The following is a 354,925-nucleotide window of genomic DNA, read 5'->3' as shown; positions in this document are numbered from 1 at the left end:
TGCCACCATGGCTGTTGCCGCGCCTGCCAGCAGCATCGTCCGGAAGTATTTGCGGGTCGTGTCTTGCATGGTCTCGTCCCCTCGCTCGACTCCCCGTGATCGGAGAGCAGTCACAGGTGAGCATTTTCCATGCCATATGAATTTTGCCTTGATTCTGCAGAAGTATTTGATGATGAAGATGTAATCTATCTAGCCCCTGTCATATTGTTCGACGAATTCCGCTAAATCTTTTGATTGAAGTTTGGCGCGCCGTATCTTCCGGCATGGTTGCAATGCTGCCTTCGAATCAATTGCAATACACCAACTAACAGCCAATGATTATCGAATGAATGGTATGCAATAAGATATCTGCCTTCAGGCGTTTCCTGGACTCTTCTATTATTATAAACATGAGCAAATTTTATGATTTCCCCCTTTCGGCGCGGCGGCGTTTCATTGCGTCTGGAGGTATCGACCAATCATCCGCTTTATTGGAGGTCGACATACTGTATTTCACCTCTGGGTTGTTGTGTGGGATGACATCTTAGTAAATTTATCGAAGGAATCCAGAATCTTCATAGTAACCATGCTGGTTTTTCCACTGCGACCAAGTCCCTGCTGAACGATTCTTTCTTTTCGTAGGGAACCACCTCCGTTAACCCGCAGCGTACTCAAGCAACGGGGGGCAAAAGCTTCTATGGAACACCAACGGATCGACGCATTTTCGACAATCGATCGCCACTTTTTTGTCGAATTTGCCCAGACTCCCGACACGGTTCGGGAAGTCCAGCATCTTCGGCATCAGGTCTTTCGCACGGAGCGCGGCATCCTGCCCGCGCGTCCCGGCAGCGCGATCGAGGCTGATGAGTATGACGCAGAGTCCCGCCATGTCGTGCTGCGCGACCGCCTGGACGGCCAGGTCGTCGGCACGGCGCGCCTCGTGGCCAATGCGGGCGGCGCGGCACGTCCCGACCTGCCGATGCTGCGCTACTGCAGCCCAGACCTGCTGCGCCACCTGCCTCTGCGGACCACCGGGGAGATTTCACGCTTCGCGCTGTCAAAGCGGCGCCGCCCCATCGGCACGCCGCCGGACCGGTTGCTCCGCCTTGCGCTGATGCGGGGCATCCTGCGGGCCAGCCTCGAACTTGGGCTGACCCATTGGTGCGCCCTGATGGAGCCGACCCTGCTGCGCCTGATGCGCAGCAGCGGCATCCGCTTCAGCCCGCTCGGACCACTGGTCGAGGCCTTTGGCCTGCGGCAGCCCTCGGCCGCCACGATCGGCCATGCCCTCGCCGATGGGCGTGATCGTCACCCGGACCTGTACCGCTTCGTGGCCGGCGCGCCGGAGTCCACGCCGCGGCCGGAGGCGTTCCGCCCCCATTCGCCACTTTTCCTTCCCGCACCGCCCTGAGGCGCGGGACGCAAGCCTAGGCCACCACCCAGATATCCGTGGCCGTGATCGTGGGCGCGCCGACGATCACGGCCAGTTCCACGCGCGCCGCGCCACCGGCGCCATCGGCATCCCAATACAGCCGCCCGGATGTCGTGGCGTAGAGCAGCACGCCTTCGCCCGGGGTGGTCGCCTGGCCGCTGGCATTCGCTTCGAAGCGGTCAAATGCCAGGGCACCTGCGGCCAGGCCAAATCCACCGGCCGACAGCAGAAGGCGGTCCTCGGCGGCGTCGAAGTCGAAGATGCGGTCGCTGCCCTCGCCGGGGGCGGCCAGCAGGAAGGCGTCGGCGCCTGTGCCACCGAACAGCCGGTCGCGGCCGAGGCCTCCGGCCAGCAGGTCATCGCCCGCCTCGCCGCGCAGCACGTCGTCGCCTGACCCGCCCAGCAGGGTATCCGCCGCGGCGCCGCCGCGCAGCACATCGGCGTCGGCGCCACCGTCCAGCAGGTCGGCATCCTCGCCACCCAGCAAGCGGTCGGCGCCGTCCTGCCCCAGCAGCGTGTCCCGGCCGTCGCCACCATACAGCGTGTCGCGCCCGTCCCCGCCTTCCGCCACATCGTCGCCCGCCATGCCGAACAGCCGGTCGTCCTCCGCGCCGCCGGCCAGCGTATCGGCGCCCGCGCCCCCGTTGAGCAGGTCGCGGCCATCGCCGCCATCCAGCAGGTCGTGCCCCCCACCGCCGAACAGCGTGTCGGCCCCGCCGCCGCCGGACAATGTGTCGTCGCCCCCAAGGCCCAGGACCTTCTCCGCCCCGGAGCCACCAACCAGGCTGTCCGCGCCGTGTGTTGCCGCCAGCGGTGGCGCGAATTCCAGCGTCACGACGGTATCCGAGAAGTGCAGCGATTCGATGCCCTCCACCGTGTCGGTTCCCTCCAGCAGGCTGGTCACGGTGAAGGCGTCGCCGCCCAGCGCCGCGACCACGTAGTTCGCCCGCACGCCGGCGAACGCCGCCACATCCACACCCGCACCGCCACGCAGCAGGTCATCGCCGTCATCGCCGCGCAGGGTATCGGCCCCGCCGCCGCCCACCAGCGTGTCGCCGCCGCCGAGACCCCGCAGGCTGTCATCGCCCTCACCGCCGATCGCGCGGTCCGCCGCGAATACCTGGCCGACCAGTGTCAGGCCACGCAGCGTGGCCTGGCCGAAGCCGTCGACCTGCGCCAGCGCACCGAAATCATAGACGCCATCGGTCAGCAGGTTGATCACTGGCCGGCCGCCGCCCTCGCCGAACGCCAGCGCCTGGAAGGCCGCCAGCTCCGCCGCCCCAATGCCGAGGGTGCCGCCGAGCCGAAGCGTCTCGATTCCCGTGATGCTGGCGCCGAGCAGCGTCGCGCCATCCGCCTCCAGCGTGTCGTTGCCGGCGCCGCCATCCAGCACCGTCCCGACGCCGAGCGTCCCGACGTCGCGCAGCAGGTCATCGCCCTCGCCACCGCGCAGCGTGTCGTTGGCAGCCAGTGAGGCGCTGAGGGTGTCGTTGCCCTCGCCGCCGTCCAGCAGGCTGCCGCCGCCGCCGGCGGACAGGCTGTCGTCGCCGTCGCCACCCCTCAGGGCGTCCGCGCCGTGGAAGGTGGTGATGGTGTCGTTGCCGTCGCCGCCGTCCAGCCGGTCATCCGACAGACTCTGCTGGCTGTCGGACAGCAGGTCGTGATCCTCGCCGCCCTGGATGGTGCCGGAGCCCGAAAGGGTATCATCCCCCTCGCCGCCCCGGATCGTGTTGGCGCCGCCGCCGCCCACGATCGAGTCGCCGCGTTCGGTGCCGATCACGTCCTCGTCGCCGGCACCGCCGAGGAAGCGCACGGTGTAGATCACCGAATCGATCGCGTCGTATTCCTTGGCCCCGAAGTCGTAGGTGCCGCCGACGCCGAGAAAGGTCGTGCCGGTGCCCAGTTCCAGGACCTGGAAGGTGGCGAAGTTGTCGGCGCTGAAGGTCAGGTTGACGGTTACCGCGGCCGGAGTCGCCAGCCGCTCCAGGCTGGTGACGATGGCGGAGACCAGGCGGACGTTGCCGCTCAGCAGCAGCGTGTCGAAACCCTCCCCGCCATCCAGCAGCGCGGCGGCCTCGACCAGGGAGCTGGTGCCGGTCTCGATCAGCAGGTCGGGGTCGCCATTGCCCTCCAGCCGGTCGAGGCCGCCGCCGCCCTGCAGCGTGTCGCGCCCGGCCCCCCCGGCCAGCGTGTCCGCGCCCTCCCCGCCATCGAGCGAATCCCCATCTATCGCGCCGCCACCGAAGATGAGGTCATCGCCATCCAGGCCGGACACCCGGAATTGTGTATCGAGGCCGGGGATCAGCCCGCCAAAGGAGAAGCCCGGGGATTGGATCCCTGGCGAGAAGGAGTCCGCGTCATTGCTGCCGAACCACGTCTGGATGCCGATGCCGAATCCGCTCAACCCCGCCTCCCTGACGAAAAGATAATTTGTTGTCGGGGAGATTAAGTAACCGGTGTGGTTTGGCAATGGATGCCCAGGTACCGCCGCCCATTCCCCGCCTCGCTCCGCGCTTCCACCGATGGTAGAGCCGCCGCATGACGGCACCGCTTGAAGGGGGGCGCTGGCCCTGATGCGCTTCCTGCTTCGGCTTTCGGGCCGCCTGGTCCTGCTCGGCCTGTTCGTCGCGGGCCTCGGCGTGGCCTTCGCGCTCGCCCTGGTCTTCACCTCGCTGCCCGATGCGCGGGAGGAGCTGGCGATCCCGAGCCTCTCGGCGCCGGTCGCGATCCGGCTGGATTCGCTGGGCATCCCCCGCATCCGGGCGGCGACGGAACGCGATGCCGCCGTCGCGCTGGGCTACCTGCATGCGCGGGACCGCATGTTCCAGATGGAATCGATGCGTCGCGGGGCCGCCGGGCGGCTGGCTGAGCTCGGCGGCCCCGCCGCGCTGCGCCTGGACCGCTTCACCCGCACGCTCGGCCTGCTGCGCAGCGCGGAGGCCGATCTCGCCGCGCTCGACCCGGGCTCCCGCGACATGCTGGAGGCCTATGCCGAGGGTGTGAACGCGCTGATCGCGGTCCGCGGCCGCCTCGCGGCGCCGGAGTTCCTGGTGCTGGGCGAGCCGGAGCCCTGGCGGCCGGAGCATTCCCTGCTGTGGGGCAAGGTCATGGGCCTCTGGCTGTCCGGCAACTGGCGACGGGAGCTGGAGCGGGCGGCGCTGGATGCCGCGCTGCCACCGGAGAAGGTGGAGGACCTTTGGCCCCGCGACGGCAGCGCCGGCCGCGCCGACCAGGCCGCGCTGCCCCCCGCCACGCACCTCGCCAGGCTGCTGGGCGCGATCCCGGTGTTCGGCGAGGACGCGCCGCTGCCCGCCTCCGCCTCCAACGCCTGGGCCGTCACCGCCGCCCGCAGCTCAACCGGCGCGCCGCTGCTGGCGAACGACCCGCATCTCGGCTTCAACGCGCCGGTGCTGTGGTACCTGGCGCGGATCGAGCTGCCGGACGGCCAGTTCCGTGTCGGCGCCACCGCCCCCGGCGTGCCCGGCATCGTCATCGGCCGCAACCAGGCCGTCGCCTGGGGCTTCACCACCACGCATTCCGACACCCAGGACGTGTTCGTCGAGCGCCTGTCCGGCGCGGATTCCTACGACACCCCCGAAGGCCCCCGCCCCTTCACGGTGCGGGAGGAGCGCATTGCCGTGCGCGGGCAGGAGGAGCCGGAGGTGCTGCGGGTGCGGGAGACCCGGCATGGCCCGGTGATCTCCGGCCTCGACCCGTCCCTGCCGACGCAGGACGGCTTCGTGCTGGCGGTGTCCATGGCCAACCTGGCGCCGCAGGACACCACCGCCGCCGCGCTGCTGGCGCTGAACCGCGCGACGTCCGTCGCCGATGTGCGTGCCGCCGGCGCCCTGTTCACCAGCCCGCCGCAGACCCTGATCGTGGCGGGCACCGATGGCCGCATCGCGCAGTACGTGGTCGGCCGCACCCCGATCCGGGCCGGCGGCGACGGCACCACGCCCGCCCGCGGCTGGGATGGCAGCATGGATTGGACCGGCTTCGTGCCGTTCGACGCCATGCCGCATGTCGAGGACCCCGAATCGGGCCAGCTCGCCGCCGCCAACAGCCGCCCGGCGCCGCCTGACCACCCGGTGTTCCTCGGCCGGGACTGGTTCGGCGACTGGCGCCTGCGCCGGATCCGCGAATTGCTGGCGGCGCGGCCGCAGCACGACGCCGCCAGCTTCGTGGCGATGCAGAACGACGTGGTCTCGCTGCTCGCGCAGGACCTCCTGCCGGTGCTGCGGGCGGTGCCGCTGCCGTCCGGCCCGGCTGCCACCGCCCAGGCCCTGCTGCGCGACTGGAACGGCGAGATGCGCGCCGACCTCGCCCAGCCACTGGTCCACCACGCCTGGCTGCGCCAGTTCAAGCGCCTGGCGCTGGAGGCCGGCGGCGCGCCGGCGGGCAGCGATGCGGGCCCGGAATTCGTCGCCCGCATCCTGCTGGATCCGGCCCGTGGCGCCGCCTGGTGTGGCCCCGAAGGCTGCAACCCGCTGCTCGCCCGCGCCCTGGCGGAGGCGGTCGCCGAGCTGGAGCCGGTGCATGGCGCCGACCCCGTGGCCTGGCGCTGGGGGGCCGCGCATGTGGCGCATTTCGAGCACCCGCTGCTGCGCTTCGTCCCGGTGCTCGGCCGCATGACCCGGCTGAAGGCCGCCACCGGTGGCGACAACGAGACTCTGTCGCGCGGCGGCATGCGCGGCACCGGGCCCGACCCCTTCGCGCATCTGCACGGTGCCGGGCTGCGGCTGGTCGCCGACATGGCGGATGCCGATGGCACGCGCGCCATCATCGCCACCGGCCAATCCGGCCACCCGCTGTCCGACAATTTCGAGAGCCTGCTGGAACGTTGGCTGTCCGGCAGCGTTCTTCGGCTGGCGCGGCAACTGGACAGCGAGACCGGCGCCATTGACCTGACCCGCTGAGGAGAGCCACGTGGCGGCCCGGACCGGCGACCCCTTCGAAGGCGTGATCGGCCGCCGGATCGCCGCCTGGGCGATCGACGCGGCGCTGCTGCTGATGCTGTCCTGGCTCGCCTGGGGCGGTTCGGCGCTGCTGACGGTGCTGACCATCGGGCTGGCCGGCGGGCTGATGTTGCTGCCCTGGGCGCTGATCCTGCCGATCCTGTACGGCACGCTGGCGATCGGCTCGCCGCTCTCGGCGACGCCGGGTCAGGCGGCGATGGGGCTCGTCGTGCGGTCCGAGGTGGATGGCAGGGCGCCGAGCTTCGGGCAGGCCTTCACCTCGACCACGCTCTACGCGCTGTCCTGGGCCATGGGGGGCGTAGCACTTCTGGCGCCGCTGTTCTCCGCCCGCAGCCGCACGCTGCACGACCTGTTCTCCGGCACGCTGGTGGCGCGCCGTTGCCGCGCCGTGCAGCAGGCTTGCAATCCCGCCCGGTCCGACCAGCTTCAAAACCAGGGGTTGGCCGCGGAGGACGGTTGATTTGCGGCCGCCCAGCGCCGACACTCAGTCCAAGCAGATGTTGCACAGACCCACCAGACGCCCGCAGTTCTTCTACACCACCGCGCCCCTGCCATGCCCCTACCTGGCAGGGCGGACGGAACGGAAGATCGTGACCGAGCTGTCGGGCGCGGAGGCGGAGACGCTGCATGACCGGCTGTCCCGCGCCGGCTTCCGCCGCAGCCACAACATCGCCTATTCCCCGGTCTGCCCGGGCTGCCGCGCCTGCATCCCGATCCGCATCGTCGCCGGCCAGTTCCTGCCCGACCGGACGCAGCGCAAGATCATCCGTGCCAACGAGGACCTGACCACCGCCGAGCTTCCGGCGCGCGCGAGTGCGGAGCAGTTCAGCCTGTTCCAGCGCTACCAGGGCGCCCGGCACGGCGATGGCGACATGGCGGCGATGGGCTTCTACGACTACCGCGCCATGGTCGAGGACACGCCGATCACCACCGGGGTGGTGGAGTTCCGCGACGCCACCGGCCGACTGGTCGGCGCCTGCCTGACGGATTGGCTCTCCGACGGCCTGTCCGCGGTCTATTCCTTCTTCGACCCCGGGGCGAACCGCCGCAGCCTGGGCACCTACGCGATCCTGTGGCTGGTGGCGCGCGCCCGGGCGCTGGGCCTGCCCTATGTCTACCTCGGCTACTGGGTGCCGGAGAGCGCCAAGATGGCCTACAAATCCCGCTTCCGCCCGAGCGAGACGCTGGCCGGCGGCGTCTGGCGCGTGCTGCCGGACCATGGCGCGGCCGCCATCGAGGCGCCCGCGCTCACATCGATCGAGGCCTGAGCGCTTCGGACGCGTCAGGTCTTCGGCAACTGCATGCCATGTCCATCCGGCGTGGTGTCCTGCACCTGCCCCGTGGTGGAAGCGGGCCAATGGCCCTGGATGACCTGCATCATCCCAGCCCCGAACGGCCCCGCGAAATCCGCGCCGAGTTCCGTCAACGTGTTCAGCCAGCCGGCATTCACCGCGCCCGCGGCCTGGAGCCGCGCGAGGGCCGCATCCTCCGCGAGCCTGCTGTTGCTGCCCGAGACATCGACCACGACCTGCACGTTGTAGCCGGCGCGGAGCAGGTCCAGCGCCGTGTGCAGGGTGCAGTTGTCGATGGAGATGCCGCCGATGATGACATCCCGCCTTCCCGTGGCCTGGAGCCAGGCCATGAAGTCCGGCGTGCAGCCGGAGGGTGTGCTGCGGGGGAAGGTCGCGGCACCGGCATCGATCAGCGTGCGGATCTCGGGCAGGAAGCTGCCGTAGTACTGGTTCTCCTCGCCGAACACGGCGGTCGGCAGCTTGAACAGGGCCGAGAGGCTGGCGAAGGCCTGGATGTTGTTGCGGAAGACGGGGCCCGGGATCGTCGTGATCAGGTTGTCGAGCCCGGTGACGTAGTCGACATAGGCGATCACCGCGCTCTCGGGCGTCATGCGCCGCAGGGCCGGGTTGGTCATGGATGGGATCCTGTCCTTGTTGGGATGCCGGACCATGTGTTGGCCCGGCCCGCCCACTGGCAGGTCCGCCGCCGGGACGCGCCGTTCCCGGTCTGGAACGGGCGCCGGATGTGAACAGCGACGACCTGCGCGTCTTTCTCCGCCTCGCGGAGGCGCGGAGCCTCACCGGTGCGGCGCGGCTCCTGCGGCGCCCCAAATCCTCGGTCAGCCGGCAATTGGCCCGGCTGGAGGCGGAGGCGGGGGCCGCGCTGCTGGACCGTGCCCGCGATGGGCTTCGGCTGACAGATGCCGGCCGCGTGCTGCTGGATCATGCCGTGCAGGTGGTGGCGCTGGTGGATGGCGCGGCGGCCGCCGTGCAGGCGAGCTTCACCGCCCCGAGGGGCCTGCTGCGGGTGAACGTGCCGTCGCTGTTCGCCAGCCATATCCTGGCGCCGCGCCTGCCGGAGTTCCTGCGCGACCATCCGGCGCTGGAGGTGGCGCTGGAGGTTTCCTCCCACGTCGCGGGCGCGAACAAGCCGGAGATCGACATCCTCGTCCGGGTCGGGGCGCTGGAGGACAGCGCCCTGCTCGCCCGCCGGATCGGCGCCAGTAGCCTGCGCCTCCTCGCCAGCCCATCGGCCCTGGCTGGTCTTGCACCGGAGGCAGCGCACCGCCTGCTGGAGGAGGCCGGGGCCCTGCAACCAGGGCGCGGCCGCTTTAACCGCGTCATTGGCTTTGCGGGGGGCCGTGCCAGCCAGCGGGTCGAGGCATCGGACCCGCTGGTGCGGCACGCCCTGGCGCTGTCCGGGGCCGGTGCCGCCTGGCTGCCGGAATTCCTGTGCCGGGCCGACCTCGCCGAAGGCCGCCTCGTGGAGGTTGCACCGCATCAGGCGCCCAGCCCGCTGCCGCTGCACGCCCTGTACACCGTGCAGGCCGCGACCAGCCCGAAGGTCCGGCACTTCGTCGACTTCCTGGCGCGGATCACGACGGCGGCCCTGGCCCGGTAGTTCGCCGCCGGGTTGGTTCGTACTGCCGGCGCTACCCCAGGATCGCGTGCCGGCAGCGCCCGGCCTCCACCCGGAGCGCTGCATCCAGCGGCTTGTGCGGCGGTGGCCTGCCCTGGAACAGCGCCGTCAGCGCCGCCCGGGCCTTCAGGTCGTTGCGGTACCACTGGTGCTGCACCACGTCCCATTCGGTGCCGCCCTTGGCCAGGATGCGGTCGCGCGACCCGGCATCCAGCCCGAGGAAGTAGTCCACCACCTCCACCCCCTCCGGCACCAGATCCAGCCGCGCCGGGCCGTAATGGCCGAGCCGCTTGTTGCCGTTGGCGAACTGGCTGGCGACGGACAGCGTGCAGTCATGGCTGATGCAGACCGTCACCTGGTCCGCGATCAGCGGCAGCAGGCGCATCGGCTGGCCCGGCTCGAAGCAGGTGTCGGGCAGGTCGGCGCTGGCCAGCACGGCCTGCGCGAACAGGCCGGCGAGTTCGCGCGTCAGCAGCCCGTTGTTCATCGCGGCGAGGCCGCTGGCCAGGGCGAGGTTGCCCATGCTGTGCGCCAGCAGCACCAGGCGGGGCGGCGTCCCGGTGTGCGGGTCCATGCCGGCCGCGGCCCGCTGGCGTGCCCGCCAGACCTCCCGCAGCAGCCGCGCCAGAGCGGGGGCGGAGTTCATCGCGTCCCGCTGGTCGTCCAGGTACTGCGCCTTCACCCCGGCATCGGCGGCGAAAAGCTGCGGGTCCAGCACGCGGCCATCGGAGGGCCAGGAGAAGACCAGGGGGGCGAGCGCCAGCTTTTCCCCGTCGTAGAATTCCTCGATCTGCGCCGCGCGTTGCAGCGCATCGCCGAAGCCGTTGCCGAAGCCGTGGATGTAGAACAGCGGCACCGCGCCGCGGGCGGCGGCCTCGGCCAGCCAGGCATCCAGCACGCGGGCGTTGCTGCCGGCGGCGGGGTCGGTGAAGTCATCCTCCCCGCTGATCTCCGGCGCCTCCAGCAGCTGCCGGCCGGATTCGGTCTCCATCGGGTCGCCGACCCAGCCGATCCGGGCGCGTCCGAGCCACAGCCGCTGGATGGTGCCGGGGACGATGTCCGCCTCCTCCCAGAACCTGTCCGACAGGCGATGGCGGTTGGTGGCGAAGACGATGGTGGTGCTGTCGCGCACCGCCGGCACGGGCTTCTTCCGCCTTGGCATGGCCGCCTCCCCCGAGGATGGGGAAGCGGATCATGCCGGCGGTGGCCTGTCCACAAGGATGTGGGGCGGCGTCAGACCCCGAACTTGCGGGTCTTCGGGAAGCGGTCGGGCGGCATCTTGCCGGCACCGGCGCGCTGGCCGCGCCAGGTGCGCAGATCCGTCTCCAGCTTCACGCCGCCGCCGTGGCGCCAGGCGAGGCCCTCCTTCGCCGCGAAGACCTGGGCATCGAGCAGCGTGGCGCCATCCTTCAGTTGCAGAAGCTGCACGCCGCGGCCGCGCGACATTTCCGGCACCTGGTCCAGCGGGAAGACCAGCAGGCGGTTGTTGCTGCCGGTGACGGCGACGCAGTCGCCCTCCACCGGAACGCACAGCAGCGCTTCGACCGCCGCATCGACCACCAGAACCTGCTTGCCGGTGCGCTTTTCCGCCAGCAGGTCCTCGCCCTTCACCACGAAGCCCTTGCCGTCGGTGGCGGCGACCAGGAAGCGGCGTCCGTCCTTGTGGACGAACAGCGTCACCACGTCGTCGCCATTGGTCAGGTCCAGCAGCAGCCGCACCGGCTGGCCATCGCCACGGCCGCGCGGCAGCGCATCCGCCTTCACGGTGTAGGCCTTGCCGTTGGTCGCCAGCACCACGATGCGGTCCGTGGTTTCCGCATGGATCGCCTGCTTCAGGCTGTCGCCTTCCTTGAAGCGCAGTTCCGCATCGGCGCCGAGATGCCCCTTCTGCGCGCGGATCCAGCCCTTCTCCGACAGGATGATGGTGATCGGCTCGCGCTCGATGAACGCCGTCTCGTCCACGACCGCCCCGGCCTCGATCGTGCCGGGGATGGTGCGGCGGCGGCCCAGCGCCGTCTCCTCGCCGAACTTGCGCCGGGTCTCCGCGATCTCGTCGGCAATCGCCTTCCAGCGCTTCGCCTCGCTGGTCATCAGGCCGCGCAGCTTCGCCTGTTCCGCCGAGAGCTTCTTGTGCTCCTTGCGGATTTCCATCTCCTCCAGCTTGCGCAGCGCGCGCAGGCGCATGTCGAGGATGGCGTTGGCCTGGGTGTCGGTCAGGCCGAAGGCGACCATCAGCGCGTCCTTCGGGCGGTCCTCCTCCCGCACGATGCGGATCACCTCGTCCAGGTTCAGGTAGACGATGAGGTAGCCGTCGAGGATCTCCAGCCGCCGCGCGATCGCCGCCAGCCGATGCTCCGACCGCCGCACCAGCACCACGTGGCGATGGTCGAGCCAGCTTCGCAGCACCTCCCGCAGCCCCATCACGCGCGGGGTGCGGTTGGCGTCCAGCACGTTCATGTTGAGCGGGAAGCGCGTCTCCAGCTGGGTGTGGCGGAACAGCGTCTCCATCAGCATCTTCGCATCGACGCTGCGCGCCTTCGGCTCCAGCACCAGGCGGACAACGTCGGTCGATTCGTCCCGCACGTCGCCCAGCAGCGGCAGCTTCTTTTCTTCCATCAGCGCCGCGATCTGTTCGATCAGGCGGGACTTCTGGACCTGGTAGGGGATCTCGGTGACGACGATCTGCCAGGTGCCGTTCTTCAGCTTCTCCTCGGTCCATTGCGCGCGCAGCCGAAAACCGCCGCGGCCGGTGGCATAGGCCTCCCGCATCGACTCCGGGCTTTCGACCAGCAGCCCGCCGGTCGGGAAGTCCGGGCCCTTCACATGTGCCAGCAACTCGTCGATGCCGGCCTCCGGCCGCTCGATCAGCACCAGCGCGGCGGCGCAAAGCTCGCCGGCATTGTGCGGCGGGATCGAGGTCGCCATGCCCACCGCGATGCCGGCCGCGCCGTTGGCGAGCAGGTTCGGAAACGCCGCCGGCAGCACCAGCGGTTCGCGGTCCTCGCCATCGTAGGTGGCGCGGAAATCGACCGAATCCTCCTCGATGCCCTCCAGCAGCGCCTGGGCGACCTCGGTGAGGCGGGCCTCGGTGTAGCGCATGGCCGCGGCGTTATCGCCGTCGATATTGCCGAAATTGCCCTGGCCCTCGACCAGCGGGTAGCGCGCGGCGAAATCCTGTGCCTGTCGGACCAGCGCCTCATAGATCGAGCTATCGCCATGCGGGTGGTACTTGCCCATCACGTCGCCGACGATGCGGGCGCATTTCTTGAAGCCGCCGCTGGGGTCCAGCTTCAACTGGTTCATTGCGTGCAGCAGGCGCCGGTGCACAGGCTTCAGGCCGTCCCGCACATCCGGCAGCGATCGGCTGACGATGGTGGACAGCGCATAGGCCAGGTAGCGCTCGGACAGCGCATCGGCCAGCCCGGTCTCCCGCATGTCGCCGCCTTCCGGGGGCAGGCCCTTGATGTCATCCGGCATGGTGCGTGATTCGTGCTTTGTTCAGGGTGGGTTTAGCCGCTGGCGGCGGGCGAGGCCAGGGTGGTGACGCGGTCCACCAGCAGGTCCCGCGCCGCCGGCAGGCCCCTGTTGTGCACGCCGAAGACGTCCCGCGCCAGGAAGTGCCCGGTCAGGCGCAACCCCGCCGCCCAATCCACCGGGCCGGACGGCCCCTGCCCCAGCAGGAAGGCCGGCAGCGGCAGCAGCCGGTCGCGCCATTCCCCGGCGGCGGCGGCGGAGACGGCGCGGGCCGATTTCGGCGAGACGAAGGCCAGGTCCTCCCGCCCGCCCGTCACCGCGCAGGCGGAGAAATCCAGGCCGTAGCCGAGATCGGCCAGCAAATCGGCCTCCCACCGCACCAGGTCGGGCAAGGCAAGGTCGGTGCCGCGGGCCAGGGTGGCGATGAAGGCGACCAGGCCGTGGAAGCTGCGCGGATGCGCCTCCCGTTCCGGCAGCGCGCCCTCGGCGACGGCACAGGCGGAGCGCAGGGCGGCGAGCGCCAGCGGGTCCTCCATCGCCAGCGCCGCGGCGGGGTGCACCATCTCGGCGGACAGTGCGCCGAGCTGCTCCGGCAGCCGCGCCACCCAGCGCGCCTCCACCAGGTTGCCCGGCTGCCACAACGCCGACTGGCCGCGGGAGCTGCCGCCCTTGGCGAGGCCGGCATGGCGGCCGTGTTGCTCGGTCAGCAGCGTCGCGATGGCGCCACCCTCGCCATGCGGGCGGATGTCGAGGATGATTGCCGGTGCGGTCCATTCGATGCTCACGGAGGCCAAGGTGGGCGTTCGTCGGGCTGCTGGGAAGGCTGATGATGCTTGCCGTGCTGCAGACGCCGCTGCTGGTCTCCTCCGCCGCGCTGGTGGCGGCGAACCTGGTGCCGCTGGGCGGGGTGCTGCTTGGGCTGTGGTCCAGCTACGACATCATGCTGCTGTTCTGGGCCGAGAACGTCGTCATCGGGCTGCTGCAACTGCTGCGCATGGCCAGCGTGCTGGTGCTGCGCCGGGCCTTGGCGATGCTGGTGCTGATGCCGTTCTTCACCCTGCACTACGGCATCTTCACCTTCGTCCACGGCACCTTCCTGGCCGAACTCATGGGTCCGCCGAGGGAAACGCTCGGCACGGCGGTGGCGGTGCTGCTGGCGCCGGAGGGCCTGCTGCTGGCCTTGCTGGCCCTGGCGGCCAGCCATGCGCTGTCCTTCGCCCTCAACTTCCTGGGCGGCGGCGAGTGGCGCGAGGTCGAGGAACGGACGCTGATGGTCCAGCCCTATGGCCGGGTGGTGCTGCTGCACCTGGTGGTGATCTTCGGCGGCGTCCTCGCCATGGCGCTGGGCGACGCGACGGTGGCGGTGGCGCTGCTGGTGGTGATGAAGGTGGCGGCCGACCTGCTGGCGCATTGGCGCCAGCACCGGGCCGCGCCCATCAGCCCTGGTCGTCCAGCCCCAGCGCCCTGATCCGCCCGCGCTCCTCGTCCCAGCCGGCGCGTTCCTTGACGTTGACGAACAGGTGGATGCGGCGTTCCAGCAGTTGCTCCAGCTCGCGCCGCGCCTGCTGGCCGATCGACTTGATCTTGGCGCCGCCATCGCCGATCAGGATCGCCTTCTGGGTGGAGCGCGTGACGTAGATGGTCACGTCGATCCGGGCGCTGCCGTCCTTGCGCTCGGTCCAGGTCTCGGTCTCGACGGTCGCGTGGTGCGGCACTTCCTCATGCGTCTGGCGCAGCACCTGTTCGCGCACGATCTCGGCGGCCAGCATGCGCTGCGGCAGGTCGGAAAGATCGTCCTCGGGGAACAGCCAGGGGCCTTCCGGCACGTTTTCCGCCAGGACCTGCATGACCCGGTCGAGTCCCTTGCCCTTCAGCGCGGACACCATGAAGGTCTCGGCGAAGGGCAAAATCTCGTTCAGGTCGCGCGCCAGGGGCAGCAGCCGGGGCGGGTCCACCAGATCGGCCTTGTTGAGCAGCAGCATGGCGCGCCGCCCGCCCTTCTTCAGCTTCTCCGTGATGCCGCGCACCTCATCGGTCAGCCCGGCCCGGGCATCGACGATCAGCAGCGCGAGGTCCGCATCCTGCGCCCCGCCCCAGGCGGCGGCGACCATGGCACGGTCCAACCGGCGGCGCGGGGCGAAGATGCCGGGCGTGTCCACCAGCACGATCTGCGCCTGGCCCTGCATGACCACGGCGCGGATGCGGAAGCGCGTGGTCTGCGGCTTCGGCGAGACAATGGACACCTTGGTGCCCGCCAGCGTGTTCACCAGCGTGGACTTGCCCGCGTTGGGCGCGCCCACCACGGCGACCAGCCCGCAGCGGCGCGGAAGTTCGGCAGCCTGCGTCTCGCTCATGCCGCACCCAATACTTTCAAAAGCTTCTCCGCCGCCGCCTGTTCCGCGGCGCGCTTGTTGTCGCCCGTCCCTTCCGCCTCCCGCCCCGCCACCAGGGCGCGGACGATGAAGACCGGACTATGGGAAGGACCGGTGGTGGACATCATGACATATTCCGGCAGCCCGAGCCCGCGCCCAAGGCTCCATTCCTGCAGGCGGCTTTTCGGCGAGACGGGCGGCCGCAGCGGCCCTTCCAGCAGCGCATCCCATTCCCGCCGGATCAGCGACCGCGCAGCCTCCAGCCCACCATCGACATACAGCGCGCCCAGCAGCGCCTCCAGCGCATCGGACAGGACGCTGGCCCGGTTGCGGACGCCGCTGCGTTCCTCATTCGGCGTCACCCGCAACGCCGGGCCGATGCCGAGTGCCACCGCCACCCGCGCCAGGCTGTCCTGCGCCACCAGCACCGCCAGGCGCTTGCCGAGATCGCCCTCGCGTTCCTGCGGGAAGCGCTCGGCCAGCCATTCGGCCATGACCAGCGCCAGCACGCGATCACCGACAAATTCCAGGCGCTCGTTGCTGTCCAGCATCTGCCGGCGGGGATCGGCGGCGGAACGGTGGGTCAGCGCATGATGCAGAAGCTCCGGCCGCTGGAACTGGTGCGGCAGGCGGGCGGCGAGCGCCGCGACGGGGTCATCGGGGGTGTTCATTCGGGCATGCCCCCCTCACCCAACCCTCTCCCCCCTGTGGGGGGAGAAGGCTTCATCCAGGTGGTCACCGAACTGCGCTGAGCAGGCGGCTCCACCGGATCGCCATCGGCCAGCCCCAGACTTCCCACCAGCGGGCGGAGCCATCGACGGAGAAGAAGATGAACTCGGCCCGGCCGACCAGGTTCTCCACCGGGATGAAGCCGACGGCGTTCTGCTCGCGGCTGTCCAGGCTGTTGTCGCGATTGTCGCCCATGGCGAAGACGTGGCCCTCGGGCACCCGGAATTCCTGGGTGTTGTCGTAGCGCTGGTCGTCCGACATCTCGAGGATGTAGTGCGTGTGCGGCTCCACCCCCGGCTGCGGCGGCAGGATTTCCCGGTACTCGCGCACGATCAGGCGGGGGCCGTCGCCTTCCACCGTGAAGGGGCCGACCAGCTCGCGCCGCACCGGCTGGCCGTTCAGGTGCAGCACGCCGGCGCGGACCTGGATGCGGTCCCCGGGCAGGCCGATGATGCGCTTGATGTAGTCCGTCGAATTGTCCCGCGGCAGCTTGAACACCGCGACGTCGCCGCGTTCGGGCAGGCTGCCGAAGATGCGGCCATCGAACAGGTTCGGGCTGAACGGCATGGAATGGCGCGAATAGCCGTAGGAATATTTCGAGACGAACAGGTAGTCGCCCACCAGCAGGGTCGGAATCATGCTGCCGGAGGGGATGTTGAAGGGTTCGAAGGCGACCGTGCGGATACCGATGGCGATCAGCCCGGCATAGACCACGGTCTTGATGGACTCGAGCCAGCCGCCCGACTTCTGTTTGGCCATGGTAGGAATTTGCGCGGGCATCCTCAACGGACGCCCCAAATGCCGGACGCGTCTCTACGGGGCGGGATAGAGCCCGCCACGACCCGACCTGTCAAGGAAAGCGCCACTAGGCGCCCGCCAGGCGCGGCAGCGGCACGGCGGTGATGATGACCATCGCCTGGGCGTAGGGAAACTCATCCGTCATCGTCAGCGCCACATGCGCGGCATGCCCGGCGGGCGTGATGGCGGCCAGCCGCGCCGCGGCCCCACCCTGCATGCGCAGCGTCGGCTGGCCGGAGGACAGGTTCACCACGCCGAGGTCGCGCCAGAACACCCCGGCCCGGAAGCCGGTGCCGAGCGCCTTGGAGGCGGCCTCCTTCGCCGCGTAGCGCTTGGCGTAGGTGGCGGCGCGGATCTTCTCGGTCCGCCGGTTCGCCTTGGCGCGCTCGGCAGGGGTGAAGATGCGCTCCAGGAAGCGGTCGCCATACTTGCCGATGACGCGTTCGATGCGGCGGATGTCGATGATGTCGCTGCCGAGGCCGATGATCATGTTTTGCGCACCCGATTCAGCCCTCCGGTACTCGCCGCCGCAGCGGCGGCTGCGCCCGGTGGCTATCCGGGGGGCCATCGGGGGCGGTCACCCCTTGGATCGCTCGACCTGGGCCACGCCCTGCAAGGCCCGCAGTGCCGCGATGATGTTGGACAGGTGGCGCAAATCCTGCACTTCCACATCCACCGCGATTTCGGTGAAGTCGGGGCCGCGATGGACGATGCGGATGTTCTCGATGGCGCCTTCCTGCCGCGCGATCGCCTCCGTCACCGCGGAGAGCGCGCCGCGATCGTTGCCGGTCACCACCTCGATCCGCCCGGTATGGGCGACGCCGGCGCCGCCGGCATAATCCCAGTCCACGTCGATGAAGCGCTCCGGGCTTTCGGCGAAGCCGGACAGGTTGTGGCAATCCGTCTTGTGGACCGTCACGCCCTTGCCCGTGGTGACGATGCCGAGGATGCGGTCGCCGGGCAGCGGGTGGCAGCAGCCGGCGAAATGCACCTCCATCCCCGCCACCAGCCCGGTGATGCCCATGGTCACGTCGCGTTTGAAGCCGCCCTTGGCGAGCGGCACGGCGCGCGGGCGGGACCGCGCGAGCGGCAGCGAATCGGCGGCGCGCGGCGGCCCGCGCAACTCGGGATAGATGGCGTGCAGCACGTCCTTGGCGGAGAGGGTGCCGGCGGCGACCAGCAGGCACATCTCTTCGAAGTTGGTCTGCTTCAGCGCCTTCAGCGCCGGCTCCATCTGCTTCTCGGAGAACTCGACGCCTTCCTGCCGGAACGCCTTGGCGATCGCCGCACGGCCTTCCTGCTGCTGCACCTTGCGCTGTTCGGCGTGCATGAAGCGGCGGATGCGGGCGCGCGCCTTTCCCGTGACGACGAAGCGTGCCCATTGCGGGTTTGGCGTGCCGCCGCGGGCGGTGATGATCTCGACCTGGTCGCCGTTCTCCAGCGGCGTGCGCAGCGGCTTGATCTGGCCGTTGATCTTGGCGCCGACGCACTGGTCGCCGACCTGGCTGTGCACCTGGTAGGCAAAGTCCACGCAGGTGGACCCGCGCGGCAGCGCGATCAGCTCGCCCTTCGGCGTGAAGCAGAACACCTCGTCCCTGTGCAGTTCGAGCCGCGTGGCGTCCAGGAATTCCTGCGGCTCGCTGGCCTGTTCCAGGATTTCCAGCAGCGCCTTCACCCAGGGAAACTTGTGCTGGTCGCGCGCCGCGGCGCCGCCCTGCTTGTAGATCCAATGCGCGGCGACGCCGTACTCCGCGACCTCGTGCATCTCCCGCGTGCGGATCTGCACCTCGATCTTGGCGTTGCGGCGTTCCGGCACCGTCAGCCCGGTGTGGATCGACTGGTAGCCGTTGGTCTTGGGGGTGGAGATGTAGTCCTTGAACCGCCCCGGCACGACCCGGTAGGCCGAGTGCAGCACCCCGAGCGCCTGGTAGCAGGCCGCCTGGTCCGGAACGATGACGCGGAACGCCATGATGTCGGACAACTGTTCGAACTCGATGCTCTTGCCGTGCATCTTGAGCCAGATGGCGTAGGGCGATTTCTCCCGGCCCGTCAGCTCCAGCAGGTCGATTCCGGCTTCCTCCAGCACGCGCCGCAGGTCGGTGCGGATTTCCGCGATCAGGTCGGCGCCCTGGCCGTAGAGGAAGCCGCGGCGGGCAACGATGGACTGAGAAGCGTCAGGCTCCAACTCGCGGAAGGCCAGAGTTTCCATCTCGGTCTTCAGCGCGTCCATGCCGATGCGCTCGGCCAGTGGCGCGTAGATTTCCATGGTTTCGCGGGCGGTCTTCCGGCGGCGGGCTTCCTGCGGCACGAAATGCAGCGTCTGCATGTTGTGCAGCCGGTCCGCCAGCTTCACCAGCAGCACCCGGATATCCTCGCTCATCGCCAGGACCAGCTTGCGGAAATTCTCGGCCTGCTTGGTACGCTCGGATTGCAGTTCCAGCCGGGTCAGCTTGGTGACGCCATCCACCAGCCGGGCGACTTCGCGGCCGAACTGCTTCTCCAGCTCCGCCAAGCCAACCTTGGTATCCTCCGCCACGTCGTGCAGCAGCGCGGTGGCGATGGAGGCGGCATCCAGCCGGTACTGCACCAGGGTGCGGGCCACGGCGACGGGATGGATGATGTAGGGGTCGCCGTTGTCGCGCTTCTGCCCCTCATGCGCCGCGGCGGCGGTAATCCAGGCGCGCTCGATGATCGAGGTGTCGCTGCGCGGGGAATAGGCGGCGACGAGGCGGGCAAGTTCCTGGCCGATGGTCTCGCCCTGGATGGGCGGGATTTCGGGCACGGAGGGCAGCGAGACCGCTGCCTGCTCGCCGGGCGCGTTCATTTGCGGCCGCGGTTGGCCGTTGTTCGTTGCGCGGGGGGCGGGCCCCCGCGCCGACAGCCCTCGGTCAGCGCTTCCCGCCGAGTTCGGCGGCAATCGCCGCCTCGATGTCGTCGGCCGAGAGGTCCTCCAGCCCGGCGCCATCGCCGATCTGCTCCTCGTTCACATCCATGACGCCGAAGATGTTCTCGTCCGTCGCGATGAGGTCCAGCACCTCCTCCTCGGCCGGCTCCGGCTCCGGCGCGCGCTGCAGCGACTTCACCAGGTCGGCCTGCAGCAGGTCCAGGTCGACGGTGCCCTCGGCGATCTCGCGGAGCGCCACGACCGGGTTCTTGTCGTTGTCACGCTCGACTGTCAGTTCCTCACCCCGGCTGACGTTGCGGGCGCGCTGCGCGGCATGCAGAACCAGCTCGAAGCGGTTGGGGACGCGGAGGATGCAGTCCTCGACTGTGACGCGGGCCATGGCGGCTCCAATCCCGATGCGCGGGGTGCGGATATGGAACCCGAGGCGCGAGGATCGCGCGCAGGACTCCCTTCCCCACCCCTATGATGAACCTTCCATGTAGCCATCCAGGCCGGATTCCGCAAGCACGCGAAAGCCTTCCAGCCCGACCGCCGCCAGCAGCCCGCCGACCGTACGCTTCAAGCCCGGATGCACCCAGCCCGGCGCCACATCCGCCAGCGGCGCCAGCACGAAGGCCCGCATATGCGCCCGTGGGTGCGGCAGCACGGGGTCCGGCGCATCCCGCACCAGCCCGTCCAGGTCGATCAGGTCCAGGTCCAGGGTCCGTGGCGCGTTGGGATAGGGCCGCACCCGTCCGAACCGCCCCTCCACCGCCTGCAACGCCGCCAGCAGCGTAGCCGGGTCCGGCGCCTGCCCTTCAAGCCGCGCCACGCCATTCACGTAGTCGGGCGAAGCCGGGTCGGCCGGCACCGGCGCCGTCGCGTACCAGCGGGACAGCGCCCGCAGCCGCAGCCCCGGCAGCGCATCCAGCGCGGCGGCGGCGGCACGGCAGGTGGCAAGCGCATCGCGCCCATCCGGCCCGGGGAGGTTGGCGCCGAGCGCGACAAGGATCATCCTGGCGCCATACCGCCACCTTCAGGATTGACCAAGCCTTGGACAGCCCGGGCCGTGACTGCCCCCTCTGCCCCCGCCTCGTCGCCTACCGGCTGGAGAACCGCGCCAAGTGGCCGGACTGGCACAACGGCCCCGTGCCCTGCTGGGGCCAGCGCGAGGCACGGCTGCTGGTCCTCGGCCTGGCGCCGGGGGTGAAGGGCGCGAACCGCACCGGGCGGCCCTTCACCGGCGACCATGCCGGCAAGCTGCTGTATGCGACGCTGTTGAAATACGGCCTGGCGACGGGCGCGTACGGGGAAGACCCGGCCGATGGCATGCGGCTGCGCGGCGTGCGCATCGCCAATGCGGTGCGCTGCGTGCCGCCCGAGAACCTGCCGACGCCGGCCGAGACCGCCACCTGCAACCGCTTCGTCATCGCCGAGCGCGAGGCCATGCCCAACCTGCGCATCGTGCTGGCCCTGGGGCTGGTGGCACACAATGCCTGGCTGAAAAGCCACCGCATTCCGGCGGCGCGCTTCCGCTTCGCGCATGGCGCCGTGCACGCCCTTCCGGATGGCACGCTGCTGGCCGACAGCTACCATGTCAGCCGCTACAACACGAACACCGGACGGCTCACGACCGAGATGTTCGAGGCGGTGGTCCAGGACATCGTCACCCGTCTGGAATGAGGCCCCGAGCCATGCCGGAGACCAGCCGCCTCGCGCGCCTCGCAACCGGCCAGGAGGTCTTCGGCCCCACGCTCGATGCGCTGCTGCGCGAGCTTGCGCCGCGCCTCGACCAAGGGACGCGGGTGATGGTGGAGGCCTGGCCGATGCAGCCCGATGGCACGCCGAAGGACGGCGAGGCGCTGTTCGACCGGCTGATGACGCTGCGCGGGAGGCTCGGGCCGGCGCCGCTGCCACCCGGGCGGAAACCTAGTTCGCCCGGGCGGGCGCTGGTCGGCTTTCTGCTGGGCGCCGCCATGGCGCTGCCCCTGGGCTTCCTGGTCGCCTTCATCCTGTTGGAATTTCTGCTGTCGCCAGAACTGGTTCCGTCGATACCCGGGTTGTGGGTGCTGGTCGCGGTCATCGCCCTGGCCGGGGCGGCCGGCGGCGCGCGGCACGGTGCGCGGCCGACCCGGTTGGGTCATGCCGCGATGCGTGGCATCGGCGGCTTCCTCGGCGGCGCCATCCTCGGCGCGCTGACCAGCCTGTTCGTGGCGGCGGGGCTTGGGGCGGTGCTGGATGTCTCGCAGCGCGAGGGCGCTTTCGCGATGGGCGTGGTCTTCGCCATCATGCCGCTCGGCGGGTTGATCGGCGGCCTCGGGTTGGCGTTGTGGATGGCGCGGCGTGCCTGGCGGGGCTGGGACCAGCCGGTCCCCGCCCCGCCCTGAACCTCAGCGCAGGCCGAGGAAGCTCAGGATGGCGATGACGATGACTACGGCGCCGACGATGTAGACGATGCTGTTCATGACTGTCCCTCTCTCACGACAGCCCCCCAACGAAGTGGCGTCATGAAAGTTGCAGACTCGCCTGCATTGACCCGCGTCAGGCCCGTACGGGTCAGGCCAATGCGCGCCCGGCCAGCGCCGCCTCCACCGCGCCCACCAGGGTCGGGCTGTCGGGCGCCGTCCCGGTGGTGAAGGACCGCACGGCAATGCCGTCCCGCGTCACAAGGAACTTGTGGAAGTTCCAGCGTGGTGGCCCGCCGGCCCGCGCCGCGAGCCAGGCGAAAAGCGGATGCGCGCGCGGCCCGCGCACCGAAGTCAGCCCGGCCATGGGGAAGGTGATGCCATAGACCGTCTCGCAGAACTCCCGGATCCTGGCCTCGTCGGTGCTTTCCTGGCGGAAATCGTTGGAGGGTACGCCCAGCACCGTCAGGCCCTGCGGCTCGAACCGGTCATGCAGGCGTTGCAGCGCCTCGTATTGCGGGGTGAAGCCGCAGAAGCTGGCGGTGTTCACCACCAGCAGCGCCCGGCCGCGGAAATCGGACAGCGCGAGCGGGCCGCCTTCCAGCGACTCCAGCCGGAAATCGAAGGCCGTGCCGCCCGGTGCGGCCGCCATCAGCATCGGCGTGGCCAGCAGGGCGCGGCGGGAGACATCAGCCATAGCGTTCCTCCATCCAGGGATCGCCGCGGTTGTGGTAGCCGCGCACCTCCCAGAAGCCCGGCCGGTCCTCCCGCAGCAATTCGATGCGGGTCAGCCATTTCGGGCTTTTCCAGAAATACAGATGCGGCACCACCAGCCGCACCGGGCCGCCATGCTTCCGCTCCAGCGGCGCGCCGGCCCAGGCATGGGCGAACAGGTTGTCCGGCCGGGCGAAATCCTCGATCGCCAGGTTGGTGGTGTAGCCGTCGTAGCTGGTCAGGCTGACGAAGCGCGCCTCGTCCTTCGGCCGGGCGAGCGCCAGAAGCTCCGGCACCGGCACACCCTCCCAGAGGTTGTCGTAGCGCGACCATTGGGTGACGCAGTGGATGTCGTTGGTCCGCGTCGCCTGCCGCAAGTCCAGGAATTCGTCGAGCGTCAGCCGCAGCGGGGCGGCAACCAGGCCTTCCACCCGCAGCCGGTACTTCTCCGGCGCCACGTCCGGCTGCACGCCGAGGTCCAGCACCGGGAAATCCGTTACCAGTCGCTGGCCGGGCGGCATGCGCGTGGCGGCGGGGTCGGCGGTGGTGCCGGTCAGCAGGCGGCCATCGCGGGCCCAGCCCTGCTTGGCCTCCACCAGCCTGTCCCGAATCTGGCCGCTGAGCGGGACGTCGTCATCCTCGGCCATCGCCGCCTCCTGCTGGAGGATAGGTGAAGTTGGCTTTGCCGGATGCAAGGGTCGGCTCATGGAGTACGGCTGGTAAAGCCCTGCTGGCGCAGGAACGCCTCCACCATCGGCCCCCAGACCGCGCTGCCGCCGGCGCCGAAGAACAGCGCGTGGCCATCGGTGCCGAAGGCCGGCAGCGCCCGCAGTTCCGCCCGCCCGCCCGAGGCCGTGAAGGCGCGGTGCATCCCGGCCGCCAGCTCCGGGCCGAAGAAGCTGTCATTGGCGGTGTACAGCCACAGCGTCGGCAGGATGGCGGACCGGCCATATTCGCCGGCCGCCGCCACCAGCCGGCCGGGCGCGCAGACCTGCCCTGGCACACCGCCGGCCCAGCCGCCGCGGCCGCCCGCCATGTTGACCACAGCGGCGACGCCCGCGGGCCGGTCCGCCGCCAGCGCCAGCGCGCCCCAACCGCCGGCCGATTGCCCGACGACGACGACCCCGCCCGGCCGGATGCCCGGCAGGCGCAGCGCGTGCAGGATGGCCGCCTCGATATCCAGGGCCGATTCGCGCCCGGCGCGGGCATAGTCCGGGCTGTCGCAGGCGCCAAAACCTTCCGCCCAGCGCCCGCCCGCCGCGCCATAGCCGCGCCGCAGCGGCAGCAGCACCGCGAAGCCGCGCGCGGTGAACCATTGCACCGCCTCCGCCGCGCAGGCCACGGGCCGCATGCCAGGCCGCGCGGCGGCCCGTGCCGGCGAGCCATGGTTGATGACGGCCAGTGGGACGGGTCCTGCCACGGTTGGACGGCAGAGCCGCGCGGAGATGGACTGGCCGGTACCTGGCACCGGGATCTCGAGCAGTCCCGGCTCCGCGACAGGCGCTGGCGCCACATCCGACCGCACCGCCGGCGCCACGCAGCCCGCCAGCCACAACAGCCCGATCAACCAACCGGCACGCATCGCGACGCCCCCGCTCAACCCTCGCGGAAGGTCGCAGAGCCGGAGCCTGGCGGCTAGCCGCGGTCCCGCATCAGCCGGGCCTTGTCGCGCGACCAGTCGCGCTCCGCGATCGCCGCGCGCTTGTCGTGCTTCTTCTTGCCCTCGCCGACGCCGAGCAGGATCTTCGCCACGCCGCGCTCATTGAAGTGGATATCGAGCGGCACCAGCGAAATGCCGTCCCGCGCGATGCTGGCGGCCAGGTTCTGCACCTGCTTGCGGTGCAGCAGCAGCTTGCGCGGGCGGCGCGGCTCGAACTTCGCGACATGGCTGCCGGCCTGCCATTCCGGGATGTAGCAGTTGAACAGCCACATCTCCCCGTCGCGCTCGCCGGCCCAGGCCTCCGTCAGCGTGGCGCGGCCGGCCCGCAGCGACTTTACCTCCGGCCCCACCAGCATCACGCCGGCCTCGATCTCCTCGCCGATCTTGTAGTCGTAGCGGGCCTTGCGATTCTGCGCGGCGATGCCGTGGCTGATCAGGCCCTTCTTGCGGGGTTCCGCCATCTCAGTTCAGCAACCCCGCCCCTGTCATCGCCGCGCGCACCCGGCTGCGGGAGGCCTCCGCGATCGGCGCCATCGGCAGGCGGCAATGCGCCGTGCCATGCCCAAGCAGGCTGGCCGCATACTTCACCGGGCCGGGCGAGGTTTCGCAGAACATCGCGTCATGCACCGCCAGCAGCCGCGCCTGGATCGCCAGCGCATCGCCGATGCGGCCCTCGGCCCAGGCATCGTGCATCTCCCGGCACAGCCGGGGCGCGATGTTGGCGGTGACGCTGATGCAGCCGTGGCCGCCGGCGGCGAGGAAGGCGAGCGCGGTGTGGTCCTCCCCGGACAGCTGGCAGAAATCCGGGCCGCAGGCGGCGGTGGTGTGCTGCGGGCGGGTCAGGTTCGCGGTCGCGTCCTTCACGCCGACGATGTTCGGATGCTTGGCCAGCCGCGCCATCGTCTCGACCGACATGTCCACCACGCTGCGCGGCGGGATGTTGTAGATGATGATGGGCAGGTCGACCGCATCCGCGATCGCCATGAAGTGCAGGTACAGGCCTTCCTGGGTCGGCTTGTTGTAGTAGGGCGTCACCACCAACGCGGCATCGGCCCCGGCCGCCTTGGCGTGGCGCGTCAGATCCACCGCCTCCGCCGTGCTGTTCGACCCGGTGCCGGCAATCACCGGGACGCGGCCCGCCGCGGCCTCGATGCACAAATCCACCACCTTGTGGTGTTCGGCGTGACTCAGCGTCGGGCTCTCGCCGGTGGTGCCGACGGGGATGAGGCCCTGGGTGCCTTCGGCGATCTGCCACTGCACGAAGTCCGAAAAGCCCTTGGCGTCCAGGGACCCATCGGCTTGCATGGGCGTGACCAGCGCCACGAGCGATCCCTTGAACATGTTCTTCTGCCAATCCGGTGGTTTGCAAGGACCGGGGAAGCTAGTCGCCCGTCCCCCGCGCGACAAGGGCGCGAGGTTTTGGCCATCCTGCGCTAGGATCACCTGATGCGCCCTGCCCTCACCCTGCTGCTCCTCGCCGCCCTCGCAAACCCGGCTCTCGCCCAGCCCTGGGCGCCGGAGCCCAGCCGCGCCGCCGGCCGGCAGGCGCTGGAGGCGTTGCGCCAATCCCGATTCGAGGAGGCGGTGGCGCTGGCCCGCGCCGCCGACCCCGCCGTCCGCAAGCTGGTGGACTGGACCAGGCTGCAGAACCGGACCAGCGGCGCCGGCGCGGCGGAACTGGCCGCCTGGGTGGAGGCGAATCCGGACTGGCCGCTGCCCAACACCCTGGCGCTGCGCGCCGAGGAAGCGCTGGCGGGCGACCGCGACGACGCGCTGGCGCTGCGCCACTTCGCCCGCAACCCGGCGCGCAGCCTGGCCGGCGCACAACGGCATGGCGATGCCCTGACCCGCGCCGGCCAGCCCGCCCAGGCCACGGCCGCGCTGCGCCTCGGCTGGCAGGATGCCGCCGGCGACAGCTTTGCGGAGCAGGACTTCCTGGCCCGCAACGCGGCGCTGCTGACGCCGGACGACCATTGGCGGCGCGCCGACCGGCAATTCTGGGACGGGGCCACCGGCGCCGCGGCGCGCCTGCTGCCGCTGCTGGATTCGCCCCGCCGCGCCATCCTGGACGCCCGCCTGGCCGCTCGCGGCGGCCGCAACGATTCGGCGCTCGACCAGGTGCGTGACATCGGCGTGGCGCATGAGCGTGCCCGGCTGCTGCGCCGCGCCGACCGGGATGCGGAGGCCGCCGCCATCTGGACCGCCGCGGCGCCCTGGCAGGCGGACATCCCGCCGGAGGCCGCCAAGGCGATCTGGACCGAACGCCAGGTGCTGTCCCGCAAGCTGCTGCGCCTCGGCGACCCGGCCGCCGCCTACCGCATCGCGGCGAACCACGGCCAGGCGGAGGCCAGCCTGGAACGGCAGGAGGCCGAGTTCCTCGCCGGCTTCATCGCACTGCGCCGCCTGGGCGAGCCGGCCCAGGCGCGCACCCATTTCGCCCTGGTCGGCGAGGGCAGCCGCAGCGTCATCACCCGCGCGCGCAGCGCCTATTGGGAAGGCGCCGCGCTGGCGAATATGGGCCGCGCGGCGGAGGCGCAGGCGAAGTGGCGGGACGCGGCGACGATGCCCGTCACCTTCTACGGCCAATTGGCCAGCCTCGCGCTCGGCGAGAGCCCCGCCCAGCTTTCGGCGCGCATCTCCGGCCTGCCCTCGCCGGCCCCGGCGCAGGAGGTCGGCGTGCAGTTCCTCGGGCGGGACATGGTGCGGGCGGCAATCACGCTGGCCGATCTCGGGCAGTCGGACCGTGCGCGCACCTTCCTGTTGCGGCTGGAGGAATTGTCGCCGGATGCGGCGGATCGCTGGCTGATCGCGCGCCTCGGGGTCGCCATCGGCCGGCCGGACCATGCGGTGTGGATCGCGCGGCGGGCCGGGGCGGATGGCGTGATGCTGCTGGAGGATGGCTGGCCCACCCCCTACGCGGCACCCAGCGACGGCGCCGAGCCGGCGCTGGTCTATGCGATCACCCGGCAGGAGAGCAATTTCGACCTTTCGGCGGTGTCCTCCGCCAATGCGCGCGGGCCCATGCAGTTGCTGCCGGCCACGGCGGCCTCCGTCGCGCGGCGGCTCGGCGTGCCGCACAGCACGGCGATGCTGACGACCGATGCCGCGCACAACCTCCGGCTCGGCAGTGCCTTCATCGACCAGATGCTCGCCCGGTTCGGCGGCGCCATGCCGCTGGCCGCCGCCGCCTACAATGCCGGGCCGGGGCGCGTGGACCAGTGGCTGTCCACCTATGGCGACCCGCGCACGCCGGACGGGCCGCATATCCTGGACTGGATCGAGCAGATCCCGTTCTCCGAAACCCGCAACTATGTCCAGCGCGTGATCGAGAATGTCGTGGTCTACCGCGCCCGCAACCCGGCCACCGGCGACCTGCCGCACCCGCTTTCCGCGCTGATGGCAGGCCGCCAGTGAGCAGCCGGCGGGTTTCCTTCACCGCGCGCGACGGGCTGATGCTGTCGGCGCTGGACCATCCGGGGCCGGAGGGCCGCACCCCCATCCTCTGCCTGCCCGGCCTGACCCGCACGGCGGAGGATTTCGACGCGCTGGCGGAGCGTCATGAGGGCCGCCGCCGCATCCTCGCGCTGGACCATGCCGGCCACGGCGAGAGCGGCCGCGCCGCGTCCCCCGCGCGCTACGGCATCGAGCACAGCCTGCGCGACGTGCTGGATGCGATGGCCGCGCTGCATGGCCACCGGGCGGTGATCGTCGGCACCAGCTTCGGCGGCATCCTCGCCATGATCCTCGGCATCCTGCGCCCGACCGCGATTGCCGGCGTGGTGCTGAACGATGTCGGGCCGGTGCTGGAGCCGGTGGCGCTGGACCACGTGCAGAACTTCGTCGCGCGCGACCCGGCCCTGCCGAGCCTGGATGCCGCTGTGGACCACCTCAAGCAGACCCTGCCGCCGATGGTGATGGATCCCGAGGCCTGGCGCCGCTTCACCGCCGGCACCTACCGCCCCGGCCCGGACGGGGCCTGGCATCCGCGCTGGGACATCCGCATCGCCGAGGCGATGCGCGGCGACGGCAAGCTGCCCGACCTCTGGCCCGCCTTCGGCGCCCTGGCCCATGCCCCGCTGCTGCTGCTGCGCGGTGCGCTGTCCGAACTGCTGTCGGAGGACACGGCGGAGCGCATGCAGGAAGCCCGGCCCGACATGCGGTTCGTCGAGATCGCCGCGACCGGCCATTGCCCGACGCTGGAGGAACCGGCCTCGGTCGCGGCGCTCGATACCTTCCTCGACCGCATCGCATGACGCCGGCCCTGCTGGTCGCGACCCTCGGCGGCGTCGGCCGGCTGCGGCCGGGCCCCGGCACCTGGGGCTCCGCGCTGATCCTCCCCGCCGCCTGGCTCGGCCCCCTCGCCTGCCTGGTGCTGGCGATGGTCTTCGCCGTGGCCGGCTGGTGGGCGGCGCGGGAGGTGCTGGACGATGAGACGGAGGACCCCGGCTGGTTCGTCGCCGACGAGGCGGCCGGCATGGCGCTGACGCTGGCCGCCCTGCCCGCCGCCACCCTGCCCGGCGTCCTGCTGGCCTTCGCGCTGTTCCGGCTGCTGGATATCGCCAAGCCCTGGCCGGTGTCCTGGGCGGACCGCCAGCCCGGCGCCTTCGGCGTGATGCTGGACGATGTGATCGCGGGCGCCCTCGCCGCTATCGCCCTGCTGGCGTTCCATGCGCTGCTGCCCGGAGTGATCGCGTGATGCTGCAAGCCAAGATCCTGGACGATGCGCAGGCGCTGCTGGCGGAACTCCAGGCGCGGGGCCTCACCCTCGCCACGGCGGAATCCTGCACCGGCGGGCTGATCGCCGCGGCGCTGACCGCCATCCCCGGCTCCTCCGCCACCGTGCTGGCGGGCTACGTCACCTACTCCAACGCGGCCAAGACCCGCATGGTCGGCGTGCCCGCCGCGATGATCGAGGCCTTCGGCGCCGTCAGCGAACCCGTCGCCCGCCGCATGGCGGAAGGTGCGCTGGTGGATGCCCAGGCGCATCTCGCGGTGTCCTGCACCGGCGTCGCCGGCCCCGGTGGCGGCAGCGCGGAGAAACCGGTGGGGCTGGTGCACCTGGCCTGCGCCAGCACCGGCGGCGCCACGCTCGCCGAGCACCACGTCTTCCCCGGCGACCGCACCGCGATCCGCGCCGCCACCGTCTCCGCGGCCTTCCAGTTGATCCGCCGCGCCCTGCCAACGGAGCCTTCCGCATGAGCCTGACCGACCAGCTTCTGTCCGCCATCGACGCCGACCACGACGCCGCCGTGGGCCGCCTGGTGGAGTGGCTGCGCATCCCCTCGATCAGCGCCCAGCCCGATCACGCCGCCGATTGCGTCCGCGCCGCCGAGTGGATCCGCGACCAGCTCATCGACATCGGCTTCACGGCCAGCCTGCGGCAGACGCCGAAGCACCCGGTGGTGGTGGCGCATCATCCGGGTCCGGCTGGAACCTCCCGCCACCTGCTGTACTACGGCCATTACGACGTGCAGCCGCCGGACCCGCTGGAGCTGTGGACCAGCCCGCCCTTCGAGCCCGTCATCGTCGACGGCCCGCATGGCAAGCGCGTGGTCGCGCGCGGCGCGGTGGACGACAAGGGCCAGGTGCTGATGTGGATCGAGGCGATGCGCGCCTGTCACGCCATCGCCGGCGGCCCACCCTGCGCCATCACCGCAGTGATCGAGGGCGAGGAAGAAATCGGCTCCCCCAACCTGGCGCCCTTCATGGCCGCCAACGTGGCGGAGCTGCGCGCGGACGTCGCCATCATCAGCGACACCGGCATGTGGGACATCGACACGCCGGCGCTGTCCACCCGCCTGCGCGGCATGTGCTTCGTGCAGCTCGACATCAAGGCGGCGAGCCGGGACCTGCATTCCGGCATGTATGGCGGCAGCGCGCTGAACCCGAACAACCTGATCACCAGGATCCTGGGCGACCTGCACGACGCGCAGGGCCGGGTGCAGCTGCCGGGCTTCTACGACGGCGTGCCGGAGCTTTCGCCGGACCTGCGGGCGCAGTGGCAGGCGCTGGGCTTCTCCGAGCATGATTTCCTCGGCAACATCGGCCTGTCGGTGCCGGTCGGCGAGAAGGATCGCGGCGCGCTGGAACGGCTGTGGGCGCGGCCGACCGCCGACATCAACGGCATCTGGGGTGGCTATACCGGCGCCGGCAGCAAGACGGTGATCCCGAGCGAGGCGCACGCCAAGATCACCTTCCGGCTCGTCCCAGGCCAGCACCACGACAAGGTTTTTTCGGCGTTCCAGGAGTTCGTCCGGGCCCGGCTTCCGGCGGATGCCACCGCGACCTTCCAGGGCGGCGGTGCCAGCCCGGGAATTGAAGTGCCGGCGGACAGCGCATTCGTGAAGGCGGCGCAGGCGGCGCTGGCCGATGAATACGGCAAGCCCGCCGCCATGATCGGCTGCGGCGGGTCCATCCCCATCGTGTCCTCGATGAAGGACGTGCTGGGGCTGGACAGCGTGCTGATGGGCTTCGGGCTGGAGGACGACCAGGTGCACAGCCCGAACGAGAAGTTCGACATGCGCTGCTTCCACCAGGGCACCCGCAGCCATGCGCGGCTGCTGGCGAAGCTGGCGTAGATGGGCCACCCACGGCAGGCGCCAAGCCTGCCGTGGGCGCCGCGCCGGCTCAGCCCCGTGCCAGCGCCGCGCGGATGACGGACAGCGCCTCCTCGATCATCGGCGCCGTGACATCGAGATGCGTGCAGGCGCGCAGCCTGCCGCCGAGCATGGAAAGCTGCACCCCCTCCATCCGTGCCCGCCGCATGACATCCGCAGCCGCCACGCCGGTGCCGGCCACCGTGAAGAACACCAGGTTCGTATCCGGGTCCTGCACCTCGACACCCTCCATCTGCGCCAGGCCGCGCGCGAGGGCCTTGGCGTTGGCGTGATCCTCCGCCAGCCGGTCGACATGGTGGTCGAGCGAGTACAGGCAGCCGGCCGCGCACACCCCCGCCTGCCGCATCGCACCGCCCAGCCGCTGCTTCCAGCGCCAGGCCTCGTCGATGAACTCGGAAGATCCGCACAGCACCGCGCCGAGCGGCGCGCCGAGGCCCTTGGTGAAGTCCAGCCAGACGCTGTCCCAGCCCGCCACCATGTCCGCGGGCGCGACGCCGGCCGCAACGCAGGCATTCATCAGCCGCGCGCCGTCCAGGTGGGTGGACAGCCCGGCGCCGTGGGCGATGCCCGCGATCTCATCCAGCGTCGACTTGGCCCAGACGGCGCCGCCGCCGGTATTCGCGGTCTGCTCCACCTCCACCAGCCGCTGCGTCGGCGTGTGGCGGGACTTGCCGCGCAGCGCGCCGCGCAGGTCGTCCGGCGTGTACATGCCGCGCGGCCCCTTCAGCGGATAGATCTGCACGCTGCCGAGCGCGGCGTGGGCGCCGCCCTCGCTGGTCAGGATATGCGCCGTCTCATGCGCGATGATCTCCTCGCCGGGGCGGCAATGCACCAGCGTGGCGGCGACGTTGCACATGGTGCCGGTCGGCATGAACACCGCCGCCTGCTTGCCCATCAGCGCCGCCATGCGGTCGCACAGCGCATGCACGGTGGGGTCGTCGCCATGCTGCTCGTCGCCGACCTCGGCCCGCATCATCGCATCCAGCATGGCGGGCGTCGGCTTCGTCTGCGTGTCCGAGTACAGGTTGACGCGAACGGGCGGCGCGCCTTCGGGCGGGCGTTCGGGGGCATGGACCATGAGGCGCTCCGGCAATGTGCTGGCGCGCATCCCGCCCCGCGCCGCCTGTTCCGTCAACCCAGGCCGTGCCGCTCCCACACCGGCGCCACCGCCGGCCGTGCCGCCACGGCGCGGGCCAGCACCTCCAGCTTCGGCAGGTTCTCCGGCGTCCAGACCCGGCCGCCCATCCAGCGGGACAGCACCGCCAGGTAAAGGTCGGCGACGCTGAAGCGCTCGCCGAGCAGGAAGGGTGCCGCGGCATTGCCGGTGAGGCCGGCGTGGCGCTCGATGATGCCCAGAACCTCCTGCCCCATCTCCTGCGCCCGCCACTTCACCGGCTGCGCCTGGTCGGGCCCGATGCCGAAGCGCTCCGGGTAGTCGTAGCGCGTGACGTGCGGGTAGAACTCGCCGGCCAGCAGCGCCATCCAGCGCAGGGCCGTGGCGCGGCCGAGGTCGCCCGGCGGCGGCAGCAGCCCCGCCTCCGGATGCAGATCGGCCAGCGTCACCAGGATGGCGAGGCTTTCCGTCATCACGATGCCGCCGGGCAGCACCAGCGTCGGCAGCCGGCCCATCGGGTTCAGCTCGAGGTAGTCCGCGCGACGCTGGTGGTCGCCCTCCAGCGGCACCTCGCGCAACTCCACCTCGGCTCCGGCCTCGGCCAGCGCCATCTCCACCGGGCCGGAGCCCGAGCCCTTGTCGCCGTACAGGATGTATTTCATGGCGTTGAGCCTGCCCGATTTCTCGGCGTCGCGCGCGACGCAAAGCCGTGAAACAGACGGCAACCGAGCTGCCATGCAGCTCTGCTTTGCTGTCCGCCCGAACGCGGAAGTCAGGGCATGGTCGGCTTGCAGGTCAGCATCGGCGAAATCCTCGCGGATCAGCGCGAAAGTGCGGCGGCGCGCGCCGGGGCCTCGGCCCAGGATATCCGGGTGGCGCGGGAGACCGGCTTCGACCCGGAGGACGTGATGACGCTGCGCCAGGCCTCCGGCGCGCGGAACCTGCTCCTGTTCTTTCGATGCCCCAACCTCGCCGCGCGCTCCCTGCACGGGCTGCTGCCGGCCAAGACCGCGGTGACGGAGGCGAAAAGCGGTCCCTCCGGCGCCGTGCAGGGCGCGCAGGGCCACCTCATGGTGTCCGACTACGACATCATGAGCTGCTGGCGGCAGGAGGCGGCCGGCTTCCGCAAGATCCCCGTCACCGCCACGACGCCCGGCGCGAAATACGGTGCCTGGCCGGCGGAGGCGCGCGACCTGGTCCGCGGGCTGAACCGCCGGCTGCTGACCCGCATCCAGCATGGCGCGCAGGATGACTGGCTGGATCCGGTCAGGAACCGCGGCGTGAAGCCGGGGGACGAATACCTCGCCTTCCGCCTCGGCGTGGCGGAGCCGCTGCACGGGCCGGAGGCGCTGCAGCGCGCCTACCTCACCAACGGCCTGTTCTGGCCCTACCTGCCGAACGGCGCGCATTGCGGGCGCACCGCCTAGCGGCGTGCAGCAGGCAACCTGGCCAGGCGCCGCCGCCTTGCGGCGAGGCGCAGCAGCACGGCGGTGAACAGGACCAGGAAGCCGGCGAACAGCACGATCGAATCCGGCTCGGGCACCGGCACGAGGACGGCCTCGAGCGGCGGGTGCAACTCGCCGACCAGAGGCAGCTGGTCCTGGAACGGGCCGCCCAGCCTGAACAGGCTCGGGCCGCTCATGAGCAGGCCCAGCGTGTCGCCTTCCGCTGCCAAGCCGAATGGCGCGCCAGCACTCTCCACACCGGCCGTGGGTGCGGGTTGCGCGGCGTGCGGGCCGGAGAGCAGGTTCGGCAGGCCGAGGGCCTCGCAGGCCAGGATCATGCCGCCGGTCGCAGCCGCACCGGCGGCCACCGGCGCCGCGACCTGGGCCGCGCGCCTTGCCACCCTGGCTGGCGCAGACCCGCCGAGAACCTGCCACCGACCATCGACGAACTCGGTCGGCGCGGCCCCGCCCGAGGAGCTACCCTTTGGCCTCGGCCGGAGACGTGGCACCAGGCTGCAGATGGCCTGGATCGCCTGCATCGTCCCTGGGGCGCCCATGTCAGGCGGCCTGGTTCAGGCGATAGCCTTCGCGGTTGGACAGCAACAAGCGCGCGTTCGCGGGATTGGCCTCGATCTTCTGCCGCAGGCGCCAGATATGGGTCTCCAGCGTGTGGCTGCTGACGGCGTTGTTGTAGCCCCAGACCTCCATGAGCAGGGTCTGCTTGGCCACCGGGCGCCCATCCGCCGCATGCAGATACTTCAGCACCGCGACCTCCTTCGCCGTCAGCCGGATCGTGCGGTTGCGGGCCCGCTCCAGCAGCAGCTTGGCGGAGGGCCGGAACGCGTAGGGGCCGATGGTCCGGACCGCGGTCCCGGCACTGGCATGCACCCGATGATGGGCGCGAAGACGAGCCGCCAGTTCCGGCAGGCTGAATGGCTTGACGACGTAGTCGTTGGCGCCGCTGTTCAGGCCGCGGACGATGTCCTCCGCGTCGCCGGCTTCGCTGAGCAGCAGGATCGGCAGGTCGACGCCGCCGGCGCGCAGGCTGGTACAAAGATCCGGCCCCTCGGCCGGGGACATGCCGGTGTCGATCAGCACCGCGTCGCAGTCCACGCCCGAACCGTCGAGCATGGCCCGCGCCGCCGCGGCATTCTCGGCCTGGTGAACGCTGAAGGATTCGGCAAGGCTGTCAGCGAGGCTGGCTCGAAGGCGGCTATCGCTGCAAACAAGCAAGATGGACAGCATTTTGGACGGATCCCATAAAAAGAGTTGCTCCCTCTCTCAATATAGATTGTAGATCAGACGCATGGATTGACATTCACGGCATCATACGTATTATTTCGATCTACTTTTCTTTATTTTGTGACGCATGGGATAGCCGCGGGCGGCTTGGGGTCCAGCTCGGCCCAACGCAGAAGAGGCTGGGACAAAGGCCAGGCTCCAGCCGCCAACCCATGGCCGAAGCCAGGCCCGCCGGATTCAGGCGGTGGGGGCGGGCGTTGCGGCGGCCGGCGGCGCGGCGCGGCGATAGAGGTTGGCGGCGCGGCGCTCGAAGGATCGCACCATCAGGCGCACCGCCTCGTTGAACACGGTGCCGATCACCGCCTGCAGCAGGCGCGACTTGAACTCGAAGTCGACGAAGAAATCGACCTCGGTCCCATTGGCCACCGGCCGGAAGCGCCAGTGGTTGTTCAGGTAACGGAACGGGCCGGTCAGGTAGCGCACATGCACGTGGTGCGGCCGCTCCAGCGTGACCTGGCTGCGGAAGGTCTCGCGGAACATCTTGAAGCCGATGGTCAGGTCCGCGATCAACTCGCCCTCGGTGCGGGAGACGATTCGCGCGCCGACACACCACGGCAGGAATTCCGGGTAGCGGCGCACATCCGCAACCATGTCGAAAAGCTGCTCGTCCGAATACGGCAGCACCCGCTTTTCCGCATGAGTCGGCATCAGGCAGCCTTCAGCCTGGCCGCGCGCGCATCGCGCAGCGCCGCGAAGTCCCGGTCTGCGTGGTAGCTGGACCGCGTCAGCGGCGTCGCGGACACCAACAGGAAGCCCTTGCCGCGTGCCGCCTGGCCGTAGTCGGCGAACTCGTCCGGCGTCACGAAGCGGTCCACCGCCGCATGCTTCACGCTCGGTTGCAGGTACTGGCCGATGGTCAGGAAATCGACCTCCGCGCTGCGCAAATCGTCCATCACCTGCAGCACCTCGATCCGCTTCTCCCCCAGCCCGACCATGATGCCCGACTTGGTGAAGATGGACGGGTCCTGCTGCTTCACCCGGTCCAGCAGCCGCAGCGAATGGTAGTAGCGCGCGCCCGGCCGGATGGAGGGATACAGCGCCGGCACGGTTTCCAGGTTGTGGTTGAACACGTCCGGCCGCGCCGCCACCACCACTTCCAGCGCGCCATCCTTGCGCAGGAAGTCCGGCGTCAGGATCTCGATCGTCGTCTCCGGCGCCGCGGCGCGCAGGGCCCGGATGGTCTGGGCGAAATGCTCCGCCCCGCCATCCTTCAGGTCGTCCCGGTCCACCGAGGTGATGACCACGTGCCGCAGGCCGAGCTTCGCCACCGCATCCGCCACCCGCCGCGGCTCATCCGCATCGAGCGCCTTCGGCAGGCCGGTGATGACGTTGCAGAAGCTGCACGCGCGGGTGCAGGTGTCGCCCATGATCATCATGGTGGCGTGGCGCTGCGACCAGCATTCCCCGATATTCGGGCAGGCGGCTTCCTCGCAGACCGTCACCAACCCGTTCGCCCGCATCAGCGCATGGGTTTCCCGGTACACCGGGCTAATCGGCGCCTTGACCCGGATCCAGTCCGGCTTCCGCTGGATCGGGTTGTCGGGCCGGTTCGCCTTCTCCGGGTGCCGTGCGGCTCCGGCCCTGGCGTGGTTGATCTCGACGCGGGTGCTCATGGCGCTAGATGTGGATCACCCGGCCATAGGCATCAAGCACCGACTCATGCATCGCCTCGGACACGGTCGGGTGCGGGAAGACGGTGTGCATCAACTCGGCCTCGGTCGATTCCAGGGTGCGGGCGATGCCGTAGCCCTGGATCATCTCCGTCACCTCCGGCCCGACCATGTGCGCGCCGAGCAGCTCGCCGGTCTTGGCGTCGAACACCGTCTTCACGAAGCCCTCCGGCTCCCCCATCGCGATGGCCTTGCCGTTGCCGATGAAGGGGAAGCGGCCGACGCGGACCTCATGCCCGGCTTCCTTGGCGCGCGCTTCCGTCATGCCCACGCTGGCGACCTGCGGGCGGCAGTAGGTGCAGCCGGGGATGTTCAGGATATCCATCGCATGCGGGTGCTTGCCCGCGATCGCCTCGACGCAGATCACCGCCTCATGGCTCGCCTTGTGCGCCAGCCAGGGCGCGCCGGTCAGGTCGCCGATGGCGTAGACGCCCGGCTCCCCGGTATTGCCGAAGGCGTCGGTCACCACATGGGTGCGCTCCACCTTGACCTTCGTGCCTTCCAGCCCGAGGTCTTCCACATTGCCGACGATGCCGACCGCCGAGATCAGCCTGTCCGCCGTGATATCCTGGACCTTGCCGCCGGCCTCGACGATGGCGGTGATGCTGTCGCCGGATTTGCGGACGCCCTGCACCCGGGCGCCGGTGATGATCTTCATGCCCTGCTTGGTGAAGGCCTTGTGCACGAAGGCGGAAATCTCCGCGTCCTCGACAGGCAGGATGCGGTCCATCACCTCGATGAGCGTCACCTCGGCGCCCATGTTGAGGTAGAAGCTGGCGAATTCGGAGCCGATGGCGCCGGAGCCCATGACGATCAGCTTCCTGGGCAGCGCGGCGGGCGTCATCGCCTCGCGGTAGGACCAGATCAGCTTGCCGTCCGGCTCCATCCCCGGCAGCACGCGGGCGCGGGCGCCCGTCGCGAGCAGGATATGCTTGGCCTGGAGTTCGGCCACGGCCTTCCCGTCCTTGCTGACGGACACCTTGCCTGGCCCTGCGAGCTTCGCGTGGCCGTCATAGACGGTCACCTTGTTTTTCTTCATCAGGTGCTTCACGCCACCCGATAATTGCCCGGCGACCTGGCGGCTGCGCTTCACCACCTTGGCGAAATCGAACCGGATATTGTCGGCGGCGAAGCCGTAGGCGTCCAGGCTGTGCAGCAGGTGGTTGATCTCGCTGGCGCGCAGCAGCGCCTTGGTCGGAATGCAGCCCCAGTTCAGGCAGATGCCACCCAGATTCTCGCGCTCCACCAGCGCCACCTTCATGCCGAGCTGGCTGCCACGGATGGCGCCGACATAGCCGCCGGGGCCGCCGCCCACCACCACGAGATCGAAGGTCTCGGCCATGGTCAGCTTCCTTTCGATGCGCCCAGTCGGGCGGGATGATGCCTCCGGCCCCATCGATCCCAGGCCGCGCGGAGACCAAGCGCGGCGCAGAGCGAGATCGGCAGGACGAGGGCGAGATTGTAGCGTTCCTGGTTCACCGAAGCCGCGGCATGCACCGCCAGCATGATGAAGGCCGGCGCTGTCCAGACGAGGAGCCTTGTTGATCGGCCCCCGCGCCAGGCCGCCATCAGCCCGACGATGGCGAGCGGCAGGACGATGAAGCCCAGCGAGCGCCCGATCCAGACGCCGCGCCAGGCCATCGACAGCGTGGTGAGCGTGTGCCAAGCCGGCTCGGCCAGCACCTGCCCACGGATCAGCGATCCCACGCCGGTGCCGCCCGTGTCAGCCAGCATCGCGGTGCGACGCGCCATGCCGACGGCGTAGAAGCTGTCCGGATGGTTCCAGTCCAGGCGCCTGACATCCTCCGCCCCGAACAGCGCCTTCGCCCATCCATCGCCCGCATCGGGCAGGTTGTAGACGAAGGAGGCGGCGAACTCCCGCCAGGTCATGTCGTTCCAGGCCAGGCGCTCGGTCAGGATGGCGCCGCCATAGCCGCCCGAAAGCGCGAAGCGACCCAGCGTGGACTCGTTCCGCATGGCCCATGGCAGCAGGGCGACGGCGAGGCCGAGCGCGAGCAGGGCCGGCGCCACCAGGCGCCGCGCCCGCCGCGCCGGGGCGAACAGCAGCGCGACGCCGGCCAGCGGCAGCAGCACGATGTGGCTTGGCCTGGTCAGCACCAGCAGGCCGAGCAGCAGGCCGAGCAGGATCGCCGCGCGCCGGTCGCCATCCAGGGCGGCCAGCAGCGCCAGCAGGGCGCCCGCGAACAGCGCCAGGGCCAGCGGCTCCGTCATGGCCAGTCGCAGCAGCGGCACGTAGCGCCAGATCAGGAGCATGGCGACGCAGGTGGTGACCGCGGCGATCGCCGGGCCGCTGAGGCGTCGCGCCGCCGCGAACAGGCAGGCCAGGGCGACCGCCACGAGCGCCATCTGCACCGGTACGACCGGCCCGAGATAGGGCTGGCAGCCGACGGCCGGATAGATCTGAACCAGGCAGGCACCGGCCGCACGCAGCGCCGGGTCGAGCGCCATCAGCCCGGCGAGCAGCAGCGGAAAGGCGGGCGGCAGCCACATGCCGGGCAACGGCGCCCCGAGCTTCCCGTCCGTCGAGTCGAAGACCCCGTCGCCGTAGACACCGTACTCCAGCAGCTCCCACGCGGTGGTGGCGTAGAAGGACTGGTCGAAGAAGTTGAACTCGCGTGGCGGCATGCGTAGCGCGCCGGCGAGAAGCAACAGGAAGGCCAGCAGGAAGACCAGCAGCGGCGCACCGAGCGGATGCGCCAGCACACGCCGCAGCGCGCCGCCCGGCAAGGGTTGGGGCGCGGCCAGCATTATGCGGAAGCCGCGACCGCCGCGAGCGCCTCGCCGGACAGGCGCTGCACGCGCCACTCATCCATGCCCCGCGCGCCGATCTTCCGGTAGAAGCGGATCGCGGGCTCGTTCCAGTCCAGCACCTGCCACTCCACGCGGGTGCAGCCCTCGGCCACGGCACGGGCGGCGAGGTTGCGGAAGAAGGCCTCCCCGATGCCGAGGCCGCGGTGTTCGGGCTCGACGAAGATGTCTTCCAGGTAGATGCCGTGGCGGCCGGTGAAGGTCGAGAAATTGTAGAACCAGATCGCCTGGCCGACCGCCCTGCCCCCCAGCTCCGCCAGGGTGCAGAACAGGCGCGGGTTCGGGCCGAACAGGGCGTCGCGGAAATCATCCTCCGTGCCGACCGCCTCATGCAGCAGCTTCTCATACTCCGCGAGGGCGCGGACCAGCCGGACGATATCGCCGAGATCGTCCGGCCTTGCGTCGCGGAGCGAGAATGCCGCCATCAGAGCATCAGGCTCAGCGGCTGCTCGACGATCTTCTTGAACGCCGCGATCCACTCCGCCGCCAGCGCGCCGTCCACCACGCGGTGGTCGACGGACAGCGTGCAGGTCATCACGGTCGCGATCGCCAGCGCGCCATCCTTCACCACCGGCCGCTGTTCGCCGGCGGAGACCGCCAGGATGCCGGCCTGCGGCGGGTTGATGATGGCCGAGAAGTCGCGCACGCCGTACATCCCCATGTTGGAGATGGAGAAGCCGCCGCCCTGGAACTCCTCCGGCTTCAGCTTGCCGGACTTGGCCCGCGCCGCGAGGTCCTTCATCTGGTTGCTGATGGAGGCCAGCCCCGCCTGGTCGGCGCGGCGGATGATCGGCGTGATCAGGCCATCCGGGATGCTGACGGCGACCGAGATGTCGACGTCGTGGTACTGAAGGATCGCGTCCTCGGTCCAGGTGGCATTCACCGCCGGCATCCGCCGCAGCGTCACCGCCGCCGCCTTGATCACCAGGTCGTTCACCGAAAGCTTGAACGCGCCCGGGCCGTCCTTCGGCGAGGTCGCGTTCAACTGCGCGCGCAGCTTCAGCAGCGCGTCGATCTCGATATCCATCGAGACGTAGAAATGCGGCACCGTCTGCTTCGATTCCGACAGCCGCCGCGCGATCACTTTCCGAATTGTGCTGTTCGGAATCGCCGTATGCGGCGCGGTGATCGCCGGTGCCGGGGCCTTCGGCGCGGGCGCCGCGGCGGGCGCCGCAGCCGGTGCGGGCGCTGCCTCGGCCGCCGCGGACTTGGCAGCCTGCGGCCTGGACAGCGCCGCTTCCACATCCGTCTTGACGATGCGCCCGTTCGGCCCGCTGCCGTTCAGCCCGGCCAGGTCGATGCCGGCCTGCGCCGCCATGCGCCGCGCCAGCGGCGAGGCGATGGTGCGGTCGCCGGAGGATGCGACCGTCTTCGGCGCTTCCGCCTTGGGCGCCGCGGCGGGTTCCGTCTTCGGGGTCTCCGGGGCCACAGGCTTGGGGGTCTCGGCCTTCGGCGCTTCGGCCATGGCCGCCGGCGCCGCATCGGCCGACTCGCCCGGCTCCACCAGCACCGCGATCGGGTCGTTGACCTTCACGCCCGCCGTTCCGCCCTGCACCAGGATCTTGCCCAGTACGCCCTCATCCACGGCTTCCACTTCCATGGTCGCCTTGTCGGTCTCGATCTCGGCGATGATGTCGCCGGCCTTCACCGTATCGCCCTCGGCCTTGAGCCAGCGCGCCAGCGTGCCCTCGGTCATCGTCGGGGACAGCGCCGGCATCAGGATGTTCGTTGCCATCTGCTGTTCCCCTTACTTGTAGGTCACGCGCTTCGCGGCCTCGATCACCTGTTCCAGCCGCGGCAGCGCCAGCTTTTCCAGGTTCGCCGCGTAGGGCATCGGGATGTCCAGGCCGTGCACCCGCACCGGCGGTGCGTCCAGGTCGTCGAAGCAGTTCTCCAGGATCTGCATGGCGACCTCCGCCCCGATGCCGGCATAGGGCCAGCCTTCCTCGAGCGTGACCAGGCGGTTGGTCTTCTTCACCGACTTCACCACCGTCTCGATGTCGAGCGGCCGCAGCGTGCGCAGGTTGATGACCTCCGCGCTGATCCCCTGCGCCTCCAGCGCCTCCGCCGCCTGCATCGCCATGCCGACCATGATGGAGAACGCCACCAGGGTCACGTCGGTGCCCTCGCGCTCCACCTTCGCCTTGCCGATCGGCAGGATGAAATCCTCATCCGTCGGACAGTCGAAGGTCTGCCCGTAGAGGATCTCGTTCTCCAGGAAGATGACCGGGTTCGGATCGCGGATCGCGGCCCGCAGCAGCCCCTTGGCATCCGCCGCCGACCACGGCGCCAGCACCTTCAGGCCGGGCAGATGCGCGTACCAGGAGGCATAGCACTGGCTGTGCTGCGCCGCGACGCGGCTGGCGGCGCCGTTCGGGCCGCGGAACACGATCTGGCAGCCGAGCTGGCCGCCTGACATGTACAGCGTCTTCGCCGCCGAATTCACGATCTGGTCGATCGCCTGCATCGAGAAGTTGAAGGTCATGAACTCGACGATGGGCTTCAGGCCCGTCATCGCCGCGCCGACCGCCATGCCGGTGAAGCCGTGTTCGGTGATCGGCATGTCGATCACGCGCTTCGGGCCGAACTCGTCCAGCAGGCCCTGGCTGATCTTGTAGGCGCCCTGGTACTGGCCGACTTCCTCGCCGATCAGGAACACGTCCTTGTCGGTGCGCATCTCGGCGGCCATCGCATCGCGCAGCGCCTCGCGCACCGTGATCGGCTTGGTCGCACCCCATTCCTTCTCCGGCGCCGGCGCCTTGGCCATGGCGGGGGTCGTCTCGGGGCGCGTCTCCGTACCCTTGGCGGCGATCGCGCCGGCATCCTCGCCGTTCTTCGCAGGCGTGGGCGCGGGCGCCGCCTCGGCAGGCTTGGGTGCCGGCTTGGCCGCGACCTCGTTGCCGTCGTCCAGTTCCGCGATCGGCGTGTTCACCGCGACGGCGTCGGTGCCTTCCGGCACCAGGATCTTCGTCAGCGTACCCTCGTCCACGGCTTCCACTTCCATGGTCGCCTTGTCGGTCTCGATCTCGGCGATGACGTCGCCAGCCTTCACGGAATCACCTTCCGCCTTCAGCCAGCGGGCGAGCTTGCCCTCTGTCATCGTCGGCGACAGCGCCGGCATCAGGATCTGAGTCATGCCTTCGACTCCACCAGCACGTCCGTCCAAAGCTCGCTCTCATCGGGCTCCGGCGAGGTCTGCGCGAATTCGGCGCTGTCCTGCACGATGGCCTTCACCTCGTCGTCGATCACCTTGAGTTCGGCCTCGGAGGCGCCGAACTGTTCCAGCAGCATCTTGCGCGCGGTCTCGATGCAGTCGTTCTGCTCGCGCATCTTCTGCACCTCCTCCCGCGTCCGGTACTTGGCCGGGTCGGACATGGAATGGCCGCGGTAGCGGTAGGTCTTCATCTCCAGCAGATACGGGCCGTTGCCGGCGCGGCAGTGGGCCACGGCGCGCTCACCGGCCTCCTTCACCGCCAGCACGTCCATGCCGTTGACCTGCTCACCCGGGATGCCCCAGGGCGCGCCGTTCTTGGACAGGTCGCGGGAGGCGCTGGCGCGCTCCACGCTGGTGCCCATGCCGTACTTGTTGTTCTCGATGACGAAGATGCAGGGCAGCTTGAACAGCGCCGCCAGGTTCAGGCTCTCGAACACCTGGCCCTGGTTCGAGGCGCCTTCGCCGAAATAGGTCACGGCGACCGCGCCATCTTCCCGGTACCAGTTGGCGAAGGCCAGGCCGGCGCCGAGAGAGACCTGCGCGCCGACGATGCCGTGGCCGCCATAGAAGCCCTTCTCGCGGGAGAACATGTGCATGCTCCCGCCCTTGCCCTTGGAATAGCCGCCGATGCGCCCGGTCAGCTCGGCCATGACGCCACGCGCTTCCATGCCGGTGGCCAGCATGTGTCCGTGGTCGCGGTAGGAGGTGATGACCTCGTCGCCCGGCTTGAGGCAGAGCTGCATGCCCACCACCACGGCTTCCTGGCCGATATACAGGTGGCAGAAGCCGCCGATGAGGCCCATGCCGTACAACTGGCCGGCCTTTTCCTCGAAGCGGCGGATCAGCAGCATGTCGCGATAGGCGCGGGTCAGCACTTCCTTGCTGACGGCGGGCTGGCTGCCCCCTCGGGAGGCCCCCTTTCCGCGAGCTGCGCGGGCGGCGGTCTCGGCCATGCGGTTCCTCCTCAGGGCTTGCCTTTCACCGCATCTACGCGCGCCCAAACCGCGGTGCAAGCACGCGGTTTCGATGAAATAGCGTTATTGTGCAACGCAATACGAGGATTAACCGCGGATCGGTTAAGACTGCTTCGCCGGATTTTCATGGTTCCGGATCGACATTGCGAAGGCGCCGGTGCAGCCAGAGGAATGCTGCCTACCGGCGCGGGGCGCCGCAATTTTCTGAAATGGGCGGGCGTGAATCGGCCAGCCGGCCGCCAAGGCAGGAATTTTCGGGCACAGCCGCCCCGTCCGGGGCGAGGGCGGATCAGAACAGGCGGCGCTCCGGCCCGTAAGGAACGACGATCTCGTTCTTGTCGACCATGTTGAGCAGTTGCCGCGCGCGCTCATCCAGCTGGTCGCGGTCCAGCCGGTCGCCGCGCAGGCCGTGGACGCGACGTTCCACCGCCTCCAGCTCACCCTGCACGCGCGATAGCTCCAGCCGCGCCTCCTGGATGCGCTCCTGGCGCTGGTCGCGGGCGATCAGCCCACGCTCCCCATGCACCGCGTGCCAGACGAAATAGCCGCTGGTGCCCAGGAACAGCACCGGCAGCACGGCCGCCCTGACCCGGCGCATGATCCAGGCGCCGGCGCCCCCCCGCCGTTCTGGCGGCAGATACAAATCACTCACCCCTGCGAGTCCCCCGACCGACAGACCCCCTGAATCGCAGCCGGCCCCGCCCCTGTAAAGCGGAAACGGCAGGCTCAGCGGCGCAGGACGCTCCGCCCAGCGTATCGCGCCGCGGCGCCGAGGTCCTGTTCAATACGAATCAACTGGTTGTACTTGGCCGTACGATCGGAACGGGACAGGGAGCCGGTCTTGATCTGTCCGCAATTCGTCGCGACCGCGAGGTCCGCGATGGTCGAGTCCTCGGTCTCGCCGCTGCGGTGGCTCATCACCGCCTTGAAGCCGGCGCGCTGCGCCATCTCCACCGCCTCCAGCGTCTCCGTCAGCGTGCCGATCTGGTTGACCTTGACCAGGATGGCGTTGCCCGTACCGGTCTCGATGCCACGGCGCAGGCGCTCGGTATTCGTCACGAACAGGTCGTCGCCCACCAGGTTGACCTTGGCGCCCAGCCGCTCCGTCAGCAGCTTCCAGCCCTCCCAGTCATCCTCGGACATGCCGTCCTCGATGGACACGATCGGGAACTTCTTCACCAGGCCGTCGAGGTAGTCGACCATCTGGCCGGACTCGAAGGTCTTGCCCTCGCCTTGCATGACGTACTTGCCGTCCTTGAAGAATTCGGTCGCGGCGGCATCCAGGGCGAACAGGATATCCTCCCCCACCCGGTGGCCGGCGGCCTCGCAGGCCTTGCTGATGAAGCCGAGCGCTTCCTCGGCGCTGCCGATGTTCGGCGCGAAGCCACCCTCGTCGCCGACATTGGTGTTGTGGCCGGCGGCGTGCAGCTGCTTCTTGAGCTGGGCAAACACTTCCGAGCCGATCCGCACGGCATCCGCCACCGTGCCGGCGGCGACCGGCATGATCATGAATTCCTGGATGTCGATCGGGTTGTCCGCGTGCTGGCCGCCATTGATGATGTTCATCATCGGCACCGGCAGGGTGCGGGCGAAGACGCCGCCCACATACCGGTACAGCGGCATGTCGAGATCCGCCGCCGCCGCCTTGGCGGTGGCGAGGCTCACCGCCAGGATGGCGTTCGCGCCGAGGCGGGACTTGTTCGGCGTGCCGTCCAGCTCGATCATCGTCTCGTCGATCTTGACCTGCTCGGCCGCGTCCATGCCGCCGATCGCGTCGAAGATCTCGCCCTCGACATGGCCGCAGGCGCGGGTCACGCCCTTGCCGCCGTAGCGGGCCTTGTCGCCGTCGCGCAGCTCCACCGCCTCATGCGCCCCGGTCGAGGCGCCGGAGGGGACGATGGCGCGGCCCACGGCGCCGCTGTCCAGGATGACCTCGGCCTCCACGGTCGGGTTGCCGCGGCTGTCGAGGACCTCGCGGGCAATGATGTCAACGATGGCGGCCATGGGGCACTCCGGGCGGTGGGGTTGCGCCGCGCTTAACCGTGTATCGCCCGGCCGGCAAGACGGCCCCTGTCAGCGCGGCCGACGCGTGTCCCAGACCGCGGCGAATCCACGGCGCAGCGGCAGGCCCGCGCGGTCGCAGGGCTCCACCCGCCCGCAGGGCACCGCCACCGCGCGGGTCAGCACCGAATCCTTGGCCCGGCTGTAGCCGGCCAGCTTCAGGTCGAGCGCACCACAGGGGTGCACCCGCGTCACCAGGCCCCAGTCGCCCGGCCTGGCGGTGCTGACGCTGCCGCCCTCCGGGCGCGTCAGACGCACCAGGTCGCCAGGCTCATAGAGGTAGGCTTCGACGCCGGTGGCGCCGTGCAGGGTCCGCATGGCGCGCAGTAACGCCCGGAACCGGTGACCGCCGGCTTAACCGCGGGACCGGCCGCCGCCCAGCAGCAGGGTGATGCCCAGGCCGATCGCCAAGGACAGCGGCACCGCGAGGGAGCCGAATACCGCACCCACCACCACGGTGACGGCCAGCGTCACCGCCATCCCGATCCCGAACCGCCGCAGCCGCGCCTTCTCGTCCATGTCAGACCAGCCTCGCTTGCTTCACGGCCGCCCCGATGAAGCCCTTGAACAGCGGGTGCGGCTCGAACGGCTTCGACTTCAACTCGGGATGGAACTGCACGCCGATGAACCAGGGGTGGTCCGGCACCTCGACGATCTCCGGCAGCAGCCCATCGGGCGACATGCCGGCGAAGCGCAGGCCGACCTCCTCCAGCCGGTCGCGGTAGGTCACGTTCACCTCGAAGCGGTGGCGGTGGCGTTCCGTGATCTCGGGCGCGCCATACACCTCCCGCACCAGCGACCCCTCGGCCAGCTTGGCGACATAGGAGCCCAGCCGCATCGTGCCGCCCAGGTCGCCACCGGCGCTGCGCTTTTCCACCTGGTTGCCGCGGGCCCATTCGGTCAGCAGCCCCACCACCGGCTCCGGCGTCGTGCCGAATTCCGTGGAGGAGGCGGCCTTGAGGCCGACCAGGTTCCGCGCCGCCTCGATCACCGCCATCTGCATGCCGAAGCAGATGCCGAGGAAGGGGATCTTGCGCTCGCGGGCGAAGCGCACCGCCTCGATCTTGCCGGAGGAGCCGCGTTCGCCGAAGCCGCCCGGCACCAGGATGCCGTGGACGCCCTCCAGCTGCTTCACCGCCTCCTCGTCGCCGGCCTCGAAGACCTGGCTGTCGACCCAGTTCAGCCGGACCTTCACCTTGTTGGCGATGCCGCCATGTGCCAGCGCCTCGGCCAGCGACTTGTAGCTGTCGAGAAGGTTCGTGTACTTGCCGACGACGGCGATGGAGACCTCGCCCTCCGGCGCGCGGATCGACTGCACGATCCGCTCCCAGCGCCGCATGTCCGGCTCGCCGTAGAAGGACAGGTTGAAGTGCCGCAGCACTTCGCGGTCCAGGCCCTCCGCGTGGTAGCTGATCGGCACGGAATAGATGCTGTCGGCGTCATAGGCCGGGATCACCGATTCGGGACGCACGTTGCAGAACAGCGCGATCTTGCGGCGCTCATTCTCCGGGATCGGCCGGTCGCAGCGGCACAGCAGGATTTGCGGCTGGATGCCGACGCCCAGCAGTTCCTTGACGCTGTGCTGCGTCGGCTTGGTCTTCAGCTCCCCGGCGGAGGGGATGTAGGGCACCAGGGTCAGGTGGATGAACAGGCTGCGGGTCGGGCCCAGTTCGTTCGCCAGCTGCCGGATGGCTTCCAGGAAGGGCAGCGACTCGATGTCGCCGACGGTGCCGCCGACCTCGACCAGGACGAAGTCGTAGGTGTCCGTCTCCGCCTGGATCACGTCCTTGATCTTGTCGGTGATGTGCGGAATCACCTGCACCGTCCCGCCGAGGTAGTCGCCCCGCCGTTCCGCCGCGATCACGTCCGAATAGATCCGCCCCGTGGTCCAGTTGTCGAGCTTGCTGGCGGCGACGCCGGTGAAGCGCTCGTAATGGCCGAGGTCGAGATCGGTCTCCGCCCCGTCATCGGTGACGAAGACCTCGCCATGCTGGTACGGGCTCATGGTGCCCGGATCGACGTTGAGGTAGGGGTCGAGCTTGCGAAGGCGCACCTTGTAGCCGCGCGCCTGAAGCAGCGCACCCAGCGATGCCGCCGCGATGCCCTTGCCGAGGGAGGAGACCACGCCGCCGGTGACAAATACGAACCGCGTCATGGACGCCCCTCATAGCGAAGCCAGGCGGCCATGGAAAGCCGCCCGGCATGTGGAACCGGTTTGGACAGGCATGCTCCCGGCGCGGGACGCCGGGGCGGGTAGGCTCAGTTGTTCGGGACGGTCGGGACGGCCGGCACCGCGGGCGCCGAGGTGGCCGGGACGCCGCCAGCCGGCGCATCCAGGATCGACCCCCGCGGCGCCTCGTTCCGGCCGAGCATCGCCAGCACCAGGGCCAGCGCCATGAAGATCGTGCCGAGCACCGCGGTGGTGCGGGTCAGCAGGTTGGCGGTGCCACGCCCGGACATGAACCCGCCCATCCCCTGGGAGGTGCCAATGCCAAGCCCACCCCCTTCGCTGCGTTGCACGAGGATGACCCCGATCAGCGCGAGGGTGACGAGCAGGAAGACGACGAGGAGGATGGAGGTCATGGCGGCGGTTCTCTAGCCCGTTGCGGTGCGGAAGGCCAGCGGCCTGGAAGGCCTCAGCCGGCCGCGGCGGCGATGGCCAGGAAATCCGCCGCGACCAGGCTCGCGCCGCCCACCAGCCCGCCATCGACATGGGCCAGCGCCAGGATCGCCTTGGCGTTGCCCGGCTTCATCGAGCCGCCATACAGAATGCGCGTCGCCTGCCCCGCCGGCCCGAAGCGCGCCACCAGCGCGGCGCGGATGGTGCCGTGGATGGCGGCGATATCATCCTCCGTCGGCGTCCGCCCGGTGCCGATGGCCCAGACCGGCTCATAGGCGACGATGCCGGCAAAGCCATCCGGCAGCGATCCGGCCAACTGGCCCTCGACCACCGCCTCCGCCTCGCCCGCCAGGCGCTGCGCCTCCGTCTCGCCGACGCAGACCACCGGCACCAGGCCCGCGGCCAGCGCCGCCTCCACCTTGGCGCGCACGGCGGCATCGGTCTCGCCATGGTCGGCGCGGCGTTCCGAATGGCCCAGGATCACATGCGTCGCGCCGATATCCCGCAGCATGGCGGCGGAGACGTCGCCGGTATGCGCGCCCTTGCCCGCCGCGTGGCAATCCTGCGCGCCCACCGCCACCGTCTGGCCCAGCATCGCCGCCGCCACGATATGGATGTGCGGAAAGGGCGGGCAGACCAGCAGGTCCGCGGGCAGCCCTGCCGTGGCCCCGGCGCGAACCGCCTCGGCCAGGGCGCCGGCTTCGCGCAGCGTGCCGTGCATCTTCCAGTTGCCGGCGATCAGGGGGCGGATGCCAGGGGTCACGACGGTCTCCTCATCGACGTCCCTCGCCTAGCAACGTCGCCAACCGCACGCAACCGACCCCTGGCAACCGAACCCGTTCCGCGCTACCCGAACCTCATGATCACCTGGTTCCGCAACCTCACCCAGACCTGGTTCGCCAAGGTCCTGTTCGTCCTGCTGGTGCTGTCCTTTGCCATCTGGGGCATCGAGGACACCGTGCGCAATTTCGGCCGCGAGACCGCCGTGGTCAGCATGGCCGGCGGCGACATCGAGGTGCCGGAGGCCCAGACCGCGGCGCGGCGCGAACTCCAGCGCGTCCAGCAGCAGCTCGGCGCCAGCTTCGAGGCGGAGGAGCCGCTGCGCCGCGCCGTCACCATGCAGGCGATCGAACAGTTGATCGCGGAGCGCGCCCAGCGGGCGGAGGCCGAGCGCCTGGGCCTCGCCACGCCGGATGCCGCCGTGCAGGCCTATGTCTTCGCCATCCCCAATTTTCAGACCGCCGGCCAGTTCGACCGCCTGACGCTCGACAGCTTCCTGCGCCAGAGCAACCTGACGGAGGCGCAGTTCCTCGAGATCGTGCGCGACGATCTGCGCCGCATCCAGCTGTCCGGTGCCGTCCGCGCCGGCGCCCCGGCGCCGGACCTGCTGGCCCGCGCCATGGTTCGCTACGAGCGCGAGCGCCGCATCGCAGACGTGGTGGAACTGCCCCTGCTCAGCGCGCCGGACCCGGAACCCCCGGCCGAGGCGGCCCTGACGCGCTACCACGCCAACAACCCGGAACAATTCTCCACCCCCGCGCTGCGGGAAGCCACCGTCGCGGTGCTGAACGCCGAGACGCTGGCCGACCAGATCGAGGTCTCGGACGCCGACGTCGCCGCCGCCTATGAGGCTCGCCGCACCCAGTACGAGGTGGCGGAACGCCGCGACCTGCAGCAGGCGCTGCTGCCGACGGAGGACGCGGCCCGGCAGGTCGCCGCCGCCTGGCGCGCCAACCCGGACTTCGCCGCCATCGAGCAGGCTGCAGCAGCCGCCGGCGGCGCGGCACTCGCCATCGGCAACGTGCCGCGCGCCGACCTGCCGATCGAGCCGCTGGCGGAGGCGGCCTTCGGCGCACAGCCGGGCGGGGTGACGGACCCGGTGCAGTCGCCCTTCGGCTGGCATGTGATGCGCGTCGCCGCCGTCACCCCGGGCACTACGACCCCGCTGGCGGAGGTCTCCGACCGGCTGCGGCAGGAAGTGGCCCTGGAGCGCGCCGCCGACCTCGCCTTCAGCCGCGCCAACCAGGTGGAGGATGCGCTCGCCGGCGGCGCCACGCTGGACGCCGCGGCGCGGGAGTTCGGCCTGACCGTCGCCAGCGTGACGCTCGATGCGCAGGGCCGCGACGCGGAGGGCCTGCCCGCCATCCTGCCGGTGCCCGCCGCCGCGCGTTCCGAGGCGCTGCGCCTGATCTTCGCCGCCGAGCAGGGCGCCGCCCCGCGCCTGCAGGAATTGCGGGAGGCCGAGGGCTTTCTCGGCGTAGAGCTGAAGGCGATCCGTCCCGCCGCGCTGCGCCCCTACGAGCAGGTCGAGGCGGAGGTGCGCCGCGCCTGGACCAACGACGCCAGGCGCCGCGCCCAGGAAGAACGCGCCGCGGCCCTGCTGGGCGCCGTGCGCGGCGGGCAGCCCCTGCCGGAGGCCGCCGCCGCCGCCGGCTTCACCAGCCAGCGCATGGGCCCCTTCGGCCGCCAGCCGGAAGCCGGCGCGCCCGGCCTGACGGTGCCGCGCGAATTGCTGCCGGTGCTGTTCGGCCTTTCCGCCGGCGAGCCGACCATGGTCCCGACCCCGGCCGGCTTCGCGGTGGCGCAGCTTGTGGAAGTGGTCAGCGCCGATCCGGCGGCGGATGCGGAAGCCCTGGCCAATGCCCGCCGCACCGCGCAGCAGCAGATGGCGGACGATCTGAACGCCGCCTACGTCGCCGCGCTGCGCGCCCGCGCCAACCCGCAGATCAGCCCGGCCCTGCTGCAACAGGTCGTCCCATGAGCGCGCTGTCCAGCTTCGCGGCCTTCGCGGAAGGCCTTTCCGCCGGCCAGGGGCAGGTGGTGTTCCGCGAGCGGGTCGCGGACCTGGATACGCCGGTCGGCGCCTATCTCCGCCTGGTGCAGGTCCGCCACAACGCCTTCCTGCTGGAATCGGTGGAAGGCGGCGCCGCCCGCGGCCGCTTCTCGGCCCTCGGCCTGGAACCGGACCTGGTCTGGCGCTGCCGCGGCGGACAGGCCGAGATCAACCGCCACGCCCTGTCCGCCCCGCACGCCTTCGAGGCCGACCCGGCCCCGCCACTGGATAGCCTGCGCACCCTGGTGCAGGCGACGCGGATGCCGATGCCGCCGGGCCTGCCCTCCATCGCCGCCGGGCTGTTCGGCTATCTCGGCTACGACATGGTCCGGCACATGGAACGCCTGCCGGACAGCAATCCGGACGTGCTCGGCATTCCCGAGGCGGTGATGATCCGCCCGACGCTGGTCGCCGTCTTCGACCATGTGCGGGACACGCTGACGCTGGTGACGCCGGTCTGGCCCGAGGCGGGGCTGGACCCGAAGGCGGCCTGGGACCTGGCGCAGGCGCGGCTGGACGAGGCCGAGGCCGCGCTGGACCGCCCCCTGCCCCGCCCGGCACCGCCCGCCGCCCTGCCGGTGCCGCCGGCGCCGTCCTCCAACTTCACGCCGGAGGGCTACAAGGCGGCGGTCCTGCGCGCGAAGGAGTACATCGCGGCCGGCGACGTGTTCCAGGTGGTGCCCTCGCAGCGCTTCACCGCGCCCTTTGGCCTGCCGCCATTTTCGCTGTACCGCGCGCTGCGCCGGCTGAACCCGGCGCCCTACCTGTTCTTCCTGGACCTGAACGGCCTGTCGCTGGTCGGCGCCTCGCCGGAGATCCTGGTCAGCGTGAAGCATGGCGAGGTGAAGCTGCGACCGCTCGCCGGCACCCGTCCCCGTGGCGCGACGCCGGAGGAGGACAAGCGCCTGGAGGCGGAACTGCTGGCCGACCCGAAGGAGCTGGCCGAGCACCTGATGCTGATCGACCTCGGCCGCAACGATGTCGGCCGCGTCGCCGAGATCGGCAGCGTGCGCGTGACCCAGAAATTCCAGGTCGAGCGCTATTCCCAGGTCATGCACATCATGTCGGAGGTGGTGGGCCGGCTGCGCCCGGGCCTCGATGCACTGGACGCCCTGGCCGCCGGCTTCCCCGCCGGCACGCTGTCGGGCGCGCCGAAGGTGCGGGCGATGCAGATCATCGAGGAGCTGGAGCCTTCGCGGCGTGGCGCCTATGCCGGGGGCGTCGGGTATTTCGGCGCCGATGGCGATATGGACATCTGCATCGCGCTGCGCACGGCCCTGGTGAAGGACGGCCAGATGCACGTCCAGGCCGGCGCCGGCGTGGTGGCGGACAGCGACCCGGAAGCCGAGTTCCAGGAAACCCACCAGAAGGCCCGCGCCCTGTTCCGCGCCGCGGAGGAAGCGGTGCGCTTCGCCGCCCAGCGGCGCTGATCGGGCGCCGCCACGCTCTGGCCCTGCTGCCGGCGCTGGCGGGTTGCGCCGGCGCGGCCCGATCCGGCGGCAGCGCCGGCCAGGCCATCCTGCCCCATGTCGCGGCCTTGGCCAGCCATGGCGGCATCGCCGGCGAGCCGGACTGCGTGCTGCGCTGGAACGCCATCCCGGCCACGGCCACGAACCTTCGCATCGTCATCCATTTCCACGGCTTCGCCGCGCCGGATGAGCCGTTGCGCCTGGCGCAGGGCCGCCTGCCGGGCAGCGGCCTGGTTCTGCCGCGCCAGCCGCCGACCCTGGCGCTGCTGCCGCGCGGCCGCCCCATCCCGGGCCGGCCCGGCCGCTTCGACTGGCCGGCCCTCGCGGCACCCGGTGGCATGGCGGCCCTGGTGGCGGAGGTCGGCACGAGCTTCCCATCGCCCGCCGCCCTGGTCCTGACCGCGCATTCCGGCGGCGGCAGCGGGTTGCGCGCGGCCCTGGCCTCCGGCGCGCGGGTGGACGAGGTGCATCTGTTCGACGCGCTGTACGGCGACCCCACGCCGCTGCTGCGCTGGGCCGTCGCGCGCGCTGGCCTGCGGGGTGCGGTGCCGCCGCCCGCCTTGGTGGTACTGGCGCGGGCGGGCGGCGGCACGGAAGCGCCGGCCCGCCGCCTCGCCGCCGGGCTCCGCGCTGCGGGCCTTGCCGGGCCGCGCTGGCGGGTGGTGCTGACCGGCGCGCCGCACAACGACGTGCCGCGGCTCTATGGCCCGGCGCTGCTGGCCGATGCCGGCGCGCCGCTGCCGGGCACTGTTCCGGCCTGATCCCGCCAACAGCGCGCGGCCGGCGTTGACCGCGGCGGCACCAGCCGCAGCGGCGCCAACACGCCGCGCAGGCCTTCCTCCGGCCACTGCATCACGTAGTGCGACCAGTCCGTCGCGTTGAAGACGGATTGCGCCGCGGCCTCCGGCAACGTGCAGTCGCGGCTGGCGCGCCAGGGCCGGTGGGTCAGCACGCTGGCTTCCATCGCCTGCCCCGCCGCCCCCAGCCCCACCACAACGGCCAGTACGCCGCGCCGCCAGCCGGGCGCCGCTCCGGCCAGCGCCAGCCCGGCCGCCACCGCCAGCACCGCGAGCGCGGCGATGCCGGTCCGCATCGTCATCTCGTTGCCCGGCCCGAAGACGTAGAACGGCAGCAGCGCCAGCAGGACCAGGCCCGCCGCCAGCAACCGCGATCGCAGCAGCAGGCCCACCGCCAGCGCCGTGATGCCGAACTCCAGCGCCAGGAACAGCCCGAGCCGGGGCAGCACCGCGAGGCCGTGGCGTTCGAGCAGGGCCCAGTGCGGAATCCCGCCGGAGCCGGCCGTCAGGTACAGCACCAGCGGCACCACCAGCGCCACCGCGAGCCAGTTCACCGGCCCGAGCAGCGCCGCGCGGACCAGGCGCCCGCCACCCGGCAGCACCGCCACGCTGGTCAGCACGCCCGCGCCGAGCGCCGCCAGCGGCGACCACCCCGCCGCCGCCGCCAGCGGCAGGGCGACGGCGCGCAGGAACTCCGGCCGCCTGCCGTGGCGCAGCAGCAGCAGCATGGGGATCCAGCCGGCCAGCGCATGGTTCGGCACCCACAGCAGCAGCGTGACATGGCCGGAGTACTGGAAGATTCGCGCCCACCACTCGCCGCCGCGCCCCCAATAGGCGGCGAGGCCCCCGCCCTCCGTCAGGTCGAGCCAGAGGTTGGGCAGCAGGTCCAGCCCGCCGAAGCCGACGAACACCAGCGCCACCAGCACGGCGGCGCCGCGGCGCCCAGGCGCCACCTGCCGTGCCAAGCCGGCCAGCAGCGCCAGCACCAGCGCCAGGCCGAGCGCCGTCCAAACGTACAGCGCGGCCTGGGCCCATTCGGGCCCGGCCAGCGCGGCCGGCAGGTAGTAGTGCAGCGGCGCGCGCAACAGCCAGGTCGCCTCTCCCACCACGTAGCCTACCGGCCAGGGATGGGTGGCGAGGTCGCGCAGCACCGCGTCGCGAATCTGCCAGTCCATCGGCGCATGCAGCAGGTGGTGCGTGCCGCTGCTGCCGATGGCCCAGGCGAGGCCACCCGCCAGGCAGGCCAGCGTGGCGCGCCAGCCGAACGGCCAGCCGCGCCACCCCGGCAGCAGGGCCGTGCCGGCCAGCCCGGCCAGCAGGCTGGCCGCCGCCCAGGGCCAGGAGAGAAAACCGCCCGCAAAAATCAGCGCCGGCAGCAGCAGGTACAGCGTGCAGGCCAGGAACAGCCGGTCCGGCGCCGCCCCGCCCAGCGCCGTATCGAGGTTCAGCCGCGGCTTTCGCGGATCGCGGCGCGCCGGCGCGTATCCGGCTGCAGTTTCGTCCCGAGGCCCGGCCCCTGCATCGGGTAGCAGAAGCCGCGCTCCACCCGTGGCAACTCCGTCACCAGGTCGCGGTACCAGGTGGCGAGTGTCGCCCGCACCACCTCCTGGAAGATCGCCGTCGCCGCATGCAGGGCGAAGTGCAGGCTCGCCACCAGCGTCACCGGGCCCGTGCAATCGTGCGGCGCCACGGGCCGGGCCCAGGATTCCGCCAGCGCCGCGATCTTCCGCGCCTCCGTCAGGCCGCCGCACCACGTCAGGTCCACCATCACCACATCGGTGGCACCCGCCACCAGAAGATCCCGGAAGGCGACCTTGCCGCCCAGCGTCTCACTGGCACAGATCGGCACCCCAGGCACGGCCCGGCGCAGCTCCACCAGCGCCGCCGTGTCGTCCATCTTGCAGATCGGGTCCTCCACCCAGAAGGGCTGGATGGGTGCCAGCGCCTGGCAGATGCGGGTCGCGGCGGGCAGCGAGAAGATGCTGTGCAGTTCCGCCATCACCTCCATCCGGTCGCCGACCGCCTTCCGGATCTTCTCGAAGGGCTCCATCCCGCGCTTCAGGTCGTCGAGGTTCATCACCTGCCCGCCCGAAGCCGGCGCATAGACGTCGAAGGGCCAGATCTTCATCGCCGTGAAGCCTTCCTCCAGCAGCGAATGCGCCAGTTCGTCGGCGCGCTGCATGAAGGCGACCTGGTCGTCATAGGGGCCGGCGGCGTTCTCCCCGGCGCGCACGTCGCGGCGGTCCCGCGCGCTGTTGTAGTCGTAGCCGGCGCAGGTGTTGTAGGCGCGGATGCGGTCCCGGCTCAGCCCGCCGAGTGCCTCATGCACCGGCACGCCGAGGCGCTGGCCCATCAAATCCCACAGCGCGATGTCGACGGCCGAGGCGGCGCGCATCTCGGCGGAGGAGGCGCCGAAGCCGACATAGGGCGTCATCAGGTGGCGGTGGATGCGCTCGATGTTCCGCGAATCCTGGCCGAGCAGGAAGGGTGCGACCAGTTCATGGATCTGGCCCTCCACCGCCGCCGCCCCGCGGAAACTCTCGCCGAGGCCGACCAGCCCCTCCGCCGTCTCGATCTCGACCCACAGGATGTTCGCGCGTTCCGGTACCCGCAGGGTGCGGACGCAGGTGATGGCCGATGGTGTCATTGCGCGCGAATCCCCTGCCGCCGCACCACATCCGCCCAGCGGGCGACCTCGCCGCGGACATGCGTGCCCATTGACTCCGGCGTGCCGCCGAGCGGCGCCACGGCCAGTTCCGTCAGGCGCGCCCGCACGCGCGGGTCCGCCAGCGCCTGGTTGAACGCCGCGTTCAGCGCCGCGATGGCGGGTGCCGGCGTGCGGGCGGGCGCCATGAAGCCGAACCAGCTATCGATCGCCATGCCCTGCACGCCCTGCTCGGCGAAGGTCGGCACGTCCGGCAATTCGCCGATCCGCTGGTCGCTGACCGCGGCCAGGGCGCGGACGCTGCCGGCGCGGATGTGCGGCAGGATGGAAGGCAGATTGTCGAAGAACAGGTCGATCCGCCCGGCGACGAGGTCCGTGATGGCGGGGCCGGAACCGCGATAAGGCACATGCACCATCTCGATGCCCGTCACCGCCCGCAGCAGCTCAGGCCCGAGGTGGTTGGAGGCGCCGACGCCGGATGAGCCGAAGCTGACGCCGCCGGCCTGGCTACGTGCGAGGGCAATGAACTCTGCGACGTTCTGCGCCGGCAGGTCCCGCCGCACCGCCATCACGTTGCGCACCGCGCCGGTCAGCACCACCGGGGCGAAGTCGCGCAGCAGGTCGTAGCCCGGGTTGGCATACAGCGCCGGGTTGGCGCCGCAGGGGCCGAAGGCGCATTGCAGCAGCGTGGTGCCATCGGCCGGGCCGCGGGCTGCCTCCGCCGCGCCGATGTTGCCGCCGCCGCCGGCCTTGTTCTCCACCACCGCGCCGCGCGGCAGGTGGGCGGAGGCCGCCTCCGCCAGCACGCGGGCGACGATGTCGCTGGTGCCGCCGGGGGCGAATGGGACGATGATGCGGACCGGGCGGTCCGGCAGGTCGGCGGCCAGGACGACCGGCGCGAACAGGGCGAGTCCGATGGCGGGCAGCAATCGGCGCAGAATTTGGTGCATCTGGGGGTCCTCCAACCCGTTCTTGGGTCGAAGCCTAGGCCCGGTCGTGACGCCGGCGGAACCCCGACGGCCGCCCGCGGACCTGCCCCGGCTTGATTCCCCCGCGCTCCGGGACAAAAGTCACGGAACCATGATCCTCCTGATCGACAACTACGACAGCTTTACCTTCAATCTCTATCACTTCCTCGGCGATCTTGGGGCGGTGGTTGAGGTTCGGCGCAACGACTCCCTCTCGGTCGAGGCCGCGATGGCGCTCGATCCGGAGGCGATCGTGCTGTCGCCCGGCCCCTGCACGCCGAACGAGGCGGGCATCTGCCTCGATCTGATCGGCGCGGCAGCGGAGGCGCGGCTGCCGCTGCTCGGCGTCTGCCTCGGCCACCAGGCCATCGGCCAGGCCTTCGGCGGGAAGGTGGTGCGGGCGCCGGAGCCGGTGCATGGCAAGGTCTGGGACGTCACCCATGGCGGCACCGACATTTTTGCAGGTATCCCTTCGCCCTTCCGCGCCACGCGGTACCATTCGCTGGTGGTCGAGGACCTGCCGGAGACGCTGGTGCCCACGGCCCGTACCGCGGATGGCCTGGTGATGGGCCTGGCGCATCGCGACCTCCCGGTGTGGGGCGTGCAGTTCCACCCCGAAAGCATCGCCAGCGAGCATGGCCACGACCTGCTGCGCAATTTTCTCGCCCTGGCCGGCCGCCGAAACACCTTCGCATCCCCGACCGCGGCCGCATGAAGAAGATCCTGGCCCGCCTCGCCGCCGGCGAAAAACTGGCGGAAAGCGAGGCGGAGGCCGCCTTCGGCATGATCATGGCCGGCGAGGCGACGCCCGCCCAGATCGCCGGGCTGCTGATGGCGATGCGCGTGCGCGGGGAGACGGTGGCGGAGATGACCGGCGCCGTCCGCGCCATGCGCGCCCGGATGCTGGCCGTCGACGTGCCCGACGGTGCCATGGACATCGTCGGCACCGGTGGCGATGCCGCCGGCACGCTGAACATCTCGACCGCCACCGCCCTGGTCGTCGCCGGCTGCGGCGTGAAGGTGGCAAAGCACGGCAACCGGGCGCTCTCGTCGCGCTCCGGCGCCGCCGATGCGCTGTCGGCACTCGGCATCCCGGTGATGGACACGCCGCTGGAGGCGCTGCCGCGCATCCTGGCGGAGGTCGGCATGGTGTTCCTGATGGCGCCGCGCCACCACTCCGCGCTGCGGCATGCCGCCGGGCCGCGCGTCGAGCTCGGCACGCGCACCATCTTCAACCTGCTCGGCCCGCTGGCGAACCCGGCCCGCGTCACCCGGCAGATGACTGGCGTCTTCGCCCCGGAATGGCTGCGCCCGATGGCGGAGACGCTGGCCCGCCTGGGCACCGAACGCGCCTGGCTGGTGCATGGCCAGGGCCTCGATGAACTGACCCTCGCCGGCCCCTCCCAGGTGGTGGAACTGCGCGACGGCCGGCTTCACGAATTCGAGGTGGCCCCGGAACAGGCCGGCCTGCCGCGCGCGCCGGCCAGCGCCCTGAAGGGCGGCGATCCGGCCGAAAACGCCGCCGCACTGCTGGCCCTGCTGGAAGGCGCGCCGGGCGCCTATCGCGATTGCGTGCTGTTGAATGCCGCCGCCGCCCTTGTGGTGGCCGGCCGGGTGGACGACATCCGCGCCGGCGCGACCCAGGCCGCCGCCGCCCTCGACAGTGGCGCGGCGCTTGCCGTGCTGAACCGCCTGCGCGCCGCCACCGCCGCTCCCCCCGAGCCGCCCCCTGCCGAGCACCCGCACCGATGAACGTCCACACCCCCGTCCTCTCCGACACGCTGGCCCGCATCCTCGCCGACAAATACGAGGAAGTGCGCCAGCGATCCGCCGCCATGCCGCTGTCGGAGGTCGAGGCGCAGGCCCGCCACGCCGATGCGCCGCGCGATTTCACCGGCGCACTCTGCGCCGCCGTCGGCGAAGGTCGCGTCGGGCTGATCGCCGAGATCAAGCGCGCCTCGCCCTCCGGCGGCCTGATCCGCGACCCCTTCGAGCCCGCCGCGCTGGCCCGCGCCTATGAGGAAGGCGGCGCCGCCTGCCTGTCCGTCCTGACCGATGGCCCGTGGTTCCAGGGCGACCTCGGCCACATGGTCGAAGCCCGCGCGGCCTGCAGCCTGCCGGTGCTGCGCAAGGACTTCATGGTGCATCCTTGGCAGGTCTTCGAGGCACGCGCGATGGGCGCGGATGCCATCCTGCTGATCCTCGCCGCCCTGTCGGATGAGCAGGCGCAGGAGCTGGAGGATATCGCCCGGTCGCTCGACATGGCGGTGCTGGCGGAGGTGCATGACCAGCGGGAGCTGGACCGGGCGCTCGGGCTGGAGACGCGGCTGATAGGCGTGAACAACCGTAATCTCAAGACCTTGGTGACCGATCTTGCGACGTCGGAGGAGCTGATCCCGCAGATCCCGGCGGACCGCATCCCGGTCGGCGAAAGCGGCATCCGCACGCCTAACGACGTCCGCCGCATGTGCCACGCCGGCGCCCGCTGCCTGCTGGTGGGCGAGCACCTGCTGCGCCAGCCCGACGTCGCCGCCGCGGCGCGCGAGTTGATCGCGGCGATCTAGCGGTGGCGCTGACGCATTTCGACGCCACCGGCGCCGCCGCCATGGTGGACGTCTCCGCCAAGGCGGAGACCAGCCGCACCGCCATCGCCCGCGGCCGCATCACCATGGCGCCGGAGACGCTGGCGCTGGTCCAGGCCGGCCAGGTCGGCAAGGGCGACGTGCTGGGCGTGGCGCGCATCGCCGGGATCATGGCGGCGAAGCGCACCGCGGACCTCATCCCGCTGTGTCACCCCCTCGCGCTGGCGAAGGTCACGGTGGACCTCGCCATCGCCGCGCCGGATGCGGTGGAGATCGAGGCGCTGGTGAAGGTCACCGGCCAGACCGGGGTGGAGATGGAGGCGCTGACGGCGGTGACCGTGGCGGCGCTGACGATCTACGACATGTGCAAGGCCGCCGACCGCGGCATGCGGATCGAGTCGGTGCGGCTGGTGCATAAATCCGGCGGAAAATCCGGGACCTACGAGGCGTCCTGATGATCCCGCTGGAAGAGGCCCGCGCCCGGATCCTGGAGGCGCTGCGCCCCACCGCCGCCGAGACCGTGGCGTTGGCGGAGGCGTGGAACCGCACGCTCGCGCACCCGGTCGCGGCCCGGCTGACCCAGCCTCCGGCCGATGTCTCCGCCATGGATGGCTATGCCGTTCGCGCGGCCGATGCGGTGCTGGGCGCCCGACTGACGGTGACCGGAGCCGCCCCGGCAGGCCATCCTTTCGCTGGCGAAGTCGGCACTGGGCAGGCCGTGCGCATCTTCACCGGCGGCTTCGTCCCACCCGGCGCCGATGGCATCCTGTTGCAGGAGGATGCCGAGGAAGCCGGCGGCGTGGTGACGGTGCGGGAAGCCGTCGCGCCGAACCGCTGGATTCGCCGCCGTGGCCTGGACTTCACCGCGGGCGACATCCTGCTGCCCGCCGGCCGCCGCCTGACGGCCCGCGACATCGGTCTCGCCGCTGCCGCCAACCATCCCTGGCTGATGGTGCATCGCCGCCCGCGCATCGGCATCCTGGCCACGGGCGACGAGATCGCCCTGCCCGGCGAGCCGATTCCGCCCGGCGGCATCGTCAGCAGCAACGCGCATGCGCTGGCCGCCCTGGTGCGGGCCGGCGGCGGCGATCCGCTGGTGCTGCCGATCGTGGCCGATGACCGGGACGCCATCGCCGCCGCAGCCGCGGCCTCCCGCGGCTGCGACCTGTTGGTGACGACGGGCGGCGCCAGCGTGGGCGAGCACGACCTGATCCAGGCGGCACTCGGCCGGGACGGGTTTGCGCTCGATTTCTGGAAGATCGCCATGCGGCCGGGCAAGCCGCTGATCTGGGGGCGGCTTGGCGCCACGCCGGTGCTGGGGCTGCCCGGCAATCCGGTCTCCGCCCTGGTCTGCGGCGTGCAGTTCCTGCTGCCGGCACTCGCGGTGCTGTCCGGCCTGCCGGCCGCGGCGCCGCGCACCATCCTGGTCCGCGCCGGGGCCGATCTGGCGGCGAATGACCGCCGATTCGATCATCTCCGGGCGACGCTCGGCACCGATTCGGCCGGCCACGTCACCGCCACCCCCTTCCCGCAGCAGGACAGTTCCATGCTGGCCAACCTGGCGCGGGCGGAGGCGCTCATTCTGAGGCCACCCTTGGCCCCGGCGCTGCCCAAGGGGGCCGAGGTGCCGGCCATCCCGCTGGGCCAGTTCGGCATCTGAGCCCCGTCCCGGCGCGTTTTTTGGCAAGGGCCGCGAAAAAGATTTGACGGCTTCGCAGGAACCTACATAGAACATCCATGCCGGTTGCCCGTTTGTTCGGCACCCCGTGGTCCCCCGACCGGCTGGAGAACGCCATGCTGACGCGCAAGCAGCACGAGTTGCTGATGTTCATCGACAAGCACCTGCGCGCGACCGGCTTCTCGCCTTCCTTCGAGGAGATGAAGGACGCGCTGCGCCTCAAATCCAAATCCGGCATCCACCGCCTGATCACGGCGCTGGAGGAACGTGGCTTCCTGAAGCGCCGCGCGCACCGCGCCCGTGCGCTGGAGGTTGTGCGCCTGCCGGAGAATGTCGCGCCGCGCCGAGCGGACGCCGTGCCGGCACCCGCACCACCGACCTTCACGCCCAACGTGATCCGGGGCCATTTCGCACCCGGCCTTGCCGGCGTGCAGAAGGCCGCGAACGAGGCGGGGTCCGTCGCCCTGCCGCTGTACGGCCGCATCGCCGCCGGCATGCCGATCGAGGCGCTGCGCGACACCTCGGCCAGCATCGACGTGCCGGCCGCGCTGCTGAGCGGCGGCGAGCACTACGCCCTGGAGGTCGCCGGCGATTCGATGATGGAGGCTGGCATCCTGGACGGTGACACCGTCATCATCCGCCGTGGCGATACGGCCGACAGCGGCGCGATCGTGGTGGCGCTGGTCGATGACCAGGAGGTCACCCTGAAGCGCCTGCGCCGCAAGGGCAACTCGGTGGCGCTGGAGCCGGCGAACCGCGCCTATGAAACCCGCATCTTCGGCCCGGACCGTGTGCGGGTGCAGGGCCGCCTGATCGGCCTGCTGCGCCGCTACTGAAGGCTCAGTAGGGGTCCCATTCGTGGCTGCGCGCCGAACGCCAGGCGTGCAGCCGCTGCCACGCTGCGGTTGCGACGACACCGCTCAGCATTCCGGCGGCCAGCATCAATGCCATGCCCATGATCCGCGTCCTTTCCGCCCTTCCTGTCCGGGGATCCTGGATCCGGCCCGGCTAAGGCATGGTTAACGCGACCCCGTATCGATGGTTGCGCGCGGCAGGTCGGAGGCGCGGCCGGGCATCGGCACCGGCGGCACCCAGGGGCGGTCGCCGCGGGTGCCGCGGTCGGTGCGGATGACGACCTCCGCGCCGAGCCAGGCGGCCTGGGCGCCGTCGCGCCACATCGCGAAGCGGTCGATGGCCAGGCCGCTGCGGCAGCGCGGCGCCATCGCCTCCAGCGCCACGACCAGCGCGGCCTGGCCGCAGGCCTGGCCGGGGTCCAGGGGCGGCATGCGCTCGCCGCGCCGCGCCGGTGGTCCCCGCAGCAGCACGGCGACGGCGCTTTCGGGCCTTGGCTGGAAGCGGCAGGCGGCCGGCGTGCAGGAAACGGCGCCGCCCGCGACCTCCCCCTGCTCCGGCAGCGCCAGTGCCTGGGTCGCGCCCATGGCCCGCAGCAGGTTGTCGCGCGCGAAGTTGCGGGCGCCCGGGACGCGGTAGAGGTACACCCCTTCCGCCGTGCGCAGCGCCACCAGCCGGGCGTCGCCGGACACCAGCAGGTCCGGCGGTGGCGAGACCACGCCCGCCGCCAGGCCGGCCAGGATCACCGGCACCCCGAACAGCCGCAGGCCGCCGCGCCACAGGCACAGCCAGCAGAATCCGAAGGCCGCCAGCGCCAGCCCCCAGCCCGGCAGCGGCGGCATGGCCGGCGCGGCGCCCGGCAGGTCGGCCACACGCCGCGCCACGAGCAGGATGCCCTCGACCCCCCACCCCATGGCCCAGAGCGGCCAGTCCTGCAGCCCGACCGGCAGCGCCAGCACCGCCGCCAGCGCCGCCGGCATCACCAGCAGGGAGGTCAGCGGCACCGCCACCGCATTGGCGAGCACCCCGAACACCTGCAAACGTCCGAAGTGGTGCAGGCCGGAGGGGGCGGTGGCCGCGCCCGCCAGCAGGGATGTCAGCACCAGCCCCGCCAGCAGCAGCAGGCCGCGCCGCCACCAGTACCGCTGACGGTCCGGCCGCGCCAGCCAGGGGCGCAGGGCATCATGCCCGGCGATCAGCGCCAGCACCGCACCGAAGGACATCTGGAAGGACGGCCCCAGCACTTCCGCCGGCGCCACCATCAGCACCGCCGCGGCGGCCATCGCCAGGACGCGCAGCGACAGCGCCCGCCGCCCGGCGAGCAGCGCCAGAGTCATCAGCGCCGCCATGCCGAGGCAGCGCTGCATCGGCACCTGCGACCCGGTCAGCAGCATGTAGAAGGCACCCGCCGCCAGCGCCCCCACCGCCGCCACCGCCTTCCCCGGCACCCGCAGCGCCACCCAGGGCACCAGCGCCAGCCCCGCCCGCAGCACACCGAAGACCAGCCCCATGACGATCGCCATGTGCAGCCCGGACACCGACAGCAGATGCGCCAACCCGGAATCGCGCATCGCCACCATGGCCGGTTCCGGGATGCCGCTCTGCGTGCCGGTGATCAGCGCCGCCGCCACCGCGCCGGTCGCGCCGGGGATCGCCGCCGTCACCACCTGTTCGAGCCGCGCCCGCAGCCGGGCCAGGTCCTCCCCCTGCCCCGGCGCCACCGCCGCCGGCCCGAGCGCGAAGCCCGACCCTCCCAGGCCGGAAAAATAGGCGGCGCGCTGGAAGTCGTAGCCGCCCGGTACCACCGGCGCGCCAGGCTCGCGGAGCAGGGCGCGCACCGTCAGCCGGTCGCCCGCCTCGGGCCGCGCCGGGTCGTCGCGCCGCAGCCGCAGCCGCACCGGGCGGGCCAATGGCGCCGCGTCATCCAGCCGCGCCGCCGCCAGCGTCACGCGCACCCCCTCCGGCAAGGGTTCCACCACCGCGACGCGGCCCGAGGCGACCACCGCGCCATAGGGCAGCGCCAGCGGCTCCGCCTGCCGCGCCGCGTGCCAGCCGGCCATGCCCGCGCCAAGCAGGAACGCCGTCAGCAGGCCCAGGGCCCAGCCGGCCAGGGCCTGCCGCTGCGCCACCCACAGCGCCAGCAAGGCCATGGGCGCTGCCAGCCAGAGCGGCTGCGCCTCCGGCTCCCGGTCCAGTTCGAAGTACCACAGGATGCCGCCGCCCAGCGCCACCGCCAGCCAGGGCGCGTAGCGGCCATGCTGCGCGCCGACCTGCCCCGCCAGAAGCTCGGCAGGCGCGGGGCGAACAAGGGGGGAAACCGCGAGGGACATTCCACCCAGGGTGGAACATCGCATCCGGAGACGCAACGAAGTCCTGTCTTTGGCCTGGCCGCCGTTCCGGGCTACCTATCCCGCTGATCGAACCTTCTGCCGGAACCCGGAAACCAGATGTCCGTCCGCACGCGCTTCGCCCCCTCCCCCACCGGCTACCTGCACATCGGCGGCGCCCGCACGGCGCTGTTCAACTACCTGTTCGCGCGCCATCACGGCGGCCAGTACCTGCTGCGGATCGAGGATACCGACAAGGCGCGCAGCACGGAGGCCGCCGTACGGCAGATCCTGGACAGCCTCGAGTGGCTCGGCCTCAGCCCGGACGAGCCGCCCGTGATGCAGACCCACCGCGAGGCCCGCCACGCCGAGGTGGCGCGCGAGTTGCTCGCAGCCGGCCGCGCCTACCTCGCCTACGACACGCCGGAGGAACTCGCGGCGATGCGCGCCGAGGCGGAGGCCACCAAGCGCCCCTTCAAGTATGACGGCAGCCGCTGGATCGACCTCGACCCCACCCAGGCCCCCAGCCTGCCCGGCGCCATCCGCATCAAGGCGCCGCGCGGCGGCGAGACGGTGGTGGCGGACCTGGTGCAGGGCGAGGTCCGCGTCGCGCACACCGAACTCGACGACATGATCATCCTGCGCAGCGACGGCACGCCCACCTACCTGCACGCGGTCGTGGTGGATGACCACGACATGGCGATCACCCATGTCATCCGCGGCGACGACCACCTGACCAACACCTTCCGGCAGTGCATGGTCTATGACGCGATGGGCTGGCGACGGCCGCATTTCGCGCACATCCCGCTGATCCATGGCGCGGATGGCTCGAAGCTCTCGAAGCGCCATGGCGCCGTCGGTGCGCTGGACTTCGCCGAGATGGGCATCCTGCCGGAGGCGCTGTGCAACTACCTTTTGCGCCTCGGCTGGGGCCATGGCGACGAGGAGATCGTGCCGCGCGACCGCGCGATCGAGCTGTTCGACCTGAAGGATGTCGGCCGCGCCGCCTCCCGCATGGACTACGTCAAGCTGGTGCACCTGAACGGCGTCTATATCCGCGGTGCGGAGGATGACCGGCTGGTGCGGGAGGTGCTGGCGATCCTCACCCGCCGGCGCATCGACTTCGGGACCGAGGCCGCGGGCCGCATCCGCATGCTGATGCCGGACCTCAAGGCACGTGCGAAGACGCTGACGGAACTCGCCGAGGCCTGCCTCTTCGCGGTGCCCGAGGGTGCGCCCGAGCCGGATGCCAAGGCCGCCGCGCTGCTGACGCCGGAAGCGCGCGCGCGCCTTGCCAACCTCGCCGAGTTCCTGGCCGAGGCGCCGTGGGAACGGGCGGATCTGGAACAGTGGCTGCGTGACTATGCCGAGGTGAAGGGCGTCAAGCTTGGGCAGGTGGCGCAACCCCTGCGGGTGGCGCTGACCGGCAGCACCCAGAGCCCGCCGATCGATGCGGTCCTCGTGGCGCTCGGCAAGACGGAGGCATTGAGCCGGATCAGCACCGCGGCAGGCACGACAACGGCTTGACCTTCACGCAAGCGACATCTAGAAAATTACTACCTCAGTAATTTTTTGGTGTCACTGCGGAGTGGGCATGCCGGGCCGATCGAAACTCGCCTACTGGGCCCTGGCCCTGCTCGGCATTGCAGCCTGGGCCGCCGGCATCATCGGGCTGTCGGGGCTTCCCCTGCCAACGCAGGTGGCGCTGTCCGGCATGGCGGTGATGGCCTGCCTGTGGGGCCATGCCGTGCTGTTCCCGAAGCCGGTCACCGCGGCGCCGACGCCGCGGCCTGCCCATCCGCTTCCCCTCGGCCGAGCCCGCACGCCGACCCGCCTGGCGCTGCGCAACCTGGCTCTGGACCTGCCGCCGGGCGAGCTTCCCACCCTGCTGCGCGAACCCTTCGAGGAAGCGGCCCGGATGGAGGCGCATCGACTGGCCGAAGCCATCAGCGCCGCCGGCATTTTCGGCCTGGTGAACATCCGCCTGCAGCCCGATGGCATGGCGTTGATCGCGCCGGTCCAGGCCGAGGCCGCCGTGCGGCTGCCGACGGCCGTCCTGGTGCGGCTGGCGCAGCGGCTGACCAGCCGACCCGATCCGCGCGCCGAGCCCGGCGCAGGTCTCTGGCCCGGCGAGGATCTTGCCGCCGCCGTCGCGGGCCGGCTGGAGGAGGTGCGGCCCGCGCAGGCTTCCCCTGCCCCTCGCCCTCCCGGGCGGGCCCGCCGCGCGGGTCTCGAATCGGTTTAATCAGGGTGCAAATCTGGGCAGATGGTTTATTGGTCCTGATGTCATTCACGCACATCCGGTCCTTGTAGACCCAGCCCAGGACGTCCCATGGCGAACATCGTCGGCACCGGCAATGACGACGTCATCACCCCCGGCTTCACCTCGGCCGGGCTCGCGTCGCCGACCTCGGATGCCGACGTGATCCAGGGCCTGGCCGGCAGTGACGTGCTTGATGCCTCCGCTGGCGATGACCTCGTGCTCGGCGACGAGGGCGCGGACCTGCTGGTGGGTGGCGAAGGCGCGGATACGCTGGATGGCGGCACGGATGCCGATACGCTGTTCGGCGGGGCCGGCGCCGACCTGCTGGTCGGCGGCGACGGGTCCGACCAGGCCTTCGGCGGCGACGGCGCCGATACCCTGCTGGGGGGCGCCGACCAGGACCTGCTCTCGGGTGACGAGGGCGATGACCTGATCGATGGTGGCACCGGTGCCGACACGCTGCGCGGCGGGGGCGGACGCGACACGCTGCTGGGCGGGGACCAGGGGGACCGGATCGAGGCGAATGCCGGCGACGACCAGGCCAATGGCGGCGAAGGCAGCGACCTGATCTTCGGCGGCGATGGCAACGACACGCTCGAGGGCGGCACCGATGCCGATACGCTGTTCGGCGACGCCGGCGATGATCTGCTGGTCGGCGGCGCCGGCGTCGACTGGCTGATCGGCGGTGCCGGCCGCGACACGCTGGAGGGCGGCGACGATGCCGACAGCCTTGCGGGCGGTGACGACGACGACCTGATCCTCGGCGGCCAGGGCCAGGACAGCATCGCGGGCGAGGCGGGCGCCGATACGCTGCTCGGCGGCCTGGACGGCGACAACCTGGATGGTGGGGCCGGTGACGACCTCCTGCTGGGCGAGGAAAGTGCTGATTTCCTGCGTGGTGGCGATGGCCGCGACACCCTGCTGGGCGGCGACGGCGTGGACACGCTGGAGGGCGGCGAAGGCGATGACTGGATGGATGGCGGCGCCAGCGCCGATATCCTGGGCGGCGGCGCGGGCAATGACGTGCTGGTCGGCGGCCTCGATGCCGACACGCTGCTGGGCCAGGACGGTGCGGACACCCTGCTCGGCGGCAGCGGCTACGAAGTGCTGGATGGTGGCGACGGCGACGACCTGATCCGCAACGGCGCCGGCGAGGACATGATCATCGGCGGCGCTGGCCGCGACCGCGTCGACTTCACCGAGGCTGCCGGGGCTGCCCCCGGTTCGATCTTCTTCGTCGACCTTGGCGGCGGCATCTTCGGCACGACCAGCTTCCCGACCGGCACGCTGACGGGCATCGAGGACGTCACCGGCAGCAGCTACGCCGACAGCATCACCGGCAGCGCCGAGGCCAACCGGATCGACGGTGGCGCGGGCTTCGACAGCATCGCCGGGCTGGACGGCGCGGACAGCCTGTATGCCGGGGCGGACGGCGCCAGCCTTTCGGGCGGCGAGGGTGACGACCTGCTGGATGGCGGGTCCGGCGATTCCACGCTGCTGGGCGGCGCCGGTGACGATGTGCTGCTGGGGGGTACCGGCCACGATCTTCTCGAGGGTGGCGAGGGCAATGACCTTCTCCGCGGCGGCGCCGGCGACGACACGATGGATGGCGGCGCCGGGGCCGATACCATCTCCTACGCCGATGTCTCGGCCGGCGTGTCCGTGGACCTCGCCAACAGCAGCGCCAGCGGCCCCGGGGGGGCCGACTCGCTGGCCGGATTCGAGGCCGCGATCGGCAGCGCCTTCGCCGACCGCCTGACCGGCAGCGCCGGCGACGACACGCTGGAGGGCGGCGACGGCGCGGATACGCTGCTGGGCGGCGCGGGCGACGACCTGCTGACCGCGAGCGCCGACGGCAGGCTGGAGGGCGGCGACGGCGCGGATACGCTGAGCGGCGGTCCGGGCGCGACCCTGTTCGGCGGCGCCGACAATGACCTCCTGATCGGCTCCCCCGGCAGCATCAGTGACGGCGGCGCGGGCGCGGACACGCTTCAGGGCGGCGCGACGCTGCTGGGCGGCGAGGGCGGCGACGTGCTGCTGGGCCTCGCCGGCAGCCTGCTCGATGGCGGCGCGGGCGAAGACACGCTCCAGGGTGGTGCGACGTTGCTCGGCGGCCTTGGCGATGACCTGCTGGTCGCCGATACCGGCACCCGTTTGCTGGACGGCGGGGACGGCGACGACACCCTCGAGGGCGCCTTCGGCCAGATGCTGGGCGGAGCCGGGGCGGATCTTCTCGTGGGCGGCGCGGGGCAGCAGACGCTGCATGGCAGCGCGGGCGCCGATACGCTGCTGGGTTTCGACGGCGACGACGTGCTGATCGGCGATGACGGCGCGGATGTGCTGGTGGGCGGGGCCGGCAACGACGTGTATTTCATCGAGGGCGGCGCCGACACGCTGGTGGAGGCGGCGGGCGGCGGCGACGCCGACATCGTCGTGTCCCGGACCGGCTACGCCCTGCTCGACAACATCGAGATCCTGATACTGCAATCCACCGCCCAGGGCGGCACCGCGCTGCACGGCTTCGGCAACCAGGACGCCAACCGGCTGTTCGGCAACGAACTCGGCAACCTGCTCGCCGGATTCGGCGGGGATGACACCATCGCCGGCGGCGCCGGCGCGGACAGCGTCCTGGGCGGCGAAGGCCGCGACGTGATCTTCGGCGCGGATGGCGACGACGTGATCTTCGGCGAGGGCGGCGCCGATACCATCGATGCCGGCGCTGGCGCCGACACCGTCCTCGGCGGCGACGGGGACGACCTGGTGCTGGGTGGCCTGGATGGCAGCGCCGAGTTGCTGTCCGGCGGCGCCGGCCGCGATACCATCGATGGGCGGGGTGGCCGCGACACGATCTCCGGCAATGACGGCGACGACCTGCTGCTGGGCGGGATCGGCGGCGGTGACGAGTTGTTCGTGGGCGGCACCGGCGATGACACCATCGACGGTCGCGGCGGCAGCGACACCATGTTCGGCAACGAGGGCGACGACCTGTTCCTGGTCGACCGTGGCAGCGACGTGGTGTTCGAACTGGCGAACGAGGGCAATGACACCGTCATCGCCGACACCGGGGACAGCTACTACCTGCTCGACCACATCGAGAACCTGGTCCTGGCCGGCAGCACCTACCTCGGGGTCGGCAATGCGCAGGCCAACGCCATCACCGGACATGCCGGATCCAACGTGCTGGCCGGCGGCGACGGCGCCGATACGCTGGATGGCGGCGGCGGCCGGGACGACCTGTATGGCGGTGCCGGCCACGACACCTTCGTCATCGGCAAGGGCGCCGGCCTGTCCACCGTGATGGACTTCAACGTGGCGGAGGACATGCTGCTGCTGCACGGCACCGGCTTCACCTCCCTCGCCACGGCGCTGGATGAGATGGTGACGCATGGCGCGGATATCGCGCTCGACCTCGGCAACGGCGCCGTGCTGCATCTGCGCGGCGTGGATTGGGAGGATCTGAACGGCGGCAACGTCGCGCTGGGATGAACCGCCTCAGCGCGGGGTGACGATCCGGCAGGCGCGCGCCGTCGCCCGCGCCAGCAGCAGCATCCGCCGCGCCGCCACCGCCCCGGTCGCGGCATCGCCGACCAGGGAGCCGACCACCGGGTTGGTCGTCACCGCCGTGACCGCCGCGTTGATCGCGACATCCGCCACGGCCACCGCCCCGGCTTCGAACAGCGTGCGCCGCAGCAGCTTCAGCGTGCCGACCAGGCCGGGCCGCAGCCCATGGATCGCCGCAACCTCCCGCACCAGGCGCACGCCGCGCCAGGCGACGAAGATGCCGTCCAGCGCCGGGGACGGCACGATGGCGGTCGCCGCCAGGGATTGCAGCGCAGCGGCCCGGCCGGCCGCCACCGCCGCGCGGTCCAGCCGTGCCAGCGGCCCGGCCTCCAGCAGCGCGAGCAGGGTCGGCAGGTCCTCCGCCTTGCGCAGTGCCGGCAGCATCGCCTGCGCCTCCGGCAGCCGTGCCGCCCAGGCCAGGATGGCGGCGCGCGATTCGGCATAGTCGCCACGCGCGACGGCCGCACGGCCGCGCTCGACCGTGCCGAGCCCGGCCAGCCCGCGCAATTCGCGCAGGATCGCCGCCGCGATCAGGCCGTAGCCCGCGAGGGCCACGCCCAAGGTCAGCCAGCCAAGCCAGCTTCCACGCGCGAACTGGTCCGCGACGAAGCCGGCCACGTCGATCGCCGACAGCCCCAGCAGCAGCACGCCGACGCCGCTGGCGGCCAGCCCGATGGCGGACCAGCTTTTCGCGGGCGGCGGCGGCAGGGCCACCGGCGCCACCGCCTGTTCCCAGCTGTGGTCGATCCGCGGCGCCGGCGGCTCCGTCGTATCGGTCAGGATGCGGGGTCCGCGCGGGGCGGAAGGGTCGCTCACAGCAGGTCTCCGATCAGGGACGCCAGCAGCCGGTCCACCCCCAGATGGGGAACGCCGGCCATGCCGTCACCGGTCAGGCGAGGCGGGCGGAACACCGGCATCTCGAATTCCCCGGTTTCCCAGAACTGCGACTCCGGCCGGCGCAGCGGCACCTCGCCCGGGTAGATCCGCGCGCTGCGGCCGCCCTGCATCAGCACGCCGCGCACCGCCTGCACCTGCCGCCCATCCACCACCGCCACGTCATCCTGCGTGCAGCGCAGGCTGGCGATGGCATGGACGGAGGTGCTGGCGCCGCCGATCGCGGTCGATTCCCGCCCCATCAGATCCCCCAGCAGCCGGACCAGCGCATCGCGGGAGGCGGCCGGCACGTGGTCCGCCTTGGTCGCGGCGAAGCCGACATGCTGCACCCCCTGCCCGGTCAGCAGGTCCAGCCAGCCGCCGCCACGCCGCAGCGATCGGGCGATGGCGGACAGCGCCGCCGCGGTATCGTCGAAGGCTTCCTCCCCGGCATGCAGCGCGCCGAGCGCATCGACCAGCACCGCCTGGCGCCGGAAGCGACGGAAAAAAGGCTCGAAGAAGGCGGATTTCTGGTCCGCCAGGTAGGCCGCGTGGCGCCGCGCCAGCAAGCGGCCGAGGTCTCCGCCCCGCCCCCCCGGCAGCGGGAAGAACCACAGGATCGGCGCTTCCCCGCGCGGCCCGGGGTTCAGCGCGCGGCCTGGCTGCAGGAAGCGGAAGCCGAGGTCGTCACGGCAGCGCAGCAGCGCCGCCTGGTACAGGCGGAAACCCTGCCGGGCCAGCGCCTCGTCATCCCGCGCCTCGGCCGGCAGCGCATCGACGAATTGCAGGAAATCGGCCGCCGCCGCCGCACGCCGCCCGATCCGCAGCCGCGCCAGCGTCTCCCGCGACCAATCCTCGTAGGACTGGTCCAGCATCGGCAGGTCGAGCAGCCATTCGCCGGGATAATCCAGCAATTCCAGCGTCACCTGCCGGCGCCCCATGACCATGCCGCGTGCCTGGCCGAGCCAGGAGGCTGGCTCCAGCTCCAGCGCGATTTCCAGCGTGGACAGGTCCTCGGTCCGCTCCGGCCAGCGCGGCGGGTCGGCGGCCAGCGCATCCAGATGCGCCCGCGCGTCGAAGCGCGGCGTCGCCTCGACGCCCGGCGGCACCAGCCGGGCGCCGCGCAGCCGGTTGCCGGAGGCGGCTGCCAGCGCCGGCAGGGTGTTCACCCCCTGCCCGGCCGCGATCAGGTTGGCGACCAGCGAGGTGAGGAACACGGTCTTGCCGGCGCGGGACAGGCCGGTGACGGCCAGCCGCACCCTCTCCCGCCCCGCCAGCGCCCGCGCCGCATCCGTCATGCCCGCGAGGGCATCCTCCAGCGGCGTCAGGATCGCCATGCGATGCGGCTTACTTCCGCTCGATCAGCTCGATCTTGTAGCCGTCCGGGTCCTCGACGAAGGCGATGACCGTGGTGCCGAACTTCACCGGCCCCGGCTCCCGCGTGATCCTGGCGCCGCCGGCGCGCAGCTTGTCGCAGGTGGCGTAGATGTCCGGCACGCCGACCGCGAGGTGGCCGAAGGCGTTGCCCTGGTCGTAGCTTTCCGTGCCGTAGTTGTAGGTGAGCTCGACGGCCGCGGCGCCGGTCGATTCCTCGGCGTAGCCGACGAAGACCAGCGTGTACTTGCCCTCCGGCACATCGCGCCGGCGAAGTTCCTTCATGCCGAGCATCTTGGTGTAGAAATCCACGCTGCGGTCGAGGTTGCCGACGCGGATCATGGTGTGCAGCAGCGAGCCGCCGGTGGTTGCTGAGCTCATGGTTCTGGGTCCTCGGTTTTCAGGAATGCGTCGGCATCGAGCGCCAGCAGGAACAGCCCCGCGGCATCGGCTTCCGATATGGTGGCCGCGCGGTCCAGAACGATGGTTCCGACGTGGACGTTATACCTTGCCTCCACCGCCACGCCGCGCAGCCCGGCGGCGGCGGCGGCGCGGATGGTGTCCGGCCCGATCACCGGCAGGTCCACCAGCTTGCTCTGCGCCGGCTTCACCAGCTTCACCAGCACGCCGCCAGGACCTTCGCGACTGAGTTCCCTGCAACGCGCCAGCATGGCATCGGTGCCCTCGATGGCCTCGACCGCCAGCACCAGGCCCTGCTGCACGACGCAGCCCTGGCCGGTATCGGCGGCGCCGAGTTGCCGCGCCACGCCAATGCCGCGGCGGATATCCGACAGCGCCTGCGCATCCGGCTGCGCCCGGGTGGGGCAGCCCGACTCCATCAGCAGATCGGCAAACACCTGCTGCGCCCCGATCGGCTCGAAGCCTTCCTCGCGCAGCACCGTGAGCACGGCGCTGAGCAGTGCGTCGTCGCCGCCGAACAGGGCACGCCGCCCGACCTTCGCCGCCAGCCGCACACCCTCGCCATCGAGGCGCAGCGACAGGATGGAGGGCCGCTTGATCCGCCCGGCCAGCACAAGCTGCCGCGCCCTTGCCTGCCGTATCAGGCCAAGCATCCGCCCGATGGCACCGAGCCGCACCACCTCATGCGGCACGCCGCGCCATTCCCGCGGATCGGCGAAACCCTCGACAAGGACCGCGAAGACCGGGCGCCCGGCGCGCCTCGCGGCGTCCGCCACGCGCAGCGGCATCACGCCGCCGCCGGCCAGGATGCCGAGTGGTGTGGGCAGCGGGGCGGTCACGCGGCCTCCCCGCCTTCCTCCTCCTCCCCGGCGCGGCCGAAGGGCACCAGGCCGTGGCGACCGCGGTTGCGCGCGAAGGCGAGGATCTCGGCGACGATGGGGTTGTCCGGATAGGCGGCGGCGAGCGTGCCCGCCACTTCGTCCGGGCGGCCGCCCCGATACAGGTCGTGCACCGCGTGGGCCACCGTCACCACCTGGTCCTTGCTGAGCCCCAGGCGGCGGCGCATGGCGATGGTGTTCAGTCCGGCATGCTTGGCCCGGAAGCCCTTCACGCGGCCATAGGGCAGCACGTTGCGTTCCACGCCGGACATGCCGGCGATCATCGCCATGCGGCCGATGCGGACGAATTGCTGGATGGCCGCGCCGCCCTGCACCACGGCGAAGTCGCCGATGGTGACGTGGCCGGCGAGCATCACGTTGTTCACCAGGATGACGCCATCGCCGATCTGGCAGTCATGGCCGACATGGGCGACGCACATCACCAGGCCATCGGCGCCGATCCGCGTCATGCCGTCGCCGCCGGTGCTGCCGCGATGGATGGTCGCGTGTTCGCGCACCTGGGTCCGCGCACCGATGGAAACGCCGGTGGGCTCGCCCTTGTACTTCAGGTCCTGCGGCGCGAGGCCGATGGTGGCGAAGGGGAAGATCTTCGCCCCGGCGCCCAGCCGGACCCGTCCATCCAGCACGACATGCGCCATGAGTTCCACGCCCGGCTCCAGCACCGCCTCGGCGCTGACGACGCAGCCCGGGCCGATGCGGCAGCCGGCACCAATTTCTGCCCCCTCCGCGACATGCGCCGAGGGGTGGATGAAGGCTGGCATGGCTTGCTTGTCCAGGCCCGCGGTTGCGCTCACTTGTCGAGGATCATGGCAGCGTAGCCGGCCTCGGCCACCACCTTGCCATCCACCTTGGCCTCGGCGGTGAACTTCCAGATGTTGCCGCGCTGCTTTTCCTTGCGGACATGCACGCGCATCTGGTCGCCGGGCACCACGGGCTTGCGGAACTTCGCGCTGTCCACCGTCATGAAATACACCAGCTTGCCCTGCGCCGAGGGTCCCAGCGTTTCCACCACCAGCACGGCGGCGGTCTGGGCCATGCTCTCGATGATCAGCACGCCCGGGAAGACCGGGTGCTGCGGGAAGTGGCCCTGGAAGAAGTTCTCGTTGATAGAGACGTTCTTGATGCCGACGGCGGAGACGTTGGGCACGATCTCCACCACCCGATCGACCAGCAGGAAGGGGAACCGGTGCGGGATCGCCTGCATGATCCGCGCGATGTCGTAGGTGCTCGCGGTGCCGGATGGCGTCGTGTCGTCGCTCTCAACCATGTCTCGTTCTTCCGCCCGCCCTGAATCCTGAACCTCAGCCCGGCTTCGCGGCAGGCTTGGCCAGCCGCCGCAAGGCCGCGAAGGCGCGCAGCGTCTCGCGCATCGGCCAGGCCGGGGACCCGCCGACGACCTCGCCGGCCGCGACATCGGACAGGATGCCGGATTGCGCCGCGACCTGCACCCGATCCCCGATCTCGACATGCCCGGCGACGCCCGATTGGCCGCCCATCTGCACGCCGTTGCCAAGGCGGGTCGATCCCGCAATGCCGACATGCGCCACCAGGACGCAGGCCTTGCCCGTCCTCACGTTGTGGCCGATCTGCACCAGATTGTCGAGGCGCGTGCCCGTCCCGAGCACGGTGTCGGACTGGCTGCCGCGGTCGACGCAGGCGTTGGCGCCGATCTCGACCGCATCCTCCAGCAGCACCCGGCCGAGCTGCGGCATGGTCTCGAATCGCCCCTCCGGCGTCACCGCGAAGCCGAAGCCCTCCTGCCCGACGCGCGCGCCCGGGTGCAGCACCACGCCGCGCCCGGCGATGCAGTGGCTGATGCTGGCATGGGCGCCGATGCGGCAGCCCTCCCCCAGCACGACCCCCGCGCCGATCACGGCATGCGGGCCGATGACGCAGCCCGCGCCAACCTCCGCCCCCGCCTCGATGACGGCGAAGGGCCCGACTTCCACGCCCGCGCCGAGGCTGGCGGCGGGATCGACATGGGCGGTCGCATGCACCCCCGGCCGCACCGGCGGCGCGGGGTGGAGGGCGCGGGCAATCCGGCCGAAGCCGAGATAGGCGTCCTTCGCGACGATGGCGACGCGACCCTCGGGCAGCCGCGCGAGCAGTTCCGGCGGCAGCACCACCGCCGCCGCCCGCGTCTCCGCCAGCAGCGGCAGGGCCTTGCGGTTGTGCAGGAAGCTGATGTCGCCGGGTCCGGCCTCGCCCAGCGGGCCGACCCCGGTGATCCGCAGGGCAGCGTCGCCGCCCTGCAAGGTGCCGCCCGCCAAGCCGGCGGCTTCACCCAATGTCAGCGGGACCCCCGCCGGAAAGAAGCGGGGATCGACCGCCATCGGCTTCAGTTCCGTCGTGCGGGCGCGGCCGGGGCCGCCGGGGCGGGCGGCGGCGGCGGCGGCGGCGCGCCGTTGGCGGCAGGCGGAGCATCGACCGGCGCGGCGCCTTCCGGCGGGATGGTCACGCTGCGCAGCACGCGGTTCATCTGCGCGGAGATCTCGTCCGTCAGGTCGAAGCCGCTGTCGTTGAAGATCACCAGCGGCCGCGGCAGCACGATGTTCACGCCGCGGGAGGCCGCCACCTGGCGGATCACGGCGCCGAGCGCCTGCTCGATCTGGCCGAGGCCGGCCTGCGCCGCCTGGTCGATGGCGCGCGAGCGGTCGCGGAAGATGCGCTGCGCATCGGTGATGCGCTCCTGCAACTCACGCTCCCGCTGGCGGAGCTGTTCCGGCGGCAGGGTAGCGCGGGCGGCGGCCAGCGCCTGCTGTTCCTCGCGCCAGCGGCTCTGTTCGCGCTGCAGGTCGGTGTTCAGCGTGGCCCGGCGGCGCTCGATTTCCTCCCGCACCTGGTTGAAGGCGGCGGACAGGCGCTGCACCTCGGGGATGTCGACGATGGCGATCACCGGCGGCGGCGTGCGCTGGCCGGCGGCCGGGGCCTGGGCCGGGCGCTGCTGCTGCGCCGGCGGCCGCTGCGCCGGTGGGCGCTGCTGCTGGGCCGGCTGCTGCGCCCCCTGGCCGGGCGGCACGAACCATTGCTGGCCGGGCTGTTGCTGGCCAAGGGCCGACTGGCCGGTCAGCAGCGACGGCCCGATCAGCAGGGAAGCCGCGAGGAGGTGGCGCAGACGCATGAAAGGGTAATCCCGGATGGTGCTCAGAAGCGGGTGCCGAAGCCGAAGCGCACGAGCTGCGTCTCGTCGTAGTCCTTCTTCACCACCGCCTGGGCGATGTCGATGTTGATCAGGCCGACCGGCGTGCGCCAGGACACGCCGACGCCGACGCCGACGCGCGGCGAGGTATCGTCCTGCACGCCTGGCCCGGAGACCGGCGTGCTGGACAGCGAGCCGACATCGACGAAGGCGCGGCCGAGCAGGCCGATTTCCTGCGGCAACGGCAGCGGGAAGCGCAGCTCCGTCGTCTGCGTCCAGATCAGACGCCCGCCGAGCGGGTCGTCCGCGCCGCCCGAGCTGGTGTCGCGAGGTCCGGCACCGGCCAGCGCGAAGCCGCGCAGGTTGTCGCCACCGAGGAAGAACCGGTCGATGATCCGCTCAGGCCGGTCGCCCCAGGGCTCCAGGAAGCCGACGCCGGCCTGCAACGCCAGCACGTAATCGGCATTGCCGAGGTAGCGTTCCAAAGGCACGTAGCCGGCCACATCTCCGCGCAGGCGCACATAGGCGACATCGCCACCGAGGCCCGCGACATCCGTGCCGACGCGGACGATGAAGCCGCTCTTCGGCTCGATCCGGCTGTCGCGAACGTCGTAGGACAGGGTGGTGCCAAGCTGCGACAGCAGCGTCACGCCTTCCTGTTCGCGGATGAAGCGGCTCGCGTCGGACTGGATGTCGAAGACATCGCGCTGCACCAGGCTGTAGGCCCAGCTCTGCCGCACGCGCTCGTTGAACTCGTAGCCGGCGCGCAGCACCACGCCCTGGCGCTTCTCGGAGTAGGAGGACGTGTCCTGCAGGTCGCGCGTGACGTAGAACAGGTCGATGCCGGCCGCGAGGTTGCGGTCCAGGAAAGCCGGGTCGGTGATGCTGAAATCCACCTGCGTCCGGCGCTGCGCCAGCAGCGCCTGCAGCCGCGCGTCGATGCCGGTGCCGAGGAAGTTGCGTTCCCGGATGCCGAAGTCGGTCAGCAGGCCGGCATCGGTGGAGAAGCCGCCGCCGAGCGAGATCTCGCCGGTCGGGCGTTCCTGCACCGTGGTCTGCAACACCGTCCGGTCGGGCGCCGAGCCCGGCTGCACCGCGATCTCGGCCCCGGCGAAGTAGCCTAGGTCGCGAATGCGCTGGCGCGAGCGCCGCACCTGCGCAGCATTGAAGGGGTCGCCTTCCGCGATGCGGAACTCACGCCGGATCACGCGGTCCGCGGTGCGGCTGTTGCCCAGGATGTCGATGCGCTCGACATAGGCGCGGGTGCCTTCCGCGACCTCGAAGGTCACGTCGACGCGCTGGTTCTCCCGGTCCCGGACAACGCGCGGGCGGACTTCCACGAACGGCACGCCGCGCAGGCCGACGGCGTCAGACAGCGCCTCGACCGAGCGTTCCACCGCGTCGCCGTCGTACCAGTCGCCTTCGGAGATCGCGAGCGCGCTGCGCAGCGATTCGGGCTCGACGCCGCGCAGGGTGCTGGTGATCTCGGCGCGGCCGACGCGGTAGCGCGGGCCCTCGTTGATCGTGAAGGTCACGAAGAAGCCGCTGCGGTCGGGCGACAACTCGGCGACCGCGCCGGTCACCTCCACATCCGCGTAGCCCTGGCGCAGGTAGTAGCGGCGCAGCAATTCGCGGTCGAAGTTCAACCGCTCCGGGTCGTAGATGTCGGCGGTGGACAGGATGCGGTACCAGGCCTGCTCGCGCGTCGCCACCACGTCGCGCAGACGGCTGTCCGAGAAGGCGGTGTTGCCGACGAAGCTGACGCGGCTGACGAGTGCCGCCTCGCCTTCCGTGATCTCGAACACCACGTCGACGCGGTTCTGGTCGAGCTGGATGACCTTGGGTTCCACCCGCGCGGCGAAGCGCCCGCGGCGGGCGTAGAGGTCCAGGATGCGCTGGCGGTCCGCCTGGGCCTGCTGCGGCGTGAACACCGCCCGGGCGCGCAACTGGACTTCCGGCGTCAGCACATCATCCGAGACCTTGCTGTTGCCCTCGAAGGCCACCCGGTTGACGATCGGGTTCTCCACGACCGCCACGGCGATCCGGTCGCCCTGGCGCGCCACGCGCACGTCCTGGAACAGGCCGGTGGCGAACAGCGTCCGCAGGCTGCGGTCCAGCCGGTCCGCGTCGAAGGCGTCGCCGGGCTGCAGCAGCATGTAGGACCGGACGGTGTCGGCCTCGATGCGCTGGTTGCCGGTGACATCGATGCCACGGACGATGCCGCCAGCGGCGGGGGACACCGCGGCCGGACCGGCGGCGCGCGGCGTTCGGGTCTGCGCCTCCGCCGTCAGCGCGAAGCCGACGGGGACGAGGCAGGTGGCGGCGATGAGCAGGAGCCGATTGCGGACCAAAGCGGATATCCCCGGCGGGGTGAGGTAGGCCGCGGAGACTACCCGAGCGGCAGGGGTGCCGCCACCCCCGCCGCCGCCGGCACGCGCCGGGCCGGCCGGCTCAGCCGAACAACCCGGTCGCCCAGCGCACCACGCCAAGCTGCGACAGGTCGTTCCATGTGGCGAAGACGAACAGCGTGATGAGCAGCGCAAACCCAGCCCGGAAGCCGATTTCCTGGGCCTTGGGCGGCAGCGGACGGCCGCGGATCGCCTCCGCCGCATAGAACATCAGGTGGCCGCCATCGAGCACGGGGATGGGGAACAAGTTAATCAACGCAAGGTTCACGGACAGGACCGCCATGAAGGAAACCAGGCTGGCGATGCCCAGTTCGGCGACCTGGCCCGACATCTGGGCGATTCGCAGCGGCCCGCCGAGTTCATCCGCGCCGCGCCCGCCGAAGATCATCTGCCCCACCGCGGCCAGGGTCTGGCGGGTGATGTCGGCGGTCTGCACCGTGCCGGCCCAGAGCGCGCTGAACGGGTTCAGCCGCTCGAAATCCGCCGGCGCGGCGCCCACACCGAGCACGCCGACCGAGGTTTCGCCGGTCACGCGGGCCTGCGGCGTCGCGGTCACCGTGCGCTCCGCACCCTCGCGCTGGACCGTCACGGCGATGGGCGTGCCGGCGCGCGGCTGGACGTGGCGCTGCACCTCCTCGAACCGCGTCATCGCCTGGCCATCCAGCGCCACGATGCGGTCGCCGGGCAGCAGGCCGGCGCTGGCGGCGGCCGAGCCTTCCTGCACCGTGCCGATGGCCGTGGTGGCGGAGGGCCGGCCGACCGTCATGAACAGCAGGCCGAACATCACGGCCGCCAGGATGAAGTTGGCCAGCGGCCCCGCTGCCACGACGATGGCACGGTCGCCCACCGATTTCTCGTGGAAGGTCTGCCCGGGGCGCCAGGTGGCGCGCACCTCCGCGGGCACATCGGAGGGCTGTTCCTGTCCGTGCAGCTTCACATAGCCGCCGAGCGGCAGCCAGCCGATGCGCCATTCGGTGCCCTGCCGGTCGGTCCAGGTCGCGATGGCGCGGCCGAAGCCGACGGAGAAGCGTTCCACGTAGACGCCGCGCCAACGCGCCGCGAGGTAGTGGCCAAGCTCATGGAAGAACACCAGCACGCCGAGCACGAGCACGAAGGCCAGCACGGTGCGGATCGGATCGGGCAGGAAGTCCAAGGTGTTCTCCAAACGTGTTCAGGCCGTAGCGCCGGGACCAGCCTCAGGATACCGCGGCGCGGGCCCCGGCCAGCCGCGACGCCAGGCGCCGCGCCTCGGCATCGAGTTCCAGGATAGGCTCCAGCCCCTCGGCCAGTGGCGCCATCATCCCGGACAGGGTCGCCTCCACCACCGCGGCAATGTCGAGGAATCCAAGGCGACGGTCGAGGAACAGCCCCACCGCCACCTCGTTCGCCGCATTCAATATAGTCGGGGCGCCGCCACCGGCCTGCAAGGCCTCCCGCGCCAGGCGAAGCGCCGGGAAACGGCGGGGATCGGGCGCCGAGAACTCCAGCCGCCCCAGCGCCGCCAGGTCGAGCCGCGGCGCCGCGACATGGATCCGCTTCGGCCAGGCCAGCGCGTGGGCGATCGGCGTGCGCATGTCCGGCGTGCCGAGTTGCGCCAGCAGCGAGCCGTCCGCGAACTGCACCAACCCGTGCACCGCCGATTGCGGATGCACCAGCACCTCGATCCGCGCTTCCGGCACCGGGAACAGCCGGGCGGCCTCGATCAGCTCCAGCCCCTTGTTCATCATGGTGGCCGAATCGATGCTGATCTTGGCGCCCATCGACCACACCGGGTGGCGCACCGCCTGTTCCGGCGTGGCGCGGGCCATCTCCGCCAGGGTCCAGTCGCGGAACGGGCCGCCGGAGGCGGTCAGGATGATCTTCTCCACCCCCGCGGGGTCCTGGCCGTCCAGCGCCTGGAAGATGGCGTTGTGCTCGGAATCGACCGGCAGCAGCGTCGCGCCGCCCTTCCGGGCCACCGCCAGCACCAGTTCCGCCGCGCAGACCAGGCTTTCCTTGTTGGCCAGCGCCAGGGTGCCGCCACGCGCCAGCGCCACCAGGGTGGAGCGCAGGCCGGCGGCGCCAACGATGGCGGCCATGGTCCAGTCCGCCGGCCGCGCCGCGGCATCCTCCACCGCCTTCGGGCCGGCCGCCGCCTCGATCCCCGTGCCGGCCAGCGCCGCCTTCAGGTCGGCCCAGGCGGCCGGATCGGCGACCACGGCCAGGCGCGCACGGTGCCGCACGGCCTGTTCGGCCAGCACGGCGAAATCCCGGTTGGCGACCAGCGCCTCCACCCGGAAGGCCCCCTCCGGCGCCGCGTCCAGCAGCGCCATGGTGGACCGGCCGACGGAGCCCGTGCAGCCAAGAATCGTAACCGACCGCGTCACCTGTTCAGCCCCATCCCCAAAGCGGCCGCCCCTGGCCCAGCATGAACGACAGCAGCGCCGCCACCGGCGCCGCCGCCAGCACCCCGTCCAGGCGATCCAGCAGCCCGCCATGGCCCGGGATGAGGGAGGAGGTGTCCTTGACCTTGAAGTGGCGCTTGATCGCGGATTCCAGCAGGTCCCCGGCCTGCGAGGCGGTGCCGACCAGCAGCACCACGGCGGCGATCGCGAGCAGCGAGGCGCCCGGCGTGAAGGCCAGCGCGCAGGCGCCGCCCACCACCAGGGCGCAGGCCATGCCGCCCACCGCCCCCGACCAGGTCTTGTTGGGCGAAATCGCCGGCGCGAGCTTCGGCCCACCGAAGGCGCGCCCGGCCATGTAGGCGCCGATGTCGGAGGCCCAGACCACCAGGAACAGGAACAGCACGTTGCCGCGCCCGGCCTCGCCGTCGTGCCGCAACTCGATCAGCGCCAGCCCGGCCAGGCCGATATACAGCACTCCCGCGGCCAGCCGCCGCGCCGGCTGGGTGATGCCGGACCGCCGCCCGCGCAGCGCGACCCCCATCCAGGTGATCGCGAAGCCCGCCAGCAGCACCACCACACCCAGCCGCGTGCGTTCCATGACCGCCAGCGCGCCGGCGGCGAACACCACGAGCGGCACGGCCAGCCCGGGAAAGACCCGCGTGCGGCGGCCGCACAGATGCACCCATTCCCAGGCCAGTACCGCGACGGCCAGCGCCACCAGCGCGGTGAAGGATTCCGCGCCGAACCAGATGCAGGCCAGCGCCGCCGGCAGCAGCAGGGCCGCGGACAGGGCGCGCTTGCGCAGGTCCGTCCAGCGCTTCTTCCCGGCCCTCGTCGCCGGAGGCGCCGTCACCATGCGAACCGCCGGGCGTTCACGCGAGCCGCAGGCCGTAGCGCCGTTCGCGTCGTGCGAATTCGGCGATGGCCGCCGTCAGGTGCTCCTGGTCGTAATCCGGCCAGAGCACGTCCTGGAAGACGAATTCGGCGTAGGCGGACTGCCACAGCAGGAAGTTGGAGATGCGCTGCTCGCCGCTGGTGCGGATGATGAGGTCCGGGTCCGGCATGCCGGAGGTGGACAACAAGCGGCCGAACGTCGCCTCGTCCAGCGAATTTGCATCCAGCGTGCCGGCGGCCACCCGCCGCGCCACTTCCCGCGCCGCCGCGACGATCTCGCCGCGCCCGCCATAGGACACCGCGACGTTCAGGTTCAGCCGGGTGCCTGCCGCCGTCGCCGACTCCGCCGCGGCAATGGCCCGCACGGTTTCGGGCCCGAACCGCTCGCGTTCCCCGATCACCCGGAGCCGGATGCCTTCCTTCGCCAGTGCGCCGACCTCGGAGCGCAGATACATCCGCATCAGCCCGGTCAGGTCGCGCACTTCGTCCGCCGGGCGGTGCCAATTCTCGGAGGAGAAGGCGAACAGCGTCAGCCAGCCGACGCCGGCCCGCGCTGCCGCCTCGATGGTCCGCCGCACCGCCTCCGCGCCCGCCCGGTGCCCCATGACACGCGGCTGGCCGCGGGCCGCGGCCCAGCGGCCGTTGCCATCCATGATGATGCCGATATGGGTCGGAACGGCCGGCGGCGCTTCGCCTGCCCTGGATGGCGCCTTGCTGGAGGCGTCGGGCCCCGAGGGCTCCGTACCGTCCAGCGGCTTCGCGGCCGCGCTCATCACCCGCACATCCCGGCCGACATCCCCGCCATCAGCTTGTCCGGATGTCCTTTTCCTTTTCCGCCAGGGCGGCATCCACGGTGCGGATGCTCTGGTCGGTGATTTTCTGGATCTCGTCGCTCCAGCGCTTCACGTCGTCCTGGCTGACCTCGGACTTCTTGTCCTTTTCCCAACCCTTCACCGTCTCCATCGCATCGCGCCGCACGCCCCGCATGGCGACCCGCGTCGCCTCGGCGTATTTCGCGGCGGTCTTCACCAGGTCGTTGCGGCGTTCCGTGGTCAGCGGCGGCAGCGGCACGCGCACCACCTGGCCTTCGGTCTGCGGGTTCAGCCCGAGGCCCGAATCGCGGATCGCGATCTCCACCGCCTTCACCACGGACTTGTCCCAGACCTGCACGGACAGCAGCCCCGGCCCGGCGACGGAGATGTTCGCGACCTGCACCAGCGGCTGCACGTTGCCATAGGCCTCGACGCGGATCGGCTCGAGCAGCGCCGGGCTGGCGCGGCCGGTGCGCAGGCCCTGGAACTCCTTCTTCAGCGTCTCCAGCGCGCCATCCATGCGGCGCTGCAGGTCCCGCTTGTATTCGGCGAAGTCGGCGGCCATGCCCGGTTCCCTCTCAAGCATTCTCGGGCCAGGCAGACCTGCCGGACCCAGAGGCATGCAGCAAACAGACGGTCTTAAGGATCGACGACCGTGGTGAACTTCCCCTCGCCCTGCATCACGGCAGTGAAGGCACCCGGTTCATGGATGTTGAAGACCACGATCGGCAGCTTGTTCTCCCGCGCCAGGCTGATGGCGGCGGCGTCCATCACCGCCAGGTCGCGCGACAGCACATCGAGGTAGGTGATCGTCGTGTAGCGCTCGGCGTTCGGGCTTTTGCGTGGGTCGGCGGAATAGACGCCGTCCACCTGCGTGCCCTTCAGCAGCGCATCGCAGCCCATCTCCACCGCCCGCAGCGCCGCGGCGGTATCCGTGGTGAAGAACGGGTTGCCGGTGCCGGCGGCGAAGATCACCACCCGGCCCTTCTCCATGTGCCGCATGGCGCGGCGGCGGATGAAGGGCTCGCACAGGCTGGCCATGGCGATGGCGGACTGCACCCGCGTCGGCACGCCGAACTTCTCCAGCCAGTTCTGCATCGCCAGCGCGTTCATCACGGTGGCCAGCATGCCCATGGCATCGGCCTGCGCCCGGTCCATGCCGGCCGAGGCGCCGGCAACGCCGCGGAAGATGTTGCCGCCGCCCACCACCATGCAGACCTCGATGCCGAGCGCGGTGACGTCGCGGATGTCCTCGGCGATGTTCTTCAGCGTCCCGATGTCGAGCCCATAGTCGCGGGAGCCCATCAGTGCCTCGCCCGAGACCTTGAGCAGCACTCGCTTGTAGATCGGGGGTCTGCTCATCTTATGACGATAATCCGGATGGCTGGGCGTTGCGCAACATAGGCGGCGCACCATGTCCGGGGCAAGGCGAGGGCCGCCATCGGCGCGCCCTGCCCTGCCTTTCGTGATGAGCCCGTCCGGCTGGTATGCCGTTCAGCCCTTGGCGGCTGCGGCCACTTCGGCGGCGAAGTCGCTGGCCGCCTTCTCGATACCTTCACCAAGCTGGAAGCGCGCGAAGCCGGTCAGCTTGCCACCGGCCTTCTGCACCACCTGGCGCACCCGGCTTTCGCCGTCATGCACCCAGACCTGCTCCAGCAGCACCACTTCCTCATAGTACTTGCGGATGCGGCCCTCGATCATCTTCTCGATGATCTCCGGCTTCTTGCCCGAGGTCGCGGCCTGCTCGCGCAGCACGGCCTTCTCGCGCTCCAGCGCGGAGGGGTCCACCGCGTCCACTTCCAGCGCCTCCGGCCGCGTTGCCGCGACATGCATGCCGATCTGGCGGCCCAGCGTCTCCAGCGCCTCGATCTCGCTCGAGGCCTCCAGCGCCACCAGAACGCCGATCTTGCCGAGGCCCGGCTTCACCGCGTTGTGCATGTAGGTGGCGACGGTGCCGGACGGCACGCGCAGCACGCGGGCGCGGCGGATCGTCATGTTCTCGCCGATCGTGGCGATCATCCGGGTCAGCTCCTCCTGCGTGGAGTGCGTGGTGCCCGGGTAGGTCGCGGCCTTCAGCGCCTCGACATCCTCGCCCACCGACAGCGCCAGGCCGGCAACCTCGGAGACGAAGTTCTGGAAGGTCTCGTTGCGCGCCACGAAGTCGGTCTCGGCATTCACCTCGACCATGGCGGCGACGTCGGGGCCGGAGGCGACGCCGACCAGGCCCTCGGCGGCGACGCGCCCGGACTTCTTGGCGGCGGCCGACAGGCCCTTCTTGCGCAGCCAGTCGATGGCGGCTTCCATGTCGCCCTCGGCTTCAACCAGCGCCTTCTTGCAGTCCATCATGCCGGCGCCGGTCTTCTCGCGCAGCTCGCGCACCATCGCCGCGGTGATCTCGGCCATATCGATCGCTCCCAAACCATCAAGTCCGGGCCGCTCCGGGACGGGCCGGGCGGCCTTGGTCATCGTCCTGTCGGAGGGCGGCATGGCCCCCCTCACCCAACCCTCTCCCCCCGATGGGGGAGAGGGCTTCATCATCAGGCGGCCGGGCCGTCCTTGGGCGGCTCGGCGTCGAGGCCGGCCTCGACCTCGGCCATCACCTCGGGCGACAGCGGCAGGGTCGCCACGGCCTCCGGCGCCAGCTCGGCGGCGACGTCCGGCAGGATTTCGGCCGGCAGTTCCTCGGCCGCGCCAATGTCGGCGCCCGACGAACCCAGCTCCGCCGAGATGCCGTCCAGCACCGCGCCGGCGACCATGTCGCAGTACAGGTGGATGGCGCGGATCGCGTCGTCATTGCCCGGGATCGGGAAGGCGATGCCCATCGGGTCGGCGTTGCTGTCGACCACGGCGACCACCGGGATGCCGAGCTTGTTGGCCTCCTCGATCGCCAGCTTCTCCTTCACCGTGTCGATGACGAAGATGATGTCGGGCAGCCCGCCCATGTCCTTGATGCCGCCGAGCGCGCGGTCGAGCTTCTCGCGCTCCCGCGTCAGCATCAGGACTTCCTTCTTGGTCAGGCCCTGGATGTTGCCGCCGAGCTGTTCTTCCATCTGCTTCAGGCGCTTGATGCTGCCCTGGATGGTCTTCCAGTTGGTCAGCATGCCGCCGAGCCAGCGGTGGTTCACGTAGTACTGGCCGCAGCGCGCGGCGCTTTCCGCCACGTATTCCGCGGCCGCCTTCTTGGTGCCGACCAGCAGCACGCGGCCGCCTGCGGCGACCACGTCGCGGATCGCGCGCAGCGCGCGGTCCATCATCGGCACGGTCTGCTGCAGGTCCAGGATATGCACCTGGTTGCGCACGCCGAAGATGTACGGCGACATCCGCGGATTCCAGCGGCGGGTGTGGTGGCCGAAATGCACGCCGGCCTCGAGCAGGCCGCGCAGGGTAACGTCGGGCATCGCCATCGGCGAATCGTCCTTCACAGTGGTCCGGTTGAGCCTCCGCGTGGCCGCCCCCCTCCATCAGACCGAAGGACGGGGACCGGACCCTCGGGGTTTGCCCCGGAAGGTGCCACGCGTGCGAATTTGCCGCCCCGGGACAGCCCCGGGCCGGCGGGCGCGGTATGCCCCACCCGCCGCGGCGCCGCAACCCCGAAGCGCTTGCCGCACCCGCCCGACCCCCTATCCTGCCGCCTCGCCTTCCGGACAAGCCGAAGCCGCCATGCGCATCCTGGTCGTCTCCCCAACGCCGAGCCATCCGCAGGATGCCGGCAACCGAGCCCGCATCCATGCCGTGCTGTCCGGCCTGAAATCCGCCGGCCATGCCATCACGCTCTGCCTGCTGGACCGCGAGAAGGTCGCGCCGGAACATCTTGATTCCATGCGGTCCGCCTGGGACGATCTGATCCTGGTGCCGCATGACCGGGCGCAGGAGAAGCCAAGTCTTGGCACCACCTACGGCCTGGATGACTGGATCCAGCCACCGCTGGAAGACGCGCTGCAGGCGCTGGCCGCGCGTCGCCCGGGCTTCGACATGGTGCTGGTCGAATACGTCTTCCTGAGCCGCGCCTTCACCTTCTTCCCTGCGCCGCATCTGCGCTTCCCCAGGCCGGTGCTGAAGATTCTGGACACGCACGACCAGTTCGGCGGGCGGGACCAGCGGCTGCGCGCGCTCGGCCTGCCCGCCGGCTTCTTCCACACAACGGCGGCCGAGGAGGCCCGCGGCTTCGGCCGCGCCGACCTGGTGCTGGCGATCCAGGACGAGGAACGCACCGCCTTCGAGGCGACCAGCCCGGCCCCGGTGCTGACCCTCGGGCACATCCCGGCGGACCCGCGCCCGAAGCCGGCGCGGCGCATGCCAGATGGCCGCCTGGTCGTCGGCTACATCGGAAGCGCCAATCCGATGAACACCCGCGCCCTGGGCCGCTTCATCGCGGCGCTGGACCTGCCCGCCTTCGCCGCCGCCGGCGGCGAGCTGCGTGTCGCCGGCGCCGCCGCCAACGCGCTGCGGCCGGCGCCGGGCCTGGTCCTGCTCGGCCCCGTGACGGACCCGGACGAGCTGTACGCGCAGGTGGACCTGGTCGTGAACCCGCATGAAGGCGGCACCGGGTTGAAGATCAAGACGGTGGAGGCCCTGGCCCGCGGCCGCCCGGTCGCCGGCACCGCGGAAGCCTTCGCCGGCTTGGCGCCGGTAGAGGCCTGGCAGACGGCGGTGGACGCCGAAGCGCTGGGACGGCTGATCCGGTCCTCGGCCCAGGACCCGAATATTCATGCTGCAATATCATCCAGTTCGGCCCAACTGTTCGAGCGCTACGCGAGCGATGTCGCGTCGCAGGCGCGTCTCCTGGCGAGCCCCGCGATGTTGCGGCTCGCGGCCAGCCGGCCGCGCACCCTGCTGGTGACCGATATCCGCTTCTGGCAGCAGCGCCTCGGCAATCACGCCCGCATCGCGGCTCTGGCGCTGGCGGCGCGGTCCGAGATGGACCTCGACCTGTTCTTTCTCGGCAGCATGTCCACGCCCGAGACCGAGCAGGCCCAGGCGCTGCTCGGCGGCCGCGCGCGACTGTTCCCCACTGGCCCGATGCCGCCGACGCCCGATGCCAGGCTGCCCAAGGCCATGACGCCGTACGAGCAGCGCTCCACGATCGCCGCGGCATTGCCGCTGCTGGCCCGCCACCTGGCGGAGAACCCGCCGGATGCCGTGATCATTGAATACATCCGCCTGTCCTACCTGCGCCACGCGATTGCCGCCCCGGTCCTCAAGGTGCTGGACACGCACGACATCATGTCGCTCCGCGCCCGCAACTTCGCGCATTTCGGCCACCGGCACTTCATCGAGATCAGCGTGGCGGAGGAGCTGCGCATCCTGTCCGGCTTCGACCATCTGCTGGCGATCCAGGCGGAGGAGTTCCGCTGGATCGACGCCCTGCTGCCCGGCCGTGCCCTGCTGGCGCCGCATGTGGTGGCCCTGGCGCCCCGGGCGCCTCGGCGCGTCGAGGGGCCGGTGCGCGTCGGCTTCATCGGCGGCGACAGTCCGATGAATCGGGATGGGCTCGCCTGGCTGCTCGACCAGGTGTGGCCCGCCATCGCGCCGCTCGGCGCCGAGTTGCATGTGGCCGGCGAGGTCTGCACCGCCATGCCGCAGGGCCGCGCCGGCGTGGTGCTGCATGGCGCGGTGCCGCGGCCGGAGGATCTGCTCGCCACGCTCGATATCGCGGTGAACCCGGTGTTCTACGGCGGCGGCCTGAAGATCAAGACCGTGGAATACCTGTGCCATGGCCTGCCCGCGGTCCTGACGGCGGAGGCGCTGTACGGCATCACCGGCGGCGCCGGACAGGCCTATGCCCTCGCGCAGGACCGCGCCGGCTTCGTCGCCGCCCTGGCCGGCCTGGTGCTGGACCCCGCGGCGCGGGCGCGGATGGGCGACGCCGCCTTCGCCTTCGGACGCCGCCATTTCGGGCCCAAGGCGCTGGCGCCGGCCATGCGGACGCTGGCCGGCCTGGCGCGTGGAATCCCGGCCAGCGCTGATCGGCCGGCCCTGGCGCAGGCGTAGTGTCTCGCCCCGGCGTCCCGGCCCCTTGGCGTTTCGAGGACGCTTGCGGTAGACCGAGTCGCATTGTGGCAACAAAATTCTTGATCCGCGCCAGGAGGCTGCGATCCCGTCCCCAGGCCGCTGCACCGGTCCGGGCTTGATGGTGTTCGCCCCGGTCACGCGAATCGGCCATCTGCTGATCCTGCTGCCCGCCACGCGCTGGGGCGGGACGGAAGCCCATACCGCCGCGCTCGCTGCCCGCCTGGCGGCGCAGCCCGGCCTGCGCGTCACCCTGGCGGCGGAGCCCGCCCTGCTGGCCTCGCTGCACGCCGCCTCCCCCGCCCGGCTCGTCCCCGCAGCCATCGGCTGGCAGCAGGGCGAGGAGCCGGCCCGGAACATGGCGCGCCAGCAGGCCGAGGCGACGCGGCTGATCGAGGGCCTGGCGCCGGACCTGCTGCTGGTGCCGCTGCCCTGGCCCAATGCCGGCCTCGGCCTGCTGCGCGCCGCAGCCCAGGCGAGCCTGCCGCGACTGGTGGTGGCGCATCTCGTGCCGCATGGCGCGCCACCGCCGGAGGTGACGGAGGCGCTGCCGCAGCTTGGCGCCGCGGGTACCACCTGGTGCGCCGTCTCATCCCCCGGGGAACGCCGCGTGGAGGCCTGCTTCGGTCTGCCGCGTGGCCGGGTGGCCGTGATCGACAACCCGGCCCCGCCGCCACCCACGGCCGACCCTGCGCTGCTCCGCGCTGGCCTGCGCGCCAGCCTCGGCCTGCATGCCGATGCGCCGCTGCTGCTGTTCGTCGGGCGGCTGGAGCGCGGCAAGGGTGCGCAGCTGCTGCCTGGCATCGCCGCCGCGGCCGGCATGACCCTGGCCTGCGCCGGGAGCGGCCCGCTGGGCGCGATGCTGGAGCGCCAGGCGGCGGCAAGGCCGGGCGGCTGGTTCCGCATGCTGGGCCAGCTGCCCGACCCGACGCCCTGGTACCTGGCCGCCGATGCGCTGGTGCTGCCCTCCCTGCTGGAGGGCCTGCCGCTGGTGTTCCTCGAGGCCGCGGCGGCCGGCTGCCCGCTCGTGGCGACGGAAGCGGCCATGGAAGGCCTGGGCGACGCCGCACCGGACCTGGCCTGGCTGGTTCCGGACGCCACCGTGCCGTTGTTCGCCGCTGCGGTCCGCGACCTCATGGCCGACCCGGCCGGCCGTGCCGCCATCGCCGCCCGCGCCCGCGCCGAAGCCGCGCGCCGGTCCTGGGACCGTATCCTGCCCGGCTGGCTCGGCCTGCTGCGCGCCGCCGCTTCCAACGCACACCACCCGGAGCCCCCCGCATGGCAACCCGCATGATGGGCCCCACCACGGCCGGATTCCTGATCGGCGCCAGCGAGAGCGCCAGCATGGCCGCCGGCATGCCGACCATCGTCGCCGATGGCGCGCTGCCCGGCCTCGAGGGGCTTCCGCTGCTGGTGCTGCGGCCACGCGCGGGCGTGCTGCGGCGGCAGGGTGCCGCGGACTCGCCCGCCCATCCCTGGCCTGCCGGGCTGCGCCCGCTGGCCATTCTTGCCGCCAGTCCCGGGGCGGCTGAGACCCTCGCGGCCGGCTTGCCGGACGGCGTGCCCCGCCTCGTCGGGCCGGAGGCGATACCCGCCCTGATCGGCTGCCTCGCGGATGCGCTGGCGGACTCCCAGGCCGCGCGGCTGCAATTGCAGGGCCGCCCGGGCAGCCGGCCACCCGCGGCGCGGCGACTTGTCCTGGACCTCGCCCCGGCCATGGAGGCGGTGCCGCCACCGGCACGGGTCACGCAGTACCTTGGTCGGCCGGCGGAGGGACTTTGCTCCATTGACCTTCACGTCGCGGCGGCGCGCGCGAGCGCCGCAAGCCTGCTGCGGGTCCGGCTGGTGGCGGCGGGCCGCATCCTCGGCGCCTGGCTGGTGCCCGGCGACGCCGTCCAGCCCGGCTGGCTGCCGCTGAACCTGCCGGAACCCGCGCCGCATGGCGCCGCCGAGGCCGTGCTGGAGGTGGCGATCGAGGTTGCAACGGACGAGATCCTGCAACTTTCCACCACGTCCGGGGCTGGCCCCGATGCCGCGGCGCCGCTGGCGCTGCGCGCCGAGCTTGCGGAGGCGGGCCACCTGGCGCTGCCGCAATTCTTCGACTGGGCCGCGCGCGACCTGCCGATGCCCGCGCCCGGCATCGCGCTGCCCCTGCCGGAGCAGGTCCTGGCCGCGGCCCATGTGGAGGGAGCCACGCACCGCCTGCTGGCCGCCGGTGGCGAGGCGCCGCGGATCCTGCTCGAGATCGCGCCGGGCGCCACGGCCTGGATGACCCTGCCCGCGGTGCCTCCGGGTGCGGCGGAACTTGCGCTCGGCGAATTCGCCTGCCGGGCGGGCGACCATGCGGCGCTGGAGTTGGTGCTGCTGGCGGGCCAGGAGGTCAGGCCGGCCGAAGGCGACGGTTCCGCGCGACCGCCGCGCCACAGCGACTGGCGCATGCCGGATGCGACCGGTGCGATGCGCGTGGCGCTGCCGCTGCCGGCCGGCCTCTGGGGAGAGGTCTGTCTCGGCGTGGTGGCGCGCAACCGTGGCGCCAGCCCGATCACGCTCGAGATCCTGACCCTGGCGCTGATGGCGGGCGCCGCCGGGGCGCCACGGCGGGTGGCACCCGTGTCGGCCGGGCTGCCGCCGACGCGGACGCCGCGGCTGGCCGTGAAGCCATTCGGCGCGGCAGCGCCCGCCCAGCCAGCGTCCGAGGCCCCCGCGGCGGCCGAGGTGGAGCGCGCCGGCCTGCCGGGTCCTGCGAGCGCCGCCGGGCCTCGACCGCCGACGGTTGCTGCCACGGAGCCGGGCGCCCCCGTCGAGCCCGCCTTGCCGACCGCGACGCCGATGACCGCACCGCCGCCCGCCCCGAGCCTTGCCGCGGAGATGCCGCCCGGCGGGGCGGATTTCCAGGACCTTCGGCTGCACCAGCACACGGTCAGCCAGGACGGCGTCTACCAGCACCTGGAACTCGGCTTGACCGGGCTGATCGCCGCAACGGGTGTCTGGCGCGAGGTTCGGCTGAAGCTGTTCGAGCGGCGCGGCACGGTCGGGCTGGAGTTCCGGCGCATCAAGGGATGGCCGCAGATGTTCGACGCCTGGCCGCAGGGCGGCACCGACCAGTACGGGCCGTACTGGCGGCTCGAAAGCCAGGACACGTTGGATTCGATGGTCAAGCTGGGCAACGCGCATGACCGCGCGCTGGTCGCGGCGCTGCTGGAAGTGCTGCCGGTCCTGGCGCGACGCGGTGCCCGCATCGCCGAGTTGCCGGCGGAGGCGCAGGAGGCCTGGGCGGAGCGGGCCCGCATCCTCGCCGCCGCCGTCGATGCCACGCGCCCCGGGCAGGCCCGCCCCACGGCACGCACGGCCTGAGGCGGGCCGGCAATCCTCAGCCGCCCTCGCCCCGCCTGGCGAGCCAGGCGTCGAGCGGCTGCGCGACCGCCTGCCAGCGCGTGGCGAAATGCCGGTGGATCGCGAGATCCAGCGCATGTGTTTCCGCGATCCGTCCGGCCAGGTCCGGATCGCGGAGCCGGGCGGCGATCTCCGCGCGTTCGGGCGCCGCCGCGTCGTTGGCGCGCAGCCTCCGCGCCGGTGCGCGCGACCGGCCCAGCATCGCCGTCAGCGCCCGGAAGCCTGCCGCGTAGTCTTCCTGCAGGCCGAGGAAGGCGAAATGCCGCTCGATGTGCTCGATTGCGGCGGCGGCGTCCCCGGCATCGACGATGGGCTTCGGCACCAGGTGGCGCGCGGCACGGTTGCGCTGGCCGGGCAGCAGGAGGAACGCCTCGAAATCCGTCACCTTCCGGCGCACCTCCTCGGCCAGCGGATGCATGGCGGAGCGCTGGTACAGGAAATCCGAGACCAGCCGCGCCGCGGGCTCGCGCAGCATGGTGAACAGCCGGGTTCCCGGAATGCCCTGCTCCAGCCGGGCCACGTGGCGGTGCTGCACATGGCCGGAGGCGAAGCGGAAGGGGGCGACCGCATGCGCCGCCAGCGCCTGGTCCACCGCCCGGTCGTAGCGCACCGGCGCCGGGCTGCCGCGGTCCAGGTGGTCGATATGCAGGCTGCGATAGGGCGGCACATCCAGCGCCAGTTCCGCGGCAAGGGAGGATCCGGCGGTCTTCGGCACATGCACGAACAGCCAAAGTGGCGGCGGCGGCATCGCCGCCCTCTCCAGCCAGTCGTCGAAGCGTCCCGCGAAGAAGGCCCGCAACGCGCTCAAGCGCCCAGGCCCTTGGTCAGCAGGGGCTCGACGGCCCGCAGGCGACCCGCGAAGTGGTCGTACAGCGCGCTGTCCAGGGGGTTGAGCGCGCGGATCCGCGCGGCCATCCCGCCCGTCACCTCCGCCGGCTCCGCCAGCCCGACATTCTCCCGCAGCCGCGGCGCCCGCGCCCGCCCGGCGAGCGCCGTGATCAGCCGGAAGCTCGCCTCGTACATCTCCTGGATGCCGACGAAGGCGAATCGCCGCTCGATGAAGTCGATGCAGGCCGCCACGTCCCCGCGCCGCCGCAGGTCCGGCGGCAGCAGGTGCACCGCCGCCTTGTCGCGCTCTCCCGTCAGGGCGAGGTAGGCATCGAGGTCCGGCACGCGCGCCCGGAAGGCCTCGAACCCCGGTTGCCGTGGCGAGCATTGGTGGTGGTAGTCGGACACCACGCGCGCCACCGGGTCGCGCAGCAGCGTGACGAACCGCGCGGCGGGAAGCCGTTCCGCGATGCGAGTCGCGTGCCGCGCCTGGATGTGGCCGGAGGCGAAGCGGATGCCGTCCGGGGCGGCGCGGTCCAGGAAGCGCGCCACCGCATCGTCCAGCCGGTCGTTGAAGCTGCGGCTGGCATCGGTGTAGTCGACATGGATGTTGATGTCGGGCGGCAGCAGCGTGGCCAGTTCGGCGCGCAGCGAGGTGCCGGCGGTCTTCGGCACATGCACGAAGATGCAGGGTGCGTCGCCGAACGCGGCCGCGCGCAGGTAGTCGCCGATCCTGCCGGAATACAGCAACGCCATCGGCGCGGCGGCGGTGGCGCTGGACGGCGTGAACATGGCGTGCGCTGCGGCTCCCGTGCAGCGGCGCCGGGCCACCGCTTGCCCTTCGGCTATCCCATGGCCATCCTGCGCGCGGCAAGATGTGCGCCAGGATGCAATGCCCGAGATGACCGACCACGCCGCCCTGCTCGCACGCTTCGCCGCCATCGCGGCGCGCGCCGGCCATCGCATCGTCGAGATCCGCGCCCGTCCGCACGACGTCACCGCGAAATCGGACGGGTCGCCGCTGACCGAGGCCGACCTGGCGGCGGAGGCGATCATCGCCGAGGCACTGCCCGCCGCCGCGCCTGGCATCGCCGTGGTGTCGGAGGAGGATGCCGCCCGGCCGGCCCCGCCGGAAGGCGCCGCCTTCATCCTGGTCGACCCGCTGGACGGCACCCGTGAATTCCTGGGCCCGTCCGGCGAGTTCACCGTCAACATCGCGCTGATCGAAGCCGGGCGGCCGGTGTGCGGCGTGGTCTACGCCCCCGCGCTCGGCCGCATCTGGCGCGGCGCCCGCGGCATCGGCGCCGCCATGGCAAGCCTGCCGCCCGGTGCCGACCCCGCACAGGCGGCGTGGCGGCAGATCCGCGCGCGGCCGCGCCCGGCGGCCGACTGGACCGCGGTCGCCAGCCGGTCGCACCTCGATGCCGAGACCCAGGCCTTCCTGGCGGGCCTGCCCGTCGGCGAGCATCGCGCCATCGGCTCCTCGCTGAAGTTCTGCCTGCTGGCGGAGGGGGTCGCGGATGTCTACCCGCGCTTCGGTCCCACGATGGAATGGGATACGGCCGCCGGCCAGGCGGTGCTGGAGGCCGCCGGCGGCAGGGTCGAGACCCCGGCCGGCGGGCCGTTCGGCTACGGCAAGTCCTCGCAGGGCTTCCGCAATGGCGCCTTTGTCGCCTGGGGCGGCCCGGCGCCCACCTCGCCACGGTTGCCGCTGCAGCCCGCCGAAGCCCAACACGGTTGACTCGCCTGGCGTAAGCCCTTTTGACGTTGGCGCAGGCGCAGCGTCGCGTCGTGATCGGGAGACCTTCGTCATCGCAGCGGCCAGCAACCTTCCGCGCCTGGGCCTCGACTGTGCCGCGACGCTGCCCTGCGGGCGGCGCCTCGTCCTCGGCTGGGCTGCCACCAGCGAGGAGGCGCCCGGCCTGCTGTCCATCCAGGCCGGAGCGGCGGAATGGCCTGTCGAGCATTCGAGCCTGCATCCGACGGCCGAGCCCGCACCCGCCCAGGGCTTCATCCTGCTGGCGGCCCCCCCGCCCGCCGGTGCGACGGCAACACCGGACCTGATCCTGGCCGCCGGCACCGCGCAGCGCCGCATCATGCTGGGTGGCGCTGGCATCGAGACCGATCCCGGCCGCGGCCTCGCCACCGCCGATCCGCAGGCCGGCTTCGCCCTGCTGCGGGATGCCCCCTCGAGCCCGGCCCTGGCCGGCCTTCTGGAGGACGGCACGCCGCCCTTCGGCAGCTTCGGCGCGTGGATTGCCCGCATCGATCCGGTCCGCGGCAAGTCGGTGGAGAGAAGCGGCGGGCTCGAGGAGGCCGAGACGCTGACCTCCGCCGCCGGCGAGGTGCTGGTGGTGCTGCGCGGCGCCCAGCCCTTCGCGCCCATGGCGCGGGTCGAGGCCGTCGCCATCGGCCTGGTTGCCGATGGCGACGGGGTCCATCGCGCAGTGCCGGTGCCGCTGCTGGACTGGCAATCGACCTGCCTGCCGCAGGCCCTGGTCGGCCACGCTCATCTCGACCCTGCCTGGCTCGACCGCCTGTCTGCGCTGGAACTGGTGCTCGCGGTGCATGTCGGGCCGGATGAGTGCCGCCTGCTGCGCTGCCGGCCGCGCGCCGCCACGGCGCCGGACCTTCTGGACGCGGTCTGCCGTACCACGCCTTTCGCCGAGCCGACCGAGGCGGGTGCCGCGGGCGCGCTGGCGCTGCTGCGCCTGTTGATCGCCCGGCGCGAGGCTCGGCTGGCGCCGGTGCTGGCCAGCCTGGCGGCGCGCAGCCCCGCGCAAGGTGCCGGCGCCGCATCCCGCCTGCCCCGGATGGCGCTGCTGCTCGGCGCCGACGACCCGTTCGCCGCGCGCCTGTTCCAGGTGACGGCGGCCGAGATCGAGTCGCGTTGCGACAGCCTGCTGGTGCTGGGCGATGCGGCGACGGAGGTGGCGGAGGTGTTCCTCCGCCGTGGCCGCATCCCGGTGCAGACCGGCGCCGCGGCAGCGCAGGCGCTGCGCCGGGCGGCCGGGTGCTGCACCGTGCTGCCGGTGCCGGCAGCACGGTTCGCCGAGGCCGTCGCCCGAGGTCGCCCGGCGGAGGCGATGGGAGACGCGTTCGGCGCGCGGGACCTGGCCCTGCTGACGGTGTTGCATGGCGCGGCCGGCTGCGAGGCGGCGCTGGCGGATACCTTGGCGCGGCTGCTGCGGCTGCGACGCCTGCGGCCCGGAGAGCCGCCCTTCCTGCCGGTGCAGCGCGGCTGGACCAGCCCGGCGGCCGCCGACCTCGTCAACCGGCACCTGTCGCGGCTGTGGCAGGCCGCGGTCCCGCCGGAGGAGTCGCGGCATGGCTGAGCCCCGCATCTGCATCGTCGCCCATTCGCACCCGGAATTCTCCAAGGGGGGTGGGGAGCTTGCGGCCTGGCGGCAGTTCGAGGCGATGCGGGCTGCCGGGCGCGACGTCCGCCTCGTCGCGGCCTCGGAGGTCGGCACGCAGTACGCCGGGTTGCGCGGCATCGAGCCCGTCACCGCGCTCGGGGCCGACGAGTACCTGTACATGTTCGATGGCATGGCGGAGGACCGGCTGGCCTGGGACGATCCGTTCAAGCGCCGCGTGCTGGTGGCCTTCCTGGCCGGGCTCGACTGCGATGTCTACCACTTCCACCACTATTGGCGCGTTGGCGTCGACCTGATCGACGAGCTGATGCAGGCGCGGCCCGAAGCCCGCTTCGTCATGACCATGCACGAGATGCTGGCGATCTGCCTGCATCACGGCCAGATGGTGAAGACCCGCGCGCGGGAGCTGTGCCGGCGGGAGACGCCGATGAGCTGCCTCGCCTGCTTTCCGGACCAGACGCTGGAGCGCTTCGCCTACCGCAAGGCCACGCTGCTGACCGTGCTGTCGCGCTTCGACAGCATCGTCCACCCGAGCGAATTCATCCGCGACCGCTACCGCGCCTGGGGCCTGACCGCACCGCGCGACGTGGTGGTGGAAAACTACCTGGGCGATCCGCTGCTGGCCCTGCCGCGCGTGGCGGCGGATGCCGGGGCCATGGCGCACCGCTTCGGCTTCTTCGGCCAGCCCACCTCCTTCAAGGGGCTCGACGTGCTGCTGCGCGCGCTGCCGATGGCGCTGCGGACCTCGCCGGGGATCCTGATGACCATCTTCGGCGCGGAGCGGGAGGATGCGCTGCGCCTGTTCCCGGTGCTGGAGCCGCTGGTCGAGGAATGCGGCGCAAGCCTGACCTTCGCCGGGCGCTACGATCCGGCCGATGCGGTGGCGCTGATGCGCAGCGTGGGCTGGGTCGTGGTGCCCTCGGTGTGGTGGGAGAATTCGCCGGTGGTGATCCAGGAGGCCCGCCGGGCCGGCACGCCGTTGATCGTCTCCGACATCGGCGGCATGGCCGAGAAGGTACTGCCTGGCATCGATGGCCTGCACTTCAAGCGCGCCGCGCCAGTGGATCTGGCGGCGGCGATGGTGGCGGCGACGCAGCCGACGCTGCGCGCCGAACTCGGCGCCAGCCTGCGCGATGTCCTGGGCCGCGCCGAGTTCCTGCGAGAGCTCGACGATGCCTATGCCCCGCACGCACCGCGGCGCGAGGCGATCCTGATGCCGGCCCGGCGCGCGTGAGCCAGCCCGCATCACGGATGCGCGTCGCCATCCTGATGTCGCATGCCAGCCGCAACATGAACGGCGCGATCCGCGACATGATCCTGGCGCGCGCCATGGCCACCCACGGGATGGAGGCGCGGGTCTTCCGCATGCATCCTGGACCTGCGACCGAGCACGAGATGATGCTTGGCGGCGCCGTGCCGGTGACCTTCTGCGCCACCGACAACCCGCAGGACATCCCGCATCGGCAGCTTTCGGCCTCGCTGCTGGCGGAGGTCGTGGCCTTCGCGCCCGATGCGGTGCTGTACAAGGGCCTCGGCTACGCGGTGAACGCCAGCCTGCAGGCGGCGCTGCCCGCCACCACCCGCGTCGTGCTGGTGATCGGCGGTGGCGTGGCCGATCCGATCGTGCCGCAGGCCAGCCTGGTGCTCGGCGAGTACCCCGAGCAGATGCAGAAGCACTTCCCGGATCTGGCGAAGGCGAAGCGCGCCCTGGTGCTGCCGAAGTTCCTGGACATGGCGGTGGCGGGGCCGGGCCGGCCGGTGCCATGGCGCGAGGCCGATTTCGACATCGTCAATGTCGGCAACTTCAACGAGAAGCGAAAGAACCAGGAGGCGCTGCTGCCCTTCACGGATCGCTACCGCGTTGTGTGCATCGGCGCCGGACCGCTGGCCGTGCCGCTGAAGAAGGCCGGAAACCCGCGCCTGTTCCTGCCCGGCCGCCTCAGCCAGCCCCAGGTCTTCGATCATCTGCGCCGGTCGCGCATCATGGTGCATACCTCCACCATGGACGGGCTGCCGCGCGCGACGGTGGAAGCGATGGCGAGCGGCGTGCCTGTCATCGCCTTCCAGGCCACCATCGGAGGGGGCATTCCGCCGACCGCGGGCCTGCTGGTGTCCCCCGCCGGGCTGCCGCATGCCGTGGAGTTGCTGATGGCGGATGACGCCATGCGGCTGCGCATGGGCCGCGCCGCGCGGCGCTATGTGGAACGCGAGCATGGCGCGGCGGCGATCGAGCGTTGTGCCACCCAGGTCATCAAGCTCCTCGCCGAAAGCTGAGGCGGGCGCCGGCCGCGTGCCATCCGGCGAGGGCTGCGCTCAAGCCTGCAGGCCACCGTGCAATGCCGTCCCTGCATTCCGAAAAGGGGAACGCAGGCAACGCGGTGTTCGAGGACGTCGCCCGGCGCCACCCGGACTTGGCGCCGGACAGGGTCGATATCACGCGTTGAGCCTGGAACGAATAAGCTGATATAACAGAAAGATCATTCAGCCCCTGCACGCCGAGGTTCCTGTGGAATACGTGCCTCTGGTTATCCACATCGGCTCCCACAAGGCAGGCTCCAGCAGTATCCAGGCCTTCCTGCGCGAGCAGGCGGAAACGCTGCGTCGTCACGGTGTCCTTTATCCGAGGGCAGGCCGCGGGGACGGGATGGCGCACCACCAGCTCGCCAGCGGATTGCGACAAGGCAAGGCGGCGCAGGACCAGGGCAAGTGGAAGCAGATCCAGGACCTGCGCGCGCGCGCCACGTCCGACCAGCGCCTGATTCTGAGCAGCGAAGGTTTCGAGACTTTGTCGACAGCGGCGGTGGCGCAACTGCAGCAGTTGGTCGGATCAGGCCCCACCACGATCCTGTTCTACGTCCGCGACGTGGGCGAAGCCGTCGTGGCGGCCTACAGCCAGCGCAGCAAGTCGGGCAGCAACACCGACGATTTTGATCGCTTTTTCGAGCACAGCGCACGGATTCTCGCGGTCAGGCGGGTGGAGGTGGTGCGCCGGTGGGTGTCCGTCTTCGGCGCGGACAACGTCCGGGTTCGCACAATCGAGCCAAGCTGCCTGGTCGCCGGCGACCTCACGGAGGATGTGCTGAGCGTCCTAGGCTGCTCGCTGGCAACGCTGGGCGCCACCCCGGCCCCACGTCAGAACGTCTCGCCAGGATGGAAGCTGAACGAGACACTCCGGTGGCTTCACGGCTACATCAGGAAGACGACGCCGGAAGCCGAGCATCGCACGCACTGCAGCCGCTTGAAGCGCGTCGCCCTGGAAGCGTCCGCCGTGCTGGGCCTTGGTGCGGAGCGTGGCGCGTACCTCACGGCCGAGCAGCACCGCGCCTGTGCCGGCCTGACGAGGAGCATGATCGAGGACATCAACGCGATCATGCCCGGCACCAGGCTCGCTGTTCCGGCCGGAACACGCCTGGTCGAACGGCAATTCCTGCCGTCGGTCGAGCATGTGCCGCCCGCGGAGTTGGCGGCGCTGATGGGGCACGTCGCCGTAGCGTTGCTTGCCACGCCGCCTATTCAAGCCCAGGGGCATGTTGCCCAGCCGCGCCGCGCGCGCCAGGCGAACGCTCTGGCCACTGCCTGAAACGATTCAGGGCCTGCCGGATCGGCGCTGCCGTCGGATACAAGCGGCCCCCACCGGCTGGGCACCCTTGACCGTCCGCGGTCGCCGCCCAAGGCTGGCCACGGAGGAAACACCCATGTCCGATGAGACCAGGCCGCCGAGTGCCGTGGCCGCCGCCCTGATGCCCGGCTTCCGCCACCAGCGCATCCGGACCGCAGGCGCCGAGATCCAGGCGGCCATCGGCGGGTCGGGACCGCCGCTGCTGCTGCTGCACGGCAACCCGCTGACCCATGTGAGCTGGCACAAGGTGGCACCCGACCTCGCCCGCCGCTTCACCGTCGTCGCCATCGACCTGCGCGGCTACGGCGACAGCAGCAAGCCGGAAGGTGGCGCCGACCACGCTGGCTACAGCTTCCGCGCCATGGCGCAGGACGGGGTGGAGGTGATGGCCGCCCTCGGCTTTGCCCGCTTCGCCGTGGCGGGGCACGACCGCGGCGCGCGCGTCGCCTTCCGCATGGCGCTGGACCATCCCGGCTGCGTCGAGCGCCTCGCCTCGCTCGACATCGTGCCGACCTGGCACCTGCTGTCCAACATCACGCTGGGCTGGGGGCTGGAGAGCTATCACTGGTTCTTCATGGCGCAGAAGGCGCCATTCCCCGAGAAGCTGCTCTGCGCCGACCTCGACTACTACATCAACTACAAGCTGAACAAGAAAGGCGTCGGGCTCTCGATCTTCTCACCCGAGGCCTTCTCCGAATATGTCCGCTGCACGACGCCGGACCAGGTTCACGCCGTGTGCGAGGATTACCGCGCCACCGTGACGCTGGACTACGAGATGGACCGCAAGGATTTCGGGAAGCGCCGGATCGAATGCCCGGTGCTGGTGCTGTGGGGCAGCAACAGCCATGTCGGGCGGCACCTGGCGGTGATGGAGGCCTGGACCCCCTGGGCGCCGGACCTGCGCGGCTGGGCGATCCCGACCGGACATTACCCGGCGGAACAGCGCCCCGACCTCGTGCTCGGCGCCTTCCTGCCCTTCTTCGCCGGCGAGGAGCCGGTAGCCGGTTAACCGGCGCGTTCCCGGGCGCGGCCCTGCGCCAAATCCCAAGGGAGCTGGAAGAAGATTTCGTCCCAGCCCCAGAACTGCCGGAGCGAGGTACGCAGCGCGTTGGGCGGCAGCGCCGGCCGCCTGCCATCGCGTGGCGTCACCGCCACCACCGGCGCCAGCAGGTCGCGCCAGAAATCGGCCGAGAGCCAGGCATCCACCACGCTGGCATGCCGCCCCGGCGCCAGGTCGCCGCGATGCGGCGCGACCCGCATCGGCGGCGTGCCGAGGAAGATCCCCTCCTTGCCGAAGAACCGCGCCTCCGCGACGACGGAGGAGGAGACGCCGACGACGCGGCGGATCGCGTCCTGCGCCAGCAGGACGTAGGCGTTCTCCCGCGTCTCGTGGATGCGCGACAGCCGCAGGCCGACCTGGTGCAGGCCGAAGCCATCCGGGTTGTAGGGGTGCGGCTTGAACAGCACCGGGCCGGCGTCGCCGATCGCCGCATGCAGCGGCGCCGCGAAATCCGACAGGTCCAGCAGCCGGCCCTGCGCGATCAGCGCGCGGTCCACCTGGGTCTGGCCGACCAGCAGGCAGGGCTCCTCCACCGGCACGCGCGGCGGCATCTTCACCGCGGTCGCGGCCAGCAGGTCGGCCCAGGGCTCGAAGACATGGTCCTCGGCGTGGTGCGGGACCAGGCGGGCGAGGATTTCCGGATGCTCGGTCGCGATGGCGAACAGCACGTCCGGGCCGAAGCGATAGGGGTGGATGTTCACGTCGATCCAGGGCACGCCGACCAGCGTCAGCAGGCGCTTCTGCACTTCCGTCAGCTCGAAGCCCACCACCGCGGCCGCGTCGGCGAAGGGCGCCGCCAGCAGCGCCGCCGCGTCGCGCGGCAGGTCCAGGGCGTCGAACAGCGTGACCCAGCCCGAGACATCCGGCGTGGCGCCGGCCGCCGCGTAGAACCCGTGGGTATCGAAGCCCACCACGTCGGATCCCGGCGGCGCGATGCCCGGCTCGTCCCAGACCAGCGCCTGCACCGGCAGGCCGGAGGCCGCGGCCAGGGCGCGGCGGACCAGCCGATGGAACCACAGGATGTTGCCGTTCTGGGATGCCTTGAACAGCTTGTCCTGCGGCCGCAGCAGGTCCCCGGTGACCAGGATGCGACGACGCGCCATGCTCAGGCCGCGCGCTCGATCCGCACCCAGCCGAGGCCCAGGCCCAACTCCCGCGTGTCGCGACGCGGCCCGTTGGCGGCATCGGCGAAGCGCGCGCCGGTCAGCAGCAGGGCCACGCGCGAGCCTGGCGGCAGTTCGGGCAGCATCGCCAGCGCACGGCAGGTGTGCACGGCGCCCTCCTGCGACAGCACCTCAAGCTCCAGCTTCAGCCCATCCAGGAACAGGTCGTGCTGCGCCGGGTCCAGCGCCACGCCGAAGGGGGCGCGCAGCGCCAGCGTCACCACCACCGGCCCGCCGCCCAGCCCCGGCAACTGCATCGTGGCGAAACGCGCCGGGCCGGACCAGCGCAGGGACCCGGCCTCCGTGGATTCGGCCGGGTACCAGCCAAAGCCGATGAAATCCTCGGAGGCCACGTCCACGGCGTAGGGACCGGACTCGGGCGTCTCGGCCGGGCCGGCCGCTGCATCGCGCCGCGCAGCCGGGATGAAGGGCAGCGGGTCGATCCGCAGCCGCTCGGCGCGCGACAACGCATCGGCCTGCCGAAGCTGCGCCATGCCCTCGACCTGCGCCGAGAGCCGCGCGACCTCCTCGACCAGGTATTCGCCGAACAGCCGCGTCTCGGCGTCGAGCCGGGCCAGGAAGGGCTCCGCCACCGCCCGCATACGGGCCGCCTCGGCGGCATGCAGGCCGGCTTCCAGCAGGACGGCGGCGCGACGATCCGGCGACAGGTCGAGCAGCGGATGATGACCCAGGGTCTGATCGTGCGGCAGGGCGATGGTCCTCCGGCGGGCGCGGCCAATCTACCCGAGCGCAAGCGCCCCTACAATTCCGCGACATCCGCGACGCCGGGCAGCACCTTCATCGCCTGCATCAGCCGGGGGGAGACGTTGAAGCGGCCAGGCAGCGCAACCTCCACCTCCTGCCCCGGCCCGGTGATGGACACCACCCGCACCTCGCCACGTCCCTTCCCCTCCCGCGCCAGCAGGTTGCGGATGTGCTCGACGGCGGCGGTCTGGTCGAGCCACAGGCGGATGCCCTGCCCCATGCCCTGCGCCACCTTCTCCAGCGGCTCCAGCTCCTGCGCCGTCAGCCGCACCGTGTCGCCATCCAGGCGCACTTCGGTGGTCACCAGCAGTGCGGTGCCTTCCACCAGCATGCCGTCGGCGCGCGCCAGGCTTTCGCTGAAGAAGGTCACCTCGAAGCTGCCCTCGGCGTCGGAGAAGCGCACCCAGGCCATCTTGTTGCCGGACTTGGTGCGGCCGGACTTCACCGCCACCACGGTGCCCGCCAGCTTCATGCGGCCCGACCCACCGCGCGCCCGTTCCTCGATGCGGGAGGACGGCACGGCGCCGAGCTTGCCGAGCACGCGCCGGTAGGTGTCCAGCGGATGCGCGGAGAGGTGGAAGCCGACCGCCTCCGCCTCGAAGGACAGCTTCTCCAGCCCCGGCCAGTCCTGCGCCTCCGCCAGGCGCAGCGGCGGCGGCGCGGTCTCGGCACCGAACATGTCGCGCGTCGGGTTGCTGCGGCGCTCCGCGGCTTCCTGCGCGGCGCGCAGCACCGCTTCCGCGCCCTGCACCATGCGGGCGCGGTTGGACTCCAGCGCGTCGAAGGCGCCGGCCTTGGCCAGGTTCTCCAACTGCATCTTGTTCAGCAGCTTCGGATCGACGCGCCCGGCGAAATCCGACAGCGAGGCGAAGGGCGCCCCGCGCGCCGCCACCAGCTCCTTCATCGCCGCAAGGCCGACGCGCTTCACCGCCGCCAGCGCGAAGCGGATGGCCGGTGTGCCATCCTCCTTCGCCTCGATGCTGAACTCCGCGTCGCTGCGGTTGATGTCCGGCGGCAGCACGGCGATGCCGAGCCGCGACGCCTCCTGCATGTGCCCCGCCAGCTTGTCGGTGTTGCCGAGATCCAGCGACATCGATGCCGCGAGGAACGCCACCGGATGGTTCGCCTTCAGCCAGGCGGTCTGGTAGCTGACCAGCGCGTAGGCCGCGGCGTGCGACTTGTTGAAGCCGTATTCGGCGAACTTCTCCATCAGGTCGAAGATTTCGCCCGCCTTCGCCTCCGGCACGCCGTTGGCCACGGCGCCATCGACGAAGATCTTGCGCTGCGCCTCCATCTCGGAGCGGATCTTCTTGCCCATGGCGCGCCGCAGCAGGTCCGCGGTGCCGAGCGAGTAGCCCGCCAGCTCCTGCGCGATCTGCATGACCTGTTCCTGGTAGACCAGGATGCCGTAGGTCTCGCCGACGATCGCGGCCATCTTCGGATGCGGCGCCTCCCACGTCTCGCCGTGCTTGCGCTGGCAATAGGCGGGGATGTTCGCCATCGGGCCTGGCCGGTACAGCGACACCGCGGCGATCAGATCCTCGAAGCGGTCCGGGCGCATCATGCGCAGGCATTCGCGCATGCCCTGGCCTTCGAACTGGAACACCCCGGCGGCATCGCCCTTCGCCAGCATGGCATAGGTCTTCGCATCGTCCAGCGGCAGGGTTTCGAGGTCGATGGTGATGCCCTGCCGCGCCAGCAACTGCACGGCGCGTTGCAGCACCGTCAGCGTCTTCAGCCCGAGGAAGTCGAACTTCACCAGGCTGGCCTGCTCGACATACTTCATCGAGTACTGCGTGATCAGCGTCTCGCTGCGCGGGTCGCGGTACAGCGGCACGATATCCACCAGCGGCCGCTGCCCGATGACGACACCGGCGGCGTGGGTAGAGGCGTTGCGGTACAGCCCCTCCAGTTCCTGCGCCACTTCCAGCAGGCGGTGCACCTGTTCGTCGTTGCGCTGCATGTCCTGCAGCTTCGGCTCGCCGGCGATCGCCTGGCCCAGCGTCACGGGCTTGGCCGGGTTGAACGGGATCAGGCTGGCGATGCGGTCCACCTGGCCGTAGGGCAGGCCCATGACGCGGCCGACGTCGCGCACCGCCGCCTTGGCCTGCAGCTTGCCGAAGGTGATGATCTGCGCGACGCGATCCGCGCCGTATTCGCGGCGGACATAGTCGATCACCTCGTCCCGCCGGTCCTGGCAGAAGTCGATGTCGAAGTCCGGCATCGAAACGCGCTCGGGGTTCAGGAAGCGCTCGAACAGCAGGCCCCAGCGCATCGGGTCGAGGTCGGTGATCAGCAGCGCCCAGGCGGCGACGGACCCGGCGCCCGAACCACGGCCTGGCCCGACCGGGATGCCCTGCGCCTTGGCCCATTGGATGAAGTCGGCGACGATCAGGAAGTAGCCGGAGAAGCCCATCTTCTCGATGACGGAGAGCTCGTAGCCGAGCCGCTCGCGGTAGGGCGCCCGCGCCGGCTCATCCAGCCCGAGCACGTCCAGCCGCCCCTCCAGACCCTGCTTCGCCATGGCGAAGACCGTCTCCGCCTCCGTCATGCCCGGCGAGACCTTGGGGCAGATCGGCAGTTCCGGCTTCCTCGATTCCGCCATCACGGCGCAGCGCCGCGCGATCGCCAGCGTGTTGTCGCAGGCCTCCGGCAGGTCGGCGAACAGCCCCCGCATGGCCTCGGCGGATTTGAAGAAGTGCTCGGCGGTGACGCGGCGGCGGTCGGTCTCGGCGATGACGCGGCTTTCGGCGATGCACAGCAGCGCGTCGTGGGCTGCGTGCATCCCGGCCTCGGCGAAGTACACGTCGTTGGTCGCGACGATGGGCAGGCCCGCTTCATCGGCCAGGGCCAGCAGCCCGGCCTCGATCATCTTCTCGCCCAGCAGCCCGTGGCGCTGCAATTCCACCACCAGGTCATCCGGCCCGAAGATGTCCTGCAACTGACGCAGCAGCTTCGCCGCCGCATCCCGCCGCCCTTCCGACAGCAGGCGGCCCAGCGGGCCGGTGGTGCCGCCGGTCAGCAGGATGATGCCGGACCGGTGCCGGTCCAGCGTATCCAGCGACAGGCAGGGCAGGCCGGAGATGTCGCTGCCGAGAAACCCCGCCGAGGACAGCCTTTGCAGATTGTCCAGCCCCTGCGCATCGCGCGCCAGCGCCACGATCGGGTCCGGCCGGAACCGCGCCGGGTCACCGCCGCGCCCGGATTCGTCCGTGACCGCGCGGCCGAGGAACAGCTGGCAGCCGAGGATGGGCTGGACCCCCTTCCCCGTGCAGGCCTGGGAGAATTCCAGCGCGCCGAACAGATTGCCCGAATCGGTCAGCGCCACCGCCGGCATGCCCGCCGCCCGCGCCAGCGCCGGCAGTTTTTCCGCCTTGATGGCGCCCTCGCTGAGGGAATAGGCCGAATGGGCATGAAGGTGGATGAAGGACAAGTCGGCGCTCCCGGATCGGCGACCAGTCTAGCCGCCCGGCGGCGCCGCCACCACCGGATCGCGAGCCGCAGCGCCGGGCGCCTGCCTCGGTGCGACCCGGGTGTCCGGCGGATGACCGTGGCCCGGCCGGCTTCGGGCATCCGCGTTTCGTGCGTCCTCCAGCCTGCCTTCAGGCCGCAACCGCCACCGAGGGCTGCGCCAGCGGCAGCAGCGCGTCGGGCCCGATCGGCGTGCCGGATACGGTGCCCTCCAGCACCGTCGCCATCTCCGCCGCGCTGCCGGTCCAGGCATCGTGCGGCAGCAGGTGGAAGCGGTAGCGCGGGTCGGTCAGCGGCAGCAGGTCGATGTCGGCGCGCCGGCGGGGATGGTACAGGCCAAGGATCGGCAGGTGGATGGTCTCCGCCTCGGACAGCCAGCAGGCCAGCCAGGAGAAGGTGCTGACCGATACCACCAGGTGCCGCGCCGCGCGCAGCGCCGCGAAATCCTCCATCGCGCCGCGGCTCGGCACGAAGGTCGCGGCCGGGAATTGCGCCCGCAGCGCCTGGGAATAGGCATCCTCGCCAAGCTGGCCGAGAAAGACAGGCGCAAGGCCGGTTTCCGCCACCAGGCGGCGATAGAGCGCGATGGGCACCGGCCGGTAGTCCTTGTGCACCCCGCCGAGAATCTCCGCGCCCCGCACGCTGATCACCAGGCTGCCTTCCGGGAAGCGCTGCGGCTGCGTCGCCGGCGACCGGAACACCTGACGCACCGCCTCGACCTCGCCGAGGTATTCCATGCGCATGCCGAGCGCCGTGGTCTCGATCCCCTGCACCAGGCCGCTGCGCACCAGGTAGGCCAGCCGTTCCAACTCCACCCGGTTGCCGGCGATCTTCACATGGCGGGCGGGCAGCGGCAGGCGCGGCGGGCGGATGCCCCATTGCGGCAGGCTCTTGCCCGTCAGCTGCATCTCCGGGATGCGGCGCAGGATGGCGCGCGCCAGCAGATGCTCGAACATGCAGTTGCCGAGCCCGCCTGCCAGTTGCTGGCTCAGGATGGGGGTCACGCTGCCGGCTTCCCCTGGCCTGCCCCGGGGAAGGACCGTATCATCCAATTGCATCCGCCGAGGCCCGCCTGATGAAACTGCATAGCTACCTCACCCCCGACGGTAAATTCGACTACGAGAAGTACAGGGCGGTGCAGGAGGCCGGCAACCGCCGCAAGCTACACGCCCATTGGGTGCACCGGGAGACAATCGGCTTCCTGTCCAACTGGCTGCGCGAACACATCGACCCGCTGCGCTTCGGCCTGTGCCATGGCACCCGCCGCGGCTACGAACAGGTATGGATGCGCGAACAGCTGGGCATCGAGGTGATCGGCACCGAGATCAGCCCGACCGCCAAGGACTTCCCCCACACCATCCAATGGGACTTCCACGACACCAAGCCGGAATGGCTGGAATCCGTGGATTTCATCTACAGCAACTCCTACGACCACAGCTACGATCCGGAAAAGTGCTTCACCGCCTGGGCTTCGTGCCTGCGGGTCGGCGGCGTGATGCTGCTGGAGCATACCGACCAGAACGCCCCCAAGGCGGTGACGGAACTGGACCCCTTCGGCGCCGAGCGGGAGGAACTGGTGGCGCTGCTCAACCGGATCGGCGGCGCGCAGTTCGGGGTGCGGGAGGTGATCGGCACCTTCCCCTTCACCCCGGCCGCGCATCTGAAGGACCTGCACTTCATCATCGTCGAGAAGCGCCAGCGGATGGACTCGCGTTGAGCGACGCGGAGCATCGCCTTCTGCGCCGCAGCTTCGACCTGGCGCGGCAGGCCCGCGAGGCCGGCCAGCATCCCTTCGCCGCGTTGCTGGTGGACCCGGATGGCACGGTGCTGCTGGACCAGGCGAATGCCTTCCACCCGCATGGCGACGGCACCGGCCATGCGGAACGCCTGATCGCCACCCGCGCCTGCGTCGAGCTGTCGCCCGAGGTCCGCGCCGCCGCGACGCTGGTCAGCAGCGCGGAGCCCTGCGCCATGTGCGCCGGCGCCATCTACTGGGCCGGCATCGGCCGCGTCGTCTACGGCCTGTCCGAGCGCCGCCTGAAAGCGCTGATCGGCCCTCATCCGGAGAACCTCACCCTGGACCTGCCGTGCCGGGAGGTCTTCGCCGCCGGCCAGCGGAGGATCGAGGTGGTCGGCCCGCTGCTGGAGGACGAGGCCGAGGTGCCGCATCGCGGCTACTGGTAGCCGGCCCTCAGGCCGCCACCACCCGCCCATCCCGCAGCGTCACCACCCGGTCCATCCGCCGCGCCAGATCCGGGTTGTGCGTCGCGATCAGCGCCGCCATCCCCTGCCCGCGCACCGCCTCCATCAATTCCGCGAAGACGCGGTCGGCGGTCGCGACATCAAGGTTGCCGGTCGGCTCATCCGCCAGCAGCACGCGCGGCTTGTTGGCCAGGGCGCGGGCGATGGCAACGCGCTGCTGCTCGCCGCCCGAGAGCTTGCCCGGCCGGTGCTGCTCCCGCCCCTGCAGCCCGAAATCGGCCAGCAGGGACCGCGCCCGCGCCTCGGCGTCCGTCTTCGCGACGCCGGCGGCCATCTGCGGCAGGGCGATGTTCTCGATGGCGGAGAATTCCGGCAGCAGGTGGTGGAACTGGTAGACGAAGCCGATGCCGCCGCGGCGGATCGCGGTGCGCGCATCGTCGCCCAGCGTGCCCACGGGCTTTCCGGCGAAGAAGACCTCCCCGCCATCCGGCCGCTCCAGCAGCCCCGCCAGGTGCAGCAGCGTGGATTTTCCGGTGCCGGAGGGGGCGACCAGCGCCACGATCTCGCCGGCCACCAGGGTCAGGTCGGCGCCGGTCAGCACGGCCAGCTCACCCGCCTCGGTGCGGAATTTCCGGACCACGGCGCGCAGTTCGAGGGGGGCCGGCTCACTCATTGCGCAGCGCCACCACCGGGTCGGTCTTGGCCGCGCGCCAGCTGGGATAGATCGTCGCCAGCAGCGACAGGCCGAGGCCCATGCCGACCACCTGCATCACCTCCCTGGGGTCGACCACTGCCGGCAGCCGCGTCAGGAAATAGACCTCCGCGTTGAACAGCTCGGTGCCCGACAGGGCCTGGATCGCCTGGCGGATGGCTTCGATGTTCAGGCAGAACACCAGCCCTACGGTGAAGCCGATCAGCGTGCCGAGCACGCCGACGCTGGCGCCGCACAGCAGGAAGATGCGCAGGATGGACCCGCTGGTGGCGCCCACCGTGCGCAGCACCGCGATGTCGCGCCCCTTGTCCTTCACCAGCATGATCAGCGAGCTGACGATGTTGAACGCCGCCACCACGATGATCAGCGTCAGGATCAGGAACATCACGTTGCGTTCCACCTGCACCGCGGCGAAGAAGCTGGAATTGGCGTCCTGCCAATCGACGATCCGCACCGGCGTGTCGCCCAACTCCGCCCGGATCGCCCGCGTCACCGCTCGGACGCCGGTGGGATCCTGCACGAAGACCTCGATCTGGCTCGCCGCGTCGCCGGTCTGGAAGAACACCTGCGCCGCCGGCATCGGCAGGAAGACGAAGCTGCTGTCGTATTCCTGCATGCCCACTTCGAACAGCGCCACGACGCTGTAGGCGCGCACGCGCGGCACCGTGCCGAACACCGTGGTGCGGCCCTGTGGCGAGACCAGCGTCAGCTTGTCCCCCACCGTGATCCGCAGGCGCTGCGCCAGGCGCGTGCCGATGATGATGGCGTCCTCGCCCTCGAAGCGATCCAGCGACCCCGCCATGATGCTCTGCGCGACGAGCCCCCGCGCCCGCAGATCCTCAGGCTTGATGCCGCGCGCAAGCCCGCCCGAGGCGCCGCCCTGCTCGCTGGTCAGCAGCACCTGCCCTTCGACGATGGGCGTGGCGGAGACCACGCCCGGCAGCGCGCGGATGCGCCCGGCGATCGCATCATAGTCGCTCAGCGGCCGCTCGATCCCGTGCACGCCCAGATGCCCGTTGAGGCCAAGGATGCGGCCCAGCAGCTCGATCCGGAAGCCGTTCATCACCGACATCACGATGATCAGCGTGGCGACACCCAGGGCGATACCGACCAGGGAGAAGATCGCGATGACCGAGACGAAACGCTCCCCCTTGCGGGCGCGCAGGTAGCGGAAGGCGATGGCGCGTTCGAAGGCGTTGAACATGCGGTCAGCCGAGAATCTTCGCGAGGGCATCCTCGGGCGAGACTTCCTGCTTCTCCCCCGTGGCGCGCCGCTTGAGTTCGACCACGCCAGCGGCCGCGCCGCGCGGGCCCACCACCACCTGCCAGGGATGGCCCATCAAATCCGCATCGGCGAATTTCGGGCCGGCGCGTTCGGTGCGGTCGTCGTACAGCGCCTCCGGGATCGCGGCGTACATGCGCTCGGACAGCGCGTCGCAGGCCGCGTCGCCCTGCTTCAGGTTGATCACCACCGCCTTGAACGGCGCCACCGCATCCGGCCACTTGATGCCGGCCTCGTCGTGGTTCGCCTCGATGGTGGCGCCGACCAGGCGGGACACGCCGATGCCGTAGCTGCCCATCTCCGGCACCACCGGCTTGCCATCGGCGCCCTGCACCGAAAGGCCCATCGTCGCGGAATACTTGGTGCCGAAGTAGAAGATGTGGCCGACCTCGATGCCGCGCGCCGAGACGCGCTTCGCTTCCGGCACCTGTTCCCAGGCGGCCGGGTCGTGCATTTCCTCGGTGGCGGCGTAGTGGCTGGTCCAGGCATCGACCGCCGCGGTCAGGTCGGCGCCGTAGTTCGGCGCCGCCGCCAGGGCGTCGAGGTCGAGCAAGTCCTGGCTGACGAAGACCTGGGACTCGCCGGTCTCCGCCAGGATGATGAATTCGTGGCTGAGGTTGCCGCCGATCGGGCCGGTATCGGCGCGCATCGGCACCGCCTTCAGGCCCATTCGGGCGAAGGTGCGCAGATAGGCCAGGAACATCTGGCGGTAGCTGTGCTGCGCGCCTTCCTTCGTCAGGTCGAAGGAATAGGCATCCTTCATCAGGAATTCGCGCCCGCGCATCACGCCGAAGCGCGGCCGCACCTCGTCCCGGAACTTCCACTGAATGTGGTAGAGATTGCGGGGAAGATCGCGGTAGCTCTTGGCGTAGCCGCGAAAGATGTCGGTAACCATTTCCTCGTTGGTCGGGCCGAACAGCATGTCCCGCTCATGCCGGTCCTTCAGGCGCAGCATTTCCGGCCCGTAGGCGTCGTAGCGGCCGGACTGGCGCCAGAGGTCGGCCGACTGGATGGTCGGCATCAGGATTTCCTGCGCGCCGGCGCGGTCCTGCTCCTCCCGCACCACCTGCTCGATCTTCTGCAGCACCCGCCAGCCGAGCGGCAGCCACGCATAGATGCCGGCCGAGGTCTGTCGCACCAGGCCGGCGCGCAGCATGAGCCGGTGCGAGGCGATGGTCGCCTCGGCCGGGGTTTCCTTCAGGGTGGGCAGGAACGCACGGGAGAGGCGCAAGACGCGGCTCCTAAAAGGACGGTGGGGCAGCGCAACCTAGTGCCCGCCCCGCTGCGGCGCCAGCCATGCCGGCAGCCGAAGGCGTCCCCGCCCCCGTGTGGGTGCTGCACCGCAGCAACAAAAATACGTGGCCCCTGTCATTCAGGCAAGGAAAGAGCGAAAAGGCGCTCCGGACCTTAAGAAACTGCTTGCAACAAGTTCGGACTGGGTCCAAAAAAGACGGGCCGCACCCGCTAGGGTGCAGCCCGAGTTTAGGGAGGAAACGCCAGTCACACGGCAGAAGGAGGATCAACCTCCCTCTGGAACCTAGATTGGCCCCAGCACCAAGGCGGCACAACAATAAACGCCGCCACCGGAAGCCAAAAAACAGGCTTCCAAAACTGAGTTGCCAGTTAAAGAGGCGGCACCCGCGGGGAGGCGGGTTTGCCGCCTTAATTTTGTGCAGGGCGCCCCGGCAGTACCGCGGAACTGCCCGGGCCGGTATAGGCCCACCAGCCCTCACGGAAGCTGACCCAGCCGCTTTCGACCACGGCGAAGACCCCAAGCCACAGAATCGCGGCCAGCACCGTCGTCCCCACCACCTTGCGCAGGATCAGCGGGCGTTCCGGCGCACCGCGCCAGCCGCCATCCTCCACCGCGGCGTCCACCGGACGCGTGCCGATGGGCAGCACGATGAACAGCGCCGTCCACCAGATCAGAAGGTAGACGAAGATCCCCGCGAGCAGGCTCATCGTCTCAAACCCGCATCAGGTGCACCTCGATGGAGGGCCGCTTGCGCATGCGCCGCCCCACCGCCTTGCGCACCGCGGTCCGCGCCGCTTCCCGCAGCAGCCCGTCCTCGCGCTTCAGATTGCCCGGCATCTCCGTCACCGCCCGCGCCAGGTCGGCGGCGATCTGGCCGGATTCCTCGCCGGTCTCCTCGAACAGGCCGGGTGCCGAGATCTGCGGCCGGCCGAGTACCTTGCCCGAGCCGTCCACCACGAAGGATGCCACGATGACGCCGTTCAGCAGCATCTTCTTGCGCGCCGCCAGCACGTCGCCATCCAGCCGCAGCAGTCGGTCGCCATCGATGGCCAGCCGCCCGACCGGCACGCTCTCCACCACATCTACCTTGCCGGGCGCCAGGCGCAGCACGTCGCCATCCTCGATGACATGGGCGATGGCGCCCAGGCTCTCGGCCAGGTTGGCGTGCTCGTTCATGTGGCGCCATTCGCCATGCACCGGCACCGCGTATTTCGGCCGCACCAGCTGGTACAGCCGCTTCAGCTCGTCCCGCGCCGGGTGGCCGGAGACGTGGACCATGTGGTCCTCCGCCGTCATCACCCGCACGCCGGCGCGCGACAATTCGTCCTGCACCCGCAGGATCGCGCGCTCGTTGCCCGGGATCATGCGGGAGGAATAGATCACGATGTCACCCTCCCCCATCGAGATGTGCGGGTGGGTGTCGGCCGCGATCTTGGTCAGCGCGCTGCGCGGCTCGCCCTGGCTGCCGGTGCAGATGACCAGGAGGCGGTCATCGGAGACGTCGTTCGCCTCGTCCTCGGTCAGGAAGGGCGGCAGGCTTTTCAGGTAGCCGCATTCCCGCGCCGAGGCATCGGCGTTGCGCAAGGACCGCCCGAACAGCGCCACCTCCCGCCCCGCGGCGCGGGCCGCCAGGGTGATGGATTCGATGCGCGCCAGGTTGGTGGAGAAGCAGGAGACGGCGATGCGGCCCTTGAGCCCCTTGATCAGCGCCGCCAGGTTGCGCCGCACCTCGGCCTCGCTGCCGGAATGGCCCTCGACCATCGCATTGGTGCTGTCGCAGACCATGGCCAGCACGCCTTCGTCGCCCAGGCGCCCGAAGGCGGCCTCATCCGTCGGCGGGCCGATCAGCGGGTTCGGGTCCAGCTTCCAGTCGCCGGTGTGCAGGATGGTGCCGTGCCTGGTGCGGATTGCCAGCGCCTGCGGCTCCACGATGGAGTGCGCGACCCGCAGGAACTCCAGGTCGAAGGCGCCAAGCTTCCAGCGGCCGCCGAGCGGGATGGTGATGATCTCCGCCTGCTGCAGCAGCCCCGCCTCGCCGAGCTTGCGGCGCAGGACGGAGGCGGTGAACGGCCCGGCATAGATCGGGCAGCGCAGCTTCGGCCACAGGTGGGCGACGGCGCCGACATGGTCCTCATGCGCGTGGGTGATCACCAGCCCCACCAGCTTGTCGCGCCGTTCCGCCAGCCAGGCCGGGTCCGGCACCATGACGTCGACTTCCGGATGCTCCGAGCCCCCGAAGCCAAGGCCGCAATCCACCGCCAGGAGCGCGCCATCGCAGCGGTAGACGTTGAAGTTGAGTCCAATTTCCCCCGTCCCGCCGAGCGGGATGAAGGCGAGGTCACCAGTCATTCTTGTTGTTCCATTCTTGTGTAGCGTGTTCGATCTCGTGGCGCTTCGCGTCGTCTCGCCTGCTGCGCCGCCCCGTCGCCATCATGGGCGCCAGGGGTCGCGTCAGGGGTCGTCGCGTCGCGCGGTACGGGTGAAGATGGGGGCGGGATTGCGGCTCGCCAACAGGCGCAGCCCGTCCAAAGTCGTATCCTGGTCGGTCGTTTCGATCACGGTGGTGCCTTCGGCGAACAGGGGCGCAAGGCCACCCGTCGCGATCACCTTCAGATTGCCGACCGGATGTTCCTCCTGCTCCGCCCGGATCCGGGCGACGATGCCCTCGATCAGCCCGACATAGCCCCAATAGATGCCGGATTGCATCGCCGCCACCGTATTCCGCCCGACAACCGCCTGCGGCCTGCCGATGCCGATCCGCGGCAGCCGCGCCGCGGCCCGGTGCAGCGCCTCGATCGACAGGTTGATGCCCGGCGCGATGACGCCGCCGAGATAGGCGCCATCGATGCCGACCACGTCGAAGGTGGTCGCGGTGCCGAAATCGATGACGATCAGCGGCCCGCCATAGCGCTGATGCGCCGCCAGTGCGTTCAGCAGGCGGTCCGCGCCCACCTCATGCGGTGCGTCGACGCGGATATCAAAGCCCCAGTCGAGGTTGGCGCGCGCGATCAGCGGCTCGCAGTCGAACCATTCGCGCGACAGGCGGCGCAGATTGTACAGCGCGGCGGGCACCACCGTGCCGATGACGCAGCGATCGATCTCGGCTGGCTTCAGGCGCGAATGCTGCAACAGCGTGAGCAGCCACACCGCGTACTCGTCGGAGGTGCGTTCCGCATCGGTGCGGATGCGCCAGCGCCCGCGCCACTCGCGTCCGTCATGCACGGCGAAGACGACGTTGGTATTGCCCGCATCCACCGCCAGCAGCATCTGATCAGCCCGCCCCTGCAATCTCGCCGCTGGCAATGGCATGCACACGGCCGCCCGTCGCCAGAAGCAGGCTGCCATCCTCGGCCAGCCCGGCGTAGCGCCCGGCGATGCTGCCGCGGATCGCCAGGTGCGCGTCCAGCTTCGGCCCGCGTGCCATCCAGGCGGTGCGGATCGCACCGAACCCCTCGACCAGCCAGGCCCGCCGCCAGCGATCCAGCGCGGCCAGCAGGGCCACCGCCACATCCTCCGGCGGGACGGCGCCGAGGCAGGTGGTCGCCCGATCCTCCAGCGCCGGCGCCACCGCAAGGTTGGCGCCGAGGCCGATGACCAGCCATTCCATCCGGCCCTCTGCATCCGCGGCGCTTTCGCAGATCAGTCCGGCGAGCTTGGCCTCATCAAGCAGCACGTCATTCGGCCATTTCAGCGCGATGGCCGTGGGGTCCGGGGCGAAGCCAGCCAGCGCATCCGCCAGCGCCACCGCCGCCAGCAGGGACCATTGCCCGGCCTCCCGCGCCGGCCCGGCCGGGCGGAGCAGCACGGACAGGTACATGTTGCCCGCCGGGCTTTCCCAGCGCCTTCCGTCCCGCCCACGTCCGCCGGTCTGCCGCCGCGCCAGCACCGCCAGCCCCTCCGGCTCCCCGGCCGCCGCGAGTCGCAGCAGCAGGTCGCTGGTCGAGGTCAGGCTCTCATGCACCCGCAGCCGCCAACCAGGCGGAACACCGATCACAGCAGGGACGCCACCGCCGCCTGCGCGAGCGCGATGATCGGCGCCGGGAACAGGAAGAACAGGACCGTCAGGATGCCGGTGCCGGCCATGACGACGGTGAGACCCGCCGGGCGCGCATCCAGCGCCTCCTCCCCCGCATCGAAGTACATCACCTTGACGATGCGCAGATAGTAGTAGGTGGCGACCACGCTGGTGCCGATGCCGACCGCGGCCAGCACCCAGTAGCCGCCCTGCACCGCCGCCAGGAACACGTAGAGCTTGCCGAAGAAGCCGGCGAGCGGCGGAATTCCGGCCATGGAGAACATGAACACCGCCATCCACATCGCCATCGCTGGATCGGTGCGGCCGAGGCCGGCCAGATCATCCACCTGCTCCAGCGCCCTGCCGCGGCGGCGCATGGCGACCAGCACCGCGAAGGTGCCGATGGAGGTCACCATGTAGATCGCCATGTAGACCAGCACGCCGCGCAGCCCGACATCGCTGGCGACCGCCAGGCCCATCAGCGCGTAGCCGACATGGCCGATGGAGGAATAGGCCATCAGCCGCTTGATGTTGCGCTGCCCGATGGCGGCGAAGGCGCCCAGCAGCATGGAGCCCACCGAGGCCACCCAGATCACCTGCTGCCACTGCCCCGCCAGATCCTGGAACGGCCCGGCCAGCACACGCATCAGCAGCGCGATGGCCGCCACCTTCGGTGCCGTGGCGAAGAAGGCCGTCACCGGGGTCGGCGCGCCCTCGTACACGTCGGGCGTCCACATGTGGAAGGGCACAGCCGAGATCTTGAAGCACAGCCCGGCGAGAACGAAGACCAGCCCGACCACCAGCCCCATCCCGGCCTGCCCGCCGACCAGCGCATCGGCGATCTGGTAGAAATTGGTGCTGCCCGAGAAGCCGTAGATCAGCGAGGAGCCGTACAGCAGCAGGCCCGAAGCCAGCGCACCGAGCACGAAGTACTTCAGCCCGGCCTCCGCGCTGCGCGGATTGTCGCGGTCGAAGGCCGCGATGACGTAGAGCGACAGGGACAGCAGCTCGAGCCCGATATACAGCGACATCAGGTCGTTGGCCGAGACCATCACCATCATGCCGACGGTCGCGAACAGCATCAGCACGGCGTATTCGAAGCGGCCGATGCCGGCCTTCTCGTTGAAGTCCAGCGCCAGAACCAGGCCACCCGCGGCGCCGAGCAGGATCAGCACCTTCGCGAAGCGGCTGAAGGCGTCCGAGACGTATTGCCCGAGAAAGGCCGTCCCATCCCCCTGCCCCATCACCAGCACCGCCGTCAGCACGAGGCCGCCGATCACCGCCATGGAGACGGGGAAGAACGTCTCCCGCTTCGGGATCACGCCCCCCACCAGCACCAGCAGCCCGAGGACGCCGAGGACGATTTCCGGCGTGGCCAGTTCCCAGTTCATCGCGCTCACATCCCGGCCAGTCGTGCGGCGCCCAGCGCCGCTTCGTGGCGCGCCAGAAGCGCGGCCACGGTCGCCTCGAAGAAGTTGAGGAAGGAGGACGGATAGACCCCCATCCAGATCGTCAGCAGGATCAGCGGCGCGAAGGTGGCGTATTCCCGCGGGCTGAGGTCGAGCAGCGCCTTGAGGTCGTCCCGCACGATCTTCCCGAAGATGACGCGGCGATACAGGTACAGCGCATAGGCCGCGCCCAGGATCATGCCCATCGCGGCGCCAAGGGCGACCCAGGGGTTCACCCGGAAGGCGCCGACGATCACCAGGAGTTCGCCCGGAAAGCCTGCAAGGCCGGGAAGTGCGACGCTCGCCATGGTGAACACCATGAACACCAGCGCATAGGCCGGCATCACCTTGGCGACGCCACCGTATCGGGAGATCTCGCGCGAATGCACCCGGTCGTACAGCACGCCGACGCAGAGGAACAAGGCGCCGGAAACCACGCCATGGCTCAGCATGGTGAACAGCGCGCCCGAAAGGCCCTGCGCCGTGAAGGTGAAGATGCCGAGAGTCACGATGCCCATATGCGCGATGGACGAATAGGCGATCAGCTTCTTCATGTCCTCCTGCGCCAGGGCCACCAGGCTGGTGTAGATCACCGCGATGACGCTCAGCGCGAAGATCAGCGGCGCGAAGTCGGCGGAGGCCTGCGGCAGCAGCGGCAGCGAGAAGCGCAGGAAGCCATACGCCCCCATCTTCAGCAGAACGCCGGCCAGGATGACGGAGCCCGCCGTCGGCGCCTCCACATGCGCATCCGGCAGCCAGGTGTGCACCGGCCACATCGGCACCTTCACGGCGAAGGAGGCGAAGAAGGCCAGGAACAGCCAGAACTGCATCTGCGGCGAGAAGGTCTGCTGCATCAGCGCCGGGATGTCCGTGGTGCCGGCCTGGTACCAGATGGCCAGGATCGCCAGCAGCATCAGCAGGCTGCCCGCCAGCGTGTAGAGGAAGAACTTCAGCGCGGCATAGACCCGCCGCGCACCGCCCCAGATGCCGATGATCAGGAACATCGGGATCAGCACGGCCTCGAAGAAGATGTAGAACAGCACGAAGTCCAGCGCGGCGAACATGCCGATCATCATGGATTCGAGCACGAGGAAGGCGACCATGTACTCCCGCACGCGGGTCTGCACGCTTTCCCACGACGCCAGGATGCACAGCGGCGTCAGGATGGTGGACAGCAGGATGAACAGCACGGAGATGCCGTCCACGCCCATGTGGTAGCCGACGCCGAATTCCGGCAGCCACTGCGCGCGCTCCACGAACTGGAACTCCGCCGTGGTCTGGTCGAAGCCGCCCCACAGCAGCAGCGACAGCGCCAGCGTGATCAGGCTGGCCCACAGCGCGGTCCAGCGCGCGTTGCGGGCGACCACCGCTTCCTCCCCGCGCACCGTCATGATGATCAGCGCGCCGACCAGCGGCAGGAAGGTGACGAGGCTCAGCAGGGGAAACCCGGCGGCATTCATCGGGAAGGCATCCCAACCAGGAGCAGGCTCACGAACAACACCAATCCGATGATCATGGTGAAGGCATAGCTCGCAACCCGCCCGGATTGCAGCCGGACCGCGCCGCCCGCGACGCCGACCGCCATGGCCGCCGCGCCGTTGGGCATGCCGTCGATCAGGCGGCCGTCGCCGGTCTTCCACAGCGCGCGGGCGATGTGCATCGCCGGCCGGACGAAGATCGCGTCGTACAGTTCGTCGAAGTACCACTTGTTCAGCAGGAAGCGGTGCACGCCGGCGAAGCTGGCGGCCAGCTTGCCCGGCAGGCTGGGGACGAACATGTACATCACATAGGCCAGCAGGATGCCCGCGACGCCCACCACGGTCGGCGCCAGCGGCACCCATTCCGGCACATGGTGCGCATGTTCCAGCACCTGGTTGGTGGCCGCGGTGAAGATCGAGCCGTTCCAGAAATGCGCCTGATGCTCGCCCACGAACAGCCCGTAGAACTCGTAGCCCGCCATCACCGCGCCGACGCCGAGCAGCAACAGCGGCACCATCATGGTCCACGGGCTTTCATGCACGTGCTCCATGGTGTGGTGGTCCGCCCGCGGCGTGCCGTGGAAGGTCAGGATGATCAGGCGCCAGGAGTAGAAGGCGGTCAGGAAGGCCGCGAGCAGGCCCATGCCGAAGGCATACATGCCGGCGTTGCTGTGCGCCGCATAGGCTACCTCCAGCACCATGTCCTTCGAGTAGTAGCCGGCGAAATACGGCACGCCCGCCAGCGCCAGCGAGCCGATCCACATCAGCCCGTAGGTCATCGGGATCTTGCGCCAGATGCCGCCCATCCGCCGGATGTCCTGCTCGTCCGACATCGCATGGATCACGCTGCCGGCGCCCAGGAACAGAAGCGCCTTGAAGAAGGCGTGCGTGAACAGATGGAACATCGCCGCCTGGTAGGCGCCGACGCCGACCGCGAAGAACATGTAGCCAAGCTGAGAGCAGGTCGAATAGGCGATGATGCGCTTGATGTCGTTCTGCACGCAGCCGATCGTCGCCGCGAAGATCGCCGTGGTGGCGCCGACGATGGTGATGACGGTCAGCGTCACCGGCGCGTACTCCAGCACCGGCGACATGCGCACCATCAGGAACACGCCCGCCGTCACCATCGTCGCCGCATGGATCAGCGCGGAGACCGGGGTCGGGCCCTCCATCGCATCCGGCAGCCAGGTGTGCAGCCCGATCTGCGCGGACTTGCCGCAGGCGCCGAGGAACAGCAGCAGCGCGATCACCTCCAGCGACGGCAGGCCAAGGAAGGTGGCGTCCCGCACCCGCTCATTCGCGGCAAAGATCGTATCGAACTCGACGGACTGGAAGGTCCAGAAGGTCAGCGCCAGGCCGAGCATGAAGAACAGGTCGCCGACGCGGTTGACGATGAAGGCCTTCATCGCCGCCTTGTTCGCGCTGTCCTTCTCATACCAGTAGCCGATCAGCAGGTAGCTCGCGAGGCCTACGCCTTCCCAGCCGAAGAAGAGCTGCACCAGGTTGTCCGCCGTCACCAGCATCAGCATCATGAAGGTGAACAGCGACAGGTAGGCGAAGAAGCGCGGGATCGTCGCGTCGTGCGACATGTAGCCCACCGAATACAGGTGGATCAGCGTCGAGATGAAGGTGACCATCGCCACCATCACGACGCTCAACGTGTCGTAGCGCAGCGCCCAGGACACCTCGAAGCCGCCGACATCGATGAAGGTGAACAGCGGCGCCACGCCGGGGTTGCTGGCCAGTGCGACCTGGATGAAGGCGGCGATGCCGCAGCCGGCCGCCAGCGCCATGCAGAACACGGTCGCCCACTGCGCCGCCTTGTCGCCGATCCAGCGCCCGAAGAACCCGGCGATGCAGGCCCCGAGCAGTGGGAAGAAAATCGCGCCCACGAACATCGGTTCAGCCCCTCAGCGTGGACACGTCGTCCACCTCGATCGTGCCGCGGTTGCGGAAGTGGATGACGACGATGGCGAGCCCGATGGCTGCCTCCGCCGCCGCGACCGTCAGGATGAACATGGCGAAGATCTGGCCGGTCAGGTCACCCAGCTGCGCCGAGAAGGCGACCAGGTTCAGGTTCACCGACAGCAGGATGAGTTCGACCGACATCAGGATGACGATGATGTTCTTGCGATTCAGAAATATGCCGAGGATGCCCAGCACGAACAGGATGGCGCCGACCGTGAGGTAGTGCGCGAGGCCGATGGCCAGCATCAGTGGTGCCCCCCGCCGCTGGCTTGGGAATCATGATGTTCCACTTGCTTCGCGGGCTTGGGCGCATCGACCGGCGGCCGCTCGATGCCGATCTCGCCGAGGCCCGCGCCGCTGCGTACCTGGCGCAGCTGAACGCTGCCCGCGCGCGACACCTGCTTCGAGATGTCCTGCCGCTTGGACGCCGGCTTGCCACGCAGCGTCAGCACGATGGCACCGATCATGGCCACCAGCAGGATCAGCCCCGAAAGCTGGAACAGCCAGACGAAATCCGTATAGAGGATGCGCCCGATCGCCCGCGTGTTGTCCACGCCCGCCGGCGTCGGGTTCAGCCGGAGTGCCGTCGCCTCCTCCGCGAAGGTCCAGGACCCGAAGACGAAGATCAGCTCCAGGAACAGGATCGCGCCGATCACAGCGCCGATCGGCGCGTAGCGCTGGAAACCCTCCCGGATCGCGGAGAAGTCCACATCCAGCATCATCACGACGAACAGGAACAGCACCGCGACCGCGCCCACGTACACGATGACAAGGATCATCGCCAGGAACTCGGCACCCGCCAGAAGGAACAGGGCCGCCGCGTTGAAGAAGGCTAGGATCAGGAACAGCACGGAATGCACGGGGTTGCGGCTGGTCACCACCATGACCGCGCTGGCGATCAGCACGGCGGCGAAGACATAGAAGGCTAGGGCGGCGATCATCGTCCCGTCTTTCAGCGATACGGCGCGTCGAGTTCGAGGCGCTTGGCCAGGACGGCTTCCCAGCGATCGCCGTTGTCCAGCAGGCGGGCCTTGTCATACAGCAGCTCGGACCGCGTCTCGGTGGCGAATTCCAGGTTGGGGCCCTCGACGATGGCGTCCACCGGACAGGCTTCCTCGCACATGCCGCAGTAGATGCACTTCGTCATGTCGATGTCGTAGCGCGTGGTGCGGCGGGACCCGTCCTCGCGCGGCTCGGCCTCGATGGTGATCGCCAGTGCCGGGCAGACCGCCTCGCACAGCTTGCAGGCGATGCAGCGTTCCTCGCCGTTCGGATAGCGACGCAGCCCGTGCTCGCCCTTGAAGCGCGGCGACAGCGGCGTCTTCTCATACGGGTAGTTGATGGTCGCCTTGCGGCTGAAGAACTGCTTCAGCGTCAACGCCATGCCGCCGACCAACTCGGTCAGCAACAGGCTGCGGGCGACGCGGTCCAGGGTTGCCATGGATCAGACTCCTACCGGCAGCCAGCCGAAGATTTTCAGCACGGCCGCGGTCAGCACCAGCCACACCAGGCTGAACGGCAGGAACACCTTCCAGCCCAGCCGCATCAACTGGTCGTAGCGATAACGGGGAAAGGTCGCGCGGACCCAGACGAAGACGAACAGGCAGAAGCAGATCTTCAGAACGAACCACAGCGGCCCGAGCGCCGGCAGCAACCCGAACGGCCCATACCAGCCGCCGAGGAACAGGATGGTGATGAGCGCGCTCATCAGGATCATGTTCGCGTATTCGCCGAGGAAGAACAGCGCGAAGGACATGGACGAGTATTCGACGAAGAACCCCGCGACCAGCTCGCTCTCGCCTTCCGGCAGGTCGAACGGCGCGCGGTTGGTTTCGGCCAGCGCGCTGATGAACATGATGACGAACATCGGGAACAGCGGGAAGATGAACCACATTCCCTCCTGCGCCCGCACGATGGCCGACAGGTTCAGCGAGCCCACGCACAGCAGCACGGTGACGATGACGAAGCCCATGGAGACTTCGTAGCTGACCATCTGCGCCGCGCTGCGCAGGGCGCCAAGAAATGCGTACTTCGAATTCGACGCCCAGCCCGCGATGATGACGCCATAGACGCCGAGCGAGGAGATTGCGAACAGGTACAGGATGCCCACGTTGATGTCGGCGATCGCCCAGCCGTCATTCACCGGGATCACCGCCCAGGCCAGCATCGCCAGGATGAAGGTGATCATCGGGGCCATGATGAACAGCGCGCGCGACGCGCCGGACGGAATGATGGTCTCCTTCATCAGCATCTTGATGGCGTCGGCGAAGGGCTGGAGCATGCCGAAGATGCCTACGACGTTCGGCCCCTTCCGCATCTGCATCGCCGCCAGCACCTTGCGTTCCGCCCAGGTGAGGTAGGCGACGCCCAGCAGCAACGGCACCAGCAGTGCCATCGCCTGCGCCACCGTCAGCGCCAGCACGCCGACCGGCGTGGCGAGGAAAGCATCCATTCCTGCTACTCCGCCGCGGTCGCGGCGTAAGCCGCGCCAGCCTGATGCGGTACGGCGGCGCCGTAGGTCGCCGCGCATTGCGCCATCACGTCGGAGGCGCGGGAGATCACATCCGCCTGGTGGTAGTTCACCAGCGGCAGCACGAAGGGAGCGTCGTCCATGGCGCCGGTATCACCCGCCGGGCCGGCCGCATCGGCGCAGAACGGCCGTTCGAAGGTCTCGCGGAGCGGCATCGCGTCCCGCAGCTGCGCCAGCGTGTCGAAGGGCAGCGTCGCACCCAGCGCTGCGCTGGCTGCGCGAATGATGCGCCAATCCTCGCGCGCCTCGCCCGGCGGATACACCGCCAGGTGGCCGCGCTGCACGCGCCCCTCGGTGTTCACCCAGGTGCCGTCCTTCTCGGTGTAGGCCGCGCCCGGCAGGATCGCATCGGCACGGCCCGCGATGCGGTCGCCATGATGTCCCTGGTAGATCACGAAAGTCGCCGGCGGAATCGCCCCCGGCTCCAGCGCATCGGCGCCGAGCAGCCACAGCGCATCGACGCCGCCGCTCAGCATCTGGCCGAGGTCCTTGCCGCCGGCACCCGGCAGAAAGCCGAGTTCCAGCGCGCCCACCTGCCCGCCGAACAGATGCAGCAGGCTGAAGCCGTGCCAATCCGGTCGCAGCGCATCCGCCGCGGTCGCCACGGCCCAGGCCGCGGCCAGCACCGCCAGCCCATCCGCACGCGCCAGCGCCCCGCGCCCGAGCAGCACCATCGGCTTCTTTGCGCTGCGCAGCGTGTCCATGAACGGATGCGAGCCATCCAGCAGGGCACGGATCGCAGCCGGGCCCTCGCCCAGATGCTCATGACCATAGGTCAGGTCCAGCCCCGCCGGCCCGATGCGCCCGACCGGGAAGCGTCCCGCGGCCCAGCGCTTGCGAATGCGCGCGTTGATGACGGGGGATTCCGTTCGCGGATTGCTGCCGATGATCAGCAGCGCATCCGCTTCCTCGATCCCGGCGATCGTCGTGTTGAAGCGGTAGAAATCCGGCCGCGTCGTGTCGAGCGCCGCGCCATCCTGCCGGCAGTCCAGGTTTGCAGAGCCCAGCTTCACCATCAGCGCCTTCAGCGCGAACAGGCTCTCGGCATCGACCAGGTCGCCGGCGATGGCCCCGATGCGTTCGCCAGGAAGGCCCTTCAACCGCGCCGCGATCGCCGCGAAAGCCTCCTCCCAGCTCGCCGCCTTCAGCCGCCCGTCCACGCGAATCCAGGGCCTGTCCAGCCGCTTGCGCTTCAGCCCATCGAAGGAGAAGCGGCCGCGATCGGCCATCCACTCCTCGTTCACGTCGTCATTGATGCGCGGGATGATGCGCAGCACTTCCGGCCCGCGCGTGTCGATGCGGATGTTGGTGCCGGTGGCGTCCAGCACGTCGATCCCCTCCGTCTTCCGCAACTCCCACGGCCGCGAGACGAAGGCGTAGGGGCGCGAGGTCAGCGCGCCAACCGGGCAGATGTCGATCAAATTGCCCGACAGCTCGCTGGTCAGCGCCTTCTCGACATAGGTGCCGACTTCCATGGACTCGCCACGACCCGTCGCGCCCATCTCCGGGACGCCGGCAACCTCGGCGGCGAAGCGGACGCAGCGCGTGCAGTGGATGCAGCGGGTCATGATCGTCTTGATCAGCGGCCCGACATACTTGTCCTTCACGGAGCGCTTGGCTTCGCGGTAGCGGCTGTGGTCCATGCCGTAGCCGACGGCCTGGTCCTGCAGGTCGCACTCGCCGCCCTGGTCGCAGATCGGGCAGTCCAGCGGGTGGTTGATCAGCAGGAATTCCATGACGCCGCGCCGCGCGTTGCGCACGACGGGGCTGTCTGTCTTCACCACCATGCCATCCGCGACCGGATAGGCGCAGGAGGCGACGGGCTTCGGTGCCTTCTCCACTTCCACCAGGCACATCCGGCAATTCCCGGCGACGCTCAGGCGTTCATGGTAGCAGAAGCGCGGGATTTCCTTGCCCGCCGCCTCGCAGGCCTGCAGCACCGTGGCGCCGTTCGGGACCTCAACTTCGATCCCGTCGACCGTGACCTTCGCCATGACCTTACTCCGCCGCCAGCGGCAGAGCCGCCGGCCTGGCATGCCGTGCCTTGTACTCGGCGATGCGCGCTTCCATCACCGGACGGTAATGCCGGATCAGGCCCTGCACCGGCCATACGCCACCATCGGCGAGCGCACAGATCGTGTGCCCCTCGATGCGCCGCGTCACTTCCTCCAGCACGTCGATCTCCTCGACCTCCGCGCGGCCCTGCACCATCCGGTCCATCATGCGGCTGACCCAGCCCATGCCCTCACGGCACGGCGTGCACTGGCCGCAGCTCTCATGCTTGTAGAAGCGCGACAGGCGGGCGATGGCACGGACGATGTCGGTCGATTTGTCCATGACGATCACGCCCGCCGTGCCGAGGCCCGACTTGTGCTCGCGAAGCGCGTCGAAATCCATCAGCACGTCGTCGCAGATATGCTTCGGCAGCAGCGGCGTGGAACTGCCACCCGGAATCACGCACATCAGATTGTCCCAGCCACCGCGCACACCGCCGGCGTGGCGTTCGATGAGCTCCCGCATCGGGATGCTCATCTCCTCCTCCACGTTGCAGGGCTTGTTCACATGGCCCTGGATGCAGAAGATCTTCGTGCCGGAGTTCTTCGGGCGGCCAAAGCCCGCAAACCACGCGGCGCCGCGACGCAGGATGGTCGGCACCACCGCGATGGTCTCGACGTTGTTTACCGTGGTCGGGCAGCCATAGAGGCCGACCGCCGCCGGAAAGGGCGGCTTCAGCCGCGGCATGCCCTTCTTGCCCTCGAGGCTCTCGATCAGCGCCGTCTCTTCGCCGCAGATATAGGCGCCCGCGCCGCGATGCACATACAGGTCGAAGTCCCAGCCGGACCCGGCTGCGTTGGCGCCCAGCAGCCCCGCCGCGTAGGCCTCCTCGATGGCCGCCTCCAGCACCAGGCTCTCGTTGTAGTATTCGCCGCGGATGTAGATGTAGCCGGCATGCGCGCCCATCGCGAAGCCCGCGATCAGGCAGCCCTCGATCAGCGTGTGCGGATCGTGCCGGATGATGTCGCGATCCTTGCAGGTGCCAGGCTCCGACTCGTCGGCGTTCACTACCAGGTAGTGCGGCCGCTCGCTCGCCTGCTTCGGCATGAAGGACCACTTCATGCCGGTCGGGAACCCTGCGCCGCCACGGCCGCGCAGGCCGGAGGATTTCATCTCCTCGATGATCCAGTCACGACCCTTGGCGAGGATCCCGCCCGTGCCATCCCAGTTGCCGCGCATCTGTGCCGCCGGCAGGCGCCAATCCTGCATGCCGTACAGGTTGGTGAATATGCGGTCCTTGTCGGAGAGTGCCATCGCCTATTCCCTCCCCTCGACAAGCGTCAGCGGGCCGCCCTCGGGCGCGCTGGTCTGGCGCCCGATCGTACTGCCCGGCGCCGGCGTCTCGCCGCGCTTCAGCGCCTCGAGCAGCGCCACGGTGCGGTCGTAGTCGAGATCCTCGTAATAGTCGTCATCCACCTGCAGCACTGGGGCGTTGACGCAGGCGCCGAGGCATTCGACCTCGGTCAGCGTGAACAGCCCGTCGGGCGAGGTCTCGCCGACCTTCACATGACCCGCATCGTGGCAGGCGCGCATCACATCGTCCGAGCCGCGCAGCATGCACGGCGTCGTGCCGCACAATTGCAGGTGGTGCCGGCCGATCGGCTTCATGTTGAACATGAAGTAGAAGGTCGCGACCTCGTAGACGCGGATTGGCGCCATGCCGAGCCGCTCCGCGATCAAATCCATCGCTACCTTCGGCACCCAGGCGCTGCCGGTATCGCGGCCCATCTGGCGCTGCGCCACATACAGCAGCGGGATCACGCCGGAAGCCCGCTTCTCTACCGGATAGCGTGCCAGGATCTTGCTGATCTGCGCCTCGCTCGCCTCGTCGAAGGCGAAGTGGCTCGGCTGCACGCGCGGCATCTGGTCGCCCGCATGGGTCGCGGACCAGCCGCCGCCCGGCGACTGCACTCCCTCATCGACGCTCACCGGTCGATCTCCCCGAAGACGATATCGAGGCTGCCGATGATGGCCACCGCATCGGCCAGCATGTGCCCCTTGGAAAGCGCCTCCATCGCCTGGAGATGCGCGAAGCCGGGTGCGCGGATCTTGCAGCGGTACGGCTTGTTGGTGCCGTCTGCCACCATGTAGACGCCGAACTCACCCTTCGGCGCTTCGGTCACGGTGTAGGTTGCCCCTTCCGGCACGTGATAGCCCTCGGTGTAGAGCTTGAAGTGGTGGATCAGGCTTTCCATCGAGCGCTTCATTTCGCCGCGCGACGGCGGCGAGATCTTGTTGTCCGCGATCTTCACCGGCCCCGGACGGATATGCGTCAGGCACTGCTCGATCATGCGCAGGCTCTGCCGCATCTCCTGCATCCGCACCAGGTAGCGGTCGTAGCAATCGCCTTGCACACCAACGGGAATCTCGAAGTCGAGCTGCTCGTACATCTCATAGGGCTGCGACTTGCGCAGGTCCCAGGCGCAGCCGGAGGCCCGCAGGCACGGCCCGCTGAAGCCCCAGGACATCGCCTGTTCCGCCGACATCACGCCGATATCCACGGTGCGCTGCTTGAAGATGCGGTTCTCCGTCAGCAGCCCTTCGAGCTTGTCGAGGAAGGCCGGGAACTGCCGGCACCAGATGCCGATCCGATCCTCCAGCCCCGCCGGCAGGTCGCGCGAGACGCCACCGGCGCGGAAGTAGTTCACGTGGTAGTGGGAGCCGCCGACCTGCTCGTAGAACTCCAGCAGATGCTCGCGCTGCTCGAAGCCCCACAGCGACGGCGTGATGGCGCCGACGTCGAGCGCATAGGTCGTCACGTTCAGCAGGTGATTCAGGATTCGCGTGATCTCCGCGAACATCGTTCGAATCCACTTCGCCCGCAGCGGCACATCGTTCTCGATGCCGAGCAGCCGCTCCACCGCCAGCACGTAGCTGTGTTCCATGCACATCGGCGAGACGTAATCCAGCCGGTCCATGTAGGGCATCGCCTGGAGGTACGTCTTGTACTCGATCAGCTTCTCGGTGCCGCGATGCAGCAGGCCGATATGCGGATCGGCACGCTCCACCACCTCGCCCTTCATCTCGAGGATGAGGCGCAGCACGCCATGTGCCGCCGGGTGCTGCGGGCCGAAATTGATGGTGTGCGTCTCGGCGTCGAACAGCTTCTGGGAGGCGTTCGGGCCGTCCATCTGCGGCAGGCCGGAGATCAGTTCCGTGCTCATGCTTTCGGACCTTCGATCTGGCCACGTTCCGTCCGCGTCAGGTGCACCTTCTCGTCACCTGGAAGCGTGGTCATGCCTTCCCAGGGCGAAAGGAAATCGAAGGTGCGGAAATCCTGCGTCAGCACCACAGGCTCATTCACCACCTGCTTGCGGCTTTCGTCGTAGCGAACCTGCACATGCCCGGTCAGCGGGAAGTCCTTGCGCAGCGGATGCCCCTCGAAGCCGTAGTCGGTCAGCAGGCGGCGCAGGTCCGGCTGGTTCTCGAACACGATCCCGTACATGTCCCAGGCCTCGCGCTCATACCAGGTCGCCACTGGCCATAGCCCGGACAGGCTCGGCACCGGCGTCGCCTCATCCGTCGAGACCACCACGCGCACGCGGCGGTTGGTGGCGAGCGACAGCAGGTTGCACACAACCTCGAAACGCTCCGCGCGTTCCGGCCAGTCGACGCCGCACAGATCCATCAACTGCTCGAAGCCGAAGCGCGAATCGTCGCGCAGCATCGCCATCAGCGGCACCAGCGATTCGCGCCGCGCGCGCACGACAAGCTCAGTGCCGCGCTCGACGAACACCTCGACCACCGCGGGCCCCGCCGCCTCCGCGATCGCGGTGCCCAATTCCTGCAGGTCAGCCACGGAGAATGCTCCCCGTCCTGCGGATTTTCTTCTGCAACTGCAGGATTCCGTAGACCAGCGCCTCCGCCGTCGGCGGGCAGCCCGGCACATACACGTCCACCGGCACGATCCGGTCGCAGCCGCGCACGACGCTGTAGCTGTAGTGGTAGTACCCGCCGCCATTGGCGCAGGAACCCATGGAGATGACCCAGCGCGGCTCGCTCATCTGGTCGTAGACCTTGCGCAGCGCGGGCGCCATCTTGTTGGTCAGCGTGCCGGCCACGATCATCACGTCGCTCTGCCGCGGCGAACCGCGCGGGATGATGCCGAATCGGTCCAGGTCATAGCGCGCCATGTAGGCGTGGATCATCGGCACCGCGCAGCAGGCCAGGCCGAAGGTCATCGGCCACAGGCTGCCCGTGCGCGCCCAGTTCACCACCTTGTCGAGGTTGGCGATGACGAAGCCTTTTTCCTCGATCTCGCCGGTGATGCCCTTCACCACCGAATCCTGCACCGGCCCCGGCGGCAGTGCCTCCCGGTTCCAGGCGATGTCACTCGTGCTCGAAACGCTCATGCCATCCTCCGGGCGCCCCGCCGGCGCCCCAGGCTTCATTCCCAGTCCAGCGCACCCTTGCGCCACTCGTAGATGAACCCGACCGTCAGCACGCCCAGGAAGCCCATCATCGACAGGAAGCCGAACCAGCCGATCTCGCCCAGCGTCACCGCCCAGGGGAACAGGAACGCCACTTCGAGATCGAAGATGATGAACAGGATGGCGACCAGGTAGAACCGGACGTCGAATTTGCGGCGCGTGTCGTCGAAGGGCTCGAAGCCGCACTCATAGGCCGAGAGCTTCTCGGCATAGGGCTTCTGCTTCGCGGCCAGCAACGCCCCGCCCACCATCGCGCTGGCGATGACGGCGGCGATCCCCAGGAACACCAGGATCGGGAAATACTCTGCCAGCAGCGGCTCGGTCATTGGTGCCTCGGCTGTCCTTGCTGTCCGGCCGCCCTGCAAGGGCCGGGAAGTTCGATCTGCGCGCAAAGGCAGGGCTTATCTGCGCCAATCCCGCAGGCCCAACCCATTCGCGTTGCAGCGCAGCGCAGATTAGCCCCGCAGCGCCCGCTCCGCCATAGCCTCACTGCGTGATGGAAGCATTGACATCCGCAACGACGACGCCAAGGGCGTGAAAAGGATATGGGGCCCGCGCCGTGACGGCGAAGACCCTGATCCTGTCCAACATGCTGAAAAATCTGTTCGCGTGGCGCGAGTGACGGGGCTCGAACCCGCGACCTCCGGCGTGACAGGCCGGCGCTCTAACCAACTGAGCTACACCCGCCCGCGAACAGGAGGCCGGAATACGGGCGCGGTCGGCGCCTGTCAACCGCCCCGCGGCATTATCACCAGACGCGCACTACGTAGGTCACCGGCGGTGGCATCAGGAACGCCGCCAGGGCGACGGAGGCCCAGAGCGCCTGCGTCTCCGCCGCCTGCATCTGCAACTGGCGCTGGAACGCCGCCTCCTCGCGTTCCTCGCGTTCGATCTGTCGCAGCCAGCCTTGCGCCTCCCGGTCGCCGCGGGAGGCTGCGAGGCTCAGCCAGCTTCGGGCCTCCGTCAGGTCCTGCCCCATCGTGTCGAGGCCGGTCATGTACAGCCGCCCGACCGCTTTCTGGGCCGGCGGATAACCGCCCTGGGCTGCCTGCCGCATCCAGCTCAGCGCGTCGTACAACTGGCGCGGCACGCCATCGCCGCGGAAATACATCAGGCCGAGATTGTACTGCGCCTCCGGCACGCCGTTCTCGGCGGCCACGGTCAGCCAGCGTGCCGCCTCCCTCGCGTCCTGGGTCACGCCGCTGCCGGACCGGTGCATCATCCCGAGGTTGTGCGCTGCCTGCGCCACGCCGCCCTCGGCCGCCGCCACGGTGAGCCGGACGGCAGCGGCGCGGTCCCGCCGCCCGGCGGCGCCCGATTCGAGCATCTGGGCCAGGCGGAACTGCGCCCAGGAGTGGCCCTGGTCCGCCGCCTGCCCGTACCACCGCGCCGCCTCCGCGCCCCGCCGCGCCCGCCCGCCCAAGCCGAATTCGTGCACCTGACCCAGCAGGTAGGCGGCACGGACATCCCCCGAGGCAGCGGCGGCCTGCAACGCGCCGAGGTCCTCCCCCCGATACAGGTCAGGATCGGCCTGGCGGGTGCCACGTCGATCCTCCTGCGGCGTCGCGTCGCGAAGCTGCGCCGTCGGCACCACCCGGCATGCCTCGCCGGCACGACAGACCTGGACCTCCGGCCCGAATCCGCCCCCGGTCTGCGGGGCCTGCTGCACGCAGCCGGCCAGAAGCAGGGCCAGGGCGAGTTGGGGCGCGCGGTTCATCGCACCCGCAGCCGGCCACCCGTCCCCGAGCCGCCGCGGACCTCCTGCGCCTGGTAGTTGCGCACGGCGATCACGAGCTTGTTGTAGGAATCGACGAAGGCCGCGAGCGTCGCCTGGCCCTGCGGCGTGCGCTGATAGGCAGCGAGCGTACCGCCCATGCCGCCACCCGACCCGAGCCCCAGCCCGGCCAGCCCGCCCGACAGGTCGTTGGTCGTGGAGCTGCCTTCCGAGGCTGCGATCTGCACGCCGCTGCGGATATCGAACAGGGACATGGTGACGCTGGTCGAGCTGGTCCGCATCGCGGCGCCGGCCACGCCAGCCGCGAGCTGGCCCCAGCCGCCCCCGAAGCCGCCCAGGCTGCCGGCGAGGCCGCCGGTATTGGCGCCAGCGAACAGGATGGCGGGTTCCAGGTAGTAGTCGGCTGCCACCCGCTGGCCGCGCTGCTGGTTGGAGCCCGCGCGGAATTCGCCGGACCGCTGGCGCGCGGTGATGTTCGACATCCGCGAATCAAGTCGCTCGTTGCCGATCGAGGTGATGATGAAGCAGTTGGACTGCTGCGCGACGATGCGGACCATCGGCTCGATCGTGGTGATCTGCGTCGCCTGGGTGAAGGGGCCCCACCACGCCTGCTGGCGACCGTCATCGACGGCGAGGGTGCCCATGGTCTCCGGGCAGCGCTCCAGCCCCGAATTCGCGCCGACGCTGGTCGAGCCACCGACGGAGCCGGACACCGGGCCGCCTCCCGTTCCCTGCGTGACGCCCTGCACGCAGCCCCCCAGGGCGAACATCGAAAGAAGAAGCATGGCGCTGCTGGGGCGCGATCCAAGTCGGGTCACTGCACACTCCACTTGCTGTTCAAAGCCTGGTCGGGCGAAGTCCCTGCGCTGGGCGCGGGCGGCGGCCGAGGCTAACAGAAGCGGCTTCGTTCTGAAAAGCGCTGTGAAATGATCCGGAACAAGGCGCGGGAATGGGCGCTGACGGGATCGAACCGCCGACCACCTGTGTGTAAGACAGGCGCTCTACCGCTGAGCTAAGCGCCCTGCGCCAGGCGGACCTACGCCGCCCGACCTGCACCTGCCAAGCCCTGGAACTGAAAAAGGCCCGCGCCCGGACGGGAGCTGGCCTTCAGGAACCACGCAAAGCAGCCGAGCGGTCAGGTCACCGCGTCCTTCAGCCCCTTGCCGGCCTTGAACCGCACGGTCGTGGAGGCCGGGATCTCGATCTCCTCCCCCGTGCGCGGGTTGCGGCCCTTGCCGGCCTTGCGCTTGGACGTGCTGAAGGTCCCGAACCCGACAAGCCGGACTTCCGCCTGCTTCTTCAGCGCCCCCTGGATCGCATCGAAGACCGCGTCGAGCACGTCGCCCGCCTTGGCCTTCGGAATATCGGCGGCCTCGGCAACGACGGCAACCAAATCCTGCTTGTTCATGTCGGACCCCCCTTCAGGTTCCTGGTCAACTGGCATCATGGAACGGGTCCGAATCTCGCCCCGCATGGCGGCACACTAGGAGGCGCATTTCGGCGCAGTCAACGCCGCCCGCCCCGAATTGCAGCGGCCTGGCACCGGGTTTCCAGCTCAGGCCGCTGCCGCCGCACAGGCGGCATCCCGAAGCCGTTGTTTCCCATGAAGAAGGGGTGCCGGCCCATCCGGCCGACACCCCTTCGCTCACGCCGAGATCATCAAAATCAATGTGGGCGTACGGCAGCTCCATCCCCGGTGCCGCCACCGGCTGGTGCTGCTGGCTCCGCCGGCTCCTCCCAGGTGATCGCCTCCGGCTTCCGGGCCAGCGCCTGGGAAATCACCTCATCCGCATGGCTGACCGCCAGGATGGTGAGGCTCTTCTTCACGTTGTCCGGAATCTCCGCCAGGTCCTTCTCGTTCTCCTTCGGGATGAACACCGTGGTGACGCCGGCGCGCAGCGCCGCCAGCAGCTTCTCCTTCAGGCCGCCGATCGGCAGGATGCGCCCGCGCAGCGTGATCTCGCCCGTCATCGCGATATCCCGCCGCACCGGAATGCCGGTGAGGACGGAGACGATGCTGGTCGCCATCGCGACACCGGCGGAAGGCCCGTCCTTCGGCGTCGCGCCTTCCGGCACGTGCACGTGGATGTCCCGCTTCTCGAACACCGTCGGCTTGATGCCGAAGTTGATCGAGCGGCTGCGGACATAGGAGAGCGCCGCACTGACGCTTTCCTGCATCACGTCGCCCAGCTTGCCGGTGGTCTTCACCGCACCCTTGCCCGGCAGCACCACCGATTCGATGGTGAGGATCTCGCCGCCCACCTCGGTCCAGGCCAGGCCGGTGACGACGCCCACCATGTCCTCGGCCTCGGCCTCGCCGTAGCGGAACTTCCGGACACCGGCGAATTTGTCGAGGTTCTTGACGTTAACCGCCACCTTCTTCGACTTCTTCGAGACGATTTCCTTCACCGCCTTGCGGGCGATGCCGGCCAGCTCACGCTCCAGGTTGCGCACCCCCGCTTCCCGCGTGTGGTAGCGCACCAGGTCGCGCAGCGCCTCGTCCGAGATGCTCCACTCACCGGCCTTCAAGCCATTGGCCTCGCTGACCTTCGGGATCAGGTGGCGCTTGGCGATCTCGACCTTCTCATCCTCGGTGTAGCCGGGGATGCGGATGATCTCCATGCGGTCCAGCAGCGGCTGCGGCATGCGCAGGCTGTTGGCCGTGGTCACGAACATCACGTCCGACAGGTCGTAGTCGACCTCCAGATAGTGGTCGTTGAAGGTCGAGTTCTGCTCCGGGTCCAGCACCTCCAGCAGCGCTGAGGACGGGTCGCCGCGCCAGTCGGCGCCCAGCTTGTCGATCTCGTCCAGCAGGAACAACGGGTTGGAGGATTTAGCCTTCTTCATCCCCTGCAACACCTTGCCGGGCATGGAGCCGATATAGGTCCGCCGGTGGCCGCGCACCTCCGCCTCGTCCCGCACGCCACCGAGCGACATGCGCACGAAGTTGCGGCCCGTGGACTTGGCGATGGACTTGCCGAGCGAGGTCTTGCCGACGCCGGGCGGGCCGACCAGGCACAGGATCGGGCCACGGATCTTCGGGCTGCGGGTCTGCACCGCCAGGTATTCGATGATCCGCTCCTTGATCTTCTCAAGGCCGTAGTGGTCGGCGTCCAGCACCTTCTCCGCCGCGACGATGTCGTTGCGGATCTTGGTCTTCTTCTTCCACGGAATGCTCAGCATCCAGTCGAGGTAGTTGCGGACGACGGTCGCCTCGGCGCTCATCGGCGACATGGTCTTGAGCTTCTTCAGCTCCGCCATCGCCTTCTCGCGGGCTTCCTTGGTCAGCTTGGTGGCCTTGATCTTGGCCTCCAGCTCCGCCGATTCGTCCTTGCCTTCCTCGCCCTCGCCGAGCTCCTTCTGGATCGCCTTGAGCTGCTCGTTCAGGTAGTACTCGCGCTGCGTCTTCTCCATCTGCCGCTTGACGCGCGAGCGGATGCGCTTCTCCACCTGCAGGACGCCGATCTCCGACTCCATGTGGGCGAAGACGCGTTCCAGCCGCGGCCCGACACCCTCGATCTCCAGAAGCTCCTGCTTCTCGGCGATCTTCAGGTTCAGGTGGCTGGCGACGGTATCGGCGAGCTTCGCCGGCTCCTCGATCTGGTTGATCGAGACCAGGACCTCGGGCGCAATCTTCTTGTTCAGCTTGATGTACTGCTCGAACTGCGCGACCACGGTGCGCGCCAGCGCCTCCAGCTCACGCCCCTCGACCTTGGGTTCCTCCGCCGTCTCGGAAAACGCCTCGAAGAACGGCTCGGTGCCCTTGTAGGCGACGACCTTGGCGCGCCGGCCGCCCTCGACCAGCACCTTCACGGTGCCGTCCGGCAGCTTCAGCAGTTGCAGCACCGTGGAGACCGTGCCGACCTGGTACAGATCGTCGGAGCCCGGGTCGTCCTGCGCCGCGTTCTTCTGCGCGACGAGCAGGATCTGCTTGTCGTCACGCATCACCGCTTCCAGCGCGCGGACGGATTTCTCGCGTCCGACGAACAGCGGCACGATCATGTGGGGGAAAACGACGATGTCGCGCAGGGGCAGAACCGGAAGAAGCTCGCCGCGCACGGGTTCAGTGGGATTGGCCGCCATATCGGACCTCGCTTTGGACGATCGGCGCGGAAGCCGCCCCCAGCCCGGTCCCACCAAGGGAGGCCTGGTTATCGGCACGGCCCCCGACGCCACGGGATTGTCAAATCAGATGGGTCCCCCCTCCCACCGCCGCAAGACACGGTGGGAAGGACGCGGGAGCCTCAGCCGGCGGACTGCTCCGCCGGCCTCTCGCCATAGATATAGAGTGGGCTGGCGCGCCCTTCCGCCACTTCGCGGTTCACCACCACCTCCTCGATATCCTCGAGGCCGGGCAGGTCGAACATCGTGGTCAGCAGGATCGCCTCCATGATGGAGCGCAGTCCGCGGGCCCCGGTACGCCGCTGGATGGCCCGCGTCGCCACGGACTTCATGGCGTCCTCGGTGAAGGTGAGCTTCGCCCCCTCCATCTCGAACAGCCGCTGGTACTGCTTCACCAGGGCGTTCTTCGGCTTGGTCAGGATCTCGATGAGCGCCTTCTCATCCAGGTCCTCCAGCGTCGCCACCACCGGCAGGCGGCCAATGAATTCCGGGATCAGCCCGAACTTCAGCAGGTCCTCAGGCTCGACTTCCTTGAGGATCGCACCTGTCCGCCGCTCATCCGGGGCCCGTACCTCCGACCCGAAGCCGATGCCGGAGCCCTTGCCGCGGGCGCCGATGATCTTTTCCAGGCCTGCGAAGGCGCCGCCGCAGATGAACAGGATGTTGGTCGTGTCCACCTGCAGGAATTCCTGCTGCGGATGCTTGCGCCCGCCCTGCGGCGGCACGGAGGCCACGGTGCCCTCCATGATCTTGAGCAGGGCTTGCTGCACGCCTTCGCCGGACACGTCCCGGGTGATGCTGGGGTTGTCCGACTTGCGCGAAATCTTGTCGACCTCGTCGATGTAGACGATGCCGCGCTGGGCGCGCTCCACGTTGTAGTCGGCCGCCTGCAGCAGCTTGAGGATGATGTTCTCGACATCCTCGCCGACATAGCCGGCCTCGGTCAGCGTGGTCGCATCCGCCATGGTGAAGGGCACGTCGAGGATGCGGGCCAGGGTCTGCGCCAGCAGCGTCTTGCCCGACCCGGTGGGGCCGACCAGCATGATGTTGGACTTGGCGATCTCGACCTCGCCGGTCTTCGCGCCATGCGCCAGGCGCTTGTAATGATTGTGGACCGCGACGCTCAGGACCTTCTTCGCGTGGTCCTGCCCGATCACGTAGTCATCCAGCACCTTGCAGATCTCGCGCGGCGTCGGGACGCCATCGCGGGACTTGACGAGGTGCGTCTTGTGCTCCTCGCGGATGATGTCCATGCAAAGCTCGACGCATTCGTCGCAGATGAACACGGTCGGCCCGGCAATAAGCTTCCGGACCTCGTGCTGCGATTTGCCGCAGAACGAGCAGTACAGGGTATTCTTCGAGTCGCCGGACTTGCTCATGCGCGCTCCGAAAACCTCAGGCCACGGCCGCCATGCAGGCTGGCGGCTCGGGACACCGGCCCCCCCACTGGGGGGCGGGAAACATGTGAATGTAGCCGCACAAGCGGGTGGGGGGAAGGGCCACCCACCCCCGTCATCCCGCTCAGATCTTCACCGGGTCGGCCGGCGGCAGCGGGCGCTGTTCCACCACCTGGTCGATCAGCCCGAAATCGCGGGCCTCCTCGGCCGAGAGGTAGGTGTCGCGCTCCATCTTCCGCTCGATCTCCTCGAGCGGCTGGCCGGTGTGGTGGACGTAGATCTGGTTCAGCCGGGCGCGGGTCTTGATGATCTCCCGCGCCTGGATCTCGATATCCGTCGCCTGGCCCTGGGCGCCACCGGAGGGCTGGTGGATCATCACCATGCTGTTCGGCAGGGCGAAGCGCTTGCCCTTGGCGCCTGCCGTCAGCAGCAGCGAGCCGGCGGAGGCCGCCATGCCGACGCAGACGGTCGAGACCGGGCTGCGGATGTACTGCATGGTATCGTACATCGCGAGGCCGGCCGTCACCACGCCGCCCGGGCTGTTGATGTAGAAGGCGATTTCCTTGTTCGGATTCTCGCTCTCCAGGAACAGCAACTGGGCGCAGATCAGCGAGGCCACCTGGTCGAAGATCGGGCCGGTCAGGAAGATGATCCGCTCCTTCAGCAGGCGCGAATAGATGTCGTAGGCCCGCTCGCCCCGCGCCGTCTGTTCGACGACCATCGGCACGAGGTTGTTGTAGATCTCGACCGGATCGCGGTCACGCATGGTCGTCCCTTTCATGCCCTGCCGTTGCCGGCGCGGGCGCAATCCCTGGCGGGGCGCACCCCACCTTGGCAGCGAATCTCTGCCATTCCGTTTAAGATGGGCAAACCGGAGCGGCCCGCAAAGCCCCCCTTCTTCAACCATCCATGCCCTTCTCCGGGCCCACTCCCGAAATCGGGCGCCTGTCCCGGAAAAGCAAGCGGGGCGGGCCTTCCGGCGCCGCCCCTTGCAACATGCCCCGGCCGGAAAGCCTCAGGCCGGCTCGGCGGACAAATCCGTCGGCGCCGTGGGAATCTCGGTCACCTGGGCCAGTTCCAGCACGAAGTCGACGACCTTCTCCTCGAAGATCGGCGCGCGCAGATTGTCGACCGCCTGCGGATTCTTGCGGAAATACTCCAGGACCTGCTTTTCCTGGCCCTGGTAGCGCGCGGCTTCCTGGCGCATCGCGGCGCCGAGTTCGTCGTTCGTCACCTGGATGTTGTTGGTCCGCCCGATCTCGGACAGCAGCAGGCCGAGCCGGATGCGGCGCTCCGCGATGGCGCGGTATTCCGTCTTCAGCGTGTCCTCGTCCTTGCCCTGGTCGTCGGCGTCGAGCTTGCCTTCCTTCAGGTCGGCCTCGACCCGCTGCCAGATCTGGGCGAACTCGCCCTCGACCATGCCGGCCGGCACCTCGAAGGTGGCGCGCTCGGCCAGCGCGTCCAGCAGGGCGCGCTTCACCTTCATCCGCGCCATGGCGTCGTATTCGGCCTGCAGGTTCTCGGCCACCTTGGCGCGCAGCGTGGCGATGTCATCGAGGCCCAGGCGCTTGGCGAACTCGTCGTCCATCGCCGGCAGCACCTTGGTCTTCAAGGCCTTGGCGTTGATGGCGAAGACCGCATCCTTGCCGGCGAGCGCGGCGGAGCCGTACTGGGCCGGGAAGCTGACATTGATGTCCTTCTGCTCGCCCGGGGTCATGCCTTCCAGCTGCTCGGTGAAGCCGGGGATGAAGCCGTCGCCGGCCACCTCGATCGGCGTGTCCGTCGCGGTGCCGCCCGGGAAGGGCTCGCCGAGGCTGCCATCCTCCTGCTTCAGCCGGCCCTCGAAGTCGCAGACCAGCATCTCGCCCTTGGCGGCCGGGCGGGGCTCGGCCACGTCCTCCAGCGTCGCCAGGCGGGTCGCCATGGTCGCCAGGAAGGCGTCGATCTCGGCGTCGCCGGGCGTCGCCTTCTGCCGGTCCAGCGCGATGCCGGCGAAGTCGGGCATCGGGATCTCGGGCAGCAGTTCCAGGTCGATCTTGTATTCGAGGTCGGCACCCTCGCTGTAGTTCACCAGCTCGATCTTCGGCTGCATCGCCGGCCGCAGGCCCCGGTCCGCGATCACCTGGCGCGTCGCGTCATCGACGGACTGCTCCAGCACCTCGCCAGCCACGGCGGTGCCGTAGCGCTGCTTGACGACGGCCACCGGCACCTTGCCGGGGCGGAAGCCAGGCAGGCGCATGTCGGCGCCGAGTTCCTTCAGGCGCTTCTCGCGCTTCTCGGCCAGGCTCGCGGCCGGGACCACGACCGTGAACGCCCTTTTCAGCCCCTCTGCGGGAAGCTCGGTGACCTGCATGGTGAACCTTCTTTATCGACAGGGGCGCGCGCGGGAACACCCCGGCGGGCGCGATACGCTCTGAGGCCCGCCCCGTTACCGCCCAACCGGGCCGGGGGCAATGCCTGACGGCCCGAAAGCCCAAATCGCACCACCCGAACCACCCACGCTGGCCAAACCACCCACGCTGGCGCCTGGCCCGGCCGGGCGAGCGGCCGAACGGCCGCCGCGCCCAGACAACCATCCCAGCAGGCGCACCCGTGCATCGGCGCGCCAGGCAAGGCGGCGGAGCCGCCGCCCGCCGCTTGAGGGCTAGAATTATGCGGGCGGAGGGACTCGAACCCCCATGGCTTGCGCCACTGGTACCTAAAACCAGCGTGTCTACCGTTCCACCACGCCCGCGCCCTGCCCGTCTATCGCGTCCGCCCCCCCGAGGCCAAGCCCACAGCGGCTAGCGCCCCAGCACCGCCGCGGCGCAGGCATCGACGATGGCCGATGCATCCAGCCCGTATTCCGCATACAGGTCCGGCAGGTCGCCCGCCTGGCCGAAGCGGTCCACCCCCAGCGGCACCACGCGCTGTCCGCGCACCGCGCCGAGCCAGGCATGCGCCGCCGGATGGCCGTCCAGGATCGTCACCAGCGCCGCGTCGCGGTCGAGCGGCGCCAGCAGCGCCTCGATGGCGGAGGGCGCTGCGGCGGTGTTGTTGCGCGCACCGCGCCGCGCCTCCAGCCAGCCGGCCTGCAGCCGGTCCGGGCTGGTCACGGCCAGCAGGCCGGCATCCGGCAGGTCCTCGCGCACCGCCGCAAAGGCCTCCAGCACCTCGGGCGCCACCGGGCCCTGGTAAGCGATGGCGAGGCTCGCGCCCGGCCCCGGCGGGACCACCCAGTAGCCGCCGGCGATCACGCCGGCCGGGTCCAGCCGGCGGTCGGGCTGCGCCAGTGCACGGGTCGAAAGCCGCAGCCAGACGGCGCTGCCATCGGGCTTCTGCATGTGCTCGAAGGCGAAGCGCATCAGGATGGCGAGTTCGTCGGCATAGGCCGGCTCGTAGGCCACCAGCCGGTCCTGGGCGATGCCGATCAACGGCGTGTTCACCGACTGGTGCTGGCCCCCTTCCGGAGCGAGGGTCAGCCCGGAAGGCGTTGAAACCAGGAGAAAACGCGCATCCTGGTAGCAGCCATAGATCATCGCATCGAGGCCGCGATTGACGAAGGGATCGTAGACCGTCCCCACCGGCAGCAGCCGCGCCCCGTACAGCGAATGGGACAACCCGAGGGCGCCCAACAGCAGGAATAGATTCTGCTCGGCGATGCCGAGTTCGATATGCTGCCCCTCCGGCCCCATGCCCCAGCGCTGGGCGCTCGCCAGCTTGGCATCCCGGAACACGTCGTTCTTGAGGTGCCGGTCGAAGATGCCGCGCCGGTTCACCCAGGGGCCGAGATTGGTGGAAACCGTCACATCCGGGCTGGTGGTGACGATACGCTCGGCCAGCGCGGCATTCTCCCCCTGCCCGCGGCCGATCTCGGCCAGGATTTCGCCGAAGGCGGCCTGGGTCGACATCATCCGCCCCGGCGGCACCCGCGGCGCCGGCAACAGGGCCGGCACCGGCACGGTGGGGGCCGAAAGCCGGCGACCTTCCGGCGCCAGCACCTGGGCGAAGGGAATGCCGGCCAGGAAGGATTCGAGTTCCGCAGGACCGACCTCCAGCCCCTCGAACCGGTCCCATTCATGCCCGTCGCGGATGCCCATGGCGTCCCGGAAGGTCGCCATCTGCTCCTTCGTCATCAGCCCGGCATGGTTGTCCTTGTGCCCGGCGAAGGGCAGGCCCATGCCCTTGATGGTGTAGGCGATGAAGCAGGTCGGCTGGTCGCCCTCCGTGGCCGCCACCCGGAAGGCCTCGGTCAGCGTCTCGATGTCGTGGCCGCCGAGGTTGGTCATCAGCGCCGCGAGTTCGTCGTCGGTCAGCGGGTCGATGATCGCCCGCACGCCCTCCACCCGGCCGAGTTCCGCCAGCAGCGCCTGGCGGAAGGCGGCGCCGCCCTGGAAGGTCAGCGCGGCATAGAGGCTGTTCGGGCAGTCATCGATCCAGCGCCGCAGCGCCTCGCCGTCCGTGCGCGCAAAAGCGGCTTCCAGGCGGCGGCCGTATTTCAGGGTGACGACGTTCCACCCCATGTCGCGGAACAGGCCCTCGATCCGCCCGAACAGCCGGTCCGGCACCACGCTGTCGAGCGACTGGCGGTTGTAGTCGACCACCCACCAGACATTGCGGACATCGTGCTTCCAGCCCTCCAGCAGCGCCTCGTAGATGTTGCCCTCATCGAGTTCGGCATCGCCGACGATGGCCACATGCCGACCCGCCGCGATCTCCGGCCGCCCCAGCCCGTGCAGCTTCACGTAGTCCTGCACCAGGCTGCCGAAGGTGGTCAGCGCCACGCCGAGGCCGACGGAGCCGGTCGAGAAATCCACCTCCGCCCCGTCCTTGACCCGGGAGGGATAGGGCTGGATGCCGCCGAACTGCCGCAGGGTCGAAAGCTTGTCCCGGTCCTGCCGCCCCAGCAGGTGGTTGATGGCGTGGAACACCGGCCCGGCATGCGGCTTCACCGCCACGCGGTCCTGCGGCCGCAGGATCTCGAAATACAGCGCCGCCAGGATCGAGACGGAGGAGGCGCAGGAGGCCTGGTGCCCGCCGACCTTCAGCCCGTCCCGGTTCGGGCGGATGTGGTTGGCATGGTGGATCATCCAGGCGGACAGCCACAGCAGCTTGCGCTCCAGCGCATGCAGCAGCCGCAGGCGGTGCGCGTCCTCGCGCGCCTCCACCCGGTCCGCCCCTGGCGATGGCTTGCCGATCGGCCGTTCCGCGGTCATCTGCGCCTTCTCCTCCGGTCCTCCGCGGCAGGATAGGCCGCCCGTGCCGTGACGCGAAGGCGGCTCGCCACGTGTGCCCAAGAGACCGTTTGAGATTGCCGGCGGCTGAAGACCCGCGGAGCCGACCCGCCCGGTGTTCTCAAACGGTCTCTAAGTCACGCGGCCCGGTTCGTCACCGGTAATTGAGCGGCCTGCACATATCGTCAACAATAGCGCGCCTGTGCTAGGAACAAGCGCCGGGCTGGACAATCCAGGCCTGCGGTTTTCGTCGTATTTGAAATGGTTGCATGACCTGGTCCCAGGCCGCGTTCGGCCGCATCACCCTCGGCCTGACCGCCTTCGGCCTGCTTGTCCTGCTCGCCCTCGGCATCGGCATCGTCTGGATGGTTCAGCAGCAGCGCGCCTACACGGACGGCGTGGTCGCCACCCAGCAGCTGCGCGTGACCACCGCCGGCGTGCTGGGCTCGCTGCAGGACGCCGAGACCGGGCAGCGCGGCTACCTGCTGACCGGCAACCCCGACTACCTTGAGCCCTACCACCAGGCGCAGGCGGATTTGTCGCGGGAATTGCGGGAACTTGCATCGCGCGCGATTGCCGATGGCGGGCGGGCCGACAGGCTCGAGGAGCTGCGCCTGCACATCGACGCGAAACTGGCGGAACTTCGGGAGGCGGTGGCGCTGGCGGAGGCCGGCAATATCGGTGCCGCCATTGCCCGGGTTCGGGATGGCGAGGGCAAGGTGCTGATGGACGAGATCCGCCAGCAGATCGCGGGCGTCGAGGCGCGCAGCACCCAGCGGCAGGCCACGCGCAGCGCGCAGCTGGACCGCGCCGGCCGGCTGATCCTGTTCGCCGCCCTCGGCGGCCTGGCGCTGATCGCGCTGCTGAGCTTCGGCATCAGCCGGTTGGCGGTGAAGTACACGAAGGACCTGGAGCAGGCGCGCGCCGAACTGCAACGCGCCAATGCCAGCCTGGAACAGCGCGTCACCGCCCGCACCGGATCGCTGACCGCGGCGAACGAGGAGATCCAGCGCTTCGCCTATATCGTCTCGCACGATCTGCGCGCCCCGCTGGTGAACGTGATGGGCTTCACGCAGGAGCTGGAGACCGCCATCGGCACGGTGCGGGAGATGGTGGCCCGTGCCGAGGCCGACGCCCCCGCATTGGTCACACAGGACGTGCGCGATGCGGTGTCCGAGGACATCCCGGAAGCGATCGGCTTCATCCGCTCCTCGACCAATCGCATGGACCGCCTGATCGGCGCCATCCTCGCATTGTCCCGCGAAGGCCGCCGGCGGTTGACGGCGGAACAGTTGCAGGTGGGCACGCTGATGGAGAGCCTGTCCTCCAGCCTGCAGCATCAGTTCGACGCCGCCGGCGCCGAGCTGCGCCTGTCCCCACCCTTCCCCACGTTGCGGACGGACCGGCTGGCGCTGGAACAGATCATCGGCAACCTGCTCGACAACGCCGTGAAGTACCTGGACCCGGCCCGACCCGGCCGCGTGCTGGTCCGCGCGCGACGCGAAGGCGGGATGCACGCGATCGACGTGATCGACAATGGCCGCGGCATCGCGGCGCGCGACCATGAGCGGGTATTCGAGCTGTTCCGCCGCTCCGGCCCGCAGGACCAGAAGGGCGAGGGCATCGGCCTTGCCCATACACGGGCGCTGGCCCGCCGCATGGGCGGCGACATCCGGCTGACGTCCAAGCTCGGCGAGGGCTCCGTCTTCACCCTGCTGCTGCCCGAGGCGCTGCCCGCGCACGACCCCGCCCTTGAGACCGAGGACCAGCCGGCATGAACGTCTCCGCCCAGGCCGTCACCATCGTCATGATCGAGGATGATGACGGCCACGCCCGCCTGATCGAGAAGAACCTCAAGCGCGCCGGCGTCTACAACGAGGTGCTGCACCTGGCTTCCGGCCATGCCGCGGTGGACCACCTGTTCGGCCCGCAGCGCCAGGCCGGCGCGCCGGTGCTGGTGCTGCTCGACCTGAACCTGCCGGACATGAGCGGCATCGACATCCTGGCCCGGCTGAAATCCGACCCGGAGCTGCGCCTCGCCCCCGTCATCGTGCTGACCACCACGGATGACGACCGCGAGATCCGCCGGTGCTATGAGCTGGGCTGTTCCGTCTACATCACGAAGCCGGTGAACTACGAGACCTTCGCCTCCGCGGTTCGCCAACTCGGCCTGTTCCTCGCCGTCATCCAGGTACCGCCGACAGCCCAATGACCGACCCGGCGTCCCGCATCCTGTACATCGACGACGACCAGGCGCTGTGCCGCCTGGTGCAGCGGGCGCTCGGCCGTCTTGGCCACCAGGTCGTCACGGCGCATGACGGCGATGCCGGCGTCACGCTGGCGCGCCAGGGCGGCTTCGGCGCCATCTGCCTCGACCACTACATGCCGGGCGCGGATGGGCTGGAGACGCTCGCCGCGCTCAGCGCCCTGCCGGACCCCGCCCCCGTCATCTTCGTCACGGGTGCCGACGAAACCCGCGTGGCCGTGGCGGCGCTGCGCGCGGGGGCCGAGGATTTCGTGGTGAAGACGCCGGGCGAATCCTTCCTGCTGCTGCTGCATCGCGCGATCGAGGGCGCTGTCCACCGCGCCGCCATGCGCCGCCGCCATGCCGAGGCCGAGGCCGAGGTGCGCGAGGCGCGCGACCGGGCGGAGGAACTCGCCGCCAGCCGCGCCCTGCTGCTGCAGGAGGTGAACCACCGCGTCGCCAACAGCCTGCAGATCATCGCCTCCCTCACCCGCCTGCAGGAAAATGCGCTGGCCGACCCGGGCGCGCGCGCGGCGCTGGCCTCCGTCCGCAACCGCATCGCGGCGGTCGCCCAGGTGCATCGCCGGCTCTACACCTCCGCCGATGTGCGCAGCGTGGCCCTGCCGGACTACCTCGGCGGCCTGCTCACCGAGATCGGCCGCAGCGTCGAGACCGCGCGCATCGATTTCACGGCCGCGCCGCTGACCGTGCCGCCCGATCGCGCGGTCTCGCTGGGCGTCATCGTGTCCGAGCTGGTGACCAATGCGCTGAAGTACGCCTATCCCGGATTGCCGGAAGGCGGACCGATCCGGGTGATCCTGGAACGCCACGGCGATGCCGGCGTGCTGCGGGTGGAGGATGACGGCGTCGGCGGCGCCGGGGCGGAAAGCTCGGCGGGCTCCGGGCTGGGCGGGCGGATCATCCATGCGATGGCCGCGACCATCGGCGGGCTGGTCGAATTCGCGGAGGGGCCGGGGTCGCGGGTCACGGTGCGTTTCGCGCTCGCCTGAATAGGAAACTTTGTATCACTGCTGATGAAGTCGCGGCGCAACATCGCCCTGGCAGGGTGCGGCCCTCAAAGCCACCCGCCACAGGATCCGTCGCCGATGCGCCTCGCCTCGCTCCCCCTCCTCGCCCTGCTGGTCTCCGGCCCCGCCGCTTCCCAGCAGTACTGGCTGCCGAACGGCCCCGGCGGCACCACCTGGAACAACCCGCAGGGCTCGCTGCTCGGCACGATGAACGAGCACATGCTCCAGCGCCACATGCAGCAGCGCCAGTGGGAACGGCAGCGCCAATCCGGCGTGGCGCCCGCCACCAGCCGCGCGCCCGACCCGTCCTTCCGCCTGGTGAATGGCGGCAGCCAGACGATCCGGGAGGTCTATGTCTCCCCCAGCACCGATCACAACTGGGGGCCGGACCGCCTGGGCACCGCCGTCGTGCCGCCGGGCCAGCGCTTCGTCATCGGCCTGCCGCGCGGCGCCTGCGTCAACGACCTGCGGATCGTCTTCAACGACGGCCGGGCGGAGGAACGCCGCCAGGTGGATACCTGCCGGCTTACCGATCTCGCGGTGAAATAGGCTCGCGCCACCAGCGCCGCGTCAGCACCAGCGCCAGCAGCCCCTCCACCCCGATCAGCGCCGTGGCGGTGGCGGCGCCGAGCCAGTTCGCCATCAGGCCGAGATGCAGGAAGCCCAGCAGCCCCAGCCCGATGCAGGCGGACAGCACGCCGAGCGCGCGGCTGCGCAGTTCGGGCGGCGCGGTGGTGTAGACCAGCGTCGCCTGCATGGAGGCGAAGCCGGCGCTGCCCACGCCCACCAGCAGCAGCGCGACGGCTGCCGGCACCGGCTGCCCGACCAGCGCGAAGACCACATACATTCCGCAGAACATCGCGGCACCTCCGGCATAGATCGCGCGGTACCAGCGCGGCCGCACCAGCGGCACCAGCAGCGCGGCGCCGATCAGCGCGCCGAGCCCATCCATTCCCGCCAGCAGCCCGACGCCATCGGCGCCGAGCCGCAGATCCTCCTGCCCGATCACCGGCACCATGCTGCCGGCCGGCCAGCCGAACAGGTTGAAGATCAGCGTCACCACCATCACGCCGGCCATGCCCGGCGTGCGCAGCACCAGGCCGAAGCTGTCCCGCATCTCCCGCAGCACGGAGCCCCGCGGCGGCAGCACCGTACTGCGATGCGCCAGCCGCAGCGCCGCCACCACCGCCGCCGCATACAGCACCAGCGACAGCACGAAGGGCGCGCCCACGCCCGCCGCCGCCAGGATGGTGCCGCCGAGCGCCGGGCCGGCGATGCGGCTGGCATTGTTCGCGACAACATCCATGGACACCGCGGTCGCCATGCGGTGCGCGCCGACGACCTCGCCCAGCATCATCCGCCGCACCGGATTGTCGGCGCCCCAGACGATGCCGGCGACGAAGCTCGCCACCGCCAGGTGCCACACCGCCAGCATCCCGACATACGCCAGCAGCGCCAGCACCGCCGCCGACACCGCCTGCACCCAAAGCATCAGGATCAGCGCGGAGCGTCGCTGCACCCGGTCCGCCGCGACGCCGAGGAAGGCGCCGAACAGCCCCATCGGCAGCAGCCGCAGCAGCGTCATCAGGGCGACCAGGAAGGCGGAGTGCGTCTGCTGCCAGACCACCACGCCGATCACCAGCATTTCCAGCCAGCGGGCGATGGACACCAGCAGCCCCACCAGCAGGATGCGCCGGAAATCCGGCACCCCCAGCACCCCAGTCCGCGCTTGCAAGTCTCTGTCCCGACGTTTCCGCCGCCGATCCTTGCAGCCGCGCGCGGCGCGCTCAACCCATCAGACGAAACCCTTGGCCAGCTTGCGCACGGCGGCGGAGGCGGCGCGCTTGCCCTCGCCGGCGTAGCTCTCGTGGTAGTCCTCGATCTTTTCCGGGTCGTAGCGGTAGTTCACCATCAGCCCGCAGGATTCCCGGAACCCCTTTTCCGAGGTATCGCCGCGCCAGTTCAGCCGCTCCACCCGCGCCCCGTTGGACAGGTGGAAATGCGCCACCGGGTCGCGCGCGCGCTTGGGATTGCGGCCCGATTCCGCCAGCAGGTAGCGCGCGCCGGCGCGCAGCAGGATCGGCTCCAGCCCCTTCGAGGTCGCCTCCACCCGCGCCCAGCCGCGCCGGGCGATCAGCCGCCGCAGGGTCTGGGTGGCGGTCTCGCCATCGCCCTTGCCGGCCTCCACGCCGGGCGCCACCAGCGCCAGGTCGGGCGGTGCGGCGGTGCGCAGTGCCGTCGCCTCATCCTCCGTCAACAGCGTCGTGTCGCCCGCCTCCAGCCGTTCCTCCAGCCAGGTGCGGAAGCCCGGGATGGGGGACAGCGTGGCGAAGCAGTCCAGGTTGCGGAATTCGACGGACAGCAGCTCCACCACCCGCTTGATCAGGAAGTTGCCGAAGGAGATGCCATCCAGCCCACGCTGGCAGTTGTTGATGGAATAGAACACCGCGGTGTCGGCGACGCGCGCATCCAGCAGCGGCGCCTTCTCGTCCAGCAGCGCCTGGACGTTGACGGCCATGCCCTCGACCAACGCGACCTCGACGAAGATCAGCGGCTCGTTCGGCATGCGCGGATGGAAGAAGGCGTAGCAGCGGCGGTCGGAATCCAGGCGGTTCTTTAGGTCGCGCCAGCTGCGGATGCGGTGCACCGCCTCGTACTGCACCAGCTTCTCCAGCAGCTCGGCCGGGGAGGACCAGTCGACGCGGCGCAGCTCCAGGAAGCCGACATCGAACCAGCTCGCCAGCAGGCCACGCAGGTCGGCCTCCAGCGCCTCCAGCATCGCGTCGCCGCGCATCCGCGCCATCAGGTCGGCGCGCAGCTCCACGAGGAACTTCACGCCGTCCGGGATGGTGGTGAACTGCGTCAGCAGCCGCAGGCGCGGCGGCTCCAGCACCCGGCGCAGCTTGGCCTTGGCGGTCGCCCGCGCCTCCGTATCCTGCGCCGCCGCGACGGCTTCCCAGGCCTTGGCAACCGCCGGCATGTCGGAGTCGAAGCCGGCCAGCGCCCGCAGGAATTCGCCGCGCTGCGCATGGTCGCCGGCCAGGTAGCTCTGCGCCAGGCGCGCGGCGCGGGAGCGTGCCGAGACCTCGCCGCCGCGCGCATCCAGGCAGGCGCGCATCTGCGTCGCAATGCCCTCGCCCTCGCCGGGCGCGGAGGAGGCGATGTCCCGCCACAGGGAGGTGACGCGCCGCAGCGCGCGGTCGATGAATCCGGGCGGGGCGGCGACGTCCGACATCACGCAACCTTTCAGCGTATTTCAGGAACCATGCCCGACTCCTCTGGGAACGTCGAGCAACATTGCCGCCAGCACGGCCGGCATCGCACCCGGCAGATCCTCCGCCAGCAGCCCCGGCCCGATCCGCTGCGCCGCCGCCCCATGCAGGTGGCAGGCGCAGCAGGCAGCCTCGAAGGCCGGCATTCTCTGCGCGAGCAGGCCAGCGACGAGGCCCGCCAGCACATCCCCGGTGCCACCCGTTGCCAGCCAGGGCGGCGCGTTGGCGTTGATCGCGGCACGGCCATCCGGCGCCGCCACGATACTGTCCGCACCTTTCAGGATGATGACCGCGCCGGTCGCCCGCGCCGCCGCCCGCACCGCCGCCAGCCGGTCCTCCCCGGGCGGCCCGAACACCGCGGAGAACTCTCCCGCATGGGGCGTCAGCACGGCGCAGCCGGCCAGCGCGGATGGCGTGCCCGCCGCCGCGCGCAATGCTCCGGCATCCGCCACCACCTGCCGGCCCGCCGCCACCGCCGCGCGCAGCGCCTGGAGCGTGGCCGCATCCGGCGGCAGGCCAGGCCCGATGACCCAGGTGCCGATCCGCGCATCCGCCAGCAGCGGCGCCGCATCGCCCTCGGCCACCATCACCCCAGCATCGCCGCCGCGCAGCACCGCGGCCGTCGCCGCATCGGCCGCCAGGATGGTCAGCAGCCCTGCCCCGACCCGGCGCGCCGCCGCCGCGACCAGCCGCGCGGCCCCCGTCATCGCCGGACCGGCCCGCACCGCGACATGCCCGCGCGCATATTTGTGGTCCGAGGCCCCCGGCACCGGCAGCCGCCACAGCGCCGGCCCGTTGCGGAAGGTCCGCACGCCCAGGCCCGGCAGCACGGACGCGGGCAATCCGATATCGGCCAGCTCCACCTCGCCGCACAACGTACGGCCGGGCAGCAGCAGGTGGCCCGGCTTCAGCCGGAAGAAGGTCACCGTCAGGACCGCCCTTGGTGCGAAGCCGCGCACCGCGCCGGTCGCGCCATCCAGGCCGGAAGGCACGTCCACCGCCACCACCTCCCGCGCCGCCGCCAGAACCTCCGCCACCAGCCCCGTCACCGGGCGCGCCAGCCCGGCGCCGAACACCGCATCCACCACCAGCCCGGCGCGCGCCGCCTCCGCCGGGGTGGTCGCCACCACCGGGCCGCGCCAGCGCGCCGCCATGGCCGCGGCATCGCCGCTGGAAGATGGCGCCAGCGCGGCCAGCCGCACGCCCCAGCCCGCCTGGTCCAGCAGCCGCGCGACCACATAACCGTCGCCGCCATTGTTGCCCGGCCCGGCCAGCACCAGCACCGGGTGCGGCCGGTAGCGGCGCAGGATCGCCCGCGCCACCGCGCGGCCCGCCGCCTCCATCAGGCGCAAGCCCGGCACGCCGGCCGCGATCGCCGCCGCATCGGCGCGTGTCATCTCCTGCGGTGTCAGCAATTCGTGCATCGCCGCAGCCTATCGCAGCACCCGTCGCGAACGAACCCGGGACCGAGGCCAGGCGTTGACACGCTCATGAAAGCCGCACTCCTCCTGCTCCCCGCCCTGGCGTTGCTGCCACCGGCCCAGGCCACCGCGCAGCAACTCGACCGTCAGCTCGACCGGCAGCCCGCCGCCAGCTCGCAGCCGCCGCGCGTGGAGGTCCCGGGGGACCGCGCCGGTCCTCCCTCCGCCCCGGCACGCCCGCCGATTGGCGTCGGCACGCCGCGCACCCAGCCGCCGAGCACCGAGCCGCCGCCCGGCCACCAGACCCTGCAGGCCCCGCCGGTTCCCGGTGCCACGCGGCCCGACCGCAGCGAGGGCATGACGGATTTCGGCAACAGCCCGATTCCGGCGCGCCCCGGCGCGAGGCCGGATGCCTCCACCACCGCACCGCCCGACCGCCGCTGAACTGGACCGCCTGACCGGGACCGTCTGACCGGGACCGGCGCACCGCAAGCTGTTAGGCTTGGCGCTCACTCTCTCGCGGAGTCGCAGGCATGGCCTTCGTCGTGGCGGTGGCGCAGCGCAAGGGCGGCGCCGGCAAATCCACCCTCAGTGCCAACCTGGCGACGGCGCTGGCCGGACAGGGCCTGCGCGTCGCCCTGCTGGACACGGACCCGCAGCAGACCCTGACGCGCTGGGCCGACGAGCGCAGTCGGGCCGGCGCCCGCGCCCTGCCATTGCACCTGGACGCGCCAGCGGGATGGCGCCTGCCCGCGGCGCTGGACAAGCTGCGGCGTGGCCAGGATGTCGTGCTACTGGATACGCCGCCGCATGCCGACACCGACGCCCGCATCGCCATCCGCAACGCGGACCTGGTGCTGGTGCCGTTGCAGCCCTCCTCCGCCGATCTCTGGGCCATGGACGCCACGCTCGACCTCGCACGTGGCGAAAAGCGGCCGACGGCCATCGCGCTGAACCGCGCGCCCGCCAGCGGCCGGCTGCTGGCGCAGATCCTGGCGGAGCTCGGGCGACGCGACCTGACCCTGCTGAGCCCTTCCATCGGCAATCGCACCGGGATCGCCCAGGCCTTCGCCGCCGGGCTCGGGGTGACCGAATCCGCGCCGAAATCCGTCGCCGCGACCGAGATGCGGGCGCTCGCCGAAGCATTGATGGCATTGCGGCAGGGTTAGCGACCGTTTGGGAACACCGGACGGGTCGGCTCCGCGGGTCTTGTCCGCCCCTGGGGCGTCGGCGAACTTGCCGCTGCAACCAGCATCGGCGGCGTCCGCCTTCTGCCAGGGACGCAAAATACCCTGCGGATCCTCAGCCGCCGGCATTCTCAAACGGTCTCCGAGCGCGCGCCGCCCCTTTCCAGCCGCCGCGCGGTGTGGCCACTTCCCGCCCCGGCACAGGAGGCGCGACGGCATGGCGAAGGCGGCGAAGGGCAGGACGACACGGCCGAAAAGCCTTTCAGCGGCCGCGAGTCCGCCAGGTTCGCCCGGCGACGCGCCGCGTGGGATGGCCGCGGACACCGGGATCGAAATCTCGGAGGACACCTTCCCCGAGCTCGACGCCGTAGCCGCCATCCAGCGCGGCCTGCACACCTTCAACCAGGAGATGGGCGGCCCCTACGACCGCGAACCCGTCACCCTGCTGGCCCGCGGCTCCGATGGGGGCACGCGCGGCGGACTGCTCGGGATGACCTTCTGGGGCTGGCTGTTCGTCGACTGGCTCTGGCTTTCGCGTGAGTCGCGGGGCAAGGGCGTCGGCACGGAGCTGCTGCTGCGGGCTGAGGCCATCGCGCGGGAACGTGGCTGCGGGCAGGCCTATACGGATACCTTCAGCTTCCAGAACCCCGGCTTCTGGCAGCGCAACGGCTATGTCGAGTTCGGCCGGCTGGACGGCATGCCGGCCGGCCATTCCCGCGTCTGGTTCCGGAAGACCCTCTGAAGCGGGGCGCCTGATGAAGCCCGACCTGCTCCTGCATATCGGCCAGTCGAAGACCGGCACCTCCTCGATCCAGCGGGTGCTCGGCGCGCGGCGGGCGGCGCTGGCCAGGCTCGGTGTCTGCTATCCGGCTTCCCCCGGCTGGGCCAACCACGGCATGCTGCCGGCTTCGCTGGTGCCGCTGTCGCGCCTCGGCCACTTCAACCCGGCGCTGTGGGACGGCATCGGCGCGGAAGCGCGGCTCGCCCGCTTCCGTCGCGAGTTCCAGGCCGAGATGGCGGGGCTGCCGGCGACGACGCGGCTCGTCATCCTGTCGGCCGAGCAGTGCGGCGGGCTGCTGGATACGCGCGAACGCATCGCCGCGCTGCGCGACCTGCTGGCCCCGCATGTAGGCCGCATGCGCGTGGTGATCTACCTGCGCCGCCAGGACCAGCACGCCGCCAGCGGCTACACCCAGGCGCTGCGCGTCGCCCATGTCGGCCCACCCATGCTGCCGCGGCACGGGCCGGAGACGCTGCCGCACTACGATTATGCGAAGCAGTTGGACGACTGGGCCGCGGTGTTCGGCGAGGACGCCATGCTGCCCCGCATCTTCGAGCGCCCGCGGCTGTTGAACGGCGACGCCGTCGACGATTTCCTGGCACTGGCCGAGGTGCCGTTGCAGGTGCCGGCGGGGGATCCGGACCGGCAGTCCAACCTGTCCCTCACCCCGGGCGGCATCGACCTGGTGCGGGCCATGGGCCTGCACCTCAAGGCCACCGCCGAGGGGCTCAGCGCCGCATCGCCCCTGTGGCGGCGCTTCACCCAGGCGGCGTCGGAGGCGCTGCCGGGCCGCGGCTGGCGGCCCCATCCGGCGGAGGCCGCGGCGTTCCTGGCGCGCTTCGACCAGGTGAACGAGGCGGTGCGCCGCCGCTGGTTCCCGGACCAACCGACGCTGTTCGAGCCGATCGAGCCGGCTGCCACGCCGCCCCCGGCAAGCCCGCCATCCATTGATCCGGAGGCGGCGCTGGAGGCCGCCTGCATCCTGCTGGAGCGGGACCTACGCGCGGCCGCGCTGCGCGAGGCGAACCAGCTGGCGCAGATCGGCGCGCTGCACGCCCGGCTCGGCGAGGCGCCCCAGGCCATGGCGGCCTTGCGCGCGGCCATCCGGGCGGTGCCGGATCATCCGATGGCACAGCAGCACCTGGCCGAGGCTGCCTTGAAGGCCGGCGATCGCGCGGGCGCGCAAGCGCATCTGGCCGTGCTGCGCCGCGCCCACCCTGGCCACGCCGCGACGGCGCAGGTCGAACGGCTGCTGACCCCCGCCTAGACCATGATCCGCGCTGATAGAAGCGCGGATCATGGTCCAGCCTTCTGTTTGTTCGCGTGATTCACGCCTCCGGCCGTTTCAGCCTTCGGCGATCACGCTCCAGCCCTGGGAACACCCGTGGAACGGCCCTGAACCCGGCGGCGGCAGGTGGCGTTTTCCCCTGGCGAAGGAGGACATGCCATGAGCTACACCACCACGACCCACAACCGCACCGACCAACGCGGCGACGACCGCCACCACGACATCCAGAAATACCGGCACCCGATGATCTTCCCCGGCATCGCCGGCGCGGCCGTCGTCTCCGTCCTGCTGATGTACGTGCTCGAGCTAGCATTCAACTGAGCGCGGTGCGGGCGAGGCCTACCGCTTCGCCCCCCGCACCACCTCCCGCCGCCAGATGTAGAGACCGGCGCCGACCAGCACGCCGAAGCCGGCCAGCTCCCACCCATCCGGCCATTCGGCCCAGATGACGATGCCCACCAGCATCGTCCAGATCAGGCCGGAATACTCGAACGGGGCCAGCAGCGTGGTCTCGCCGCGCCGATAGGCCGCCGTCATCATCACCTGCGCCAGGGCGGAGACGCCGCCGATGCCGGCCAGCAGCGCCCATTGCCTTGCGTCCGCCATCACCCAGACCGGCACCGTTGCGACCCCCGCCAGCACGGCGCTGGACAGGGCGAACCAGAACACGATGGCGACACCTGATTCCCCCGCCTCGCCCATGCGGCGGATGCTCAGCATGGCCATGGCCCAGCCGAAGGCGCCGAGCAGGACGAGCGCGACGGAGCCAACCGGCAGCGCGGCCTCGCCGAAGCCGGGCCGCACCATGATAAGCACGCCGCAAAATCCGACCGCGACGGCGGACCAGCGCCGCCAGCCGACCTTCTCGCCCAGGAACACCACCGACAGCCCGGTCAGGAACAGCGGCATGGTGAAGCCGAGAGCCGTCGCCGTCGCCAGCGGCAGGTTCGCAAACCCGTGGAAGGCGCCCACCATGCCGCACATGCCCCAGAAGGTGCGCTCCGCATGCTTCCAGGGCATTTTCGTTCGTAGCACCGTGAAACCGCCGGCCTGAGCCACCAGCAGCAGCAGCACCGGCAGCGCGAAGGCGTTGCGGAACAGGATGACCTGCGGCAGCGGGATCGACGGCCCGATCGCCTTCACGAAGGCGGCCGAGACCACGAAGGCGGCGGAGGCCGCCAGCACCAGCAGGATTGCGCGCTTGCGGGCCGCCAGCAGGCCGAGCGGCAGGATGGGCGGCGGCAGGGTGGAGGTGGATTCAGGTGGGGACATGGACGTTCCTGGCGCCCAAGGGTAGGGTCCGCCCGGCATGAGCGCCAGCCCGCCCCCCCTCCCGAATGCACTTCCGCGCCACCCCAAGGCTCCGCCGATCCCGCCCTGGCCGGGGGTGGAGGTGCTGGAGGATGAGGTCGCCTGGGGCCAGCGCTTCGCCTTGCAGCGCGTCCGCTTCCGCTACACCCGCTTCGACGGCGCGCAATCCCCGGTGCTGACCTGGGAGCTGTGGCGGCGTGGCCGGGGCGTGGTGATCCTGCCCTACGACCCGGTGACCGACCGCGTCGCCCTGATCGAGCAGTTCCGCCTGCCGGCGCTGGCCGCCGGCCTGGACCCGGTGATGACCGAATGCCCTGCCGGGCTGCTGGAGACGGGCGAGGACCCGGAAGTGGCCGGCGCGCGTGAGCTGGCGGAGGAAACCGGCCTCGCCGCCCGCGCCATGGCGCGCATCGGCCAGTTCCTGCTGATGCAGGGCGGCTGCGACGAGGTGGTGCATTTCCACTGCGCCTGCGTCGACCTCTCGGCCAAGGCGGATGACACGCACGGCCTGCCCGGCGAGGGCGAGGACACCCGCGTGCTGGTGCTGCCCGCCGAGGACGCCTTCCGCATGGTGGCGGACAACCGCATCGAGAACGCGCCAGGCGCGCTCGCCCTGCTCTGGCTGCAGGTCAACCGCCCGCGCCTCCGCTCCGAATGGTTCCACCTGCCGTGACCGAACCGCTGTTCCTCGAAGACGCCTACCTGCGCACCGCCACCGGCCGTGTGGTCGCGGCGGATGAGCGCGGCGTGCTGCTGGACCGGACCATCCTCTACGCCCGCAGCGGCGGCCAGCCGGGCGATGCCGGCACCCTGCGCTGGGAGGGCGGCGAAGCGGCGGTGGCCGAGGCGATCAAGGGCGAGGCTGGGTCCATCCTGCATACGCTGGCCGCTGGCGCGGCGCTGCCGCCGGTCGGGGCGGAGGTGACGCTCGACCTCGACTGGGCGCGGCGGCACCTGCACATGCGCATGCACACCACGCTGCACCTGCTGTGCAGCGTGATGCCCGGCATCTTCGCGACCGGCAACCAGATCGGCACCCAAAAATCGCGCCTGGATTTCGACCTGCCCGAGCCGCCGGCCAAGGAGTGGTTCAACGAACGCCTGGCGGAACTCGTCGCCGCCGACCACCCGACCGGCACGTCCTGGATCACCGATGCGGAACTTGATGCGAACCCGCAGATGGTCCGCACCCTGTCGGTGCAGCCGCCGCGCGGCGCCGGCCGGGTGCGGCTGGTGCGCATCGGGCCGGCGGACGCGCCGATCGACCTGCAACCCTGCGGTGGCACCCATGTGCGATCCACCGCCGAGATCGGCCGCGTCGAGGTCTCCAAGCTGGAAAGCAAGGGCCGCCAGAACCGCCGCATCCACATCGTGCTGCCGGAGTGACCCAGATGATGGATTTGATCGTCTCCACGGATTGGCTCGCCGCCGAACTCGGCAAGCCGGACCTCGTTGTGCTGGACTGCACCACCTACCTGCCGACCGAGGCGGGCAACGCGCCGGACGGCTTCCGCAAGGCGCACATCCCCGGCGCCCGCCTGTTCAACATCGACCGCATCGCGGATGCCGACAGCACGCTGCCGCACATGGTCCCAACCCCCGCACGCTTCGAAAAACTGATCGGAGCGCTGGGCGTGTCCAATGCCACCCGCGTGGTGTTCTACGACCAGCACGGCCTGCGCGCCTCCCCGCGCGGCTGGTGGATGCTCCGCCTGTTCGGGCATGAGAACGCCGCGGTGCTGGATGGCGGCCTGCCGAAATGGCAGCGCGAGGGCCGCCCGGTGGAGTCCGGCGACGCGCCCGACGCAACGCCCGCCACCTTCGTCGCGGACCTGATCGCCCGCCGCCTGGCCGGCATCGGCGACATCAAGCGCATTGTCCGGCAGGGCGGCGGCGAGGCGCTGATCCTCGACGCGCGGTCGAAGGCGCGCTTCGACGGCACCGCCCCCGAGCCCCGCCCCGGCCTGCCCTCCGGCCACATGCCCGGCGCCCGGACACTGCCCGCCGCCGATGTCGTCGGCCCCGACGGCACGATGAAGGATGCGGAGACCTTGAAGAAAATGTTCGCGGAGCGCGGCGCGGACGACACGCGGCCGATCGTCACCTCCTGCGGCACCGGCGTCACCGCCTGTGTCGTGACGCTGGCGGCGCTGCGGGCCGGATTGCCGGAACCTGCCGTCTATGACGGCTCCTGGACCGAATGGGCCGGCCGCCCGGAAACCCCCAAGGAAACGAGCACACCCTGATGCCCGACGACGCCCAGCCATCCGGCTCCAAGAAGCACGGCTTCTCCACCCGCATGTCGCACGCCGCGCGGCCGCACATCCGCGCGCTCGGCTTCGTCAACCCGCCCGTGTACCGCGGCTCCACCGTCACCGCGCAGTCCTGCGAGATGCGGCGGGAGAATGCGAAGAACCGCTTCAACCGGGTGATGACCTACGGCACCCAGGGCGGCCCCACCCACTATGCGCTCGAGGATGTGGTCGCCGAGATCGAGGGCGGCACGCATTGCACCATCACCGGCACTGGCCTCGCCGCCGTGGCCGTGCCGCTGCTGGCCTGGCTGAAATCCGGTGACCGCTGCCTGATGCCGGACAGCGTGTATGGCCCGGCGCGGAACCTGGCCGAGAACGTCATGCCCAACTGGGGCATCGAGACCACCTTCTACGACCCCTGCATCGACGCGGCGGGGCTGGAAGCGCTGTGGACGCCGAACACCAGGGTGCTCTACCTGGAAAGCCCGGGCTCGCACACCTTCGAGGTGCAGGACGTGCCGGCGCTGAACGCGGTGGCGAAGCGCCACGGCGCCATTTCCATGATCGACAACACCTGGGGCATCCACAGCTTCCAGCCCTTCGCGCATGGCTGCGACGTCTCGATCCAGGCGCTGACCAAGTATGTCGGCGGGCACTCCGACATCCTGCTGGGCAGCGTCACCGTGGCGTCGGAGGCGCATCACCTGATCGTCCGCGGCCACGCCGCCGCCATGGGCCATTATGCCAGCCCGGATGATTGCTGGCTGGCGCTGCGCGGCGTGCGGACCATGCCGGTGCGGCTGAAGCACCAGGCGGACAGCTCGCTGAAGGTCGCCGCTTGGCTGGCACAGCGGCCGGAGATCCTGGAGGTGCGCCACCCGGCCCTGCCCGGCGCGCCCGGCCACGAGATCTGGAAGCGCGACTTCGACGGCGGCTGCTCGCTGTTCGGCATCGTCTTCCAGCCGCGCTACACGGAGGCCGACATCTTCGCCTTCGTGGACGGGCTGAAGCTGTTCGGCATCGGCGCGAGCTGGGGCGGCTATGAATGCCTCGCTCTGCCGACCAACGGCATGCTGGTGCGCCGCGTGACCGAGCCGATGCCGGGCCAGGCGGTGCGCCTGCATATCGGGCTGGAGGAGGTGGCGGACATCATCGCCGACCTCGAACAGTCGCTCGGCAACCTGCCGGCTTAACGCCGGCCGGCCGGTGCCTCAGGGCGCCTCGAAGGCGACGATGGCTTCGACATAGCCATCGAAGCCTTCAACGCCCTTCGGGGTCATCGCATAGAGCTGCGTCTTGCCGACGCGCCGGCCGGGCGCGATGACCTCGGCCAGCAGCAGCCGCTTGAGCACCAGCCGCACCGTGGGGCCGCTGTAGCCTGTCGTGGCCGCGATCTGGTCCACGGACAGCGAATCCGGTGGGTCGGCGACGGCGGCCTCGAAGAACAGCATGGCGACGTCGAAGGCGATACGGCTGTTGCGGACGCCTGCTTGCACGTCGACGACACGTAGCGCGCGAAGAAGGCGCAATGCCGCAACCCGGCGTTCCGAACGAATCGGGGGAAGGTCCATGACCTGCTATTGCCATAGCGCAACAATAAAGCAACCACGGAAATGAAAGGTTATTTTTTACGTCGGTGCGGTGCCCCCGCCAGAGGCGCAGCGGGCGCAGCTTCCCTCCACCTCGATGGTGCTCCGCCGCGGCGTGAAGCCGGCCTCCGCCGCGGCGCGCGCCACCGCCGCGGCCACGCCCGGATCGCAGATTTCCGCCGTGGCGCCGCAGTCGCGGCAGATCAGGAACTGGTGCGGGTGGTCCTCCCCATGCGCATGGCCGTGCCCGGCCTCGTCGCAGCCGATGAAGGCGTTCAGCCGTTCCACCTTGTGGATCAGGCCCTGCGCCAGCAGGAAATCCAGCGCCCGGTACACCGTGGGCGGCGCCGCGCCGCGCCGGGCCTGCTGCAGCCGGTCGAGCAGCGCATAGGCCCCGATCGGCTGCGGCGATTCCAGCACCAGGCGCAGAACCAGCCGGCGCAGCTCGGTCAGTTGCGCCCCGTGCCGCGTGCAGGTCGCAGCGGCGCGGTCCAGTGCCGCGTCGAGTGTCGTATCGCCCGCCATGCGCCCTCCCCTGTGTGCAATCACGCCCGCTCCGATATATGGGATCGCCATGACCGACGCACCCACCCCGACCCAGGCGCTGATCGACGCCATCCGCTTCGACTCCAACGGCCTCGTGGCCTGCATCGCCCAGCAGCATGACAGCGGCGAGGTGCTGATGATGGCCTGGATGAACCGCGACGCCGTGGCCGAGACCCTCTCCACCGGCCGGGTCTGCTACTGGAGCCGGTCGCGCCGCGGCCTGTGGCGCAAGGGCGAGACCAGCGGCCAGGTGCAGCGCCTGGTCGACCTGCGCGTCGACTGCGACGGCGACACGCTGCTGGCCCTGGTGGACCAGCAGGGCGTCGCCTGCCACACCGGCCGCCGCAACTGCTTCTTCCGCGCCATCCGCGACGGTGCCCTGGCCGAGATCGCAGCCCCCCTGGTGGACCCGGACGCGCTGTACGGGACGAAGGCATGAGCAGCCCGAGTCCCCCGACGGGCCTCAACGGCCCAATTCCGCTGACGGTCCTCACCGGCTTCCTCGGCGCCGGCAAGACAACGCTGCTGAACGCCCTGCTGCGGCAGCCGGCGCTGGCCAACACCGCCGTGCTCATCAACGAGTTCGGCGAAATCGGCCTGGACCACCTGCTGGTGGAGCGCCTGGACGGCGACACCGTGCTGCTGAACGCCGGCTGCCTGTGCTGCACCATCCGCGGCGACCTGATGAAGGCATTGGACGGGCTGTGGGACCGGGTGCTGGCCGGCCAGCCGGTCGCCCGCGTGGTGGTGGAGACCACGGGCCTCGCCGACCCGGCGCCCATCCTGCACACGCTGATGTCCGACCCGCGCCTGGCGCTGCGCTTCGTGCTGGATGGCGACGTCACCCTGGTGGATGCCGCCAACGGCGCCGCCACGCTGGACACGCAGCCGGAGGCGCAGCGCCAGGCCGCGGTCGCGGACCGGCTGGTGCTGACCAAGACGGATCTCGCCACCGGCGGACAGGTCGCCGCCCTCACCGCCCGGCTGCGCGCCCTGAACCCGATCGCGCCGATCCTGACCGCGGCGGCGGGCGAGATCGCGGCCGCCGACCTGCTGGATGCCGGCCCCTTCGACACCGGCGCGAAGCTGCCCGACGTGGCCCGCTGGATCGGCGCCGCCACGCCGCACCACCACCATCACCATCACGACTCCAACCGCCACGATGCCCGCATCCAAGCGCTGTGCCTGGAGTTCGACCGCCCCTTGAACTGGTCCGGCCTCGCCGGCTGGCTGGAGATGCTGGCGATGACGCGCGGTGCCTCCGTGCTCCGCATGAAGGGCATCCTCGACCTGGTGGGGGAGACGCGGCCGGTCGTCGTGCATGGCGTGCAGCACCTGTTCCATCCGCCGACGCGGCTGGCCGCTTGGCCGGAGGACGCGCCGCGCCGGTCCCGCCTCGTCTTCATCCTGCGCGACCTGGAGCCGAAGGTGGTGGAGGATGGGCTGCGCGCCTTCCTCGCCGCGGCGGACCAGGAATCCGCGCTCGGGAGCGACTGAAAGAACCTTCCGCCCGCGTTGACTAAGCCCGCGCCGCGCGCTCTGCTGCCCAAGGATCGGGGAGCCGCGTGACGCCATGCCATTGACGATGCCGGAGGAAATCCTCCTCCTGATGCTCGATGACGAGAGCGGTCGCCTGCAGGAACGCGCGGCGCCCTCCGGCGACTACGCGATCGCGGGCGCCGTCCTTGCCGAACTCGCGCTGGCCGGGCGGATCGACACCGATCCGGCCCGCCTCTACGTGGTGAACCCGGAGCCGACGGGCGACGCGCTGATGGACCGCGCCCTGGCGCAGATCGTCGCCGCGCCGGAAGCCGGCGACAGCCGGCACTGGATCGAGACCCTGGCGGCGGATGCCGATGCCATCCGCGACACGCTGTTCGAAAGGCTGGTCGGCAAGGGCATCCTGAAGCGTGTCGAGGGCCGGTTCCTGTGGGTGTTCCCTGAACGCCGCTACCCGGTGATCTCGGACAAGGAGGAGCGGGAGGTGAAGGCGCGCATCATGGGCGTGCTGTTCCAGGACGACATCCCCGACCCGCGCGATTCCATGCTGATCGGCCTGTGCCGCGCCGGCGGCCTGTTCTCGCTGATCCTGTCGACGCAGGAGCTGGACCGCGTGCAGGGCCGCATCGACCAGGTCGCGGACCTCGAGGAACTGAACCGTTCCCTGGCCGATGCGATCCGTGAGATCTACGCCCAGATCGCGCGCTACGCGCCCATGGTATAAGCACGCGACTCCAGGACAGGACTGATTTCATGGACATCACGGAAAGCACCGACCAGGGCGTGAAGGTGGCCGCCCTCAAGGGCCGGCTCGACACCGCGACCGCCCCGGCCGCCGAGGCGAAGATGCTCGCCCTGCTGGAGGGCGGCGCCAAGGTCGTGGCCGACCTGGGGGATGTGCACTACGTTTCCTCGGCCGGGCTGCGCGTGCTGCTGAAGGCGGCGAAGCAGGCCAAGGCCATCGGCGGCAGCTTCGCCATCGCCTCCCCCCAGGCCCCGGTGCGCGAAGTGCTGGAGATTTCCGGCTTCGACAAGATCCTGGCGATCCACCCGACCCGCGACGCCGCCGTCACCGCCCTCGCCTGACAGAAAAGCCCTCTCCCCCTTGGGGGAGAGGGTTGGATGAGGGGGAATGCCCTCCTCAGTCCACCGTCGCGCCCGCCGCGCGCACCACCTGGCCCCAGCGCTCGATATCCTGCTCATGCACCGCGCGGAATTCCGCCGGCGTGCGCACGCTGCTCGGCGCGATGCCCTGGCTGTTCACCAGCCACTGGCGGAATTCCGGCGCCTCGATGATCTTCAGGATCTCGGCGTTCAGCCGCATCTGGATCGCCTCCGGCATGCCGGGAGGGCCGAAGACGCCGTACCAGGTGGTGCTCTCGAAGCCCGGCAGGTTGCAGGCCTCGGCGATGGTCGGCACGTCCGGCATCGCCGGGATGCGCGCCGGCGTGGTGACGCCGAGCGCCCGCACCGCACCCTGCTGCACCAGGCCCAGCGCCGGCCCGGTCTGGTTGAAGAACAAATCCACCTGCCCGCCGAGCAGCGAAGTGACGGCGCCGCCCTGCCCGGTGAAGGGCACATGCACCATGTCGATCCCGGCCGCCTGCGCGAAGCGCACGCCGGCCAGGTGGGTGGAGGCGCCATTGCCGGTGCTGGCGAAGTTCAGCGCGCCCGGCCGGGCCTTGGCGTCCGCCACCAGCGCCTGGCAGTTGGTGTATTGCGGGCGGTGCTGGATGCTGGTCGTCAGCACGTTCGGCACGTCGCCGAGATGCGCGATATGCGTCACGTCGCGCAGCGGGTTGAACGGCAGGCGGCGATACAGCGTCGCGTTGATGGCATGCGTGCCCGCCGTGCCGAACAGGATCAGGTAGCCATCCGGCCGCGCCTTGGCGACGAAGTCGGAGGCGATGTTGCCGCCGGCGCCGACGCGGTTGTTCACCACCACCGGCACGCCCAGCGCCTGCGACAGCGGCTGGGCCAGCCGGCGGGCGTAGATGTCGACGCCCGAGCCGTTCGGGAAGCCGCCGAGGAACTCGATGGGTCGCGATGGCCATTGGTCCTGCGCAAGCGCCGGCCCGGCCAGCAGGCCCAGCAATGGCAGCAGGAAGCGATGTCTCATCTTCATGTCGGCTCCGATCGAATGCGTGATCGTCCTAGAAGAGACGCCCCTGCCCACCGCGCGCAACCCCTTCCCTTGCCATAAAGCCGGAGCCTTCTACGCTTCGCCCATGCAACCGCACGAACCCGCCCCGCGCCTCGCCCGCGGCGGCAAATCCATCTACGGCGCGCCGCTCGGCATCCTGATGCTGGAGGCCCGCTTTCCGCGGATTCCCGGCGACATGGGCAACGCCACCACCTGGCCCTTCCCGGTGCTGTTCCGCGTCGTCCGCGGCGCCAGCCCGGAACGCGTGGTGCTGCAGGGCGCGCCCGGCCTGCTGCCGGACTTCATCGCGGCGGCGCGCGACCTGGTGGACCTTGGCGCGGAGGCCATCACCACCAATTGCGGCTTCCTGTCGCTGTTCCAGGCGGAGCTGGCGGCGGCCGTGCAGGTGCCGGTCGCGACCTCCTCCCTCATGCAGGTGCCCTGGGTGCAGGCGCTGTTGCCACCCGGCCGCCGGGTCGGCGTCGTCACCGTCAGCCGCCAGTCCCTGACGCCCGCGCACCTGGCCGCCGCCGGCGTGCCGCTGGACATCCCGGTGCAGGGCACCGAGACCGGGCGCGAGTTCTTTCGCGTGCTGATCAAGGCCGAGAAGCCCGACATGGACATCGCGCTGGCCGAGCAGGACATCCTGGAGGCCGGCCGCGCCCTGGTGGCCCGGCACCCGGAGGTCGGCGCCATCGTGCTCGAATGCACCAACATGCCGCCCTATGCCGCCGCGTTGCAGGCAGAACTCGGCCTGCCCGTCTACGACATCACCACCCTGGTCACTTGGTTCCACGGCGGGCTGCGGCCGCGCCGTTTCGGCTGAACCTGCTCAGCGTGCCGCCTGTCGCCCCATCAGGGCGCGCAGCCCTTCCGCCTCCTGCACCGGCTCCATGTCCAGGATGGCCGGGGGCTCCTGGCTACGGGCCTCGCGCGGGTCGATGCCCGCGTCGGACACCGCTGCCCCGCCCATCAGGGCCCGTTCCACCGCATTGCGCAGTGCCGCGAAGTCGCCCGCATCCCGGGCCCGTGCCGCGGCGATGCCGACGATGCCGGCAACCGCCTCGGCCAGCGCCACGGTGCTGGTGGGCCTGCGGTCCGCGGGCCTGGGCGGTTCCAGCCACGACAATCCCAGCTTCAGGACCGGGTCATAGAACACCCCCGAGTCACCGGGTGGTGGACCATAGGCCTCGAAGGATGAGGGGCTGAAGTGGGTGAGCGACATAGCGTCTTCCCTTCGGGATCTTCCCGTGAGGCGAGGTCCCACTTCCACAAGGGACGACCGCCATGGGTGTCACCTTGCAGCCAACTTCGTGAACGGAGTCTGAAGGACTGTCGGAATACCTGACACCGAATGCCAACCGGGCCTGACACCGCACAAAAAAACCCCGGCCATCTGCATGGCCGGGGTGACACGTCCGAAGCCGAAACGGCCGCGGCTATTCCTTCATGTTGACGGCCTGGCGCCCGCGCTGGCCGTCGCGCACATCCAGCGCGACCTTCTCGCCCTGCTGCACATCGGCCCGGCCGGCACGCTGCAGGACGGAGGAGTGCAGGAACACGTCCTGGCCGCCATCTTCCGGCGTCACGAAGCCGAAGCCGCGCACCTGGTCGAACCACTTCACGGTGCCCTGCACCGCATAGGTCGGACCGCCCTCGTCACGCGCGCCCATGTCGCGGCGCGGCGGCGGACGGTCGCCGAAATTGCCGCGCGGCGCACCGAAGCCGCCGCCGGCGCCACCGTAGCCACCGCCAGCCGGCGGGCCACCGAAGTCGCGGCGCGGCGGACGATCGCCGAAGCCACCGCCGGCGCCGCCACCGAAGTCCCGGCGTGGCGGGCGGTCACCGAAGCCGCCACCACCGCCCGGCGGACCACCGAAGTCGCGGCGCGGCGGACGATCGCCGAACCCGCCACCGCCGAAGTCGCGGCGCGGCGGACGATCCGCGAAGCCACCCGGACGCGGCGCACGGTCGCCGCCGCCCGGACCCTTGATGATCGAGATGATCCGCGTCACCAGGCGCCGCCCCTGGCGGTCCGATCCGATTTCGCAATTCAGCTTGTCGCCGGTGTCCGGCGGCTCGATCCCGGCCTCGGTCAGGGCCGAGGCGTGGAAAAACACATCCTGTCCGTCCGGTCCCAAGACGAAGCCGAATCCCTTGCGGGCATTGTACCACTTGACTTCGGCTTCGACGGACGCGCCGCCGCCCTGTTCGCTGTCGGGAAACACGATCTTATGCAATCCGTACTGGTGGACACGACCCGACACGATGCAGGGTCGCCACCGTGCAAGATTGCACCACGTCGCAAGAAAAACCAGCGCAAAACCGGGCTACGCAAAGCGGGAGGGGCTGAATCGTTCCATGGGCAGCGCTGGTTGACGCTCCTGCAACAGATCCAGCACGGCGCGTGCGGTGCGCGGTGCCGCAACCAGGCCGACATGGCCGTGCCCGAAGGCCAGCAGCACATCCGGCGTCGCCGCCGACCGCCCCATGCAGGGTAGCCCATCCGGCATCGAGGGCCGATGCCCCATCCAGACCTTCACGCGCTCCGCCGGCAGGTCACGCGGCAGCCCTGGGAAGCTCCGCAGCAAGTGATCGCGCAGGATCTCCGCCCGCTTCCAGTTCGGCGCCGCCTCCAGCCCCGCGATCTCCACCTGCCCTGCACAACGCAGGCCGCGATCGGTCCAGGTGATCGACATCTTGCCGTCATAGGGCATCATCGGCGTGCGCGGCCCGACCTCGGCATCCTGCACCATCGCGTGGTAGCCGCGCTCCGTCTCCAGCGGCACGCGCGAACCGACGGCCGCCGCCAGCGCCTTGGAATGGGCTCCGGCGCAGATCACGGCGCGGTCGCAGGCCACCTCCCCGCCCTCCGTCCGCACGGCCTTCAGCCGCCCACCCTCGACCCGGAAGCCGGTCGCGCGCGCCTGTTGCAACGCCGCCCCCTCGGCCTGCGCCTGGGCCACCAGGGCCGCGACATAGGCGCCGGGATCGCGGCAATGGCCGCCTTCCTCGACCAGCGCGCCGAAGGCGTATCGCCGGTCCAGTTCCGGCTCGCGCTGGCGCATCTCGTCGGCGTCGAGTTCCAGCCACTCGATGCCGACCTGGCGCCGCACGCGCCAGGCCAGCGCCTCGCGCTCGAACTGCTCGCGGTTCTCGTAGATGTAGACCAGGCCGCGCCGCTCGATCAGATGGCCGACGCCGGCGCTCTCGGCCAATTCGCGGTGCAGCGCCGGCGCATCCACCAGCAGCGGCCGCAGCGCCTGCGCCGCGCGCAGCACCTTCGCCTCCGTCCAGCCGGCCCACAAATAGCGCGCCAGCCAGGGCAGCACCTTCGGCAGGTAGGACCAGCGGATCGCCAGCGGCCCGAGCGGGTCCGCCAGGAAGCCCGGCACCTTCTTCCACAGCCCCGGCCCGGCCGGCGGGATGACCGACATCGGGCTGAGCCAGCAGCCATTGCCGTAGCTGGCCGCCTGCTCGCCGCCCGGCTCGCCCGGCTCCAGAACCGTGACGCGGAAGCCCTCCCGCAGCGCGCCCAGCGCGGTGGCTGCGCCGATGATGCCGGCGCCGATCACCACGACATGCGGCGCGCTCACCGCGGCGCCCCCATCGCGCGCCCTGGATCGTCCCCCGCCAGCAGCGACACATGCGCGGAGACGACGCGCCAACCCTGGCCCGGGATGCGCGCCATGATCTTGGTCTCCCGCCCCACCAGGCCGGTGCCGATGCGCTCATACTCCAGATGCGTCGCCGCCACATCCGGCCCGAAGCTGGTGATCCGCACCTGCCGCTGCACCCGCTGGGCGTAGCCCTTCACCGAGGCGCGGAAGGCCCGGATCGCGTCATGCCCGTACAGGATCTCGGCGATGCCGAAGCGCACTGTGCGCGGGTCCGCCCAGAAGATCGCGTCCAGCACCGCGGTCTCGTTCGCCATCAGCGCCGCCTCGTAGCGGTCGAATACCTCGCGTACCTCCGCGAGGATTTCCGGGTCGTCGATCCGCACGCATCATCTCCCGCAACCGGTCGCCAGCCTGCCCCCTTCGCCGGACCCTGAACAGCCCAAGCCGGAACAAGTAAAGAAAGCACTTCACGGAGCCGTGATACGTCACGTATAAGTCAAGTCAGAGGGAGCCAACCGCAAACGACCACCGATCCGGGGAACGCCCATGCTCGACGCAATGATGCCACAGAACTATTCCGGTTCCATGCAGTCTCCGCCGCAGGGCGGCTTCCTGTTCGCCACCGGGATCGAAAACAGTGCGCCCACGATCCAGGGTGGGACTGTCCGCCGGGACCAGATGCTGGAATGCGGTCATTACGATCGGTGGCGCGAGGATTTCGCGCTGGTGCGGGAGGTCGGCTGCAACGCGCTGCGCTACGGCCCGCAGCTGCACACCACGCTGCGCGCCGACGGTGTGCATGACTGGTCCTTCGCCGACGAAAGCTTCGCCGAGATCCGCCGCCTCGGCATCCGCCCCATCGTCGATCTCTGCCATTTCGGCGTGCCCGACTGGATCGGCGACTTCCAGAACCCGGACTTCCCCCGGCTGTTCGCCGACTATGCCGGCGCCTTCGCCGCACGCTTCCCCTGGGTGCAGCTCTACACCCCGGTGAACGAGATGTTCATCACCGCCGTCTTCAGCGCCCGCTACGGCTGGTGGAACGAGCAGCGCACCGACGACCGCAGCTACGTCACCGCCATCAAGAACATCGTCCGCGCCAATGTGCTCGCCATGCAGGAAATCCTGAAGCACCGGCCCGATGCCATCTTCATCCAGTCCGAGAGCACCGAGGCCTTCCACGCGGAATGCCCCCTCGCCGTCCCGCATGCGGATTTCCGCAACGCCGAGCGCTTCCTGACGCTGGACCTGAACTACGGCCGGCGCGTCGACAGCGCGATGTACGAATTCCTGATGGACAACGGCATGACCCGTGCCGAGTACCATTTCTTCCTGGACAACCGCCTGAAGCGCCACTGCGTCATGGGCAATGACTGGTACCAGACCAACGAGCATCTGCTGAACGCGGAGGGCCATGGCCGCTGGGCCGGCGAGGTCTTCGGCTACGACACGGTGACCCGCGACTACCACGCCCGCTACGGCCTGCCGGTGATGCACACGGAGACCAACATCGCCGAGGGGCCGAACGGCGACGAGGCGGAGCGCTGGCTGTGGAAGCAGTGGTCCGGCATCCTGCGCCTGCGGCGGGAGGGCATTCCGGTGCTCGGCTTCACCTGGTACTCGCTGACCGACCAGGTGGATTGGGCGCATGCGCTGCGCGAGGTGCGCGGCGAATCCGACCCGCGCGGCCTGTACGATCTGGACCGCAAACCCCGGCGGGTGGGGCTCGCCTACAAGCGCCTGATCGAAGCCTGGCGCGACGTCCTGCCGACGCAGAGCCTCTGCCTGCAGGTGCCGCTGGCAGCCTGAAGCCCTCTCCCCCTACTCAGGGGGAAAGGGTTGGGTGAGGGGGAACGCCTCACCCCGCCTCGATCACCGCGCGCTTCGCCATCACCGTCACCAGATGCGCGCGGTATTCGGCGCTGCCGTGGATGTCCCCGTTCAGCAGGCTCGGGCTGACCTTTACGCCGGCAACAGCCTCCGGCGACCAGGTGGCGGACAGCGCCGCCTCCATCGCCTTCTCGCGGAACACGCCGTTGGCGCCGGCGCCGTTCACGGCCACCCGCACGCCCGCCGCCGTCTTCGCCACGAAGACGCCCGCCATGGAATAGCGGCTCGCCGGGTTGCGCATCTTGGCGTAGCCGGCCTTGGTCGGGATCGGGATGTGGATCGCCGTCACCAGCTCCCCGGTCTCGAGCGCCGTGGTGAACATGCCGGTGAAGAACTGGTCCGCCGGCAGCTTGCGCTTGTCGGTCTGGATGGTCGCGTTCAGCGCCAGCAGGGCGGCCGGGTAATCCGCGGAGGGGTCGTTGTTCGCCACCGACCCGCCCATGGTGCCGCGGTTGCGCACCTGCGTGTCGCCGATGGTGTGCGCCATCTTCGCCAGCGCCGGGATGGCGGCCGCCACCTCGGCCGAGGTCGCGACCTCGTAGTGCCGGGTCAGCGCGCCGATCACCAGGCTGTCACCTTCCCGCTTCACGCCGCGCAGCTCCGCGATGCCGGACAGGTCGACCACGGAGGTCGGCTTGTTCAGCCGCAGCTTCAGCGCCGGCAGCAGGGTCATGCCGCCGGAGATCGCCCGCGCATCCGGGTCCGCGGCCAGGATCTTGACGGCATCCGCGACCGAGGCCGGCTTGTGATAGGCAAAATCATACATTTTTCCGAGTTCCCTATCTATTCCGCAGCCATGCGATGGGCGTTGACGATGCCCCAGATCTTCTGCGGCGTCGCCGGCATTTCCACGTGGCGGACACCGTAATCCTTCAGCGCGTCCACCACGGCATTCATCACCGCCGGCGGCGAGCCGATGGCGCCGACCTCGCCGCAGCCCTTCACGCCGAGCGGGTTGTGCGTGCAGAGGGTGGTGTGGGTGGCGACGCCGACATTCGGCAGATCCTCCGCCCGCGGCATCGTATAGTCCATGAACGAGCCCGAGATCAGCTGCCCCTGCGGATCATACAGCGCGGCTTCCAGCAGCGCCTGGCCGATGCCCTGCGCCACGCCGCCCTGCACCTGGCCCTCGACGATCATCGGATTGATGACGCGGCCGACGTCGTCCACAGCCGTGAATTTCTGCACCGCCACGCGACCGGTCTCGGGATCGATCTCCACCTCGCAGATGTGGCAGCCGCCCGGGTAGGTGAAGTTCTTCGGGTCGTAGAAGGCGGTTTCCTCCAGCCCCGGCTCGATCTCGTCGATCGGGTAGTTGTGCGGGACGTAGGCGGCCAGGCTGATATCCGTCAGCGACTTGGTCTTGTCCGTGCCCGCCACCCGGAAGGTGCCGCGCTCGAACTCCACATCCTCGACGCTGGCTTCCATCAGGTGCGCGGCGATGCGCTTGCCCTTGGCGATGATCTTGTCCATCGCCTTGTCCATCGCCGAGCCACCCACGGCGAGTGACCGCGAGCCATAGGTGCCCATGCCGAACGGCACCTTCGCCGTATCGCCATGCACGATGTCCACATTCGCCGTCGGCACGCCGAGCTTGTCCGCCACCAGCTGCGCGAAGGTCGTCTCGTGCCCCTGCCCGTGGCTGTGCGCGCCGGTCAGCACGGTGACACTGCCGGTCGGGTGCACGCGGATGACGCCGACCTCGTAAAGCCCCGCCCGTGCGCCCAGCGAGCCCACCACGGCGGAGGGTGCGATGCCGCAGGCCTCGACATAGGTCGAGATGCCGATGCCACGCAGCTTTCCGCGCGCCTTCGCCTCGGCCCTGCGGGCTTCGAAACTTTCCCACTCCGAAGCCTTGAGCGCCATGTCCAAGGTCGAGTGGTAGTCGCCGCTGTCGTATTGCAGCGCCACCGGCGTCTGATAGGGGAACTGGTCCGGCCGGATGAAGTTGCGCCGGCGGAATTCGACCTTGTCGAGGCCGGCCTCCGCCGCGGCCACGTCCATCAGCCGTTCCAGCAGGTAGGTCGCCTCCGGCCGCCCGGCGCCGCGATAGGCGTCCACCGGCACCGTATTGGTGAAGACGGCCTTCACCTCGGCATAGATCACCGGTGTGGAATACACGCCGGAGAGCAGCGTCGCATACAGGTAGGTCGGCACGCAGGGCGCGAAGGTGGACAGGTAGGCGCCCATATTCGCCAGCGTGTGCACCTTCAGCCCGAGGATTTTTCCGTCTGAATCCAGGGCCAGCTCGGCGGTCGAGACATGGTCGCGCCCATGGGCATCGGACATGAAGGCCTCGGACCGGTCGCAGGTCCACTTGATCGGGCGCTTCACCTTGCCCGCCGCCCAGGTGACGATGGCCTCCTCGGCGTAGTGATAGATCTTGGAGCCGAAGCCGCCGCCGACATCCGGCGCCACGACACGCAGCTTGGATTCCGGGATGTGCAGCACGAAGGCGCCCATCAGCAGCCGGATCACATGCGGGTTCTGGCTGGTGGTGTAGAGCGTGTAGTCGCCCGAGAAGCTGTCGTAGTCGCCGATCGCGACGCGGGGTTCCATCGCGTTCGGCACCAGGCGGTTGTTCGTCGTCTCGAACTTCACCACCCGCGCGGCGCGGGCAAAGGCCGCTTCCTGCGCCGCCTTGTCGCCGATGTGCCAGTCGTAGCAGAGGTTGCCCGGCGCCGTGTCATGCACCTGCGGCGCACCGGGCTTGATCGCCTCCACCGTGCCGGAGACCGCCGGCAGCGGCGCGTAGTCGACGATGATGGCCTCCGCCGCGTCCCGGGCCTGGGACCGCGTCTCCGCGATCACCACCGCCACGGGATCGCCGACATGCCGCACCCGGTCCACGGCGAGCGCCGGATGCATCGGCTCCGCCATCGGCGAGCCGTCCTTGTTGTGGATCTGCCAGCCGCAGGGAATGCCGCCGATGGCCTCCGCCGCCATGTCCGCGCCGACGAACACCGCCTTCACCCCCGGCATCGCGCGGGCGGCGGAGGTGTCGATGCCCTCGATGCGGGCATGGGCGTGCGGGCTGCGCAGCATCACCGCATGGGTTTGGCCCGGCCGGTTGATGTCGTCCGTGTACTGCCCACGGCCCTGGAGAAAACGAAAGTCTTCCTTGCGCCGCAGGCTGGCGCCGATGCCCTCGAAGGGCGTCACCACGTTCATTCTTGCGATCCTCCCCGTTGACGTTGCAACAGGCTGGCCCGCCGCGGCGCCTTCTCTCCGGAAGGCTGGCCCGCGGAGCACCCAACCGGATTCCCGGCCTATTCGGCGGCGGCGCGGGCCAGTTCGGAGACGCGGCCCTGCATCACGTCCTGCGCCGCGGCGATCGCCTTTACGATGTTGTGGTAGCCGGTGCAGCGGCAGAGGTTGCCCTCCAGCCCCTCCCGGATCTCCTTCTCGCTCATCCCGTCCGGGTGCTTGTTCACCAGGTCGATGGCGGACATGACCATGCCGGGGGTGCAGAAGCCGCATTGCAGGGCGTGGTATTCGCGGAAGGCTTCCTGCATCGGGTGCAGCGTGCCGTCTGCGGCCGCCAGGCCCTCGATGGTGGTGATGTCGGCGCCCTCGCACTGCACGGACAGGATGGTGCAGGCCTTCACGCTGTCGCCACCCATGTGCACGACGCAGGCGCCGCACTGGCTGGTGTCGCAGCCGACATGGGTGCCGGTCAGCCGAAGCTGTTCCCGCAGCGTCTCGACCAGCAGGGTGCGGGCCTCGACCTCCACCGTCTGTTTCGTGCCGTTGACCGTCAGTGTCACCTGCGGCATCGCGCGCTCTCCCCGAATTGGCCTCACGGCCGCCGGGACAGGCGGCCGTTCTGGCTGGTGAGAGTCGCCCCGCGCCCGCGCCCCGTCAAGCGTGACGCGCGTGAAACCGTCAGGCGGCGCCCACCGCGAGGATGGCCGCGCCCTTGGCCCCCGAAAGCGGGTTCTCGGCCGCCGGCAGGTCGTGCAGGTGGCAGGCCGAGACATGCCCCTCCCCCATCGCGTCCTTCACCGGCCGCAGCGGCGGCTCCTCCGTCCGGCAGCGGTCGAAGGCGTAGGGGCAGCGGGTGTGGAAGCGGCAGCCCTTGGGCGGGTTGATCGGGCTGGGCACGTCGCCCTTCAGGATCACCCGCTGGCGCTGGACGCCGGGGGTGGGCTGCGGCACGGCGGAGAGCAGCGCCTCCGTGTAGGGATGCTTCGGCGCCCCGAACAGGCTGCGCCGCGGCGCCACCTCCACGATCTTGCCAAGGTACATCACGGCGACCCGGTGGGTCATGTGCTCCACGATCGCCAGGTCGTGGCTGATGAACAGCATCGCCAGGCCGAGTTCCTTCTGCAGGTCCTGCAGCAGGTTGACGATCTGCGCCTTGACCGAGACGTCGAGCGCGCTGACCGCCTCGTCGCAGATGATCAAATCCGGCTCCCCGGCCAGGGCGCGGGCAATGCCGATGCGCTGGCGCTGGCCGCCGGAGAATTCATGAGGCCAGCGGTTGATGGCATCCTTCGGCAGCCGGACCTTGTCCATCAGCGCGACGAGCCGCGCCTCGAGGTCCGCGCTGTCCTTGGCGATGCCGAAGTTCCGGATCGGCTCCGCCAGGATGTCCCGCACCCGCATGCGCGGGTTCAGCGAGCTGAACGGGTCCTGGAACACCACCTGCATGCGCCGCCGCAGCGGCCGCAGCGTGCCGTTCGGCAAATCGTCGATCCGCTGCCCGTCCAGGATCACCTGGCCATCGGTCAGCGGGAACAGCCGCAGCAGCGCCTTGCCGACGGTGGACTTGCCGCAGCCGGATTCCCCGACCAGGGACAGCGTCTCCCCCTTCGCGATGTCGAAGGAAATACCGTCCACCGCATAGACCTTGGCGGTGACGCCGCCAAAGAAGCCGCCATGGATCGGGAAGTGCTTCTTCAGGTCGTTGACCTGCAACAGAGGCGTGTTCATGCCGCAAGGGCCCCCTCGCGCAGCGCGTAGTGGCAGGCCGCGACATGCCCCGGCGCCTTTTCCTCCAGCGCCGGCGCCACGTTGACGCAGAGATCGGTCGCGTGCGGGCAGCGGCTGGCGAAGACGCAGCCCGGGATCTTCTGCTTCAGGCTCGGCACCAGCCCGGGAATCTCCGAAAGCCGCTGCGCCTCCCCGGTCAGGGAGGAGCCCAGCTTCGGCACGGAACCCAGCAGCCCCTGCGTGTAGGGGTGCCGCGGGGAGGCGAACAGCGGACCCACCGCCGCCTCCTCCACCTTCTTGCCCGCATACATCACCACCACCCGCTCCGCCACTTCCGCTACCACGCCAAGGTCATGCGTGATCAGCACGATGGCGGCGCCGACGCGGTGCTTCAGGTCGCGCATCAGGTCCAGGATCTGCGCCTGGATGGTCACGTCCAGTGCCGTCGTCGGCTCATCCGCGATCAGCAGCTTCGGGTTGCAGGCCAGCGCGATGGCGATCATCACGCGCTGGCGCATGCCGCCCGAAAGCTGGTGCGGATATTCGCGCACGCGCCGCTTCGCCTCCGGGATGCCGACGAGGTTCAGCATCTCGACGGCCCGGTCCTCGGCCTGCTGCGCCGACATGCCTTGGTGCAGGCGCAACGTCTCGCCGATCTGGCGGCCCACCGTCAGGACCGGGTTCAGGCTGGTCATCGGCTCCTGGAAGATCATGCTGATCTCGTTGCCGCGGATCGCCCGCATCTCCTTGTCGGTCGCTTCCAGCAGGTTCTTGCCGTTGAAGCGGATGGCGCCGGCGATCTTGCCGGGCGGCTCCGGGATCAGCCGCAGGATCGACATGGCGGTCACGGACTTGCCGCACCCGCTTTCGCCCACGATCGCCAGTGTCTCCCCGGCATTCACATGGAAGGTGACGCCATCGACGGCACGGTTGATGCCGTCGGGCGAGCGGAAATGCGTCTGCAACGCATCGACTTCAAGCAGTGCCATGGTCCTACAGCCTCTTCGCCATGCGCGGATCGAGCGCATCGCGCAGCCCGTCACCCAGCAGGTTCACCGCAAGCACGGTGATGGACAGGAACAGCGCGGGGAAGAACACGATGTAGGGCTTCACCTGCCACAGCGCCCGCCCTTCCGCCATGATGTTGCCCCAGGAGGGGATGATCGGCGGCGTGCCCGCGCCGATGAAGGACAGGATCGCCTCCGTGATCATGGCGCTCGCGCAGATATAGGTCGCCTGCACCGTCAGCGGTGCCAGCGTGTTCGGCAGGATGTGCCGGATGATGATCATCGGCGTCCGCGTGCCCGAGGCCACCGCCGCATCGACATAGGGCTGCTCGCGCAGGGACAGCACCACGCCGCGCACCAGGCGCGAGACGCGCGGGATTTCCGCGATGGTGATCGCCAGCACCACGTTGCCCACGCTGCCGCGCGTCAGCGCCATCAGCGCGATCGCCAGCAGGATGGAGGGGATGGACATCATGCCGTCCATGATCCGCATGATGATGCTGTCCGCCACCCGGATGAAGCCGGACACCAGGCCGATGAACAGGCCGATGGCCGAGGCGCAGATGGCCACCGCGAAGCCCACGGTCAGCGAGACCCGCGCGCCATACAGGACTCGCGAATAGATGTCGCGGCCCAGCATGTCGCTGCCGAACCAGAACTGCGCCGAAGGCTCCCGCGTGCGCAGCGCCGGCGCCAGCGCCGTCGGGTCCTTGCTGGTCAGGAACGGCGCGAAGACGGCGATGAAGACCATCGCGAAGACCAGGAAACCGCCGATGGCGATGGTCGGGTTGCGCCGGATGAAGCCGAACACGCCACCGCGCGCACGAACGGGCGGCATGATGTCCCGCATCGGGACGGCGGCGTTGACTCCCGGAGGGAGAGTTGCGGTGCTCAATACCGGATCCTCGGGTCGAACAGAGTGTAGGCCAGGTCGATGGCAAGGTTGACCAGCACGTAGACGAAGCTGAACAGCAGGATGACGCCCTGGATCACCGGGTAGTCCCGCCGCAGGATCGCATCCACCGTCAACCGCCCAAGCCCTGGAATGGCGAAGACGCTTTCCGTCACCACGGCGCCGCCGATCAGCAGCGCGACGCCGATACCGATGACGGTGATGATCGGCACCGCCGCATTCTTCAGCGCATGCACGAACAGGATCGCCCGCTGGCCCAGCCCCTTGGCCTTGGCCGTGCGGATGTAGTCCTGTTGCAGCACCTCCAGCATCGTGGCGCGCGTGATGCGGGCGATCAGCGCGATGTACACCGACCCCAGCGCCACCGCCGGCAGGATGAGGTTCTGCAGCCAGGGCCAGAAGCCGCGCGCGAAGGGCGTGTAGCCCTGCACCGGCAGCCAATCCAGCTCCAGCGCGAAGATGTAGGCCAGCACATAGCCCACCACGAAGACCGGCACGGAGAAGCCGAGCACGGCGAAGCCCATCACCGCGCGGTCGATCCCCGTACCCTGCCGCCACGCGGCGAGCACACCCATCGGGACCGCGATCGACACCGCCAGGATCAGCGTGACGATCATCAGCGACAGCGTCGGCTCGATGCGCTGCTGAATCATCGTGCTGACCGGCAGGTTGGTGAAGATGGAAACACCCAGGTCACCGCGCGCGATGTCGAACACCCAGGCGCCGAACCGCACCAGGTACGGCCGGTCCAGGCCCAGGCTGGCACGGATGCGCTCCACATCGTCCGGCGTCGCCTGGTCGCCCGCGATGACCGCCGCCGGGTCGCCCGGGGCGATGTAGAGGAGCGAGAAGACGAACAGCGCCACGATCGCCATGACGGGGATGGTGGCGAGGACTCTTCGGACGATGTAGGCGAACATTCGCTTTATGGACCTTTCAGTTCAGCAAGTCGGCCGGGGCCGGCCCGTGGGCTGGCCCAGGCCTGGCAGGGTCAGGTCTTGTTGACGCCCCAGAAGAACGGCAGCGGACCCTTCTGGATACCGCTGACGTTGCTGCGCCAGGCTGTATAGCCCAGGAAGAAGCCGGTCGGCGCGTAGACCACGTCGTCGATGGCCGCCGTGTTGATCTTGTCCATCGCCGCCTTTTCCGCCGCCGCATTCGGCGCCGCGAACCACTCGGTCACGCCGTCCTCGACGCCCTTCGATTCCGGCCAGCCGAACCAGGCCTGCTGACCGGTGCCGCGCACCGCGTTGTAGGCGGCCGGGTTCACGCAGTCCGCACCGGCGTGCCAGGTGTGGAACATGCTCCACCCGCCCGAATTCGGCGGGTTCTTCATGGCGCGCCGCTGGCCCGTGGTGCCCCAGTCGGTGGCGACGAAATCGACGTTCATCCCCATCCGCTTCAGCAAATCCGCGGTGATGTCGCCCTGCGCCTTCGTGATGGGCTGGTCCTGCGCCACGATGCAGATCACCGGCTCGTTGTTGTAGCCGCCTTCCTGCAACAGGCGCTTCGCCAGGTCCATGTTGCGCGGACCCTTCAGGATGTCGCCGCCGGCTTCCGTGTAGGCCGGCGTGCCCGGCGTGAAGAAGCCCGGCAGCGCCTTCCACAGCGCATCGTCGGTGCCGACGAGGGCGCGCATGTAGTCCTCCTGGCTCATCGCCGCGAGAACCGCCTGGCGGATCTTCTTGGAGTTGAACGGCGCGTGCAGGTGGTTCATCCGAAAGCTGCCGATATTGCCGAGCGGATCGGCGATATCGAGCCGGATGTTGCGGTTGCGGCGCATCAGCGGCACCAGGTCGGTGATCGGGTTCTCCCACCAATCCACTTCGCCGTTCTGCAGCGCCGCCGCCGCCGTCGCCGGGTCCGGCATCACCACCCACTCGACGCGGTCGACGCCCATGACCTTGCCGCCGGACAGCCAGCTCGGCGTGCCCTCGCGCGGCACATATTGGTCGAACTTCTGGAACACGGCCGAGGCGCCCGGCACCCATTCGTTGCGCACGAAGCGCATCGGGCCGGAGCCGACATATTCATCGATCTGCGTGAAGCTGTCGAACTTCGTCGCGATCCGTTCCGGCATGATGAAGCAGATCGGCGTGTTGGTCTTGCCGAGCGCATACTTCAACTTCGGGTAGGGGCTGCCCAGCACCCAGCGGAAGGTGGTGTCGTCCACCGCCACCAGTTCCTTCTGGATGGCGCGCACCATCTGGCCCATCGGGTCGCGCGGCGCCCAGCGGGCGATGGAAGCGACGACGTCCTTCGCCAGGACCGGCGTGCCGTCATGAAAGCGCAGCCCGGCGCGCAGCTTGAAGGTCCAGGTCAGGCCGTCCTGGGAGACGGTCTCCCCCTCCACCATCTGCGGCAGCGGCTCGAGCTTGTCGTTCACGCCGTACAGCGTGTCCCACACCATGGCGGAGGCGTTGCGCACGACATACTGCGTGCCCCAGATCGGATCGAAATTGGCGAGGTTCGCCTGCGGCACGAAGCGCAGCGTGCGCGCCCGCGCGCCCTGCGACAGCGCCGGGGTACCGTACCCACCCGCCGCCGCCAGAGTGCCGGCGCCGATGCCGGCCTTGAGGAATGACCTGCGTTCCATTCTTTGAAGCCCCTTGTCCCAGACGCCCTGATTTCGGGCAGCCTGCCTTATCCCTGTGCGATGCGCCAGCGTCCCGGCTGGTTGAACATGGGACGGCGCACACAGTCCTGCTGCGTTGCACACAGCGTGCCACGCGGCCGGCTCAGGCGCGGCGCACGCCCCAGAACAGCGCGGGACCGCCCTTCACCACGCCCGTCAGGCTGCGCCGATAGGCCATGCGCGGCAGCACCTGGCCTAGCGGCAGGAACGGCACCTCCTGCCACACCACGCGCTGCATCTCCTCCGCGATGCGCTTCTCGGCCGCCAGGTCCGGCGCCTCGAACCAGGCTTCCCGCAGTTCCTCCAGGCGCGGAATCGTGGGCCAACCGGCCCAGGCCGCGGCGCCGTGGCCGCGGATCGGCTGGTGGCTTCCGGGCACGGAGACGTCGAAGCCCTCCCACGTCGTGCAGAAGGCGTTCCAGCCGCCCTGATCCGAGGGCCCGCGGTTGGTGCGGCGCTGGATATGCGTGCCCCAGTCCATCGCCTGCAGGTCGACGTTGAAGCCGATCCGGCGCAGCAGGTCGGCCGCCACCTCGGACAGGTTCTGCAGCACCGGGATATCGCTGGCGGACAGCATCGCGACGCGCTGCCCGGCATAGCCCGAAGCGCGCAACGCCGCCCGCGCCGCCTCCAGGTTGCGCGGCCCGGACAGCACCTCGAGCCCCGCATCATTCGCCAGCGGCATGCCTGGCGTGAAGGCGCCGGCCGGTACACGGGACATCTCCGGATCGGTGCCGATCGCGGCATCCATGAAGGCGCGCTGGTCCAGCGCCGGCAGGATGGCACGGCGCACCGCCGCATTGTCGAAGGGCGGGTGCAGGAAGTTGAAGCGCAGCACGCCGAGATTGCCGGCGCCGTTCACCAGATCCACCACGATGTCGCGGTTGCGGCGCAGCAGCGGCAGCAGGTCCGCCAGCGGCGTCTCCCACCAATCCACCTCGTTGTTCTGCAAGGCGGCGGCGGCGGTGGAGGGGTCGGGCATCACCCGCCATTCCACCCGGTCGAAATGTACCGGCTTGCCGCCGGCCAGGAAATCGCTCGGCTCGTCGCGCGGCACGTATTCATTGAACTTCGTGTAGATCACCCGGTCACCGGGCCGGAATTCATCCCGCACGAAGCGGAACGGCCCGCTGCCGGTGTAGTCCTGGATCTGCTGGAACGGGTCGGTCTGCGCCACCCGTTCCGGCATGATGGCGCAGATGTTGGCGGATGGCTTGCCGAGCGCGAAGGCCAGCCCCGGCCAGGCCTTCTTCATGCGGATCTCGAAGCGCGAGTCGTCCAGCGCCCGCATGCCGTCCAGCAGCCCGTCCAGCCGCTGCCCCAGCACGTCCCGCTTCGCCCAGCGCGCGATGGAGGCGACGCAGTCCCGTGCCAGCACCGGCGCACCGTCGTGGAAGCGCAGCCCCGGCCGCAGCGTGATCGTCCAGCGCCGTCCCTCGTCGGAGACCTCATGCCCCGCCGCCATCTGCGGCTTCGGCTGGAAGTTGGCGCCGAGGCCATACAACGTGTCGTAGATCATCAGACCGTGGTTGCGCACCACCACGGCCGTCGACCACACCGGGTCTATGTTCGACAGGTTCGCCTGCGGCACGAAGCGCAGCACGCCCGCCTGCGCCTGCGCCGAGGCCACCCGTGGCGCCGCCAGCCCCAGGCCGGCCGCCGCCATCATCCCACGCCGCGTGATCATCTGCGTCAGCCCTTGCCGATGTTCCAGAACACGGTGGCCGGCGCGCGGAACACGCCGGTGACGTTGCGGCGCCAGGCGCTCGGCTGCCAGTAGAAGCCGAGCGGGATGTAGTACATCGACTCCATCGCCTTGGCGTTCAACTGCTCCGCGATGCGCCGGCTTTCGGCGGGGTCGCCGGTCTGCACCCACTCCCCGCGAAGGCGCTCGATCTCGGGCTCGTCGGGCCAGCCGAACCAGGCATTCGCCGCGTTGGCGCGCAGGAACAGGTGGTACACCGGAAGCGCCAGCGACTGGCCGGAGGAGGTGGTGTGGATGATGCTCCAGCCGCCGCGCTCCACCGGCTCCTTGCTCGCGCGCCGCTGCACCAGCGTGCCCCAGTCGGTGGAGATCAGCTCCAGGTTCATGCCCAGGCGCGTCAGGATGTCCGCCGTCACCATCGACAGCGCGTTGATCTGCGGATAGTCGCCCGGCGCGATCAGCACGACCTTCTCGCCATTGTAGCCCGCCGCGGCGAGCGCGGCCTTGGCACGCTCGATGTTGCGCGTCTTCAGGATCTCGCTGCCGGATTCATTGGCCAGCGGCGTGCCGCAGGTGAACACGCCCTCGCACACGCCCCAGCCATCCGCGTCGTTGCCCGCAACCGAGCGCAGGTAGTCGCGCTGGTCCACCGCCATCGCCACCGCGCGCCGGATGGCGGGGTTGTTGAAGGGCGGCTGCAGCGTGTTGAAGCGGCAGACGCCATAGGTGCCGTCCAGCAGCCGCTGCTGCACCACCATCTCCCGGTTGCGCCGCATCAGCGGCAGCAGGTCGTGCAGCGGATACTCCCAGTAATCCTGCTCGCCCTGCATCATCGCGTTGGCGCTGGTCGCGGGGTCCGTGATGATGGTCCACTCGATGCGGTCGATGTTGGGCCGCCGGCCGCCGGCCAGACCGTCCACCACCTCGCCGCGCGGCACATAGGCGTCGTTCTTTGCCCACACCGCGCGCTGCCCCGGGTTCCATTCGCCCGGCACGAACTTGAACGGCCCGCTGCCCACGGTGTCGCGGATCTGCGTGAAGGCGTCCGTGCTGGCGATGCGTTCCGGCATGACGAAGCAGGGAAACTGCGTCTGGCCCAGCGCCATCGTCAGCAGCGGCACCGGCCGGTGCAGGCGGAAGCGGAAGCGGCGGTCATCCAGCGCCTCCACCTCCGCGACATTGCCGATCAGCACCTGCATGAACGGATCGCGTCGCGCCCAGCGCCTGATGGACGCCACCGCATCCTTCGCCAGCACACGTTCGCCATCGTGGAATGCGAGGCCCTCGCGCAGCGTGAAGGTCCAGGCCAGCTTGTCGTCCGAGACGGTCCAGCCTTCCGCCATCTGCGGCTGGATCTCGCCCTTGCTGTCCTGGGCGCAGATCTGGTCGTAGATCATGAAGGCGTGGTTCCGCGTCACCACCGCCGTCGTCCACACCGGGTCCACCGAGGTCAGGTTCGCCTGCGGGATCACCCGCAGGCTCCGCGCCGCCCCACCCTGCGCCGAGACCACGTTGGGTGCCGCCACCACCGCGGCCGAAGCCGCCATCAACCCACGCCGACCGATCATCTTCACTCTCCCGCCCGAGACTTGATGCCGAGGAAACTCAGTCGCGCTTGATGCCCCAATACAGCGCCAGCCCCGGCACGCGGCCGGACAGGTTGCTGCGCAGCGCGGTCAGCGACTTGTAGGCACCGACCGGGATGTAGGGCAGCTCGTCCATCGCCACCTCCTGCATCTCCCGCCCCAGGCGCTGTTCCGCCGCCAGGTCCGGCGCCTCGAACCACGCATCGCGCAGCTCCTCCAGCCGGGGGATCGAGGGCCAGCCGAACCAGGCGCCGGTGCCGTTGCCGCGCAGCGGGAAGTGCGCTGCCGGATTGGCGAAGTCGAAGGACGAGAATGCCGTGAACAGCATGCTCCAGCCGCCACTCTCCACCGGCTCGCGCGATGTGCGCCGCTGCACCGTGGTGCCCCAGTCGGTCAGCACGATGTCGGCGTTGAAGCCCAGCCGGCGCACCAGATCCGCGCCCACCTGCGTCATCGCCGACGGCGCCAGGATGTCGGTCGGCCCGATCAGCCGCATCGGCGCGTTGGTGTAGCCTGCCTCCCGCATCAGCGCCTTGGCACGATCCAGGCTGCGCGCGCCCATCAACGGCGCCATGCCGGCGTCGTTGGCCAGCGGCGTGCCGGGCGTGAAGAAGCCGGTCTCCGCGTTGAAATTGTCGGGGTCGGTGCCGACGATCGCCTGCATGAAGTCGGACTGGCTGATCGCCGGCAGCATCGCCTGGCGCAGCTTCTTGTCGTTGAACGGCGCGTGCAGGTGGTTGAAGCGCAGGATGCCGGTCAGCGGCAACGGGTCGATCGCCTCGATCCGTACGTTGCGGTTGCGGCGGAGAAGCTGCTGGATCTCGGGCGGCGGCTGCTCGTACCAGTCGATCTCGCCGGTCTGGATCGCCGCGGCGGCGGTCGCCGCGTCCGTGATGATGTGCCATTCGACGCGGTCGAAATTCGCGATCTTCGGCCCGGCCGTCAGGCTCGGCATGCCGCCCTGCACCGGCACGTAGTCCGGGTTGCGCGTGTACACCACCAGGCTGCCGGAATTGTATTCGTCCGGCTTGAAGCGGAACGGGCCGCTGCCCACCGCCTCGCGGATCTGCGTGAAGGCATCCGTGCTCGCGATGCGCTCCGGCATCACGAAGGCCGGGCTGTTGGAGACCTGCGCCAGCGCCGCGAACAGCAGCGGGAAGGGGCGCTTCAGGCTGAACTGCACGCGCTTGTCGTCGAGCGCGGACACCGCATCCGTCACCGTCGCCAGCTTCTGGCCGAACGGGTTGCGCTTCATCCAGCGGGACACGCTGGCGGCCACGTCGCGCGCCAGCACCGGCGTTCCGTCGTGGAACTTCAACCCGTCGCGCAGCGTGATGATGATGCGCCGCCCGCCATCCTCCGCGACATGGCCCGCCGCCATCTGCGGCTGCGGGCGGAACTGCGCGTCCATCCCGTACAGCGTATCATAGATCATGTGCCCGTGGTTGCGGGTGATGTTCGCCGTGGTCCAGATCGGGTCCAGGCTGGTCAGATTCGCCTGCGGCACCATCTTCAGGACGCGGTTCTGCGCCGGCTGCGCGATCGCGGCGTGTGGCAATGCGCTGGCACCGCCGATGGCAGCGCCTGTCTTCAGCAGTGTCCTGCGAAGCATCCTGTTCTCCCGTTCAAGCCATTCCCGGGAGGATCAGACCAGCCCTGGCCGCGTCCCGCAAGCCGCAAGCTAGGCGGGCGGTTGTCCATATGCCCCGGGCGGCTCCGGTGGCTCGGGGGGCACCGGAAGCTCCGGCGATTCGGTGCGGAGCGCAGAGACGCAGCCAAACCAGTCGCGGCCCGAGATGCCGGCATCCGGCACCGTCACGGACAGCACGCGCGTGCCCGGCCGGCTGTAGCGCAGCGTGCCGCCGGCCAGCAGCGCGCGGATGCGCCGTTCGCCCGCCGCATCCAGCCGCCGCGTCACGCGGGATTGGCTGGCGGGGAAGCGAAGCTGCCAATTGCCTTCCGCGCCGCGGAACGCCACCTGGCTGATCCGCCGCCCGCCCCGTGCTTCATAGGACAATTCGCGCCCCGGCCCCGCCGCCACCGCCAGCGTCGCCGCATCCTGCTCCAGCGATGCGCTGCACACCCCATTGGCGATGCTGAAGGACCAGGCGCCATCCGCCTGCGCCACCGGTTCCGCCGGCGCCGCGCGTGGCGGCAGCACCACGCGCGTGCCGACCGGCCGGGGCTGCGCACAGGCCACCACCAGTGCGGGCAGCAGGACGGGCAGCAGCAGCGCCAGGCGGCACGAAAACCTCATTCACCAGCCTCCACGACCGTAAAGCGCGACCAGCGCCCGGCCGCGTAGCGGGGCCCGTCACGGGACACCAGCGTGACCCGCCAGGCGTAGCCGCGCGCGGCCGTCACCGGTACCGCGTGCCGCCCCGACTGCGGCGCATAGCCCGAGAACACCTCCTGCCAGGCGCCTTCCTCCAGCCCCATCACCTCGACGAAACAGCATGGCGAGGCGGTGGTTGCCGCCGGCAGGCGCCAGCGCAGTTCCACGTCCAGTGGCAGCCGCGCCGCCGGCAGAAGCGCGCCGGGGACCGGGGCTTCCGGCTCCGGCGCCGCCAGCGCCGCCAGCCCAGGCACCGGCGTCTCACGCGCAGCGGGCCGCCCGCTTGGCGCCGGCAGCGCCCATTCGACAGTGCCGGGCCGTGGCAGCGGCGCGCCGTCCGGCACCCGGCCCAACCGGTGCGCCTGCGGCGCCTGGCCAGCGCGCGCGCCGATCGCGAGCGCCATCTCCCGATCCTCGAGGAAGAAATAGCGCAGCACCTCCTCCCCGCCGGCCTGGGAGACCGGGAACGGCGCCGCGACAGTCCGGCCGGCCGCGCGCAGGGCCGCGGCCAGCGCCTCTCCGCGCGCGGCGGCGTTCGCATCGCCGCGCGGATAGGTCAGCACGATGCGGGCCGGCGGGGCCACCGGCAGCGCCGGGACAACGTCCGGCGCCTCGGGTGGCACGACCGGCGGCGGCGTCGGATCGGGCTGGCCCTGGGCCTGCGCGACCGGCCTCACCTCCGACCCCGCGCCGCCGCGCAGCGCACCGGCCGAGCCCGGGCCGAGCATCACCCAGGCGCCCGCCGCGCCGATCAGTCCCAAGACCACGCCCGCGACCAGCCAGGGCAGGATGCCGCTGGACCGCTGCGCAGCGTTGTCCTGCGGCGCGGCAGCCGCCGCCGGCGGCGGTTCCGGCATGGCGTCCGGCACCTGCTCCGGTACCGCTTCCAGGACCGGCGGCGCCGATGCGGGGACGGGGGCGGCCGGCCGGGCCGGTGCCACGGCCGCGCGTGCGGGTTCGCTCACCCTCACCCGCACCGCCGACAGCGCATGCATGCCGGCGGCGCTGCGCACATGCTCGCCACTGACCGCTTCGGCCTTCTCCAGCCCCGCGGTGAACAGGCTGCTGCCGATCAGCACGTTCAGCAGCCGCGGCACGCCGGCCGATTCAAGCCCCAGCGCCGCCACCGCATCCGGCCCCATGCGAGAGGCCGGAACCTCCAGCGCCGCCAGCCGGGCCGCGACATACTGCGCCACATCCTCGGCCCGAAGCCCGGGCAGCCGCACCACCCGGTGCGGAACCTCCTCCAGCCGGGCCGCGAAGGAGGGCAGCGCCGCCAGCACCGCCACCTGGTCCGGCGCCGCCGCCAGGGCGGCCAGGCCGGCATCGTCGATGCGCCCGGCCTCATCAACCAGCAGGACCGCCGCGGCTTCCGCACCGGTGGCCGCATCGCCGAAGTCGAGCCGCTGCACCACCACGCCATCCGTGCGCAGGTCGCGTTCCAGCGAATCCAGCATCAGCGTCTTGCCGACCCCTGGGCCGCCGAGCAGCGCCACCACGCCGCTCCCCTGCCGCACCGCAGCCAGCAGCGCAGCCTCCGCAATTTCCCAGGCCGCATGCCGCAACAGCCGGCCCGGATGGGCGCCGCGGCCGGTCGGCGGTGGCGGGCCGGGTTCTGCGGCGACGGGCTGGCTGCACATGCGGGCTTCGAGACTTCTATCCGGTCGGGGTTGGCCTGCGGTCAGCCCACCGGCCGCGGTCCCGCAGGTCGCCCAAAACCTTGGGCGGATCCCGACCATATAGCTTCCGCATCCATTCCCGCAGCTTGTGCGGGATCAGGATGTTGTGCGCGGAGAACCAGGTCCCCGCGCCGGTCCGCCCTCGGACCTGGCCTCAGCCGCGCTGCACGTTCCAGAACAGCGGCAGCCCCTTCAGCACGCCGGTGATGTCGCGGCGGTAGGCGGTCGCCTGGAAATACTGGCCGAGCGGCAGGTAGGGCACCTCCTGGAACGCCACCTCCTGGATCTGCCGTGCAACCGCCTGCTGCGCCGCCAGGTCCGGCGCCTCGAACCACGCCGCGCGCAGTTCCTCGATCCGCGGGATGGTCGGCCAGCCGAACCAGGCCTGCTGGCCATGGCCGCGCAGGCTCTGGTGCACGCCCGGGTTGAACATGTCGAGGCCGGACCAGAAGGTGAAGAACATGCTCCACCCGCCCTTGTCGGGCGCCTCCCGGCTCGCCCGCCGCTGCACCACCGTGCCCCAGTCCGTCGAGACGTACTCGACGTTCATGCCGGCGCGCTGCAGCATGTCGTTGCCAACCTGCGCCAGCGCGTTCAGCGACGGGAAGTCGGACGCCGCGATCAGCGTCACCTTCTCACCGTTGTAGCCGGCGGCGGCGAGGTCCGCCTTCACCTTGTCCATGTTGCGCGCGCTGGTGACCGCCTGGACCCCGACGTCGGAGGCCATCGGCGTGCCCGGCGGGAAAAAGCCGATCCCCTCCCGCCACAGGCTGCGGTCGGTGCCGATCACCGCGGTCATGAAGTCCGCCTGGTTCACCGCGCCGAGCAGGGCGCGGCGCACCGCCGGCTTGTCGAAGGGGGCGTGCAGGTGGTTGAAGCGCGCGATCGCCATCAGCCCCGTGGGGTCCGGGATTTCCAGCACCACGTTGCGGTTGCGCCGCAGCAGCGGCTGCAGGTCGCCGGTCGGCTGTTCCCACCAATCCATCTCGCCGTTCTGCAGCGCCGCGGCGGCCGTCGCCGCATCCGGCGTCACGTGCCATTCCACGCGGTCGAACTTCGCCACCTTCGGGCCGGCGGTCCAGCTCGCCTCGCCGCCGGTGCGCGGCACATAGTCGGCGAAGCGCTCATAGACCACGCGGGCGCCGGCGATGCGTTCGCCCGCGACGAACTTGAAGGGGCCGCTGCCGATCAGCTCGCCGGTCATCGGCGTGCTCGGCGATTGGCTGGCCAGGCGCTCCGGCATCATGAAGGCGACGGGGGTGGAGGGCTTGCCCAGCGCCTCGAACAGCAGCGGAAACGGCTTCTTCAGCCGGAACAGGATGGTCTTGTCGTCGGTGGCCGTCAGCTCATCCGTCTGCGCCAGCAGGACCTGACCGAGCGCATCGCGCGCGCCCCAGCGGCGGATGGAGGCGACGCAGTCGCTGGCCTTCACCGGCGACCCGTCATGCCACTTCAGGCCGTCGCGCAGCGTGATGGTAACGCGCTTGCCGTCATCCTCCACCGTATGGCCCTGGGCCATCTGCGGCTGCGCCTTGTAGTCGGCGTCGAAGCCGTACAACGTATCCCAGATCATGTAGGCGTGGTTGCGGGTGACATAGGCGGTGGTGACGATCGGGTCCGTCACCGCCAGGTCGGCCTGGGGAATAAACTTCAGCACGCGCGATGCCGCGGCCGCGCCCTGGCCGTAGGCGGGCGCGCTCAAGGACCCGCCGAGGGCCGAGGCGCCCAGCGCCGCCCCGGCGCCGGTCATCAGATGACGTCGCAGCATTTTTCGATGGTCTCCCAAAGCCCGCGGCGATGCGCCGCGACATTCCCTGGCGGCGAAGGGAACAGGCTTCCGCCGCCCGATGCAAGGCCCGGTTTCAGGGACGGTGGCCGAAGCCCAGCGCCGGCTGTTCAGCCGTCTCCACCCAAACCGCCTTGGACTGCGTGTAGGCCGCCAGCGCCTCCTGCCCCGAGGACCTTCCATGCCCGCTGGCACCGAAGCCGCCGAAGGGGACGCTGACATGGATGGTGCCGTAGCCATTGACCCAGAAGCTTCCGGCCCGCACCCCCGCCGCCACCCGATGCGCCCGGCCGAGGCTTTGGGTCCACACCGCGCCGGCCAGGCCGTAGGGCGTGGCATTCGCCAGGCGCACCGCCTCCGCCTCGTCCTCGAACGGGATCGCAGCGACCACCGGGCCGAAGATTTCCGTCTGCGCCGCGCTGGATTCGTTCGTCAGTCCGGCAAGGATGGTCGGCATCACCCAGAACCCGTCCCGCGGCAGCGCCTCCGGCCGCGGCGCCGCCAGCGCCGCCGCACCCTCGGCCACGCCGGCCGCGACAAGCCCGGACACATGCGCGAATTGCCGCGCGGTCGCCACCGGCCCGGCCTCCGTCGCCCCGTCCAGCGGATCGCCCAGCCGGATCTTCGCAGATGCCGCGGCCATCATCTCCACGAAGCGGTCATGCACCGGGCGCTGCACCAGCAGGCGGGAGCCTGCGACGCAGCTCTGCCCGCTGCTCGCGAAGATCGCCTGCTGCGCGCCCTGCACCGCGGCCGGCAGGTCGGCATCCGCGAAGACGATGTTGGCCGACTTCCCGCCGAGCTCCAGCACGCAGGGGATCATCCGCGCCGCGCAGGTCCCGGCGATGCGCGCCGCACTGGCGGCGCCGCCGACGAAGGTCACCATCGCCACCTCCGGCGCCGCCAGCAGCGCCTCGCCGCTCGTGGCCCCCAGCCCCGCCACCACCTGCACCAGGCCGCGTGGCAGCCCGGCCTCGATCGCCAGAAGGCCGAAGGCGATGGAGGTCAGCGGCGTGTATTCCGAAGGCTTCAGCACCACGGCATTTCCCGCGGCAATGGCGGGCAGCACGTTCCAGCCGCAGGTGAACAGCGGCGCGTTCCAGGGCGTGATCGCCAGCACCACCCCCATCGGCTCGCGCCGGATGATGACGGTGTGGCCGGAGGGCACCGGCACCGTGCGGCCCTCGATCTTGTCGCACCAGCCGGCCCAGTATTCCGCCATCTCCGCGACGCGGGCCACCTGCGCCCGGCAGTCCCGCAGCGGCTTGCCGGCATTGGCGGATTCCAGCCGCGCCAGCGCCTCCGCATTCTGTCGGATCAGCCCGCCCAGCGCCCAGATGCGCCGCCCGCGTTCGGCCGCGGACAATGCCATCCAGGCCAACTGCGCCCGCGCCGCCCCGGCCGCCGCCTGCCGTGCCACGCCCGCCCCGGCATCGGCGTAGGAGATCATCGGCAGCCCGGTCGCCGGGTCCTCCAGGCCGACGGGCGCGCCCTGCCCGGCCAGCACCTCCCCCTCCACCACGCTACCGATGCGGCCGCCGAGCAGCCACGCCACCTCCGCCTCCAGCACCCGGCCCGCCTGGAACATCACGCGCCCTCCAGGATGGCCGCCGGGACCCGGTTGAAATCCGCGGCGTCCGAGGCTTCCGCCGCCTGCCACCGCGCGGCCGCCTGCCCGCAGACCGGCAGCGCCGCCCCGACGCTGTCGGCGAGTTCGAGGGCCAGCCGCACATCCTTGCGCATCAGCCCGGCGGAGAAGCCCGAATCGAAGCCCTCCGAGAGGATCCAGCGCGGAAAGTTCACCTCCGTCGCGGCAGACCGGCCTGACGCGGCATTCACCACCGCCAGCAGGTCCGCCGGCTCGACGCCCGCGAGGCGCCCGAGCCGCAGCGCCTCCCCGGCCACCGCCAGGTGGGTCGCCACCAGCAGGTTGTTCACCAGCTTCGCCACCTGCCCGGCGCCCGGTCCGCCGACATGGATCAGCTTCCCCGCCACGCGGTCCAGCGCCGGCCGCGCCCGCGCGATGGCATCGGCGTCGCCGCCCAGCATCATCGCAAGGCTGCCCGCCGCCGCCCCGGCTGGGCCGCCGGACACCGGCGCATCCAGGTAAGCCACGCCCCATTCCGCCGCCGCCTCGGCGAAGCGCCGCGCGGCAAGCGGGTCGAGGGTCGAGGTATCCGCCACCACGGCGCCCTTCGGCAGCGCCGGGAACAACGTGGGCAGCACCGCCTCCACCGCCCGGTCATGCGGCAGGGACAGGATCACCACGGGCGCCACCACCGCCTCGACCGAGGCCGCGGCCGCCACGCCGCGCGCCGCGGCCGCCGCGCAGCGGGACGCATCCAGGTCGAACCCGAGAACCTCGGCGCCGGTCTCCACCAGCCGCCCCGCCATCGCCAGGCCCATCTGGCCCAGCCCCACCACGCCGACCCGCATCCGACTCATTCCCCGCCAATCCGGGAGGAGGCTCGCAGCACGTCCCGGGCCGGGCAAGCTGCCGCGTTTTGGTCACGCTCGCATGGTCTACGCCGCTGCACCCTTGATGCCGTGCCGGGGTTCACGCCAGCCGGTGCCCCGCCATATCCCACGACCATGGAACGAACATGCCCGCACGCGCCGCCGAAGCCCTGATCGAGCGCGCCCTGGCCCGGCCCCTGGGCCCGCGCCGGGCCGCCGGCCTGGTGCAGTTCCTGCGCTTCGGCGTGGTCGGCACGGTGGGGTTCGTGGTGGATACGGCGGTGCTGTATGCCGGCCTGGCAGTGGGCCTCGGCCTGTACTCCGGCCGCGCAGTGTCCTACCTCGCCGCCGCCACCACCACCTGGGCGCTCAACCGCGCCTGGACCTTCCGGGCGGAGGGGCCGGCGCAGCCCCTGGCGCGGCAATGGGCGCTGTTCCTGGTGGTGAACCTCGTCGGCTTCGCCTTCAACTACGGCACCTACGCGGTGCTGATCGCCTTTGTCCCGGCGGTCGCCGCCGCCCCGATCCTCGGCGTCGCCGCCGGAGCGCTGGCCGGCATGGCCGGCAATTTCATCCTGTCCCGGCGCTTCGTCTTCGCCGCCCCCCGGAGCCCTTCCTGACCCATGGCCGAGCCCCGCATCGCCGTCCTGATCCCCTGCTACAACGAGGAAGTCGCCATCCCCGGCGTCGTCGCGGCCTTCCGCGCCGCACTGCCGACCGCCGCCATCCATGTCTATGACAACAACAGCCGCGACGGCACCGCGGCCGCCGCCCGCGCCGCCGGCGCCGAGGTCCGACGCGAACCGCAGCAGGGCAAGGGCCATGTCGTGCGCCGGATGCTGGCGGATGTGGAGGCCGACCTCTACGTGCTGGTCGATGGCGACGGCACCTACGACGCCGCCGCCGCGCCGGGCATGATCCGTCGCCTGCTGGAGGACAAGCTGGACCTGGTCACCGGCACGCGGGTGACGGAGGAGAAGGCCGCCTACCGGCCCGGCCATGTTCTCGGCAACCTGCTGCTCACCGGGATGGTCCGGCTGATCTTCGGCAACCGCATCAGCGACATGCTGTCGGGCTACCGCGTCTTCTCGCGCCGCTTCGCGAAGTCCTTCCCGGCGCTGGCCGAGGGCTTCGAGACCGAGACGGAATTCACCGTCCACGCGCTGGAATTGCGCATGCCGGTGGACGAAGTCCCCACCACCTACAGCGCCCGCCCGCCGGGAAGCACGTCGAAGCTCAATACCTGGCGCGACGGCTTCCGCATCCTGAACGCCATCCTGCTGCTGGTCCGCCGGGAACGGCCGCTGCCGTTCTTCGGGCTGATCGGCCTGGCGCTCGCCATGACGGGACTTGGCTTGGCGGTGCCGGTGGTGCAGACCTTCCTCGACACAGGGCTGGTGCCGCGGCTGCCGACCGCCGTCCTGTCGATGGGCCTGGTGCTGCTGGCCAGCCTGTCGCTGGCCTGCGGCCTCATCCTGGATACCGTCACGCGCGGCCGGCTGGAGGCGCGCCGAATGGCCTACCTCGCGATCCCTGCGCCAGATTTCGCGCATGAACACTTCAGCAATGACTCTTTCCGGAACTTTCCATGATGCAGTGTTTCCATCACGATTGTTTGTTGGTGCCGTCGCGCATGCTAAGAGCCGGATGAGCGGTGACTTCCCGTTGCAGTTTCGCACAGGGCACACGGACCATCCCATGTCAGGAACCGAGATGAGGCAGCTCCAGCAGGCGCCGGAGGCACGGCCGGCGGAGGCGCAGGCGGTTGATGCGCGTCCCACGGACTCGCGTCCGGCCGAGATCCGGCCCGTGGTGCCTGGCCTGTCCCTGCCGCCGCCCGCCGCGCCCTGCCTCGAGGATTTCCTGACGGGGCGGGAGGATGACCGCTTGCGCGACCTTCTCGCCTTCGCCATGGCGGTCGAGGCCGCCCGGCCGACGGACCCTGAGGCGATGCGCGGCAAGGCGGAGGCCGAGCTCCAGGCGCATGCCTTCCGCACCCTGCACAACCAGGCCGAGACCATCCGGCTGGAGGCGGCGCGTGAGCAGCTGTCGCGCAGCGGCCGGTCGCTCGGCTTCACGGGCAGCTTCGCCGCAAGCCTGCTGGCCCTGCTGTTCGGTGCCTCGATCCTCCTCGTGCTTTGGTCGCAGCGCGCCAACCTCATGCCATTGCTGCCGGCGGGGATCCTGTGAGCATGTCCCGCCCCATGCCGCTGCTGCCCGGCGCACAGGACCGTGCGCCCGATACCGTGCTGTCGCGCGCCATCGCGGCCAGCCGTCGGCAGCTCGTCGGCGTCGCGCTGTTCAGCGGCGTGGTGAACCTGCTGCAGCTCACCGTCTCGCTGTACATGATGCAGGTCTTCGACCGCGTCCTCGGCTCCCGCAGCATCGACACGCTGTACTACCTGACGGTGATCGCGATCTTCGCCCTGCTCATCATGGCGATCCTCGACGGCCTGCGCGGCCAGGTGATGCAGCGCCTGGCGTCCTGGATCGAGGGCAAGGTGGCGCCCGAGGCCTTCCTGCGCGCCATCGAATCCCAGCTCCGCGGCCGGCCCTACCGGATGGAGGCGCTGCGCGACCTCGGCGCCTGCCGCGCCTGGCTCGGCTCCCCCGCCTCGCTCACCGTCTTCGACGTGCCCTGGGTGCCGATCTACCTGGCCGTCATCTTCGCCCTGCACCCGATGCTGGGCTGGATCGCGCTGGCCGGCGCGGCGATGCTGTTCCTGCTGACTTTGGCCAATGAATGGGCCACCGGGTCACTGGTGCGCCAGGCCAGCACCGCCTCCATCACCAGCCAGCGCCGCGCGGAAAGCATGGTCCGCAACGCGGAGGTGATCGACAGCATGGGCATGGCGCCCGCCGTGCTCGCCCGCTGGCGCGAAGGCCTCGCCTCCTCCATGCCGCCGCAGGAACGCGCGGCGGACCGTGCCGCCATCCTGCTGTCGATCACCCGCTTCTCCCGCCTCGTTGTACAGGTCGGCGTGCTCGGCGTCGGTGCCTACCTGGTGCTGGAACAGCAGCTGACCGCCGGTGCCTCCATCGCCGCCTCCATCATCATGGGCCGCGCCTTGGCCCCGGTGGAACAGATGATCGGCGGCTGGAAGCAGCTGGTGCAGGCGCGCCAATCCTATCGCCGCCTGCTCGGCTTCCTGGCGCAGCCGCGCATCCGCCCGCCGGGCATGGCGCTGCCGGCGCCGGAGGGGCGCATCTCCGCCGAGCGCGTGACCTTCGGCTTCCCCGGCCAGGCGGTCGCCATCATCAAGGGCGTCACCTTCAACCTTGCCGCCGGCGAGAGCCTCGCCATCATCGGGCCGTCGGCCGCCGGCAAGACCACGCTGATCCGGCTGCTGATTGGCACGCTGGCCCCCGCCGCCGGCACCGTGCGGCTGGATGGCGCCGACGTCTTCACCTGGCAGCGGGAGGATTTCGGCCGCTACGTCGGCTACCTGCCGCAGGATGTGGAGCTGTTCGACGGCACGATAATGAAGAACATCAGCCGGATGCGGGAGGAACCGCCGGAGACGGTGTTCGAGGCCGCGCGGCTGGCCGGGTGCCACGAGATGATCCTGCGCCTGCCGCAGGGCTACGACACCGAGATCGGCGATGGCGGCCAGCACCTGTCGGGCGGCCAGCGCCAGCTCATCGGCCTGGCGCGGGCCATGTTCGGCAATCCGCGCTTCGTCGTGCTGGACGAGCCGAACTCCAACCTGGACGGCGACGCCGAGCAGGCGCTGATCCGGGGGCTGGAGGCGCTGAAGGCGAACGGCACCACCGTCATCCTGGTCTCCCACCGCCCGACCCTGGTGCAGGGCGTCGACAAGGTGCTGCTGCTGCGCGACGGCGCGGCAGAGGCCTTCGGCCCGCGCGCCGAGGTGCTGAAGCGCCTGGCCCAGGGCAACCGCCCGCAGGAAATCGTCCAGCAGGCCCGCACGGCCGGAGGCGAGCGATGAGCAGCAGCATCCCGATCGGCCAGATCGCCCCGGTTCCGGCACCGGTTCCGGCACCGGCGCCCGCGCCCAAGGGCCAGGCCCTGGCACCGCGGGCCGCCGGCGGCCCGCCCGCCCTCTGGCAGCCGCCCGAGGATGAGCTGATCCTGGACGCGCCGCGGCCACGCACCGGCGTGCCGATGACGCTCGGCTATTTCATCACCTTCGTCTTCGTCATCGGCCTCGGCCTCTGGGCCAGCCTGCTGCCGCTGGCCGAGGCTTCCATCGCCCCCGGCCTGCTGAAGGTGGAGGGCACCCGCCGTACCGTGCAGCATTTCGAAGGTGGCATCGTGCGCGACATCCTGGTGCGCGACGGCGACGTGGTCACCGCCGGGCAGGTGCTGATGCGCCTCGACCAGCCGCAGGCGGCGCAGACCACCGAAACCCTGCGCAGCCAGCGCTGGGCACTGCTGGCGCAGGATGCGCGGCTGGCCGCCGAACTCGACGGTGCGCGCGAGATCGCCTTTCCCGCGGACCTGCTCGCCTCGCGCGATCCGCGGGCGGTGGAGGTCGTCACCGGCCAGCGCGCGCTGTTCCAGGCGCGCAGCCAGGCGCTGGAAAGCCAGATGCAGGTGCTGCATTCGCGCATCGACCAGCACCGCGCCACCATCGCCTCCGCCGAGGGCCAGATGGACGCCCAGCGCCGCATGCTGGTGCTGCTGCGGGCGGAGGAGACCAATACCGCGCAACTGCTGCGCCAGGGCCTCGCGCGCCTGCCGCAGTTGCTGGCGCTGCAACGCCAGGTCGCCTCGGTCGACGGCAACATCGCGGACATCACCAACCAGATGGTCCGGTCCCGTGCCCAGATCGAGGAATCCGAGCGCGAGATGGAGCGCATCACCACCCAGCGCACCCAGGAAGCCTCCACCGAACTGCGGGAGGTCCGCGTCCGCCTCTCCGAGACCGACGAGCGGCTGCGCGCCGCGCAGGATGTCTCCACCCGCCTCGAGATCACGGCCCCCGAGGCCGGCACGGTGCTGAACCTGCGCGTCTTCACCGTCGGCGCCGTGCTGCGCCCCGGCGACCCGGTGCTGGACCTGGTGCCGACGCGCGACCGCATCATCGCGGAGGTGCATGTCCAGCCGAACGACATCGACGTGGTGCATAACGGCCTGCAGGCGGAGGTGCGCCTGCCCGCCTTCAAGCAGCGCCTGGTTCCCTTCCTGCACGGCCAGGTCACCTACGTCGCCTCCGACGTGACGGAGGATGAGCGTCGCGGCACCAGCTACTACCGCGTGCAGATCCAGCTCGACGAGGACCAGATCCGTGCGGTCGAGGGCATCACCCTGCGGGCCGGCATGGCGGTGGAGGCGCAGATCCAGACCGGCGAGCGCACCTTCGCCCGCTACATGCTGCAACCGCTGATCGACAGCTTCCACCGCGCGTTCCGGGAGCAGTAGTGATGTCGTTGCGCAACCGTTAGACTGCCGCCGAGACTTCCCAGGAGAGACACCATGACCGGCATTCCCACCGTCTTCGGCGACGGCATCATCGACGTCCATGTCGCCAGCGGCGTCGCCCGCATCACGCTCGGCGCGCAGACCGGCGCCACCAAGGACGGCAAGCCGGACCCCTCCGCCCTGGTGGTGGTGCCGGTCCTGCAACTGCCGAACCTGGCCCGGGTGCTGGTGGAGGTGACGCGCCAGCTCGAGGCCCGTGCCAAGGAAGCCGCGGCGGCCGCCGCCCCGGCGGAGCAGTCCAGCCAGCCCGACCAGGTGTCCGGCGCCTTCCGCTTCAACGGCTGACGGCATGCGGCGGCTCATCCTGGGGTCGCTGCTTGCCCTCCTCGTCGCGCCGCTGCCCGCCCTTGGGCTGGAGGCCCCGCTGGCCCGGGCCGCGGACTGGGCCGCCCCACCGCGCCCCACCCCGGGCCCGGCACGCAGCATCGGCACCACCAACCTCGGCTGCCTCGCCGGTGCCCTCGCCCTGCCGCCGGAGGGCCCTGGCTGGCAGGCGATCCGCACCTCGCGCAACCGCCACTGGGGCCACCCCGAGACCATTGCCCTGGTCGCGCACATCGCCGGCCGGGCGCGTGCCGCAGGCCTGCCCGATTTGTGGATCGGCGACCTGTCGCAGCCCCGCGGCGGGCCGATGCCCTGGGGTCATGCCAGCCACCAGTCGGGGCTGGATGCCGATATCTGGCTGGACCTGCGGCCGAAGCCGCGCGTGCCGGCGGCGCAGCGGGAGGACCTCAGCATCCCCTCCCTGGTCCGCGCCGATGGGCTGGATGTGGACCCGGCCCGCTGGACCGCCCGCCACGCCACCCTGATCCGCATTGCCGCCGAGGCGCCGGGCCTCGACCGGCTGCTGGTGAACCCGGCCATCAAGCGCCGGCTCTGTGCCGATCACCGCGGCGCCGCCTGGTTGCGCCAGGTCCGGCCCTGGCGTGGCCATGACAGCCACATGCATCTGCGGCTGCGCTGCCCAGCCGGCGAGGCCGAATGCCGGGGCATCGCGCCGCCGCCGCCCGGCGATGGCTGCGACGCCTCGCTCGACTGGTGGTTCTCGGAGGAAGCCCGCAACCCGCCCCGCCGGCCACCCGCGCGCCCGACCCCGCCACCACGGCTGCCCCTGGCCTGCGCCGCGGTCCTGGCCTCCCCCTGACCGAACCGGCGGCAGCCTGCCTGATTCCGCAGCAGCTTTCGCCTTGGAACGTCCGACAACCCACCCGCGACGCCGCCTGGCTGCTTGCGCCGGAGCCTTGCTCTGTCGCACACAGGACCGTGCGCAACAGGCCCGCCGGTGGCGGGTCCGGGGAATCCGAATGGAACGACCTTTCGTCGAAATCAGCGGCGTCGCCATGCGCTATGGCGGCATGGAGGGTACGCTCGCGCTACAGGGGGCGACGCTTTCTGTGGGCAAGGGCGAGTTCATCGCCGTCGTTGGACCCTCCGGCTGCGGCAAGTCGACCCTCATGCGCCTGGTCACCGGCCTGTGGCCCGCCAGCGCCGGCACGCTGCTGGTGGCGGGGCAGGAAGTGGATGGTCCGCTGTCCATCGCCGGCATGGCCTTCCAGAACCCCACTTTGCTGCCCTGGCGCAACATCATCGACAACGTGATGCTGCCGCTGGAGGTGGTGGAGCCGCATCGCCGCCTGCTGCGCGGCCAGCGCAGCATGTATGAGCAGAAGGCGCAGGACCTGCTGAAGCTCGTCGGCCTCGGCGGCTTCGACAAGAAATTCCCCTACGAGCTTTCGGGCGGCATGCAGCAGCGCGCCAGCCTGTGCCGCGCGCTGATCCACGAACCGGCCCTTCTGATGCTGGACGAGCCCTTCGCCGCGCTCGATATCTTCACGCGGGAGGATCTGTGGGCGGTGCTCCAGGGCGTCTGGATGGCGCGGAAGCCGACGGTGATCCTGGTGACGCATGACCTGCGGGAGGCCGCCTACCTGGCGGACCGCGTGCTGGTCATGTCCTCCCGCCCCGGCCGCATCATCGCGGAGCGCGTGGTGGATTTGCCGCGGCCGCGCACGCTGGAGACCACCTACACGCCGGATTTCGTCGGCCTGGTGCATGATCTGCGGGAACACATCAGCGCGGCCCGCAAGGGCGAGGAGGTTGTCCATGGCCAGTGACGTCGCAATCCCGGCGCCCGCCACGGCGAAACCCGCCCCGGCCCGTGCCGACGCCACGATGTCGCCGGAGGCGATGCGCCGCCTGCAGGCCATGGCGCTGGCCCAGCGACGCCGCCGCCGGCTCCAGGCCTGGCTGCCCTGGCTGGTCATCATCGGCATGTTCGTCGTGTGGGAAGCCGGGGTGAAGGCGTTCAACGTGCAGCAATTCGTGCTGCCGGCGCCGACCGACATCGCCGCCAGCATGGTAAAGTGGTGGGTGCCGCTGCTGGACAATTCCTGGCAGACGCTGATGACGACGCTGATCGGCTTCGGGCTGGCCGTGGTGTTCGGCCTGCTGCTCGGCGTCGCCATCGGCAGTTCGTCGCTGCTCTACCATGGCCTCTATCCGCTGCTGATCGGCTTCAACTCCGTCCCCAAGGTCGCCGTGGTGCCGATCCTGGTGATCTGGTTCGGCATCGGCACGGTTCCGGCCGTCATCACCGCCTTCATGATCAGCTTCTTCCCGATCGTGGTGAACGTCGCCACCGGCATCGCGACGGTGGAGCCGGAGCTGCGCGACGTGCTGCGCGCGCTCGGCGCAAAGCCCTCCGACATCATCCGCAAGGTCGGCCTGCCGCGGGCGATGCCGTATTTCTTCGCCTCGCTGAAGATCGCCATCACCGTCGCCTTCGTCGGCTCCATCATCGCGGAGACGGTGGCCGCCAACAAAGGCATTGGCCACCTGATGATCCTGGCCTCGTCGCGCTTCGACGTGCCTCTGGTCTTCGCCGGGCTGATCGTCACCGCGATCATGGGCGTCGCGATGTATGTCGCCGCCGTGGCCATCGAGAACCGCACGACGGGCTGGGCGATGCGCGGCCAGAACGACCAGCAGATCACCGTGGCCGGCGTCTGACCGCCGCCCCCCTTGCCTGGGAACCGCCGCGGGCGCATGCCCTCGGCGGGATGAAACGCGGGGCCGGGCAATGATCGGAGTCGATTGGGGCACCACCAGCCTGCGTGCCTACCGCATCGGCACGCCGGACCGCATCGACCGGCCGGCTGGTATCCTCACCGTTTCACCCGGCGGCTTCCCAGCCGCGCTGCGGGACGCCATCGGACCCTGGCTCGATGACGGCGAGACCCACGTCCTGCTTTGCGGCATGGTCGGCAGCCGCCAGGGCTGGCTGGAAGCGCCCTACCTCCGCTGCCCCGCCGGCCCGGCCGAGATCGCGTCTGCCACCGTCCCGGTGCCCTTCGAAGGTGCCGAGTGCCGCCTGGTCCCCGGCCTCGCGACGGAGGATTCCGCCGGCATCCCCGACGTGATGCGCGGCGAGGAGACCAAGCTGGTTGCGCTCGCCGATACCGTCGGCACCGGCCTCGCCTGCCTGCCCGGCACCCATAGCAAATGGGCGCGGCTGGACTCCGGCCGCGTCACCGGCTTCACCACCCACATGACCGGCGAGACCTTCGCCGCCCTGTCGCAGCACACCATCCTGGCCCGCACCAGCGAGGACGGCCCCGACCAGCCAGCGGCCTTCGCCCGCGGCGTCGACCGCGCCCGCCAGCCGGGCGGCCTGCTGCACCATCTGTTCGGCGCCCGGACCCTGCACCTGATGGATCGGCTGGCGGCGGCGGAAACCCGCAGCTTCCTCTCCGGCCTGCTGATCGGCCACGAGATCGCGGCCGCGGCAGATGGCGTCACCGCCGTCCACCTCGCCGGCGCCGCGCATCTCTCGGATCTGTACGAGGCGGCGCTGGTCCGGCGCGGCATCACGGTGACGCGGCACGACCCGGACCTGGTCGCGTCCGGCCTCACCCATATCGGCAGGAGCCTCGGATGGGTCTGAAGGACTGGCTCGCGGCCTGCCCGCTGGTCGCGATCCTGCGCGGGTTGAAGCCGGAGGAAGCCATTGGCGTTGGCGAGGCGCTGGTCGCCGCCGGCATCACCGTGCTGGAAGTGCCGCTGAACTCGCCCAACCCGCTGGAGAGCATCCGCCTGCTGGCGACCCGCTTCGGCGAGGATGCGCTGATCGGCGCCGGCACCGTGACCGACCCGGCCGACTGCGCCCGCATCGCCGCCGTCGGCGGGCGCCTGGTGGTCACGCCGCACGCCGACCCGGCCGTGGTCCGCGCCGCCAAGGCCGAGGGCATGATCGCCATCCCCGGCTTCTTCACGCCGGGCGAGGCCTTCGCGCTGCTGAAGGCCGGCGCCGATGGCCTGAAGCTGTTTCCGGCGGAGGCCGGCTCGCCCGCCATGCTGAAGGCGATGCTGGCCGTCCTGCCCCCCGGCACCCGCATCCTGCCCGTCGGCGGCATCGATGCCGGCAACATCCCGGCCTGGCGCGCCGCCGGCGCGGCCGGATTCGGCATCGGCAGCGCCATCTACCGGCCGGGCGACAGCGCCGCCGCCGTCGCCGCCAAGGCCGCCACGCTGCGCCTTGCCTGAGCCACCCGGGCAGGGCATCCTTCTGTCCTATAACAATTTGCCGCGACCAGGGCGCGGACCGAAAGGGGGGCTGCCACCATGACCATCCAACGCCGCCATCTGGCCCGGCTCGGCGCCGGCCTGCTCGCCGCACCGGCCTTGATCCGCAGCGCCAGCGCGCAGGAGTTGACGCTCCGCCTGCACCACTTCCTGCCGCCGGTCGCCAACGTACACCGCCACTTCCTGATGCCCTGGGCGCAGAAGGTCGCGGCCGAGTCCAACAACCGCCTGCGCATCCAGATCTTCCCCTCGATGCAGTTGGGCGGCGCCCCGCCGCAGCTGTTCGACCAGGCGCGCGACGGCGTGGTGGACATCGTCTGGACCCTGCCCGGCAACACCCCCGGCCGCTTCCCGCGGATCGAGGTGTTCGAACTGCCCTTCATCGCCCACCCGCAGGCCGCGCCGAACGCCAAGGCGTGCTGGGAATTCTTCGAAAGCCATCTCCGGCAGGAATTCAGCGACGTCCACACCATCGTCGCCTGGGCGCATGATGGCGGGGTCATCCACGCCAACCGCCCGGTCACGAAGCTGGAGGACCTGCGCGGCCTGAAGCTGCGCTTCCCGACCCGCCAGGCCGGGGAGGCGTTGCGCGCCCTCGGCGCCGCCCCCATCGGCCTGCCGATCCCGCAGGTGCCGGAAGCCCTGTCCCAGCGCGTGATCGACGGCGCCGTGGTGCCGTGGGAGGTGGTGCCCTCCATCCGGCTGCAGGAACTGGTGACGAACCACACCGAGATCCTCGGCAACCCCACCTTCTATTCGGCGACCTTCGTGCTGGCCATGAACAAGGCGAAGTACGAGGCGATGCCGGCCGACCTGCGCACGGTACTGGACGCCAATTCCGGCATGGTCGCCGCCGAGATGGCCGCCAAGCCCTGGGACGAGCAGGGCCCCGTGGTGCGCGCCACGGTCGAGCGCCGCCGCCAGAACACCATCGTGCAGCTTTCCGCCGAGGAGAAGCAGCGCTGGGTCGAGGCGACGAAGCCGGTGATCGACAGCTGGGTCGCCGCCTCCGCCGAGCGAGGCTTCGACGGTGCGGCGCTGCTGGCCGATGCCCGCCGCCTGATCGCCAAGCACAGCACCTGACCCTGAAGCCCTCTCCCCCTTCAAGGGGGAGAGGGTGGGGTGAGGGGGCCGCGCAGACCTCGCCCATCACGGCAGCCCCTCCCCCACCCAGGACCGCCGGCCCATGTCCAATGTCGAAGCCCCCCCCGGTGGCCCCATCCCGTTCATAGCCCGTGCGCTGGCCTTCCTCGGCGGCATCGCGCTGCTGACGGCCGCCAGCATCACCAGCATCAGCGTGGTCCTGCGCTTCTTCACCAGCCAGCCGATCCGCGGCGATTTCGAGATGGTCTCCATCGCCGCCGGCGTCGCCGTCTTCGGCTTCCTCGCCTATGGCACGCTGATGCGCGCCAACATCCTGGTGGACAGCTTCACGGGCTGGCTGCCCGCCTCCGTGACGTCGCGCATCGATGGGTTCTGGATGCTGGTCTGGGCCGCCGTCACCCTGTTCCTGGCGGAACGCATGAGCCTCGGGGCCATCGAGACGCTGCGCAACGGCATGCGCACCATCGGCCTGCTCGCCCTGCCCTACTGGTGGGCCGTCGCCATCGGCGCCTTCGCCTTCGCGGTCACGGGCCTTGTCGCCCTGCTGTGGTCCTGGCGTTTTCTCTCCGGGCGAGCGTCGGGCGGTCGCGCCTGATGGCACCGGAATTCGCCCTGGCGCTGACCGGCTTCGCCGTGCTGCTGGCCCTCATCGCGCTCCGCGCCCCGGTCGGCCTCGCGATGCTGCTGGTGGGTGTCGGCGGCTACGTCCACGTCCTGGATTGGGCGGCGCTCGGCAACTACATGAAGACGACGCCCTACCACCTGTTCGCGAACTACACGCTGTCGGTCATCCCGCTGTTCATCCTGATGGGCGCGCTGGCGGAACGTGGCGGCCTGGCGCGGGACCTGTTCGCGGCGGCCAATGCACTGATCGGCCGCAAGCCCGGCGGCCTGGCGATGGGCGTCATCGGCGCCTGCGCCTGCTTCGGCGCGGTCTGCGGCAGCTCCGTCGCCACCACCGCCACCTTTGCACGCGCGGCCCTGCCGGAGTTGCGGCGCTTCGGCTACGACCCGGGCTTCTCCACCGGCACCATCGCCGTCGGCGGAACGCTCGGCATCCTGATCCCTCCCAGCGTCATCCTGGTGATCTATGCGATCAGCACGGAACAGAACATCGCCAAGCTGTTCATGGCCGCGCTGGTCCCGGGCCTGATCGCGATGACGCTGTATATCATCGCCATCATGATCGTGGTGAAGCGGAACCCGAAGCTTGGCCCGCCGGCGGACGCGCCGAGCCCGGCGGAGCGCCGCCGCGCCTTCCTCAATGTCATCCCGGTGCTGTCGATTGCCGTCATCGTCGTCGGCGGCATCTATGGCGGCGTCTTCACCCCCACCGAATCCGCCGCCATCGGCTGCATCGCGACCCTGGCCGTCGGCTTGTTGCGCCGTACGCTCGGCCCGCGCCAGATCCGCGAAAGCCTGTTCGCCACCGCCGAGACCACGGCGATGATTTTTGCGATCCTGCTGGGCGCCGAGATCTTCAACGCCTTCCTGGCGCTGTCGCAGGCGCCGGACCTGCTGGGCCTCTGGATCTCGGAGCAGAATTTTCCTCCCTATGTCATCCTGGGAATTCTGCTGCTGGTCTACATCATCCTCGGCGCGGTCATGGACGAGCTGGCCATGATGCTGCTGACCCTGCCGGTGTTCTTCCCCGTCGTCACCGCACTGGATTTCGGCCTGACGACGGAGGAAACCGCCATCTGGTTCGGCATCCTGGTGCTGGTCGTCGTCGGCATCGGGCTGACGGCACCCCCCATCGGCCTCAACGTCTTCGTCGTCTCCGGCCTGGCGCGCGACGTGCCGATGACGCGCATCTACCGCGGCGTGCTGCCCTTCCTGGCGATGGATGTCCTGCGTCTCGGCCTGCTGGTCGCCTTCCCGGTGCTGAGCCTGTGGCTGGTGAACCTGCTGAGTTGACGCGGGCGCCTGCCGGGGCCACGAACGGCACAAAGCTTGAGGGAAACCCGACCATGGCCGACGCCTTCATCTGCGACGCCGCCCGCACCCCGATCGGCCGCTACGCCGGCGCCCTGAAGGATGTCCGGCCGGACGACCTCGGCGCCGTGCCGCTCCGCGCCCTGATGGCCCGCCACCCCGACCTCGACTGGTCCGCGGTGGAGGACGTGATCTTCGGCTGCGCCAACCAGGCCGGAGAGGACAACCGCAACGTCGCCCGCATGTCCACCCTGCTCGCCGGCCTGCCGGAATCGATCCCCGGCAGCACGGTCAACCGCCTCTGCGGTTCCGGCATGGACGCCGTCGGCATCGCCGCCCGCGCCATCAAGGCGGGCGATGCCGAGTTCATGCTGGCCGGCGGCGTCGAGAGCATGACCCGCGCGCCCTTCGTCATGGGCAAGTCCGCCGAGGCCTTCAGCCGCAGCGCCGAGATCTACGACACCACCATCGGCTGGCGCTTCGTCAACCCGAAGATGAAGTCGGCCCACGGCATCGATTCGATGCCGGAGACGGCAGAGAACGTCGCGCAGGATTTCCAGATCTCACGGGCTGACCAGGACGCCTTCGCCTGGCGCTCGCAGCAGCGCGCCGGCAAGGCGATCGCCTCCGGCCGCTTCGCCCAGGAGATCGTCCCGGTCTCCATCGCCCGCCGCAAGGGCGATCCCATCGTGGTGGACACCGACGAACATCCCCGCCCGGACACCACGATGGAGGCGCTGGGCAAGCTGGGCACGCCGTTCCGCAAGGAAGGCGGCAGCGTCACCGCCGGCAACGCCTCCGGCGTCAATGATGGCGCCTGCGCTATCCTGGTCGCCAGCGAATCCGCCGCAGGCCGCCATGGCCTGACGCCGCGCGCCCGCGTCGTCTCCGTCGCCACCGCCGGCGTCGCGCCGCGCATCATGGGCTTCGGCCCCGCGCCGGCGGTGAAGCGCGTGCTCGCCAAGGCCGGCCTCACGCTCGGCGACATCGACGTGATCGAGCTGAACGAGGCCTTCGCCGCCCAGGCGCTCGCCGTCACCCGCGATCTCGGCCTGCCCGACGATGCGGAGCACGTGAACCCCAACGGCGGCGCCATCGCCCTCGGCCACCCGCTCGGCATGTCCGGCGCCCGGCTGGTGCAGACCGCGGTGCAGGAATTGCACAACCGAAAGGCGCGCTATGCCCTGGTCACCATGTGCATCGGCGTCGGCCAGGGCATCGCGATGATTCTGGAACGCGCCTGACCCAGCCACCCGCCTTCACGCACCGCGCTTACGGGTGATACAAACACCGCAGCCGCGTGGGGAGCCGGGATGTTTCTGAAGCTGGGCGACATCGTCGTGCATGCCACGGTGGAGGGGCCGGAGGAGGCGCCTCCCCTGCTGATGCTGCATTCCATCGGCACATCGATGCATGTCTTCGCGCCGCAGGTCGAAACCCTGTGCCGCACGCACCGCGTCATCCGCATGGACCTGCGCGGCCACGGCCTGTCCGGCGTGACCGATGGCGACTACTCGATGGAATTGCACGCCGACGATGCGCTGGCGCTGCTGGATGCGCTGGGGGTCCGCAGGGCGCATGTGCTCGGCCTGTCCATCGGCGGGCGCATCGCCATGCAGGTCGCCGCCCAGGCACCGGACCGCGTGCTGTCGCTGATCCTGATGGACACCGCGCTGGAATTCCTGCCGCCCAAGGCCTGGCAGGACCGCATCGAGGCGGTGATGGAGATCGGCACCCAGGCGCTGGTGGAGGTGGTGATGCCGCGCTGGGTCGCCGACCCTGATCTGCCCTCCTCGCAAGGCCTGCGCCAGATGCTGCTGCGCACGGACCGCCGCGGCTATGCCGGCTCCGCCGCCGCGCTGCGCGATGCCCGTGCGGCGCAGGTCGCCGGCCACATCACCTGCCCCACCACCGTCCTGGTCGGCACCGTCGATATTGCGACGCCGCCCGAGGTCGCCCGCGACGTCCAGGCGGCCATCCCCGGCAGCCGCTACGCCGAGATCGACGGCGCCGGCCACCTGCCCACCCTGGAATTCCCCGAGGCCAGCACAGCCGCAATCCTGGCCCATTTTGCCGCGCTGGCGCCACCGGCGGGCCGCGAAGCCGGCCTGGCGGTCCGCAAGGCGGTGCTGGGGGAGGCGCATGTCGCCCGCGCCTCCGGCAACGTCACGCCGCTGGACGCGCCGTTCCAGGACTGGATCACCGCCAATGTCTGGGGCGGCATCTGGACCCGGCCGGGCCTGACGCGCCACACCCGCAGCCTGCTCAGCATCGCCATGATGGCGGCGCTGGCCCGGCATGAGGAGCTGGAACTGCACATCCGCGCGACACGCAACACCGGCGTGACTCCGGAGGAGATCGGCGAGGTATTGCTCCAGGTCGGCGCCTATGCCGGCGTGCCCGCCGCCAACGCCGCGCTGAAGATTGCCAAGGCCGTGTTGAAGGAAACGCCATGAGCGACCCGGCACCCTACCGCCACCCCATCCCCGGCACCCAGCCGCCCTACGACGCGCCGGCCTATGGCAGCACGCACAAGCGCCACCCGAGGCAGCCCCTGGTCCACATCCCGACCACGCTGACGGAGGCGAGCGCCCCGCATTTCGACCCGGCGGTCTTCACGCCGCAGGCCGACATGTCCCAGCTCGGCGGCCGCAGCGCGATGGGTGAGCGCATCATCGTCGCCGGCCGCGTGATGGACGAGAACGGCCGCCCGCTGCGCGGCGCCATGGTGGAGGTCTGGCAGGCCAATTCCAGCGGCCGCTACCACCATGCCCGCGACCAGCACGACGCGCCGCTCGACCCGAATTTCGAAGGTCGCGCCCGTGTCTTTACCGACGAGAACGGCAACTACAGCTTCGTCAGCATCAAGCCGGGCGCCTATCCCTGGCGCAACCACGCCAATGCCTGGCGCCCCATCCACATCCATTTCGGCCTGCACGGCGCCGGCTTCGCGCAGCGCATGATCACCCAGATGTATTTCCCCGGCGATCCGCTGCTGCCGCTCGACCCGGTGTTCAACAGCACGGCGGACGAGGTCGCCCGGCACCGCCTCATCTCCGTCTTCGACCTGGAGGTGACGAAGCCCGAATGGGCGCTGGGCTACCGCTTCGACATCACCCTCCGCGGCCAGGCCGCCACCCCCTTCGAGAACGCCTGAGATGACCGCCGCCACAGCCAGCCAGACCGCCGGCCCCTACTGGCACATGATCGATTTTCCCGAGTGGGCGGACCTGCTGCGCGCCAGCGGCCCGAATGCGGGCGCGGAGGGCGAGCGCATCACCCTGACCGGCCGCATCACCGATGGCGACGGCGCCGCCTGCGCCGATGCGCTGGTGGAGATCTGGCAGGCCGGCCCGGATGGGCGCTACGGCCCCGGCTTCCACGGCTTCGGCCGCTGCGCCAGCGACGCGGACGGGCAGTTCCGCTTCACCACGCTCAAGCCCGGCCCCGTGCCTGGCCCCGGCAACGCCACCCAGGCGCCGCACATCGCGCTCACCATCTTCGCCCGCGGCCTGATGAAGCACGTCACCACCCGCGTGTACTTCGCAGACGAACCCCGCAACGCCGAGGACCCGATCCTGAACCTGGTTCCCGCGGAACGCCGCGTCACCCTGCTCGCCCGACCGGAAGCCCCCGGCACCTGGCGCCTCGACATCCGGTTGCAGGGCGCGGACGAAACCGTCTTCCTCGACCTGTGACCGTCTCCCCCGCCGACGGCCCCGTCTTCGGCGCCGTCTTCGGCACCGATGCGATGCGCGCCGCCATCGGCGAGCGCGCCTTCCTCCAGGCCATGCTGGACGTCGAGGCCGCGCTCGCCCGGGCGCAGGCCCGCCTCGGCCTGATCCCCGCCGAGGCCGCCGTCGCCATCACCGCCGTCGCGCGGTACGAGATGCTGGACATCCCGGCCCTCGCCCTCGCCACCCGCAACACCGGCTTTCCGGTCGTCGGTCTGGTCAAGCAGCTCTCCGCCGCCGCCGGCGCCGAGGCCGGCCGCTGGACCCATTGGGGCGCCACCACCCAGGACATCACGGACAGCGCCTTCGTGCTGCAGATGCGCCAGGCCTTCACCCTGATCGCCACCGACCTCGACCGCCTGATCGAGGCCCTCGCCCGCCTCGCCCACACCCACCGCCATACCGTGATGCCCGGCCGCACCCATGCGCAGCAGGCCCTGCCCACCACCTTCGGCCACAAGGCCGCCACCTGGCTCGACCCGCTTATCACCATGCGCGACCGCCTGGCCCAGGCGCTGCCGCGCATCCTGCGGCTGCAATTCGGCGGCGCCGTCGGCACGCTGGCCTCGCTCGGCGAGCACGGCCCCGCGGTGCAGCGCGAGTTGGCGCGCGAACTCGATCTCGCCCTGCCCGCCATCCCCTGGCACGTCGCCCGCGACGGCATGGCGGAAGCCGCCTGCTGGCTGGCGATGCTGTGCGGCACGCTGGCGAAGCCGGCCACCGATATCCTGCTGCTGATGCAATCCGAGGTCGCGGAAGCCGCCGAGCCCAGCGCGCCCGGTCGCGGCGGCAGTTCAACCATGCCGCAGAAGCGCAACCCGATCGCCTGCGAATACGTCATCGCCCAGGCCCGCGCCGCGCAGACCCTGCTGCCCCAGGTGCTCGGGGCCATGGCGCATGAGCATGAGCGCGGCGCCGGCGGCCAGCAGGTCGAACAACTCGCCTTGCCGCAGATCTTCCTCTACACGCATGGTGCCCTGGCCCAGGCGGTGTTCCTGGCGGAGGGCGTCACCGTCGATGCCGCCCGCATGCGCCGCAACCTGGACGAATCGGGCGGCCTGATGATGGCGGAGGCGGTGATGATGGGCCTCGCCCCACTGCTCGGCCGCAACCGGGCGCATGACGCCGTGCACCATGCCTGCGACGCGGCGATGGCGGAGCGCATCCCACTGGCCGAGGCGCTCGCCCGTGACCCCGGCGTCACGCTCGATGCCGCCGGCCTTGCGAAACTGACCGACCCCGCCGGCTACCTCGGCGCCACCCAGATCTTCATCGACGCGGTGCTGGCCCGGCGTTAACCCCTGACGAGCTTCACCCACAGGATGGACGCCGTCAGCGGCACCGTCACCAGATTGGCCGCGACCAGGCCCGCCGACCCCACCAGCGCGCCATAGGCCAGCCACAGCGAATTGCCGACGACCAGCAGCACCAGCAGCGCCAGGCTGAAATCCCGCGCTGAGCGCGTCCGCCAGGTCTTCCACGCCTGCGGCACGAAGGCCGCCGTCGTCATCGCTCCGGCCAGCAGTCCCATCGCCTCGACGTCCACGACTGCGCTCTTTCCCGCCAGCATCCGGCCCCCTATGCATCGCGGCATGGCGGAAATCCACCTGAGCTTCGAGACCCTGTCCGGCCCCGCGCTGCACCCGCTGCTGCCCGCCCTCGCCGGCCTGCGCATCGCCGTGTTCCGCGAGTGGCCCTACCTGTATGAGGGCGACGCGGAGTATGAGCAGGGCTACCTGCGCGCCTATGCCGAAAGCCCCGGTGCCGCCATCGTCGTGTGCCACGATGGCGACACGGTGGTCGGCGCCGCCACCTGCCAGCCCATGCCGCAGAGCCACCCCCCGGTCCCCGCCGCCTTCCGCGCCGCCGGCCTGGACCCCGCCCGCTTCTGCTATTTTGGCGAGTCGGTCCTGTTGCCGTCCTACCGCGGCCAGGGTGCCGGCGTGCGCTTCTTCCTGGACCGCGAGGCGCATGCCCGCTCGCTGGGTCTGCCCGAAGCCGCCTTCTGCGCCGTGATCCGCGACCCGGCCGACCCGCGCCGCCCGCCCGGCTATACCGCGCTCGACGCCTTCTGGCGCAAGCGGGGCTACGCGCCGGACCCGGACCTGAACGTGAGCTTCGCCTGGAAGGAAGTTGGCGAAACCACTGAAATCGCCCACGACCTCGCATTCTGGACCAAGTCGCTTTGAGCCCGCTGCGCCTCGGCCTGCTCGCCTGGCCCATCGAGCGCCCCGCTTCCGTCGCCGCCTTCAGGACCAAGCTGGACCATTGGCTGGACCAGGCGCGCGGCCAGGCCGACCTCTGCGTGCTGCCCGAATATGCCTGCGTCGAACTCGGCGCCGCCCTCGCCGGCGGGGCGCCGGATGAGGCCACCGAACTCGCCGCCATGGTCGCCCATGCCGACGCCATCCTGGCCGGGATGCGCGCCGCCGCCCGCCGCGCCGGCCTCTGGCTGCTGCCCGGAACCCTGCCCATGCGCGCCCCCGGCGGCCGCGTCATCAACCGCGCGCCGCTGATCGATCCGGAGGGCCGCCTCGCCTTCCAGGACAAGCAGGCGATGACCCGCTTCGAGGCGGAGCGCTGGGGCGTCGCCTCCGGCGCCCCGCCGGCGGTGTTCGACACGCCCTGGGGCCGCATCGGCATCTCCATCTGCTACGACGTGGAATTCCCGAAGCATGTCCGCGCCCAGGTCGAGGCCGGCGCCTGGCTGATCCTCGCCCCCTCCTGCACCGACAGCCTGCACGGCTTTGCCCGGGTCCGCATCGGCGCCGCGGCGCGGGCGCTGGAGAACCAGTGCTTCGTCGCCATCACGCCCACGGTCGGCCTCGCCCCCTGGTCCGTGGCACTCGATGAGAACCACGGCCACGCCGCCATCTTCGCCCCGCCGGATCGCGGCTTCCCCGAATCCGGTGTTGTCGCGGCGGGCGAGATGGACGCGCCCGGCTGGCTGTTCCACACGCTGGACCCGGCCCTGATCACCCAGGTCCGGGACCACGGCGCCGTCCGCAACCATCGCGACTGGCCCCGCCGCCCGGTCCCGCCGCCGCAGCCGGCGCATTTCGCATGACGCTGATCTACCTCGTGGCCGGCGAGGCCTCCGGCGACGTGCTCGGCGCCCGCCTGATCGCCGCGCTGCGCGCCCGCGACCCCTCCCTCACCTTTGCCGGCATCGGCGGCGACCGCATGGCCGAGCAGGGTTTCGCCACCCTGTTCCCGATGCGCGAACTCGCCCTGATGGGCCTGATCGAGGTGCTGCCCAACATCCTCCGCCTCGCCCGCCGCCTGCGCGAGACGGAGGCCGACATCACCGCCCGCCGCCCCGCCGTCATCGTCACCATCGACAGCCCCGGCTTCACCCTGCGACTGGCAGAGCGCACGAAGCCGCTCGGCATCCCGCTGATCCACTACGTCGCCCCGCAGATCTGGGCCTGGCGCCCCGGCCGCGTCGCCAAGATCCGCGCGCGGGTCGACCGCATCCTGTGCCTGCTGCCCTTCGAGCCGGTGATCTTCGAGGCCGCAGGCATCCCCGCCAGCTTCGTCGGCCACCCGGTGCTGGAATCCGGCGTCGATGCCGGCGACGCCGCCCGCTTCCGCGCGGCCCACGCCCTGTCGCCCGAATCGCGCATCCTGGTGGTCATGCCCGGCAGCCGCCGGATCGAGGTGCGCCGCCTGCTGCCGGTGTTCGGCGCCACCCTCCGCCTGCTGGCGCAGCGCGTCCCCAACCTCGTCGCCGCCCTGCCGGTCTCGCCGGTGGTGGCGGAGGCGGTGCGCGCCGGCACGGCGGATTGGCCGGTGAGGCCCATCCTCATCACCGACAATTCAGGCAAGCACGATGCCTTCGCGGCGGCGGACGCCGGCCTGATCAAATCCGGCACCTCCAGCCTGGAGATGGCGACGGCCGGCGTGCCGCACCTGGTCGCCTACAAGGTCAACCCGATCACCGCCGCCATCGTCCGCCGCCTGGTCCGCGTGCCCTTCGCCAGCCTGGTGAACCTTCTGGCGGAGCGCGCCGTCGTGCCCGAGTACCTGCAGCAGGATGCGACGCCGGAGGCGCTGTCCGACGCCCTTGCCACCCTGTTGACCAGCGCCGATGCCGCCGCAACCCAACGCGCGGCGTTCGAGGATGTCCTGGCCCGGCTGCGCCCGCCCGAGGGCCTGCCCAGCGCCGCCGCTGCCGCCATCATCCTGCAAGCCATCGAGGATCACCCATGAGCGTCGGCCTGATTGCCCTGCTGGACGATATCGCGGCGCTCGCCAAGGTCGCCGCCGCCTCGCTGGACGACATCGGCGCGCAGGCGATGAAGGCCGGCGCCAAGGCGGCCGGCGTGGTCATCGACGATGCCGCCGTCACGCCGCGCTACGTCGTCGGCTTTGCCGCGGCGCGCGAGTTGCCCATCGTGGGCCGCATCGCCTGGGGGTCGCTGAAGAACAAGCTTATTTTCCTGCTGCCGGGAGCGCTGGCGCTGAGCCTGCTCGCCCCCTGGGCGATCACGCCGCTGCTGATGCTGGGCGGCGCCTATCTGTGCTTCGAGGGTGCCGAGAAGGTCATCGAGGCGATCCTGCCGCACCACGGGATGACCATTTCGCAATCCCCTGGCCTTGCGGAGGGCGACCGGACGCTGGAGGACCAGAAGGTCGCCAGCGCCATCCAGACAGACTTCATCCTCTCCGCCGAGATCATGGCGATCACTCTTGCGACGGTGCCGGAGGCGACGTTCTTCGGCCAGGCCGCGGTGCTCGCCGTGGTCGGCATCGGAATCACCATCGTGGTCTACGGCGCCGTCGCGCTGATCGTGAAGGCCGACGATGCGGGCATCGCCCTGGCGCAGACCAGCAGCGCCCCGGTGCGTGCGCTGGGGCGCGGCATCGTGCTCGGCATGCCCTATCTGTTGCAGGGGCTGGCCATCGTCGGCACCGCCGCCATGGTCTGGGTCGGCGGCGGCATCATCCTGCACGGGCTGGAGGAATACGGCATCACCGGCCCGGCGCATGCGCTCCATGTGGCCAGCGATGCGGCCGCCGCCGCGATGCCCGCCATCGGCGGACTTGCCGGCTGGTTCGTCACCGCGCTCGGCTCCGGCATCCTCGGCCTGATCCTCGGCGCGGCGCTTGTGCCGGTGGTGGAGAAGGCGCTGATCCCGGCCTGGCGGCGGCTGCGGCCGGCGCGCTGATCAAATCGTAGGCACGAAGGCTGCACCTTCGTGCCCCTGAAACGCCGGGCGGGCCGCATCCGCGTCCCTTGGCTTCGCGGCATAAGCCGCGGCGGCCATCCGGCCGCTCGGCGCACCGCGCCGCGGGTCGGAGTTCGGCGCGCCCGACCTCAGGCAATCGCCGCCTCCACCGCCAGCGCCACCGCCAGCGCGGCCCGTCCCTCCGGCGCGCCCACTTCCGGCGCCACGCCATCCAGGCAGGCCGCCGCGAAGCCGGCCTGTTCCGCTTCCAGGCTGTCATGGTCGGTCCAGCCGGCCCGCTCGATGCCGTAGCCCGGCATCGTCGCCACCGCCTCCGCCCCGCCACGCCGCAGCACCGCCAGGCTGCGGCCGAGGAAATCCACGTTCATCTCCCCCTCGCTGCCCAGCACCCGCAGCCGCCGCTCCATCGCCAGGGAGACGCGCGACGCGGTGATGGTCGCCGCGCGCCCGCCCGAGAACCCCAGCCGCGCCACCGCGAAATCCGCATGCTCCGAGGCAACGCGCCCGCCCACCGCCTCGATCGTCTCCGGCACGTCGCCGGCCAGCTTCAGCACCAGGTCGATGTCGTGGATCATCAGGTCGAGCACCACCGAGACATCCAGCGAGCGCGGCCGGAAGGGTGCCACCCGCAGCGCCTCCCAATGCACCGCCCGCGCGCCGTCCTGCGCCGCGACAACCGCCCGGAACGCCGCCGAGAACCGCTCGATATGGCCCACCTGCAGCACCAGTCCGCGCTCCGCGGCCAGCCGGGCCAGCTCGTCAGCCTCGACGAGTGTCGCCGCGATCGGCTTCTCCATGAACAGGTGCCGCCCGGCCCGAAGCACCTGCCGGCCCAACGCCGCATGGAAGCGCGTCGGCGCCGCGACGATCACGGCCTGCGCCGCCTCGATCGCCTCGGCCGCGCCCAGCGCCGGCACGCCGCACTCTGCGGCGACCACTTCGGCCCGCGCCGGATCGGCATCGTGCAGCGCCACCAGCCGCAGGCGCCCGCCGCCGCGGGCGGCCTTCAACGCGTGGAACCGACCGAAATGCCCCGCGCCGAGCACCGCCACCCGCAATTCCATCGCGCAAAACCCTTTCCACCAGCCGCCGATTGATACGCCGCCTCGCGCGGGCTTGCATCAGGGGGGGCCGCGCCGCATCTTCCGGCCGGGCGGCGCCGCACCCGGATGGGTTCCGGCGGCCGCCCCATCACGATTCCCATCACTTTCGGGGCCGGTCCGCGTCCATGATGTATTTCGCTCGCTGGAAGGTGCTCGCCATCATCGGCGTCTGCCTCCTCGGCATCCTGGTATCCCTGCCCAACTTCTTCCCGCGCAGCGTGCTGCCGGACTGGGCGCGCCAGATCAGCCTCGGCCTCGACCTGCGCGGCGGCAGCTACCTGCTGCTCGAGGTCGATACCTCCGCCATGGTGCGCGAACGCCTGGAAGCGCTGGTGGACACCACCCGCCGCGGCGCCGCCACCGCCACCCCGCGCATCCTCTACACCGGCCTCGCCGCCAACCCGGCCGAGCGTCGCGTCTCCGTCCGCGCCTCCGACCCCGCCCGCGCCGAGGACCTGGCCCGCATCCTGCGCGAGGCCGCCATCGTGGTGCCCGCCGGCGCCGGCGCGCAGCAGCCGGATATCGAGGTCACCACCTCCTCCGATGGCGTCGTCTCCGCCACGCTGACCGAGGTCGCGCTGCGCGCCAAGGCCGGCAACGCGGTGGAGCAGTCGCTGGAGATCGTGCGCCGCCGCGTGGACGAGACCGGCGTGGCCGAGGCGCTGATCGCCCGCCAGGGTGCCAACCGCATCCTGGTCCAGTTGCCCGGCGTCGAAGACCCGGCCCGCATCAAGGATCTCCTCGGCCAGACCGCCCGCATGACCTTCCACCTGCTCGACGAATCGGCGAACCTGCAGGCGCCGACGCCGCCGCCCGGCACGATGTTCCTGCCCGGCGACCGGTTCCAGGACCGCTACGCGGTGCGCCGCCGGGTCGAGGTCGATGGCGCCAACCTGACCGATGCGCGTGCCGGCCAGGACAGCACCGGGCAGTGGGTGGTGAACTTCACCTTCGACAGCATCGGCACCCGCCGCTTCGCCGATGTCACCCGCCAGAATGTCGGGCGCCCCTTCGCCATCGTGCTGGATGAGCGGGTCATCACCGCACCCAACATCCGCGAGCCGATCACCGGCGGCCGCGGCCAGATCTCCGGCAGCTTCACCGTGCAGGGCGCCAACGACCTGGCCGTGCTGCTGCGCGCCGGCGCCCTGCCGGCGCCGCTGACGGTGGTGGAGGAACGAACCGTCGGGCCGGAACTCGGGGCGGATGCGATCCGCGCCGGCATCATCTCGCTCGCGGTCGGCGCCAGCTTCGTCTTTCTCTACATGGGCCTCGCCTACGGCTTCTTCGGCTGGCTCGCCAACATCGCGCTGCTGGCCAACCTTGTCATCATGATCGGCATTCTGTCGGTCATGGGCGCGACGCTGACCCTGCCCGGCATTGCCGGCATCGTGCTGACGCTGGGCACCGCGCTCGACGCCAACATCCTGATCAACGAGCGAATACGGGAGGAAGTGCGCAACGGCCGCACGCCGATCTCGGCGCTGGAGCTCGGCTTCACCAAGGCCTCCGGCACCATCATGGACAGCAACCTGACCAACCTGATCGCCATGGCCTGCCTGTACGGATTCGGCAGCGGCCCGATCAAGGGTTTCGCCGTCACGGTCGCCGTCGGCACCGTGGTGCAGATGTGGACGGCGACGGTGGTGGTGCGATTGATGGTGGCCACCTGGTACCGCCGCCGCCGCCCGCAGACTCTCCCGGTCTGAGGATCGAAGAAAATGTTCCGCCTGCTTTCGCGTCCGCTGTTCCGCCTCTTTCCGGATGATTCCCGCATCCCCTTCATGAAGGGCGCGGTGTTCGGACTGGTGCTCTCGGCCATCCTGTCCACCGCCTCCGTCATCCTGGCCTTCTATCCGGGTCTCGCCCGCGGCATCGACTTCCAGGGCGGCATCGTCATGGAGGTCCGCACGCCCGGCGAGGCCGATCTCGCCACGCTGCGCAGCGCCGCCTCCGCCCTGAACATAGGCGAGGTCGGCGTGCAGCAGTTCGGTGCGCCCGATGCCGTGCTGATCCGCCTGCCCGTCCAGGGCGACGAGGCCGGCACCCAGCGTGCCGTCGCCGCCGTCCGCGCCGCACTGGAGGCCGCCAGCCCCGGCACCCGGGTGGTGCGGGTCGAGGCGGTTGGCGAGCGCGTCTCGAGCGAACTGTTCCGGGGCGGCCTGATCGCGCTCGGCATCAGCCTGGTCGCGATGCTGTTCTACATCTGGTTCCGCTTCGAATGGCAGTTCGGCATCGCCGCCATCATCACGCTGATCCTGGACACCACCAAGGCCATCGGCTTCCTCGCCGTCACGCAGATCGAGTTCAACCTGCAGACCATCGCTGCCATCCTGACCATCGTCGGCTTCTCGGTGAACGACAAGGTCGTCGTGTTTGACCGGATGCGGGAGAATCTGCGCAAGTTCAAGCAGATGCCGCTGCGGGACGTGGTCGATCTTTCGATCAACGAGACGATGAACCGCACGCTTGGTACCTCGGTCACGTTGTTTCTTTCGGCCCTGCCGCTGGCGCTGTTCGGCGGCGATGCGCTGTCGGGCTTCGCCTGGACCATGCTGTTCGGCATCCTGCTCAGCACGATGTCGTCCATCTTCATCAGCGCGCCGGTGGTGCTGTTCACCGGCGCCAAGTCGCTTCGCCCGAAGGAAGCCGTGCCCGCTGGCCAGGCCCAGGCGACGTGACCGCCGCCCGGCTGCCGCGCCGCACCGCCCTCGCCGCGCTGGCCGGGCTTGCCACGCCGTCCCTGGCGCGGGCGGACCGCCGCAACCCGGCGGAGCTTCTGGTCGGCGCCCGGCCCGGCTCCCCGGTCGACCAATGGGCACGCGGCGTCGCGCCCTTCCTGGAACGCGCCCTGCCGCGCCTGACCCTGGCGGTGCGCAACCTGCCCGGCCAGCACGGGCTGGACATGGTCAGCCACCTTGAGCAGGCCGACACGTCCCAGCGTCTGATCGGCGTCATCACCGCGCCGCTGTTGCTGGCCCGTGCCGTGGAACTCGGCCAGCCCTTTCCCGCCACCCGCATCGCGCCACTTGCCGCCGTGACCACCGAGAGCATGATCCTCGTCGGCGCCCCGGGCGGGCCGGAGAACGTCGCGGCGCTGCGGGCATTGGCGGACCGTGGCACGCTCGGCACCCCCGCACCGGGCAGCGCCGGGCACTATGCCGCCTCTCGCCTCGATGGCCGGCTCGACCTGCCGCGCTTTGCCTTTCCCTCCGCCGCCGCCGCGCGGCAGGCCGCGCATTCCGGGCATGTGGCCGCCGCCATGCTGCCGTTGCCGGATGCCATTGCCTGGCTACGGGAGGGCAAGCTGCACGGCATCGGTCTCGCCGCCGCGCTGCGCAGCCCGTTGCTGCCGGAGGTGCCGACCCTGCGTGAACAGGAGCTGGACCTGGTGGCGTCGGCCCAACGCGGCTTTGCCCTGAACCGGACAGCACCGGAGGGCTTCCGCGCCGCCCTTCTGCGGGGCCTGGAAGCCGTCGCCACCGACCCGGATTTCGCCGAACGGTCCGCCGCACTTGGCCAGGCCGCGCGCTTCCTCGGTCCGGAAGCCTGGGGCGGAGTTCTGGGCCGTGCCGATGCGGAACTGCGGCGTCGATGGGATGAGGAACCCTGGTTGCCTCGCCGGGCATGACAGCGCATCCGGCAGTTGCGAGTCCCGCGGCCTGGGGTCATCATAACGTCGCAATGTTGGTTCACTTATCTCGTTTATGTGATACGCATCGTCGGATCGCCCTACAGGGTGGCGATCCGGCCGGGAGGATGTTCGACTGATGCTCCGGCGCACCGGAAGCGCGCGCACGGAACCGGGGACGGTGCTGCTGGTTGCCAGTGATCCGCTGGTGATCGCCGCCACGCGGGATGCTGCGCGCCGTTTGGCCGGCCTTCCACCCGTGCTCGTCACCACCTCCGCCGAGGCGTTGAGCCGCATGGTCGGACCCGGAACCGCACCAAGCCACCTCGTGGTCGAAAGCGGCGCCGGCAGCCTGGCCTTGATGACCGCGGCACGGGACCCCTTCAACGGCACGGATGTGGTGATCGTCACCCGGCCAGGTCAGGAGCCGCCATACGGCCTGCGCCAGGCACCCGCCGAGGGCGCGCGTCTCGCCGCGGCCCTGGCCGGTCGGCTTCCCGACAATGATTCGCCGGCCAGCGATGCCGCCGCCCTCGCCGCAGGACTGGCCCGCGGCGAGATCACCGTCCGCTTCCAGCCCATGGTGCGCCTGTCCGATCGCCGGCCGGTGATGGTCGAGGCGCTGGCCCGCTGGGAACGCCCGACCGCCGCCCTCGGCGCCGCCGATTTCATCCCGATGGCCGAATGCGCCGGGTTGGCGCGCGCCCTGACCCAGGCCGTCGCCAGGCGTGCCGTGACGGAACTGCTGGCGCAGCGCCAGGGGCGGCACATTCGCCTGTCCTTCAACATCCCGCTGTCCGAATTGCTGAAACCCGACCTGCCCGTCTGGCTGAGCCGGCTTGCGGCACAATCCGGACTGCCACCTGCCGACCTGCTGCTGGAACTGACGGAAAGCACCCATGTCCGCGACCGCGCCCTGCTGCGCCGCGCCCTGCTGCGGTTGCGCGATGCCGGCTTCGGGGTGCTGGTGGACGACCTCGCGCTCCATGACGGCCGCCGCTTCCTGCTCGACCTGCCCTTCGTCGGCGTGAAGCTGGACCGCAAGCTGGTCGTCGCCATGCCGACCAGTCGCCGCGCCCGGGCGGAGGTGGAACAGGTGGTCCGCCACGCCCGCCGTCGCGGCATGGTCGTGATCGCCGAAGGCGTGACCGATACGCAGATCTGGCGCGCCATCGCCGCCGCCGGCTGCGACCTGGCGCAGGGCTTCGGCGTCGGCCGCCCGCTGCCGCCCACCGCGCTGCGCGCCTGGATCGCGGCGTGGAGCGCGGCGGCGGTGCCCGAGCCTCAGCCGGAATAGGTCTGCCGGTACAGCGCCTCGATCTCCGTCGCGTCGGGGACCCGCGGATTGTTGCCCGGGCTGCCGGAGGCCAGCGCCTGCCGCGCCATCGTCGGCAGCAGCCCGTCCCACTTCGCGGCATCGATGCCCCACTTCGCCGGGCTCGGAACCTCCAGGTCGCGGTTCAGCGCCCGCAATTCCTCCACCAGCCGCCGCGCAGCCGCCTGGTCGCCCTCCTCCGCCGAGGCCACGCCCATCACCCGCGCTGCCTCCGCATAGCGGCCGCGCGCCGCCTCCAGCCCGAACTCGGTCACCGCCGGCAGCAGCATGGCGTTGGACAGGCCGTGCGGAACGTGGAAATGCGCGCCAATCGGCCGGCTCATGCCATGCACCAGCGCCACGCTGGCATTGCTGAAGGCGAGGCCGGCCAGGGTCGCGCCCCGCATCATCGCCTCCCGCGCCGCGTCATCCTGCGGGTTGGCCCAGACCTTCCGAAGATTGGGCGCGATCAGGCGCATCGCAGCGCGCGCGTATTCGTCGGACACCGGATTCGCCTTGGCCGAGACGAAGGCCTCCAGCGCATGGGTCAGGCTGTCGATGCCGGTATCCGCCGTGATGCGCGCCGGCAGGCCGAAGGTCAGCTCATGGTCCACCACGGCGGCGAGCGGCAGGGCGCCGAGGCCGGCGATGAGCATCTTCTCATCGGTCTCGGTGTCCGTGATCACGGTGAAGCGCGTCGCCTCGCTGCCCGTGCCGGCCGTGGTCGGCACGCAGATGATCGGCACCGCGCCGACATTCGCCGCCGCCGGCACCTTGAAGTCGCGCATCTTCCCAAGCGGTGGCGCGGCCGCGAGGATGGCGATGGCCTTTGCCGTATCCATCGGGCTGCCGCCGCCGAAGCCAACAAGACAGTCGAACCGCCCGGCCCGGAACGCCTCGACCCCCGCCGCGATCACCGTATCCGTCGGGTCCGGGACGGTGTCGGAGAACACCACCGGGGCCATGCCCGCCGCCCGCAGCGGCGCCAGGGCGCGTTCCAGCAGGCCGGAAGACACCATGAAGGGGTCCGTCACCACCAGCGGGTGCGCCAGGCCGAGCTGGCCCAGCACCTCCCCCAGCCTCGCCACCGCGCCGCCACCCATCACCATCAGCCGCGGTGCCACCAGCGACACGATCATGCGCGTTTCCCCCTGCCTGTCCGGCCGGAGGCTACGGTGCCGCGGCCCTGCTGTCAGCCCGCCGCGCCTTCGCCGCCGCATACAGCGCGAGCCGCTGCGATGCGACCGCGGACATGCCGCCCTGGTCCACGCCGACATGCGGCGGCAGGACCTCGGCGAAGTGGCAGGCGACGGTGTGGCCCGGCGCGAGTTCGCGCAGCGCCGGCATCTCCGCCGAACAGCGCGGCTGGGCATGCGGGCAGCGCGTGTGGAAGCGGCAGCCGGAGGGTGGGTTCATCGGGCTCGGCACGTCGCCACCGATCGGCTTCACCATGCCGCGCCGCCGCGGGTCCGGATGCGGGATCGCCGCCAGCAGCGCCCGCGTATAGGGGTGCAGCGGCGCATCGAAGATCGCCCGCTTCGGCGCGCTCTCCACGATCTGCCCGAGATACATCACCGCCACCCGGTCGGCCATGTGATGCACCACCGCCAGGTCATGCGCGATGAACAGGTAGGACAGGCCGAAGCGCCGCTGCAGGTCCTTCAGCAGGTTCACCACCTGCGCCTGGATGGAGACATCCAATGCGGAGACAGGTTCGTCGCAGATGATGAGCTCCGGCTGCACCGCCAGCGCGCGGGCGATGCCGATGCGCTGGCGCTGGCCGCCGCTGAACTCGTGCGGGTAGCGCTGCGCGTGGAACGGCGCGAGCCCGACCAGGCCAAGCAGCTCCTTCACCCGGGCCGCGCGGGACGCCGCGGTGCCGATGCCATGCACCTCCATCGGCTCCGCGATGGTATCGGCCACGCGCAGCCGCGGGTTGAGGCTGGCGTAGGGGTCCTGGAACACCACCTGCACCCGCCGCCGCAGCGTGCGCAGCGCGGCGCCCGAAACCTCCTTGCCATCGAAGCGCACCGTGCCGCCGGTCGGCTCGATCAGCCGCAGCACCAGCCGTGCCGTGGTGGATTTGCCGCAACCGGACTCGCCCACGATGGCCAGCGTCTCGCCGCGCTCGATACGGAAGGACACGCCATCCACCGCGCGCACCGTGCCGACCTGCCGCGCCAGCACCAGGCCCTTGCGGACCGGGTAGTGCTTGGTCAGCCCCTCGACCTCGAGCAGCGTCGTCATGCGGCGAGGTCCATGCTGTTCTCGACGGGCGCGCGGATGCAGGCGGCGAAATGGCCCGGCGCCACTTCCTCCAGCGGCGGCGGTGCGCGCGTGCAGGCCTCGATGGCGAAGGGGCAGCGCGGCGCGAAGCGGCAGCCCTTCGGCAGCGCGAAGGGCGGCGGCACCGCGCCTTCGATCGCCAGCAACTCGTCGCGCGTCTCGTCCAGGCGCGGCACGGAGCCGAGCAGGCCGAGGGTGTAGGGGTGCTGCGGGCTGGCGAACAACCCGGCCGCCGATGCGCGTTCCGCGATTCGCCCGGCATACATCACCGCGACCTCATCAGCCATTTCCGCGATGACGCCGAGGTCGTGCGTGATCAGCACGATGGACATGCCCGTTTCGGCCTGGAGGTCCTTCAGCAGGTCCAGGATCTGCGCCTGCACCGTCACGTCCAGCGCGGTCGTCGGCTCATCCGCGATCAGCAGCTTCGGCTGGCACGCCAGTGCCATCGCGATCATCACGCGCTGGCGCATGCCGCCGGAAAGCTGGTGCGGAAACTCCTCGAACCGCCGCGCCGGCGCCGGGATGCGCACGCGGTCGAGCGCCGCAAGCGCACGTTCCTGCAATTCCTTGCCGCCCGCCTTCGTGTCGTGCGCACGCATCGCCTCGACGATCTGCATGCCTATGGGATGCACGGGATTGAGGCTGGTCATCGGCTCCTGGAAGATCATCGCCACCTGGCCGCCGCGCACCTTGCGCATTTCGGACATCGGCAGGTCCAGCAGGTTGGTCCCGTCCAGCAGCACGCGCCCGGCCGCGACGCGACCCGGCCGCGGCACAAGCCGCATCACCGACAGCGACAGCATGGATTTGCCGCAGCCGGATTCGCCGACGATGCCCAGCGTCTTGCCGCGCGGCACTTCCAGATCCACGCCATCCACCGCGGCAATGTCGCCGTTGGAGCTGCGGAACACCGTCCGCAGCCCCTCGATCTTGAGAAGAGGATTCATGACCACCGGAACGTGGGCGGGGAGGACTGGTCCACCGGCCGATGCGCCCAATCCTGCGACGGCGCCTTGTCGATGATGCGCTTCTGCGCCTCGTGCAGATGCGCGGCGGCGCCGTGGTAGTCCATGGTGGTGACCTTGCCGTCGGCAACCACCTTGTTGCCGTCGACATACACGTCGCGCACCGCGCGATCGCCGGCCGCGTAGACCAGGCTTCGCACCGGATCACGCCCCGGCCGCATCATCGGATGCGTCACGTCGACCAGCACGAAGTCCGCCTTCGCGCCGGCCGCGAGCCGCCCGATATCCTCGCGCCCCAGCGCGGTCGCGCCGCCGATCGTCGCCGCGTCGAACAACTCCGTCGTCGTCATGCTGCGTGGGTCGTTCGCCTGGGTGCGCGCGAGGTAGGCCACCAGCCGCATCTCATCGAGCATGTTATGCGGGTAGGTGTCGGTGCCGAGGCCCATGTTGACGCCGGCGCGCTTGTAGCGCCCGAAATGCTTCAGCGTGATGCCGCGCCGCGCGAACACGGTCGGGCAATGCGCGACGGTCGTGCCGGTTTCCGCCAGCCGCTTCATGTCGGTATCCGTCCACCAGCGGGTGGAGGGGTGGTCATCCAGGAAGATGCCGTGCCCGATGATGCTGCGCTCGCTCAGCAGCCCCATGCTGTCGAGCCAGCCGATCGGCGTCTTGCCGGTGCGGCGCGTGATCTCGTGGAACTCCACCACGGATTGCGCCGCGTGGATCTGCCAGGTGACGCCACGCTTTTTGGCTTCCTCGAAGCTCTCCTTCAGCAGCGTGTCGGTGCAGGTGTCGATCTGCGCCGGCACCACCATGCCGAACAGCCGGCCGCTTTCGTGCTGTTCCGCGCGTTCGATGAGGTCCAGCGCCTCCCCCATCGCCTTCTCGCCGGCGGCCTCGTCCCACTCATATTCGACGACATGGCCATTCTTGGTGAACCACTTCGCCGATTTGAACATCGGCGCGATGCAGACCCGCATGCCGGATTCGCCCAGCAGGTCGAGCCAGCCCGGATGCGCCATCGAGAGATCGGCGACGGTCGTCACGCCGGACAGCAGCAGTTCCGACAGCGCGACACGGACGCAACTCGGCACCGCCTCCGAATCCGCCCGAAAGATCGGCATGAACTCGTACAGTGAGGAATTGTACAGGCCGGGCGAGCCGATCTCGTCGATCAGCCCCTTGTTCATCGGCTCGCTTGAGGGATGCGAGTGGATATTCACCAGCCCCGGCATGACCATCAAGCCGCTGCCGCTGATCTCCTCCTCCGCCGGGCCGTCGTAGTTGCGGCCGACGAAGCGCAGCGTGCCGCCTTCGAACGCCACATCGGCGTCGGGAAGGTACACATGCTGCCGCGCCGAGGCATCCCAGGCGACGACGAGATCCGCATTGCGGATGACAGTGATGGCCATGCCGAGATTCTCCCTTACCGCGTCACGCGCATGTCGAGCGCCTTGTAGACACCGATGCCATACAGCCCGTGCGCCCGGACACCGGTCACGCGGTTGGACACGCCGACATACAGGTTCTCACGCGCCGTCGTCAGCCAGGGCGCTTCTTCCGCCAGCTGGCGCTGGATGTTGGCCAGCGCCGTGCGCCGTACTGCCGGGTCCGTCGCGCTGCGGGCCTCGTCCAGCCAGGCATCGGTCTGCGGGTTGTTCCAGTTCATCCGGTTCGGCGTCGGCCGCGCCCGGCTGTGCCAGTACAGGCTCAGCGCATCACCCGCGGAAAAATACGGGTAGGACAGGAACAGCGCATCGAATTCCTGCGTCGCCATGCGGCCCCAGGCGACCGTCGCGTCGAACAACTGGATGCGCATCTCGATGCCGACGCGGCGCAGCGCCTGCTGGATGATCTCGCTCTGGCGCTGGTTCTCCAGCGTGTTGATGCCATAGGTCAGGAACGTCGCCCGCTGCCCGTCCTTCACGCGGACGCCGTCGCCGCCCATGGTCCAGCCGGCTTCATCCAGCGTGCGCTGGGCGGCTGCCGGATCAAACTTCGGCACCATCGTGTCGGACTGCGCGTCGTAGTCCAGCGTGTTCGGGTTGACGATGTTCAGCGCCGGCTGCGCATGGCCGAACCACACCGCGCGGACCAGCGCCGTGCGGTCCACCGCCTGGTGGATGGCGCGGCGCACTGCGCGGTCGTTCATCACCGGCTTGTCCACCTTGAAGCCCAGGTAGAAGTCCCAGAAGTAGTTCGGCTGCGTCAGCACCTGCACCGTCGGCACGCGCTGCAGGCTGCTCAGTGCCACCGCCGGGATGTACTGCGTGATGTCGGCCGCGCCGGTCTGCAACGCCGCCAGCCGCGCGGAGGGTTCCGGCACCACGCGCCAGACCACGCGCTCGACATGCGCCGGCCCCTGGTTCTGGTACATCGGCGGGCCCCAGCGGTAGTTCGGGTGGCGCGTCAGCACCAGCTCGTTCCGAGGGGTCCAGGACTGCCAGCAATATGGCCCGGTGCCGTTGAAGCCCTGGCTGCCGAAGTTCTGGCCGAGCCGGTCGACGGTTTCCTTGTCGATGATGCCGGCGAAGAACAGCGTCAGCTGCGACAGCAGCTCGGAGAACGGCTCGTTCAGCTCATACTCGACGGTATGGGCATCGACGGCGCGGATTTCCTTCACCGGGCCGGCGCGCCAGGCCACGGGGCTGCGCGTCTCGCGCGCGATCCAGCGGTTGATCGAGTACACCACGTCCTGCGCGGTGAACGCCTTGCCATCGCAGAAGGTCACGCCCTGGCGCAGATGGAAGGTGTACAGCTTGCCGTCCGGCGAGACGGTCCAGCGCTCGGCCAGCCCCGGCCGCACGGTCTGGCCGTCGAAATCCATGGTGACCAGCGTGTCGGTCATCATGCCCACCACCTCGCCGGCGCTGCGCGCCGTGCTGCGGTGCAGGTCGTAGCGGTCCGCGTCGATCTCACGCAGGAACACCACCGTGTTGCGCGGCGTCTGTGCCACGGCGGGCAGCGCCGTCACCACCGCCAGCGCGGCGACCAAGGCACCCTTCAGCAAGCTCATCCTGTTCTCCCTGTTCTGCATCACATGCGAAGCCGCGGGTCGAGCGCATCGCGCAGCGCATCCCCCAGCACGTTGAAGGCGAGCACCACCACGAAGATGCCGACCGCCGGAATGACCGAGATATGCGGCGCGAAGAACAGGAAGGTGCGTCCCTGCGCCGCCATCGCACCCAGTTCCGCCACCGGCGGCTGCGCGCCGAGCCCGAGGAAGGACAACGCGGAGCCGAGCAGGATCACCTGCCCGAAGCGCAGCGTCGCGAAGACCAGGATCGGCGAGGCGCAGTTCGGCATCAGGTGCCGCCAGATCAGCCGCGCATCGCCCATGCCCTGCGCCCGCGCCGCCTCGATGTAGTCGAGCCCGAGCACGACCAGCGCGGTGGACCGCGCGATGCGTGCCATCAGCGGCACCGTCGCCACCGCCAGCGCGATCACCACCGCCGTCACGCCCGGTCCGAAGATCGCCGCGATGGCCAGGCCGAACAGGATCGCCGGGAAGGACAGCATGATGTCCGCCAGCCGCATCAGCAGCCCGTCGATCCGCCGGTAATACGCCGCGGCAAAGCCCATCGCCACACCGATGACACCGCCGATGCCGAGGCTCAGCGCACCCATCGCCAGCGTCACCCGCAGCCCGTGCAGCATGCGCGACAGCATGTCCCGCCCGTTCCCATCCGTGCCCAGCAGATAGGCCCCGCCCGGCGGCGCCATCACCGACATCAGGTCGGTCTCATACGGGTCGTAGGGCGCCAGCCAGGGCGCGAAGATCGCCGCCAGGATCAGCAGCACGACCACCACCAGTGACACCGCCGCCGCCGGTTCGCGCAGCAGGATCTTCAACGTGCCCGGCCGCGCCGGCGGCACCACTTCAGCCACGGTCGCGCTCATCCGGCCCGCACCCGCGGGTCGAGCACCCCGTAAAGCAGGTCCACCGTCAGGTTGACCAGGATGAAGCCCATCGACAGCACGATGATGGTGCCCTGCGCCATCGGGAAGTCGGAGGACAAAATCGCGCCCACCGCCAGCCGCCCGACGCCGGGCCAGGAGAACACCGTCTCCGTCACCACCGCGCCGCCCAGCAGGAAGCCGATCTGCAACCCGATCAGCGTCACCACCGGCACCATCGCGTTGCGCAGCGCATGCCGCGTCACCACCAGCCGCTCCGTCAGCCCCTTGGCGCGTGCCGTGCGCACATGGTCCGCGCCCAGCACATCCAGCACCGCCGTCCGCGTCATGCGGGCCACCGGCCCGACGAAGACGCCGCCCAGCGTGATCGCCGGCAGGATAACGGCGCGGAGGCCCTGCCAGGTCCAAAGCGGCCCCTCCCGCCCCGTGAAGGGCAGCCACTGCCATTGAAATCCGACGAACCAGATCAGCACCAGGCCGAGGAAGAACACCGGCACCGAAACGCCCGCCACGCTGAACGCCATCACCACCCGATCGAGCAGCGACCCGCGCCAGTACGCACCGACCGTACCCATCGCGATGCCGAGCGGGATGGACCAGATCAGGCTGGCGAACATCAGCTCCAGCGTCGGCCCGATGGTGGAGGCGAGCTCGCCCGAGACCGGCACGTTGTTGATGATGGAAACGCCGAGATCGCCCTGCACCAGCCGCCCCAGGTACAGGAAGAACTGCACATACAGCGGCGCATCCAGCCCGAGGTCGTTGCGGATCTGCGCGATGACCTCCGCACTCGCATTCGGCCCCGCCCGCACGATCGCGGGGTCGGTCGGCACCACCTGCATCAGCAGGAATCCGACCAGCAGCACGCCGAACATCACCGGCACCGCCAGCATCAGGCGTTGGACGGCGTGCCTCAACATGCGGCGAGCGCCTCGTGCCGGTCGAAGATCACCTCGCCACCGCGCAGCGTCAGGTCCGCCCGCGTGTCACGCAGGATGTCCTCCGGCGCCGCCACGAAGATGTCGCGGGACAGCACGGCGACATCCGCCTGCATCCTGGGCTCCAGCGTGCCGCGGCGGTCCTCCGCGAATTGCGTGTAGGCGCCGCACCAGGTCTGGCAGTGCACCGCCTGTTCCGCCGTCAGCGTCTGGTCGGCACCGAGCACCGTGCCGCGGTTTGTCTTCCGCGTCAGCATGGTGAACAGGTTGCCGAAGGGATCGACCGAGGACACCGGGCAGTCCGAGGACGCCGCCGGATGGTGCCCCTCCTCCAGCCAGGTCCGCATCGGGTAGGACACCTCGCTGCGCGCCAGCCCGAGGTTGCGGATGTAGAGGTCGCCGAATTCGTACAGGAACACCGGCTGCGGCACCGGCAGGATCTGTCGCGCCAGCATCCGCTTGCGCTGATGCGGCGTCAGGAAGCCGCAGTGTTCAATACGGTGGCGCCGGCCGATGAAGGGGTGCTCCGGCGTATCCGCCATCTCCATCCCCACCAGCACCTGCTCGATCGCGGCATCGCCGATGGCGTGGATATCCAACTGCCAGCCCTGCTCGTGGTACAGCTTCAGCAGCGCGTGGATCTTGGCGTCCGGGAAGGTGAAGACGCCCGTTCCCCCTTGCAGGTACGGGTCGAAGAACGCCGCCGTCAGCCCCCCCGCCGAACCATCGGCGAAGACCTTCACCGCGCCCCAGCGCAGCATGTCGTCGCCCTCGTTCGGCCGCAGCCCGGCCTCCCACGCCTTGGCCGCGATGCCTTCCGGGTTGCCCGCCAGCACGTTCCACATCCGCATGGGCGACCGCCCGGCGGCGACGGCGGCGCGGTACGCCGCAACCTCCGCCATGCCCGCCACCATGCCGACATTCATGTCGGTGGCGGAGGCGAAGCCGAGCGAGGCCAGGTGGTTGCCCGCGCGTTCGATCGCCGCGACCAACGCCGCCTCGTCCGGCTCCGGGATCACGTCGCGGATCAGCCGCATGGCGCGCTCCTGGAACAGCCCGGTCAGCGCGCCGCCGCTGCGTTCCACCACGCCACCTTCCGGGTCCGGCGTGTTGTGCCCGACGCCGGCCGCGCGCAGCGCCGCGCTGTTGGCAACGCCCATGTGGCCGCAGGTGCGCACGATGAAGACGGGATTGTCCGGCGAGACTCGGTCCAACTCGGCCGCCGTCGGATGCCGGCCGATATCCAGTTCCGCATGGTCGTAGCCGCGCCCGAGCACCCATTGGCCGGCGGGCGCCGCCCGCGCCGCTGCGCCAATCCGGGCAAGCACCTCGTCCAGGGTGCGTACTTCCTCGGCCCGCAGGTTCACGCCCGCCAGCGCCAGGCCGTAGGGCAGCAGGTGCATGTGCGATTCGTTGAACGCCGGGATCACCACGCGCCCGTCCAGTTCCACACGGCGCGCGCCCGCTGTAACCGCGTCGTTCACATCCGCTGTACGTCCCACCGCCAGCACGTGCCCGTCGCGCAGCGCCAGCGCCTCGGCAAAGCCTGCCGACAGGCCGCGAAACACGCGCCCGCCGGTGAACACCACATCACCCGCCAATCCAGCCATCCCACTCCGACGTGACCAGACTGTCACGCGATGCGGCCGCACCCGTCAACCCGCGCAGCAAGCAAGAGATTGCACGCCGGCCCGCATGCGGAGATGATCCGCCCCTTCCTCAGGCAGGATGCTTCAACATGCGCAGGCGCTGGTTCGGTTTCGCGGCAGCCGCCGCCCTCACACTCGCCGGAACGACCGCCGAGGCGCAGCCCGCGCCCACCGGGACGCTGCGCGTCGTGCTGATCAACGACCTGGCCAGCCTGGACCCGGTGAACTCCACCGCCGCCTTCGTCCGCAACCACGGGTTCATGGTGTACGACCAGCTTTTCGCCCTGGACAGCCAGGGCGTCGCGCGCCCTCAGATGGTGCAGACGCATGAGCCGAGCGCCGATGGCCTGTCCCACCGCTTCACGCTGCGCGACGGCCTGGCCTTCCACGACAACACGCCGGTCCGCGCCGCGGATGCCGTGGCCTCCATCCGCCGCTGGTCGCAGCGCGACATCGTCGGCCGCGCGCTGGCCGCGGCCACCGCATCGATGGAGGTGGTGGACGACAAGACCTTCACCATCCGCCTGTCGCGCCCCTTCGCCCTGGTCACGGAGGCGCTGGCGCGGCCCACCGCCAGCGCCCTGTTCGTGATGCCGGAGCGTATCGCCGCGACGCCCGCCAGCACCGCGATCACGGAGGCGACCGGCAGCGGCCCCTTCATCTTCCAGCCGGGCGAATGGCAGGCCGGCAACCGCGCCGTCTATCTGCGCAACCCTGCCTACCGCCCGCGGCCGGAGCCTGCCGATGGCCTGGCCGGCGGCAAGGTGGTGAACATCGCCCGCCTGGAATGGGTGGCGATGCCAGACCCCGCCACCGCCGCGGCCGCGCTGCAGGCCGGTGAAGTCGACTTCATCGAGCAGCCTTCCCCGGACCTGATCCCGGTGCTGGAGCGCAATCGCAACATCCGGACCTTCGCGCTGAACCCCGTGGGCTTCATGGTCTGGCTGCGCCTGAACCACACCCAGCCACCCTTCGACAAGCCGGAGGCGCGCCGCGCCCTGCTGCACCTGATCAACCAGCAGGACGTGCTGAACGCCATCGGCGTACGCCCGACGGAGCAGGTGCCCTACTGCCCCGCCTTCTTCTTCTGCAACACGCCGCTGCAATCCGATGCCGGCGCGGAGGGCCTGCGTGCCGAGAACCTGGACCGCGCCCGCGCCCTGCTCCGGGAAGCCGGTTACGACAACCGCCGCGTGGTGTTCATGAACGCCGCCGACAGCCCGATCAACAACGCGGCCACGCTGACCATGGCCGCCGCCTTCAGCCGCGCCGGCCTGAACATGGACGTGCCGAGCATGGACTGGGCGACGGTCACCCAGCGCCGCAACCGGCGGGAGCCGGTGGACCAGGGCGGCTGGAACATGTTCGTCACCGTCGCGAACGTGCTGGACGGCCAGAACCCGCTGACCAACCTGTACCTCGCCAGCCCCTGCGAGGGCGGCCTCACCGGCTGGCCCTGCGACCAGCAGCTCGAGGCCCTGCGCCGGTCTTGGTGGGAGGAGAACGACGCCGCGAAGCGGCAGGAAATCCTGCACCAAGTGCATGCGCGTGCCTACGCCGTGCTGCCCTACATCAATGCCGGCCAGTTCCGCACGCTGGCCGCGCATCGCAGCAACGTGGAGGGCCTGCGCCCGACCACGGTCCCGGTGTTCTGGGGTGTCGCCAAAAGGGAGTAGCCCGGGCTACCCACCAGGGATCACGACCGCGGCAGCGTGGAACCCACGTCCGCACACGCATAGGGTGTGCCCCCAACCCGTCCAGGAGGGGCGCACATCATGCAGGCAGGACACGGCAAGCCCCTGCGCGGCCTCACGGCCGGCGCGGAACGCCAGCGTGGCTTCGGTCGCTTCGGGCGCATGTTCCCGAAGCTCGAGGGGCTGGAGGTGGCGGAGGACAGGCTGCGCCAGCTTGCCGAGGCCATGCGCGATGACGGCCAGTCCGGCGACAATGCCAACGTCCCGGCCGGCTATACCTATCTCGGCCAGTTCATCGACCACGACATGACCTTCGACACCTCTGGCCTCGGCGAGAAGGTGAACGACCCGGACGCGCTGCTGAATTTCAGGACGCCGCGCCTCGACCTCGACAGCGTCTATGGCCGCGGCCCGACCGAACAGCCCTTCCTGTATGACCGCGGCGATCCGCGGAAGCTTGCCATCGGTGCCACCGGACCGGGCGGCGAACCGCGCGGCCCCGGCGGCCGCCGCATCCGCGCCGGCCTGCCCAACGACCTGCCCCGATCGCGAGAGGGTGTCGCGCTGATCGGCGACCCGCGCAACGACGAGAACCTGCTGGTCGCGCAGACCCACCTCGCCTTCCTCAAGCTGCACAACAAGGTGGTCGACCAGCTCGGCGCCGGCGGCAGCTTCGAGGAGGCGCGCCGCATCACGCGCTGGCACTACCAGTGGATCGTGCTGCACGATTTCCTCGACCGCCTGGTCGATTTCAACGAGGTGCAGTGGGTGCTGACGCATGGCCGCCAGCATTTCCGCTTCGAGACGCTGAGCCAGTACGAAGACCCCTACATGCCGGTCGAATTCGCCGTCGCCGCCTACCGGCTCGGCCATTCCATGGTGCGGGAGGACTACAGCCACAACCGCGTCTTCCGCCCCGGCGCCGGCCCCGCCACCTTCAGCTTCCTGTTCCATTTCAGCGGATTGTCGGGCGGCATCGTCGGCAGCCGCGTGAGCGATCCCGAAATCCTCACGGCGCTGAAACTGCCGAAGCTGAAGCTGCCCGACGGCACGCTGATCGACCCCTTCCCGCTGCCCGACCTGCCCGGCGACTGGGCCATCGACTGGCACCGCTTCTTCGAGATCGACCGCCCGATCGATGCGCCGCAGGGCGCCGAGCCGCCCGACAACGCCTTCGTGCTCAACCTGTCCCGGCTGATCGACCCCTACCTGGTCCCGGCGCTGCACGATTTGCCCGGCGGCGGCGGCAGCCTGCCGCTGCGCAACCTGCAGCGCGGCGTGAAGATGCAGCTGCCGAGTGGCCAGGCCGTGGCGGAGGCCATGCAGATCACGGCGCTGACGGGGCAGGAGATCGCCGGCAGCGGACCGGACGGCGCCAAGGCGCGGCAACTCGGCCTGCATGAGGCGACCCCGCTGTGGTACTACATCCTGAAGGAAGCGCAGTTGAAGGGCGATGGCGGCAATCGCCTCGGCCCGGTCGGCAGCCGCATCCTGGCGGAGGTCTTCATCGGCCTGCTCGAAGGCGACTGCGAATCCTTTTTCCGGCACGACCGCAACTGGAAGCCGACGCTGCCCTCCCAGCACGCCGGCACCTTCACCATGCCGGACCTGCTGCGCTTCGTCGGCGACCTCAACCCGGCGAACGAGGCGTCGAGCTTCGAATAGCCGCTACAGCGCGTCCCGTACCAGCGGGCTGGTCGAGCAGTGGATGCCGCCGCCGCCCAGCCCGACCTTGTCGTACTGGACCAGCCGGATGGAGATGTTGGCGCGGTCCAGCGCCTCCTGCGTCCGCGGCCCCACCTTGTCGCTCATCAGCATGCGCCCCGGCCGCACCGCGAGGCAGTTGATGGTCCAGGATGGGTCCTCGTGGTTCACCGGAATCAGCTTCACCCCTTCCCGCTTCAGCGCCTCCATGAACACGAAGGGCAGCGTGGAGGGGTTCACGATGGCGGTGTCGTGGTCGATCATCACGAAGGCGCCGTCGATATGCAGCCGGTAGCCCGGGATCTGCACGCGCAGCAGCTTCGTGCCCTGTACCGCAAGCACTTCCTCCAGCTGCCGCGCGCCCTCCTCGTTCACGCGGGATGATACGCCGACCACCGCGAGGTCCGGCCGCACATAGGCGAAGCTGCCGCCTTCCATCAGCCCGGTGCCGTGGATGGTGCGCAGCACCGGCATGCCGAGCGCGCCCAGCGTCTCCGTCACCGGCGCTTCCTCGCCGCGCCGGATGCGCGGACCCATGCGCGTGACGATCGCACCGCCCTTGATGCCGATGCAGGAATCGCGCGTGTAGATGGATTTGTGCCGGCCTTCCGCCACGCGCTTCAGGAACACAACCTCCACGCCTTCCTCGCGCAGCGCCGCCACCAGCGCATCGTGCTGCGCCTGCTGTTCCGCCAGCGTCGGCCGCTCGTCGCCACGCCAGTAGGCGCCGGATTGCGCGTCGCCGAAGGCGCGCAGCTCCGGGATGTAGGGCAGCGTGTCCACCACGCGCATTTCCTCGCCCGGCCGGTGCATCAGCACCACGCGCAGGCGGCCGATATCGGAGTTGCAGCCCCATTCGCGGCCCCAGACGAAGTGCTGTTCCTCGGCGCTTTCGAATCCGGGCTCCGGCTCGCTGGCGAAACGCTCGATGAGCATGTTGTAGCGGTGGTCGAACTCGCTCATCGCGTTGGTCATGCTGCGGTTCCTCGTCGGCGACACGAACGAAACCTCATTCTGCCGCCACGCGACACACGCACGCAATACGGGGACCCTATCTCCCGCGGGAAAGGAGACCTGTCATGCACGTGATCCGCCAGGCCCGCGCGGAAGACCTGCCCGCGCTGCTCGAGATGCAGGCGGCCAGCCTGCTGGCCCTGGGTGCTGCGCATTATCCACGCCCGGTGCTGGATGCGGCGCTGTCCCGCCTGGGAACCATGGATGCGCGGCTCGTCACCGATGGCACCTACCTGGTGCTGGAGGTCACCGGCCGCCTCGCCGGCAGCGCCGGCTGGTCGCTGCATGCGCCGAACTACGCGGCGCTGATGACGGAGCCTTTGCGCTCGCTGCCTGGCCGCACCGGCCTGGTGCGCAGCGTCTATGTCAGCCCGGACTTCGCCCGCCGTGGCCTGGGGCGGCGCCTGATGCAGGCAGTTGAATCGCGACTGGTCGCGCTGCGGGTCCAGACATCGGAGTTGATGGCGACGCTGTCCGGCGCACCGCTCTACGCCACGCTCGGCTACCGCGAATTGTCCACGCATGCGCTGCGGGTGGCGCCAGGCGTGGATTTCGAGGTTCGCCGCATGGCGCGGTGCCTGGACCAGCGCGCGGCACAGGCCGCCTAGGCGTCCCGCCGCCGCCGCAGCGCCAGGTCCAGCAGCAGCAGCCCCGTGGTGAACACCACCAGCAGCACGGCCACCGCGGCCATCGCCGGGTCGAGATTCTCGTTGATCCCGTCCCAGATCCGCCGCGGCAACGTGAACACGTCGCGGGAGGCGATGAACAGCACGATCACCAGCTCATCCCAGCTATGGATGAAGGCGAAGATCGCGCCGGAGACGATGCCTGGCATGATGCGCGGCAGGATCACCCAGCGCAGCGTCTGCCCCAGGCTCGCCCCCATGCCCCGCGCCGCCTGTTCCAGCCGTAGGTCGAACGCCGCGAGCGCCGTGGAGACGGTGATGACAACGTACGGTATCCCCGTGACCCCATGTGCGATGGCAACCCCCAGGAACCGGTCCAGCAGGTCGAGCCCGGCGAAGTAGCGATACAGCCCGATCGCATAGACGATGGAGGGGATGATGATCGGCAGCAGCATCAGCGCCCGCACCAGGTCAGTGGACCGCCGCGCCAGCCGCCAGCAGCCGATGGCGCACAGCGTCCCGGCCACCACCGCGATCACCGTCGCCACGACCGCAATCAGGAAGGACTGCCAGATGGAGCCGAGCCATTCCGGCGAGCTCAACACCGTGGCGTAGTGCCGCAGGGACAGCGCCTCCTTCGGCAGCGACAGGAAGCGCTGGTCGGTCATCGAGACCGGGATGATGATGCTGATCGGCAGCAGCAGGTACAGCGCCACCACCCAGGCCGAGCCCCGCGCGAACCACCCCGGCCGCATCAGCCGCCTCCTCCGAAGACCCGCCGCATGTCGACGATGCGGGAGAACACCGCGAGCGTCGTCAGGATCGCCACCACCAGCATCGTTGCCATCATGGTGCCGAGCCCCCAGCGCAGCAGGTCCAGGATCTGCAGCCCGATCCATTCCGCCACCATCAGCGTCTTGCCGCCGCCGAGGATCGCCGGCGTGATGTAGAAGCCGAGCGAGAAGATGAAGACCAGCACGCCCGAGGCGAGCAGCCCCGGCAGCGACAGCGGCAGGAACACGCGCCGGAAGATCGTGATGCGGCTGGCACCCAGCCCACGCGCCGCGCTCAGCAGCCGCGGATCGATCTCCCGCATGCTCGCCAGGATCGGCAGCACGGCGTAGGGCACCATGTAGTGCACCATGCCGACGATAATGCCGAATTCGTTCCAGACCAGCGCCAGCGGTTCCGCGATGATCCCGGCGCCGAGCAGCGACTCGTTCACCAGCCCCTGCCGCCGCAGCAGCGTCACCCAGGCGAAGGCCCGCACCAGCACCGAAATCCACAGCGGCACCAGCACCGCGAGAATCCACCAGCGCTGCGCCGCAACGCCCGCCAGCGAGATGCGATACGCCAGCACATAGCCCAGCAGCAGCGCGATCGCCGTGGTCAGCACGCAGATGCGCAAGGTGGTGACGATGACGCGCTGCACGCTCTCGCTGGTGAACAGGCGCTCGTAATTGCCGAGACCCGGCGACGGCTCGGTGAAGGAAATCGCCAGCACCTGGGCGATGGGTGCGACGTAGAAGGCCGTCATCAGCAGGAAGGCCGGCAGGATCAGCAGCCACCAGCCGGCATCCTGCCGTCTCATGCGGGGTCGTCCCCGGCAGGGGCGCCAGAGGAATCATCCAGCACGGGAACACTTGCCGAGGCAGACCACCCGAGCCGCACCGCCAGCCCCTCCCGCGGCGCAATCGGCGCATTCCAGGTCGGCAGCGTCACCCGCAGCGTTCCGAAATCCGGCGTCTGCACATTCAGCGCGTAGCCGGCACCGAGGTAGGACCAGCTTGCGATGGTGCCGCCGACAACATTCTCGGCAGTCTCGCCTTCTGCCAGCAGCGCCATCTTCTCCGGCCGCAGGCTCAGCAGCACGCGCGCGCCAAGGTCCGGCTTCACTGCGGACGCCTGCACCACCCGCGTCGCGCCCGCACCGATGGCGAAGCCCTCCGCCAGATGCTCCCGCACCACGCCTTCCAGGAAATTCGACTTGCCGAGGAAATCCGCCACGAAGCGCGTCGCCGGCCGCTCATACAATTCGGCCGGAGCACCCTGCTGGATCAGCTTGCCGTGGTTCAGGATGGCGACGCGGTCGGACAGCGACAGCGCTTCCTCCTGGTCGTGCGTGACGTTGACGAAGGTGCGGCCGACGCGGCGGTGCAGCGCCTTCAACTCATCCTGCAATTCGGCGCGCAGCTTCTTGTCGAGCGCGCTGAGCGGCTCGTCGAGCAGCAGCAGCGCAGGGTCGAACACCAGCGCGCGGGCCAGCGCCACGCGCTGCTGCTGGCCGCCGGACAATTGCCGCGGCAGCCGGTCCCCGAAGGCCGAAAGCTGCACCAGGTCCAGCGCGCCCCGCACCTTCGCCTCCCGCGCCGCCGCGCCCATCTTGCGGACGCGCAGCGGGAAGGCGACGTTCTCCGCCACCGTCATGTGCGGGAACAGCGCGTAGCCCTGGAACACCATGCCGAAGTCGCGGCGCTCCGGCGGCAGCGGCGTGATGTCCCGCCCATCCAGCCGGATCGCGCCCTCGCTCGGCTCCACGAAGCCCGCGATGCACATCAGGATGGTGGTCTTGCCGCTGCCGGATGGCCCCAGAAGGGTCAGGAAGGCGCCCTGTTCCACATCCAGCGAAACCCGCTCCACCGCCGTGAAGCTGCCATACCGCTTGCTCAGCCCCTCCAGCGCCAGCGCGTGGCTCATGCCCGGTAGTCCGGCTGCTCGCGGTCCAGCTTGCGCCGCAGCGCCTGCCACGGCAGCCAGCCCTTGGTCGGGCCGGTGCTGAACTGGGCGCGCGTCCGCTCGACGGTTTCCGCCGAGGCCACCGCCAGCGGCGCGCCGGAGGATTGCGCGGCAAGCTGGATGCGGCAGGACTGCTCCAGGTACCACATCCAGTAGAACGCCTCCGCCACCGTGTGCCCCACCGTCAGCAGCCCGTGGTTGCGCAGGATCATCGCCGGCTTGTCGCCGAGGTCCTGCACCAGCCGCTCGCGCTCCGACAGGTTGTCATCCGCCGCGACGCCCTCGTAGTCGTGCAGTGCCACCTGGCCGATGAACTCCATCATCATCTGGTTCAGCGGCAACAACCCCCCTTGCTGCGCCGCCACCGCCATCCCCGCCAGCGTGTGCGTGTGCATGACGCAATTCGCGTTGTCCCGCCCACGATGCACCGCAGAATGGATGACGAATCCTGCCGGGTTCACCGGCCACGACGTCGGCTGCCGCGGCTCCCCCTCCGCATCCACCAGCACGAGCGAGGAGGCCGTGATCTCCTCGAACAGCAGTCCGTAGGGATTGACCAGGAACCTGTGACCTTCGCCCGGCACCCGCACCGACAGATGCGTGAACACCAGGTCAGTCATGCCGAAATGCGCGATCAGGCGGTAGGCCGCCGCGAGGTCCTCCCGCAGTTCCTGCTCGGTCGGCACATGGTCCGGGTCGGGCCGCACCGGCGGCGGAGGAAGCGTCATTCAGTAGCCCCGTGCATGGTCATAGAGATTCGCCAGCGCCTCGCCCCGCTCATGCGCCGCGATCGCCTTCGCGACATACTGCGCGCGCTCGCGCCGGCTCGGCAGGCTGGCCAGATGCGGTGTCACGATCACCTTCGGATGCGCCCAGGCCGGATGGTCCGCCGGCAGCGGCTCCGTCTCGAACACGTCGATCACCGCGCCGCCCAGATGCCCGTCATTCAGCGCCGCCAATATGTCCTCGATCTTCTGGTGGCTGCCGCGCCCGACATTCACCAGCCCCGCCCCCTTCGGCAGTTTCCGCAGCAGCGGCGCGCTGATGATGCCGCGAGTCTCCGCCGTCGCCGGCAGCAGGCACACCAGGATCTTCGTCCGTTCCAGGAACGCATCCCGCTCCGCATCGCCGGCGAAGCAGGTCACGCCGGGTAGCGACTTGCGCGTCCGTGACCAACCGACCACCGGAAAGCCGATTCCGGAAAGCATCTCCGCCGCGCGGCCGCCCATGTTGCCGAGGCCCATGATGCCCACGGTGGTCTCGGTGGCAGTGTATTCCGGCTCGAAATAGTCCCACTTCGCCGCCGCCTGGTTCAGCGCGATCCGTCGCGCGCCCTTCAGCAGCGACAGCGCCGCCCAGCAGACGAATTCCCCCATCCGCTGCGTGGCCCCGGCCGGCGCCATGCGCATCAACGGCACGTGCCGCGGCAACGCAGGATCGCCGGCGATGAAATCCACCCCCGCCCCGCTGCCAAAGATCACCCGCAGGTTGGGCATCGTGCCCAGCCTGCCGGCCTCCGGGTCCCACACCAGCACGTAGTCGACCGCGGCCGGCGGGACGCTCGCATCGTCCCACCACCGCACGTCGAGCCCGGGCGCAAACTCGGAAAAATGCGCCCGCCACTCCGGCATGGCATCCTCGCCACCGGACTTCACCAACAGGATAGCCATGCGCAGCCAGAATCCTCAGCCCGTGACCATGTCGATGTAGTCCGCATTCGCCTGCGCGTAGTTCTGCCCCCACCAGCGGCCATCCTGCGCCACCTGCACCCGCGCATTCGCCGGGTCGGTCGGGTTGAAGCGCTTGAACTCTGCCGGCACCAGCGCTGCCGCGCGTGGGTTGGTCGGACCGTTGCCGAGGAACTTCAGCAGTTCCACCTGCGGTTCCGCATTCGCCAGCATGGAAGCCAGCAGCTTCTGCACCAGGTCGCCGCCCGGATTGCCACGCGGGCTGACGAAGATGCCTGGCTGCAGGATGCCCTGGTTCCAGATGAACTTGAACCTTCCGTTGCTCTCCTGCTCCAGCACCTTGGCGCGGGTGTGCCAGATCATGCCCATCACCGCCTCGCCGGTGCGGATGAACTGCTCCGACTCGGACCCGCTGGTCCAGAAAACCAGGCTGCGGCGGATCTCCCGCACCTTCGCCAGGCAGGCGCGGATATCCAGCGGGTAGAGGTTCGCGATGTCCTTCCCGAGCGCCATCTGCGCGCCATCCAGCGCGCCGGCGGCGTCGCGCCGCAGCAGCCGCGTGCCGGGGAATTTCTGCAGGTCCCAGAAATCCGCCCAGCCGGTCGGCGCACCATTCGGGAACTTGGTGCTGTCATAGACCAGCACGTTGCTGAAGGAATACGGGGCCGCGCCGTGTTCCAGCGCGAAGGTCGGGCCAATGACGTTGCTGCGATCGACCACCGAATAGTCGACCTTGTTCAGCAGGTTCATCCCGCCGAGCAGATAGGACGAGGTCGCCGAGCTGTCGCACAAATCCCACGTCACCCGCCCGCTCTCGACCATGGACCGGATGCGCCCGGCGGACGGCCCGGTGCTGTCCTGCACCACGGTGACACCCGGATTCGCCGCGCTGAACGGCGCGCCGTAGAAATTGCCAAATCCCTGGTTCGCCACGCCGCCCCAGTTCACCATGACGAGTTGCCGCGCCGCTTGCGCCTGCGCCCCCTCGCCCACCGCGACGCCGAGCGCCGCCAGACCGGCCATCAGCCCGCGCCGGCTGATCTCGCCGCGCTGGAACTTCCGAAAAGCCAGCTCGACGCAATCCTGCTGGAAGCTTTGCATACGAAATCCCCTTTTTCTGTGAAGCTCCCGGTGGTGCCCTTGATCCGGAGCCCGTCCGGCAGGAACCTTGCCCGTACGAGTGAACAGCGGGACGCGCGCCACGGCAATGTCTGATCTTCATCCGCTTTTCGCGCCCGGCTTCAAGGCCCGTCCCTGGTGGTGGGAAGCCGCCGAGCCGGCGGCGCGCGACAACACCCTGCCGGACCACACCGCGGTCGCCATCGTCGGCGGCGGCTATGCCGGCCTTTCGGCCGCGCTGACGCTGCGCCGCCTGGGCCATGAGGTGACGGTGCTGGATGCCGAGCGCATCGGCTGGGGCGCCTCCTCTCGCAACGGCGGCATGGTCTCGGGCGGCCTCAAGGTCGCCTCCACCGGTCTCGCCGAGACCTATGGCGAGGACGGCGCGCGCCGCATCACCGAAGCCGCCGCCGCCTCCTTCCCCTTCATCGAGGACACCATCGCGCGGGAGGGTATCGACTGCGACTACGTCCGCTGCGGCCGCTACCTCGGCGCCTGGTCGCCCGGTCACTACAAGGCGATCGCGGCCCGGGCGGAGTGGATCGCCAACGTCACCGGCCTGCCGACCGAAATGATCCCGAAATCCCGCCAGCGGGAATTCCTCGGCAGCGACCACTACCATGGTGGCATGGCCGCCGCCGCGACCGGCAGCCTGCACCCCGGCAAATACGCCCGCGGCCTGTCCGCCGCCGCCGAGAAGGCCGGTGCACGCCTGGTCGACGGCGTGCGAGTCGCCGGCGTGAAGCAGGAAGGCTCCAGCTTCCGGCTGGCCACCGACAAGGGCGAGTTGCGCGCCGATGCCGTGCTCGTCGCCACCAACGGCTATTCCAAGGATGCGCGCGGCACCGCCCTGCCCTGGCTGGCGAAGCGCCTGATCCCCCTGAACTCCTACATCATCGCGACGGAGGAACTGCCGCAGGAGACGATGGACCGCCTGTTCCCGGGCCGCCGCATGATCAGCGACAGCAAGCGCGTGCTGAACTACTTCCGGCCCTCGCCGGACGGCAAGCGCGTCCTGTGGGGCGGCCGCGCCAGTTTCCGGGCCGCGACGGCCGAACAATCCGCGCCGACGCTGCATGGCTACATGACGGCCACGTTTCCGGAACTGGCGAAGACGCGCATCACGCATGCCTGGACCGGTTATGTCGCCTTCACCTTCGACTACCTGCCGCATATCGGCGTGCAGGACGGCGTGCATTTCGCCGCCGGCTGCCAGGGCAGCGGTGTCGCCATGGCAACCTGGCTCGGCCACAACGTCGCGCTCAAGCTGGCCGGCGCCGCCAATGAGCGTTTCGCGCTGGACGGCCTGAACTTCCCGACCCGCCCCACCTACACCGGCACGCCCTGGTTCCTGCCCTTCGTCGGCGGCTGGTACCGGCTGCGCGACCACATCGACCGGATCGCCGCATGAGCCCCGATTTTCTCCTGCTCAACGGCCGCATCGCGACCATGGACGCGGCCGGCAGCCAGCACACCGCCCTCGCAGCCCATGACGGCCGCATCGTCGCCCTCGGCACCGACGACCTGCGCAGCCTCGCCGGCCCACGGACAAAAATCCTCAACGCCGAGGGTCGCCGCGTGCTGCCCGGCATCGTCGACAGCCATGCCCATCCGGATGCCTACGCGCTCCGCCTGCGCGGCTGGACGCTGGTCTCGCCGGACCTCGTGCAGACCCGCGACGCGCTGCTGTCGCGCATCCGCGCCCGCTGCGCCGCCGCCGCGCCAGGCCAGTGGTGCGCCTTCTACCGGCTGAACGAACGCGCTTCCGGCGGCTATCCGACGCTGGCGGAACTGGACGCCGCCAGCCTCGGCCGGCCGATCTTCATCCTGCGCACCGATGGCCATCTCGGCCTCGCCAACGCCGCCGCCTTCGCCGCCTGCGGCGTCACCGCGGACACGCCCGACCCGCCCTTCGGCCGCTTCGACCGCCTGCCGGGCGGCGCCTTCACCGGCCTGGTAAGGGAGACCGCGGCGCATGTCTTCCTCAACGCCGTGCACGGCCAGGATTCCGAGGCCGACATCGCGGAGGGCATGGAACAGGTGCAGGACCAGTGCCTCGCCGCCGGCATCACCTCCGTTGCCAACTCGCTCACCCCGAGCAAAGCGATCCGTGCCTACCAGAAGATGCAGCGGGAGGGGCGCTGGCGGATGCGCATGGGCATCATCGCCTCCGGCCGCGACGAACCGCTGATCCCAGCCCTGATCGCCGCCGGCCTCCAATCCGGATTCGGCAACGACACGCTGCGGCTGATCGGCGTCGAATGGTGCCCGGATTGCTCCACCTCCGGCCGCACCGCCGCCTACTGGGACCCCTACCAGGGCGCTCCGATCCCGGGCGAGCCGGTGCCCAACACCGGCATGCTGCTGTACGAGCGGGAGGACCTTACCGCCCGCGCCACCGCCGCCCATGCCGCCGGGCTGCAGGTGATGATCGAGGGCGTCGGCGACCGCGGCATCGACTTCGCGCTGGATGTCATGGAAGCCGCGCTGGCCGCGCATCCCGTGGCCGACCACCGCATGCGGGTCGAGCATTGCTGCTACGTCACGCCGCCCATCCTGGCGCGGCTCAAGCGGGGCGGCTTCGTGGACAGTTCCGCGACCGGCTTCATGGACGAACTCGGCGAAGCCTACGTCGCCAACCGTGGCCAGGACGCGATGCGCCACATGTGGCCGCATCGCAGCCTGATCGATGCCGGCATCCCCGCCCCTGGCCATTCCGATTTCGCCGTTTGCCGGGTCTCGCCCTGGACCGCCCTCGCCGCCATGGTCACCCGCCGCACCACCACCGGCGCCGACCTCGACATGCGGGAGGCGATCACGCCGCTGGAGGCACTGCACGCCTACACCACCCTCGGCGCCTGGGCGCAGCGGGAGGAAGCGGACAAGGGCAGCCTGGAGATCGGCAAGCTCGCCGACCTCATCGTGCTGGACCGGGACGTGCTGAACGGCGAGGACATCGCCAACACCTGCGTCCTGGCCACCATCGTCGGCGGCGAACTCCGCCATCAGGCTTGATCACCCCAATCCCCTCTCCCGTAGTGCGGGAGAGGAAGGGGCCCACCCGCAGGGTGGGAGGGTGAGGGCCGCACCCACCCGACTCACCCCCGCCGACACCATCCTTCTGCTGGTCCTCTGCGCCGCCTGGGGCTTCGCCCAGGTGGCAATGAAGCTGGGTGGAGAGGGAATATCCCCCCTCGTCCAGGCGGGCCTGCGATCCGCCCTTGCCATCCCACCCCTGTTGGCCTGGTGCTGGCTTCGGAAGGTCCAAATCTTCCGCCGCGATGGCTCGCTGCCGCCCGGCCTGCTCTGCGGCGCGCTGTTCGCGCTGGAGTTCTGGGCGATCTTCGCCGCGCTGCAACACACCACCGCCGCCCGCGTCGCCGTGCTGGTCTACACAGCGCCCTTCTTCGCCACCATCGCCACCCATTTCCTGCTGCCCGACGACCGCCTTACCCCGCGCAAGCTCACCGGGCTGCTGCTGGCCCTCGCCGGGCCGCCAATCCTGTTCGCCGACCGCCTCGGCGAGGCGCAGTTGTACGGCGATGCCCTCGCCCTGCTCGCCGGCTGCGCCTGGGGCGGCACCATCGCCACCATCAAGGCCAGCCGCCTGACCCGCATCGCGCCGGAGCGCACCCTGCTGTACCAGCCTGCCGTCTCGGCCTTCCTGGTGCCGCTCGGCTACGCCCTGGGCGAGCCCGGCATCTTCGCGCCCACCCCCGTCGTCTGGCTGGCGCTGGCCTACCAGGTGCTGGGCGTCGCGGTGGTCAGCTATGTGGCATGGTTCTGGATGGTCTCCCGCCACCCGGCCTCCCGCCTCGCGCCCTTCCTGTTCCTGACGCCGGCCTTCGGCGTGGTCTTCGCGGCAGCGATCCTGGGCGAGCCGATCACGGCTGGCCTGCTGCTCGCCCTCGCCCTGGTCGGCGCCGGCATCTTCGTGGTGAACCGGGGATGAGCGGCAAGTCCTTCCGCGAACGCCTCGGCGCGCTGCGCAATCTCGCCCCGTTCCTCGCCATGGTCTGGCGCACCAGCCCGTGGCTCACCGCCTGTGCGCTGCTGCTGCGCCTGGGACGCGCTCTGCTGCCGGTGGCAGCGTTGTTCGTCGGCAAGCTGATCATCGACGACGTTGTGCTGCTGCTGGGCGAGCAGCCGCGCCCCACCCCGGCCGAATGGCTGGAATCCGGCCGGCTGGACTGGCTCGCCTGGCTGATCGCCGCCGAATTCGCGCTCGCCATCCTCGGCGACGTGCTCGGCCGCGTCGTCTCCCTGGTCGACACGCTGCTGGGGGAGCGTGTCGCCAACGCCGCCTCCATCCGCCTGATGCGCCACGCCGCCACGCTGGACCTCGAGGATTTCGAGGATGCCGCCTTCCAGGACCGGCTGGACCGCGCCCGCCGCCAGACCAGCGGGCGGATGAGCCTGATGGGCCTGCTGTTCAACCAGGTGCAGGACATGGTGACGGTGGCCAGCTTCGCCGCCGGCCTGCTGTTCTACGCGCCCTGGCTGATCGTGCTGCTGCTGGTGGCGCTGGTCCCGGCCTTCCTCGGCGAATCGCACTTCAACGCCCAGGGCTACGCGCTGGACTACGGCCGCACGCCGGAACGCCGCGAACTCGACTACGTCCGCGCCACCGCCGCGAGCGCGGAGACGGCGAAGGAGGTGAAGGTCTTCGGCCTGAACGGCTTCCTGATCGACCGCTTCGCCCAGCTTTCCGCCGCCTTCTACGCCGGCAACCGGCGCCTGGCGTTGCGGCGCGCCGGCTGGGGCGGCGCCTTCACCGCGATCGGAACCGTGGGCTACTACGCCGCCTTCGCCTTCATCGTCTGGCGCACGCTGGAAGGCGCCTTCAGCGTCGGCGACCTGACGTTCCTCGCAGGCTCCTTCCGCCGCCTGCGCAGCCTGCTGGAGGGCCTGCTCTCCGGCTTCTCCACAACCGCAAGCCAGGCGCTGTACCTCGACGACCTGTTCAGCTTCTTCGAGGTGAAGCCGGAGATCCTCTCGCCGGCCAACCCGCTGCCCATCCCATCGCCGATCCGCCAGGGCTTCGTCTTCGAGGATGTGGGCTTCCGCTACCCCGGTGCGGAGCGCTGGGCCGTCCGCCACCTGTCCTTCACCCTGAACGCCGGCGAAGTGGTCGCCCTGGTCGGTGAGAACGGCGCCGGCAAGACGACGCTGGTGAAGCTGCTGACCCGCCTCTACGACCCGGATGAGGGCCGCATCCTGCTCGATGACCAGGATCTGCGCGCCTACGACGTCGATGCGCTGCGCGCGAGCATGGGCGTCATCTTCCAGGATTTCGTGCGCTACAACCTGACCGCCGGCGACAACATCGCCGTCGGGCGCATCTCGGCGCGCGAGGACGCGGCCCGCATCACCCGCGCCGCGCAGCGCAGCCAGGCGGATGCCGTCATCGCCCGGCTGCCCGCGGGCCTGGAGCAGATGATCGGCAAGCGCTTCAAGAACGGCGTCGAGCTGTCCGGCGGCGAATGGCAGAAGATCGCCATCGCCCGCGCCTACATGCGGGAGGCCGAGGTGCTGATCCTGGACGAGCCCACCGCGGCACTCGACGCCCGCGCGGAATACGAGGTGTTCGCGCGCTTCAAGGAACTCAGCCAGGGCCGGACGGCGGTGCTGATCTCGCACCGGTTTTCAAGCGTCCGCATGGCCGACCGCATCCTGGTCCTCGCGGACGGCAAGGTGGAGGCGCAGGGCACGCACGAGGCGCTGCTGGCCGCGGGTGGGCGCTATGCCGAGCTGTTCGAGTTGCAGGCCGCCGGCTACCGCTGACTCACCCGCGCCGCAGCGCCAGCCGCTGCGCAGGTTCCGCCACCCGCATCCGCGCGAAGATTGTCAGGACATCCTCCGGCCAGGCCGCCACCCGCCGCGTCGCCAGATCGACGCAGAGAAACAGCACCTCGTTCTCCGCCGAGAGGAACCCCTCCTCCGCGTGGTACAACCGGTGCCGCAGCAGCAGGCGCTTGGCGTCGAAGGCCAGCAGCGCGGTCTCCGCCGCCAACGGCGCATCCAGCACCACCTCGCGCCGGTAGCCCTGCCAGGATTCGACGGCGAAGGTGCCCAGCCCCCGCGCCCGCAGCCCCGGCCCGAGGCCCCATTCCGGCCAGACCTCATCCGTCGCCAGGTCGAAGACCACCAGGTAGTAGGCCAGGTTCATGTGGCCGTAGTGGTCCACCCACTCCGGGCGAACCCGGCCCAGCGGTCGCCTCGTCTGCATCAATCCGGCTCCCGACAGTCTTGTCATCTCGCGTGCTTTTTAATACGATAACGAAATAAGATGGTTCGAGGAATTCCCGCGGCATGTCCAGGGTCGAATTGCTGTTGGCCGGCGCCTCGAAGACCTCGCGCATCCTGGAGATCGGCCCGAGCCATGCGCCCATGGCGCCCCGCAGCCGCGGCTGGAACACCACCATTGTCGACCACGCCTCGCGCGACGGCCTGATTGCGAAGTACCGCGACGATCGCAGTGTCGATACCTCCCGCATCGAGGAGGTGGACGTGGTCTGGCACGACGGCCCGCTGCATGCCGCCATTCCCGCCGAACACCACGGCAGCTTCGACCTGCTGATTGCCAGCCATGTCATCGAGCACTTCCCGGACCCCATCGGCATCCTGCGCTCGGCCGAGCATCTCCTGCATCCGACGCGCGGCCGCATCAGCCTCGCAGTACCGGACAAGCGCAGCTGCTTCGACTTCTTCCGCCCCCCGAGCAGCACGGGCAAGCTGCTGGCCGCGCATCACGCACAGCGGATCCGGCACAGCCCTGGCGACATCTTCGACACGACGGCCTATTTCGCGACGCTGAACGGCGCCTCCGGCTGGGCGGTGCAGCCGAGCCACGCGGCCCTTGTCAGCAACAGCCTCGACCATGCCTGGCGCGCCTTCCAGGACACCAGGGAGCAACCGGATTCGGCCTATCAGGACTGCCATGCCTGGGTCATGACGCCGGCCAGCTTCGAGTTGATGATCCTGGAGGTCGCCCGTACCGGTCTGATCGACTGGCACATTGAAAGCGTTGCACCGCAGGCCGGGGTGGAGTTCCTGGTGCAGATGCACCGAGGGCGGGAGCAATTCGCCTCGACCGAAGCCTTCGAGGCAAGACGCCTCGCCCTGCTGCGCCGCTGCGTCGCGGACCTGCATGAATGGACCACCGCCATGCTCGGCGAGACGGCCCTGCCCCTGCCCCTGCCTCGACAGGGGACGCTGGCACAGCAGGTCTGGCGCCGCTTCGTCCCGGTTCCGGTTCGCGCCGCCGTCGCGCGTGCCCGCGGCCTGGGATAGGGAGGGCGCGACCGCCGGACCATCTCATTCACCCCACCAGGCTGTCCGGCACCTTCGCCGCCAGTACCGCCGCGCGCTGGCGTTCCGCCACCGCGGCTTCGGAATGGTCGTGCACCAGTTCCATGAACAGCCGGTGCCAGTTCGCCTTCGCGCGCAACCGGAAGAACACGCTGCCCAGGCCGATCGCGGCGCGGTCCATCAGCGGGAATTCGCGCGGGATCTTCACCCCACCCGTCCGCTTCAGCCCCTCATGCACCGTCTGCGCCACCTTGCGGCCGTAGCTCGGATCCTCGCTCGGCGTGATGGAGCGGACCTTGTCCTCGACCAGCGGCTCGTACAGGAACCGCGCCCAGAGGTTCAGGACCTCCATGGTTTCCTTCGACAGGTTGCGGAAACCCCAGATGCGGTAGGCCTCCGCCGCCTTCTCCCGGTCGTCGTCGCGCACCGCCTCGTACAGCATCACCACGCCGGTGACGAAGCTCGCCGGGAAGATGCGGATGACGCCGAAATCGAGCAGGTTCACGCCATGCCCCACCTCGGCATCCTCGCGCACCTGGTAGTTGCCGAGATGCGGGTCGCCGTGGATCACGCCGTAGCGGTAGAACGGCACGTACCAGGCGCGGAACAGCGCGGTGGCATAGGCGTTGCGCTCTTCCTCGGGCGGGTCTTCCTCCAGCCGGCGGAGAATCGGCCGGCCTTCCAGCCAGCTCATCGTCAGCAGACGCTTCGTGGTCAACTCCGGCACGGCAACCGGCACCGCGACGCCCGGCGTGCCCGCCAGCATGGCGCCGTACAGGCGCATGTGGCTGGCCTCGCGCTCGTAATCCAACTCCTCCCGCAGCCGTGCCGAAAGCTCCTGGTAGGCCTCGGCATTGTCGAGCGTGCTGTCCATCCGCCGGTACAGGTTCAGCGCCACCTTCAACTGGCGCAGGTCCGCCTCGACGATGCTCGGCATGTCCGGGTATTGCAGCTTGCAGGCCACCTCGCGGCCATCCGGCAGCGTGCCGCGATGCACCTGCCCCAGGCTCGCCGCCGCGACCGCCTCCTGGCTGAAGGTCTTGAAGCGGGACTGCCAGGCCGGGCCCAGCTCACCCTGCATCCGCCGGCGCACGAAGGACCAGCCCATCGGTGGCGCGTTGGATTGCAGCGTGGCCAGTTCCTGCGCGTATTCCTCCGGCAGCGCCTCCGGCACCGTCGACAGGAACTGCGCCACCTTCATCAGCGGGCCCTTCAGCCCGCCGAGGATCTGCTTCAGATCCTCCGCATGCGCCATCTTGTCGGTCTTGATGCCGAGGAAGCGCTGCCCCGCCACCCGCGCGGCGATTCCTCCCACGGCGCCCGAAGTGCGCACCATGCGCCGCATCTCGCCGAACAGCGTCGACTGGTTCCGATCCAGGGGCCGGTCATCGGGCATGGGCTCAGGCCGTCCTTTCCAGCGCGTCGGCCGCGGAAACCCGCTCCAACTCGTCGATGAAGCCGGAGATGACGTCGAGGCCCTTGTTCCAGAAGGCGGGATCGGACGCATCCAGGCCGAAGGGTGCCAGCAGTTCGCGGTGACGCTTGGTGCCGCCGGCGCGCAGCATCTCCAGGTACTTTTCCTGGAACCGCGGATGCCCGTCGCGGAACACGCCGTACAGCGCGTTCACCAGGCAGTCGCCGAAGGCATAGGCGTAGACGTAGAACGGCGTGTGCACGAAATGCGGGATGTAGGCCCAGTAGACGCTGTAGTCCGGCGTGAAGTCGAAGGCCGGGCCGAGGCTTTCGGTCTGGATCTGCATCCAGATCTCGCCGATCCGCTCATGCGAGAGCTCGCCCTTGCGGCGCTCGTCATGCAGCAGGGTCTCGAACCGGTAGAAGGCGATCTGGCGGACAACGGTGTTCAGCATGTCCTCGACCTTGCCGGCCAGCAGCGTGCGCCGCTTCCGGGGATCGGCTTCCGCATCCAGCACGGCGCGGAAGGTCAGCATCTCGCCGAATACGCTGGCCGTCTCCGCCAGCGTCAGCGGCGTGGAGGACATGAGATAACCCTGCTGCGCCGCCAGCACCTGGTGCACGCCATGGCCGAGTTCATGTGCCAGCGTCATCACGTCCCGCGCGCGGCCGTGGTAGTTCAGCAGCAGGTAGGGGTGCGCGGAGGGCACGGTGGGGTGCGCGAAGGCCCCCGAAGCCTTGCCCGGCCGCAGCGCCGCGTCGATCCACGGCTTCTCGAAGAACGGCGCCGCGATGCGCTCCAACTCCGGGCTGAAGGCGCCATAGGCGGCGCGCACGCGGGTCACCGCCTCCGGCCAGGGGATGGTGCTGTCGCTGTCTTCCGGCAGCGGCGCGTTGCGGTCCCAATGCATCAGCTTGGGCAGGCCGAGCCACTTCGCCTTCATCAGGTAGTAGCGATGCGACAGCCGCGGCAGGCTTTTCCACACCGCCGAGACCAGCGCGTCCACCACCTCGTCCTCGACCATGTTGGCGCGGTTGCGGGCACTGGTCGGGCGCGGGTACTGGCGCCAGCCGTCGATGATCTCCTTGTCCTTCGCCAGGGTGTTGGTGATCAGCGAGAACAGCCGCACCCGCTCCCCGAACGCCGCCGAGACCCCCTTCGCCGCCGCGGCGCGCACCGACCGGTCGGCCGAGGAAAGGTTATTCAGCGCCGCCGAGACGGTCAGCTCCTCCCCCGCCACATCGACGCGCATGCTGGCGGTGGTTTCGTCGAACAGGCGGTTCCATGCGGAACGGCCGGTGACCTCCTTCTCATGCAGCAGCTTCTCCAGCTCGTCCGAAAGCTGGTGCGGCCGGAACACGCGCAGGTCGCGCAGCCAGGGGCGGAAGCGGGTGAGCGCCGCGGATTGCCGGCATTTCGGCTCCAGCGCCGCATCGTCCAGCCGGTTCAGCTCCAGCGTCAGGAACAGCAGGTGGCTGCTGATCGCCGTCACCCGTTCCTGCACCGTCTGGTAGAAGCGGCCATTTTCCGCCGATTGCGCATCGCCGGAGAAGACCAGCTGGGCATAGGACATCGCCCGGCCGAGCACCTCCTCGATCCGCTCATAGGTCGAGATCGCGGTGGCCAGCGCGTCGCCGGACAGGCCGATCAGCCGGCCGGCATGGCTGGCGTTGAACGCCTTGGCCTCGTTCTCGGCCCGGTCGAGGTCGGCGTTCAGGCGCGGGTCGTCCGGCGCCGCGTACAGATCCGAAAGGTCCCAGGTGGGCAGGCTCTCGGCGGAGGAATCCTGGCTAATCGTCACGGTGTCCCTTGTGTCCGGCGGCTGTTGCCCCTGGATATAGACGTGCGACGGTCAAGGCCAAGCCGTGGCGTGCCAAACGGCCGATGGGGGGATCAAGAGGGTGACCAAAACCGGCGCTTCGGACTGGACCAGCCTGCCGCACATGATGCTGGACCTGGCGCGCGGCTGGCACGCCAGGCCGATGCTGCGGCATTGGCAGGGCGGCGCCTCGACCGGCGCCTGGCACGCGATCACCTGGGGCGAGTACGCCCACCGCGTCGCCGCCATGGCCGCCCTCCTGCGCGCGAGGGGCGTCTCGCCCGGCGACCGCATCCTGCTGGTCTCGGAGAACCGGCCCGAATTTCCCATCGCCGATACCGCCACCATGGCGATCGGCGCCGTCACCGTGCCGACCTACGTCACCAACACCGTGGGCGACCACGCCCATATCCTGCGCGACAGCGGCGCCACCGTCGCCATCGTCTCGACCCACCGGCTGGCCGAACGGGTGGCGGAAGCCGCCGTCCAGGCCGGCCGCACGCTCGACCTGACGATCTGCATGGAACCCGGGGCGCCGGGCTGCCTTGACTGGGCGGAGGCCATCGCGACGCCCGCCGACCCGGCGATGCTGCTGGCCGAGGCCGAGTTGATCCCGCCCGGCCGCCTCGCCTGCCTGGTCTATACCAGCGGCACCGGCGGCCTGCCCAAGGGCGTAATGCTGCCGCACCGCGCCATGCTGGCGAACCGGGAAGGCGTGGCCCGCATCGCCAACCGCCTGCACCTGGACGGCACGCCCTACCTGTCCTTCCTGCCGCTGTCGCACAGCTACGAACACACGGTGGGTGGCTTCCTGCTGCCCTCGCTGGGCCTGGAGGTGGTCTATTCCCGCGGTGCGGACCGCCTGGCCGCGGAATTGAAGGAGATCCAGCCCACCGTCATCACCGCCGTCCCCCGCCTGTTCGAAGTGCTGCGCGGGCGGATCGAGGCGCAGGTGGAGAAGGACGGGGGCTTCAAGGAAAAGCTGTTCCGCCAGGCCCTGGCACTCGGCCTGCGCCGGCTGGACGGCCCGCCCTTGTCGATGCTTGAGAAGATCCAGGACGCCGTGCTGGACCGCCTGGTTCGCGCCAAGGTGCGCGAGCGCTTCGGCGGCAAGCTGCTGGCCCTGGTCTCCGGCGGCGCCCGTCTCGATCCGGACCTCTCGGGCTTCTTCCTGGCCATGGGCCTGCCCGTCATCCAGGGCTACGGCCAGACCGAAGCCGGCCCCGTCATCAGCGTCAACCCGCCCTGGGCCAACCACCGCAGCACCGTCGGCCCGCCCCTGCCGGGCGTCGAGGCCCGCATCGCCGAGGACGGTGAGTTGTGCGTGCGCGGCGACCTGGTGATGGACGGCTACTGGAACGACCCGGACAGCACCGCCCGCGCCCTGATCGATGGCTGGCTGCACACCGGCGATGTCGGCGAAATCACCGATGGCTATATCCGCATCACCGACCGCAAGCGGGACTTCATCAAGACCCTGGGCGGCGACATGGTCAGCCCCGCCAAGCTCGAGAGCCTGCTGATGGCCGAGCCCGAGATCACCCAGGCCGTCGTCGCCGGCGAGGGGCGGCCTGCGATCGTGGCGCTGGTGGTGCCGGCGGACGGCATGGCCGACAAAGTCCAGGCCGCCATCGCCCGCGTGAACGGCCGCCTATCCAACATCGAGCGCATCCGCGGGAGCACCGTGGTCGAGCCCTTCACGGTGGAGAACGGCCTGCTGACTCCCACGATGAAGGTCAAGCGCCGCCTGGTCCTGGAACGCCACGCCGCGGCGGTGGAGGGCCTGGCGAAGCGCGGCTGATCGTCTCACCGCCCGCGCAACATCGCGCAATCCTGGATCATGCATGATGTGACACCGTTCCGTCTCCGATCGGACGTGCCGCCCGGCACGCTTCGCGTCATGAGGTGGAACAGATGTCCTGGCATGTCGGCTTCACGCGCTTCGCCAGCGTGCACATGGTCAAGAAGCAGGACCAGGTGAATTCCTGCGGCATCGCCTGCGTCCTGATGGTCAACTTCAAGATCAGGAAGGGCCTGATGGCGCAGGGCGTCTCGACCGGCAGCCGGGTTTCCGCCTCGGGCCTGCCCGGCGGCAGCCAGATCGGCGCCGGGCTGGCCCGGGCCGCGATCGAGTGGGCGGTGAAGTCGGAGCCGGAAATCTACTGCATCTACGGCCGGGTGACCGGCTCGGTCTATGACGGCACCACCTACACCCACGGGATGCGGCACCCCGCCGTGCTGGAACGGCTCGGCCTCGGGCGCTGGGAATTCGTCGATGTGGGGGAGGCCGGCGTCCCGGCCGCCCTCACCCGCGCCATCCGCCGCGGCCATCCCTGCATCGCCCATGTCACATGGAATGCGGGCGGCGGCCATTTCGTCGTGGTGGACGACGTCTTCAAGCCGCAGCAGAGCACCTTCGTCATCGCCAACGACCCGGCCGATGGCGAGGTGGTGGTGACCAAGGTGACCGGCGACGGCGCGCTGACCTACCGCAACAACACCGGCAGGTTCAGCGGCTGCATTGTCCGCCGGGCGTAGCCTTCAGACGTGCCGCGTCAGCCCGCCATCGACGCGCAGGCTCTGCCCCGTGACGTAGGAGGCCTGGTCGGACAGCAGGTACGCCACCGCCGCCGCGATCTCCTCCGCCCGCGCATAGCGCCCCATCGGGATGCGGGCGCGGCGGCTTTCCTTCTCCGGCAGGCTGTCGACGAAGCCCGGCAGCACCGCGTTCACCCGGATGCCGGCCGGGGCCAGTTCATCCGCCGCCAGCTTGGTCCAGGCCCCCAGCGCCGCGCGCAGGGTCGTCGCCGGAAAGTCCGCCTCCGGCTCCAGCGCCGCGTAGGAGGAGAGGTTGACCACGGCGCCCGCGCCTTGCGCCCGCATCGCCGGCAGCACCAGCCGCAGGGCGCGGATGGCCGAGAGCATCACCATGTCGAAGGCGGCATGCCACTGCGCATCGGACAGGTCCAGCAGCGGCGCCTTCGGCGGGTGGCCGGCATTGTTCACCAGCGCGTCGATCCTGCCGAAACGCTCCAGCGTCGCGCCCACCAGCCGCTCCAGGTCGGCCGGCTCGGTGACGGATCCGGTGACGCCCAGCGCATCCGGCAGCGTCGCCGCCAGCTTTTCGGCGGCGCCGGAGGGCGACATGACCGCGACCTGCCAGCCATCCCCGGCCAGGCGCTGCGCCACCGCCGCCCCGATGCCACGCCCGGCCGCGGTGACGATGGCGACCCTTGGCGCGCCGTTCACGTCCGGTCGCTCGTCGTCGTGGTGAAGACGCCGCCATCGGTCGGCCGCAGCGCCTCGAACATCTCCGTCACCTGGGCGTAGTCGCGGTAGCCGCAGCGGGCGATGGATTGCGCCGCGACGGCATCGAAGCGGCCTTCGATGATGTACCGCTCGTCGATGTGGATGCCGACGACCTGGCCGATGATCATGAAGCCGTCGGTCGGCTTGCCGTCCAGGTCGTGCAGTTCCATCCACTGCAGCACCTTGCATTCCATGCTCGCCGGGCTTTCGGCGACGCGCGGCGCGCGCACCATGTGGCAGGGCGCCATGGTCAGCCCGGCCGCATCGAACTCGTTCTCGCCTTCCGGCAGCGCGCCGGAGGAGGTGTTCATCGCGTCGAACAGCGGCCGCGTCGCCAGGTTGAAGACGAATTCCCCGGTCGCCACGGCATTCGCCGCGCTGTGCTTCAGGCCCTCGCTGCCGAACACCATGATGGGCGGGTAGCCCTGCACCAGGTTGAAGAAGCTGTAGGGCGCCAGGTTCGGCCGCCCGGCCGCGTCGAGCGTCGACATCCAGCCGATCGGCCGGGGCGCGACGATGGCCTTCAGCGGGTCGAAGGGCAGTCCATGGGCCTTCCTGCCGTCGCCGGGCTTGTAGAACATGCGCTTGGGTCCTGCCTCTGGGTTCGCCGCAACCCACCATATTTTCCCCGAACCCGCCACTGCCGGACCGGCATCCGCGGCGCTATGAGTCCGGAACGAACCGGAAGGATGCCGTGTGCCCCCATTGCAGCAGGCTTCCGCGCATGAGGCACTGGCCCGCAGCCTGACGCGGCGTGGCGCCCTGCATGCCGCGCTGCTGCAATGGCAGGCGCTGCTGCGGCTCGACCCGGCGCATCCCGATGCGCTGCTGGAAAGCGCCCTGCTGCTGCGCCGCCTGTCGCGCCCGCGGCAGGCGCTGGAGGCCTTCGCCGCGGCCAGCGCGCGCGCACCCGGCGACCCGCAGATCCTGGCCGCGCTGGCCATCGCCCAGGCGGAAGCCGCCCAGCCCGACGCCGCCATCGCCAGCTTCCGCCGGTCCATTGCCGCCGATCCCGGCAATCCGCACCTGCGCCACCAGCTGCGCCGCCTGACCAGCTCCCTCGTGCCGTTCTGGCACATCCCCATGCTGAACGACGCCGCCCGCAACGATGCCTTCGAGGCCGCCATCCTCCAGGCCCTGGCGGCCGAGGGTCCCGACGCGCGCGTGCTCGATATCGGCACCGGCAGCGGCCTGTTGTCCCTGATGGCGGCCCGCGCCGGCGCGACCGGCATCGTCACCTGCGAGGCGGTTCCGCTGATCGCCGAGACGGCGCGCCAGATCATCGCGCTCAACGGCCACGAGGGCGCGATCACGGTGGTACCAAAGCCCTCCACCGCCCTGGTCCTCGGCGACGACCTGCCGGCCCGTGCCGACATCCTGGTCTCCGAAATCCTGTCGAGCGACCTGCTGGCGGAAGGCGTCCTCGACACCTTCGAGGATGCGCAGCGCCGGCTGCTGCGTCCCGGCGCGCACATTATCCCGCGCGCCGCCGCCGCCATGGGCTGCCTGATCGAAAGCCCGGTGCTGGCGAACTACGCCGGCGTCAGCCGTGCCGCGGGCTTCGACGTCTCGCCCTTCGCCGCGCTCGCGCCGCCGCGCCTGCCGGTGCATGGCCGCATGGGCCAGTGCCGCCGCCTTTCGCCCGACCTGGAACTGCTCCGCCTCGACCTGACGGCGCCGACGCATGATCCCGTCCTGGCGCCGCTCTCCGTCCCGGTGCTGGCGGATGGGCTGGCGCTCGGCGTGCTGCAATGGATGCAGCTCGACCTGGCGGAGGGCGTCGGCTTCCACAACCACCCCGAGACCGCGGCCGATGGAGGCTGGATGCCCATCCTGCACGCCTTTCCCCAGCCGGTCCCGGTCACGGCCGGCAGCACGCTGGCGCTCCTGGCCGGCCACGACCGCAGCAGCCTCATCCTCCTCCCGGCCGAGTGAGTCTCAGGCGGCCTGCTTCATCTCCGCATGCGCCTCGGCCAGGATGCCGAAGGACCGCAGCCGCGCCGCCGGGTCGTGGATCTGCGCCGTCACCATCAGCTCATCCGCGCCGGTGCGCTCGACGAAGTCGCGCAGGCCCTGCCGCACCGTCTCCGGCCCACCGACGATGGAGCAGGACAGCGCATTGTCCAGCATCGCCTGCGCGCGTGGGTCCAGCCGCTCCGCGAAGCCCTCGCTCGGGGCCGGCAGCTTGCCGGCGCGCCCGGTGCGCAAATTCACGAAGGCCTGCTGCAGCGAGGTGAACAGAAGCCGCGCCTCCGCATCGGTCGGCGCCGCGAACACGTTCACCCCCAGCATCACATGCGGCGCGGCCAGCCGGGCGGAGGGGCGGAAGCGCTGCCGGTACACCGCCGCGGCCTCCCGCATATGCGCCGGCGCGAAGTGGGAGGCGAAGGCGTAGGGCAGCCCGAGCATCGCGGCCAGATGCGCGCCGAAGGTGCTGGAGCCCAGGATCCAGGCCTCCACCTGCAAGCCCGCGCCCGGCACCGCCTGCACCGCCTGGCCGGGCTGCACCGGCTCGAAATAGGCCAGCAGTTCCATGACATCGCGCGGGAACTCGTCCGGGTCGGCATGCAGGTTGCGCCGCAACGCCTGCGCCGCGTGCTGGTCCGTGCCCGGCGCGCGGCCCAGCCCGAGGTCGATCCGCCCGGGATGCAGCGCCGCCAGCGTGCCGAACTGCTCCGCCACCACCAGCGGCGCGTGGTTCGGCAGCATGATGCCGCCGGCCCCGATCCTGATCCGGCTGGTGCCGGCCGCGACATGCGCCAGCGCCACCGCGGTCGCGGCGCTGGCGATGCCGGGCATGTTGTGGTGTTCGGCCATCCAGAAGCGCCGGTAGCCCAGCGCCTCCGCATGGCGGGCCAGTTCGGCGGAGTTGCGCAGCGCCTGCCCGGCGTCGCTGCCTTCGGGGATCGGGGAGAGGTCGAGGACGGAGAGTTCGATCATGCGCGATATATGGGCACATCAGGCCGCCGATGAACCCCGGCTGGCGGCCCGGCCCTCCCGCCACGGCACAACACACGCAAAGGTTGTGGCAACCCGGCGCACATTTATGTTCCAGGCTGCCTCGGCAGGCGGCCGGTGGTGGACGTGGCGGCACGCCGTCTGACAGTGTGACAGGTGACTGGCGGGTGGAACCTCCCGGGCGACATGGCGCAAAGGATCTCATGAACGTCGAGCGTAGCCAGGGGCCTGCGGCGCCCGTTCCCGCGACGTCTCCCGGCGAATGGTCTGTGACACTGGATGCCGGACCGACGCAGCCGACAACGGCTCCGAGGCATGCGGCTCCCGGTCTGCGCCGGCAATTGTTCGGCCTGGTCCTGGCCACGCTGCTGCCCGCCCTCGCCTTCGGTGCCGCGGCGTCCTGGGAAGCCCTGCGCCGGCACGGGCAGGCCGCCGAGACCCGGCTGCTGGACACGGCCGGCGCCCTGGCCGCCGCGGTAGACAGTCACGTGGCCAGCCGGATTGCCGCCCTCACCGTGCTCGCCGCGGCCCCCGACACGGTGCGGGAGGACACGCCGCAGGCCTTTGCCGCCCTGGCCCGCAGCACCGGCGCCGCCTTCGGCGCCTGGGTCGTCCTCTATGCCGCGGACGGGACCATGATCCTGAACACATCGATCCCGGATGCGGCGCCGATGCCGCCGCGCGGCGGTGGAATGGTGCAGCGCGTGCTGGAAGCCGGGGTGCCGATGGTCAGCAACCTCACGCTCGGCCGTGTCAGCGGCCGGCAGGTTGCCATGGTCCTGGTGCCGGTGCGGCGCGACGGCGCGCCCTGGCGCGTCGCCGGCATGCCGCTGCTGCCGGAACGCCTGCACGCGCTGCTCGCCGGCCAGGCCGCCGGCGGTCGCGGCGCCATTGCCGTCACCGATGCCATCGGCGTGCTGGTGGCGCATTCCTCCGGCCCGGCCCGGCTGGTGGGCCAGCAGCGTCCGCCGCGCCCGGACGACGGCCAGCTTGGACGCACCGGCGTGCTGCGGGGCCAGAGCCTGGCGGATGGCGCGGCGATCCGCACCGCCTACCATGTCATTCCCTCCGCCCCTGGCTGGAAGGTCTGGGTGAACGAACCCGAGGCCTCCTTCCTCGAGGCACAGCGTGGCCCGCTGCTGGCGCTGGCCGGCGGCGGCCTGCTGGCGCTCACCATCGGCCTGTCGCTCGCCGCCGCGCTCAGCCGCCGCCTGCTGCGCCCGGTCGCGGCGCTGGTCGCCCATGCCGAGGCGGTTGCCGGCCGCGACACCTGGCACGACGCCCCGCGGCATCCCGTGCCCCCTGCCAGGATCCGGGAGTTCGAGCGCCTGCGGCTCGCGCTCGCCGCCTCCGAGGCCGCGCTGCGGGAGGCAGAGGCGAAGTATCGCCGGGTCCAGCGCATCGGCCGCGTCGGCGGCTTCATGATCGACCTGCGCTCCGGCTCGATCGACCGCTCGCCGGAATACATCGACCTGTACGGGCGCGCGCCGAGCCCGAGCGAGGCCAGCCACGAGGCCTGGCTGCAGCGCCTGCATCCCGCGGATCGCGAGCGCGCAGACCGGACCTTCCGCGAAGCGGTGGCCGATGGCGCGCCGCACACGGAATATGCGCAGGACTACCGGATCATCGATCCGGATGGCGAGATCCGCTGGATCTCCGCCCGTGCGCAGATCGAGCGCGACGCCTCCGGCCGCGCGCTGCGCATGATCGGCGCGCATGTGGACGTCACCGCCCTGAAGCGCGCCGAAGCGGCGATGCGGGACGGCGAGGAACGGTTGCGCCAGGCGCTGGAGGCCGCCGAGCTCGGTGCCTGGGAAATCGACCTGCGCCAGGGCCGCGCCATGCGCACCGCCCGCACGCTGGAGATCTTCGGCTATGGGTCGGAGGCGCAGTTCGGCGAATACCCGGCCTGGCGCGACCGCGTGCACCCGGAGGACCGCGCCGCGCTGACGACGGCCGTCGATTCGGTGCGGCTCGGGCGGGCCGAGCGCTACCGCGTCGCCTACCGCTTCCTGCGCCCGGACGGCGCCTGGCGCTGGGTCGAAAGCCAGGGCCACGCCGCCGAACGCGACCCGGCGACCGGCGAGGCCATCCGCATGATCGGCACCACGCAGGACATCACCGCGCGGCGGGAGGCGGAGGACCGCCAGGCGCTGCTGTCGCGCGAGCTGGACCACCGCGCCAAGAACGCGCTGGCCATCGTCCAGGCGGCGCTGCGCCTGACACCGCGTGAGGATGCCGCCGCCTTCGCCAGCACCGTCGAGGGCCGCGTCGCCTCCCTCGCCCGCGCCCACACCCTGCTGGCGCAGGGGCGTTGGGTGGGTGCCGACCTGCGGGCGGTGGTGATGGGGGAGATCAAGCCCTTCCTCGGCAGCCCCGGCTTCCTCGGCGGCCAGGGGCCGGAGGGCCCGCATGCGACGCTGGAAGGGCCGCCCGTGCCGGTCCTGCCGGCCGCGGTGCAGGCGCTGTCCATGGCGTTCCACGAACTTGCCACCAATGCCGCGAAGTACGGCGCCTTGTCGGCGACGGAGGGCCACCTCGCCGTCACCTGGTCGCTGCGCGAAATCGAGGATGTCTGGACGCTGCATCTGAGCTGGCACGAGACGGGCGGCCCCGGCACCGTGGCCCCGATCCGCCGCGGCTTCGGCTCCACCCTGGTGGAGGCGACCATCCGCCGGCAGTTGGGGGGCCGGCTCGAACTGGATTGGCGGACGGAGGGGCTGCACTGGCAGGCCTGGGTGCCGCTCGCGCGCCTGGCCGCGGAAGCCGCGCCACGCGCCGATCCCTGATGGCGGGCGCCCGACGGGTCGCCATCCACACCTTGGGCACGCGCGGCGACGTGCAGCCCTTCGTGGCGCTTGGCCGTGGGCTGCGCCAGGCGGGCTTCGAGCCCTGCCTCGCCACCGCGCCACGCTTCGCCGACGTCGTCCGCGACCACGGCCTGCACTTCGCGCCGCTGCCCGGCGAGATGCTGGACCTGATCGAGACGCCCAGCGGCCGCGCCGCCCTCGGCGGCCGGCATGCGCTGGCGGCGAAAGGGCGGCTGCTGCGCGCGGCCCGGCCGATGTTCCGCCGGCTGCTGGATGCGCAGTGGCAGGCGGCCCAGGGCGCCGGGATCATCGTCGCGCACCCGAAGGCGCTCGGCGGCATGTCGATTGCGGAGGCGCTCGGCATTCCCGGTCTCGTCGCCCTGCCGCTGCCGGGGCTGACGCCGACCGCCGCCTTCCCGAGCCCATTGCTGCCCTTCGCCGACCTCGGCCCGCTGAACCGCGCGAGCCACGCCCTGATGCGCCGCGGCGGAGACCTGGTGGCCGGCCGTGCGCTGCGGCGCTGGCGGGCGGAGGTGCTGGGCCTGCCGCCAGGCGCCTCGCTTGACCTGCGCGGCCGGGCTGCACCGGTGCTCTACGCCTACAGCCCCAGCCTGGTGCCGGTGCCCGAGGACTGGCCGGCGGAGGTGATCGTGACCGGAAGCTGGGTGCTGGAGGAGCCGGGATGGGTGCCGCCGGCGGCCTTGCTGTCCTTCCTCGCCGCCGGCCCGCCGCCCGTCTACATCGGCTTCGGCAGCCTGCCCGCGGAAGATGCGCCGCATCTGGCGGACCTGGCCATGGCCGCCGTGGCGCAGGCCGGGCAGCGGGCGGTGCTGGCGACTGGCTGGGGTGGCCTGGACCCGGGGCAGACTCCCGCCAGTATCCACGTCCTGCACGCCGCACCGCATGGCTGGCTGTTCCCGCGCATGGCGGCCGTGGTCCACCATGGCGGCGCCGGCACCACCGCGGCAGGATTGCGGGCGGGACGCCCCACGGTGATCTGCCCCTTCTTCGGCGACCAGCCCTTCTGGGGCCGCCGGATCCACGCCCTCGGCGTCGGCCCGCCACCGATCCCGCGTCGCGCCCTGACGGAGGGCCGGCTCGCCCAGGCTATCCGCCTCGCGGTCAGCGACCCCGGGATGCGCCGGAACGCTGAGTGCCTCGGCGCGGCGATGGCGGCCGAGGACGGTGTCGGCCACGCCGTTGCCGTGATCGAACTGGCGTGGTCACAACGAAGATAGCCGCACAACCGTGCATCCAATCCGGCGCCATCGCCGTATATCCTGAAAGACAGGAGCGGTGCCGATGTCCTTCCAGGCTCATCTCGACAGCATCCACGCCCGCACGGGCAAGCGCCCGGAGGATTTCCGCCGGCTTGCGGCCAGCAAGGGATTTCTCGAAGGCGGGGCGCTCAAGCCGGGCGTGAAGGCGACCCAGGTCACGGCCTGGCTCAAGGCCGAGTACAACCTCGGTCGCGGCCAGGCGACGACGGTCCTGGCCCTGCTCGGCGGCCTGTCCCGCCTGCCGCGCTGCCCGGACGGTGCCTGAGGGCCCCGTCCGCAAGTCCGGCTCAGCCCGCCGCCGCGCGACGCCCGCCGGCATTGGCCGGCCCCGGCAGGTCGATCTCGATCGCCAGCGTGGACATGTCCCCGCCGCGGTCGAGCGAGACATTCACCCGGCCCGGATCGATGGCGACGTAGCGCGCCACCACGGCCACGATCTCCATCTGCAGCTTCGGCAGGAAATCCTCCCGCGTCCGCCCGATGCGCTCATGCGCCAGGACGATCTGCAGGCGCTCCTTCGCATGCGACGCGGTCGGCGGTGCTTCCACCTTCCGCGCCTTGAACAGATCGGCGAGCCAGCTCATGCCGCCCTCCCCCCGAACAGCCGTGAGAACAAGCCCTTCTTCGCGGGCTCCAGGAACCGGTGGTCGATCTTCTCCCCAAGGAAGCGCCCCACCGCATCCTTGTAGGCCATGCCGGCGGCGCTTTCCTGGTCCATGATCACCGGGTTGCCGGTGTTCGACGCCTTCAGCACGCTTTCGCTTTCCGGGATCACGCCGAGCAGCGGGATCGCCAGGATTTCCCGGATATCCTCCAGCTTCAGCATCTCGCCGCGCTCGACCCGGTTCGGGTCGTAGCGCGTCACCAGCAGGTGTTCCTTGACTGGCTCGCGCTTGTCCTCGGCGCGCTTCGACTTCGATTGCAGCACGCCCAGGATGCGGTCGCTGTCGCGGACGGAGGACACTTCCGGGTTCGTCACCACGATCGCCTGGTCGGCAAAGTAAAGCGCCAGCAGCGCGCCCTTCTCGATCCCGGCGGGGCTGTCGCAGACGATGAAGTCGTGGTCCTTCGACAATTCCTCGATGATCTTGCCGACGCCTTCCTTGGTCAGCGCGTCCTTGTCCCGGGTCTGGCTGGCCGGCAGGATCGACAGCGTGTCGACGCGCTTGTCGCGGATCAGCGCCTGGTTCAGCCGCGCCTCGCCGCTGATGACGTTGACGATGTCGAACACCACCCGGCGCTCCACGCCCATGATGAGGTCGAGGTTGCGCAGCCCGACATCGAAGTCGATGACCACGGTGCGCTTGCCGCGCTGCGCCAGGCCGGTCGCGATGGCGGCGGAGGATGTGGTCTTGCCCACGCCCCCCTTGCCCGATGTGACGACGATGATTTCCGCCATGCTCAACCCCCGAAAAGCCGGTACCCGATAGTCCTGGTGGCGCGCCCGGCGGGCCGTGCCACCCTCATTCCCTGACGCCCCGCCGGCCTCAGCCGACCGGGTCGAACCGCATGTGCTCGCCCACCAGGCGTGCCTGCACAGTCTTGCCGATCGGCGCATCCCCAAGCCCTTCCCGCACCGCGTAGTAGCCGGCGATGGAGACCAGTTCGGGGTCGAAATGCAGCGCGAAGACGCGCGCTTCCGCATTGTCCTGCCCGCCGGCGATGGCCCGGCCGAGCAGCCGGCCATAGACGTGGATGTTGCCATCCGCCAGCACCTCCGCGCCGCGGTTCACCGTGCCGACGATGATCAGGTCCGTGCCCTGCGCCCAGATGCGCTGCCCCGCCCGCACCGGCTGGTCCACGACCATGGCGGAGGGCCGCGGCGCGGCGGGCGGCGGCGGTGGCTCCACCACCGGCATCGGCTGCGGCATCGCCATGGCCGGCGGTGCGGCGGCCAGCGCCACGTCTTCTTCGCGCCCACCCGCCTGGCGCAGCGGCGGCAGGCCGGCGCCCTGGGCGGCGTGGCGCATCTCCGGCGTGCCGCCGGTGGTGCCGATCGGCACGATCTCGATGGCGCGCAGCCCCTGCACCAGGCCGTTGAAATCGACATCCTCCGGCCGCGCCGGAATGTCATCGAGGCCGATCACCACCGGCGCGAAGCGCAGGAAGCCCGGCGCACGACGGAACTGGTCGCCGAGCGCCGGGACCAGGGCCTCCACCCGATGGTCGAGCAGCCGCATCACCAGCAGGTTGAAATTCGCCCCCCGCAGCCGGAAGGGTTCGAGGCGCGGGGGGTGCGGGCTGGACGCAGCGGACATCGCGTAAGGGGATTTCCCGGCCGGAGGTAAAGCAGGAGGGGCAGAGTGATCGTGCTCTATAGCCGCGCCGCGCCCGCGAGCGAAGCCTCCTTACGCAGGCATGATGCTTTGCAGGGACTTGGCCCGCAAACCTTCCATGGCATCCCAGGGCCGAATCGAGACGGTTGCCCCGCCCGGCACCGGATCAGGCACTCTCCCGGAATATTTCGCGGCCGATCAAAAGGCGTCTGATCTCGCTGGTCCCGGCGCCGATCTCGTACAGCTTGGCGTCGCGCAGCAGGCGTCCGGCCGGGTAGTCGTTGATGTAGCCGTTGCCGCCGAGGATCTGGATCGCGTCCAGCGAAGCCTTCGTCGCCGCCTCCGCCGCGAACAGGATGGCCCCGGCCGCGTCCTTGCGGCTGGCATGCCCCCGGTCGCAGGCGCGCGCCACCGCATAGACATAGGCGCGGCAGGCGTTCAGCGCCGTGTACATGTCGGCGACCTTGCCCTGGATGAACTGGAACTCCCCGATCGCCTGGCCGAACTGCCGGCGTTCGTGGATGTAGGGCACCACCAGGTCGAGGCAGGCCTGCAGGATGCCGATGGGGCCGGCGGCCAGCACCGCGCGTTCGTAGTCCAGCCCTGACATCAACACCCGCACGCCGCCGCCGACGGTACCGAGCACGTTTTCCGCCGGCACCTCGCAATCCTCGAACACCAGTTCGCTCGTCGGGCTGCCGCGCATGCCGAGCTTGTCCAGCTTCTGCGCCGGGCGGAATCCCTTGAAGCCCTTCTCGATGAGGAAGGCGGTGATTCCCTTCGGACCGGCCTCGGGATCGGTCTTGGCATAGACCACCAGGGTCTCGGCATAATGCGCGTTGGTGATCCACAGCTTGGTGCCGTTCAGCACCCAACGGTCGCCGCGCTTCTCCGCGCGCAGCTTCATGGACACGACGTCTGACCCCGCCCCCGGCTCGCTCATCGCCAGGGCGCCGAGATGCTCGCCGGTGATCAGCTTCGGCAGGTAGCGCTGCTTCTGGTCCGCGTTGCCGTTGCGGCGGATCTGGTTGATGCAGAGGTTCGAATGCGCGCCGTAGCTGAGGCCGACGGAGGCGCTGGCGCGGGAGACTTCCTCCATCGCCACGCAATGCGCCAGGTAGCCCATGCCGGCGCCACCGTGTTCCTCCTCCACCGTGATCCCGTGCAGGCCGAGCGCGCCCATCTCCGGCCACAGGTAGCGCGGGAATTCATCCGTCCGGTCGATCTCGGCGGCGATGGGCGCGACGCGGTCCTCGGAGAAGGCGCGCACGCTGTCGCGCAGCGCGTCCACCTCGTCGCCGAGGTCGAAATCCAGCATCGGCAGTTGGTTCGCGGCCATGATCCTCAATCCCCTTCCGCGTAGCGGCGGCGCAGCACGCCGCGCATGATCTTGCCGGTGGCGGTCTGCGGAAGTTCCGCCACGAATTCCACCTGGCGCGGATACAGATGCGCCGCCAGCCGCGTGCGCACGTAGTCCTGCAACGCCGTGGCCAGGGCCGGCCCCGTCTCGACCCCTGGCCTGGCGACGATGATGGCGGCCACCCGTTCCGTCCGCAGCGCATCCGGCAGGCCGATCACCGCGGCGGCGGCGACGGCGGGGTGGGTCAGCAGGAAGTCCTCGATTTCGCCTGGACCGATGCGGTAGCCGGCGGAGGTGATCACGTCGTCGTCGCGGCCGACATAGGTGAAATAGCCCTCCTCGTCGCGCCGCGCCCGGTCGCCGGTCAGCAGCCAGTCGCCGCGATACTTGCGCGCCGTCGCCTCCGGCTGGTTCCAGTAGCGCAGGAACATCACCGGGTCGGGCGCGCGCACCGCCAACTCGCCCTCCGCCTCCGGCGGCAACGGCTGGCCCTCGGCGTCGAGGATGGCCAGGTCATGCCCCGGCACCGCGCGTCCCATGCTGCCCGGGCGCACCGGAAAGATGCGGCTGGAATTGGCGACGATCAGGTTGCATTCGGTCTGGCCGTAGAACTCGTTGATGGTGAGGCCGAAGGCGCCGCGGCCCCAGTCCAGCATCTCCGCCCCCAGCGTCTCGCCACCCGAGCCGACGCTGCGCAGCCGATGCCCGAATCGCGCGGGGTCCGGCACCGCGCGCAGCATCCGCAGCGCGGTCGGCGGCAGGAAGGCATTGCGCACGCCGTGTTCCGCCATCAGCCGAAAGGCGAACTCAGGATCGAATTTCTGCATGCGGTGCGCCAGCACCGGCACGCCGTGGAACAGGCTCGGCAGCAGCACGTCGAGCAGCCCGCCGATCCAGGCCCAGTCGGCCGGCGTCCAGAACAGGTCGCCCGGCTGCGGGAAGCCATCCTGCGGCCATTCCACCCCCGGCAGATGCCCGCGCAGCACCCGGTGCCCGTGCAGCGCGCCCTTGGGGCTGCCGGTGGTGCCGCTGGTGTAGATGATCAGCGCGGGGTCGTCCGGCCCCGTCGCGACGCAGGCGTGGCCGTCCCGCGCCCGCGCCATCTCCGCCGCCAGGTCCAGCGCGCCGGGGCCACCGCCGACGGCGAAGATTCTTGCCAACTCCGGCAAGCGATCACGGATGGCGGTGACCTTGGCCAGACCGCCACCATCGGTCACCAGACCCGCCGCGCCGCAGTCGCCGAGCCGAAAGGCCAGCGCATCCTCGCCGAACAGCAGGAACAGCGGCACGGCGATGGCGCCGATCCGGTAGGCAGCGAGATGCGCCACCGCCGCCTCCGGCCCCTGCGGCAGCAGCACGCCGATGCGGTCGCCGCGCTGCAGACCATGTGCCAGAAAGGCGTTTGCCAGGCGGCAGGCGCGGCGGTGCAGATCGTCGAAGCTGATCCGCTCGACCGCGCCGCTTTCGTGCAGGTGCAGCAGCGCCATTTGGCCGCTGCCATCGGCCCAGCGATCGCAGGCCTCCTGGGCGATGTTGCAGCGCGCCGGAATGTCCCAGCGGAATGTCATGCCGGGCGGGTGTCGTCGATCACCTTGCCGTCGTTCGGCAGGGCGCCGGGTTCCAGCAACTCCACCACCCCGCGCAGCCGCGTCACCGCGTTCAGCGAGGCCGCGAGGCTCTCGGCCAGCGCCGCATCGCGCACCGGCGTCTCGACGCGCAGCACCATGGTGTCCCGCGTCCCGTCCAGGCCGACGACCAGCCGCGCCCGCCCCAGCCCCGGATGCGCGCGCATCACCTCCGCCACCTGTTCCGGCCGCACGAACATGCCGCGCACTTTGGTCGCCTGGTCGGCACGGCCCATCCAGCCGCGGATGCGCATGTTGGTGCGCCCGCAGGGCGAGGCGCCGGGCAGCACGGCGGACAAATCGCCGGTGGCGAAGCGGACCAACGGATAGGTGGCGCAGAAGGAGGTCACCAGAACCTCCCCCACCTCGCCATCCGGCAGCGGCTCCCCGGTGCCGGGACGGACGATCTCGACCAGCACATCCTCGTCGCAGATGAGGCCCTCCCCGGCCTCGGATTCGTAGGCGATCAGGCCGACATCGGCGGTGCCGTAGCTCTGCCGCACCACCAGGCCGCGATCCGCATAGAAGCGCCGCAGCGCCGGCAGGTAGGCGCCGCCGGTGACATGGCCGAGCTTCAGCGCGGACAGGTCGAGGCCGAGTGCATCCCCGGCTTCCAGGATCGACTTCAGGAAATCCGGCGTCCCGCTGTAGCACTGCGCGGAAAAATGCGCCGCGGCGCGCGCCTGGCTCTCGGTGTTGCCGGGGCCGGCCGGGAACACCGGGCATTCCAGCGCCCGCGCGCCCTCCTCCAGCATCATGCCCGCCGGGGTGAAGTGGTAGGCGAAGCAGTTGTGCAGCAGCATCCCGCGCCGCAGCCCGGTGGCGTACAGGGCGCGGGCGTAGCGCCAGGGGTCGGTGCCGACGCCCTGCGGCTCATGGATCGGCCCGGGCGAGGCGAAGACGCGCGGCACCTGCGCCAGGCCCAGCGCCGTGAAGCCGCCGAAGGGCGCGGTTTCGGCCTGCGCCGTGATGAGGTCCGACTTGCGCGTCACCGGCAGCGTTGCCAGCGCCGCACGGTCCGTCACCGCCCGCGGTTCCAGGTCCGCCAGCAGCGCCGCATAGGCCGGCGCGTATTGCTTCGCGTGGCCGATCTGCCGCGGCAGCGCATCGGCCAGCGCTTCCTCCCGCTGGTCCGCCGTCTGCGTCTCGCGGTCGTCGTAGTGATCGGTCACAGCCACCGCTTCCGTCGCTTGTAGGATTTCAGGTTGCGGAAGGATTTGCGGTCCGCGCCGTGACCGCCGAGGTAGAATTCCTTCACGTCCTCATTGTTCGCCAGTTCCTCCGCGCTGCCATCCAGCACCACCTTGCCCTGTTCCATGACGTAGCCATGCGATGCCACGGACAGCGCCATGCGGGCGTTCTGCTCGACCAGCAGGATGGTGATGCCGAGGTCGCGGTTGAGCTGGCGGATGATGCCGAACACCTCCTTCACCAGCAGCGGGCTGAGCCCCATCGAGGGTTCGTCCATCAGGATCAGCTTCGGCCGCGCCATCAGCGCGCGCCCGATCGCCAGCATCTGCTGTTCGCCGCCCGAGAGGTAGCCGGCCAGCCCCGTGCGTTCCTTCAGCCGCGGGAAATAGCCATAGACCATCTCGATGTCGCGCCGGATCTCCGCATTGTCGCTACGCGTGAAGGCCCCGAGGCGGAGGTTCTCCAGGCAGGTCATGTCGCTGATGATGCGGCGGCCTTCCATCACCTGGAAGATGCCCCGCCGGACGATCTCATGCGCCTCGATCCCGTTCAGGCGCTGGCCGGCGAATTTGATGTCGCCGCGCGTGATCTCGCCATCCTCGGATTTCAGCAGGCCGGAGATCGCCTTCAGCGTGGTGGATTTCCCGGCGCCATTGGCGCCGAGCAGCGCCACGATCTTGCCCTGTGGCACGGCCAGGGACAGGCCGCGCAGCACCAGGATGACGTCGTTGTAGACGACCTCGATGTTGTTCACTTCCAGAAGCAACGCCTCCGCCGGTGTTGCCACCGGCGCAGGCCTCGCCGTTTCGTTGGAAAGGCTCACCAGCCCAGCCAGTCGGCGCGGCGATCCAGCTCGATCGTCGCGATGTTCTCGATCTTCATCGTGCCCGCCCGCATCAGGTCGGTGACGCTGCCCTGCGAGGTGTCGCCGCTGACGTTGGCGCGGTACAGCGCGACGCGCAGCGTGCCGCGATGATCCTCACGCGTGAAGGTGGAGGGGTTGCAGACACCCTCGAAGCCGCGCGGCACCCAGTTCTGGCGGGCGTAGAAGCCATCGCGGATGCGCTCCCCGGTGATCTCGCCGCCCTGCCCCGCACTCTCCATCGCCTCCACCATCAGCATGGCGGAGCAGATGCCGGAGATGTAGTGGACCGGGCGATACGCCGTGCCGGCCGCATCCGAAACCCGGCTGATCTCCCGCACCTGCGCCATGCCGGGCGCATCACCGCCCCACACCGCGCCGGTGCGCACCGGGAACACCACGCCATTCGCCGCCGCGCCCGCCGCCTTCATCGCATTCTCGTCCATCCCCCAGACATTGCCGAGGAACTGGACCTGCACGCCGGCCGTCTGGCAGGCGCGCAGGACGGAGATGTTGGAGCCCGCCGTGTTGCCGAGATAGGCGTAGTTCGCACCGCCATTCCGCAGGCCGAGGCACTGCGCGGTGTAGTCACCTGGCGTGAGCGCGAACTGGATCGCCGGCAGCACGTCGAAGCCAAGCTCCGCGGCCAGCGCCTCGCCCGCCGCCTTGGGCGAATTCGGATAGGGGTGGTTGGCGCCCATGTGGACGTATTTCGGCCGGCCCTGCTGGCCGCGATCCTTCCAGTCCTGCGCCGCCCATTGCAGCATGGCGCGGAGGCCGTCCGAATAGCTCGGGCCGTAGAAGAAGTTGTACGGCGCCGCCTCCACGCCCTGGCGCCCGGACCGGCCGGCGGCATCGGTCAGCGCGGCGGAGTAGGAGGCGCTGATGTAGGGGATGCGGTCGCGCGTCACGAAGCGCACCAGCGCCTCGGTATCCGCCGTGCCCCAGCCCTGGATGGCGACGACGCGGCTGCGGCCGGTCCAGGCCTGGTACTGGCTGACGGCACGCGGCGCGGCGTAGCCATAGTCGAAGCCGGAGACGTTGAGCTGCCGGCCGGCCACGCCGTTGCGGCTGCGGTTCACCCAGGCCAGCGCATCCGCCACGCCCTGCCCATAGGGCTGGCCGACATCGCTGGTCGCGCCCGAATTGTCCATCAGATGGCCGACGGGAATGGGCTGCGCCGCCAGCGGCAGCGACGCCGCCATCGCCACACCGAAAGCCAGGGCCTGCATCTTCATCTTGTCGTTCCTCCCCAGAGCTAATGCGAATACGGGTAGAGTTTCCAATACGCCTTGATCAGGCGCCACCGCCTTGCGAGCCCATCGGGCTCGAAGATCAGGAACAGGATGATGGCGGCACCGACCACCATTTCCCGCAGGAAGGATATACTGGCGCCGAGGCGCAGCGCGCGATCGATCGCACCGCCCGCCAGCGCATCCGCGCCCCATTGCGTGACCTCCGGCAGCATCACCATGAAGGCCGCGCCCATCAGGCTGCCCATCACGGAGCCCAGGCCACCGATGATGACCATGCCGAGGAACTGGATGGAGAACAGGATGTTGAAGGCCTCGACGCTGACGAAAAGCAGGTAGTGCGCGTACAGCGCGCCGCCGATGCCGGCATAGAGCGACGCGATGCCGAAGCTCAGCGTGCGGTAGTAGGCCAGGTTGATGCCCATCATCTCCGCGGACAGGTAATGGTCCCGCACCGCCACCAGCGCGCGTCCGTCGCGCGAGCGCATCAGGTTCGCCGCGCCCAGGAACATGATGACGACGTAGAACAGCGTCAGGTAGAAATAGGTCTCGTCGCGGTCGAAGGCGAAGCCGAACAGCGTCGGGCTTTCCGTCATCCGCCCTGCCACGCCACCCGTGAACCACTGCGCGCGGGCGAAAAAATCCTCCAGGATGAACTGCGCCGCCAGCGTCGCGATGGCCAGGTACAGGCCCTTGAGCCGCGCCGCCGGCGCGCCGAACACCAGCCCCACCAGGGCGGTGAGGATGCCGGCCAATGGAATGCACAGCATCACCGGCACGTGGTAGCGCTCGTGCAGATAGGCCGAGATGAAGGCACCGAGGCCGAAGAAGGCGGCGTGGCCGATGCTGATCTGCCCGGTGAAGCCCACCAGGATGTTCAGCCCCAGGGCTGCGATGCCGAGGAAGCCGATGTTGATCAGCAGCGAAAGCTCGTATCGCCCGAACACCAGCGGCGCCAGGCACAGGATGGCAATCCCGATGGTCACGGCGATTCGGCTGTTGCGCGTCGGGAAGATGGTGGTGTCGGCGCGGTAGCTGGCGCGCCAATCGCCGCAGGGGGTGAGCGCGGTCATCTCAGACGCGCTCGATGTTTTTCGTGCCGAACAGCCCGTAGGGCTTGATCAGCAGGATCAGCACCAGCGCGTAGAACGGCGCGATCTGGAACATGTTGCCCCAGTTCAGCCACTGGCTGTCGATGTAGTGCGCCCAGTTCTCCAACAGGCCGACGATGACGCCGCCGAGCACGGCGCCCAGGATGGAATCCAGCCCGCCCAGGATCACCGCCGGGAACACCTTGATGCCGTAGAAGGACAGCGCGCTCGACACCCCGTTGACCACGCCCACCACCACGCCCGCCACCGCGGACACCACCGCCGATATGGCCCAGGACATCGCGAACACCTTGGGCACGGAGACGCCGAGCGACTGCGCCACCTGCTGGTCGAAGGCCGTGGCCCGCATCGCGAGACCATGCTTGGACGCTTTGAAGAACCAGCCGAACCCCGCCATGATCAGCAGCGAGACGCCGAGGCTCGCCAGGTACACCGTCTGCACCTCCAGCCCAAGCACCCGCACCTGTTCCATGGCGAAGATCGGCGGGAACGGCTTGGCGAACACGCCAAAGATCCACTTCATCAGCGCCTGGAAGAAGATGCCGAGGCCGATCGTCGCCATGATGACGCTGATCACCGGCTCGCCGATCAATGGCCGCAGCACGACAACCTGCAGCACCAGCCCGAACAGCATCATGAAGACCAGCGTGAACAGGAACCCGGCATAGAACGGCAATTGCCATTCCGTCAGGAACCACCAGCAGACCCAGGCGCCGACCAGCAGGAACTCGCCCTGCGCGAAGTTCACCACCTGCGACGCCTTGTAGATCAGCACGAAGCTCATCGCGACCACGCCATACAGCGCGCCCACGATCAGCCCGTTCAGCGTCAGTTGCAGCAGCAGCGCCCAGTCCATCAGCTTCTCCTAGGCCGCTAAAGCAGGTTCGGGCCGCACCACCGCCAGCGTGGTGCGGATGCGCTGCGTCGTGCCGTCCTGGAAGGCGATCGTCGTGTCCACCGGAATGCTGTCCGCGCCGCCATAGATCGCGGCGATGATGTCGCCGTACTTGCGCGCGATGACGCCGCGCCGGACCTTGCGCGTCCGCGTCAGCTCCTCGTCATCCGCGTCGAGTTCCTTGTACAGCAGCACGAAGTCGCGCAGGCGTTGCGCCGGCGGCAGCGTCTCGTTCACGCGGCGGACTTCCTGCCGCAGCAGGTCCAGCACCTGCGGCCGCGCCGCCAGGTCCGAATAGGTGGTGAAGGCAAGCCGGTTGCGCTCCGCCCATTTGGAGACGATGGGAAAGCGGATGCAGATCATCGCCGCCAGGTGCGACTGCCCGGCGCCCAGCACCACCGCCTCCGCCACATAGGGCGAGAATTTAAGCTTGTTCTCGATGTATTGCGGGCTGAACCGGTCGCCGCCGATGGTCTCCGCAATGTCCTTGATGCGGTCGATCACCACAAGCTGCCCGGCCTTGTCGAAGTACCCGGCATCCCCGGTGTGCAGCCAGCCGTCCCGCATGTCGGCCGGGTCCTCCGCGCCGAGGTAGCCGGAGAACATGTTGGGATGCCGCGTGACGATCTCGCCGACGCCATTCGCGTCCGGCTTGTCGACGCGGATCTCGATGCTCTCGTCGAAGGGCACGCCCACCGTGTCGAAATCCACCTGCCCGGCGCGGTGCAGCGTATAGGCGCCGAGCAGCTCCGTCTGGCCATACAGCTGCCGCATCGGCACGCCCATCGCCTGGAAGAACCGGAACGTCTCCGGCCCCAGCGCCGCGCCACCCGTCGCGGCCGAGGTCAGGTTGGAAAACCCCAGCCGGTCCCGCAGCGCCCGGAACAGCAGCGCATCCGCGGCCGCCGAACGCTTGCCGCCGGCCAGCTTCAGCCCCAGGTCGAACATCCGGCGCTTCAGCGGCGAGGCATCCATCACCCGCGCGCGCACCTCCGCCGCCAGCTGTTCCCAGACGCGCGGCGCGAACAGCACGAAGCTTGGGCCGATTTCGCGGAAATCGGCCATCATCGTCTCCGGCTCCTCGACGAAGTTTACCTTCATCCGGGCGATCAGCCCCCAGCCGAGCACGTAGATCTGCTCCATGATCCAGGGCAGCGGCAGGACCGAGACGTATTCATCCTGCGGCCCCTTGGGGTCGGCCTTGAGATAGGCGCGGCAATGCCGGATCAGCGCGCCAGCCGTCAGCATCGCCAGCTTCGGCCGCGCCGTGGTGCCGGAGGTGGTGCACAGCACCGCGATGGCCTCGCCATCCGTCGCCGCCACCAGCGCATCGTAGGCACCAGGTGCCGCCGCCTCCGCCGCACGGCCGGACTCCAGCAGTGCCTCCAGCGACATCAGCCGCGCATCGTCATGCTTACGCATCCCGCGCGGGTCGGCGTAGATCACGTGCTGCAGCGTTGGCACGCTGTCGAAGACGTTGAGCAGCTTGTCGACCTGCTCCTCATCCTCGGCGAAGACCAGCCGGGCGCCGGCGTGATTCAGCAGGTAGGCCACTTCCTCATCCAGCGCGTCGCGGTACAGGCCAAGGCTGCGCGCCCCCACCGCGTGCGCCGCGATCTCGCCCATCACCCAGTCCGGCCGGTTGTCGCCGATCAGCCCGACCACGTCACCGGCGCCGATGCCGAGCTGCTTCAGGCCCAGCGCCATCGCCGCGGTGCGGGCCTGGTACTCGGCCCAGGTGAAGGACCGCCAGATGCCGAACTGCTTCTCCCGCAGCGCCACCTCCGCGCCATGCTCCGCCGCGTTCCGCGCCAGCAGCTTCGGCAGCGTATCCAGGGTCGGTGCCCTCATGCCGTCACCGACTCCGCCGCCGGCTCGGGCAGGTCCTCGCCGAGATAGGCGCGGCGCACCTCCGGATGGGCCATCACCTCCTCCGGCAGGCCCTCCGCGATCTTGCGGCCGAAATCCAGCACCATGACGCGGTGGGAGATGTCCATCACCACGCCCATGTCGTGCTCGATCATCAGGACGGTCATGCCCCATTCGGCATTCAGGTCGGTGATGAAGCGGGCCATGTCCTCCTTCTCCTCGAGGTTCATCCCCGCCATGGGCTCGTCCAGCAGGATCAGCTTCGGCTTCAGCGCCACGGCGCGCGCCAGTTCCACCCGCTTGCGGAGGCCATAGGGCAGCGTGCCGGCCATGGCCTTGCGCACCGCCTGGATCTCCAGGAAGTCGATGATCTCCTCGACCTCGCGCCGATGCGCCAGTTCTTCCTGCTGTGCGCCACCCAGCCAGTACAGCATGCCGCGGAGAAAGCCCGCCTTCAGCAGGTGGTGGCGGCCGACCATGATGTTGTCGAGCACGCTCATGTGCCCGAACAGCGCCAGGTTCTGGAAGGTGCGCCCGATGCCGAGCCCGGCGCGGCGGTTCGGCCCGAGCCGGGTGATGTCCGCCCCATCGAAGGCGATCCGCCCCTCAGTCGGGCGGTAGCGACCGGAGACGCAATTGACCATGGAGGTCTTGCCGGCACCGTTCGGCCCGATGATGGAGAAGATCTCGCCCGGCCGCACGGCGAAGGACACGTCGGTCAGCGCCCGTACGCCGCCGAACCGCAGGCTCACGCCATCCACCGCCAGGATCGGCGAATCATCACGCAAATGGACGCGCTCCCCAGAACGCCGTTATCGTTGACGGGGAGCTTAGGCGGGCTTCCGGGGCGGCCGCAACGGCCCGTTTCAGCCGCCCCGTTTCAGCCGCCCTGGCGCATCCGGATGGCCAGAGGCGGGTCGTCCGTGGCGAAGATGTCCACGCCCAGGTCCAGCATCCGCCGGATGCTCGGCGCATGATTGCCGCCCCAGGTGCCGATGCCGATGCCGGCGGCACGCAGCCCGGCGACCAGCTCGGCATCGATGGCGCTCTCATGCATGCCGACCTCGGGGAAGCCATAGGCCCGGGCGGTGGCGACAAGGCCCGGAAGGCCCAGGTCGCGCAGGGTGGCGCTCTCCAGCAGCCAGGCGACCCCCGCCAGCCCGCCGGCGGCCTGCGCCTCCGCCATGGTTCCGGCGTGGAAGCCGATGATCCAGGCGCGCCGGCGCTGCCCGGCCGCATCCAGGCCGGCCAAGGTCTTCCCGACGATGCCGGGATAGGGGCGCCCGGCTACATCCGCCTTGATCTCGATGCGCGGTACCACCGGGCTGCCGGCCAGGATCGCGAGATAGTGAGCCAGCGTCGGCGGCGCCTCCCCGGCCGCGCCGCGCACCCGCAGCGCGCCGAATTGCGCCGCCGTCAGCGCGGCAACCGGGCCGCTTGCATCCGTCATGCGGTTCAGCGTGGCGTCGTGCATCACAACGACCTCGCCATCGGCCGTCAGGTGGACGTCGCATTCCGCCTGTTCCAGCGCCAGTTGCGCGCTGTTGCGGAAGGCGGTGGCGCTGTTCTCGGGCCACAGGAACAGGCCGCCGCGATGGGCGGCGATCAGGGTCGGGTTCTGCATGAAGGCGAGCATCGCCGCCGGGCGCGCGCCGCACCAGCCCCGTCCCGGATCGCTGCACCACAAACTTGCATCGGATTGCATGCGATGGCCGCTCGGCGCATAGACGATGCAGAGGGGCGACAGCCCCATGGCTTCGGGGGCGGAGGTTGCAATGACCCTGTCGATCGTCATCCACCGGCCCGAAGGGGCTTCGGACACGCCGGCGGATGCGGCGATGGATGGCATGCGCCTGGCGGTCCGCGATGCGGTCTGGGAGATTGCGGATGCGCATTGGGCGCTCGGCAGCGATGCCATCCTGGTGTCCACCGATTTGTCGCCCGACTACATGTTGAGCCACTTCCAGCGCGCCCTGGCCCGGCGCGGCTATCCCGAATCGGGGTTCCTCCTGGTCTCCAGCGTCGGCCCGAAGGCTGCCTGGTCCGGCCTGCCGGCCGAAGCCGAGGGTTGGCTGCGCGAAGTCCTGCCCTGAGGCACTGGAACATGGTCTTGCGCGAGCGAAATAAACGGGATTTCCTGTGGGCTCACTCGCGTTATGGTTGCTGCAATCGTTAACAGGCTTGCTATAAGGATGCAGTGTGACCCCGGAGGATGCCGGGGAAGTGGCCAGGCTTGAGCCAGGGAGTCCCGCATGCCGACAGCAGTCCGCCACCTTCGCCTACTGCTTGTCGCACTGGCTGTCCTTCTGGCCGGCACCGCCACCGGTATCGCGCAGGACCCGGCGCCGCTCCGGCTGAAGATCGTCGGCGGCTTGGCCAATGTCAGCCAGTATGTCCGGTACGAGGAGCCGTTCTGGCGGTCCCGGATCGGGGAGCTGACGGATGGCCGGGTCCAGGCGGAAATCGCGCCCTTCGACCGCAGCGGCATACGCGGCCAGGAAATGCTGCAGTTGATGCGCCTCGGCGTCGTGCCGTTCGGCACTGCGCTGCTGGCCGTGGTCTCGACGGAGGAGCCGGAGTTCAACGCGGTCGACCTGCCCGCGCTGGCCCCGGACATGGCCAGCCTGCGGCAGACCGTGACCGCCTTCCGCCCGCATATCGAGCAGGTGCTGCGGGAGCGCTACCAGATCGAGCTGCTGGGCATCTACACCTACCCCGCCCAGGTGGTGTTCTGCACCCGGCCCTTTTCCGGCCTGTCGGACCTGTCCGGCCGCCGCATCCGCACCTCCTCCGTCGGCCAGTCGGAGATGGTCCAGGCGCTCGGCGCCACGCCGGTGGTCATCCCCTTCGCAGAGGTGGTGCAGGCGATCCGGGGCGGCGTGGTGGAATGCGCCATCACCGGCACACTGTCCGGCAATGCCGTCGGGCTGCACGAGGTCACCAGCCACGTGCATTCGATGGCGCTGGCCTGGGGCATTTCCATCTTCGGCGCCAGCGGCACCGCCTGGGCCGCTGTGCCGGCCGACATCCAGGCCATCATCCGCCAGGGCGTCAGCGACCTGGAGCTGCAGATCTGGGCGGCGGCGGACCGCGAGACCGGCGAAGGCCTGGCCTGCAACGCCGGCCTGCCCTCCTGCACCGCCGGGCGCCGCGGCAGCATGACGGTGGTGCCGGTCAGCCAGGCGGATGACGAGCGCCGCCGGCAACTGCTGACCGAGGTGGTGCTGCCGCGCTGGGTCAATCGCTGCGGCCTCGACTGCGTCGATGCCTGGAACGAGCACCTGGCGCCGGTTCTCGGCATCCGCGCGCGGCCGGAATAGATGCAGACCGCCCGCCGGCTGCGGCTCGCCGTCCTCGCCGCCGTGATCCTGCTGCTGCTGGCGCAGGTCGTGGCCACGGCGATGCTGCTTGAACGCTCCCGTAGGGCGGCGCTGGGCAATGCCGCGGATACGGCGGAGCGGGTCGGGCGTGCCGTCGAATCCTCGATCAACCGCAGCTTCGTGCAGGTGGATGCCATGCTGGCCGGCCTGCCGGCGATCCTGGCGCCCTACACGCGCGACGGGCGCTTCGATGCCAACGCTGCCGGCCGGGTGATGCGGGAGCTGAACAACCAGAACTTCACCTTCCGCGACGTGCTGCTCGTGCGGGCCGATGGCATGCCCATCGCCACCTCGCTGGCTGTCTCCCGCCGTCGCCCGCTTCCGCTGCCGCTCGGCCCTGCCTTCACCGACGCCACGCCGAATGCCGGCAGCGTCATGATCGGCGGCCCGGTGCAGAACCCGGCCACCGGCGAATGGGCGCTGTTCTTCGCCCGCCCGGTGCTGATGCCGGTGCTCGGCATGGTGACCGCGGTGGCCGAGGTGCCCGTGCCCATGGTCGGCAGCCTGCTCGGCGTCGGCGGCAGCGCGCCTGGCCTGCGCACGACGCTGGAGCGGGAGGACGGCACGCTGCTCGCCGCCCTGCCGCATGACGAGACGCGGATCGGCCGTCGCCTGGCACAGCCGGCCTCCGCCCTGGCGGGGATGCGGGAAGCCCGCAGCCGCTTCAACGACGAGGCTGTGCTGATCTCGGTCCGGCCGACGCTCTACCCCTCGCTCTCCATCGTCACCACCATCGAGATCGACGCCGCGCTGAGCGGCTGGAGCACGGACCGGGAGCGCGCGCTGTTCGTCTCCGGCGCCTTCGCCGCCCTGGTGCTGGCGCTGGCCGCGGCCCTGCTGCTCGGCCTGCGGCAGCGGGAGAAGGTGGAGTCGGAACGGGCACGCTGGCGCTCCACGCTGGAGAACGCGCTGGAGAGCATGTCCGACGGCTTCGTCATGTTCGGCCCGGATGACCGCCTGATCGCCTGCAACCAGCGCTACAAGGAATTCTACGCGATCTCCGCCCCCTTCATCAAAGCCGGGGCGGCGTTCCGCGACATCATGCGCGAAGGCGCGCGGCGCGGGCAGTATCCGCAGGCGGTGGGCGATATCGAGGCCTTCGTGGCTGAGATGGACCAGTGGCGCCATGCCAACAACCCGCCGATCGAACGCCTGCTGCCGGATGGCCGCTGGGTCCTGATCACGGAGCGCAGCACGCCGGATGGCGGCACCGTCGGCATCCGCACCGACATCACGCCGCTGAAGCGCGCGATGGAGGACCTGGCCACCGCCCGCGACAATGCCCGCGCCGCCGGCGAGGCGAAAAGCCAGTTCCTGGCGCGGATGTCGCATGAGTTGCGCACGCCGCTGAACGGGGTGCTCGGCTTCGCCCAGGTGCTGCTGCGCGACCCGGCGCTGACCGAGGAACAGCGCGATCAGGTGCGCACGCTGCACGAGGCGGGCCGCCACCTTCTGGAGCTGGTGAACAGCCTGCTCGACCTGTCCAAGATCGAGGCCGGCAAGCTCGACCTTCACCTGCGCGACGTGGCGGTGCGGCCGCTGCTGGAAGGCTGCGCCGGGCTGCTGGCGCCGGAGGTCGATCGCAAGGGCCTGACCCTGAAGCTGGACATCGCCCCCGGCACGCCGCCGGCGGTGGCGGCGGATGAGCTGCGGGTGCGGCAGATGCTGCTGAACCTGCTGTCCAACGCGGTGAAGTTCACGCCGCCCGGCGGCAAGGTCGACCTGCGCGCGGCGCCGCTCGGCGAAGGCCGGCCCGGCCTGCGGATCGAGGTGCAGGACACCGGGCCGGGCGTGCCGCCGGAGAAGCGCCACCTGCTGTTCGAGGATTTCTCGCAGCTTCTGCCGGCCAATGCGCAGGAAGGCGCCGGCACCGGCCTCGGCCTCGCCATCTCCGCGCGCCTCGCGGCCGCGATGGGCGGGCGGATCGGCTGCGACAGCGAGCCCGGCCAGGGCGCGCGCTTCTGGGTCGACCTGCCGCTGGAGGAGGTGCCGCTGCCGGCCGCCGCCGCCATCGCCGCTGCTCCCACTGTGGAGCCCGCACTCGCGAATCCGGGCCGCAGCCTGCGCATCCTGGTGGCGGACGATGTGGCGGCGAACCGCATGGTCGCCCGCGCCATGCTGGTGGGCGCCGGCCACCGCGTCGACAGCGCGGCCGATGGCGCGGAGGCGCTGGCCGCGGTGGAGCGCGAGGCCTACGACGTGGTGCTGATGGACGTGCAGATGCCGGTGATGGACGGGCTGGAGGCCACCCGCCGCATCCGGGCGCTGGACACCGCCCGGCGCCGCGTGCCGGTCCTGGCCGTCACCGCCTCCGCCCTGCCGGAACAGGTCGCCGCCTGCCACGCCGCCGGGATGGACGGGCACCTGGCCAAGCCGATCGACCGCGAATCGCTGATCGCCGCCGTGGCCCGCCTCGCTGCCGGCGATGCGATGCCGGGCGCTGCCGCGACCCCGGGCGCCGGGGTGCAGCAGCCGCTGCTGGATGAGGCCGTGCTGCGCAACCTGACGGCCGACCTCGGCCCGACCGCCGATGTGGTGGTCAGCGAATTCGTCTCCGAGATCCGCTTCGGCTACGAGACCCTGTCGGCGCCCGGCATCACCCGCGACATCCCGCGCCTGCGCCACGCCTCGCACCGGATGCTGGGCGCGGCCCGCACCCTCGGCGCCCGGCGCCTGGGCGCGGTGACGGAAGCGCTGCAGAAGGACCTGCACGGCGATGACCCGAACACGGCGGGCCTGCGACTGGTGCTCGAGACCGCGGCGGCGACCCTGCCGCTGATCGAGGCGCCGCTGGAACGCCCGGCGCAGGGCGAGGAGGCGAAGCCGCGCTCCGTCAGGTTGGCGCAGGGCGTGGCGGACTGAAGCCTACGGCAGCCGGGCGATCCTCTCGGCCAGCAGCGTGAAGAAGCCGGTGGAGTCCAGGGTCTCCTGCAGCATCAGGTTCGGCGGCCGCCGCAGGCGGTCCCAGCGGTCGATCACCGTGCGCCCGCGCCCCGGGCCGGGGCCGCAATCCACCTCCGCATGCGCATCGCGCGCACCGAACAGCTTCGGCGCCAGCAGCCAGGCGATGGTGCAGGGATCGTGCAGCGGAAAACCCCTGTGGCCCATGCGGCGGGAGGGTGGCAGCGCCCGCAGGATGGCCAGCGTCGCCTGCCAGCAGGCCCCGCCCTGGTGCCGCGCCAGGTCCTCGATCACCTGCGGCGTCACGAGGGCCTGCGCCGTCAGGTCCAGCGTCGCCATGGACCGGCGGCAGCCGAGGCCCAGCAGCATGGCCAGCGCCTCGGGGTCGTTCCAGGCGTTGAATTCGGCGGCGGGGGTGATGTTGCCCTCCGACCAGGCACCGGACATCAGCGCGATCTCGGCGACGCGGTCGACCAGCGCCGGTTCGGTGGCGAAGGCCAGCGCCAGGTTCGTCACCGGCCCAAGCCCGACCACGGTGACGGACCTTGCGGGTGCCGAACGCAACAGGGCGCGGATGGCGTCCGCCGCGATGCCCGGCGCCAAGGGCGGGCCTTCCGGCAGGCGCACGCCGCCCAGCCCGTCATCGCCATGCACCGCCGTCTCCGCCCGGAACGGCGCCATCAGCGACCGCTCGGCCCCGGCCACCACCGGGATGGCGCGCCCGGCGAGCGCCACGATGGCGCGGGCATTGGCGGTGGTGCGGTCCAGCCCGACATTGCCGCCGGCCACCGTCACCAGCCGCACATCCAGCTCCGGCGAGGCCAGCGCCAGCCACAGCGCGATGGCATCGTCCGTGCCCGGGTCGCAATCGATGATGGTCGGGCGCGGCGTCATCCGAGTTCCGCCTCCACCAGGCTGCACCAGAAGGCGGCACCATGCGCAAGGGCGGCGTCCGGGAAGTCGAAATGCGGGTTGTGGTGCCAGCCCTCGGGATGCGCCGGGTCGCCGGTGCCGAGCCAGGCATAGGCGCCGGGGCGGCGCGCCAGGAACTCGGAAAAATCCTCTCCCGCCGTGATCGGCGGGTGGTCGTCGCGTACGGCTTCGGCGGTGCCGGTGGCGGCGGCGACCATCACGGCCGCCTGCGCCGCATGGTTCACCGTGGGGGCGAGGCGGCGGATGTAGCGCGGTGTCGCCTCCAGCCGGTGCAACCCGGCGACGGCGTGGGCGATCGCGGCGAGGCGGGTTTCCAGATGCGTCCGCACCGTCTCCTCCAGCGCGCGGGCGGTGCCGCGCAGGAAGACCGTCGCGGGGATCACGTTCGGCGCCGCCGCGTCGCCCGCCGCCATATGCCCGACGCTGACCACGGCGGTGCCGAGCGGATCGACCTCCCGCGCCGCGATCGCCTGGATGGCGGTGATGAACTGCGCCGCTGCCAACGTCGCGTCGCGGCCGAGATGCGGCTTGGCGCCATGCGTGCCGATGCCGCGGAACGTCACCTCCCAGGTATCGCTGCTGGCCAGCACCGCGCCCTTCGGCACCGCGACGGTGCCCATCGGCAGGCCGGGCAGGTTGTGCAGGCCATAGATCGCCTCCATCGGAAAGCGCTCGAACAGCCCCTCCTCCGCCATCGCCCGCGCGCCGCCGAGCGATTCCTCGGCCGGCTGGAACACCAGTTGCACGGTGCCGGCGAAGCGGTCGCGGTGCGCCGCCAGCCATTGCGCGGCACCCAGCAGCATCGCGGTGTGGCCGTCATGCCCGCAGGCATGCATCCGGCCGGGCGTGGTGCTGGCATAGGGCAGGCCGGTGGATTCCGTCATCGCCAGCGCGTCCATGTCGGCGCGCAGCCCGATGCAGCGATTGCCCGCGCGCGTGCCCCGCAGCGTGCCGACGAGGCCGGTGCGGGCGATGCCCTCCGTCACCTCGATCCCCCAGCCGCGCAGCATTTCGGCGACGCGGGCGCCGGTGCGCAGTTCCTCGAAACCCAGTTCGGGGTGGCGGTGGAAATCCTGCCGCCAGGTGGTCATGGCCGGGATGGCGTCGGCAAAGTCGTCAGGGCGCGGCATGGTCAGCTTCGGCTCCAGATTCCGGACTCGGTGAAGCCGAGTTCGGCGAATTCGGCAGCGCGCAGGGGCGCTTCCTCGGCGGCGTAGAATTCATCCAGTTGCGGCGGCTTCACGCCGGTGCCGGACAGCATGGCATGGGCCTGGCCGCGATGGTGGATCTGGTGCTGGAACAGGTGCAGCAGCAGCCGGTCGCGCCGTTCCACCTGCACGCGGGTGTCGCGGTTCACCCGCACCTCCGCGCCCAGCGCATCCTCGTCCAGCGCCGCGCAATGCGCCACCAGCCGCCGGTCCACCGCCGCCTGTGCCGCGCGCAGGTCGGCCAGCACCGGGCAGGGCACGGGGTTCGCGAAGGCCTTGGGGCCAAGCCAGCCGCCCTCCAGCGCATCGACGTAGAACCAGTCGATGATCAGGATGTGGTTCAGCGTCGCGATCAGGCTCGGGAAGAAGCCGGTGCGCGGCGCGGCCAGGGCTTCCCCATCCAGGGTTCCACAGGCGGTCAGCAACCGGTGATTGGCCCATGCATTGTTGCAGGCCTGGGCGCGGAAGGTCAGGCTCAGGCTGGGTTTCATGCGGACCTGTCCCTTTGCGCAGGTTGCGGATACGGGGCGGAGCGTGCCACGCTGCCCCCTCTCGACAAAGCGGATGGCTGATGCGGTTCTGGCAGCAATTTGGCGCGGCCGGTGGCTCACCGCCGCCCTATCGCGACCATTTTCCCGCTGCCATGCCGGATGGCAGCGTGCTGGACCTGCCGCTGCGTGATTTTGCCGAGTTCGCCGTCGCCGGGCTGATTGTCAACCAGGCCAGCTTCCCCGTGGTGCTGCGCCTGGCGGGCTGGATGACGGAGGCCGCGCGCCCCTTCGCCGCCGATGTGGTGGTGGGCCTGCCCTCGCTCGGACAGGTCTTCGCGCCGCTGGTCGCCGAGGGGCTCGGCCATGCGAACTGGGTCGCACCCGGCTGGTCGCGCAAGCGCTGGTACGAGGACCGGCTCTCCGTCCCCGTCCATTCCATCACCAGCCCGGCCGAGCGCCGGCTGTGGCTCGACCCGCGGCTGCTGGACCGGCTGGCGGGGCGGCGCGTGCTGCTCGTGGACGACGTCATCTCCACCGGCACCTCCGCCCAGGCCGGGCTGGCGCTGCTGGAAGCAGCCGGGGTCGTGCCCGTGGCCTTGCTGGTCGCCATGGTCCAGGGCGACCGCTGGATGCCGGGCTGGCCCGCCGCCGTGCCGGTTCGTGCCGCCTTCGCGACGCCGATCCTCCGTCCCTCGTCCGAGGGCTGGCTGCCGGAAGCCGGCACCGCCCCGCATCGCCTCTGCCCGCTCCGCCCCAAGGACCACGCCGCATGATCCGCTCGCTCCGCGCCGCCCTCCTGGCCTCGGCCATCTTCGCGGCCCCAGTCGCGGCCCCAGCCCTGGCGCAGGACAACATCCGCATCGGCGTGGAGGCCGGGCCCACCAGCCTCGATCCGCATTTCGCCAGCCTGATCACCAACATCGCCTTCGCCCGCCATGTCTTCCAACCGCTGATGGAACAGGATGCGAAGCAGGACCTGCGCCCCGCCATCGCCACGTCGCTGCGCGCGATCGAGCCGCTGGTCTGGGAGGTGAAGCTGGACCCTGCCGCCCGCTTCCACGACGGGCAGCCGGTGACGGCGGAGGATGTCGCCTTCACCCTGTCCCGTGCCGGCGACGTGCCGAATTCCCCCTCCTCCTTCCGCTACGCCACGCGGCCGATCACGCGGGTGGAGGCGGTGGATGCCACCACGCTGCGCCTGCACACCGCGCAGCCGACGCCGCTGCTGCCGAACTTCCTGGCGCTGGTGATGATCGTCTCGAAGAAGCATGGCGAGGGCGCCACCACGGCGGACTACAATGCCGGCCGCGCCATGATCGGCACCGGCCCCTTCCGCCACGTCTCCTGGCAGCCCGGGAGCCCGGTGGTGATGGAGCGCAACCCCGCCTTCCACGGCACCGCCCCCGCCTTCGCACGCGCCGAGTTCCGCCCCATCGCCAATGCCGGCGCCCGCGTCGCGGCGTTGCAGGCCGGCGACGTGGACCTCATCGAGATCGTCCCGCCCGACCATTTCGCCCGCTTCCGCGGGGAGCCCGCGCGGTTCAGCGTCGCCGAAAGCCCCTCCAACCGGCTGATCTTCCTGACGCTGGACAGCGACCGCGTCGAAAGCCCCTTCGTCCGCGCCAAGGATGGCGGCCGCATCGACAATCCGCTGCGCGATGCCCGCGTGCGCCGCGCCCTGTCGCTGGCGATCAACCGGGACGCCATCGTCTCCCGCATCATGCAGGGCCAGGCATTGGCCGCCGGCGACCTCGGGCCGCCGGGCTATTTCGGCACCTCGCCGTCCATGACCCCGCCGCCCTTCGACCTAGACCAGGCGCGCCGCCTGCTGGCCGAGGCCGGGCTGCCGAACGGCTTCTCCATCCAGCTCAACGGCCCGAACGACCGCTACACCAATGACGAACAGGTGGTTCAGGCCATCGCGCAGATGTGGACCCGCCTCGGCATCACCACGACGGTCGAGACCAAGACGCGATCGATGTGGCTCAGCGAGGCGGCGCAGCTGCGCTATTCCGCCAACCTCGCCGGCTTCTCGCCCAACCCGGAGCTGCTCGGGATGCTGGAGACGCAGATCCACACCTGGGACACCACGCTCGGCCTCGGCAGCGCCAATCGTGGCCGGTTCTCCAACCGGGAGATCGACGCCATCATCCAGCGCGCCCGCACCACCATCGACGACGACCAGCGCCGCGCCCTGACGCAGCAGGCAACGCGGATGGCGCTGGTGGACCATACGGCGCTGGTGCCGCTGTATTTCCAGGTGAACACCTGGGCGATGCGGCGCGGCTTCACCTATGCGGCGCGGACGGACGAGATGACGCTGGCTTTCAGCGCCGGGCGCGCGGCGCAATAGCGATCCGCTTGATCGGGCGATCCGCGGCCACCATAGTCTCGGGGCGACACACGAGAGGTGACGCGAAGGGAGGATCGGGTGCGGAAGACGGATTATTTCGGAACCTTCCTCGACACGCTGAACTCCAGCGGCACGGCGCCGCGCGGGCCGCTCATCAAGGGAATGCCGCGCCCGGCCAGTGCCGCTGAACCGGCACCCGCGCTGGAGCTGGAGACGGTCCTCCAGGTGCTGCCCGGCGAACCGGGCGCCGAGATCTCGATCGTCGACCTGGCGCGGACCCTCGGGGTGGGTCTGAACCAGTTGGCCCCGCTGCTGAAGACGGCGGAGACGAACGGGCTGGTCCGCAACAACCGCGGGCAATTCTCCCTGACCGAGATGGGCCGGCAGGCCGCTATCCCAGCCAGCTGAAGCCGGTTGCGGGACGTTCTCGGGCAGCGCTAGGCTCGGCGCGTCGTTCCGCCGCAGCACCGGAGGCGTCCGCCGCATGCCCGACCGGGCCCGCATCGCCCTCGTCGTCCTCGTCCTGGCCGTGCCGCTGGTGCCGCTGGTCGGCGGCCTCGCCGCCGCCGGGACGGTGCGCGACCTGGTGCTGATCGGACTGGTCGCGGTGGTGGCGGGGGCCTTCGTCTTCGTGCTCGCGGGCGATCCGGCGCGTCAGGCCAGGCGCACCACCCCGCAGGCCGCGCGCAGCGTGGCGGTGACGCTGGGCAGCGCCGGCGCGCTCGGCCTGGGGCTGATCCTGTTCGTGCTGTGGCTGCGGGCGGCGCCGGGCGCGGGCATCGGCTGGGACAGGCACGTGCTGGCGCAGTATGGCTCCGTCGCCTTCTTCGCCGGCGCGGTCGGCTTCGGGGAGCTGATCGCGCGCTACCGCGACGATCCTTCCAGCCTGCTCGGGATGCGGCCCTCGGCGGCCTATATCTGCATCAACGTCGCCTCCGGCATCATCGCGCTGGCGCTGGTGCAGCAGTTCCAGGTGATCGACGCCGCCAACCCGAACAGGCTGCTGGTCGAGACGCTGCTGGCCGCCTTCGGCGCCATCGCCTTCTTCCGCACCTCGCTGTTCACCGCCCGGATCGGCGATGCGGATGTCGGCATCGGCCCTTCCACCATGCTGAAGACCTTCCTGGAAGGGTCCGACCGGCTGGTGAACCGCAGCCAGGCGACGGACCGGGCCGATACCGTGGCCAGATGCATGCGGGACATCGATTTCGAGAAGGCCAAGGCCACCCTGCCCGCCTTCTGCCTTGGCCTGGTCGAGGGGTTGAGCGGGGAGGAGCAGCGCGAGCTTGGCGAGCAGATCGCACGGCTGGACCAGGATGCGAAGATCACCCCGGCGGCGAAGACCCATATCCTCGGCGTCTACCTGCTGCGCCAGGTCGGTGGCACGGTGCTGGCGAAGGCGGTGCAGACCCTGGGCGACACCATCAGGTCCACAGGACCACAACTGGTGGAGCCCATGGATGTGCCGGAGTAGGCCTCAGCCGCAACCCGGATAGGCGAGCCAGCCCAGCTCCCGCCCCGCCGGGTCCACCACCCGCCAGGCATCGACGCAGCGCCGGTCCAGCATGAAGGCGCGCAACCCCTCATCCGCCCGCGCTGCGCCGGCAGGCCGCCGGGCGGCGCCGGCGCAATCCTGCCGCGTGCCGTCTGGCAGCAGCAGGCGGGCGACCACGCCGCCAGCCTCCTCCCACGCCGCCACCACCATCGCGCCGGGACGGTCCGCGAGGCAGGTCCGCAGCGCCGGCGCCCATTCCACCACGCGGCTTTCCCAGGCCGTCTCCTGCGCGAGCGCCAGCCCCGGCAGCAGCGCCAGGGCCAGCGCCCACCGCATCAGTGGATCTCGCTGGCCCGGCCGATCGCCTCGGCCAGCTTCGCCGCACTGAAGTCGGGGTCCTTGCACAGGTCGAGGATCACCTTCTCCCGCCGTGCGCCCAGTTCGATCGCGGCCGGGATCAGCCGCACCGCCTCATGCGGGATCACCACGGCGCCGTGGAAGTCGGCATGGATCACGTCCTCATGCTTCACATGCATCCCGTGCACCGCCACTTCCTGCCCGAAGGCCACCATGTGGACGAAGGCGTGGGAGGGGTTCACCACGCCCGCCAGCAGCTGGAAGCCCGGCGCCAGCATATCGAGGTCGCGGATCGAGCCGTTGGTGACGCCGCCCTGCGCGCCGAGTGCCTTGTGCACGGCCGAATGCACCTCGCCCCAGAAGGCACCAACGCCCGGCGTGTCGTCCAAATCCTGCAGCACCACGATGGTGGGCAGGGAGGCACGCTCGACATACTCGTACCAGCCGAGCCGCACCGCGCGGTCCTGTTCGGCCGGACGGCCGGAGGGGGCCGCGGCGCGGATGGTGCCGGTGCGCGCCAGGCCGCAGATCGGCGGCAGCTTGCGGTCGGCGGCCACCAGCGGTCGCACCGTGAAGCCATGGCCGCGGCGGCCCGGCACCACGGTCTCCAGCGCGTTGCAGATGGTGGGCGTGTCCCATTGCCGCAGCGTCTCGAGGTCTTCCAGCGTGAACGGATGCTCGGCCATGGTCGCGTTTCCCTTTCCCGGCAATGTGCCGTGCGCAGGATCGAACCTGCGCCCCGGCCCGTCAAACGGCTGCCTTGAACCGGCGAAGCTTGTTGCCACCCCGCGCCGCCTGTAGCTTGAACCCCAGGTCAAGAAGGCCAAGCCCCCATTCCACCGGACCCGCCCCGAGCCATGACCTTGCAGAAACCCGGCGCCTCCCGCCTCCGCGCCTGGTTCGGCCGTATCGGCGTGCGCGCCGGGCTGATCTCGCTGCTGATGCTGATGGTGGTCGGGCTGCTGTCGGGCGCGGCCCTCATCGTCGTCGCCCGCCAGGTCGTCATCATCGAGCAGCTTGGCCTGCGCGACCGCAACGCCGATGCGGCGGTGGACGATTTGGCGCTCAACGTGGCGGATTTCTCCTCGGCCTTCGCCAGCGTCATCGCCGGCGTCCTGCAGCCCGGGCCGAGCGCGCAGCGCATGGTCCGCAACGGCCAGCTCATCGGCGAATCCTTCGACCGCATGGTGGCGATCCTCGGCCCGCAGATCGACCCGATCGTGCTCGGCGGCGGCGTCGACATGGCGCGCCGGCTGCCGGAGTTCACCGAACAGGTCCGCGCCGCCTTCGCCGGGCGCGAACGCGCGCGGTTCGGACCGCTGCACGAGGAATGGCTCGACTTCGCCTCCGCCTTCAACCGCGTCGCCAGCGTCGCCCGCACCGAGGTGAAGCGCAGTTCCGACGAATCGCTGGAGGCGGCGCGCCAGCTCGAGGTCCAGGCGCGCACCATCGTCCTGGCCGCCGCCGCGGCCGGGCTGGTCGGCTGCGCCCTGGTCTGGGTGGTGCTGGTCCGGCTGCTGGCGCAGCCCCTGTCGCGCCTCGCCATGGCGATGGTCAGCCTGTCCCGCGGCGCGGTGCAGACCGCCGTGCCGGGTGCCGAGCGCACCGACCAGGTGGGCGAGATGGCACGCGCCGTGCTGGTGTTCCGGGAGAACCTGGTCGCCGCGCGCAACCTGACAGAGACGGCACTGGAAAACGCCCGCCGCACCGCCGTCGCCACCACCCAGGCCTCCGACGCCATCGGCCAGGTCTCGGATGGCGCCATGACCCAGCTCGCGGAGCTGCGCCAGGTCGAGGAGGCGCTCGGCCAGACGCAGGATGCGGTGCGGGAGGTCGGCCGTACGACGCAGGACAGCAGCGACCGCGCCGATGAATCGAAGGCCCTGCTGGCCGAGAATTTGGTGAAGCTGCGCAGCCTGATCGAGCTGGTGGATGCCGTCGCCGAGGATACCGAGCGCGTGACGCGCATCGCCGGCACCATCGCCAAGATCGCGACCCAGACCAACATCCTGGCGATCAACGCCGCCATCGAGGCCGCCCGCGCCGGCGAGCACGGCCGTGGCCTGGCCGTGGTGGCGGAGGAGGTCCGCGCGCTGGCCGCCAGCAGCGAGAGCCTGGCGCAGGAGATCGCGGATGTCGTGCTGGTCGCCGGCCGCCGCACCCGAGAAGGCAGCGGCACCGCCGCCGCGGTGGGCGAGGCGATGGACGACCTCGAGAAGTTGGTCACCGAATCCGCCCGCCTCGCCGGCGCCATCGCGGTGGCGATGGAGGAACAGCAAGCGACCGTCACCTCCATCACCGACCGTGTCAGCACCCTGTCCCGCATCGGCCAGTCCAACGCCACCGCCGCGGAGGAGATCACCGTGACCATGATCGACCTGTCGAAGCTCGCGGCGGAGACCCGCAGCGTCGTCGAAGCCATGGCCTCGGACAAGGGCGCACGCGCGTGAGCGAGACGGCAGTTGCGGGTGAGGACGTCTCGATCCTCGTCGTCGACGACAGCAGCTTCAACCGGCTGGTGCTGAAGCGGCGGCTGGCCGAACTTGGCTACCCCAACGTGACGATGGCGGAGGACGGCGTGCAGGGCCTGGCGGCGCTGGAACGCGGCCACTTCGACATCATGCTTCTCGACCTCGAGATGCCGAACCTGGACGGCATCGGCGTGCTGGAGCAACTGCGCGCGGCACGCGGCGCGGCGCCGCCGGTCATCGTCATCTCGGCGCTGACGGAGATGGAGAAGATCGTCCGCTGCATCGAACTGGGTGCCGAGGACTACCTGCCGAAATCCTTCGACCCGCCGCTGCTGCGCGCGCGCCTCGGTGCCGTTCTGGAAAAGAAGCGGCTGCGGGACCTGGCGGATGCGCGGCTGGCGGCGCTGGAGGCGGAGCTGGAATCGGCCCGCGCCGCGCAGCTTTCGCTGGTGCCGCGCGATTTCGCGGCCGCCGCCACGGGAACCTTGACGGTGCACGCCGCCATGGTGCCGGCGCGGCAGGTCGGCGGCGACCTGTATGACTGCCTGCGGCTGGATTCGCGCCACATGCTGTTCGCGGTGGCCGACGTCTCCGGCAAGGGTGCGCCCGCCGGCCTCACCATGGCGCGTACCCTCGGCCTGATGCGCGCGGCGGCGAAGCGGCTTTCGGCGGAGGGCGAAAGCCCCGACCCGGGCGCCATCCTCGCCATGGCGAATGACGACCTGGCCGCCGACAATGAAAGCCAGACCTTCGTCACCGTCGTGCTCGGCATCATCGATGGCACCACCGGCGAAGGTCGCATCGCCGTCGCCGGCCACGACATCCCGCTGCTGGTCGCCCCGGGCGCCGCACCGCGCCTGCTGACCGGCCTGCGCCGCCAGCCGGCGCTCGGCGTGATGGAGGGAATCGGCTACGGCTCCGACCCCTTCCGCGTGGCGGCGGGGGAGGCGCTGTTCTGCTATTCGGACGGCGTGTCAGAGGCCGAGGACGATCGCGGCGGCTTCTTCGGCCGCGATCGGCTGGAAGCGGCGCTGGCCGAGGCCGGCGCCGAACCCGTTGCGCTGGTGGAGACCGTGCTGCGCGCCGTGACCGCCTTCGCCAACGGCGCGCCACAGGCGGACGACATCACCGCCCTGGCGCTACGCTACCAGGGCTGAGACGCTCGCCCTCAAGCGCCGGGCGTGGCCTCCGGCCGCCTGGCTCGTCATGCCGAAGGCATGCCTGCGGCATCACGCATGTGCGGCGGGCGCCATTCGGCGGCTGCAGGCCAGGAACTACGCCGCCCGGTATCAGTTCGGCAGCACCGGCGCGTTGGTGACGTGGAACACGCCATCCGCCGCCAGCACCTCGCCACGGGTGATCGCCACCGGCGGACGTCCGGCCGCCAGGGTCACACCCTCCCGCGCCAGGGTCGCGGTCCGCGAACCGGTCGGCTGAACGGCCAGGCGGGCGCGGTCCCAGGTCACCACCGTGTTGCGCCGCGCCGCGATATCCGCGAAGCGCAGCAGCCCGAAGGCGGCGTTGGCGAAGGCGATGGGCTGCAACAGGGCGCGCTGCGCCTCCGTCGGGCTGGACGGCGGATTGTCCAGCAGCGCCAGGACCGGCGCCGGCAGGCCGTTGAAGCCCTCGTTCACCGGCGCGAACAGCGTCACCGCGCCACTGCGCAGGCCGAGCCGGGTGTTGGCGCCGCTGACCGTCAGCAGGGCCGCGAAGCGACGGTGCTCCGGCTTGCCGCGCAGCAGGGTCAGCAGGTCGATCGTGCCGTCCTCCGGCAACGCACGGGGGGCGGAGGGCGTTTGGCAGGCGGCCAGGAGCAGCGCGAGGCTGCCAGCGCCGAGCGCGTGGCGTCGGGAAATCACGGGCAAGTCCCTTTTCAGATGCCGGAAGATGAAGCCCGGGCGAATCGCCCGGCACCGGCGCAGCCCGCCGCGTCTAGCCCTGCCAAGGTTCCCCGTCCAGAAGCTGGAAGGCTGTTACGCAGGCGGCCGGAAAGGCCGGATCAGCCGGCCACGTCCGGCGCGAAGCCATCCGGCTCCAGCACCACCACCGGCTCCCCGTTGCCGAGCACGCCGACGCCGCCGATACCGGGCAGCGCCGCCAGCGCCGGGTGCAGCGGCCGCAGCAGCAGGTCGGTGCGCCGCTGCACGCGATCCACCGCCAGGCCGAAGGACCGCCCGCCCGACCTCACTATGACGATGGCGCCGGCCGCGGCGCCATGGGGTGCACCGGCGCCGACCAAGGCGGCGAGCGCCAGCACCTCGCAGCCCGCCGCCGCCCCGGCCTCCAGCACCGCCTCCACCCGCGCTGCCGGCAGTGCGTAGGGGTGGCCGGCGGCCTCCACCAGCAGCACCGGCTGCACCGCGGCGGTCAGCGGCAGCAGCAGGGTGAAGCTGGTGCCCTGCCCCGGCCGGCTGGCGATCTCCACGGTGCCGCCGGCCCGGCGGATCGCATCCTGCACCACATCCAGGCCGACCCCGCGGCCGGAGGTCTCCGTCACCGTCTCGGCGGTGGAGAAGCCGGGCCGGAACAGCAGCGCGAAGACCTCCTCCTCCGTCATCTGCGCCGCCTGTTCCGGACTGACGACGCCACGCGCCACGGCGCGGTCCAGCACCCGTGCGCGGTCGATTCCCCGCCCATCCTCGGAGACGCGCACCCGCACCTGGCCGGTCCGCCGCGCGGCGGAAACCCGCAGCGTGCCGCGGCGGGGCTTGCCGGCGGCCTCGCGCGCCTCGGGCGGCTCGATGCCGTGGTCCACCGCGTTGCGCGTCAGGTGCAGCAAGGGGTCGGCCAGCAACTCGACCAGGCTGCGGTCGATGGCGACATCCTCGCCTTCCAGCAGCAGTTCCACCTCCCGCCCCGCCGCCTGCGCCACCGCCCGCACCACCCGTGGCAGCCGGGCGAACAGCGTGCCGATGGGGACGACGCGCAGTTCCATCACCGCATCGTCCAGCCGCCGCATCCCGACCGCGAGGCGGTTTTCCGTCCGCACCAGCATTTCCTGCAACTGCCGCAGCCGCCCCAGCGCCACGCCCAGCTCCCGCGCCGGCCCGCCCGGCAGCCGCCGTTCCAGCGCACCGAGCGCCGCCAGCGCCTCCGTCGCGCCGCCATCATCCAGCGTCTCCGCCAGGGCCAGGGCGGCGGCGCGAACCTCGGTTTCCAGCGCGATGATCTGGTCGATCGTCTCCTGCCGCACGCGCATCGTCACCGGCGCGGCGGGCGCCACCGGCTCCGGCGCCGCGCCGGTCGCGGCAGGGGCGAGGTCCAGCACCGCCAGCCGTGCCGGGTCGGCCGCGGTCAGGGCACGCGACAGCGCCTCGAACTCCGCCGGGCCGGCCAGCAGCATGTCGAGATGCGGCGGATGGGCGTCCAGCACCGTGCGGCTGGTCAGCACCTCGGCCTCCGCCGCCAGCACCGCGGCGATGGCCGTCTCGAGTTCCGCCGGCAGGCCGATCGCGAGGCGCAGGCGGACCAGCGGGCGGCCCCCTTCCACCGCGGCAAGCACGCGGCGACGGCCCTCCGCACCCAGCAGCGTCGCGAAGCTGGCGGGGATACGCGGATCGGCTGCCTCCGTCGCCGGCAGCGCCTCCCCCACCCCGCGCAGCGCCGGCAGCCCGCCCTCCGAGGCATTGCGCAGCCGCTCGACCAGCGCCGGCCCCTGCGCCGCCAGGATCGCCGCCGCATCCGGGTCGCTGCCGCGATCCGCCAGGTCCTGCACGATGAGCAGAAGCTGTTCCAGCCCGCCCAGTCCGAAGCCGGCGGCGACTTCCGCCGCCGTCGCCGCACCGGCCATCGCAGCCGTGGCATCGCCGCCCGCCAGTGCCGAATCCAGTTGCAGGGCCAGCGCCGCGAGCAGCGGCCCGAGCGCCGCCGATTCACCGCCGGCCGGCCCGGCCAGGAGGGTCGCGCCCGCAGGCTCGCCCGCCTCCGCCTCCAGCAGCCCGAGCAGGCGGCGCAGGGCGCCCAGCGCTGCCAGGCCGCCGCCGCCGGCCAGCCGTTCCACCGCCGCCGCCAGCCGCGACAGGCCGAGCATCCGCGCCGCCTCCGCCAACTCGCCCGCCTCACGCAGCGCCTCGGCGCGTCGTTCGAATGCAAGGCCGGCCAGCAGCGGCGCCGCCTGGGCGAGCCGGGAGGCAAGCGCCCCGCGCAGCGCGGCACCGGCCTCCAGCCGTGGCGCGACCGGCTGTGGCGGCGCCACCGCGACCGTCGGCCCGGCTTCCGCCAGCGCGCCCAGCCGCGCCAGCAGGTCGCCCGGCGCCGGCACGTCCCGATGCGTCGCCAGCACCTGGGCCCGCTGCCGCCGCAGTGAATCGACCGCCGCCAGCAGCGCCTCCGCCACGGCACCGGAGACCGCGAGCCGTCCGTTGCGGGCCAGGCCGAGCAGGTCCTCGCAGCGATGCGCCACGTTCTTCAGCCCTGGCGCGCCGAGGGCGTCCGACATGCCCTTCAGCGAATGGAAGGCGCGGAACAGCCTATCCACTTCACCACGCCCTGTACCGCCGGCCGAAAGGATGCGGTCGATGGTGTCGAGGTGGTCTTCCGACTCGCCGGCGAATTCCTGCCAGAGCGCCTCGTCCTCGATCATCGCGCGGCCTCCACCGGCAGGCCGGCGGCCCGCCGTGCCGTGCGCAGCAGCGCCACCCCCTGGCGTTCGCGCAGATCCGGGCTGAGCGCGCCGGAGGGCTTGCCGACGATGCCCGCGACGCCAAGGCGCCGCGCCTCCACCGCCGTGGCGGAGCCCGGCCGCGCGGCGGAGGAGACGATGACCACCGCGCCGCCGCCCTCCAGCGCCCAGCGCCGAAGTACGCCCATGCCGTCCAGCTCCGGCATCTCGATGTCCAGCATGGTCAGGTCCGGCGCCAGGTCGCGCAGGGCTTCCAGCGCCCGCAGGCCGTCCGGGGCTTCGCCCACCACCTCGAAATCCGCATCCAGCGCCAGCGTCTCGCGCACCAGGCGGCGCATCATGGCGCTGTCATCCACCACCAGGACGCGCTTGCGCGGCGCATCCACCGGCTCCGGCACGTCGGCGCCGGCTGCGACGATGCGGGCCGCCTGCGCCGCAAGCTCGGCGGACAAGCCATGCAAGCCGCCTTGGTCGAAGGGCTCCAGCAGCCCGGGTGCGCGGTCGAGCAGCCGCAGCAGCGAGGCGAGGCCCACCGCCCCCGCCATCGCCCGCAGCCCGTCCACCACACGCCCTGCCGCAGCGGCGTCTGGCGCACTGGCGAGCCTGTCGCAGCGCGCGGCGAATTCGGGTGCCAGCGCCGCCAGCATCTCGGCATCGACCAGCGCGGCCGGTGCCTCCGGCGCGGCAGCCTGCGCGGGCGGCTCCGGCGCCAGCGCCACGTCGCCGCCGGCCTCGCCGACCGCCCGTGCCTGCCGCGCCAGTGCTTCCGCCGCCCGGTGCAGCGCCGGCCAGTCCAGCGCCTCCAGCGCCTGCGACGCCCGGTCCACCAGCGTGGCGAGGGACGCCGCGCCAAGCGCCGCGGCCATTGCCCGCATCTGGTCCAGCGCGCGCGAGGCCGCCGGGGCCTCGCGCACCATCGCCAGCCGCACCGCCTCCGCCTCGAACTCCGGCACGAAGGCGTCCAGAAGGTCCCGGTCGAGCGCGCTCATTCCACCTTCTCCCGCACCAGCCCCGCCACGCGGCGGCCGAGCCCCGCCGGGTCCGCCGTCTCGATCGCCAGGCCGGCGGCGATCACCGCGCCCGGCATCCCGGCGACGACGCAACTGGCGGGTGTCTGCGCCAGCACCGGCATCCCCCTGTCCTGCATCGCGCGCGCCCCCACCACGCCGTCCCGCCCCATCCCGGTCAGCACCACGCCCAGCGCCCGGCGCGCCACCAGCGCCGCCGACTGGAACAGCAGGTCGACCGAAGGATGCACTGCCGCAGCCCCGCCCGCGAGCCGCAACACCAGCCCCGCCTCCGGCCCGCCGGCACCGCGCGCGAGATGCCCATCCGTGCCGCCCGAGATCAGCGTCACCTCGCCGGACATCAGCCGCTGCCCGGCGCGCCCGACGCCCACCGGCACGCCGGACAGCCGCGCCAGGTGCTGCGCCAGGTCCGGCCCGAGATCCGCCGGCATGTGCTGCGCCACCACGCAGGGCACCGGCAGCCGCCCGGCCGCGGCCAGGAAGGCCGCCAGCGCATCCGGCCCGCCGGTGGAGGCGCCCACCACCACCACGTCGCAGCCGCCCGCCGCCCGCACCACCCGCACCGGCGCCGCGCCGCGCGCCGCCGGCCGCACGGTGGCGCGCTGCCCGGCCCAGTGGCGCAGCCGGCCGCGCAACTCCCGGTCCAGCCGCGAGAGGTCCACCCCGCCGAGGTCGCCATCCTTGCACAGGTAGTCCACCGCCCCGCGGTCCAGCGCCGCCAGCGCGGTGGCGGAGCCGTCGCTGGTGTGGTGGCTCACCATCAGCACCGCCGGCGGGTCCGGCAGCGCCATGATCCTGCGCGTCGCCTCCAGCCCGTCGAGCTTCGGCATCTCGACATCCATGGCGATGACGTCGGGGCGCAGCCGGGCGGCCTGTTCGACCGCCGCCTCGCCATCCGCGGCCTCGCCGACGACGCGCAGGTCGCCCTCCGCCTCGATGATGCGGCGCAGCGCCATGCGCATGAAACCGCTGTCGTCGACCACCAGGACGCGGATCATGCCCGCCATCCCGCCAGCACCGCGGCGCGGCAGACCGGCAGCGGCATCTCGCCCAGGGTCGCGACGGCGGAGACCAGGCCCTCCCCGGCCACCGCCGCGATCAGCCGCTCCGGGATGCGGCGCAGGCCGGTGACCTGCTCCACCGCCAGCGCCACCGGCCGCGCGCCGGACAGGCGCAGCAGCGGCGCCTCGGCACCGGGATAGCCCAGCACGGGAGAGAGACCCATGCGCAGCCCGGCATCCAGCACCGGCAGCACGTCGCCGCGATGCGCGGCGACGCCACGGAAGGCGGCGCCCAACCCGGCCATGCCCGGCGAGGCGGTGGGGGAGCAAGGCGCGATCGCCGCCAGCACCTCCTCCACCGGCAGGGCGAAGGCCTGGCCGCCCGCGGCGCACAGCAGCAGGTTCCGCACCGGCTCCGGCACCGGCGGCGCCACCGCCTCCGCCAAGGGTGCCTGCACCAACGCCTCGACCGCGGCGTCCAGCCGGGCGATCAGCGTCGCCTCCCGCGCCTGCGCCGGCCCGACCCGGGCGCAGGGCAGGCCAAGGCGGCGGCCGCCGTGGCGGAACAGCACCAGCAGCCCGGCTTCCTCCGCCGGCCGTTCGACCGCGAGCAGCCAGGCAGCGTCAAGCACCAGAACCGGCGCGCCCAGCGCCACCGCATACCCAAGTGCCGCCGGCCCCGCACCCGGGGCGGCGCGCAGCGGCGGCAGCGCCACCACCCGCTCCAGCACCGTGAAGGGCAGCACCATGCGCAGCGGGCCGAGTTCCGCGGCGATGGCGACCTGTCGCGCATGGCTATGGCGCATCGGCACGGCCCACCCGCCAGCTTCCGCCGGCAGCGGCGCCGGCGCGCGCCGCCCGCCGAGCCGCGGCACCACCAGCAGCGGCGCGCCTTCGGGCGGCAGCTCCGCGAACGCCTCCCCGGCCACCACCACGCGGCCATTCGGCCCGTCCAGCATCACCCAGGCCGGCCCGCCCGGCAGGCCCGGCGCCACCGCCATCACCGGCACCACCTGCCCACCGACCACGGCGATCCCGAGCATCGCCGCGCTCGCCAGCGGCGCGGGTCGCAGCGGCGCGGACTCCACCGGCACGGCATTGCCCGGCAGCGCGAAGACCAGTCCGCCGGCACGCAGCGCCTCAACCACCCTCAGCCTCCCGCCGCCAGATGCCGACCAGGTCGCGCGACCAGGGCACCAGCCCAAGCCCCTTCGGCGGCCGGTCCGTCGGGCCCAGCAGCAGCGCGCCACCCGGCCGCAGCGCCGCGACGAGCCGCCGCAGCACCGCCACCCGGCCCTCCTCCGTCATGTAGATCAGCACGTTGCGGCACAGGATCGCATCGGCCGCCTGGTCCGGCAGCGCCGCATCCAGCAGGTTGGCGCGGCGAAAGGCAACGCCGCCACGCAAGGCCGGCGCGGGCGAGAACCAGTCGCCCGCCACCTCCAGCAGGGCGCGATCCTCCGCCGTCACTTCGCGCAGCGCATCCGGCGGGCCGAGCCGGTAGCGCGCCGTGATCGCCGCCTGCAGGGCGGGGCGGCACAGGTCCAGCCCCTCGACCCGCCAGGGCACTCCGGCGCCGTTGCCGAGGATCGCCAGGGTCCAGGCCTCCTCCCCCGTCGCGCAGCCGGCCGAGACCAGCGCCAGCGCGCCGCGCCGCGCCAGAACCGGCAGCACCTGCGTCCGGAACGCCGCCAGTTGCGGTGCGGCGCGGAACATCCGGGTTTCCTGCACCGTCACCGCATCGAGCAGCGCCGCCCATTCCGGCTGGTCGATGCTGGGGTGATCCAGCGGCAGCCGTGCCAGCAGCGGCGCGGCGCGCTTCAGGCGGTTGCGCAGGACATCCGATTCGGCGAAGCCCGCCAGAAGGGCAAGCCGCGCCTGCAACGGACCAAGCGCCGGGGGACCCAGCGCAGGGTCATCGAGGGTGGGGCTGCCGCTCAGCCGGTCAGGTCCAGCACGGCCGTCATGCGATTGCGCCCGTCCTGCCGGATGTAGTCCAGCGCGCGCGTCATCTGCCGCACGAAATGCACGCCGAGTCCGCCGACATCCCGGTCCTCCAGCGCCGCCGCCGTGTCCGGCGCCGCCTGGGCCAGCGGATCGTAGGCGCGGCCATCATCCTCGATGGTAGCCACCAGCGTGTCCCCCTGGTGGTGGACCGCGACGGCGACGAAGGTGGCGGCGCCCGGGCCGGTGCTGCCATGCATGGCGACGTTGGCCGCCAGTTCCTCCAGCACCACCGCCAGGCGATGCGCCACCTTCGGTCCCAGCGCCGCCTGTTCGGCAAAACCCTCCAGCGCGTCGAGCAGGCGTGCCACCGCCTCGGGGTCCGGCGGGATGGTCATGGCGAAGGATGGGGCGGAGGCAGGCGGCACCCGGGTGCCCTCTCTTGGCGGATTGACCGAAGGTTAGCCGTGCCGGGCCCGCTTGTCGCGCCCCCTGCGTCGCCCGCCTCTACCCAGGGTCACGCCGGCATGTTCCAGTATCGATCGGTCAAGGCGCCCAATACAACCGGCGCCGGCCTTGTAACCAGGGCGACTACGTGCGCCGAGATTGCAGTCTGAAGGAAGTCCGTTCCATTCGCCCAAATCCGTCCTGGTTGTTCGGCGCCCTCGCCTCTCTCACCGCCCCCCGCAAGGACCGCCGTACCACGCGCCCGCCACAGCTTGACTTCGGGCCGGACGAGTCCCCGGGCGCGGCACAGGCCGCGGCATTGGCGGGCCAGCAACTGGCGATCCAGGCGATCTACCTGATCCTGCCCGGCTTCGTCGCCGCGCAATACGGCCTGCTGGCGATGGACGTGCTGAATTTCGTCTGCCTGTCCGTCGCCGCCGTCGGAATCGCGGGACTGCTTCAGGCGCTGCCGCGCGGACCGGTCGGCTCCGGCTACCCCGTCGCCTCGATTCCCGCGCCGATCTTCGTCGCCGTCTATCTCTCCGCCGCCTCCGAGGCGCATCCCGGCACCGTCGCGGCCGCGACGGTGCTGACCGGCCTGGTCGGCCTGATCCTCGGGGCCACGCTGCGCCGCATCCAGAAGCTGGTGCCGACCGAGGTGGCCGGCGTGGTGGTCCTGCTGATCGGCGTCAGCCTGCTGCCGCGCGCCTTCGCCGCCGCCAGCACGGCAGCGTCGGACCCACTGCACCCGACCATCGCCTTCGGCACGCTGGCCGCCATGGTCGCGCTGGCGCTGAAGGGCGGGCGGCTGGCACGATTCGCGGTGCTTGTCGGTGCCGTCCTCGGCACGATCCTGGCGCTGGCGCTCGGACTCGGCGCCTCCGACGTCGATGTTCTGGCCAGCGCGCCGTGGTTCGCGCTGCCGCGGCCCATGCCACCGGGCCTCGGCGCCTTCGATGCGGCGCTGCTGCCGGCCTTCCTGGTGGCGCTGCTCGCCTCCTTCGCCTCCTGGACCGGGGACCTGCTGGCCTTCCAGCGCGCGGCGGATGGCAACTGGCGGCGCCCGGACCCCGCCCCGCTGCGCCGCGGCCTGGTGGCGCAGAGCCTGGCGATGCTGGCCGCCGGGCTGGCCGGGGCGATGCCCACCGGCACCTCCTCCGCCTGCGTCGGGCTCGCCATCGGCACCCGGGTGCTGTCGCGCCGCGTCGCCATCTTCGCATCTGTGGCGCTGCTCGCTCTGGCCTGCTGCCCGAAGCTGCTGGCGCTGCTGCTGGCGCTGCCGGACCCGATCGAGGCGGCGATGCTGCTGTATGTCTGCTGCTTCATGCTGGCCAGCGGCTGCCAGTTGATGGGCGCACGGATGCTGGACACGCGGCGGACCTTCACCGTCGGGCTCGGCCTCGCGCTCGGCCTCGGCACGCTGCTGGATGCGCCGGTGATTCCGCAATTGCTGCCGCCGATGCTGCGGTCCCCGATCACCGCCGGCGCGCTGGGCGCCATCCTGCTGAACCTGCTGACGGCACCGCTGGTCGCCCAGCGCGCCGCCTTCACCATCCAGCCGGGCGCCGGGATGAACCAGGCGCTGCTGGACCAGGTGGAGGCGCTGGGCGGCGCCTGGGGTGCGCGGCGGGAGACGATGACCCATATCGGCCACGCCCTGCTGGAGTTGGAGGAACTTCTGGCAGCGCGAGGTGGCGGCGCCGATATCGCGGTGCAGATGCACTACGCGACCGACTGCATCCTGGTGACGGCGGCGTGGCAGGGCGAGCCGCTGCCGAAGCCCGCCGCGCGGCCGGACGTCGCCGACCTGGAAGGCTCCGAGACGGCGCGGGAGGCCTTCGCGCTCTGGCTCGCGACCCGCAACGCGGAACGGCTGGACCAGCGCGCAACGCCCGGCGGGGCCGAGTTGCGCCTCAGCTTCGCGGACTGAGCCTGGTTCAATCGACCCGGATATTCGCCTCCCGCACGATCTGCGCCCAGCGCGGCAGCTCGGCGGCGACCAGCGCGGTGTAGTCGGCCGCGGTCATCTGGTTTGGCCGGGTGCCGAGGTCGGCCAGGCGCTCCGCCATCGCCGGGGTGTTCAGCCCGCGCACCAGGGCCGCGTTGATGCGGGCGGCCACGGCAGGGTCCATGCCGGCGGGCCCGGACAGGCCGAACCAGTTGTTGGCGACCAGGCCCGGGAACTGCAGCTCCGCGAAGGTCGGCACGCTGGGCCAGCGGATCGCGCGTTCGGCGCTGGTAATGGCCAGCAGGCGCAGCTTGTCATTGCGGCCGATATCGGCGACGGCGGCCATGACGCCATCGGTCTGCCCGGCCAGCACGTCCAGCACCGCCGGCGCCGCGCCGCGATACGGCACGTGCAGCAATTCCACCCCGGCCATGCGCGACAGCATCTCGGTCTTGGCGTGGCCCGTGGTGCCGTTGCCGGAGGAGCCGACCTTCACCGCCCCGGCCGAGACCCGCGCCGCCGCCAGGAACTGCGCCAGCGTCTCGTACTTGCCGTCCCGCGCCACCCCCAGCGCCGTCGGCACCGCGGCGATCAGCCCGATATGCGTGAAATCGCGCAGCGGATCGTAGGGCATGGTGCGGTTGACCGCCGCGCCGACACCGTGCGAGGCGATGTTGGACACCACGAGGTGCAGCCCGTCCGGCGGCGATTTCGCGACGTTGTCGGAGCCGATCATGCCGCCGGCGCCGGCGCGGTTGTCGACGACAACGGGCTGGCCCAGCCCCGCTTCCAACTCCCGCGCGGCCAGCCGGCCCAGCAGGTCCACCGTGCCACCGGGTGGAAACGGCACGACCAGCCGGATCGGCCGGTTCGAACCGCCGGACTGGGCGAAGGCGGGGCGCACCAGGGCAGGTGCCGCGAGCGTGGCGGCGAGCAGAAGACGGCGGCGCATCTCAGGATACTCCTTGTTGGGTTGCGGGCCAGGACCAGGCTGGTTTCGCGCGGCCCGACAGCAGCCGGATCGCGGATCGGGTCGCGGCCACGGCCTCCGCGACCGCCGCTGGTCCTTCGATGACGCAGCCATGGCAGGGGCAGATGCGGTCCACCGCGCGCGCGGCGAAGATCGCGTCGAGGTCGGCCAGGATCGGCGCGGGATCGATGCCGACCAGCCAGTCGAACTTGGCCGACAGCATCCCGGCGATCGCATCGACCTCGAAGGGCTTCTCGCCGGGGTCGCGCAGCAGGGGCTGCCCGGGATCGTCGCGGGTCAGGAAGCCGAAGCTTTCCGAGGTGAACAGGCTGCGCGTGGTGTGCTCGTAGAACCAGTTGGTCGCCAGCAGGCGCAACTGCACGCGCAACGGCTCCAGCCGCAGGCGCCCGACCTCCAGCACCTGCCCGACCTCGATCCGCACGGCGCGCACCGGGGCCATCGCCTCGATCCGCGCATGCGCCTCCGCAGCCTCGACCCAGTCCATCAGTTCCAGCGGATTGAGCACGCCGACATAGGGCACCTCCGTGATGCCCAGGGCCTGCGTCATGGCGTGCAGGTTCGCCATGCAGTCCTGTTCCCGCCGCGTGTTCACCATGCGCCGCCGTGTCGTGGCGCCGAGTGTGGCTTCCAGGGCCGGCCGCAACACCGGCCAATGCACCGGCAGCCCGGTATCCACCGCCATCCACTCGGTGCCGTCGGTCAGCGCATAGGCCGTGACGGGCAGCCAGCCGCGCAGGTCGGGCGGCAGCCAGCTGACAGGCTGCGCGCCGCCGCGCAGCCAGCCGGACGCGCCATGCAGCGTGCCGGGAATGATCGTGTGCAGGCTCACGCTGCGCGCGCCATGCCGGCCTTGAACAGCGGCAGCATGTCCCGCCAGTTGTCCACCACGGCGCCATGCGCGCTGGCCAGCATCGCGGGATCGAGCCGCGCCAGCAGGGCGTCCATCGCGGCATTGCCCTCGGCATTGTCGGTGAAGCGCGGCCAGTGCAGCGCCTTGCTGTTGAAATCCTGCATCAGTGCCACCTCGGGCGCCGCCACCTCGCTGCTGAGGTGGTCGCTCTGCCCCGGCGTGTGCGGATGGAAGCAGGCGCAGGCGTCGGACAGGAACAGGATGCGCGTCGTCGGGTCGAAGCCCCACAGCGTATCCGGCAGGTCGCGCCACACCGGCGGCACGAACAGGAAGTTCCGGTCGCCGAGGTCCAGCGTCTCGCCACCTTCGACATGCCGCATCCGGTCGGTCAGGTGCGGCAGGTACAGCGGCCAGTCGCGCAGATCGCCCACCGCCACGGCCTGCGGCCAGCGGGACAGCCAGCGCTCCAGCAGTCCGGAATGCGGCAGCTCCGCATGGGTCGGGAAGATGTAGTCGAGCGGCCGGCCGGCCAGCGCCGCGACCACATCACGCTCCACCTGTTCGGCATGGGCCGGGTGGCCGGTGTCGATCAGGATGCTGCGCTGCGAGCCCATCAGCAGGAAGCACGAATAATGCGCCAGCATCCCGCTGACGCTGGCCGCCATGCAGCCGCCGGTCCACACGCAGCCCGGCGCGATCAGCCGCGGCAGGGACCCCGTTGCCTCATCCATGCAGCACCCTCCACACCCGCTCCGGCGTCAGCGGCATGTCGATATGCGCGACGCCCAGCGCATCGCAGGCCGCCGAGACGATGGCCGGAGGCGCACCGCAGGCGCCACCCTCCCCCGCGCCCTTCACGCCCAGCTCGTTGATCGGCGTGGGGACGATGTTGAAGCCGATGGCGAGGTCCGGCAGGTCCGCCGCGCGCGGCATCGCATAGTCCTGGAAGGTCGCCGTCAGGAACTGGCCCGACTCCCTGTCGTACAGCGCATGTTCCAGCACCGCCTGGCCAAGGCCCTGGGCGATGCCGCCATGCGACTGGCCATGCACCAGCATCGGGTTGATGACGTTGCCGACATCGTCCACCGCGGCGTAGCGGTCCACCGTCAGCAGCCCGGTCTCGAGGTCGATCTCGACTTCGGCGACGTGGCAGCCATTGGGGAAGTTGCATTCGGTGCTGCGCTTGTAGAGCACGCGCTCATCGAGGCCTGGTTCCTCGCCCGCGGGCAGCTTCGCCGGATCGGCGGCTGCCGCCGCCACCTGCTGCCAGGTCACGCCGAGATCGGTGCCGGCCACGGAGAAGCGCCCGGCGTGGAACTCGATATCCGCGACGCCCGCTTCCAGCAGATGCGCCGCGAGCCGCTTCGCCTTGGCCAGCACCGCCTCCGAGGCGCGGGAGCTGGCGACGCCACCCATCTGCGAGGAACGCGAGCCGCCGGTGCCGAAGCCCTGTTCCACCGTGTCGGTGTCGCCCTGCACCAGCTCGATGTCCTCGAACGGGATGCCGAGGCGGGCATGGACGATCTGCGCGAAGGCGGTCTCGTGGCCCTGGCCATGGCTGAAGGTGCCGACATGCAGGCGGGCCTTGCCATCGGGGCCGACGTTCAGCCGCGCCCATTCCTGCGGCTGGCCGCCGGATGCCTCGATGAAGTACCCAATGCCGCGCCCGCGCTTCTTTCCGCGCGCTTCGGAGGCGGCGCGACGTGCGTCGAAGCCGTCCCAATCCGCGAGGTCCAGTGCCATCGCCTGCGTGCCGGCGAAGTCGCCACTGTCGAGTTCGTTGCCGACACAGTTCACATACGGCATCTGGTCGGGCCGGATGTAGTTGCGCCGGCGGATCTCGTCGCGGCCGATGCCGAACAGGCCGGCGCCGACATCCAACAGGCGTTCGACGGTGTAGGCGATTTCCGGCCGCCCCGCGCCGCGATAGGCGTCGGTCGAATGCGTGTTGGTGAAGACGCATTGCACCTGCAAGTTCACCGCCTGCAGATCATAGACGGTGCCGGCAATTCGCGCGCCGGCCACGGTCGGGATGCGCGGGCCGAAATCGAACAGGTAGGCGCCCATCGCCGCCATGGTCCTGGTCCGCATGCCGAGCGCCTTGCCCTGCGCATCGAAGGCCATCTCCGCATGCGTCACATGGTCGCGGCCATGCGGGTCGGACAGGAAGGTCTCCGTCCGGTCCGCGCGCCACTTCACCGGCCGCCCGAGCTTCTTCGCCGCCCACAGCACCATGGCGGATTCGGGAAAATTCTTGCCGCGCAGGCCGAAGCCGCCGCCGACGTCGCGGGAGACGACGCGCAGCTTGTCCATCGGCACCTTGAAGATGAATTTCGCGAGTGACTCGCGGACCTTCATGACGCCCTGGCTCGGGCTGTGCAGCTCGTAGCGGTCGCGCTCGGTGTTGTAGGCGCCGACGGCGACGCGCGGTTCCATCGGGTTGCCGACGAGGCGGTTCTGCACCAGCTCGACCTTCGCGATCCTGTCGGCCTTGGCGAAGGCGGCATCCGTCTCGGCCTCGCGCCCGTTGGACCAGGTGACGCACAGGTTGCTGCCACGTTCCGGCCAGATCACCGGTGCATCCGCGTCCAACGCGCGCGCCGTTTCCGTCACCGCCGGCAGCATCTCATAGTCCACCGCGACGAGTTCCGCGGCATCCATCGCCTGGGTCCGCGTCTCCGCCACGATGGCGACCACGGGATCGCCCACGAAGCGCACGGCGTCCGTCTGCAGGATGCTGCGCGGCGGGGCGTACAGCGGCGCCGTCCCCGCCATCGGCGGCACCTCGACCATCACCGGGAACAGCCCGAGCCCGTCCGCCGCCGCATCATGCCCGGTCAGCACCAGCAGCACGCCCGGTGCCGCGCGCGCGGCCTCCACATCGATCGACAGGATGCGGGCATGCGCGTGCGGCGAACGAAGAATCGCGAGATGCGTCTGGCCCGGCAGGTTGATGTCATCCGTGTAGGTGCCGCCGCCGGTCAGCAGGCGCACATCCTCCTTGCGCCGCACGGGCTGGCCGATGCCGAACTGGTCCATCTTGTCGTTCCCTACTCTTGCCGCACCAGCGCCGCAGCCGCCTCGCCCGCGATCCGGCCGAGCGTCACCGCGCTGAGCAATCCATTTCCCGAGAGATACCCCGAAGCCTCCGGCCCCGATACGCCACAGGCCGCACCACCTGCCGCAAACAAGTTCGGCACGATGCCGCCTGCCGCAAGCCGAACCCGCGCCTGGTCGTCCACCGCAAGCCCGCCCTGGCTGTGGAACAGCGCGCCGGTGACGCGCACGGCCCGGTAGGGCGGCGCCAGTTGCGCGACGCCGGCCCAGTTGCGGCCGAAGCCATCCGTGGCGCCTGCCGCCTTCAGCGCATCCACCTGCGCGACCGTGGCGGCGAGCGGCAGCTTCGTGATCAGGGCCAGTTCCTCGACGCTGTCCGCCGCCTGCACCGCGCCCTGCGCCTCCGCCTCACGGTAATCCGCGAATTGCCGCGCCACGCCGGCGATGCGTTCGTCGAAGATGTCCCAGGCGACGCCGCCGGGCTGGCGCAGCACCGCGACGCCGGCCTCCGAATAGCCGCTGGCCTCGTTCCAGAAACGCGCGCCCTCCAGGTTCACCTGGAAACCGCCTTCCATGATCACGGCCCAGGACACCAGGATGCCCTGCGGATGCGCGACGGAGCCGTGGCCCTGGTGCCCGGTCATGTCGCGCATTTCAAGGCCCAGCGCCTCCGCCCAGCCCACCGCCTCGCCCTCGTTGCCCGGATGGCCGAAATACACGGCATCCGCGAGGTCCGGGATGTAGCGCCGTACCAGCGCCTTGTTGCCGGCATAGCCGCAGCAGGCCAGCACCACCGCGCCGGCGCCGATGCGCTCCGAACCGCCATCCGGCCGCCGCACCACCAGGCCGCGCAACGCGCCGTGCTGGTCCAGCACCAGGGTGGTGGCACGGGCTTCGGTCAGCAGCGGGATTTCGGCGGCCTCGGCCGCGGCGCGCAGGCAGTCCACCAGTTCCGCGCCGCTGCGGCTCGGCAGGCCGTGCATGCGCCGGCGGCCGTGGCCGGGGTAGTCGAAATCATGCACGACGCTGAAATCCAGCCCGTGCGTCCCCGCCAGCCATTCCAGCGTCGGCCCGGCCGCCTGCGCCACCATCCGCACCAACCCGGCATCCGCCTGGCCATGCGCCTTGCGCTGGATATCTGCGGCAAAGGCCCCGGCATCGTCCTCGATGCCATGCGCCGACTGGAACCGCGTGCCCGCCGCCGGGATCAAGCCGGCCGAGAGCGAAGTGCTGCCGCGCGGCACCGCATCCCGCTCGATCACCAGCGGCTCCACCCCCGCGCCACGGCAGGCCAGCGCCGCCACCAGCCCCGCGGCGCCGGCGCCGATGATGGCGACCGGCACCTCGGCGTCGAAGCGTGGGTCGACCTCGCGGCTGACGCTCATCCGAGCCGCGCCAATTCGTCCGCCACCGTGCTGATGCGCGCCACCGGCGCCAGCGCCGCGATGGCGGTCTCATGCACCTCGACGGAAAATGCCGCGCAGGCGTCGCGCAGCACCGTCACCTCGAACTCCCGCACATGCGCGCCGCGCACGGTCGACGCCACGCCGCCATTGGTCACGATGCCCGCCACCAGCAGCTTTCGCACGCCGGCCTTGCGGAGGATCCATTCCAGCCGGGTCTGGTAGAAGGCGTCGTAGCCCACCTTCTCCACCGGCAGGTCGGACGGCGCCAGTTCGTCCACCACCGCATGTCCCCAGCCGCCCTGCACGAAATCGCCCTTCTTCAGGAAGGGCCGCAGGTGGCGCAGATGCGAGTCGATGAACGGCTCGCCGCCCTTGCCGGTGAACAGCGTGAAATGCGTCGACGCGATCCAGCCGCCCTTCGCCCGCACCGCATCCGCCAGCGGCTTCAGCCGTGCGGGGATCGCCGCAATCTCTGCCGCCCCCTGCCCGGCGCGGCCATAGGCGCCGTCCGGATGGATGAAATCGTTCTGCAGGTCGCACAGCAGCAGCGCGGTGTCCGACAGCATCGCCCTATTCCCGCTCGATGAGCAAATTGCCAAACTCGTCGACCCGCGCCACCAGGTCCGGATCCACCACGACCGTCGCATCCGGCTGTTCCAGGATCGCCGGGCCATGCACCCGAGCACCCACGGGCAGGTCCAGCCGCGACCAGACATTCGCCGCGTGCCAGCCGCCATCGAACCACACCTGGCGGGCACCACGCGCGGCACCCTCCACCGTCGCATCCGCCGGCGGTGCCAGCGCGCGCAGGTCGAAATCAGGGCGCACGCCGATGGCCGCGGTGCGCAGCGAGACGATGCGGATCGGCAGGCCTGGCAGCAGGCGGCTGAAGGCGGTGCGATAGGCCGCCTCGAAGGCCGTGCGGATGATGGCTCCCGACACGCCGGTGGTGCCATCCCGCACATGCACGGGAACCGGCACCGCCACGGTGTGCGTCTGGCCGGCGTAGTGCATGTCCAGTTCGAAACGGATCAGCGTCTGCGAGACCGGCAGGCCGGCCTGGTCCACCACCGCCTGCGCGGAGGCCGCCTCCGCCACCATCCGTGCATCCAGGGCCTCGGCGTCGATGCCATCCAGCGAGAGGTTCAGCGTCCGCACCTGGTCGTGCCGCACATCCGCGATGACGCAGCCGAGCGCGGAGGTCACGCCCGGGAAGCGCGGCACCAGCGCCGCGCGCAGGCCGACTTCCTTGATCAGCGCGCCGACATGCAGCGCGCCGCCGCCGCCGAAGGGCAGCGCCACGAATTTCTGCGGGTCGTGGCCGCGCTCGATGGAAACAAGCCGAATGGCGCCAGCCATCTTGGCGTTCGCAACGCGTACGATGGCCTCCGCCGCTTCCATCGCACCCAGGCCGAGCGGGGTGCCGACATGCTCCGCGATCGCGGCCTTCGCCCCCTCCACATCCAGCCGTGCCAGCGCACCGCCGATCGGTCGTTCCGCGTTGATGCGGCCGAGCACGACATTCGCATCCGTCAGCGTCGGCCGTATATTTCCCTGCCCGTAGCACACCGGCCCCGGCCGGCTGCCCGCGCTCTCCGGCCCGACCTGCAACAGCCCGCCACGATCGACATGCGCGATGGAGCCGCCGCCGGCGCCGATGGTGGTGATCTCGATCATCGGGCTGCGAATCACCAGGCCGAAATCGATGGTGGCCTGCGCCGCCAGTTCCATGCGCCCACGGCTGACCAGCGACACGTCGAAGGAGGTGCCGCCGAGGTCGCAGGTGATGGCGTTCTCGAATCCCGCAGCCTTCGCAATCGCCGCCGCCGCGATGACGCCCGCCGCCGGCCCGGACAGGGCCGTGCGCACCGGCACGCCGCGCGCGGTCGCGGTCGACATGATGCCGCCATTTGACTGCACGATGTGGAAGCGACCGGCGAAGCCGTCCTCGCCCAGGGCGCGCTCCAGCTTGCCGAGGTAGTTGGCCACCACGGGTTGCAGGTAGGCATTCAAGGCCGTGGTGGAAGCGCGCTCGAACTCGCGGATTTCCGGCAGGATCTCGGAGGAGACGGAGACATGCGGGTTCGGCCACATCGCCCGCACGGTCATCGCCGCGGCGCTTTCGTTGCGCGGGTTGGCATAGGCGTTGATGAAGACGATGGCGCAGGCTTCCGCGCCACGCGCCAGCAACTCCCGCGCCGCGCGCTGCACATCCGCCGCCTGCACCTGCGTGTGGATCGTGCCGTTGGCCAGAACGCGTTCCGGCACCTCGATCCGCATGTCGCGGTCGGTCACCGGCACGAACTCGCCCCATAGCCCCCAGGTGTGGCGCCGGTCGCGCCGGCGCATCTCCAGCACGTCACGGAAGCCCGCCGTGGTGATCACGCCGAGCTTCGCGCCCTTGCGTTCCAGCAGCGCGTTGGTGCCGACCGTGGTGCCGTGCACGATGGCCTCGAAGCCGGCAGGGCCACCCAGCGAACGCAGCCCGGCCATGAAGCCCACCGCCTCATCGCCACGATTCGACGGCACCTTGGCAACCCGGAAGGTGCCAAGCGTGGGGTCGAACAGGAACAGGTCGGTGAAGGTGCCGCCGACATCGACGCCGACCACCGGGCCAACCAGGCTGTCGCCGCTCATGCCTCGTATCCGTAATCGCGCTTCGCCGCCGCCGCGCTGACGAAGCCGAGGCGCACGTCGCGCGCCACCGCCTCCCGCGGTCGCTGCATCGGGTCGCCCCAGCCACCGCCGCCCGGGCTTTCCAGCCGCAGCCGCTGCCCGCGGTTCAGCTTCACGCCGACGATTTTGCTGGCCATCGGCGGTGACTGCCAGCCGCCCACATCCTGCCAGGCGAAGCGGTTCAACGCGCCTTCCCCGCCACCCGCCACGCCGAACGGCGCGAAGCGGCCGCGCTCGCCGAGCAGCGCCACCTCCGTCACCGCCGGCGACAGCGCCTCGATCTCGTACACCGCGCCGACGCCGCCGCGGTGCAGGCCAACGCCGCCGCTGTCCGGCCGCAGCGCCCATTGGGTGAACATCACGGGATAGGCGGCCTCCAGGATTTCCGCCGGCGGGATCGTCGCGGTTGAGATGGGATTGTTCGCGTGGTGCAGCCCGTCGCTTTCCGGATTGCCGCCCAACCCGCCGCCGAAGAAGGAGAACATCACCCAGCGCGTGCCATCCGTGCGTTGCCCGGACAGCGACAGCGCGTTGATGGTGCCGAATGGCGCCGCCGTCGCCCGCTCCGGCACCGCCTTGCCGAGTGCCCCGAAGATCACGCCGATCAGGCGCAGGATCGTCTCGGTATAGCCCGCCACCGGCCGCGGCGGCCCGACGCCGAGCAGCGAGGTGTCCGGGATCACGAAGTCGATCGGCCGCAGCACGCCGGCATTGGCCGGCACATCCGGGAAGGCGTGCTTCAGCGCGACGTAGCAGGCGGCCACCGTCGTCGCATGGCTGATGTTGATCGGGCCCAGGCAGGCTGGCGAGGACCGCGAGAAGTCCAGCTTCATGCGACCATCACGCAGCGTCATGTCGAGCGCGATGGTCAGCTTCTCATCCACCACGCCGTCATTGTCGAGGTAATCCTCGAAGGCGTAGACACCTTCCGGCAGTGCCGCGATTTCCGCCGCCATCAATGCCGCGGCACGATCGGCCAGCGCGCCGAACGCTTCCCGCACCACATCCTCGCCGCTCTCGTCCAGCAGTTCGGACAGGCGCCGGTCGCCGAGGTCGAGCGCGTTCAACTGCCCGTTCAGGTCGCCCCAGTTGGATTGCGGCACGCGCGAATTGGCCGCGAGGATATCGACGATATCCTGCTGCAGGATTCCGGCGCGAAACAGCTTCACCGGCGGAAACCGCACGCCTTCCTGGTGGCTTTCCGTGGCGCGCGGATTGTAGTTGCCGGGCACGTTGCCGCCGATGTCGAGCCAGTGGCCGACGCTCGCGAGCCAGCAGAACAACTCGCCGCCCCGGAACACCGGCCGGACCAGGCGGAAATCGTTCAGGTGCGTGCCGCCCTCATAGGGGTCGTTGAAGATGAAGGTGTCGCCCGGCTCCAGCCCGGCGCCCGCTTCCACCCGGCGGATCACCGCCTGCACGGCGAAGGACATGGCGCCGACGAAGATCGGCAGGCCCTTGGTGCCCTGCACCAGCGTCGCACCGGTCTCCGCGTGGTACAGGCCGTGGCAGGCGTCGCGCGCCTCCGCGATGATCGGGTTGAAGGCGCTGCGGTACAGCGTCGCGTCCATCTCGTCGGCGATCTGTTCCAGCCGGCCCTTCAGGACGGCCAGCGTGACGGCATCCAGCGTCATGATTTCAGCAGTTCCACCAATGCGAAAGCCTCGTCATGCGGCGCCATGCCCATGACGGCATCCTCGATCGCCGCGGCACGTTCACGGCCATAGACCGGCCCGGCGAGGTCCTGGAATTTCTCGCGCACTTCCAGTTCCGTGTAGGGATCCTCGGTGTCACCCCGGTTCGTCATGGCGGCCGCCTCTTGCCGCGAGCCATCCGCCAGCACCAGCGTGACGCGCGCCGGCCGCAGGCCCGGCAACTGCGCCGTCATCGCCGGATCCTCATCGACGGTGACGCGCGACGCCAGCGCCAGGATGTCCGGGTCCTCCCGCGCGGGCCCACGAAAAGCGGGCACCGTCGCGGCGCCATGCGCCAGGAAGGTCGCCATCGCGAAGGGGATGCTGAACTTCGCCGCCAGCATGTTCGGCGCCGCCGGACTGTCGAGCTGCGCCGCCCAGACATAGGTCTCGACGCGGATGGACGCGACATCCGCCGGACGCAGCGGCCCGGTCCGCGCGACGATGGCGGACAGCGCATCCAGCGCGCCATGCGTGTAGCGGCAGGCGGCGTGGCGCTTGAAGTAGTTGCGCGCGATCTCCCACCGCGATCCCAGGTCGCGCACCATCTCCGCCGGCTGCCAGTCCGTGGCCGAGACCTGGCCGAAGATGGTGGCGACGCCGTCGCGCTCGCCGATAAAGCCGGCCCGCACCAAATCCCACACCGTCAGGCCGAGCATGTTGGACACGCCGGCATAGGTGTTCCGCACGGTGCCACCTTCCAGCATCGTGCGGCGGGAGGTCGCGAGACCCAGCGTGCTCGCCATGTTGATCGCGCCGGCGAATTCCTCCGTGCTCGCGCCGTGCAGCTTGGCGATGCCCACCGCGGCGCCGAGCGTGCCCCAGGTGCCGTGCGGATGCATCGCGACGTTCAGCTTGCTGGCGATGCCGACGCGCGCGCCCATCTCATAGCCCAGCGCCAGCGCCACCAGCAGCGCCGCGCCATCGCCCCGCGGTGCGGCCAGCAGGGCCGGCACCACATGGATGGCGGGGTGGCCGCGGGCGTACTGGTTGCCCTCGTCCAACTCCAGCATCGTGCCGGCGGTGCCGTTCAGGAAGGCCGCCGTGCCGGGCCGCGCGCCGGAGGCATGGCCGATGACAGCGGCATCGCCATTGCCCTCGCGTGCGATCATGCGCGCCGCCAGCGTCTGCGCCTCGGCCTCCTGCGCACCGGCCGCGATGGCACCGATGCAGTCCAGCAGCACCAGCCGCGCCCGCTGCGCCACCTCCGCCGGCAGGTCGGCGAAGCGCGTGCCGGCCGCGAAGCGCGCCCATTCGCCGAGCCAGCGCGGCGGCGGTGCCGCCAGCAGTGCCGAGGCGGGTTCGACCCCCTGCGTCACGATGCCCATGCTTCCGTTTCCTTCCCTAGAGACCGAGATAGGCGCGCTTCAGCTCCGGGTTCTCCCGCACCTCCGCCGCGCGCCCGGACAGGGCGAAGCCACCATGTTCCAGCACATAGGCACGATCCGCCAGGTCGAGCGACTGCGCGACGTTCTGTTCCACCAGCATGATGGCGAGCCCTTCGCCATGCAGCCGCCGCACCAGGCCGAACATCTCCTCCACCAGCAGCGGCGAAAGGCCGAGCGAAGGCTCGTCCAGGATCAGCAGCTTCGGCTCCGCCATCATGCCGCGCCCGATCGCCAGCATCTGCTGTTCGCCACCGGACAAGGTGCCCGCCCCCTGCGCCACCCGTTCCCGCAGCCGCGGAAAGACGGCAAAAACCTTCTCCAGGTTCCGCGCCCGGTTCGCCCTGGCGCGGCGGTAGGAGCCGAGTTCGAGGTTTTCCCGCACGTTCAGGTTGGGGAAGATCTTGCGGCCTTCCGGCACCTGGATCAGCCCGCGCGCCATCACCTGCGCCGGCGACAGGCCGGTGATCCGCTCGCCCTCGAAGCGCACCTCGCCGGAGCGCGGCTTGACCAGGCCGCTGATGGCCATGTTCAAGGTGGTCTTGCCGGCGCCGTTGGAGCCCAGCACGGCGACGATCTCGCCACCCGTCACATCCAGCGAAACGCCTTCGAGCACCCGCGTCAGCCCGTAGCCCGCGACCAGGTCCCGCACCTCAAGCATGTGCGTTGCCCGCAAGCCGGGCCGCGGCGCCATGGCCCAGATAGGCCTCCACCACCGCCGGGTTCGCCACCACTTCCGCGGGCGTGCCACCCGCGATGATGCGGCCCTGCGCCAGCACATGCACGGACTCGCACAGATTCATCACCGCCTGCATGACATGCTCGATCATCAGCACCGTCACGCCGCTGTCGCGGATGGCGCGCACCACCGGAACGATGTCACGCACCTCGGAGGGGTTGAGCCCGGCCAGCACCTCGTCCAGCAGCAGCAGCCTGGGCTGCGTCGCCAGCGCCTTGCCGAGTTCGACGCGCTTGCGGCCGGAGACGGTGAGCGCCGCGGCGGGCTTGTCGAGTTCACCCCGCAGCCCGACCTGCTCCGCCACCTGTTCCGCCGCCGCGATCGCATCCGCGCGCCGCCGGTGCCGCAGGAAGGCGCCCACCGCGATATTCTCCCGCACGCTGAGGCCGGCGAAAGGCTGCACGATCTGGAAGGTGCGCGAAAGCCCGTCCTGCGCCAGAAGATGCGGCGCGCGACCGGTGATGTCCGCACCGCGCCACAGCACCTGCCCGCTGGTCGGCTTCTGGAAGCCCGAGGCGATGGCGAACAGCGTCGTCTTACCGGCGCCGTTGGGGCCGATCAGCCCGGTGATGCTGCCCTCCGCGACGGTGAAGCTGGCGTCGTTCACTGCCAGCAGCCCGCCGAAGCGCATGGAGACGTGGCGGATTCGCAGGAAGGCACTCATCGCCGCCACCGGACGAAGCGCAGCAGGTGGCGCGGCGGGAAGCGCACGACCAGGATCAGCAGCACGCCGAAGATCACCAGGTCGATGCCCGGGATGCGGCCGACCAGGGTGCGGGTGAATTCCGCCAGCGTGTGCAGGATGACGGCGCCGATCACCGGCCCGAACACCGTGCCCGCGCCACCGATGATCGGCGCCAGCAGCGCCTCCACGCTGATCCAGGTGCCGTAGGCGATGGTGCTGTCGAGATACAGGAAGTACTGCGCGTACAGCCCGCCCGCGGCGCCGGTGATGCCGGCGGACAGTGTGATGGCGGAGAGTTTCACCCGCAGCACGTCGACGCCCACGGCGCGCGCCGCCTCCTCATTCTCCCGCACCGCGACGAGCTGCGCGCCGAGGCGCGATTTCTCCAGCGCGCGTGTCAGCAGCAGCGCGAGGGTCACCAGCGCCAGCACCACCAGGTAGAACCAGCCGCGCGATTCGAACTGGAAGTTTGCGGCGCGCTGGTCGAGCGGAATCAGGATGCCCGCCGCGCCGCCGGTGACCGGCATGGCATTGGCCAGCACCCGGAACACCTCGGCGAAGGCCAGGGTGACGAGCGCGAAATAGCTGCCGCGCAGGCCGGAGCGGAAGGACAGCGCACCGATGATCCAGCCCACCACCGCCGCCGCGGCGATGCCGGCCAGGAAGGTGACATAGGCGTTCACCCCGTAGCGCACCTGCAATACGGCGGTCAGGTAGGCGCCTGTCCCGAAGAACGCCGCGTGGCCGAAGGAGTACTGCCCGCCGAACCCGCCCAGGATGTTCCACCCCTGCGCCGCCAGGGCCAGGATCAGCGTGAAGATCGCGAAATTCAGCAGCGTCCCGGCGGTGACGAACACCGGCAGCAGCGCCGCCACCGCGCCGAACAGCAGGATGGGCCAGACATCGCGCGGGCTCACGCCTTCGCCCCGAACAGGCCCGTGGGCTTGAACAGCAGCACCAGGATGAAGATGACGAAGATGCCCAACTGGCCGAGGCTGTCGCCGAGGTACAGGCCCGACAGGCTCTCGACCACGCCGATCACCAGCCCGCCCAGCAGCGCCCCCGGCACGCTGCCCATGCCGCCGAGCACGACGATGGTGAAGGCGACCAGCACGAAGGCGTTGCCGACGCGCGGGTTCACGTAGAACGAAGGCAGCAGCAGGCAGGCGGCCACCGCCAGGCACGCCGTGCCGATGCCGAAGGTCACCGCGTAGACATGGCCGACATCGATGCCGACCAGCGCTGCCCCGGTGCGTTCCTTCGCCACCGCGCGGATCGCCCGCCCGGTATCCGTCATGCGCAGCAGCACGAACAGCACCCCGGCTACCAGGAACGCCACGCCGAAGCCGACCAGCCGCGGGAAGGACAGCAGCATGGGGCCGAGTTCCACCACCTCCATCGCGTAGTCCAGCTGCACGGACAGCGTGTCGGATCGGAAGATCGCCAGCATGGCGTTCTCCAGCACGATGGACAGCCCCAGCGTCACCAGCAGGATGTTCTGGTCGTCGCCCCGGCTCGCCGGGCCGATCACCAGGCGCTGCACGCCGTAGCCGAGCGCGAAGAAGATGGGCACCAGCGGCAGGATCGCGACATAGGGGTCGAGCCCGAAGGCGGCCCAGGCCACCCAGGCGGCATACATCGCCAGCGTCAGCAGCGCGCCATGGGCGAAGTTGATGATGTGCAGCACGCCATAAACCAGCGTCAGGCCCAGCGCGACCAGCCCGTAGACCGCACCGGTGAGGAGGCCGTTCGCCACGGCCTCCATCACGATCTCAGGCGGAAACTTCAGCATGGGGCGCGCCTAGTTCAGGCGCGCCGGGCGGCGAGCGGAAGGCATCAGGCCGGCCAGGGGAACACGGCCTGTGCATCCGCGAAGTCGCGCGGGAAGATCACCTTGATGTCGTTGCCCTGCACCTGCGTATTCACCGCCTGGCCGGCCTGGTTCTGGCCGTTGACGAAGCGCGTCGGGCCATAGGGCATGATGTGGCGCGTGAATTTTTCATCCGTCGCCGCCAGCGCCTCGATCACCTTGTTGCGGTCGGCAGCCCCGGCACGTTCCAGCGCATCCGCCACCAGCATCACCGCCGAATAGTTCATCGGCGTGTTGTACAGCCAGAAGCGGTTCTGCGCTTCCACCGTGCGGCGCAGTTCCGCCGTCTTCGGCTTGCGTGGGTCGGCCCAGTGGTTCACGTCCATCACCAGGTTCGCGGCTTCCGGGAATTCCCGCACGAAGCGCTGGTTGGACGCCGCGCCGTTCAGCACGCAGTAGATGCCCTTCGGCCGGATTCGGCGCTGCTGCAGGGTGCGCGAGAGCAGCACGAACTCCGCATAGTAGCTCGACGGGATGATCAGGTCCGGGTTCAGCGCGCGGATGCGCAGCGCGATGTTGGACATGTCGCGCGCCGGGGTCGGGTGGCTGATCGTCTCCAGAACCTCGAAGCCGCGCTTCGGCAGTTCCGTCCCCATCAGCCGCGCCATGCCGGAGCCGAACAGCCCATCCTCATGCACCACGACGACGGTCTTCGCCGGCTTGCCGGCCGCGTCGTTCAGCGTGACCAGGTTGTCCAGCGCCGCGGCGGTGATGCTGCCGAAGCCCGGGCTGAAGCGGAAGGTATTGCGCAGCCCGCGCGTCACGATGGCGTCGGAGACGCCGACATCCGCGACATAGGGCAGGTCATAGCGCGACGCGGCCTGCGACGACGCAAGGCAGATCGGGCTGGCGAAGCCGCCGACCACGGCCACCACGCCCTCCCCGTTCATGCGCTCCACCTCGGCGGTGCCACCCTCGGGCGAGGACCGCGCATCGCCGAACACCATCTGGATCTGCGCGCCACCCAGCGCCTTGATGCCGCCGGTCGCGTTGATCTCAGCGATGGCCAATTCGGCGCCGAGGCGGCCATATTCGCCGTCCTGCGCCAGCGCGCCCGTCACCGGCTGCAGGATACCCAGCTTGATGGCGGCCGGCTGTGCCCGCAGCACGCCAGGTGCGGCCAGCGCGCCGAGCGATGCGCCCGCCGCGCCGAGCAGGACCGCGCGGCGCGAGGCCGTGGCAGAGGTTTTGAATGCGTTCGGCATTGTTCTCGTTCCCCGTTCGTCGTCCCAGGCCCGCGGCAGCCCGCGCAGGCGGAATATCTGCGCCTGACCGGTGCCGGAGGCAAGCGGCCGCGCCTGTGCAAACCGGTCGCCGCGGCCCATCCTGCCGCTCGGACAGGCAGCCTGCCGGCCGGTTGGGCAGGCTGGCCGCCGCGCGTTGACGCCCGCCGCGCCTGCCCCTAACCCATGCCCCCAACAACAGCCCCGGGAAGGTCACGCCGATGCGCTCGCATGAGGGCCAGTTCTCCGACAATCGCCCGATCCGCCGCTCGCCCCAGGAAAAGCGCCGCCTGCTGGCCGAGCTCAAGGAAACCCTGGCCGGGATCAAGCCGCACAACTCCCCGGCGCTCCGCACCACGCTGCTGGCGCGGATCAAGGAGCTGGAGGCCGAACTCGCCCCCGAACGCAAATAGGCGTGCCGGCGGCGTCCCCACCCTCGGCGGAGGGGCGCCGCGCCCTGGCCGGCATGGGCCTGATGCTGGCCTGCTGCCTGGTCTTCGCCGTGATGGGCGCCTGCTTCCGCGCCGCCATGCAGGATGGCCTGCCGGTGCCGCTGGTGCCCTTCGCCCGCGGCGTCTTCACCATCCTGATCCTGCTGCCCTGGCTGCTGCGCGCCGGGCCCTCCGCCCTCGCCACCCGCCGCCCCGGCGCCCACCTGGCGCGCTGCGCCGCCGGGTCGCTCAGCTTCATCCTGTCGATGTATGCGCTGCTGTGGCTGCCGCTGGCGGATGCGGTGGCGATCCTGCACGCCAAGCCGCTCTGGGCGCTGCCGCTGGCCTTCCTGCTGCTGGGGGAGCGGATCGGCTGGAACCGCGCCGTGGCCGGGGCGGTCGGATTTGCCGGGGTCCTCGTCATCGTCGGACCGCAGGATGCGCTGACCTCGGCGCCGTCCGCCGGCACCCTGGCGGCACTCGCCGGCGGGGCGTCCGGGGCCATGGTGCTGGTCGCGGTGAAGAACCTGTCCTCCACCGAGCCGCCCTCCCGCGTCGTCGCCTGGTATGCCATCGCCTCCGTCCTGGTCTGGGCGCCGGTTTCCGCCTTCGTCTGGGAGACGCCCTCGCTTCGCGCCCTGCTGCTGCTGGCGGCTGGGTCCATCTGCGCGGTGCTGGGCGACTTCCTGGCCTCCTGGTCGGCGCGGCGGGCGCCGGTCGGCGTGCTGGCACCCATGGAATACGTGCAGATCCCGGCCGCGGCGCTGATCGGCCTGCTGGTCTTCTCCGAGGTTCCGGGCTGGAGCCTGCTGTGGGGTACCCTCATCATGGTGGCCGCCACGCTGTACATCGCGCACCGCACCCATCGCGGCGGGTGAATTTGCCTTTCGAACAAGCAGATCGCCTGATTTACAGTCAATCCTCCGTCCATCTGGACCCCACAGCCGCGCCTCGGGCGGTGACAGTCGTGGATTCCAGGTTATGTTGCGCCCGCCCCTCGGAGGATCCCGCCCCATGCTGAACCGTCGCACCCTGCTCGCCACCGCCGCCGGCGCTGGCCTCGCCCTGCCCGCCATCCGCACCGCCCAGGCGCAGACCGCGCTGCGCTTCACGTTGGACTGGGCGCTCCAGGGCAACCACGGCATGTGGGCGCTGGCCGAGGATCGCGGCATCTTCCGCCGCGAACAGCTCGCCGTCCGCATGGACCGCGGCTTCGGCTCCGGCGATGCGCTGGTGAAGGTCGGCTCCGGCGCCTACGACATCGGCTTCGCGGATTTCTCCGGCGCGGTGAAGTTCAACGCGGAGAACCCGAACAGCCGCCTGGTCATGCTGTACCCGGTGTTCGACCGCACCGCGGCCGCCATCGTCACCATGAAGGGGCGCGGCATCGAGAAGCCGCAGGACGTGGCGGGCAAAAGCCTCGGTGCGCCGGAGGGCGAAGGGTCCCGCCTGCTGTTCCCCGCCTTCGCCAAGGTCGCCGGCATCGATGCCAGCCGCGTCCGCTGGACCTCGATGGCCGCCAACCTGCGCGACACCATGCTGCGCACCGGCCAGGTGGATGCCGTCACCGGCTTCCTGTTCACCGTCCACTTCAACCTGGTCGGCCTCGGCATCCCGGAAGACCAGATCCTGTCCTGGCCCTATGCCGAGAACGGCCTCGACCTGTATGGCTCGGGCGTCTTCGCCAAGGCCGAATGGATCGAGCGCAACCCGGAAGTCGCGGCCCGCTTCGTCAAGGCCTCGATCGATGGCCTGAAGCTGCTGCTCAACGACGTGACGGGTGGCATGGCGGCGCTGAAGCGGCGCGAGGCGCTGTTCGACGAGGCGCTGGAGGCCCGCCGCTTCGCCATGACGCGCGACCGCTCCATCATCACGCCCAACAGCCGCGCCGGCGGCATGGGCCACCTGGACATGGCGCGCGCCCGGCAGCTGGTGCAGGTGAATGCGGAGGCGCTGGGCGTCGCCAACCCGCCGACGGCCGAGAGCATGTTCACCGACCGCTTCCTGCCGCCGCAGTCCGAGCGGATGTTCTGACGAGCCCTCTCCCCTGAGCGGGAGAGGGTTGGGTGAGGGGGCCACAGCCACCCGCTCGATAAAGGCAGCAGGAGGCGCCGCATCATGGCCAGGACACTATTGACCGGCGCGCGGGTCCTCGCGCCCGACGCGCTCTCCACCAGCCTGTCGGAAATCCTGGTCGAGGATGGCCGCATCGCCGCCCTGCTGCCGCCGGGCAGCCGGGTCGAATCGGCCAAATCCTACGATGCCAGCAACCGGCTGGTGATACCCGGCCTGGTAAACGGCCACAGCCACAGCCATGGCGGCCTGTCCAAGGGTTCGGGGGACAAGTGGGACCTGGCGCTGCTGCTGGTGCACGGCGCCTGGATCAGCGGCGGCCGCCTGTTGCAGGACAAGTACCTGTCGAGCGCGCTGAACGCGGTGGAGAACCTCAAGAAGGGCTGCACCGCCGTCTACGACCTGCCGGCCGAACTGCCCTGCCCCACCGTGGATGGGCTGGATGCCATGGCGGAGGCCTATGCCGCCGTCGGCCTGCGCGCCGTGCTGGCGCCGATGCTGGGCGACCTCACCTTCTTCCAGGCCACGCCAGGCCTGATCGAGGCGCTGCCGGAGCCGCACCGCGCCCGCGCCGCAGGTCTCGCCACCTCGCCGATGACCCAGACCATCCAGGCGGTGGAGGAGATTGCCCGCGGCTGGTCGCATGAAGCGCGGGGCATCCGCTTCGGCTGTGCGCCGACCATCCCGCTGCACGGCACGGACGAATTTCTCCGGGCTTGCCGCAAGGTCTCGTCCGAGTACGGGCTCCCGATGCAGTCGCACGTCGCCGAAGCGCGCTACCAGGCCGCCGGCGGCGCGCTGCGGTATGAGGGGGCGACGCTGCTGGAACATATGGACCGGCTCGGCCTGGTGGGGCCGTGGTTCAGCGTCGCGCATGGCGTCTGGCTGACGGATGGCGACCTGGCGCTGCTGGCGGAACGCGGCGCCGGCATCTCGCACAATCCCGGCGCCAACATGCGGCTCGCCAGCGGCATCGCCCCGGCGCGGCGGGCGTTGGCGGCGGGCGTCACGCTCGGCATCGGCACCGATGGCTCCTCCTCCTCCGACAACCAGAACATGTTCGAGGCGATGCGCCTCGCGGCCTTCGCATCCCGGCTGTGGGAGGATGCGGAGGAGGCCGAGTGGCTCGGCACGGCCGAGACCTTCCGGCTGGCGACGCAGGGGTCCTCCAAGCTGATGGGCCTGGATGGCGGCACCATCGAGGCCGGGCGCAACGCCGATCTGGTGCTGCTCGACCTGCACCACATCAACTGGGCGCCGCTGAACGATGCCGCGAACCAGCTGGTCTGGACCGAGGATGGCAGCGCCGTGACCGACGTGATGGTCGGCGGCCAGTGGAAGCTGCGCAACCGCATCGTGCTCGGCATCGACGAGGCGAAGCTGGCGCAGGAAGCCAATGCGGCGGCGGAGCGCCTGCGCGAGGTCAACGCCAGCACGCGTGAGTGGTGCGAGGCGGTGGCGCCGCATGTCGCCTGCCATTGCCGGTCCATGGCGAAGGGGTGGACCCGTTCGAAGCGCCTTCTGAAGGCTGATTGATCATGTTGTTGAAGGACCGCGTCGCCGTCGTCACCGGCCCCGCCAAGGGCATGGGCGCCGCCTGCACGCTGCTGCTGGCCGAACATGGCGCCGACCTGGCGCTGGCGGGCCGCGACACCGCCGCCATCGAGCCTGTCGCCGAACAGGTGCGCGCCATGGGCCGCCGCGCCGAGATCTTCGCCTGCGACGTCACCGATGCCGCCAGCGTCGAGGCCATGGCCGCCGGTGCGCTTTCTGCCTTCGGCCGCTGCGACATCCTGGTCAACATCGCCGGTGGTCGTGGCCCGCTGGGCAAGACCTTCTGGGAAACGACGCCGGAGGAGTTCGACGCCATCCTGCGCCTGAACGTCACCGGCTGCTTCCTGACCATGCGCGCCTTCGCCCCCGGCATGATCGCGTCGAAATACGGCAAGGTGGTCAATGTCGGCGGCACCTTCGGGCTGCGCGGCCGGGCCGGAAGGGCCGCCTATTCGGCCAGCAAATGGGGCCTGCGCGGCATCACCAAATCCGCTGCGCTGGAACTCGGCCCGCACAACATCAACGTGAACTGCTGCTGCCCCGGCATGGTCGAAGGCCCGCGCTTCGAGGCGGTGCGCGCCACCATGGCAGCCCAGCAAGGCATCTCGGCGGAGGAAGCGCGCGTGCAGCACGCGGGCGAATACGCGCTGCGGCGCATCAGCACGGACCAGGACGTGGCGAATGCCGTGCTGTTCCTGGCATCTGACCTGTCGCGCCAGACCACGGGGCAGGATCTGGCGGTCGATGGCGGGTGGGTGATCTGATGCTGTGCGACCTGCTGATTGCCGGCGGCACCGTCGTCAACGAGACCGGGCGCTTCCGCGCCGATGTCGCGGTGAAGGACGGGTTCATCGTCTTCGTCGGCCATCCCGATTTCGCCCCGCCCGCCACCTGCACGCTGGATGCGACGGGAAACTACGTCATCCCCGGCGCCATCGACGTGCACACGCATATCCGCGAACCCGGCATGACGCAGAAGGAGGATTGGACCACCGGCACCCGCGCCGCCGCGGCCGGTGGCGTCACCACCATCTTCGACATGCCGAACACCGACCCGCCGGTCTGGTCGCTGGAGGCCTTCGCCCTGAAGCGGGAGGCGGCGGAGCGCCAGGCGCATGTCAATTTCGGCCTCTACGGCCTGCTCGACGAACGCTCGCTGGATGCGCTGCCGGCGTTGGCCGAGGCCGGAGTCATCGGGTTCAAGCTGTTCCTCGGCAACACCACCGGCAATTTGCCGGCGCCGAATGATGGCGCGGTGCTGGAGGGCTTCGAGATATTGGCCGAACTCGGCCTGCGCTGTTCGATCCATGCCGAGAACTCGCCCATGCTGTTCTGGCGCGAGAACCGCATGAAGGCGGCCGGGCGCGACGATGCCTTCGCGCATCTGGCGGCGCGGGCGGATATCGTGGCGCTGGAATCGCTGAACCGGTCCATCGTGCTGTCCGAATGGACCGGCGCGCGCATCCACATCGTCCACGAATCCTGCATGCGCTCCATTCCCGTCATCCGAGACGCCAAGGCGCGCGGCGTCCCGATGACGGTGGAGACCGGCCCGCAATACTTTCTTCTCGCCGCCGAGGACCTCACCGGCGACAAGGCGCGCATCGCCCGATTGAACCCGCCGATCCGGGAAGGCGCGCAGCGGCAGCCCATCTTCCAGGCCCTGGTCGACGGCACCATCGACATGCTCGGCACCGACCACGCGCCGCATGCCATGGCGGAAAAGCAGCACGCCAGCTTCTGGGACAATGCCTGCGGCTTTCCGGGCGTCGAGACGTCCATGCGCCTGATGCTGACCCAGGTGCACCAGGGCCGCATGACCATGGAACACTATGTCCGCATGGCCAGCGCCGCCCCGGCCCGCGCCTTCGGCCTGTATCCGCGCAAGGGCGTCATCCAGCCCGGGGCCGATGGCGACATCGCCGTGGTTGACCCCGGCCGCGAAGGCACCATCCGTGGCGCCGACCTGCAAAGCCTCCGCAGCCGCTTCACGCCCTATGAGGGCATGGAGACGGTGGGCGCCCCCATTGCCACCATCGTGCGCGGCCGCATCGTGATGGAGGGCGGCACGGTGCTGGACGCCCCCGGCTGGGGCCGGATGGAGCGGCCGCAGATGCCGAAGCCCGAGCCGCGCAACCTGGCCACCACCACCAAGGCGATCCTGCGGCCCGACGCGCAATCCTGGTGATTTCGCCGGGGCCGCGCGCTACCGTCACCATCCCGTCACCGAGGCACCGCACCCCATGCCGATCCGCCGCCGCGCCCTGCTCGCCACCGCCGCCCTCGCGCCCTTTGCCGCGCAGGCCCAGGTACCCGCCATACCCGCCAAGGGCCGCCGGCCCTGGGCGGAGCAGCTCGGGCAGATCCGCATCGGCATCCTGGGCGGGGAGAACGAGGCCGACCGCATCGGCCGCTACGGCGCCTATGGCCGCCTGATCGAGGAGACCTTCGGCGTCCCGGTCCGCCTGTTCCAGGCCTCCGACTATTCCGGCGTGGTCCAGGCCTTCGCCGGCAAGCACATCGAGATGGCGAGCATGTCGCCCGCCGCCTACGCCGCCTCCTGGATGGACTCCAACGGCAATGTGGAGCCCATCCTGGTGACGCAGGAAGCCGATGGCAGCACCAGCTATGTCGCGGTGATGTACACCCGCACCGACACCGGCATCACCAGCCTGGAGCAGATGCGAGGCAAGTCCATGGCCTGGGCCGACCCGAACAGCGCCAGCGGCTACCTGATCCCCCGCGCGGAACTCCGCGCCGCCGGCATCGTCCCGGAGCAGTTCTTCGGCCGCACCGGCTTCGCCGGCGGGCATGAACAGGCGATCGTCGCCGTGATGGGCCGGCAATTCGATGCCGGCGTCACCTGGGCGTCGGGCATCGGCGAGGCCTCCGAGGGCTTCACCCGCGGCATGCTGCGCTCGACCGCCGAGAAGGGCCTGCTGAACCTGCGCGAGCTGCGCATCATCTGGCAGTCGCGCCCGATCAAGAACGGACCGATCGTGGTGCGCAAGGACCTGCCGGATGCCTTCAAGGCGGACATCACCGCCTTCCACCTGGCGCTGCCCGCCGCGCATCCGGAGATCCACCGCGCCGTGGAGCGTGGCACCGTCACCGGCTGGGTGCCGACGCAGCATTCGGACTACGAGGTGTTCATCACCATGCGCCAGGAAGAAGCCGCGGCGCGGCGCCGGCGCAACTGAGCCCTGCAGAGCCCTCTCCACCCGCAGGGGGGAGAGGGTTGGGTGAGGGGGGCGTGCCGCTTGCGCGTCCACACAGGGAGTCGTGTCGGCCCCGCTCGATTTTTGCAGGGTCGGCCAAGCCCCCTCACCCAACCCTCTCCCCCGATTGGCGGGGAGGGCGTTTCAGCGCTTCCAGCGGCCCGGGAACGGGATAGGCCTTGTGCTGGCACCCGCCGGGGCGGCCGGAACGCTGGGCCGGGGGAACACGGTCTTCTTGAAGCTCGGCCCGGTCTTCGGCGGCGGCGCCTTGGGCGCGGGCGGCTTCGGCGGTGGCGCGGCGGATTTCGGCACGCGGCCCTGCGCCACCTCGGCCAGCGTCGCCAGCAATTCGCGCGCGGTGCGGATGCGTGCCTCGTAGGGCATCTCCTGCGCATAGGCCAGCTTGTGGTCCGGCCGCAGCTTTACCGCGCCATGCTGCGCCGCCACCCAGTCGATCAGCCCGGGCGGGTTGGCGAAGCGATTGCCGCGGAAGCCGAGCACGATGCCCTTGGGCCCGACATCCAGCTTCTCCACGCCCACCTGCCGGCACAGCGCCTTGAGCCACACCACCTGCAACAGCGTCTCCGCTTCCGGCGGCAGTTGGCCGAAGCGGTCCGCCAACTCCGCGGCCATCGCCTCGATCTCCGGCTCCGTCTGCAGGCTGCCGATGCGGCGATACAGGCCGAGCCGCACCGGCAGGTCGCGCACATAGGTCTCCGGCAGCATCACCGGCAGGCCGAGGTTGATCTGCGGCGTCCAGTCGCGGTCGTCGGAGGCCTCACGCGCCCGGTCGCCGGATTTCAGGTTCTGCACCGCATCCTCCAGCATCTGCTGGTACAGCTCGATGCCCACCTCCCGGATGTGCCCGGACTGCTCGTCGCCCAGCAGGTTGCCGGCGCCACGGATATCCAGGTCGTGCGAGGCCAGGGTGAAGCCGGCGCCGAGGTTGTCCAGCGTCTGCATCACCTCCAGCCGCTTCTCGGCGGCCGCCGAAAGCCGGTGCGTCTGCGGCCAGGTGAGGTAGGCGTAGCCACGCAGCTTGCCGCGGCCGACGCGGCCGCGAAGCTGGTACAGCCCCGCCAGGCCGAACATGTCGGCGCGGTGGATGATCAGCGTGTTCACCGCCGGCATGTCGAGGCCGGATTCGACGATGTTGGTGGACAGCAGGATGTCGTGTTTCTGGTCGCCGAACTCCGTCATCACCCGTTCCAGCTCGGTCGGGGCCAGGCGGCCATGTGCCTCCGCGATGCGGGCCTCTGGCACGATGTCGGTCAGGCGCTCCCGCAGCTTCGGCAGGTCCTCCAGCCGCGGGCAGACGCAGAACACCTGGCCGCCACGGAACCGCTCGCGCAGGATCGCCTCGCGGATCACCACGCTGTCCCAGGGCGTGATGAAGGTGCGCACCGCCAGCCGGTCCACCGGCGGGGTTGCGATCACGCTCATCTCCCGCACGCCGGTCAGCGCCAGTTGCAGGGTGCGCGGGATCGGCGTGGCGGTCAGCGTCAGCACATGCACGTCGGCCTTGAACTGCTTGAGGCGTTCCTTGTGCGCGACGCCGAAATGCTGCTCCTCATCCACGATGACCATGCCGAGGTCGGCGAACTCGATCGACTTCGCCAGCAGCGCATGGGTGCCGACGACGATGTTGATGGTGCCGTCCTTGACGCCATCCCGCACCGCCTGCGCGTCCTTGGCGTTCACCATGCGGGAGAGCTGCGCGACCTTGATCGGCAGGCCCTCGAACCGCGTGGAAAACACCCGGAAATGCTGGCGCGCCAGCAGCGTCGTCGGCACCACCACGGCGACCTGGGTGCCGGACATGGCGACGGCGAAGGCGGCGCGCAGCGCCACCTCCGTCTTGCCGAAGCCGACATCGCCGCAGATCAGGCGGTCCATGGGGCGGCCGGCCGCCAGGTCCTCCAGCACATCGGCGATGGCGCGCTGCTGGTCTTCCGTTTCCGCGAAGGGGAATCTCGCGCAGAACTCGTCCCAGGCGCCTTCGGGCGGGATGGCGGCGGGGGCGTCGCGGGTCTGGCGCTCGGCGGCGATGCGGATCAGCGCCGCCGCCATGTCCTGGATGCGGTTCTTCGCCTTGGCTTTCCGGGCCTGCCAGGTGGAACCACCCAGCTTGTCGAGCGCGACGCCGGCAGCGTCCGAGCCGAACCGGGAAAGCACCTCGATGTTCTCGACCGGCAGGAACAGCTTGTCGCCGCCATCGTAGATCAGCCGCAGGCATTCATGCGGCGCATCGCCGATGCGGATGGTCTCCAGCCCGTCATAGCGGCCGATGCCGTGGTCCTGGTGCACCACCAGGTCGCCCTGCGCGATTTCGGTCGCATCGGCGATGAACTGGTCGGCGCGCTTGCGGCGGCGCGGCGGGCGCGCGATGCGCTCGCCCAGCAGGTCCTGCTCGCCGACCAGCACCAGGCCATCGGCATGGCGATCGGCGGGTGCCACGAAGCCGCGCTCGACGCCGACGATCGCCAGCGCCACCGTGCCCATCGGCAGCTTCTGCACGCCGAGGAAATCCTCCACCGGCTCGGCGCGGACGTTGTTCTCCCGCAGCAAATTGGCCAGGCGCTCGCGGGACCCGTTGGTCCAGGCGGCCAGCACCGGGCGCAGGTTGCGCCTGGCCAGCGCCGCGGCGTGTTCGCCATAGGCCTGGAAGACGTTGCGCCCCTCGGCGCGCACATCGTTGAACATCCGGCCAAGCCGGCCGCCGGCATCGATCCCCGGCGCGTGCTCCGGCTGGTCGAAGGGCGAGAAGCGGAACACCCGCGCCTCCTCCAGCATCTCGATCCAGCCGTCGTGGTCGATATAGAGGCGGTCCGGCGGCGCCGGGCGGTAGGGCACCTCGCCCTCGCGGGCCGGCATCCGGCGGGCCTCGTAATGGTCCACCACCATCTCCAGCCGCGCCGCCAGCGCATCCTCCGTCTGGTGGTCGAGGGACACGGAAGGCCCCTCCCCCAGATGGTCGATCAGGGTCTCCATGTTCTCGTGGAACAGGCCGGCCCAGTGTTCCATGCCGGGGTGGCGGCGGCCGGCGGAGACGCTGACATACAGCGGGTCCTCCCCCGCCGCGGCGCCGAACAGCTCACGGTAGCCGGTGCGGAAGCGGCTGATCGAGGGGGCGTCCAGGAACACCTCCCCCACCGGGCGCAGCACCAGCTCGTTCACCTTGTCGCCGCTGCGCTGGGTGGCGGTGTCGAAGCGCCGAAAGTCCTCGATCTCGTCGCCGAAGAAATCGAGGCGCACCGGTTCGGCATGGCCGGAGGGGAACAGGTCCACGATGCCGCCGCGCACCGCGTATTCGCCGTGTTCCATGACGGAGCCGGTGCGGTGGTAGCCATTGGCTTCCAGGAACTCGGTCAGCTTCTCCGGCTTCACCCGCCCGCCGCGCTTCAGTGCCAGCGTCGCCCCGGTGAAGGCGGCGCGCGGGGGCACCTTCTGGACCAGGGCGTTGATGGTGGTCAGCAGGATGCGCGGGGCGCGGGCGGGTTCGGCCAGGCGGGTCAGCGTCGCGACGCGCTCCGACACGATCTCCGGGTTGGGCGAGACGCGGTCGTAGGGCAGGCAGTCCCAGGCCGGAAAGCGCAGGATCTCGACATGCGGGGCGAAGAAGGCCAGCGCCTCCGCCATCCGGGCCATGCGGGCGTCGTCGCGGCAGACATGCAGCACGGGGCCGGTCGATTCGGCCCGGCGACGGGCGAGCAGCAGGGCGTCGAAGCCCTCCGGCGCGCCGTGGACCGTCAGGATGTTCACGGCCGCAGTTCCGGCGGCAGGCCGGCGCCCGATTCCGTGCATTCGACCGTCATGCGGGTCAGCAGCGGCGAGGCGACCTCGGCGGGAATCGGCCGGCGGCCCATCAGCCAGTCCGCCAGGTCCACATCCGGCAGTTCCAGGATCTGCTCGAGTTCCAGCAGCTCCGCCTCGGTGAAGGCGGCGATGTTGCGGGCGACGAAGGCGCCGACCATCAGGTCGGTCTCCTTGGTACCACGGTGCCAGGCGCGGAAGTTCAGGCGGCGCCGGCGTGCGTCCAAGGTCGGTTCGGGATCTGTCAGCTTGAGGCTCTCGGCGTTCTGGGACATGTCGTCGCGTGTCATATAGAGGCCCATGGGAATCCTGTCAGCAAGCGCCCCGGAAGATGCCCAAGCTCATGTGACGCCCCTGCTGGCGCCCCTCGCCGAACTGCCGGGCGTCGGCCCGACGCTGGCCGCGCTGCTGGCGGAGGCGGCGGGCGGCCCGCGCGTCTTCGACCTGCTGCTGCACCTGCCCGAGCGCGTGGTCATCCGCCGGCGTGCGGCCAGCCCGGCGGAGGCACCGCTGGACCAGGATTGCGTGCTGGAGGTGGTGGCGCAGTCCGCCCGCGCCGCCCGGTCCGGCCGCAGCCAGCGGTCCTATGTGGAAGTCCGGGCGACCTGCGCCGGCAAGCCGCTGGTGCTGCGCTTCATGAATGGCCGGCTGCCCTGGATCCTGAAGCTGCTGCCACCTGGCGAGCTCCGCTACCTGGCCGGCCGGGTGCAGACGGAAGGCAGCAACGGGTTCGCCATGATGAACCCGACCGTCGCGGAGCAGGAATCGGCGCTGCCGCTGGTGGAGCCGGTCTGGCCCATGGTGCGCGGCCTGACCCCCCGCCGCATCGCCGCCGCCATGGACCAGGCGCTGGCCCTTCTGCCGGAGATGCCCGAATGGGCCGATGTCTCGCTGCTGAAGCAGGAAGGCTGGCCGGGCTTCGCCGCCGCGATCCGGCTGCTGCAAAGGCCCGCCGGGCCGCTGCCCGCCCTGCCCCGCCGGCGCCTCGCCTATGACGAGTTGCTGGCCCACCAGGTCGCCATCGCCCTGGTCCGCCGCCGCCAGCGGGACAGGCCCGGTCGCGCCATGGCCGGCACGGGCGACCTCGCGGACAAGGCGCTGGCCGCCTTCCGCCACCCGCCCACCCCCGGCCAGGCGCAGGCGCTGGCGGAAATCGGCGCCGACATGGGCAGTCCGCGCCGGATGCTGCGGCTGCTGCAAGGCGATGTCGGGTCCGGCAAGACGCTGGTGGCGGTGCTGGCCATGCTGCGCGCCGTCGAATCCGGCGCCCAGGCCGCCCTCATGGCCCCCACCGAACTGCTGGCCCGCCAGCATCTGCGGACGCTGGAGAAGCTCTGCGTGCCGGCCGGGGTGCAGGTGGAACTGCTGACCGGCAGCGTGAAGGGCGCGGCCCGCAAGCGGGTGCTGCGCGGCCTGGCGGATGGCATGGTGCAGGTGGTGGTCGGCACCCACGCCCTGTTCCAGGAGGCGGTGGTGTTCCGCAACCTCGGCCTTTCGGTGGTGGATGAGCAGCACCGCTTCGGCATCGGCCAGCGCCTGATGCTGGCGCAGAAGGGCCAGGATGCGGACATGCTGGTGATGACCGCCACACCCATCCCGCGCACCCTGCTGCTGACCCAATGGGGCGAGATGTCCGTCTCCCGCCTGGAGGACAAGCCCGCCGGCCGCCAGCCGATCGCCACCCGCATCGTCAGCCAGGACCGCCTGCCGGACGTGATCGACCGCCTGGGCGAGGCCATCAAGCGCGGGGAGCGTGCCTATTGGGTGGTCCGCGCCATCTCCGGCGGCGAGCGCGACGATTCGGTCGCCGCCGAGGACCGCTTCGCCGAACTTTCCGCCCGCTTTCCCGGCAAGGTCGGGATGGCGCACGGGATGCAGGATTTGGCGGTGCGGGAGGCGGCGCTGGCCGATTTCGCCGCCGGCACCACGCAGCTTCTGGTCGCCACCACCGTGATCGAGGTCGGCGTGGACGTCCCCGACGCCACCATCATGCTGATCGAGCAGGCGGAACGCTTCGGCCTGGCCGCGCTGCACCAGCTTCGCGGCCGCGTCGGGCGTGGCTCGAAGCCGTCCTCCTGCCTGCTGGTGCACTCCCCCGCGCTGGGGGAGGCGGAGAGGCGCCGCCTGCTGGTGCTGCGGGATACCGAGGACGGTTTTCGGATCGCCGAGGAGGATCTGTTCACCCGCGGCGGCGGCGAGGCGCTCGGGGCCCGCCAATCCGGTCTGCCTGGCGCCCGCCTGCTCGACCCGAAGGAGGAGGCGGAGGAGGTCGCCCGCCTCACCCACCTGGCCCATCAGGACGCCGCCCTGCTGCTGCACCGCGACCAGGACCTGGCCGGGCCGCGCGGGCGGGCGGCACTCGGGCTGCTGGCGCTGTTCGGGCACGACCCGACGCTGGCGCGGCTGGATGCCGGATAGGTTCCCGAGCCTCACGGGGGGTTGCGCGCGGCGCCGCCCCTCCTTAATCGCCGCAGCGTCCGGGATCACCTTGGGGGATGCTGCGTGAGTGGGCTGATCGAGATCGAGCGCCTGACGAAACGCTTCGGCGCCTTCACCGCCGTGGATGATGTGAGCTTCAGCGTGGCGAAGGGCGAGGTGCTGGGCTTCCTCGGCCCGAACGGCGCCGGCAAATCCACCACCATGCGGATGCTCGCCGGCTTCATGACGCCCACCTCCGGCACCGCCCGCATCTGCGGCAAGGATGTCGTGGACCACCCGGTGGCGGCGAAGCGCCAGCTCGGCTTCCTGCCGGAAGGCGCGCCGACCTATCCCGAGATGAGCGTCTTCGCCTTCCTGCAATTCTGCGGCCGGGCGCGCGGCTTTCACCGCTCCGAACTGACGGACCGCGTCATGCGCGCCATCGGCCTGACCCAGCTTGAGGGCGTGCGCCTGCAACCGGTGGAGACCCTGTCGAAGGGCTTCAAGCGCCGCGTCGGCCTCGCCGCGGCCCTGCTGCACGACCCGGCCGTGCTGGTGCTGGACGAACCCACGGATGGCCTCGACCCGAACCAGAAGCACGAGGTCCGCAACCTGATCCGCGCCATGGCGCCGGACAAGGCCATCGTCATCTCCACGCACATCCTGGAAGAAGTCGCCGCCGTCTGCACCCGCGCCGTGGTCATCGCGCGCGGCCGCGTGGTGGCGGATGCGACGCCGGCGGAACTCGCCGGCATGGGGCCATCGATGGATGCGGTCTTCCGGTCGCTGACCTTGCCTGCCGAAGCTGAAGCGAGGGCTGCGTGATGGGTGGCATGGTCACCGTCTTCCGGCGCGAACTCGCCGGCTATTTCGCGACGCCCGTCGCCTATGTCTTCATCGTCATCTTCCTGGTGATGGCCGGCGCGCTGACCTTCACGCTCGGCAATTTCTTCGCCCGCGGCCAGGCGGACATGCAGCCCTTCTTCACCTTCGTGCCCTGGCTGTTCCTGTTCCTGGTGCCGGCGCTGACCATGCGGCTCTGGGCCGAGGAACGCCGGCTCGGCACCATCGAGCTGCTGCTGACGCTGCCGATCGCGCAGTGGGAAGCGGTGGTCGGCAAGTTCCTGGCCGCCTGGGCCTTCTGCGGCATCGCGCTGGCGCTGACCTTCCCGCTGGTCATCACCGTCAATGTCCTCGGCAAACCGGACAACGGCGTGATCCTGACGGGCTATCTCGGCTGCATGATGGTGGCGGGTGCGTTCCTCGCGGTCGGCGCGGCGATCTCGGCGCTGACGAAGAACCAGGTCATCGCCTTCGTCCTCGCCGTCGCCGCCTGCTTCTTCCTGACCGCCGCCGGCAGCCCCGTCGTCACGGAGTTCCTGTCGCAGCGCGTGCCGGCGCTGGCGGAGACCGCGCGGTCCATCAGCATCACGGACCGGCTCGGCGGCTTCACCCGCGGCGTGATCTCGCTGCGGGATGTCGTGTTCTTCGTCTCCTTCATGGCCTTCTTCCTGTTCGCGAACACCGTCGCGATCGACCAGCGGAAGGCGGACTGACCGCATGAGCTCGACCACCTCCCCTGGCACGACCCCTCCCGCGACGCCGCGCGGCAAGCGCGGCTTCTCCGCGATCCTGGCGCTGATCCTCGGCGCCGTGCTGCTGATCGGCGTCAACATGCTGGCCGACCGGCTGCTGTCCCGCGCCCGCATCGACCTGACGGAAAACCGCCTCTACACGCTGTCGGACGGCACGCGGCAGGTATTGCAGGGCCTCGCGGACCCGATCACCTTCCGCGTCTTCTATTCCCGCCGCCTCGGCGCCGCCATTCCGCTGTATGGCGCCTATTCCGAACGCGTGCGCGCCATGCTGGAGGAATACGCGGCGGTTTCCGGCGGCAAGGTCCGCCTGGAGTTCTTCGACCCGGAGCCTTTCTCGGAAACCGAGGACCGCGCCATGGCGCTCGGCATCCAGGGCGTGCCCGTGGACCAGTCCGGCGAGCAGGTCTATTTCGGCCTGGCCGGCGTGAACCTGCTGGATGACGAGCGCACCATCCCGTTCTTCCAGCCGGACCGCGAGCGTTTCCTGGAATACGACCTGACGCGCATGGTGTGGGAGTTGTCCAACCCGACGCGCCCGGTGCTCGGCGTCATCTCCTCCCTGCCGCTAAACGGCGATCCGCGCGCGATGATGATGCGCCAGCCCGGTGTGGGTCAGCCCTTCGTGGTGATGAACCAGCTGCGCAACTTCTACACCGTGCGCGACATCGCCGCAGACGCGCAGGTGATCGCGCCGGATGTGCAGGTGCTGCTGGTGGCGCATGCGCAGAACCTGTCCGATGCCACGCTGTATGCGATCGACCAGTTCGTCATGCGCGGTGGCCGCCTGATCGCACTCACCGACCCGCACAGCGAAAGCCAGGCCTCCCGCCCCTCCCCCGGCCAGCCGCCGGCGACGAACACGGCCTCCTCTCTCGACCGCCTGCTGAACGCCTGGGGTGTCGAGGCGCCGTCGGACAAGGTGGTGCTGGATCTGCGCGGCGCCTGGCGCGTGCGGGCGGACCCGCGCGACCGGGTGCAGGCGGTGGACTACCTCGTCTGGTTCAACGTGCCGACCGAGGGGCTGAACCGCACCGAGGTCGCGACCGCCGAATTGCAGCAGGTCACGGTCGGCTCCGCTGGTGCGGTGCGCCGGCGCGAGGGTGCGACGGTAGAGTTCACGCCGCTGGTCACCTCCAGCGCACGCTCCATGCTGGTCGATGCCACCGCCGTCCGCCAGGACCCGAGCCCGACCAGGCTGCTGGCGGATTTCCAGCCGGACGACCAGCAGCACGTCATCGTGGCCCGCATCCGTGGCGCGCTGACCAGCGCCTTCGAGGCGGCGCCCGCGGTGGCGGAGGGCACGGAACGCCCGGCCGACTTCCCCGCCCACCTGGCCCGCAGCACCGGCCCGGCCAACCTGATCGTCGGCAACGACGCCGACATCCTGGAGGACCGCTTCTGGGTCCGCACCCAGGATTTCTTCGGCCAGCAGGTGGCGACGCCGATCAGCGACAATGGCAGCTTCCTGATCAACCTCGCCGACAGCATGGCGGGCGGCGAGGCACTGGTCTCGCTGCGCTCCCGCGGCGAATCGCTGCGGCCCTTCGCGCTGGTCGAGGACATCCGCCGCGACGCCGAGGCGCAGTTCCGCCAGACCGAGCGCGGGCTGACCGAGCGGCTGGAAGCCACGGAACGTCGCCTGCGGGAACTCCGCCAGGGCGGCGGCCAGCCCGGCGCGGCGCCCGCCAACACCGTCATCACCCCGGAACAGCGCGCCGAGATCGACGCGGCCCGCGCCGAGATCGTCCGCACCCGTGGCCAGCTTCGCCAGGTGCAGCTCGAACTGCGGCGCGACATCGAACGGCTGGAGACCTGGCTGCGGCTGGCGAACATTGCGCTGGTGCCGACGCTGCTGGTGCTCTTCGCCATCGGCCTCGGCATCATGCGCTCGCGGCGCCGGGCGGGGGCACGCGCATGAGGCGCCGCACCCTGCTCGGCCTCGGCACCGCCGCCGCCGCGGCGGTGGGTGGCGCCATCCTGCTGACGCCGGACCGCGCCGCACCGCCGCCGCCCTCCGCCAGTGATCTGGCCTTCCCGGCGCTGCCGCAGCGCCTCGGCAACGCGGCCTCGATCGAGGTGACGCGCCATGACGGCACGCTGGTGGTGCGCCGCGCCGCGCCGGATCGCTGGGTGCTGCCGGCCAAGGCAGGTTATCCCGTGCGGCCGGAACGGGTGCGGGAATTGCTGGTCGGCCTGACCGAGCTGCGCCTGACCGAACCCCGCACCGCGAACCCCGAGATGCTGGACCGCCTCGGCCTGGATGATCCCTCCCGCCCCGCCGCCACCTCCTCCCTGCTCCGCGTGCTGGATGCCGAAGGTGCGGCGCTGGCGGAGCTGGTGGTGGGCCGCCGCCGCGTGCGCGTGCAGGGCAACGTGCCGGAATCGGTCTATGTCCGCCGCCCCGCCGAATCCCAGGCCTGGCTCGCCGAGGGCCGCCTGCCGCTGGATTCCGACCCGAACCTCTGGATCGACCGCGACCTGGCGAACCTGCCGCGCGACCGCGTCCGCGCCGCCACCATCGACCGCACGGGCGAACCGCCGCTGGTGCTGCGCCGCGGCGCCGACACCGACAGCCCGCTTGCCGTGGTGGAACCCGCCGAGCCGCCGGAGCTCGACGCGATCAGCCTGGACGAGGTGGCGCGCGGCTTCGAGTTCCTGACCTTCCTCGACGTCCGCGAAGCCGCCGCCCTGCCTGGCGAGCGCATCGGCACCGGCCGCTTCGAACTCACCGACAACCTCCGCATCTCCGTCACCGCGCACAAGGATGGCGAGACGCTGTGGGCGCTGCTGGCGGCGGAGGGCGATGAGGAAGCCGCGCGGCTCAACGCCCGCTGGCAGGGCTGGGCCTACCAGCTCGGCCAGTGGAAGGAGAAGGCCTTCGTGCCGCGGCTCGCCGATTTGCGGAAGCAGGAGGCCGCGCCTGCCGCCGAGCCGGAGGCGGCCCCGGAGGCTGCACCGGAGACGCCCGCCGCGCCGCAATGAGCGTGGCGCCGAACCCGCGCGAATACCCCAACCGCCCCTGGGTCGGTATCGGCGCCGTGGTGCTGCGCGGCGAGGAGGTCCTGCTGATCCGCCGCGGCCGCCCGCCGCGCCTGGGCGAATGGTCGCTGCCCGGCGGCGGCCAGCGCCTGGGCGAAACGGCGGAGGCCTGCGCGCGGCGCGAATTGCAGGAGGAAGCCGGGATCGAGGCCGGGCCACTCCGCCTGCTCGCCGTGGTGGACGCCATCACGCCGGGCGAGGAAGGGCGAGGACCGCGCTTCCACTACACCATCATCGACTTCGCCGGCGAATGGACCTCCGGCACCGCCCGCCCCGGCGGCGACGTGACCGAGGTGGCCTGGGCCAGCCTGGACCACCTGGCCCCCTATGCCCTGTGGCCGGAGGCGCTGCGTGTCATCGCCCTGGCCCGCCACAACCGGGCCGTGTGATGACCGGGCCATTGCCAGTATCGCGAATGTGGGATGCACCGCCGCTGGAACCGTGTCAGGACCGCAGCGGATGCGGATCGCCCTGAACCCCGACCGCCCCGGACCGCGCCTCGGCACCCCCGGATCGAAGCGCCCCTCCCGTCCGCGTGGCTTTGTCCTGCTGTGGCTCGCGGCCTTGCTGTTGCCGGCGCTCGGCGTCATCGGCACCGGCCTGACCACCTGGAGTGACGTGCGGCGGGACGCCGAGGCGAGGCTCGAGCGGAATGCCGAGATGCTGCGCCAGCACGCGCTTCGTGCCTTCGCAACCCAGGAAGCCATTCTCGCCGCCATCAGCCGCGCCAGCACCGGGCGGGACTGGGAGGCGATGCGCCAGGATGCCGAATTGCACGGCCTGCTGGCGGAACTCACCGCCGCCGGGCAGCCGGTGGTCCGCGGCGTTCTGGTGGCGGATGACCAGGACCGGGTGGTCTCGGCCTCCTACGAATTTCCCGCGCGGCCCACGGACCTTTCGGACCGCAGCTATCTGCGCGAGCTTCGCGCCGGAGCCGGGCAGACGGTGGGAGAGGTGCTGGTGGCCCGCCCGATGGGGTGGCCCGCCTTCGGCATCGCCCGCAGCGCCCCGCCTCGGCCGGGTGCGGAGGGTCCGCGCGGCACGCTCGTCACCTCCTTCAACCCGGATGCGCTGGCTGCCTTCTATGCTTCCGTCGTCGAAGGGCCGCAGGATGTCGTGACGCTGGCACGGCTGGATGGCGCCATCCTGGCCCGCCACCCGGTCCTGCCACCGAATGCACCCACGGGACCGAGGCCCGAAGCCGCCGCTCCACTCGCGCAGCTTCTGGGCCTGCCGCGCGGCGCGCCGCCGCCGGTCCTGGCCTCGCCCTTCGATGGCACGCGGCGGCTTTTCGTGGCGAAGCGGGTCGGCGAATGGCCGGTGGCCATCCTGTATGGCCTGGACCAGAGGGCGCTGGTGGCGGCCTGGCGGCGGCGGATGGCGGCCCCGCTGGCCAGCGGCCTGGCCGCCGCCGGGCTGCTGCTGGTGCTGACCGCCATCGCGGCGCGCGGCGCGCGCGAGCAGCAATTGGCGGCGGAACGGCGGATGGAGGCGGAGGCGAGGCTTGCCGGCGCCAGTCGTGCCGCCGCCATCGGCCTGCTGGCGGCCGGCCTGGCGCATGACGTGAAGAACCTGGTGCAGGCCGTGCGCAGCGGCACCCGGCTGATGGAAAGCCGCGCGGAGGACCCGGCGGAGGTGCGGCGCTGCGCCGGGCTGCTGGCGGCCTCCGCCGAGCGCGGGCGCCAGCTTGTGGATGGCATGCTGGCCTTCGCCCATGGGGGCGCGGAGCTGGAGGCGACCGAGCTCGATGTCGCCCCGGCGCTGCGCGAACTGGCGGAACTGCTGAACCGGACCCTTGGCAGCGGCTGGCAGGTGAAGGCGGAAATCCCGCCCGAACTGCCGCGTGCGCGCGGGGACCGCGCGGGATTCGAGGCCGCGGTGGTGAACCTCGCGGCCAATGCGCGGGACGCCATGCCGCGCGGCGGCCGCGTGGAGATCGCCGCCTGGGTCGCCACGGTCCCGGAGGCGCCGGGCGGGGAGGATCTGCAACCCGGCCGCTACGTCGTGGCGGCGGTCCGTGACCGCGGCATCGGCATGGACGCCGCGACCCTGGCGCGGATCGGCGAGCCCTTCTTCACCACCAAGGGCGTCGGGCTCGGCACCGGCCTCGGCCTCGCCTCGGTGCGCGGCTTCTGCGAACGCGCCGGCGGCGTGCTGCGGGTGGACAGCGAACCGGGGCGCGGGACCACCGCGGCGATCTGGCTGCCCGCGGTGGGCTGAAGGTTCAGCGCCGCCGCAGGCCCAGCAGCAGGAACAGCGCGCCCAGCACCGCCGGCACGACCCACACCGGCGCCTCCAGCACCGGCAGGATCCCGACATCCCACAATTCCGGCAGCAGCCGTCGCTGCACGCCAGCCTGGAAGGTGTTCAGGAACTCCGGCCAGATCTGGAAGATGGCAGCGCCCAGCGGCGTCGCCCAGCCGAACCAGGCGCCGAGCGCGACGCCCGCGCCCAGCAGCAGGACCCCGAGGATCTTCAGGCCCAGAGCCTTTCATTCTGCAGGTTGGTGTACATGCCCGCGACGAAGTCGCCATAGCCGTTGAACAGCCGCGTCGGCACCCGTTCGTTGCTGCCGATCAGCCGCTCGCTGGCCTGCGACCAGCGCGGGTGCGGCACCTCGGGATTCACATTGGCCCAGAAGCCGTATTCGCTGGCCTGCAGGGTTTCCCAGAAGGACACCGGGCGCTGGTCGGTCAGCGTGATGCGCGCGATCGACTTGCCCGACTTGAAGCCGTACTTCCACGGGAACACCACGCGGAACGGCCCGCCATTCTGCGGCGGCAGCGGCTTGCCGAACAGGCCCACCGGCATGAAGGTCAACTCATTCGCCGCTTCCTCGATGGTGCAGCCCTCGATGTGCGGCCAGGGGTACCAGGACTGCCGGAGGCCGGTCATCACATCGGGCTTCCGCGCCGTCTCGAAGCGCACGAACTTCGCCGAGCCCTGCGGCTTCACGATGTCGAGCAGCTTGGAAAGCTGGAAGCCGGACCACGGCACGGTCATGCCCCAGGCCTCGACGCAGCGCAGGCGATAGACACGCTCCTCGATGCCGATGCGGCGGATGATGTCATCCACGTCGAATTCGCCGGGGCTTTCCACCATGCCGTCGACCTGGATGGTCCAGGGCCGCACCGGCATCTTCAGCGCCGTGGACCAGATGCCCTTGTCGCTGCCGAATTCGTAGAAATTGTTGAAGGTGACGGCATCGCGCTCCGGCGACAGGTCGCGGCCGGCGGGGTAGCGCGTGTTGCGCATGGCGGGCGGCAGGTCCGGCACCTCGGCGGGCAGCCGGGTCCAGGGGTCGGCGGGTTCGCTGCGGCGCCAGAACTGCGCCTGGGCCGCGGCGGGTGCCAGTATCGCACCGGCGCCGGCAGCCGCCATCAGGGCGCGCCGGCCCAGCACCAGGTGTTCCGGGGTGGCCTGGCTCTCGGGGATTTCCCAGCCGCGCGGTCGCTTGATGAGCATGGTGGTCTCCGAATGCGAGCCGTAGAGGTTCGGTCGTCGATGCCGCCCGTCAAGGCGGCACCCGGTCACGGCCGGGGCAGCACCGCGGCGGGCGGCAGGCCCGGCGCGGTTTGGACGCGGAATAGACGGTAGCGCTCCGCCTCGATCCCACCACGCACGCGGGACAGGGCACCCTCGATCGGCTCGGCGCCCGGCCATTGCGGCGTGGTGCTGCGTCTTTCGCTTTGAATGAGGAGTCCGGTTACGCCCTGAATCGGGCGCGGCAGATTAAAAAGTCTCCATCGCGGGTCCAGCGCCACCACCGGGACGCCTGGCGGCATCCGCAGTGCCAGTTGCGCGGCCAGGCCATATTCCTCGGCCGCGACGAAGCCGGCACCGATGCGCTGCCGTTCCTGCTCCGCCGCCGCCGCCAGGTCCGGCCAGCCGCCGAGCCGCGCCAGGGTCGGGTCCAGGCGGCGTGGCAGCGGCAGCGGGGCGAAGGCCGCCTGGATGTAGACGGCCAGCGCCAGCACGGCGCCGAGCGCCACCGCCGGCCGCGGCCAGCGTGCCAGGCGGGTCGGCAGGAAGGCGGCGGCGGCGATGCAGGCGGCCGGGTACAGGATGCCCGGCCAGTTGCCCTGCACCCGGCTGCCCGTCGCCTGCCACAGGAACAGCGCGGTGCCCGGCAGCACCATGGCCGCCAGCAGCCCGGCGGCCGCATCGCCGCGCCACCAGGCCCGCGTCGCCAGCGCCACGCCCGCGACGCACAGCACGAAGACCAGAGGCGTCGCCAGACCGGCCTGGCCCGCGACCAGCTCCCCGAGGTAGCGCAGCGCGGAGCCGGCCTCGGTCGCACCCGCCCGTCCCCCCTGGCGCGCGAAGGAGGCCCAGTCATTCGCGGCGTTCCAAAGGATCACCGGCAGGAACACCAGCACGGCCAGCGCGCCGCCGGCCCACAGCCGCCAGTCCCGCCACCAGCGCCACGCCTGCCGGGTCGCCAGTAGCCACAGCACGGCGCCCACGCCGAGCAGCCCGGCCGTGTATTTGGACAGCAGCGAAAGCCCCGCCAGCACCCCGAAGGTCAGCCACCAGCGTCCGTCCTGGCTCGCATGCAGGCGCGCCAGCGCCCACAGCGCCGCGGTCCAGAACACCAGCAGCGGCAGGTCGGGCGTCACCAGGATGCCGCCGACGCCGACCAGCAGGGTCGCGTTGAACAGCGCCGCCGCCAGCAGCCCGGGGCGGCGTTCCGGAAACAGGGCATCCGCCGCCCGCGCCAGCAGCAGGCTGGCCACCGCGATGGACAGCGGCCCCATCAGCCGGATGCCGAATTCGCCTTCGCCGGCCAGCAGCGTGCCGGCGCGGATGAACCAGGCGATCATCGGGGGATGGTCGAGGTAGCCGGCCTGGAGGGTGCGCGACCAGGTCCAGTAATACGCCTCGTCGGGTGCCAGCGGCACCAGCGCCGCCACCGCCAGCCGCAGCAGCGTCACCGCCGCCAGCAGGGACACCGCGACCAGCAGGGACGGGGCGTTCATCGGGCGCGCCAGACCAGGGTGGAGGACACCGCGTAGTTCCACACCACCGTGATCAGCGCCCCGGCCAGCCCGGCGGTGCCCCAGGCCAGCATCCCGTCCCGCAGCAGCAGCCCGGCGATGCCGACATTGGCGGCCGCGCCGATGCCGCAGACCAGGTAGAACACCACCAGCCCGCGCCACAGCGCCGGCCCGCGCAGCCGCACGTCGCGGTAGGTGATGCGGTTGTTCAGCACGAAATTCGCCGTCATCGCCACCAGGGTCGCCGCCCATTGCGCGGCGCCGAAGGACAGCGGCCCGATCAGCAGCGCCAGCGCCGCCATGTGCACCAGCAGGCCGATGGCGCCGACCGCGGCGAAGGCCAGGAAGCGCAGCGGCACCGTCCCGCCGGTCGCCTTGTCCAGCAGCAGACCGGCGAATTCCAGCAGCACCGTGGCATCCAGCTTGCTCTCACCTGCCTGGCGGGACCGGAAGCTGTAGGGCACCTCCGCCACCGCCAGGCGGCGCGGCGCGGACAGCAGGATGTCCAGCAGGATCTTGAAGCCGCGCGCGGCCAGCCGCGGCGCCACCTCCTCCACCAGGTCGCGCCGCAGCAGGAAGAAGCCGCTCATCGGGTCCGCCACCGGCACCGGCAGCAGCATCCGCGCCAGGGTGGCGCCGGCATCGGACAGGGCACCGCGCGCCGCGGAAAACCCGCTCTCCGCCCCGCCACCGGCCACATGGCGGCTGCCGATGGCGATGTCCGCCCCGCCTTCCACCGCGGCCAGCAGCGCCGGCAGGATGGTCTCGTCATGCTGCAGGTCGCCATCCATCACCGCGACGAAGGGCGCCGAGACGGAAAGGAACCCCTCCATGCAGGCGGAGGCCAGGCCGCGCCGGCCGATGCGGCGGATGCAGCGGATGCGCGGATCCGCCGCGGCGATCGCGCGGGCCGCGGCGGCGGTGCCGTCCGGGCTGTCGTCGTCGACGAACACCGCCTCCCACGCCAGGCCGGCCAGCGCGGCCTCCAGCCGTGCGACCAGGGGGGCGACATTGGCCGCCTCGCCATAGACCGGGATGATGACCGCGAGGCGGGCTGGCAGGTTCGGTTGCACCCGCGCGGTCTAGAGCATTTGCCGCCGCGGGGAAATTCGCCCCGGCCCGCCCTCGCTGCCGTTCGATTTTGTCTGGCGAGGCCGGGCGGGGTGGGCGACAAGGGGGCAATGTTCCTGCGCCGGCGTCTTCCTTGCACTCGGGGGTGAATTCGTCCCAACCGCTGCTGCGCCGAGCCGGGCCCCGCGGCCTGATGCTGCTGCGCGCCGTCGCCGTGCTGCTGCCGTTGCTGGCACTTGGCGCGCTTGGTCTCGGCGCGCATGCCACGGTGGACCGCGATGCGCGCGGCCGGGCGCAGCGCGCCGTGGACATGCTGCACGAGCACGCGCTGCGCGCCTTCGAGGCGCAGGAACTGGCCATCGCCGCGATCGAGGCGCGGATGGCCGGCATTGCCTGGGAAGACGTGCCGCACGACCGTGGACTGTACGATTTCATCCTGCGGGTCGATGCCGTGAACCTGTCCTCGGCCGGCCTCGCGCTGATCGATCCCCGCAACCTGCTGGTGATGTCGAGCACCCTGCCCTTCGGCGCCTCGCCGCGCGATGTCTCGAACCGGGACTACGTCGCAGCCCAGCCCGCCGGCCTGCCGATCCCCGACCGGCCCTTCATCGGGCAGGTGGTGCGCTCCGTCGGCAATGCGGCCCTGGTCTTTCCGATGGTCCGGCCACGGCAGCGGGCGCAGGGGGATGGGCTCAGCGACGGCGGGTCCGTCCTCGCCGGCCTGTGGCTCAGCACCTTCCAGGGCTTCTACCGCAGCATCCTGGAGACGCCCGACGACGCCATCACGCTGTTCCGCATGGACGGGGCCGTGCTGGCGGCGGTCCCGGCCGTGGTGGATGCAGAAGGCGCCGCCCTGCCGCGCGCTGCGGGCGATGTCCTGACCGGCCTGCGCAGGACGCCCTTCGCCATCCTGCGCGGCCCCTCGCCGATCGACGGCGTGCCGCGGCTGACGGTGTTCCGCCGGCTGGCGCGGCACGATGTCGGGATCGCCTACGGCATCTCGGTGGAGGCGCTGAACCGCGACTGGCGCCGGCGCATGCTGGGGCCGCTGCTCGGCGCGGGTCTTGGGATGCTGCTGCTGCTGGCCGCGATCCGGCAGGCCGAACAGGCGCTCCGCGCCCGCGCCGCGGCCGAGCAGCGGTCCCGCGATGCGGAGCGGCAGGCGACGCTCGGGCTGCTGGCCGGCGGGCTGGCGCATGATTTCGGCAACATCACGCAATCCGTCGTCGCCGCCGCCACCCTGCTTGGCCGCCACGCGGAAGACCCGGACCGCGTCCGCAAGATCGCGGGGCACCTGGCACGCCACGCGCACCGCGCCACCGCGCTGTCGCGCCGGCTGCTCGCGACCACGCGCCGGACCACGCTGCCCGAGGCCACCTCCGAATCCGTCGACGTCTCGACCTCGCTGCGCGAAGTGTGCGAGTTGCTGGACGCGACCCTCGGGGCCGGCCTGCGGGTGCGCTGCGACGTGCCGGCCTGGCTTCGCAGTGCCCCGGGCCTGGACCGGGCGGAGCTGGAAACCGCCGTGATCAACCTGGCGGCCAATTCCCGCGACGCGATGCCGCGTGGCGGCGAGGTGTGGGTGGCGGCCACCGTGATGGAAGTGCCACCCCGCCTGGCCGGCGCGCCGGACCTGCCGCCCGGTCGCTACATCCGCATCTCGGTCCGCGACCAGGGCGAGGGCATGGCGCCGGAGGCCCTGGCCCGGCTCGGCGAGCCGTTCTTCACCACGAAGCCGCCGGGCCGCGGAACCGGACTCGGCCTTGCCATGGTCGCCGCCTTCCTGCGTCGTGCCGGCGGCGCGCTGATCGCGGAGAGTACGCCTGGACAGGGCACCACCATCCACATGGTGCTGCCCGCCGGTTGAGCGTGGGGTTTGGGTCACACCCCTGTGTTGCCAATATATTCGGAAGAATTTTAACTTCTGCTGCTACCGTGAGTTGTCTATGGTTAAGGAGCTCCCTCCACCATAGAAGCGAGAAACGCTTTGCCTCCCGCTGCGCTTCCCGCCAACGAGGCCGACCGCCTGGCGGCGCTGCATGCCACCGGCATCCTCGACACCCCGCCGGATGCGCGCTTCGATGCTTTTGCCCGCCTCGCGGCGCATCTCTCCGGCGCGCCGATGGCGCTGGTTTCGCTGATCGACGCGGACCGGCAGTGGTTCAAGGCGGCTATCGGCATCGACCTGCGGGAAACACCCCGCGACACCGCCTTCTGCGCCCACGCGATCCTGAGCCCGGAGCGGGTGACGGTGGTGGAGGACGCCACCACGGATGCGCGTTTCAGCGACAACCCGCTGGTCAACGGCGCCCCGCATATCCGCTTCTACGCCGGTGCGCCGATCATCGACCGCGCCGGCCACGCCCTCGGCACGCTCTGCGTCGTGGACAGCGAACCGCGACGGATGTCGGAGGCCGCGGCCCGCGCGCTGGCCGACATCGCCCAGGGCGTCGCCGCGGCCATCGAATTGCGGACCAGCCTGGAGACGGCGCAGTCGGCGGCGCTCCGCGACCCGCTGACCCGCCTCGGCAACCGACCGCTGTTCGAGAAGCGCCTAGCCGAGGCGATCGAGCTGGCGCGGGGACCGGAGGAGCATGGCTTCGCCGTGTTCTGCCTGGACCTCGACCGCTTCAAGGCGGTGAACGACCTGCTCGGCCATGCCGGTGGCGACGCCCTGCTGAAGGAAGCGGCGCGAAGGCTGATGGCGTCCGTCCGCGGCGCCGATACCGTGGCGCGCCTTGGCGGCGACGAATTTGCCGTCATCCTGTCCGGACCCGTCACCCCGGCCGAGGCCGATGCGCTGGCGGTGCGGCTGATCGAGGCGCTGAGCGCGCCCTTCGAGTTTGAAGGCCAGCCGGTGCCGATCCGCACCTCCGTCGGCTATGCCCTGGCGCCAGCCGATGGGCTGGACGCGGACGCCCTGCTGCGCCGCGCCGACAACGCCCTGTATGCCGCGAAGCACCAGGGCCGCGGCCGGCAGATGCGCTTCGACCCGGCGATGGAGGGCCAGCTGGCCGGCCGCCAGGCGCTGGAGCGCGACCTTCGCAAGGCGCTGGCGCAGGGCGCCTTCCGCTTCGAGTGGCAGCCGGTGGCGGATGCCAACACCGGCAAGGTCGTCAGCTGCGAGGCGCTGCTGCGCTGGGACCGGCCGGGACATGGCCCGGTCTCGCCCGCCGTCTTCGTCCCCATCGCCGAATCCTGCGGCCTGGGTGGCATGCTGGATGAATGGGTGCTGCGCGAGGGCTGCCGCCTGGCCGCCGCCTGGCCACACCCGCTGAAGGTCGCCCTGAATGTCTCCGCCTCCCGCTTCCACCTCGGCGGGCTGGCGGGGCTGGTGGCGACGATGCTGCGCGATTCCGGCCTGGCGGCCGACCGGCTGGAACTGGAGGTCACCGAAGGCACGCTAATCAAGGACGAGGCCGCCGCGGCGGTGACGATCGAGGAGTTGCACGTGCTCGGCGTGCGGGTGGCGCTAGACGATTTCGGCACCGGCTATTCCTCGCTCGGCTACCTGCACGCGCTGCCGCTGGACAAGGTGAAGCTGGACCGGTCCTTCATCCGCGACATCGACGGCAGCGAGCGGGCCCGCAACGTCATCCGCGCCGTGCTGCAACTGTGCCGCGGCCTCGGCATCAAGGCCTGCGCCGAGGGCGTCGAGACGCAGTCGCAGCTGGATTTCCTGCGTGTCGAGGGTTGCGACCTGATCCAGGGCTACCTGATCGGCCGCCCCAGCCCGACCCCGCCGCTGCCGGACGCCGCCTCCCAGGGCGGCACGCCCTGGCTGCTGGCGCCGCGGCCGGACATCCAGGCGGCGCCGGCCGCAGTTGCGCTGCGCAGCGGCTGGGGCCGGGGCGTCCGGCGCCGCTGGGTCGGCTTCGCGCTGCTGGCCATGCTGCCGATGCTCGCCTCCTCCGCCTGGCTGTTCGAGACCGAGACGCGCGACCGCATCGCGGTGGCGGAAACCGAGGCGGCCGCCGTCGCGGCGCGCGGTGCGCGGGAGGTGGACGCGCTGGTCGACCAGGCGCGCACCCTGCTCGCGGCGCTCGCCCGGGTGCCGGAAGTGCGCGCCGCCTTCCGGCCCGGCACGACGGAAGCGGCCACCGCGATCTGCGAGTCGGTGATGCTGGAGGTGGCGGCAACCGCCCCCTGGCAGCGTTCGCTGGCGGTGATCTCGTCGGACGGGCAGATGCAGTGCTCCAGCCTCGGCGCGGCACGCGGCAACGTCGCCGACCGGCCGCATTTCCAGCAGGTCATGGCGACCAGCACGGACGTGCTGTCGGACCTGGCGGTGCCGCGTTCCGGCGGCACGCCATCCCTGTTCCTGATGGTGCCGGTCCTGGGGGAGGATGGCCGCGTTGCCGCCGTGCTCAGCGCCGGGCTCGACACCGGCTGGCTGATGCGGTCGGTCATCGCCAGCGCGCCGGCCGGCTTCCGCGTCGCCGTGGTCGATCGGCACGCCAAGCTGGTGGCGCTGCACGTGCCGGATGCAGACCCGGCGCGCGCGGCCGCCTGGCAACCCGGACTCGATGTCACAGGCCACCCCGCGGTTCGCGCGGCGCTCGCCACCTCCGAGGCCGGAACCCTTCGGGCGGGGATGGATGGCGGCGTCGCCGGCATCTACGCCTTCTCCCCGCTTGGCAGTGGCAGCGCACGGGTCGTCGTGGGCATTCCCGAAGCGCTGCTCCTGGCTTCGGTCGAGGACCGGCGGCTGCTGTCCTACCTGCTGCTGGCCCTGGGTGGCGGGGCATTGCTGCTGCTGGTGCTGGCGCTGGGCGAGGTGATGGTGCTGCGCCCGATCCGCCGCCTGGGCCAGACCGTGGACCGGCTGGCGGATGGCGATCTCTCCGCCCGCGTCGGCCTGACATCGCGGGCCGCCACGCCGGAACTGGCGGCGCTGGCCCACCGGGTCGACCACATGGCGGCGCGGCTGGCCTCGGCGCTGGAGACGGCACGCGCGGCGAGCGCGGTGAAGACGCGTTTCCTGTCAGCCGCCAGCCACGAACTGCGCACGCCGCTGAACGGCATCCTCGGCTGGGCGCAATTGATGCTGCGCGACAAATCGCTGGCCCCCGACCACCGGGAGCAGGTGAAGACCATCGCCGAGGCCGGCGAGCATCTGGCCGGCGTGGTCGGCCGCCTGCTGGAGATCAGCACCATCGAGGCCGGCCGCGCCGAGGCGCCGCGGCTGGAGCCGACGGATGCCGGCGCCCTGGCGCGGTCCTGCGTCGAGCTTCTGCGCCCCGCCGCCGACCAGAAGGACCTGGCGCTGCGCATCGAGGTTGCGGCCGACGTGCCGCGCGCGGTGCTGATGGATCAGGCCCGGGTGCGGCAGGTGCTGCTGAACCTGCTCGGCAATGCGGTGAAGTTCACCGAGGCCGGCGGCGTGACCCTGCGGCTGTACAAGCCGCTGGAAGGCCGGCTGCGCTTCGATGTCAGCGACACCGGGCCTGGCGTTTCGCCGCTGCTGAACGGCAGGCTGTTCCAGGACTTCGTGCGCTACGATCCGCGCGGGACAGGTACCGCGGGCTCGGGTTTGGGGCTTGCGGTCTCCGCCCGCTTCGCGGCGCTGCTGGGCGGCCAGATCGAATACGAGCCGGGGCCGGGCGGCCGTGGCAGCCTGTTCTGGTTCGAGCTTCCGGCGTCCGCCGTGGCGCGGCCGGCTGCCGAGGCGCCGGCATCCGCTCTGGAATGTGCCGCGCCGACCGTGCCGATGCTGGTGCCGCTGGCCATCGCCGCCAATGCCGAGCCACCGGCGCCGCGCCCGCCGCTGCCGGCCGCCCGCGGCGGGCGGCGTGCGTTGCGGATCCTGGCCGCCGACGACGTCTCCGCCAACCGCCTGCTGCTGCGCGCGACGCTGGAGGCGGTGGGCCACAAGGTCACGCTGGTGGCCGATGGCGCTTCGGCGGTCGAGGCCGTCGCCGCCGATCCCGATGGCTTCGATGCGGTGCTGATGGATGTGCAGATGCCCGGCATGGACGGGCTGGAGGCCACCCGCCGCATCCGCGCCCTGCCCGGCCATGGCCGCCACCTGCCCATCCTGGCGGTGACGGCCGGCGCCTTCCGCGAGGATATCGACGCCTGCCACGAGGCCGGCATGGACGGCCATGTGGAAAAGCCGATCCGCGTCGCCCGGCTGGAACAGGCGCTGGAGGAGCTGGTCGGCGCTCCCGCCATCGGCCTTGCAACGGCGCGGGAGGCCGAGTTGGCGGCAGCCGGGCGGCGCGCCACCGCCTGAACTGGTGGCCCGGATCAGGCGGTGCGCGGCGCCTTGATGCGGCGCGGCGCGACGCGCAGCAGCAGCCACCCGGCCAGGCCCGCCGTCACCGAGCCCATCAGGATGCCGATCTTCACCGCATCCTGCAGCATCGGGTCGTTGGCGAAGGCCAGCAGGCCGATGAACAGGCTCATCGTGAAACCGATGCCGCACAGCAGCGAGATGCCGAGAAGCTGCGCCCAGCTCGCCCCCATCGGCAGTTCCGCCAGCCCGAAGCGGATGGTCAGCGCGGCGAAGCCGAACACGCCCACCAGCTTGCCGAGGAACAGGCCGAGCGCCACGCCCAGGGTCAGGTCGTTGCCGAGGCTGGCCAGGGTGACGCCGGCGAAGCTCACTCCGGCATTGGCGAAGCCGAAGATCGGAATGATCAGGAAGGCGACCATGCCGTGCAGCCCGTGTTCCAGCTGGTGCAGCGGTGATTTCGCCAGGTCGTCCGGCCGGCCGGGCGCCGGGCGCAGCGGGATGGTGAAGGCCAGCAGCACGCCGGCGACCGTCGCATGCACGCCCGACCGCAGCACCAGCACCCACAGGATGGCGCCGCCCAGCAGGTACAGCCACAGCCGCATCACCCCCATGCGGTTCATCAGCACCAGGCCTGCGATGACAAGCGCCGCCAGCCCGAGGTCGATGGTCGAGATCGAGCCAGTGTAGAACACCGCGATGATGGCGACGGCGCCGAGGTCGTCGATGATGGCCAGCGCCGTCAGGAACACCTTCAGCGAGGTCGGCACGCGCGAGCCGAGCAGGGACAACACGCCGAGCGCGAAGGCGATGTCCGTGGCCGCCGGAATCGCCCAGCCGCGCGACGCCGCCGAATCATCGTAGTTGAAGGCCAGGAAGATCAGCGCCGGCACCACCATGCCGCCGAGCGCCGCGATGCCCGGCAGCGCCCGGTTCGACCAGCTCGCCAGCTGCCCGTCCAGGACCTCCCGCTTGATCTCGAGCCCCACCAGCAGGAAGAACACCGCCATCAGGGCGTCGTTGATCCAGTGCAGCAGCGACAGCGGCCCGAGATAGGCGCCGAGTGCTGCGAAATAGAGCGGCGCCAGCGCCGAGTTGGCCACCACCAGCGCCAGCACCGCCGCCGCCATCAGGATGAGGCCGCCCGAGGCCTCGCTGGCCATGAACTCGCGCAGGATGGAAACCGGGCGGCGATTGGGGGTGGTGCTGGCCATGCGTGTCGGCAATCCCGTGGTGTGGCGTCGTGGCAGGCGCTCGTTACCTCATTATGGAGCGAATGCAATCAGAACCGGCGCGAGGGGCCCTGGTTCACAGCAGGCCGCGCGCGATTCCGCCATCCACATTCACCGTCTGGCCGGTGACATAGCCGGCCAGCGGGCTGCCGAGCCAGGCAACCATCACCGCCACCTCCTCCGCCGCGGCGAAGCGGCCGAGCGGCACCTCATGGGCGAATTCGGCGATGATCGCGGGCACATCCGTGCCGCGCTCGGCCGCCAGCTTCTCGGCGCGCTGCTGCCACAGCCGGGTCAGGGTGCGGCCGGGCGCCACGCAGTTCACCCGGATGCCCTCCGCCGCATATTCGCCGGCCAGCGTCTTGGTCAGGCCGAGCAGCCCGGCCTTGTGGACGTTGGAGACGATCTGGTTGGGGTAGGGCATGCGCGACGCCGCGGCGCCGAGCAGCACGATGGAGGGCGCCGTGCCCTTGCGCAGCAGCGGCAACGCGGCCCGCACGGCGCGGACCGCCGACAGCACGTTGAAGCTGTAGTTGCCGAGCCAGTCCTCGTCGGTCAGCGCCTCGAACCCCGAGCGGATCGAGCCGCCGACGGCATCGACCAGCAGGTCCAGCGCCCCCCACCGCGCCTCGGCCTCGGCCAGCAGGCGGTCGGCGGCGCCGGCCTGGGTGATGTCGGCCACCGCCGTCGCGGGGATCCGCCCGGTCTCGGCGCCGATACGTGCCGCCGCCGCCGCGATGGCGGCCGGATCGCGGGAGGCGATCATGACCTCCGCCCCCTCCGCCGCCAGCATCCGCGCCGTGGCGAAGCCGATTCCGGCCGAGGCCCCCACCACCAAGACGCGCCGTCCCTGATATCCGAGGTCCATGACCCGCTTCCGCCTTCGCCGTTGACTGTCTGCAATAGCGTGTCTAACTGGTCCGACGAAATGCAGGAAACGCCCCCATCGAGGGGCGCCGCAAAGGGAGAGGTCGGGCCATGAACGACATCATCAAGGCGATTCCACGCCGGCAGGCGCTGCTGCTGGCCACCGGTGGCCTGCTGGCCGCGCCCGGCATCGCACGCGCGCAAAGCTTCCCGGAACGGCCGATCACGCTGCTCGTGCCCTTCGCCACCGGCGGCTACAACGACCGCCTGGCGCGCGCCATGGCGCCCTTCCTGCAAAAGCATATCGGCCAGCCGGTGACGGTGATGAACCGCCCGGGCGGCGGCACGGTGCTGGGCAACACCTTCTACATGCAGCAGCCGGATGACGGCTACATGGTGATGGTGCACTCCGCCGGCCCCTACATCCCGCTGTCGATCGTGACGCGCAACGCGCGCTACAAGGCCGACGACTTCCACATGATCAACCTGCCCTCGCGCGACCTGACCCTGGCGGCCTGCGCGACCTCCAAGGGCATCAACTCGATCGATGAGGCCGTGGCCAGCCTGAAGCGCGACCCGCGCAGCCTGTCCATCGGCGTGCAGCCGGCCTCGGCCGACCTCATCAACATGGCGCTGTTCCTGCAGGCGCATGGCATCGACCGGTCGCGCGTCCGCGTCGTCACCTATGATGGCGGCGGCCCGGCCCGCACCGCGACCGCCGGCGGCCATGTCGATATCGGCTTCGTCGGCGGCGAGGGCTTCCTGCCGATCAAGGACCGCATCCGCCCGCTGCTGCTGTTCAGCGACGAGAAGTCGACCGACTACCCGGATGCGACGCTGCTGACCGACCACGCGAAGGCCGCGGGCTTCCAGCCGCAATCCGTCGATGGCTCGCAGCGCGGCTTCGTCGTGCTGAAGCGCTTCGTGGAAGCGCAGCCCGATCGCTACCGCATCCTGCTGCGCGCCATCGAGGCCGCGACCAAGGACCCGGAATGCGTCGCCACGCTGAGTAACCAGCAGCTGGCCACCACCTGGTACGGCCCCGAAGCCTCGAACCGCGCCTACCTCGCCAGCGCGGCGCTGATGGAACGCTATGCCGACCTGCTGAAGCAGGCCTGACGCGACCAGGGAGGGGCGACGCGCATGCCAACAGTCCGGCGCCGCGTCGCCTGGGCGCCGCTGATCCTCGTCACCGCGCTGGCGGGGATCGCGGTCGCCTATCTGCTGAATGCGCGCGGCGTGTCGCTCAGCCCGCAGAACCTGCTGCTGCTGCAACCGACCGCCTGGCTGGTGCTGGTTCTTTGGGCGGTGATGGCCTGGGGTTTCCTGCGCGAACCGGTCGTCGCGGAAGGTGAGGCCCCCGGCGAGAGCTGGGCGGATTTCGGCCGGGTCGTCGCCATGGTGGCCGCCTTCGGCATCTTCATCCTGAGCCTGGAGACCGCCGGCTACGACATCGCCATCTGGGCCTTCGCCCTGGTGGCACTGTGGATCGGTGGCGAACGCAACTGGATCGCCCTGGCTGCTTTCCCGCCGGTCTTCGCGCTGGCCGTGGTGCTCGGCTTCCGCCTGCTGGTGCCCTACCCCTTCCCGACCACGCTGCTGTAGGGCCGCCGGATGATCGACTTCCCCGCCTTCGGCTCCGCGGTTTCCATGCTGGCCGGTTCGCCGGAGGCCTGGATCTGGGTGGTGCCGGGCCTGCTGATCGGCCTGGTGTTCGGCGCGCTGCCCGGCATCTCCGTCTCCATGGCGATGGCGCTGGTCCTGCCGGCGACGCTGTACATGGACTTCCTGCCGGCGATCATCTTCCTGACCTCGGTCTATACCGGGGCCGGCTTCGGCGGCTCGATCCCCGCCATCCTGATCAACATCCCCGGCACCTCCTCCGCCGTCGCGACCACCTTCGACGGCTACCCGATGGCGAGGAAAGGGCTGCACAACGAGGCGCTGGGCGCCGCCCTGGTGTCCTCCTGCATCGGCGTGCTGATTTCCTACATCATCCTGTTCGTGCTGGTGCAGCCGCTGGCCGAACTCGTGCTGCGGATCGGGCCGTACGAGATGGCGGCGATCGGCATCTGGGGCCTGGTGCTGCTGGGCTCGATCGGCGGGTCCTCCGTCACCAAGGGGCTGTTCGCCGCGGCCATCGGCGTGCTGTGCGGCACGGTCGGCATGAACACCGCCGGCTACATGCGCGGCGACATGGGCATCCCCTGGCTGCTGGATGGCGTGCCGACCATCCCGGCCATGGTCGGGCTGCTGGCGGCGAGCCAGTTGTTTGCCCTGGTGAACGCCAGGTTCATCGTCGAGGCGAAGGAGAACCGCACCATCAGCCTGCGCCGCATCATCGCCGGTGGCGGGCTGGTGCTCGGCAGCCCGGGCACGCTGCTGCGGGGCAGCGCCATCGGCGTTTTCGTCGGCGCCGTACCCGGCGTCGGCTCCTCCATCGCCAACCTGATCTCCTATGGCGAGACGCGGCGTGCCTCGCCCGATCCGGAAAGCTACGGCACCGGCAACCCGCGCGGCGTCATCGCGGCGGAATCAGCCAACAGCAGCTCCGAAGGCGGGTCGATGGCGACCATGCTGGCGCTCGGCATTCCGGGCGGCGGCGCCACGGCGATCCTGCTGGCGGCCTTCGCCATGCACAACGTCATCGGCGGCCCGCGCTTCATGGAGCAGAACCGGGACATCGTCTACGCTATCATCCTGTCCAACTTCGCGCAGGCGCTGGTGCTGCTGGTGATCGGCGGCGCCTTCGTGTTCTTCGCCAGCACCGTGGTGCGGCTGCCGTTGCGCTACCTGATCCCCTCCGTGCTGGTGATGTCCACCATGGGCGCCTTCGCCATCGAGGGCTCGATCGCCGGGCCGCTGACGCTGTTCGCCTTCGCCGTGCTCGGCTGGCTGATGTCGCGCTACGGCTTCCCGGTGGCCGCCATCGTCGTCGGCCTGCTGCTCGGCAAGCTGATCGAGACGGAGATGCTGCGGGCCTGGCAGCTGGCCGGCGGTGACCCGACCTATGTCTTCGAACACCCGGTGGCGGTCGGCATCATCGTGCTGATGCTGGTCTCGCTGGGGCTATCCGTGCGTCGCGACATGCGCCGGCGGCGGGCGCTGCGGGCGCAGGCCATCGCGGCCTGATGCGTTGACACCCGGGGCGCGCGGACGAAGATGACGCCAAAGGGGCGGCCATTGCCGCTTGTCCAGGAGGAGGTCGCGACCATGGCTCTGACGCTCGAGGATTTCACCGCGAAGTGCCGCGCCGCCCTGGCCGCCGATGACGGACCGTCCGGGCGGCAGGAGGTCTGCGAGCTGGTGCGGGAAGCGCTGCACGACCGCGACTTCGTCGCCGCCACCATCCCCGAAGGCACGCCGGAGCGGCATGTGCTGTTCGAGGACCCGACGCTCGGCTTCACCGTCCTCGCGCACGCCTACACCGGCGCCAAGACCAGCGGCCCGCATGATCACGGCCCGTCCTGGGCGATCTACGGCCAGGCGGCCGGCGAGACGGTGATGAGCGACTTCGAGTGCCTGTCGCGCCCCGATGCGAGCAAGCCTGGCGAGGCGCGCCGGCTGCGCGACTACACGCTGAAGCCCGGCGACGCCTATCTGTATGAGCCAGGCGCCGTGCATGCCCCCCGCCGCGACGGCCCGACCCGGCTGCTGCGGATCGAGGGGATGAACATGGACCGGGTGAAGCGCCTGCCCTACCGGGAAGTCGCGGCGGCGGGCTGAAGCCGCGCGCTACGAACCCGCTTCCGTCTCACGGGACGTGCCGACGGCCGCGAGACGCGGCGTCGGCGCGTCATCCTCCTCCGGGTTGGCCAGAAGCTGCAGCGTCTGGCCCGCCAGCGCCGCGGCAACGACGGCGGCTGCCAGGAAAAGGGCGATCCCCGGCACATGCCAGGGCGGCACCAGCGCCTCGCCATTGGGCCCGACATACCACCAGATGGACAGGCCTCGTGCCAGGAGGGCGGCACACAGTCCGGGCACCAGCCCGAACAGCAGCGCAGCCACCAGCACACCCAGCAACAGCAGGTCGCGGCCCGCCCCGAGCGGGTCGGACGTCGCCAACACCCGCACCGCGAAGGCGGCCAGCACGATCAGGGCGGCCAGCGCGATGCGGACGAGCCATGGGCGCCTGCGTTGCGCGCCGTGCCAGCTCAGCGCCGCCGCGAGGGGCCATGACAGGGTCAAGCGACGGGCGCGGGGCTGGTCGGCAGCGCGGGGCTTCGTGACAGGGGCAATGCGGTGACGCCTCCGAATCCCGCGCGTGTTGCTGATGCGCGAAACTATTCTTGGTAGAAAGACCTACCGGAGACTCGCCTCGGCGGCAATGGCGCAAGACTGAAGCGGCCATGGACAGGATAGAATTGGCGCACCCGGAGGGATTCGAACCCCCGACCAACGGAGTAGAAATCCGATGCTCTATCCAGCTGAGCTACGGGTGCGGAACAGGGATCAGTGGGACCAGTTCTCGGTCCGGCCGAACTTGAAGTTGTCCGCATAGGCTTTCGGCTTGATGTCGGCCTTCACCAGCGGCGGCTGCGCGACCTCGTAGCGCCAGCCGCGGCTTTCGGCATAGGCGATGGCGGCCTCCGCGCTCGGGAAGCGCAGCGTCACCTGGCCCTGCGTGTCGCCGGAGCCGGACCAGCCGGTCAGCGGGTCCAGCCGCTTCGGTTCGCCCGGCGCGAATTCCAGCACCCAGGCGCCGGCGCCGGCGCGGCCGGATTGCATGGCGGATTTCGGCTGGCGGTGGATACGGGCGGTCTGGCTGTCGCGCGTCATGCCGGCGGTGATCCTCGGGTGGCCTGCTCGGATCGCTATAGCCTCGGCGGGCCTTGGTCGCCAACTGCCGCAGTTAACCGGGACGCAAGGCCGGGCCGGCAGACTGGCACCGCAGCAAAGGCAGGCCCCGCATGCGTGCATCCTCCGCGATCTCGCCGTGAACCACCTGAAGGCGCTGTACGACCTGCCGGACCTGCTGGTCTACGCCGTCTTCATGCTCGGCGCGGCCGGGCTCGCCGCGGCGGTCTGCCTGGGCGCCTGGCGCCTCTCGTCGGTGACGGCCACGAAGGACCAGCTCGACCTGGCGATGCGGACCAGCGCGGCGATGGTCTCGGCGCTGACCCTCACCCTCGCCTTCTGCGCCATCCAGGCGCGCAGCCAGACCAGCGAGGCCGGCCGCGTCGTGGCGATGGAGGTCGCCGCGATCAGCGGCCTCGCCCGGCTGGCGGACCGGCTCGGAGAACCCGGGCTCCGGCTGCGTGCCGACATCACCGCCTACCTCCATGCCGTCGTCCATGCCGAGTTCCCGGCGCTGGCCGAACGCGGCCGCGACACAGCGACCCAGCATGCGGCGGAGGCGCTGGAACACGCCGCCTACGCCGCCGCCACGCAGGCCGGCGATGCTCTGGGCCGGGACCTGATCCAGCAGGCCGATGGCGTGGACGAGGCGCGGGAGAACCGGCTGATGGCGGCCGAGGCCGGGCTGCCGGAGGCGTTCTGGCTGCTCATCCTGCTGCTGATGGCGCTGCTGGTCTCGACCGGGCCGCTGTATCCGCCGCGGCGCCATGTGGTGGCGATGCTGGCGATGCAGGCGGCCGGCGTCGGCGCGTTGATCGCCTTCATCTTCCTGATGGATCAGCCCTTCCGCGGCCACCTCTCGGTCAGCCCGGAGCCCTACAACGCCTTGCAGCGCAGCCTGGCCCATCGCGCCGCGGTCGCCGCCGCCGGGCGCAGCGGCCTGCTCGCGGCCACGCCGGCACCGCAGGATGTGAACCGGCAAGACGTGACAGGGCGCGTGCAGGACGCCAGCGCCCCCTGATGCTAGGACCCGCGCCGTTTGGCGGAGGTTGTCGGGATGGCGTGGATCTACCTGATCGGGGCGGGGCTGCTGGAGATCGGCTGGGCGATGGGGCTGAAGCAGACCCAGGGCTTCACCCGGCTGGTGCCCTCCGTCCTGACGGTCGCGGCCATGGCGGCCAGCTTCTGGCTTCTCGCCCTGGCGCTGAAGACGCTGCCGATCGGCACCGCCTATGCGATCTGGACCGGCATCGGCGCCGTCGGCACCGCGATCCTCGGCATCTGGCTGCTCGGCGAGCCGGCGACGGCGGGGCGGCTGGCCGGCATCGCGCTGATCGTCGGCGGGATCATCACGCTCAAGGTCGCGACGTGACACCCAGCAGCGCCGCGTAGTCCGGCGGCGGGAAGGCGAAGGGCGGCGGGCGGCGCAGTGCGGGATCGGCCTCGATCCGGCGCAGGGCCTCGGCCGCGGCCCCGGTATCGGCCTCCGCCCATTCGGCGCCGGCGACGGCATAGGTCGCCTGGCTGTCGGTGGCGGGCACCAGGCGATAGGGCACCGCGTGGGCGCCCGGCGCCTGCATGAAGTCCAGGTTGCCGGACCAGCCGGTGCCGACCACCGGCCGGCCAAGCGCCAGCGCTTCCGCCAGGGTGAAGCCGAAGCCCTCCGCCCGGTGCAGCGAGATCAACACGTCGCAGCACAGGATCAGCGCCGACATCTCGGCATCGGACAGGGTGCGGTCGAGCACACGGATGTTGGGGTGCCTGGCCGCCAGCGCCGCGACGTCCTGCCACGCCGCGCCGGCGCGCGCGGTGTTGTGCACCTTCAGCACCAGGATGCGGCGGGGGTCGTCGCCGAAGGCGGCATGGTGGGCCGCGATGCTGGCCGCCGGATTCTTGCGGGAGATGGAGGAGGCGGCGTCGAAGATCGCCAGGGTGACGAAAACGTCCTCCGGCAGCCCGAAATCGGCACGGGACCGAGGCGCGGCAGCCGCGGGTTCCACCGGATAGGGCACCACCCGCACCGTGGCGCCCCGCCCGCCGAAGGCCTCGGCCGTGAAGCGGGAGCCGGCCCAGATCTCGTGGCACGCCTTGAAGCCCCGGCGCCAATCGGCCGGCAGCACCGGCAATTCCCAGTTCCACACGCCGATGACGCGCTTGCCCGCCACCGCCTGCCGGCCGAGCACCGCCAGCGCCCAGGGCAGCATCGGCCCGTTCACATGCACCAGCAGCGTACCCGGTCCCGGCGGCACCTCGGCGGGCGGATGCGGCGGCCCCTGGCGCAGCGGTCCGGTGACATCCGCGGCGATCGGGTTCAGCCCCCTCGCCCGCAGCCCGGCCTCCAGCCGCCGCGTCCCGGCGCCGAGGCCGCTCATCGCGCTGTGATAGCCGGCCAGTACCAGCGGCCCCGCCCCATCCGGTGCCGGATGCGCGATGCGCGGCGCGCGGAGTGCCATCAGGCTGAACAGCGCCTCACGCCGCAGGTCGCGCGGCAGCAGGCTCCAGGCGCGATGGATCAGGCTCAAGCGGCGGTGTTCCGTGTCATGGCCGTCCGCCTAGCGTCTCGAAACCCGGGACGCCAGGGTGGGGCGCCGTCACAAGGCCCGGATTGACGGGCGCCGCTTCGAATCCGACCCTGGCCTGCCGAAGGAGGATGCCATGACCGAA

General features: G+C 70.6%; 321 protein-coding genes and 4 tRNA genes (1 of these 325 cut by a window edge). 130 read left to right on the top strand and 195 right to left on the bottom strand.

Annotated features, from left to right (window positions below; all coding sequences use genetic code 11):
* Nucleotides 1-676 precede the first annotated feature (676 nt).
* Nucleotides 677-1,390 carry a GNAT family N-acyltransferase gene (locus ACFHPP_RS06485; RefSeq protein WP_437162443.1) on the top strand — a complete coding sequence of 238 codons (714 nt, stop codon included), beginning with the start codon at nucleotides 677-679 and terminating at the stop codon, nucleotides 1,388-1,390.
* Nucleotides 1,391-1,406: 16 nt separating this feature from the next.
* Here ACFHPP_RS06485 and ACFHPP_RS06480 read toward each other — a convergent pair whose 3' ends face one another.
* Nucleotides 1,407-3,815 (bottom strand): calcium-binding protein, encoded by a 2,409-nt coding sequence (locus tag ACFHPP_RS06480; protein ID WP_437162442.1) that lies wholly within the window; start codon nucleotides 3,813-3,815, stop codon nucleotides 1,407-1,409.
* A 169-nt stretch (nucleotides 3,816-3,984) separates the two neighbouring features.
* On the opposite strand from ACFHPP_RS06480, the gene ACFHPP_RS06475 reads away from it, so the two are divergent.
* The 3 genes from ACFHPP_RS06475 to ACFHPP_RS06465 are packed head-to-tail and all read left to right on the top strand — an operon-like array spanning nucleotide 3,985 to nucleotide 7,655.
* Nucleotides 3,985-6,327 carry a penicillin acylase family protein gene (locus tag ACFHPP_RS06475; RefSeq protein ID WP_437162441.1) on the top strand — a complete coding sequence of 781 codons (2,343 nt, stop codon included), beginning with the start codon at nucleotides 3,985-3,987 and terminating at the stop codon, nucleotides 6,325-6,327.
* 10 nt (nucleotides 6,328-6,337) lie between these two features.
* Nucleotides 6,338-6,847 carry an RDD family protein gene (locus tag ACFHPP_RS06470; protein ID WP_437162440.1) on the top strand — a complete coding sequence of 170 codons (510 nt, stop codon included), beginning with the start codon at nucleotides 6,338-6,340 and terminating at the stop codon, nucleotides 6,845-6,847.
* Between the two features lie 37 nt (nucleotides 6,848-6,884).
* Nucleotides 6,885-7,655 (top strand): arginyltransferase, encoded by a 771-nt coding sequence (locus ACFHPP_RS06465; protein ID WP_437162439.1) that lies wholly within the window; start codon nucleotides 6,885-6,887, stop codon nucleotides 7,653-7,655.
* A gap of 14 nt (nucleotides 7,656-7,669) precedes the next feature.
* Here the strand turns inward: ACFHPP_RS06465 and ACFHPP_RS06460 are convergent, their stop codons facing one another.
* The gene (locus ACFHPP_RS06460) at nucleotides 7,670-8,314 is read right to left on the bottom strand and encodes an isochorismatase family protein (RefSeq protein WP_437162438.1); all 645 of its coding nucleotides are present in this window, start codon (nucleotides 8,312-8,314) and stop codon (nucleotides 7,670-7,672) included.
* A gap of 110 nt (nucleotides 8,315-8,424) precedes the next feature.
* Here ACFHPP_RS06460 and ACFHPP_RS06455 point away from each other — a divergent pair, with 110 nt between their 5' ends.
* Nucleotides 8,425-9,300, top strand: coding sequence for a LysR family transcriptional regulator (locus tag ACFHPP_RS06455; protein WP_437162437.1), 876 nt, complete (start codon nucleotides 8,425-8,427; stop codon nucleotides 9,298-9,300).
* 31 nt (nucleotides 9,301-9,331) lie between these two features.
* On the opposite strand, the gene ACFHPP_RS06450 is transcribed toward ACFHPP_RS06455, so the two are convergent.
* The 3 genes from ACFHPP_RS06450 to recO form a co-directional block, all read right to left on the bottom strand.
* Nucleotides 9,332-10,480: an alpha/beta hydrolase gene (locus tag ACFHPP_RS06450; RefSeq protein ID WP_437162436.1), complete on the bottom strand. Its 1,149-nt coding sequence runs from the start codon at nucleotides 10,478-10,480 to the stop codon at nucleotides 9,332-9,334.
* Nucleotides 10,481-10,551: 71 nt separating this feature from the next.
* A complete protein-coding gene (gene parC / locus ACFHPP_RS06445; RefSeq protein ID WP_437162435.1) occupies nucleotides 10,552-12,795 on the bottom strand; it encodes a DNA topoisomerase IV subunit A in 2,244 nt (747 codons plus the stop codon).
* Between the two features lie 32 nt (nucleotides 12,796-12,827).
* Nucleotides 12,828-13,571 carry a DNA repair protein RecO gene (gene recO / locus ACFHPP_RS06440; protein WP_437162450.1) on the bottom strand — a complete coding sequence of 248 codons (744 nt, stop codon included), beginning with the start codon at nucleotides 13,569-13,571 and terminating at the stop codon, nucleotides 12,828-12,830.
* Nucleotides 13,572-13,618: 47 nt separating this feature from the next.
* Between recO and ACFHPP_RS06435 the strand changes: the two genes are divergently transcribed.
* Nucleotides 13,619-14,260 carry a DUF6498-containing protein gene (locus ACFHPP_RS06435; protein WP_437162434.1) on the top strand — a complete coding sequence of 214 codons (642 nt, stop codon included), beginning with the start codon at nucleotides 13,619-13,621 and terminating at the stop codon, nucleotides 14,258-14,260.
* Here the strand turns inward: ACFHPP_RS06435 and era are convergent.
* The 7 genes from era to folK all read right to left on the bottom strand — a co-directional run bounded on the left by era (nucleotide 14,229) and on the right by folK (nucleotide 20,590).
* Nucleotides 14,229-15,146: a GTPase Era gene (era, locus tag ACFHPP_RS06430; RefSeq protein WP_437162433.1), complete on the bottom strand. Its 918-nt coding sequence runs from the start codon at nucleotides 15,144-15,146 to the stop codon at nucleotides 14,229-14,231. The genes ACFHPP_RS06435 and era overlap by 32 nt on opposite strands.
* A complete protein-coding gene (rnc, locus tag ACFHPP_RS06425; protein WP_437162432.1) occupies nucleotides 15,143-15,835 on the bottom strand; it encodes a ribonuclease III in 693 nt (230 codons plus the stop codon). The genes era and rnc overlap by 4 nt, the downstream gene beginning before the upstream one ends.
* 64 nt (nucleotides 15,836-15,899) lie before the next feature.
* Nucleotides 15,900-16,652 carry a signal peptidase I gene (lepB, locus tag ACFHPP_RS06420; protein WP_437162431.1) on the bottom strand — a complete coding sequence of 251 codons (753 nt, stop codon included), beginning with the start codon at nucleotides 16,650-16,652 and terminating at the stop codon, nucleotides 15,900-15,902.
* Nucleotides 16,653-16,758: 106 nt separating this feature from the next.
* A complete protein-coding gene (gene acpS, locus ACFHPP_RS06415) occupies nucleotides 16,759-17,181 on the bottom strand; it encodes a holo-ACP synthase (protein WP_437162430.1) in 423 nt (140 codons plus the stop codon).
* A gap of 87 nt (nucleotides 17,182-17,268) precedes the next feature.
* Nucleotides 17,269-19,515 carry a RelA/SpoT family protein gene (locus tag ACFHPP_RS06410; protein ID WP_437162429.1) on the bottom strand — a complete coding sequence of 749 codons (2,247 nt, stop codon included), beginning with the start codon at nucleotides 19,513-19,515 and terminating at the stop codon, nucleotides 17,269-17,271.
* A 64-nt stretch (nucleotides 19,516-19,579) separates the two neighbouring features.
* Nucleotides 19,580-19,975 (bottom strand): DNA-directed RNA polymerase subunit omega, encoded by a 396-nt coding sequence (gene rpoZ / locus ACFHPP_RS06405; RefSeq protein WP_437162428.1) that lies wholly within the window; start codon nucleotides 19,973-19,975, stop codon nucleotides 19,580-19,582.
* 81 nt (nucleotides 19,976-20,056) lie between these two features.
* Nucleotides 20,057-20,590 carry a 2-amino-4-hydroxy-6-hydroxymethyldihydropteridine diphosphokinase gene (gene folK, locus ACFHPP_RS06400; protein WP_437162427.1) on the bottom strand — a complete coding sequence of 178 codons (534 nt, stop codon included), beginning with the start codon at nucleotides 20,588-20,590 and terminating at the stop codon, nucleotides 20,057-20,059.
* Nucleotides 20,591-20,628: 38 nt separating this feature from the next.
* Between folK and ACFHPP_RS06395 the strand changes: the two genes are divergently transcribed.
* Both ACFHPP_RS06395 and ACFHPP_RS06390 read left to right on the top strand, forming a co-directional pair.
* The gene (locus tag ACFHPP_RS06395) at nucleotides 20,629-21,258 is read left to right on the top strand and encodes a uracil-DNA glycosylase (RefSeq protein ID WP_437162426.1); all 630 of its coding nucleotides are present in this window, start codon (nucleotides 20,629-20,631) and stop codon (nucleotides 21,256-21,258) included.
* 11 nt (nucleotides 21,259-21,269) lie between these two features.
* Nucleotides 21,270-21,962, top strand: a complete 693-nt coding sequence (locus tag ACFHPP_RS06390) for a hypothetical protein (protein WP_437162425.1) — start codon at nucleotides 21,270-21,272, stop codon at nucleotides 21,960-21,962.
* A gap of 169 nt (nucleotides 21,963-22,131) precedes the next feature.
* Here ACFHPP_RS06390 and ACFHPP_RS06385 read toward each other — a convergent pair whose 3' ends face one another.
* From ACFHPP_RS06385 to dapA, 5 genes are read right to left on the bottom strand one after another with little or no spacing between them, the layout of a single operon-like run.
* Nucleotides 22,132-22,632, bottom strand: a complete 501-nt coding sequence (locus ACFHPP_RS06385) for a glutathione peroxidase (protein ID WP_437162449.1) — start codon at nucleotides 22,630-22,632, stop codon at nucleotides 22,132-22,134.
* Between the two features lie 37 nt (nucleotides 22,633-22,669).
* Nucleotides 22,670-23,341, bottom strand: coding sequence for a sulfite oxidase-like oxidoreductase (locus ACFHPP_RS06380; RefSeq protein ID WP_437162424.1), 672 nt, complete (start codon nucleotides 23,339-23,341; stop codon nucleotides 22,670-22,672).
* 56 nt (nucleotides 23,342-23,397) lie between these two features.
* Nucleotides 23,398-24,276 carry an alpha/beta hydrolase family protein gene (locus ACFHPP_RS06375; protein ID WP_437162423.1) on the bottom strand — a complete coding sequence of 293 codons (879 nt, stop codon included), beginning with the start codon at nucleotides 24,274-24,276 and terminating at the stop codon, nucleotides 23,398-23,400.
* A gap of 53 nt (nucleotides 24,277-24,329) precedes the next feature.
* Complete coding sequence (gene smpB, locus ACFHPP_RS06370; protein ID WP_437162422.1) at nucleotides 24,330-24,815, bottom strand: SsrA-binding protein SmpB; 486 nt, start codon at nucleotides 24,813-24,815, stop codon at nucleotides 24,330-24,332.
* Nucleotide 24,816: 1 nt separating this feature from the next.
* Entirely contained in the window at nucleotides 24,817-25,695 is an 879-nt protein-coding gene (gene dapA, locus ACFHPP_RS06365) for a 4-hydroxy-tetrahydrodipicolinate synthase (protein ID WP_437162421.1), read from the bottom strand.
* A 105-nt stretch (nucleotides 25,696-25,800) separates the two neighbouring features.
* Between dapA and ACFHPP_RS06360 the strand changes: the two genes are divergently transcribed.
* The 5 genes from ACFHPP_RS06360 to ACFHPP_RS06340 are packed head-to-tail and all read left to right on the top strand — an operon-like array spanning nucleotide 25,801 to nucleotide 30,932.
* Nucleotides 25,801-27,768: a transglycosylase SLT domain-containing protein gene (locus tag ACFHPP_RS06360; protein WP_437162420.1), complete on the top strand. Its 1,968-nt coding sequence runs from the start codon at nucleotides 25,801-25,803 to the stop codon at nucleotides 27,766-27,768.
* A complete protein-coding gene (locus tag ACFHPP_RS06355; protein ID WP_437162419.1) occupies nucleotides 27,765-28,607 on the top strand; it encodes an alpha/beta fold hydrolase in 843 nt (280 codons plus the stop codon). Before ACFHPP_RS06360 ends, ACFHPP_RS06355 begins: the two co-directional genes overlap by 4 nt.
* Nucleotides 28,604-29,050 (top strand): phosphatidylglycerophosphatase A family protein, encoded by a 447-nt coding sequence (locus tag ACFHPP_RS06350; RefSeq protein WP_437162418.1) that lies wholly within the window; start codon nucleotides 28,604-28,606, stop codon nucleotides 29,048-29,050. The genes ACFHPP_RS06355 and ACFHPP_RS06350 overlap by 4 nt, the downstream gene beginning before the upstream one ends.
* Complete coding sequence (locus tag ACFHPP_RS06345) at nucleotides 29,050-29,553, top strand: CinA family protein (protein ID WP_437162417.1); 504 nt, start codon at nucleotides 29,050-29,052, stop codon at nucleotides 29,551-29,553. Before ACFHPP_RS06350 ends, ACFHPP_RS06345 begins: the two co-directional genes overlap by 1 nt.
* Nucleotides 29,550-30,932 carry a dipeptidase gene (locus tag ACFHPP_RS06340; RefSeq protein ID WP_437162416.1) on the top strand — a complete coding sequence of 461 codons (1,383 nt, stop codon included), beginning with the start codon at nucleotides 29,550-29,552 and terminating at the stop codon, nucleotides 30,930-30,932. The genes ACFHPP_RS06345 and ACFHPP_RS06340 overlap by 4 nt, the downstream gene beginning before the upstream one ends.
* Before the next feature lie 49 nt (nucleotides 30,933-30,981).
* On the opposite strand, the gene ACFHPP_RS06335 is transcribed toward ACFHPP_RS06340, so the two are convergent.
* Nucleotides 30,982-32,049 (bottom strand): threonine aldolase family protein, encoded by a 1,068-nt coding sequence (locus tag ACFHPP_RS06335; protein WP_437162415.1) that lies wholly within the window; start codon nucleotides 32,047-32,049, stop codon nucleotides 30,982-30,984.
* A gap of 53 nt (nucleotides 32,050-32,102) precedes the next feature.
* The gene (locus tag ACFHPP_RS06330) at nucleotides 32,103-32,747 is read right to left on the bottom strand and encodes a glutathione S-transferase family protein (protein ID WP_437162414.1); all 645 of its coding nucleotides are present in this window, start codon (nucleotides 32,745-32,747) and stop codon (nucleotides 32,103-32,105) included.
* 117 nt (nucleotides 32,748-32,864) lie between these two features.
* On the opposite strand from ACFHPP_RS06330, the gene ACFHPP_RS06325 reads away from it, so the two are divergent.
* Nucleotides 32,865-33,512, top strand: coding sequence for a hypothetical protein (locus ACFHPP_RS06325; RefSeq protein WP_437162413.1), 648 nt, complete (start codon nucleotides 32,865-32,867; stop codon nucleotides 33,510-33,512).
* Here ACFHPP_RS06325 and ACFHPP_RS06320 read toward each other — a convergent pair.
* From ACFHPP_RS06320 to tpiA, 17 genes are all read right to left on the bottom strand, one after another.
* Complete coding sequence (locus tag ACFHPP_RS06320; protein ID WP_437162412.1) at nucleotides 33,509-33,931, bottom strand: hypothetical protein; 423 nt, start codon at nucleotides 33,929-33,931, stop codon at nucleotides 33,509-33,511. The genes ACFHPP_RS06325 and ACFHPP_RS06320 overlap by 4 nt on opposite strands.
* Before the next feature lie 157 nt (nucleotides 33,932-34,088).
* Complete coding sequence (locus tag ACFHPP_RS06315) at nucleotides 34,089-34,775, bottom strand: response regulator transcription factor (protein WP_437162411.1); 687 nt, start codon at nucleotides 34,773-34,775, stop codon at nucleotides 34,089-34,091.
* 234 nt (nucleotides 34,776-35,009) lie between these two features.
* Nucleotides 35,010-35,480 (bottom strand): type II toxin-antitoxin system RatA family toxin, encoded by a 471-nt coding sequence (locus ACFHPP_RS06310; RefSeq protein ID WP_437162410.1) that lies wholly within the window; start codon nucleotides 35,478-35,480, stop codon nucleotides 35,010-35,012.
* On the bottom strand, nucleotides 35,480-36,445 hold the full coding sequence (lipA, locus tag ACFHPP_RS06305; RefSeq protein WP_437162409.1) for a lipoyl synthase: 966 nt from the start codon (nucleotides 36,443-36,445) through the stop codon (nucleotides 35,480-35,482). The genes ACFHPP_RS06310 and lipA overlap by 1 nt, the downstream gene beginning before the upstream one ends.
* A gap of 4 nt (nucleotides 36,446-36,449) precedes the next feature.
* Complete coding sequence (lpdA, locus tag ACFHPP_RS06300; RefSeq protein WP_437162408.1) at nucleotides 36,450-37,844, bottom strand: dihydrolipoyl dehydrogenase; 1,395 nt, start codon at nucleotides 37,842-37,844, stop codon at nucleotides 36,450-36,452.
* 2 nt (nucleotides 37,845-37,846) lie between these two features.
* Complete coding sequence (locus tag ACFHPP_RS06295) at nucleotides 37,847-39,271, bottom strand: glycosyltransferase family 39 protein (RefSeq protein WP_437162407.1); 1,425 nt, start codon at nucleotides 39,269-39,271, stop codon at nucleotides 37,847-37,849.
* Nucleotides 39,271-39,756, bottom strand: coding sequence for an N-acetyltransferase family protein (locus tag ACFHPP_RS06290; protein ID WP_437162406.1), 486 nt, complete (start codon nucleotides 39,754-39,756; stop codon nucleotides 39,271-39,273). The genes ACFHPP_RS06295 and ACFHPP_RS06290 overlap by 1 nt, the downstream gene beginning before the upstream one ends.
* A complete protein-coding gene (locus ACFHPP_RS06285; protein ID WP_437162405.1) occupies nucleotides 39,756-41,066 on the bottom strand; it encodes a pyruvate dehydrogenase complex dihydrolipoamide acetyltransferase in 1,311 nt (436 codons plus the stop codon). Before ACFHPP_RS06285 ends, ACFHPP_RS06290 begins: the two co-directional genes overlap by 1 nt.
* 12 nt (nucleotides 41,067-41,078) lie before the next feature.
* On the bottom strand, nucleotides 41,079-42,467 hold the full coding sequence (locus ACFHPP_RS06280; RefSeq protein WP_437162404.1) for a pyruvate dehydrogenase complex E1 component subunit beta: 1,389 nt from the start codon (nucleotides 42,465-42,467) through the stop codon (nucleotides 41,079-41,081).
* On the bottom strand, nucleotides 42,464-43,498 hold the full coding sequence (gene pdhA, locus ACFHPP_RS06275; RefSeq protein ID WP_437162403.1) for a pyruvate dehydrogenase (acetyl-transferring) E1 component subunit alpha: 1,035 nt from the start codon (nucleotides 43,496-43,498) through the stop codon (nucleotides 42,464-42,466). Before pdhA ends, ACFHPP_RS06280 begins: the two co-directional genes overlap by 4 nt.
* 310 nt (nucleotides 43,499-43,808) lie before the next feature.
* Entirely contained in the window at nucleotides 43,809-44,117 is a 309-nt protein-coding gene (locus tag ACFHPP_RS06270) for an FtsB family cell division protein (protein WP_437162402.1), read from the bottom strand.
* A 128-nt stretch (nucleotides 44,118-44,245) separates the two neighbouring features.
* Nucleotides 44,246-45,523, bottom strand: a complete 1,278-nt coding sequence (gene eno / locus ACFHPP_RS06265) for a phosphopyruvate hydratase (RefSeq protein WP_437162401.1) — start codon at nucleotides 45,521-45,523, stop codon at nucleotides 44,246-44,248.
* 69 nt (nucleotides 45,524-45,592) lie between these two features.
* Complete coding sequence (locus ACFHPP_RS06260) at nucleotides 45,593-45,898, bottom strand: hypothetical protein (RefSeq protein ID WP_437162400.1); 306 nt, start codon at nucleotides 45,896-45,898, stop codon at nucleotides 45,593-45,595.
* A 36-nt stretch (nucleotides 45,899-45,934) separates the two neighbouring features.
* Nucleotides 45,935-46,099 carry a hypothetical protein gene (locus ACFHPP_RS06255; protein WP_437162399.1) on the bottom strand — a complete coding sequence of 55 codons (165 nt, stop codon included), beginning with the start codon at nucleotides 46,097-46,099 and terminating at the stop codon, nucleotides 45,935-45,937.
* A gap of 1 nt (nucleotide 46,100) precedes the next feature.
* Entirely contained in the window at nucleotides 46,101-47,735 is a 1,635-nt protein-coding gene (locus tag ACFHPP_RS06250) for a CTP synthase (protein ID WP_437162398.1), read from the bottom strand.
* Nucleotides 47,736-47,839: 104 nt separating this feature from the next.
* Nucleotides 47,840-48,163, bottom strand: coding sequence for a preprotein translocase subunit SecG (secG, locus tag ACFHPP_RS06245; protein ID WP_437162397.1), 324 nt, complete (start codon nucleotides 48,161-48,163; stop codon nucleotides 47,840-47,842).
* Nucleotides 48,164-48,216: 53 nt separating this feature from the next.
* Entirely contained in the window at nucleotides 48,217-48,951 is a 735-nt protein-coding gene (tpiA, locus tag ACFHPP_RS06240) for a triose-phosphate isomerase (RefSeq protein WP_437162448.1), read from the bottom strand.
* A 108-nt stretch (nucleotides 48,952-49,059) separates the two neighbouring features.
* On the opposite strand from tpiA, the gene ACFHPP_RS06235 reads away from it, so the two are divergent.
* From ACFHPP_RS06235 to ACFHPP_RS06225, 3 genes are all read left to right on the top strand, one after another.
* Entirely contained in the window at nucleotides 49,060-50,961 is a 1,902-nt protein-coding gene (locus ACFHPP_RS06235; protein ID WP_437162396.1) for a SurA N-terminal domain-containing protein, read from the top strand.
* Complete coding sequence (gene trpE, locus ACFHPP_RS06230) at nucleotides 50,958-52,463, top strand: anthranilate synthase component I (protein WP_437162395.1); 1,506 nt, start codon at nucleotides 50,958-50,960, stop codon at nucleotides 52,461-52,463. The genes ACFHPP_RS06235 and trpE overlap by 4 nt, the downstream gene beginning before the upstream one ends.
* 107 nt (nucleotides 52,464-52,570) lie before the next feature.
* Nucleotides 52,571-53,263 (top strand): hypothetical protein, encoded by a 693-nt coding sequence (locus tag ACFHPP_RS06225; RefSeq protein ID WP_437162394.1) that lies wholly within the window; start codon nucleotides 52,571-52,573, stop codon nucleotides 53,261-53,263.
* A gap of 1,480 nt (nucleotides 53,264-54,743) precedes the next feature.
* On the opposite strand, the gene ACFHPP_RS06220 is transcribed toward ACFHPP_RS06225, so the two are convergent.
* Nucleotides 54,744-55,946 (bottom strand): mandelate racemase/muconate lactonizing enzyme family protein, encoded by a 1,203-nt coding sequence (locus tag ACFHPP_RS06220; protein WP_437162393.1) that lies wholly within the window; start codon nucleotides 55,944-55,946, stop codon nucleotides 54,744-54,746.
* Nucleotides 55,943-56,914 (bottom strand): Bug family tripartite tricarboxylate transporter substrate binding protein, encoded by a 972-nt coding sequence (locus ACFHPP_RS06215; RefSeq protein ID WP_437162392.1) that lies wholly within the window; start codon nucleotides 56,912-56,914, stop codon nucleotides 55,943-55,945. The genes ACFHPP_RS06220 and ACFHPP_RS06215 overlap by 4 nt, the downstream gene beginning before the upstream one ends.
* A 130-nt stretch (nucleotides 56,915-57,044) precedes the next feature.
* On the opposite strand from ACFHPP_RS06215, the gene ACFHPP_RS06210 reads away from it, so the two are divergent.
* From ACFHPP_RS06210 to lexA, 6 genes are all read left to right on the top strand, one after another.
* Complete coding sequence (locus ACFHPP_RS06210) at nucleotides 57,045-57,647, top strand: anthranilate synthase component II (RefSeq protein ID WP_437162391.1); 603 nt, start codon at nucleotides 57,045-57,047, stop codon at nucleotides 57,645-57,647.
* Nucleotides 57,644-58,684: an anthranilate phosphoribosyltransferase gene (gene trpD, locus ACFHPP_RS06205; RefSeq protein ID WP_437162390.1), complete on the top strand. Its 1,041-nt coding sequence runs from the start codon at nucleotides 57,644-57,646 to the stop codon at nucleotides 58,682-58,684. Before ACFHPP_RS06210 ends, trpD begins: the two co-directional genes overlap by 4 nt.
* Entirely contained in the window at nucleotides 58,681-59,496 is an 816-nt protein-coding gene (gene trpC / locus ACFHPP_RS06200; protein ID WP_437162389.1) for an indole-3-glycerol phosphate synthase TrpC, read from the top strand. The genes trpD and trpC overlap by 4 nt, the downstream gene beginning before the upstream one ends.
* Nucleotides 59,497-59,498: 2 nt before the next feature.
* Entirely contained in the window at nucleotides 59,499-59,969 is a 471-nt protein-coding gene (moaC, locus tag ACFHPP_RS06195; RefSeq protein WP_437162388.1) for a cyclic pyranopterin monophosphate synthase MoaC, read from the top strand.
* On the top strand, nucleotides 59,969-61,174 hold the full coding sequence (locus ACFHPP_RS06190; RefSeq protein ID WP_437162387.1) for a molybdopterin molybdotransferase MoeA: 1,206 nt from the start codon (nucleotides 59,969-59,971) through the stop codon (nucleotides 61,172-61,174). The genes moaC and ACFHPP_RS06190 overlap by 1 nt, the downstream gene beginning before the upstream one ends.
* A 134-nt stretch (nucleotides 61,175-61,308) precedes the next feature.
* The gene (gene lexA, locus ACFHPP_RS06185; RefSeq protein ID WP_437162386.1) at nucleotides 61,309-62,028 is read left to right on the top strand and encodes a transcriptional repressor LexA; all 720 of its coding nucleotides are present in this window, start codon (nucleotides 61,309-61,311) and stop codon (nucleotides 62,026-62,028) included.
* A gap of 183 nt (nucleotides 62,029-62,211) precedes the next feature.
* On the opposite strand, the gene ACFHPP_RS06180 is transcribed toward lexA, so the two are convergent.
* On the bottom strand, nucleotides 62,212-64,374 hold the full coding sequence (locus ACFHPP_RS06180) for a ComEC/Rec2 family competence protein (RefSeq protein WP_437162385.1): 2,163 nt from the start codon (nucleotides 64,372-64,374) through the stop codon (nucleotides 62,212-62,214).
* Nucleotides 64,375-64,491: 117 nt separating this feature from the next.
* Between ACFHPP_RS06180 and gltX the strand changes: the two genes are divergently transcribed.
* The 3 genes from gltX to ACFHPP_RS06165 all read left to right on the top strand — a co-directional run bounded on the left by gltX (nucleotide 64,492) and on the right by ACFHPP_RS06165 (nucleotide 70,120).
* Entirely contained in the window at nucleotides 64,492-65,898 is a 1,407-nt protein-coding gene (gene gltX / locus ACFHPP_RS06175) for a glutamate--tRNA ligase (RefSeq protein ID WP_437162384.1), read from the top strand.
* Nucleotides 65,899-65,965: 67 nt separating this feature from the next.
* Nucleotides 65,966-66,616, top strand: coding sequence for a hypothetical protein (locus ACFHPP_RS06170; protein ID WP_437162383.1), 651 nt, complete (start codon nucleotides 65,966-65,968; stop codon nucleotides 66,614-66,616).
* An 87-nt stretch (nucleotides 66,617-66,703) separates the two neighbouring features.
* Complete coding sequence (locus tag ACFHPP_RS06165; RefSeq protein ID WP_437162382.1) at nucleotides 66,704-70,120, top strand: calcium-binding protein; 3,417 nt, start codon at nucleotides 66,704-66,706, stop codon at nucleotides 70,118-70,120.
* 6 nt (nucleotides 70,121-70,126) lie between these two features.
* On the opposite strand, the gene ACFHPP_RS06160 is transcribed toward ACFHPP_RS06165, so the two are convergent.
* The 17 genes from ACFHPP_RS06160 to rpsB form a co-directional block, all read right to left on the bottom strand.
* Nucleotides 70,127-71,011 carry a DUF697 domain-containing protein gene (locus tag ACFHPP_RS06160; RefSeq protein ID WP_437162381.1) on the bottom strand — a complete coding sequence of 295 codons (885 nt, stop codon included), beginning with the start codon at nucleotides 71,009-71,011 and terminating at the stop codon, nucleotides 70,127-70,129.
* Nucleotides 71,008-72,405 carry a YcjX family protein gene (locus tag ACFHPP_RS06155; RefSeq protein ID WP_437162380.1) on the bottom strand — a complete coding sequence of 466 codons (1,398 nt, stop codon included), beginning with the start codon at nucleotides 72,403-72,405 and terminating at the stop codon, nucleotides 71,008-71,010. Before ACFHPP_RS06155 ends, ACFHPP_RS06160 begins: the two co-directional genes overlap by 4 nt.
* Nucleotides 72,406-72,415: 10 nt before the next feature.
* Complete coding sequence (gene gloA / locus ACFHPP_RS06150; RefSeq protein WP_437162379.1) at nucleotides 72,416-72,823, bottom strand: lactoylglutathione lyase; 408 nt, start codon at nucleotides 72,821-72,823, stop codon at nucleotides 72,416-72,418.
* Complete coding sequence (locus ACFHPP_RS06145) at nucleotides 72,820-73,701, bottom strand: LpxI family protein (protein WP_437162378.1); 882 nt, start codon at nucleotides 73,699-73,701, stop codon at nucleotides 72,820-72,822. Before ACFHPP_RS06145 ends, gloA begins: the two co-directional genes overlap by 4 nt.
* A complete protein-coding gene (gene lpxA, locus ACFHPP_RS06140; RefSeq protein ID WP_437162377.1) occupies nucleotides 73,698-74,522 on the bottom strand; it encodes an acyl-ACP--UDP-N-acetylglucosamine O-acyltransferase in 825 nt (274 codons plus the stop codon). The genes ACFHPP_RS06145 and lpxA overlap by 4 nt, the downstream gene beginning before the upstream one ends.
* Before the next feature lie 29 nt (nucleotides 74,523-74,551).
* Entirely contained in the window at nucleotides 74,552-75,028 is a 477-nt protein-coding gene (fabZ, locus tag ACFHPP_RS06135; RefSeq protein ID WP_437162376.1) for a 3-hydroxyacyl-ACP dehydratase FabZ, read from the bottom strand.
* 34 nt (nucleotides 75,029-75,062) lie between these two features.
* A complete protein-coding gene (lpxD, locus tag ACFHPP_RS06130; RefSeq protein ID WP_437162375.1) occupies nucleotides 75,063-76,094 on the bottom strand; it encodes a UDP-3-O-(3-hydroxymyristoyl)glucosamine N-acyltransferase in 1,032 nt (343 codons plus the stop codon).
* Between the two features lie 5 nt (nucleotides 76,095-76,099).
* Nucleotides 76,100-76,882, bottom strand: a complete 783-nt coding sequence (locus tag ACFHPP_RS06125) for an OmpH family outer membrane protein (RefSeq protein WP_437162374.1) — start codon at nucleotides 76,880-76,882, stop codon at nucleotides 76,100-76,102.
* A 23-nt stretch (nucleotides 76,883-76,905) separates the two neighbouring features.
* A complete protein-coding gene (gene bamA / locus ACFHPP_RS06120) occupies nucleotides 76,906-79,251 on the bottom strand; it encodes an outer membrane protein assembly factor BamA (RefSeq protein ID WP_437162373.1) in 2,346 nt (781 codons plus the stop codon).
* Between the two features lie 100 nt (nucleotides 79,252-79,351).
* A complete protein-coding gene (gene rseP / locus ACFHPP_RS06115; RefSeq protein ID WP_437162372.1) occupies nucleotides 79,352-80,461 on the bottom strand; it encodes an RIP metalloprotease RseP in 1,110 nt (369 codons plus the stop codon).
* 43 nt (nucleotides 80,462-80,504) lie between these two features.
* On the bottom strand, nucleotides 80,505-81,674 hold the full coding sequence (dxr, locus tag ACFHPP_RS06110) for a 1-deoxy-D-xylulose-5-phosphate reductoisomerase (protein ID WP_437162371.1): 1,170 nt from the start codon (nucleotides 81,672-81,674) through the stop codon (nucleotides 80,505-80,507).
* A 4-nt stretch (nucleotides 81,675-81,678) separates the two neighbouring features.
* Nucleotides 81,679-82,548 carry a phosphatidate cytidylyltransferase gene (locus ACFHPP_RS06105; RefSeq protein WP_437162370.1) on the bottom strand — a complete coding sequence of 290 codons (870 nt, stop codon included), beginning with the start codon at nucleotides 82,546-82,548 and terminating at the stop codon, nucleotides 81,679-81,681.
* 16 nt (nucleotides 82,549-82,564) lie between these two features.
* On the bottom strand, nucleotides 82,565-83,359 hold the full coding sequence (gene uppS, locus ACFHPP_RS06100) for a polyprenyl diphosphate synthase (RefSeq protein WP_437162369.1): 795 nt from the start codon (nucleotides 83,357-83,359) through the stop codon (nucleotides 82,565-82,567).
* A 31-nt stretch (nucleotides 83,360-83,390) separates the two neighbouring features.
* Nucleotides 83,391-83,963, bottom strand: coding sequence for a ribosome recycling factor (gene frr, locus ACFHPP_RS06095; protein ID WP_437162368.1), 573 nt, complete (start codon nucleotides 83,961-83,963; stop codon nucleotides 83,391-83,393).
* A 74-nt stretch (nucleotides 83,964-84,037) separates the two neighbouring features.
* Nucleotides 84,038-84,760 (bottom strand): UMP kinase, encoded by a 723-nt coding sequence (gene pyrH, locus ACFHPP_RS06090; protein WP_437162367.1) that lies wholly within the window; start codon nucleotides 84,758-84,760, stop codon nucleotides 84,038-84,040.
* Between the two features lie 132 nt (nucleotides 84,761-84,892).
* Entirely contained in the window at nucleotides 84,893-85,801 is a 909-nt protein-coding gene (tsf, locus tag ACFHPP_RS06085; protein ID WP_437162366.1) for a translation elongation factor Ts, read from the bottom strand.
* 134 nt (nucleotides 85,802-85,935) lie between these two features.
* The gene (gene rpsB / locus ACFHPP_RS06080; protein WP_437162365.1) at nucleotides 85,936-86,802 is read right to left on the bottom strand and encodes a 30S ribosomal protein S2; all 867 of its coding nucleotides are present in this window, start codon (nucleotides 86,800-86,802) and stop codon (nucleotides 85,936-85,938) included.
* A gap of 256 nt (nucleotides 86,803-87,058) precedes the next feature.
* On the opposite strand from rpsB, the gene ACFHPP_RS06075 reads away from it, so the two are divergent.
* From ACFHPP_RS06075 to ACFHPP_RS06065, 3 genes are all read left to right on the top strand, one after another.
* On the top strand, nucleotides 87,059-89,389 hold the full coding sequence (locus tag ACFHPP_RS06075; protein WP_437162364.1) for a glycosyltransferase: 2,331 nt from the start codon (nucleotides 87,059-87,061) through the stop codon (nucleotides 89,387-89,389).
* Nucleotides 89,390-89,528: 139 nt separating this feature from the next.
* The gene (locus ACFHPP_RS06070; protein ID WP_437162363.1) at nucleotides 89,529-90,701 is read left to right on the top strand and encodes a glycosyltransferase family 4 protein; all 1,173 of its coding nucleotides are present in this window, start codon (nucleotides 89,529-89,531) and stop codon (nucleotides 90,699-90,701) included.
* A complete protein-coding gene (locus tag ACFHPP_RS06065) occupies nucleotides 90,686-92,761 on the top strand; it encodes a DUF6212 domain-containing protein (protein WP_437162362.1) in 2,076 nt (691 codons plus the stop codon). The genes ACFHPP_RS06070 and ACFHPP_RS06065 overlap by 16 nt, the downstream gene beginning before the upstream one ends.
* 16 nt (nucleotides 92,762-92,777) lie before the next feature.
* Here ACFHPP_RS06065 and ACFHPP_RS06060 read toward each other — a convergent pair whose 3' ends face one another.
* Nucleotides 92,778-93,608, bottom strand: coding sequence for a hypothetical protein (locus tag ACFHPP_RS06060; protein WP_437162361.1), 831 nt, complete (start codon nucleotides 93,606-93,608; stop codon nucleotides 92,778-92,780).
* Entirely contained in the window at nucleotides 93,605-94,420 is an 816-nt protein-coding gene (locus ACFHPP_RS06055; RefSeq protein WP_437162360.1) for a hypothetical protein, read from the bottom strand. Before ACFHPP_RS06055 ends, ACFHPP_RS06060 begins: the two co-directional genes overlap by 4 nt.
* A 109-nt stretch (nucleotides 94,421-94,529) precedes the next feature.
* Between ACFHPP_RS06055 and cysQ the strand changes: the two genes are divergently transcribed.
* The 6 genes from cysQ to ACFHPP_RS06025 all read left to right on the top strand — a co-directional run bounded on the left by cysQ (nucleotide 94,530) and on the right by ACFHPP_RS06025 (nucleotide 101,633).
* Nucleotides 94,530-95,369: a 3'(2'),5'-bisphosphate nucleotidase CysQ gene (cysQ, locus tag ACFHPP_RS06050; RefSeq protein ID WP_437162359.1), complete on the top strand. Its 840-nt coding sequence runs from the start codon at nucleotides 94,530-94,532 to the stop codon at nucleotides 95,367-95,369.
* Entirely contained in the window at nucleotides 95,287-96,963 is a 1,677-nt protein-coding gene (locus ACFHPP_RS06045; protein WP_437162358.1) for a hypothetical protein, read from the top strand. Before cysQ ends, ACFHPP_RS06045 begins: the two co-directional genes overlap by 83 nt.
* A complete protein-coding gene (locus ACFHPP_RS06040) occupies nucleotides 96,956-98,239 on the top strand; it encodes a glycosyltransferase (RefSeq protein ID WP_437162357.1) in 1,284 nt (427 codons plus the stop codon). The genes ACFHPP_RS06045 and ACFHPP_RS06040 overlap by 8 nt, the downstream gene beginning before the upstream one ends.
* A 17-nt stretch (nucleotides 98,240-98,256) precedes the next feature.
* Nucleotides 98,257-99,279, top strand: coding sequence for a glycosyltransferase family 4 protein (locus tag ACFHPP_RS06035; RefSeq protein ID WP_437162356.1), 1,023 nt, complete (start codon nucleotides 98,257-98,259; stop codon nucleotides 99,277-99,279).
* 241 nt (nucleotides 99,280-99,520) lie between these two features.
* Entirely contained in the window at nucleotides 99,521-100,585 is a 1,065-nt protein-coding gene (locus ACFHPP_RS06030; RefSeq protein ID WP_437162355.1) for a hypothetical protein, read from the top strand.
* Between the two features lie 115 nt (nucleotides 100,586-100,700).
* A complete protein-coding gene (locus ACFHPP_RS06025) occupies nucleotides 100,701-101,633 on the top strand; it encodes an alpha/beta fold hydrolase (RefSeq protein WP_437162354.1) in 933 nt (310 codons plus the stop codon).
* On the opposite strand, the gene ACFHPP_RS06020 is transcribed toward ACFHPP_RS06025, so the two are convergent.
* The 4 genes from ACFHPP_RS06020 to ACFHPP_RS06005 form a co-directional block, all read right to left on the bottom strand.
* Nucleotides 101,630-102,787, bottom strand: a complete 1,158-nt coding sequence (locus tag ACFHPP_RS06020; RefSeq protein ID WP_437162353.1) for a hypothetical protein — start codon at nucleotides 102,785-102,787, stop codon at nucleotides 101,630-101,632. The genes ACFHPP_RS06025 and ACFHPP_RS06020 overlap by 4 nt on opposite strands.
* A 2-nt stretch (nucleotides 102,788-102,789) precedes the next feature.
* Nucleotides 102,790-103,449 carry a hypothetical protein gene (locus tag ACFHPP_RS06015; RefSeq protein ID WP_437162352.1) on the bottom strand — a complete coding sequence of 220 codons (660 nt, stop codon included), beginning with the start codon at nucleotides 103,447-103,449 and terminating at the stop codon, nucleotides 102,790-102,792.
* 158 nt (nucleotides 103,450-103,607) lie between these two features.
* Nucleotides 103,608-107,045, bottom strand: coding sequence for a DNA polymerase III subunit alpha (gene dnaE, locus ACFHPP_RS06010; protein WP_437162351.1), 3,438 nt, complete (start codon nucleotides 107,043-107,045; stop codon nucleotides 103,608-103,610).
* Between the two features lie 169 nt (nucleotides 107,046-107,214).
* Nucleotides 107,215-108,087, bottom strand: coding sequence for a hypothetical protein (locus tag ACFHPP_RS06005; protein WP_437162350.1), 873 nt, complete (start codon nucleotides 108,085-108,087; stop codon nucleotides 107,215-107,217).
* Nucleotides 108,088-108,158: 71 nt separating this feature from the next.
* Between ACFHPP_RS06005 and ACFHPP_RS06000 the strand changes: the two genes are divergently transcribed.
* Both ACFHPP_RS06000 and ACFHPP_RS05995 read left to right on the top strand, forming a co-directional pair.
* Complete coding sequence (locus tag ACFHPP_RS06000) at nucleotides 108,159-108,800, top strand: hypothetical protein (protein WP_437162349.1); 642 nt, start codon at nucleotides 108,159-108,161, stop codon at nucleotides 108,798-108,800.
* A complete protein-coding gene (locus ACFHPP_RS05995; protein ID WP_437162348.1) occupies nucleotides 108,797-109,267 on the top strand; it encodes a nucleoside deaminase in 471 nt (156 codons plus the stop codon). Before ACFHPP_RS06000 ends, ACFHPP_RS05995 begins: the two co-directional genes overlap by 4 nt.
* A 7-nt stretch (nucleotides 109,268-109,274) precedes the next feature.
* On the opposite strand, the gene ACFHPP_RS05990 is transcribed toward ACFHPP_RS05995, so the two are convergent.
* The 32 genes from ACFHPP_RS05990 to ACFHPP_RS05835 form a co-directional block, all read right to left on the bottom strand.
* Nucleotides 109,275-109,958 (bottom strand): ABC transporter ATP-binding protein, encoded by a 684-nt coding sequence (locus ACFHPP_RS05990; RefSeq protein ID WP_437162347.1) that lies wholly within the window; start codon nucleotides 109,956-109,958, stop codon nucleotides 109,275-109,277.
* Nucleotides 109,951-111,201 (bottom strand): lipoprotein-releasing ABC transporter permease subunit, encoded by a 1,251-nt coding sequence (locus tag ACFHPP_RS05985; protein ID WP_437162346.1) that lies wholly within the window; start codon nucleotides 111,199-111,201, stop codon nucleotides 109,951-109,953. The genes ACFHPP_RS05990 and ACFHPP_RS05985 overlap by 8 nt, the downstream gene beginning before the upstream one ends.
* Nucleotides 111,202-111,205: 4 nt before the next feature.
* Nucleotides 111,206-112,510, bottom strand: coding sequence for a proline--tRNA ligase (proS, locus tag ACFHPP_RS05980; RefSeq protein WP_437162345.1), 1,305 nt, complete (start codon nucleotides 112,508-112,510; stop codon nucleotides 111,206-111,208).
* Between the two features lie 431 nt (nucleotides 112,511-112,941).
* Nucleotides 112,942-113,241, bottom strand: coding sequence for a DUF1467 family protein (locus tag ACFHPP_RS05975; protein WP_437162344.1), 300 nt, complete (start codon nucleotides 113,239-113,241; stop codon nucleotides 112,942-112,944).
* 4 nt (nucleotides 113,242-113,245) lie between these two features.
* Entirely contained in the window at nucleotides 113,246-114,883 is a 1,638-nt protein-coding gene (locus ACFHPP_RS05970; protein WP_437162343.1) for a ribonuclease J, read from the bottom strand.
* 102 nt (nucleotides 114,884-114,985) lie between these two features.
* The gene (locus tag ACFHPP_RS05965; RefSeq protein ID WP_437162342.1) at nucleotides 114,986-115,801 is read right to left on the bottom strand and encodes a type III pantothenate kinase; all 816 of its coding nucleotides are present in this window, start codon (nucleotides 115,799-115,801) and stop codon (nucleotides 114,986-114,988) included.
* Between the two features lie 4 nt (nucleotides 115,802-115,805).
* A complete protein-coding gene (locus ACFHPP_RS05960) occupies nucleotides 115,806-116,528 on the bottom strand; it encodes a biotin--[acetyl-CoA-carboxylase] ligase (protein WP_437162341.1) in 723 nt (240 codons plus the stop codon).
* Nucleotides 116,525-117,940: an NADH-quinone oxidoreductase subunit NuoN gene (nuoN, locus tag ACFHPP_RS05955; RefSeq protein WP_437162340.1), complete on the bottom strand. Its 1,416-nt coding sequence runs from the start codon at nucleotides 117,938-117,940 to the stop codon at nucleotides 116,525-116,527. The genes ACFHPP_RS05960 and nuoN overlap by 4 nt, the downstream gene beginning before the upstream one ends.
* Before the next feature lie 5 nt (nucleotides 117,941-117,945).
* On the bottom strand, nucleotides 117,946-119,457 hold the full coding sequence (locus ACFHPP_RS05950) for an NADH-quinone oxidoreductase subunit M (protein WP_437162339.1): 1,512 nt from the start codon (nucleotides 119,455-119,457) through the stop codon (nucleotides 117,946-117,948).
* The gene (nuoL, locus tag ACFHPP_RS05945) at nucleotides 119,454-121,373 is read right to left on the bottom strand and encodes an NADH-quinone oxidoreductase subunit L (protein WP_437162338.1); all 1,920 of its coding nucleotides are present in this window, start codon (nucleotides 121,371-121,373) and stop codon (nucleotides 119,454-119,456) included. Before nuoL ends, ACFHPP_RS05950 begins: the two co-directional genes overlap by 4 nt.
* A gap of 4 nt (nucleotides 121,374-121,377) precedes the next feature.
* Entirely contained in the window at nucleotides 121,378-121,689 is a 312-nt protein-coding gene (gene nuoK, locus ACFHPP_RS05940; protein ID WP_430670973.1) for an NADH-quinone oxidoreductase subunit NuoK, read from the bottom strand.
* A complete protein-coding gene (locus ACFHPP_RS05935; RefSeq protein ID WP_437162337.1) occupies nucleotides 121,689-122,384 on the bottom strand; it encodes an NADH-quinone oxidoreductase subunit J in 696 nt (231 codons plus the stop codon). Before ACFHPP_RS05935 ends, nuoK begins: the two co-directional genes overlap by 1 nt.
* Nucleotides 122,385-122,395: 11 nt before the next feature.
* Nucleotides 122,396-122,884: an NADH-quinone oxidoreductase subunit NuoI gene (gene nuoI / locus ACFHPP_RS05930; RefSeq protein WP_430670975.1), complete on the bottom strand. Its 489-nt coding sequence runs from the start codon at nucleotides 122,882-122,884 to the stop codon at nucleotides 122,396-122,398.
* Nucleotides 122,885-122,887: 3 nt separating this feature from the next.
* On the bottom strand, nucleotides 122,888-123,895 hold the full coding sequence (nuoH, locus tag ACFHPP_RS05925; protein ID WP_437162336.1) for an NADH-quinone oxidoreductase subunit NuoH: 1,008 nt from the start codon (nucleotides 123,893-123,895) through the stop codon (nucleotides 122,888-122,890).
* Between the two features lie 5 nt (nucleotides 123,896-123,900).
* Nucleotides 123,901-125,967: an NADH-quinone oxidoreductase subunit NuoG gene (nuoG, locus tag ACFHPP_RS05920; RefSeq protein WP_437162335.1), complete on the bottom strand. Its 2,067-nt coding sequence runs from the start codon at nucleotides 125,965-125,967 to the stop codon at nucleotides 123,901-123,903.
* 4 nt (nucleotides 125,968-125,971) lie between these two features.
* A complete protein-coding gene (gene nuoF, locus ACFHPP_RS05915) occupies nucleotides 125,972-127,282 on the bottom strand; it encodes an NADH-quinone oxidoreductase subunit NuoF (protein ID WP_437162334.1) in 1,311 nt (436 codons plus the stop codon).
* Nucleotides 127,283-127,285: 3 nt separating this feature from the next.
* On the bottom strand, nucleotides 127,286-127,891 hold the full coding sequence (locus ACFHPP_RS05910) for a complex I 24 kDa subunit family protein (protein WP_437162447.1): 606 nt from the start codon (nucleotides 127,889-127,891) through the stop codon (nucleotides 127,286-127,288).
* Between the two features lie 62 nt (nucleotides 127,892-127,953).
* Nucleotides 127,954-129,159, bottom strand: a complete 1,206-nt coding sequence (locus ACFHPP_RS05905) for an NADH-quinone oxidoreductase subunit D (protein ID WP_437162446.1) — start codon at nucleotides 129,157-129,159, stop codon at nucleotides 127,954-127,956.
* A gap of 29 nt (nucleotides 129,160-129,188) precedes the next feature.
* Complete coding sequence (locus ACFHPP_RS05900; protein WP_437162445.1) at nucleotides 129,189-129,809, bottom strand: NADH-quinone oxidoreductase subunit C; 621 nt, start codon at nucleotides 129,807-129,809, stop codon at nucleotides 129,189-129,191.
* 10 nt (nucleotides 129,810-129,819) lie between these two features.
* Nucleotides 129,820-130,380: a NuoB/complex I 20 kDa subunit family protein gene (locus ACFHPP_RS05895; RefSeq protein WP_437162333.1), complete on the bottom strand. Its 561-nt coding sequence runs from the start codon at nucleotides 130,378-130,380 to the stop codon at nucleotides 129,820-129,822.
* A 35-nt stretch (nucleotides 130,381-130,415) separates the two neighbouring features.
* The gene (locus ACFHPP_RS05890; RefSeq protein ID WP_437162332.1) at nucleotides 130,416-130,784 is read right to left on the bottom strand and encodes an NADH-quinone oxidoreductase subunit A; all 369 of its coding nucleotides are present in this window, start codon (nucleotides 130,782-130,784) and stop codon (nucleotides 130,416-130,418) included.
* Between the two features lie 284 nt (nucleotides 130,785-131,068).
* Nucleotides 131,069-131,145, bottom strand: a tRNA-Asp gene (locus tag ACFHPP_RS05885).
* Nucleotides 131,146-131,206: 61 nt separating this feature from the next.
* Complete coding sequence (locus ACFHPP_RS05880; protein ID WP_437162331.1) at nucleotides 131,207-132,175, bottom strand: tetratricopeptide repeat protein; 969 nt, start codon at nucleotides 132,173-132,175, stop codon at nucleotides 131,207-131,209.
* Nucleotides 132,172-132,978: a hypothetical protein gene (locus ACFHPP_RS05875; RefSeq protein ID WP_437162330.1), complete on the bottom strand. Its 807-nt coding sequence runs from the start codon at nucleotides 132,976-132,978 to the stop codon at nucleotides 132,172-132,174. The genes ACFHPP_RS05880 and ACFHPP_RS05875 overlap by 4 nt, the downstream gene beginning before the upstream one ends.
* A gap of 165 nt (nucleotides 132,979-133,143) precedes the next feature.
* A tRNA-Val gene (locus tag ACFHPP_RS05870) sits at nucleotides 133,144-133,215 on the bottom strand.
* Nucleotides 133,216-133,328: 113 nt separating this feature from the next.
* Nucleotides 133,329-133,601 carry an HU family DNA-binding protein gene (locus ACFHPP_RS05865; protein WP_430670984.1) on the bottom strand — a complete coding sequence of 91 codons (273 nt, stop codon included), beginning with the start codon at nucleotides 133,599-133,601 and terminating at the stop codon, nucleotides 133,329-133,331.
* A gap of 257 nt (nucleotides 133,602-133,858) precedes the next feature.
* The gene (lon, locus tag ACFHPP_RS05860; protein WP_437162329.1) at nucleotides 133,859-136,276 is read right to left on the bottom strand and encodes an endopeptidase La; all 2,418 of its coding nucleotides are present in this window, start codon (nucleotides 136,274-136,276) and stop codon (nucleotides 133,859-133,861) included.
* A 161-nt stretch (nucleotides 136,277-136,437) separates the two neighbouring features.
* Nucleotides 136,438-137,694: an ATP-dependent Clp protease ATP-binding subunit ClpX gene (gene clpX / locus ACFHPP_RS05855; RefSeq protein ID WP_437162328.1), complete on the bottom strand. Its 1,257-nt coding sequence runs from the start codon at nucleotides 137,692-137,694 to the stop codon at nucleotides 136,438-136,440.
* Between the two features lie 142 nt (nucleotides 137,695-137,836).
* Entirely contained in the window at nucleotides 137,837-138,478 is a 642-nt protein-coding gene (gene clpP / locus ACFHPP_RS05850; protein WP_437162327.1) for an ATP-dependent Clp endopeptidase proteolytic subunit ClpP, read from the bottom strand.
* A gap of 249 nt (nucleotides 138,479-138,727) precedes the next feature.
* Nucleotides 138,728-140,065 carry a trigger factor gene (gene tig, locus ACFHPP_RS05845; protein WP_437162326.1) on the bottom strand — a complete coding sequence of 446 codons (1,338 nt, stop codon included), beginning with the start codon at nucleotides 140,063-140,065 and terminating at the stop codon, nucleotides 138,728-138,730.
* A gap of 300 nt (nucleotides 140,066-140,365) precedes the next feature.
* Nucleotides 140,366-140,446: transfer RNA gene (locus ACFHPP_RS05840), tRNA-Leu, on the bottom strand.
* A gap of 49 nt (nucleotides 140,447-140,495) precedes the next feature.
* Nucleotides 140,496-142,907, bottom strand: a complete 2,412-nt coding sequence (locus tag ACFHPP_RS05835; protein ID WP_437162325.1) for a 1-deoxy-D-xylulose-5-phosphate synthase N-terminal domain-containing protein — start codon at nucleotides 142,905-142,907, stop codon at nucleotides 140,496-140,498.
* A gap of 287 nt (nucleotides 142,908-143,194) precedes the next feature.
* Here ACFHPP_RS05835 and ACFHPP_RS05830 point away from each other — a divergent pair, with 287 nt between their 5' ends.
* The 4 genes from ACFHPP_RS05830 (at nucleotide 143,195) to ACFHPP_RS05815 (ending at nucleotide 146,747) form a co-directional block, all read left to right on the top strand.
* Nucleotides 143,195-144,703, top strand: a complete 1,509-nt coding sequence (locus ACFHPP_RS05830; RefSeq protein ID WP_437162324.1) for a sensor histidine kinase — start codon at nucleotides 143,195-143,197, stop codon at nucleotides 144,701-144,703.
* Complete coding sequence (locus tag ACFHPP_RS05825) at nucleotides 144,700-145,137, top strand: response regulator (RefSeq protein ID WP_437162323.1); 438 nt, start codon at nucleotides 144,700-144,702, stop codon at nucleotides 145,135-145,137. Before ACFHPP_RS05830 ends, ACFHPP_RS05825 begins: the two co-directional genes overlap by 4 nt.
* Nucleotides 145,134-146,180: a sensor histidine kinase gene (locus ACFHPP_RS05820; RefSeq protein WP_437162322.1), complete on the top strand. Its 1,047-nt coding sequence runs from the start codon at nucleotides 145,134-145,136 to the stop codon at nucleotides 146,178-146,180. The genes ACFHPP_RS05825 and ACFHPP_RS05820 overlap by 4 nt, the downstream gene beginning before the upstream one ends.
* A gap of 96 nt (nucleotides 146,181-146,276) precedes the next feature.
* Nucleotides 146,277-146,747, top strand: coding sequence for a hypothetical protein (locus ACFHPP_RS05815; RefSeq protein WP_437162321.1), 471 nt, complete (start codon nucleotides 146,277-146,279; stop codon nucleotides 146,745-146,747).
* Here the strand turns inward: ACFHPP_RS05815 and ACFHPP_RS05810 are convergent.
* The 3 genes from ACFHPP_RS05810 to ACFHPP_RS05800 are packed head-to-tail and all read right to left on the bottom strand — an operon-like array spanning nucleotide 146,725 to nucleotide 150,894.
* Complete coding sequence (locus ACFHPP_RS05810) at nucleotides 146,725-147,933, bottom strand: MFS transporter (RefSeq protein WP_437162320.1); 1,209 nt, start codon at nucleotides 147,931-147,933, stop codon at nucleotides 146,725-146,727. The two genes, ACFHPP_RS05815 and ACFHPP_RS05810, sit on opposite strands and share 23 nt — an antisense overlap.
* A gap of 60 nt (nucleotides 147,934-147,993) precedes the next feature.
* Complete coding sequence (locus ACFHPP_RS05805; RefSeq protein WP_437162319.1) at nucleotides 147,994-149,433, bottom strand: malonyl-CoA decarboxylase; 1,440 nt, start codon at nucleotides 149,431-149,433, stop codon at nucleotides 147,994-147,996.
* Nucleotides 149,434-149,454: 21 nt separating this feature from the next.
* Entirely contained in the window at nucleotides 149,455-150,894 is a 1,440-nt protein-coding gene (locus ACFHPP_RS05800; RefSeq protein WP_437162318.1) for an NAD(P)H-hydrate dehydratase, read from the bottom strand.
* 66 nt (nucleotides 150,895-150,960) lie between these two features.
* Between ACFHPP_RS05800 and ACFHPP_RS05795 the strand changes: the two genes are divergently transcribed.
* From ACFHPP_RS05795 to ACFHPP_RS05775, 5 genes are all read left to right on the top strand, one after another.
* Nucleotides 150,961-151,335: a hypothetical protein gene (locus ACFHPP_RS05795; RefSeq protein WP_437162317.1), complete on the top strand. Its 375-nt coding sequence runs from the start codon at nucleotides 150,961-150,963 to the stop codon at nucleotides 151,333-151,335.
* An 89-nt stretch (nucleotides 151,336-151,424) separates the two neighbouring features.
* Entirely contained in the window at nucleotides 151,425-152,060 is a 636-nt protein-coding gene (gene parA, locus ACFHPP_RS05790) for a ParA family partition ATPase (RefSeq protein ID WP_437162316.1), read from the top strand.
* A gap of 328 nt (nucleotides 152,061-152,388) precedes the next feature.
* Nucleotides 152,389-152,820, top strand: a complete 432-nt coding sequence (locus tag ACFHPP_RS05785) for a GNAT family N-acetyltransferase (protein ID WP_437162315.1) — start codon at nucleotides 152,389-152,391, stop codon at nucleotides 152,818-152,820.
* A 13-nt stretch (nucleotides 152,821-152,833) separates the two neighbouring features.
* Nucleotides 152,834-154,126: a hypothetical protein gene (locus tag ACFHPP_RS05780; RefSeq protein WP_437162314.1), complete on the top strand. Its 1,293-nt coding sequence runs from the start codon at nucleotides 152,834-152,836 to the stop codon at nucleotides 154,124-154,126.
* A 180-nt stretch (nucleotides 154,127-154,306) separates the two neighbouring features.
* Entirely contained in the window at nucleotides 154,307-154,468 is a 162-nt protein-coding gene (locus tag ACFHPP_RS05775) for a hypothetical protein (protein WP_437162313.1), read from the top strand.
* Between the two features lie 18 nt (nucleotides 154,469-154,486).
* On the opposite strand, the gene ACFHPP_RS05770 is transcribed toward ACFHPP_RS05775, so the two are convergent.
* On the bottom strand, nucleotides 154,487-155,419 hold the full coding sequence (locus tag ACFHPP_RS05770; protein WP_437162312.1) for a DMT family transporter: 933 nt from the start codon (nucleotides 155,417-155,419) through the stop codon (nucleotides 154,487-154,489).
* 37 nt (nucleotides 155,420-155,456) lie between these two features.
* Here ACFHPP_RS05770 and ACFHPP_RS05765 point away from each other — a divergent pair, with 37 nt between their 5' ends.
* Genes ACFHPP_RS05765 through metC form a run of 4 tightly spaced genes read left to right on the top strand, consistent with a single transcriptional unit; the run spans nucleotide 155,457 to nucleotide 158,906 of the window.
* Nucleotides 155,457-156,131 carry an NUDIX domain-containing protein gene (locus tag ACFHPP_RS05765; RefSeq protein ID WP_437162311.1) on the top strand — a complete coding sequence of 225 codons (675 nt, stop codon included), beginning with the start codon at nucleotides 155,457-155,459 and terminating at the stop codon, nucleotides 156,129-156,131.
* Nucleotides 156,128-156,844 (top strand): alanyl-tRNA editing protein, encoded by a 717-nt coding sequence (locus ACFHPP_RS05760; protein WP_437162310.1) that lies wholly within the window; start codon nucleotides 156,128-156,130, stop codon nucleotides 156,842-156,844. The genes ACFHPP_RS05765 and ACFHPP_RS05760 overlap by 4 nt, the downstream gene beginning before the upstream one ends.
* A 5-nt stretch (nucleotides 156,845-156,849) precedes the next feature.
* Nucleotides 156,850-157,704 carry a sulfurtransferase gene (locus tag ACFHPP_RS05755; RefSeq protein WP_437162309.1) on the top strand — a complete coding sequence of 285 codons (855 nt, stop codon included), beginning with the start codon at nucleotides 156,850-156,852 and terminating at the stop codon, nucleotides 157,702-157,704.
* Nucleotides 157,704-158,906 carry a cystathionine beta-lyase gene (gene metC, locus ACFHPP_RS05750; RefSeq protein ID WP_437162308.1) on the top strand — a complete coding sequence of 401 codons (1,203 nt, stop codon included), beginning with the start codon at nucleotides 157,704-157,706 and terminating at the stop codon, nucleotides 158,904-158,906. The genes ACFHPP_RS05755 and metC overlap by 1 nt, the downstream gene beginning before the upstream one ends.
* An 18-nt stretch (nucleotides 158,907-158,924) precedes the next feature.
* Here the strand turns inward: metC and ACFHPP_RS05745 are convergent, their stop codons facing one another.
* Together ACFHPP_RS05745 and ACFHPP_RS05740 are read right to left on the bottom strand one after the other, a co-directional pair.
* Nucleotides 158,925-159,209: a hypothetical protein gene (locus ACFHPP_RS05745; RefSeq protein WP_437162307.1), complete on the bottom strand. Its 285-nt coding sequence runs from the start codon at nucleotides 159,207-159,209 to the stop codon at nucleotides 158,925-158,927.
* A gap of 132 nt (nucleotides 159,210-159,341) precedes the next feature.
* The gene (locus ACFHPP_RS05740; protein ID WP_437162306.1) at nucleotides 159,342-159,827 is read right to left on the bottom strand and encodes a Fur family transcriptional regulator; all 486 of its coding nucleotides are present in this window, start codon (nucleotides 159,825-159,827) and stop codon (nucleotides 159,342-159,344) included.
* A gap of 49 nt (nucleotides 159,828-159,876) precedes the next feature.
* Between ACFHPP_RS05740 and hisI the strand changes: the two genes are divergently transcribed.
* The 4 genes from hisI (at nucleotide 159,877) to ACFHPP_RS05720 (ending at nucleotide 162,434) form a co-directional block, all read left to right on the top strand.
* Nucleotides 159,877-160,287 carry a phosphoribosyl-AMP cyclohydrolase gene (gene hisI, locus ACFHPP_RS05735; RefSeq protein WP_437162305.1) on the top strand — a complete coding sequence of 137 codons (411 nt, stop codon included), beginning with the start codon at nucleotides 159,877-159,879 and terminating at the stop codon, nucleotides 160,285-160,287.
* On the top strand, nucleotides 160,284-161,345 hold the full coding sequence (locus ACFHPP_RS05730; protein WP_437162304.1) for a CobW family GTP-binding protein: 1,062 nt from the start codon (nucleotides 160,284-160,286) through the stop codon (nucleotides 161,343-161,345). Before hisI ends, ACFHPP_RS05730 begins: the two co-directional genes overlap by 4 nt.
* A gap of 76 nt (nucleotides 161,346-161,421) precedes the next feature.
* Nucleotides 161,422-162,072, top strand: a complete 651-nt coding sequence (locus tag ACFHPP_RS05725) for a GOLPH3/VPS74 family protein (RefSeq protein WP_437162303.1) — start codon at nucleotides 161,422-161,424, stop codon at nucleotides 162,070-162,072.
* 29 nt (nucleotides 162,073-162,101) lie between these two features.
* Nucleotides 162,102-162,434 (top strand): STAS domain-containing protein, encoded by a 333-nt coding sequence (locus tag ACFHPP_RS05720; RefSeq protein ID WP_437162302.1) that lies wholly within the window; start codon nucleotides 162,102-162,104, stop codon nucleotides 162,432-162,434.
* Between the two features lie 55 nt (nucleotides 162,435-162,489).
* Here the strand turns inward: ACFHPP_RS05720 and ACFHPP_RS05715 are convergent, their stop codons facing one another.
* Nucleotides 162,490-163,473, bottom strand: a complete 984-nt coding sequence (locus tag ACFHPP_RS05715; RefSeq protein ID WP_437162301.1) for a Bug family tripartite tricarboxylate transporter substrate binding protein — start codon at nucleotides 163,471-163,473, stop codon at nucleotides 162,490-162,492.
* A 103-nt stretch (nucleotides 163,474-163,576) separates the two neighbouring features.
* Here ACFHPP_RS05715 and ACFHPP_RS05710 point away from each other — a divergent pair, with 103 nt between their 5' ends.
* Nucleotides 163,577-164,317 (top strand): aspartate/glutamate racemase family protein, encoded by a 741-nt coding sequence (locus ACFHPP_RS05710; RefSeq protein WP_437162300.1) that lies wholly within the window; start codon nucleotides 163,577-163,579, stop codon nucleotides 164,315-164,317.
* A gap of 6 nt (nucleotides 164,318-164,323) precedes the next feature.
* Here the strand turns inward: ACFHPP_RS05710 and ACFHPP_RS05705 are convergent, their stop codons facing one another.
* The 4 genes from ACFHPP_RS05705 to ACFHPP_RS05690 form a co-directional block, all read right to left on the bottom strand.
* Complete coding sequence (locus ACFHPP_RS05705; protein ID WP_437162299.1) at nucleotides 164,324-164,716, bottom strand: hypothetical protein; 393 nt, start codon at nucleotides 164,714-164,716, stop codon at nucleotides 164,324-164,326.
* A gap of 214 nt (nucleotides 164,717-164,930) precedes the next feature.
* Nucleotides 164,931-165,719: a cold-shock protein gene (locus tag ACFHPP_RS05700; RefSeq protein ID WP_437162298.1), complete on the bottom strand. Its 789-nt coding sequence runs from the start codon at nucleotides 165,717-165,719 to the stop codon at nucleotides 164,931-164,933.
* 102 nt (nucleotides 165,720-165,821) lie between these two features.
* On the bottom strand, nucleotides 165,822-167,087 hold the full coding sequence (locus ACFHPP_RS05695) for an NAD(P)/FAD-dependent oxidoreductase (RefSeq protein WP_437162297.1): 1,266 nt from the start codon (nucleotides 167,085-167,087) through the stop codon (nucleotides 165,822-165,824).
* A complete protein-coding gene (locus tag ACFHPP_RS05690; protein ID WP_437162296.1) occupies nucleotides 167,084-167,494 on the bottom strand; it encodes an AtzH-like domain-containing protein in 411 nt (136 codons plus the stop codon). The genes ACFHPP_RS05695 and ACFHPP_RS05690 overlap by 4 nt, the downstream gene beginning before the upstream one ends.
* A 163-nt stretch (nucleotides 167,495-167,657) precedes the next feature.
* On the opposite strand from ACFHPP_RS05690, the gene ACFHPP_RS05685 reads away from it, so the two are divergent.
* Nucleotides 167,658-168,920 carry a family 1 glycosylhydrolase gene (locus ACFHPP_RS05685; RefSeq protein WP_437162295.1) on the top strand — a complete coding sequence of 421 codons (1,263 nt, stop codon included), beginning with the start codon at nucleotides 167,658-167,660 and terminating at the stop codon, nucleotides 168,918-168,920.
* A gap of 49 nt (nucleotides 168,921-168,969) precedes the next feature.
* Here the strand turns inward: ACFHPP_RS05685 and ACFHPP_RS05680 are convergent, their stop codons facing one another.
* The 16 genes from ACFHPP_RS05680 to ACFHPP_RS05605 form a co-directional block, all read right to left on the bottom strand.
* Nucleotides 168,970-169,767: an FAD binding domain-containing protein gene (locus tag ACFHPP_RS05680; RefSeq protein WP_437162294.1), complete on the bottom strand. Its 798-nt coding sequence runs from the start codon at nucleotides 169,765-169,767 to the stop codon at nucleotides 168,970-168,972.
* A 17-nt stretch (nucleotides 169,768-169,784) separates the two neighbouring features.
* Nucleotides 169,785-172,172, bottom strand: a complete 2,388-nt coding sequence (locus tag ACFHPP_RS05675; RefSeq protein WP_437162293.1) for a xanthine dehydrogenase family protein molybdopterin-binding subunit — start codon at nucleotides 172,170-172,172, stop codon at nucleotides 169,785-169,787.
* A gap of 98 nt (nucleotides 172,173-172,270) precedes the next feature.
* A complete protein-coding gene (locus ACFHPP_RS05670) occupies nucleotides 172,271-172,777 on the bottom strand; it encodes a (2Fe-2S)-binding protein (protein ID WP_430671022.1) in 507 nt (168 codons plus the stop codon).
* A 109-nt stretch (nucleotides 172,778-172,886) separates the two neighbouring features.
* Complete coding sequence (locus tag ACFHPP_RS05665) at nucleotides 172,887-173,936, bottom strand: ABC transporter ATP-binding protein (RefSeq protein ID WP_437162292.1); 1,050 nt, start codon at nucleotides 173,934-173,936, stop codon at nucleotides 172,887-172,889.
* Nucleotides 173,933-174,925, bottom strand: a complete 993-nt coding sequence (locus ACFHPP_RS05660) for an ABC transporter ATP-binding protein (RefSeq protein ID WP_437162291.1) — start codon at nucleotides 174,923-174,925, stop codon at nucleotides 173,933-173,935. The genes ACFHPP_RS05665 and ACFHPP_RS05660 overlap by 4 nt, the downstream gene beginning before the upstream one ends.
* 4 nt (nucleotides 174,926-174,929) lie before the next feature.
* A complete protein-coding gene (locus ACFHPP_RS05655; protein ID WP_437162290.1) occupies nucleotides 174,930-175,838 on the bottom strand; it encodes an ABC transporter permease in 909 nt (302 codons plus the stop codon).
* Nucleotides 175,835-176,776 carry an ABC transporter permease gene (locus ACFHPP_RS05650; protein WP_437162289.1) on the bottom strand — a complete coding sequence of 314 codons (942 nt, stop codon included), beginning with the start codon at nucleotides 176,774-176,776 and terminating at the stop codon, nucleotides 175,835-175,837. The genes ACFHPP_RS05655 and ACFHPP_RS05650 overlap by 4 nt, the downstream gene beginning before the upstream one ends.
* A 71-nt stretch (nucleotides 176,777-176,847) precedes the next feature.
* Complete coding sequence (locus ACFHPP_RS05645) at nucleotides 176,848-178,452, bottom strand: ABC transporter substrate-binding protein (protein ID WP_437162288.1); 1,605 nt, start codon at nucleotides 178,450-178,452, stop codon at nucleotides 176,848-176,850.
* Nucleotides 178,453-178,594: 142 nt separating this feature from the next.
* Complete coding sequence (locus ACFHPP_RS05640; RefSeq protein ID WP_437162287.1) at nucleotides 178,595-180,178, bottom strand: ABC transporter substrate-binding protein; 1,584 nt, start codon at nucleotides 180,176-180,178, stop codon at nucleotides 178,595-178,597.
* Nucleotides 180,179-180,183: 5 nt separating this feature from the next.
* Nucleotides 180,184-181,764, bottom strand: a complete 1,581-nt coding sequence (locus ACFHPP_RS05635) for an ABC transporter substrate-binding protein (protein ID WP_437162286.1) — start codon at nucleotides 181,762-181,764, stop codon at nucleotides 180,184-180,186.
* A 37-nt stretch (nucleotides 181,765-181,801) separates the two neighbouring features.
* Nucleotides 181,802-183,394: an ABC transporter substrate-binding protein gene (locus ACFHPP_RS05630; protein WP_437162285.1), complete on the bottom strand. Its 1,593-nt coding sequence runs from the start codon at nucleotides 183,392-183,394 to the stop codon at nucleotides 181,802-181,804.
* A 69-nt stretch (nucleotides 183,395-183,463) separates the two neighbouring features.
* The gene (locus ACFHPP_RS05625; protein WP_437162284.1) at nucleotides 183,464-184,039 is read right to left on the bottom strand and encodes a hypothetical protein; all 576 of its coding nucleotides are present in this window, start codon (nucleotides 184,037-184,039) and stop codon (nucleotides 183,464-183,466) included.
* On the bottom strand, nucleotides 184,036-185,757 hold the full coding sequence (locus tag ACFHPP_RS05620) for a hypothetical protein (protein WP_437162283.1): 1,722 nt from the start codon (nucleotides 185,755-185,757) through the stop codon (nucleotides 184,036-184,038). Before ACFHPP_RS05620 ends, ACFHPP_RS05625 begins: the two co-directional genes overlap by 4 nt.
* Before the next feature lie 193 nt (nucleotides 185,758-185,950).
* Nucleotides 185,951-187,564 carry an ABC transporter substrate-binding protein gene (locus ACFHPP_RS05615; RefSeq protein WP_437162282.1) on the bottom strand — a complete coding sequence of 538 codons (1,614 nt, stop codon included), beginning with the start codon at nucleotides 187,562-187,564 and terminating at the stop codon, nucleotides 185,951-185,953.
* A 94-nt stretch (nucleotides 187,565-187,658) separates the two neighbouring features.
* On the bottom strand, nucleotides 187,659-189,170 hold the full coding sequence (locus ACFHPP_RS05610) for an aldehyde dehydrogenase family protein (protein WP_437162281.1): 1,512 nt from the start codon (nucleotides 189,168-189,170) through the stop codon (nucleotides 187,659-187,661).
* Nucleotides 189,170-190,027 carry an NAD(P)-dependent oxidoreductase gene (locus ACFHPP_RS05605; RefSeq protein ID WP_437162280.1) on the bottom strand — a complete coding sequence of 286 codons (858 nt, stop codon included), beginning with the start codon at nucleotides 190,025-190,027 and terminating at the stop codon, nucleotides 189,170-189,172. The genes ACFHPP_RS05610 and ACFHPP_RS05605 overlap by 1 nt, the downstream gene beginning before the upstream one ends.
* Nucleotides 190,028-190,185: 158 nt before the next feature.
* Between ACFHPP_RS05605 and ACFHPP_RS05600 the strand changes: the two genes are divergently transcribed.
* The 19 genes from ACFHPP_RS05600 to pcaB all read left to right on the top strand — a co-directional run bounded on the left by ACFHPP_RS05600 (nucleotide 190,186) and on the right by pcaB (nucleotide 208,137).
* On the top strand, nucleotides 190,186-190,659 hold the full coding sequence (locus ACFHPP_RS05600) for a GtrA family protein (protein ID WP_437162279.1): 474 nt from the start codon (nucleotides 190,186-190,188) through the stop codon (nucleotides 190,657-190,659).
* A 3-nt stretch (nucleotides 190,660-190,662) separates the two neighbouring features.
* A complete protein-coding gene (locus ACFHPP_RS05595) occupies nucleotides 190,663-191,631 on the top strand; it encodes a glycosyltransferase (protein ID WP_437162278.1) in 969 nt (322 codons plus the stop codon).
* Nucleotides 191,632-191,752: 121 nt separating this feature from the next.
* Nucleotides 191,753-192,229, top strand: coding sequence for a hypothetical protein (locus ACFHPP_RS05590; RefSeq protein ID WP_437162277.1), 477 nt, complete (start codon nucleotides 191,753-191,755; stop codon nucleotides 192,227-192,229).
* A gap of 2 nt (nucleotides 192,230-192,231) precedes the next feature.
* Nucleotides 192,232-193,989, top strand: a complete 1,758-nt coding sequence (locus ACFHPP_RS05585; RefSeq protein WP_437162276.1) for a type I secretion system permease/ATPase — start codon at nucleotides 192,232-192,234, stop codon at nucleotides 193,987-193,989.
* The gene (locus ACFHPP_RS05580) at nucleotides 193,986-195,425 is read left to right on the top strand and encodes an HlyD family type I secretion periplasmic adaptor subunit (RefSeq protein ID WP_437162275.1); all 1,440 of its coding nucleotides are present in this window, start codon (nucleotides 193,986-193,988) and stop codon (nucleotides 195,423-195,425) included. Before ACFHPP_RS05585 ends, ACFHPP_RS05580 begins: the two co-directional genes overlap by 4 nt.
* A gap of 54 nt (nucleotides 195,426-195,479) precedes the next feature.
* Nucleotides 195,480-195,770, top strand: coding sequence for a hypothetical protein (locus ACFHPP_RS05575; protein ID WP_437162274.1), 291 nt, complete (start codon nucleotides 195,480-195,482; stop codon nucleotides 195,768-195,770).
* A gap of 4 nt (nucleotides 195,771-195,774) precedes the next feature.
* Nucleotides 195,775-196,629, top strand: a complete 855-nt coding sequence (gene mepA, locus ACFHPP_RS05570) for a penicillin-insensitive murein endopeptidase (RefSeq protein WP_437162273.1) — start codon at nucleotides 195,775-195,777, stop codon at nucleotides 196,627-196,629.
* Between the two features lie 160 nt (nucleotides 196,630-196,789).
* On the top strand, nucleotides 196,790-197,599 hold the full coding sequence (locus ACFHPP_RS05565) for an ABC transporter ATP-binding protein (RefSeq protein ID WP_430671043.1): 810 nt from the start codon (nucleotides 196,790-196,792) through the stop codon (nucleotides 197,597-197,599).
* The gene (locus tag ACFHPP_RS05560) at nucleotides 197,589-198,494 is read left to right on the top strand and encodes an ABC transporter permease (RefSeq protein ID WP_437162272.1); all 906 of its coding nucleotides are present in this window, start codon (nucleotides 197,589-197,591) and stop codon (nucleotides 198,492-198,494) included. The genes ACFHPP_RS05565 and ACFHPP_RS05560 overlap by 11 nt, the downstream gene beginning before the upstream one ends.
* A gap of 70 nt (nucleotides 198,495-198,564) precedes the next feature.
* Complete coding sequence (locus ACFHPP_RS05555) at nucleotides 198,565-199,428, top strand: 2-dehydro-3-deoxygalactonokinase (protein ID WP_437162271.1); 864 nt, start codon at nucleotides 198,565-198,567, stop codon at nucleotides 199,426-199,428.
* Nucleotides 199,419-200,027 (top strand): 2-dehydro-3-deoxy-6-phosphogalactonate aldolase, encoded by a 609-nt coding sequence (locus tag ACFHPP_RS05550; protein WP_437162270.1) that lies wholly within the window; start codon nucleotides 199,419-199,421, stop codon nucleotides 200,025-200,027. Before ACFHPP_RS05555 ends, ACFHPP_RS05550 begins: the two co-directional genes overlap by 10 nt.
* Nucleotides 200,028-200,105: 78 nt before the next feature.
* Nucleotides 200,106-201,149, top strand: a complete 1,044-nt coding sequence (locus ACFHPP_RS05545; protein WP_437162269.1) for a TRAP transporter substrate-binding protein — start codon at nucleotides 200,106-200,108, stop codon at nucleotides 201,147-201,149.
* A 103-nt stretch (nucleotides 201,150-201,252) separates the two neighbouring features.
* Complete coding sequence (locus tag ACFHPP_RS05540) at nucleotides 201,253-201,765, top strand: TRAP transporter small permease (RefSeq protein ID WP_437162268.1); 513 nt, start codon at nucleotides 201,253-201,255, stop codon at nucleotides 201,763-201,765.
* Complete coding sequence (locus tag ACFHPP_RS05535; protein ID WP_437162267.1) at nucleotides 201,765-203,087, top strand: TRAP transporter large permease; 1,323 nt, start codon at nucleotides 201,765-201,767, stop codon at nucleotides 203,085-203,087. Before ACFHPP_RS05540 ends, ACFHPP_RS05535 begins: the two co-directional genes overlap by 1 nt.
* Nucleotides 203,088-203,140: 53 nt before the next feature.
* Entirely contained in the window at nucleotides 203,141-204,349 is a 1,209-nt protein-coding gene (pcaF, locus tag ACFHPP_RS05530; RefSeq protein ID WP_437162266.1) for a 3-oxoadipyl-CoA thiolase, read from the top strand.
* Between the two features lie 69 nt (nucleotides 204,350-204,418).
* Nucleotides 204,419-205,561 carry a bifunctional 3-oxoadipate enol-lactonase/4-carboxymuconolactone decarboxylase PcaDC gene (pcaDC, locus tag ACFHPP_RS05525; protein WP_437162265.1) on the top strand — a complete coding sequence of 381 codons (1,143 nt, stop codon included), beginning with the start codon at nucleotides 204,419-204,421 and terminating at the stop codon, nucleotides 205,559-205,561.
* Nucleotides 205,558-206,262: a protocatechuate 3,4-dioxygenase subunit beta gene (pcaH, locus tag ACFHPP_RS05520; RefSeq protein WP_437162264.1), complete on the top strand. Its 705-nt coding sequence runs from the start codon at nucleotides 205,558-205,560 to the stop codon at nucleotides 206,260-206,262. Before pcaDC ends, pcaH begins: the two co-directional genes overlap by 4 nt.
* Nucleotide 206,263: 1 nt before the next feature.
* Nucleotides 206,264-206,803, top strand: coding sequence for a protocatechuate 3,4-dioxygenase subunit alpha (gene pcaG / locus ACFHPP_RS05515; protein WP_437162263.1), 540 nt, complete (start codon nucleotides 206,264-206,266; stop codon nucleotides 206,801-206,803).
* Nucleotides 206,800-208,137 carry a 3-carboxy-cis,cis-muconate cycloisomerase gene (pcaB, locus tag ACFHPP_RS05510; protein ID WP_437162262.1) on the top strand — a complete coding sequence of 446 codons (1,338 nt, stop codon included), beginning with the start codon at nucleotides 206,800-206,802 and terminating at the stop codon, nucleotides 208,135-208,137. The genes pcaG and pcaB overlap by 4 nt, the downstream gene beginning before the upstream one ends.
* On the opposite strand, the gene ACFHPP_RS05505 is transcribed toward pcaB, so the two are convergent.
* Nucleotides 208,134-208,385, bottom strand: a complete 252-nt coding sequence (locus ACFHPP_RS05505) for a SemiSWEET family sugar transporter (RefSeq protein WP_437162261.1) — start codon at nucleotides 208,383-208,385, stop codon at nucleotides 208,134-208,136. The genes pcaB and ACFHPP_RS05505 overlap by 4 nt on opposite strands.
* A 46-nt stretch (nucleotides 208,386-208,431) precedes the next feature.
* Here ACFHPP_RS05505 and ACFHPP_RS05500 point away from each other — a divergent pair, with 46 nt between their 5' ends.
* The 4 genes from ACFHPP_RS05500 to ACFHPP_RS05485 are packed head-to-tail and all read left to right on the top strand — an operon-like array spanning nucleotide 208,432 to nucleotide 212,010.
* Nucleotides 208,432-209,028: a GNAT family N-acetyltransferase gene (locus ACFHPP_RS05500; RefSeq protein ID WP_437162260.1), complete on the top strand. Its 597-nt coding sequence runs from the start codon at nucleotides 208,432-208,434 to the stop codon at nucleotides 209,026-209,028.
* Nucleotides 209,025-209,906: a carbon-nitrogen hydrolase family protein gene (locus tag ACFHPP_RS05495; RefSeq protein ID WP_437162259.1), complete on the top strand. Its 882-nt coding sequence runs from the start codon at nucleotides 209,025-209,027 to the stop codon at nucleotides 209,904-209,906. The genes ACFHPP_RS05500 and ACFHPP_RS05495 overlap by 4 nt, the downstream gene beginning before the upstream one ends.
* Nucleotides 209,903-211,051 (top strand): lipid-A-disaccharide synthase, encoded by a 1,149-nt coding sequence (gene lpxB, locus ACFHPP_RS05490; RefSeq protein ID WP_437162258.1) that lies wholly within the window; start codon nucleotides 209,903-209,905, stop codon nucleotides 211,049-211,051. Before ACFHPP_RS05495 ends, lpxB begins: the two co-directional genes overlap by 4 nt.
* The gene (locus ACFHPP_RS05485) at nucleotides 211,048-212,010 is read left to right on the top strand and encodes a DUF808 domain-containing protein (RefSeq protein WP_437162257.1); all 963 of its coding nucleotides are present in this window, start codon (nucleotides 211,048-211,050) and stop codon (nucleotides 212,008-212,010) included. Before lpxB ends, ACFHPP_RS05485 begins: the two co-directional genes overlap by 4 nt.
* Nucleotides 212,011-212,159: 149 nt before the next feature.
* On the opposite strand, the gene ACFHPP_RS05480 is transcribed toward ACFHPP_RS05485, so the two are convergent.
* A complete protein-coding gene (locus ACFHPP_RS05480; protein WP_437162256.1) occupies nucleotides 212,160-213,095 on the bottom strand; it encodes a Gfo/Idh/MocA family protein in 936 nt (311 codons plus the stop codon).
* Between the two features lie 164 nt (nucleotides 213,096-213,259).
* On the opposite strand from ACFHPP_RS05480, the gene secD reads away from it, so the two are divergent.
* The 4 genes from secD to ACFHPP_RS05460 all read left to right on the top strand — a co-directional run bounded on the left by secD (nucleotide 213,260) and on the right by ACFHPP_RS05460 (nucleotide 218,062).
* Nucleotides 213,260-214,843 (top strand): protein translocase subunit SecD, encoded by a 1,584-nt coding sequence (gene secD / locus ACFHPP_RS05475; RefSeq protein ID WP_437162255.1) that lies wholly within the window; start codon nucleotides 213,260-213,262, stop codon nucleotides 214,841-214,843.
* Between the two features lie 21 nt (nucleotides 214,844-214,864).
* A complete protein-coding gene (secF, locus tag ACFHPP_RS05470) occupies nucleotides 214,865-215,815 on the top strand; it encodes a protein translocase subunit SecF (RefSeq protein ID WP_437162444.1) in 951 nt (316 codons plus the stop codon).
* A complete protein-coding gene (locus ACFHPP_RS05465; RefSeq protein WP_437162254.1) occupies nucleotides 215,812-216,765 on the top strand; it encodes a Bug family tripartite tricarboxylate transporter substrate binding protein in 954 nt (317 codons plus the stop codon). Before secF ends, ACFHPP_RS05465 begins: the two co-directional genes overlap by 4 nt.
* A gap of 139 nt (nucleotides 216,766-216,904) precedes the next feature.
* Nucleotides 216,905-218,062, top strand: coding sequence for an EAL domain-containing protein (locus ACFHPP_RS05460; protein WP_437162253.1), 1,158 nt, complete (start codon nucleotides 216,905-216,907; stop codon nucleotides 218,060-218,062).
* On the opposite strand, the gene ACFHPP_RS05455 is transcribed toward ACFHPP_RS05460, so the two are convergent.
* The 8 genes from ACFHPP_RS05455 to ACFHPP_RS05420 are packed head-to-tail and all read right to left on the bottom strand — an operon-like array spanning nucleotide 218,050 to nucleotide 227,791.
* Complete coding sequence (locus ACFHPP_RS05455) at nucleotides 218,050-219,219, bottom strand: iron-containing alcohol dehydrogenase (RefSeq protein ID WP_437162252.1); 1,170 nt, start codon at nucleotides 219,217-219,219, stop codon at nucleotides 218,050-218,052. The genes ACFHPP_RS05460 and ACFHPP_RS05455 overlap by 13 nt on opposite strands.
* Nucleotides 219,220-219,250: 31 nt before the next feature.
* The gene (locus ACFHPP_RS05450; RefSeq protein WP_437162251.1) at nucleotides 219,251-220,327 is read right to left on the bottom strand and encodes an ABC transporter ATP-binding protein; all 1,077 of its coding nucleotides are present in this window, start codon (nucleotides 220,325-220,327) and stop codon (nucleotides 219,251-219,253) included.
* Nucleotides 220,324-221,316, bottom strand: a complete 993-nt coding sequence (locus tag ACFHPP_RS05445) for an ABC transporter ATP-binding protein (RefSeq protein WP_437162250.1) — start codon at nucleotides 221,314-221,316, stop codon at nucleotides 220,324-220,326. Before ACFHPP_RS05445 ends, ACFHPP_RS05450 begins: the two co-directional genes overlap by 4 nt.
* Nucleotides 221,313-222,746: an amidohydrolase family protein gene (locus ACFHPP_RS05440; protein ID WP_437162249.1), complete on the bottom strand. Its 1,434-nt coding sequence runs from the start codon at nucleotides 222,744-222,746 to the stop codon at nucleotides 221,313-221,315. The genes ACFHPP_RS05445 and ACFHPP_RS05440 overlap by 4 nt, the downstream gene beginning before the upstream one ends.
* Nucleotides 222,747-222,760: 14 nt before the next feature.
* Nucleotides 222,761-224,350 (bottom strand): ABC transporter substrate-binding protein, encoded by a 1,590-nt coding sequence (locus tag ACFHPP_RS05435; RefSeq protein WP_437162248.1) that lies wholly within the window; start codon nucleotides 224,348-224,350, stop codon nucleotides 222,761-222,763.
* Nucleotides 224,351-224,370: 20 nt separating this feature from the next.
* Nucleotides 224,371-225,234 (bottom strand): ABC transporter permease, encoded by an 864-nt coding sequence (locus tag ACFHPP_RS05430; RefSeq protein WP_437162247.1) that lies wholly within the window; start codon nucleotides 225,232-225,234, stop codon nucleotides 224,371-224,373.
* A complete protein-coding gene (locus ACFHPP_RS05425) occupies nucleotides 225,231-226,172 on the bottom strand; it encodes an ABC transporter permease (protein WP_430671071.1) in 942 nt (313 codons plus the stop codon). Before ACFHPP_RS05425 ends, ACFHPP_RS05430 begins: the two co-directional genes overlap by 4 nt.
* The gene (locus tag ACFHPP_RS05420; protein WP_437162246.1) at nucleotides 226,166-227,791 is read right to left on the bottom strand and encodes an amidohydrolase; all 1,626 of its coding nucleotides are present in this window, start codon (nucleotides 227,789-227,791) and stop codon (nucleotides 226,166-226,168) included. The genes ACFHPP_RS05425 and ACFHPP_RS05420 overlap by 7 nt, the downstream gene beginning before the upstream one ends.
* Nucleotides 227,792-227,928: 137 nt before the next feature.
* On the opposite strand from ACFHPP_RS05420, the gene ACFHPP_RS05415 reads away from it, so the two are divergent.
* Together ACFHPP_RS05415 and ACFHPP_RS05410 are read left to right on the top strand one after the other, a co-directional pair.
* The gene (locus ACFHPP_RS05415) at nucleotides 227,929-229,515 is read left to right on the top strand and encodes an ABC transporter substrate-binding protein (RefSeq protein WP_437162245.1); all 1,587 of its coding nucleotides are present in this window, start codon (nucleotides 227,929-227,931) and stop codon (nucleotides 229,513-229,515) included.
* 99 nt (nucleotides 229,516-229,614) lie between these two features.
* Nucleotides 229,615-231,198 carry a peroxidase family protein gene (locus ACFHPP_RS05410; protein WP_437162244.1) on the top strand — a complete coding sequence of 528 codons (1,584 nt, stop codon included), beginning with the start codon at nucleotides 229,615-229,617 and terminating at the stop codon, nucleotides 231,196-231,198.
* A 3-nt stretch (nucleotides 231,199-231,201) separates the two neighbouring features.
* Here ACFHPP_RS05410 and ACFHPP_RS05405 read toward each other — a convergent pair whose 3' ends face one another.
* A complete protein-coding gene (locus ACFHPP_RS05405) occupies nucleotides 231,202-232,212 on the bottom strand; it encodes a dimethylarginine dimethylaminohydrolase family protein (protein WP_437162243.1) in 1,011 nt (336 codons plus the stop codon).
* Between the two features lie 104 nt (nucleotides 232,213-232,316).
* Between ACFHPP_RS05405 and ACFHPP_RS05400 the strand changes: the two genes are divergently transcribed.
* On the top strand, nucleotides 232,317-232,859 hold the full coding sequence (locus tag ACFHPP_RS05400) for a GNAT family N-acetyltransferase (RefSeq protein ID WP_437162242.1): 543 nt from the start codon (nucleotides 232,317-232,319) through the stop codon (nucleotides 232,857-232,859).
* Here the strand turns inward: ACFHPP_RS05400 and ACFHPP_RS05395 are convergent.
* The 6 genes from ACFHPP_RS05395 to ACFHPP_RS05370 are packed head-to-tail and all read right to left on the bottom strand — an operon-like array spanning nucleotide 232,856 to nucleotide 238,402.
* On the bottom strand, nucleotides 232,856-233,632 hold the full coding sequence (locus tag ACFHPP_RS05395; protein ID WP_437162241.1) for an ABC transporter permease: 777 nt from the start codon (nucleotides 233,630-233,632) through the stop codon (nucleotides 232,856-232,858). The two genes, ACFHPP_RS05400 and ACFHPP_RS05395, sit on opposite strands and share 4 nt — an antisense overlap.
* Nucleotides 233,632-234,468 carry an ABC transporter permease gene (locus tag ACFHPP_RS05390; RefSeq protein WP_437162240.1) on the bottom strand — a complete coding sequence of 279 codons (837 nt, stop codon included), beginning with the start codon at nucleotides 234,466-234,468 and terminating at the stop codon, nucleotides 233,632-233,634. The genes ACFHPP_RS05395 and ACFHPP_RS05390 overlap by 1 nt, the downstream gene beginning before the upstream one ends.
* Nucleotides 234,465-235,574: an ABC transporter ATP-binding protein gene (locus ACFHPP_RS05385; RefSeq protein WP_437162239.1), complete on the bottom strand. Its 1,110-nt coding sequence runs from the start codon at nucleotides 235,572-235,574 to the stop codon at nucleotides 234,465-234,467. The genes ACFHPP_RS05390 and ACFHPP_RS05385 overlap by 4 nt, the downstream gene beginning before the upstream one ends.
* Entirely contained in the window at nucleotides 235,571-236,341 is a 771-nt protein-coding gene (locus tag ACFHPP_RS05380; RefSeq protein ID WP_437162238.1) for a class II aldolase/adducin family protein, read from the bottom strand. Before ACFHPP_RS05380 ends, ACFHPP_RS05385 begins: the two co-directional genes overlap by 4 nt.
* Entirely contained in the window at nucleotides 236,342-237,283 is a 942-nt protein-coding gene (locus ACFHPP_RS05375; RefSeq protein WP_437162237.1) for a 2-hydroxyacid dehydrogenase, read from the bottom strand. It abuts the gene before it with no gap.
* Nucleotides 237,284-237,298: 15 nt separating this feature from the next.
* Nucleotides 237,299-238,402: an extracellular solute-binding protein gene (locus tag ACFHPP_RS05370; protein ID WP_437162236.1), complete on the bottom strand. Its 1,104-nt coding sequence runs from the start codon at nucleotides 238,400-238,402 to the stop codon at nucleotides 237,299-237,301.
* A gap of 106 nt (nucleotides 238,403-238,508) precedes the next feature.
* Here ACFHPP_RS05370 and ACFHPP_RS05365 point away from each other — a divergent pair, with 106 nt between their 5' ends.
* The 4 genes from ACFHPP_RS05365 to ACFHPP_RS05350 all read left to right on the top strand — a co-directional run bounded on the left by ACFHPP_RS05365 (nucleotide 238,509) and on the right by ACFHPP_RS05350 (nucleotide 244,204).
* Nucleotides 238,509-239,831, top strand: a complete 1,323-nt coding sequence (locus tag ACFHPP_RS05365; RefSeq protein WP_437162235.1) for an NAD(P)/FAD-dependent oxidoreductase — start codon at nucleotides 238,509-238,511, stop codon at nucleotides 239,829-239,831.
* Nucleotides 239,828-241,435, top strand: a complete 1,608-nt coding sequence (locus tag ACFHPP_RS05360) for an amidohydrolase (protein ID WP_437162234.1) — start codon at nucleotides 239,828-239,830, stop codon at nucleotides 241,433-241,435. The genes ACFHPP_RS05365 and ACFHPP_RS05360 overlap by 4 nt, the downstream gene beginning before the upstream one ends.
* 61 nt (nucleotides 241,436-241,496) lie before the next feature.
* The gene (locus ACFHPP_RS05355; protein ID WP_437162233.1) at nucleotides 241,497-242,372 is read left to right on the top strand and encodes a DMT family transporter; all 876 of its coding nucleotides are present in this window, start codon (nucleotides 241,497-241,499) and stop codon (nucleotides 242,370-242,372) included.
* Entirely contained in the window at nucleotides 242,369-244,204 is a 1,836-nt protein-coding gene (locus ACFHPP_RS05350; RefSeq protein WP_437162232.1) for an ABC transporter ATP-binding protein, read from the top strand. Before ACFHPP_RS05355 ends, ACFHPP_RS05350 begins: the two co-directional genes overlap by 4 nt.
* 1 nt (nucleotide 244,205) lies before the next feature.
* Here ACFHPP_RS05350 and ACFHPP_RS05345 read toward each other — a convergent pair whose 3' ends face one another.
* Nucleotides 244,206-244,649 (bottom strand): acyl-CoA thioesterase, encoded by a 444-nt coding sequence (locus ACFHPP_RS05345; protein WP_437162231.1) that lies wholly within the window; start codon nucleotides 244,647-244,649, stop codon nucleotides 244,206-244,208.
* A gap of 83 nt (nucleotides 244,650-244,732) precedes the next feature.
* On the opposite strand from ACFHPP_RS05345, the gene ACFHPP_RS05340 reads away from it, so the two are divergent.
* Nucleotides 244,733-245,713, top strand: coding sequence for a class I SAM-dependent methyltransferase (locus ACFHPP_RS05340; protein WP_437162230.1), 981 nt, complete (start codon nucleotides 244,733-244,735; stop codon nucleotides 245,711-245,713).
* A 28-nt stretch (nucleotides 245,714-245,741) separates the two neighbouring features.
* Here ACFHPP_RS05340 and ACFHPP_RS05335 read toward each other — a convergent pair whose 3' ends face one another.
* Nucleotides 245,742-247,127, bottom strand: coding sequence for an ABC1 kinase family protein (locus tag ACFHPP_RS05335; protein ID WP_437162229.1), 1,386 nt, complete (start codon nucleotides 247,125-247,127; stop codon nucleotides 245,742-245,744).
* Between the two features lie 4 nt (nucleotides 247,128-247,131).
* Nucleotides 247,132-248,946: a M3 family oligoendopeptidase gene (locus ACFHPP_RS05330; protein ID WP_437162228.1), complete on the bottom strand. Its 1,815-nt coding sequence runs from the start codon at nucleotides 248,944-248,946 to the stop codon at nucleotides 247,132-247,134.
* 100 nt (nucleotides 248,947-249,046) lie between these two features.
* On the opposite strand from ACFHPP_RS05330, the gene ACFHPP_RS05325 reads away from it, so the two are divergent.
* Nucleotides 249,047-250,765 (top strand): AMP-dependent synthetase/ligase, encoded by a 1,719-nt coding sequence (locus tag ACFHPP_RS05325; protein WP_437162227.1) that lies wholly within the window; start codon nucleotides 249,047-249,049, stop codon nucleotides 250,763-250,765.
* 113 nt (nucleotides 250,766-250,878) lie between these two features.
* The gene (locus tag ACFHPP_RS05320; RefSeq protein WP_437162226.1) at nucleotides 250,879-251,502 is read left to right on the top strand and encodes a hypothetical protein; all 624 of its coding nucleotides are present in this window, start codon (nucleotides 250,879-250,881) and stop codon (nucleotides 251,500-251,502) included.
* A gap of 3 nt (nucleotides 251,503-251,505) precedes the next feature.
* Here ACFHPP_RS05320 and ACFHPP_RS05315 read toward each other — a convergent pair whose 3' ends face one another.
* Both ACFHPP_RS05315 and ACFHPP_RS05310 read right to left on the bottom strand, forming a co-directional pair.
* Nucleotides 251,506-252,213 (bottom strand): SDR family oxidoreductase, encoded by a 708-nt coding sequence (locus ACFHPP_RS05315; RefSeq protein ID WP_437162225.1) that lies wholly within the window; start codon nucleotides 252,211-252,213, stop codon nucleotides 251,506-251,508.
* Nucleotides 252,210-252,854, bottom strand: coding sequence for a flavin reductase family protein (locus ACFHPP_RS05310; RefSeq protein ID WP_437162224.1), 645 nt, complete (start codon nucleotides 252,852-252,854; stop codon nucleotides 252,210-252,212). Before ACFHPP_RS05310 ends, ACFHPP_RS05315 begins: the two co-directional genes overlap by 4 nt.
* Before the next feature lie 115 nt (nucleotides 252,855-252,969).
* Between ACFHPP_RS05310 and ACFHPP_RS05305 the strand changes: the two genes are divergently transcribed.
* Nucleotides 252,970-254,208, top strand: coding sequence for a 50S ribosomal protein L11 methyltransferase (locus ACFHPP_RS05305; protein WP_437162223.1), 1,239 nt, complete (start codon nucleotides 252,970-252,972; stop codon nucleotides 254,206-254,208).
* Between the two features lie 3 nt (nucleotides 254,209-254,211).
* On the opposite strand, the gene ACFHPP_RS05300 is transcribed toward ACFHPP_RS05305, so the two are convergent.
* Nucleotides 254,212-255,213, bottom strand: coding sequence for an LLM class flavin-dependent oxidoreductase (locus tag ACFHPP_RS05300; protein ID WP_437162222.1), 1,002 nt, complete (start codon nucleotides 255,211-255,213; stop codon nucleotides 254,212-254,214).
* Between the two features lie 359 nt (nucleotides 255,214-255,572).
* On the opposite strand from ACFHPP_RS05300, the gene ACFHPP_RS05295 reads away from it, so the two are divergent.
* From ACFHPP_RS05295 to ACFHPP_RS05285, 3 genes are all read left to right on the top strand, one after another.
* The gene (locus tag ACFHPP_RS05295; RefSeq protein ID WP_437162221.1) at nucleotides 255,573-258,020 is read left to right on the top strand and encodes a sensor histidine kinase; all 2,448 of its coding nucleotides are present in this window, start codon (nucleotides 255,573-255,575) and stop codon (nucleotides 258,018-258,020) included.
* Entirely contained in the window at nucleotides 258,020-259,279 is a 1,260-nt protein-coding gene (locus ACFHPP_RS05290; protein WP_437162220.1) for a glycosyltransferase, read from the top strand. Before ACFHPP_RS05295 ends, ACFHPP_RS05290 begins: the two co-directional genes overlap by 1 nt.
* Before the next feature lie 64 nt (nucleotides 259,280-259,343).
* Nucleotides 259,344-259,586, top strand: a complete 243-nt coding sequence (locus tag ACFHPP_RS05285; protein WP_437162219.1) for a DUF4287 domain-containing protein — start codon at nucleotides 259,344-259,346, stop codon at nucleotides 259,584-259,586.
* A 22-nt stretch (nucleotides 259,587-259,608) separates the two neighbouring features.
* Here ACFHPP_RS05285 and minE read toward each other — a convergent pair whose 3' ends face one another.
* The 13 genes from minE to ACFHPP_RS05220 all read right to left on the bottom strand — a co-directional run bounded on the left by minE (nucleotide 259,609) and on the right by ACFHPP_RS05220 (nucleotide 273,559).
* Nucleotides 259,609-259,905, bottom strand: a complete 297-nt coding sequence (gene minE / locus ACFHPP_RS05280) for a cell division topological specificity factor MinE (protein ID WP_437162218.1) — start codon at nucleotides 259,903-259,905, stop codon at nucleotides 259,609-259,611.
* Nucleotides 259,902-260,720, bottom strand: coding sequence for a septum site-determining protein MinD (gene minD / locus ACFHPP_RS05275; RefSeq protein ID WP_437162217.1), 819 nt, complete (start codon nucleotides 260,718-260,720; stop codon nucleotides 259,902-259,904). Before minD ends, minE begins: the two co-directional genes overlap by 4 nt.
* An 88-nt stretch (nucleotides 260,721-260,808) precedes the next feature.
* Nucleotides 260,809-261,579: a septum site-determining protein MinC gene (minC, locus tag ACFHPP_RS05270; protein ID WP_437162216.1), complete on the bottom strand. Its 771-nt coding sequence runs from the start codon at nucleotides 261,577-261,579 to the stop codon at nucleotides 260,809-260,811.
* A 184-nt stretch (nucleotides 261,580-261,763) separates the two neighbouring features.
* Nucleotides 261,764-262,936 carry an isovaleryl-CoA dehydrogenase gene (locus tag ACFHPP_RS05265; RefSeq protein ID WP_437162215.1) on the bottom strand — a complete coding sequence of 391 codons (1,173 nt, stop codon included), beginning with the start codon at nucleotides 262,934-262,936 and terminating at the stop codon, nucleotides 261,764-261,766.
* Nucleotides 262,937-262,941: 5 nt separating this feature from the next.
* The gene (locus ACFHPP_RS05260; RefSeq protein WP_437162214.1) at nucleotides 262,942-264,525 is read right to left on the bottom strand and encodes an acyl-CoA synthetase; all 1,584 of its coding nucleotides are present in this window, start codon (nucleotides 264,523-264,525) and stop codon (nucleotides 262,942-262,944) included.
* On the bottom strand, nucleotides 264,522-265,754 hold the full coding sequence (locus ACFHPP_RS05255) for a phenylacetate--CoA ligase family protein (RefSeq protein WP_437162213.1): 1,233 nt from the start codon (nucleotides 265,752-265,754) through the stop codon (nucleotides 264,522-264,524). Before ACFHPP_RS05255 ends, ACFHPP_RS05260 begins: the two co-directional genes overlap by 4 nt.
* Nucleotides 265,751-266,596, bottom strand: a complete 846-nt coding sequence (locus tag ACFHPP_RS05250) for an ABC transporter ATP-binding protein (RefSeq protein WP_437162212.1) — start codon at nucleotides 266,594-266,596, stop codon at nucleotides 265,751-265,753. Before ACFHPP_RS05250 ends, ACFHPP_RS05255 begins: the two co-directional genes overlap by 4 nt.
* Nucleotides 266,593-267,873, bottom strand: coding sequence for an ABC transporter substrate-binding protein (locus tag ACFHPP_RS05245; protein ID WP_437162211.1), 1,281 nt, complete (start codon nucleotides 267,871-267,873; stop codon nucleotides 266,593-266,595). The genes ACFHPP_RS05250 and ACFHPP_RS05245 overlap by 4 nt, the downstream gene beginning before the upstream one ends.
* A gap of 20 nt (nucleotides 267,874-267,893) precedes the next feature.
* Complete coding sequence (locus ACFHPP_RS05240; RefSeq protein WP_437162210.1) at nucleotides 267,894-268,961, bottom strand: branched-chain amino acid ABC transporter permease; 1,068 nt, start codon at nucleotides 268,959-268,961, stop codon at nucleotides 267,894-267,896.
* 1 nt (nucleotide 268,962) lies between these two features.
* Nucleotides 268,963-269,856 carry a branched-chain amino acid ABC transporter permease gene (locus ACFHPP_RS05235; protein WP_437162209.1) on the bottom strand — a complete coding sequence of 298 codons (894 nt, stop codon included), beginning with the start codon at nucleotides 269,854-269,856 and terminating at the stop codon, nucleotides 268,963-268,965.
* A 9-nt stretch (nucleotides 269,857-269,865) separates the two neighbouring features.
* Entirely contained in the window at nucleotides 269,866-271,746 is a 1,881-nt protein-coding gene (locus tag ACFHPP_RS05230; protein ID WP_437162208.1) for an AMP-binding protein, read from the bottom strand.
* Nucleotides 271,743-272,552 (bottom strand): ABC transporter ATP-binding protein, encoded by an 810-nt coding sequence (locus ACFHPP_RS05225; RefSeq protein ID WP_437162207.1) that lies wholly within the window; start codon nucleotides 272,550-272,552, stop codon nucleotides 271,743-271,745. Before ACFHPP_RS05225 ends, ACFHPP_RS05230 begins: the two co-directional genes overlap by 4 nt.
* A gap of 92 nt (nucleotides 272,553-272,644) precedes the next feature.
* The gene (locus ACFHPP_RS05220; protein WP_437162206.1) at nucleotides 272,645-273,559 is read right to left on the bottom strand and encodes a glycerophosphodiester phosphodiesterase family protein; all 915 of its coding nucleotides are present in this window, start codon (nucleotides 273,557-273,559) and stop codon (nucleotides 272,645-272,647) included.
* Between ACFHPP_RS05220 and ACFHPP_RS05215 the strand changes: the two genes are divergently transcribed.
* From ACFHPP_RS05215 to ACFHPP_RS05205, 3 genes are all read left to right on the top strand, one after another.
* Nucleotides 273,540-273,857 carry a hypothetical protein gene (locus tag ACFHPP_RS05215; protein WP_430671388.1) on the top strand — a complete coding sequence of 106 codons (318 nt, stop codon included), beginning with the start codon at nucleotides 273,540-273,542 and terminating at the stop codon, nucleotides 273,855-273,857. The genes ACFHPP_RS05220 and ACFHPP_RS05215 overlap by 20 nt on opposite strands.
* Nucleotides 273,858-274,016: 159 nt before the next feature.
* Nucleotides 274,017-275,084: a TRAP transporter substrate-binding protein gene (locus ACFHPP_RS05210; RefSeq protein WP_437162205.1), complete on the top strand. Its 1,068-nt coding sequence runs from the start codon at nucleotides 274,017-274,019 to the stop codon at nucleotides 275,082-275,084.
* Nucleotides 275,085-278,006 carry an ATP-binding protein gene (locus tag ACFHPP_RS05205; RefSeq protein ID WP_437162204.1) on the top strand — a complete coding sequence of 974 codons (2,922 nt, stop codon included), beginning with the start codon at nucleotides 275,085-275,087 and terminating at the stop codon, nucleotides 278,004-278,006. It abuts the gene before it with no gap.
* Nucleotides 278,007-278,009: 3 nt separating this feature from the next.
* On the opposite strand, the gene ACFHPP_RS05200 is transcribed toward ACFHPP_RS05205, so the two are convergent.
* From ACFHPP_RS05200 to ACFHPP_RS05190, 3 genes are read right to left on the bottom strand one after another with little or no spacing between them, the layout of a single operon-like run.
* The gene (locus tag ACFHPP_RS05200) at nucleotides 278,010-278,939 is read right to left on the bottom strand and encodes a nucleoside hydrolase (RefSeq protein ID WP_437162203.1); all 930 of its coding nucleotides are present in this window, start codon (nucleotides 278,937-278,939) and stop codon (nucleotides 278,010-278,012) included.
* Nucleotides 278,936-280,108 carry an amidohydrolase gene (locus tag ACFHPP_RS05195; protein WP_437162202.1) on the bottom strand — a complete coding sequence of 391 codons (1,173 nt, stop codon included), beginning with the start codon at nucleotides 280,106-280,108 and terminating at the stop codon, nucleotides 278,936-278,938. The genes ACFHPP_RS05200 and ACFHPP_RS05195 overlap by 4 nt, the downstream gene beginning before the upstream one ends.
* 2 nt (nucleotides 280,109-280,110) lie before the next feature.
* A complete protein-coding gene (locus ACFHPP_RS05190) occupies nucleotides 280,111-280,677 on the bottom strand; it encodes a DinB family protein (RefSeq protein ID WP_437162201.1) in 567 nt (188 codons plus the stop codon).
* A gap of 80 nt (nucleotides 280,678-280,757) precedes the next feature.
* On the opposite strand from ACFHPP_RS05190, the gene ACFHPP_RS05185 reads away from it, so the two are divergent.
* The 4 genes from ACFHPP_RS05185 to ACFHPP_RS05170 all read left to right on the top strand — a co-directional run bounded on the left by ACFHPP_RS05185 (nucleotide 280,758) and on the right by ACFHPP_RS05170 (nucleotide 284,504).
* The gene (locus ACFHPP_RS05185; RefSeq protein ID WP_437162200.1) at nucleotides 280,758-281,450 is read left to right on the top strand and encodes a phosphoribosyltransferase; all 693 of its coding nucleotides are present in this window, start codon (nucleotides 280,758-280,760) and stop codon (nucleotides 281,448-281,450) included.
* Nucleotides 281,447-283,030, top strand: coding sequence for an ABC transporter substrate-binding protein (locus ACFHPP_RS05180; RefSeq protein WP_437162199.1), 1,584 nt, complete (start codon nucleotides 281,447-281,449; stop codon nucleotides 283,028-283,030). Before ACFHPP_RS05185 ends, ACFHPP_RS05180 begins: the two co-directional genes overlap by 4 nt.
* A 78-nt stretch (nucleotides 283,031-283,108) precedes the next feature.
* Nucleotides 283,109-283,438: a hypothetical protein gene (locus tag ACFHPP_RS05175; protein WP_437162198.1), complete on the top strand. Its 330-nt coding sequence runs from the start codon at nucleotides 283,109-283,111 to the stop codon at nucleotides 283,436-283,438.
* A 76-nt stretch (nucleotides 283,439-283,514) separates the two neighbouring features.
* Entirely contained in the window at nucleotides 283,515-284,504 is a 990-nt protein-coding gene (locus ACFHPP_RS05170; RefSeq protein WP_437162197.1) for a hypothetical protein, read from the top strand.
* A 3-nt stretch (nucleotides 284,505-284,507) separates the two neighbouring features.
* Here ACFHPP_RS05170 and ACFHPP_RS05165 read toward each other — a convergent pair whose 3' ends face one another.
* Nucleotides 284,508-284,861, bottom strand: coding sequence for a hypothetical protein (locus ACFHPP_RS05165; protein ID WP_437162196.1), 354 nt, complete (start codon nucleotides 284,859-284,861; stop codon nucleotides 284,508-284,510).
* Entirely contained in the window at nucleotides 284,861-285,568 is a 708-nt protein-coding gene (locus ACFHPP_RS05160) for an RraA family protein (RefSeq protein WP_437162195.1), read from the bottom strand. The genes ACFHPP_RS05165 and ACFHPP_RS05160 overlap by 1 nt, the downstream gene beginning before the upstream one ends.
* Before the next feature lie 171 nt (nucleotides 285,569-285,739).
* Here ACFHPP_RS05160 and ACFHPP_RS05155 point away from each other — a divergent pair, with 171 nt between their 5' ends.
* A complete protein-coding gene (locus ACFHPP_RS05155; protein WP_437162194.1) occupies nucleotides 285,740-287,332 on the top strand; it encodes a methyl-accepting chemotaxis protein in 1,593 nt (530 codons plus the stop codon).
* Nucleotides 287,329-288,510 carry a PP2C family protein-serine/threonine phosphatase gene (locus tag ACFHPP_RS05150; protein ID WP_437162193.1) on the top strand — a complete coding sequence of 394 codons (1,182 nt, stop codon included), beginning with the start codon at nucleotides 287,329-287,331 and terminating at the stop codon, nucleotides 288,508-288,510. Before ACFHPP_RS05155 ends, ACFHPP_RS05150 begins: the two co-directional genes overlap by 4 nt.
* 132 nt (nucleotides 288,511-288,642) lie before the next feature.
* On the opposite strand, the gene ACFHPP_RS05145 is transcribed toward ACFHPP_RS05150, so the two are convergent.
* The 7 genes from ACFHPP_RS05145 to ACFHPP_RS05115 all read right to left on the bottom strand — a co-directional run bounded on the left by ACFHPP_RS05145 (nucleotide 288,643) and on the right by ACFHPP_RS05115 (nucleotide 296,375).
* Nucleotides 288,643-289,212, bottom strand: a complete 570-nt coding sequence (locus tag ACFHPP_RS05145; RefSeq protein WP_437162192.1) for a fasciclin domain-containing protein — start codon at nucleotides 289,210-289,212, stop codon at nucleotides 288,643-288,645.
* A gap of 140 nt (nucleotides 289,213-289,352) precedes the next feature.
* Nucleotides 289,353-291,935: an ATP-binding protein gene (locus ACFHPP_RS05140; RefSeq protein ID WP_437162191.1), complete on the bottom strand. Its 2,583-nt coding sequence runs from the start codon at nucleotides 291,933-291,935 to the stop codon at nucleotides 289,353-289,355.
* The gene (locus ACFHPP_RS05135) at nucleotides 291,932-292,963 is read right to left on the bottom strand and encodes a response regulator (protein ID WP_437162190.1); all 1,032 of its coding nucleotides are present in this window, start codon (nucleotides 292,961-292,963) and stop codon (nucleotides 291,932-291,934) included. The genes ACFHPP_RS05140 and ACFHPP_RS05135 overlap by 4 nt, the downstream gene beginning before the upstream one ends.
* Nucleotides 292,960-294,000: a chemotaxis protein CheB gene (locus tag ACFHPP_RS05130; protein WP_437162189.1), complete on the bottom strand. Its 1,041-nt coding sequence runs from the start codon at nucleotides 293,998-294,000 to the stop codon at nucleotides 292,960-292,962. Before ACFHPP_RS05130 ends, ACFHPP_RS05135 begins: the two co-directional genes overlap by 4 nt.
* The gene (locus ACFHPP_RS05125; RefSeq protein WP_437162188.1) at nucleotides 293,997-295,151 is read right to left on the bottom strand and encodes a chemotaxis protein CheW; all 1,155 of its coding nucleotides are present in this window, start codon (nucleotides 295,149-295,151) and stop codon (nucleotides 293,997-293,999) included. Before ACFHPP_RS05125 ends, ACFHPP_RS05130 begins: the two co-directional genes overlap by 4 nt.
* Complete coding sequence (locus ACFHPP_RS05120; protein WP_437162187.1) at nucleotides 295,144-295,887, bottom strand: CheR family methyltransferase; 744 nt, start codon at nucleotides 295,885-295,887, stop codon at nucleotides 295,144-295,146. Before ACFHPP_RS05120 ends, ACFHPP_RS05125 begins: the two co-directional genes overlap by 8 nt.
* A gap of 53 nt (nucleotides 295,888-295,940) precedes the next feature.
* Nucleotides 295,941-296,375, bottom strand: coding sequence for an ATP-binding protein (locus tag ACFHPP_RS05115; protein ID WP_437162186.1), 435 nt, complete (start codon nucleotides 296,373-296,375; stop codon nucleotides 295,941-295,943).
* 224 nt (nucleotides 296,376-296,599) lie between these two features.
* Here ACFHPP_RS05115 and ACFHPP_RS05110 point away from each other — a divergent pair, with 224 nt between their 5' ends.
* Nucleotides 296,600-298,324: a solute carrier family 23 protein gene (locus tag ACFHPP_RS05110; RefSeq protein ID WP_437162185.1), complete on the top strand. Its 1,725-nt coding sequence runs from the start codon at nucleotides 296,600-296,602 to the stop codon at nucleotides 298,322-298,324.
* Between the two features lie 7 nt (nucleotides 298,325-298,331).
* On the opposite strand, the gene ACFHPP_RS05105 is transcribed toward ACFHPP_RS05110, so the two are convergent.
* Genes ACFHPP_RS05105 through ACFHPP_RS05040 form a run of 14 tightly spaced genes read right to left on the bottom strand, consistent with a single transcriptional unit; the run spans nucleotide 298,332 to nucleotide 314,900 of the window.
* A complete protein-coding gene (locus tag ACFHPP_RS05105) occupies nucleotides 298,332-299,294 on the bottom strand; it encodes a Bug family tripartite tricarboxylate transporter substrate binding protein (RefSeq protein ID WP_437162184.1) in 963 nt (320 codons plus the stop codon).
* A 1-nt stretch (nucleotide 299,295) separates the two neighbouring features.
* Complete coding sequence (locus ACFHPP_RS05100; protein ID WP_437162183.1) at nucleotides 299,296-300,162, bottom strand: hypothetical protein; 867 nt, start codon at nucleotides 300,160-300,162, stop codon at nucleotides 299,296-299,298.
* Nucleotides 300,159-300,914, bottom strand: coding sequence for an MBL fold metallo-hydrolase (locus tag ACFHPP_RS05095; RefSeq protein ID WP_437162182.1), 756 nt, complete (start codon nucleotides 300,912-300,914; stop codon nucleotides 300,159-300,161). Before ACFHPP_RS05095 ends, ACFHPP_RS05100 begins: the two co-directional genes overlap by 4 nt.
* Nucleotides 300,907-303,222 (bottom strand): xanthine dehydrogenase family protein molybdopterin-binding subunit, encoded by a 2,316-nt coding sequence (locus ACFHPP_RS05090; protein WP_437162181.1) that lies wholly within the window; start codon nucleotides 303,220-303,222, stop codon nucleotides 300,907-300,909. The genes ACFHPP_RS05095 and ACFHPP_RS05090 overlap by 8 nt, the downstream gene beginning before the upstream one ends.
* 11 nt (nucleotides 303,223-303,233) lie before the next feature.
* The gene (locus ACFHPP_RS05085; protein WP_437162180.1) at nucleotides 303,234-304,625 is read right to left on the bottom strand and encodes an FAD-dependent oxidoreductase; all 1,392 of its coding nucleotides are present in this window, start codon (nucleotides 304,623-304,625) and stop codon (nucleotides 303,234-303,236) included.
* The gene (locus ACFHPP_RS05080) at nucleotides 304,622-305,212 is read right to left on the bottom strand and encodes a cysteine hydrolase (protein ID WP_437162179.1); all 591 of its coding nucleotides are present in this window, start codon (nucleotides 305,210-305,212) and stop codon (nucleotides 304,622-304,624) included. Before ACFHPP_RS05080 ends, ACFHPP_RS05085 begins: the two co-directional genes overlap by 4 nt.
* 4 nt (nucleotides 305,213-305,216) lie before the next feature.
* A complete protein-coding gene (locus ACFHPP_RS05075) occupies nucleotides 305,217-307,283 on the bottom strand; it encodes a hydantoinase/oxoprolinase family protein (protein WP_437162178.1) in 2,067 nt (688 codons plus the stop codon).
* The gene (locus ACFHPP_RS05070; protein ID WP_437162177.1) at nucleotides 307,280-308,956 is read right to left on the bottom strand and encodes a hydantoinase B/oxoprolinase family protein; all 1,677 of its coding nucleotides are present in this window, start codon (nucleotides 308,954-308,956) and stop codon (nucleotides 307,280-307,282) included. Before ACFHPP_RS05070 ends, ACFHPP_RS05075 begins: the two co-directional genes overlap by 4 nt.
* Nucleotides 308,953-310,344, bottom strand: coding sequence for an MmgE/PrpD family protein (locus ACFHPP_RS05065; protein ID WP_437162176.1), 1,392 nt, complete (start codon nucleotides 310,342-310,344; stop codon nucleotides 308,953-308,955). The genes ACFHPP_RS05070 and ACFHPP_RS05065 overlap by 4 nt, the downstream gene beginning before the upstream one ends.
* Nucleotides 310,345-310,360: 16 nt before the next feature.
* A complete protein-coding gene (locus ACFHPP_RS05060) occupies nucleotides 310,361-311,062 on the bottom strand; it encodes an ABC transporter ATP-binding protein (RefSeq protein ID WP_437162175.1) in 702 nt (233 codons plus the stop codon).
* Nucleotides 311,055-311,804, bottom strand: coding sequence for an ABC transporter ATP-binding protein (locus tag ACFHPP_RS05055; protein ID WP_437162174.1), 750 nt, complete (start codon nucleotides 311,802-311,804; stop codon nucleotides 311,055-311,057). The genes ACFHPP_RS05060 and ACFHPP_RS05055 overlap by 8 nt, the downstream gene beginning before the upstream one ends.
* A complete protein-coding gene (locus ACFHPP_RS05050) occupies nucleotides 311,801-312,742 on the bottom strand; it encodes a branched-chain amino acid ABC transporter permease (RefSeq protein WP_437162173.1) in 942 nt (313 codons plus the stop codon). The genes ACFHPP_RS05055 and ACFHPP_RS05050 overlap by 4 nt, the downstream gene beginning before the upstream one ends.
* Nucleotides 312,739-313,617, bottom strand: coding sequence for a branched-chain amino acid ABC transporter permease (locus ACFHPP_RS05045; protein WP_437162172.1), 879 nt, complete (start codon nucleotides 313,615-313,617; stop codon nucleotides 312,739-312,741). The genes ACFHPP_RS05050 and ACFHPP_RS05045 overlap by 4 nt, the downstream gene beginning before the upstream one ends.
* Nucleotides 313,618-313,661: 44 nt before the next feature.
* Nucleotides 313,662-314,900, bottom strand: a complete 1,239-nt coding sequence (locus ACFHPP_RS05040; protein WP_437162171.1) for an ABC transporter substrate-binding protein — start codon at nucleotides 314,898-314,900, stop codon at nucleotides 313,662-313,664.
* Nucleotides 314,901-315,139: 239 nt separating this feature from the next.
* Here ACFHPP_RS05040 and ACFHPP_RS05035 point away from each other — a divergent pair, with 239 nt between their 5' ends.
* From ACFHPP_RS05035 to phnD, 7 genes are all read left to right on the top strand, one after another.
* A complete protein-coding gene (locus ACFHPP_RS05035) occupies nucleotides 315,140-315,331 on the top strand; it encodes a hypothetical protein (RefSeq protein ID WP_430671352.1) in 192 nt (63 codons plus the stop codon).
* Nucleotides 315,332-315,333: 2 nt separating this feature from the next.
* Nucleotides 315,334-316,227 (top strand): DMT family transporter, encoded by an 894-nt coding sequence (locus tag ACFHPP_RS05030; RefSeq protein ID WP_437162170.1) that lies wholly within the window; start codon nucleotides 315,334-315,336, stop codon nucleotides 316,225-316,227.
* Between the two features lie 136 nt (nucleotides 316,228-316,363).
* The gene (locus ACFHPP_RS05025; protein WP_437162169.1) at nucleotides 316,364-317,383 is read left to right on the top strand and encodes an ABC transporter substrate-binding protein; all 1,020 of its coding nucleotides are present in this window, start codon (nucleotides 316,364-316,366) and stop codon (nucleotides 317,381-317,383) included.
* Between the two features lie 84 nt (nucleotides 317,384-317,467).
* Nucleotides 317,468-318,958, top strand: coding sequence for an amidohydrolase family protein (locus ACFHPP_RS05020; protein ID WP_437162168.1), 1,491 nt, complete (start codon nucleotides 317,468-317,470; stop codon nucleotides 318,956-318,958).
* A 2-nt stretch (nucleotides 318,959-318,960) separates the two neighbouring features.
* Nucleotides 318,961-319,740 (top strand): SDR family NAD(P)-dependent oxidoreductase, encoded by a 780-nt coding sequence (locus ACFHPP_RS05015; protein ID WP_437162167.1) that lies wholly within the window; start codon nucleotides 318,961-318,963, stop codon nucleotides 319,738-319,740.
* Nucleotides 319,728-321,164, top strand: coding sequence for a dihydroorotase (locus tag ACFHPP_RS05010; protein ID WP_437162166.1), 1,437 nt, complete (start codon nucleotides 319,728-319,730; stop codon nucleotides 321,162-321,164). The genes ACFHPP_RS05015 and ACFHPP_RS05010 overlap by 13 nt, the downstream gene beginning before the upstream one ends.
* Before the next feature lie 55 nt (nucleotides 321,165-321,219).
* Nucleotides 321,220-322,176 (top strand): phosphate/phosphite/phosphonate ABC transporter substrate-binding protein, encoded by a 957-nt coding sequence (gene phnD, locus ACFHPP_RS05005; protein ID WP_437162165.1) that lies wholly within the window; start codon nucleotides 321,220-321,222, stop codon nucleotides 322,174-322,176.
* A gap of 162 nt (nucleotides 322,177-322,338) precedes the next feature.
* Here the strand turns inward: phnD and mfd are convergent, their stop codons facing one another.
* Both mfd and ACFHPP_RS04995 read right to left on the bottom strand, forming a co-directional pair.
* Nucleotides 322,339-325,998: a transcription-repair coupling factor gene (gene mfd / locus ACFHPP_RS05000; RefSeq protein WP_437162164.1), complete on the bottom strand. Its 3,660-nt coding sequence runs from the start codon at nucleotides 325,996-325,998 to the stop codon at nucleotides 322,339-322,341.
* A complete protein-coding gene (locus ACFHPP_RS04995; RefSeq protein WP_437162163.1) occupies nucleotides 325,953-326,309 on the bottom strand; it encodes a succinate dehydrogenase assembly factor 2 in 357 nt (118 codons plus the stop codon). Before ACFHPP_RS04995 ends, mfd begins: the two co-directional genes overlap by 46 nt.
* Before the next feature lie 43 nt (nucleotides 326,310-326,352).
* Here ACFHPP_RS04995 and recG point away from each other — a divergent pair, with 43 nt between their 5' ends.
* The 7 genes from recG to ACFHPP_RS04960 all read left to right on the top strand — a co-directional run bounded on the left by recG (nucleotide 326,353) and on the right by ACFHPP_RS04960 (nucleotide 335,282).
* Nucleotides 326,353-328,425 carry an ATP-dependent DNA helicase RecG gene (gene recG / locus ACFHPP_RS04990; protein ID WP_437162162.1) on the top strand — a complete coding sequence of 691 codons (2,073 nt, stop codon included), beginning with the start codon at nucleotides 326,353-326,355 and terminating at the stop codon, nucleotides 328,423-328,425.
* 84 nt (nucleotides 328,426-328,509) lie between these two features.
* Nucleotides 328,510-329,250, top strand: coding sequence for an ABC transporter ATP-binding protein (locus ACFHPP_RS04985; RefSeq protein WP_437162161.1), 741 nt, complete (start codon nucleotides 328,510-328,512; stop codon nucleotides 329,248-329,250).
* A gap of 8 nt (nucleotides 329,251-329,258) precedes the next feature.
* Entirely contained in the window at nucleotides 329,259-329,981 is a 723-nt protein-coding gene (locus ACFHPP_RS04980; protein ID WP_437162160.1) for an ABC transporter permease, read from the top strand.
* 4 nt (nucleotides 329,982-329,985) lie between these two features.
* Nucleotides 329,986-331,941 (top strand): GldG family protein, encoded by a 1,956-nt coding sequence (locus ACFHPP_RS04975; RefSeq protein ID WP_437162159.1) that lies wholly within the window; start codon nucleotides 329,986-329,988, stop codon nucleotides 331,939-331,941.
* On the top strand, nucleotides 331,938-333,005 hold the full coding sequence (locus ACFHPP_RS04970) for a DUF4340 domain-containing protein (RefSeq protein ID WP_437162158.1): 1,068 nt from the start codon (nucleotides 331,938-331,940) through the stop codon (nucleotides 333,003-333,005). The genes ACFHPP_RS04975 and ACFHPP_RS04970 overlap by 4 nt, the downstream gene beginning before the upstream one ends.
* The gene (locus ACFHPP_RS04965) at nucleotides 333,002-333,451 is read left to right on the top strand and encodes an NUDIX hydrolase (RefSeq protein WP_437162157.1); all 450 of its coding nucleotides are present in this window, start codon (nucleotides 333,002-333,004) and stop codon (nucleotides 333,449-333,451) included. The genes ACFHPP_RS04970 and ACFHPP_RS04965 overlap by 4 nt, the downstream gene beginning before the upstream one ends.
* Before the next feature lie 70 nt (nucleotides 333,452-333,521).
* Nucleotides 333,522-335,282: an ATP-binding protein gene (locus tag ACFHPP_RS04960; RefSeq protein ID WP_437162156.1), complete on the top strand. Its 1,761-nt coding sequence runs from the start codon at nucleotides 333,522-333,524 to the stop codon at nucleotides 335,280-335,282.
* A 4-nt stretch (nucleotides 335,283-335,286) separates the two neighbouring features.
* On the opposite strand, the gene ACFHPP_RS04955 is transcribed toward ACFHPP_RS04960, so the two are convergent.
* From ACFHPP_RS04955 to ACFHPP_RS04940, 4 genes are all read right to left on the bottom strand, one after another.
* Entirely contained in the window at nucleotides 335,287-335,412 is a 126-nt protein-coding gene (locus ACFHPP_RS04955; RefSeq protein ID WP_437162155.1) for a hypothetical protein, read from the bottom strand.
* Nucleotides 335,413-335,537: 125 nt separating this feature from the next.
* Nucleotides 335,538-336,527: a protein-methionine-sulfoxide reductase catalytic subunit MsrP gene (gene msrP / locus ACFHPP_RS04950; RefSeq protein WP_437162154.1), complete on the bottom strand. Its 990-nt coding sequence runs from the start codon at nucleotides 336,525-336,527 to the stop codon at nucleotides 335,538-335,540.
* A 65-nt stretch (nucleotides 336,528-336,592) separates the two neighbouring features.
* Nucleotides 336,593-338,041, bottom strand: a complete 1,449-nt coding sequence (locus ACFHPP_RS04945) for a glycosyltransferase family 39 protein (RefSeq protein ID WP_437162153.1) — start codon at nucleotides 338,039-338,041, stop codon at nucleotides 336,593-336,595.
* Nucleotides 338,038-339,132 (bottom strand): glycosyltransferase family 2 protein, encoded by a 1,095-nt coding sequence (locus tag ACFHPP_RS04940; RefSeq protein WP_437162152.1) that lies wholly within the window; start codon nucleotides 339,130-339,132, stop codon nucleotides 338,038-338,040. Before ACFHPP_RS04940 ends, ACFHPP_RS04945 begins: the two co-directional genes overlap by 4 nt.
* 191 nt (nucleotides 339,133-339,323) lie before the next feature.
* On the opposite strand from ACFHPP_RS04940, the gene ACFHPP_RS04935 reads away from it, so the two are divergent.
* Nucleotides 339,324-340,997: an ATP-binding protein gene (locus ACFHPP_RS04935; RefSeq protein WP_437162151.1), complete on the top strand. Its 1,674-nt coding sequence runs from the start codon at nucleotides 339,324-339,326 to the stop codon at nucleotides 340,995-340,997.
* A 120-nt stretch (nucleotides 340,998-341,117) separates the two neighbouring features.
* Nucleotides 341,118-345,365 (top strand): EAL domain-containing protein, encoded by a 4,248-nt coding sequence (locus ACFHPP_RS04930; protein ID WP_437162150.1) that lies wholly within the window; start codon nucleotides 341,118-341,120, stop codon nucleotides 345,363-345,365.
* A 14-nt stretch (nucleotides 345,366-345,379) separates the two neighbouring features.
* On the opposite strand, the gene nhaA is transcribed toward ACFHPP_RS04930, so the two are convergent.
* On the bottom strand, nucleotides 345,380-346,579 hold the full coding sequence (gene nhaA / locus ACFHPP_RS04925) for a Na+/H+ antiporter NhaA (RefSeq protein WP_437162149.1): 1,200 nt from the start codon (nucleotides 346,577-346,579) through the stop codon (nucleotides 345,380-345,382).
* 94 nt (nucleotides 346,580-346,673) lie between these two features.
* Nucleotides 346,674-347,465, bottom strand: a complete 792-nt coding sequence (locus ACFHPP_RS04920) for an SDR family oxidoreductase (RefSeq protein ID WP_437162148.1) — start codon at nucleotides 347,463-347,465, stop codon at nucleotides 346,674-346,676.
* A 110-nt stretch (nucleotides 347,466-347,575) separates the two neighbouring features.
* Here ACFHPP_RS04920 and ACFHPP_RS04915 point away from each other — a divergent pair, with 110 nt between their 5' ends.
* From ACFHPP_RS04915 to ACFHPP_RS04900, 4 genes are all read left to right on the top strand, one after another.
* A complete protein-coding gene (locus tag ACFHPP_RS04915; RefSeq protein WP_437162147.1) occupies nucleotides 347,576-348,583 on the top strand; it encodes a Bug family tripartite tricarboxylate transporter substrate binding protein in 1,008 nt (335 codons plus the stop codon).
* A gap of 24 nt (nucleotides 348,584-348,607) precedes the next feature.
* The gene (locus tag ACFHPP_RS04910) at nucleotides 348,608-349,069 is read left to right on the top strand and encodes a hypothetical protein (RefSeq protein WP_437162146.1); all 462 of its coding nucleotides are present in this window, start codon (nucleotides 348,608-348,610) and stop codon (nucleotides 349,067-349,069) included.
* Between the two features lie 9 nt (nucleotides 349,070-349,078).
* Nucleotides 349,079-350,596, top strand: coding sequence for a tripartite tricarboxylate transporter permease (locus ACFHPP_RS04905; protein WP_437162145.1), 1,518 nt, complete (start codon nucleotides 349,079-349,081; stop codon nucleotides 350,594-350,596).
* A gap of 81 nt (nucleotides 350,597-350,677) precedes the next feature.
* Nucleotides 350,678-351,190, top strand: coding sequence for a hypothetical protein (locus tag ACFHPP_RS04900; protein WP_437162144.1), 513 nt, complete (start codon nucleotides 350,678-350,680; stop codon nucleotides 351,188-351,190).
* Between the two features lie 9 nt (nucleotides 351,191-351,199).
* Here ACFHPP_RS04900 and ACFHPP_RS04895 read toward each other — a convergent pair whose 3' ends face one another.
* From ACFHPP_RS04895 to ACFHPP_RS04885, 3 genes are all read right to left on the bottom strand, one after another.
* Nucleotides 351,200-351,652, bottom strand: coding sequence for a hypothetical protein (locus tag ACFHPP_RS04895; RefSeq protein WP_437162143.1), 453 nt, complete (start codon nucleotides 351,650-351,652; stop codon nucleotides 351,200-351,202).
* 177 nt (nucleotides 351,653-351,829) lie between these two features.
* Nucleotides 351,830-351,906: transfer RNA gene (locus tag ACFHPP_RS04890), tRNA-Arg, on the bottom strand.
* Nucleotides 351,907-351,916: 10 nt separating this feature from the next.
* Complete coding sequence (locus tag ACFHPP_RS04885) at nucleotides 351,917-352,243, bottom strand: ETC complex I subunit (RefSeq protein ID WP_437162142.1); 327 nt, start codon at nucleotides 352,241-352,243, stop codon at nucleotides 351,917-351,919.
* Between the two features lie 157 nt (nucleotides 352,244-352,400).
* Between ACFHPP_RS04885 and ACFHPP_RS04880 the strand changes: the two genes are divergently transcribed.
* Both ACFHPP_RS04880 and sugE read left to right on the top strand, forming a co-directional pair.
* Nucleotides 352,401-353,282: a hypothetical protein gene (locus ACFHPP_RS04880; RefSeq protein WP_437162141.1), complete on the top strand. Its 882-nt coding sequence runs from the start codon at nucleotides 352,401-352,403 to the stop codon at nucleotides 353,280-353,282.
* Nucleotides 353,283-353,318: 36 nt separating this feature from the next.
* Nucleotides 353,319-353,633: a quaternary ammonium compound efflux SMR transporter SugE gene (gene sugE / locus ACFHPP_RS04875; protein ID WP_430671321.1), complete on the top strand. Its 315-nt coding sequence runs from the start codon at nucleotides 353,319-353,321 to the stop codon at nucleotides 353,631-353,633.
* Here sugE and ACFHPP_RS04870 read toward each other — a convergent pair.
* Nucleotides 353,617-354,783 (bottom strand): glycosyltransferase, encoded by a 1,167-nt coding sequence (locus tag ACFHPP_RS04870; protein WP_437162140.1) that lies wholly within the window; start codon nucleotides 354,781-354,783, stop codon nucleotides 353,617-353,619. The two genes, sugE and ACFHPP_RS04870, sit on opposite strands and share 17 nt — an antisense overlap.
* Nucleotides 354,784-354,916: 133 nt before the next feature.
* Here ACFHPP_RS04870 and ACFHPP_RS04865 point away from each other — a divergent pair, with 133 nt between their 5' ends.
* A protein-coding gene (locus ACFHPP_RS04865; RefSeq protein WP_437162139.1) for an isochorismatase family protein crosses the window boundary here: on the top strand, nucleotides 354,917-354,925 show its 5' portion. 693 nt of this gene lie beyond the right edge of the window; 9 of the gene's 702 nt are visible here — the first part of the coding sequence; the start codon lies at nucleotides 354,917-354,919; its stop codon lies beyond the right edge, outside the window.

The organism is Falsiroseomonas sp. E2-1-a20 (assembly GCF_051433195.1).
GTDB lineage: Bacteria > Pseudomonadota > Alphaproteobacteria > Acetobacterales > Acetobacteraceae > Falsiroseomonas.
This window is presented reverse-complemented; position numbering and strand designations above follow the sequence as displayed.

Excerpts from the sequence above, each read along its gene's own strand:
- ACFHPP_RS06390 (WP_437162425.1), top strand. The coding sequence starts at position 21,270 with ATGCCGGAGACCAGCCGCCTCGCGCGCCTCGCAACCGGCCAGGAGGTC.
- pcaH (WP_437162264.1), top strand. The coding sequence starts at position 205,558 with ATGAGCGACCCGGCACCCTACCGCCACCCCATCCCCGGCACCCAGCCG.
- metC (WP_437162308.1), top strand. The coding sequence starts at position 157,704 with ATGCCCGACGACGCCCAGCCATCCGGCTCCAAGAAGCACGGCTTCTCC.
- ACFHPP_RS06330 (WP_437162414.1), bottom strand. The coding sequence starts at position 32,747 with ATGAAATACATCCTGTACGGCGACAAGGGCTCGGGCTCCGGCCCGGTG.
- ACFHPP_RS05820 (WP_437162322.1), top strand. The coding sequence starts at position 145,134 with ATGACCGACCCGGCGTCCCGCATCCTGTACATCGACGACGACCAGGCG.
- ACFHPP_RS06250 (WP_437162398.1), bottom strand. The coding sequence starts at position 47,735 with ATGACGCGGTTCGTATTTGTCACCGGCGGCGTGGTCTCCTCCCTCGGC.
- ACFHPP_RS05630 (WP_437162285.1), bottom strand. The coding sequence starts at position 183,394 with ATGCTTCGCAGGACACTGCTGAAGACAGGCGCTGCCATCGGCGGTGCC.
- gltX (WP_437162384.1), top strand. The coding sequence starts at position 64,492 with ATGTCCGTCCGCACGCGCTTCGCCCCCTCCCCCACCGGCTACCTGCAC.
- ACFHPP_RS06015 (WP_437162352.1), bottom strand. The coding sequence starts at position 103,449 with ATGCGGGCGGTGGCGGAGCCCTTCCTGGCCCGGCTCGACGCCGAGACG.
- ACFHPP_RS06235 (WP_437162396.1), top strand. The coding sequence starts at position 49,060 with ATGATCACCTGGTTCCGCAACCTCACCCAGACCTGGTTCGCCAAGGTC.
- ACFHPP_RS05085 (WP_437162180.1), bottom strand. The coding sequence starts at position 304,625 with ATGAGCGTCAGCCGCGAGGTCGACCCACGCTTCGACGCCGAGGTGCCG.
- ACFHPP_RS05480 (WP_437162256.1), bottom strand. The coding sequence starts at position 213,095 with ATGGAATTGCGGGTGGCGGTGCTCGGCGCGGGGCATTTCGGTCGGTTC.
- ACFHPP_RS05665 (WP_437162292.1), bottom strand. The coding sequence starts at position 173,936 with ATGAACACGCCTCTGTTGCAGGTCAACGACCTGAAGAAGCACTTCCCG.
- minC (WP_437162216.1), bottom strand. The coding sequence starts at position 261,579 with ATGTCCGCTGCGTCCAGCCCGCACCCCCCGCGCCTCGAACCCTTCCGG.
- ACFHPP_RS05040 (WP_437162171.1), bottom strand. The coding sequence starts at position 314,900 with ATGCCGAACGCATTCAAAACCTCTGCCACGGCCTCGCGCCGCGCGGTC.
- ACFHPP_RS05965 (WP_437162342.1), bottom strand. The coding sequence starts at position 115,801 with ATGCTGCTGGCGGTGGATGCGGGCAATACCAACGTCGTCTTCGCCGTG.
- gloA (WP_437162379.1), bottom strand. The coding sequence starts at position 72,823 with ATGAGCTCAGCAACCACCGGCGGCTCGCTGCTGCACACCATGATCCGC.
- ACFHPP_RS05580 (WP_437162275.1), top strand. The coding sequence starts at position 193,986 with ATGAGCAGCAGCATCCCGATCGGCCAGATCGCCCCGGTTCCGGCACCG.
- lon (WP_437162329.1), bottom strand. The coding sequence starts at position 136,276 with ATGGCGGCCAATCCCACTGAACCCGTGCGCGGCGAGCTTCTTCCGGTT.
- ACFHPP_RS05045 (WP_437162172.1), bottom strand. The coding sequence starts at position 313,617 with ATGCTGAAGTTTCCGCCTGAGATCGTGATGGAGGCCGTGGCGAACGGC.
- ACFHPP_RS06380 (WP_437162424.1), bottom strand. The coding sequence starts at position 23,341 with ATGGCCGAGGATGACGACGTCCCGCTCAGCGGCCAGATTCGGGACAGG.
- ACFHPP_RS06385 (WP_437162449.1), bottom strand. The coding sequence starts at position 22,632 with ATGGCGGCCGCACCGGGCGGCACGGCCTTCGATTTCCGGCTGGAGTCG.
- ACFHPP_RS05610 (WP_437162281.1), bottom strand. The coding sequence starts at position 189,170 with ATGTTCCAGGCGGGCCGGGTGCTGGAGGCGGAGGTGGCGTGGCTGCTC.
- ACFHPP_RS05645 (WP_437162288.1), bottom strand. The coding sequence starts at position 178,452 with ATGGAACGCAGGTCATTCCTCAAGGCCGGCATCGGCGCCGGCACTCTG.
- ACFHPP_RS06220 (WP_437162393.1), bottom strand. The coding sequence starts at position 55,946 with ATGACACCATCGGCCATCACCTGCGTCCGCACCCTGCGGGTACCGGAA.
- ACFHPP_RS06295 (WP_437162407.1), bottom strand. The coding sequence starts at position 39,271 with ATGCTGGCCGCGCCCCAACCCTTGCCGGGCGGCGCGCTGCGGCGTGTG.
- ACFHPP_RS05950 (WP_437162339.1), bottom strand. The coding sequence starts at position 119,457 with ATGAATGCCGCCGGGTTTCCCCTGCTGAGCCTCGTCACCTTCCTGCCG.
- nuoF (WP_437162334.1), bottom strand. The coding sequence starts at position 127,282 with ATGGCACTCTCCGACAAGGACCGCATATTCACCAACCTGTACGGCATG.
- ACFHPP_RS05430 (WP_437162247.1), bottom strand. The coding sequence starts at position 225,234 with ATGAGCGCGACCGTGGCTGAAGTGGTGCCGCCGGCGCGGCCGGGCACG.
- lipA (WP_437162409.1), bottom strand. The coding sequence starts at position 36,445 with ATGAGCACCCGCGTCGAGATCAACCACGCCAGGGCCGGAGCCGCACGG.
- ACFHPP_RS05485 (WP_437162257.1), top strand. The coding sequence starts at position 211,048 with ATGAGCGTCGGCCTGATTGCCCTGCTGGACGATATCGCGGCGCTCGCC.
- uppS (WP_437162369.1), bottom strand. The coding sequence starts at position 83,359 with ATGAGCGCGGCCGCGAAGCCGCTGGACGGTACGGAGCCCTCGGGGCCC.
- ACFHPP_RS04960 (WP_437162156.1), top strand. The coding sequence starts at position 333,522 with ATGCGGATCGCCCTGAACCCCGACCGCCCCGGACCGCGCCTCGGCACC.
- trpC (WP_437162389.1), top strand. The coding sequence starts at position 58,681 with ATGAACGTCCACACCCCCGTCCTCTCCGACACGCTGGCCCGCATCCTC.
- cysQ (WP_437162359.1), top strand. The coding sequence starts at position 94,530 with ATGACCGACCACGCCGCCCTGCTCGCACGCTTCGCCGCCATCGCGGCG.
- ACFHPP_RS05300 (WP_437162222.1), bottom strand. The coding sequence starts at position 255,213 with ATGATCGAACTCTCCGTCCTCGACCTCTCCCCGATCCCCGAAGGCAGC.
- ACFHPP_RS05360 (WP_437162234.1), top strand. The coding sequence starts at position 239,828 with ATGAGCCCCGATTTTCTCCTGCTCAACGGCCGCATCGCGACCATGGAC.
- pcaDC (WP_437162265.1), top strand. The coding sequence starts at position 204,419 with ATGTTTCTGAAGCTGGGCGACATCGTCGTGCATGCCACGGTGGAGGGG.
- ACFHPP_RS05780 (WP_437162314.1), top strand. The coding sequence starts at position 152,834 with ATGAAGCCCGACCTGCTCCTGCATATCGGCCAGTCGAAGACCGGCACC.
- ACFHPP_RS05990 (WP_437162347.1), bottom strand. The coding sequence starts at position 109,958 with ATGAGTGAGCCGGCCCCCCTCGAACTGCGCGCCGTGGTCCGGAAATTC.
- ACFHPP_RS05970 (WP_437162343.1), bottom strand. The coding sequence starts at position 114,883 with ATGACTGGTGACCTCGCCTTCATCCCGCTCGGCGGGACGGGGGAAATT.
- frr (WP_437162368.1), bottom strand. The coding sequence starts at position 83,963 with ATGGCCGCCGACTTCGCCGAATACAAGCGGGACCTGCAGCGCCGCATG.
- ACFHPP_RS06070 (WP_437162363.1), top strand. The coding sequence starts at position 89,529 with ATGGTGTTCGCCCCGGTCACGCGAATCGGCCATCTGCTGATCCTGCTG.
- ACFHPP_RS05815 (WP_437162321.1), top strand. The coding sequence starts at position 146,277 with ATGCGCCTCGCCTCGCTCCCCCTCCTCGCCCTGCTGGTCTCCGGCCCC.
- ACFHPP_RS04915 (WP_437162147.1), top strand. The coding sequence starts at position 347,576 with ATGAACGACATCATCAAGGCGATTCCACGCCGGCAGGCGCTGCTGCTG.
- ACFHPP_RS05725 (WP_437162303.1), top strand. The coding sequence starts at position 161,422 with ATGCCATTGACGATGCCGGAGGAAATCCTCCTCCTGATGCTCGATGAC.
- ACFHPP_RS06325 (WP_437162413.1), top strand. The coding sequence starts at position 32,865 with ATGGTCGGCTTGCAGGTCAGCATCGGCGAAATCCTCGCGGATCAGCGC.
- ACFHPP_RS05370 (WP_437162236.1), bottom strand. The coding sequence starts at position 238,402 with ATGCAAAGCTTCCAGCAGGATTGCGTCGAGCTGGCTTTTCGGAAGTTC.
- minE (WP_437162218.1), bottom strand. The coding sequence starts at position 259,905 with ATGAGCTGGCTCGCCGATCTGTTCAAGGCGCGGAAGGTGGAAGCACCG.
- ACFHPP_RS05070 (WP_437162177.1), bottom strand. The coding sequence starts at position 308,956 with ATGACGCTGGATGCCGTCACGCTGGCCGTCCTGAAGGGCCGGCTGGAA.
- ACFHPP_RS05625 (WP_437162284.1), bottom strand. The coding sequence starts at position 184,039 with ATGAGGTTTTCGTGCCGCCTGGCGCTGCTGCTGCCCGTCCTGCTGCCC.
- trpD (WP_437162390.1), top strand. The coding sequence starts at position 57,644 with ATGAAGAAGATCCTGGCCCGCCTCGCCGCCGGCGAAAAACTGGCGGAA.
- parA (WP_437162316.1), top strand. The coding sequence starts at position 151,425 with ATGGCCTTCGTCGTGGCGGTGGCGCAGCGCAAGGGCGGCGCCGGCAAA.
- fabZ (WP_437162376.1), bottom strand. The coding sequence starts at position 75,028 with ATGGTTGAGAGCGACGACACGACGCCATCCGGCACCGCGAGCACCTAC.
- folK (WP_437162427.1), bottom strand. The coding sequence starts at position 20,590 with ATGATCCTTGTCGCGCTCGGCGCCAACCTCCCCGGGCCGGATGGGCGC.
- ACFHPP_RS05160 (WP_437162195.1), bottom strand. The coding sequence starts at position 285,568 with ATGGCCGAGCATCCGTTCACGCTGGAAGACCTCGAGACGCTGCGGCAA.
- ACFHPP_RS04945 (WP_437162153.1), bottom strand. The coding sequence starts at position 338,041 with ATGAACGCCCCGTCCCTGCTGGTCGCGGTGTCCCTGCTGGCGGCGGTG.
- ACFHPP_RS05195 (WP_437162202.1), bottom strand. The coding sequence starts at position 280,108 with ATGCCGCGCCCTGACGACTTTGCCGACGCCATCCCGGCCATGACCACC.
- ACFHPP_RS05135 (WP_437162190.1), bottom strand. The coding sequence starts at position 292,963 with ATGAGCGCGCTCGACCGGGACCTTCTGGACGCCTTCGTGCCGGAGTTC.
- ACFHPP_RS05830 (WP_437162324.1), top strand. The coding sequence starts at position 143,195 with ATGACCTGGTCCCAGGCCGCGTTCGGCCGCATCACCCTCGGCCTGACC.
- ACFHPP_RS05350 (WP_437162232.1), top strand. The coding sequence starts at position 242,369 with ATGAGCGGCAAGTCCTTCCGCGAACGCCTCGGCGCGCTGCGCAATCTC.
- ACFHPP_RS04900 (WP_437162144.1), top strand. The coding sequence starts at position 350,678 with ATGGCTCTGACGCTCGAGGATTTCACCGCGAAGTGCCGCGCCGCCCTG.
- hisI (WP_437162305.1), top strand. The coding sequence starts at position 159,877 with ATGACCGACGCACCCACCCCGACCCAGGCGCTGATCGACGCCATCCGC.
- ACFHPP_RS05560 (WP_437162272.1), top strand. The coding sequence starts at position 197,589 with ATGGCCAGTGACGTCGCAATCCCGGCGCCCGCCACGGCGAAACCCGCC.
- ACFHPP_RS05800 (WP_437162318.1), bottom strand. The coding sequence starts at position 150,894 with ATGCACGAATTGCTGACACCGCAGGAGATGACACGCGCCGATGCGGCG.
- ACFHPP_RS05425 (WP_430671071.1), bottom strand. The coding sequence starts at position 226,172 with ATGTTGAGGCACGCCGTCCAACGCCTGATGCTGGCGGTGCCGGTGATG.
- ACFHPP_RS05895 (WP_437162333.1), bottom strand. The coding sequence starts at position 130,380 with ATGAGCGTTTCGAGCACGAGTGACATCGCCTGGAACCGGGAGGCACTG.
- era (WP_437162433.1), bottom strand. The coding sequence starts at position 15,146 with ATGAGCGAGACGCAGGCTGCCGAACTTCCGCGCCGCTGCGGGCTGGTC.
- ACFHPP_RS05770 (WP_437162312.1), bottom strand. The coding sequence starts at position 155,419 with ATGTCCCCACCTGAATCCACCTCCACCCTGCCGCCGCCCATCCTGCCG.
- ACFHPP_RS05890 (WP_437162332.1), bottom strand. The coding sequence starts at position 130,784 with ATGACCGAGCCGCTGCTGGCAGAGTATTTCCCGATCCTGGTGTTCCTG.
- ACFHPP_RS06475 (WP_437162441.1), top strand. The coding sequence starts at position 3,985 with ATGCGCTTCCTGCTTCGGCTTTCGGGCCGCCTGGTCCTGCTCGGCCTG.
- ACFHPP_RS05615 (WP_437162282.1), bottom strand. The coding sequence starts at position 187,564 with ATGCTGCGACGTCATCTGATGACCGGCGCCGGGGCGGCGCTGGGCGCC.
- nhaA (WP_437162149.1), bottom strand. The coding sequence starts at position 346,579 with ATGGCCAGCACCACCCCCAATCGCCGCCCGGTTTCCATCCTGCGCGAG.
- ACFHPP_RS05155 (WP_437162194.1), top strand. The coding sequence starts at position 285,740 with ATGACCTTGCAGAAACCCGGCGCCTCCCGCCTCCGCGCCTGGTTCGGC.
- ACFHPP_RS05670 (WP_430671022.1), bottom strand. The coding sequence starts at position 172,777 with ATGCCGCAGGTGACACTGACGGTCAACGGCACGAAACAGACGGTGGAG.
- ACFHPP_RS05730 (WP_437162304.1), top strand. The coding sequence starts at position 160,284 with ATGAGCAGCCCGAGTCCCCCGACGGGCCTCAACGGCCCAATTCCGCTG.
- ACFHPP_RS05605 (WP_437162280.1), bottom strand. The coding sequence starts at position 190,027 with ATGAGTCGGATGCGGGTCGGCGTGGTGGGGCTGGGCCAGATGGGCCTG.
- ACFHPP_RS05640 (WP_437162287.1), bottom strand. The coding sequence starts at position 180,178 with ATGATCACGCGGCGTGGGATGATGGCGGCGGCCGGCCTGGGGCTGGCG.
- ACFHPP_RS05365 (WP_437162235.1), top strand. The coding sequence starts at position 238,509 with ATGTCTGATCTTCATCCGCTTTTCGCGCCCGGCTTCAAGGCCCGTCCC.
- ACFHPP_RS05205 (WP_437162204.1), top strand. The coding sequence starts at position 275,085 with ATGCAGACCGCCCGCCGGCTGCGGCTCGCCGTCCTCGCCGCCGTGATC.
- ACFHPP_RS05200 (WP_437162203.1), bottom strand. The coding sequence starts at position 278,939 with ATGACGCCGCGCCCGACCATCATCGATTGCGACCCGGGCACGGACGAT.
- pcaG (WP_437162263.1), top strand. The coding sequence starts at position 206,264 with ATGACCGCCGCCACAGCCAGCCAGACCGCCGGCCCCTACTGGCACATG.
- pyrH (WP_437162367.1), bottom strand. The coding sequence starts at position 84,760 with ATGAGCAGACCCCCGATCTACAAGCGAGTGCTGCTCAAGGTCTCGGGC.
- ACFHPP_RS05635 (WP_437162286.1), bottom strand. The coding sequence starts at position 181,764 with ATGATCGGTCGGCGTGGGTTGATGGCGGCTTCGGCCGCGGTGGTGGCG.
- ACFHPP_RS05675 (WP_437162293.1), bottom strand. The coding sequence starts at position 172,172 with ATGAACGTGGTGACGCCCTTCGAGGGCATCGGCGCCAGCCTGCGGCGC.
- ACFHPP_RS05535 (WP_437162267.1), top strand. The coding sequence starts at position 201,765 with ATGGCACCGGAATTCGCCCTGGCGCTGACCGGCTTCGCCGTGCTGCTG.
- ACFHPP_RS05055 (WP_437162174.1), bottom strand. The coding sequence starts at position 311,804 with ATGAGTGCCTTCCTGCGAATCCGCCACGTCTCCATGCGCTTCGGCGGG.
- ACFHPP_RS06290 (WP_437162406.1), bottom strand. The coding sequence starts at position 39,756 with ATGGCGGCATTCTCGCTCCGCGACGCAAGGCCGGACGATCTCGGCGAT.
- ACFHPP_RS06170 (WP_437162383.1), top strand. The coding sequence starts at position 65,966 with ATGCCGGGCCGATCGAAACTCGCCTACTGGGCCCTGGCCCTGCTCGGC.
- ACFHPP_RS05025 (WP_437162169.1), top strand. The coding sequence starts at position 316,364 with ATGCTGAACCGTCGCACCCTGCTCGCCACCGCCGCCGGCGCTGGCCTC.
- ACFHPP_RS05865 (WP_430670984.1), bottom strand. The coding sequence starts at position 133,601 with ATGAACAAGCAGGATTTGGTTGCCGTCGTTGCCGAGGCCGCCGATATT.
- ACFHPP_RS05180 (WP_437162199.1), top strand. The coding sequence starts at position 281,447 with ATGATCCGCTCGCTCCGCGCCGCCCTCCTGGCCTCGGCCATCTTCGCG.
- ACFHPP_RS05440 (WP_437162249.1), bottom strand. The coding sequence starts at position 222,746 with ATGGCCATCACTGTCATCCGCAATGCGGATCTCGTCGTCGCCTGGGAT.
- ACFHPP_RS04935 (WP_437162151.1), top strand. The coding sequence starts at position 339,324 with ATGCTGCTGCGCGCCGTCGCCGTGCTGCTGCCGTTGCTGGCACTTGGC.
- lexA (WP_437162386.1), top strand. The coding sequence starts at position 61,309 with ATGCTGACGCGCAAGCAGCACGAGTTGCTGATGTTCATCGACAAGCAC.
- ACFHPP_RS05875 (WP_437162330.1), bottom strand. The coding sequence starts at position 132,978 with ATGCTTCTTCTTTCGATGTTCGCCCTGGGGGGCTGCGTGCAGGGCGTC.
- ACFHPP_RS06025 (WP_437162354.1), top strand. The coding sequence starts at position 100,701 with ATGTCCGATGAGACCAGGCCGCCGAGTGCCGTGGCCGCCGCCCTGATG.
- smpB (WP_437162422.1), bottom strand. The coding sequence starts at position 24,815 with ATGGCGGAACCCCGCAAGAAGGGCCTGATCAGCCACGGCATCGCCGCG.
- ACFHPP_RS06040 (WP_437162357.1), top strand. The coding sequence starts at position 96,956 with ATGGCTGAGCCCCGCATCTGCATCGTCGCCCATTCGCACCCGGAATTC.
- ACFHPP_RS05455 (WP_437162252.1), bottom strand. The coding sequence starts at position 219,219 with ATGATCGTGTCGCTGGTGGCACCGCGGCTGATGGTGATGGGTGGCGGC.
- ACFHPP_RS05015 (WP_437162167.1), top strand. The coding sequence starts at position 318,961 with ATGTTGTTGAAGGACCGCGTCGCCGTCGTCACCGGCCCCGCCAAGGGC.
- ACFHPP_RS05555 (WP_437162271.1), top strand. The coding sequence starts at position 198,565 with ATGATCGGAGTCGATTGGGGCACCACCAGCCTGCGTGCCTACCGCATC.
- mfd (WP_437162164.1), bottom strand. The coding sequence starts at position 325,998 with ATGCACGGAATCGGGCGCCGGCCTGCCGCCGGAACTGCGGCCGTGAAC.
- ACFHPP_RS05835 (WP_437162325.1), bottom strand. The coding sequence starts at position 142,907 with ATGACCGCGGAACGGCCGATCGGCAAGCCATCGCCAGGGGCGGACCGG.
- ACFHPP_RS04910 (WP_437162146.1), top strand. The coding sequence starts at position 348,608 with ATGCCAACAGTCCGGCGCCGCGTCGCCTGGGCGCCGCTGATCCTCGTC.
- ACFHPP_RS05320 (WP_437162226.1), top strand. The coding sequence starts at position 250,879 with ATGTCCTGGCATGTCGGCTTCACGCGCTTCGCCAGCGTGCACATGGTC.
- ACFHPP_RS05170 (WP_437162197.1), top strand. The coding sequence starts at position 283,515 with ATGCCCGACCGGGCCCGCATCGCCCTCGTCGTCCTCGTCCTGGCCGTG.
- ACFHPP_RS05335 (WP_437162229.1), bottom strand. The coding sequence starts at position 247,127 with ATGCCCGATGACCGGCCCCTGGATCGGAACCAGTCGACGCTGTTCGGC.
- ACFHPP_RS05140 (WP_437162191.1), bottom strand. The coding sequence starts at position 291,935 with ATGATCGAGGACGAGGCGCTCTGGCAGGAATTCGCCGGCGAGTCGGAA.
- ACFHPP_RS05285 (WP_437162219.1), top strand. The coding sequence starts at position 259,344 with ATGTCCTTCCAGGCTCATCTCGACAGCATCCACGCCCGCACGGGCAAG.
- ACFHPP_RS04885 (WP_437162142.1), bottom strand. The coding sequence starts at position 352,243 with ATGACGCGCGACAGCCAGACCGCCCGTATCCACCGCCAGCCGAAATCC.
- acpS (WP_437162430.1), bottom strand. The coding sequence starts at position 17,181 with ATGATCATCGGCCTCGGCAGCGACATCATCGACATCCGCCGCATCGAA.
- ACFHPP_RS05720 (WP_437162302.1), top strand. The coding sequence starts at position 162,102 with ATGGACATCACGGAAAGCACCGACCAGGGCGTGAAGGTGGCCGCCCTC.
- ACFHPP_RS06340 (WP_437162416.1), top strand. The coding sequence starts at position 29,550 with ATGAGCCTGACCGACCAGCTTCTGTCCGCCATCGACGCCGACCACGAC.
- sugE (WP_430671321.1), top strand. The coding sequence starts at position 353,319 with ATGGCGTGGATCTACCTGATCGGGGCGGGGCTGCTGGAGATCGGCTGG.
- ACFHPP_RS05410 (WP_437162244.1), top strand. The coding sequence starts at position 229,615 with ATGCAGGCAGGACACGGCAAGCCCCTGCGCGGCCTCACGGCCGGCGCG.
- secG (WP_437162397.1), bottom strand. The coding sequence starts at position 48,163 with ATGACCTCCATCCTCCTCGTCGTCTTCCTGCTCGTCACCCTCGCGCTG.
- minD (WP_437162217.1), bottom strand. The coding sequence starts at position 260,720 with ATGGCGGAAATCATCGTCGTCACATCGGGCAAGGGGGGCGTGGGCAAG.
- ACFHPP_RS05445 (WP_437162250.1), bottom strand. The coding sequence starts at position 221,316 with ATGAATCCTCTTCTCAAGATCGAGGGGCTGCGGACGGTGTTCCGCAGC.
- nuoH (WP_437162336.1), bottom strand. The coding sequence starts at position 123,895 with ATGGATGCTTTCCTCGCCACGCCGGTCGGCGTGCTGGCGCTGACGGTG.
- ACFHPP_RS05165 (WP_437162196.1), bottom strand. The coding sequence starts at position 284,861 with ATGCGGTGGGCGCTGGCCCTGGCGCTGCTGCCGGGGCTGGCGCTCGCG.
- ACFHPP_RS06350 (WP_437162418.1), top strand. The coding sequence starts at position 28,604 with ATGACGCCGGCCCTGCTGGTCGCGACCCTCGGCGGCGTCGGCCGGCTG.
- ACFHPP_RS05220 (WP_437162206.1), bottom strand. The coding sequence starts at position 273,559 with ATGACGATCGACAGGGTCATTGCAACCTCCGCCCCCGAAGCCATGGGG.
- ACFHPP_RS05310 (WP_437162224.1), bottom strand. The coding sequence starts at position 252,854 with ATGTTCTACAAGCCCGGCGACGGCAGGAAGGCCCATGGACTGCCCTTC.
- lpdA (WP_437162408.1), bottom strand. The coding sequence starts at position 37,844 with ATGGCCGAGACCTTCGATCTCGTGGTGGTGGGCGGCGGCCCCGGCGGC.
- ACFHPP_RS05905 (WP_437162446.1), bottom strand. The coding sequence starts at position 129,159 with ATGGACGGCCCGAACGCCTCCCAGAAGCTGTTCGACGCCGAGACGCAC.
- ACFHPP_RS05035 (WP_430671352.1), top strand. The coding sequence starts at position 315,140 with ATGCGCTCGCATGAGGGCCAGTTCTCCGACAATCGCCCGATCCGCCGC.
- ACFHPP_RS05345 (WP_437162231.1), bottom strand. The coding sequence starts at position 244,649 with ATGCAGACGAGGCGACCGCTGGGCCGGGTTCGCCCGGAGTGGGTGGAC.
- ACFHPP_RS05565 (WP_430671043.1), top strand. The coding sequence starts at position 196,790 with ATGGAACGACCTTTCGTCGAAATCAGCGGCGTCGCCATGCGCTATGGC.
- rpoZ (WP_437162428.1), bottom strand. The coding sequence starts at position 19,975 with ATGGCCCGCGTCACAGTCGAGGACTGCATCCTCCGCGTCCCCAACCGC.
- ACFHPP_RS05400 (WP_437162242.1), top strand. The coding sequence starts at position 232,317 with ATGCACGTGATCCGCCAGGCCCGCGCGGAAGACCTGCCCGCGCTGCTC.
- ACFHPP_RS06285 (WP_437162405.1), bottom strand. The coding sequence starts at position 41,066 with ATGGCAACGAACATCCTGATGCCGGCGCTGTCCCCGACGATGACCGAG.
- rnc (WP_437162432.1), bottom strand. The coding sequence starts at position 15,835 with ATGAACACCCCCGATGACCCCGTCGCGGCGCTCGCCGCCCGCCTGCCG.
- ACFHPP_RS04995 (WP_437162163.1), bottom strand. The coding sequence starts at position 326,309 with ATGGGCCTCTATATGACACGCGACGACATGTCCCAGAACGCCGAGAGC.
- ACFHPP_RS06410 (WP_437162429.1), bottom strand. The coding sequence starts at position 19,515 with ATGAACGCGCCCGGCGAGCAGGCAGCGGTCTCGCTGCCCTCCGTGCCC.
- ACFHPP_RS05825 (WP_437162323.1), top strand. The coding sequence starts at position 144,700 with ATGAACGTCTCCGCCCAGGCCGTCACCATCGTCATGATCGAGGATGAT.
- ACFHPP_RS05290 (WP_437162220.1), top strand. The coding sequence starts at position 258,020 with ATGGCGGGCGCCCGACGGGTCGCCATCCACACCTTGGGCACGCGCGGC.
- ACFHPP_RS05545 (WP_437162269.1), top strand. The coding sequence starts at position 200,106 with ATGACCATCCAACGCCGCCATCTGGCCCGGCTCGGCGCCGGCCTGCTC.
- tsf (WP_437162366.1), bottom strand. The coding sequence starts at position 85,801 with ATGGCCGAGATCACCGCGGCGATGGTGCGCGAGCTGCGCGAGAAGACC.
- ACFHPP_RS05985 (WP_437162346.1), bottom strand. The coding sequence starts at position 111,201 with ATGTTCAACGCCTTCGAACGCGCCATCGCCTTCCGCTACCTGCGCGCC.
- nuoI (WP_430670975.1), bottom strand. The coding sequence starts at position 122,884 with ATGGCAACCCTGGACCGCGTCGCCCGCAGCCTGTTGCTGACCGAGTTG.
- ACFHPP_RS06270 (WP_437162402.1), bottom strand. The coding sequence starts at position 44,117 with ATGCGCCGGGTCAGGGCGGCCGTGCTGCCGGTGCTGTTCCTGGGCACC.
- dapA (WP_437162421.1), bottom strand. The coding sequence starts at position 25,695 with ATGTTCAAGGGATCGCTCGTGGCGCTGGTCACGCCCATGCAAGCCGAT.
- ACFHPP_RS06210 (WP_437162391.1), top strand. The coding sequence starts at position 57,045 with ATGATCCTCCTGATCGACAACTACGACAGCTTTACCTTCAATCTCTAT.
- ACFHPP_RS05240 (WP_437162210.1), bottom strand. The coding sequence starts at position 268,961 with ATGACCGCGCTCACCCCCTGCGGCGATTGGCGCGCCAGCTACCGCGCC.
- nuoN (WP_437162340.1), bottom strand. The coding sequence starts at position 117,940 with ATGAACTGGGAACTGGCCACGCCGGAAATCGTCCTCGGCGTCCTCGGG.
- ACFHPP_RS05785 (WP_437162315.1), top strand. The coding sequence starts at position 152,389 with ATGGCCGCGGACACCGGGATCGAAATCTCGGAGGACACCTTCCCCGAG.
- ACFHPP_RS05185 (WP_437162200.1), top strand. The coding sequence starts at position 280,758 with ATGCGGTTCTGGCAGCAATTTGGCGCGGCCGGTGGCTCACCGCCGCCC.
- tig (WP_437162326.1), bottom strand. The coding sequence starts at position 140,065 with ATGCAGGTCACCGAGCTTCCCGCAGAGGGGCTGAAAAGGGCGTTCACG.
- ACFHPP_RS06360 (WP_437162420.1), top strand. The coding sequence starts at position 25,801 with ATGCGCCCTGCCCTCACCCTGCTGCTCCTCGCCGCCCTCGCAAACCCG.
- lpxB (WP_437162258.1), top strand. The coding sequence starts at position 209,903 with ATGACGCTGATCTACCTCGTGGCCGGCGAGGCCTCCGGCGACGTGCTC.
- ACFHPP_RS05260 (WP_437162214.1), bottom strand. The coding sequence starts at position 264,525 with ATGACATTCCGCTGGGACATTCCGGCGCGCTGCAACATCGCCCAGGAG.
- nuoL (WP_437162338.1), bottom strand. The coding sequence starts at position 121,373 with ATGTTCGTGGGCGCGATTTTCTTCCCACTGCTCGGGGCCTGCATCGCC.
- ACFHPP_RS05595 (WP_437162278.1), top strand. The coding sequence starts at position 190,663 with ATGGCCGAGCCCCGCATCGCCGTCCTGATCCCCTGCTACAACGAGGAA.
- ACFHPP_RS05215 (WP_430671388.1), top strand. The coding sequence starts at position 273,540 with ATGACCCTGTCGATCGTCATCCACCGGCCCGAAGGGGCTTCGGACACG.
- ACFHPP_RS05540 (WP_437162268.1), top strand. The coding sequence starts at position 201,253 with ATGTCCAATGTCGAAGCCCCCCCCGGTGGCCCCATCCCGTTCATAGCC.
- ACFHPP_RS06045 (WP_437162358.1), top strand. The coding sequence starts at position 95,287 with ATGGCGCCTTTGTCGCCTGGGGCGGCCCGGCGCCCACCTCGCCACGGT.
- ACFHPP_RS06335 (WP_437162415.1), bottom strand. The coding sequence starts at position 32,049 with ATGGTCCATGCCCCCGAACGCCCGCCCGAAGGCGCGCCGCCCGTTCGC.
- ACFHPP_RS05395 (WP_437162241.1), bottom strand. The coding sequence starts at position 233,632 with ATGCGGCCGGGGTGGTTCGCGCGGGGCTCGGCCTGGGTGGTGGCGCTG.
- ACFHPP_RS05880 (WP_437162331.1), bottom strand. The coding sequence starts at position 132,175 with ATGAACCGCGCGCCCCAACTCGCCCTGGCCCTGCTTCTGGCCGGCTGC.
- clpX (WP_437162328.1), bottom strand. The coding sequence starts at position 137,694 with ATGAGCAAGTCCGGCGACTCGAAGAATACCCTGTACTGCTCGTTCTGC.
- ACFHPP_RS05590 (WP_437162277.1), top strand. The coding sequence starts at position 191,753 with ATGAGGCAGCTCCAGCAGGCGCCGGAGGCACGGCCGGCGGAGGCGCAG.
- nuoK (WP_430670973.1), bottom strand. The coding sequence starts at position 121,689 with ATGCTGGCCATCGGCCTCGCGCACTACCTCACGGTCGGCGCCATCCTG.
- ACFHPP_RS05620 (WP_437162283.1), bottom strand. The coding sequence starts at position 185,757 with ATGTGCAGCCAGCCCGTCGCCGCAGAACCCGGCCCGCCACCGCCGACC.
- ACFHPP_RS06035 (WP_437162356.1), top strand. The coding sequence starts at position 98,257 with ATGCGCGTCGCCATCCTGATGTCGCATGCCAGCCGCAACATGAACGGC.
- ACFHPP_RS05680 (WP_437162294.1), bottom strand. The coding sequence starts at position 169,767 with ATGTATGATTTTGCCTATCACAAGCCGGCCTCGGTCGCGGATGCCGTC.
- ACFHPP_RS05130 (WP_437162189.1), bottom strand. The coding sequence starts at position 294,000 with ATGATCCGCGTCCTGGTGGTCGACGACAGCGGTTTCATGCGCATGGCG.
- ACFHPP_RS06485 (WP_437162443.1), top strand. The coding sequence starts at position 677 with ATGGAACACCAACGGATCGACGCATTTTCGACAATCGATCGCCACTTT.
- ACFHPP_RS06165 (WP_437162382.1), top strand. The coding sequence starts at position 66,704 with ATGGCGAACATCGTCGGCACCGGCAATGACGACGTCATCACCCCCGGC.
- parC (WP_437162435.1), bottom strand. The coding sequence starts at position 12,795 with ATGCCGGATGACATCAAGGGCCTGCCCCCGGAAGGCGGCGACATGCGG.
- ACFHPP_RS05415 (WP_437162245.1), top strand. The coding sequence starts at position 227,929 with ATGCGCAGGCGCTGGTTCGGTTTCGCGGCAGCCGCCGCCCTCACACTC.
- ACFHPP_RS05500 (WP_437162260.1), top strand. The coding sequence starts at position 208,432 with ATGGCGGAAATCCACCTGAGCTTCGAGACCCTGTCCGGCCCCGCGCTG.
- ACFHPP_RS05065 (WP_437162176.1), bottom strand. The coding sequence starts at position 310,344 with ATGGGCATCGTGACGCAGGGGGTCGAACCCGCCTCGGCACTGCTGGCG.
- ACFHPP_RS05190 (WP_437162201.1), bottom strand. The coding sequence starts at position 280,677 with ATGAAACCCAGCCTGAGCCTGACCTTCCGCGCCCAGGCCTGCAACAAT.
- ACFHPP_RS05600 (WP_437162279.1), top strand. The coding sequence starts at position 190,186 with ATGCCCGCACGCGCCGCCGAAGCCCTGATCGAGCGCGCCCTGGCCCGG.
- ACFHPP_RS05450 (WP_437162251.1), bottom strand. The coding sequence starts at position 220,327 with ATGACGACGCTGCTCGAGGTCGAGGGGCTGACCAAGCACTACCCGGTC.
- ACFHPP_RS05795 (WP_437162317.1), top strand. The coding sequence starts at position 150,961 with ATGAAAGCCGCACTCCTCCTGCTCCCCGCCCTGGCGTTGCTGCCACCG.
- ACFHPP_RS06465 (WP_437162439.1), top strand. The coding sequence starts at position 6,885 with ATGTTGCACAGACCCACCAGACGCCCGCAGTTCTTCTACACCACCGCG.
- ACFHPP_RS06155 (WP_437162380.1), bottom strand. The coding sequence starts at position 72,405 with ATGGCGATCCTGACGCCGCTGGAGGATGCCCTCGCGGGCATGACGGAT.
- mepA (WP_437162273.1), top strand. The coding sequence starts at position 195,775 with ATGCGGCGGCTCATCCTGGGGTCGCTGCTTGCCCTCCTCGTCGCGCCG.
- ACFHPP_RS05375 (WP_437162237.1), bottom strand. The coding sequence starts at position 237,283 with ATGGCTATCCTGTTGGTGAAGTCCGGTGGCGAGGATGCCATGCCGGAG.
- ACFHPP_RS05710 (WP_437162300.1), top strand. The coding sequence starts at position 163,577 with ATGCAACCGCACGAACCCGCCCCGCGCCTCGCCCGCGGCGGCAAATCC.
- ACFHPP_RS04965 (WP_437162157.1), top strand. The coding sequence starts at position 333,002 with ATGAGCGTGGCGCCGAACCCGCGCGAATACCCCAACCGCCCCTGGGTC.
- ACFHPP_RS05060 (WP_437162175.1), bottom strand. The coding sequence starts at position 311,062 with ATGCTTGAGGTGCGGGACCTGGTCGCGGGCTACGGGCTGACGCGGGTG.
- ACFHPP_RS04970 (WP_437162158.1), top strand. The coding sequence starts at position 331,938 with ATGAGGCGCCGCACCCTGCTCGGCCTCGGCACCGCCGCCGCCGCGGCG.
- ACFHPP_RS06000 (WP_437162349.1), top strand. The coding sequence starts at position 108,159 with ATGAAACTGCATAGCTACCTCACCCCCGACGGTAAATTCGACTACGAG.
- ACFHPP_RS06255 (WP_437162399.1), bottom strand. The coding sequence starts at position 46,099 with ATGGACGAGAAGGCGCGGCTGCGGCGGTTCGGGATCGGGATGGCGGTG.
- ACFHPP_RS06345 (WP_437162417.1), top strand. The coding sequence starts at position 29,050 with ATGCTGCAAGCCAAGATCCTGGACGATGCGCAGGCGCTGCTGGCGGAA.
- ACFHPP_RS05575 (WP_437162274.1), top strand. The coding sequence starts at position 195,480 with ATGACCGGCATTCCCACCGTCTTCGGCGACGGCATCATCGACGTCCAT.
- ACFHPP_RS06055 (WP_437162360.1), bottom strand. The coding sequence starts at position 94,420 with ATGTTCACGCCGTCCAGCGCCACCGCCGCCGCGCCGATGGCGTTGCTG.
- ACFHPP_RS06460 (WP_437162438.1), bottom strand. The coding sequence starts at position 8,314 with ATGACCAACCCGGCCCTGCGGCGCATGACGCCCGAGAGCGCGGTGATC.
- pdhA (WP_437162403.1), bottom strand. The coding sequence starts at position 43,498 with ATGGCCGAGACCGCCGCCCGCGCAGCTCGCGGAAAGGGGGCCTCCCGA.
- ACFHPP_RS05910 (WP_437162447.1), bottom strand. The coding sequence starts at position 127,891 with ATGCCGCGCGTGCAGCCGAGCCACTTCGCCTTCGACGAGGCGAGCGAG.
- ACFHPP_RS05765 (WP_437162311.1), top strand. The coding sequence starts at position 155,457 with ATGAGCGCCAGCCCGCCCCCCCTCCCGAATGCACTTCCGCGCCACCCC.
- ACFHPP_RS04980 (WP_437162160.1), top strand. The coding sequence starts at position 329,259 with ATGGTCACCGTCTTCCGGCGCGAACTCGCCGGCTATTTCGCGACGCCC.
- ACFHPP_RS06280 (WP_437162404.1), bottom strand. The coding sequence starts at position 42,467 with ATGACTCAGATCCTGATGCCGGCGCTGTCGCCGACGATGACAGAGGGC.
- ACFHPP_RS05460 (WP_437162253.1), top strand. The coding sequence starts at position 216,905 with ATGCTCCGGCGCACCGGAAGCGCGCGCACGGAACCGGGGACGGTGCTG.
- ACFHPP_RS05740 (WP_437162306.1), bottom strand. The coding sequence starts at position 159,827 with ATGGCGGGCGATACGACACTCGACGCGGCACTGGACCGCGCCGCTGCG.
- ACFHPP_RS05235 (WP_437162209.1), bottom strand. The coding sequence starts at position 269,856 with ATGGACTGGGCGCTGCTGCTGCAACTGACGCTGAACGGGCTGATCGTG.
- ACFHPP_RS05405 (WP_437162243.1), bottom strand. The coding sequence starts at position 232,212 with ATGACCAACGCGATGAGCGAGTTCGACCACCGCTACAACATGCTCATC.
- ACFHPP_RS05340 (WP_437162230.1), top strand. The coding sequence starts at position 244,733 with ATGTCCAGGGTCGAATTGCTGTTGGCCGGCGCCTCGAAGACCTCGCGC.
- ACFHPP_RS05755 (WP_437162309.1), top strand. The coding sequence starts at position 156,850 with ATGATGGATTTGATCGTCTCCACGGATTGGCTCGCCGCCGAACTCGGC.
- ACFHPP_RS06190 (WP_437162387.1), top strand. The coding sequence starts at position 59,969 with ATGATCCCGCTGGAAGAGGCCCGCGCCCGGATCCTGGAGGCGCTGCGC.
- ACFHPP_RS06310 (WP_437162410.1), bottom strand. The coding sequence starts at position 35,480 with ATGCCGACTCATGCGGAAAAGCGGGTGCTGCCGTATTCGGACGAGCAG.
- ACFHPP_RS05390 (WP_437162240.1), bottom strand. The coding sequence starts at position 234,468 with ATGAGACGGCAGGATGCCGGCTGGTGGCTGCTGATCCTGCCGGCCTTC.
- lpxD (WP_437162375.1), bottom strand. The coding sequence starts at position 76,094 with ATGGCGGTCGATCCCCGCTTCTTTCCGGCGGGGGTCCCGCTGACATTG.
- ACFHPP_RS05265 (WP_437162215.1), bottom strand. The coding sequence starts at position 262,936 with ATGGCCGCGAACCAACTGCCGATGCTGGATTTCGACCTCGGCGACGAG.
- ACFHPP_RS05380 (WP_437162238.1), bottom strand. The coding sequence starts at position 236,341 with ATGACGCTTCCTCCGCCGCCGGTGCGGCCCGACCCGGACCATGTGCCG.
- ACFHPP_RS04975 (WP_437162159.1), top strand. The coding sequence starts at position 329,986 with ATGAGCTCGACCACCTCCCCTGGCACGACCCCTCCCGCGACGCCGCGC.
- rpsB (WP_437162365.1), bottom strand. The coding sequence starts at position 86,802 with ATGGCGATGCCCGACGTTACCCTGCGCGGCCTGCTCGAGGCCGGCGTG.
- pcaF (WP_437162266.1), top strand. The coding sequence starts at position 203,141 with ATGGCCGACGCCTTCATCTGCGACGCCGCCCGCACCCCGATCGGCCGC.
- ACFHPP_RS05105 (WP_437162184.1), bottom strand. The coding sequence starts at position 299,294 with ATGCGCCGCCGTCTTCTGCTCGCCGCCACGCTCGCGGCACCTGCCCTG.
- ACFHPP_RS04920 (WP_437162148.1), bottom strand. The coding sequence starts at position 347,465 with ATGGACCTCGGATATCAGGGACGGCGCGTCTTGGTGGTGGGGGCCTCG.
- ACFHPP_RS05210 (WP_437162205.1), top strand. The coding sequence starts at position 274,017 with ATGCCGACAGCAGTCCGCCACCTTCGCCTACTGCTTGTCGCACTGGCT.
- ACFHPP_RS05805 (WP_437162319.1), bottom strand. The coding sequence starts at position 149,433 with ATGTCGGACGTCGCCGCCCCGCCCGGATTCATCGACCGCGCGCTGCGG.
- ACFHPP_RS05685 (WP_437162295.1), top strand. The coding sequence starts at position 167,658 with ATGCTCGACGCAATGATGCCACAGAACTATTCCGGTTCCATGCAGTCT.
- secD (WP_437162255.1), top strand. The coding sequence starts at position 213,260 with ATGATGTATTTCGCTCGCTGGAAGGTGCTCGCCATCATCGGCGTCTGC.
- ACFHPP_RS06125 (WP_437162374.1), bottom strand. The coding sequence starts at position 76,882 with ATGCGTCTGCGCCACCTCCTCGCGGCTTCCCTGCTGATCGGGCCGTCG.
- ACFHPP_RS05230 (WP_437162208.1), bottom strand. The coding sequence starts at position 271,746 with ATGAGGGCACCGACCCTGGATACGCTGCCGAAGCTGCTGGCGCGGAAC.
- ACFHPP_RS05715 (WP_437162301.1), bottom strand. The coding sequence starts at position 163,473 with ATGAAGATGAGACATCGCTTCCTGCTGCCATTGCTGGGCCTGCTGGCC.
- ACFHPP_RS06105 (WP_437162370.1), bottom strand. The coding sequence starts at position 82,548 with ATGGTGACGGCGCCTCCGGCGACGAGGGCCGGGAAGAAGCGCTGGACG.
- ACFHPP_RS05075 (WP_437162178.1), bottom strand. The coding sequence starts at position 307,283 with ATGAGCGGCGACAGCCTGGTTGGCCCGGTGGTCGGCGTCGATGTCGGC.
- nuoG (WP_437162335.1), bottom strand. The coding sequence starts at position 125,967 with ATGGCGAAGGTCACGGTCGACGGGATCGAAGTTGAGGTCCCGAACGGC.
- ACFHPP_RS05385 (WP_437162239.1), bottom strand. The coding sequence starts at position 235,574 with ATGAGCCACGCGCTGGCGCTGGAGGGGCTGAGCAAGCGGTATGGCAGC.
- lpxA (WP_437162377.1), bottom strand. The coding sequence starts at position 74,522 with ATGCCAGCCTTCATCCACCCCTCGGCGCATGTCGCGGAGGGGGCAGAA.
- ACFHPP_RS06375 (WP_437162423.1), bottom strand. The coding sequence starts at position 24,276 with ATGCGTGCCGGTTGGTTGATCGGGCTGTTGTGGCTGGCGGGCTGCGTG.
- ACFHPP_RS04905 (WP_437162145.1), top strand. The coding sequence starts at position 349,079 with ATGATCGACTTCCCCGCCTTCGGCTCCGCGGTTTCCATGCTGGCCGGT.
- clpP (WP_437162327.1), bottom strand. The coding sequence starts at position 138,478 with ATGCGTGACCGCGATCCGGTCGAGATCTACAACAACCTCGTGCCGATG.
- ACFHPP_RS05550 (WP_437162270.1), top strand. The coding sequence starts at position 199,419 with ATGGGTCTGAAGGACTGGCTCGCGGCCTGCCCGCTGGTCGCGATCCTG.
- ACFHPP_RS06075 (WP_437162364.1), top strand. The coding sequence starts at position 87,059 with ATGCGCATCCTGGTCGTCTCCCCAACGCCGAGCCATCCGCAGGATGCC.
- trpE (WP_437162395.1), top strand. The coding sequence starts at position 50,958 with ATGAGCGCGCTGTCCAGCTTCGCGGCCTTCGCGGAAGGCCTTTCCGCC.
- ACFHPP_RS05650 (WP_437162289.1), bottom strand. The coding sequence starts at position 176,776 with ATGTTCGCCTACATCGTCCGAAGAGTCCTCGCCACCATCCCCGTCATG.
- ACFHPP_RS06315 (WP_437162411.1), bottom strand. The coding sequence starts at position 34,775 with ATGCTGTCCATCTTGCTTGTTTGCAGCGATAGCCGCCTTCGAGCCAGC.
- ACFHPP_RS06180 (WP_437162385.1), bottom strand. The coding sequence starts at position 64,374 with ATGTCCCTCGCGGTTTCCCCCCTTGTTCGCCCCGCGCCTGCCGAGCTT.
- ACFHPP_RS05020 (WP_437162168.1), top strand. The coding sequence starts at position 317,468 with ATGGCCAGGACACTATTGACCGGCGCGCGGGTCCTCGCGCCCGACGCG.
- ACFHPP_RS05705 (WP_437162299.1), bottom strand. The coding sequence starts at position 164,716 with ATGTCGCTCACCCACTTCAGCCCCTCATCCTTCGAGGCCTATGGTCCA.
- ACFHPP_RS05585 (WP_437162276.1), top strand. The coding sequence starts at position 192,232 with ATGTCCCGCCCCATGCCGCTGCTGCCCGGCGCACAGGACCGTGCGCCC.
- ACFHPP_RS05975 (WP_437162344.1), bottom strand. The coding sequence starts at position 113,241 with ATGAGCCTGCTCGCGGGGATCTTCGTCTACCTTCTGATCTGGTGGACG.
- ACFHPP_RS05245 (WP_437162211.1), bottom strand. The coding sequence starts at position 267,873 with ATGAAGATGCAGGCCCTGGCTTTCGGTGTGGCGATGGCGGCGTCGCTG.
- ACFHPP_RS05935 (WP_437162337.1), bottom strand. The coding sequence starts at position 122,384 with ATGATCGCCGCCCTAGCCTTCTATGTCTTCGCCGCCGTGCTGATCGCC.
- lepB (WP_437162431.1), bottom strand. The coding sequence starts at position 16,652 with ATGGCCAAACAGAAGTCGGGCGGCTGGCTCGAGTCCATCAAGACCGTG.
- ACFHPP_RS05775 (WP_437162313.1), top strand. The coding sequence starts at position 154,307 with ATGAGCTACACCACCACGACCCACAACCGCACCGACCAACGCGGCGAC.
- ACFHPP_RS06065 (WP_437162362.1), top strand. The coding sequence starts at position 90,686 with ATGGCAACCCGCATGATGGGCCCCACCACGGCCGGATTCCTGATCGGC.
- ACFHPP_RS05080 (WP_437162179.1), bottom strand. The coding sequence starts at position 305,212 with ATGCTGTCGGACACCGCGCTGCTGCTGTGCGACCTGCAGAACGATTTC.
- ACFHPP_RS06020 (WP_437162353.1), bottom strand. The coding sequence starts at position 102,787 with ATGGCGCGTCGTCGCATCCTGGTCACCGGGGACCTGCTGCGGCCGCAG.
- msrP (WP_437162154.1), bottom strand. The coding sequence starts at position 336,527 with ATGCTCATCAAGCGACCGCGCGGCTGGGAAATCCCCGAGAGCCAGGCC.
- ACFHPP_RS05660 (WP_437162291.1), bottom strand. The coding sequence starts at position 174,925 with ATGGCACTGCTTGAAGTCGATGCGTTGCAGACGCATTTCCGCTCGCCC.
- ACFHPP_RS05090 (WP_437162181.1), bottom strand. The coding sequence starts at position 303,222 with ATGGACCAGTTCGGCATCGGCCAGCCCGTGCGGCGCAAGGAGGATGTG.
- ACFHPP_RS05435 (WP_437162248.1), bottom strand. The coding sequence starts at position 224,350 with ATGAGCTTGCTGAAGGGTGCCTTGGTCGCCGCGCTGGCGGTGGTGACG.
- ACFHPP_RS06435 (WP_437162434.1), top strand. The coding sequence starts at position 13,619 with ATGATGCTTGCCGTGCTGCAGACGCCGCTGCTGGTCTCCTCCGCCGCG.
- ACFHPP_RS05095 (WP_437162182.1), bottom strand. The coding sequence starts at position 300,914 with ATGGATGAGGCAACGGGGTCCCTGCCGCGGCTGATCGCGCCGGGCTGC.
- ACFHPP_RS06450 (WP_437162436.1), bottom strand. The coding sequence starts at position 10,480 with ATGCCAAGGCGGAAGAAGCCCGTGCCGGCGGTGCGCGACAGCACCACC.
- ACFHPP_RS06260 (WP_437162400.1), bottom strand. The coding sequence starts at position 45,898 with ATGCGGACCCTGCACGGCGCCACCGGCGTCGAAGCCTACCTCTATGAG.
- eno (WP_437162401.1), bottom strand. The coding sequence starts at position 45,523 with ATGGCCGCCATCGTTGACATCATTGCCCGCGAGGTCCTCGACAGCCGC.
- phnD (WP_437162165.1), top strand. The coding sequence starts at position 321,220 with ATGCCGATCCGCCGCCGCGCCCTGCTCGCCACCGCCGCCCTCGCGCCC.
- ACFHPP_RS06215 (WP_437162392.1), bottom strand. The coding sequence starts at position 56,914 with ATGCACCAAATTCTGCGCCGATTGCTGCCCGCCATCGGACTCGCCCTG.